Below are 461,373 nucleotides of genomic sequence, written 5' to 3'. Positions count from 1 at the left end.
GCTGACCGGTTCGCTCGGGCGTGGCGTGCTCGCCGCGATGGCCCGGCGCGCCCTCGACGACGCGCCGCTCACCATGTGGCACGACGGCACCGTCGAACGCGACTTCCTCCACGTACGTGACGCCGCCCGCGCCTTCGTCACGGCACTGGACCACCTGCCCGGCCTCCAGGGCGGCGACTGGTCCGTCGGCAGCGGCAGCCGGGTCCAGCTCGGCGACGTGTTCCGCTCCCTCGCGGACGCCGTGGCCGAACGGACCGGACGCCCGCCCGTCCCGGTCCTCTCCGTGGAGCCGCCCGACTTCGCCGCGGCGGGCGACTTCCACACCCCGGAATGCGACCCCGCGGCCTTCGGAGCGGTGACGGGATGGTCCCCCTCCGTCCCGCTGCACGACGGGCTGGACGAACTGGCGGCCGAACTGGTCGCCGCGCAGGCGAGCACGTCGCGGGAGCGGTGACCGGACACCGGCGGCCCCACAGGCCCCATGGTCGAGTTGAAGGGAAGAATCCGAGCGTGAGCGAGGACCGAAAGAGGACACCGTACGTACGGCTCGGACGCAGCGCGACTCTGGTGAGCCGACTCTGGCTGGGCACGGTGAACTTCAGCGGACGGGTGGAGGACGCCGAGGCCGCGCGACTGATGAGTGCCGCGCTCGACCACGGCGTCAACTGCGTCGACATGGCCAACATCTACGGCTGGCGCGTCCACAAGGGACACACCGAGGAACTCGTCGGCCGCTGGCTGTCCAAGAGCGGTGTCCGGCGGGAGGACGTCCTGCTGGCGACCAAGGTCGGCGAGAACATGAGCGACCGCGTCAACGACGGCGGGCTGTCGGCCCGGCACATCATCGCCGCCTGCGAGCAGTCGTTGCGCCGCCTCGACGTTGACCACATCGACCTTCTCCAGATGCACCGCATGGACAGCGCCGCCCCCTGGGACGAGATCTGGCAGGCCATGGACCGCCTCGTGACCAGCGGAAAGGTCTGCTACGTCGGCTCGTCCAACTTCGCCGGCTGGAACATCGCCGCCGCGCAGGAGACGGCCCAGCACCGCAACCTCATGGGGCTGGTCTCGGAGCAGAGCGTGTACAACCTGGCGGTGCGCAGAGCAGACGCGGAGCTGATCCCGGCCGCCCAGGCGTACGGGGTCGGTGTGTTCGCCTGGTCGCCGCTGCACGGCGGACTGCTGAGCGGTGCGCTGCGCAAGCTGGCGGAAGGCACCGCCGTCAAGTCGGCCCAGGGCCGCGCACAGGAACTCCTGCCCGCCCTGCGGGCCAACATCGCGGCGTACGAGAGCTTCTGCGATCGCATCGGGGAACACCCGGCGGAGGTCGGCCTGTCCTGGGTGCTGTCGCGGCCGGGGATCAGCGGCGCGGTGATCGGACCGCGCACGATGGACCAACTCGACTCGGCGCTCCGCGCCCTCGACCTGGACCTCGGCGAAGCCGAACTGGCGGAGCTGGACGCCCTGTTCCTCGTACCGGGCCACGTCGCACGGCCGGGGGAGGGCGACGCGGGACCGCGGGCGGCAAGTTCGGGGTGAGCGGAGACGCGCCGGCCGGGGCGGGGTGAGCGGTGGCGCATCGGCCGGTGGGGGTGAGCGCTTACGCGCCGGTCGGCGCGGTGCGCGGATCGGCGCCGGCACCGGGGCGAGACAGGTGGTGCCACCGACGTCACACGACCGGTGGCGGCACCCCCCGGAGCGAAACCGGCAAGGCCGCCACCCCCGGAACCATCCGTCCCGGCGGTGGCGGCCGACGCCATAAGAGGGGTAGCCCTCGGAGCTCCTCAGACGACGCTGAGCGCCGGCAGCGGGAAGACCAGCTTTCCGCCCCCGGCCAGGAACTGCTGCTCCCGCTCGACGAAGCCGTCCCGGTAGATCCACGGCAGTACCAGCAGCTGTTCCGGTTTCTGGGCTTTGGCCTCTTCCTCGGACACGATGGGGATGCGCGTCGCGGGCGTGAAACGGCCCGCCTTCTCAGGGGAGACCTCACCGATGCACGGCAGGTCCCGCTCCGTCAGCCCGCAGTACTGGAGGATGACGTTCCCCTTGGTCGAGGCGCCGTACCCCAGGGTCAGTTTCCCGGCCTCCCGGGACCGGGCCAGGAACTCCAGCAGTACCTCCCGCTGCCGCTCGACGCGCCGCGCGAAGGCCTCGAAGGGAGCGGTCGTGTCGAGCCCGGCCGCCGCCTCCTGAGCGCGGATCCGCGCGAGCCCGGCCTCGTCGCGCGGATACCGGTCGGGGCTCTTGGCCAGCGTCACGCACAGGCTGCCGCCGTAGACGGCGGTCAGCTCGGCCCCGACCACGGTCAGCCCCACCCGCTCCGCCATCCATTCGATCTGCCGCAGCGCGTAGTACTCCAGGTGCTCGTGACACACCACGTCGTACGCGTCCGCACCCAGCATGGACGGCATGTAGCTCTGTTCCATGACCCAGACGCCGTCGTCGGCGAGAATGTCGTGGACGTCCTGCATGAACCGCGTGGGATCCGGCAGGTCGTAGAACATGGCGATGGAGGTGACGACCTTCGCCCGCTGTCGGCCGAACCGGTTCTCGAACGTCTCCCGCGAGAAGTACGAAGTGATGAGTTCCGCCTTCGCCGGGTACCTGTCGCGGAACTTCCCGCCGGTCGGGTCGATACCGACCAGCTGTGGCCCGTCCTCGGGATAGCCGCGCAGCAGAGTGGCGTCATTGCTGCCGATGTCCAGAACCAGGTCCGTGGGGCCCAGCTCCACCAGGTTGCGAATGGCCGCCACCTTGTCGTGAAGGTGATGGACCATGAACGGCCGGATGCCGGAGCGGTAGCCGTAGTCGTCGCCGTACATGAGATCCGCGTCCGGGGTGTGGCGCAGCTGCACCAGCCCGCAGCCCGCGGGGGAGCAGACGACCAGCTCCAGCGGCACGGAGGGCACCTCCTGGTCGCGGCGCGTCGGGAACACACCGGTCAGCGCCTGTTCGCCGAGATCCAGTACCGGGAGCAGCTCACGATTGCCGCAGATGCGGCACGCAGTGATGATCATTGCCGAATTCTCGCGCCCCCGTGCCGGACGGGCGAAGAATCGGACGGCACTTTGTCACCTGACGCGGACGAAAGCGCGGAAAAGAGCGAACCGAACTATGTCATCTTCCTGTTGCCCCCGGGGGACGGCGCTCCTAGCATGTGGCGCCGTACTCCCGGACGGCGCTTTTCATCCCGTCCGCCGACGACCCCACGCCTCCCCAATTCATACGTCTTCATACGACCGAAAAACCCGTCGAACGAACCGAACGAACCCAACGAAGGGTTACGCGTGCCTCACATCGCATTCTTTGTCCTCCCGGTACCCGGGCACATGAATCCGAGCCTGGGAGTGGCCGAGGAACTCGTGGCACGCGGTCACCGCGTCACCTACGCACTGCCGGAGGCTCCGGAGGACATTGCGGAGCGAGCGAAGCGCGTCGGCGCGGAGGTGGTCACGTACCCCATGGACCAGGAACGGTTCCGTGCCCACATGGTCCCGCAGCAGAATTCCGACGAGTACACGGACAAGGGCGAGATACTCCGGATCCTGCAGTGGCTGCTGGAGATGACCGACGAGACGGTGGAGCCGCTGGAACGGAGTTTCCGGGAGGACCGCCCCGACGTGATCGTGAACGACCCCTCGTCGTTCTGGACGGGGCGCATCCTCGCCGACCGGTGGGGGATACCCGTCATCCGGAGCACCCCCACGTACGCCGCCAACGAGCACTGGTCCATGCAGCCCGATGCGGAGGCGGCCGGCCTCCCCGACGACCCCGCCCTCCTCTCACTCGTCGGCGGAATCGACCAACTGCTGCGCGCGCAGGGCATGGACGAAGACGCGGGCACCTTCACCGGACGCATCCAGGGCGGCCCCGCCCTGCTCTACATGCCCCGCCACTTCCAGTACGCGGGGGAGACCTTCGACGACCAGCACCACTTCGTCGGACCCTGCGCGCCCCGTGCCTCCCTCCACGGCACCTGGGAGCCGCCGGGCGACGGGCGGCCGCTCGTCATGGTGAGCATGGGCACCCTCTACAACAAGCAGCCCGACTTCTTCCGGGCCTGTGTCGAGGCCTTCCGCGACGAACCCTGGAACGTCCTGCTGGTCCTGGGCGGCGGTCTGGCCCCCGAAGACCTGGGCGCGCTGCCGGACAACGTCCGGGTGCGGGATTTCGTCCCCCTCGCGGAGGTCTTCCCGCACACGGCCCTGGTGGTGAACCACGGCGGGCTGAGCACGGCCATGGAGGCCTTCTCGTACGGCGTCCCCGTGCTGGCCGTACCGGTGATGACGGAACCGCGGGCCACCGCGCGCCGGATCGCCGAACTCGGCCTGGGCGCCCAGCTGCCCCCGAAGGCGACCGCGGCGGACCTGCGCGCCACCGCACGGCGCGTGCTCGCCGACGACGGGATCCGCGACCGGCTGCGGCAGATGCGCGAACGGATCCGGACGGCCGGCGGGGCCACGGCGGCGGCCACCGTCGTCGAAGAGCTGCTGCCCGCCCCCTCCTGAACCCGTCAGCCGGCTCACGACAGTCAGCCCTCCGACCAGTGGGAATCCGACCATGCGCATCACGGAAACGGCCGTACCCGACGCCTACCGAATCGACCCGGACCTTCTCCCCGACCACCGCGGCCGGTTCTACGAGGGCCTGCGGTACGAGACCCTGCGGGCGGCCACCGGGCACGCCTTCGAACTCCGGCAGGTCAACTTCACGGTCTCCCACCGCAATGTGCTCCGCGGCATCCACGGCACCACCATGCCCCCCGGCCAAGGCAAGATCATTTCCTGTGTACGGGGCGCCGCCCTCACCATGGTCGTCGACCTCAGACTGGGCTCACCGGCCTTCGGCCAGCACGACGTTCTCCGGCAGGACCCCGACAGCGCCACCGCCCTCTACCTGCCCGACGGCCTCGGCCTGGCCTACGTCGCCCTCGCTGACGACACCTGCATGAACTACCTGTGCGACCGGGAGTACGTGCACGGCACCATCATCGATGTCGACGCCTTCGACCCAGCCCTGGGCCTTCCGTGGAACCTGGACGAGCCCGTGGTGCGGTCGGCCCGGGACGCCGCCGCCCCCACCCTCGCCGAGGCTGTCGCTGGTGGAACCCTGCCCGCCTACGAGCAATGCCGGCGCAGCTACCGGGTCCCCCAAGCCCCCGCACCATGACCGGGGCCGGGGACATGACACATCGGAACCGGGTGTCAGGCTCGCGGCCGCAGGCGTCTGCCTGCGTTCTGGAGGACCTGACACACGAGCTGCAACGCGCCGGCCGCCTGGCGCGGCTGCTCGGCGAATTCGGCGCGTGCAACTGCCGAGTCGGTGCTCAGCCCGCTCCACGAGGACGCGCGCGCCGGGTGGGCAGACCTGGCGGGGCGGTTGAGGCCACCCTCAGGCGTGCCTGACCGGCCTCACCGGACCCGCCGGGAGCCGCCCCCGGCAGGTGCCGGGCCGCTCGTCGCGAAGGCGGTGACCCGCCCGCCGTGCAGATGCAGCCGGGCCCCGGCAAACCGCTGCTGCATCCGTCGATCGTGCGTGACCACCACCACGGCGCCCCGGTAGTCCGTCAGCGCCTGCTCCAGCTCCTCCACGAGAGCGGGCGACAAGTGGTTGGTGGGCTCGTCCAGCAGCAGCAGGTCCACCGGGTCACTCACCAGCCGGGCGAGTTCGATCCTACGGCGCTGACCGTAGGACAGCTCGCCCACCGGCCGCCGCAGGTCGTTGGGGTTGAACAGCCCGAGGGCCAGCAACTCTTCGACATGTTCGTCAGGATGTCCGCCCCGCCCCTGGGCGAAGGCCTGCGGCACGTCCATGTCGGACGGCCACTGCCTGGGGTGCTGCCGCAGGTGGCCGACCCGGCCGGTCACGGTGACTGAGCCCTCCACGGGCGCCAGTTCACCGGCCAGCACGCGCAACAACGTAGTCTTCCCAGCTCCGTTGAGGCCGGTGACCAGCATCCGCTCACCGCGTCCGACGTGCAGTGACCTGACGTGCAGCCGGTCGCCCACCCGTACGTCCGCCAGCTCCGCCACCGTGCCCGGTGCCGTCTCCGGTTCGGTGGTGGTGGTGAGCACGGTCGAGAATGCGAGCGGATCCGCGGGCCGGGCGACGGCGTTCTCGGTGAGCCGCGCCACCCGCTCCTTGGCATTGCGGATCCGGGACGTCGCGCCGTGCACGCGTCCCCGCGTCCGGAACTGGCCGGCCCCGAAGTTGGCGAGCGGCAGTTTGCGCGGGATGCCGTCCATCCGCGATACGTGGGTGGACACCAGCTCGCGGTTGCGCTCCAACTCGGCGCGCCACTGTTCGTACTCCCGCAGCCGACGGCGGCGTTCCGCGGCCTTGGCGGACAGATAACCGTCGTAGCCGTCGCCGTAGCGGGCGACCCGGCCGGAGTCGACCTCCAGGACGGTTGTAGTGATGCGTTCCAGGAACACCCGGTCGTGGCTCACTGCGACGACGGTGCCGCGGTGTTGGCGCAGACGTTCCTCCAGCCAGGTCACCGCCCGTTCGTCCAGGTCGTTGGTCGGCTCGTCCAGCAGCAGCAGCTCCGGGGCGGATGCCAGCGTGCCGGCCAGGGCCAGACGCGAGCGTTCGCCCCCGGACAAGGTCGCCAGTGGCCGGCTCCGCTTCAGTCCCGGCAGACCGAGGTGGTGCAGCGCGATGTCGACCCGGGTGTCCGCCTCGTGCCCGCCCCGGACCGTGTGGTGCTCCAGCAGCTCCGCGTACTCCTCGAACAGCCGAGCCATTTCCTCGTTCGGCCGTGCTTCGTCGGCCTGGGTCGCCAAGTCGGCCTCGGCCTGGTGCATGCGTGTTTCCAGCTCGCGCAGGTCGGCCAGGGCGAGGTCGACGGCGTCCTGGACGACGGCGTTCTCCGGGAGTTCGAGCGACTGCGGCTGATACCCCACGCCGCCGGGCGCAACCACGGTGACCGTCCCGTTGTCGGTCGTGGTACGACCCGCGATCAGACTGAGCAGCGTCGACTTGCCCGATCCGTTGTCACCGACGATGCCGACCTTCTCCCCGGGCTTGACGGTGCAGTCCACACGGTCCAGGACCACGCGGTCGGCGAAACGCTTGGTGATGTCGTGCAGGGCTACTTGGGCGGAATGCATAAGGGGTCCTCCTGAGCACAACCGATACGAGGATGTTGTGTCCGCGTACGCCCGCAGCCGCGAGGAATACCATCAAGGGAACACGCCGGAACGGCCGTACCTGTCGGTCAAGGGCGGTGCGGAAACACGCACGCGAGGTATGACCACGGAGCAGTGCTCGACGCGGTCACACGCTAGAATCAACTATCACAGAGAACCCATGTATGGGATCATACCACGCCGTGGGGGTTGCCGCCCTAACTAGCCGCCGCAGTACGGTGTTTGCGTAGAGGGGTCGCTCCTCGGGGCTCTGCCGTGCGGTTCCAGCGTCGTGGGCGAACCTGGGCGCCTGGAGCGACGTGACACTGAGCGTTTCGTCGGCGTGCAATGTGTCGCCAGCTCCAGCCACTTGCATGAACGAAACGTTCTGCTCCACCTGGGTAGGATCGCGGCATGTCCCCAGAGCAGTCTCGCCGCAGCGAGAAAGCCCGCCAAGCGATTGTTGAGGCGGCTTTCGCGATCTGCGCCGAGCTCGGATTCACGGCAACCACCATCGAGGCCGTCGCGGCCAGGGCAGGCGTGGGCAAAGCGACGATTTACCGCTGGTGGCCCTCCAAAGCAGCGATCCTCCTCGAAGGTGTGGAGGCTCGCCGGGACGCTGCTATCGGCTACCCCGACACCGGCGACGTCATGGCCGATCTGGCCACCCAGGCCGCCAACGTCATGCAGCTGTTCGACAGCGAGTTCGGGACGATCTGGCGCGGTCTGGTCGCCGCAGCGCAGACCGAGGACGTCGCCGCCGAAGGTGTGCGCCGAATCCTCAGGGATTCCATCGACGAATGCGTCGCACGTCTCGCGAAGGCACGCGACGAAGGACAGATACGCCGTGACCTCGATCTAGAACTGGTAGTGGCGCTCGTCCACGGCCCGATCCACCAGACCTGGCTTCTTGGAACACGCCCCGTTCACCCGGCCTTCGTGCGAGCCGTCCTACAAGCACTCAAGCCTAGCCTGCAAACCCCGCCGGCCTGCCTCGAAGCGGGCACCTAGGACGCGAGGCCGCGCGAGAAGTCGGATGCGGCTCATGCTGAGCGGTGTCAGCAACGGGTTAGAGGGCGTGGTGTACCGCAGTGAGTTCGGGCGTGGACCGGGTGAGGTTCCTTCTGCCGCACACGAACCTTCGGTGGGGCGAGCTATCAGGGTTGCACCGCCATCGGGTCGACCAACGCCGCTCGCGCTTGTGCGTGGTGGGGTTCAACACCAGGAGCGGCATCAAGGCGTACCCAAAGAGCTCCAAGAGCGGTCGGGAAGTTCCGCTCCCCCGCGCGGTCTGGAGGCGATCGAACGCCATGTGCACTGGTTCGACCCTGGTGCCCTGGTCTCACCACACTCTCCGAAGGCTGTGTCGGTCGCCGCCTCACTGGCGGCAGTTGGCGACCCAGCCGGACGCGGGAACCGACATGCCCGACTCGCGTGACGCTCATTTGACGCTCCGGCCCCAAAATTCCACCGCGCAAGCATCAGAAAGTCCTCTTGACCTGCGGCTTCTTCGGCGGCACGGAATCGCACCTGTTCCCGATGACCCACCATGTGGAGTGCGTCGCGATCCTTGAGCCCGCAGCAAAGGGCCTCTGACCTGACTTGCTTCCGCGTCTTGACGCTGATCTGACGCTGCCGGGAGAGCGTTTCCGCGTTGCCCGGTTGATGGCATGACGCTGTGCGTCAGTCAGCGCGAAGTCGTCGAGCATGCGGGCGAAGCGGGTGGGCCGGTCGCTGCGGTAGGCGAGGTGGCAGGCGTGGGCGTAGGCCCGCAGGCTCGGCAGGGCGTACGGGGAAGAGGACAGCGCGGTCTCGTAGGGGAACGGCGGACCGTGAGGCTGCCGACCGGTGGTCGAGGCGCGTTCTCTTCGACGTGCACCGGACGGCGCGTGATCGCCTCCTGCTGAGCATCCTCCGCACAGCTCCGACGAGGCCCGCGCGCAAGGCCGCCGGTCACGCGGACCCGGACCGCCTCGCTGACCCCAGGACGCCATACCGTCCGAGCTCCGTCGGACAGCGGACCTCGGACGACGACCTGGGGAATCGAGTCTCTCTCAGGAGCAGAGCGGTTCGGGCGAGAGTGTTCTCGCGGGGCCCGGTGGAAGGCGGGTGGCCAGTGCGGTGGCGGTGCGCGCGAAGGGCGTGGTCATGATTCCGGCGACGCTGGTGCGGCCGGCGATGTAGGCGTCGAGACGGCGCCACGCCGGAGGCAGGCGGGTCAGGGCTGTGTGAACGAGGCCGGGGTTGCGGGCGAAGAGGCTCATCAGCGAGCTGCTGGCGCGCATTTCGACGCCGAGGACGTCGTCGACCTGCCGTCCGTAGTGGTCGGCGGCGGTGTTCGCCTCCGCCTCGTCGGCGGCGGTGACGACGCGGGCGGCGGCGTGACCCGCGAGGTCTCCTGAGCGCAGGGCGTAGGAGATGCCCTCTCGTGACCAGTGGTCGACGAGAGCCGCGGCGTCACCGGCGACCAGTACGCGCCCGCGGGCCAGTGGGGAGTCGGGGCGGCGGCACCGGGTCAGGTGGCCGGTGTCGTGGAGTGGACGGGGACCGAGAAGTCCGTGGCGTTGGAGGAAGTCCTCCTTGTAGGCGCGCAGGGCGACGGGGTTGCCACGGGCGGCCACCACTCCGGCGGTGCAGACGTCCCCTTTGGGGAAGACCCAGCCGAAGGAGCCCGGCAGTGGTCCCCATTCCATCAGGAGACGGCCTCGCCATCGGTCGGCCGTCCGTTCGTCGACCGGCACCTCGACCTCCAGGGCGAGGTCGACCTGTGCGCACCGCACTCCTACGTACCGGGCGACTCTGCTGGCGCTGCCGTCGGCGCCGACGACGACTCGGGCGCGGAGAGTGTCGCCGCGGTTGGTCCGCACGGTGACGGTGTCGCCCTGTTGCTCCAGGGTGCTCAGCGCGGTGCTGTCCCGGACCTCTGCGCCCGCCGTGGCGGCGGCTTCGGTCAGTGCCGCGTCGAGTTCGCTGCGGTAGACCATGGCACAGGTCGGGGAATCGCAGGTGAGGGTGCGTTCTCTGCGGCCGTTGAGGGCGAAGGTGAACTGGCCGGCCGTGTCGTGGATGTTCAGGGGCAGGCCGGGGGGCAGGGCGGCGAGGGACGCTCCGATGAGGCCGCCGCCGCAGGTCTTGTAGCGGGGGATGGCGGCGCGTTCCAGCAGCAGCGTCTCGCAGCCGTTCTCGGCGGCGACGCGGGCGGCGGTGGCGCCGGCCGGGCCGGCGCCGACGACGATCACGTCCCAGGTGCCGGGCGCGCGGGTGGGGGCGTAAGGAGGGGGCATGCGGGGTCACCTAGCGGTTGGGCGAGCGAAACAGGCGAGTGGGACCGTCAGCCGGTGACGGCTGACGAGGTGACGGCGGGTTCCGTCTCGGAACGGGCCTCGCCCTGCCCTGCTCGGGGTGGAGGCGGGCCAGGAGGTAGCCGGTGAGAGCGGAGGCCGTCGGGTGGGTCCACATCACCGTGGTGGGGATGTCCAGGGCCAGTTCGCGCTGGAGGCGGTTGCGCAGGGCGATGGCCATGAGCGAGTCCAGGCCGAGCGTGACCAGGGACGTGTTGGCGTCGAACCGGTCGGTTCCCAGACGTAGCACCGCTGCGATGTGGTCGACGACCTGGGGTTGCAGGATCTGCTGACGCTGCTGGGGGCTGTCCGTCTTCCGCAGGGCTTCCAGCAGGGCGCTGCGGCCACCGGCGGAATCAGCACCCGCCGCCGGAGCGGCCAGTTCGGCGAAGAAGGCGGTGTGGCCGGTGGCGGGATAGGACTCCAGCCACCGGGACAGGTCGACGGGCGTGTAGGCGGTGCGGTCGCGGTCGTGGGAGAGGATGCGTTCCAGGGCGGCGATGCCCTCCGCCGGCGCGATCATGGCGTAGCCGTGTTCCTCCATCCCGGCGCCGCGGCCGACCTCCGCCCACGGCCCCCAGTTGACGCAGGTGGCCGGCAGGCCCTGGGCCCGGCGCCAGGAGGTGAACTCGTCCAGCCAGGCGTTGGCGGCCGCGTAGGCGCCCTGCCCGGGGTTGCCCAGCAGAGAGGCGGCGGAGGAGAAGGTGACCCACCAGTCCAGGTCCTGACCGCCCGTGGCGTGGTGGAGCAGCCAGGCGCCCGTCGCCTTGGGGCGCCAGACCTTCTCCAGGAGGGCGGGGGAGAGATTGGCGATGGTGGCGTCCTCGACGACGGCCGCGGCGTGAACGACGCCGCGCAGTGGGTGGCCCGTGTCCAGGGCGGCCCGCACGAGGGCGTCGCCGACGCCCGGCTCGGCGAGGTCCCCGTTCACGACCTCGACGCGGGTGCCGAAGTCCGCGGTGAGGTCGTCGAGGGCGGTACGGGTGGCCGCGGTGGGGGCGCTGCGGGAGGTCAGCACCACGGCTGCGGCGCCTCGTTCGGCCAGCCATCGGGCGACCAGGAGCCCCAGCCCGCCGAGCCCGCCCGTGACCAGGTAACTCGCGTCGGGCCGGACGACGGGGACGTCCTCCGGGCGCACGGGCAAGGTGTCGGTGCCCGCGGCGGGCCACGTGAGGACGAGTTTGCCCGTGTGCCGGGCGGAGGCCATGGCGTGGAAGGCCGACGAAGCCTCGGCGACGGGGTGCTCGGTGACGGGCAGCAGCGGCAGGGTGCCGTCCGCGAGCATGCCGGTGAGTTCGCGGTAGCCCTCGGCGAGCAGTTCCGGGTCCTGCTGCATCATCATCAGCACGTCGACGCCGGCGAAGGTGACGTTGCGGCGGAAGGGCAGCAGCCCCAGACGGGAGTTGGCGTAGATGTCCCGCTTGCCGAGTTCGAGGAACCGGCCGCGGTGCGCGAGCAGGTCGAGACCGGCGGACTGCGCCGGACCGGTGAGGGAGTTGAGTACGACGTCGACGCCGCGGCCCTCGGTGAGGTCGCGCACCTGGTCGGCGAAGTCCAGGGTGCGGGAGTCCATGACGTGCGCGACGCCCAGGCCGCGCAGGTACGCCCGCTTGGCCTCACTGCCCGCGGTCGCCAGGACCTCCGCGCCGCAGGCCCGCGCGAGGTTCAGCGCGGCCAGACCGGTGCCGCCGCTCGCCGAGTGGATGAGCACCTTCTCTCCCGGCCGGATCCGGGCCAGGTGCCGCAGGGCGTACCAGGCGGTCAGGTAGGCGCACGGCAGGGCGGCGGCGTCCTGCGCGCTCACCCCGTCCGGCACCGGCAGGAGACAGTCGGCACGGACGGACGCGAAGGAGGACATGACGGCGGACTGCTCCCCGTCCACGAACATGGCGGCCACGCGGTCGCCCTCCCGTACTTCCCGGACGCCGTCTCCGACGGCGCTGACGACGCCCGCACCGTCGAACGCACAGACGTCCAGGCGCTCTTCGCCGGTGCTGAAGCGCTGGTAGACACCCATGGCCTGGAGCACGTTGATGAAGTTGACGCTGGTGGCGTCGACCCTGATCTCGACCTCGCCCGGTCCGGGCCGGCGGCGGGACTGGGCGACGAACTCGAAGGAGTCCAGGTCGCCGGGGCGTGCGAGGTGCAGGGCCACCCGGTCGCGCTCGCGGTCGACCGTGGTGTGGCGGCGCTCCCGCTCGTCCAGCGGGGCGTTGCGCAGACGCGCCAGGTGACGTGTCCCGTGCCGGTAGGCGATCTCGTCCTGCTCGTCGGGGCAGGACAGCAGTTCCGCGGCCACTTCCGCGACCGGCGTCCGCGGATCGACGTCCAGGACGCTGGGGCGCAGTTCGGGGTGCTCGTAGCTCAGGACCCGCACGAGCCCGCGCAGACCGGCCTGAGCCAGGTCCGGCCGGTCATCGGGCGTGACCTGCTGCGCGGTGCCGGTGACGGTCCACAGGCGCGGCGCCCCGCCGCCCGCGGTCTGAGCGAGTGCGCGGGCCGTTTCCACCAGGCGGGCGACCTGCTCCCGCGCGCGGCGGTCGGGTGACGCGTTGCCGGGTCCCGTGCCGGATGCCGGCAGATACACCACTGCCTGCGGTGCCGGTGCGTCGGGCTTTGGCGGCATCACCGGCGCGGTGCCGTCTTCCGAGGTGGCGTACGCCGCGAGCGTCTGGCTGCCTACTGTGGCGCCTTGCTTCTCCAGGGCCTCACGCAGGTCGGCCGCGTACGTTTCGCGTCCGGCTTCCGTCAGGAGGGTCAAGGTTGCGGGCGCGGTGTTCGGCGCCGGGCGTTCGCCGGGCTCCCATGACGCCTGGAGCAGACGGTGGGCGAAGCGCTCCTGAGCGCTCTCGGCGGGTACGTGGCGGAACTCCACCCCGGTGGCATCGGCGACCACGGATCCGTCGTCGGCCCACAGCCGGAAGTCCGCCGTGTACCGGTCGCCGTCCATCAGTTGGAGGGTGACCAGGCAGTACCCGCTGAGCGGTACCGTCCCGTACAGCCGCAGCGCCTCGATGCCCCGGGGCAGGATGCCTCCGGCGGGCACGGCGCCGGTGCGCAGTACGACGCCCGCGACGGCCTGGAGGCAGGTGTCCAGTGCGACGGGATGGCAGTGGAGTGCCTGCGCGCCGGCCCGGCCCTCGTCGGGTACCCGAAGGCGGGCCAGGAGGCGGGTGCCCGCGCGGTCGGCCGGTGCCCCGTCCGTGTACAGGGACTGGAGGCCGAGGAATGGCGGGCCGTGGTGCACGCCGCGTTCCTCGCGCATCTGCCGGTAGACGTCCGCCGCGTCCACGGCGTGCGGGAACTCCGCCAGCAGGTGCTGCGGGTCGCAGCCCTGCGGGACGGGTTCGTCTTCGGGCGTGACGTGCAGGTACGCCTGGGCGTGCTGGACGGAGGTGCCGTCGGAAGCCGTGCTGACCACCCGCCAGCGGGCGGTGTCGGGGCCGGCCGCCTCGGCGGTGGCGGTGACGGAAGTGCCGTCGGACGCCGGCAGCAGCAACCGCTGGAGGTCGATGCCGGTGATGCGCAGGCGCTCCGGACCGGCGGAGTACAGGTCCGTGGCGGCGGCCACGGCCATCTCGCACAGAGCGGCGCCGGGTACCACGGCGACGTCGTTGACGCGGTGCGTGTCCAGCCAGGGCAGCGTCGCGGGGCTGACGCGGGTCTGCCACAGGTGGCGGCCCTCGCCGTCGGGATCCTCGGTGTGCGGCCCGGTGAGCGGGTGCGAGGCGGGGGAGGAGTGGGCCCCGGCCGACTGCCGCAGCGGGGAGGGATCGACGACGTACCGGGTGCGCTCCCAGGTGGTCGGCGGTACGTCGGCCAGGGCGCCCTCGCCGTAGCGGTCGGCCCAGTCCAGCGGGTGTCCCGCGCAGTGCAGCGCCGCCACGTTGGTGTGGAACGCCAGCGCGTCGTCGGTGTCGCGCAGCAGGGACGACATGACCGCGGTGTCGGTGTGGCCGTGCGCGGTGAGCGTGGCCTGCACCGGGTGGACCAGCACGGGGTGGGGGCCGATCTCGACGAACAGCCGGTGCCCGTCTTCGGCCGCGGCCTGCACCGCGTCGGCGAAGCGCACCACCCGGCGCAGGTTGTCCGACCAGTAGGAGGCGTCGAAGACGGCATGTTCGCGCGGGTCGTCGGTGACGGTGCTGTAGAAAGCCGTTCCCGGCGACCTGCTGGTGACCTCGGCGAGCGCTTCGGCGAGGTCGGGCAGAATCGGGTCCATGTGGGCGGTGTGCGAGGCGACGTCCACCTCGATCACGCGGATGCCCACGCCGCGAGCGTCCCACTCCTCGGCGAGGCGGCGGATGCGGTCGGAGTCCCCGCCTACGACGGTGTTCTCCGGCGACGCGACGACCGCGACGGTCACCCCCCGCACGTCCTGTTCCGCCAGCAGTCGTTCGACCTCGGCGCGTCCCAGGGCGACCGAGGCCATCAGGCCCTGCCCGGCGGCCCGCAGGATCAGGCGGGAGCGGCGGCAGATGACCCGTACACCGTCCCGGACGCTCAGCGCTCCCGCGGCCACGGCGGCGGCGACCTCTCCCATGGAGTGGCCGATCACGGCCGCCGGTTCGACGCCGTGGGACCGCCACATCGCCGCCAGACCCAACTGGATGGCGAAGATCACCGGCTGCACCCGGTCGAATCCGGTCACCACCTCGGGGCGGCAAAGGGTCTGACGCAGAGAGAAGCCGGACTCCTCGGCCACGAGCGGTTCGAGTTCGTCGATGACCCGGGTGAACTCCGGGTCGTGGTCCAGTAGTTGCCGGCACATGCCCGCCCACTGCGAGCCGTGCCCCGAGAAGACCCACACCACGCCCTGCCCGGCGTCCGGCACCGCCCTGCCGGTCGCCCCCCCGGTGGAGGGCGCGGCTCCGGCCGCCAGTTCCTCCAGCCGTGTCACCAGCTCCGGCCGGTCGGCGGCGACCACAGCGGCTCGTTCCCGGGCGGGCGACCGACGCGCGGCCAGCGTGTGCGCCACGTCGCCCAGCGGAATCTGCGACCCCTCTCCCCTCAGCCACTGGGCCAGGCGGCCGGCCGCGGACCGCAGGGCCACGGGCGTGCCGGCGGACAGCGGGAACACGCGCGGCGCTTCGTCGTCCCGGGCCGCACCGGAATCGCCGGGCGGCACCGGACGGGCCGCGCGCCGGGCGCGGGGGAGCGCGGGGGGCTGCTCCAGCACGACATGGACGTTGGTGCCGCTGATACCGAAGGAGGACACCGCGGCCAGCCGGGTGCCTTCCCGTACCGGCCACTCGGTCGTGTCGGTGGGCACGAACAGCCGGGTACCGCTGGGGTCGATCTGCGGGTTCCAGCTGTTGAAGTGCAGGCTGGCCGGCACCATGCCGTGCCGCAGGGACGCGATGGCCTTCAGCAGACCCGCCACGCCCGACACCGGCTCGGTGTGGCCGATGTTCGTCTTCACCGAACCCAGCGCGCACCGGTCGCGGCCCTTGCCGTAGACCGCGGCCACCGCGGCGAACTCGATGGGGTCGCCCACCGCCGTGCCCGGACCGTGCGCCTCCACCATCCCGACGTCACCGGCCTCGACGCCCGCGCGCTCCAGCGCCAGACGGTAGAGATCGATCTGTGCGGGTTCCGAGGGCGCGCTCAGCCGCGTGCCCCGGCCGTTCTGGTTGACCGCCGTGCCACGCACCACGGCCAGTACCCGGTCCCCGGCCCGTACCGCGTCCGACAGGCGCTTGAGTACGACCACGCCGCAGCCCTCTCCGCGGACGTAGCCGTCGGCCTCGGCGTCGAAGGCGTGGCAGCGGCCGGTGGGGGAGAACACGCCCCACAGCGCGGGGGCGATGACCCCCTCGGGCCCCAGGGACAGCATGGCGGCTCCGGCCAGCGCCACGTCCGACTCGCCGGTCCGCAGGCTCTGACAGGCGGTGTGCACGGCGACCAGACCGGACGCGCACGCGCTCTCCATGACGACCTGAGGACCTCTCAGGTTCAAGATGAAGCCCACGCGGCCGGGACCGATGCTGTCGAAGCCGGTGTACATCGCGTAGGCGTTGACCTGTTCCAACGGCCGCTGCACGCGCAGCATGTAGTCCTTCTGATAGATCCCGAAGAACATGCCCGTCGGCGTGCCGGACAGTCGCTGGGCCGGAATTCCGGCGTGCTCGATGGCCTCCCAGGCCACTTCGGACAGCAACCGGTGCTCCGGATCCACCCAGGGCGCTTCCTGCGCGTTGATTCCGAAGAACTCCGGCTCGTAGGCGTAGACATCGTCGTCCAGGAAGCAGCCGTAGCGCAGCCGGTCCGCGACCTGGGCGGGGAGGCCGGCCAGTTCCGCCTGCTCCCACCGCTCACCGGGAACCTCCCGCATCGTCTCCCGGCGCGCCATCAACAAGCGCCACAGCGAGGTGAGAGAGCTGACCCCACCCGGGAACCGGCAGGCGGCTCCGACGACCGCGACCGGCTCGTCCTGGCCCGCTCCGGGCTCCTCGATGCCGGGTTGTGCATGCATGGGCGGTCCGTCCTTCACCACGAGGAAGCTGGGAGGCGGCCGACTTCCGGCACGCTCTCCGCCACGCGGTCAGATCGATCGTGCGTGGCACATGCCATTTCGGCATGCAACGGGCGTATGCGCAGGGCGTGGGGGCTTCGAGCGGTAGCGCGTTGGGGAATGCCAACGCCCCAACGCAACGGGTTCAGCCACTTGGTCGGGCTCTTAACGGATCAACGCGGTGAAGTTGTCACGCGCGGATTGACGGGCCGCTCGGTCTGGCAGTCCTGGTTGTCACGGCCCTCACCTTTGCGGGCCTGCGTCCCATTGCCCCCACCATGGCCGAGCAGGCGGGAGGGGGACACAGCAACAGTGATGTCGAGACCGAGAAGGGCAGCGACGAAGGATGTGAGCGTGACCCCGGCAGCGGCACCGCCGATCCGACCTCCGAGCCCACCGCGCCGACGAAGGACACTCGCCCCAGCGGGGAGCCCGGGGACGAAGACGGCCACAACCATTGAGCCCGGCGCACAGGTGGCCGCTTCTGTTCACGCGGCTCGCCTGCGGTCCGGACGGTCGACGCTGCGTCCGGCATACGGGTTCCCTCCGGAATACCCTGAGATATGACCACCCATCCATCCATCCATCCAACCGGCCTTGACCTTGCCCCAGAGGGAAGGTTCTAGAGTCGTCGCGTAGGCGCCAAGCGGGAAGGAGGTCACCTCATGGTGTTCGTCGAAGGCGAGGTGTACCGGTGCCCGGACCCCGACTGTGGCTGTGAGATCACCGTGACAAAGGGTGCGGCTCCAGGCCACGGCGGGGACGAAGCCCCCACGTGCTGTTGCGGGCTCCCTATGGAGAAGGTCGGCTGAGCCGCCGGCTCGACCGGGTCTCTCTTCCGCAGCTCCCGTGATCGGCGTCCGATGGGCCGACAGGACGCCGATCAGGATGCCGGTATGAGACAGCACGTGTGGCGCGCAGCCCGGCCTGGGGCCTGCTGTCCTCCGACGTCGGCGTCCGCCATGCCGGAGGTCCGCCACGGGGTCACGGCTGCGGCTCCGTCGCATGCCGACGCAGCCGAGTGTGAGGACTGCGTTCACGTCGGCCATGACGAGGGTGGTGTCGGCGGGCATGCCGAGCACGCCGATGCCACATGTGCTGCCAGCGGTACGACGATGACCACGATGGTCGAAGACACGCTGGACACGTACCCGGCGGATCACTGAGCCGGCGAGTGCCACGCGATCAGCGTGAAGGGCGCAATCCGGCCAGAGTGACCGCGACAAGACGGCGGACCGCGTCTTCGGATGGCAGAGTGCTGGCTGCGCTGAGGGCGTGGAGGCAGTAGCTTGCGAGCTCGTCGGGCGCGGCATCGTCCCGGACGTCGCCGGTTGCAGCTGCCTCGGTCAGCAGGTCGCGGAACAGGTTAATGAGCTGCTGCTGCGCGTGGGCGACGTGTTCGCCGCGGTGCAGGAGTGCCGCGAGCTCTTCGGTGCCATGGCGGCCCCGGTAGCGGGAGATGAGCGCGTAGCGCTCGAGTACGGCTTCGAGCCGCTCGCCGGGGTCGCCGGGTCGGTCCCGGAGCTCGGCGAGATGTTCGAGGTGGCTGGTGACGTGACGTTCGTGGTGGGCGGCCAGGATTGATTCGACGTCTGGGAAGTACTTGTACAGCGTCGCCCGCCCGATCCCGGCTTTCTCGGCGATCTGCGTCATCGTCACCGACATCAGGCCGTGCTCGGTCGCCAGCCCCCAGGTCGTTTCCAGGATCGCTTCGCGGACCGCATGGCGATGGGCCTCGATCGTCTCGTTCCACAGCTTCGGCACCCGTGCAGTATACGTGACGACGGAAGCGTGACACTTTGATTCTCAGTAGACAGAGTGTCTCGTAAACTGTCATTGTTCAGAGCACCTCGCCGACACACGCACTGGAGGAATCTCATGGCTGGCTCTGACCGTGGATCGCCTCGTAGCGCACCGCCCAAGGCGCCACGCTGGGTGAAGGTGTCCGCAATCATCGTCGGCGTTCTGATCCTGCTGGCCGTGATCGTGAAACTCACCGGCCTCGGCGGCGAGCACGGCCCAGGCCGGCACATGGGTGCCAACGGCGCACTTCCGGCCGGCGTCACCCAGGTCCAGAGCCTGTCCGGCAGCAACCTGGACGACTACGCGTCGGCGGGAGTCAGGTACTGATGATCATGCCGCCCCGCCTCCGCAAGGTCGCGCTCACCGCTCACGTCGCCACCTCCGTCGGCTGGCTCGGTGCGGTCTGCGCCTACCTCGCTCTCGACGTCACGGTGGTGACCAGCCAGGACGTTCAGACGGTGCGCGGCGCGTATGCCGCGATGGAGGTGACGGTCTGGTCTGTCATCGTTCCGCTGGCCCTCGCGTCGGTGCTCATCGGGATCGTCAATGCGCTGGGCACTCCGTGGGGTCTGTTCCGGCACCACTGGGTCCTGGCGAAACTCCTGCTCACCGTCTTCGCCGCCACCGTCTTGCTGATAGAGGCGCGGAGCGTGAGCCGCTTGGCGCAGGCGGCGGCGTCCGGTGCCGATCCCCGCGAGTTGCCCGGCACCCTGCTCCACTCCATCGGCGGCCTGGTGGTACTTCTCATCATCCTGATCCTCTCGGTGTTCAAGCCACGGGGCGTGACCCGGTACGGGTGGCGCAAGCAGGATGAACAGCGGGGGAGCGAGCCCTCCCGACGTACGGTGGCCGCGGGGTAAAGGCGGTGGCTCCTGCGGCGATTCGGTTGGTGGGATGGATGGAGGTTCGAGACGCCCAGGCCCGGGGTGCGCAGGAGGGCCGCCGCGCCGATGAGTTCCAGCACGGTCTCGCTCGCAGCCCATCCGACCTCGGGTGCCCGGACGATCGCGAAGACGGCGAGCGCCAGGCCGGCGGCCAGGTCGCGCCGCATCTTCTGGAGCGAGAGGTCAGCCTCGGCACCGCCCAACCACAACCGGCGGTGGCTTGGGGGATCGGCTTGGCGGGGACTGGACACTGAGATCCATCCGGCATTAAGTTAGGTAAGCCTTACTTAACCTGGAAGGGTGGCTCGGATGGATGCGGACGCGTGCGCGGCCCGACCGACCAATGGCGAGCGAGTCCGTACCGTGGTGGCCGCCGCGGGATCGCTCATGGTGGTCACGGACAGACACTCCGGCGAGTTGGCCGGCCTGCACACCCTGGATGACAGGGGACGGCTGCTGCTGCGGGTGCCGGACGACGGTGTGTTGGCCGCCGAGGTCGCCCTCGCGCCGCGCGGGATCGTGGCCGCCGTGCTGAAGTTCACCGACATCGCACCCACCGCGGTACGCGACCGAGTGCGCGCCCGCGTGACGCTCACCGGCTGGTTCGCTCCGGTCGATGGGAACTCCCAGGAGCCCGGCGTCCAACTGCGTCTGGACTTCGCACACGCCGAACTTGAAACGGCGGCAGGAACGGTAACCGTCGGCCTCGACGAACTCACCCTGGCCCGCGCCGATCCCCTGGCCGTGTACGAGGCCGACATGCTCACCCACCTTGTCGACGGCCACAGCGACGTCGTGGCTCTGCTCACTCGACTCGTCGACCCCCGGCTCGTGCAGGGAGTACGGCGCGTCCTCCCGGTGTCACTGGACCGGTACGGGATGACGCTGCGGCTCGAACACGCCAACGCGCACCACGACGTGCGGCTGTCCTTCCCCGCTCCACTGAGTGATGCCGCAGAGGCCGGCGGCCGGATCCAGGCACTGCTCGCGGCCGCACGCGCCTGCTGCCGTCGGCACGGGTCGCCGAGCCGACCGTGATCACCTCGCAGCCTGGAGAGCCGCCCGGGGCGACGACATTTTCCCCTGTCCGCCCGCTGAGTCACACGAAACTGCCTGGTTGATATGTCGTGGGTCAGCGGTCCAAGACGGGCCGCTGACCAACTCACCTAGAGGTGCTACGACAGCGTCGCCCCGGGACCGAGCAAGCGGGTCCCGGGCGGATTCATTGACGGCACGGCTCCCAACTGGCTGCTCATGCCCGGTTCGTCACCTGGTCGAGGTGACTCAACCGGACCGGGAAAGCCTCCGCCATACGGCGCCAGCCGTGGCCGCCGAAGTGGACCGAGCACCACGAACCGTCGACGAAGCCGATCTCGTGGACGCCGCCCGCCACGTCGCTGCGGTCCCGGATCCAGGTCACGTTACGAAGATCCGTGGCCCACCCCACCTCGGCCGGGCCGGGTACGCCGGTGAAGGAGCGCGCCTGGGACACGTACACGAGCTGCAGGCGGCGGTCGGTGACCTGCAGCATCACGGCCCTGTTGTTCTTGGTCCGGGGCACCAGGGCGCGGGCCAGGTGGCCGGCCATGCTGTTCCAGCCGCCGTGGAACGGCTTGCCCGGCTTCTTCGCCTCACGCTCCGTGAACGCTTCGACGAGCCTCTCGACCGGGTTCCAAGTGGCGGTGGTGAGTCTCGCGACCCAGTACACAGGGAGCATCAACCAGCTCCCGAGCGTGCGGCGCTCGGATCGCAGAGCGCGCGGGCGGCGGAAATAGCCGGGCAACGGCGCCCGTTCGGCCAATGCGACCCCGTGATCAGCGCGCAGCACCTCACCCGCCGGTACCAACGCCCTTGCCCGCTCGGCCGTGTCCCGGCCGCGCTCCGTCCTGCTCACCCGAAATCATCCCTCACTGTCCTGGCCGCCCCCGAGGGAGTCACGTCCGTACGCTTATCGAGACGCTGACCACGCCACCCTGTAGCCGCGTACTGGGCCAGATCGTAGGGGGCGCGCTTACCTTGATCATTTCCGCGAATGTAACGCATGAGGCCGCCCTCGTGATTGCCGCCCTCGCCCGCGAAGCGGCGTCTCCCGGTCCTGGCTCTACAGCCAGCCGTACCTGAGAGCCGAGGTCGAACGCCTGCGGGCCCGGCGGGGACGAAGCACCCTCAAAAGTCGCCGCCGCGTGGATCGGGTGATCCGCGCGGCGGCGATGACCGGTTGCCCCGGGGCCATGGCGGGGCGCCGGTGGTCCAGTTGGCCGAACGTAGCTCCAGCGTGCGGCACTCCAGCTGCGCAAGTCCCTGACGAGGCCGGGCCGGCGGGTTAGGTCAGGGGCGGGTGGTGAGGTATCCGCCCATCGAGGTGAAGTAGTCGGTCGCGGGCAGCTCCTCGCCGTCCTCCGTGCGCACGCGCGTGATGGCGAGGCCGTGGTTGCGGCCGGTGCGGGCGTCGGCTCCGGCGACGATCACCACGCCGTCGCCCTCGCGGTAGAAGATGCGGCCAGGGGTGCCGCCGTAGCGGCCTTCGGACACGACCGCCGACACGACCTCGAGGCGCTTGCCCTTGTGGTACGTGAACGCGCTCGGGTACGGGGCGGACTGGGCGCGTACGAGGCGCTCGAGGTCCTCGGCCGGCCAGCTCCAGTCCATGCGAATGTCCTCGGCGGACCGCTTGTGGAAGAAGGTCGCCTGCGACCGGTCCTGCTTGGTGAATTCGGTCTCGCCGGCCGCGATGCGGCCGAGTGCGCCGACCGTGACCGGGGCGATGAGGTCGACGGTCTTGTGGAACAGGTCGGTGGCCGTGTCGGTCGGTTCGACCGCCACCGCGCGCTGCACCACGATGTCGCCGGCGTCGAGTTCGCCGTCCATCATGTGCGCGGTGACGCCCACTTCGCGCTCGCCGTTGATCAGGGCCCAGATCAACGGGGAGAAGCCCGCGTACTTGGGCAGCAGCGAGTCGTGCACGTTCAGCGTGCCGTGGCGGGGGAGGTCGAAGATGCGCGGCGGAATCCAGGTCCGCCAGTTGTTCGCCACGATGATGTCCGGGGCGGCCTCCTTGAGGGCCAGGAACAGCTCCTCGTCGTCCGGCCGGTTGCGTATCAGCACGGGTACGCCGTGTTCCTCGGCGAGGTCGGCGACCGAGTCGCTCCAGATCTTCTCGTACGCGTGCTCGCTCTTGGGGTGCGTCACCACCATCACCACGTCGTGCTCGGAGTCCAGGAGAGCTTGCAGGGTGCGGTGCCCCCAGGTCTGATAACCGAACATGACGACCCGCATGGGGTTCCTCCTCAGAGCAGTAATGGACGAGGGTAAGTAAAGCAAGGCTTACCTAAGGATGCAACGAGGCGTGATTTTGGGCTGTGTTTGCCTCCATGACCCGCTGCTTGTCCGATTTGCCCCGTCGACAGGTTGGCCAGATCAGGTTAGCTTTACCTAAGTTCCGCTCGGCCCGCCGCTCAGTCGGCGTGCCCTGTTCTTGTTTACCCAACGCCTGACAAGCGGCTGCCCCGCACGATGGGAGTGACATGTCACAGGCTCTTCCTGACGACGCACCACCGATCCACGACCTCATAGGAATCGGCTTCGGGCCGTCCAATGTGGCCATGGCGATAGCGCTCAGCGAGCACAACGCACGCGTCGGCAGGCAGGAGGCGGTCACTGCTCACTTCTTCGAGCGGCAGCCGGCCTTCGGCTGGCACCGCGGCATGCTCATCGACGACGCGACCATGCAGGTCTCCTTCCTCAAGGACCTGGTGACGCTGCGAAACCCGTCGAGTGAGTACAGCTTCCTGTGCTACCTCCAGAGCAAGGGGCGGCTGGTCGACTTCGTCAACGGCAAGAGCCTCTTCCCGCTGCGGGTGGAGTTCCACGACTACTTCGAGTGGGCCGCGGCCCAGGTCGACGACATGGTGTCCTACGGGCACGAGGTCATCGCCGTGCGGCCCGTCGTGCGCGACGGAGTGGTGGAGTACGTCGATGTGACGGCCCGTTCGGGGTCGGAGGTGGTGGTCCACCGGGCCCGCAATCTCGTGATCGGCACGGGGCTGCGGCCGCAGATGCCGGAGGGCGTCGACCGTACCGACCGGATCTGGCACAACTCCGACCTGCTGGCAAAGGTGGATGGCCTGGACGACGCCCAGCCGTCCCGCTTCATCGTGGTCGGCGCCGGCCAGAGCGCCGCCGAGAATGTGGCCTTCCTGCACCGCCGCTTCCCCGAGGCCGAGGTGTGCGCCGTCTTCGCCCGCTACGGTTACAGCCCCGCCGACGACAGCAGCTTCGCCAACCGGATCTTCGACCCCACAGCGGTCGACGATTACTTCACGGCCCCTGACGAGATCAAGCGCAAGCTGATGAACTACCACGGCAACACCAACTACGCCGTGGTGGACATCGACCTGATCGACGACCTGTACCGCCAGGCGTACCAGGAGAAGGTCCTGGGCACCGAGCGCCTGCGGTTCCTCAACGTGTCCCGCATCACGGACGTCGTCGAGACCCCGGACAAGGTACGTACGACGGTCGAGTCGCTGGTCACCGGCGAGAAGACTCCCCTGGACGCCGATGTGGTGGTCTACGCCACCGGTTACCGGTCCGCCGACGCCCTCGGGCTCCTCGGCGAGATCGGCGAGCAGTGCCACCGTGACGACCAGGGGCGTGTCCGCGTCGAGCGTGACTACCGCGTCGCCACCGACCCCGAACTGCGCTGCGGTATCTACCTCCAGGGCGGCACCGAGCACACGCACGGCATCACGTCGTCCCTGCTGTCGAACACCGCGATCAGGGTCGGCGAGATTCTCGAGTCGATCGTGGACCGGAGCCAGGAGCCCACCGCAGGCCCGCTCCGCAACGCCGCCGACGAGGTCAGCACGCCCCTCTAGAGACACCGTCTCTCCCAGCCTCCCCCACACCAACACGCCCTCTCCCGTGGCCGTCTCCCGCCGGGTGGGCGTGGCACTCGCACCGTGAAAACCCCGTGAAAGGAAGCACCGTGTCCACTGGTACACGCCCCGCGCTGACGAGGATCGTCAGAAACGTCCCCCGCGTGGCAGTCGCCGCTGTCGCCGCGCTCGCCCTGACCGCCTGTGGGGGCGGGGCCGACAAGCCGGAGTCCAAGTCGTCCGGCAAGGCGGACGCGAAGTCCGCTGCTTTCCCCGTCACGGTCGAGCACAAGTACGGCAGTACGTCGATCGAGACGGAGCCGAAGAAGGTCGTCACCCTCGGTCTGTCGGACCAGGACGCCGTCCTGGCGCTCGGTGTGAAGCCGGTCGGTTCGGTGGACTGGTTCAAGGAGAAGCCGTACGGCAAGTGGCCGTGGGCCAAGAAGCTGTGGGGTTCCACGAAGCCGCAGATCGTCGGTGAGCGCGACGAGTACAACATGGAGAAGATCGCGGCCCTCAAGCCGGACCTGATCGTCGCTCAGTACTCGGGCATGAAGAAGGAGCAGTACGAAACGCTCTCCAAGATCGCCAAGGTGGTCGCCCAGCCCAAGGGCCACGAGGACTACCAGGCGCCGTGGCAGGTCATGACCAAGCAGATCGGCAAGGCGCTGGGCAAGGACGCCGAGACCGAGAAGCTGATCGCCGGCATCGACACGCGCTTCAAGGCCGTCCGCGACAAGCACCCGGAGTGGAAGGGCAAGACGGTCACCGTCGGCGAGCCCTACGAGCCGGGCAAGTTCTCCGCGTTCTCGCCCAAGGACCCGAAGGTCATCTTCCTGAGCGAGATGGGCTTCACCACCTCCGAGGCGTACCGCAAGGCGCTCGGCAAGGAGAACATCGCCGACCTCAGCTCGGAGCGCCTCGACGTCATGGAGGCCGACCGCACGGTCTGGCTGGGCACCCCGGAGACCGAGAAGGCCATGAAGGCCGACCCGCTCTACAAGAAGACCAAGGTCCACAAGGAGAAGCGGGACCTGTTCCTGCCGTACGACAGCCCGGACATCGGCGCCGCGCTGTCCTTCAACACCGTGCTGAGCATCCCGTACGCCGTCGACCAGGTCGTGCCGATGCTTGAGGCCATCAAGTAGCTCCCCACTGTCGCGCCTGCCCGGTAACCGTCCCCACCGGGCAGGCGTGGCGCGCGCACGCGATCCCGTACGCCATCGACGACTTTTCAATGACGCACCACCAGGGAAAGGCCCCTTCGACGATGTTTGACGCCGAGTCGGACCGGACATCCGCTGCCGGGATACCCGTCACCGGTGGGCAATCCGGCATCTGGCTTGCCCAGCAGATCGAGCCGGACAGCTCGGCCTACAACGTCTCCTTCCTCCTGGACCTGCGCGGCGACGTCGACCTTTCCCGCCTGACCGCCTCCGTGCGGCAGGCGGTCGAAGAGGCCCAGTGCCTGCACGTGCGGGTGAGCCCCGAGGGCGCGGAGCCGCGCCAGATACCCACGCGGTTCGCCGTCGACGTTCCCACCGTCGACCTGCGGAACGAGCCGGACCCCGAAGGCGCTGCCGCGCGGTGGACCGAAGCCGAGCGTGACCGGCCCGCCGACCTCCAGCACGGTCCGCTGTTCGCCCACGCCCTGCTGCGGCTCGCCGACGACCGCGTCCTCTGGTACCAGCGGTACCACCACATCGTCAACGACGGCACAGGCATCGCGCTGATCACCCACCGGGCCGGTGAGCTCTACACCTCCGGCGCGGAGGCCGGTGACACCGACTGGGCGCTGTCCCGGCTGGTCGACGCCGACCGGACCTACCGGGAGTCGGAGCAGTACCGGGCGGATCGCGCGTACTGGCTCAACCGGCTTGCCGACCGGCCGGAGCCCGTACGCCTCGTCGAGCGCGCGTCGGCGCCGATGACGCGGCGGATCCGCCGCACGGCGGAGCTGTCATCGCAGGACACCACCCGGCTGCGGGGCGCGGCTGCGGGCACCGGCGTCCGCCTTTCCCGTCTGCTGGTCGCCGCCGTGGCCGCCTACCTGCACCGGGTCACCGGCGAGCAGGACCTGGTGCTCGGCCTGCCGGTGACGACCCGGCAGGACGCCGAGTCGAGGGATGTCCCCGGCATGGTGTCCAACGTCCTGCCGCTGCGTGTGGCAGTACGCGGGAGTATGACCGGTTCTGAGCTCGTGGAGGCGGTGCGCTGCGCGGTCGCCGAGACGGTGCAGCACGGCCGATACCGCGCCGAGGACCTGGCGAGGGACCTCGGGCTGGTCGACGGCGTACCGGAACTAGTCGGCCCCACCGTCAACATCCTGCCCGGCGGCGAAGGGATGCGCTTCGGCGACCACGAGGCCGACCTCAGGCCCGGTTGGCTCGGCCCGGTCAGCGATCTGGCGGTCACCGTCGACGAGTCCCGCGCGGGCAAGAACATCCGTATCCACTTCGACGCGGACGCGGCGGTGTGCGACCAGCGGACGCTGAACGACCACGAGCGCCGTTTCCTCATGCTGCTGGACGCCCTCGTCGAGGGGATGGACCACCCCATCGGGCACATCGAGCTGACCTCCGGCGCGGAGCGGGCGCAGCTGCTCGACGTGTTCGGAGCCGCGCCGTGCGACGTCCCCGAACTGTCCTGGCCCGCCGCTTTCGAGCGGCAGGTGCGCCGCGCGCCGGACGCCGTCGCGCTCGTGTGCGAGGACCAGGAGCTGTCGTACGCCGAGCTCAACGCCGCAGCGAACCGGCTGGCCCGCCTGCTGATCGCGCGCGGTGTGCGCGACGAGGACGTCGTCGCCGTCGCCGTGCCGCGCTCGCCCGAACTGGTGGTCTCCCTGCTGGCGGTGATGAAGGCCGGGGCGGCGTATCTGCCGCTGGACGCCGATCACCCCCAGGACCGGATCGCCTACATGCTGTCCGACGCCGGCGCGCGGACCGTCGTCACCACGCGAGAGCTGGCCGGTGCACTGCCGACCGCGCCCGGCGTCGGCCACCTCCTGCTCGACGACCCGTCCGTGGCCGCCGAGTCCACCGCGCTGGACGGTTCGGACCTCGGCCTGCCGATCGCCCTGGACCAGGCCGCGTACGTCATCTACACCTCGGGCTCCACCGGCCGCCCCAAGGGCGTCGTCGTTTCGCACGACGGTGTCGGCAGCCTGATAGCCACAGCAACCGAACGGATCGGCATCGACGCGGACAGCCGCGTCGTGCAGTTCGCCTCGGTCGGCTTCGATGTGACGGTCTGGGACCTGATCATGTCGCTGTGCGTCGGCGGCCGGATCATCGTCGTCCCCACCGAGCGCCGGGTCGCCGGGCCCGCCCTGACCGACTACATAGCGGAGCACCGGGCCACGCACATGATCCTGCCGCCGTCGCTGGTGTCGGCGCTGCCGCAGGAGTGTGAGCTGCCGGACGGGGCGGTCCTCGTGGTGGGCACCGAGTCGGTGCCGAGCGAGCTGATCGCCCGCTGGGGCGGGCGGCTGCGCGTCGTCGTCGCCTACGGACTGACCGAGGCCACGGTCAACTCCACGCTGTGGCTCGCCGAGCCGGACTGGCAGGGGCCCGCGCCGATCGGCGTACCCGACCCCAACACCCGGGCGTACGTGCTCGATTCGGCGCTGCGTCCCGTCCCGGTGGGAGTCGAGGGTGAGCTGTACGTCGGTGGACGCGGCCTGGCCCGCGGCTACCTCGGCAGGCACGGTCTGACCTCGGAGCGGTTCGTCGCCGACCCGTTCGGGCCGTCGGGTGCGCGGATGTACCGCACCGGCGACCGGGTGCGCTGGAGCGCCGAAGGCAACCTGGAGTTCCTCGGCCGCGCGGACGGCCAGCTCAAGATCCGCGGTCACCGGATCGAACCGGGCGAGATCGAGAGCGCGTTCATGGCGTGCCCGGGCATCGCCCAGGCAGCCGTCCTCGTACGGGAGGACCACCGGGGTGTGAAGCGTCTCGTCGCCTATCTGGTGGGTGGCGGGCGCGCGGATGCCGACGCTTCCGTTGCGGCGGCGCGGGTACAGGTGGCGGAGGCGCTGCCGGACTACATGGTGCCGTCGGCACTCGTCGTACTGGACGGGCCTCTTCCGCTGACGCCCAACGGAAAGCTCGACACCCGGGCGCTGCCCGAGCCGCAGTGGACGGCGATGACCGGTGACGCCGAGCCGACGACGCCGGCCGAGGCGGCTCTGGCCGAGCTGTTCGCCGAGCTGCTCGACCTTCCGTCGGTGGGCGTCCACGACAGCTTCTTCGAACTCGGCGGCGACAGCATCGTCGCCATCCAGCTGGTCACCCGCGCCCGTGCGGAGGGACTGGCGATCAGCCCGCGTGACGTGTTCCGGCACCGTACGGTGGCGGCGCTCGCGCGCGTCACTGACGGTGCGGACGCGCCGTCGGGTGAATCCGGTGCAGCAGTCGCGCCGTTCTCACTGGTTCCGCTGACCGACGCCGAGCGTGCCGAGTTCGATGCCGCCGTTCCGGATCTCCTCGATGTCGTACCGGCCACTCCGCTGCAGGAGGGCTTCTTCTTCCACGCCGCTGTCGACGAGGGCGGGTCGGACGGCTATGCCGTCCAGGACACCCTCGAACTCGCCGGTGACGTGGACGCCGAGGCACTGCGTGCGGCCACGCAGCGGCTGCTCGACCGCCATCCGCTGCTGCGCGCCGCCTTCCGCCAGCGCCCGGACGACGGTCAGATCGTGCAGCTCATCGGGGAGCGGGTGGAGCTGCCCTGGCGCTTCGACGATCTGTCGGGACGAGATGCGGCGGAGCAGTCCACGGCCGCCGACGAGATCACGGCGCAGGAGCGGGCCGAGGGGTTCGACCTCGGAGTACCGCCGCTGATGCGGGCCGCCCTGATCCGGCTCGGCGAGCAGCGGTCGCTGCTGGTGCTGACCATGCATCACATCGTCGTGGACGGCTGGTCCGTCTCGCTCATCATGCGCGAGCTGCTGGACGGCTACTGCCCCGGCGCGGCCGCCGAACTTTCGGTGCCGGCCGAGTCCGTCGCGACCTACAGGTCGTACGCCGGGTGGCTCGCCGGCCGCGACCGGGAGCCGGCGCTGAGCGCGTGGCGCGAGGCGATGGCGGGGCTCGACGCTCCGGCCAGGCTGCCCGTACGCGCGGGGGAGCCGAGTCCTTCCGAGACAGGTTCCGAGACGGGCAAGGTCATCCTTGAGCTGTCCGCGCACGACACGACGGCGCTCACGGCGCGGGCCCGGCAGCTCGGGCTGACCCTGAGCACCGTCGTGCAGGGCGGGTTCGGCCTGGTGCTCGGTGATGTGACCGGCTCCCACGACATGGTCTTCGGGAGCACCGTCTCCGGCAGGCAAGCGGCCGTCGAGGGCGTCGAAGCACTGGTCGGTCTGTTGATCAACACTGTGCCCGCCCGGCTGCGGTGGCGTCCGGAGCAGCCGCTCGCCGAGGTCCTGGCGGGCTTCCAGGACGATCAGGCCGACCTGCTGGACCACCAGCACCTCGGACTCGCCGACATCCAGCGTGCCGTCGGCCGCGGCGAACTGTTCGACGCGCTGGTCGTGGTGGAGAACCTGCCCGACGCGGGCGAGCCGACCGATCCGGCAGGGCAGGTCCGTATCGTCGGATCGCACATCCGCGACGCGGTGCACTACCCGCTGTCGCTCACCGTGCTCCCCGGCGAGCGACTTGAGCTGCGGCTGGAACACGATCTCTCTCGGCTGGACGCCGCTTCCGCCGAGCGGTTCGCCGCCCGCCTGCGGGCGCTGTTCGACCAGGTGATCGCCGACCCCCGGCTCCCGGTCGCCCAGCTGGCCACGCGGACGGCCGACGAGCGGCGGAGCACGCTCGACCGCCTCACGGGGCCGGATCACGCTCTGCCCGTCGGCACGGTGCACGGTGCGTTCGCCGAGCAGGTACGCCGTACCCCTGACGCGACCGCTCTGATCCAGGACGGCGAGCGGACGACGTACGCCGAGCTGGACGAGCGGGCCGAGGCCCTGGCGCAGCGGCTGCTGGCCCAGGGCGTGGGGCCCGAGTCCATCGTGGCCGTGGCTGTGCCCCGGTCCGCCGAGACGCTCGTCGCCCTGCTCGGTGTGCTCAAGGCGGGCGCGGCCTACCTGCCGGTCGACGTCGACTACCCGGCCGACCGCGTTCGTTACATGCTCGCGGACTCCGGGGCACGAACGGTCGTCGCCACCGAGGATTCCTGGACGCGTCTTCCTGAACTGACGGACGTGACAAGGGTTTTCGTCGGCACCGACGCGGTTGTGCCCGCTCCGGACGCGACCGTACCTGTCCATCCGGACAGCGCCGCGTACCTGATGTACACCTCGGGCTCGACCGGCCGGCCCAAGGGTGTTGTAGTGACGCACCGAGCGGTCGTCGGTCAGCTGGCCTGGACGGCCGAGCAGTTCGGGTTCGGCCCCGGCGAGCGGGTGCTGCACCAGTACTCGACCAGCTTCGACCCGTCGGTGCAGGAAATCTTCGCCCCGCTGCTGACCGGTGGGACCGTCGTGATCGCCAGGCCGGACGGCCACCGCGATCCGGCGTATCTCGCCGAGCTGATCCGCGACGAGCGGGTCACCAACGTCGATCTGGTGCCTTCGCTGTACGGCGCGCTCCTCGCCGAGGAGGACGCCGGCCAGTGGTGGACGAGTCTGCGCAGGGCGTTCAGCGGGGGAGAGGCACTGCCCGTTCCGCTGGCGCGCCGCTGGCGGGAGCGCACCGGCGTGCCGCTCTTCAACGTCTACGGGCCGACCGAGGCCGTCATCCAGGTCACCAGCTGGGAAGCGGGCTCCGAACCGGCTGAAGCCGGCACCGTACCCATCGGGCGTCCGGTGTGGAACACCCGGCTCTACGTGCTCGACCGGTACCTCCGCCCCGTTGCCGAGGGCGAGTCCGGCGAGCTCTACATCGCGGGCGCGCAGTTGGCCCGCGGTTACCACGGACGCACCGCGCTGAGCGCGGAGCGGTTCGTCGCCGATCCGTACGGCGGGCCCGGAGAGCGGATGTACCGCACCGGAGACATGGTCCAGTTCAGTGGAGACGGTGTGCTCACCTACCTCGGGCGCACCGACCACCAAGTCAAGATCAGGGGAAACCGGGTGGAACTCGGTGAAATCGAAGCGCGGCTGCGCGATGAGCCGGCCGTCGGCGATGTGGTCGTCGTGGCCCGCGACGACGACCGTGGAGTCAAGCAACTGGTGGCCTACCTGGTCGCCGCTGCCGGAGCGGCCCTGGATGTCGCGGCCGTACGGAGCGCGTTGAGCGGTTCGCTTCCCGCGCCCATGGTGCCCAGCCACTTCGTGGAGCTTGACGCGCTGCCGTTGACGCCGGGCGGGAAGATCGACCACAAGGCGCTGCCCGCCCCGGAGATCCGGAGCAGGCGGCAGGGACGCACAGCGCGCGAGGGCCGCGAGCGGCAGCTCTGCGCGATCTTCGCCGACGTGCTCGGGATCGACGAGGTCGACGCGGACGAGGACTTCTTCGTACTCGGAGGAGACAGCATCCTGTCCATGTCGGTCTCCAGCCGCGCCCGCAAGGCCGGTCTGTCGATCAGCCCGCGTGACGTGTTCGAGCACCGCACGCCGACCGCGCTGGCGGCCACCGTCGTCGGAACGGAGGAGTCCGGGGACGCCGCACCTGCGGTCGTCGCCGACTCCGACGGCGTGGGCGACGTACCGCTGCTGCCCATCGTCCACCAGCTCCGCGAGGACGGCGGAACGGTCAGCCGCTTCAACCTGTCCATGCTGCTCCAGGCGCCCGCCGCCGCGGACGCCGTCGCGCTGGCGCGGGTCCTGCAAGCGGTCGTGGACCACCACGACGGTCTGCGGCTCACGCTCTCCCGGATGGACCTCGGCCCGGCGATTCCCGCGCTGTGGTCGGCTCAGACGCTTGCCGTGGGTTCGGTGGACGCGACCGGGCTGCTGCGGCGCGTCGATGTACGCGACCTCGACGACGCAGGACTCCGTACGGTGATCGCCGAGGAGTCCGACGGTGCGGCTTCCCGACTCGATCCTGACAGCGGCGTCATGCTGCAGGCGGTCTGGTTCGACGCGGGCGGCGAACGACCGGGCCGACTGCTGCTCGTCGTACACCACCTGGCGATCGACGGCGTGTCCTGGCGCGTGCTGCTCGGCGACCTCGCCGCCGCGTGGGACGCCGTCGCGCAGGGTGAGCGGCCTGTGCTGGAGCCGGTGCCCACGTCGCTGCGGCGGTTCGCACGGGACGTCGCCGAGCAGGCGACCTCACCGCAGCGGCAGGCCGAACTGCCGTACTGGGCAAAGACCCTGGCGCCCGGAGCGGAACTGGTCGCCGGTGCCACACGTGCTGGAACGGCCGGTTCGGCGCGGGAACACGTTGTGTCGCTTTCCGCCGAGCACACGCAGGCGCTGCTGACGTCCGTGCCTGCCACGGCCGGAGCCGATGTCACCGAGGTGCTGCTCACCGCGCTGCGGATCGCCGTGTCGCGCTGGCGCGGCGAGCGGGACGCCGCCGCGCTCGACGGCGACCTGCTGGTGGATCTCGAACGGCACGGACGCGACGGGACCGACATGGACCTGTCGCGCACCGTGGGCTGGTTCACGAGCCTGCATCCCGTACGGCTCCCCGCCGCCGACGGCGCACTCGACGTACTCAAGCTCGTCAAGGAGTCCGTGCGGTCGGCGCCGGACTCCGGCGCGGGCTACGGCATGCTGCGCTACCTCAACCCGCAGCTCGCCCCCGTCTTCGCCCAGCTGTCCAGCGCCCAGGTGCTGTTCAACTACTTCGGCCGTCTCCCCGCCGAGCAGACGCACGACTGGGCGCCCGCCGTCGAGGCCGACGCCCTGTCGGTGGAACCCGACGCCGACCTGGCCATGCCGTACCCGCTCCAGGTCAACGCGGTGTGCGCCGACACCCCGCACGGCCCCCAGCTGCGCGCCACCTGGACCTGGCCGGCGGGCGACACGCTGACCGAGGAGGACGTACAGGCGCTCGGCCGTGAGTGGGCGGCCGCATTGCGCGAACTCGTCGCGCAGGCTACGCGGTCCGGCCCGCAGGGGCGGGCTCTCACGCCGTCCGACGTGCCGCTGGTCCAGCTCGATCAGGCCGACATCGACCTGATCGAGCGCGTCAGCCCGGTGCCCGTCGCCGACATCTGGCCGCTTTCCCCGCTCCAGGAAGGCATCCACTTCCACGCCAGCTACGACACGTCCGCGCTGGACGTCTACACCGCGCAGGACAACTTCGACTTCGACCACCGGCTCGACGCCGATCGGCTCCGTGCGGCCTGCGCGACGCTGCTGCGCAGGCACCCGAGCCTGTGCGCCGGCATCACCAGTGACGGCTTGCCCGCGCCCGTACAGTTCGTCTGTTCCGCGGCCGAGCTGCCGGTGCCGCTGACCGAGGTCGATCTGACCGGCCTGGGCGAGCAGCAGCGTCAGGCACGCCTCGACGAGATCGCCGAGGCAGGCCGTCGGGAGCGGTTCGACCTGGCCGCGCCCCCGCTGTTCCGGCTCAAGCTGATCCGGCTCACCGAGAACACCGACCGTCTGATGCTCAGCCACCACCTGGTGGCCTGGGACGGCTGGTCGCAGTCCGTGTTCCTCGACGAACTGCTCGCTCTCTACGCCGCGGCGGGCGACGACACCGCGCTGTCCGTACCCGGCAGCTACCGCGACTACCTGAGCTGGCTCGCCGAGCAGGACTTCGACACGGCCCGTGAGACGTGGCGCCACGCTCTGGCGGGACTCGACGAGCCCACGCTCGTGGCGCGGAACGGAGGGGGCGAGCCGACGATTCCTCGGCGCCGTACCTTCGAACTTTCCCCGGAAGTCAGTGACCGACTGCGGGCATCGGCCCGCGAGCACGGACTGACGATCAACGCGGTGCTGTCCGCCGCGTGGGCGCTCGTACTGTCCGCGACGGTGGGCCGCCACGATGTGGTGTTCGGCGCCACGGTCGCCGGACGGCCGGCGGACGTCGCCGGAGTCGACACGGCGATCGGCATGTTCCTCAACACCGTGCCCCTGCGCGTCACGCTCGACCCCGAGGAGCCGGTCGCGGACCTGCTGCGCCGTATGCAGTCGGAGCGGATCGAGCTGATGGGCCATGAGTACCTCGGCCTGGCCGAGCTGCAGCGGGCCGGCGGCCACACCACCCTCTTCGACACCTTGTACGTACTCCAGAACTTCGCCGACGAAGGCGCGTTCAATCAGCTGACCGCGCGGCACGGCATCACCGGCGTGGGCAGCGTGGACGCCACCCACTACCCCATGACCCTGATCGTCAACCCGGCCGAGGTCGTCCAGGCGAAGCTGGAGTACCGCCCGGACCTGGTCGACGACGAGCAGGCCGTGGCCACGCTGGAGCGCTTCGGCGCGCTGGTGGAGCGGCTGATCGGCGACCTGTCGGCGCGGGTCGGCGCCCTGGACCTGCTGCTGCCCGGCGAGCGCGCCGAGTTGCTCTCCGAGTGGGCGTCCAGCGTCAACCCGGTGCCCAACGAGACCGTCGCGGACATGCTGGCGGCTCAGGTCGCCCGCACGCCGGACGCCGTGGCGCTGGTGTTCGGAGAGACGGCCCTCACGTACGCGGAGCTGGACGCGCAGATCAACCGGCTTGCCCGGCTGCTGCTCGCCCGTGGCGCGGGGCCGGAGAAGGTCGTCGCCCTCGCCCTGCCGCGTTCCATCGAGATGGTCGTGGCGCTGTTCGCGGTGCTGCGCACCGGCGCCGCCTACCTGCCGCTCGACCTCGACCACCCGGCCGACCGGCTGCGCCTGATGGTCGAGGACACCGGGCCCCTGTGCCTGCTGTCCACGACGGCCGTCGCTCCGACGCTGCGGGGCGAGACGGGAGCAGTCGCCCCCGAACTCCTGCTGGACGACCCGTCGGTGGCCGCTGAACTCGCCGGCCTCCCGTCTGGGGAGGTCACCGACGCCGAGCGGCCCGCGTTCGCGCACGGGGTGGAGAACCGGCTGGAGTACCCGGCCTACGTCATCTACACCTCCGGCTCGACCGGCAAGCCGAAGGGCGTCGTCACCCCGTACCGCGGTCTGACGAACATGCAGCTCAACCACCAGAAGGAGATCTTCGACCCCGCTATCGCCTCGGCGGGCGGCCGACGGCTGCGCATCGCGCACACCGTCTCCTTCGCCTTCGACATGTCCTGGGAGGAACTGCTCTGGCTCGTCGAGGGACATGAGGTGCACGTCTGCGACGAGGAGCTGCGCCGCGACGCCGAAGCCCTCGTGGCGTACTGCGACGAGCACCGCGTCGACGTGGTCAATGTGACGCCGACGTACGCCCAGCTGCTGATCGAGGAGGGCCTCCTCGACCACGACGAGGCTGCCGGTAAGCACCGGCCGGCACTCGTGCTGCTCGGCGGCGAGGCCGTGTCCGACACGGTGTGGACGCGACTGCGGCGTACCGAGGGCACGTACGGCTACAACCTGTACGGGCCGACCGAGTACACGATCAACACGCTCGGCGGATCCACCACGGACAGCCCGACTTCCACAGTCGGCATGCCCATCCGCAACACTCGCGCCTACGTGCTCGACGCGATGCTGCGCCCGGTCCCGCCGGGCTGCCCCGGCGAGCTGTACATCGCAGGCACCGGCCTCGCCCGCGGCTACCACGACCGGCCGGGCCTGACGGCGGAACGATTCGTCGCAGACCCGTTCGGTGCCCCCGGTGAGCGGATGTACCGTACGGGCGACCTCGTCCGGCAGCGCCCGGACGGGCTCATCGACTTCCTCGGCCGTACGGACGACCAGGTCAAGATCCGGGGATACCGGATCGAACTGGGCGAGATTTCTTCCGTGCTGGCCGCCCACACCGATGTCGCGCACGCCGCCGTCGTCGTGGCGGAGACCGCCGGGACGAAGCGCCTGGTCGGTTACGTCGTACCCGAGGAAGGTGCGGCACCGGACGACGCGCTGCTCCAGCGGTTGCGCGAGCACCTGAAGGCCGGTCTGCCCGACTACATGGTCCCCGCCGCGTTGGTGACGGTGGAGACCCTGCCGCTGACCGTCAACGGCAAGCTCGACGTCAAGGCCCTGCCCGCCCCGGACTTTGCCGGGCCGAGCACCAGCCGCCCGCCCCGGTCGCCGCAGGAGGAGACGCTCTGCGAGCTCTTCGCCGAAGTGCTCGGACTCGCCGCCGGCAGCGTGGGAATCGACAGCAACTTCTTCGACCTGGGCGGCCACTCGCTCCTGGCCACCCGCCTGATCAGCCGCGCGCGTACCGCCCTGAAGGCGGAGCTGGCGATCCGGGACCTCTTCGAGGCGCCGACCGTCGCCGAGCTGGTGGAGCGCGCGACCGGTTCACAGGCCGCCGACCGTCCGGCGCTGACGGCCGGCGAGCGGCCCGCCGAGCTGCCGCTGTCCCACGCCCAGCAGCGGCTGTGGGTCATCCAGCAGATCGAGTGCACCTCGGCCGCGTACAACTTCCCGCTGGTCATGCGGCTGCGCGGCACGCTCGACGTGGACGCGTGGCGGGCGGCCCTCGCCGATGTGACGGGACGTCACGAAGCCCTGCGTACGGTGTTCGGCGAGCGCGACGGCCAGGCGTTCCAGCGCGTTCTGCCTGCTGAGCAGGCGCACCCGGTGGTGGAGTGTGTCCGCGCCGGTGAGGACGAGGTGGCCGGCATCGTCGACGCCGCCATCAACCGTCCGTTCGACCTCGCTGCCGAGCTGCCGCTGCGGGCGACCATCATCGAGGTCGCGCCGGACGACCACGTCGTCGTCCTCCTTCTGCACCACATCACCACCGACGAGTGGTCGGACCGTCCCTTCCTGCGTGACCTGGCCGCCGCCTACGCCGCCCGCCGGTCCGGCTCGGCGCCCGAGTGGGAGCCGCTGCCCGTCCAGTACGCCGACTACGCGCTGTGGCAGCAGCGGCTGCTCGGTGACCCGGCCGACGCGCAGAGCCTGGCCGCCCGGCAGCTGGAGTACTGGCGTACGACGCTGGAGGGTGCCCCGGAGGAGATCGAGCTGCCGGCCGACCGGCTGCGGCCCGCACGCCCGGCGTTCACCGGAGCCGAACTCGACATCGACTTCGACACCCCGGCCTACCAGGGACTGAAGCGGCTGTCCCGCGAGAGCGGCGCCAGCATGTTCATGGTGGTGCACGCGGCCGTCGCCGCGCTGCTCCACCGGATGGGCGCCGGTACGGACATCGCCCTCGGCTCGCCCATCGCCGGGCGCAGTGACGAGGCGCTCGACGAACTGGTCGGCTTCTTCGTGAACACCCTCGTTCTGCGGACCGACCTGAGCGGCGACCCGAGCTTCACCGAACTGCTGGCGCGGGTCCGCGACACCGACCTGGCCGCGTTCTCCCACGCGGACGTGCCGTTCGAGTCCGTCGTCGAGAAGCTCAACCCGACGCGCTCGCTCGCCCGCAACCCGCTGTTCCAGGTGATGGTCGGTTACCACAACCGCACCGGCGACGAGCTGGAACTGCCCGGGCTCGGCGTGGAGTACGTACCGTTCCGGATCAAGTCGGCGAAGTTCGACCTCGTGTTCAGCTTCACCGAGCAGGTCGGCGCCGACGGGGACGACGGTGCGCTCAGCTGCCGCCTGGAGTTCGCCACCGAGCTGTTCGACCAGGAGACCGCCGAGCGGCTCGGCGACCGCCTGCGGCGGCTGGTCTCGGCGCTGGTCGCCGAACCGGAGGCCCCGGTCTCGGCGGGCGATGTACTCGCCGCCGACGAGCGGCAGCTGGTTCTGGAGGGCTTCAACGCCACCGAGCGGGTGGTGGACGAGTCCTCGCTGCCGGCCCTGTTCGCCCAGCGGCTCGCCGAGCGGCCCGACGCGGTCGCCGTCGTGGAGCGGTCCAGGTCGGTGAGTTACGCCCAGCTGGACGCCCGGTCCAACCGGATCGCACGCCTGCTGGCCGCGCGCGGCGTGGGTGCCGAGAGTGTGGTCGGCGTGGCCGTGCCCCGCTCGGTCGACATGGTCGCGACGGTCCTCGCCGCCCTCAAGCTCGGGGCCGCGTTCCTGCCGCTCGACCTGGTCCACCCGGCCGACCGGCTCTCGTACATGATCGAGGACTCCAGTGCCGCCCTCGTCGTCGGCACCGAGCCGGTGGCCGGGAAGATCCCCGAAGTGGCGGGCGTACCCGTGGTGCTGCTCGACGCTCCGGAGGTCACGGCCGAACTCGACCGGCTGCCCGAGTCGCGGGTGGACGGTCTGCCGGTGAGCCTGGACCAGGCCGCCTACGTGATCTACACCTCCGGTTCGACCGGCCGGCCCAAGGGCGTGGTCGTACCGCACGACGGCATCTCCAGCCTGGTGGCCACCGCAGTCGACCGCATGGGTCTAGAACGCGACAGCAGGGTGCTGCAGTTCGCGTCGATCGGCTTCGACGTCTTCGCCTTCGAACTGTCGATGGCGCTGTGCCACGGCGGCCGCCTCGTGCTCATATCCGACGAGGCACGCGTCGCCGGACCGGCGCTGACCGACTTCCTGGCGGACCAGCGGATCAGCCACATGATCCTGCCGCCCTCCCTGGTGTCGGCACTGCCGGCGGGATGCGAGCTGCCCGAAGGATCGACCATCCTGGTCGGCACGGAGACCGTGCCGCCGGACCTGTTCGAGCGCTTCGGCGCCACGGCCAACCTGATCTGCGCGTACGGTCTGACCGAGGCGACGGTGAACTCCACGCTCTGGCCCGCCCGCGAGGCCGGCGGACGGCCCACCGGGCGCGTGCCGATCGGCCGGCCGGACCCCAACACGGTCTGCTACGTACTGGACGCCAACCTGAGCCCGGTCCCGCCGGGCGTGGTGGGCGAGCTGTACGTCGCCGGACGCGGACTCGCCCGCGGCTACCTCGGCAAGGCCGCGCTGACCTCCGAGCGGTTCGTCGCCGACCCGTTCGGCCCGCCCGGCACCCGGATGTACCGCACCGGTGACCGCGCCCGCTGGCGCACCGACGGCAACATCGACTTCCTCGGCCGGGTCGACACCCAGGTGAAGATCCGCGGATTCCGCATCGAGCTGGGCGAGATCGAGGCGGCGCTCGCCGACCACCCGGCGGTCAGCCAGGCCGCCGTGGTCCCCGACCGCGAGGGCGACATCGTGCGGCTGGTGGGCTACGCCGTCCCGGAGCGCGGCGATCTCGAAATCGACCCGCAGGCGCTTCGTACGCACGTAGCCGGCCTTCTGCCCGAATACATGGTGCCCGCCCTCGTGGTGCCGCTGGACGGTCCGCTGCCGCTGACCCCCAACGGCAAGCTGGACCGGAAGGCGCTGCCCGCGCCTGACTGGTCCGGGATGACGGGCGACGCCCGACCGGCCACCGAGACGCAGATCCGGCTGGCGGAGCTGTTCGGCGAGATCCTGAAGCTGGAAGACGTCGGTATCCACGACAACTTCTTCGCGCTGGGCGGCCATTCGATGGCCTCGATGCGGCTGCTCGGCAGGATCCGCTCCGAATTCGGGGTCGAGCTGAGCATCCGCGACGTCTTCGACGCGCTGACCGTCGCCGGAATCGCCGCCAAGCTCGACGGAGCGTCGGCCGCCCGGCCGCCGCTCCGCCCGGTCGAGCACCGCGCGGAGGGTGCTGCCCTGCCGGTCGCGCCCGTACAGCGGTGGCAGTGGTCGTCGTACCGACGGAACGCCGGCTTCGACCACGCACTCGTGCTGCGCTCGCCCGGAGGGCTGGACGCCGACGCGCTGTCAGCCGCGCTGGGAGATGTGGTGGCACGGCACGAGCCGCTGCGTACGGTCTTCACCGAGCGGGACGGGGCCGTGCACCAGCAGGCCGCGCAGTCCCCGGTCCTGGAGCGGGAGGAGTGCGCCGATGTGGACGCACGGCTCGCCGAACTCGCCGCGCAGGCGCCGGAGCTGTCGCTGGAACCGCCCCTGCGGGCCCGGCTGCTCACCGGTGCGGACGGCACCCAGGCGGTGCTGCTGACCATGCACTACCTCGCGGTGGACGAGTGGTCGGTGGTGCCTCTGTTCCGTGACCTCACGACGGCGTACGAGGATCGGACGCACGGCCGGGAGCCCGGGTGGGAGCCCCTGCCGGTCACGTACGCCGACTACACCACCTGGGCGCACGAGGTGCTCGGCGATCTCGCCGACCCCGACAGCCTGGGCGGGCGGCAGCTGGCGTACTGGCAGCAGACGCTGAAGGACCTGCCGCAGGAGCTCGCGCTGCCGACGGACCGGCCGCGTCCCGCCGCACCCGGCCTTCTCGGCCACGGCGGTGACTACGTCGGATTCGTCCTCGACGAGCAGCTCCACGCCGACGTGGACCAGCTCGCCCGGGCGACCGGCACGAGCATGTTCATGGTCCTGCACTCGGCGCTGTCGGCACTGCTCACCGCGCACGGTGCGGGCACCGATCTGCCGATCGGCACCATGGTCGCGGGCCGTACCGACGACCAGCTGGCCGACCTGGTCGGCTGCTTCTTCAACACGGTGGTGCTGCGTACCGACACCGCGGGCGACCCGACCTTCGCTGAGCTGCTGACCCGGGTGCGGGAGACGACGCTCGGCGCGCTGGACCGGCAGGACGTCCCGTTCGACGAGGTCGTACGGGCGACGGGCCTGGCCCCGGAGGGTCCGCAGGTGATGGTGATCCACCATGAGCAGGCGGACCTCGGGGAACTCGAGGGCGGCATGGGCTCGTTCCATGCTGTGCCCACCGGCTCGGTGCAGGCGGAGCTGACGCTCAGCTTCTACGAGCCGCGTGGCGACGGGCCGGTGCACTGCGAGCTGATCTACGCGACCGAGCTGCTCGGCAGGGCCAAGGCGGGGCAGCTCGCCGACGAACTTCAGGTGCTGTTGCGGAACGTGGCAGCCGACCCGGAACAGCCGCTTTCGGAGCTGTTCACCGTAATGTCCATGAGGAGTGAGAGCGCATGACCACCAACCCGTTCGAGGACCCGCAGGGCCGTTTCCTGGTCCTGACGAATGATGAGAACCAGCACTCGATGTGGCCGTCCTTCGCCGAAGTCCCGGCGGGGTGGCGGACCGTCTTCGGTGAGGACACCCGGGACGCGTGTCTCGCGTACGTGGAGGCGAACTGGACGGATCTGCGGCCCGCCAGCCTGATCGCCCAGCAGGGCTGACCGACGCTGCTGAAGCCAAGTCGCCGCCTGTGATGAGGGACCACCTCACGCAGGCGGCGACGCGCGTTTACCGCCGGGGCGATGGGTGCGCCGGCGGTTCGGGGGCGCGGGGGCGCCTGCGGCGAGCCTTTTCCCCACCCCGCCCCTTCCCGCTGTGACATTTTGCGGCTCCGCCGCGTGGGGGCTCTGCCCCAGGCCCCGGTCCTCAAGCGCCGGACGGGCTGGAGTGGCCGGGGTGGGCTGCTGGGGCTCCGCCCCAGACCCCGCTCCTCAAACGCCGGAGGGGCTGGATGTGCCGCTCGGCGGCGATGTGCCACTACGTGAGTATGCGCCGCTGCGCGCGCACAACCCAGCCCGCGTTGCGGCAACCATCCAGCCCGTCCGGCGTTTGAGGACACGCGCGAAGCGCGTCCGGGGTCTGGGGCGGAGCCCCAGCAACCCCCGGCCGCTCCAGCCCGTCCGGCGTTTGAGGACCGGGGTCTGGGGCGGAGCCCCAGTTCGGGAAGGGGCGGGTAAGGGAAAGGCCCGCCGCAGGCGCCAATGCGTAGGCCCGCCGGGATTACCCGGCGGGCCTCACGCAAACCTGGTGCGGCGCCGCTCAGGCCTCCGCCGGCTGCCGCCGCGTGTCCGACCACGCCGCCCACAGCGCCGCATAGCGCCCACCCGCCGCCACCAACTCCTCATGCGTACCCGTCTCGACTACCCGGCCCTGATCGAGGACGACAACCCGGTCCGCGGTAGCCGCCTGCGGCAACCGGTGGGCCACCATCAGGCCCGTACGCCCCTCCAGCGCCTGAAGCGCGGCCGTCTCCAGGACACGCGCGCCCGCGCTGCCGGCGTCCGCCGTCGCCTCGTCCAGGATCGCGACCGGCGGGTCGGCGAGGACGAGGCGGGCCAGGGCCAGATGCTGGGCCTGGGTCACCGTCAGCCGGTGTCCGCCCTCGCCGACGACCGTCTCCAGCCCGTCGGACAGCGCCTCCACCCAGTCCAGCGCACTGACCTTGGCGAGCGCGGCCCGCAGCTCCTCGTCGGTGGACTCCGGCCGGGCGAGCCGCAGATCCTCGGACAGCGGCCCGGCGAACACGTGGACTTCCTGGCTGATCAGCGTCACTGCCCGCCGCATGCCGGCGGGTCCGAGCTCCTGCGCGTCCACACCACCCAGGGTGATGACCCCCTCGGACGGCTGGTGGATGCCGGCGATCAGCTTCGCCAGCGTGGTCTTGCCTGCCCCGCTCGCGCCGACCAGCGCCACCCGCTCCCCGCTGCGCACCTCCAGGTCCACCTCGCGCAGTACGGGATGCCCGGACACGTACGCATGGCTGAGCGCGGAGACCTTGACCGAACCGTCCACCGGTACGGAGGGCCGGTCCGGCTCCCGCTCCCCGGGCAGATTCGACACGCCGACCAGCCGCGCCAGGCTGGCACCGGCGGACTGCGCCTCGTCGATGAGGAAGAGCGCGGCGTTGACGGGATTGAACAGGCTGTGGAAGTACAGCGCCGCCGCGGTCGCCGTGCCGATGCTCACGGAACCATTGCCGACCAGGATGAATCCGGTGACCAGGACCGACGTCAGACCGACGAACTCGGCGAGGTTGAGCCTCGAGAAGAACCCGGAAACGAGCCGGATGGCGCGCAGCGCGAGGCTGACGGATTCCTGCGACCGCTGTTCCAGCAGCTCCGCGTGCCGGTCGTTCAGCCGGAACGCGCGCACTGTCCGGACCCCGCCGAAGCTGTCGAGAAGCTGGTGCTGCAGGGCGCCGGTCGCCACCCCGTGCTTGGCGTACAGGGGCGTGGCGCGCGGCATGTACCAGCGCACGGTGAGGACGTGGATCGGCATGGCCACCAGGACGGCGGGAAGGAAGCGCCAGTCCAGCACGGTGAGGCCGACCAGCGTCAGAGCGATCGTGAGCAGGGCGCCGGCGAACTCGGGCAGCGCCTGGCGTACCGCCTTGGCTATTCGGGTCACATCGCCGGTCACCCGGGAGGTCAGATCGCCCGAACCGGCCTGTTCCACGCGTTCGAGCGGAAGTCGCAGCGCCCGCTCGATGAACCGCTCACGCAGACTCGCGAGTACGGTCTCGCCGAGCCGGGCGACGAGCGACGTGCCGATCGCGGTCGCGACGCCCCTGGCCACCGCCACCGCGAGGAGGAGGACCATCGGCACCACCAGCGCCTCGGCGCCCCGGTGCTCGACGACCAGGTCGACGATGCGACCGAGCAGCGGGGCGGTCAGCAGACCGATGCCCGTGCCGACGACCAGCACGGTCACCGCGGACACCGTCAGCAACCGGTGACGGCGCAGCAACGTACCAACGACGGCGAGTGTTTGGGCGCCGGTGGCGATCGGCAGGAGTTCGCGTTCCGGCGCGCTGGTTTCGCTCATCGTCCGTCCTTCGTCGTTCGCGCGTTCTGTATGGGCGGACGTCACGTCAGTACCACCGAGCGGTACGCCGCGTCCGTGGCCACAAGCTCCGGATGGCGGCCGTCCGCCGTCACGGCCCCGTCGTCGAGCACCACGACGCGATCCGTCACGGCGAGCAGAGCGGGGCTGGTGGTGACCAGGATCGTGGTGCGGCCACGGCGGAGTTCCCGCAGGCGGGCGGCGATCCGGGACTCGGTGACCGTGTCGACGGCGGTGGTCGGGTCGTGGACGACCAGCACCGGGTGATCCGCGGCGAGCGCCCGCGCCAGCGCGACCCGCTGTCGCTGCCCGCCGGACAGCGACCGTCCGCGCTCGGTGAGCATGGTGTCCACACCCTGGGGCAGGGCACGTGCGACGTCGTCCGCCGCCGAGGCTTTCAGCGCGGGCTCAACATCCGCCGTACCGCCGCCCGTTCCGGCCAGCACGTTGTCGAGCAGGCTGCTCTCGAACAGGGCCGCGTCGTGGTGCGCGACCAGGATCGCCCGGCGTACGCCGTCGGGGTCGAGACCGGCCAGAGACACGCCGTCGAGCTCGATCGTCCCTTCGGCAGGGTCTATTTCCCTGCCCAGGCACAGCAGCAGGTCGGCCGCAGCGGCCGGGTCCTTGGCGACGACGCCGACCAGACTTCCAGGGGTGACGTCGAGGTCGACCCCGCGCAGCGCACCGTGCGTGACGCCGCGCAGCCGGAGCCGCCCGGCGACCTGGTCGGGCAGCGCGGCGGACCCCGCTGTCACGGCGGGGGCCGACGCCAGTACCTCCGCGATCCGGTCGGCGGACGCGCGGCCCTGGGCGAATTCGCCGTTGACGTACGTGAGGAGCTGGAACGGCCCCAGCAGGAACTGTGCGAGTCCGACCGCCGCCACCAGGTCGCCGACGCTGATCGCGCCGCTCATGGCCAGATGCGCGCCGACCAGCCCGATGACGGCGATGAAGATCCCGGTCAGGGCCAGGATCGCGCCGTCGTGCCAGGCGCGGCTCCCGGCGGCCCGCAGTGCGGCCGCCAGCGAGTCCTGGCTGGTCCGCCGGTACCGGGACACCGCGGCCTGTTCGGCGCCGATGCCCTTGAGTACGCGCAGTCCCGCGACGAGGTCGGCGGCGACGCCGGAGGCGTGTGCGGCGCGTTCCTGCTCGACCTCACTGCGGCGTTCGAGGGGTTGGCTGATGCGGTGACCGATCCACAGCAGGGGCGGGATGCCGAGCAGTACGAGCAGCCCGAGCGGCACCGAGATCCGCAGCAGTACCACCGCGCTGATGACCAGTCCGGCGACCGCCGATATCCCGTAGGGCAACGCGGCCGCGACCGCGCCCACCCGGGCGGCGTCGCCGGTGGCGATGGAGGTCAGCTCGCCCGGGAGCCGGCCCGTGTCCGCGCCGCCGCTCGGGTTGAGCACCCTGGCGCCGAGATCGAGCCGCAGCCGGTGCGCGGCCCGTTCGCCGGCCCCGTCGGTGATCCTCGCGGAGGTGCGGTAGCACGTGGACAGGACGAAGAAGAGTACGGCGAGTACCACCAGCCAGCGCAGCAGGGCGCTGGAGGAACCGGTCGCGACCGCCTCGTCGATGATCAGGCCGATGACGACGGGAACCATCGCCTCACAACCCTGGTGGGCCATGCCGAGGAGCGATGCCCCGGCGACGTGGCGACGCTGGCCCCTGATCGCCCTCCGGAGGACATGGCCCCCCGTCGGTCCTCCATCGAGCATGCGGTACCTCCGCGGAGACGGTTGGATGGTTAGGTAAGGCTACTCTAATGAGCGTTCGGGCCAAGGGTTCGCGTCGGCCTTGCCTACGCGCCGTACTGGCGGGATACGCCTGCTCGTTGACCGTGCAGAGCGGTTCGGTTAGGCTCACCTAAGTCACTGTTTGTTGTGCGTACGTGACATTTCTTCGCGTGATGCGCACTCTGCCGCCGGGGGGTAGTACTTGTTGTCGGTCGAGGCGCAGGTGGCATCCGGGAGCGTTGACGACGACCCACCCGCGCCCCCGAATCGCCGGGTCGCGGCGGCGGCACTGCGCGGCCTGGGACTGCTCGTGGCTCTTGGCGCGCTGATCCTGATCGCCCTGCTCGGTGTGTGGCTGGGGACCAGAGACATCCCGTTCACCTCGACGTGGAACGTGCTGTGGCACAACGACGGGTCGGACACCGCGGTCATCATCCACGATTACCGGATACCCCGGACCCTGCTCGGCCTCCTGGTGGGCGTGGCCCTGGGACTCTCGGGGGCGTTGATGCAGGCGCTGACCCGCAATCCGCTGGCCGACCCCGGTCTGCTCGGGGTGAGCCTGGGCGCCTCGACCGGCGTGGTCGTGGCCATCGCGTTCCTCGGCGTGGGATCGGCCCTCGGCTATGTGTGGTTCGCCTTCCTCGGCGCGGCTCTCGCATCCGTCGTGGTCTACGTGCTCGGCTCGTCCGGCCGGACACTGGCGACCCCCGACCGGCTGGTTGTCGCGGGTGCGGCGGTCACAGCGGTGCTGTTCGCCTTCAACTCAGCCGTACTGCTGCTCAACCCGCGGGCATTCGACCAGTTCCGGTTCTGGACGGTGGGTGCGCTCGCCGGCCGTAACTTCGAGATCGTGTACGTCACCCTGCCCTTCGTCGTGGTGGGCCTCGTTATCGCCCTCGGGCTCGCCCCCTCGCTCAACGCACTCGCCATGGGCGACCAGTTGGGACGCGCGCTCGGTGTCAACGTCGGCCGGACCCGCGTACTGGGCGTCGTCGCGGTGATGCTGCTGTGCGGTGCCGCCACCGCCGCGGCCGGGCCGATCAGCTTCGTCGGCCTAGCGGTGCCGCACGTGGCCCGCCTCCTGGTCGGCCCCGACCAGCGGTGGGTGCTGGCGTACTCGATGGTCCTCGCGCCGATCCTGCTGATCGGCGCGGACGTCGTCGGCCGCGTTCTGGGCGCTCCCGGAGAGCTCCAGGTCGGCATCATCACCGCGTTTCTCGGTGCACCGCTGTTCATCGCGCTGTGCCGCCGTCGAAAGCTGGCCATGCTGTGAGCACTGTCCGGGAGGCCGAGACCTCCGCCACCGACACGACCCGCGTCGTCAGCGGGCGGGTCATCCGTACCCGCAGCGGGCGTCTGTCTCTGCGAGTTCAGGGCCGCGCAGTCGCTGTGACGGTGGTGCTGCTGGTCGCGCTCACGACGGTCATGGGGATCGCCCTCACCACCGGGGACTTCGAGCTGTCGATCGCGGAAGTCCTTCAGGCCCTGGCCGGCAAGGGCTCCGGAGGCGCGGACTTCATCGTCAACACCCTGCGCATGCCACGACTGCTCACCGCGCTGTGCGTCGGAGCGGCGCTGGCGGTCAGCGGCGCGATCCTGCAGAGCCTGACCGGCAACTCGCTCGGCAGCCCGGACATCATCGGCTTCACGAGCGGGTCGGCGACCGGAGCGCTGCTGGTCATCGTCGTGCTTCACGGAAGCATGACCGAGATCGCTTTCGGGGCACTGATCGGCGGGCTGGCCACGGCCGCCGCGATGTACCTGCTGGTCTTCAGCGGCGGCCTGCAAGGATTTCGGCTCGTCGTCATCGGGATCGGCGTGAGCGCCCTGCTGCTCGCCGTCAACTCCTACCTGATCACCCGGGCGAGCTGGCAGGAGGCGCTGGAGGCCCAGGCATGGCTGATCGGCAGCCTGGGCAACAGGGGCTGGGACCACGCGCTCGCGATCGTCATCGCCGTCGCGCTCCTGCTTCCGCCCGCTTTCTTCCTCGCCCGCCGACTGTCCATGGTGGAAATGGGCGACGACACGGCGAAGGCGCTCGGCGTCGACGTGACGCGCAGCCGGCTTCTGCTGCTCGGCATCAGCGTCGCGCTGGCCGCGTTCGCCACGGCGGTGACCGGTCCCATCTGGTTCATCGCACTCGCTGCCCCGCAGCTCGCCCGGAGGCTGACCCGGTCGTCCGGCCCCGCACTCGTCCCGGCCGCCCTGATGGGCGCCGTACTGCTGGCCGGGAGCGATCTCGCGGTGCAGCGGATCTTCTCACCCGCTCTCCTCCCGGTGGGTACGGCGACCGGCACCATCGGTGGGTTGTATCTCATCTGGCTGCTGGTCACAGAATCGCGAAAGAGCCGCGCATGACAGGAACGATTCCCCCGACGGCCCGGCTGCGCGCCGAGGACCTGACGCTCTCCTACGATCAGCGGACCGTGGCCACCGACCTCGGCGTCGTCATCCCCGACCACTCCTTCACGGTGATCGTCGGCCCGAACGCCTGCGGCAAGTCCACCCTGCTCAAGGCGCTGGCCCGAATGCTCAGGCCCAAGGCGGGAGAGGTCTATCTCGACGGGGCCGCCATCTCGTCGTACCGCTCCCGCGAAGTCGCGCGCCGGCTCGGCCTGCTCCCGCAGTCGTCGACCGCGCCGGGCGGCATCACCGTGGGAGACCTGGTGGCCCGCGGCCGCTACCCGCACCAGCGGATGCTCAAGCAGTGGTCCGCGGAGGACGAGTCCGCCGTGGCCGAGGCGATGCGCCAGACCGGCGTGCTCGAACTCGCCGACCGGCCCGTCGACGACCTCTCCGGCGGCCAGCGGCAACGCGTGTGGCTGTCCATGGTGCTGGCGCAGCAGACGTCCATCCTGCTGCTGGACGAACCGACGACCTTCCTCGACATCGCGCACCAGGTCGAGGTGCTGAACCTGTGCGCCGATCTGCATGAGCGCAAGGGCCACACCATCGTCGCGGTGCTGCACGACCTCAACCAGGCCTGCCGCTATGCCACCCACCTCGTGGTGATGAGGGCCGGCGGCACGGTCGCCGCCGAAGGCGACCCGGCGACGGTCATGACCGCCGAGCTGATCGAGGACGTGTTCGGCCTGCCCTGCCGGATCATCGACGACCCCGAAACCGGTACTCCGCTGATGGTGCCCACGGCCCGCAAGCGCCCTGCAATGGCAGGCGACGTGCTTGCGGATTCACCATAGGGACGGGACTGACTGCCCATGCTCTGTACGCGGCTGACGAACGCCCACTTCATCACCATGGATCCGGACCACCCCGTCGCCCACGACCTGGGCATCTGGCGCGGCCGGATCGTGGGCCTGGACGACGCGGTGACCTCACTGCCCGCCCGCGAGGTGATCGACCTCCAGGGCGCGACCGTGCTGCCCGGGTTCATCGACAGCCATGTACACCTGGCATGGACGGGGCTGAAGGCGACCACCCCGAGCGTCGCACCCTGCGAGCGGGTCGAGGACGTGCTCGCGGTCGTGGAAGAGGCTGTCTCCCGGAAGACTTCCCCCGGCGCATGGGTGGACATCGCCGGGTACGACCAGCGGGCCCTCGGGCGCCATCTGACCGCTGCCGAGCTCGACCGGGTCAGCCACGGCCGCAAGGTGTTCCTGATGCACGACTCCGGACACGCCTGCGTGGTCAACAGCGCCGTCCTGGACCTGCTGCCCGCTGATGTCCGCCACGCGGACGGATACCTCGCCGAGAGCGCCATGGGCGCCGCACGGAAGCTTCGACCGACCTACTCCCAGGACGAGTTGGCGGACGCGATCGCGCACGCCGGGCGAGTCTGTCTCTCGGAGGGAGTGACGGCCTGCGCCGAGGCGGGCATCGGTGGCGCTCTTTTCGGCCACAGCCCGGTCGAGCTGGGCGCCTATCAGCTGGTGCGGGAGCAGGGACGGCTGCCGCTGCGGGTGCAGCTGATGGTGGCTGCGGACACGCTGCACCCGGTCGGCTCGCACGAAGGCGACGGCATACCCCGGGCCCTCGACCTCGGCCTGCGCACCGGGTTCGGCGACGACTGGCTCTCTGTGGGCGCGCTCAAGCTATGGACCGACGGCGGCATGATGGCCCGTACCGCCGCACTGAGCAGCCCGTACCACGGTATGGAACACGCCGGGGAGCTGCAGGACGACCCCGAACTCCTCGCGGACACCATCGTGGACGGCCATCTCGCCGGGTGGCAGCTCGCCGTCCACGCCATCGGCGACCGCGCCGCCGACGTCGCCCTGGACGCCCTGGAACGGGCCCAGAGAATCCGGCCACGCCCGGACGCGAGGCACCGCGTCGAGCACGCCGGCCTGATCCGGCCGGACCAGCTTCCGCGATTCGCGCGACTCGGCGCGATCGCCGTGGTCCAGCCGAACTTCCTGCGCTACTTCGGCGACGACTACGCGTCGATCATGGGCGAGGACAGGGCGCCCTGGCTGTACCGGGGCAAGGGGTTCCTGGACCACGGCATCACGCTGGTGGGCAGCTCCGACCGTCCCGTCACGGACGGATCGCCGCTGCGGGCCATTCAGTTCATGGTCGAGCGCGCGTCGGAGTCCGGCCAGGTGATCGGCCCGGACGAGGGCATCACGGTCGACGAGGCCCTGCGCTCGTACACCGTCGGTGGAGCCTTCGCCTGTCACTGGGACGACAGCGCGGGCAGCCTCACCCCCGGAAAACGTGCCGATCTGGTCGTACTGGGAGACGACCCCCGGCGCGTCAGCACCTCACGCATTGGTGACATCGAAGTGGTCGCGACGTTCGTCGACGGCCGTGAGAGCGATAAGGCGGCGCTATGAGTACGAAGTTGGCAGACACCGAGCGGTACGCGTACCTGTGGCAGGCGTCCTCGTACCGGCATCAGTGGGTCATTTGGAACACCGCTGCGGAGACCATGGTCTTCGACACGCAGATCAACTGCCCTGTGGACATCGACGGGGAAGCGACCCTGCGCGAGGTCCTGCGCAGAATGCGCGAAGCCGGCGTACCGGAGAGCTTCGACTATCCGGGCCGTCCTTGCGCGGCGTAGGCGTGCCGTTTGGCCGAGAGCTTAGGTGAGGCTACCCTTATTTCATCTGGTGTCCCAGGTGCTGCGGTGGCTGAGCTGTCCTCCGCGCACGGGTGGGACCGAAGGAAGGGAAACCCTTGATCACGGCCGCCCCGCGCCTCGGCACACTGTCGTCACGCACCATCCTGCCTGCCCCGCTCGCTGTACGATCCGCGCTTCGCGAGGATGCCGCAGCCCTGGCGGCCCTGTCCCGGCCGTTCGTACGCATGGGCGCGCTGCGTGAGCGTTCCCTTTCCCTCTACGCCTCGGACGCGACCGACTTCCTGGTCGTGGAGGCCCGCGACGGCAGCCTCGACGGCTGTCTGGGACTGCGTGTTCACCCCGCAGACCCGGCCGACGGCCGCGGGCCCACGGGCGTCCTCTACAACTTCTGCGTCGCGCCGCGCAGGCAGGGCTGTGGACTGGGGGGTCAGCTCCTGCGTGCGGCGCTCGCCAAGGCGACGGCCCATTCGCTGGACGCCCTTTTCACCGCGACGACCGGTGGTGGCGACCTCTTCCTCCGGTACGGCTTCGCGCCCGCCCGCGCCGGCCTCGCGCCGAAGGCGTGGGCGAACTCCTTGGACCCCCGCCGTAATTCGCAGGTACTCGCCCGCGTGCTCTGACCCGCAGGGCCGGCGCGGAAGTCGTACGGGGGGCAAGCCCCCAGCCCTCCGGACGCCCTCCGGACGCCCTCCGGACGTGTCCTCAAACGCCGGACGGGCTGGATGGTTGCCGCATCATCCAGCCCCTCCGGCGTTTGAGGAGCGGGGGCTGGGGCGGAGCCCCAGTACGACTTCCGGGACCAGCCCCTGCTCTGCCACGACACGTGGCGCCGGCTCAGCCGCCCGGTTCAGGCGTCGAGAATGCCCGGCAGCGCCGCGATCAGCTCGTCCACCTGCGTCGCGCGGACGGTCAGCGCCGGAGCCAGCCGCACTGTCGTGGGGCCGGTGGCGTTGACGAGGAAGCCGGCGTCCTGCGCCGCCTTCTGTACGCGGGGTGCGACCGGTTCGGTGAGCACGACGCCGAGCAGCAACCCCGCGCCCCGGACATGGCTCACCCGCGCATGCTTCAGCCCCTCGATGTCGTACCGCAGCCGCTCACCCACCCTCGCGACATGTTCGAGGAGCCCCTCGCGCTCGATGGTCTCCAGTACGGCGATCCCGGCCGCGCAGGCCACCGGGTTGCCGCCGAAGGTCGAGCCGTGCTGGCCCGGCGTCAGCAGGTCGGCCGCCGGCCCGAACGCCACCGTGGCGCCGATCGGCAGCCCCCCGCCCAGCCCCTTCGCCAGCGTCACCACATCGGGGTCCGCGCCCTCCACCGCCTGATGGGCGAACCAGCGACCGGTGCGACCGATCCCCGTCTGGACCTCGTCGAGCACCAGCAGCGTGCCGGTGGCCCGGGTGATCTCACGGGCCGCCCGCAGATATCCCTCGGGTGCCGGGAGCACGCCGGCCTCGCCCTGCACCGGTTCGATGAAGACGGCCGCCGTCTCCTCCGTGACCGCCGCCCGCAGCGCCGTCACGTCACCGAACGGCACATGGGTCACGTCACCCGGCAGCGGCAGGAACGGTTCGCGTTTCGCCGGTTGGCCGGTAAGGGCGAGCGCCCCCATGGTGCGGCCGTGGAAGCCGCCCTGCGTCGCGACCAGACGCGGCCGCCCCGTCCGACGGGCGATCTTGAACGCCGCTTCGACCGCTTCCGTCCCGGAGTTGGCGAAGTACACTCGTCCCGGCCTTCCCATCAGCCGCACCAGCCGTTCGGCAAGCGCGACCGCGGGCTCGCAGACGTACAGGTTGGAGACGTGCCCCAGCCTGGCGACCTGGTCGCTCACCGCCGACACCACGGCGGGATGGGCGTGCCCCAGGGTGTTCACGGCGATCCCGCCGGTGAAGTCGACGTACGCGCGCCCGGACTCGTCCCATACGGTGCTGCCTTCGCCCCTGACCAGAGCCAGGGGCGGCGTACCGTAGTTGTCCATCATCACGGCACGCCAGCGATCCGTGAGGACCGGCCGGCCCAGTGTCCCGGCGGTCATGCGTCCCCCTCCTCGTCCGGAACCACGGTGGTGCCGAAGTGGTCGTCGCCGCCGAACACCCCGCGCAGCAGCGAGTGCGGCACCCGGCCGTCCAGCACGTGGGCCATGGGTACGCCCGCCCGGGCGGCCCGCAGGCACCCCTCCATCTTGGGGAGCATCCCGCCCGCCAACTCCGGCAGCAGCTTCTCCAGCCCGTCCGCCGTCAGGCGGTCGATCACCTCGGTGTCGTGCGGCCAGTTCGCGTACAGCCCCTCGACGTCGGTGAGCATCACCAGTTTCTCCGCGTCGAGGGCCACCGCCATCGCCGCCGCCGCGAGGTCGGCGTTGACGTTGTAGACCTGTCCGTCGGCGCCCCGGGCCACGGGGGAGACCACCGGGATACGGCCCTGCTCCAGCAGGGCCCGCACGGTGTCCGGGTTCACGTCGACGATGTCGCCGACCAGGCCGATGTCCACCGGCTCGCCGTCGACCCAGGCCGGTCGCCGCACGGCCGTCATGGTGTGCGCGTCCTCGCCCGACATCCCCACCGCGAACGGCCCGTGGCTGTTGATGAGTCCGACCAGCTCCCGCTGGACCTGACCCGTCAGCACCATCCGGACCACGTTCATGACCTCGGGAGTGGTCACCCTCAGCCCCGCCTCGAAGCGGACCTCCAGGTCGAGCCGGTCGAGCAGCGCGCTGATCTGCGGCCCGCCGCCGTGTACGACGACAGGGCGCAGCCCCGCGTGCCACAGCTCCACCACATCCTGGGCGAACGTCCGCTTCAGTTCCTCGTCCACCATGGCGTTGCCGCCGAACTTGATCACGACCGTCCGGCCCCGGAACTCCTCCAGCCGGGGGTGGGCGCTCATGAGCTGTACGCGCTGTTCTCGTGGACGTACTCGGCGGTGAGGTCATTGGTCCAGATCACCGCAGACTCGTCACCGGAGCGCAGGTCGATCGTGACCGTGATCTGACGCCCCGACAGGTCGACCTTGTCACGGGACTCTCCCGCCGCGCCGTCCCGGCACACCCAGACGCCGTTGATGGCCACATCCAGGTGGTCGGGGTCGAAAACGGCCGGCGTCGTGCCGATGGCCGACAGCACCCGTCCCCAGTTCGGGTCCTCCCCGTGCAGCGCGCACTTGAGCAGATTGTTCCTGGCCACGGACTTGCCCACCGTCACGGCGTCCCCCTCCGAGGCCGCGCCGATGACCTCCACCTCGATCTCCTTCGAGGCGCCCTCCGCGTCCGCGACCAACTGCCGTGCCAGATCCAGACAGACCGTGTGCACGGTCTCGGCGAAGAAGTCAGGGTCCGGTGTGACCCCGGAAGCGCCCGACGCGAGGAGCAGTACCGTGTCGTTGGTGGACATGCAGCCGTCCGAGTCCACCCGGTCGAAGGTGGTACGGACAGCCTCCCGCAGCGCGGAATCGAGACCCGCCGCGGTCACCTCGGCGTCCGTCGTGAGCACCACCAGCATGGTGGCCAGACCGGGCGCGAGCATGCCCGCGCCCTTCGCCATACCGCCCACCGTCCAGCCGCCCGGTCCGGAGACCACCGCCGTCTTGTGCACCGAATCCGTCGTCTTGATCGCGACGGCCGCCTCCACGCCGCGCTCGGGCGACAGTCGCTCGGCGGCCGCGTCGATTCCCGCCGTGACCCTGTCCATCGGCAGCGGAATGCCGATGAGTCCGGTGGAACACACCGCGATCTCGTCCGGACCCACCCCCACGGCCCGCGCCGTGTGCTCGGCCATCACCCGCGCGTCCACGGCGCCTGCGGGCCCCGTACAGGCGTTGGCGCCCCCGGAGTTGAGGACGACCCCGGATATCCGGCCGTCGGCCAGCACCCGCCGGGACCAGCGGACGGGAGCGGCCTGGACCCGGTTGGAGGTGAACACACCGGCAGCCGCGCGCGACGGGCCGCGGTTCACCACCAGCGCCAGGTCGGGATCGCCGGAGTCCTTGATCCCGGCGGCCACACCGCTCGCGAGGAATCCCTGTGCAGCGGTTACGGTCACGGAGCCACTCCATTCGTGGGCAGGCCCAGCCCTTCCGGCAGGCCGAGGGCGACATTCATGCTCTGCACCGCGCCACCGGCGGTGCCCTTCGTCAGGTTGTCGATCGCGCTCACGCAGATCAGGCGACCGGTCTGCTCGTCCACCGCCACCTGCACCTGCGTGCTGTTGGCGCCGAGTACGGCGGCGGTCGACGGCCACTGCCCGGCCGGCAGCAGCCGTACGAACGGCTCGTCGGCGTATGCGGCTTCGTACGCCGCCCGCACTTCTCGCGGTCCGGCACCGGCCTCCGGGCGCAGGCGGGCCGAGCAGGTGGCGAGGATGCCACGGGCCATCGGGGCCAGCGTCGGCGTGAACGACACGGCCACTCGCTCGCCCGCCACCCGCGACAGGTTCTGCGTCAGCTCCGGCGTGTGCCGGTGGCCGCCTCCGACTCCGTACGGACTCATCGCGCCCATCACTTCGGAGCCGAGCAGCTGGGGCTTGACCGCACGGCCCGCGCCCGAGGCCCCGCTCGCCGCGACGATCACCGCCTCAGGCTCCACCAGGCCGGCAGCGTAGGCCGGGTACAGCGCCAGGGTCACCGCTGTCGGGTAGCAGCCGGGTACGGCCACCCGCGTCGCGCCCTTCAGTTCTTCTCGTACGCCGGGGAGTTCGGGCAGTCCGTAGGGCCAGGTACCGGCATGAGCCGAGCCGTAGAACCGCTCCCAGTCGGCGGGGTCGCGCAGCCGGAAGTCCGCGCCGCAGTCGACGATCAGCGTTTCGGGGTCCAGCTGCTCCGCGAGCGCGGCCGACTGGCCGTGCGGCAGAGCCAGGAACACCACGTCATGGCCGCTGAGCGACGCGGCCGAGGTCTCCACGAGTACCCGGTCCGCGAGGGCGGCCAGATGGGGCTGTACCTCCCCGAGCGTGCGGCCCGCGCTGCTGTGCGCGGCGACCGCCCCGATCTCCACGCCGGGATGGGACACCAGCAGGCGCAGGATCTCCCCTCCGGCGTAGCCACTCGCTCCGGCCACCGCGACCCGTACCGTCATATTGTTCGTCTTTCTTCGTGCTTCTGGTTGACCGTCATGCACCGCGCGTCGCCCTGCCGATCAGGAGGTCGCGCAGCAGTGCGTCGGTGGTGGACACGACTCCACTGCGCGCGGCCCACCGCAGTGCCATGGCGTGTTCCTCGGCCGAGAAGTCGGCCACCGCGTCAGCGACGACGAAGGGCTGGATGTCGTTCATGAAGGCGTCCGCCGCCGTCAGCAGGACGCCGAGATGTGCGTACACGCCACAGATGATCAGCTGGTCGCGGCCGGTGGAGCGCAGCAGCCTGCCGAGATGGCTGCGGAGAAAGGCGTTGTGGCGCACGTTGGCGAGCAGGTGCTCGCCGGGCCGCGGGGTGAGTGTCGCGACGATCGCGGCCGCGTCGGGCTCGTGGCCGATGCCGGGCCCCCAGATGTCGGCCAGCAGTCCGCGCTGGCCGGGGGGCTGGCCGGCCGGTTCGGCGCTGAATATGACCGGCATGCCGAGCGTGCCCGCGAGTTCGCGCAGGGCGGCGATGTTGTCGACGAGCTCCACCACGGGGGAGCGACCTGCCGGAAACGTCCGGACGAAGTGGTTCTGCATGTCATGGACCAACAGCGCGGCCCGTGCTGGATCGATCGTCCAGGGAACGCAGGACGGGGGGATCGTGGCGCGGTCGGGCATGGGGTAGGAGCCGATGGCCGGCAAGCCCATGGGCAATCTCCTCCCTGATGACGTGTCCGCCCAGTCGGGCCACGGGCGCGGGTCGCTACCCGGTGTCGGGAGACTTAGCTTAGCCTAACCTAAGCATTGGTGGGATTGCCTGGGACCTACCGTGCTGAATGTCCCGGTGGCGGGATCCGGGTTGACGCACCAAAGCCGCACCCACATCGTGGGTGCGGCTCGATCGCACTCAGCATGCCGCCATGGGCCAGGCGGATTCACTGGAAGCGGTCGGTGACCTCCTCGATGGACTGCGTCGTGAAGGTGAATGCCCGCCCGGCAATGAGGCCACGGCTGGCACGGCCGCACCGGATGGTCCGTCAGTCCTCGATCAGCCCTCGATCAGCCCTCGATCCAGCCATGGCCCTTCGCGAATTTCGCGAGGCCCGCGCGCACGGCGAGGATCTGCTCGCCGGTGAGCGAGGGTGCGGTCCGCAACAGCACCTCGGTCACCTCCTTGAGGTGCTCGTCCGCGCTGAGCACATCGCACATCACGTCCGTGTCGCCCGCCGCCACCGGCGGCGTCAGCGGCTCGCCATCGGCTCCCCGGGCGAGCCGGACGTTGGACGCCTTGGGGCCGCGGTCGCCCTCATCGATCTCGAACTCGACGGCCAGGCCCGAGCGTACGATCGCCTCCGGGATCAGCATGTCGTTCACGTGCAGGAACACATCCTCGCCACCGCCCTCCGGAGCGATGAACCCGTACCCCCGTGCGCCGTCGAAACGCACCACACGACCGGTAACCACCACAACAACCCCCAACCAGAACGGGCCCCTTGCCCGAAAACCTGGATCAGAGCGTAGCCGGTTGTCCGGACCGCTGATCAGTGACTCCCGCTCCCCGAGGGCCCGGGCGTACGCCTCCTGGGCGTCAGTACCGGATCGGCAGGATCCGGCGGGGCGGCACGGTGCGCCGGTGGCCGGGCCTGCGCCACTCGCGCGGGTAGCCGACCGAGACCTCTTCGAAGGGGACCCCGTCGTAGACGGTCGACCGGGGGATGTGCAGATGTCCGTACACCATCGCCGCGACATTGAACCGCCGGTGCCAGTCGGCCGTCCGTTCCGTACCGCACCACAGGGCGAACTCGGGGTGGTGCAGCACGTCCATCGGCTCACGCACCAGCGGATAGTGGTTGACCAGCACCATGGGTGTCGCCGGATCCAGCGCGGCCAGCCGCACCTCGGTTTCCTTCACCCTGCTCTCGCACCACGCCTGCCGGCTCTCGTACGGATCGGGGTGGAGCAGGAACTCGTCCGTGCACACGACGCCCTTGTCGTGCGCGGCCGCCAGAGCCTCCTCCCTGCTGAGCCCGGGGTGGGTGCGGAAGGTGTAGTCGTACAGGAGGAAGAGCGGGGCCACGGTCACCGGCCCCTGAGGGCCGGGCCAGACCGGATAGGTGTCCTCGGGCGTGACGACCCCCAGGCCCCGGCAGAGCTCCACCAGATGCTGGTAGCGCTCGACGCCGCGCAGCTGGAGCGGGTCCTCGCGCGGCGTCCACAGCTCGTGGTTGCCGGGAGCCCAGATGACCTTGGCGAAGTTGGAGGCGAGGGTGCGCAGCGCCCAGTCGATGTCGTACGACTTCTCACCGATGTCTCCCGCCACCAGGAGCCAGTCGTCGTCGGACTCCGGGCGGAGGTCGGCGACGATCTTGCGGTTCTCCTTGTAGGCGATGTGGAGGTCGCTGATGGCCAGGAGACTTCCGGGCGCGTGTGCCACCTGCTCTTCCTCTCTTCTCGGTGTCTTACGTCTCTGCGTCTCTGCTGTCTTTGCGTCTTTGCGGAAGGTGCAACCCCCGGCGCACACTAGCTTGTTCCTTTCATCATGATTCTTTCCGCACACCATCCCGTCCGTGTCGCTGTTGGGCCGAACGGGTGAGGCGCGGGAGGATGGCCGGATGCAGACACAGCAGGTGAGCGGGGTGGTCCGGTGAGCAGGTACGACGTCACCGATGAACAGTGGGCCGGGCTCGCTCAAGTAGTGCCACTGCGCAGCAGGAATGAGTGGCCTTCCAGAGTCGATCACCGCGCGATGCCGGAGGAGGAGGCCGCCCAGCAGCGGCGGATGATCGTGCTGCGCGTGCAGGTGTTCTCCGACGCGCGCGAGGTAGCGGAGTACCTGATCGCGCAGGTACCGGTACTCCTGGACCTGACGGCGGCCGACACCGATGTGGCCAAACGCATCCTTGACTTCAGCAGCGGTGTGGTCTTCGGCCTCGGCAGCGGCATGCACCGGGTCGACCGGAACGTCTTCCTTCTGTCGCCGGCCGGCATGGAGGTCGAGGGCGCCGAGGCGGCCGCGGTCCCTCAATCGTAGGAAGGTCCTCCAGGCGTAACGGTTCGTCAGCCGAGGCGGTGCGTACCGTCCGGCCATGACTGTGCTTTCGCCGGGGACGCGCCCCGGACCTCCGGCCGACGATCGTGGCGTCCCCACGGTCACCGAACTGCGGCTCTCGGCCTTCAGATCGCACCGCGGCGCGGTCTTCCCGCTCGGCCCGGTGACCCTGTTCGCGGGAGCCAGTGGCAGCGGCAAGTCGAGCGTCCTGGAGGTGTACGACGCGCTGGCCCGGCTCGGCGGGGGCGCCGAGCTGGGCGCGGTGTTCCGGGACCCGGCGGGGTGCGTGCCGGAGCGGGCGGGGCCGGACGCCGAGGGGCGGCGGGGGTTCAGGATCGGCTGCACTGTCGAGGGGCCCGCCGGTCCCGTACGTCTGGATCTCGCCGTACAGGCCGAACCCGAACTGCGCATCGTCGGCGAGCGGCTGACCTGCGACGGGCAGACGCTGCTGGCAACGGCGCTGCGCGATCCGGGGCGCAGCACCGTCCAGGCGGCCTGGTACACGGCCGGCACCGCGCCGGTGACGCGGGCGCCACTGCCCGACGACCTGCTCGGTACGGCGCTGCTGCCGCTGCGGGTGGCGGGCAAGACGGCGGGGCAGGTGCGCGTACTGGCGGCCGCTGAGCAGGTGGTGCTCGCGCTGCGTTCGGTGTTCGCGTGCGATCCGCAGCCCTCGCGCATGCGGGAGCCGGTGGCGCGGGGCGATGCCCGGCTGCTGAGCGGTTGCGACAACCTCGCGGAGGTGCTGCGGCGTACGCACCACCAGTGCGCGAAGCGTCATGCGCGGCTGGCGGCGATGGTGCGGTCGGGGTGCGCGGGCCCGGTGGAGGCGCTGACCGTGGAGGAGCTCGCGGACGGGAGGGTACGGGCCATGGTGGGCCGGGGCGGTCCGTGGGCCTCGCCGGTCGGGCGGCTCGGGGACGGCGAGCTGAGGTATCTGGCGCTCGCGCTGGTGCTGCTGACCGGTCCGGGGGTGCTGGCCATGGACACCGTCGCCGAAGTGCCCGCGGCGATGCAGGCGTTGACGGTCCTCGCGGACGGCTTCGACCGGTCCCTGGACGGGCGGCAGACGCGGGAACTGGTGGCGCTGGCGGCCTCGGTCTGCGCCGAGGGGCACATCCGGCTGGTGGGAACGGTCACGGACGCCTCGGCGTCGTACGCGCGCGGGGTGGACGGCGTGGCGGTGGTAGACCTGGGCCCGTGACTGAACTTGATGTGGCGGCACTGCAACGGCGGCTGGCGGAATTCGCGGCGGCCCGGGGGTGGGAGCCGTACCACACGCCGAAGAACCTGGCCGTGGCACTGAGCGTGGAGGCGTCCGAACTGGTGGAGATCTTCCAGTGGCTGACGCCCGAGGAGTCGGCGCGGGTGATGGAGGATCCACGGACGGCGCACCGGGTGGCGGACGAGGTCGCTGATGTCCTCGCGTACCTGCTGCAGTTCAGTGAGGTGCTCGGGATCGATGTGCTGGCGGCTCTGGCGGCCAAGATCGACCGGAACGAGCTGCGCTTTCCGGTGCCGGAAAACAAGGATCGTCACTCTTCGGAGTGATGGATTTATCCAAAACCGCTTTTCTGTCCACAGATTTCGCCATAGCCCTGGCTTTCCGGGCCCCAGACCCTCACTCTGGGTAGTGGGTAGGAGACGGTACGCGAAAGACGCGGGCCATGGTATGGACGGGGGCGGCGCATGGACGCGGTGAGGCTCATCGGGCAGAGCCGGCACGCACTCGCGCAGAGCCGGGCGGCACGGGACATCCTGGCGGAGGCCTGGCAGGCGCAGGCACTGACCCAGGCGATCGCCGGACAGTTGGTGCTGACCGGTCCGGCGGAGCTGAGAGGTGAGGCGCGCGGGCTCAGCGAGACAGGCGGGCGGGGCTGCGGGGTGCTCGACATCCCGGCGCTGTGGGCGGGCGGGACGGACGACGCCGGGGGGCCGCCCCCGGACGCCCGGCCACGTGCCGCGCAGCTGTCCCAAGTGGCGGACGCGCGAGCGGCGTTGATCGGGCTGAGCGTACTTCTCGGGGAGGTGGGAATCGCGCTCGTCGGGGTCGCGTGCGCCACCGACGAGGAGGGCCTCTACTGGCAGTGCATCGAGGGCATCGACGCCGCCGACGAGTCGAGCGACCGCGTGCGCGGGATATTACGCCGGCTCACGGTGCGGGAGCAGGACAGACGTCGCAGCGCTGCTCGCGACTCGGCGGCGGGGCCGTCATGACGCCGTCAGCCGCCGCCGGCGCTGAGGCCACCGCCACCGCCACCGCTCTCGGCGACCGGCGGGCGGTCGGCGGTGGACGGGACGTCGATGCCGGACTGCACGTCGGTGCCGGACTGGAGGTCGGCGTCGAGCTGCGAGAGGTCGGCGTTCAGCGCCGCCATCAGTTCCTCCATCTGCTGGAGCAGACCTTTTGGCTGCTGGGGTACGGCCTGTTCTGGCGCGGCTTCCTGGGACATGGCGGACTCCTCGGCCCTGGCCTTCCCCACGGGGGAGGGCGGTGCCGCGTACGACGCGCCGGCAGCGGCCGCCGGCGCACGGGCCGGGCGGTCCGGCTCCGCCCGAGCCAACGATCTTCGGGGGCGCCGGTCACTGGCGAGGCCGTGCGCGGGCCGCCCGGCCGGTGGAAGTTCACCCGACAGGGCAGGCGCGGGGCGGGTGCCGGCGGTGGGGTTGACGGCAGTCCAGCGGTGCAGGATGGAGGTATGGATCTTCGAATCTTCACTGAGCCCCAGCAAGGGGCGAGCTACGACACCCTGCTCACCGTCGCCAAGGCAGCCGAGGACCTGGGCTTCGACGCCTTCTACCGCTCGGACCACTATCTGCGCATGGGGTCGGGCGACGGTCTGCCCGGGCCGACCGACGCCTGGATCACGCTGGCCGGGCTCGCCCGCGAGACCAAGCGGATCCGGCTGGGCACGCTGATGACCGCGGGCACCTTCCGGCTGCCCGGTGTGCTGGCCATCCAGGTCGCGCAGGTCGACCAGATGTCGGGCGGCCGGGTGGAACTGGGCCTGGGGGCAGGCTGGTTCGAGGAGGAGCACCGGGCGTACGGGATCCCGTTCCCGAAGGAGAAGTTCGGCCGGCTCGAGGAGCAGCTGGCCATTGTCACCGGGCTGTGGGCGACCGAGACCGGCAAGACGTTCAGCTACGACGGGACGTACTACCAGCTGACGGACTCACCGGCGCTGCCCAAGCCCGCGCAGGCCAAGGTGCCGGTGCTGGTCGGCGGGCACGGCGCGACCCGCACGCCGCGGCTGGCCGCGCGGTACGCCGACGAGTTCAACATCCCGTTCGCCTCGCTGGAGGACAGCGAGCGGCAGTTCGGGCGGGTCGGGGCGGCGGCGGAGAAGGCCGGGCGCAAGCCGGACGACCTGGTGTACTCCAACGCGCTGGTGGCATGCGTGGGGAAGGACGACGCGGAGGTGGCGCGCCGGGCGGCGGCCATCGGACGGGATGTGGAGGAGCTCAAGGCGAACGGGCTGGCGGGCTCGCCGGCCGAGGTGGTCGACAAGATCGGCCAGTACGCCGCGATCGGCGCGTCGCGGGTCTACCTCCAGATCCTGGACCTGGACGATCTCGAACACCTGGAGCTGATCTCCTCGCAGGTCCAGTCCCAGCTGAGTTGAGGAGTGGCCTGAGGAGTGTCTGACGAGTAAAGGAGTCTTGCCGTGAAGCCCGTCCGTCCGCTTGCCGCCGCACTCGGCGCCGGGGCCCGGGGGCCCGTTGTCCTTGACGGTGGTCTGTCCAACCAGCTGGAGGCGCAGGGCTGCGATCTGTCCGACGCGCTCTGGTCGGCGCGGCTGCTCGCCGACGGGCCGCAGCAGATCGCGGCGGCGCACGCGGCGTATGTGCGGGCGGGCGCACAGGTGCTGATCACCGCCAGTTACCAGGCGACGTTCGAGGGCTTCGCGCAGCGGGGGCTCGGCCTGGGCAAGGCCGCGGAGCTGCTGGCGCGCAGCGTCGAACTGGCGCGTGCGGCAGGGGAGTCCGTGGACCGGGAGATCTGGGTGGCGGCCTCGGTCGGACCGTACGGGGCGATGCTCGCCGACGGCAGCGAGTACCGGGGACGGTACGGGCTCTCGGTGCGCGAGCTGGAGCACTTCCACCGGCCGCGGGTCGAAGCGCTTGTCGCGGCGGCGCCCGACGTGCTGGCGTTGGAGACGGTGCCGGACACCGACGAGGCCGAGGCGCTGCTGCGGGCCGTCGAGGGGGCCGGGACGCCGGTCTGGCTCTCGTACAGCATCGCGGGCGGACGGACCCGGGCCGGCCAGCCGCTGGACGCCGCCTTCGCGCTCGCGGCCGGGAACGACCAGGTGATCGCCGTGGGGATCAACTGCTGCGAGCCGCGCGACGCGGACGCGGCGGTGGAGGTCGCGGCCTCGGTGACGGGGAAACCGGTCGTCGTGTACCCGAACAGTGGTGAGCGGTGGGACGCGGAGGCGAGGCGGTGGAGCGGCGGGGGCACGTACGACCCGGCGCGGGTGCGCGAGTGGCGGAAGTCCGGGGCCTGGCTGGTGGGTGGCTGCTGCCGGGTCGGGCCCGCGGAGATCGCGGAACTGGCCCGGCTGGCCGGACCGGATGCCTGAACCACCCGTCGCTTAAACCCCTGGTCAGGGTTGGGCCGGGCCGACGATACTCGGGCATGTGTTCCTGACGTACAGTCCGACTCGTCTGCTGCCCTGACTTCCCGCAGGTCAGGGCATGTATTTTGGCGCGGACGTTTCGGCGGGGTCGAATCGGGGGCGTTTCTGGCCGTAAACCCTCGCGCGAATCAGTCCCTTGTCGCACGGCAATGGCGGGACATGCGCGCTTATAGGGTCACCCTCGCCCTCTACGGCTGCCCCGTCACCTCGGGTTTATGAACGTTCGTATCGTGCGAAGTTGTCCGGGGAGCGCCGGGTGATCGAGGGGACGCCGGGGGCTCGGACGTGCTGCGGCACTCCCGGGTACCCAGCTCATTAGATCGCTCGTGATCAGGGGCGGCCCGCCGATGCTGAAGATCTGGCCGTTCTTGGGTCCTCGGAAAGCTCATCATCGGTAAGGACAGGCAATCGGCGATCGGTACCGCTCATCGCAGACACCCCCATGCCTGTCCACCTGCCTCTCGGCCACTGCGGTCCGGAACCCCGGCACGCCCTTTGTCTGCAACTCCACGCTGCTGCTGCGGCGGGCACGGTGGAGGTGCCCGCACGAGTACCGGAGTGCTGCCGCGACTCGGGCCAACTGGCAGCCGCTGGACCTCCGGTCGGTGTAGCTGTGGTCGCGCTCCCGTTTTTTGATCCCATCCGACGGCAGCGCGCCTTGTCAGCCCTCCACCCGGTCCCGCATGTCGAACGGATACCAGCTGATCGAGGGGGACCTGTTGGCCGAGTCGACAACACCCGTACCCAGCCCGACCACCGTCTGGCAAGGCCGCGCTCTCCTGTCGTGGGCGCGGCTCCTTCAACGCACCGTCGCTGGCAAGGGCCGCCGCCAATCCCACCTCGCCCGTCGCAACGCCGCCATGCGCGCCGCGTACGCCCACGGGATGGACCGGCAGACCATTAGTCGGTCGGTCGGGCTCAGCGGGGAGCAGGCACGCACAGCGCTGCGGGGCGAGATGACGACGGAGTTGCGGTCCACCCCCGCTCGCGCGGGAACGTGCTTCCCGCGCGAGCGGGGTGGACCGCACGAGTCGCTGACCGTCGAGGTCGGCAGCCTGTGCTTCCCGCGCGAGCGGGGGTGGACCGGCTTCGGCGGTGGAGCGGCAGCGCGCCCAGATGTGCTTCCCGCGCGACCTGCTGCGGCGCGGCTGGCTCTCCAACGTCGCCTTCTCCACGCCAGAACACCTCATTCGCACCGTCCGGAGAGGCCTACGGCACATCCAGTACCGCAGCAACCTGATTAACGGCTGCCTCACCGAGACCGGCCTGACCATCAGACCCGCATGACGGCATCACGAGTCCCACCTCAGTAGACACTCCCGAAGCGGACAGGTCGGCTCACCACAAGAGCAGCGGGAGTCCTTCTTGTTCAGCGGGGCGGCCTGCTCGTTGGGGAAGTGTCCGCGGGCTTTGACCGCCCGGCGGATCCGGGCGTTGACCGACTCGATCGCGTTGGTCGTGCAGACGATCCGGCGGATCTCGGTGTCGAACCGCAGGAGCGGTGTGAATTCCTCCCAGGCGTTCTCCCACAGCCTGACGATCGCCGGATACTTCTTCCCCCACATCTCGGCGAAGGCGGCGAAGCGGTCCATTGCGGCTCGGTCGGCGCGGTGCAGACGGGCTTGAGGAGTTTCGCGATCTTGTCTCAGTCCTGGCGGGCCGCATAGCGGAAGGAGTTCCGCAGCAGGTGGACCACGCAGGTCTGGACGATCGTCCTCGGCCAGGCCGTTTCCACTGCGGTCTGCATTTCACCGCGGTCAACGCGGAAGGGGTCGTCGCCGACCTCGACCTGCTGCCCGCGGCCTACCGCGTTCGCCCAGTTCGTCGCCCTGGTCGACCCAACTGCCCCGCCCGGCCAGACCACCGGAGTCGAGTTCCGGATCGACGACAGCTTGGATGCTGGCTCCCTACGCCCGTAGCACGCCCCGTGCCAGCCCCAGCGAGCGATCGGAGGCGAGAGTCGCGCCTCCGGCAACGCACAAGGCATTCGAAGGGAAGGACAGCGGACCCCGGCAGTTGATTGGCCCGGGGTCCGTCGTCGTGCAGTTCTGTGCTGTTGTTCCGGGGTGAGGAGGCGCTGTGCGTTGGCCTCGACGGTGGCCCCCTAGTTGACGGCCCGCTGTTTGAAGGTGCGGGCCGCCTTGCGGCGTGCCGGGGCGAAGGCATCGGTTGCGCCAGCTCCCGTGCCCGGCTTCTCGTTCCAGCCGCGGAGCTTCGCCGCGACCCGCTTCAGCTTCGGGTGCCCCGGATTGAGTGCGATCTGGAAGTGGGATTCCTTCGGAGCCGTCGCCTCGTCACCGCCCCAGGAGACTGTGCCGTCGAGTTCGGTCAGGATGTCTCGGATCACGATCAGTTCGTGCGGGAACAGCCCACCTGTGATTCCCGGGGGATAGGCGCCTGGCCGGATGGCGATGGCAGTGCCGGAGAGGTAGTTGGACTCGTAGTCCTTCCGTACCACCGGATTCGTGGAGTGGCCAGTTACGTCACCCACCCGCAACGCGTCCACCTCGTAGTGGAAACGACGCGCGACGTGCAGGAGGACGATGGCCGCGTCGCCGTCGGCGAGGGTGACCGAGGCGGGGCTTCCCTCTATCGCGTGCCTGGTCCCCTTGCCGATCACGGGCCAGCCGTTGGCGGACGTCTTGCCGTTCCAGGTGGCACCTTCGACCAAGGGCGTTGCAGCGGCAGGAGTGGCGGATCCCGCTCCCAGGAGGACTGCGCCGCCTGCGGTGCCGGCAGCGGACGTGATGAACCAGCGCCGCGGCAGGTTCCGTACGGAGGTGTTCATGTGGTTGCTTCCTTGTCATCCGTGGGGCCGGCGTTCGCGCCACGCCGTTGCTTGACAGCGATGGCTACTGCTGCGACGACGCACGCCACGGTGAGTGCGGCCAGCGCGACGACGCCTGTGTTGACATACGCCGGGACGAGGTCGTAGGTGGCGTTGCATTTCTGCGACAGCGGGAACCACTGCTCCGTCGCGTACGCGTATTCCGGATCGAAGTCCTGATGCTTCGTCAGCGTGCAGAATTCTTCCAGGTCGTACGTTCCGAACAGGGAGACGAGCCCCCATACGTACAGGCTTCCCGCGCCCAGCGCCGCGGCAGCCGCAGCGTAAGCCCAGGCACGAGGGCCGCGGGGCCATCTCACGTCGGGCAACCCATAGTTGCTGTACGCCACAGTTTTACTCCCTGGTCCGACACTCAGCTGCTCTTGGCGAAGAAAGCACGCCTACGCTTTGACTCCTGGTCAACGACGCTCTTCAGCGTATCCGCGTATCCGGACAGGAAGGGATTGAGCTTGTCGCCGGGCAAGTAGCCGGGCATCATCGTGTCGACGCCGGCATTCTTACGGATCAGCATGGTGCGGATGGCATCGAGTTCATCGTCGGCGCCGACATCGACGAGCATGGTCCGGGCCGCGCCGATGACCGTATTGGTCTGACCGTTGTAGCGTTCGTTGAAGAATTTTGTGAATCGGGACAGGTGACCGGCTCCTCCGAGGTGGGAGCGGAACCAGTCGGTGATTTTTGTGCCATTCTTCACTGCTTTCCCGAGGAGGTATCCGTCGGCGTCCTCGATGAGATCACCGAAGCCGAACGAGGAGGCCACGTTTATCTTTGCCAGCCGGTCCTTCGCGAAGAGGTACCCGGACGCATACGAGTCCGCGTGATTTCGCCAGTCGGCGTAGAAGGTAGTGAGGTCCCCGCCCCAGCCGGCGAAGTCACCGCGGTTGGCCGCAGCCGCACTCGGGACGCCTCTCAGGTAGTACGCGTCAGCGCAGGCAGCGAGGTGGTCTGCGTTGATTGTGACACCGTAGGAGGGATCGGTGTAGGACTTGACGCGCGCGGGGCCGTTCGCTGCGCAGTAGTTGATCCACTTCATGTCGATCTCGCCGATCAGCGTTTCCCATCCCTGCCCATAGGAGTAGTAGGAAGGGTAGCGGAGCCACTCGAGAACCTTGTGAGAGGCATTACCGCTGTTGTACTTGACAGCAGTCTGGTACAAGCCGTCGATGTACTTCAGGAAAGAATCGACGGGCGAACCGGTGTCGCCAATGCCATCGCGGCCTACGCCCGGGTCGGTGCCTCGCATAACATCGCGGTCGAGGTCGAACTTGTCGCCGCTGGCATCGAATTTGTACTCTTTTATCTGAGCGAACGACCAGTTTTCCGGCATGGGGAATCCCAGGTTCCCGGAGAATCCCCATGACATGCCGGACACGAACGAGTGCCGTGCGTGAGCGTCTGCGCTGACGCGGGAGCATACGTTGCGGGAGCCGTAAACGCCCGCAATGTACTTCTTGCCCTTGTGATTCAATCCCGCTTGTACGCCTGTGAAGTAAGGAACGATGTTAGACGCTATCTGTTCGCTGGTTGCGTCATAGTCGACCGCGAAGTATATGACCGTTCCGCGATTGAACTTGTAGCCTTCGGCGCGGTCATGCGCTTTCACCGCGTGTTTGAAACCCTGATCGTAGGTGAAGTCTGAGAGATACCGGCCGATGTACTGAGAGATGGGGAAAACCTTCATGCCCCCGTCGAAGATCGCATCGAGTTCGCCCGGCATCAGTTCCTTGTTCAGGTCGTACTTAGGGTCGAGCACCTCCTCATCGAGGTACCGCCCAACGACGTCGTACCCTGCCGCCTTGAGCGCCTTGGCGCGCGACAACGAAATCGTGAAGCGAGTATCGCAAGCGGTAGCTTTGCGGTCCGGGTTACCCATAGAAACCAAGAGTTGGCACCACGTGTCGTAGTCTCCTCGCCCGTCTGTGTTGGAAAGCTTGGAGAACGACTGGAACGCTGAAACGTACTGGGCCAGCTTGGCATCGTAGGTGGACTTGAACGAGGTAATGAGGTTGCTTACTTTGCCGTTGAAGACGCACGCTGCAGAGAACAGCTGAACGAAAATCCCTGTCGAACCATCACTGAGAGTGTGATTCTTCAGTCCCGCCTGCGTGCCGGTGCCGAAGTTACCGGTGACGGACTCTTCCGGGAAGCCCATTTCCAGCTGGAGTGCCTTCATCACAGCTTGCTGCACATCGCGCGTGTAGTGCCCGTCACAAGGAATGATAAAAAAGGGCGATTTCTTCCAATAGCGACTGTTGAACCACTGCTGGATTGTTCGCACTTCTTCTGTTCCGCCGGAGACGACGGTGTAAGCGTCCATGGTCAGCAGGGCCTTGAACACTTTCGGGTCCAGGTATCCCTTCGCCGTGTCGAACTCCGAGCCGATGCCCATTTTCGTCATCATGACGGAGATCGCACTACGGGTGGACATCCCGTATGTTCCGTTGATGCCGCCGGGGTCGAACCCCTTGCAGTAGCAGGCGCTTTGGATAATCTTGACGATGTTCTCGTTCTTTTCACCATCCTTCACCCCGCCCCGTTGCGTGAGCGAATTGAGTGTCGTGGGGCCAAAAGTATTGGACAGGTTGGTGATGCCGAGTTCGTACTGAAGGGCGTGCGTCAGGGAGTACATCGTGCCCCACCCCGTTTTGCCGTCTTCCGGGCACTTTTTGTAGCCAAGGACGCTGCTGTAAGTGGAGTTGACCCACTTCTGAGCCTCGAGAACTCGCTCGTCTGCCATCTTGGTTTTCTCTCTGTTCGTCGTTGCACAGCACAGCGGCGTCCCGCTCTTGGCCGGGGGGTTGATCAGCGCCGGGGCATCGGGGTATGCAGGGGTGCACCTTTTCCGGGGCGGCACTGCTCCCGCACAGTTGAATGCTCTTCATGGCCGCGCACGCTAGGCGGGGATGCCGGCTGCCAGCGCGCCGCCGGGCGCGCCGGCAGCCAGCAGGCGTCAGCAAGGCAGGCAGGCTCCGACACGGTGCCGGTTGTAGTTACCGGGGGCGGCCCGAAGTTTGCTTGCGTCTCTCGCTCAGCTGACGAGCGGAGATCCGGTGAGCTGCCAGGTGATCGGGCCCTTGCCGTCTGCTTCGATGTCGTAGACGACGGTCGCGTCGCCCGACCACCACAGATCCGGGTTGAACGCGGCGTTCGGCGAGGAACAGGTCAGCCCGCTTGCATTGGCGTAGCTCTGGTTGAGCTTGTCCGTGAAGTCGCACGTGATGCTGGTAATCACGGTGTCGGCACCGGACGACGTCGGACGGTTCTCCAGGCGGCTGGTCACCTTGAACGACGTGAACCGCTTGCCGGAGTCCTGTACTTGGTCATCCAGGATGCCCCAGTTGAGGGTGGTGTTGGTCTTTATCTTTCCGTCAGCTGAGGGGGCGGCGCAGACATCGGCGCCGATCTGAGTGTCCGGCTTGAGTCCGGGAAGGTCGATGGCTCGTACGTTGCCGGATGCCGTCGAGCACGTCTCAGCTGCGCTCGCAGAGTGCGACGTCAGCACGACCGCGCTGCAGGCGACAGCCGTCGCGGTGAATGTGGACAGGCGCATGATGGTGCGATTCATATGAAATCCTCCGGATTTAGTGGTGAATGAGCGCGACGTGGCCCATCCAGAATTCGGTTCATTGAGCTGGGGCGCGCCGTTGGATCGGTGCTGTATGCAGGAAGGCCAGAACCATCGATGCGCGCTGTGTCCGGTCGAGAGTGAGGGCGCCGGAAACCCGCGACTCTTCGGGGCGGCAGCTCTGCACCGGCCAACCCAACGCTTCAGCGAAGAACACCTGCTGAGACTGAGTTGAGGGCGTTCTACCGCTGTGGGCACTCTGGCTGCGGGACGTCTGCGGGAGTGCCAGCGTCATCCCCAAACAGATGCACCCTTGTTCTCGGATGCCTCGATGGCCACCCATGGCCGCCTCGCAGCAGCCACAGGCTGGCTACTCCCTCGAGCGCGGCAAGCCGCGGGCCCGGTGCCGGGGCGGAGGAGGCCCTCATCCTGCCCGAAGAGTGCTGCGGGTCACCCCTGCAACTGGGTCAGCTTTGGAGTTCCTGCTTGGTGTTCTTCTCGATGGACACGAATGGATGCTCCGGCACCGGCTTGCCGGGGTCCCTAACGGTGAGTTCAGTCGGCCATGATGTGCCGGGGTAGAGGCCGACTACCGTGGTCTTGACGTGCGCCGTTGCCTCGAACCCGCCTGGCCCTGTGATGCGCACATCGACCTGGTAGATGGCTCGCCGGTCACCATTGTTGGTGATCTTCACTGGAATGGTCAGTCCGGATGTGGTGCGGCTAGGGGCATAGACCACGACGTCCCCATCGGTGGCGACCGGAGTACCGAAGGTCTCACCGCCCGAGACCAGACCACTGGGCGTCGATGACGTTATCGGTTTCCCGCGGGGCGCATCCGCGACTCTCTCCGCAGCTGCCTTGTCCGCCGCCTCTTTGCTCGGGTCGACGGTCGCCGAGAGGGACGGGGACACCGGGGCGGCGGATGCTCGTGCCGACTTCGATTCGCTCGGTGCTGGGAGCCGCGCCGATTCGGTGGGGATCGGCTTGGAGGCCGTCACCGCACTCTTGTCAACGCCACTGTTGTCGCTATTCGTCCCGCTGCAGGAGGCGGTGAGTGTGCAAGCCGTGAGTGTCGTAGCGCTCAGCACAAGTGCCCTGACCCGCCCGCCCAGTCCGCCCCGGGATGGCTGCACACGGCCCGGCACGCCTGCTCTCAGTTGCATGGCGTGGCGTAGTCGACCCGGTCGATCAGCGCTGCGGTGGCGGTCTTGCTGCTCTTCATGACCGCGGTGAACTTGGAGCAGAAGATCTCACTGTGTGTACCCGTGATGGTGACAGGGCCTGCGTACTGGCTAAAGGTGCCCTCGTCGGTGTCGCACCTCGGCTCTGTCCTGTTGGTACACAGCTTGAGCTTCATGTACTTCGGGGTACCGGAGTTGTTGTCGAAGACCGCGCAGGCGCCCGTGTACCCAGCGCTACCCCGGGTGTACGTGAACAGGGTGCCGAACCGCCGCGCATCCGGAAGACGTTCGGCCGACTGCAGTACGTAGCTTGAGCCACAGAGGTTCGCCGTCGCCCGTACCGCCGCTGTCTGGGAGGCGGCAATGGTGCGCGTGGCCTTGGAGGCAGTGGGCGATAGCGCGACGCCGGCAACGGAGTGGCCTTCGGCGGCAGAGACTTGAGGAGCTGCCAGGCCGACTGTGGCAAGCGTCGTTGCGGCTACTGCGGATCGCATGAAATACCGCGAACGAGAGGTAATGGGCATGGGTGGTCCCCCTGTGGTGCATGTGATGTGGTCGAGATCGTGAGAGGAGCCCCGCACTCAGAAATCCCCGGTGCGAACGCTGCCTTGGTCATCTCCGCGATCGAACAGGAATCTATGCCCAAATGGACTCCCAGGGAAGGGTCTAGACCAGCACCCGGCCCTTGCCGTCCGCTTCTTGGTGACTGAACGTCACATTTTTTACCCTCAGCCGACTTAGCCCCAACTGACAAATCGACGCCACCTCATGCAACGTAACGACAAGTTACCTTGTGGTAATGCTCACTTCTTAGCTTTTTGGAGTTCTATGCGGCGAGACCTGTGAGTGCTGCGGACTTCAAACTGGCCCGCGCGACTCGATGATCTCGCCGCACGAATCGCGCGGCGGCGAGTTCACCATGACCCCGGCCGGTAGGGCTACCACGCCCGCTCCAGCCGGCGCACCCGGTCGTGGATGCGCTCCAGCCCGCGACGCCCCAACGCGGGCCCGTGCAGGTAATGCAGGCCCAGATCGCCGCAACCGTATGGGTGGTCATCGCCGCTGTGCGCTCCACCGGCCCGACGGCCCGGGGTGATTGGTCGGCGATGGAGAAGGCCATGAATATGGGGGTGTAGGCCCAGCGAACGCATCTGACCTGCGCTCCATGGCCCGCACTGGTGGCGCTGGGGCTGCGTGTGATCAGCGGGTGGGCCGGGAACGGCGGCTGTTTCTGTGCCTCGCGACGGTGGCGTGTCCTCCTTCAAGCGCAGCCAGCGAAGGTCCAGCCCGCGCTTGTCGGCCGCAGCATGCGGATCGGGCTGACGCGCGGAGATCGCCTCCCCGATGTGAGCGCCGATCTCGTGCGCGGCCGAGATCCCCTCACTGCCATGCGTCGCTCAGGTGTCGCGCCACTCATCGCGTACGTCCGTGCCCCGCTACCACTCCAGGTCCGAGCCGCCACTGTCTCAGGTGTCCGCGTGAGCGGCGGCATGAGTCTCCTCCTGGCTCCGGCCCGGGGGTGGACGCCGCGCGAGGAGCGGGTACTTCCGGGGGCAGCGGCGCCGCCGTGCGCCACCACTCTGCCTCCGGTGCGGTGCCACCGGCCTCCGCTCCGGGAGCAGCGGGAACCTCCTTGGGTTTTTACCGCGGGCGCGTTGACGGTCGTAGTAGGTGCGGGAGGCGGGGTCGGCGTTCATGCAAGCGAAGGCGGAGAGGAACATGGCACGTTTGAGCTGCCGGTTCCCGCCGCGGGGTGCGTGCTCGCCGTGGATCGAGGTTCCCGACGACTTCATGGTCGTGGCGAGGTCGGCGTAGGAGGCGAGGTGGGCGGCGGTGGGAAAGCTGGTGCCGTCGCCGACGGTGACCAGCAGGACGGCGGCGGTCCTGACGCCAACGCCGGGCATCGAGGTCAGGACCGGGTGAAGAGAGGTCCGCCGCTGTTCGTGGACGGCCGCGAGCAAGGCGGCCAGGGACGGGATTCACAATGTCGAGGGTGCCGGTTCCCAGGACCACGACGGTCTGCTCGTCGAGGGCGTCGAAGACGTCGTCGGTCAGCCGGGCGTCCATGCGCGGGGCCTTGGGCCGGATCGCCTCGACGAGTCTGCGGCGGCCTGCTTTGCGCAGGGCTGCCGGGGTCCGTATCGCTCGAGGAGCCAGGTAACGGTGGGGTGGTCGAGGCGGGGGCCCAGGACGCGTTCCAGCGACGGGGGAACTGGGCGAGCAGGCCGCGTATCCGGTTGCTGATGCGGGTGGCCTCCGCCGCGAGGTCCTGGTCGAACCCGGTCAGCTCGGCGGTGATCTCATCGGTGAGTTCGAGCGAGCGCAGAGTGTGGGCATGGTGCGGGCGGCGTCAGCGATCACCGCCGCGTCTTCCGCGTCGGTCTTCGCCTCGCCCGGGTAGAGGTCGGCGATCCCCCGCATCGCGAGTCCGGGCAGGTAGGCGACCTGGCAGCTCGCGTCCCGGGCCAGGGCCAGGAGCAGGGCGCCGATGGAGGCGGGCTGGTACACGATCACCAGCACCGTGCCGAACTTCGCGGTCAGTTCCTCAAAGACGGCCCGCAGTATCGGCTCGCTGTTGGGCAGCGGCTTGTCGAACACCTTCTTGCCGGCCGGGGTCAGCCCGTGTCCGTGGGCTTTCTCAGAGGCTGGCGGCCGGTACAGCGTGGTGCCGGGTACGGAGGGTGAACGATGGCCCCGCGCCACGCTGGTCTGCCGACGCCACCACGGGTGCCTGCTCGTCAGCATGCGTCACCCCGAGGAGCTGCCCTGACCGATACGGCGGTGCCCACCACGCTCACCCGGTCGGGCCCCCGTGACCGAGGTTCACCGGCGCGGGTGAGTGCGGGCGTTCCGGGGCGGCGGTCCCCTGGTCACCTTTCAACCCGTCCGGAAATGACCCGGGCCGGGACATTTCCGGACGGTTCGGCGTAAGGGAACTGTCGTCCGGCGCAGCATGGCTGGTGTCAGGCTGTGCTTCTCTGCTTCACGAGCCGCTCTAAAGGGTTGTCCCGTAATGATCTTGGAGTCGGTGGAGGCGCGGCCGGTCGCTGCCCCGCCCGTTCGGCCTATCCGGCGAGGGGGAGGTTGTGCAGGCGGGCGATGCCGAGCATGGCGTGCTGGACGCCGTCACCTTCGAGTCGGCAGTCGCGCAGGATCTTCCAGGCCTTCATACGGGCGAAGGTGTGCTCAATGCGGGGCCCTCACCTGCTTGTGCGACCGGTTGTGTGCTCCTTCCAGTCCGGGAGATCCTCGCCCTTGCGACGGCGGTGCGGGATGACCAGTCCACCCCTGATAGCCACCGTCCGCATGGTCATGGTGTTGCCGATGGCGGCCTCGGCGCCGGATTCTTCCCAGCCGCGGGAGTCGTGCCGTACGAGAAACTCGCCGTCCGCTACGAAGCAACCGCCCTGGTCGCGGCTATCAGCGAGTGGCTGTGACGGCATGTTCACCAGGGTGTGTGAGAGAGGCTGTCAGCGGTGGCCCAGCACGTTGACCACCCGTCCACTGGGGTCGCGGACGAAGAACCGCCGCACGCCCCACTCCTCGTCCTGCAAGGGGTGAATGATCTCCGCACCGCTCTCCCGCATGACCGCATAAGCCGCATCCACGTCGTCCACCTCGACGCTCATGTCGGGGGTGACAGGCGCGGTCTCGTCGCTGGTCATGACGCTGATCTGCGCTGCCGGGTTGGACGCGGAGGCGAGCGTCATGATCCAGCCGTGGTTCATGACCTCCTCGAAGCCCAGCAGGCCATAGAACTCCCGGCTCTCCTGCGCGGCCTCCGACTGAATGTTGGGCACAACACGGCGAACGGCCATCGACGACTCCAAGTGAGAACGAACGTGTCTCTATGTCTCCCCAGGAGTACTACGGCACGTCCGTCGCCGCACGCACTTTCGCGCCACGCCCTCTCACCAAATCGTCAGTCCGCCGTCGTCTCCGTGCCGGCCAGGGAGAACGCGAGGATCGAGACGCGCGTGATCAGTCCCGCGAGCAGGATCGTGCCGAAGCCCTCGACCTCCAGCTCGGCGAACTTCCCGCCCAGCCAGGAGAGCAGCCACCAGATGAGCGTGTCCTGTACAAACCCGGCCAGGCCGAAGGCCAGCAGGGCCGGGACACGGGCTGACGGGCCGACGTAGATGAGCTGGGTGAGGATCACGATCACTAGGGCCGCGACCATGAGTGAAAGCGCCACGTCCACGTTTTCCGCGCCCAGGGTGATGCCGGGGAGCAGGGCCCCGGCGATGCATACGCCGACGAGGGCGCCGAGCTTGCGTCGTCCGCCTATGTCATGGCCGGACTCTCGCACGCGGGAGGTGAGCCTGTGCAGATCCCGTAGAAGCCGTGATCGGATCGAAGCCACGTCACCCCGCCGTCGGCGAATGACGACGCCTGAGCGCGTCGAGGCGGCGCGGAAGCTGGACGCAGTCGGTCCCCTGGCGCCGGACCAGCGTCTCCTCCGCGTACTCCTCGCTGACGACAACTGCGCGGTGAGCTCGCGCAGGCGCTTGCCCGTGCCGAGGAACTGATCAGCCAGCTCAGTGAAACACGCGACGATCTCCCGGCCGCACGGACCACCATTCGGCCAACTGATCCGAACTGAGAACACAGGCAGAGCAGTGCACTCAACACCCTCATGACTCGAATCTGACCGGCCGCAACAGATAACTGCGGTCCCTCAACCGGCTACGTTCCCGCCGGGAACCTAGTCTTCTGAGTCAGGAATTCTGTTCAGATGAGTGGGGGCTGCGGGGTGGCGCACTGGGTGGCCGAACTGCAGGGTCCACAGCCGGAGTTGGCCTGCCATGAGGCAGCGGTGGCTGCTTCTCGAGAAGTCGGCCAAGAACTCCGCGTCGGCGGGTACGGCGCCCAACTGGCATTGACGTCGAGATCGTTGAATACCCAGTGAGTCTGCACGAGTTTGCGGTACGGCTCCAGCGGTGGGGCGTGGAGCAGGTCTTGGGCACCGTGATGCTCCGCAGACGGCTGGTGCGCGAATGGCCCACTGAAACCCGCCCAGAAGGTAGGGCGACTTCCGGCGTCCGGGCATTAACTCATTCGGGTTAATCGGCCGGGCCGTTGCGTTTCCCTGGATATGACGTGGGCATTTCATCATCGGGTCGAATGGCCGTGGGCGCTGCTGGCAAAGGCGGACGACAAGCAGTACGACGCGCTTTCCCATTTGACAGCCCGATGCCGGCCAGTGTGAGGAAGAAGCCATGGTCGAACTGAGCAGTGCTGAGCACCTCCGGACGAAAGTTCAGCCTTACTACCGGCGGCTGGATTCCCGTCTCGTATACACGATCCTGGGGGGTCGCACGCGGCACATGGGCTGGTACGAGCACGGTCAGTCGCCCTGGGCGTTTTCCGCCGCCATGCGTCGTATGGAGGCCGTCGTCGCGCGGAAACTGGCGCTGCCACCGGGGGCCAAGGTCCTCGACGCGGGCTGCGGTGTCGGTGACGCCGCCCGGACCGTGGCACGCCTGACCGGAGCGGAGGTCGTCGGTATCGATTACATCGAATCGGACATCGCTATCGCGCGCCGACGCACAACACGGACGCCTGGCCAGATTGGTGCCACACGTTTCCTCGTAGGCGACTTTCATGACCTGCCCTTCGATGATGACTCCTTCGAAGGGCTTTACGCCATGGAAAGCTTCTGCCACTCCGCCCACCCGGAGAAGGCGCTGTCGGAGTTCTTCCGTGTTCTCAGGCCCGGAGGCCGCCTACTGATCAACGATTACTCATTCATCGAATCGGCTGTGGAACCACTGGTGTTTGCCCTGGGGCGCGCGGTGTCCGAAGTCCTCGGCACGCCCAGCATCTTTCCTCGTGGAGACCTGGAGGAGTACCTCACAAACGCCGGATTCACCGTCGAGTCGGTTACGGACGCCACGCCGAACGTGCTGCCCATGCTGCGTGCCGGCGCGATGCTCGGAAGGATTCCCTACGTACTGGCCCGGAGCATGGGGTGCTACAACGCGGTGATCAATGCGGCGGTCGTCGTTGAGACTTACCGTCATCGTGATGCGGTGCGCTACGAGATCCACGTGGCCACCAAGCCGGCGCCGGACGCGGCGAGAGCGGCCGGGCAGGACTAACACCCGTCGTAGGCGGACGTGCCGGGTATGACGAACAGGAGCGCATCGAGACGGCGGTGAGGAACGTGCCTGTCGGCCCGTGCTCACCCTCATGGCCTTCGTGGCGATGACCTGCCCGTCGCAGTGCAGCATCAGGTGCGCGCCGCCGGCACAACGGTTCCCCTCCCGGGCGAGTGCAACCGAGGACCTGCGAGCTGCTCGCCGTGGTCGGCAGCGTCCCGGCTCTGGTTTGGATCCCACAGGCCGACAACGTGACAGGAGACATGGCATGTGGCCGACGAACACGCCGCGCAGAGTGGTTTCCGTCTACCGGCGCGGCGGAGTCATTGACCCTGTACTGCGTGAGGGCTACGGGGCGTGCCAGCGTGCCGTCCGCGCCACAGAGATTGAGTACGCCGTCTCCCAGCTGCTGCCGGCACCGCTTCGGCTTGCAACCTGGGCTGTGTACGGCGCCGCACGCGCTGTGGACGACCTGGTCGACGTCGGTGCCGACGGGGCACCAGCAGCGGACCGGGCCGCACGGCTGGAGGAGTGGATCACGGCGTTCGACGCGGATCTGCGCGACGGGGCGAGCACTGATCCCGTACGCCAGGCCCTGATCCACACCATGCTGACGTGGGATCTGCCGCCGACATCGCTGTACCTGCTGTTTGGGGCACTGCGCAGGGAGGCCGCGGGCCGACAGCTTGCGACCTGGCAGGAGTGGCGCGATTACAGCAGCCTGGCCTGGGCCTCACTCGCGCAGCACATCGCCTGGCTGTTCCTGAAGGCCGCAGGGGTCTCCTCCGAGCCGGCAGCCCTCGCCACCGCCATGCCGGAAACGGTCCTCGCCTGGCAAACCACGGTCGATGCCCTCCACCTCACTGACGCCCTGGCCGACCTCGCCGAAGACCTCACCCGCGGGCACGTGTCCCTCCCCCAGGAGGCCCTGGACGAAGCGGCAGTGCGGCGGACCGACCTCCTGGACCGTCGCAGCACCGCGGCCTTCGAATCCATGGTGCGCCGCCTGGCCGACCAAGCGCGTGCCGGGTTGGGCACAGCGGCGATACCGGACCTGGCGCATCCCCTGATCAAGATTCCCCTGGCCGCCTACGTGGGCCTGTACCGGCTCCGGCTGGAGGCCGTCGTCGGCGACCCGGCCGCGCTCCTGCACCGTCGGCCGGCGCTGCCGCCGGGTGCGCGCCGTCGGCTGCTCGCACCCGCACGGGTCCGGGCCGCACTGGCCTGGACGCTATTTCCCTTTCCGTTTCATCCCGGCACAGCGGAGCCAGGACTCCCGCACGCGCCGGCCCCTTCGACCAGCCCCACGGGAACCGGTACGGTGCGCCCTGGCGACGACGTGCGCACACACTGGATGAAGCAGCCAAGGGTCGGCCCTACGCCCCACCCATCCGGTGCGCGGCCGCCCCGCTTGCCCGACCAGGACATGCCCCGTCATGTGGCCATCATCATGGATGGCAACGGCCGCTGGGCCACCGCTCAAGGCCTGCCTCGTGCCGAGGGCCACCGGGCCGGGGGCGAGGCACTGATCGACGTGGTCCACGGGGCGCTGGAGACCGGCCTGCAGTACCTGACCGTGTACGGGTTCTCCACTGAGAACTGGAAACGCCCCACCGACGAACTGGATGCGCTGATGTGCGAGTTCGTCGAACGGTTGCGCCGCCTGAAGGACGACTGCCCGCCGCTGGACATCCGCGTGCGCTGGGCGGGCCAGTACTCCCCCCTGCCCGCAGACATGATCGACGCCCTCACCGCGATTGAGCACACCACCCAACACTGTCGCGGCCTGACCTTGACAGCGTGCGTGAACTACGGCGGGCGCGCCGAGATCACCAGAGCCGCGACCCGGCTCGCCCACGAGGCGGCCGCCGGCAGGATCCGTCCGGCATCGATCTCCGAGCACTCCTTCGCCCGTTACTTGCACGTCCCTGACCTGCCCGATGTCGACCTGCTCCTGCGTACTGGGGGAGACCAGCGCACATCCAATTTCCTGCCCTGGCAGGCCGTCTACGCGGAACTAGTTTTCCTCGACACCCTCTGGCCCGACATGGACCGCCGGGATCTGTGGCGGGCAGTGGAACAGTACTCGGCCCGCGAGCGCCGCTACGGATCCGTCCCGCCTCCGCGCCCCGCCCCGCCCCGCCCACTGCGCTGAACCCGGACGAGAGGGGAGGTGTCGCCGACACCTGCGCAGACGCGGTGCGTGCTCATGTGCACGGCTGCTTCGGACGCCGGTCCGACGGGAGCGAACCCCGGCCGGGCGGGAACCAGGGCGAGGTGGCGCGGGCAAAGGCGGCGATGCACCAAGCTCGATGCCGCTGCTGAGCCTTGGCAGGCACGCTCCTGGTCTTCTGAGTGAGGAATTCTGTTCAGACAACTCGTGAGGCGTTCGAGGAATTCGTCCGCGGTCTTTGTCCAGACGTAGGGCTTGGGATCGGTGTTCCACGCGGCGATCCAGCTGCAGATGTCCTTCCCCAGGGCCTGGACGCTCTTGTGGACGCCGCGTCGCATCTGCTTGTTCGTCAGCTCGGCGAACCACCGCTCGACCAGGTTGAGCCAGGACGACCCGGGCGGGGTGAAGTGCAGGCGGATCCGTGGGCGGGCCAGTAGCCAGGTCTTGATGGCTGCGGTTCGGCGTAAAGGGGCACCATCCACAACGAGGGAAGAGCTGTAGGCACGCCGGCAGGTGCCACCAGAACCTGAATGGTGCACCCCGGATCTGCATCCGCAGTGCGCATCGGCGTGAGTGCCCTTCTCGAACGTCAGGTCCACGGACTGGCTTGGCTGGGTGGATTCGTTCGAGCCGGCATCTGACGGCGTTACCGGGCCGTGATTGGCTGCGAAATTTTGCAGACCCGGTGCCGGTGTCTGGGCAAGAGCGGGGAGTGCGCGAGGGGTTGGGCGTGTGTTCGTCGTCAGCGGAAGGACTTGGGCAGTCATGAGTTGCTGAGCGGCTTCTTTGAACTGTGTCTCCCCGGCCTGCTTGCCCGCGGTTTTGAGGACGGCTTTGACGACCTGGGTGGTGATGGTGGCGGTGAGCCGGAGGTTTTCGCCTGCGGCGCGTGAGCGTAGGTGCTGGTAGAGGTCGGCTGCGGCGGGGAGGCCGTACCGAGTGGTGACGGGAAGAAGAGCGCGGGTGTGGGATGCGGTCGCGGGCTTGCCCAGGCTCTGGGCCAGGCGCTCGGCGAGTGGCCATTCCTCCATCATTTGGTAGGCGGTGCGTTCGCTGATCTCCCAGCGTTCCTCCACGTAGGCACCGAACGTGGTGTGGGTGTGGCGGTAGAGCTTGCGGTTGCAGGTGGCCTGGAGGGCTTTCCCGGCGCGCCAGGTTGCTGTGGCCAGGTTCTCGACGGCGCCCTCGCACACCGCGAGATCGTCGGCGGCCAGAGCGGGTCGTAGGAGCGTTGGTCGGCGGGGGTGATGAGGATGAGGCGGCCGTCGGTGGCGACCTGCCACTCGGGCAGGGCGTGGCCGGTTGTGGGGTCGAGCAGTCCGCCGTCGGAGGCTTGCCACTGCGGGGGAGCTCGTCGCCGCGCGGCGAGGGGACCAGGACCAGTCGTCCGTCGTCCTTCACGACGGACGAGGCCGGGCTCCGGTGCTCGGCGCGCTGTTCCACGGCTTGGAGGTATGCCGCACGCTCTGCGGCGTACAGGTCCCTGCGCCGTTGGGCGGTGCCCGCGGTGCCGCACCTGTGGGCGACCTGGTCCCAGCCTTCGGCGGCCACCGCCCCGGGGAAGGGCTCCGTGTGATTGCGGGTCTGAGCGATGTCGTCCAGGATGCGGGGCGTCAGAGTCCACGTGCCCTCGCTCTGGTGCACGAGGTGGTGGTCTGTGAGGCGTTGCAGGGTTCGCTAGACGGTGGCCCGTGACACTGAGGAGGAGGCGACGAGCTCGCTGGCGCTCTGTCCGGGCCGGACGTGCAATCCGCCGGCGCGGGCCACATGGCAGGCGATGGCCGCTGTGATCCGGTGACCGTGCTCGGCCTCGCCCTGCCAGTCTGAGCGGGGGACGACGGACAGGCCGTCTGAGCCGAGCTCGCTGTAACTGCCCGCCGCGTAGCGGCCGGTCAGGTCACCGAGCAGGGCGAGGTCGGCTGCGGCGGTGGGGAGCTGGTGAAGTCCAAGGAGCGCGAAGTGAGCGCCTGTGACTGCCTCGGCTGGCTTTTTGCTGGAAGTGCAGCCTTTTTACAGGAGTGCGGAAGAAGGTTGCCGTGTGACATTCTGGGGCTGTCCTGCCAAGGACCTGGACCCACCCAGGCCCGCAAAAACCAGGGGTGGTGTCCGGACCGACCTCCAATCGGTACCAGCGAAGCCTCCAGGATTCCCGTCCTGGGGGCTTTCGTGCGCCTGGTGCCGAGGGGAGGCAGACGTCCCCAACGCGGCTCGACCGGGGTCGAATCGGGGTCGGATCAGAGTGATTACCTCTGATTGCCTCCGATCGCCTCTGCAACCCGTCCTAGCAGGTCACAGCCAGTTCGACTCACATAAGCGCAGGTCAGAAAGGCGCAGCAGTTGTACCTGACGATCAGCACTACCGGCAACCAGGAGCGTCCCGCGACCGACCTCGGCTTTCTGCTGCACAAGCACCCCGACAAGGCGCAGACGTTCACCACTTCCCACGGCACGGCGCACGTCCTCTACCCCGAGGCGTCCGTCGAGCGGTGCACGGCCGCGCTCCTGCTGGAGGTGGATCCGGTGGCGCTCGTGCGGCGCGGCAAAGGCAAGGGGCGCGGCGGCTCACCCGATTCCGCGCTCGCGCAGTACGTCAACGACCGGCCGTACGCCGCGTCGTCGCTGCTGGCCGTCGCGCTGAGCACGGTCTTCAAGACCGCGCTGCAGGGCGTGTGCAACGCCCGGCCCGAGCGCGCCGAGGCTCCTCTGCCGCTGCGCATCGAGGTGCCCGCGCTGCCCGCGCGGGGCGGCGCCGAGCTGGTGGCGAAGCTGTTCGCGCCGCTGGGCTGGACGACGGTGCGGGCGGAGCCGGTGGCGCTGGACGAGCAGTTCCCCGAGTGGGGCGACTCGCGGTACGTACAGCTGGTGCTGGAGGGCGAGCTGCGGCTCGTGGACGCGCTGCGTCAGCTGTATGTCCTGCTGCCGGTGCTGGACGACTCCAAGCACTACTGGGTCGCGCCCGACGAGGTGGACAAGCTGCTGCGGGCCGGCGAGGGCTGGCTGGCCGCGCACCCGGAGCAGAAGCTGATCACCAGCCGGTATCTGTCGCGCCGCTGGAGCCTTACCCGGCAGGCGATGGAGCGTCTCGAACTGGTGCGCCTCGCCGAGGCGGACGACCTGGAGGTCGAGGAGATAGACAACGCCGTCGATGAGACGGCGGACACCGACGAACGACCGGTGCCGCTCGCCGTGCGGCGGCGCGACGCGATCCTCCAGGCGCTGGGCGCGGCCGGGGCGAGCCGGGTGCTCGACCTGGGCTGCGGACAGGGCCAGTTGGTACAGGCGCTGCTCAAGGACGTGAAGTTCACCGAGATCGTGGGTGTGGACGTGTCGATGCGCGCGCTCACCATCGCCTCGCGGCGGCTGAAGCTGGAACAGATGGGTGAGCGGCAGGCCGGGCGTGTGAAGTTGATGCAGGGCTCTCTCACGTACACCGACAAGCGGCTCAAGGGGTACGACGCCGCCGTGCTCAGCGAGGTCATCGAGCACCTCGACCTGCCGCGGCTGCCGGCCCTGGAGTACGCCGTGTTCGGCTCGGCTCGGCCGCGTACCGTGCTCGTGACCACGCCGAACGTCGAGTACAACGTGCGCTGGGAGTCCCTGCCCGCCGGGCACGTGCGGCACGGCGACCACCGCTTCGAGTGGACGCGTGAGGAATTCCGCGGCTGGGCGGGGCGGGTCGCCGAACGGCACGGGTACGGCGTCGAGTTCGTGCCCGTCGGGCCCGAGGACCCCGAGGTCGGGCCGCCCACCCAGATGGCCGTCTTCACCGTGATCGTCGAGGACAAGCAGGTCGCGCACGACAAGAAGGAGGCGAAAGCCGCATGAGCACCACCCCCCGCACGCTTCCCGTCACCGACCTGTCCCTCGTGGTCCTGGTCGGTGCCACCGGATCCGGCAAGTCCACTTTCGCCCACCGGCACTTCAAGCCCACCGAGGTCATCTCCTCCGACTTCTGCCGGGGCCTCGTCGCCGACGACGAGAACGACCAGAGCGCGAGCCGTGACGCCTTCGACGTCCTGCACTACATCGCGGGCAAGCGGCTGGAGGCCGGCCGCCTGACCGTCGTCGACGCGACCAATGTGCAGCAGGAGAGCAGGAAGCAGCTCGTCCAGCTGGCCAGGAAGTACGACGTACTGCCGATAGCGATCGTCCTCGACCTGCCGGAGGAGGTGTGCGCGGAGCGCAATTCCGTACGCCCCGACCGGGCCGGGATGCCCCGCCACGTCATCCAGCGGCACCGGCGCGAGCTGCGCCGTTCGCTGCGGAGCCTGGAGCGCGAGGGCTTCCGCAAGGTACACATCCTGCGCAGTGTGGAGGAGGTCGACGCGGCGGAAGTGGTGCTGGAGCGCCGCTACAACGACCTCTCCCACCTCACCGGCCCCTTCGACATCATCGGCGACATCCACGGCTGCCGCTCCGAGCTGGAGACCCTGCTCTCCAAGCTCGGTTACGTCGACGGATCGCACCCCGACGGGCGTACGGCCGTCTTCGTCGGCGACCTCGTGGACCGCGGTCCCGACAGCCCCGGCGTTCTGCGCCGAGTGATGGGAATGGTCGCCTCCGGTGACGCGCTGTGCGTCCCCGGGAACCACGAGAACAAGCTGGGCCGTTACCTCAAGGGCAGGAACGTCCAGCACACGCACGGACTCGCCGAGACGATCGAGCAGCTGGAGAAGGAGGACGACACCTTCAAGGAGCAGGTGCGGACGTTCATCGACGGGCTCGTCAGCCACTACGTCCTCGACGGCGGCAACCTCGTCGTGTGCCACGCGGGTCTGCCGGAGAAGTACCACGGCCGCACCTCGGGCCGGGTGCGTTCGCACGCGCTCTACGGCGACACGACCGGCGAGACCGACGAGTTCGGCCTGCCGGTGCGCTACCCGTGGGCCGAGGACTACCGCGGCCGCGCCGCCGTTGTTTATGGTCACACACCCGTGCCCAACACCTCGTGGATCAACAACACCATCTGCCTGGACACCGGCGCGGTGTTCGGCGGCAAGATGACCGCTCTGCGCTGGCCGGAGCGCGAGCTCGTCGACGTACCGGCCGAGCAGGTCTGGTACGAGCCGGCCAAGCCGCTCACCACCGAGGCCCCGGGCGGTCATGACGGCCGTCCGCTGGACCTCGCCGATGTGCACGGCCGCCGGGTCGTCGAGACGCGGCACATGGGACGCGTCGCCGTACGCGAGGAGAACGCGGCCGCGGCGCTCGAAGTCATGAGCCGCTTCGCCGTCGACCCCCGCCTGCTCGCCTACCTGCCGCCGACGATGTCCCCGACCGGTACGTCACACATCGAGGGCTACTTGGAGCACCCCGCCGAGGCCTTCGCGACGTACAAGGCGGACGGAGTCGGGCGGGTCGTGTGCGAGGAGAAGCACATGGGCTCGCGGGCGGTGTTGCTGGTCTGCCGGAACGCGGACGTGGCGCGCGAGCGGTTCGGCGTGGACGGTCCGACCGGTGTCATCCACACCCGCACCGGCCGCCCCTTCTTCGACGACGAGACGGTCACCGAGCTGATCATCAGCCGGCTGCGTACCGCCGTGACGGAGGCCGGGCTCTGGGAGGAACTCCAGACCGACTGGCTGCTGCTCGACGCGGAGCTGATGCCCTGGTCGCTCAAGGCCTCGGGGCTGCTGCGCAACCAGTACGCCGCGGTGGGCGCCGCAGCGCGTGCCGTCTTCCCCGGCGTCGTGGCGGCGCTGGAAGGGGCGGCGGCCCGCGGTGTCGAGGTGCAGGGGCTGCTGGCGACGCAGCGCGAACGGGCCGCCGACGCGGAAGCGTTCACCGACGCCTATCGGCGCTACTGCTGGCCGACAGAAGGGCTGGAGGGGGTGCGGCTCGCACCGTTCCAGCTGCTCGCCGTCCAGGGCCGTTCACTGGCGGGCGTACCGCACGACGAGCAGCTGGCCTGGCTCGACCGGCTGGTCGAACACGACCCGACGGCGCTGCTCCAGACCACCCGCAGGCTGATCGTCGACACCGGCGACCCGGCTTCCGTTCAGTCCGGCGTCGACTGGTGGCTGGAGATGACCAGCCGGGGCGGCGAGGGCATGGTCGTCAAGCCGGTCGAGGCGCTCGTACGGGACGGCAAGAACCGGCTCGTGCAGCCGGGGATCAAAGTGCGCGGCCGCGAGTACCTGCGGATCATCTACGGTCCCGAGTACACGCGCCCCGAGCAGCTCGAAAAGCTGCGCCACCGCTTCCTCGGCCACAAGCGCTCGCTCGCCCTGCGCGAGTACGCGCTGGGTCTCGAGGCACTGGACCGGCTGGCCGAGGGGGAGCCGCTGTGGCGGATCCACGAGGCCGTGTTCGCGGTCCTGGCGCTGGAGTCGGAGCCGGTCGACCCACGGCTGTGACGGCCTGTCCCCTACCCCCTGTGTGACTCGGACTCCGGATACACAGGGGGTAGTTATAGGCGGTGTCGAAATCGAGGACGCCGTCGCCCCATGGCCGGGGACGGGGCCACGACATGCGGCCGGATCCGCCGTACGGACGCGTGTGCGGCCGCTCTCGGCCAGGATGGAGCCATGGGATTCCATGTCGATTCCGAGACCGGGCGGCTGCGCCGCGTCATCCTCCACCGACCGGATCTGGAGCTGAAGCGCCTCACCCCCAGCAACAGGGACGCGCTGCTCTTCGACGACGTGCTGTGGGTGCGCCGCGCCCGCCACGAGCACGACGGTTTTGCCGACGTCCTGCGCGACCGCGGCGTCCAGGTGCACCTCTTCGGTGACCTGCTCCGCGAGTCGCTGGAGATCCCGGCGGCCAAGAACCTCGTCCTGGACCGGGTCTTCAACGAGAAGGAGTACGGGCCCCTCGCCACCGGCCACCTGCGCGACGCCTTCGACGACCTGCCGGTGGCCGATCTGGTCGAGGCGCTCGTCGGCGGCATGACGAAGCGGGAGTTCCTGGCGCGCCACGCCGAGCCGACCTCGGTCCGCTTCCACGTCATGGACCTGGACGACTTCCTGATCGGGCCGTTGCCGAACCACCTCTTCACGCGGGACACCTCGGCCTGGATCTACGACGGCGTGTCCATCAACGCGATGCGCTGGCCGGCCCGGCAGCGCGAGACCGTTCACTTCGAGGCGATCTACAAGCACCACCCGCTCTTCACGGGCCCGGAAGCCGGTCCCTTCCACCACTGGTCCGAGGGGCAGCCCGACTACCCCTCCACCATCGAGGGCGGCGACGTCCTGGTCCTCGGGAACGGCGCCGTCCTCATCGGGATGAGCGAGCGCACCACCCCCCAGGCAGTGGAAATGCTCGCCCGTGGGCTCTTCGAGGCCGGTTCGGCCTCCACCATCGTGGCGCTCGACATGCCCAAGCACCGGGCGTTCATGCACCTCGACACGGTGATGACGATGGTCGACGGCGACACCTTCACCCAGTACGCCGGACTCGGCATGCTCCGCTCGTACACCATCGAACCGGGCGTCGGCGAGCACGCGTTGAAGGTCACCGACCACCCGCCCGAGCACATGCACCACGCCATCGCCGCCGCGCTCGGCCTGGACCGCATCCGGGTGCTGACCCCCACCCAGGACGTACACGCGGCCCAGCGCGAGCAGTGGGACGACGGCTGCAACGTGCTGGCGGTCGAGCCGGGCGTGGTCGTGGCCTACGAGCGCAACGTCACGACCAATACCCACCTGCGCAAGGAAGGCATCGAGGTCATCGAGATCAAGGGCAACGAACTGGGCAGGGGGCGGGGAGGCCCCCGGTGCATGAGCTGCCCGGTCGAACGCGACGCCGTATAGTGATGCGCTCTTCTGTATATACTTCCATCGAGCCCGCATGCGCGACGACCGACGCCCGACGACCGACCCAGGAGCAGCCACCATGGCGACAGACCTCGCAGGCCGCCACCTCCTCAAAGAGCTGGACTTCACCGCCGAGGAGTTCCGCGGCCTGATCGACCTCGCGGCCGAGCTCAAGGCGGCCAAGAAGGCCGGCGCCGAGGTGCCGCGGCTGCGCGGCAGGAACATCGCGCTGATCTTCGAGAAGACCTCCACCCGCACCCGCTGCGCGTTCGAGGTCGCCGCCGCAGACCAGGGCGCGTCGACGACGTACCTCGACCCCTCGGGGTCCCAGATGGGGCACAAGGAGTCGGTGAAGGACACGGCGCGCGTGCTGGGCCGGATGTTCGACGCCATCGAGTACCGGGGCGACAGTCAGGCCGCCGTCGAAGAGCTGGCGGCGCACGCCGGCGTCCCCGTCTTCAACGGGCTCACCGACGACTGGCACCCCACCCAGATGCTCGCCGACGTACTCACCATGACCGAGCACTGCGCCAAGCCCCTGGAGCGGATCGCCTACGCCTACCTCGGTGACGCCAGCTTCAACATGGGCAACTCCTACCTCGTCACCGGCGCCCTGCTGGGTATGGACGTACGCATCGTCGCGCCCAGGGCCTACTGGCCGGCCGAGGAGATCGTCGCGCAGGCCCGCAAGGCCGCCGAGCTGAGCGGCGCCCGTGTCACCCTCACCGAGGACGTGGCCGAGGGCGTGCTGGGGGTGGATTTCGTCGCCACCGACGTCTGGGTGTCGATGGGGGAGCCCAAGGAGGTCTGGGCCGAGCGGATCGAGGCCCTCGCTCCGTACGCCGTGACCATGGACGTCCTGCGCGCCACCGGCAACGCGGACGTGAAGTTCCTGCACTGCCTGCCGGCCTTCCACGACCTCGGCACCAAGGTCGGCCGCGAGATCCACGAGCAGTACGGCCTCACCGAGCTGGAAGTCACCGACGAGGTCTTCGAATCGCCCCACTCGGTCGTCTTCGACGAGGCCGAGAACCGCATGCACACGATCAAGGCCGTGCTCGTCGCGACCATGGCGGGCGCCGAATAGGGGCGCGTATCGCGTGCTCCTGACGACAGTCACGCATCGGTGATACCTTCGAGGGGCAGGCACCAGCCGCACGGCTGAAGGAGGCCCGGCCCCATGAGCCCCTTTCCCGGCTCAGCACCGCGCACCGAGCACTGGCACCATCTGCGGCTGACCATCGAGGACGGCGTCGCCACCGTCACCCTGGCCCGGCCGGAGAAACTCAACGCGCTCACCTTCGGCGCGTACGCCGACCTGCGTGACCTCCTCGCCGAGCTGGCCCGCGAGCGCGCCGTGCGCGCCCTGGTCCTCGGCGGCGAGGGGCGCGGCTTCTGCTCGGGCGGCGACGTCGACGAGATCATCGGCGCCACGCTCGCCATGGACACCGCCCAGCTCCTCGACTTCAACCGGATGACCGGACAGGTCGTACGGGCGCTGCGCGAATGCCCCTTCCCGGTGATCGCCGCCGTGCACGGGGTGGCGGCCGGCGCGGGCGCCGTCCTCGCCCTCGCCGCCGACTTCCGGATCGCCGACCCCTCCGCGCGTTTCGCCTTCCTCTTCACCAAGGTCGGCCTCTCGGGCGGCGACATGGGCGCGGCGTACCTGCTGCCCCGAGTCGTCGGGCTCGGGCACGCCACCCGGCTGCTGATGCTCGGCGATCCGGTGCGCGCCCCCGAGGCGGAGCGGATCGGCCTGATCAGCGAAATGACGGAGGAGGGGCAGGCGGACACCCGCGCCGCCGAGCTGGCCCGGCGCCTCGCCGACGGCCCCGCCCTGGCGTACGCGCAGACGAAGGCGCTGCTCACCGCCGAGCTGGACATGCCGCTCGCCGCCGCCGTCGAGCTGGACGCCGCCACCCAGGCGCTGCTGATGAACGGCGACGACTACGCCGAATTCCACGCGGCCTTCACGGAGAAGCGGCCCCCGAAGTGGCGGGGGCGATAGCGATGCCGGCGCTGCGTGTCGCGGTCATCGGCGGCGGGCCCGGCGGGCTCTACGCCGCCGCCCTCCTCAAGCGGCTCGACCCGGCGCGCGAGATCACCGTCTGGGAGCGGGGCGCCCCCGACGACACCTTCGGCTTCGGTGTCGTCCTCTCCGACGAGACCCTCGGCGGCATCCAGCACGCCGACCCCGTCGTCTACCGCGCGCTCCAGGAGGAGTTCGTACGGTGGGACGACATCGACATCGTCCACCGCAGCCGGACCCTGACCTCCGGCGGCCACGGTTTCGCGGCCCTCGGCCGCCGCCGGCTCCTGGAGATCCTGCACGAGCGGTGCCGCTCCCTCGGGGTCGGCCTGCGCGTGCGCGAGGAGGCGCCGCCCGCCGCCGAGCTGTCGGCGGCGTACGACCTGGTGATCGCCGCGGACGGCGTGCACAGCCTCACCCGCGACGCCTACGCCGATGTGTTCGGCCCCCGCGTCACCTCCCACCGCTGCCGCTACATCTGGCTCGCCGCCGACTTCGCCTTCGACGCGTTCCGCTTCGAGATCGCCGAGACCGAGCACGGCGTCATGCAGCTGCACGGCTACCCCTACGCGAAGAACGCGTCGACCGTCATCGTCGAGATGCGCGAGGAGGTCTGGCGGGCCGCCGGTCTCGACCGCTGCGACGAGGCCGAATCCACCGTGCACTGCGCCAAGGTCTTCGCCGACGCGCTCGGCGGCCGTTCCCTGCGCGGCAACAACTCATCGTGGATCGCCTTCCGTACCGTCGTCAACGACCGCTGGAGCTACGGCAATACGGTCCTGCTCGGCGACGCCGCCCACACCGCCCACTTCTCCATCGGCTCGGGAACCAAGCTGGCCGTCGAGGACGCCCTGGCGCTGGCCGCGTGCGTCGAGGAGCAGCCGGACCTGCCGGCCGCCCTGGCGGCGTACGAGAGCGAGCGCCGACCCGTCGTCGCGTCCACGCAGCGCGCGGCGGCCGCCAGCCTGCGCTGGTTCGAGGAGCTCGGGACGTATCTCGACCAGCCGCCACGGCAGTTCGCCTTCAACCTGCTCACCCGCAGCCGCCGCGTCACCCACGACAACCTGCGGCTGCGCGACGCGGCCTTCACCGGGGCCGTCGAGGACGACTTCGGCTGCCCGCCCGGCACACCCCCGATGTTCACCCCCTTCCGGCTGCGCGGCCTGACCCTGCGCAACCGGGTCGTCGTATCGCCCATGGACATGTACTCGGCGGCCGACGGTGTCCCCGGCGACTTCCACCTCGTCCACCTGGGCGCGCGGGCCCTCGGGGGAGCGGGCCTGGTCATGACCGAGATGGTGTGCGTCAGCCCGCAGGGCCGCATCACCCCCGGCTGCGCCGGCCTCTACACACCGGAACAGGCCACCGCCTGGCGCCGGATCACCGATTTCGTGCACGAGCAGTCGCCCGGCACGGCCGTCGGTGTCCAGCTCGGCCACTCGGGCGGCAAGGGCTCGACGCGGCTGATGTGGGAGGGCATGGACCAGCCACTCGACGACGGCAACTGGCCCGTCGCCGCCGCCTCCCCGCTGCCGTACCGCGCGGGCGTCAACCAGATCCCGCGCGAGCTCGACCGGGACGGGCTCACCGGCATCCGCGAACAGTTCGTATCGGCGGCGAGGCGCGCGGCCGACTCCGGCTTCGACCTCCTCGAACTGCACTGCGCGCACGGCTACTTGCTCTCCGGCTTCCTCTCCCCTCTCACCAACCAACGGACGGACGCCTACGGCGGTTCCCTGGCCGGCCGCCTCGCCTTCCCCCTGGAGGTGTTCGACGCGGTACGCGGCGTCTGGCCGGACGAGCGGCCGATGACCGTCCGTATCTCCGCCACGGACTGGGCACAGGGCGGTACGTCGGCCGAGGACGCGGTGGAGATCGCCCGCGCGTTCGCCGCGCACGGGGCCGACGCGATCGACGTCTCCACCGGGCAGGTCGTCGCTGACGAAGCGCCTGAGTACGGGCGCTCGTACCAGACGCCGTACGCCGACCGCATCCGCAACGCGGTGGGTGTGCCGGTCGTCGCGGTCGGAGCGATCTCGTCCTGGGACGACGTGAATTCGCTGCTGCTGGCGGGGCGCGCGGACCTTTGCGCGCTGGCGCGCCCGCACCTGTACGACCCGCACTGGACGCTCCACGCGGCGGCCGAGCAGGGCTACACGGGCCCGGGCGCGCCGTGGCCCCTCCCGTACCGGGCGGGCAGCCGCACCCCGCCGACGGGGCGCACGGACGCGCCGAAGCCGAGGCTGACGCTGACGTAGGGCGGGCCCCTGAGGGGGTCGATCTGGGGCTCCGCCCCAGACCCCGCTCCTCAATCGCCGGAGGGGCTGAGAGTTGCCGCAAGCGGCAACATCCAGCCGTCCAGCCCGTCCGGCGTTTGAGGACACGCCCGCAGGGCGTCGCGCCGCAGGCGACTAGCCCCCCACCGCGAGCTCGACCCGGTCCTCCACCGCGCGGTACCCGATGCGCTGGTACACGCCGTTGCTCGTCGGGTTCGCGAGGTCCGTGAACAGGAGCACCTCCCCCGCCCCCGCGCCCCGCGCCGCCCCGCTCACCGCCGCTGTGACCGCCGCCGCGTACCCCCGCCCCCGCCACTGGGGCGGCGTATAGACCGGCGCGACACGCACCGTGCCCGCTGCGGGCCGGGAGACGCCCGCCATCGACACGGGGACGCCGTCGTGCTCCCACAGGGTCAGGCCGCCGTAGGCGATACGGTCGTCGACCGCCCGGCCGGCGCCCGGCCCGGGGTGGCCGACCTCCCGGCGGAAGGCGTCGACCCACTCCACCAGCAGCCCCCGGTCGCCGGCCGTCGCCACCCGCGCGCGGCCCGGCGGCGCGGGGTCGGGCGGGGTGAGCTCCGCCAGCCGGTACAGCCGTTGCTCCAGCACGGTGGTGACCTCCGCGCCGGTACGCCGCCACTGGGCCGCCAGTGCCCGCGCCGTACCCCGCTCCGCGCTCACCGCCGGACGGCCGAGCGTCACGCACGCCTCCGCCAGCGGCCCCACCGCCTCCGCCGTCACGGTCCCCACCAGCACCGCGTGCGGCGGCGTCCACAGCAGCGCCCCGGCCACGGCGCCGTCCGCGCCGCGCCACCAGCCGTACCGGGGGGCGCCTTCGCCGTACGCGTCGCTGCCGCGTCGGCGCAGCGTCTCGGCGACGGTCAGCAGCAGTGTGTTCTCCACGGGCCGGGTGGCGACGGCGGCGCCCGCGGCGGCCAGGTACTCGTCGAGGTCTTCGGTAAAGGTCCACATGGTCATGCCACATGGTCAGCCACATGGTCATGCCCATGGTGCCCAGCGGCCAGAAAGTTCAGCCACCGGCTCCGCGTACGAACTCCGCCCCCGCATCCCGCAGCCGCGCGTGCAGCCCCGAGAACACCTCCGCCGAGCGCACCCCCGGCCAGTCCGCCGGCAGCAGCTCGGCCGGGAGGCCGGGATCGGCGTACGGAAGACGGCGCCAGGAGTCGAGCGCCAGCAGATAGTCCCGGTAGGCGTGCTCCGGGTCCGGGGCCTCCTCGCCCCGCGCCACCCACGCCCGCAGCACCGGCTCGTGCAGGTCCAGGAACTGCTCGTGCTGTTTGGCGATCCCCGTCAGGTCCCACCAGCGCGCCGCCGCCTCCTCCGTCGCCGCGAAGCCGAGGTGCTCCCCGCGGAACAGATCGACGTACGGTGCGAGCTGCAGGCGCTCCAGCGTGTGGCGCGTCTCGTCGTACAGCCGCGCGGGCGCGATCCACACCCCCGGCGCCGCCGACCCGAAGCCTAGGCGGGCGAGGCGGGAGCGCAGCACGTGACGCTTGGCGCGCTCGGACTCGGGCACCGAGAAGACCGCCAGCACCCAGCCCTCCGACAGGTGCGGCGCGGGGTGCTCGTAGATGCGGCGGTCGCCGTCGTCGAGGAGCTGGTGGGCGTCGTCGGACAGCGCGTACCCGGCGGCGCCGTCGGGCGTACGGGCGGCGACGAGCAGGCCGCGCCGCTTGAGCCGGGACACCGACGAGCGCACCGACGGCGCGTCGACTCCGACGGCGGCCAGCAACCGGATGAGCTCGGCCACCGGCATGGGCTCCCCGCCTCCCCCGGGGGTGCGTCCGTACGCGCCGTAGAGGGAGACGATCAGGGAACGGGGGGTGTGCTGCTCGGCCACGTGATCACTCTACGGCCGCCCGCAGCCGGAAGCGCTGGAGCTTTCCGGTCGGCGTGCGCGGAAGGGCGTCAAGGAAGACGATGTCGCGCGGGCATTTGTACGGCGCGAGCTCGCCTTTGACGAAGTCGCGCAGCCGCGCCACGGCCGCTTCGCCGCGCACGACTCCCTCCCGCAGGACGGCGTACGCCACGACCACCTGGCCGCGCAGCTCGTCGGTCCGGCCCACGACCGCCGCCTCCACCACATCCGGATGGCGCAGGAGCGCGTCCTCGACCTCGGGGCCCGCGATGTTGTACCCGGCCGAGATGATCATGTCGTCGGCACGGGCGACGTAACGGAAATAGCCGTCGGGCTCGCGGACGTAGGTGTCGCCGGTGAGGTTCCAGCCGCCGCGCGCGTACTCCGTCTGGCGGCCGTCCGCGAGGTACCGGCAGCCCACGGGCCCGCGCACCGCCAGCAGCCCCGGCTCGCCGTCGGGCACGGGAAGGCCGGAGCTGTCGACGACCCGCGCCTCCCAGCCCGGCACGGGCACCCCCGTCGTACCCGGCCTGACCGCCTCGTCCGCCGCCGAGATGAAGATGTGCAGCAGCTCGGTCGCGCCGATGCCGTTGATGATGCGAAGCCCGGTGCGTTCGTACCAGGCCTGCCACGTCGCGGCGGGCAGATTCTCACCCGCCGAAACGCAGCGGCGCAGGGCACTCAGGTCGTACCCGTCGAGGCCGTCGAGCATGGCTCGGTACGCCGTCGGAGCGGTGAACAGCACCGACACCCGGTGCTCGGCGAGCGCCGGCAGCAGCTGCTTGGGCCCCGCCTGTTCGAGCAGCAGCGCCGACGCGCCCACCCGCATCGGGAAGATGACCAGGCCGCCGAGCCCGAACGTGAAGCCGAGCGGGGGACTGCCCGCGAAGACGTCGTCGGCGCGGGGCCTCAGCACATGGCGCGAGAAGGTGTCGGCGACCGCCAGCACATCGCGGTGGAAGTGCATGCAGCCCTTGGGGCGCCCCGTCGTCCCCGAGGTGAAGGCGATCAGCGCGACATCGTCGGCGGACGTCTCCACGGCGGCGTACCCGGGCGGCTTGCCGGCCGCCGCCCGCAGCAGATCGTCGGGCGCTTCGCCGCCGTACGCCGTCACGCGCAGCCCCGGCACCTCGGCCTTCACCAGGTCGTCGACCGCCCGTACGTCGCACAGGGCGTGGCTGACCCGCGCGATCTCGCACATCGTCGCCAGCTCGGACGCCCGCTGCTGCGCCAGCACCGTCACCGCCACCGCGCCCGCCTTCATCACCGCGAGCCAGCAGGCCGCCAGCCACGGTGTGGTGGGTCCGCGCAGCAGGACCCGGTTGCCGGGCACGATGCCGAGGTCGGTGGTGAGGACGTGCGCGATGCGGTCGGCGCGGCCGAGCAGTTCGCCGTACGTCCAGACCTCGCCGGCGGCGGTACGGAAGACGGGCCGGTCCGGGCCGAGGCGTTCGACCGTACGGTCCAACAGCTCCGCCCCGCAGTTGAGCCGGTCGGGATAGCGCAGCTCAGGACGGTCGAGGAGCAGCTGCGGCCACTGATGAGCGGGCGGAAGCTGTTCGCGGGGAAAGGTATCGATGTGCGCTGAGGTCTTCAGCTCCATGACGGGATCGCCCCCTTGTCGCTCCCTGAGCGTATCGTTTGGGTGACGGTAGTCAACGGTTCGCGATAAGAGCCGCCACAACAACCGCGATAAGAGCCGCGAAGAGAGCGAGGTGCGAGGGCATGACGGGATTCGCGCTGGAACCTCAGCAACTGGAGTGGTGCGAGCGACTGCGCGCCCTCGCCGCCGACCATTTGCGCCCTCTCGCCGAGAAGGGGGAACAGGGCAAAGTGAACCGCCCGTTGGTCGCCGCTCTCGGGGAACACGGTCTGCTGGAACGCCTGTTCGGGTCGGGGGCGCTCGACCTCTGCCTGATGCGTGAATCCCTCGCCCGCGCCTGTACCGAGGCCGAGACCGCCCTCGCCCTGCAAGGGCTCGGAGCCAGTCCCGTCGCCCGGGCGGGCACGGACGAACAGCGGGCACGCTGGCTGCCCGAAGTGATCGCTGGGCGTGCGGTCGCCGCCTTCGCGCTCAGTGAGCCGGGCGCGGGATCGGACGCCGCGGCGCTCTCGCTCCAGACCGTACCGGAGGGTGACGGATGGCGCCTGTTCGGTGAGAAGTGCTGGATTTCCAACGCGCCCGAGGCCGACTTCTACACCGTGTTCGCCCTGACCACCGAGGGCGCGGGGGCCCGCGGCATCACCGCGTTCCTGGTCCCGTCCGGACGCCCGGGCCTCACCGGGACCCACCTCGACATGCTCTCGCCGCACCCCATCGGGGCGCTGGCCTTCGACGGCGTACCCGTCACCCGCGCCGATGTGATCGGCGAGGTCGACCGCGGCTTCCGGGTCGCCATGGACACCCTCAACCTCTTCCGCCCCAGCGTCGGCGCCTTCGCCGTCGGCATGGCGCAGGCCGCCCTCGACGCGGCCGTCGCGCACACCGCGAGCCGCTCCGCCTTCGGCGGCCCGCTCAAGGACCTCCAGTCGGTCGCCCACCAGGTCGCCGAGATGGCGACCCGCACGGAGGCCGCGCGCCTGCTCGTGTACGCCGCGGCCTCCGCCTACGATGCGGGCGCACCCGGCGTCCCGCGGCGCGCAGCGATGGCCAAACTCTTCGCCACCGAGACCGCGCAGTACGTCGTCGACGCCGCGGTCCAGCTGCACGGTGCCCGCGCCCTCCAGCGCGGTCACCTCCTCGAACACCTCTACCGCGAGGTGCGCGCGCCTCGTATCTACGAAGGCGCGACCGAGGTCCAGCGCACGATCATCGCGAAGGAGCTGTACCGATGACCCTGCACAGCCCGCACCTTCCGCACCGCCCGCACCACCTGCAACGCGTCAACCCGACCGAGCTCTCCCCGCCCACCGGTTTCTCGCACGCGGTCACCGCCACCGGGTCCCGGCTGGTCTTCTTGGCGGGGCAGACGTCACTGGACACGGAGGGCAAGGTCGTCGGCGATACGCTCCCCGCCCAGTTCGAGAAGGCGCTCAGCAACCTCCTCACGGCGCTGCACGCCGCCGGGGGCGCCGTCGGTGACCTGGCCCGCGTCACCGTCTACGCCACCGATGTCGCCGACTACCGCGCCCACGCTCCCGAACTCGGCCGCATCTGGAGCCGGCTGGCCGGCCGCGACTACCCGGCCATGGCGGTGATCGGCGCGGTCCGCCTCTGGGACGAGCAGGCACTGGTCGAACTGGACGGGGTCGCCGTACTGCCCTGAACACCCGGCGTGGCAGGGTGAGCGGATCCGGTTACTGGGTTACTGGAGCAGGGGGCGTCCATGCCAGAGCTCGAACTCACCGCGGGAACCGTCGAGTACGAGGACACCGGGGGCTCCGGCCCCGTCGTCGTACTGCTGCACGGGCTGGTCCACGACGCCACCGTGTGGCGCAAGGTCGTCGCGAATCTGCGGACCGATCACCGCTGCGTGGTCCCGACGCTTCCGTACGGCTCACACCGCAAGCCGATGCGGCCGGACGTGCCGCTGAACCCCGACACCGTAGTGGAGCTGATCGCCGAATTCCTGGAGCGTCTGGATCTGAGCGACGTCACGCTCGTCGAGAACGACTGCGGCCGCGCCCAGAGCGTCGCCGCCAAGCACCCCGAACGCCTCGCCAGGCTCGTCCTCACCTCGTGCGAGGCCTTCGACAACTACCCGCCCGGCGTACCCGGCAAGATGATCTCGCTGGCCTGCAAGGTTCCCGGAGGCATCACCCTCCTCGCCCGTACGCTCGCCCTGCGCCCGCTCCGGCGCCTGCCCATCGGCCTCGGTGCGCTCACCAAGCGGCCCGTACCCGACGAGATCCTCGACGGCTGGCTGAAGCCGCTCCTCACCGACCCGGCCATTCGCGCCGACTTCCGCCGCTACAACAAGGGCGTACGCAAGACGGAGCTGCTCGAGGCGGTGGACGGGCTGCGGAAATTCGACAAGCCCGCGCTCGTGGTGTGGGCGACGGAGGACCGGATGATGCCGCGCGCCCACGGGCGCAGGCTGGCCGACGTACTGCCGCAGGGGCGGCTCGTCGAGATCGAGGACAGCTGCACGCTGATCGCGGAGGACCAGCCGGAGGAACTGTCCGAGGCCCTGCGGGACTTCATCGCCGAAACGAGGTGAAGTCCCGCAGGGCTCACGGCGTTACTGCTTCTTCTCGCTCGTGAGCTGCCCGAAGGTCAGCCCCGTACCGGCCAGGTCGGCCCTGATTCCCTCGCGTTCCACGCTGATGCCGCGCAGCCGGAGCTCGCCCGGAGTGCTGGGCAGCCGGAAGGAAAGCGCCAGCCGCTCGGACAGTTCCGGCGGCCGCAGGCTCACCAGCGCGCCGATCAGCTTGGGGTCGATCCCGGCCTTCTCCAGCAGCCAGGGGTGGTCCATGACCACATCGACCAGGTTGAGCTTCATCAACTGTTGTACGAAGCGAGGTGAACCAGTGAGCTCGTGCAGCTCCTTCTCGCTGCGCAGCGCCCGCTCGACCCATTCCTTGGGTACGCCGAGCCGGTCGACCACCGCCGGAACGGCCAGCAGCGCCTTGATGTGCGCGCCTTCCCGGCTGATCCGGGCGGCGGCCGCCGGGTGCAGCCTCAGACCGGAGTGCGCGCGGTCCTTGCCGGGCCGGTAGGTGACGAGGCCCGGGATGTCGAGGCGCATGTGGTCGACGGTGGTGGACACCGCCCGGTCGCCGTCGCGGCGTACGTGCGCCTGTGCCCGTACCCGGACTTCGTGGCCGGCTACGGGCACAGAGCCCGCCACCCGCACCCCGCTGTCGCTGTCCTTGGTGAACTTCGCCTGGGAGGCGCCGAGCTCACGGCCCAGATCGTCGAATGACAGCAGCACGTCGCCGTCCACGCTGCCGATGACCGCGCCTCGAATCGATGCCGGGAGGCTGCCGACGAGGCGTATGTCCTTGGCGGTGGCCCGCACTTCGGCGAGGGAGACCCGGTCGGCTGCCACGTCGGGAACGGTGACGTCGACCTCGTCGAGCCGCTGGCCGGCGACCTGGGTGAGGAAGGGGAAACCGTGGATCTCGACCTCGGGCGCGGCCGCGAGCCCGAGCGACTGCTGGAGCTTCTCCTCGGCCTTGTCCTGCGCGTACAGCACGGCGAAGCGGTCGCAGGCCAGCAGGAGGCACACGCAGACGAGGCCGGTCACGGCGAGCTTCAGTACGACGGGAACCGCGGCCAGTCGGCTCCTGCCGCGGTGGTTGGGCGGCTTCCAGTCGTCATCGTCATCGTCAACGTCGAAGCCGAGTCCGGGACCGAGCGGGTCGTCCTTTGCGACGGGCTGCGGGTATTCAGCGAAATCCGGCTCCGGTGGGGCGAGCAGGGCCAGTTCGTCGTAGGGATTGGGGGGATGTGAGGCTATGCGTGTGGGGGGTCGCATCGGCTCATCCCACCATGTGAACCACCCTCGAACGCAAGCGCGACGAGCGTTACCTCCGGATTTGGCCACGTATATGGCCGGGAATGAGGACTCCCGATGAGCACTGCCTGGTTCGAACGCCCCACCCTGGTCGGCCGTTATGTGCGCCTTGAGCCGCTGACCACCGATCACGCCGAGGGCCTCTTCGAGGCGCTCAAGGATCCCGCGGTCTGGACGTGGCTGTCCAAGAAGCAGCCCGCTGACGTCGCTGGGATGCGGAAGATCGTCGAGGGGATGCTGGCGAAGCAGGAGGAGGGCGACAGCATCGCCCTCGCGCAGATCGACGTCGCCACCGGCGCAGTGGCGGGCTCCACCTCGTACTACGAGATAGAGCCGGCCGACCGGGGCATCGCCATCGGCTCCACCTGGCTCGGCGCCCGCTACCAGCGCACCGGCATCAACACCGAGGCCAAGCTGCTGCTCCTCGCCCGGGCCTTCGAGGACCTCGGCGCGCGGCGCGTCACCTGGCACACCGACCACCGCAACGAGCGCTCGCAGCGGGCCATCGAGCGCCTCGGGGCGCGGCACGAGGGTGTACTGCGCAGCCACCGGACCAGGCCGGACGGGACCGTGCGCGACACCGTCGTGTACTCGATGCTGCGAGACGAGTGGCCAGCCGCGCGCGAAGCGCTGACCACCCGCCTTCTGCGCCGCTGAGGGGCCCTGAGGCGGCTCTGAGGCGGCCCCGAGGGGGGAGTGGGCTGATCGAGTGGTGGGCCGCAAGCCCCTGGCTTACGGTCGAGTGGTGGGCGAAACCGCCCACTACTGCCCCTCTCGTGAGGGCCGCGCCTCATGACGACTCCACAACCGACACCAGCGCGAACGACAGCCGACCGGGGCCCGGGCGGTAAGAACGGCCTGGCCCTGCTGGTCATCGCCTCGTGCCAGCTGATGGTCGTCCTCGACATCACCATCGTGAACATCGCTCTGCCCCACATTCAGAGCGATCTCGAATTCTCCACCACGAGCCTTTCGTGGGTGGTCAATGCCTACACGCTGACCTTCGGCGGACTGCTGCTCCTCGGCGGCCGCGCCGGTGACATCCTCGGCCGCCGCCGGGTCTTCATCTTCGGCGTCCTGCTGTTCGTCCTCGCCTCCCTGCTCGGCGGCCTCGCGCAGAACGCGGGCCAACTCCTCGCCGCGCGCGCCCTCCAGGGCGTCGGCGGCGCCATCGCGTCGCCGACCGCGCTCGCCCTGATCGCCACCACCTTCACCGAAGGCCCGGCCCGCAACCGCGCGTTCGGTGTCTTCGCCGCGGTCTCCGCGGGCGGCGGCGCGATCGGTCTGCTGGCCGGCGGCATGCTCGTCGAATGGCTCGACTGGCGCTGGGTGCTGTTCGTCAACGTACCGATCGGGCTGCTCATCGCCTTCGCCACGCCCCGCGTGATCAAGGAGTCCGAGCGGCATCCCGGCAACTTCGACGTCACCGGAGCCCTGACCTCCACTCTCGGAATGGTGTGCCTGGTCTACGGCTTCATCCGCGCGGCACAGGACGGCTGGAGCGACGGCTACACGCTGGCGTCCTTCGGCGTCGCGGTGGTACTGCTCGCTCTCTTCTTCCTGGTGGAGCGTCGCTCCAGGCAGCCGATCACGCCGTTGCACATGTTCGCCGACCGCAACCGGGCGGGCACGTACGGCATCATGCTCGCCCTGGCCGCCGCGATGTTCGGCATGTTCTTCTTCCTCACGCTGTTCGTCCAGAACGTGATGGACTTCAGCCCGCTGGAGGCCGGTCTGGCCTTCCTGCCGGTCAGCGCGGTCATCGCGGTGGGAGCGGGAATGGCCTCACAGCTCCTGCCCAAGTACGGTCCGAAGCCGTTCATGGTGACGGGCTCGATCCTGGCCGCGGCGGGGCTGTCCTGGCTGACCCTGACGGAAGTCCACTCGACGTATCTGGGCAGCATCCTCGGCCCGATGCTCGTCTTCAGCCTCGGCATGGGCATGAACTTCGTCTCGCTGACGCTGATGGCGGTCTCCAACGTGCCCGCGCACGAGTCGGGCGCCGCCTCGGGCCTGCTCAACGTCACGCAGCAGGTGGGCGGCTCGCTGGGCCTGTCCATCCTGGTCACGGTCTTCGGCACGGCCAGCCGCCACGAGGCGGACGACCAGGTTCCGCGCTTCCTGTCGCAGGCAAACCCGGCGGAACGCGCGCAATTCGAGCAGACCGGCCAACTCCCCCCACTGTGGGCGGACGAGGTGCTCACCTCGGGAGTCTCCGCCGCGTTCATCGTCGCCGCGGTGCTCGCGGTGCTGGCCGCGATCGTGGCGCTGATCGCCATTCAGGTACGCCCGTCCGACCTGGAACGCCTCCAGGGCGGGTTCACCCCCGGCCACTGAGGTCCCGTCCCGCATCGGCGTCCCGCAGGGCCCCTCCCGGGACGGATCCTGTCCCGGAACGGTACCCTCCACATCACCGTCGTCCGTCTCTATGCACTCGCACAAGGAGTGCGACCCCCTGCCCCGCTCACGACAACGGCGGGGCCCCTGCGATTGCGACAAAGACTCTTGCCTGCACGTTCAGCCCCCGGGATGGCGCTCACGCCACTGACCGCGCGCGAAATCTCGCTCGTACGCGCCGGTCTGGCGATAGTCGAACCACACGCCGCCGACCTGACGGTCTACTTCTACACCATCCTCTTTGCACGGTACCCGCAGGTCAGAGGGCTCTTCCCGGACAATATGGACGGGCAGCGGGACAGGCTGCTGCGCGGGTTGCTGCGCATAGTCGACCTGGTCGACGATCCGGAGAACCTCGTGCGCTTCTGTACGCTCCTGGGACGCGACCACCGGAAGTTCGGAGCCCTGGAGGCTCACTACCCCGCGGTCGGCGAATGCCTGCTGGCCGCCCTGGCCCGTTACGCCGACACCGCGTGGACCGCCGAGGTCGAGGCCGCCTGGACCCGCGCCTACACCACCGCGGCGCAGGTCATGATTTCGGCCGCCGCGGACGACGCCCGCTCGCACCCCGCCACCTGGGCGGCACAGATCGTCCGTCATGAACACCGCGGCCACGGCATCGCCGAAATCACCGTCCGGCCGGAGCTTCCCTATCCGTACCTGGCGGGCCAGTACGTATCCATGCTGACGCCCTGGCAGCGCAAGGCCTGGCGCCACTACTCGCCGGCCAACGCGCCCCGGCACGACTCCACGCTCACCTTCCACATCCGGGCCGTGCCCGGTGGCCGCGTCAGCAGTGCGCTCGTCCACCGTGCGGCCGTCGGTGACGTCGTCACGCTGGGACCGCCGCAGGGCGACATGACGCTGGCCGCCGCAGAGGGCCGCGACCTGGTGTGTGTCGCGGGCGGGACCGGCCTCGCACCGATCCGCGCCCTCCTGGAGGAAGCGGCCCACAGCGACATGCGCCGTTACGTCGACCTCTTTGTGGGTGCCCGCACCGCGGAAGAGCTCTATGGTCTCGACGACATGCTGCGGATGGCTCAGCGCCAGCACTGGCTCACCGTACGAGCCGCCGTCTCTCACCAGCACATAGCCGGCAGGCAGGGCACACTGCCGCAGGTTCTGCGGGAGTTCGGCCCCTGGAGCCAGCACGAAGCGTTCCTCTGCGGGCCCCCCGGCATGGTCGAGGCGGCCGCCCGGATCCTGAGACAGGACGGAGTGCCGATGGCCAGAATTCACCACGACCCGCTGAGTGACCCCATCTTCAACACGTCCCTGGTACCTGCCCCACCCGAGCCGGAGAGCGAATACCTGTGAACAGCTCTGTGAACAGCCACGACGCCGCCCCCTCCCGCGGGGAACGCATGCTGCAAGACCACCTCGGCACCTCGGAGCGCGCCGACGCTTTCTACGACCGGCAGGTCCAGCCCCGTCTCACCACGGTGATGCGGGAGTTCATCAGCCGTCAGTCGATGGTCTTCCTCGCCACAGCGGACGCCCGTGGCCACTGCGACTCCAGCTTCCGGGCGGGCCCGCCGGGATTCGTCACCGTGCTGGACGCCCACACCCTCGCCTACCCGGAGTACCGCGGGAACGGCGTCATGGCGAGCGCCGGCAACATGGTGGAGAACCCGCACATAGGGCTGCTGTTCATGGACTTCGCCCAGGACCACATCGGACTGCACATCAACGGAACGGCCCGGCTGCTCGGCGACCAGGAGTTCCGCGCCGCCCACCAGGCCAACCCGCTGATACCGGTCGACACAGCGCCGGGACGCCGGCCCGAACTCTGGGTCCACATCACGGTCGTCGAGGCGTACATCCACTGCTCCAAGCACATACCCCACCTGGAACCGGCCCGCCGCCCCCAGGGCGCCGCACTGAAACGCCCCAAGGACGCCGACTACTTCACCACCGCCCCGACCACCAGCCTCCTCACGGACCGATAACCGGCCCCCGCCCGCATCAAATGTCGCGGAACTCATAGACAAAGCTTCTGACCTGGGCAAATGACCCCTCTCGAAGATCATCTTGCACGGTTGTTGCACAGGCCGAACGGAGCAGGAGTCACGCGGCCCTGGTGTAGGCGCTCCGGGCCGCGATGCGGACCTTGGAACCGGCTCCCACGACCCGGTGCACGTATTTACGCAGGGTAAACGCGGGATCGGCGTGTCCGAGGCGGTCCGCGAGCGTGTACACGTCTACCCCGCCGTTGATCATCATCGACGCGTACAGGTGTCGGAGCGCGTGCATCATCACGTCGCGGGACTTCTCCCAGCGTCGTCCCTTCGCGTCGGGCTCAAGGGGCTTGATGAGGCCGGCCGACGCCAGGGCGGGCTTCCAGCGGTAGGAGTTGAACCAATTCGACTGAATGGCGGTCTTCTCCCGGGTGTAGAAGATCAGCCGCACCGTGACCGGGTCGCCGCCTTTGCTGCCCCACGGTCGGGTCACCTCGACCGGCGGGTACTTCTGCATGTGCTCGCGCAGGGGGATGGCCACGTCGTCGGTCAGCTCGACCCACCGGTCCTTCGGGTCCTCGTCGTCTCCGCCCTTGGGGAGGGCGTATACGAGGAACGAGCCGTCGTGGACTACTTGCCGTTGCACGTGCACCATGGCACCGTCCGGATGTGCCCAGTCGATATCTTCTGGTGACAGGCCGAATATCTCTCCTTGCCGAAGACCCAGGCCGCGACCACAGTCGACGAGTGCTTTATAGCGGTCGGGAAGTTCGGCACGAATCTTCTCGGTGTCCTCCCATGTCAGGGTCAGCTCTGCCCGGCCGCCACCTCCTCGCTTCGGCTTGGCGTCCTGCACCGATTTGGCGAGGCACGGATTTTTGTGTATCAGGCTGTCGTCCACGGCCAGGTCAAAGACAGCCCGAAGATTGTAGAAGACCAGGCGCAGTGTGGAACTTTCGAGCAGCCTGCGACGGTCGTGCAGCCAGTCCAGCAAAGATGAGGCGTTCACGTCCTTTACGCGCATCTTCCCGACTGCGGTAGGAACGACGTGCAGGAGAATCCGCTCCTTGTGGCGTCGGTAAGTCCGTGGATTCTTGTGTTCGTGCCCCTTGAGCCACGTAAGGGCGAGTTCACCGACCCTGACCTCACCGGCGCGAGGGTTGATGTACGAACCGTCGTCCACTCCGGACCGCATCTTGGTCTCGTGCTTGCGGGCTTCGACCTCGGTGCGGAACAGCTCCGTCTGCTGGACATCTTCCCGGTTGCGCCATCGGGCCTGCCACCGCTTCCCCGTCCCGTGATCCCGCGTCGGGACTTTGCCGTGTTCCTTGCAGGTCGACTCCCCGTCTTTCGGGCGCGACTTGTGCCAGCGGTCGTACGGCATCGACTCAACTCCTAGTTTCCAACGGCCCTTTGAGTCTATTTGTGGACTCTTTCTAATCAGGGCCATCGTCGACGGCGAGATTGTCTGCCCGTTCATCGCGCCCTGAGTGAATTGGATGTTGATCCAGGCGAGCTGAAGATGTCAAATGCATTCTTGGGGTCTTCGCGACAAAGGGTGCAGAGTGGTAGAGAAGATTTCACCTAGGCGAATGCTCGCTGAGGGTTCGGCGAGGGCTCGCCGAACCCTCAGCGAAGATTCGCCGGTGTCCTTCGAGAGTTCGCAAGAGTCGTAGGCATTTCGTCGAAAGGCCCTCTGTTTGGTCCGGCCGGAATTTAATGCAAACGTTCCGTGCACCACCACGGCGGAATACCGCTCACGTGGTTCTTTCCTGCCCGCTTCGAACCGTTCTGGAGTGCCCATGCGTCGAACCACTGCCCGCGCAGAAGAAGCCGCTAGTGGCGCGGGGGACCGTTGTCCCTTGATGAGCGCGGAGGAACTGGCCGACTTCCTGGGCGTACCTCTGAATACGGTCTACATATGGAATCACCGACACCAGGGTCCGCGAGCCCACAAGGTCGGCCGCTATTTGCGCTACCGCTGGTCGGAGGTAGAGGCATGGCTGGAAGCTCAAGCAGTGAATCGCGCGACCTGATCGGCCAAGATTGGCTGGTGCCCTTGTCCTTGGTCGGGCGACAGAACCCGGCGTACAGCCCGACTCGCCTGACGCCACCAGCGGCTTTGCCTTGGAGAGGGCCTCCGACGCAGGTCGGAGGCCCCTTCTAGTGACGCGCCATCCTGAAACGGCACGGCCCCCTACGCCCGGTCGCGCCTGAGAGCCGTCTCGCCGAGCCCGAGGGCCATGCTGCCCATGAGCTGACGAGCGAAGTCCTCCAGAATCGAGGGGTTGTTAGCGAGGAACTCCATGCCCCCCTCGGTTCGCTGCTCAGGCGAAAGCTCTTTCAGTTCCTGCTGCCATGCCAGGGTGGCAGCACCGCCATCCTCGACCTGGGCATTCACGATGAGGCTCCAGAGTGCCTGCTGGGCGTCTTCACGAGCGAGCCAAGTCATGAACATCTGCTGGAACTGCTGGCTCGTCACAGTGACCTTCGGGTCGCTGGGCGCGGTGGCCAGATCTTGGGAAGGCGCGTCCGCCTCGCCCCCCGGGACGGCAGCAGGAGGTGTCGTCGTGGCCCCGGCCCGCAAGGCCTTCTTCTGGGCTCTGCGGGCCTGTTGCTTCAGCACCAAGGCTTCGCCCTTGGCAACGAGGACCGGTACGGCCTGGGTGTGCCACCAGTGGGCAACGTGAGGTTTTGCGATTTCTACGAGACCCTCGATGATCTGGCCCGTGATGTCAGCCACGGCCTGTTGGCCGGGGGTGAGCTGAGGACGCTGATCCTCCACGTACTTGGTGACGTAGACGATCTCGGGCTTGTCTGTGAAACCTGACTCCTTTTCGGCCTTCAGGCGGATCTCAACGTGCTCCGGCCCCTTGTCACTCGTCTTGGGAGTGAACCCACGGCTCCAGCCTTTGCTCTTCCGCGAGTCGGCGAGGTGCTCGCCCTTGGGGATACGAACAACTGCGTCGACCTCGTCGTACTCCTGGTCCTCGGCCATGCGTCCTCGTCAGTGCTCGGGTCTTCCTCGGCGCTCGGTCGACGAGGAAGTCGCGGTAGTAGAACCTCACTCATGACCGTAGCTGTAGCGTCCGACGATTTGGCAGGTTCGGCGAGCATCGCATCAGCCGCCACAGAGCCGCAGGTCCAAGGTTGTCACCAGTCCCCTTGCCGGATCCGCTCGTCGGACACGATCCCGTAGACGTACCGCCCAGAACGTTCGGGGCATCGTGGAATCTCCGACGGCCCCGCGATCGGCCATGCCTCCAGCGCTGACCTGATCTCGTGCCACTGCACGTTGCGCCGGCTCTCGACGATGACCAGGGTGTAGTGGTTGGTCCGGTAGGTGAAGGGCTTGCCGGTCTTCGTGTAGAAGACCTCGCCCTGGTGCTCCTCGATCCGAGGCCTCGCCGTCTCCATGTTGGGACCGACCGGCACCGGCTCGGGCGGAGGTGGCGGCGGCACTGGATGCCCTGCCCACCGGAGCCGTTCCTCCGGCGTTGGCTCCCGGCTACTCCGATGCCAGGATGCGCTCCCCGGCACGGTGGTCGAGGTGACTGCCAGCTCTGTTCCGTCCGGCAGCACCCCACGGCCAGGCTCTCGGTAGGGCTCCGTAATCCTGATGTCACGCCGCTCATAGCCGAGCCTGCTGGCAACTGACTCCAGGGTCCCCATCTGAGTGTTCCCGACGTACGACCACTGGTCCTCGCTCGCATCGTCCGAGAACTCCACGACGCCGACCAGGTAGACCCCGTTCTCGTTCGGGTCGCCGAAGAGCTGCCGCAAGCGGTCGGGTCCAAAGTCGCCCATCATCTATCCGTCCACCCCTGCATCGCCGCTGTCAGATTCTCCGTCGAATTAATGCGATCACAGTCTCCCTTGCGGCTGAGTCGCGTGCTGTGCCATCCGGGACCCGATCACAGCCACCCTGCTGAGCACCTCGGTGGCTTCCTTGAGTGTGGTTGAGGGCGGCAGCACAAAGCGCGCGCCGAACTCGACTTCACCGCTGAGCTTGGCCTGCTTCTCGCCGTAGCCAGCGCCGAGGAACGCTGGAGCACCGAGCGCCTTGAGTCTAGCCACGCCATCCTTCTCCCACTGCAAGGTCTTGCGCGGCGGATGGGGTCTCCACGGAATCCAGTCCTCTTGGGCGAGGTACTCCTGCCAGAGCAGCGCCAGGTGATCCCAGTCGAAGGCCTTGGAGGAGGTGACTCGCTGCTGCGCGAGGAAGAAGCGGAAGTCGACCCCGCGAAGCCCGCTGCTGTCGACGAGCTTGCCAACCTCCTGAGTCGGCAAGCTCTCGGTGGCATCCCAACGGACGGTGTAGCCGCTGCCCGGAATCGGGGCGTCCACGATCGCGACGTACAGGCCACCGGAGCCGATCTCCCGGATGGCCTTCGATGAGCCGCCGGGCAAGGCGACGTTGTCGTACATATAGGCAGCACGAAGCCGGAGGGCGAGGTACAGGTCGATACCGTCGATCTGATTCCAGATTGTGTGGCCATCCACCTCCGGCACCTGGGACTCGATGTGGCTCGTCCAGGCTGTAGCGGTCGTCGCGGCCCACGGTACCGGGGACGAGGCGAAGGGAGCGATGAGCTCCTCCCAGGTGAGGTTCTGCCAGTCCTGGGCATGGGTGGTGTCGAGACGGATGCGCTGAAGCGAGACCACCACGAACCGGCAGTCGTCTCGGTCCTCCTCGGCGACGTATCTGTAGTACCGCTCCAACTGTTCAATTCCGAGGCCGGCAAGCAGCTTCACTTCGACGACAGCGACAACCTGACCGTTCGCCTCCACCACCAGGTCGGGGCGATCCGATGCCTTCCGGCCCCGCGACTTCGAGACCTCCCGACGGATCTGGAGCGGGCCAACAGCGTCGATGCGGAGGACGGAGCGGGTGATCGCCTGGTCGGCATTCATGAGGGTGGCGAGCAGATCGCTCCACGCGTTCTCGCTGTTGATCGAGAGCAGGAAGCGAAGGTCCGGAAGACTGCTCACTCGCTGCCCTCTCCCAGCTCCGCGTCGATGTTGAGCACGCGGATCCTGGACTGCGACTGCGCGAGGAGCACCGCAGCGTTCTCGGCAAGGCGACGGGCGGACTTGAGCCGCAGGTCCAGCTCGACATCGTCACCCCAGCGGACTGACGTTGCGATGGCGAATGCGATCGAACCGCCGGACTCCAAGTGGCCGACGATCTCCTTGTGGATGCGGCGGCTGGTGCGCTGACTAGAGCGATCCGTCTTGGCGTTGCGGTAGTTGCTGGCTCGCCTGGCCAGCTCCACGGACTCCCCGATGTAGAGCACGCGGATGCCGTCGTCGTCCCCACCGAAATCGTAGCGGTAGAGCCCTGGCGCTCGCGGGAGTCCGGGAAACCTCGGCAGGCCGACTTCGTCCAGCGTGATCGGGCCGGCGCTCAGCCACGAGAACGCAACGCGGACGTCGAGCGCCTCCAGTTCCTTGAGCTGGGACTCGTCGAAGGGCCTACGACGCGACGCGCCGGTCAGCCGCGGGATTGAGCCGCTCTCGGTGGCCGAGGATCCGGCACCGATCAAGAACCCGAGGTTCTGCAGCCACCGCCGAGAGGCCTGCGACTGAAACCTGCTGCGCTTGGCACCTGTCGCAAGGAAGATGACCTGCTTGACCGGCCAACGCACACCATCTACTTCGACCCAGTACTCGCGGATCTCCTCGGGCACGTGACCAGCAAGACGCCCACGAACAAGCGTGGGCGTCAGCTCGAAGGATTCGCCATCGAGGGTGAACTGCATGGAACGGAGGTTAGCCTCAATCGTTCATCAGTTCTCATCAGTTCTCATCAGTTCGCTGACGGGGACGCTGTGCGTGTGGGGTGCGGCTTTTCCGGGGGTGAGGCCGCTCCTCCCGGACGACCAGCCTCATCCCCCTGGGCCAGGTGCCCAGGTCGGGCATATCGGCGATCTCCGCGGCCCAGGCGCCGGGCCGTTCGGTGCCGCCGGCGTATTAGGGCCGGCGTCCACGCCTTCTTAGGGATCTTCAGTACGGCTTTGGTGGATGGCGTCGGTGATGGTCATTCCGACGGAATACGACAGCCGCTGCCCATCAGGCGTGGATGCTGCCGCCGGAGTCGATGCGGATCAGTGTCTGCCGTCCCAGCCGCAGAGCCTTGAGGAGTCGTGCCAGGGCGAGTCGGGCGGTTTCGATGTGGTCCGCGGCGGTGTTGAAGCCTGCGTTGCCGGGCCGCAGCAGGGAGGCCACCGGCTCCCCGGACCCGGCCTGGCCGTGGTCGACGAACGCGACGAGGGGGTGGTGGCCGAAGGTCTTCTTCCGGGTCGCGGTGGCGTCCTGTTTCTCGGAGTGCGCGAGGGTTAGCACTCCGCCGATGTCCACGATCACCTGGCCGTCGGTGGCCGGACTGTTCGCACCGGCCAGTTCCCAGACCCGCCCCGTGCTCGGGAACGTGCGTCCCGGATCGTCGCGTGGGCTTTCGGGCGGATGCGGCGAGTCTGTCGATGACACGGGAGACTGTGGGATCGGCGCAAGGGCCGGGTTCACATCACCCAGAAGCCGGTCGAGGTCATGCAGCAACTCGTCCAGGTCTGCCCCGAGGGCGGCACCGTCCTGGACCCCTTCACGGGCAGCGGCTCCACGGGGGTCGCGGCCCTTCGCGAGGGACGCCGCTTCGTGGGCGTTGAGCTGTCCTCGCACTACGCCGACGTTGCCGAGCAGCGCCTTCACGCGGAGCTGACGAAGGACGACTTCGACCTGGTCGGACCAGAGGCGTGATCATGAGAGCAGAGAGAGCCCGGGGCCGACGGGTCGCAGACGCCGGAGGGCGGCTGGAGCACCGAATAACCGATGCTCCAGCCGCCCTTCTCGTTGCGTCAGGCCGCCTCGAACGCCCGCAGGATCAACGGCGCCGCCTTCTCCAGGTCCGCCGCCGAGGCAAGGCGCACTTCCAGGTCTCCGGTCCCCAAGTGCCCGACGCTGCACATGTCCCGGGCGAAGCGCCCATCGAGCGTGACGGTGGTTCGCTCAGAGGGCCATGCTTTCGAGCGCCGTATAGAACGGCGTATCCGTGGGGGGCGCCGCAGCAGACATCCGTTGCAGATCATCAGGCCGCAGGTAGCGATAGCTCTGCGGAGGGTGGAACGCCCCGCCAGCGCGCAGAGCGGTCAGTGGCACCGGAGTCTCGAAGGCGACGGGCGCTTCCAATGTCAGCCCACTGGCCTGCGCGGCTCCTTCCATATAGGTGTCGTACTCGCGCCTGCTGATTCCAGCCCGTGTGCTGCTGGCCGACCAGACCTCGCGTGGGGTCGCGACCTGTACTGAAGCGATGCGCGCCATGCCGACGATAGCCTTCGTGGGGGCCGTGGCGTACAGAAGCACCGGCGTACCCGGGGGAGCGGCGACGCGTTGCCTTCGTACCTCCACCGTCTTGGCGCCGGCGAGGATCGCCGTAGCGAACCTGGGGTGGACGGACAGCAGCATCGTGCGTTCCGGCTCGTTCACGTCTTTCGGTGCCCTTCTTCGTACACGGCCTGGTACAACTTGCTGCTGATCTTCGACAGTGACATCAGCGACAGCGGCTGTTTCAGATCACTTGCCAACGTCTTGAGGCGCCCGAGCGTCACGGCTGCGGGGAAGAGCTCCGTGTCCGAGAACCGCAGAGCCATTGCCGCACCGTGCCCCCTGGCTACAGCACGCACTTCGGACCGACCGTATACGCCCAGGTGTTCGAACTGGGAGTGCAGTGCATCCGGTGTGTCGATCAACACCTCGTCCAGCCGTGAGCATCCGATCACCATCTTGCCCTGGGGGCCGCTTGAATCCTGGCTGACGTACCAGAGAAGACGCGCAGGGACGCTCTCTCCACGTCGGCCTGGCGACCGGTAGTAGACGTGCTCACGGCTGATTCCGAGTTCGCCACGAGGGGCGAGCGGTGCAGGGACGTTGAAGAGCTCGGCGGACCAGCGGGGTTCGATGGGGACGATGAAGCATGGAATGTCAGAGTCGATGATCTTTGCCGGCCACCACGCCCGTTCGACGGCGCTGGCAATCTCGGTCTGAAGGCCCGCCCCAAAAGCAGCAGAGGCTACCTTCAGGCGGTTGGTGATCCGGTTCGCTGTGGCAGACACTTCGCGCGCCGTTCCGCAGACATCAACCAAGAGCGCTGTGAGACCGTTGTCCTGAAAGAAGAATCCGTCGAGCCCAGCGGCTTCGGCTGCCGCAGGCGACGGGAAGGGGTCCGTGATCCGGACCGTCTCCACCTCGCACTCCCGTCCGAGGTTCTTGAGCAGGAACAGCAGCTGCCGGGCCAGAGTCTGCTCCAACGGGTGTTCAGCAGTACGCAGCATCGCAACGGTCAGCGTGCGACCGTCATGAGCCCACACGTACAGGGCGACGGGACGCCCCTCTCCATCGCGCAGCAGCTCCCGCCGCCACACCACGGAATCGTCCTGCTCGAAGGCTCTGAGCCGATCTTCGAAGGCAGACCCCTTCTCGCCTTCGCTTTGATCGAAGAACGCTGTCAGTTCGCCCTCTGCGTCAGCTGCGACCTGTCCGGTGGTGAAAGCTGTCCCCAGGAGGTCGGCGGGTCGGTAGACCTGGGCTTGACGGAGCTCGTCCACATGCAGCGCAACCACGGCCGGCCGGACCACCTTCACGCGGCCGATCTCGCGGGCTACGTCCGCCAGCGCGAGGAGGTCCGGGTTGCATGTGGCCAGCACGTGGAGCCCGGCACAAGATGCCTCCGCCACGTACTGCAGCAAGGGCCCGGTGTGTGGCTGCATGCCCAGATCGGCGTTCTGGGCGCGAACACCGTCCATGAGCTCCCGATGTCGTTCCGCCACGGCTTCCGCGGCAGGCGCGAACTTTCGCATCCGTGCGACTTCGGACCGCTGCTGATTCCGCACCGTGTCAGCTGTGACACTGCGGATGTCGAGCATCAGCTGCGGTGTGTAGGCCAGCTCGGTCTCGTCCTCGAGCCAGGCCGCCTTGAAGATGCGTGGTTCGCGGCTCTCAGCATCCGGGCTTCGATCCGCGATGCCCTCCAGGACGCTGTGGTCCACGCCGACGATCAGAAGCGCATCGCTCTGCATGTCCGTGAAGAGGTCTGGGTGCCCGAAATCCAGCCACCAGGTGTCCAAGGTCTCCCGGTCGTGCCCCCTGCCGACGGACTCTCCCGGTGGTACGAACCCCAAACTTGCCCACATACCGCTGAGGTCATAGTTGCGCCGGCACTTCGCCCTGATGCCCAGCCGATTTCCGTGCCCCGCCTTTATCGCGTCGATCAGCTGCCGAGCGATTCCTTCGCCGCGGTGCTCATCAGCCACGCACAAGTGAGTCAGCCGTACGTAGTGTTTGCGCTTGGGTAGACCGAAGAGGGCGTAACCGACGACCTCGTCAGCCGCCAGCGCGACGAGCAGTCCTCCGACTTCGGCGCTCTGCAGGTATGCCTGCGGCGTGAGCAGACCGAGTGTCTTGGTGTGCAGGTTCCCCAGAGCCACCGCCGCGTCGAGCAGCCTGCCCCCTGACTCCGGCACCGTCACCACAGTGATCGACATGAGTTCCCCCTTCGTGAAACGGCGCCTTTCTCCGCTCCCACCGACATGATGGCCGTGACGTGCCACATACGGTTGCGCTTTTGATCAATTGCGTAGTGGAGTATTCGGCGCGATGGTGATGCCTCTTGGTCTGGGGGCCGAGGTGTTCTCTCAGCGGTGGCTGCCAGACTGGGATGCAACTGGTGGGCGTGGATCTCAAGAGACTCGGGCGCGTGCCAAGATGCACGGAACAACAGACGATCCGGGAGCGGAAGTTGACGCGGGTGGGCATCGAAGAGGTCGACGAGGCGGACCAATTCGTACAGGACATGGCGGTGCCGACCGTAGGCCAGTTGGTTACGGTGCGTAATCGATTCTGGGTGGCTACGGCCGTGGAGCGTTCCTCGATCGCGGTCGAGCAGCCGGGCAGTCCGCTGCTCGCCGAGGCGCAGCACCTGGTCTCCCTGGTTTCGGTGGACGGCGACTCCGGTGACGAGGAGCTGCGCGTCCTTTGGGAGCTGGAGCCCGGTGCTACTGCCCGTGAGCAGCACGCCCTGCCGTCTCCGGCGAGCGGGTTCGACGACCCGGCGAAGTTGGATGCCTTCCTTGACGCGGTGCGCTGGGGCTCGGTGGCAACGGCGGACAAGACGTTGCTGCAGGCGCCGTTCCGCTCCGGAGTGAAGCCGGAGGACTATCAGCTCGACCCGGTGGTGCGGGCGCTACAGATGCCGCGTACGAACCTGTTGATCGCGGATGACGTTGGTCTCGGCAAAACCATCGAGGCGGGTCTGGTGATGCAGGAGCTGATGCTGCGGCATCGGGCGCGGACGATGCTGATCGTGTGCCCGGCTTCGCTCACTCTGCAGTGGCGCGATGAGATGCGCGACAAGTTCGGCCTGGGATTCAAGATCGTGGATGCGGACCTCCTGAAGGAGCTGCGCAGGTCCCGCGGACTGTACGCGAACCCGTGGACGCATTACCCGCGGTTGATCGTTTCGATCGACTGGCTCAAGCGAGAGCGGCCCATGGCACTGCTGCGCTCGATCCTGCCGTCGGCGCCCCAGTATCCGAGAGCCTTCGATCTCCTCGTCGTCGACGAGGTGCACACGTGTGCACCTTCGGGCTCCGGGAAGTACGCGGTCGACTCACAGCGCACCGACGCGATCAAGACTTTGGCCCCACACAGCGAGCACCGGCTGTTCCTGTCGGCTACGCCCCACAACGGCTACCTGGAATCGTTCACCGCCCTGCTGGCTCTGTTGGACGGCCATCGCTTCGCCCGCACCCTGGAGCCCTCGGAAGAAGCCAAGGCACAGGTGATGGTGCGGAGACTGAAGCGGGATCTGCCGCCGAACTGGGATGGCAGCCCGCGATTCCCGAAGCGTGACCTCGACCATCCCCTGGAGGTCGTCTACGACGCCGCGACCCGCGACGCCTACGCGAAACTCGACCAGTACGCGCAGTCCCGTCGCGAGACGATCTCCGGGCAGCTCACGTTGCAGGGCACCGCGCCGAGCCGGGCCGTGGACTTCGTCGTCACGCTGCTCAAGCGCCGTTTCCTGTCCAGCCCGAAGGCCTTTGCCAATACGGTGGACACTCATCTGAAGACGATGCTCGCCCGAGAGCGTCAAAACGAGGCCGAGCGGGACTACAACCGCGGGGCGTACACGGTGGCGGAGAAGGTTCTCGCCAAGATGATCGGGAAGTTGGACGAGTCGGCTGAGGACGACGCCACGTTCGAGGAGACAGCGCACGAAGCCTTGGCCACGGCGCGTCGGTTCGCCCCGCCGCTCTCCCAGACCGAACGCAAGCTGCTGGAGGACCTGCGCGACTGGGGAGACCGCAACGCCGAGACGGCTGATGGCAAGTTCACCGCCTTCCTCAGCTGGCTGCGCGTCATTGTGCAGAACGGAGCCGGTGGGCTGAACGGCAGCTGGGACGGCGAGCGCGTCATCGTGTTCACCGAATACCGCGATACGCAACGCTGGTTGCACGAACGACTCATCAGCGCTGGCGTACCGGACGAGGCAATCGCCCAGCTTTACGGCGGTCAGGACCGCGATGAACGCGAGCGCGTCAAGAACGTCTTTCAGGACGACCTCGACGTCGACCCGGTGCGGATTCTGCTCGCCACCGACTCCGCGAGCGAGGGCATCAACCTGCAGAACCACTGCCACCGGGTACTGCACTGGGAAATCCCATGGAATCCCAACCGACTTGAGCAGCGCAACGGCCGAGTGGACCGGCACGGTCAGACTGCGGCGAAGGTCGAGATCGTCCACTTCGTGCCGCAGGGCTGGGACCGGCAGCGCGAGGAGGACACCGGGTTCACCGAGGGCACCTTGGAGGACGCAATGGCCTTCCTCGGTGTCGCGGTGCGCAAGGTCGAGCAGATCCGCACCGACCTCGGCAGCGCCGGAGAAGTGATCGCCAGCCAGGTCGAGCAGAAAATGCTCGGCAAGCGCTCCAGCTGGCAGACCACCGACAGGGAGATCCAGAGCCTGGCTGGCAAGGCTGTACTGAAGGTCGAACGGAATCTGGCGCATGACCTCCAGCAGGCCCAGGAACAGCTCACCCGGACCCGCACGGAGTTGAACCTGAACCCGGACACGATCGAGCGCGTCGTACGCACCGCGCTCCGCCTGGCCCACAAGAAGGATCTGATCGAGACTCCGTCACCCAAGGGCGTCAATGCACGCTGCTTCAAACTCCCGGAGCTGAAGGAGGGCTGGGCGCAGGCACGCAACGACGGCTTGCGACACCCGGTCAGCGGCAAGGAGCGCCCCGTCACCTTTGACCAGGACTACGCCGGACGCACCGACGTCGTGTTGCTGCACCTGAACCACCGCCTGGTTGACCTGTGCCTGCGCCTGCTGCGCGCCGAACTGTGGTCGCAGGGCGAGCACGGCGCACATCTGACCCGCGTCACCGCCCGGATCGTCCCCGGCGATCTGCTGCGCAACCCGGCTGTGATCGCACATGGCCGCGTCGTGATCACCGGGAACCGCGGAGTGCGACTGCACGAGCAGATCGCCCTGGCCGGAGGATCGATCGAACACGGCAAACTAACCGTGGAGAAGAGTCCGGAGACCCTGGAACACTGGCTCGCCGCCGCGTCGCAGGACGCACCACCGCCAGAATTCCTTGACCGGCTCACCGCGCTGTGGGGCGCGCTGGAGTCCCCGCTCGGCAAGGCGCTGCAGACCGAGTCCAACAAGATCGCGCGCAAGCAGCGCAAAGTCCTGGACAAGCGCTGCGAGGACGACGTCAAGGCGATGCAGTCGGTACTGACCGAACTGGAGCGCAACATCCGGGATTCCCTGAAATCCAACCCGCTCTGGCGTCAGGACTCCCTTCTGGCCCCCGATCCGGAACGTGAACAGCTCAAGAAGGACCACACGGAACTGGAAGCACGCCTCGCCGCCGTTCCTGAACAGCTCGTTTCCGAGGCAGCGGCCCTACGCCACCGGTACGCAGACCCGGTCGCCCGCCGCTTCCCCGTAGCGGTCACCTTCCTCGTCCCCGCCTCACTCACCGTAGCTGCTCCCTCACACCAGGCAGGTCACTGATGCCGGCGCGCACCCGCTTCCCGAAAACCGAGCAGCAGACCCCGATCGAGCAGCATGCCGAGTGGCTAAACCTGCTCCGTCCGGACGGGCCGTTCCTCACTGCCAAGATCCTTGCGGAGGCGTTTCCGCAGGGCCTCGACGTTGCCGACACCTCGCTGCGAGCCCGTCTCCGGCAGGCATGGGCTGAGCTACAAGCCGAACCGGCGACGCTGTGCAGCGCATGGCAGCACCTGGTTCTGGAAGAACTGCTCGGATACCAGGGTCAGGCACTGCGCCAAGGCTCGATGCTGCCCCGCGAACTGACCGACCACCCCGGCACAGCCCCCGACGCACTGCTGATGGGCCCGCCCGACCCGACCACCGGCCTGCCCGGCGCGGCCGAACGCGCCCTGATCTACCGCCGCCCCTGGGGCGAACCCCTCACCCGTGCAACGAAGGGCCTGCCATCACCGGCCGAACAGGCCGCCGAGCTGTGCCGACGCCGTGCCGTCCCCATCGCGCTGCTCACCAACGGCACCCTGTGGGCCGTCGTCCACGCCCGACCTGGAGCGCCAACCTCGGTGGCGGTCTTCGACGCCGACACATGGTTCGAAGAACCGCTGCTGCTGCGCGCCTTCACCTCATTGCTCGGTGTCCGCTGCGCCGCGATCGCGCCCAAGGACCGTGAGGGCAAGGGCACCGACTCCCTCGCCGCCCTGTTCACCCGCACAGCCGACGACACCACCGCAGTCACCAAGACCCTCGGCAAGCAGGTCCGTGCAGCCGTCGAGCTCCTCGTCGCGGAACTCTCCCGCCTCGACCGCGAGGCTGACGGCACCGTGCTGGAAGGCGTCGCCCCGCGTACCGTCTACCGCGCTGCTCTGACCGTCATGATGCGCATCGTCTTCCTTCTCTACGCGGAGGAACAGAACCTGCTTCCGGCCGATGACGAGCTGTATGCCGACTCGTACTCCGTCACGAGGCTCTACGACCGCCTTGACCAAGACGACGCCGACATCGCCGACCGGTGGAAGGCCGCCTGGCCCACGCTCCTCGCTACCTTCCGAGCCGTCCACGGCGGGGCTCGGCACCCGGACATGTGGATCCCCGCATACGGCGGATCACTGTTTGACCCGAAGCGGTTTGCCTGGCTGGAGCGATTGAAGGTCACCGACCGCGTCGTCTTCGCCATGCTCGACGCGCTGATCAAGCTCAAGCGCACCACGCGGGCAGGCAAGGTCACCTCGACGGAACGCCTGTCCTATAAGGGCCTCGACGTCGAACAGATCGGCCATGTCTACGAGGGTCTCCTCGAACACTCCGCCATTCGGCTGGACGAGACACGCCTTGGGCTCAAAGGCAAGGCCGGTGCTGACGCCAAACTTGCTGACCTTGAAGCATGGCACGCTGCCGATCGCTTGCAAGTTGAAGCAGCCAAGCTCGTCGGCTTGACTGCAAAGCAATTCACCTCCGCACTGGCAACTGTCCCAACTGGAGAGGAGATCGGGAAGCTCGACGCCGCATGCGACAACGACGCCGAACTCGCTGCCCGCGTCCTGCCGTTCTTCGGACTGCTGCGACCCGACCTGCGCGGTGAGCCGATCGTCCATCCCGCCGGGACCGTTATCGTCACCCAGGTCGGCGACCGGCGCGACTCCGGCACTCACTACACACCGCGCGCCCTCGCTGAAGAGATCGTCCTGCACACCCTCGACCCGTTGTGCTTCTCACCCGGCTCGCCGGACGGAATTCCACGACCCGCCGATGGGATCCAGCCGCCCGAATGGCGAGTGCGTCCGGCGTCGGAACTCCTTGCGCTCAAGATCCTCGACCCCGCGATGGGCTCCGGCGCGTTCCTTGTCTCGGCTTGCCGGTACCTGTCGGAGCGGGTCGTTGAGGCATGGGACCGTGATGGGATGCCGGACGCGGTCGATGCACGTCTCGGCGAGCATCACGAGGACCGCGATGCGAAACTCCTCGAAGCCCGTCGCATGGTCGCCGACCGCTGCCTCTACGGCGTTGACATCGACGAGATGGCGGTGGAACTCGCTAAACTCTCGCTGTGGCTGGTCACCCTGGCGAAGGGCCGTCCGTTCAACTTTGTTGACCATGCGTTGCGCTGTGGAGACTCCCTCATCGGCTGCTTGACGGCAGACCAGATCGAGGCCTTCCACCTCACCCCGAGCGAAGGCCATCGCCTCAACGCCCGTCTCAGCGGCGAAATCGACAAGATCACGAGGCCGCTGCTCGCCCAAGCCGCGGAACTGCGTCGTGACATCGAGCAGCACGAGGTCATTGACATCCGAGACGCCCGGGCGAAGGCTGCAAAGCTCATCGAGGCCGAAGCGCTGACGGCACAACTCCGCCTCGCCGCGGACGCTGTGGTCGCGGCGAAACTGTCCACCGCGACGACCAAGTCCGATGAGGCATACGCCAACCGCCTCGCTTCCATCGCCGACCTCGTCGAGAAGGCGCTGCTGGGCGACAAGGCCGCAGCGGCCGAAGCTCGCACCATCGTCGACGGCTGGCTTCTCGGGCCCAGCGGCGGACCGCGCACGGCCTCGCTGCGTCCGCTGCACTGGCCACTCGAATTTCCGGAAATCATGGCCGATCCCGTTCGTGGTGAGCACCGCTTCGATGCGGTGGTGGGGAACCCGCCGTTCTCGGGCGGCGTTCAGACCAGCGCGCGCATCGGCAAGGACAGCTTGACCTACATCAGTCAGGTGATTGCCCAAGGCCACGGATCGGGTGGCCGGGCAGACCTCTGTACGTACTTCCTTTTGCGCAATCTGGAACTTGCACCCGCTAGGCGAACTGGCATTATCGCAACGAATACTATCGCGCAGACCGACTCCCGCGAAGTGGGTCTAGATCGAATCACCTCTCATGGTTGGAAAATTGGTCGTGCCGTCAAGTCAATGGCATGGCCGGGCGAAGCTGGTGTGTATGTCTCATTGGTGTGGGTTGGTGCCCTTGGGGTCGCCGAAAAGTACGTACTAGAGGGAAGGCCAACTCACGGTATTTCGTCAAGTTTGATTGCACCGTCTCGAACAGTTGGAGGCCCAAAGAAGCTGGCGGCATGCACTGGTCAAGCCTCGGTAGGTTGTCAGGTCACAGGGGCCGGATTTATTCTAGATGCCGGAGATATGCAATCACTACTCGCACTAGACGAGCGGAATAAAAGTAGAATCTTCCCGTTTCTCAATGCTGACGAGATTAACAATCGGCCAGATTCTTCGGCCATCCGATGGGTGATTGACTTCGGGATGATGAACCTCGAAAGCGCACAACATTTCCCCGACCTGATTGCCAGGATTGAAGAATTTGGTCGTCCTGATCGGCCGGCATGGTGGAGATTTCATCGACCACGCCCGGAGCTCCGTAAAGCTATCGCGGATCATGAACGTATTCTCGTGATGGGCCTACACAGCAAGTATGGACTGCCGGCCATCGTGCCCAACAATCAGGTTTTCTCGCATGCTTTGTGTGTCTTCTACACATCCGACGCGACGGCCATGCTTGCGCTCCTGACGAGCACATGGCACTTCAACTGGTGGACCGTCAAGGGTGAGTCGACGATGAAATCAGATCCTCGCTACACCCCCTCCGACGGCTTCGATACATTCCCCCAGCCGGAACTCACCCCGCGCATCCGCGCCGCCGGCGAGGAGCTGGACACCTACCGTCGTCATGTCCAGCTGTCGCGGACACCGCAGCTCGGCATGACCGACCTCTACAACGAGGTCCACAACCCAGCGAACCTCGACCCCGACATCCAGCGCCTGCGCGAGATCCATGTGGAGATCGACGAAGCCGTCACGGAGGCTTACCTCGCCCAGCCTCTCGCCGCGCAGTTCGGCTGGACCTCTCTCACCCTGAACCATGGCTTCCACAACACCGTCCACGGCCTGCGCTGGACCGTAGACCCGGATGTCCAGATCGAGATGAACGACCGTCTCCTCGAACTCAACCATTCCCTCTACGAAGACGAAGTCCGCCGTGGCCTCCACAACAAGAAGAGTTCCGTCAAGCCCAGGAAGACCGTCGCCTCGAAGGCGCCCGACGGCACCAGCGAGTTGCTCTGGTAGGGGCCGTCAGTCACCGGAGGTCGCCTGCGGTTCACGCCTTGGCCACGACCCACCTGCTCTGTCAGTGCCTCGCCCTATCGTTGTGACCCATGAGCGATAAGTTGCCGTCCGCGGTGTCGAACAGCCCGGTCCTGGCTGCCCCCTCCCCAGGCGAGGTACGTGACGAGCTGGCCGAGCTCGTAGTGCTGGACCTGCTCGGACCGGTGGGCGGCGACCAGGAGGAGGTAGCTGACTCCCCGACGGACTGGTACGTGCTTGGGCGGCTGGCGCCGAACGGCACCACGATCGTGCCGGAGGAACTGGACGGCTCACTCGGCGACAGTGAGTTGCCGGGCGCAGATGAGGGCTCGCCGGACGCGGACGCGCCGAACGTGCCGAGCCTGGCTCCGTCGTCGGTCGGGTTCACCGCGCGGGTACGCGGCGACGCCGACCGTCTGGAGGTGACCGGGCGATGGGCGCGTTACGTCCGCTCGCATTCGACGGATCCGAGCATCGAGAAGCTGATCTGGCGGCGCGTGCCCCACGGCGACTGCGTTCCGGTCAAGCTGGTCGAGGGCCTGGTGGAGGCGCTGGTACTTGATACCGAGGACGAGAAGGTGGTGCTGCGCGGGCGGGTGCGGCGTTTTCATGACGACTGGCTGGTCACGCTGTTCCTGGTCAACGCGACCGAGACCGACTCCAACTCCGCGCTGCACTGGGTGTTCCAGGCTGAGCTGTCGGCGGCCGGCGCGGACGGCGCGGCGGTGTTCCTGCCCCGGCATGAGCCTGGGTCCGGTGGCGATGCCGTTGATCAGGGCGAGCAACGACGGCTGGCGATGGCCTATCGGTTCAGCCCGGAGTTTGCGGTGGGGCACGCGACCGGGGTGGGCGCGACGGCCAGTGGCGCCGACCCGATGAGAGCCGTCGCGGTTCGGACGAAGGCCGCGCCGGAGTACGACATCGCGCAGACCGACGCGCCGTCGTCCGACAGCGATCCGGACCTGCCGGAGCTAGTGGACTTGTTGGTCGACATGAAGGAACTCGGCGAGTGCGAGCCACAGCGACTGCGAGCGGGGCTGATGCCACTGGTGGCTGGCTATCGGACGTGGATCGAGCGGGCCGAGGCGCGGATCGGACAGGACGGCCAGTATCTCGACGAGTACGCGGATCAGGCCAGGGAGGCGCTGACCGAGGCCAAGCGGGCGGCTGACCGGATCGAGGCGGGGATCGACCTGGTGCTCGGTGACCCAGACGCCCTTGCCGCATTCCGCTTCGCGAACAGTTCGATGCACTTGCAACGTGTCCATACGCGGGTCGCCGCCGCCAGACGCCGTGATGGATCCCGTGACCCCGACGCGGTTTTCCGCGACGAGGACAAGCCGGTTAACCGGTCCTGGCGTCCGTTCCAGCTCGCGTTCCTGTTGCTGAACCTTCCCGCGCTGACCGATCCGGCACACCCGGAGCGTGCCACGGGAGCTGGTGCGGTGGCGGACCTGCTGTGGTTCCCTACCGGTGGCGGCAAGACCGAGGCGTACCTCGGCCTGACCGCCTACACTCTCGCCATCCGCAGGCTGCGGCCGGACCTCGGCGGTCTTGACGCGGGCCACGGGGTCGCCGTCCTGATGCGCTACACCCTGCGGCTGCTGACGATCCAGCAGTTCCAGCGTGCCACCGCGCTGATCTGTGCGTGCGAGGTCCTGCGCCGCAGGGACGAGGAGCGCTGGGGTGAGGAACCGTTTCGGATCGGCCTGTGGGTCGGGGGGAAGGTGTCCCCGAACACGACCGACAAGGCCATGGACTGGGTCAAGGACGTCCGGCGGGCGAGCGGAAAACCCTATCAGAACTCCGGCACTCCCTATCAGCTCACCAGTTGCCCATGGTGCGGAACGAAGATCGAGAAGGGCCGGGACGTCGATGTCGACAAGACCCTTCGCCGTACCTTCCTGCGTTGCCCTCAGCTGTTCGGTTGCCCCTTCGGCGGCGGCGACCCGAACGGGGAGGGCCTGCCGGTCGTCGTCGTTGACGAGGAGATCTACCGGCTGCTGCCGAGCCTGGTGATCGCGACCGTCGACAAGTTCGCACAGCTCACCTGGAACGGTCGCACACAGGCTCTGTTCGGACGGGCGTCGCGGCACTGCTCCCGACACGGTTACGTCACCGCCCAGATCGCCGAGGAGGACTGGGAAGCCACCAGCCATCTCGCGGAAGGGCGCTATCGCGCCGCGACGCTCACCGCGGCCAAGCCGGTGCGTCCGCCGGACCTGATCGTGCAGGACGAACTCCACCTGATCTCCGGTCCACTCGGCTCGCTGACCGGCCTGTACGAGGCCGCCGTGGACCGCCTTGCCACCTGGGAGTACGCGCCGGGCAAGACGGCGCGGCCGAAGGTGATCGCTTCGACGGCCACCGTGCGGCGCGCCGAGCGGCAGATTCATGCCCTGTTCGACCGGCGCACTGAGGTCTTCCCGCCGCAGGGCTTGGAGATCGGTGACAGCTTCTTCGCTAGGCAGCGGTCCACAGACTCGCACCCAGGTCGCCGCTATGTCGGGATCTGCGCCCAGGGGGTGCGCACGAAGTCCACGATGATCCGGGTGTACGTCGCGGTGCTCGCCGCCGCGCAGACCCTGCACAAGAAATTCGGGCAAAACCCGGTTACCGATCCCTATATGACCCTCGTCGGCTACTTCAACAGCCTTCGTGATCTCGGCGGCATGCGCCTGTCGGTCGAGGACGACGTCTCCACCCGACTGGAGCGAATCAACGAACGCGGCCTGTCGCGACGCTACGACCTGCGACTTGAGGAACTCACCTCGCGCCTGACCTCGGAGAAGATCCCGGATATCCTCCAGCAACTGGAGTACACCTTTCCCCGGGCGAACAAACTGACCCCGATCGACGTGCTCCTGGCCACCAACATGATCGCTGTCGGGGTCGACGTCTCGCGCCTCGGCGTCATGGTCGTTGCCAACCAGCCGAAGTCCACCGCCGAGTACATCCAGGCCACCAGCCGCGTTGGTCGTGCCGCGCCCGGCCTCGTATTCACCGTGTTCAACTGGGCCCGCCCGCGCGACCTGTCTCACTACGAGACCTTCGAACACTTCCACGCCACCGTGTACCGACATGTTGAAGCGCTCTCGGTCACCCCGTTCGCAGAACGCGCCATAGACCGCGGCCTGACCGGGGTACTGGTGGCGCTGGCACGCAACCTGGAGGCCGGCGACAACGGCAACCTCGGCGCGCAGACCTTCGATACACACAGCAGCAAGGCCGACCACATCGTCCGCTATCTGGAACGCCGCGCGGGCGAGATCGCCACCGACCGAGCCGTCGCGACCCGGGTACGTGAAGAGCTCGACAGCATCCTGGACCTGTGGGCCCGCGAACAGCGCCGCCCCGCTGCCCGACTCGCCTTCGACGCCAAGGGCAAGGCCGACGACATCGTCGGCCTGCTTCACAGCCCGGATTCGGGCCCGTGGAAGCGCACGACCTGCCCGACCTCGCTACGCGAAGTCGAGCCGGGCATCCGGTTGGTGCTACGGACCGCACCGGGCAACGCCGACGACCACGAGCAGCACCCGTTCCTCCCGCGGCCGAACCCGGACGCCGACGGCGCCGGACACGAAGGGAACCCCTCATGACCAACACCGCAGACGGTGCACGCTCGGCGATCGACCTGCGGGTTGGGGAGCTCAGGCCCAGCCAACTGCTGCACACCTACGGCGTCGGCGCGGTCGCAGACCTCCCGAACCTCTCGGTGATGGTCCTTGGGCTTGACGAGTGGGAGCTGGAGAAGGCCGCGATCGTGCCGGAGGAGCGGCTCCTGGCGGCGGTGCGCAGCAAGCTCGGTACCCAGGTGCAGAATCTTCGGATGCCGCCGTACACGCCGGAGGACCCGAACGATTTCACCGGTGCCTGGTCCCGGATCGGCGTGCCGGTCGCGGTGTTCCCGGGCTGGCTGCGTTGCACCGACAACCGGTGCAACCGGCTTGCCCCGGCCGATTCCGGACTCTTTCACCTGTTGCCCAACAGCGTTGCACCCGACCAGACCCGCTTCGTCCACTCCTGCCGTGAGACCGGCCGCAAACGGCCGACCGCGGTGCCGGCCAGGTTCGTCTCCGCCTGCCCGGCCGGGCATGTGGACGACTTCCCGTGGATGTACTTCGTCCACCGCGGCGCACCGTACGGAACAGACCACACCCTGAAACTCGTCGAGCGCGGCACCACCGGCGAGGCAGCGAACATCTTCGTCGAATGCTCCTGCGAGGTGAAAGCCCGCTCCATGGCCGAGGCGATCGGCACCCGCAGTGAACAGGTACTCCCGGCCTGCCGGGGCCGACACCCGCATCTAGGAACTTTCGAACCCTGCACCGAACAGACCCGGACCATGGCCCTGGGCGCGACGAACGGCTGGTTCGCCATGCAGCTGCGGGTCTTCTCCATCCCGCATGCTGACAACCCGGTGGACAGCGCCGTGGCCGAACACTGGGCCGGTCTGCGGGTGGTGGCGCAGCTGCCACGCGAAACCGCGCGCCTGGTCCTGCCCACCCAGGTGATGTGGCCACAACTCGAACGCTTCGGCGCAGACGAGGTGTTGGACGCGGTCTCGCGACATCAGGGCGAGAATCAGCCCAGCGCCGCCGAAGACACCGACGCCCTGGACATTGCCGGACCGGAATGGCTCGCCTTCATCGGCAGCCCGCAGAACCACCCCGACTTCAGCGTCAGTAACGAGCCCGTCCCGGCCGCACACCGAAGCTGGCTCGGCCAGGTGCGTCTGGTCAAGCGCCTGCGCGAAGTATCCGCACTGTATGGATTCAGCCGGATTGACGCTCCGGAATGGGGCTCTGCGACCAGCGGAGGCGAGGCAATGGAGGAGAACCGCGCGCCGCTGTCCGTTTCCGCGCCGATCTGGCTGCCATGCGCGGAAACCCGTGGCGAGGGGATCTTCCTGCGCTTCGACGAGAAGCGGGTGACCGCCTGGGAGCAGGACCCGAATGTCATCCGCCGCACCAGAACCCTGATGAAGGCACACGAGAAGTGGTGCGACCAGCGGCGCACCGACGCGGAGTGGCCGGGCATCCGCTATGTGCTGCTGCACACCTTTTCCCACGTCCTGATCCGAGAGTTCGCCCTTGAGTGCGGGTACGGCGCCTCTGGAATCGGCGAGCGAATCTATGCGCGCTCCGGCGCCGATCCAATGGCGGGGATCCTTCTGTTCACCGCAGCCCCCGATAGCGAGGGCACCCTCGGCGGGCTGGTCACCCTCGGCGGACAGCACCGACTCGGTACGTTGATCGACCAAGCGCTCGAAGCCGCGCGGCTGTGCGGCTCGGATCCCCTGTGCGCCGACCACGACCCGGTCGCCCACGGCCGTCTGCACGGTGCCGCCTGCCATGCCTGCCTGTTCGCCGCAGAGACGTCCTGCGAACGAGGCAACCACTTCCTGGATCGCGAACTGCTCGTAGAAACATTCAGCGGCCGACCGGGCGGGTTCTTCACGGCATGACCGGCCGCAACACCACCGAGACTGCGCCCAGCCTGCCTGAAGTGCTTTCCGCACTGGTCGCCACTCTCCCCGCGACGCACCTCGCCGCCTGGATTAACGTCCTGCGCACAGTGACCGCCCCCGACGGACACACGGAATCCCGCCTCGTCGCCGCGCACCCGGGTGCCGGACTCGGACCGCGCGCCAGCCTGTTGCTGTCCGCGTGGCGGTCCGCTGATCCACAACTGCCTGGATGTGCCCTGGCTCTGGCTCTCGAAGTTGCTGGCAACCGATACGAGCAGGACCTTGCTACCCGTCACGTCGAAATCGCCGTCTCAGGACCGGTGAGCGACGCGGTGTCGGTCAGGCTCACCGCATCCGTCGCAATTCAAGTGATCCGGGCCGCCAGCACCACGCTCCTGGTCACCAGTTACGCCGCGTTCGGCATCCAGGAGATCGTCAGCGAGATCAGAGCAGCGGCAGACCGCGGCGTAGAAGTGGATCTGGTCCTGGAGACCGCTCGCGCTTTCGGCGGCAGGCTGCACGGAGACGGCGACGGGCGCACCGCGTTCCACGAACTGCGCTTCCACCCGGACGTACACCTATGGCAGTGGGCGAACGACGAGCGGCATGGTCCCGGTGGCCGACGCGGCAGCATGCACGCCAAGATAATCGCCGCCGACCGGAAAACCGCCTTGCTCGGCAGCGCCAACCTCACCGACAACGCATACAGCGACAACTTGGAAATTGGTGCTGTCATCCGCGACCCCGGAGCCGTCGCCAGTCTTGTCGATCACTTCATCAACCTGATGCAATCAGCGGATGGTCCCTTGGTCCGGCTGCCGTGGCAACCAACCTCATAGGGCCATGAGCCCGTAAACCGCTGCCCCCGCTCGGTGGGGCTTGATGCGAAAAAATGAATACCATGCCAGGTGGTCGAGACCGCCCTGCTACCTCCGGAGCGATTCGCTGGAAGCAGTTGACCGCCCGCAGGAGAGTCTGCGGGACACCGACAATTCCGGTCACGTAGAGGTGCAGTCAATAGCGCGCCGATATATGGGGCGCCTCAGTCACCGCGATGGCGTCCCGTGGAATGGGGTAGCCGACCTTGGCGGAGATGTGCGCCTGTTCTGAGCTGTCATGTGCGTCGGCTGCCTGCGAGTGCTGCCTGGGAACGAGGTCGGCCACTGTGGAACTGTCCTTCTCGAAAGGGTAGTTCGACCCTAGGGGGCACACGGTGGCCTTGTCCCAGCATGGCCTACTTCGCCTGCTGGAGTCACCACGTTCGGTAGATGGTCTTGAACTCATGGGCGAAGAGCGGCTGTTGCAGGAGTTGATCGAGGCCGAGGCCATTGCGCAGATCGGAGCGGAACCTGGGCTTACGGCGACGGAGCGGCGGCAGATAGGGCAGGTGATTCGCGGCCGTGCGGACATGGCCCCAGGATGGCGTACGGCACCGACAAGGACCTCCCCCGACTGGGAGCAAGCAGTCCGCTTTCCATAGGGCTTGACCAAAGGAGGCCCTGCTTCTCTGGGCGAGGGTGTATGCATGAAGGTCCAGCAGGCCTCGGTGGCGCCGCGGCCTGAGTAGACCGAACACGAAGGGCTTGTACATGGCACTGCGACGAGGCCGGAAGGGCGATCTGGGGCTCGAAGTCGTGTCGCTGATCGAACTCGCGCTGCCGGAGCCCGATCGGCAAAAGCTGCTGATCGAACGGCACAGAGAGGCCGTCACCGCAATCGGCGATGCTCTGCGTACGTCGCTGGATAACCCCTCCAGGCTGCAAGGCTGGATGACGCAGTACGCCTTCGAGGCTGTGGTGGTTGCCCTCGGCGCCGTTCGGCTCATCAAGACTGAGGACTCGGGGTTGTTCTACTTTGACGAAGCGGGCGGCGAGCTCCAGCCGCCTGACTTCCGCATCGTCCTGCCCGACAGCACGCATCTTCTGGTCGAGGTCAAGAACGTAGCTCCGAACAAGAACCCTCTGGAGACCAAGGTGCGGGCCAAGGACATGGCCGCAGCGCAGGCTTACGCCCAGTCCACGGGTGGTCGTCTGCTCTACGCTCATTTCTGGAGCGGCGTGGGCATGTGGACGCTGGTCGACCCGTCCGTCTTCAGCCTGGTCGGGAGCCACCAACGCCTCTCGCTCCTCGACGCGATCAAGGTCAGCGAGATGCACCTGCTGGGGGACGGAATGCTCGCGACCGAGCCGCCCCTCACCTTCTCGGTAATCATGGACCGGGATAAGGAGCGGGTGGTGGAGCGGCTCGGGAACGGAGAAGAGACCCGCTCATTCACCATCGGCGGAGTGGAGATGATGAGCGCTGGCCAGGTCATCACCGATCCCGACGAGAGGAACCTGGCCTGGTTCCTGTTGCTGCACGGAGACTGGCCGCAGAACGAGGAGTCACAATTCGACGAGCAGGGAAGGCTCGTGCGAGTTGACTTTGTATCGGAACCGGAGCTTCCGGACGAGGAGGCTGCGCGTCATATCGAAGAACAGGGAATCGCCTTCTTCGGGTACCTCAGCAAGCTTTACACCCAGCGGTTCCTCGACGCCATCACTACTGACGAGGGCGAGATCCTCGCGCTGCGCGAGGAGCCTGAGCCAGCGCTTCTCGCTAAGCTGGTCCCAGACGACTATTGGGAGCGTGATCACGTTCTCAAGATCTGGCGCTTCCGTATGTACCCGCAGGGCGCTTCCCCGGCAGGCGCCCTTGAGAGTTCTGAGACATGAAGTAGATCCCCCCCAGAGGCGCGGAAAGCCGGTTGGAAACTAAGAGGGTCAAGCGTTTCTCTCGGCGAGATGGGTACTGTCCATCTCGGCGGTGCTCGATGATGTGCGCCGCGACACTGATGCGTTCGGCTGCTTTGAGCTTGACGTTCACGCGACCATTCGGCATCGCTCCTCTAGCCACTGTCGAACTTCCGGTGGAGAGAACCGCAGCTGCTGGCCCACGCGGAAGCTCGGCATTCCTTCCTTGAGGTGATTGTCGTACACCCAAGAAGCTGGCTTTCCGAGATTCGGCAAGCGCCTTGACGTCCCACATAGGCTCACTCACAGAAGATTCCTCTACGCTTGCTTCAGCTGCTCGCGCAGTAGTAGGGAAAGGCGGCCGCCCCAAGCGGGCAGAGGCCTGCCAGGGGGCCGAGGGGCGCGAAGTCAGTACCGATCCTGCACGACGCACCCGAACGGACCGGCACGGACGCCAGCGGAAGTCAGCACCAGGTCAGCACCAGTACATCTGCGCTCGATTTGCCTCGCGTGGTCTGTGTCTCTGACCTGCATGTTTGTGCGTGAGGGTGCCGCGTGCCACGTGGCACCCTCCCAGCTGGAGACAACTTCTTAGACCATATAGGACACGGTCTAAGCCGGCGGACGACATCGGGGCTTCCCGGGCGTGGAGTCTGGGTGGACCATGAAGACTGCCTCTGGAAATTCGCACCCTTGGTCTTTTTGCTCCTCAATGGCATATGCCAGCAATCAACGGCTGTCTTTTATCGGTCTCCCTTTGAGTTCGAAGAGCCTCCTTCGCTGTCAGCCTCTTCTCCTGCTTTCCCCTTCATCAACATCCTGTTCTTTGCATTCCTGATGCCAGGCAAGGCCTTGTCATTCAAGAATCTCTTGACGTAGGGAACCGCCCTGTATACCCCGTAAGTGGATGCGGCAAGGAGAAGCGCACCTACGGCCGCAACGAGTGCGCCATTACTGTTGCTGTCGTGACTTTCACCGCTGTCGCTACCATTGCTTTCGTCCTCCGTATCCGCGTCAACGTTATTCGAGTACTCCGAGCACTTGCCGTGCGCACCCTTGCGGACCGGGCGGGCTGCTGTGCTTCACCACTGCCCATGCGGGCCAACCGGCGCTCCGCGACCCACTGGCCCAGCGCGAGGTCTGCGGCGCGGCGGCGCCGGACATGCTCGGAGGACTGCTCTCCCACCTTCTGCGGGACGGCCCACCCCACGTAGGCGTCGAGAAGGATCATGTCGAGAGCTGTGGCGCCAAGCCGTTCCAGCAAGCCGAGCACTTGTGGCGTAACAGTCTCCGTCGGCACTTTCTCGTACAGGTGGCTGCGGTGTTCGGCGGCCAGACCAAGCCATGTCACCGTGTCCGGCCCGGGGGCGAACCGCCCCACGGTGTCCCGTACGGCCGCGACCACCTCGGCGCCGCCCTCGACCACCAGCTCCGCCAGCTCCCTCGGCAGTGCGGGCAGCGGCGGGTACATGACGTTGCAGGCCGTCGTCCGCCGTACGACGCGGTGGTACGGCCGGACGGGCTCGGGCGTCCTGGAGCCTGTCCCGGCGACTGCCCTGCCCGGAGCGCCGGTGAAGGCGGGCCTGACCCGATGTGAGGGCTGGGGCCTGGGGTGTTCGGTACGCCAGGGCTCGTGCCGCGTGGACGTCGTCTTCCGCGCGTTCTTCCTCGGAGCGGCGGTACTACGCCTCAGGGCGTCGTCGAGTTCGGCGGTGAGCCAGCCCGGCAGGCCCCGCGGAGGTTCGCCTCCGTTGTAGAAGTCGCCGGCCAGCTCGACGCAGTACGTGTACCGCTCCCACTCGTAGCGGCGCGCGTGCTCTTGGCCGAGCTTGCGGAGCGCGGCACGCATCCGCGCGTACGGGACCTCTTCTCCGGCGAGTTGGTACGACGTCCGCTTGCGCGCAGCTTCGATGGCGAGCGCGATGCGGTGCACTGGCGTGGGCGCCGCGGCCCGCGGCGGACGGCGTCGACACACTCCCCGGCCTCACGGGCAGGCCCTCCCCGGCCTACTGCTCCCCTTTTCGTCCCGCCGCGCGCCACAGACCTCGGCGATCACAGCGAAATCCCCAGGTCAGGTTACGTCCCAGACGTCTGGTTCGACAGGGTTTCGAGGGAGACAGATTCGTCCTGCGTGCCTCCAGGGGCCGGCTGGACCGCACGGTCCGCGTGGGACCGGTGCGCAGCGCGGACGGCGGTCAGGACGCGATTGATGGACCCGGGGGCGAGCGGGCGGCCGGTCTGCGGCGACGGGGTTGCGGTCAAGTGCGCCAGCGTACTCAGTGACAGTCTCCGGGGTTAGCAGGCAGCGGCCGCCGACCGACGCTCGCGCACCAGGCAATGAAGGCGGCCATGTCGGAGGAGTACATCAGGCGGGTGGAGTCGGTCAGCTGGCGGTTGGTCTCGGCCGTCCCCACGGCTATGTGCTGAAGACCAGAACCTGGGGCGCGGAGACTTGTCACGCTGCTCATCGTAGGGCGGCCCGACACCCCGCCGGCCCGGACGTCGCGGCGGGTGCTCCCACGAGGTGGGCGCAGGCTCAGCCCGTGACACGGCGCCCGTCTACGACAGAGGACCCGCGCCCGCGTGGTGCGGGTCCTCTTCTGCGTGGCGAAGTGGTCAGCCGGAGAACTTGGATGCGCGGTCGGACCCCAGGCTGCGTCGTGAGACCGGAGACATCGGGCGGATGACGGTTCGCCTCGTCGCCCAGACGCGGTCGGCGTGACCCGACCGACATCGGATGCTGTGAGGCCACTTCGGCGGCGACCCTCCCTAGAGGCTGACGGTTACTCAGGTTTTACTGACGTGTCGTCAGTCATTCAAGATCATCTTGCACATGCATTGCACAAGGTGCTGAAAAATGACAGAGATCAGCGGAAGGTCGTGAAGGTAAGTATCCGCAGGTCGGCTGGCATATTGCGGTGTCGTGCCCCTTGCCCCCAAGGGGCACGACACCCCGCCCGTCAGATGTCGCGGAAGATCTCGATCTGGGCGCCCACCGAGTTGAGGCGCTCCGCCAGGTCCTCGTAACCGCGGTTGATGACGTAGACGTTGCGGAGTACGGACGTGCCTTCGGCCGCCATCATCGCCAGCAGGACGACCACCGCGGGCCGCAGCGCCGGCGGGCACATCATCTCGGCGGCGCGCCACCGGGTCGGGCCCTCCACCAGCACGCGGTGCGGGTCCAGGAGCTGGAGGCGGCCGCCGAGGCGGTTGAGGTCCGTCAGGTAGATCGCGCGGTTGTCGTAGACCCAGTCGTGGATCAGGGTCTGGCCCACGGCGACCGCCGCGATCGCCGCGAAGAATGGCACGTTGTCGATGTTGAGGCCGGGGAACGGCATCGGGTGGATCTTGTCGATCGGCGCCTCGAGCTTCGAGGGCCGTACGATCAGGTCCACCAGCCGCGTACGCCCGTTGTCCGCCTCGTATTCGCCCGTGCGGTCGTGGTCGAGGCCCATCTCCTCCAGCACTGCGAGCTCGATCTCCAGGAACTCGATCGGGACCCGCCGGATCGTCAGTTCGGAACCCGTCACGACGGCTGCCGCGAGCAGGCTCATCGCCTCGACCGGGTCCTCGGACGGCGAGTAGTCGACGTCCACGTCGATGTTCGGTACGCCGTGCACGGTCAGCGTGGTCGTACCGACGCCGTCGACCCGTACGCCCAGCGCCTCCAGGAAGAAGCACAGGTCCTGGACCATGTAGTTGGACGAGGCGTTGCGGATGACGCTCACGCCGTCGTGGCGGGCAGCGGCGAGCAGCGCGTTCTCGGTCACCGTGTCGCCGCGCTCGGTCAGTACGATCGGACGGCTCGGCCCGGTCGAAGGCTCGACCACCGCGTGGTAGATGCCCTCGGTCGCGGTGATGTCCAGGCCGAAGCGGCGTAGCGCGATCATGTGCGGCTCGATGGTGCGCGTGCCGAGGTCGCAGCCGCCCGCGTACGGAAGCCTGAAGTGGTCCATGCGGTGCAGCAGCGGGCCGAGGAACATGATGATGCTCCGGGTCCGGCGCGCCGCCTGGGCGTCCATGGAGTCCATGTCGAGCTGCGCGGGCGGGATGATCTCCAGGTCCTTCCCGTCGTTGATCCAACGGGTGCGTACGCCGATCGAGTTGAGCACTTCCAGCAGGCGGTAGACCTCCTCGATGCGCGCGACACGCCTCAGCACGGTGCGGCCCTTGTTCAGCAGTGAGGCGCAAAGCAGCGCCACACACGCGTTCTTGCTCGTCTTCACGTCGATCGAGCCGGAAAGGCGTCGTCCGCCGACCACTCGCAGATGCATCGGTCCCGCGTACCCCAGGGAGACGATTTCACTGTCGAGAGCCTCGCCGATGCGCGCGATCATCTCAAGGCTGATGTTCTGGTTCCCGCGCTCGATGCGGTTCACGGCACTTTGGCTGGTGCCGAGCGCTTCGGCGAGCTGTGTCTGTGTCCAGCCCCGGTGCTGACGGGCGTCACGGATGAGCTTGCCGATACGTACGAGGTAGTCGTCTGCCATAGCGGCAGGTTATCTCAGATATGAGATGACGCATCGCGTGAGGTGGGCGTGGCGGCCGATATGGGCGTGTCGGGTGAAATGTGCTGGTTGAACCGGTAAAGGTGCACAGGGTCGTGACGCCGCTTCAGGTCTCCCAGCCGCCGGTGCGTTTCCGGTTCCTAGTCGGTGCCGGTCTGCTCCTCGCTCGCTCGGCCGAACGGGTGACGGGGTGCTCAACACTCCGCGGCGGGTGATGAGGATCCCGAGCGCGCAGCTGGCGCGCAGGCGGGGGCGGTGGTCCGGGCATGACCGAATCGCGGCCATGTACTAGAGTTATCTCGACATCGAGATATCTGCCGAAGGCGTACCGCAGCCGCCGACCGGTAAGGGTGACCTAACTAAGTCTTACCTTAGCGGATGGCCAGGGGGTCGTGGCGGCAGGATGCGGTAAGAAACGCGCACATTGAAGAAGGAGACTGTCGTGTCGGCGAACAGCTTCGACGCCCGCAGCACGCTGCGCGTGGGCGACGAGTCGTACGAGATCTTCAAGCTGGACAAGGTCGAGGGCTCCGCTCGCCTCCCTTACAGCCTGAAGGTGCTGCTGGAGAACCTCCTCCGCACCGAGGACGGCGCGAACATCACCGCCGACCACATCCGGGCGATCGGCGGCTGGGACTCCCAGGCGCAGCCCAGCCAGGAAATCCAGTTCACGCCCGCCCGCGTGATCATGCAGGACTTCACCGGCGTGCCCTGTGTCGTCGACCTCGCCACCATGCGTGAGGCCGTCAAGGAGCTCGGCGGCGACCCGGCGAAGATCAACCCGCTGGCCCCGGCCGAGCTGGTCATCGATCACTCCGTCATCGCCGACAAGTTCGGTACGGCCGGCGCCTTCCAGCAGAACGTCGAGCTGGAGTACGGCCGCAACAAGGAGCGCTACCAGTTCCTGCGCTGGGGCCAGACCGCCTTCGACGAGTTCAAGGTCGTCCCCCCGGGCACCGGCATCGTCCACCAGGTCAACATCGAGCACCTGGCCCGCACGGTCATGGTCCGTAACGGGCAGGCCTACCCCGACACCCTCGTCGGCACCGACTCGCACACCACCATGGTGAACGGTCTCGGTGTGCTCGGCTGGGGCGTCGGCGGCATCGAGGCCGAGGCCGCGATGCTCGGCCAGCCGGTCTCCATGCTCATCCCGCGCGTCGTCGGCTTCAAGCTGACCGGCGAGCTCCCGGCCGGTACGACCGCTACCGACCTCGTGCTGACCATCACCGAGATGCTGCGCAAGCACGGCGTCGTCGGCAAGTTCGTCGAGTTCTACGGCGAGGGTGTCGCGGCGACGAGCCTCGCCAACCGCGCCACCATCGGCAACATGTCGCCGGAGTTCGGCTCCACCGCCGCGATCTTCCCGATCGACGACGAGACCCTGAAGTACCTGCGCCTGACCGGCCGCGACGAGCAGCAGGTCGCGCTCGTCGAGGCGTACGCCAAGGAGCAGGGCCTCTGGCTCGACCCGGCCGCCGAGCCCGACTTCTCCGAGAAGCTCGAGCTGGACCTGTCGACGGTCGTCCCGTCGATCGCCGGCCCGAAGCGTCCGCAGGACCGCATCGTCCTCGCCAACGCCGCCCAGCAGTTCGCGCAGGACGTACGGAACTACGTCAGCGACGACGAGGAGTCGGGCAAGGAGTCCTTCCCGGCCTCCGACGCCCCGGCCGGGCACGACGGCGTACCGACCCGGCCGACCCTGGTCACGGCCCCCGACGGTTCGACGTACGAGATCGACCACGGCGCTGTGACGGTCGCGGCCATCACCTCCTGCACCAACACCTCGAACCCGTACGTCATGGTCGCCGCCGCGCTGGTGGCCAAGAAGGCGGTCGAGAAGGGCCTGACCCGCAAGCCGTGGGTCAAGACCACGCTCGCGCCCGGCTCGAAGGTCGTCACCGACTACTTCGACAAGGCGGGGCTCACCCCCTACCTCGACAAGGTCGGCTTCAACCTCGTCGGCTACGGCTGCACCACCTGCATCGGCAACTCGGGCCCGCTGCCCGAGGAGGTCTCCAAGGCCGTCAACGACAACGACCTCGCCGTTACGTCCGTTCTCTCGGGCAACCGTAACTTCGAGGGCCGCATCAACCCCGACGTCAAGATGAACTACCTGGCGTCGCCGCCGCTGGTCGTCGCGTACGCCCTCGCGGGCTCCATGAAGGTGGACATCACCAAGGACGCGCTCGGCATCGACACCGAGGGCAAGCCGGTCTACCTCGCGGACATCTGGCCCACCGAGGCCGAGGTCAACGACGTCGTCGCCAACTCCATCGGCGAGGACATGTTCAACAAGTCCTACGCCGACGTCTTCGCGGGCGACGCGCAGTGGCAGGCGCTGGAGATCCCCACCGGCAACACCTTCGAGTGGGACAACGAGTCGACGTACGTCAGGAAGCCCCCGTACTTCGAGGGCATGACGATGGAGACGACCCCGGTCGAGGACATCACCGGCGCGCGGGTGCTCGCCAAGCTGGGCGACTCGGTCACCACCGACCACATCTCCCCGGCCGGCGCGATCAAGGCCGACACCCCGGCCGGCAAGTACCTCACGGAGCACGGCGTCGAGCGCCGTGACTTCAACTCCTACGGCTCGCGCCGTGGCAACCACGAGGTCATGATCCGCGGTACGTTCGCCAACATCCGCCTGCGCAACCAGATCGCGCCGGGTACGGAAGGCGGCTTCACCCGCGACTTCACCCAGCCGGACGCGCCGGTCTCGTACATCTACGACGCCTCGCAGAACTACCAGGCCGCCGGTACCCCGCTGGTCATCCTGGCGGGCAAGGAGTACGGCTCGGGCTCGTCCCGCGACTGGGCGGCCAAGGGCACCGCGCTGCTCGGCGTCAAGGCCGTCATCGCCGAGTCGTACGAGCGCATCCACCGCTCGAACCTGATCGGCATGGGCGTCCTTCCGCTCCAGTACCCGGAGGGCGGCTCGGCGCTCGCGCTGGGTCTGACCGGCGAGGAGACCTTCGAGATCACCGGCGTCACCGGCCTCAACGACGGCGGCATCCCGGACACCCTGAAGGTCAAGGCCGTCAAGCCCGGCGGCGAGAGCGTCGAGTTCGACGCGAAGCTGCGCATCGACACCCCGGGCGAGGCGGACTACTACCGCAACGGCGGCATCCTGCAGTACGTGCTGCGGTCGCTGATCCGCGGCTAGTCGTCACCGACTGAACGCCAACTGAACGCCAAAGGGCCGCACCCCCTGAACCGGGGTGCGGCCCTTGTGTGGTTTTTGCGCCACGCGGGTTGCAACTCGCCTGCTGTGATTGAGTATTGTCCCCTCGACCACGACCCGCACCGCCGCGGGTCCCTCGGGGGGAGGTCGGCGCATGCCGAGAAGCTGGCCGGGACAGTCCGCGCGCGACCGGGCCGTCGAGGCGTACGTCGAGTCCCTGCTGCTGCCGGGGCCCGACACGGCCCCGAGGCGACCCGTCACCCTGCTGCTCGGGCCTCGCGGCAGCGGCAAGACGACCCTGCTGGAACACCTGTACGGCTGGGCGCACGGCGTCCCGCGCGCTTGGCTGGACGTCGCCGAGCGCGCCGGGAGGAACGAACAGCCCGTCGACGTGCTCGCCGCCATCGCCGCCGGGCTTCCCCAGCACGACCCCCAGGTGAAGAACCTGCAGTTCCGGGCCTTCGACATCGTTGTGCAGGCCCTGTCGGTGCAGATCCGAGGACTCAGCGACGAGGCGGCCAGGAGAGCCGTCGGCGCGGAACTGGCCCGGCCGCGCAGCGGATGGCTCGGCCTCGTGCTGCAACTCGCCCAGATCGCGGCCGGCGTGGCGGGACTGCCGGCCGCCGTGGGCTACGTACTGCAACTGCTGCCGCTCGCCGGGCAGAGCGGCATCCTGTCGCGCACCAGGCTCAGACTGTCACCGGTCCTGCGCGGCCGTACCGCCGGAGCCGGACTCGGCCTCCTCGTCGCCCTCAACCGCGCCTACAACGAAGGCCCGCCCGGCCAGCGGAGCTTCGCCGAGCAGTTCGTCTGCCGCGCCCTGCTCGACGACCTGCGCCGCTGCTACCGCAAGAAGGACTGGGCCGTACGCAGCCTCGTCCTCCTCGACAACATCGACAACCGCCTCGGCCGCGACGTCCTGCGTCTGCTGCGCGAGGCCCGCACGTCCGCCACCGACCCCCTGGTCGTGCTCGCCACCGCCGGCAGCTACCCGCACGGACTGCCCGCCGTCCCCGTCGGCCCGCAGTCCGGTCCCGCCTTCGCCCCGCAGCCGATCGACGAGGGACTGACCGTCGGCCGCCTGCCCGACCTCACGAGGGCCGAGGTCGACCTCCAGGCCAGGGACATCCTGGAGGAGGCGGACGCGCTCGCCCCGCCCCGCGTCGAGAACGGCACGCGCTGGCTCGGCTGGGCCGTGTACGAACTCACCCGCGGCCAGCCGGAAGGCACCCGGCAGGTACTGGCCGGACTCCTCGAATTCGACCGCGCAGTGCCGTGGGAAGTACGGCTGCGGCAGATCTTCGCCCCCTCCAACGGGCTCGCAGGCCGGCTGCTGGAACGGCTGCTCCCGTTCGGACTGGAGCACCAGGAGAGCGAGCTGTACCAGGCCCTGCTGCGCGCCTCCGTCGCCCCCGACCTCGCCCAGGCCCAGGTGACCCCGGAGCTGCTGGCGGCGGGCGTGGCCCTGCAGCAGTCCTTCAACACCTTCTGTACGGACCCCCTGCGCACCCTGCACCTCGACACCGGTGACGAGGCGGCCGACGGCCCCGTCGAAACACCCCACCCCCTGCTGCGGCGCCTCTTGCGGTACGCCCTGGACGACCCGGCCGCCGTACACGCCGGCCGGCGCGCGGAGGCCGAGGGGCTCGACGAGCCGGGAGCAGCCGCGTACCACGCCCTGGCCTGCGGCGACCTGCCCGCCGCCGCCGCGTACCTCGACGGGCTCATCGAACAGGTCGGCCCCAAGGACTGGTACGCGGAACTCGCCCGGCTGCGCAGGGCGCCGCTGCCCGCGTCCGTCGTGGGCGGCGAGGCTCCGGGCACGCTGACAGGGCCCTGGGGGCCGTTCGAACGGTTCGTACGGCACCTGGGCGGCGAGGGCGTCGACCCGCGCCTGCGCACCGTCACCCGGCTCCTCGCGGCGAGCTGGATCGCCCCCGAACCACTGGAGCCCGACCGGGTGGGCGACCCCTACCGGGACCCGCTCGGCGATCCGTACGCGGAGCTCTACACCGAGATCAACGCCCGGCTGCACACGCTGGTGTCCGCCGACACCCACGTCCTGCCGGACCGGGTGGCCTGGACCTCCGTACTGCTGAACAAGGCGGGCCACTACAGGGAGATGCCGTGGCAGTGAACCAGCGTGTGATCCAGCTCCCCGAAGCACCGCCCAACTGGGGCCTGCGGGTCGCCGTCGCGCTCGTCGTGGCAGCCGCTCTCGTCTTCGGCGGAGTCTGGGCGTACCGGAACTGGACACAGTGTGCCGACGGCGTGGACAGGACCGACGGCGGCGAATGCGTCGGCGTGAGCGACGGCTCGTACGCCTTCCCCGGCCTGGAAGACATCAGCGCGCGCATCCATGAGGAGAACCGCAAAGTCGACGCGTCGGGCGAGCGGTCCGTGACCGTCGCCTACATGGAGCCCATGTCGGGCGGCAGCGAGGACCGCGGCCGCGAGACGACACGCCAGGCGGTGACCGGCGCACATCTCGCGCAGCTCGCCCTCAACTCCGACCGGGACACCCTGCCGCGCATCCGGCTGCTGCTCGTCAACACCGGCAGGGGTGACGCCCACGCCGAGAAGGTCGCCGCCAAGCTCATCGAACGCCGCGCCGAGGACCGGCTGGTCGCCGTCGCGGGTATAGGGCAGAGCAACGCGCACACCAAGAAGGCCGTCGAGAACCTGCGGGCCGCGCGGATCCCCACCGTGGGCGCGACGGTCGCCGCCGACGCACTCGCCTCCACCCCGCCCGAGTTCTTCCGGGTGTCCTTTCCGGCCAAGGCACAAGCGGCCGCCGCCGTGCGGTACTTGAAGCGGCTCCAGGACAAGAACCCCGGCTACCGCGTCCAGGAGGTCAGGGACTGGAAGAAGGGCGACGAGTACAACTCCGCGCTCGACGCGGGCTTCGACGCCGCCGCGAAAAGGGCGGGCCTGAAGGTCGACGACGAGGTCATCCCCTTCTGGTCCGGCGGCGACGCGGGCGCGGGCAACGCGTTGCTGGGCGTCGCCAACAAGATCTGCGATGCCGCCGATCCGCCCGACGCCGTGTTCTTCGAGGGGCGCGGCCGGGAGATCCGCAGACTGATAGAGGCCGCGGGCTCGGGCGGCCGCCGCTGCCCCGTCACGGTGCTGTCCGGATCGAGCACGGCGGGTGTCTACTTCGACAGCGCCTCCGACGACGAGTCGCCGGGCCCGGAGCTCAAGGAGCTGGGGCGGCGCTGGCGGGACAGCGGACTGCGGGTGTACTACACGGCGTACACCCACCCCGAGGTGCCGACACGGCTGTACGGCGAGGGCGGCGGCCCGTACGCCGCCTTCGAGGAGAGCTATCTCCGGGTGCACGGTGGTACGCCGAAGGATCTCGGCGACGGCCAGGCGATGCTCGGACGCGACGCCGTCTACACGGTGGGCAGTGCCGCCCGCCACGCACTGGAAACGTACGGCAGGGACCGGGTCACCGCGGAGACCGTCCGCAACGAGCTGGGACAGATCAACCGCGGCAACCCGGTCCGTGGTGTCAGCGGCCCCATCGCCTTCGACCAGGCCACCGGTGAACCGGCCGGCCGCCCCATGGTGCTGGTGGAGCTGCGAGCCCGGGGCTCGGTCCGGCCGGCGGACGAGTGGGGCAGGTACCGGTTCGTGAAACTGCTGGATTAGTTACGCCAGCAGCTCCACCTCCGCCGCCGTCGCCCCGCCCCCCGCCACGACCAGGCGGTAGTGGCGGTACGTGCCCGGGTCGGCCGCGGTGAACGCCCTGGTCTGGTGGTCCCAGGCGAAGGACTCGCCCGAACGCTTGTCCAGCTCCGTCCACTGCTCGCCGTCGTCGGACCCCTGGAGGGTCCAGGCCGACGGAGCCTTGGTGCGGTCCGAGGAGGTGAGGGTGTACTGGAGCGCCCGTACCGGACCGCTCACCGGCAGGTCGAGCGAGGTGAACTGCCCTTCCGTGGCCGAGGAGTTGTCGAACAGCGGGCCGGAGCCCGTGATCGCGTCGCCGCGCGGCGACGGCACCTTGTCGTCCTGGGTGATGGAGACGGGCGCGGCGTTCTTGCCCGTACCCCACGAGGACGGCTCGGGGCCCATGTCGAACTCAAGCGTGCCGCCGCGCGCGAGGACGTCGTGCGGGAGCGCGGTGGACTTCCAGGGCTTCCCGTTGACCTTGAGGCCCTGGACGTAGATGTTCTTCGCGCTGTTCTTCGGGGCCTTGACCACGAGGTCGCGGCCGTTCTCCAGGTGCACGGTCGTCTTGGTGAAGAGGGGCGAGCCGATCGTGTACTCGCCGCTGCCCATGACCAGCGGGTAGAAGCCGAGCGAGGAGAAGAGGTACCAGGCGGACTGCTCGCCGTTGTCCTCGTCGCCGTGGTAGCCCTGGCCGATCTCGCTGCCTGTGTAGAGGCGGGAGAGGACTTCGCGGACCTTAGCCTGTGTCTGCCAGGGCTGATGGGCGGCGTTGTACATATAGGTCGCGTGGTGGGCGACCTGGTTGCTGTGGCCGTACATGCCCATCCGTACGTCACGGGCCTCCGTCATCTCGTGGATGACGCCGCCGTACGAGCCGGCGAACTCGGGGGCCGCCGTTTCCGGGGTGGAGAAGTAGCGGTCGAGCTTGTCGCCGAGGCCGGTGCGGCCGCCGTAGAGGTTGGCGAGGCCCCGGGAGTCCTGGGGCGCGGTGAAGGCGTAGCCCCAGCCGTTGGTCTCGGTGTAGTCGTAACCCCAGATGCGCGGGTCGTACGTGTCGGACGGGACCCGCCAGTCGCCCTTGAGGTCGCGGCCCTGGAAGAAGCCGGCCTTGTCGTCGAAGAGCTTGACGTAGTTGCGGGCGCGGTTGAGGAAGTACGCCGCTTCTTCCTTGTAGCGCGCCTTCTTGGTCTTCTTGTGGAGCGCCTCGCCCATCTTCGCGAGGCCGTAGTCGTTGAGGTAGCCCTCCAGGGACCAGGAGAGACCCTCGTGGGTCTCGGTGGAGGCGTACCCGGTGAAGGGGGAGGTCTTCATGCCCTTGCGGCCCACGCCCGAGAAGGGCGGCACGACGGTCGCGTTCTTGAGCGCCGCCTCGTACGCCGCCTCGGCGTCGAAGTCAACGCCCTTGACGTACGCGTCCGCGAACGCGACATCGGAGCTGGTGCCGGTCATCAGGTCGGCGTAACCGGGCGAGGACCAGCGGGAGATCCAGCCGCCGTCCTTGTACTGCTGGACGAAGCCGTCGACGAGCTTGCCGGCCTTTTTGGGGGTGAGGAAGGAGTACGCCGGCCAGGTCGTCCGGTAGGTGTCCCAGAAGCCGTTGTTGACGTACACCTCACCGTCGACGATCTTCGCGCCGGTGTGGGTCGGGGTGTCGGGGCCCGTCTGCTGGGAGAAGGGACTCGCGTACTGCTGCTTGGGGCGGGACTTGGTGCCGGTGTTCTCGAAGCCGGAGTTCGGATAGAGGTACAGCCGGTAGAGGCTGGAGTAGAGGGTCGTCAGCTGGTCGTGGCTCGCGCCTTCGACCTCGACACGGCCGAGGATGTCGTCCCAGGCGTCCCGGGCGCGGTCCTTGATCCGCTCGTACCGGGTGCCCGCCGGGATCTCGTCGGCGAGGTTCTTCTTCGCCTGGTCCACGCTGATGAGTGAACTCGCCAGGCGCAGGGTCACCTGGCGGTCGGCGCCGGGTTTGAAGCGCAGGTAGCCGGTGACGTCATCGCCCCCGCCGCCGCTGAGCTTCCCGCCCTCGGTGACAGGTGCGTCAAAGACGCCGTACACGAAAAGCCTGGTGGCGCCGGTGGACAGGCCGCTCTTGACGTCCGAGAAGCCGGTGAAGGAGCGGGTGGCCGGGTCGAGGGTGAGGCCCCCGTCGTTCGACACGTTGTCGAAGATGATGCTCGCGTCGTCACCGGGATAGGTGAACCGCATCATCGCCGCGTGGTCGGTCGGCGTCATCTCGGCCTTCAGACCGTTCTCGAAGATCACGCCGTACTCGTGCCCCTTTGCTGTCTCGTTCTCGTGGCGGAAGGGCAGGGCCCGCGCCTTGCGGCCGGCGTCCGGGGTGCCCGCCACGGTGGACGGCATCAGCTGGAATGTCTGGCGGTCACCCATCCAGGGGCTCGGCTCGTGGCTCGCGCTGAAGGCCTGGATGGTGGGGAGGTTGTCGCTGTTGTTGGCGCGGGCGTAGTCGTAGAGCCAGCTGGTGGAGGCCGCGTTGGTCACCGGCGTCCAGAAGTTGAAACCGTGCGGGACGGCGGTGGCGGGGATGTTGTTGCCGCGCGAGAAGGCACCGCTGGAGTTGGTGCCGCGGGTGGTCGAGACGTAGTCGGAGAAATGCGCGAGGCGCTTCTCCGGCGCCTTGGGACCGACAGCGATGTCGTCGACCCACCCACTGAACTTCGCCGGCCCCTTCGGCGAGTCGTACGCCACCAGAACCCGGTCGACGGTCTTGCCGGCCGCGACCGCGCCGATCCGCGACGCCTTGTGGTTCCACTGGTTGACGTACAGCGTCTTCGACGCGCCCTGGCCCTGCGGCGACAGCACCGCGCCGTGCTGGTCGACAGCCCGCAGATCACTCAGATAGGTGCCGTCCGTGAAGGCCAGGTCGACCGACACATGGGTGGCGGGATAGTTGAGGTCGGTCTCCGGGAGGGACGGGAAGACCCGGTACGACAGCTCGGTGTCCCGCGTGACGCGCGTATCGACGTCGAAGACCTTGTTGTACGAGTACGCCCGGCCCTCGGGCTTGTGCGTGCCGGCGTACCGCAGCGCACGCTTTCCCGTGAAGCCCGCGCCCGCCTTGGCGGTGGGGGAGCCCGACGGCCCGCGGTCGACCTGGCTGCGCATGTCGTCCGGGGCGGGGGTGGAGGTGTCACCGTTCGAGAACTGAACGTCCGCCAGCTGGGTGATGCCTGACGCGCCGTTGTTCCGGGTGATTTCGAGACGGTAGTGGGCGTACGCCGTCGTGTTCTCGAAATCGTAGGTCTTCGTCTCGAAGCGCTTCGCGAAGGTCTGCCCCCCGCGGGAGTCGAGGACCTTCCATTCCTTGCCGTCGGCGGAGCCCTTGAGGGCCCAGTCCTTCGGGTCGCGCTCGGTGTGATCATTGGCCGAAGTGAGGGCATATGTTACGAGCTTGGCCGGTTCGTCCAAATCGAACTCGATCCAGGCGGTGGGCTCGAAGGCCAGCCACTTCGTGGCGGGCTGGACGTCGACGAGGTTTTCCTTCACCTCTCCGCCGCCGGTGTTCTCGCTGCTTGCGCGCAGTTCGACGACCCGGTCGGTCACGTTGCCCGGAATCCCGGTGCTGTATCCGCCGTCGACCCCTGAGGCGCGCTTCTCGCCGCCAGGTTCGACTTCCACCGTATTGCGCCAGTCCGGCTGGGGTTCGTCCGCCTCGAAGGAGGACTTGAAAGTCTGCTCCGGCGGTGCGGGCCGTGAGGGCCGGTCGGGCCGGTCGGGCAGGGCGACGGCCGCGGAGGGGGCCGTGACGACGAGCAGGAGGGCGGCCGCCGCGACGGCGGCCGCGGTATTCCTCTGTCCGTACCGAGGTCTGTGCTGCATCCCGGGCGTTCCTCCCCTTGGACAACGTTGTCATGAGCGGTGCAACGGGGTCCAGTAGGGAGCCAAGTCGCCGATGGTGTCAAGGGTGTTGCACGGGACGCGGGAGGCGAAGCGGGCGCGCCGTGTTTGCGGAGCCGCGCGGCCGACTACGTGCGCGTTCCAGATATCCGCGAGGTCTCAACTCGGGAAAGCTTGCTGCCGAAACTTGCTTTCGATCTTGCTCAGTTGACCGGAAGTGGACTATACCTGTCGGCGTCTGCAACGCCGCTTTACGGTAGCGGACCAGGGGGACGGGGATCAGTGAGGGGAAGCCGCCGCGGTGGTTGCCGAACACTATTGTCCGTACCATCTGCCAACTCAGCACGACCCAGCGTCATTTGACTGCGGTGGCGGGGCCCTTCGCCTAGGCGAATAAGTACGGGCGACCGGTACACCGCCTGAGTCCTGGAGAAGGCGAGGACTTGAGCATGGGATCCACCTCCGCCCACAACAATGAGGGCCTTGGCCGTCGCGATCTGATCAAGCGGTCGGCCGCACTCGGCCTGATCGCCGTTCCGACGATGAGCTTCCTGTCGGCCTGCGCGAGCGGCGACAGCGGCGGCGACGAGAAGGTCGACAAGGGCAAGAAGACCGAGAAGAACCCGCTGGGCGTCAATGAGAGCGCACCGCTCGAAATTGTCATTTTTGACGGCGGGTTCGGAACCAAGTACGCCGAGGACGCCAAGGCCGTCTACCAGAAGACGTATCCCAAGGCGCAGATCAAGTTCTCTTCGACCCAGAAGATCAGGTCGCAGCTGCAGCCGAGGTTCAATGGCGGAACGCCCCCGGACCTCATCGACAACTCGGGCGCCGAGCAGATGGACATGGGCGTCCTCGTCGGCAAGAAGCAGCTCACCGACCTCACCCCACTCCTGGACGCCACGTCCATCGACGACCCGAGTAAAAAGGTCCGCGACACGCTGCGGCCCGGCATCATCGAGATGGGCCAGTTCGACGGCGACCCCGTCTGGATCATGTACTACGCGTACACGGTCTACGGCGTCTGGTACTCCGAGACCGCGCTGGAGAAGCTCGACGCGACGTACCCGGAGAACTGGGACGACATGCTCGCCGTCTGCGCCAAGGCGAAGAAGAAGGGCATCGCCGGCTGGACGTACGCGGGCAAGCACCCGTACTACCTGCCGTTCTCGCTCTACCCGTTCATCGCCAAGATCGGTGGCCGCGAGGTCCTCGACAAGATCGACAACCTGGAGCCGAACGCCTGGTCCGACCCGGCCGTGAAGGCCGCGTTCGAGGCGTACTACGAGCTCTACAAGAAGGGGTACATCCTCAAGGGCACCCCCAGCATCGACCACATCCAGTCGCAGACCGCCTGGACCAAGGGCAAGGCGCTCTTCATCCCGAACGGTTCGTGGGTGGAGAACGAGGCGTCCAAGACGATGCCGGCCGACTTCAAGCTCGCCGTGGGCGCGCCGTCCGGACTCGACAGCTCGGACAAGCTGCCCTTCGGCACCATCTGGGCCTCCGGCGGCGAGCCGTTCATCGTCCCGAAGTCGGCGAAGAACCCCGACGGTGGCATGGAGCAGCTGCGCATCATGCTCAGCGAGGCGTCGTCGAAGAACTTCACCCAGAGCGTGAAGTCCCTGACCGCCCTCAACGGCGGCACCGAGGGCATCGAGCTGACCCCGGGTCTGAAGTCCGCCAGCGCGGCCCTGGAGAAGGCCGGCGAGAACGTGGTCAACCCGCGCCTGCAGGACTGGTACGTGAAGCTCCAGAAGGAGCAGATCGGTGTCGCCGGTCTGGGCGAGATGATGGCCGGCCGAGCGACCCCGGCTGAGACCATCAAGAAGATCCAGGGCTTCGCCGACGCGGCGGCCAAGGACCAGTCCATCAAGCACTACAGGCACCAGTGAGCAAGCGTCACCAGCGGCGGCGGCACACGCCGGAAGATCGGGGTCGGTAACCATGCAACACGGCAAGTACCGGTTCATTGTGGGGTTTTTGGCGGCCCCATTGGCGTTGTACGCAATCTTCGTCATCTGGCCGTTCATCCAGTCCATCTACTACTCGTTCACGGACTGGACCGGCCTGAGCCCGGACTTCAAGATGGTCGGCTTCGACAACTACAGCCGGATGCTGGAAGACCAGATCTTCTGGGATTCGCTGGGGCACAGCCTGCTGTTCGCGCTGTTGCTGCCGCTGGTGACGCTCGGCCTCGCGCTCTTCTTCGCTTTCATGCTCAATGTCGGCGGACGGCGCCGGAAGGGCGCCGCGATCGCCGGAGTCCGGGGCTCGGGCTTCTACAAGATCGCGTATTTCTTCCCGCAGGTGCTCTCGATCGCCATTGTCGCCGTCCTCTTCACCTTCGCGTACAACCCGAACGAGGGCGCGGTCAACGGGCTGCTGAGGGCGATCGGCCTCGACAGCGTCCAGCCGCAGTGGCTGGGTGACCCGGACGTCGCCCTCTGGGCGGTCATGGCGGTGCTGGTCTGGAGCACCGTGGGCTTCTTCGTGGTGCTCTTCTCGGCGGGCATGGCGTCCATTCCCAAGGACTTCTACGAGGCCGCCCTGCTCGACGGCGCGAGCCGGTTCACCACGTTCTTCCGGATCACCATCCCGCTGCTCTGGGACACCGTGCAGTCGGGCTGGGTCTACATGGGCATCCTCGCCCTCGGCGCGGAGTCCTTCGCGGTCGTCCAGATCATGACCGTGGGCCCCGGCGGCCCCGACTACTCGACGACCGTCCTGGTGCTGTACGTCTACCAGACGGCGTTCCGGGACGGCCAGGCAGGCTATGCGACAACGATCGGTGTGGCCCTGCTCGTCATCACCCTGGCCCTCGCGGCCCTGGTGATGCGTGTGGGCCGGCGTGAGCGGCTGGAGTTCTGATGAAGACCACTGACACCCCGCCCGCGGACGTCAGCGAAGACCGCCCGCCCGTCGTCAAGACGTCCGGCGCACAGACTCCGGCGAAGCCCAAGAGGGACATCAGCGGCAGCACGCTCAACGTCTTCTCGCACGGCGTCCTGATTCTCTGGGCCTTCATGGTCGTCATGCCGCTGCTCTGGGCTCTGATGACGTCCTTCAAGGACGACGCGTCGATCTTCGAGTCGCCCTTCTCGCTGCCGGACAAGCTGCACTTCGAGAACTGGTCGCGTGCCTGGTCCGAGGCGCACATGAGCGACTACTTCTTCAACACCATCATCGTGGTGGGTGGCTCGCTCGCCGGCACGCTGCTGCTGGGCTCCATGGCGGCGTACGTCCTCGCCCGCTTCGACTTCCCCGGGAACCGCTTCATCTACTTCCTCTTCGTCGGAGGAATGAGCTTCCCGATCATGCTGGCGCTGGTGCCGCTGTTCTACGTGCTGAAGAACATCGGGATGCTGGAGACGATCCCGGGCCTGATCCTCGTCTACATCGCGTACTCGCTGCCCTTCACCGTCTTCTTCCTCACCTCCTTCTTCCGTACGCTGCCGAGCTCCGTGGCGGAAGCGGCGATGATCGACGGCGCCTCGCACACCCGGACCTTCTTCCAGGTGATGCTGCCGATGGCCAAGCCCGGCCTGATCAGCGTCGGCATCTTCAACTTCCTGGGGCAGTGGAACCAGTACATGCTGCCGACGGTGCTCAACAACAACCCGGACAACCGGGTGCTCTCCCAGGGCCTGGTCGAGCTCGCGACCAGCCAGGGCTACAAGGGTGACTGGTCGGGGCTTTTCGCCGGTCTGGTCATGGCGATGCTCCCCGTCCTCGCGGCGTACATCATCTTCCAGCGCCAAGTCGTCTCGGGCCTGACCGCGGGCGCCGTGAAGTAGCGCCGCGGGGCCCTGCCCCGCCTGCCGTACGAACCGCCCGCCGGCGACTTGCCGGCGGGCGGTTCCGCGTGCCCCGGTTGGTCCTGCCACGCTCAAGGTCTTGACGGGTGGCAACCCGAAAGGCTCATCTTAGAGTTCACATGTTGGAGAAAGAGGAGAGTCAATGGAGACTCCGGGGTCGCAGACGTCACTGCACCGGGCCAACCTTGAGCGGGTCGTACGCGCCGTGCGCATGGCGGGCTCGCTCACCCAGGCAGAGATCGCCAGATCCACAGGGCTCTCGGCAGCCACGGTCTCCAATATCGTGCGCGAGCTGAAGGACGGCGGGACCGTCGAGGTCACCCCGACCTCCGCGGGCGGCCGCCGCGCGCGCAGCGTCTCGCTCAGCGGCGACGCCGGCATCGTCATCGGCGTCGACTTCGGTCATACCCACCTGCGCGTCGCCGTCGGCAACCTCGCCCACCAGGTGCTCGCCGAAGAGGCCGAGCCGCTGGACGTGGACGGTTCGGCCGCCGAGGGCTTCGACCGGGCGGAACAGCTGGTCAAGCGGCTGATCGCGGCGAGCGGCATCAGCCAGGACAAGGTGATCGGCGTCGGCCTGGGCGTACCGGGGCCGATCGACGTGGAGTCCGGCACGCTGGGCTCGACGTCCATCCTGCCGGGCTGGAAGGGCATCAACCCGAGCGAGGAGCTGTCCGGGCGCCTGGGCGTGCCCGTGTACGTCGACAACGACGCCAACCTCGGCGCGCTCGGCGAGCTGGTCTGGGGCAGCGGGCGCGGGGTCAAGGACCTGGCGTACATCAAGGTGGCGAGCGGTGTCGGCGCCGGCCTGGTGATCAGCGGCCAGATCTACCGGGGCCCGGGCGGCACGGCCGGCGAGATCGGGCACATCACGCTCGACGAGTCGGGCCCGGTGTGCCGCTGCGGCAACCGCGGCTGCCTGGAGACCTTCACGGCCGCGCGGTACGTCCTGCCGCTGCTCCAGTCCAGCCACGGCCCCGATCTGACCATGGAGCGCGTGGTGCAGCTCGCGCGCGAGGGGGATCCGGGCTGCCGCCGCGTGATCGGGGACGTCGGCCGCCACATCGGCAGCGGTGTGGCGAGTCTCTGCAACCTTCTGAACCCCAGTCGGGTGGTGTTGGGAGGCGACCTGGCGGAGGCTGGAGAACTAGTACTCGGACCGATCCGCGAGTCCGTCTCCCGGTACGCGATCCCCAGCGCCGCCAGGCAGCTCTCGGTGGCTCCCGGGGCGCTCGGCGGAAGAGCCGAGGTGCTCGGGGCTCTGGCTCTCGCACTGAGCGAAATGGGAGATTCGACCCTTCTGGACGGGGCGCTGCCCGACCGGGTGCCGTCTTCAATTAGATAACGAATGGCACCGTTGTCATCTCGTTAAGGATTTACTCCTTGACGCTGTCAGCGGCGCGGAGTTGACTTCCAGCCACCTCGGCCGCAACGACGCGGCCTCGTCAGGGAGGTTCCAAGAAATGAACACGCGTATGCGTCGTGCCGCCGTGGCCGTGGCCGCCACCGCAATGGCTGCCTCACTCGCCGCCTGTGGCAGCGCCAAGGAGTCCGGTGACCCCGCCAAGGAGACCGGCGCGAAGAAGGGCGACGATCTCAAGATCGGCCTGCTCCTTCCGGAGAACCAGACCGCGCGTTACGAGAAGTTCGACAAGCCGCTGATCGAGAAGAAGATCAGCGAGCTGACCAACGGCAAGGCGGAGCTCGTCTACGCCAACGCCAAGCAGGACGCGACCACCCAGACGCAGCAGATCGACACGATGATCACCAACGAGGTGGACGCGCTCATCGTCGACGCGGTGGACTCCAAGGCGATCGCCGGTGGCGTGAAGAAGGCCAAGGACCAGGGCATCCCGGTCGTCGCCTTCGACCGTCTCGCCGAGGGCCCGATCGACGCGTACACCTCCTTCGACAACGAAGAGGTCGGCCACGTCCAGGGCAAGGCCCTCGTCGAGGCCCTTGGCGACAAGGCCAAGGACGGCCAGATCGTCATGATGAACGGCGCGATCACCGACCCGAACGCCGCGCTGTTCAAGAAGGGCGCGCTCGCCGAGCTCGAGGGCAAGGTGAACATCGGCAAGTCGTACGACACCAAGGAGTGGAAGCCGGAGAACGCCAACGCCAACATGGAGGCCGCGATCTCGGCCCTCGGCAAGGACAAGATCATCGGCGTTTACTCCGCCAACGACGGCATGGCGGGCGGCATCATCACCGCCCTCAAGGCCGGCGGCTTCAGCAAGCTCCCGCCCGTCACCGGTCAGGACGCCGAGCTCGCCGGTGTGCAGCGCATCGTCGCGGGTGAGCAGTTCATGAGCGTCTACAAGCCGTACGCCCCGGAGGCCGCCGCCGCGGCCGAGATGGCCGTCGCGCTCGCCCGTGGCGAGAAGGTCGACTCCATCGCCAAGGAGAAGACGGACAGCCCGACCAACAAGGGCATCCCGTCCGTGCTGGTCCCTGTCATCTCACTGACCAAGGACAACATCAAGGACACCGTCGTCAAGGACGGCGTCTACACGGTCGCCGAGATCTGCACCCCGAAGTACAAGGCCGCCTGCGACAAGCTCGGCCTGAAGTAACGCCTGAAGTAAGGCACCCCGGGTTCACACCCCCCGAAGCCTGTACGGCGCCCCGCCCCTTCTCAGCCCCCGCTATCGGGCGGGACGCCGTACAGAAACGCTTCTCCCCTCTGTTCGCTTCTGCTCAACCGTCGCGCCTCCTCCCGGCGCGGCAACCCGCCGGTCAGGCGGCGAAGGAGATGGTTCACGTGTCCGCTACGCCCGTGCTGGCGTTGCGCGGGGTCTCCAAGCGGTTCGGTGCCGTTCAGGCGCTCACCGACGTAGAGCTTGAGGTCCACGCCGGTGAAGTGGTCGCCCTGGTGGGCGACAACGGCGCCGGAAAGTCCACGCTGGTCAAGACGATCGCCGGCGTGCACCCCATCGATGACGGCGTCATCGAGTGGGAAGGCAGCACCGTCCGGATCAACCGGCCGCACGACGCCCAGAACCTGGGCATCGCGACCGTTTATCAGGACCTCGCGCTGTGCGACAACATCGATGTCGTCGGCAACCTCTACCTCGGCCGGGAGATCCGCAAGCGCGGCATCCTCAACGAGGTCGAGATGGAGCGCCGCGCCCTCGAACTGCTCACCACGCTGTCGATCCGCATCCCCAGCGTGCGCATCCCGATCGCCTCGCTCTCCGGCGGTCAGCGCCAGACCGTGGCCATCGCCCGCTCGATGCTCGGCGAGCCGAAGCTCGTCATCCTCGACGAGCCCACCGCGGCCCTCGGCGTCGAGCAGACCGCGCAGGTCCTCGACCTCGTCGAGCGGCTGCGGGAGCGCGGCCACGCGGTGATCCTCATCAGCCACAACATGGCGGACGTCAAGGCCGTCGCGGACAAGGTGGCAGTGCTCCGGCTGGGCCGGAACAACGGCGTCTTCGACGTCAAGTCCACCTCGCAGGAAGAGATCATCTCCGCCATCACCGGTGCCACGGACAACGCCGTGACCCGCCGTGCGGCGCGCAACGGGGAGGCTCAGAAGTGAGCATCGACAAGTCCTCCACCCCCGGCGACGGCCACGTCGTCGAGAACCCCGAGGCAGCCCACGACGCGGTCACCGTCGTCGACCCCCGGCTGCTCGTCCGCGAGCGCGGCTTCGCCGGCTACCTCTCCGAGTTCAAGCGCAAGCTGCACGCGGGTGACCTCGGCTCGATCCCCGTGGTCATCGGCCTCATCCTCATCTGCGTGATCTTCCAGGGCCTGAACTCGAACTTCCTGTCCGCTAAGAACCTCAGCGACATCGCCGTCACGATGGTCGCCACCGGCATGATGGCCGTCGGCATCATCTTCGTGCTGCTGCTCGGCGAGATCGACCTGTCGGTCGGTTCGGTCAGTGGTGTCTCCGGCGCCATCGTCGCCGTACTGAGCGTCACGCACGGCATGAACGAGTGGCTGGCGGTGCTCGTCGCGATCGTCAGCGGCGCGGCCATGGGCGCGCTCCACGGCTTCTTCTTCGCCCGGGTCGGCGCACCGGCGTTCGCCGTCACCCTGGCCGGGCTGCTCTTCTGGCTCGGCTTCATGCTCCAGCTCCTCGGCGACCAGGGCACCATCAACCTGGACAGTGACGGTGTGGTCGGCCAGCTGACCACCTATTACTTCTCCGACGTGGCCGCCGCCTACGGCCTGGCCGCCCTCGCGGTGGCCGGTTTCTTCCTGTCGTCGTTCTTCGACAACCGCCGCCGTGAGGCCGCCGGTATCCCGTCCCGGCCGCTGGTCGACACCGTGCTGCGTACGGCGCTGCTCGCCGTGGTCGCCTTCGCCGCCGCGATCATGTTCAACCAGTACAGGGGCCTGCCGCTGGCACTGGTCCTCTTCCTGGTGGTGCTGGTCGTGACGGACTTCGTGCTCCGGCGCACCGCCTACGGCCGCAAGATCTTCGCGCTGGGCGGCAGCGTCGAGGCGTCCCGCCGCGCGGGCATCAACGTCACCGCGATCCGTATCTCGGTCTTCGCGATCGCGGGTACGTTCGCGGCTGTCGGCGGCCTGTTCTGGGCCTCGAAGATCGCGGCCGCCAACCAGAGCGCCGGCGCCGGTGACCTGCTGATGAACGTCATCGCGGCGGCCGTCATCGGCGGCACCAGCCTGTTCGGCGGCCGTGGCCGGACCTGGAACGCGCTGCTCGGTGTCATGGTGATCGTCTCGATCCAGTACGGCCTGGCCCTCGAAGGCATCGCCACGCCGATCCAGTACATGATCACCGGTGGTGTCCTGCTGGCGACGGTCGTGATCGACTCCGTCACCCGAAAGACGCAGAAGACCGCGGGTCGCGCCTGACCGCCCTGCCCCAGCCGTGCCCGGCACCGGATTCCGGTGCCGGGCACGGCTGTGCGTACGCCCGCTCACCCGGCCGGGTGACTTAGAACGCACCGCACGACCACCGCCCGATGCGGACAGCCGCCGGCGGAACATTAGACTCGACAGACCGGCAAGCAGACAGTTCAACTGCAAGGAGGCACGGGTGGCGCTGCTGACCCGCATTACGGGACCGCGCGATCTGGACGGGCTCACCCCGGAGCAGCTGGACCGGCTGGCCGCCGAGATCCGGACATTTCTCGTGGACGAGGTCTCCAAGACCGGCGGACACCTGGGGCCCAACCTCGGTGTGGTCGAGCTGACGATCGCTCTGCACCGTGTCTTCGAGTCGCCGAAGGACAAGATCCTCTTCGACACCGGGCACCAGAGTTACGTTCACAAGCTCCTCACCGGCCGCCAGGACTTCACGAAGCTGAAGATGAAGGGCGGCCTGTCCGGCTACCCCTCGCGCGCCGAGTCCGAGCACGACGTCATCGAGAACTCGCACGCCTCCACCGTCCTCGGCTGGGCCGACGGCCTCGCCAAGGCCAACGAGGTCCTCAAGAAGGAGGACCACCACGTCGTCGCCGTCATCGGTGACGGAGCCCTCACCGGCGGCATGGCCTGGGAGGCGCTGAACAACATCGCCGTCGCCAAGGACCGCCCGCTCGTCATCGTCGTCAACGACAACGAGCGTTCGTACGCCCCGACCATCGGCGGCCTCGCGAACCACCTCGCCACCCTGCGCACCACCGACGGTTACGAGCGTTTCCTCGCCCGCGGCAAGGACCTCCTGGAGCGCACACCCGTCGTCGGGAAGCCGCTCTACGGGACGCTCCACGGCGCGAAGAAGGGCCTGAAGGACTTCATCGCCCCGCAGGGCATGTTCGAGGACCTCGGCCTGAAGTACGTCGGCCCGATCGACGGCCACGACATCGAGGCCCTGGAGTCCGCGCTCCAGCGCGCCAAGCGCTTCGGCGGCCCCGTCATCGTGCACTGCCTCACCGAGAAGGGCCGTGGTTACCAGCCGGCCCTCGCGGACGAGGCGGACCGCTTCCACGCCGTCGGCAAGATCCACCCCGACACCGGCCTGCCGATCGCCTCCTCGGGCGTCGACTGGACCTCGGTGTTCGGCGAGGAGATGGTCAAGCTCGGCAAGGAGCGCGAGGACATCGTCGCGATCACCGCCGCGATGCTCCAGCCGGTCGGCCTCGACCGGTTCGCGAAGGCGTTCCCCGACCGGGTGTACGACGTCGGGATCGCCGAGCAGCACGGCGCGGTCTCCGCGGCGGGCCTGGCCACCGGCGGCCTGCACCCCGTCTTCGCCGTGTACGCGACGTTCCTCAACCGGGCGTTCGACCAGGTCCTGATGGACGTCGCCCTGCACAAGTGCGGCGTCACCTTCGTCCTGGACCGCGCGGGCGTCACCGGCACCGACGGCGCCTCGCACAACGGCATGTGGGACATGTCGATCCTGCAGTGCGTCCCGACCCTGCGGATCGCCGCCCCGCGCGACGCCGACCAGGTCCGCGCCCAGCTGCGCGAGGCCGTCGAGGTCGACGACGCGCCCACCGTCGTCCGCTTCTCCAAGGGCGCGGTCGGCCCGGCGGTCAAGGCCGTGGGCAAGGTCGGCGGCATGGACATCCTGCGCAAAACGGATGACGGTACGGCCGACGTACTGCTCGTCTCCGTCGGAGCCCTCGCGCCGATGTGCCTGGAGATCGCCGACCTCCTCGACAAGCAGGGCATCACCACGACGGTCGTCGACCCGCGCTGGGTCAAGCCGGTCGACGAAGCGCTGGCGCCGCTCGCCGAGCAGCACCGCGTCGTCGTCACCGTCGAGGACAACAGCCGCGCCGGCGGCGTCGGCTCCGCGATCGCCCAGGCACTGCGGGACGCGGGCGTCGACGTACCGCTGCGCGACTTCGGCATCCCGCCGCGCTTCCTCGACCACGCCTCCCGCAAGGAGGTCATGGCCGAGATCGGTCTGACGGCGCCGGACATCGCCCGCCAGGTGACGGGTCTGGTGTCCAAGCTCGACGGCCGTCTGGAGGACGAGCCGGCCGAGGCCGCGCGCGACTGACGCCCCTTCACGTACGAAGAAAAGGCCCGCCCGGAGCAGACGCTCCGGGCGGGCTTTTCGTTTGGCCCACCCGTTTCGATACGCCAAAAGGGTCAACTCGCAGGGCCAGTACGCATACCGGTCCGTGCCTCCCATCGGGTGAAACCGGGCGGCGGTCCTCGTGGGGAGTGACCGGTTCACTCACGATCATGACTGAAACTCGCTCACTTCAAGGTTGGGCGACAGCCGACAGTCGGAGGTACGCCGGTGAGTACGCAGCACGACCCAGGACCAGCCAAAGAGGGCATGTTCCGGACGAAGACGGTCGAGCAGTCGATCCGTGACACGGAGGAACCGGAGCACGAGCTCAAGAAATCCCTCTCCGCGCTTGACCTGACGGTCTTCGGAGTCGGGGTCATCATCGGCACCGGCATCTTTGTCCTCACGGGCAAGGTGGCCAAGGAGACGGCGGGCCCCGCGACCGCACTCGCCTTCGTCGCCGCCGGCATCGTCTGCGCCCTGGCCGCGCTCTGTTACGCCGAGTTCGCGTCCACCGTCCCGGTGGCCGGTTCGGCGTACACCTTCTCGTACGCCTCCCTCGGCGAGCTCGTCGCCTGGACCATCGGCTGGGACCTGGTCCTCGAATTCGCGCTGGGCACGGCGGTGGTGGCGGTCGGCTGGTCCGGCTACGTACGCTCGCTGATGGACAACGTCGGCTGGAGCATGCCCAATGCGCTCTCCGGACCCGAGGCGGCGGACGGATTCGGCTTTGACCTGCTGGCGTTCGTACTGGTGCTGCTGCTCACGGCCATCCTGGTGGTCGGCGTGAAGCTGTCCGCACGGGTCACCGCGGTCGTGGTCGCCATCAAGGTGGGCGTGGTCCTGATCGTGATCATCGCGGGCTCCTTCTTCATCAAGGCCGACAACTACTCGCCCTTCATCCCCGACGCGGTGACACCGCCCGCCGGATCGGGCTGGGACGCGCCCCTGGTGCAGCTGATCTTCGGTTACGAGCCCACAAACTTCGGCGTCATGGGCATCTTCACGGCCGCCTCCGTCGTCTTCTTCGCCTTCATCGGCTTCGACGTCGTGGCCACCGCCGCCGAGGAGACCAAGCTCCCGCAGCGGGACATGCCGCGCGGCATCCTCGGCTCGCTCCTCATCTGCACCCTGCTCTACGTCGCCGTGTCGATCGTGGTCACCGGCATGCAGCACTACAGCGAGCTGTCGGTGAGCGCCCCGCTCGCCGACGCCTTCAAAGCCACCGGGCATCCCTTCTACGCCGGCACCATCAGCTTCGGCGCCGCGGTCGGCCTCACCACGGTCTGCATGATCCTGCTGCTCGGGCAGACGCGGGTGTTCTTCGCGATGAGCCGCGACGGGCTGCTCCCGCGGTTCTTCTCCGTGACGCACCCGAAGTTCCGCACCCCCTACCGTCCGACCATCCTGCTCGGCGTGCTCATCGCGATCATCGCGGGCTTCACCAGCCTCGAAGAGCTCGCGACGCTGGTGAACATCGGCACGCTCTTCGCGTTCGTCGTCGTCGCCCTCGGCGTGATCGTCCTGCGCCGGACCCGGCCCGACCTGCACCGGGCGTTCCGCACCCCGTGGGTGCCGTTCATCCCGATCCTCTCGGTGGCGGCCTCGTTCTGGCTGATGCTCAATCTGCCGGCCGAGACGTGGCTGCGGTTCGGCATCTGGATGGCGGCGGGCTACGTGCTGTACTTCGCGTACAGCCGACGCAACAGCCGGCTCGGCCGCGTGGGCGACGACGCCAAGTTCTAGGGCGCGCCCTTCGTCAAGCACGGTACTTCAGGCACAGCCCCCGGCTCCGTATGTCCCGCCCCGGTGCGGACTGCGGGGCCGGATAGCTTGGCGAGCATGCTCACGCGGCAGCCGGCTTCCTCAGCACCATCCCCCTCACCACAGACCTCCTCACCACAGACCTCCTCACCACCGTCCGTGTCCGCGGGGGTGCTGCCCCGCCCGAGGCCGGCCGCCGGCGCCCGCCCTGCCGCGCCCCCCTACTGGCGGAGCCTTCTGCCCGCCCTGGCGCTGCTGGCCCTCCTCACCCGCCTCCCGTCCTTCCGCCACCCCCTGTGGAACCCGGACGAGGGCTATCTCGCCGTACAGGCAAGGATGCTGGCCGACGGGGGAGTGCTCTACGACACGGTCGTGGACCGCAAACCGCCCCTGCTGCCCTGGCTCTACGAGACGGCCTTCGCGCTCTTCGGCGACGAGTCGCTGCTGCCACTGCGGCTGGCCGCCGTCGCCGCCCAGCTGCTCACCGCGGCGCTGCTCGCATCGATCGCCCGCCGCCGCTGGGGCGACGCGGCGGGACGCACGGCGGGCGCCGTCTACCTGCTCATCTCCATCGGGCTCAACCCCGAGGACGCGCAGGCGGCGACGTTCGAGGTCTTCATACTGCCGTTCACGGTGGCGGCGGTGTGGTGCGCGGACCGGGGCCGCTGGTGCGGCGCGGGCGTGGCGGTCGCGGCGGCGTTCCTGACGAAGCAGACGGGCGGCGCCGCCCTCGTGCCGGTCCTGTGGCTGCTGTGGCAGAACGCGCCGGCCCGAAGCGCCCTGTTCCGTACGGCCTTCGGCTTCTGCCTGCCCGTCCTGTACGCCGCCTTGCTCACCGGGCCGCACCGCTTCCTCTTCTGGACGGTCACCGGTTCGGGGACGTACGCGTCCTTCACCGGCTCAGAACTGCACGTCCTCATCCGGGGCCTGGCGAACACCCTCATCCTCGCGTTCGCCTGCGCCGGGATCGTCCCCCCGGTCCTGCGCGCCCTGCGCGTCGCCCGGACCGCGGCGATCGACCTGTGGCTGTGGCTGATCACCGCGGCGGGCGCGGTGATCCTGGGCTTCCACTTCTTCGGCCACTACTACCTCCAGCTCATGCCGCCGATCGCCCTGCTGGCCACGGGCGCGCTCCAGCTAGTTTCGGCGCGCCGGGCGGCCGGGGCGGTCGTCACCTCGGCCTGCACCTGCGCGGTGTTCCTGGCGTGGGGCCTGCTGGCGCCCCGGCCCGAGCTGGCGCACGTACAGAAGGTCGCGAAGGCGGTGAAGGTACGTACGGGGAATCAGGACCGGGTGCTGGTCTGGGGGATACACCCCGAGGCGTACTGGCTCGCGGACCGCGCGCCCGCCAGCCGCTACCTCACGGCGGGCCTGCTCACCAACTACAGCGGCGGCCGCAACGGCCCGCAGGTCGGCGAGAAGTACGCGATGGCGGGCACCTGGGCCGTCTTCCGCAGCGAAATGGCGGCCGGGCCGCCGGTCCTGATCGTCGACGACTCACGCGGCAAGCCCTTCGCGCCCGAGCGCGTGCCGACGCTGCGCAGGATGCTGGCGGGCGGCTACGAGGAGCTGGCGACGGTCGACGGAGCGGTGCTCTACGTACGCTCGCCCTCCGCGTCGCCCGGCTGAGGCCGTACGGTGCGCGGCCCGGCGCACTGGGCGCCGTACGCCTCCACGCGCCGCCTGAGCTCCCGGTCGGCGGTGACGACGAGCACGGCGGCCCCCTTGCCGGTCTCCTCCGCGACGACCTCGACGATACGGTCGTCACCGCTGCCGGACGCGGACTCGACCCGCACGCCGGGCACCGGGGCCACGCCACGGGCGGCGCCCTCGACGACGAGTACGACAGCAAGGGGGCCGGGATGGCCGGGGATGCCACCCTCGGCGTACACCTGGAGGTGGTCGCGCAGACGTTCGGCGGCCCCGCGGCGGTCGCGCCACCAGCCGTCGGGCACCGATCCGACAACATTGGCGGCGTCCACGACGACCAGAGTTCTCATACCATCCTCATAGCACGAGCGCGACGCGCGAGACAGTCGCCACCAGGCAAAACGCTATGCTTGTTCGAAATCACGGAGAACCCGAAAAGCCGATGTACAGAAGGTTGGCCTGACGCCATGAGGCCGCGGAACGCGCGTAGGACCGAGCGAATTTCCCCGCCCCCGCCGGGCCCCCCGCCCGCGACCGGCCCAGAGACCAGCCACTGGCTGCTGCGCGGCAAGGACGACCGTCTCACCGCGTACGCCCCCACACAGGGCGGGCTGCTGCGCTGGACGGAGACCGCCCCGGGCGGTCCCGACTGGACCGGCCCCGACTTCTTCCCGGCCCCCGGCATCGAGAACCTCACTCTCGCCCAGGGCAAGGACGGCTATGTGCACTTCATCGGCCGGCGCCGCAAGGGCGAGACCGTGGACATCGTGCACGCGATCCAGTACCAGACCGGCCGCCCGCTGACCGCCTGGCACTCCCTCGGCAACCCCTACACGACGGACGAGCGGGGCCTCAAGGTCGGCATCCCGGCCGCCACCGTCAACGCGGCGGGCTCGGTGCACGTCTTCGTACGCAACGCGGGGCGCGGCATCCAGATGCGCCGTCAGGCCGCGAACGGGAAGTGGGAAGGCTGGAAGGACCTGCGCGGCAGCAAGGCCCACGACGGTCCCACGGCGGTCGCCACCTCGTCGGGCACGGTGGAACTGCTGGTCCCCGCGGAGGGCAAGGTCCTGCGCTGGACGCAGGAGAAGCCCGGCGGCGACCTGACGCAGGCCGAGGACATCCCGCTCACCCCGGAGGTCCGTACGGTCACCGGCCTGGAGACCGCCGACGACGTCATCACGTACTACTGGAACGTCCCGGACGCCAAGGGAATCACCGCCCACCGCCCCGGCGAGGAGCCCATCCCCCTCTCCGGCACGCCCGCGGACAGCCCTGTCGCCGCCCTGCGCGCCGAAATCGGCGGCCACGACTGTACGGTCCTCGCCCACCGCGGCAGTGACGGCCGGCCCGTGCTGGCGGCCTGCGTGACGCACGCCGAGGCCGACGGCGTGTGGTGGACCGCGACGGGCGAGGAATGCGTGGGCGCGCCGGCGCTGGCGGTCGACGCGACGGGCCGCGTGGTCCTCGCGGTCATCGGCCAGGACGGCGCCCTGCACGTGGCCCGCCAGAAGCCGGACGAGCAGGGCCTGGCCCTGGCGGCCTGGACCCGCGCCTGACCGGCCGCTCCCCGACGTAACTGAGCCCGGTACACCTTTCGGTGTGCCGGGCTCAGTCGCGTACAGAAGCGGTTACGCGGGGACGCTCGCCACGCCCTGCGGCAGGAACTTCTTGCCGTTCACGCGCTCCGAGTAGCCCTCGCGGTCCAGGTACGGCGTGATGCCGCCCAGGTGGAAGGGCCAGCCGGCGCCCGTGATCAGGCAGAGGTCGATGTCCTGCGCCTCGGCGACGACACCCTCCTCCAGCATGAGCCCGATCTCCTGCGCCACGGCCTCCATGACGCGGGTACGGACCTGGTCCTCCGTCAGGACGGTGTCGCCCTGCTTGAGGAGAGCGGCGACCTCGGGGTCCAGCTCGGGCTTGCCCGAATCGTAGACGTAGAAGCCGCGCTTGCCCGCCTTGACCACAGCGGCCAGGTTCGGAGACACCGTGAAGCGGTCCGGGAAGGCGCGGTTCAGGGTCTCCGAGACGTGCAGACCGATGGCCGGGCCGACCAGCTCCAGGAGCACCAGCGGGGACATCGGCAGACCGAGCGGCTCGACGGCCTTCTCGGCGACCGCGACCGGGGTGCCCTCGTCGATGGTGTTCTGGATCTCGCCCATGAAGCGGGTGAGGATGCGGTTCACCACGAACGCCGGGGCGTCCTTGCAGAGCACAGCGGTCTTCTTGAGCTTGCGCGCGACACCGAAGGCCGTGGCCAGGGAGGCGTCGTCGGTCTGCTCGCCGCGGACGATCTCCAGGAGCGGGAGGATCGCGACCGGGTTGAAGAAGTGGAAGCCGACGACCCGCTCGGGGTGCTTCAGCTTCGACGCCATCTCGGTGACCGACAGCGAGGAGGTGTTGGTGGCGAAGATCGCGTGCGCCGGAGCGACCGCCTCGACCTCCGCGAACACCTGCTGCTTGACGCCGATCTCCTCGAAGACCGCCTCGATGATGAAGTCGGCGTCGGAGAATCCCTCGGCCTTGTCCAGCACACCGGTCACCAGGGCCTTCAGGCGGTTGGCCTTGTCCTGGTTGATGCGGCGCTTGCCGAGAAGCTTGTCGATCTCGGCGTGGACGTAGCCCACACCCTTGTCGACGCGCTCCTGGTCGATGTCGGTCAGTACGACCGGCACCTCCAGGCGGCGCAGGAACAGCAGCGCCAGCTGCGAGGCCATCAGGCCCGCGCCGACGACGCCCACCTTGGTGACCGGACGCGCCAGCGACTTGTCCGGCGCACCGGCCGGGCGCTTCGCGCGCTTCTGGACCAGGTTGAAGGCGTAGATGCCGCTGCGCAGCTCGTCGCCCATGATCAGGTCGGCCAGCGCCTCGTCCTCGGCGTCGAAGCCGGCGCTCAGGTCGCCGTCCTTCGCCGCCGCGATGATCTCCAGCGCGCGGTACGCCGCCGGGGCAGCCCCGTGCACCTTCGAGTCGGCGACGGCCTTGCCTCGCGACACGGCCTGGTCCCAGGCGTCGCCGCGGTCGATCCCGGCGCGCTCGACCGTGACCGAGCCGTTCAGCACGGACGCGGTCCAGATCAGCGACTGCTCCAGGAAGTCCGCGCCCTCGAAGATCGCGTCGGCGATCCCGAGGTCGAAGACCTGCTTGCCCTTGAGCTGCTTGTTCTGGTTGAGCGAGTTCTCGATGATGACCGAAACCGCGCGGTCGGCGCCGATCAGGTTCGGCAGCAGCGCGCAGCCGCCCCAGCCCGGAACCAGGCCGAGGAAGACCTCGGGCAGGGAGAAGGCGGGGAGCGCGGAGGAGACCGTACGGTACGAGCAGTGCAGCCCGACCTCGACGCCGCCGCCCATCGCCGCACCGTTGTAGTACGCGAACGTAGGCACAGCCAGCCCCGACAGCCGGCGGAACACATCGTGCCCGCCCTTGCCGATCGCCAGCGCGTCCTCGCGGCGCTTCAGCAGCTCGACGCCCTTGAGGTCGGCGCCGACGGCGAAGATGAACGGCTTCCCCGTGAGGCCCACACCGACGATGGAGCCTTCGGCGGCCTCCTTCTCGACCTGGTCGATGGCGGTGTTGAGGTTCGCCAGCGACTGCGGACCGAAGGTGGTCGGCTTGGTGTGGTCGAAGCCGTTGTCCAGCGTGATCAGCGCGAACCGGCCCGCGCCCGCGGGCAGTTCGAAGTGCCGTACGTGGGCGCTGGTGACGACCTCGTCCGGGAACAGCTCAGCCGCACCCTTCAAAAGCTCAGTGGTCGTGCTCACTTGTTGCCTCCGGCGTCCTTGTGGTTCGGGTTCTCCCAGATCACGGTGGCGCCCATGCCGAAGCCGACGCACATCGTGGTGAGGCCGTAGCGGACCTCCGGCTGCTCCTCGAACTGCCGCGCCAGCTGGGTCATCAGGCGTACGCCCGAGGAGGCCAGCGGGTGGCCGTAGGCGATCGCGCCGCCGTACTGGTTGACGCGGGCGTCGTCGTCGGCGATGCCGTAGTGCTCCAGGAACGCGAGCACCTGGACGGCGAACGCCTCGTTGATCTCGAAGAGGTTGATGTCCTCGATCGACAGACCGGCCTTGGCCAGCGCCTTCTCGGTCGCCGGGATCGGGCCGTAGCCCATGACCTCGGGCTCCACGCCGGCGAAGGCGTAGGAGACGAGGCGCATCTTCACCGGCAGGTTGTGCTCGCGGGCGAAGTCCTCGGAGGCGATGATCGAGGCGGTGGCGCCGTCGTTGAGACCGGCCGCGTTACCGGCGGTGACGTTGCCGTGGACGCGGAACGGCGTCTTCAGGTTCGCCAGCGACTCCAGGGTGGTGCCCGGACGCATCGGCTCGTCGGCGGTGACCAGGCCCCAGCCGGTCTCGCCGACATCCGCGTTCGTACGGCGCACCGAGACCGGCACCAGGTCCTGCTGGATCTTGCCGTCGGCGTACGCCTTGGCGGCCTTCTCCTGCGAGCGCACGGCGTACTCGTCGGTGCGCTGCTTGGTGATGCTCGGGTAGCGGTCGTGCAGGTTCTCGGCGGTCATGCCCATGAACAGGGCGGACTCGTCGACCAGCTTCTCGCTGACGAACCGCGGGTTCGGGTCGACGCCCTCTCCCATGGGGTGGCGGCCCATGTGCTCGACACCACCGGCGATGACGGCGTCGTACGCGCCGAAGGCGATCGAACCGGCGGTCGCCGTGACGGCGGTCAGCGCGCCGGCGCACATGCGGTCGATGGAGTAGCCCGGAACGGACTGCGGCAGCCCGGCGAGGATGCCGGCGGTACGGCCGAGGGTCAGGCCCTGGTCACCGATCTGCGTGGTCGCGGCGATGGCGACCTCGTCGATCTTCGCGGGGTCGAGGCCGGGGTTGCGACGCAGCAGCTCCCGGATGGCCTTCACGACGAGATCGTCGGCGCGGGTCTCGTGGTAGATGCCCTTCGGGCCCGCCTTGCCGAACGGGGTGCGGACGCCGTCGACGAAGACGACATCCCTGACGGTACGAGGCACGATTGGCTCTCCTCCAGGGTGCGGGGTGGCACTGCTGCACGTTGGGCACGCCGCGTGGGCGTGCCGCGTACCGCCATGCTACTTGCGGGTAACCAAGCTGCCCACCCCCCACGGCGGGAGCGGCGAACGTCACACGACGATCCATGCGGTCTACCCCCTCGTGCCCCCTCCTGCTACCAAGGAATCTGTTGGGAAACAGGGGGGTGGGTCCATGAGCGGCCAGTGGGTGATGGGCGTCGACATCGGTACGTCGAGCACCAAGGGAGTCATCGTCGACGAGGCGGGCCGCGTGCGGGCGAGCGCCAGCCGTGCCCGTCCCACGACGCGCCCCGCGCCCGGCAGGGCCGAGCAGGACGCCGGGCGTGACTGGTGGGGCGGGTTCGTCGAGGTGGTCTGCGAGCTGACCTCGGCCTCGTCCGAGCCGGTGGCCGCGCTGGGCATCAGCGCCATGGGGCCGTGCGTGGCGCTCTGCGATGCCGAGGACCTGCCCCTGCGTCCGGCGATCCTGTACGGCGTCGACACGCGGGCGGTGTCGGAGATCGCGGAGCTGGAGACCCGGCTGGGCCGCTCCCAGGTGATCGAACAGGGAGGTGTCCCGCTCACCTCGGAGTCCGTCGGCCCGAAGCTGGCCTGGCTGCGCCGCAACGAACCGGAGGTGTGGAAGCGGGCTGCCCGCTGGCACACCGCTGCCTCCTTCCTGCTGCGGCGGCTGACCGGCCGTTACGTCATCGACCACGGCCACGCGGCCGCGGCGACGCCGCTGTACGTGCGTGGTAGGAACGGCGAGGCGGGGCACTGGCACCGGGAGCTGTGGTCCGAACTGGCCCCCGGCCTGGAGGTACCCGCCCTGCACTGGTCCTCGGAGACCGGCGGACACGTCACCGAGGCGGCGGCCTCGCTCACCGGCCTCCCTCCGGGCATCCCGGTCACCAGTGGAGCTGTCGACGCGGTCGCGGAGGCGTGGGGCGCGGGTGTGGCCCGCCCGGGGGACTGCCTCGTGATGTACGGCACGACGATGCTTCTGCTCCAGGTTCTCGACGGCGCCTCGGCCACCCCGGACCCAGAAGGTGCCGTGGGCGTCTACCCGGGGCTCTGGCCAGGGACCGCCCATGCGGCGGGGAACATGACCACGGCCGGGGCCTTGCTGGACTGGGTCGCGGAGCTCACGAAGACGCCCGTCGGCGCGCTTGCCGAAGCGGCGGCCAAGGTCCCGGTCGGCGCGGACGGGCTGGTGGTGCTGCCCTACCTGGCCGGGATGCGTACGCCTGTCTTCCGGCCGGAGTTGACCGGCAGCATCGACGGACTCACCCTCCGCCACGGCGGTCCCCACATCTTCCGCGCCGCCGTGGAGGGCATCGCCTGCGCCGCCAAACGCAACGCCGACGCCCTGCGGCGGCTCGGCGGCCCCGCCGAGCGGCTCGTGGCGATGGGAGGCGGACTCGCCAACCGCCTGTGGGTCCAGGCCGTTTCCGACCTGCTCCGGCTGCCCCAGGAGATCCCCGGCGAAGTGGTCGGCGCCGCCTACGGCAGCGCCATGCTGGCCGCTTCCGCCGTGGGCTCGGCCGACGACCCGCTGGCCTGGGTGCGCATCGCCGAAGAGGTCCGGCCCACGACTCGTCCGCAGGCCCGGAGCGCGTACGAACTCCTTTACGCACAACACCTGTTGAGCGAGCAGAAGGGGCATACGGCCCGATAGGATGCCGCGTATGCCTCAGATGCCCGCTGTGAATCCTGTCCGTGTGCCCGTCATTACTCCGGGAGGCTCGTACGACATCGTCATCGGCCGGGGTCTCCTGGACGACGTCGTGCGGTACGCGGGGCTCGCCCCGCACACCCGGCGCGTCGTCGTCATCGCCTCCGGAGTGCCGGCGAAGCTCTACGCCCCCCGGGTCGTCGACGCGCTGAGCGCGGCCGGCCTGCACGTCCGCCTCGTCGAGGTGCCCGACGGCGAACAGGCCAAGAACCTCACCACAGTCGCCGGCCTCTACGAGGAGTTCGCTGACTTCGAACTCGGCCGGGACGACGCTGTGTTTGCCGTCGGCGGCGGTGTCACGGGTGACATGGCGGGCTTCGCCGCCGCGTCGTGGCACCGTGGCGTCGCGGTCGTGCAGGTACCCACGACGCTGCTGGCCCAGGTGGACTCGGCGGTGGGCGGCAAGACCGGGGTCAATCTCCCCAGCGGCAAGAACCTGGTAGGCGCCTTCCACCAGCCGCGCTCCGTCGTCGTGGACCTGGACACCCTGAGCACGCTCGAAGAGCGCGACCGCCGGGCGGGACTCGGCGAAGTGGCCAAATACGGGTTCATCGCCGACCCCGTGGTGCTGAGCCTCCTGGAGGAGTCACCGGACGACGCGGTCGCGGCGGCGCCGGGAGTCATCGACGAGTTGGTCGTACGCAGCCTCCGCTGCAAGGCCGGCGTCGTCAGCGCCGACGAGAAGGAAGCCGGCGAACGGGCGCTGCTCAACTACGGTCACACGGTCGGCCACGCCGTGGAGGCGGCCGGCGGATACGCCCGCTACCGGCACGGGGAGGCGGTGGCACTCGGCATGGTCTTCGCGGCACGGCTCTCGGTGGCCGTGGGGGAGGCCGAACCGTCTCTCGTGGACCGCACCGTCGCTCTGCTCGCCGGGCTGGGCCTGCCGACCGGCGGACTCGAGGCGACCACGGCCGAGTTGTGGTCGTACCTTCGCCGGGACAAGAAGGCCAGGGACGGGGTGCGCTTCGTCGTCTGCTCCAAGCCCGGCGCCGCCCGCCTCGTCGACCAGCCCTCCGCCGACCTCATCGACGAACTGCTGGACAGCCTGCGCTGACCCGACCTGACCGGGCTGCCGTCGTCCGGCTCTTCCGGGAGAACGGGCCATGCAGACCGTTCTCCCGGGAGCTGTCAGTCGCCGTGCTCCGCCAGCCGCTCCCGGGCGGTCGAGGCCTCGGCGGCGTCGATCTCCTCGAAGGTGGCCAGGGCGGCCCGCCACTGCTCGGCCGCGCCCGCCCGGTCGCCGCTCAGCAGGAGCGCGTCGCCGGCTTCCACCGCGCACTTTGCCTCCCACAGCCTGTCCTCGAGATCGGCGAAGACGATACGGGCGGCCAGCGCGGCGCGCAGCGCGTCGTTGCTGCGCCCCGTGCGTCGGTACACGGTGGCCAGGCAGAGGCGCGTGCGGGACTCCCCGTGCAGATCGCCGAGCTCGGAGAACAGCTCCAGGCTCTTCTCCAGATAGACCTCGGCCTCACCGTTGTGGGCCTGCTCCACGTGCACTATGCCCAGGTTGCGCAGGGTTCGGGCCTCCGCGCGGCGGTCTCCAACTTGTCCGAAAACCTCAAGTGCCGCGCGCAGCGGGGCCATCGCCTCGTCGAACCGCCCCTCAGCGCACAGCGCGTCGCCACGGCTCCGGTCCAGGTAGGCCCGCGCTGTGACATCGGGATGCTCGGCGTAGATCTCCGCCGCGCGGTCGAAGTGGGCGTGAGCCTCGGTGAACCGGCTCGCGTCCCGGTGTACGTCGCCCAGGTTGCGCAAGGTCACGGCCCGGTGGGCGGGGTCGTCGGCCTCCTCGAAGAGCCGGATGGCTGCGAGGTAGGAGGCCTGCGCTTCCGGCCACTGACTGCGGTCCCGCCGGACGACTCCCAGGTTCCGGTGGGCGTGGGCCTCACCGGCGACGTTGCCCGTGCCGCGGAACAGCTCGATGGCCTCGGTGAGCCTGCCAATCGCCTGGTTCCAGTCGGCGTTGTACCAGTGGACGACACCCAGCCCCCACGTCACCATGGCCCGCCCCGCGTCGTCCCCCGCCCGCTCGGCCGACGCCAGTGCCCACTCGTGCGTACGGATCCAGTCCTGCCAGCGGGCACGCCGGTCGAAGTAGTGCCGCAGTGCGCAGGCCAGCCGCCACGCGCCGTTGTCCAGTCGTGCCTGGTGAGCCGCGTCGACCAAAGAGACGATTGTGGCGCGTTCGGCTTCGAACCAGCTCAGTGGATCGGCCTCGATCTCGGCCACGGCCGCCGGTGGAAGGACTGGCGCCGGGTCCGGCGGCATCGCCATCGGCGACCCGAGCGTCGCGCAGGCCCGCTCGGCGAGCGCCGTGTACGTACTGACCAGCCGGGAGAGCGCCGTGACAGCGGTTTCGGCACTGTCCTGGTCACTGAGCAGCTCCTGCCCGTACACGCGCAGCAGGTCGTGGAACACATAGCGGGGGCGTCCGGTCGGACCCGGGCTGTCGCCCGCCTCCAGCACATGGACATCGACCAGAGTCTCCAGCAGCTCTGCCGCGTCCAGGGAGTCCTCTTCGGTGAGCACGCCCGCCACCCAGAACGGGAAACCGGTCGGCGGGCACACGGCAAGCAGCCGGAACAGCCGCTGGGCCTCCGGGGACAGCCCGGCGTAGCTGAGCGTGAAGGTGGCGCGCACCGCCAGATCTCCCACATGCAGCTCGCTGAGCCTGTGGCGGGCGTCCTCCAGCCGCTCCGCGAGCATGGAGGGTGTCCAGTGCGGGCGTCCCGCCAACTTGGCCGCCGCGATCCACACGGCGAGCGGCAGACCGTCGCAGAGTTCCGCGATGCGCCGCGCCGCCTGCTCGTCCTGGTCGATCCGTTCCGCGCCGACGACACGGCGCAGCAGTTCGAGGGACGAGTCGACGTCGAAGAGCTGCATGTCGCAGCTGTGCGTGCCGGTCAGACTGATCAGCCGGGTCCTGCTGGTGATGATGACCGGGCAACGCGGCGTCTCGGGCAGCAGCGGACGGATCTGCGCCTCGTCCCGGGCGTTGTCCAGTACGACGAGCATGCGCTTGCTCTCCATGCGTGACTGGTAGAGAAGTGTGCGCTGGTCGAGGCCGGCGGGGATGGCCGTGCCGTCGACGCCGAGGGCCCGGAGGAAGTCGCCCAGCACCTCGTACGGATTCCTCCGCCCGGAGTCGTAGCCGCGCAGGTTGACGTAGAGCTGTCCGTCCGGAAACAGATCGCGCACGCTGTGGGCGACGCGCACCGCCAGTGCGGTCTTGCCGATGCCGCCCTGCCCCGTGATGGCGGACACCACGCAGTTGTCGGCGGAGGATTCGGCGGCCCGCGACATGAGGTCGCGTAACGTGCGCTGCACTTCGTCGCAGTTGACGTACGTGCCGGTCTGGGGCGGCAGCCGGAACATCGCGGAGAAGATGAGCTCTTCCGCAGTCGGCTCGTCAGTGTTCTGGCCCATGGCCTGGCCTTCCGGCTGAGGGATGTCCTGGTCCGTCCGGTACTGGAGCCAGGTGAGCGCCCCGGCACACAGAGCCCCGAGTGCCAAAGCGCCAATTTGCACTGTAGCGGTCATTTCAGGCAGGGCTGCGACGCCGCCGGCCGCCACGGCCAGCGCCCCCGCGCCGCCCGCGGTGAGAGGGCCGCGCGCCCGCCGTCTAGGGGCAACCGGCGCTGGAGGAGTGGTTGGTGCGCCGCCGTCGGCTCTTGCCGGGCGTGTTCCGTCCGACATGCGCCCCCCCGAGCCTCTTCATGCCTGGATAGTCCCCCGCAATCGCCGAACGTACCGCGGGCGGCTGTCAACACCGTTGGCTTCAAGCCAGACCGGACCGCCGACCGGGCAACGGGCCCGGTCGGCGGAGGGAGACGACGGTGATCAGGTGGCCGCGGTCACGGCCAGTGCCTTGGTCAGCAGCGGTGCCACCTGCTCCACCTGCCACTGGCGTGCGCCGTACGACGCGAGCGAAGCCGCCACCGCTTCCGGCGTCGCGTCCTTCGGCGGCTCCCAGCAGACCCGGCGCACCGTGTCCGGGGTGATCAGGTTCTCCTGGGGCATGTTGAGCTCCTCGGCGAGCGCCGAGACCGCCGCCCGCGCGGCCGACAGGCGGGCTGCCGCCGCCGGGTCCTTGTCGGCCCAGGAACGCGGCGGGGGCGGGCCGGTCACGGCCGCTCCGGGCTGCGGAAGCTCCGAGTCCGGCAGCGCCTTGGCGCGGTCGACGACTCCCTGCCACTGCTCCAGCTGCCGGCGTCCCATGCGGTGGCCGAAACCGGGCAGTACGGACAGCGCCTGTACGTTCGCCGGCACGGCCAGCGCCGCCTCGACGATCGCGGTGTCGCTGAGCACCTTGCCGGGCGACACGTCACGCCGCTGGGCGATCCGGTCCCGGGCGTTCCACAGCTCGCGCACGATCGCCATCTGCCGGCGGCGGCGCACCTTGTGCATCCCCGACGTACGGCGCCACGGGTCCTTGCGGGGCGGCGCGGGCGGGGCCGACGCGATGGCGTCGAACTCCTGACGGGCCCAGTCCAGCTTCCCCTGCCGGTCGAGCTCCTTCTCCAGCGCGTCCCGCAGATCGACGAGCAGCTCCACGTCGAGTGCGGCGTAGCGCAGCCAGGGCTCGGGCAGCGGGCGGGTGGACCAGTCGACGGCGGAGTGGCCCTTCTCCAGGGCGTACCCGAGCACGGACTCGACCATCGCGCCCAGCCCCACGCGCGGGAACCCCGCGAGGCGGCCGGCCAGCTCGGTGTCGAAGAGCCGCGTGGGCATCATGCCTATTTCGCGCAGGCACGGAAGATCCTGCGTGGCGGCGTGCAGGATCCACTCGCTGCCGGCGAGGGCTTCGCCCAGGCCGGACAGGTCGGGGCAGCCGACCGGATCGATCAGCGCGCTGCCCGCGCCTTCGCGGCGCAGCTGCACGAGGTAGGCCCGCTGTCCGTACCGGTATCCCGACGCGCGCTCGGCGTCGACGGCCACGGGCCCGGTGCCACGGGCGAATGCTGCGATGACTTCATCGAGGGCTTCTTGCGTGGCAACCACCGGCGGAATGCCTTCGCGAGGCTCCAACAAGGGAATCGGCGCCGTCTCGACGTCGTCCGGGGGGCCGCCCCCGGGGTTTCGCAGGTCTGGCTCTGCTGCGGTCTCTTGGGCGTCGGTCACGTGTAAAGGGTATCTGTACGAGCGAACGCCTGACCTGCACTCGTGCTCGAAACTGCGGGTGACCTGCTGAAACCAGCCTCGGCGGGCTCGGCCGGGGGGTGGCCCGAATGTGCCGTTCCCGGCGCCCGGTTCCACAATGGAGCTGTATCCGCCAACGAGGATGATCGTCATGAAGCGCATGCATCCCACGGGTCTGAGCCGCCGGGAAGACCACATCTACACGGCCTTGCTCCTGCTCAACGCGAGGATCTCGGGCGATGAGCAGACCGTCGACCAGATCAGGCGTGAGCATCCACCGGAGTTCCTGGTCGACGGGCTGCTGGAGGTCGGCGCCTGCCTCGCCCCGCCGACGTGGGGCGGCGCCGCGCGACCCGAGCCGAGCTTCGAGGGCAGTGAGCCCGGGGCCTGACATCGAGCCGGTGAGCGCATGGACAGCGCCCGTCGACGGAACGTTCCGTCGACGGGCGCAGGAGGGGTGTAAACCGGTCAGTGGATGATTCCGGTGCGCAGGGCCACCGCGACCATCCCGGCACGGTCGCCCGTTCCGAGCTTGCGCGCGATGCGGGCGAGGTGGCTCTTGACCGTCAGGGCGGAGAGGCCCATGGAGACGCCGATCGCCTTGTTCGACTGGCCTTCGGCGACCAGCCTGAGTACCTCGACCTCGCGGCCGGAGAGCTCGCGGTAACCGCCCGGGTGGCTCGGGGCGCCCGGGGGGCGGCGGTGCATTCGTGCGGCCGCGGCGCCGATGGGGGCGGCGCCGGGGCGGGTGGGGTGCCCGATGTTGTTGCGCGTACCGGTGACGACGTATCCCTTGACGCCGCCCGCGAGGGCATTGCGTACGGCGCCGATGTCGTCGGCGGCGGAGAGGGCGAGCCCGTTGGGCCAGCCCGCGGCGCGGGTTTCGGACAGCAGGGTCAGCCCGGAACCGTCGGGCAGGTGGACGTCGGCAACGCAGATGTCGCGCGGGCTGCCGACGCGGGGGCGTGCCTCCGCGATGGACGACGCCTCGATGACGTCACGTACTCCAAGGGCCCACAGATGGCGGGTGACGGTGGAGCGGACGCGTGGGTCGGCCACGACGACCATGGCCGTCGGCTTGTTTGGGCGGTAGGCGACCAGGCTTGCGGGCTGCTCGAGGAGAACGGACACCAGGCCTCCTGGGGGAGTGGCGGAATCCGCCGGCTCGGGGAAGTAGCCGGGGAACCGTGCTGAAGGGTCATTGACCTCTTCGGCAGCAGTGCCGCTCTCCTTTAGGGAAAGATCACGATTTGGTGAGTAACAATTCGGGCAATTCGGACGCGTGATCGATCATGTGAAGAATTGCCGGGCCGGGCACACGAAAGAGGGCGCGCCTCCTCGGCGCGCCCCCCGCGTCGCCTGCTAAGGCGCCTGCGGGCCCCGCCGCTGCGGCAGCGACACCACACCTGCACCCGCGCCGGCACCCGCGCCGGCGTCGACGGAACCCGGCCCGTGGCCGGCCGCCGGAGGCAGCCCGGCGATCTGCGCCAGCAGATCGCACCAGGCCGCCAGATGCGCCGCCGTGTCCGGCACCCCGCCGCGCCCCTCGCGGGGCGTCCACGACGCCCTGATCTCGATCTGCGTGGCGGGCCTGCGATCGGCCAGACCGCCGAAGTAGTGCGAGCCGGCCCGGGTCACGGTGCCGCTCGCCTCGGCGTACGACAGACCGCGCGCCTCCAGCGCGCCCGTCAGCCAGGACCAGCTCACGTCGGGAAGCAGCGGGTCGGCCGCCATCTCCGGCTCCAGTTCCGCCCGTACGAGCGTCACCAGCCGGAAGGTGCCGTGCCAGGCGTCGTGGCCCGCCGGGTCGTGCAGCAGCACCAGCCGCCCGTCCGCGAGATCCTCGTCGCCCTGTACGACCGCCGCCTCCAGCGCGTACGCGTACGGCGCGAGGCGCTGTGGCGGGCGGGTCGGGTCCACCTCCACCTCGGGGCGCAGGCGCGCCGAGCACAGGGCTTCGACCGCCTGGCGGAAGGCGGGCGGGGCGGAGTTGTTCTCCGCGCCGCTCCTGTCGTCAGCATCATCCGAAAGTCGTCCCTGCGCCGGAGCCATGCGGGGAAGAGTAGGCGGAACGTGAGCCTCGCGCAGGGAAGGACACCCGCCCCGCGACAACCGCTTCGGCCCGCGTGCGAAGATTTGGGCGTGAGTGCCAATGACCGCCGCCCCGAGGGCAGCCCGCAGAGCCAGACGTACGATTCGGCCTTCCTCAAGGCGTGCAGGCGTGAGCCGGTGCCGCACACGCCGGTCTGGTTCATGCGGCAGGCGGGACGCTCCCTGCCCGAGTACCTGAAGGTGCGCGAGGGCATCCCGATGCTCGAGTCGTGCATGCGGCCGGAGCTGGTCACCGAGATCACGCTGCAGCCCGTGCGCCGCCACGGCGTCGACGCGGCGATCTTCTTCAGCGACATCGTGGTGCCGCTGAAGGCGATCGGCATCGACCTGGACATCAAGCCCGGGGTCGGTCCGGTCATCGCGGAGCCGATCCGCACGCGGGCCGATCTGGCCCGGCTGCGGGACCTCACGCCGGAGGACGTCACGTACGTCACCGAGGCGATCGGGATGCTCACGGGTGAGCTCGGGTCCACTCCGCTCATCGGATTCGCGGGCGCGCCTTTCACTCTCGCGAGTTACCTCGTAGAGGGCGGTCCTTCGCGCAATCACGAGCACACCAAGGCGCTGATGTACGGCGACCCGCAGCTGTGGGCGGATCTCCTGGACCGGCTCGCGGAGATCACCGGAGCCTTCCTGAAGGTGCAGATCGAGGCCGGCGTGTCCGCCGTGCAGCTCTTCGACTCCTGGGTCGGCGCGATCGCGCCCGCCGATTACACGCGCTCCGTGATGCCGGCTTCCGCGAAGGTCTTCGACGCGGTGGCGTCGTACGGCGTACCGCGCATCCACTTCGGTGTGGGTACGGGCGAGCTGCTCGGGCTGATGGGCGAGGCCGGCGCGGATGTCGTCGGTGTCGACTGGCGCGTGCCGATGGACGAGGCGGCGCGGCGGGTCGGTCCCGGCAAGGCGCTTCAGGGCAACCTCGACCCTGCCGTTCTCTTCTCGACGCCGGACGCGGTCATGGCGAAGACGGATGAGGTGCTGGATGCGGCGGCGGGGCTTGAGGGCCACATCTTCAACCTGGGTCATGGTGTCCTGCCGACGACCGACCCGGACGCACTGACCCGCCTGACGGAGTACGTCCACACACGCACGGCGGCGCGCTAGCCGCTGGCGCCATGGGGCTCTGCCGCAGACCCTGCTCCTCAAACGCCGGAGGGGCTGAAAGTTGCCCCTGAGCGGGCACATTCAGCCCGTCCGGCGTTTGAGGACACGCCCGAAGGGCGTCCGGGGCCCGGGGGCTTGCCCCCGGTTCGGGAAGGGGCGGGGTGGGGAACAAGCACCCCGCAGGGGCTCAGCCCTACGCACCCCCCGCCCGCACCGCCGCCACCGCCTTGCGCGCCGCCACCAGCACCGGATCCCACACCGGGGAGAACGGCGGCGCGTAGCCCAGGTCCAGCGCCGTCATCTGTTCCACCGTCATGCGGGCGTGGAGAGCCACCGCCGCGATGTCGACCCGCTTGCCCGCCCCCTCCCGGCCCACGATCTGGACGCCGAGCAGCCGGCCCGTACGACGCTCCGCCGTCATCTTCACCGTCATCGGCGACGCCCCGGGGTAGTAGCCCGCCCGGCTCGTCGACTCGATCGTCGCCGTCACGAACTGCAGGCCCTCCGCCCGCGCGTCCTTCTCCCGCAGCCCCGTCCGCGCGATCTCCAGGTCGCACACCTTGCTGACCGCCGTACCGACGACACCCGGGAACGTCGCGTAGCCGCCTCCGACGTTCGAACCGATCACCTGCCCGTGCTTGTTCGCGTGCGTGCCCAGCGCGATGTGGCGCCGGCGGCCCGAGACGAGGTCGAGCACCTCGACGCAGTCGCCGCCCGCCCAGATGTTGTCGTGGCCGACGACGCGCATCGACAGGTCGGTGACCAGGCCGCCGTACGACCCGACCGGCAGGCCCGCGGCCCGTGCGAGGGTCGTCTCCGGTTCGACGCCGATGCCGAGGACGACCACGTCCGCCGGGTAGGTGTCGTCGTCCGTGGTCACCGCCCGGACACGGCCGTCGTCGCCCGTGAGGATCTTGGTGACCTCGGCTCCGGAGACGGTCCTGATGCCCATGCCGTTCATCGCCTCGTGCACCAGGCGGCCCATGTCCGGGTCCAGCGTCGCCATCGGCTGCTCGCCCCGGTTCAGGACGGTCACCTCGTACCCGCGACCGACCAGCGCCTCCGCCATCTCCACGCCGATGTAGCCCGCCCCGACGACGACCGCCCGCCGCCCCTTCGTCCGCTCCAGCGTGTCGATCAGCGCCTGGCCGTCGTCGAGGGTCTGTACGCCGTGCACCCCCGGCGCGTCCATCCCCGGCAGCGCCGGGCGTACCGGCCGGGCGCCGGTCGCCACGACCAGTTTGTCGAAGCCGGTCCACGACTCGGCGCCCGATTCGAGGTCGCGGGCGCGGACCCGGCCGCCCGCCACGTCGATCTCGGTGACCTCGGTGCGGACCCGCAGGCCGATGTCGCGAGCGCGGTGCTCCTCGGGCGTACGGGCGATGAGTTCGTCCCGCTCCGAGACGGCTCCGCCGACCCAGTACGGGATGCCGCAGGCCGAGTACGACGTGAAGTGACCGCGCTCGAACGCGACGATTTCCAGCTCGTCCGGGCCCTTGTGCCGCCGGGCCTGCGATGCGGCGGACATGCCCGCCGCATCGCCGCCGATGACCACCAGTCGTTCCGCCGCTGCCATGGCGTGTCCTCTCAGCCCGTGCATCCGTACATCCGTACGTCCGTACAACTGAAGGACACGCTACGTCGGTTACTTCGCTTCTTCCGGCTGCTCCGCCGGGTGCGGGACAGCCGGCGCCGCGAGCGCCTGTGCCGGGCGCTGCGGCAGGCGGCCGCGCAGCAGCCGCCACAGGACGTACAGCAGCGCGATCGCCGCAGCGAACGGCGCGACCGCGCCGAGCGCCATCGCGACCCACTTCAGCGTGGTGACGAACGCGTCCCAGCCGCCCCCAAGCGCGTCCAGGAAACCGGGTTCGTCGTCCTCCTTGGCGCTCTCCCTCGCCTCGGGCTCGGAGAGTGCGAGGGTGATGGTCGCCATGGTCGTACGGTCCTTCAGCGACGCCTGCCGCGCGAGAAGGGCTTCCAGCTCCGTCTGACGGGTACTCAGCTCGCCTTCCAGCATGACCACATCGCTGATCTTGGTGGCCCGGTCCATCATGTCCCGCACCCGCGCGACGCTGGTCCGCTGCGACTTGATGCGGCTGTCGACGTCCACCACCTGGTCGGTGACGTCCTTGGCGTCGGCCTTGCGGTCCAGGAGCTTGCCGGTGCCGGCGAGCTCCTTCAGCACGGCGTCGTACTCCTCCTGCGGGACGCGCAGCACGATGCGGGAGTAGACATGGCTGTCGTCGATCAGCTCGGTGGTCTCGTTACCGACGATGCCCCCGGCGTTCTCAGCCACCGTGCGGGCCGTGGCGAGCGCCTTCGTGGCGTTGTCGACCTCGACGCTGAGCGTCGCGGTACGGATGACGTGGGTCTTGGTGAGCGGTGGCTTCTTCGCCCCGGCCGAATCGGCGGGTTTCCGCGCCCCGCTCCCCGAATCGGCGTCGGCGACGCTGCCGGGCGCCCTCTCCGCCTGCCCTCCGCCTTTGGAGTCGGCCGCCGCGCCCTGGGCGCTGTCGCTGGTGGCCCCGGTGTCGCTCGCGCCGCATCCGCCGATCGCGAGCGAGGCGGTGAGCAGAGCGGCCGCGAGGACCTTGGTGGAACGGTGCCCGGACTTACGTGCTGCACGCATGTCGGCTCCCCCGAACGTCGTGGTGAGTGTTGCCGGTTCGACGTGCGGGGCGGGGGAGAGGGTTGCCGTTTTACGGTCCCGAAGCGGTCACGGTCAGGACTCTTTCCGGATTTGAGAGAGTGGACCCATGAACGTGGAATCTCGTACGGGTCATGTCGTCGTCATCGGCGGCGGCATCTCCGGACTCGCCGCCGCGCACCGGCTCGTCCGCGCCGGTGCGCGCGTCACCCTGCTGGAGGCGACGGACAAGCTCGGCGGCAAGCTCCTGGTGGGCGAGATCGCGGGCGCGCCCGTCGATCTGGGCGCCGAATCGATGCTCGCCCGGCGGCCCGAGGCCGTCGCCCTGGCGCGCGAGGTGGGGCTCGGCGACCGGCTCCAGCCGCCCGCCACCGCCACCGCGTCGCTGTGGAACCGGGGCGTGCTGACGCCGATGCCCATGGGCCACGTGATGGGCGTACCCAGCGACCCGGCGGTGCTCGGCGGCGTCCTCTCCGCCGACGGCCTCGCGCGCATGCGGCAGGACCACGAGCTGGCGCGTACCGAGGTCGGCGACGACATCGCGATCGGTGAGTACGTCGCGGCCCGCCTCGGCCGCGAGGTCGTCGACCGGCTGGTGGAACCGCTGCTGGGCGGCGTGTACGCCGGTGATGTGTACCGGACGTCGATGCGGGCCGCCGTACCGCAGCTCTTCGAGGCGGCTCGGACGTACGACTCGCTCCTCGACGGAGTGAGGGAAATCCAGCGCAGGGCCGCCGAGAAGCAGCAGACCGGTCCCGTCTTCATGGGGATCGAGGGGGGCATCGGCACCCTGCCGGACGCCGTCGCCGACGCCGTGCGGGTCAAGGGCGGTGAGGTCCTGCTCCGCACCCCGGTGATCGGGCTGACGCGCGGCGCCGGCGGCTGGCAGGTGCGTACCGACGAGCGGGTGATCGCGGCCGACTCCGTCGTCCTCGCGGCCCCCGCCTGGGCCGCCTCGGCGCTGCTCGCCGCCGAGTCGCCGGCCGCGGCCGCCGAGCTGGCCGCCGTCGAGTACGCGTCGATGGCGCTCGTGACCATGGCCTTCCGCCGCCGGGACGCCCAGTCGCTGCCTGAAGGCTCGGGGTTCCTGGTGCCGCCCGTGGACGGGCGGACCATCAAGGCGTCGACCTTCTCGACGCGCAAGTGGGGGTGGGTGGACGCCGCCGCTCCGGATCTTTTCCTGCTGCGTACCTCCATCGGGCGGTACGGCGAGGAAGAGCACCTGCACCGCGAGGACGACGAGCTGGTGGAGGTGTCCCTGCGGGATCTCCGGGCGGCCACCGGGCTCGCCGCCCGGCCCGTGGCCACCGAGGTCACCCGCTGGATCGGCGGCCTGCCGCAGTACCCCGTCGGCCACCCGGACCGGGTCGCGCGCGTGCGCGGCGAGGTCGCCAAGCTGCCCGGACTGCGGGTCTGCGGGGCGGCGTACGACGGTGTCGGCATCCCCGCGTGCGTCGCGAGCGGATGGCGCGCCGCCGACGAGATCATGCTCACCCCGGACCCGGCGCGGGGCACGGATCACGAGGCGGGAGAATAGGGACATGACTGATGCTCCGGAGACTGTGACATCCCCCCGAGGCCCGAACGCCGGCAAGAAGGCCAAGGACCTCAACGACGTCATCCGCTACACCCTGTGGTCCGTCTTCAAGCTGCGCGATGTCCTCCCTGAGGACCGCGCCGGCTTCGCGGACGAGGTGCAGGAGCTGTTCGACCAGCTCGCCGCGAAGGACGTCACCGTGCGCGGCACGTACGACGTGTCGGGGCTGCGCGCCGACGCCGACGTCATGATCTGGTGGCACGCGGAGACCGCGGACCAGCTCCAGGAGGCGTACAACCTCTTCCGCCGCACGAAGCTGGGCCGCGCGCTGGAGCCGGTGTGGTCGAACATGGCGCTGCACCGCCCCGCCGAGTTCAACAAGTCGCACATCCCGGCCTTCCTGGCCGACGAGACGCCGCGCGACTACGTCTCCGTGTACCCCTTCGTGCGCTCGTACGACTGGTACCTGCTGCCCGACGAGGACCGTCGCCGCATGCTCGCCGACCACGGCAAGATGGCGCGCGGCTACCCGGACGTACGCGCCAACACGGTCGCGTCGTTCTCGCTCGGCGACTACGAGTGGCTGCTGGCCTTCGAGGCCGACGAGCTCTACCGCATCGTCGACCTGATGCGTCACCTGCGCGCTTCCGAGGCCCGCATGTACGTACGCGAAGAGGTGCCTTTCTACACTGGCCGGCGCAAGTCGGTCGCAGACCTGGTGGCGGGCCTCGCCTGAGCGGCGGCCCACCACCCCCGACCCGGAAGATCAGACGGCGGGCGCCGGCTCCTTCGCCACTGCCCGCTCGTCCAGCGACACCGGGTTCGGCTCCCGGTGCGGCGCGCATTGTGCGCGCCGCACCGGCGTCCGGCCGGTCAGGAGATACGTCTCCAGGTGACCGTTGACGCACTTGTTCGCGCCGCCGCCGATGCCGTGCGTGCCCGCGTCCCGCTCCGTCACCAGCACGGAGCCAGCCAGCCGCCGCTGAAGCTCCAGCGCACCCGGGTACGGCGTCGCCGCGTCCCGCTCGGCGGCCAGGATCAGCGTCGGGGGCAGCTCACCCGGCTCGGTACCGACGTCGAGCGGCTGCTGGCGCGGCGCGCTCCAGTACGCGCACGGCAGGTTCATCCACGCGTTGTCCCACGTCTCGAAGGGCGCGCGCGCCGCGAGCAGGCTGTTGTCGCGGTCCCACACCCACCACTCGGTCGGCCAGGGAGCGTCGTTGCACTCGACGGCGGTGTAGACGGCCTTGCTGTTCTCGTCGTCGCGCATCGCCTCGGGCTTCGGCGAGGCCTGGTCGATGAGCGGCTTCGGGTTGCCCTTCAGGTACTCCGAGAGCGCCGTCGCGCGCATCGCCCAGTAGTCGTCGTAGTAGCCGGCGCTCAGCAGCGCCGACTGAAGCTGTCCTGGGCCCACCTTGCCGCCGGCCGGCTTCCGGGAGAGCCCGGCGCGGACCTTCTCGTAGCTGGCGAGGACCTCGTCGGGCGTGGTGCCCAGGTGGTACGTCTTGTCGTGCTTGGCGATCCAGGTACGGAAGTCGTGCCAGCGCCCCTCGAAGGCGAGCGACTGGTCGAGGTTGTTGCGGTACCAGATCTGCTCGGGGTCGGGATTGACCGCCGAGTCGAAGACCATGCGGCGTACGTGGGACGGGAAGAGCGTCGCGTACAGCGCGCCGAAGTAGGTGCCGTACGACGCGCCCATGAAGGTCAGCCTCTTCTCGCCCAGCGCCGCCCGCAGCACGTCCAGGTCGCGGGCGTTGTTGAGCGACGTGTAGTGGCGCAGCGCGCTGCCCGCCTTGCGGGCACAGCCGTCGGCGTACGCCCGGGCCTGGGCGATCCGCTCCTGCTTGTACGCGTAGGAAGGGTGCGTCGGGGCATCGCTGGGAGCCTTGACGTACTCCTCCGGCTTCTGGCAGGACAGCCGGGCCGAGCGGCCGACGCCGCGCGGGGCGTAGCCGACGAGGTCGTACGCCGAGCCGAGCCGCTTCCACTCGGGCAGTACGCCCGCCATCGGGAAGAACATGCTGGAGGCGCCGGGGCCGCCGGGGTTGTAGACGAGCGCGCCCTGGCGTGCGGCGGGCTTTCCGGTCGCCCGGGCGCGGCTGACGGTCAGTGAGATCTGGCGGCCGTCGGGGTCGGCGTAGTCGAGGGGGACCTTGACGGTGCCGCACTTGACGTGTCCGGGCAGGCCCTCGGACGTGGGGCAGGCGGTGAAGGTGATGCCGGCGGCGGCCGCACGGTGGGCGGCCGAGGCGGTCCCGCGGGCCTCGGGGGAGGCGGTGGATTCGGCGCTGCCGGCGGGGGCGGCGACGAGGGCGGTCAGGACCAGGGAGCCGAGGGATGCCAGGGTCCCGTACATCGCCAGTGCTCTCATCGCGTTCCCTTCGTACTGATGCATGACAAAAGGGATACTTGGTGGGGGAGTTGGCGAAGTAAAGCACCGGTGGGCGTGTCGGGGTCAATGACCCCGATGAGTGTTGCGGGTGGTGTGGCGCACCTCGGCGATGCGGGCGAGGACCTTGCCGTGGGCGGCGCGCAGGATGTTCGCGAATGTGGTCTCGTACGCCGGTCCGGCCGCGACCTCGCGTACGCGCGCGTCGAGGAACGCATGGCCCTCCACGAGATGCGCGCCGGCCTCCTCGACGGCGCGGGTGGGCGCCCGCTCCATGGCCTGTTGGCTGCGGGGAGTTCCCACCGGCGAGTCTTACGCGTACGACGAGATCGCGGTCGGCGGCCGAGAGCGGGCCCCCACCGGGTGGCGAGCCCCTCCTGGTGCCCCGCCGCACGTTAGTGCGCTTCTCCGTGATCCTGTGGACTGTTGGAAGAAGTGGGTCGCTTCGTCCGCCAACTGCGGTTGGCATTCGGTACGTTGGGGTGTACGGCGGGGCATGTGCGGGGGTGCGCCGGTCAGGAGCTGCTGCCGCAGCTGGAGCCGGAGCTGCAACTCGATCCGGAGCTCGAACTGCAGCTGGAACCACCACCACCGCCGCCGCTGCCGCCGGAGCAGCTCGAACCGCCCGAACCGCCCGACCCGGAGCCCGCGTCGCCCGAGCTGCTGCCGCAGCTCGAATGGCCGGAGGCGGAGCCGGCGCACCAGACCATCGCGGCGGCCGCGTAGGTGGTGTTGTTGTTGCCGCTGTCCGGCGACGGCGTACGGGAAGCCGTGCGGTTGCGACCCGGTGTCAGCCGCGCCGCCGTGCGCAGCTGGTCCTGGAGCACGGGGTCGGGCAGCGCCCGCAGGCCGTGCACCGCGACGAGGTGGCCCGGGCCGGGCCGGTCCACGTGCGAGAAGGCGTACGCCGCGGCTGCCGCCCGGCCCGCCGGGGTGACCCGGGCGGCCGCCCTGCTCGCGTTGACGGCGCCGCACACGATCCCGAGGATCATGGCGGGCAGCACCATGCTGATGAACGGGACGGCGGAGTGCCCCGCGAAGGTCATCGCGACCGACGCCGCGATGGAAGCGGGCAGCCCGAGGACGCAGACCAGCAGGAGGACGGTGCTGCCGGTGCGCAGCTTGCGGCCGGCCTGGGGCGGCACCATCAGGCCGCGGAACGCGAGGTGGTCACCGATCTCCTGAACCGCCGCGCTGCGCATCACGGCGTGCCGCAGGGTGTGCAGCGCGCCGTTGGGGGCGGCGGCGAGTTCGGCGTACACGGCGCGCTCCACCGGGTCGTGGGCGACGGTGCTCTGCGCCGAGACGACGCCGGGGCCGCCGATCGCGAGGCGGCCGTCGGAGTACATCGTGGCGAGTGCGGTGTCCACGGTCCTGGAGGGGCCGCCGTTCAGGAACGCGATCTCCATGAGGTCGTGGGCCTGGGAGGATCCGTTGCCGGAGCCGCGGCGGAGGGCGGAGACGCCCCGGGTCAGGGCGATGGATGCCGCGACCACGGCGAGCGTGATCAGCAGGGCGAGGACGGTTATGGTCATCGGCGCGTCACTTCCGGACGAGTGCGGCACGCGCCGCACGGACGAATCGGGTCGTACGGCTGGGAGGGCGCGGGGCCGCGCGGTCCTGCCACCAGTGGGTCAGCTGCTTGCGGGCGGCCTCGTCCCCGGGCCGGCCGGTGGCCAGCAGATGCTCGGCGAAGTCGAGCGCGTCGCGGCGGTAACCCGCGGCCATGGGGCGGGATTTGGCGTACGCGAGGAATGCGGCGCGGTAGGCGGCCCCAAGGATGTCCGGGAGCTCCGGGGCGACCTTGGCCACGACGTCGGCCCGCTTCCCGGCGAGCGCACGGCTCTGGACGCGCAGACGCGCGGAGTCGAAACCGGCGGGGACGGGGGTCCCGGCGACGAGAGCGGAAAGAAGCGAGGCCTGCGCGAGCGCGAGGCGCGTACGGGCCCCGGTGAGCTCCGGATCCCGACGCGGCGGCGCTTCGGTAAGCGAGCCGTTCCCCCACCCCGCCCCTTCCCCAAACTGGGGGCTGCCCCCCAGCCCCCTGCCCCCGCAAGCGTCGCCACGCAGCGGAGTGGCGTTGGCCTCAGCTTGCGCGACGACGCCGGCTCCGCCGCGCAGGGAAGCGGCGGGAGCCTTCGGCCGCGCAGCGGCACGGGCTTCGTCGTGCAGGGGGGCGGCGGGCGCCTTCGGTCCCGCCGTGGGGCGGGCTTGGCTGTGCAGGGATGTGGGGGTGCTGGTCCTCAGCCCTCCACCGCGGCTGGCTGCGTCGTGCAGGGAGGTGGCGGGAGCCTTCGGCCGTGCCGTGGCGTTGGCTGCGTCGCGGGGCGAAGTGGGGGGAGTATCCGGCCCTGTAGCGGCGCCGGCTTCGTCGTGCAGGGGGGCGGCGGGCGCCTTCGGTCCCGCCGTGGGGCGGGCTTGGCTGTGCAGGGATGTGGGGGTGCTGGTCCTCAGCCCTCCACCGCGGCTGGCTGCGTCGTGCAGGGAGGTGGCGGGCGCTTTCGGCCGTGCCGTGGCGTTGGCTGCGTCGCGGGGCGAAGTGGGGGGAGTGTCCGGCCCTGTAGCGGCGCCGGCTCCGCCGCGCAGGGAAGCGGCGGGCGCCTTCGGCCCCGCAGTGGCACGGGCTTCGCCGTGCAGGGGGGCGGCGGGAGCCTTCGGCCCCGCCGTGAGGCGGGCTTCGCCGCGCAGCGGAGTGGTGTTGGCCTCGGGTTGCGCGGTGACGTCGGCTTCGCCGCGCAGGGTAGCGGCGCGCGCCTTCGGCCCCGCCGTGGCGTTGGCTGCGTCGCGGAGCGAAGTGGAGGGAGCTTTCGGCCCCGCGAGGGGGCGTGCTTTGGCGTGTTCGCCGACGGGCGGTGCCGGGGGTGTCAGGGCTTCGCGTATTTGGGTGAGTTCGGCCGCCAAGGCCTCCGTGGAGGGGAAGTTGTCGTCGCGTTCCAGCAGGACGCCCGGAGGGTCCGTGCGGGAGCGGAGGTCCGCCAGGATGTCGAGGATCGGCCGGGTCACCGGGTGGGCGTGCGTGTCGTGCCACACGCCGTCCTTCTCGACGCCGCCCGCCACGTGGACGTACGCGATCGCCTCCACCGGAAGCTCGTCGAGGGCCGCCGAAGGGTCCTCGCCCCGGTTCACGTGGTTGGTGTGGAGGTTGGCCACGTCTATCAGGAGGCGGACGCCGGTGCGGTCCACCAGCTCGGCCAGGAACTGGCCTTCCGTCATGTCCTCGTCCGGCCAGTTGATCAGCGCCGCGATGTTCTCCAGCGCCAGCGGCACCGGCAGGGAGTCCTGCGCGATGCGGACGTTCTCGCAGAGGACGTCGAGCGCGTCCCAGGTGCGGGGGACCGGGAGGAGGTGGCCGGCCTCCAGACGCGGGCTTGCCGTGAGGAGGCCTCCCGCCCGTACGAACGCGATGTGCTCCGTGACGAGTGGGGCGCCCAGCGCCTCGGCCGTCGCCGCCAGGTCCGCCAGGCGGGCCGCGTCCGGGCGGTCCGCGCCGCCCAGGCCCAGCGAGACGCCGTGCGGGATCACCGTCGTACCGCGGGCGCGCAGCCGGAGGATGGAGCCGGGGAGGTGGCCGGGGCAGAGGTTTTCCGCCACCGCCTCCACCCAGTCGATCCCCGGCAGCCCCTCCACCGCGTCGGCAGTCTCCGGCCGCCAGCCGATCCCCGTACCGAGACGTCCAAGACGCTCCATGAGTCCCCCTCCTCTGCTTCGTGCAGGGGTAATGGCCCCGGCGCGCGGCGCCGAATCCAGAGGAGGGGACGTTCAGAGGTTGATTTGAGGTTACGGCGACGGTTCCGGGCGGTTCGTGTTGACCGCCGGGCTGCCGATCTCGCCCTCCGGCTGCGCGGACGGCCGCGAGGTGAAGGTCTGGTCGCCGGTGGGCAGGGCGGGCGGCGGCGACGGGACCGTGAGCGAGTTGTCAGGCGCCGGCGGCCCGCTGGGGCTCGCCGTGGCCGCGCCCGCCGCCTCGTTCGCGATGGCGTCGAAGTCGACCAGCCCGGTGGCCTCCAGCATGGTGATGTGGTCGAGCACGGTCTGGTTCGCGTCGCTCGCCAGCTGCCGGATCAGCGCGTTGCGGGTGGTGTGCCGCACCTGGGCTACGAGGGCGAAGACCTTGCCGTGCGCGTTGCGCAGCAGATTGGCGAACTTGCGGTCGTACTCCGGACCGGTCGCCGCCGACAGCTCCCTGAGCCAGCCCTGCTGCTGCTCGTTGGGCTGATTCGGCAGCGGTACGTTCAGCTGTGCGGCCACCGTACGGGCCCGCTTGTCGAGGTCCGCGTGGCCGACGACCAGGTGGTCGCCGGCCTCCTTGATCGCCTCGCTGGGGGCGCGTTCGATCGCCTGCTGTCCGGCGGGCAGCTCCCACAGGCCCGCCAGCCGCACCTTCACCAGAAAATCCCGGTCGGTGGCGGACAACGGGCCCCACTGGGTCGCGACCGTGGACGCGTTGAGGTTGGCCTGGCCGGTGCCCGAGCGGTCCGCGTAGGACCACACGGGGAAGGCGAGCGCGCCGATGGTGGCGACAAGTGCCGCGATGATGAGCGCTGTTCCGTTGATGCGTCGCAACAAGATGTCTCCCGGGCCGATGCGTTACACCGTCGAACCTACTTGCAAGTATTCATAGGTACGTGCGGTGCGGCCGACGCGTTCAACGGCGTACGGGAGAAATCTCGTTCAGGAGCGCAGCGCCGGATGCTCCGCGACCACCGTGCAGGAGCCGGGGGCGATCTTGCAAGTTCTTCTAGAGCTTCTTCGTCATGAACACACTGTTCGGGTCGGGTCGATAGCCCGCGAACGGTTCGCAGTACTCGAACCCGAACTTTCCATAAAGCTTCCTGGCAGGCAGGAAGAACTCGTCCGAGCCGGTTTCGAGGCTCAGCCGGGTGAAGCCCATGCGCTGGGCCTCGGTGACGATGTGGTTCAGCAGAAGGGACGCGATCCCGCTCCGCTTCCGTGCCGGCGCTGCGCGCATTGACTTCAACTCAGCGTGGCCGGCGTCCAGCCTCTTGATCGCGCCGCAGCCGACCAGGGTGTCACCGTCCATGACCGACCAGAACGTGACCTCAGGGCTGCGAAGGCTGTCGAGATCGAGGGCGTGTTTGCTGTCCGGCGGAGTGATGGACCGCATCTCCTGAACGTGCTCGTCGAGGAACTCGGCGATCTGGCGGCCGGAGAGGTCATCAACCACGATCTTCACTTCTGCTCGCCTTTCTTCGGAACCTTCGACATTCTCGCTGCCACACGACCTTCTTAGGGAATCGGCCGAGGATCAGCCCGACACCGATCCCGCGTTAGCTACCGTGGCGGTCCATGACGGTGCTGATCATCGGCGGCAGCGGTTTCCTGGGCACTGAACTGGTCCGCCAGGCCACCGAGGCGGGCGTTGCGGCAGCCGCGACGTTTGCTTCGGGGCCTGGCAGCGCCTCGGGTGTCGCCTGGCATCCACTCGATGTCCAGGACCCCGCGGGTGTTGCCAGAGTGTTCGATGAAGTAGCCCCCTCGGTCGTGGTCAACGCATCCAGTGGAGAGTCCGACTGGGCGGTCACCGCCGACGGTGCGATTCGGGTGGCGCTGGCCGCCGTCGAACGGGGCTGCCGCCTCGTGCATGTTTCCAGCGACGCCGTGTTCTCCGGGGCGCACGTCCGCTACGACGAGAGCTGGTTGCCCGATCCGATCACCCCGTACGGCGCTGCGAAAGCCGCTGCCGAGACGGCGGTGCGGCTCCTGGTGCCGGACGCCGTGGTCGCCCGCACCTCGCTGATCGTCGGACACGGCCGATCCGTGCACGAGCGCATGGTGCACGCCCTGGTGGCCGGCACCCGTGACGGGGTCTTGTTCACCGACGACATCCGCTGCCCGGTCCATCTCGAAGACCTGGCCGCAGCCCTGTGGGAAATCGCCCTGTCCGACGCATCCGGGGTGTTCCACCTCGCCGGGCCGGACGCCCTGACCCGTTACGACCTTGGTGTGCTCATCGCCGAGCGTGATGGCCTGGAAGGCTCCCGGCTGCCTGCTGGGCGACGAGCCGACATCGCCCTGCCTGGAGCCCTCGACGTACGCCTCGACGGCCGCGCAACTCAGGAGCGGCTGCGGACCCGCCTCCGCGGAGCATACGAGTTCCTTCGCGCAGACGGCCCTTCGCAGCGGGCAGTCGGAGATGCCGGCGCAGAGTAGCCCGCCTACGGTCGCCCTGGGCCCGGGAGAGGACGCGAGCGCAGTGCCGGATGGTCCGCGACCACTGTGCAGGAGCCGGGGGCGATCTCGGTGAAGCCCGCGTCCCGCACTATCGGCAGCCCGCTCGCGGCGAGTTCGCGCCACCGCCCGGCCTCGGGCGTACGTACCGAAAGCGGGAAGCCGGCGGCCTGCCACGCTTTTTGCTGTACCTCCGACAGCTCCCACCAGGCCAGTTGGGCCCCGTGACCGGCCTGCGCCATCGCCTTGCCCGCCGACATGCCGACGTCCGGACTCAGCCACAGCACCGCGCCCTCGGGAACGGCCGGGGCCGGTGGCTGCGGATCGTCCAGGTCCGTACCCGAGACCTGGAGCTTCGCCAGCTCCTTGGGCCAGCCGTCCAGGGGTACGGGCGGGAAGACGCGCACCTCGGCGGCATCACCGGTGACGGTGATGCCCGGCAGCGCCGACGCCTTGCGCCACTCCGCGCCGCGCGCCCGCCGCACCACCTTGCGGATCCGCGCGTCCTGCCAGAGCCGCATCGTCTCGGCCCACTCGCCGTCGCCCAGCGACCGCTCGTCGCTGAGCATCACCAGCACCGCGCGGGCCGCCGTCTCCAGGGCGTCCGTACGGGCCGGCGGCTCGTCCTTCTCGATGTGGACGACGAGGGGCAGCACGAACTGCGGGGCTTCGTCGCGCGCCGTCTGCTCGTGCCGGAAGGGGCTGTCGGAGGGGCCGCTCGGGGTGCCGGGGATGTCGTCGGTGCTCACGCGGGCCAGTCTGCCAGCCGAGGTTCTTCGGTATCTCAGCCCCTGGCATCTTGGCGGAGCGTATGCCTCCGGGTGAGGATGATCCGCATGAAGAGCGATCTTTTTGCCACAGAGAACATGGCGCAGCAGGCCACTGTCCCGGGGATGACCCTCCAGAACGCCAAGTCGGTGAAGTACGCCGTCAATGGCGAGATGCACGCGCGGCAGGGCTCGATGATCGCCTTCCGCGGCAACCTCCAGTTCGAACGCAAGGGCCAGGGCATCGGCGGCATGCTCAAGCGCGCCGTGACCGGCGAGGGCCTGGCGCTGATGGCCGTGCGCGGTCAGGGCGAGGCGTGGTTCGCGCACGAGGCGCAGAACTGCTTCATCGTCGACATAGACCAGGGCGACGCGCTCACCGTCAACGGCCGCAACGTGCTGTGCTTCGACGCGACCCTCTCGTACGAGATCAAGACGGTGAAGGGCGCCGGCATGACCGGCGGCGGCCTCTTCAACAGCCTCTTCACCGGCTACGGCAAGCTTGCCGTGATCTGTGAGGGCAGCCCGATCGTGATCCCCGTGACGCAGCAGCAGCCGGTGTACGTCGACACCGACGCGGTGGTGGGCTGGAGCGCCCAGCTCAACACCTCACTGCACCGCTCGCAGTCGGTCGGCTCCATGATCCGCGGCGGTTCGGGCGAGGCGGTCCAGCTGATGCTGCAGGGAGACGGCTTCGTCATCGTCCGGCCGAGCGAGCTCAAGCCCGAGAAGGCGGCGAGCAGCTGACCTGGAGGGACGAGGCGCGACTGCTCGGGCCCGGGCGGGCCTGAGTAGGGTCGTACGCATGGATGAGAAGAGCCCGCCGTACGCCGAATGCGTGCTGTGCCGGAAGCCGACCGAGTACCCGGAGTCGGTCAAGGGCGTCGTGTACTGCCCCGTCTGCGAGTGGCAGGAGGCGCAGCGCACGGCTTGCTCCGGCTGAAACCCGGTGGACAGGCTCCCGCGCGCCGGACGATCATCCGCAGCGTGAGCGAACTGAACTTCGTGGAGCTGGACGGCGCGGTCATGACCGCCCTGCTGGACCGGGACCTGGCCCGCGCCAGTGCCCGGGCCGGGGTCCCCCTGACCGACTTCTTCCTGACCGACAGTGCCCTGTGGCTGTGGCGCTACCGCCTCGGGCAGATGGCCGACGACCCCGCGCGGGCGAACTGGTGCGGCCGGCTCGCGGTGTGCGGTCCCGGCGGCGCCGGCGCCGACGGCGCTGTCGGCGCTGTCGTCGTCGGGCATGGCGGGTTCCACGGGCCGCCCGACGACCGGGGCATGGTCGAGGTCGGTTACGCCGTCGACCCCGCCTTCCGCCGCCGGGGATACGCCAGGGCCACCCTCACCGAGCTCCTGCGCCGGGCCGCCGCCGCGCCGGGCGTGACCACGGTGCGGGCGTCGATCCGGCCCGACAACGTGGCCTCCCTGGCCACCGTCGCCGGCTTCGGCTTCACGGAGGCCGGCGAACTGTGGGACGAGGAGGACGGGATGGAGACGCTGTACGAAGTACCGGCCGCCCGCTTCCTCAGCGCTTCATGAGGTCGGAGACCTTCACGAAGCGGTAGCCGCGCTCGCGCAGCTCCGGCACGATCCGCCGGATCGCCTGCTCGGTCACGGGCGCCGCGCTGCGCGTGCAGTGCATGACGACCAGGGAACCCGGGCGCACTTGGGCCAGCACCTGCTCGGCCACGGCGTTGCCGTCGTTCGCGAAGGCGTCGCCGCTGACCACGTCCCACTGGACCGCCGTCACCTTCGCCGGGGCCAGTGCGCGCAGGGCCTCGTCGTCGTAACAGCCGCCGGGAAAGCGGAAGTACGGGACGACGTTCCGTGCCCCCGCCTTGCGGAAGGCGGCGAAGGCGCGCTCCACGTCGGCGCGCATCTGCTGCGCGGAGACGGTCGGCAGGCCGTAGCAGGGGGACTTGAAGGCGTGGTGGCTGTACGAGTGGTTGGCGATCTCGAAGAGCGGGTCCCGCCCGATCGAGCGGGCCTGGTCCGGGTACTCCTCGGCCCAACGACCCGTCATGAAGACCGTCGCCGGGACCTTCAGGCTGCGCAGGGACGCGATCAGGGCGGGGTTGTCGAAGTGCTCGCCGCGTGCCGCGCGTGCGCCCTGGTCCGCCGTCATGTCGGCGTCGAAGGTCAGCGCGACGGTCTTGGTACGGGTGTCGGGGGCGCGTTCGAAGACGGGGGTGAGGCCGCCGGGGCCCGCCGCTAGGGTCGGCGGCGCGGTCTGCTCGGGCCGCGCTGTCCGGGGCGGCGACGGGGCGGGAGCCGGACGCCCGGAGACGGAAGCGGAGACGGCTGGCGGGGTGGGCGGCGAGGTGGGCGGCGAGGTGGCGAGTGAGCCCTGGGACTCACCGCCGCCGCTGCCCGTGCCGCATCCCGCGAGAGCCGCGCCAAGAACCGCCGCCGTCGCAAATCTTCGTACAAGAGTGGTCACTGACGGAAACTATCTGATCATTCGCGCAACTTCCGTCTGCTACGCGGGCAGCACTGCCGAACGGGTGTCGCAAACTCAGGAGTCACCGCCCCGTAGTCGCCTGCGGCACTCCTCCACGTCGAAGTCCGCCCGCGGGTACTGCGGATCCAGCGCTTCCAGGTGTTCGAGCAGCAGTGTGCTGATGGCCCAGTTCCGGTACCACTTCCGGTCCGCCGGGACCACGAACCAGGGCGCGGTCCGCGTCGAGCAGCGCTCCAGCGCCAGCTCGTACGCCTCCTGGTAGGCGGGCCACAGCGCGCGCTCGTCGATGTCGCCCGGGTTGAACTTCCAGTGCTTGTCCGGGTTGTCGAGCCGGTTGAGGAGGCGGCGGCGCTGCTCTTCGTAGCTGATGTGCAGGAAGACCTTGACGACGGTGACGCCGTCGTCGGCGAGGGACTTCTCGAAGCGGTTGATCCGGCCGTAGCGGCGGCCGATCTCCTCGCGCGGCACCAGCTCCCGCACCCGGGCGATCAGCACGTCCTCGTACTGCGACCGGTCGAAGATGCCGATCTCGCCCGGCTGCGGCAGCGCCTTCTTGATCCGCCAGAGGAAGGAGTGCTTCCGTTCTTCGGCCGTCGGCGCCTTGAAGGCCTTGATCCGGCAGCCGGACGGATTGAAGAGGCCGATCACATGCTTGACGGTGCCGCCCTTGCCGCTGGTGTCCATGCCCTGGAGTACGAGCAGCAGGCGCCGCCGGTCGCCCGCCGTACTCGCCGCGTACAGGCGCTCCTGGAGACCGGCGAGACGTTCACCCATGAGGGCGGTCGCCGCCAGCCCGGCGGCCTTCAGCGGCGGCGGGCCCTCGGGGAAGCCCGGGACGCCCTCGGCGTCGTACGAGGAAAGGAGGACGCGTTCGCCCTCGGGGACGCGCAGCAGCTCACGCAGGCTCGCGGGCTTCAGCTGCTCCTTCGCGGGCTTCTTCGTGGCCACTGCGCACCCCTCGCCGGTCCGTCAGTTCCCCATCGACTCAGTCGTGGAACGGGCCCGTTACGGCGAATGTCGTACCGGGCTTGTAGCAGTTGACGTACATCGTCCCGAAGTCGGGCGAGAAGGTGACACCGGCGAACTCGCCCCACTCCGGTTCCTCGGGCGTCCCGATGTTCTGCCGGTTGCGCGCCATCTCGTACACCTCACCGCGCCTGGTCAGCCCGTACACGTGCTGCGTGCCGTTGCCGTCCTCGCACACCATCAGGCCGCCGCTGGGCGCCAGGCAGATGTTGTCCGGGGACTCGCCGGGGAGCTGGATGTCCGAGCTCGGGCCGAAGACCACGACCAGCGTGAGGCGCCGCCTGTCCGGCTCGTACTTCCACACCTGCCCGTAGTGGTCGGCCGCCGAGCCGTCGGCGCTGCGCGCGAAGCTGGAGACGAAGTAGACCTCCCTTTCGCCCCAGTAGCAGCCCTCCAGCTTCTGGGCGTGCGTGATGCCCTTGCTGCCGAAGTCCTGGAGCCGGATCGGCGTCTCCTTCGCCAGCGGGTCCGGTACGGGCACCCACTCGACGCCGCGGAAGCTGGCGCCGGTCTCCTGGACCGCCGACAGGTCCGGCAGGCCCGGAACGCGCATCGCCTCCAGGGCGCCGCCCGCGCGCAGCGATCCGTGGCCCCCCAGCGGTCTGTCGGGCAGGAAGCGGTAGAAGAGGCCGAACGGCCGCTGGAACGCGTCCTCCGTCTCGTAGACGATGCCGCTCCTGGGGTCGACGGCGATCGCCTCGTGCTGGAAGCGGCCCATCGCGGTGAGCGGGACGGCGCCGGTGCGGCGGCCGTCGACCGGGTCGACCTCGAAGATGAAGCCGTGGTCCTTGGTGTAGCCGTTGGTGCCGGCTTTGTCCTCGTTCTCCTCGCAGGTGAGCCAGGTGTTCCAGGGGGTGGGGCCGCCGGCGCAGTTGACGGCCGTACCGGCTATGGCGACGCGCTCGCCGAGGACGTTGTTGCGGCCGTCCACGGTGATGGCCGTACAGCCGCCCTTGGCGGCCGGGTCGTACGTCAGGCCCTTGACCGTCGGGACGCCGAGCTCGGCGTTGTGACGGTTCTCGTGGTTACGGACGAGGTGGACGCGGCCGTGGTGGCCTCTGAAGGCGGCCATCCCGTCGTGGTTGCCGGGGACCTTGCCCTCGCGCGAGCTCAGCGGCCTGCCCTCGCGGGAGAGGACCTTGTAGCGGAAACCTTCCGGCAGGTCCAGGAGGCCGGCCGGGTCGGGCACGAGCGGTCCGTAGTCGCTGCGGCCCAGTCCCTGGGCGGCGGCGGTGCCGGCGAAGATCTCGGACAGCGATCCGGCGAACGCGATACCGGCGCCGACGGCGCCCGCGCGGGCCAGTACTTCGCGCCGTGATGCGTACGAGGGGCCTGTTTCAGTCATGAGGTAACTCCCTGCTGGCGGACAGGAACGTGTGACCCGCACGTGTGTAGCACGCAAGCGATCTCACGTGAACCATGCGGGCCACAACACCTCAACAGCGTCGCCTACCGACGCGTCTGCCCCGGATCAGACGAGTGACGCGCTCAGCGTGATGGTCGTACCCGCGAGTGCCTGGCTGACCGGGCAGTTCGCCTTGCCTTCCTCGGCCGCCTTGGCGAAGGCGGCCTCGTCCATGCCCGGGACCTCGCCCTGCACGGTGAGGTGGACGCGGGTGATGCCCTCGCCCGGCACGAAGGTGACCTCGGCCTTGGTGTTGAGGCGGGTCGGCGGGGTGCCCGCCTTCGCGAGCACGTTGGAGAACGCCATGTTGTAGCAGCTGGACTGGGCGGCGGCGATCAGCTCCTCGGGGCTGGTCATGCCGTTCGGCTCCTCGGTCCGGGCGGGCCAGGAGACGGGGTGCTCGCCGATGCCGGACGAGTCGAGGGTCACGGTGCCCTTGCCCTTGAACAGGTCGCCTTCCCAGACGCTGTGTGCCTGACGCGTTGCAGCCATATCGATAAGCCCTTCTCGCGGATGGTGATCCAGATCCAGGCCCAACTTACTGGGCGACCAGGCCCTTCGCGTCCCGCGCCAGCGCGGTCAGCCGGGAGATCGCCCGGAAGTACTTCTTCCGGTAGCCGCCGTTCAGCATCTCTTCACTGAACAGCCGGTCGAACGGCAGCCCGGAGGCCAGCACCGGGACCTCGCGGTCGTACAGCCGGTCGGCGAGTACGACGAGCCGCAGCGCCGTCGACTGGTCGGGCACCGGGGCCACGTCGGTGAGACACACGGCCCGTACGTCGTCCGTTAGCGCTCCGTAGCGGCTCGGGTGGACCTTGGCGAGGTGGTCGAGCAGGCCGGGGAAGTCGTCCAGGCTGGCGCCCTCGGTCGCGTACGCCGCCTTGGTGACCTGCTCGTCGGAGTACGGGGGAGGGGCCTCGGGCAGCCCGCGGTGGCGGTAGTCCTCGCCGTCGATGCGCAGCGGCCGGAAGTGCGCCGACAGGCCCTGTATCTCGCGCAGGAAGTCGACGGCGGCGAAGCGGCCCTCGCCGAGCTTGCCGGGCAGGGTGTTGGAGGTGGCGGCCAGGGCGACGCCCGCTTCGACGAGCCTGCGCAGCAGCGACGACACCAGCACCGTGTCGCCGGGGTCGTCGAGCTCGAATTCGTCGATGCAGAGCAGGCGGTGCTCGCTCAGCGTCCGCACGGTCTGCTGGAAGCCGAGGGCGCCGACGAGGTTCGTCAGCTCCACGAAGGTGCCGAAGGCCTTGAGCTCGCGGGGCGCGGGGGTGGCGTGCCAGAGGGAGGCGAGGAGGTGCGTCTTGCCGACGCCGTACCCGCCGTCGAGGTAGACGCCACGCGGCGCGGCGGGCGCGGCGGGCTTCTTCCCGAACTCGAACCAGCGCCGTTTGCCCCCGCCGATCGCCGTGGCGCCGCCGAGACCGGCCGCGAAGGTGCTCAGGACCTGGACCGCCTGGGTCTGGCTGGGCTGGTTCGGGTCCGGTACGTACGTATCGAAGCGCACCGAGTCGAAGCGCGGCGGCGGCACCATCTCGGCGACCAGGCGGTCGGCGGGGACGTGCGGCTCGCGTGCGCACAGGGACAAGGGGGCCGCTTCGGCTATGGGGGCGGACCCATGAGCGGCGGGGGAGGACGACACGGGGCTCAAGTCTAGGCTCCGTGCCAGACTGCTGGACATGCGACGCCTGTTCCCTGTGACCGATGAAACACTCTCCGCCGCCGAGGGCGAGTGGGGGCTCGACGAGCTGGCCGATGCCTACGCGTATCCGAAGGAGCGCGGGCCGGCGGGGGCCTGGCTGCGGGCCAACATGGTCTCCTCGCTCGACGGGGCCGCCCAGCACGAAGGCCGCTCGCAGCCGATCTCCTCCGACACCGACATGCGGATCTTCGGCACGCTGCGCGCGCTCGCCGACGTGGTGATCGTCGGTGCGGAAACGGTACGCCTGGAGGGTTACCGTCCGGCCCGCGCCCGCGAGGCCTTCGCGGAGCGCAGAGCGGCGGCGGGGCAGGGCCCGGCGCCCGCCATCGCGGTGGTGAGCGCCAGCCTGAACCTGGACTTCTCCCTTCCGCTCTTTACGTCCCCCCTGGTCCCGACCCTCGTACTGACCGGCGCCACGGCTCCCCTCGACGGGATCCGCGCCGCCAGGGAGGCCGGGGCCGAGGTCCTGATCGTCGGGGACGGCGCCGTGGTGGAGCCGCCGCGCGCGGTGGAGGCGCTGGCGGAGCGCGGGCTCACCCGGTTGCTGACCGAGGGCGGGCCGCGGCTGCTGGCGCAGTTCATCGCGGCCGGGGTGCTGGACGAGCTGTGCCTCACGGTGTCGCCCATGCTCACGGCGGGCCGCGCCCAGCGGATCGCCGACGGGCCGGGCGTGGCGGTTCCGGAACGGTTCGCACTGGCGTCCGTACTGGAGGAGGCCGGGTTCCTTTTCACCCAGTACCGTCGGATCTGACTCTTGGCGGAATTCACCGTTCCGCTTTGCTTTCGCTGGGCACACTTATCTCACGCAGACCTCGTGCGGGCACGGGGAAGGATGGTTTCCGCAGGGGGCCGGCGGCGCCACCCAGAAGCGCCGGCCCAAGAAGAAGAGAAGGGCGCCCGTCGTGTTCACGAGCGTATTGATGATCGAGAAGCCCCTGTCGTCCGTCGACGTGGAGTTCGTCAGCACCCTTCACGGCGACGAAGGTGTCTCCTTCATCGTCCTGATGCAGCCCCGCGGCGACCAGGCGGACGTCCTCCTGCGCGCCATCGACGACGTAGCGCTGGGCCGGGTCGACGAAGCCGTCCGGGAGCCCGAGACGCCCCGGGGCGAGAAGGCGAAGCCCCTCGCGCAGCGCGGCCTGGAGGCGACCCTGGAGGCGCTGCGGGCGCGTGGCAACGAGGCCGTGGGCCAGGTCGTCGAGGAGCACCCGCTGGACCTGCTCAAGGCGGTCGTCGCCGAGACGGGCGCCGACGAGGTGATCGTTCTGACCGCGCCGCACTACGTCGAGGAGTTCTTCCACCGGGACTGGGCCTCGCGCGCCCGTCACAAGGTCGGCGTACCGGTGCTCAAGCTCTTCTCCCACAACGAATAGGCTGGGGCACCGCTCACACTGGGGCACCCGCTGGGGAACCGCTCCACTGGGCCACCGCTCACACGTCACACCTTGGGAGACACACGTATGGCACCCGGCCTTCCCACCGCCATGGACCGACCGCACTTCATCGGCATCGGCGGCGCCGGAATGTCGGGGATCGCGAAGATCCTCGCCCAGCGCGGCGCACGGGTCGCGGGCAGCGACTCGCGCGAGTCCGCCACCGCCGAGTCCCTGCGCGCGCTGGGCGCCACGGTCCACATCGGCCACGCCGCCGAGCACCTGGCGGACGACTCGACCTGCGTCGTCGTCTCCAGCGCGATCCGCCCGGACAACCCGGAGCTGGTCCGCGCCGCCGAGCTCGGCATCCCCGTCGTGCACCGCTCCGACGCGCTGGCCTCGCTGATGGACGGCCTGCGGGCCATCGCCGTCGCGGGCACGCACGGCAAGACGACGACGACCTCGATGCTGGCCGTCGCGCTGACCGAGCTGGGCCTGGACCCGTCGTACGCCATCGGCGGCGACCTGGAGGGCCCCGGCACGAACGCCCGGCACGGCGCCGGCGACATCTTCGTCGCCGAGGCGGACGAGAGCGACCGCAGCTTCCAGAAGTACGACCCCGAGGTCGCGATCGTCCTCAACGTCGAGCTGGACCACCACGCGAACTACGCCTCGATGGACGAGATCTACGACTCCTTCGAGACCTTCGTCGGCAAGGTCGTACCCGGCGGCACGCTCGTCATCTCCGCGGACCAGCCCGGCGCCGTAGAACTGACGTCCCGCCTCCGCGACCTGTCCACCCTGAAGATCGTCACGTACGGCGACTCCCCGTCGGCCGACGTACGCGTCCACAAGGTCACCCCGCGCGGTCTGACCAGCGAGGTCACGGTCGTCCTCGGCGGCCGCTACCTCACCTTCACGGTCTCCGTCCCCGGCAGCCACTACGCCCACAACGCGGTGGCCGCCCTGGCGGCGGGCGTGGCCCTCGGCATCCCGGCGCACAACCTCGCGTCGGCCCTCGGCAAGTACACCGGCGTCAAGCGCCGCCTCCAGCTCAAGGGCGAGGTGAACGGCGTCCAGGTCATCGACTCGTACGCCCACCACCCCACCGAGATGACCGCCGACCTGGAAGCGATGCGAGGCGCGGCGGCCGACGCCCGCCTCCTGGTCGTCTTCCAGCCCCACCTCTTCTCCCGTACCCAGGAGCTGGCCACCGAGATGGGCCAGGCCCTGGCGCTCGCGGACGCCTCGGTGGTCCTCGACATCTACCCGGCCCGCGAGGACCCGATCCCCGGCGTCACCAGCTCGCTGATCATCGACGCGGCCCGCCGGGCCGGCGCCGACGTGACCGCGGTCGCCGACAAGGCGAAGGTCCCGGACGTGATCGCGGGAATGGCGAAGCAGGGCGATCTTGTTCTCACGATGGGCGCGGGCGACGTGACGGACCTGGGTCCCGCCATCCTGGACAAGCTCAGCCTCGCCCGCCTGTCGAACTGAGGGAGCCACCATGTCGTACGACGTCGAGAAGCCCGACGAGCAGTGGCGCGCGGAACTGACCCCCGCCGAGTACGCCGTCCTGCGCCAGGCCGGCACGGAGCCCGCCTTCGTCGGGGAGTACACGGACACCAAGACGACCGGCGTCTACTCCTGCCGGGCGTGCGGCGCCGAGCTGTTCCGCTCCGACACGAAGTTCGAGTCGCACTGCGGCTGGCCGTCGTTCTACGACCCGAAGGACACGGACGCGGTCGAACTGATCGCGGACACGTCCCACGGCATGACCCGCACCGAGGTCCGCTGCGCGAGGTGCGGCTCGCACCTCGGCCACGTCTTCGAGGGCGAGGGCTACCCGACCCCGACCGACCAGCGCTACTGCATCAACTCGATCTCTCTGCGGCTGACCCCCGACGAGGCCTGAGCTCCTGAGCCCGGAAAAAGAGGACGTCATTGACCCCGCGGCCGCGGTACCTCAGTAATCCAGGGGAGCCTGTCTACGACGTGATGGAACGCAGACACGTCGACGTCGCGCAGGCGCACGACGAGACCGACCTTCCCGATCTGTTCACCGCCATCTACCGCACCAACCGCTGGGGTTCCGGCGAGACGCGGTCGGGGCCGGGGTCCGAGGTCCAGCGGATGAAGCGCGTCATCATCCAATTGGGCGACCTGATCAGGGAGTTGGGGATCCGGTCGGTACTCGACGCGCCGTGCGGGGACTTCAACTGGATGCAGTACGTCGACCTGGGCGGCGCCGGCTACACGGGCGGCGACATCGTCGAGGAACTGATCGCGGACAACGCGGTGCGCCACGAGGCGCCCGGGCGGACGTTCCAGTTGCTCGACTTCACCGCCGAGCGGGTGCCCCGGGTCGATCTCATCCTGTGCCGGGACGCGCTGGTGCACTTCTCGTACCAGCATGTGATCGAGGCACTGACCCGGTTCAGGGAGAGCGGGTCGCGGTTCCTGCTGACCACGACCTTCACACAGACGCGCACCAACACCGACATACTCACCGGCTGGTGGCGGCCCATCAATCTGCGGCTCGCCCCGTTCGGGCTGCCGGAGCCGCTGCGCGTGCTGAGCGACGAGGATTCCGACGACTTCTACGACGACAAGACGCTGGCGTTGTGGGACCTGCGGCAGATCCCGTCGGAGTTCGCGTACGAGCCCGCCGGAGCGGTCCGGTCAGGAGCCTGAGGGGTCTTCGCTCGCCCGTAACCGGGCGACCACGAGCAGCGCGTCCGCTGCCGCGCGCGTGCGCGGATGGCGCTCCCCGAAGACCTCCTGACACGTTTCGTGCACAGCCCCGAACTCCTCCTCCGCTGCCCCGAGCCGGCCTTGGTCCTTGAGGAGGTCGGCGAGGTTGTGGCGGACGGCGAGGGTTCCGGGGTGGCGGGCGCCGAGGGTGTCGGTGCAGTCGGTGAGGACGGCGCGGTATTCGTCTTCCGCTTGTCCGGTGCGGCCGCGCAGGTGCAGGACGTGGGCGGCTCCGTGGCGTACGGACAGCGTGAGCAGGTGATGCTCGCCGAGGACAGTACGGCGGGCCTCGTACACCTCCCGGAACTCCCCCTCGGCCTGGAGCAGTTAGCCTTGGTCCTTCAGGAGGTCGGCGAGGTTGTGGCGGACGGCGAGGGTGCCGGGGTGGCGGGCGCCGAGGGTGTCGGTGCAGTCGGTGAGGACGGCGCGGTATTCGTCTTCCGCTTGTCCGGTGCGGCCGCGCAGGTGCAGGACGTGGGCGGCTCCGTGGCGTACGGACAGCGTGAGCAGATGATGCTCGCCGAGGAGGGTCCGGCGGGCGGCGTACACCTCCCGGAACTCCGCCTCCGCGTCCTCCAGCTGTCCGCGCTCCTTGAGCAGGTCGGCGAGGTTGTGGCGGACGACCAGCGTGTGCGGGTGCATGTCGCCCAGCAGCCTGCGGCGGACCTCGAACACCTCGCGGAACTCCTGCTCCGCGTCGCCGGGCCAGCCACGGTCACGTAACACCGTCGCCAGTCCGTACCGCGCTGCCACCGTGTCCGGGTGGTCCTCGCCGTGCAGCTCGCGGAGCACCCCCAGAACCGCCCGGAACTCCCCTTCCGCCTCTGTCAGCAGGCCCCGGTCGCGCAGCACGTCCGCGAGGTCGTGGCGGACCCCCAGCGTGCTGGGATGCCCGGCGCCCAGCACGTCCAGGCACAGCTCCAGGGTCTCCCTCAGCTCCTGCTCGGCGTGCCCGAACATGCCGCGCTCGTGCAGCACCTTGGCCACGTCGTGGCGGGTCGTCAGCGTGTCGGGGTGACGCTCACCGAGGGCCTCGCGGTAGGCGGCGAGCACCAGCCGGTACTCCTCCTCGGCCTGTGCCAGCAGCCCGCGCTGCTGCGACATGCGCGCCACCCCCTTGCGGGCCGCGAGGGTCTGCGGGTCGCCTTCGCCCAGCAGGGTGCGGCGCGTGGCGTACACCGTCCGGTACTCGGTCTCCGCCTCGGCGGTACGGCCCCGGTCGTCCAGCAGCACGGCGAGCGCGTGCCGGGCGTCGGCGGTCTCGCCGGCTCCGTCGCCGTAGAGGGCGCGGGTGTCGTCGAGGATCGTACGCAGAAGAGCCTCGGCGGGCGCGAGACGCCCCCGGAGCTGGAGCAGGTGGGCCGCGGCGGAGCGTACGTCCAGGGCGTCCGGGTCGAGGGCGTCGCAAGCGGCGGCGACGCGCTCGCAGGCGTCGAGCACCGCCTCGGCGCGGTCGAGCCAGCCCACCTTGATCAAGTGGCGCGCCCCGGCCGCCGCGGCGCGCAGCGCCGTCGACACGAGCCCGGCGTCGGCCGCGTACGGATCGCCGATCAGGGCCAGCGGGGCGTCGCAGTGCGGCAGCAGCAGCCGCCAGCGCGGCCAGTCACGGGGGTCGTCCACGTTCAGTTCGGCGGCGGCCGCCGCGACCAGATCGGCGACGGCCAGCGCGTACTCCTCCTGGTGCTCGGCCAGATCCTGCTGGCGGCGGCCCGCGTCGCGTACGAGCGGGTGCAGGAGCAGGCTGCGGGCGGCCTCGCCGTCGGCGGCGGTGCGCGGGGTGTGCAGTCCGATCAGGCCGAAGTCGGCGAGGGAGGTGAGCGCGGTGAACAGCTGGTGGGGCGTGACACCGGGGAGGAGGCCGCAGGCCGCCAGACGGTCCGGGTTGAGCAGGCCGACGAGGGGTACGGGCGCCTCGCCCAGGCAGCACAGCAGCCGCATCAGCGGGCGGGCCTGCGTGATGCCACGGCGCTCCAGCAGGTCGAGGGAGAGCTCCCAGGTGCGGCTCACCGGCACGGCCCCGGCGGGCGGAGCGTGGCCGCCGGGAGGTTCCTCGTCGAGGAGCTCGGTGAAACGCTCGTCGAGTGCCGACCGGTACTCGGCGTACGTACGGATCGCGCTCGTCCCCGGCCACGCGGGGAAGGCGGAGGCGGCGGCGAGGTGCGCGCCCGCGATGCGCAGCGCCAGCGGCAGGCCGCCGAGTCTGCGGGCCAGCAGCAGCGCGTCCGCGCGCGGACCCGCCCGGTCGCCGGCGAGGTCCCGCAGGACGTGGGTGGCGTCGGTCTCGTCCAGGGCGTCCACCGGGTGCAGCGTCGCCCAGGGGCCCCAGGTCGCCGGGCTGCTGTCGCGACTGGTGAGCAGGACCAGGCCGGGCAGCTCGGCGGCCGGACGGATCCAGCCGGTGCCCTCGGCCAGGCGGCCGTGCGGGGCGAGGTATTCGGGCTCGTCCGCGTTGTCGACGACCAGCAGCCAGGGGTACGTCGTGTCGCACAGCCGCCGCCACAACAGGTCGGTGGCGCTGGACCGGCCCGACCAGGCGCGGTCGATGAGGTCCGCGGGCGTACCGAGGGCGGCGACCACCTCGCGCATGCCGGCGCTCAGCGAGGCCTGGTCCGCCGCGGTCACCCACCACGTGTCGACGCCGAGCGCTCCTGAGTACGCGGCGATTTCCAGCGCCACGGTGGTTTTTCCGCTGCCACCCATGCCGTGCAGCACCTGGACGCCCGAAGTGGGCTTGCCGACCAGCTGCTTGAGCGTGTCGAGCAGCCGCTCACGGCCGCGCACCCGCCGGTCGAGCCGTCCGAGGGGCGGTGCGATGGTGAGGGCGCCGGGCGGCGAAGTGTCGGAGGGCGAGCGTGGCGCACCGGACGGTGACCCGAGCTCGAAATGGGCGCCGGGCCCGGTGGCGTGGACGGTCTGGTGTACGACGGTCAGCCCCGCCCGCACCGGTAACGCCCCCGAGAACTCCTCCACGAAGGCACCGAGCCGGGCGGTCAGCGCGGGATCTTCGGTGAGGAGCGCGCGCAGGTGGGCATGCCACTGCTCCTGCTGCTCACGTACGACAACTGCCTGCCGCTCGGCGGGCGTAGCCTCGATCAGCTGACGCGTACGCTCCAGCTCCTCCTCGACCTCGGCGCTCCGCCGCCCGAAGACCCGCCCGAGCTGACGGCGCGCGGATGCCCACGCGTCCGTGGTCATCAGCGCCACCATGGTCCCCGCGGCGGCGGCGGTGGTCTGCGCCAAGAGCTCTGCCCCGAACATGAAAAAGACCCCCTCCGGCACACAACTCAACAGCTCTGCCCGAGTGTTCAGGGTCTCACGTCGTTCCACGGTCGGCAGGTGCCCGTTCGCCGGACACCGAAGGACCAGCAGGCTCAGGCCCCTCCAGCCAGTCCGAGAATCGACCGGTTGAGCTGGACTTCCCGCAGGAACCGGTCGCGGTCCACCGCGCTGCCGATCAGCTCCGCCTTGCGGATCACCTCAGTGCGGGCCCGTCGGGCGAGGGCATCCGCTTCCTCCGGACTCCCGGCCGCCCGGACGGCGAGCGCCGCGTGATGCAGCACCTCCTCGGTGCGCAGCGCCGGCATGTCACCGACCCGGTCCAGGATGGCCACGGCCTCGCGTGCGAACCGGGCCGCGGTGGCGGCATCCGCCAGCCGCAGGTGGATCCGGCCGCGCAGGGTCAGCGCCGCGACTTGGCTTCGTACCATCCCCGTCCGAGGGGTCTCCAGTACGGTCTCCTCGGCCAGCCGGTCCGCCAGGGCCAGTTCCGCGCGGTCAGCGCCGGCCAGGTTCAGCAGGACTTCGGCGTAGAGGTTTCTGACGATGGGAGCCAGGTCCAGCAGCCAGGTCTGTTCGGTCTCGCGCCAGGCCGCCTCGGCCATGGCCCTGCAGCGGACACGCTCGCCGGGGTCGTGGCTGAGCAGCAGGGCGAGCAAGGCCATGTTGTTGGCGTGCCAGCCACTCGCTCCGCCGCGCGCCTCCTCGAACGCCATGGCTTCCCTCAGGGCGTCGCAGGCCTCGCCCCAGGACCCCATGGCCCGGTGCAGCTGCCCCAGGTAGTTGAGCACGATGGGTAGTTCGGCGTGCACGGGCTCAGTGCGCAGCCGCTGTACGCAGCCGGTCAACCGGTCCCTGGCCCGGTCGAGGTACCCCGCGTCGAAGAGGCTGACGCCGTGCTGCATCTCGGCGAGGTTGCGGACGTGGTCCACCACCGGGTCCCCGCTGTCGCGCAGGCCCGCACGCTCGTACAACTCCTCCGCCTGGCGCAGCACCCGCAACCCCGCGGCGAGGTCGCGCTTGGGCAGCTGGCTCCCGTACTCGGCCAGGGCCACGAACAAGGCGGCCGGGTCGTCGCAGTCCCGGGCCAGCCCGACAGCCTCCTCAAGCTTGTCGAGAGCGGGCTGAAGGCCTCGGGTGCGCAGCAGGCATTTGCCGTGCAGCAACGCGGTCCGGGCGATCAACGGACGGTCGCCGCTGCGTCGGCCGGCCTCCTCGGCCTCGCGGGCCCGTTCCTCGAGATCCTGGCCCTCGGCCGTACCCGGGCGGCCCTGCCAGCGGACCTCGGTGAGAGAGAGCAGGAGCTCGATCGCCCGCGCCAGCCGGCCATCCCGGTCGGCGGCCGTGGCGGGCAGTCTGCGGGCGCTTTCCACCGCCTGCCGGCACAGAGCCTCGGCCTCGGAGAACGAGAGCCCGTCGACGGCCAGCGCCCGCGCGAGTGCGAACTGCTCCCGCGCGGCGTCGTCCCACCGCTGCGCCAGGGCGTAGTGGCGCGCGATGTCCAGTCGTACGGGCAGGGGCAGGGCGCCGTTTTCCGGTGCCCCGCCTTCCAGTGTCCCGCTCAGTGCGGCGGCGATCCGGCCGTGCCGCTCACGGGACTGGGCGTGGCTCTGCTCACCGCGTACGGCCATGTGCAGCAGGGCGTTCTCGAAGCGGTAGTGGTCGGACAAGCCGTCCTGGGCCCAGTCGGGTGCCGGTACGGGGAGTATCAGCCCGTGCCGTCGGCTCAGCTCGTGCAGGCGCCGGACCACCTCGTTCGCCGGCTGCTCGGCCACTTGTGCCACCACGGCAGTCTCGAACGTCTCCCCCTGGGTCGCACCGATCACCAGCAGTTCCATCGTCGCGGGGTCGAGCCCGGCCAGCCGGCCGCGGATCAGCGGCCCGACCGACTCGGGCAGCGGACCCCGCAGCACACCGTCCGTGTCGACCAGCCGCAGGCACTGCGTGACGAAGACCGGGTGGCCCTTCGTCAGTTCACTCAGCCGGGCCGGGAGGGAGGCGGCAACCGGTCCCGCGAGATGCAGCCTGACCAGGTCGGCGACCGCGTGCTCGGGCAAGCCCCCGAGCCGGCGCCTGGTGAGCCACCCCTGGATCTCCCAGCGAGCGAGCGCGTCCGCGACGATTCCGGGCTCGGACCCCGGATCGCTCCGGTGTCCGAGGACCAGCCCCAGCCCCCGCCCTCCTCCACGCTCAAGCAACTCCACCAGGTGCTCCAGGACCAGCAGGCTGCTGGGGTCCAGCCACTGGGCGTCGTCAATGACGACCGCCGTCGGGCCGCCACGCGCCCCCGCATCGGCCAGAGCCGTCGCGACGGTCCGGGCCACGCTCTGCCGGTAGGGCAGCAGACTGTCGCTCTGCGCGGATCCGGAGTCCAGGGCTGTCTGAGTGATCTGCGCGGCGGCCTTGAGCAGTGGTCCCAACGCGGGTACCAGGGACACAAGCTCCGGGGCGGCCTGGACGGTGGACCGGCCGAAGCGGCGTAACAGGGACCGGCGCGGTGGCTGAAGCTCCGTCAGAACATCGATCACGGGGCCGTACGCGTTGTCCGCGCCGATCTGGTCAAGACACTTCACCTGGACGATCCGGCAACCCGGCGCGTCCGGCCGCCCTTGGCTCCGCCGGACGGCCTCCCTGAGCAGGGCGGACTTGCCGATGCCCTGCTCACCCTGGACAAGGAACACTCCACCGTTGCCCTGAACCACCTCCCGCAGGAATCTCTCCAGCGCCTCGGTGTGCTCAACCCGGTCGACAAACACGGTCCCCACCGCTTATCCCCCGCTCGCGCCGGTCAGCCCTGGTCGGCGGCGTACGAGACGAAACCGTTCCAGGCGTCGGGGGAGAGGGCGAGCTGGGGCCCCTGCTTGTCCTTGGAGTCCCGGACGTGGACGGTGCCGGGGCAGGCGGCGACTTCGACGCAGGAGTCGCCGTCGCCACCGCTGTAGCTGGACTTGTGCCAGGAGAGGGCTACTTCGACGCAATCGTCGCCGGATCCGCTGCTGTAGCTGCTCTTGAACCAGGCCAGTTCCGTGGTGCTCATGCCGCTCCTCGCATCCGCCGCAACAGGCTCACGGAGTCTTCAAGGGGGAGAGCCTGTGAACGCATCCTGGCATACCGCATCTTGAGAGTGCTGACCACTTTCGAGTCGGAGATGAACTGGCCACATTCCTGACCCTCCGAGTAACCGAACCACCTGTTGTCCGGCGTCTCCAGCAATCGCATAGGACCGTGCAAGCCCGCGTGGTTCTCCCGCACCTCCGGCATGACCTGAACCTCGATGTTCCTCAACTGGGCGAGGTCAAGCACGTGATCGATGAGCTCCAAGGTGACGTCCATTCCGCCCGTCCGGCGCAGGAACAGGTGCTCTTCGAGGATGAAGCTGTACGCCGTGTTCGGCCGCTCCCGCAGCAGCCGCTGCCGCTCCGTCCGTGCTGCGAGCTGTGCCTCGATCTGCTGGTCACCCAGAGGCGGAAGCTGGTTCACGAACAACGTCCGCGCGTACGCCTCGGTCTGCAACAGCCCCGGAATCAACCGGCATTCGTACGTATAGAGACTGATCGCCTGCGCCTCCAGCCGGGCCCACTGCCGAAACCAAGCCGCCAGCCCCGGCTGCCGCGACAGATGCCGCGCCGACCTCCGCAGTGCCCCGGTGTTCCCCAGCGCTTCCTCCGCCCGCTCCACGAACACCGGGTCGGCCATCCGCCGCCCCAACTCGATCGACTCCACGGTGTGCTTGGAGAACTGCACCAGCGGCGCGAACGCCTCCCGGCTGAGCCCGGCGTGCTCGCGCAGCGCCTGTACCACCGCCCCGAAGGTCTTCAAGCTGTCCGAGCACTCCGGCTCACCGCCGCCACCCGCACCGTCGTCATCGCCCACGCCGTCCACCATGCTCGGCCACCTCTCGCCCACGCCCCGCCGCCCACTCCCAACCTGCCCATGATTACAGCCGGTTACGGGCACCGGCCACCCCGCGTACCCGTACGCTGACGCAGCGTACGCGGCGATGGTCCTGTCGAAATTCGTTTCGTGTCTTGGGGAGGCCCTCCTACTGTGGCGCGGTGACGACGACTCAGATGATCATTCTCAATGGTGGTTCCAGCTCGGGGAAGTCCGGGATCGTGCGGTGCCTGCAAGCCGTACTGCCGGATCCCTGGCTGGCGTTCGGGGTCGATTCGTTCGTCGACGCGATGCCCGCGAAGATGCACGCGTCGGACGCGGGGATCGAGATCGCGGCGGACGGCCGAGTGAGCGTCGGGGCGGACTTCCGGGCGCTGGAGGCGGCCTGGATTGAAGGCATCGTGGCGATGGCCGGTGCAGGCGCCCGGGTCATCATCGACGACGTGTTCCTCGGCGGAGCGGCGTCCCAGCGGCGGTGGCAGAAGGCTCTTGGCGGACTGGCGGTGCTGTGGGTCGGCGTCAGGTGTGAGAGTGCGGTCGCCGCAGGTCGTGAGGTCGCACGAGGAGATCGGGTCCAGGGAATGGCCGCGTCGCAGGCAGATGTGGTTCACCAAGGGGTGATCTATGACCTGGAGGTCGACACGACGCGTACCGAATCCCTGGCGTGTGCGCGAACCATCGCCGCGCACGTCAGCTGATCGACGGATCAGCTCTCGGCCCCGCCGGGGCTACCGGTGAGCAGCACGGTTAGCCATGGAGCCAACAGACCGAGGGGCCGCGGGGGATGCGTGTCTCAGCAGAACAGGGAAGCAACCGGCCAGGCAGCGTGGTGGTCGGCGGCTCTCGCCGCAGTGATCGCTCTGTCGCTCGGAGACGGACGATACGACTGGCTCAGCTTCGCCTTGGGCATGGCGCTGGCACTGCAGATCGCTTCCTTCTATCGCCCGACACCCCCTGAGCCGTACAACAGGTTGGACCGCTCCACGGCGGCGGGAGGTTTCGGGGCCGTCAGCGGGCTGGTCGCCGCGATGATCCTCGCGTGGCCGGTCCAGATCGTCATCGGGACGCCACCCAGATGCCGCCACGGCGAAGCTGACCTGGACGACTGTGCCGGCGCCGCAGCCTATCCATGGCTGGGTGTGGTGTGGTGTGGCTGACGGTTGCTGTAGCGCTGTCCGGTTGGCACTGGGCAGAGGTGGTCCGCCGACCGGAATCACCGCCGACCTGATTACCGGGCCGTTACGGGACTGCGGGGCCCGCCCGTTCCGAGCCGGTGCTCAACGGCCGTATCTCGTGCTCACTGGCTATCTCAATCGCTGTGACTGAGCGCTTCAGTCGGCGGGAATCGCCAACTGAAGCGCTATCCGCGACGTCCTGACTGTCCGTTGCCACGGATGCGCGGCGGGGACCGTCACTGGCCAGTGCGATGCCGCTCCTCGAGGGGACTCCGGCGGGCGATGGCGGCACTCAGCCTTCGTCCGCACTGGACAGAGCCTCAGCGACCATGCGGGTAGCGAAGTCGGGGTCGTCGGTGAGGCGGTTGATGTGCTCCGCGAGCAGGAAGGTGGTGGCTTCCAGGGGCGTCAGCTCTTCCGCTGCCCAGTCTCCGTACTGTCTGCGCCACAGGCTGGGGCTCAAACCAGTGCCCGCTGCGACGAGTAGGCCGACCATGGTGGGGATGGCCTCGGGGCGGACACTCTTGGGCATCATGCGCATCGTGGCCACAAGGTTGGGCACCACGTACTCGATGACATCCTTGTCGTGGTCCTCGTAGACCGCCCGCAGCCATTGCATGAACATGTAAATGAGCGTGCACGCGCCGTCCAGCACGTCATCGGCGCCCGTGGGGCCCAGGGACGCGATGTACTGGTCGATCATCGCCTGTTGGTCGGGGTCGGTCTCGGTCTTGCCATCATGCATCTGTTTGAGCCGAGAGTCGATCATCATGAGCGCTGCGCCCACATCGCCGGCGGAAGCGTGCTGGGGGTCACAGGGTGATGGCACAGGTTTCCTCCTTATGTGACCGCGGCGGGCAGCGCGGCGTTCCGCACGGTAGACCGCCGATGAGGCACGCGTCTGGCGAATCCCAGCCCACTCGAGGCGACCTTGGGCGGGGACGCCTAAGTTCGCCGTCAAACGCCTCGATTGGATGACAGGGCGAACTCAGTCGCTGCCATCCAACTCAGTCGACGCCGCTGGCGTCGAGCTGGCTCACCAGCGGGAACAGCACGTCTGGGTGCGCGATGATCTGCGTGTGCAACTGGTCATTGATCTTGATCAGGCGATCGCAGTCATTTGGATCACTGGTGATTCGTCGTACAGAGGGGCTGGTTCAGGCCAGCCAGTACGGACCACGTCGCCGGGCATCCGCCGCTCGCTCTGCGCGCGTAGGTCACGCTTTTGCTCAGCTCCCGTGGGGGCCTCTGCAAGAGGCCACTTGGACAGGGAAAAGGCAACTTCGACAGGGCCTGCAGTCGGGGCTATCTTCTCCTGACATTCGGCGCCGCCCGCAGTCGCACAGGGGTTCCATCAGCCTGAGTCACCCGCAAGGGGATGAGTCGATCACGCCCACAGCTCCCCGCCCCACGCGCAGGCCACCGAATCGAGTCCACGCCCAGACAGCGAAAGCGTCAGGGACTTCCACACCAGGCCCCTCGGCCAGGGAGAGACGCATGCCTCATCTTGCTCTGTACACGTTCGGCGTCCTGAAGTCACCCCTCACCGATCCCGCACGTCTTACGCGGGAGTTCCACGAGAGCGGTGAGGCCGTCTACCGGGAGATCGGCCAGCACCCCGGATATATCGCTCGTGCTGAAGCGGCAGATCGCAGCCTGGGCGCACGGACGGATTTCGACTCGGACTGGGGTGAGTGGGGAGAGTTTGCTGTTCCGGCCTGGTACGGGAAAGGCCGCACTGTGGAAACCACCGCCCTGGCCGCGACCCTCTCGCTCTGGACCGACCTGCGAGCCGCCTTCGACTCCATCTACACCGGTCTGCACCGCGCGGCGCTCAACAGGCGTTACGACTGGTTCGAGAGGACAGAACACCCGGGTTACGTGTTTTGGTGGGTCACCGACGGCACGATACCCACCTGGCAGGACGGGGTTTCCAGGCTGGAACAGCTCCAAGACCACGGCTCCGCGCCGTACGCCTTCACCTTCCACCACTCCTTCGATCCGGACGGAACACCTAGCAGGCTCAAAGGCATCGGACCGAGGAGCGACTAGGTTCGCTGTCAAACGCCTCGATTGAATGACGACGGACAACCGCCGAACGTCGAGAACGCGCCCGCATTCGCAGTGTCCTCTCAAGATCGCAGCCTGACCCAACTGGCGACCGATGGGGCCTCAACGCCGCGCGTGGCGGATCTTCAGCCGTCCGAACCCCATGGTCCCGGAGATCCGGATCCTCGGCCCGCCGGGGCGGGAGCGCCGCCGGGTCTTGTAGAGCGTGTCTTTCCACCCGGTGTGCAGATCCTCGACGTCGACGATCGCGTCGCGAGGCACCGTGATCTTTGCCCTGCCGGTGCCGAGTTGCAGCTCGATGTCGACTACCGGATTCTCGATGACCGCCCGGGACAGGTCCAGGTGCACCCTTCCAAATGCGGACGCGACCTTGAGGATCCGAGGTACCCGCCATGCGCCGCGCCGCCGGATCCGTCCGCCAGCGGCGGCAATCGTGGACGTGGTGCCGGCATTCTTCTCCGGGAGCGAGGCCAGAGCCGACACGAGCTCGCTGTGCGTCTTGCCAGTGAGCACCTGGTGGAGGCGATCGTCCAGCTCCTCGTGCGGGATTTGCCCTTCGGCGTACGCCTCCGGCAGGCGCTGCACGGCCGTGTCGCGGTCGCGAACCTGTGCGGTCGAAGCACTAGCAGGTGCCACCCGCTGGCCAATGGCGTGACAGCGAGGACAGCTCCTGGGCGGGACGGGTCCTGCGCAGGTCTGGCGGCCCAGCCAGCACTGGTACACCACTGGCCCGGGTGCTCCGCAGGCCCGCGGCTCGGCGCCTTCGATGCGCGAAACGAGCGCCGGCCGTCCTGAGTGCATCGGCTGCCGCCGAAGAAGAAGCCCTACGGGTTGGACGCTTGGGTTGCGATGGCCGTGGCCCGGAACGGCAGTGCGGTGATCTTCACCAGTGATCCGGACGACCTGAAGTCGTACCTCGCAGTGCTGGAGCCACCAGATGTGCATGTCGTGGCCGTGTGAATTGTGAAGGGCGCCCCCCCGAGGGGGGGGCCCTTCACGGTTTCTGCAGTGGCCCGCGTTACTCGATGACGAGCTCGACCTCGATGTTGCCGCTGGTGGCCTTCGAGTACGGGCAGTAGGCGTGGGTCGCCTCGACCAGCTTGCGGCCCGTCTCGCCCGCCAGGGCGTCCGGGAGCTCCACGCGCATCACGACCGCGAGCCCGAAGCCCGTGTCGTCCTTGCCGATGGAGACCTCGGCGGTCACTGAGACGTCCTTGGTGTCGACCTTCATCTGGCGCGCCACCTGGCCCATCGCGCTGGCGAAGCAAGCGGCGTACCCGGCGGCGAAGAGCTGCTCGGGGTTGGTGCCCTGGCCGTTGCCGCCGAGGGCCGGGGGCATGGCGAGGGCGAGGTCGATCTGACCGTCGGAGCTCACGGTGCGGCCCTCGCGGCCATTGGCGGTGGCGACAGCGGTGTACAGCGCGTTCATGGGTTCTCCTCGTTCGTCAGCGGGAGGCTTAAGAGTTGCACATCATTAAATTGTGCACAACCTAATGATGGGCGACGGGTTACTCTGGACCCATGACGCCCGCCCCCACCACCGGCCCGGTCCTCCCCGCAGTCCCCGATGCGGAGCTGCTCCGCCTCGATCACCAGGTCTGCTTCTCGCTGCACGCGGCCTCGCGCGCCTTCGGCGGCGTCTACCGCGACGCGCTCAAGGACCTCGGCCTCACGTACCCCCAGTACCTGGCCATGCTCGTGCTCTGGGAGCACGGCCCGCAGCCCGTCAAGGCGATCGGCGAGCAGCTGCGGCTCGACTCCGGCACGCTCTCTCCGCTGCTCAAGCGGCTGGAGACGGCCGGCCTGGTACGACGCGAGCGCAGCGCCGCCGACGAACGCTCCGTAACGGTGCGGCTGACAGAAGCGGGCGCGGAAATGCGTGAGCGCGCGCTGCCGGTGCCGCGCAGGATTCTGGCCGCGACGGGCCTATCGCTCGAGGAAATCCTCGGTCTCCAAGGACTCCTGCGTCGCTTGACGGGTGCACTGGACAAGGCTCCTGACCGGGGGAGCGGGGCCGTCGAATAATCCCGTGCCGTGCCGTCGGTGGAGGTGCAGACTCACTCCCATGGCGGACATGCGGGCGTTCCGGGACGAGCTGAGTGGCTGGGCGGCCGGCGGTCCAGGCGGGCCGGCGAGTGATCTGGCTGTGCGACTGGGGGTGCGGACGGCGGTGCTGCTGGAAGGGCCGAGCGACCTCGCTGCCGTTGAGGCGCTGGCCGCTCGGCGTGGCCGGGACCTGGCCGCCGAGGGGGTGTGTGTCGTGCAGATGGGCGGGGCGATGAGCGTCGGCCGCTACGCCGGCCTCCTCGGGCCGCCCGGCCTTGGCCTGCGCCTGGCCGGGCTGTGCGACGAGGGCGAGCAGCGCTTCTACGACCGGGGCCTGGAGCGGGCACGGGCGCCGCGCCGGGGCTTCTTCGTGTGCGGACGGACCTGGAGGACGAGCTCATCCGCGCGCTGGGCACGGCAAGGGTCGAGGAGATCGTCCGGGCCGAGGGCGACTTCCGTGCCTGGCAGACCTTCCTGCACCAGCCCGCACACCACGGCCGGCCCCGGCAGCAGCAGTTGCGGCGTTTCCTCGGTACGAAGAAAGGCCGCAAGATCCGCTACGGCCGCCTCCTCGTCGAGGCCCTCGATCCCGACCAGGCACCGGCTCCGCTCGACAACCTCCTCACGAGCCTGTGACGTGGTCGTTAATACCGCCCTCAGATCGGAGATCCCGAAACGTGACTTCTCACCTGCACGCCCTCTGCTTCGATGCGAACGACCCGCTCCTTCTCGCGCGCTTCTGGGCCGGCGTCCTGGGATGGGAGATGGCCGACGACTCCGACGACGGCATCGCGCTCCTGCCCACCGATGACACCGGGTTCCGGATCCGATTTCTTCCGACCCAGGAGCAGAAGACGGGCCAGAACCAGATGCACTTCGATCTGACGAGCACGTCCCTCGAGGACCAGCAGCAGGTGGTGGCGCGGTCACTCGCACTCGGCGCCCGGCACATCGACATCGGTCAACGCCCGGAGGACGGTCATGTGGTGCTCGCCGACCCCGAAGGCAACGAGTTCTGCGTCATCGAGCCGGGCAACAAGTTCCTTGCCGACTGCGGATTCATCGGAGCGCTCGCGTGCGACGGTTCCCAGGACGTCGGGTACTTCTGGAGCCAGGCGCTGGGCTGGCCGTTGGTCTGGGACCAGGACCAGGAGACCGCGATCCGCTCGCCGCGCGGCGGTCCGAAGGTCACGTGGGGCGGCCCGCCACTGATGCCGAAGACCGGGAAGAACCGGCTGCATTTCGACCTCGCTCCACCTGCCCACGGTGATCAGCAAGCGGAGGTGGACCGTCTCGTCTCCCTCGGGGCGACGCGAATCGACATCGGCGGCCAGGGCGAGGTCAGCTGGGTGGTGATGGCCGATCCCGATGGCCATGAGTTCTGTGTGTTGACCCCCCGATAAAGCGACCGCGTTGCGGAAAACGAACGGCGGTCAGCCGGCCACCGCCTCGATGAGCGAGTACGGTGCGGCCTCCGTGAGCGGGGTGACCGAGGTGATGGACAGGCCCGCGCGGTGGCACACGTCCTCGAAGTCCTTGCGGGTGCGCTCTCTGCCGCCCATGTTCACCAGCATGTTGAGGTCGCTCAAATAGGTGACTCCGCCGTCGGTGACGTCGGCCTCGGCGTCGGTGTCGACGACTTCGGGAAGCACGGGCTCCACGATCAGGATGAGACCGCCGGGTGGCAGCACCTCGCGGCAGTGGCTCAGGATCGTGACCGCCTGGTCGTCCGTCCAGTCGTGCAGGATGCTCTTCATCAGGTAGAGGTCCGAGCCCTCGGGGACCGAACGGAAGAAATCCCCGGCAATCAGAGAGCAGCGCCCCTTCAGCCCGTGCCGCTCCAGCGTCTTCGGCGCCTCGGCCAGGCCCTGCGCCGTGTCGAAGACCACGCCGGTGAGGCCCGGATGCGCGTCGAGTACACCGGCCAGGAGAGTTCCGTCGCCTCCACCGACGTCCGTGACCGTGGTGAACCGGCCGAAGTCATAGGCGAACGGCAGCGCGGCGGCGGTCTCCGAGACGGCTTGGCTCATCGCCGCGTTGAACTCCGCCGACAGCTCGGGGTGCTGGGCGAGGTGGCTGAAGAAGTCTGTGCCGAAGACGGCGTCGAACGCGATCTCGCCGGTACGGACACTGTCGTCCAGGTGCTCCCAGGCGCGTACGATCGCCGGCTCGGTGAACATCCGCACGAACGACGTGAGCGAGTCGGGGCGGCCGGGGTCGAGGAGAGCGCCCGCGGGGGTCACCGAGAAGGAATCGGGAGCCGCTTCCTTCAGCAGGCCGAGGCCGGCCAGCGCGCGCAGCAGCCGCGTCATGGGCCCGTGTTCGGCCCCGGCGTCGGCGGCCACCTCGGCGGCCCGGCGTGGCGTATCGCCGACCAGCTCCACCACCCCCAACCGGACCGCCGCGCGCAGGGTTTGCGCGGCCATGCTCCCGAACGCGAGCCGTACGATCAGATCGCGGTCGGCCATGCCTGCTTCTCGGACATCGGTGTTCGCCACAGGTGCTTACCTTCCTTCGTGTGGTGGTGGTACGTGCGGAACCGGTGCGGGCACGGGTCAGCGGGCGGACGCAGCCCTGCCGGCCAGGGCGCCCGGCGTACACCCGGCGAGGGCCAGTACGTCGCGATGGAGATGGGGCTGGTCGGCGTATCCGCACGCCAGGGCGACGTCGCCGGCGCTCTCGCCCGCGCGAAGTGCCCGGGCGGCGTGGTCGAAGCGGACCAGCATGGCGGCACGCTTGGGCGTGAGGCCGATCTGGGCACTGAACCTGGACCACAGCCGCTTGCGGCTCCATCCGCAGGACGCGGCGAGGTCACCGACCCGTATCCGGCCTCGACGGGCCACGATGGTGTCCCAGGCGGCGGCGACCTCGGGCGACATCGACGGTGCCCCCGCAGCCCGCTTCTTGAGGAACTCGTCCACCAGCGTGAGGCGTTCCTGCCACGTCGTGGCGTCCGTCAACTGCTCGCGGAGACGTCGCTCGTGCTGCCCCCACAGGTCCCCAAGACCGGTGACGGACCCGTACAGCTCGCGCGGCGAGACACCCAGCAGCGCATAGGCGGCCCGGGGTGACAAGCACACTTCGACACACTCGACGCGCTCGCCGCGGATGCGGGCCCGACCGGGCGACAACGAGGCGACGAGGCTGCTCATGGGCTGGTGCCCCGTGGCACTCTCCACCGTGACCGGGTCGGCCCCGAACCCGATGACGACGATCACGGCAGGCTGGGGGATCACCCGCATATCCAGCCCGGCGGCGACGCGGTCACGGAATCCGGCCATCCGGACGCCGTCGAGGGATGTGCCGCCGAGGGGACGGGCGACCTCCCAGCCGTCCTCGGCATCGGGATCCAAGCGGGTGGTGGGCGTGGGGGCGGCCCCCACTTCGTGGCTGTGCATGCCTCTACCGTCGCCGACTTCAGCGGTCCTGTCTTGGACGAAAGTTCCGCGGGCGGCCCAGTTCCTCGCGGAAGAGGGTGAGGACGTTGTCGCCGAGGATCTTGCGGACGGTTTTCTCCGGCAGGCCCCGGGCCAGCAGTGCCTCGGTGAGCAAGGGCAGGCCGCGGGGGCCCTCGATGCCCGGGAGGGACCACGGGAAGCCGTAGTCGGGCTCGCAGCAGGGTGGGGTGATGTCGCCGATCACCTCCTGGATGAAGTCCGGGCCCAGACCCACGTGGTCGGCGCCGGCGACCTCGGTGATGTGCCGGACGTGTTCGGTCAGGCGGTCCAGGGTGCACTCGGCCGGGTCGTCGGCCAGGAACTCCGGGAGGAAGTTCACGCACACCGTGCCGCCGGTCGCGGCGATGCCCCGGATCTGGGCGTCGGTGAGGTTGCGGTGGTGGTCGCGCAGCGCGCGGGCCGAGGAGTGGGTGGCGAGGAGGGGGCGGGTGGCCAGCTCGAGTACGTGGGCGACGCCGGACGCACTCAGGTGCGATACGTCGAAGAGGATGCCCAGGCGTTCCATCTCGGCCAGGGCCTCGACACCCGCTGCGGTGAGGCGGCTTCCGGTGGCGTCCTCGCCGCTGCCGTCGGCCAGCGGCGTACGGCCCCAGTGGGCTATGGAGGCGATACGTACGCCAAGGCGGAAGAGAGTGGGGACGAGTTCTACGTTCGCGTCTATGCCAGGGGCGCTCTCCAGGGCCAGGACCAGGGCGATCCGCCCCGCCGCCAGCGCCGCGTCGATGTCGGCGCCGTCCAGGCACAGCCGTACCTCGTCGGCGTTGCCCTCGGCCAGCGTGTGCGCGCACTCGATCATGCGCAGGGTCTCGCGGAGCGCGCCTTCCGGGCGGAACTGGTCCTCGATGAAGACCGGCAGCACCTGGAGGTTCACGCCGCCGTCGCGCAGCTGCGGAAGCCATTGTTCGCGGAAGAAGCTTGCCCAGCGGCGGGGCGGGCGGGCGGTGACGGCGATGAGCAGGTCGTTGTGGGTGTCGGCCACGACGGCCTCGTGGTGCAGTTCGGGAGAGGGCATGTGGCCGGATGCTACGTGGGGGGCGGCGTGTCCTGCGGAGCTTTTCCCCTACCCGCCCCTTCCCCGAACTGGGGCGCTGCCCCAGACCCCGCTCCTCAAACGCCGGAGGGGCTGAGAGTGGCCGATGCGCGGCAGATCCAGTCCGTCCGGCGTTTGAGGCTCCACAGGGCCCACCCCGCCCTAGACGCCCCGCGCCAGACGCAGCGTCAGGATCTGGAAGGGGCGCAGGGTCAGTTCCAGGGAGCCCTGCCGGGTCAGTTCGTACGTCGGCGAGTCCGCCAGGGGCCGTTCCAGCAGGTCCGTCTCCGTCGCCGAGATGACCGGGAAGCCGGTCGTGAGCGTCGCCGACGCCCGGCCTCCCGCCGCCTCGTACAGCCGCACGATCACATCGCCGCCGCGGTCCTCCGCCAGCTTCACCGCCTCCACCACGACGCGGTCGTCGTCCGACGTGAGCAGCGGTTCGACAGCGGTGCCGGCGCCCCTGACCGTACGCTCCGGAAGGTTGATCCGGTGCCCTTCGCGCACCGCGTCCACGACCGTCGCCCCCGGCGCCAGCGCGAAACGCAGGCGGTGGGTGCCCTGGTCGGTGGCGGGGTCCGGGTAGCGCGGGGCGCGGAGGAGGGAGAGGCGTACGGTCGTGGTCTGGCCGCCGTCCTGCCGGCGTACGGCGCGTGTCACATCATGGCCGTACGTCGAGTCGTTCACGATCGCCGCACCCCAGCCCGGCTCCTCCACCTGGATCCAGCGGTGCGCGCAGATCTCGAACTTCGCCGCCTCCCACGACGTGTTGGTGTGCGTGGCGCGGAAGACATGCCCGAACTGGGTCTCGGCAGCCGAACGGTCCGCCTTCACATCGAGCGGGAAGGCCGCCTTCAGGAACTTCTCCGTCTCGTGCCAGTCCACCTCCGTCTCGATGTCCAGGACCTTCGCGCCCGAGAGGAGGGTGAGGCGTTGCACGGCTGTTGAGCCGTTGCCGAAGGAGCGCGAGACCGTCACCACCGCCCGGTCCTCCGTCGACTCGGTCAGGGCGATGCTGTCGACATCCACCAGGTCCGTCACGTTGTGGCGGTAGAACTCGTCCACGTCCCACGCGTCCCACATGTTCGGGAAGTCCGGGTGGATCTGCAGGAGGTTGGCCGCCCCGCCCGGCGCCACCGCCTCCCGCCGGGCCCCGACGTCGTACGCCGAGATCACCAGGCCGCGCCCGTCGACGACGATCCGCAGCAGGCCGTTGGCGAGTTCGTAGCCGCCGGACTCGTGGCTTACGGCGGTGACGGGGGCAGCGGCGGAAGGCGGAGCCACCGCCGCTCCGCCCGCCGGGATCGAACGACGGGCGTGCGGCGCCGCGTTGAAGGTCACCTCCGCCGAACCCTCGCCCGCCAGCGCCCCCTGCGCCGCCGCCGTGATCGCCTCCAGCTCCACCCGCACCCGCGCGTACGTCTCCCGCGCCTCCCGGTGCACCCACGCGATCGACGAGCCCGGCAGGATGTCGTGGAACTGGTGCAGCAGGACCGTCTTCCAGATCCGCTCCAGGTCCTCGTACGGGTAGGAGTAGCCGGCCACGCGCACCGCCGCCGTCGCCGCCCACAGCTCCGCCTCCCGCAGCAGCGACTCGCTGTGCCGGTTGCCCTGCTTGGTCTTCGCCTGCGAGGTGTACGTGCCGCGGTGCAGCTCCAGATACAGCTCGCCCGCCCACACCGGCGCGTCCGGATACTCGGCCTCCGCCTTCGCGAAAAAGGCGGACGGTTTCTCGACCGTCACCCTCGCAGAGCCCTCCAGGTCCCGCAGGCGCTCCGCCCGCGCCAGCATCTCCCGCGTGGGGCCTCCACCGCCGTCGCCCCACCCGAAGGGGGCAAGGGAGCGCGAAGCCCGCCCCTTCTCCCGGTAGTTGCGGGCCGCGTGCGCCAGCTGGGCGCCGCCGAGGTCGGAGTTGTACGTATCGACCGGCGGGAAGTGCGTGAAGACGCGCGTGCCGTCGATGCCCTCCCACCAGAAGGTGTGGTGCGGGAACTTGTTGGACTGGCTCCACGAGATCTTCTGCGTCAGGAACCACTGCGAGCCCGACAACTTGACGAGCTGCGGCATCGCCGCCGTGTAGCCGAAGGAGTCCGGCAGCCAGACCTCTTTCGTCTCGATGCCGAATTCGTCCAGGAAGAACTTCTTCCCGTACAAGAACTGACGGGCCATCGCCTCCCCGCCCACCATGTTCGTGTCCGACTCCACCCACATCCCGCCGACGGGTACGAACTGCCCGTCCTCGATCTTCTTCTTCACCTTCGCGAACACTTCCGGCCGGTGTTCCTTGATCCACGCGAGCTGTTGCGCCTGCGACATCGCGAAGACGAAGTCGGGGTAGCTGTCCATCAGGGCGACCATGTTGGCGGAGGTACGCGCCACCTTCCGCACCGTCTCGCGCAGCGGCCACAGCCACGCCGAGTCGATGTGCGCGTGCCCGACCGCGCTGATGCGGTGCGCGGACGCGTTCGCGGGGGAGGCGAGGACCCCGGCCAGCTCCGCGCGGGCGCGGGCGGCCGTACCGGCGATGCCGGCCAGGTCGACGGCGTCCAGGGCACGCTCGACCGCCCGCAGGATCTCCCAGCGGCGCGCGTCGTCTGCCGCGAGCTCGGTCATCAGCGAGCCCAGCACCTCCAGGTCCTGGACCAGCTCCCACACCTCGGCCTCGAAGACCACCAGGTCCATCCGCGCGACGCGGTACAGCGGATCGGCGGAGGAGGTCAGCCTGTCTCCCTCGTACGTCGGCGTATGGCCCGCCAGCACCGGATTGGAAGCGGCCTCGACGTACAGCAGCACCTCCTCGCCGCCCTCGGCCGGGTCACCGATCCGCACCCAGTCGTTAAACGGATTGAGGGCTTTCACGGCCTCCCCGTCGGGGCGGTAGACCAGGCCCTCGCACTGGAAGCCCGGCATCTGCCGGTCGAAGCCGAGGTCGATGACGGCCTCGACGGTACGGCCCCGCCAATCGGCCGGCACCCGCCCCGTGACCCTGAACCACGTGGTGCCCCACGCCGGGCCCCATGCCTGCCCCGCCGCAGCCGGCTCGTACACGGCGGACAGGCCCTCCGCCACCGGGACCGGCTCGCCCGGGGCCTCCCACTTCCCGATGGTCATCGGCAGCGGCCGGGAGCGGACGGCGGGCTTGATGCGCTCGGTGAGGACGCGGCGCAGGCGGTGTTCCACGATGCTTCGGTCGTCATGCATGAGTGACTCCGATGGTGTGGGGCACGGCGGGACGGCACGGCGGCGTGCTTCCTCTGTGCCCTCAGGCCGGCTGGAGCAGGTCCCAGCGGTTGCCGTACAGGTCCTCGAAGACGGCGACCGAACCGTACGGCTCATGGCGCGGCTCCTCCAGGAAGCGGACGCCCGCGGCCGTCATCCGGGCGTGGTCGCGCGCGAAATCCCCGGTGTGCAGGAAGAAGCCGACGCGCCCGCCCGTCTGCCCGCCCACGCGCGCGAGCTGCGCGTCGTCCTTCGCGCGGGCCAGCAGCAGGCCCGCACCCGCGTCCGTGGACCCGGGCGGGCGGACCACGACCCAGCGGGAGCCGTCGCCCCGGTCGGTGTCCTCGGCCAGCTCGAAGCCGAGGGCGCCGGTGTAGAAGGCGATGGCGTCGTCGTAGTCGCGGACGACGAGGGTGACGAGGGCGATGTGCGGCATGGGTTTCTTCCTTCCCCACCCCGCCCCTTCCCGAACGGGATGAATTCGCGCGCCGAGCGGCACCATGGCTCCATGGAACCGCGCCACCTCGTCGACCGCGCCCGCCGCCTGATCGCCCCCGGACGCCGCCGCGTCCTCGGTATCGCCGGCGCGCCCGGCGCCGGCAAGTCCACCCTCGCCGCGCACCTCGTCGACCGCCTCGACGGACTCGCCGTACTCGTCCCCATGGACGGCTTCCACCTTGCCGGCGCCGAGCTGGAGCGCCTCGGGCGTACGGGCAGGAAGGGCGCCCCGGACACCTTCGACGCCGCCGGATACGCCGCCCTCCTCGCGCGCCTGCGCTCCCCCGAGACGCCGGACACCGTCGTCTACGCGCCCGCCTTCGACCGGGCGGTCGAGGAACCCGTGGCGGGCAGCATCGCCGTACCCGGTCCCCACGACGTACCGCTCGTCGTCACCGAGGGGAACTACCTGCTTCTCGACGAGGGGCCCTGGGCGTCGGTTCGGGACCTGCTCGACGAGGCGTGGTTCCTGGAGGCCGACCAGGAGGAGCGGGTACGTCGCCTCGTCGACCGGCACGAGAGGTTCGGCAAGTCCCGCCCGGCCGCCGAACGCTTCGTCCACGCGTCGGACGAGGCCAACGCCCGCCTCGTCGCGGGGTGCCGGCACCGCGCCGACCTCGTCGTCGCTTTCGCCCTGGGCGCAACCCCCCCATCGCCTGGCGAGGACACCGCGCGCCCGGCAGGATGAGGCCATGTCCTCCGCGCCCGCGCCCGCGTCCGCCGCATCCGCTCCCGCCCCCGCGCCCTTCACCGCCGACGACTACCGCGCCCGCATGGCCCGCGCCGCGCAGTCGGCCGCCGACGCCGGCCTGAACGGCGTACTCGTCGCGCCCGGACCCGACCTGGTCCACCTCACCGGCTACCGTCCCACCGCCACCAGCGAACGGCTGACGATGCTCGTCCTGTCCGTCGAACAGGACCCGGTCCTCGTCGTGCCGACCCTGGAGGCGCCGGACGCCGAGCTGGCCCCCGGCGCCGCCGCCCTCACCCTGCGCGACTGGACGGACGGCAAGGACCCGTACGCCGTCACCGCCCCGCTCCTCGACTTCGACGGCCGCTTCGCGGTCAGCGACAACACCTGGGCGATGCACCTGCTCGGCCTCCAGCAGGCGTTGCCGGCCACCTCGTACGTATCGCTGACCGAGGCCCTGCCCATGCTGCGGGCCGTCAAGGACGCCGCCGAGCTGGCCCGCCTGGAGGCCGCGGGCGCGGCCGCGGACGCGACGTACGAGGAGATCGTCAAGGTCCGCTTCTCGGGGCGGCGAGAGAGCGAGGTGGCCGCCGAACTCGCCCATCTGCTCACGCAGTTCGGACACGAGCAGGTGGACTTCACGGTCGTCGGCAGCGGCCCGAACGGCGCCAACCCGCACCACGAGGCCGGTGAGCGCGTCATCGAGGAGGGCGACATGGTCGTCCTCGACTTCGGCGGCCTCAAGCACGGCTACGGCTCCGACACCTCCCGTACGGTCCATGTCGGCGCGCCGAGCGCCGAGGAACAGCGCGTCCACGACGTCGTACGCGAGGCGCAGCAGGCGGCGTTCGAGGCGGTGCGGCCGGGGATCGCCTGCCAGGAGGTGGACCGGGTGGCGCGCGCGGTCATCACGGAGGCGGGGTACGGCGAGCGGTTCATCCACCGCACGGGACACGGCATCGGCGTGACCACGCACGAACCGCCGTACATGATCGAGGGCGAGCGGCAGCCGCTCGTACCGGGCATGTGCTTCTCCGTCGAGCCCGGCATTTACCTGCCCGGGCGCTTCGGGGTACGCATCGAGGACATCGTGACCGTCACGGGGGACGGCGGGCGCCGCCTCAACACGACGGCTCGCGAGATGGCCGTCGTCAGCTGAGGCGGCCGCCCGCGCGCTCGCGGTGACGGCCAGGCCGCCTGCGGCGGGCTCTTCCCCGACCCGCCCCTTCCCGACTTGGGGGCAAGCCCCAGCCCCCCAGACCACACAGACGCCCTTCGGGCGTGTCCTCAAGCGCCGGACGGGCTGGATTCGGTCCCACTGTCCAGCCCCTGCGGCGTTTGAGGAGCGGGGTCTGGGGCGGAGCCCCGGTCCGGGGGCGGGCGTCAGCCGTTGGCGGGGCCCAGTACGACGCAGGACTCCGGCGGCAGGCGCAGCAGCCCGTCGGTCCCCGGCGCGTCGACCGGCTCCCAGGCCGCCAGCACGCGGCTCAGGCCGTTGCGGCCGAGGCCGATCGTGGCGGGCTCCTTCGACAGGTTCACCGCGACGCGGATGTCACCGCGCCGGTACGCCAGCCAGCGCGCGCCCTCGTCGTACGCGACCTTGACCGCCGCCAGGTCCGGGTCGGCGAGGTCGGGCCGCTCGCGGCGCAGCGCGATCAGTTCGCGGTACCAGGCCAGCACGCGCGCGTGCGGCTCGTTCTCCTGCTCGGACCAGTCCAGACAGGAGCGTTCACGGGTACGCGGGTCCTGCGGGTCGGGAAAGTTGTCGATTTGCCCCTGGCGGGGCGTGGCCTCGGCCGCCCATCCGTGCGCGGCGAACTCCCGCCTCCTGCCCTCGCTCACGGCCTGCGCGAGCTCCGGATCGGTGTGGTCGGTGAAGAACTGCCAGGGGGTGCGTGCCGCCCATTCCTCACCCATGAAGAGCATGGGGACGTACGGGCCGGTGAGCACCAGGGTGGCGCCGCAGGCGAGCAGCCCGGGGGAGAGGGTGGCGGAAAGCCGGTCTCCCAGGGCCCTGTTGCCGACCTGGTCGTGCGTCTGGGCGTAACCGAGGAAGCGGTGCGCGGCGGTTTTCGTGCGGTCCACGGAACGCCCGTGAGAGCGTCCCCGGAACGTCGAATACGTACCGTCGTGGAAGAACACCTGGGTGAGGGTCTTGGCGAGCGCACCGAGGGGCGCGCGGGCGAAGTCGGCGTAGTAGCCCTGGGACTCGCCGGTGAGGGCGGTGTGCAGGGCGTGGTGGAAGTCGTCGTTCCACTGAGCGTGCAGACCCAGGCCCCACGACTCCCGCGGAGCCGTCGTCCGGGGGTCCCCCAGATCCGACTCGGCGATCAGGAAGAGTGCCCTGCCCAGCTCACCGGAGAGCGTGTCCACGGCAGTGGACAGCTCCTCCAGGAAGGTCAGCGCGCGCGTGTCCGCAAGGGCGTGGACGGCGTCCAGCCGCAGTCCGTCGATGCGGTAGTCGCGCAGCCAGGCGAGCGCGCTGCCGAGCAGGTACGCGCGTACCTCGTCGGACCCGGGAGCGTCGAGGTTGACGGCCGAACCCCAGGGCGTGTGGTGCGTGTCGGTGAAGTACGGGCCGAAGAGGGGCAGGTAGTTGCCCGAAGGGCCGAGGTGGTTGTGGACCACGTCGAGCACGACGCCGAGCCCGAGACCGTGCGCCGTGTCGACGAAACGCTTGAGCCCTTCGGGACCGCCGTACGGTTCGTGCACCGCCCACAGGGACACACCCTCGTACCCCCAGCCGTGCGTTCCCGGGAACGGGCAGACGGGCATCAGCTCGACATGGGTGACCCCCAGCTCCGCCAGATGGCCGAGCCGCCGGGCGGCCGCGTCGAAGGTCCCCTCGGGGGTGTACGTACCGACGTGCAGCTCGTAGAGGACCGCCCTCGCCAGTGGCGTGCCGCCGGGCCAATCGGTCTGCCATACATGGACGTTGTGGTCCACGACCGCGCTGAGACCGTCCGGCCCGTCCGGCTGCCGGCGCGAGCACGGGTCGGGCAGGACACGGCCGCCGTCCAGGGAGAAGCCGTAACGCGCGCCGTCACCCGCTTCGGCGTCGGCCGTCCACCACCCGTCCCGCGCCGGATCACGCTCCATGGCGTACGTCCTGCCCGCCAGCTGAAGCTCTGCCTGCTCGGCCTTCGGTGCCCACACCTCGAACCGCACTGGCGGCCCCTCTCGTCGACGATGCCGCCACCCATGGTGCGTCAGCCGGGCATGATCCGCCGGTAAATCGTCAGCTCCAGGTCATATTGATCGCGCGCTCGAAATTGACGTACCCGGCGCGCTCGAAGGCCTTGGCCATCGGAACATTGGCGAGGTCCGTCGCCGCGCGGATGCGGGGCACGTCCTGGGCGGCGAGGACACGCGTGCCCTCGGCGAGGATGTCGTCGATGTAGCCGTGGCCGCGGTGGGCGGGCACGACACCGATGTAGGCGATGGTGTGGTGGTAGTTGTTGCGCGCCGGTACGACGAAGCCGACCGGACCGCCGCCGCCCGGGAGTTCGGCGATCCGCCACCACTCGCGCGGTGACGTGTAGGCGGCGAACTCCTCCTCGTACTGCAGATCGGCGGCCTCGCGCGCGCTCAGCCCCGCCGCGAGCTCGCTCTGGCTGTGCGCGTCGAGCGTGCCCTCCAGGACCAGCGTCATCAGCGCGACGAGCTCCTCCCGGTCGTCCGCCGGACGGAACGTCAGCCGGCCGGCGGGCTCGGGGAGCGGGGTGCCGGGGCGCCATTCGAGCCGCAGGCGCTCGACGAGCAGCCGCGCCCCGGTCTTCTCCAGGACCTTCATCCGGGCCTCGACCACGTCACGGGCCACCGCGTCGTCGTGCCAGTCGGCCGGAATGAAACGGCCGTACTCGGGACGCGGCCCGCCGGCCGGGAGAACGGCGGCCGACGCCGTCTCCAGAAGGCGCAGGCCGATCTCGCCGCGCTCGGGCTCCGCCAGCGTGTCGTCCAGATCGAAGAAGTCGAGAGCGCCAGGCGGGTCACCGGCCCTGGAGGTCCACCAGGAGAGGCGGGCCAGTACCCGGTCACCGCGCAGCGCCACCCACATCCACTCGGGACGGCGGCGGCCGGTGGTGAGGTCGTCCTCCAGTTCGTGGTCGAGGACGTACGCGAGCCGGCAGAAGAGGTCGAGCTCCTCCGGTCCCGCGAGCGGTCGTACGGTCAGTTCCTGCTCCTGCGGTATGGCGGTCAAGCCGTCCCCCTGTGACGTGTGCGTCCGCAGACGGTAACAATCATGATCCGGATCCGGGTACGGAATTCGTCTGCGCAGATCAAGTCGCAGGTCAGGTCGTACGGGATGACTTCTTCTTCTGGACACCTGAGCCCGCTCGGCCCGACAATCAGCTCTGTGACGTCCTCCTTCGAGTTCCCCACGTATCCCGCTCGGCTGTCCGACGCCGAGCGCGACCGTGTCCTCGGGGTGCTCAGAGAAGGCGCGGCCCAGGGGAAGTTGTCGCACGACACCTTCATGCGCCGGATGGAACTCGCCCTGGTCGCCCGCCGGTCCGACGAACTGGCCGTACTCACCTCCGATCTGGAGACCGAGAGCCGCTGGGCGCGCGGACTGTTCAGCGCGGTGGAACGGGCGTCGGCGTTCACGGTGCGGCTGCGCAGGGCGTGGCAGTCGGAGCGGCTGCCGAAGCTGCTGTTCCCCGAACCGGGGCCGTACCCGCTGAGGATCGGGCGCGATCCCGCGAACGGACTGCGGCTCAGCCACGACACGGTCTCGCGCGTGCACGCCGAACTGTCCGTCCAGGGCGGCAGGTGGATCCTGCGCGACCTCGGTTCGACCAACGGCACGTCCGTCAACGGGCGCCGCGTCACGGGAGCCGTCCTGGTGCGGGACGGAGACCAGGTGAGCTTCGGACGGATGAGCTTCCGGCTCTCCGCGCGCTGAACTTGAGGCCTTCCGCAGGGCAGAGGTGGGGTTAACCGCAGGAATGGTCCGGCCGCTGGTACCAGTGACCGGAAGGGACCCGGACCGGGACGCTGATCAAGAAGCAGAAGCGTCCTGGGGAGGGAACCACAATGGCCGGCAGCAGTCAGCCGATCACGGTCCGCATCGCGCGATGGTGTGCCACGCATCCATGGCGAGCCATCGTCGGGTGGCTGATATTCCTCGTCGTATGTGTCGGGGCGGGCAGTGCGGTCGGCACGAACAAGGGTCAGTTTTCCGACTTCTGGATCGGTGAGGCGGGCCGGGCCGAGTCCATCGCCGCCGACGGCGGGCTCACACCCGCGCCGATCGAGCGGGTGCTGATCATGGCGGACCCCGGAAAGGGGGGCAAGCCCGAAGCCGGTGCTTCCGCTGCCGCCGCGGACGCCGCGCACGACGTGCGGCGGCGGATGGAGAACCTGCCCGCCGTCGTCTCGGTCGCCGCGCCGAAGGCCGCCGCCGACGGCTCCGCGCTGATGGTCGCCGTCACCCTGCGCGGGGACAAGGAGAGCGCCAAGGAGGACGTCGACGCGCTGCTGAAACAGACCGAGGCCGTACAGAGCGAGTACGGGGACCTGCGGATCGAACAGACCGGCAACGCGTCGATCTCCAACGGGGTCAACGACCAGCAGGGCAAGGACCTTCAGCGCACCGAGGCGATCAGCCTGCCGGTCACCTTCATCATCCTGCTCGTCGTCTTCGGCTCCGTCCTGGCGGCCGGCATCCCCGTGCTGCTCGCGCTCTTCGCCTTCGGCGGAGCGGTGGGCCTCTACAGCCTCGCGTCCTGGATCACCCCCGACGCGGGCGGGGCGGCGCTGAGCGTCATCTTCATGCTGGGAATGGCGGTCGGCGTCGACTACTCGCTCTTCTACCTGAAGCGCGCCAGGGAGGAGCGCGAGCGCACAGGCGGCACGATCAGTCACGCCGCCGCCGTCGAACTGGCCGCGGCCACCTCGGGGCGCGCGATCGTCGACTCGGGTCTGGCGGTCGCCCTCGCGCTCGGCGGCCTGTACTTGATGGACGACGTGATCTTCTCGTCGATCGCCTCCGGGGCGATCCTGGTCACCCTTGTCGCGGTGGCCGGCTCGCTGACCGTACTGCCCGCGCTGCTCGCCAAGCTGGGACACCGGACGGACGGCCGAAGGGGCAAGCGCCGCGCGGCCCGCCGTCCGGCCGGTGCCCCGCGCCAGAGCCGCTTGTGGTCCGCGCTCCTGCGGCCGGTCATGCGCAGGCCGCTCGCGACACTGCTCGTCGGACTCGCCGCGACGGCGGTTCTCGCCCTGCCGACCCTCAACATGAAGCTCGGCACCGAGGGGAAGGACACGTTCCCCGACAGCGTGGCCGCCATGGCGACGTACGACCGGCTGACGGCGGCGTACCCGGCCGACGGGACCGCGCACCTTGTCCTCGTACGGTCCGACGCCGCCCACGCGGACGAGGCGAAGGCGGCCCTGCGCCGGCTCGGCGACCGGACCAGGGGCAACGAGCTCTTCGCCCGGACCGGCACCGCACCGCAACTGCGCACCTCGCAGGACGGGCGCTCGTCGATGCTGACACTGCCCGTCCCGTACGCCGAGAACTCCGCGGCGGCGGACCGTTCCCTGGCGCTGCTGCGCGGTGAGCTCGTACCGGAGACCGTCGGCAAGGTGGCGGGCACCGAGGCCGCCGTCAGCGGCGAGATCGCCTACGGCGCGGACTACGCCGCGCACCAGGAGAAGCGGCTGCCCTGGGTGATCCTCTTCGTGTCGCTGGCGACACTCGCCCTCATGTACGCGGCGTTCCGCTCCGTTGTGATGGCCGTGCTCAGTGTGCTGCTCAACCTGGCGGCGGTGATGGTCTCCTGGGGTGTACTGACGCTGGTCTTCCAGGGCACCTGGGCCGAGGGGCTGCTCGGCTTCGAATCCACCGGATTCGTCGGATCGCGTACGCCACTGCTGGTCTTCGCCATCCTGGTGGGCCTCTCCACCGACTACCAGATCTTCGTGGTCAGCCGGATCAAGGAGGCGGTGCGGCGCGGTGTACCGACCCGCGAGGCCGTGGTGGACGGGATCACGGGATCCGCGAGTGTCGTCACCAGCGCCGCGGTCATCATGGTGTCGGTGTTCGTCGCCTTCCTCTTCATCGACCGCATCGAGATGAAGCAGATCGCCGTGGGACTCACGGTGGCGGTCCTGTTCGACGCGGTCGTGCTCCGGGCACTGATCCTGCCGTCGGCGATGGCCCTGCTGGGCGACCGCTGCTGGGGCCGCCCACGGAAGGCCGCTTCCGGCCCCGACGAGCTGTCCCGCCCCGCTACCGGGGTCGCTCCGCGCCGGGCTTCAGCCCGGCGGTGAAGCCTTTGTCCGGGCGGGGTGTGTTTCAGCTGGGTGTGTTTCATACATGCGTACGGCGACGAGAAGGCCCGAGGCGGCGGTGAGCGCGGCGACCGTGTAGACGGCGGTGGTCAGGCCGTAGAGGTCGGCGAGGACGCCCGCGAGGAGGGCGCCGACGGCGAAACCGCCGTCGCGCCACAGGCGGTAGACGCCGACGGCGCGGGCGCGCCAGGCGGGGTGGGCGACGTCGCCGATGACGGCGAGCAGGGTCGGGTACACCAGGGCGGTACCGATGCCCAGCAGGACCTGGGCCGCGGCCCAGACGCCGAAGGTGGTGCCGGCGGCCACCAGGGCGATGGCGGCGGCCTGGAGCAGCATGCCCGCGGTGATGAGGTGTTTGCGGCCGATGTGGTCGGACCACCAGCCCGTCAGCATTTGGCCGGCGCCCCAGACGGCGGGGTAGAGGGCGGCGAGAATGCCGATCTGGGCGATGGACAGGCCGTGGGCGGCGAACAGCAGGGGAAAGATTCCCCAGGCGAGGGCGTCGTTGAGGTTGTTGACCAGGCCGGCCTGGCTCGCGGCGGACAGGGCCTTGTCGTGAAGGCTGGTCAGGCGCGCGATCCGGCCGGTGGTCAGTTCCCCGTCGTGCGCGCTGCCCGCCGGGCTGGTGTGGCGGGCGGCTTCGAAGCGGGCGTGGCCGCGGGTCTCCCGTACGGCGAACGTCGACAGGCCCAGAGCCAGCACGACGTACGCGGCCCCCAGCAGGAAGGGCTCGGGGCGAAGGCCGGCGTGCTCGGCGATGGCGCCGGTGGCCATGGCGGTCGCGGCTACGGCGACGTATCCGGCGGCCTCGTTGAAGCCCATGGCCAGGCCGCGCCGTTCGGGGCCGGCCAGGTCGATTTTCATGATGACGGTGGTGGACCAGGTCAGGCCCTGGTTGATGCCGAGCAGGATGTTGGCGGCGATGATCCAGCCCCAGGACGGGCCCCAGGCGAGCATCGCGGGCACCGGGAGGGCGATCAGCCATCCGGCGATCAGAACCGGCTTGCGGCCGAAGCGGTCCGACCAGGTGCCGGCGAAGAAGTTCGTGACAGCCTTCGTCGCGCCGAACGCCACGATGTAGGTGAGGGCGGCGGTGTAGGCGGACAGGTGGAAGACGTCGTCGGCGAGCAGCGGCAGGACGGTGCGTTCCTGGCCGAGCATGCCACCGACCAGGGCGTTGACGGCGACGAGCAGGCTGAACTGGGCGAGGTTGGCGCGCAGGCCGAGGCGTACGCCGGACTCCGGGGCGCTGGGGGCGGCGCTCACGCGCCCTCGCGCAGGGGGCGGCCGGTGGCCCTGGACCAGTCTCCCGGTCCGCCGTCGAGGACGGCGAGCCCCTGGTGGCCGGCGCGTTGCAGGAGGCTGGCGGCGGTCATGGCGCGCTCGCCGTGTCCGCAGGCGACGACGGCGCCGGCCGGGGCGTCACCGCAGCGGGCCGTGAGATCGCCGAGTTCGATGTGAACGGCGTGCGCGATGTGTCCGGCGGAGTGTTCGGCCTGCTGCCGGACGTCGAGGACCGGGCGCTCGTCGATGCGGTCGGCGCTGAGCAGCTCGATGCTCTGGACCTGTCCGCCGGCCGCCGACCAGGCGTCCATCCCGCCGTCGAGATGTCCGGCCGGCCGCTCGTAGCCGATCTTCAGAACCTGCCAGGTGATTTCGGCGAGGTCCTGTCGCGGTCCGGTGACGAAGACGATCGGGGTGGTGTCGGGCAGCAGCCAGCCCAGCCAGGTGGCGAACTGGTCCCGCAGCGGGATGGAGATCGCGCCGGGGATGTGGCCGGCGGCGAAGTCCGCCACCGGTCGTACGTCGACGAGCTGCGCGCCCTGGCCGAGCAGAGTACGTACCCGGTCCACCGGAAGGGCGGCGAGAGCCGGGGCGGAGCCGAGGACGGCGGGCCCGCGCCGGTTCGCCTCGCTCAGCCGGTCGAAGTACGCGGGGTAGGACCCGAGGCTGTCCAGCAACTGCCGTACGAAGGTGTCCTCGTCCGGGGCGGCGAGCAGCGGGTTCGTCTGCTTCTGCGCGGCGATGGTGGTCGTACGTTCGGAGCCGGGCGGCGCGGAACAGAAGGACCCGGCGCCGTGCGTCGGCCACACCGCGGTCGCGTCCGGCAGTTCGGCCAGGCGCCGCAGCGAGCGGTACTGCGCGCGCGCCAGTTCCTGGGCGCGGTCGGCGCCGAGCAGGTCGGTGCGGGCGGCCGAGCCGACGATCAGCGAGCCACCGGTGAACACGCCCAGCTCGCGTGAGCCGTCCAGGAGCAGGAACGACAGGTGCTCGTCGGTGTGCCCGGGGGTGGCGAGCGCGCGCAGGGTCAGCCCGCCGAGGTCCGTCGTGTCGCCGTCGGCGAGCGCGGTGTGCGGGAAGGCCCGGTTCCCGGCGGCGGAGGCGAGTACGGCCGCCCCGTCGTCGGCGGCCAGCTGGAGCGCACCGGACAGGAAGTCGGCGTGCAGGTGGGTGTCCGCAGCGAACGCGACCGTCAGTCCCCGGCGGTCGGCAGCCGCCCGCAGGGCGCGCAGGTCCCGGCTCGCGTCCACTGCCAGGGCGCGTCCGTCTCCGAGGTCGACGAGGTAGGCGCTGTTGCCCAGCCCCTTGTCGATCAGCGGTGTCAAGTGATCGTCGGCGAAGCCCATGAGGTCCTCCAGGTGTCAGATACAATATTCCATGGATCTATGGAGGATGCCATGGGAGACGCCGCTCGCAAGTCGGCGCTGTACGACGCTTTCGCCCGCACCGGTAAGGCGCTGAGCAGTGGAAAGCGGCTGGAGCTGCTGGACCTGCTGGCGCAGGGCGAACGCACCGTCGACGCGCTCGCCAAGGCGGCAGGACTGAACCTGACCACCGCCTCGGCGCATCTGCAGATCCTCAAGCAGGCCGGACTCGTGGCCACCCGCCGCGCCGGCGTGCGGATCCACTACCGGCTGGCCGGTGACGACGTCGCCGGCCTGTACGCGCTGCTGCGCGAGGTCGCCCGAACCCACCAGGCCGCCGTCGAGCCGGCTCGCACCGCCTACCTCGGCACGGACGCGGCGGAAGAGGTCGACCGCGACGAGCTGCAGGCCCGTGCCCGGGCGGGCGAGGTCGTCGTCCTCGACGTCCGCCCGGCCGAGGAGTACGCCGCCGGCCACATCCCCGGCGCGATCTCCATCCCGGTCGGCGAACTCGCCCAACGGATCGCCGAGCTGCCGGACGGCGTGGAGGTGGTCGCGTACTGCCGCGGCGCCTACTGCGTCCTCGCCCACGACGCCGTACGCCTGCTGCACCAGCATGGCCGCAAGGCCGTGAGGCTCACCGACGGGATGCTGGAGTGGCGCCTGGCCGCACTTCCCGTCGAGGCGGGCGCCGCGTAACCACCGTCCGTCCGTCGCGAATCGCCGCGAGCGGACGTCACCGCTGGTGCAGGCCCCGTCCGGCGAGGGTGAGGAAGGTTTCGCCGACCGCCTCGGAGAGCGTGGGGTGGGCGTGGATGTGGCGGGCGACGTCGGAGGGCTCGGCGTCCCAGCCGACGATCAGCTGGCTCTCGGCGATCATCTCGGAGACGTTCGGACCCACGAGATGCACGCCGAGAACCTGACCGCCGCGCGCGGCGACGACCTTCACCACGCCGCCCTGACCGTGCACCATGCCCTTGGCCACAGCCGTCAAGGGCATGGTGTTGACGACGACGTCGTGATCGCGGCCCCGTGCCTCGGCCTCGCTCAGGCCGACCGACGCGGTCTGCGGCGAGGAGTACGTGACCCGGGGAACCGCCGCGTAATCCACGGGCGGTGAGGCAAGACCCGCCAGCGTCTCGGCCACCAGCAGGCCCTCCGCGAACGATGCGTGGGCCAGGCCGAGCGAAGGCGGCGGCAGGAGGTCACCGACCACATGAATGCCCGGTACGGCCGTCTCCAGCCGGGACCAGTCGGCGGGCGCGACGAAACCGCGCTCGTCGGTGGTCAGTCCGGCCGCCGCCAGGCCGAGCCCGTCGGTCACCGGGGCGCGGCCCACGGCGACCAGCAGCCGCGCGGCCTCGACCGTGCGCGTCTCGCCGCGCGAGGTGCGGACGTTCGCCCGTACGCCGCTGTGGAGCACGGTCGCGTCCAGCAACCGCGCGCCCACCTGCACGTCGATGCCGCGCTTCTTCAGGCCGCGCGTCAAGTGGCGGGAGACGTCCGTGTCCTCGAGCGGTACGAGCCGGTCCGCGGCCTCGACCAGGGTGACCTCGGCGCCCATGGAACGGTGGAACGAGGCGTACTCCACGCCGATCGCGCCACCGCCGAGCACCAGGACGGACTGCGGCAGTCCGGGAGAGAACAGCGCGTCGTCACTGGTGACGACGCGGCTGCCGTCCGGGTCGAGGCCCGGCAGCGTACGAGGCCTGGATCCGGTCGCCAGGACGATGCCACGGCGCGCGCTGAAGATGCCGCCGTCTGCTGTCCGTACGCTCCGGGGACCGGTCAGTTCGGCGTTCCCGTGAACGACTTCGACGCCCGCGTGCGAGAGGTGTCCCTCGACGCCCTTGTGGTTGCGGGACACGATGTCGTCCCTGGTGGCCACGAGCGCCGGCCAGTCCACCGACTCCAGTGTCGCCTTCACACCCCACCGCTCCCGCGCCTCCGCGATGCCGTCGACGAGTTCGGCGGCGTGCAGCATCGCCTTGCTGGGGATGCAGCCTCGGTGCAGGCACGTACCGCCCACCTTGTCGCGCTCCACCAGGACGACCTCCAGGCCGAGGGACGCCGCGCGCAGAGCGGTGCTGTAACCGCCGGTGCCGCCGCCGATCACGATCACATCGGTTTCATGAATGTCAGTCATGGCCTCACCCTCCGCCCGCTCCTTGCCATGAGTCCAAGGCAATGTTTCTCTGACTCCGATGCACAGCCTTTATGGGAGGGGTGTGGGATGAGCCTGCGGCAGATGGAGTACTTCCTCACGGTCGTCGAGGAGGAATCGTTCACCCGGGCGGCCGAGCTGCTGCACGTTACGCAGCCCGCCCTGTCGCACCAGATCAAGGCCCTGGAGAAGTCCGTCGGCGGGGCGCTGCTGGAACGCATGCCGCGCGGCGTACGGCTGACGGTGATGGGCCGCGCCTTCCTGCCGCACGCCGAACTCTCCGTGCGCAGCGCCGTCCAGGCCCGGCGCGCCGCCAGGGCGGCCGCCGGGGCGGAGGGCGGCGAGCTGCACATCGCCACCGTTCACTCCGTTGCCGTCGGCATCCTGCCCGACGTCTTCGCCCGCTGGCGTCGCGAACACCCTGGCGTGGCCCTGGTCCTGCACGAGTACGCGACGACCGAGGCACTGGAGGAGCAACTGGAACGGGGCGTGGCCGACCTGGCGGTGGGGCCGGCCCCGCCGCGCTCGTGGCAGGGCCCGGTGGTGCCGGTCGGGCAGGAGGAGATCGTGCTGGTTGTCGCCTTCGACGACCCTCTGGCCGGTCGTACGTCGGTACGCCTGTCGGAGCTGGCCGACCGTACGTGGGTGCGGTGCGCGATGGAGGCCGTGATCGACGGGCAGCAGTTCCTCGACTGGGCCTGTGCCAAGGAGGGCTTCGTGCCGCGCACGGCGGTCCGTACCGAGCACACCTCGACGGCGGTGCGGATGGCGGCGGCGGGGGTGGGGGTGGCGACCGCGCCGTCGCACGTCGTGCGGGGGGCGTTGGGGGAGGACTGTGTGGTGCTGCCGGTGGACCCGTCCTGGCGGCGCGTCCTGACGGTCTTCTCCCGCGTCGAGCTGACGGGCGCGGCGGCGGCGTTCGCGGGTGTGCTGTGCGATGCGTGGCCGTACGGGAAGCCCTCGGATCCCCCCGTACGGGCGTACGAGGACTGCACCGCGACGCGGTGACGGCAAGCCCCCAGCCCCCAGACCACACAGACGCCCTGCGGGCGTGTCCTCAAACGCCGGACGGGCTGGAGGGTGCCGCTTGCGGCAACTTCAACCCCTCCGGCGTTTGAGGAGCGAGGTCTGGGGCGGAGCCCCAGTTCGGGAAGGGGCGGGGTGGGGAAATGCTCCGCAGGAGACGCCGTTACGCCCGCTCCCGCGCCAGGAGCGACACCGGGCGCGTCGCGAAGAGTTCGGCCACGCGCACCGAGCCCGAGAACGCCCGCCCCGACGCCGGCACATCCCCCCAAACCCCCTCCGGCAGCACCAGCTCCGTGTCCCGCCAGCCGCCCGCCTCCGCCAGCCGCAGCGACAAGCGCGTGACGGCCGTCACCGCCTCCCCGGAGCGGCAGAACGCCACGCAGTGGTCGGCCGCCGGGCCGAGGACCGTGAGCGGCGTGTACGTGCCCGACTCGTCGAAGACGTCGGGGCGCTCCCGCCGCAGCCCCAGCGCCGCCACCGTGACGGCGTACTTCTCCGCCGACAGGCCCTCGTCGCCCGCGGCGGGCGGCGTGAAGTCGACAGGACGCCGGTTGTCGGGGTCCACCAGCGCGCGGAACTCCCGTTCCGTGCCCTGATAGAGATCCGGGACCCCCGGCATCGTCAGATGCAGTAGCGCGGCCCCGAGCACATTGGCCCGTACGTACGGATCCAGATCCCGCGCGAACTTCGCCACCGTCTCGAACGGCGGCCCCGCGGGGCCCGCCGCCACGAAGTCGGCCACCGCCTGCTCGTACACCGCGTCCTGCTCGGTCCAGCTGGTGTGCAGCCCCGCCTCCCGTACGGACTTCAGCAGCGCGGCCGTCAGCCGCTCCCCGTCGGGCTCCCCGAAGCCGAGCGCGGTCTGCCAGGCCGTCCACGCGAGGTGAGCGTCGGGGGCGGGGACCGAGGCCAGCCCCGCGAGGAGCCGGGCCCAGCGCTGCGGGCACTCGGACAGCACCGCGATCCGCGCGCGCACGTCCGCGCTGCGCTTCGTGTCGTGCGTGGACAGCACGGTGCCGGTGGCCGGCCAGTCGCGTGCCAGCCGCGCGCAGAACGCGTGGAAGTCCGCCGGAGCCGAAGTCGGCGCCCCGGGATCGCCGCCCACCTCGTTCGCCGAGATCAGCGGTGTGTACCGGTAGAAGGCCGTGTCCTCCACCGACTTGGCGCGCAGCGCCGAAGCCGTCTGCGCGAACCGCGCACAGAACGCCGCACGGTCCGGCCCCCCGCCCAGCCTCCCCAGCGCCAGATCGCGCACCAGGTCGACGACCGCCGCCTCCTCCGGCACCGCGAACGCCGCCTTCACCTGCCGCACCGCCTCCACCGGCACGGCGGCCTCGGCGCTCTCGGGACAGGGCCCACCCGCCGTCACGTACGGGCGGTACACGGGAACGCGCACCAGCAGTTCCCGTACGGCTGTGCGCAGCGCCCACGGGGCGAAGTCGCGCGACGCGGGATCAGCCGCACAGATCCGTTCCGCCGTACGGACGAGGTAACGGGTCTCGGCGGCCAGCTCGTGCGTGAGCACCTTGTACGCCGATCGTCGTACCGTCGCTTCCCAGTAACCGCCACGGTCCCCTGAGGGGCCGGCGAAATCGCGGTAATGAGCGGTCAGTTCCCCGACGCCGTCCGGATCGGTGAACAGACCGTCGATGCGGTACAGCGCGTCGTACCCCGTCGTACCCGCGACCGGCCATTCGGCGGGCAGCCGCTCGCCGCCGGTAAGGATCTTCTCCACGACCGTCCAGCGGCCCCCGGCCGCCGCACCGAGGCGCCGCAGGTACGCCTCCGGGTCGGCCAGACCGTCCGGGTGGTCGATCCGCAGCCCCTCCACCACCCCGTCCTCCATCAGCTGAAGAATCTTCGCGTGCGAGGCGGCGAAGACCTCGGGATCCTCCACCCGGACTCCGATCAGCTCCGAAATCGTGAAGAAGCGCCGGTAGTTCAGCTCGGTCCGCGCCAGCCGCCACCACGTGAGCCGGTACCACTGGGCGTCCAGCAGCTCGGCCAGTGGCAGCCGCGCCGTGCCCTCGCGCAGCGGGAAAACGTGGTCGTAGTAGCGCAGGGTCTCGCCGTCGACCGTGAGCCCCTCCAGCTCGTCACCGATCCGGTGCGCCAGTACGGGCAGCAGGATCTTGCCGCCGGCCGCTTCCCAGTCGATGTCGAACCACCGGGCGTACGGCGAACCGGGCCCCTCTCTCAGCACCTCCCACAGCGGTCGGTTCAGGCTCTCGGGCGCCGGTACGGCCATATGGTTCGGCACGATGTCCAGGATCAGACCGAGGCCGTGCGCGCGGGCCGTACGGGACAGCGCGCGCAGTCCCTCCTCGCCGCCGAGTTCGGCCCGCACGCGCGCGTGGTCGACGACGTCGTAACCGTGCTCGGAGCCGGGCACGGCTTCGAGCACGGGTGACAGATGCAGATGGGAGACCCCGAGCGCGGCCAGATAGGGCACCGCTTCCTCGGCGGCCGAGAAGGGGAAGTCGGAGCGGAGCTGCAGCCGATAGGTGGCGGTGGGCGTCATGCGAACGTACGTACCCGGATTGGGCGCTTCTGTGTCATCAGCCCATGCGTACGTGTGATGACCCGGTATTACGTTCACCGGATGCCGGGAACCCTTCACACCTATCGCAAGGTCATCGCCCTCACCGGGCCCGTGCTGCCCGTCGTGTCGTTCCTCGGCAGGCTGCCGACCGCGATGTGCCAGCTCGGCAGCCTGCTGCTGGTCGCCGAGACCAGCGGCAGCCTCGCCACGGCAGGACTCGTCGGCGGCGCCCTCGCGGCAGGACAGACGGCCGGCGGGCCGCTCCTCGGCCGGGTGGCGGACCGCCACGGACAGCGCACCGTCGTGCTGGTCGCCGCCCTCGTCAACGCGGTCGCCGTCGCGGCGCTCGTGTTCGCCGCCCTCGACCACGTCGGAACGCTCCCGCTCGCGCTCATCGGCGCGCTCGCGGGAGCGAGCGTTCCCCAGGTCGGTCCGATGGCGCGTACGAGATCGGTCGCGATCGCCCGCAGGAACGGCGCCGACGAACGGATCGTCGGAGCCGTCCTGTCGTTCGAGGGAACGCTCGACGAGGTCTCCTTCGTCCTCGGCCCCGCCCTCGTCGGCCTCGCGGCTGCCCTCGCGCACCCGGCGGCCGCCCTCCTCGCGGCAGCGGGTCTACTGGCCGTCTGCGGTACCTGGTTCGCACTGCATCCGACGGCGTCCCGCGTACGCCCCGCGTCCCGGCAGGCATCCTCCGTACGTACGAGCCTGCCCGGCGCCGTGTACGCCCTGCGCACCGCGATGGTCCTCCAGGGAGCCATGTTCGGCGCGTCCCAGGCGGGCATCACGGCGCTCACGGGACGGCTCGGACAGCCGGAGCAGGCCGGGCTCGTCTACGCGGCCATGGGCGTCATGAGCGCGGCCGCCGGGCTCGCCATGGCGGCGGTGCCCGCCAGGATCACCCTGACGGCCCGCTGGCGCGCCGCGACGGCGGCCCTGGTCGTGCTGTCCGTCCCGCTGCTGTTCGTAGGGTCCCTGTGGGCGCTGTACGCCGTCGTAGTGGTCCTCGGAGTCGCGTACGCCCCCCACCTGATCACCATCTTCGGCCTCACCGAACGGATCGTTCCCGAGAACAGACTGGCCGAGTCGATGGCCTTCCTGACAAGCGGCATCGTCGGCGGCCAGGCCCTGGCCCTCGCCCTCTCGGGCCGCCTGGCGGAGGGCAGCGGGGCGCCCGCGGCGTTCGCCGTCGCGGTAGGGGCGGCCACGCTCTGCACCGTACTGGCGTGGACCACCCGCCCCGCCCCCAAAGCGCCGGCCTCTAAGCCGGCCGCTGCAACACCACCAGGCTCCGTCCGATCAGCGTGACGAGCTCACCCGCGCCCACCTTCGGACCGCTCCCCGGCGGCACCCCTTCGGCCCGCGCCGTGTCGACCACGACCTGCCACTGCTTCCCGTGGTTGATCGGCACCGTGAAATCGAGGTCCTTCGCGCTCGCGTTGAACATCAGCAGGAAGGAGTCGTCCGAGATCCGCTCGCCGCGCGGCCCCGGCTCCGAAATCGCGTGACCGTTCAGGAAGACCGTCAGCGCCTTCGCGTGCGCCGCCTGCCAGTCCCGCTGGGCCATCTCCTTGCCGTCCGGGGTGAACCACGCGATGTCCGACAGGTCGTCGTGCGTGCCCTCCACCGGACGCCCGTGGAAGAAGCGCCTGCGCCGGAAGACCGGATGGTCCCGCCGCAGCCACACCATCGCGCGCGTGAAGGTATGGAGCGAGCCCTCCTCGTCGTCCTTGTCCGGCCAGTGGACCCAGGACAGCTCGTTGTCCTGGCAGTACGCGTTGTTGTTGCCGGCTTGCGTCCGCGCGAACTCGTCCCCGTGCGACAGCATCGGCACGCCCTGCGAGAGCATCAGCGTCGCGATGAAGTTGCGCATCTGGCGGGCGCGCAGCTCCAGGATCGCCGGATCGTCCGTATCGCCCTCCGCCCCGCAGTTCCAGGACCGGTTGTGGCTCTCGCCGTCCCGGTTGCCCTCACCGTTGGCCTCGTTGTGCTTGTCGTTGTACGAGACCAGGTCGGCCAGCGTGAAACCGTCGTGGCAGGTGGTGAAGTTGATGGACGCCAGCGGCCTGCGCCCGTCGTCCTGGTACAGGTCCGACGAGCCCGTGAGCCGCCCCGCGAACTCCGCGATCGTCCTCGGCTCGCCCCGCCACAGGTCCCGCACGGTGTCCCGGTACTTGCCGTTCCACTCGGTCCACAGCGGCGGGAAGTTTCCCACCTGATAGCCGCCCTCGCCCACGTCCCACGGCTCGGCGATCAGCTTCACCTGGCTGACCACCGGGTCCTGCTGGACGAGGTCGAAGAAGGACGACAGCCGGTCCACCTCGTGGAACTGCCTGGCCAGCGTCGCCGCCAGATCGAAGCGGAAGCCGTCGACGTGCATCTCCGTCACCCAGTACCGCAGCGAATCCATGATCAGCTGGAGTACGTGCGGCGAGCGCATGAGGAGGGAGTTACCGGTCCCCGTCGTATCCATGTAGTACCGGGGATCGTCGGCGAGACGGTAGTACGAGGCGTTGTCCAGGCCGCGGAAGGAGAGCGTGGGGCCCAGATGGTTGCCCTCCGCCGTGTGGTTGTAGACGACGTCGAGGATGACCTCGATGCCCGCCCGGTGCAGCGCCCGTACGGCGGTCTTGAACTCCAGGACCTGCTGGCCGCGGTCGCCCCACGACGCGTAAGCGTTGTGCGGGGCGAAGAAACCGATGGTGTTGTAACCCCAGTAGTTGCTCAGGTTCGAGTCGGCCAGCCGGTGATCGTTGACGAACTGGTGCACCGGCATCAATTCGAGCGCCGTCACGCCCAGTTCCGTCAGGTGCGAAATGATCGACGGATGCGCCAGCGCCGCGTACGTACCCCGGAGCTCGTCGGGCAGGTCCGGGTGCATCATCGTGAGGCCCTTCACATGGGCCTCGTAGAGGATCGTGCGGTGATAATCCGTGCGCGGCGGGCGGTCGTCACCCCAGTCGAAGTACGGATTGACCACCACCGACGCCATCATGTGCGGCGCCGAGTCCAGGTCGTTGCGTGAGTCCGGCTTCCCGAAGTGGTAGCCGTACACCGCCTCGCCCCAGTCGATCTTCCCGCTGATCGCCCGCGCGTACGGGTCGAGCAGCAGCTTGGCGGAGTTGCACCGCTTGCCCTGCGCGGGGGCGTACGGGCCGTGGACCCGGTAGCCGTAGCGCTGGCCCGGCATGATGCCGGGCAGAAAGGCATGGCGTACGAACGCGTCGGACTCGCGCAGTTCTACCGCCGTTTCCGAACCGTCGTCGTGCAACAGGCACAACTCGATCCGGTCGGCGGCCTCCGAATAGACAGCGAAATTGGTCCCGGCGCCGTCGTACGTGGCGCCGAGTGGGTAAGCCTCTCCCGGCCAGACCTGCATGCGATCGACTCTTCCACTTCTGATCCGGGTTCTGCGGGGCACTTCGCACAGATCTTCCCCGAAAGTGGGGCAACCTCCTAGGACTTCGCGCCGTCCTACCGGGTGACCACGCATACTCGGTATGCCAGTTGCTGTCGCGTGTGACGCGCGGGGCGACAGGGGGCTCCGGGACGAGTAGGGGGGCATTGTGAACAGCACAGTGCGCCGGCACCTGGGGAAGGTGCTGGCGGGGGCCGCGATAGCGGTGACCGGAACCGCGGTGATGATCGGGGTGACCCTGCCGGATCCGGCGGGAGCCGACGACACGCGGGTCGGCCGGTCGGGGGACGCGGCCGTCGCCGGGTCCGCCCAGGGTGAGCAGAGCGCACAGGGGGACCGGGACAGTGGGAGCACGGCGGCGGGGCAGGCGCCCGGGCCCGGGGTGGTCGAGGGCGCCCCGGCCGTGGACGAGCAGGGCATCGGCAGGGACCCCCTGACGGACGCCGAGCTGGAGCGGGTGGAGAAGCTCGCGCTGACGCCCTCGCAGTTCGCCGGCGGCAGGGACGTCGAGGGGGACCGGGGTCCGCAGCACCTCGGCACGAACCTGAGCGAGATGGAGCCGTCCGAGGTCGACGACGCCGCGCCGCCGCGCCGCGCGGAGGTCTCGTACTACGACTACAAGAGCGACGAACTGGTGACGAAGACCGTCAACCTCGCCACCGGCAAGGTCGAGCGGTCCGGTGCGGTCAAGGGCGTACAGCCGTCGCCCACCCGTCAGGAGAGCCGTGAGGCCGCGGAGCTGATCCTGGCGAGCCCGCGCGGTAAGGGCCTGAAGAAGGACTACCAGGACGCCATGGGCAAGCCGCTCACCTCGGTGGACCAGCTGTGGGTGAGTGGCGGGATCTACCGGGCGGACCGCGAGGAGACAGTGCCGCCGGCGCTCGCGAAGTGCGGGGTGCACCGGTGCGTCCGCGTCACGTCCAAGGTCAAGAACGGACCGTGGATCGACACCCGCGATCTCGTCGTCGACCTGAGCGCGAGGACCGTCGGCCGCATCGGCTGACCACCCTCCCGGCCCTCTCGACGCCCGTCTCATCCTCTTCAGTCCCTTCCGGCACTTCCGTACGAGGGAGTTCATCCTCATGCACCTCAACAGAGCTTCTGGTGCCCGCAAGCGGGCCGCGGCAACCCTCGCGGTCGCCGCCCTGATGGGCAGCCTCGCCGCGGCGGGCGGTTCCGCGGCCACCGCGGCACCCAAGGCGGCACCCAACGCCGCACCCGCGGCACCCGCACCGCCCCCGGCCGACTGCAGCGCGGCGTACCGCATCGAGCAGAAGCTCGACGGCGGCACCACCTGGCGCATGTGCTGGAATTACAACAAGTACGCCGGCCTCGTCCTGGAAAAGGTGTCGTACCAGCCCAAGGGCGAACCCAAACCGATCCGCGTCCTGACGAGCGGCAAGCTCGGACAGGTGCACGTGCCGTACGACAACGGTGGGGCGGAGTTCGACGACCTCACCGACTACGACTTCGGCCTGGGGCTCCAGGACCTGAAGCCGACCGAGTGCCCCGGCGGCACCATCAAGACCGTCCGGGTCCCCGAGACCGGCAACGTCAAGGGCCTGTGCGCGACCACGCGTGCGCGCGGACACGCGTACCGCCTCGCCAACGACGAAGGCACCAAGGTCTGGCAGGCCCAGGGCAAGGACCTGCTCGTCTACACCGTCAACAAGGTGTCCTGGTACGAGTACATCACCGAGTGGCGCTTCTCGTCCGACGGCACCATATCCGCCAACGTCGGCGCCACGGGCAGCCTCTCGCCGGAGGACTACGACGCCACCGACGGCAGGGGCTGGCCGATCGGCAAGGGTGCGCGCGACTACGCCACCAGCCACAGCCACAATGTCTTCTGGCGGCTGAACTTCGGTCTCGACGGCAGCTCGAAGAACCGGATCGAGCAGTACGACTCGAAGGTCACCCCTCCGGCGGGCAACGGCAAGCCCACCACCAAGACCACCCGTACCCCCATAGCCAAGGAGCTCGCGGGCGACGCCAAGAACATGCGGTGGTGGCGGGTCGTCAGCGCGACCGGCAAGAACAAGGACGGGCACGCGCGCTCGTACGAGATCGTGCCCGGCGCCACCAACAAGCACCCGGGACGCAGCTTCACCCAGCACGACGTGTACTTCACGAATTACCGCAAGTGTGAACAGTTCGCGAGCAACAACATCAGCAGCTGCGGCAGTGCGAACGCGCCCAGGAGCGTCGACAAGTGGGTGAACGGCGAGGACCTCAAGAACCCGGTCACCTGGGTCAACATCGGGTTCCACCACATAGCCCGCGACGAGGACCAGCAGCCCATGCCGGTCCACTGGCAGGGTTTCCAGCTCGCGCCCAGGGACGTAACCGCTATGAATCCGCTCACTCCGGCTGATCTCGCAGGACAGAACGGGCATTACTGATAGGGGAGTTGGGAAAGGAGCCTGCTGATCCGGCTGCACCGCCTCCCGCTCCCGGAGTACCCTTCCTTGATCGTTGAAGACGGGGCTTCCAGGAGCTGAAGGCGGTGCGTGGGTGAGCTCGGGAGGGCTGGAACTGCCCCCCGGTGACGCAGGTCACGAGGGGGGTTCCGCAGGCGTCCCGCCCGGAGCGGTCTCGCTTGCGCGGCCGATGGAGATCGGAGCGGAGCTGGACTGGGGCGCGGACGCCTGGAGCGAGGTGCGTACGCGCGCTCAGCGGGCCGGGCGCGCCTACATCTGGCTGAACCTCGTGGAGCAGCGGCTGCGCGCCGTCGTCGCCGGGGTGCTCCGGCCCATTTACGAGCCGGTGCACGGCGAGGACGACTGGGTGGTCGCGGCCGCCGGGCCCGCCGGCCAGGAGTGGGTGCAGCGCGCCGTCGCGGTACGGGAGGTGTCCCGCCGGAAGGGCTACCTGCTCGACCCTGCCGACGACAACGTCATCAGCTTCCTCACGCTGCCTCAGCTGCGCGAGCTCATGGTGCAGCACTGGCCGTGCTTCGAGCCGTACTTCGACGACCGGCGCGACGTCGAGCTGGCCCTGGACGAGCTGGAGGTCACCCGTAACGTCGTCTCACGCAACCGGGCGCTGTCCGAGGCGGTCCTGGCCCAGGCCGAACGGGCGTCCGCGCGGCTGCTCGAAATCCTGGGCAGCGGGACCGGCGTGTCGTCGTCCGACCGGCTCAAGGTGGACGCGGTCGAGGATCTGGTGGGGGACCGGTACGCCGATGTGGTCAGCGTCCACCCGGACCGGGTGCGACTCCAGCGCCAGCTGCCCGCCGAGGACCTCTTCGGCGGCGCGCGGCGGCTCGACGCGATCGGCATAGGCCTGAACCTCCTCGTCCAGAACTTCTCCGGCCGGCGGCTGGTGCGGCTGGCCGAGTCCGGCTGCCGGATACGCCTGCTCTTCCTGAACCCGGCGAGCAGTGCGGTCAAACGGCGCGAGCGCGAACTCGGGCTGAAGAAGGGTGAATTGAGCCGCTCGGTGGAGATGAACATCCTCCACATGCGGCGGGTGCGTTCCAAACTCCGTGACCCGGGGGCGTTCCAGATCCAGGTCTTCGACGAGACGCCGCGCTTCACGGCGTACCTCGTGGACGGGGACGGCTCGGACGGGCTCGCCGTCGTCCAGACGTATCTGCGCAAGGCGCGCGGCATGGAGGCGCCGGTGCTGGTGCTGCGGGGCGGCAGGCGCGGCGTGGTCCGGCACGGACAAGGCGGGCAGGATGGCGAACACGGCCTTTTTGATACGTATCGGGAGGAATTCGAAGCCGTGTGGGCGGACTCCCGACCGGTCTCCTGAACGTCCCTGACCCGGCGTTGTCAGTGGTGCGTGCGAGGGTGGTTTTCCACCGGGGAGCTTCCGGGGGAGCATCATGAAGGAGGTCCCAGGATGGGATGGCACGGGGAACCGCTGGTCGGATTCGACCTGGAGACGACCGGCACGGAGCCGCTGGAGTCCCGGATCGTCACGGCGTCGATCGTCGGCGTGAAGGACGGCACAGTGGTCCGCCAGCGTGACTGGCTGGCCGACCCGGGCATCCGCATTCCGGCGCAGGCGTCGGCGATTCACGGCATCAGCAGCGAGCGGGCCGGTGCGGAGGGCAGGCCCGCCCGCGAGGTCGTCGAAGAGATCGCTCAGACGCTCACCGGCTACTGGGAGCAGGGGGTGCCCGTCGTCGCGTACAACGCGGCCTTCGACCTGACCCTGCTCGCGGCCGAGTTGAGCAGGCACGGGCTGCCGTCGCTGAGTGAGCGGCGCGACGGCGCGGGCATCGGCCCGGTCATCGATCCGTACACGATCGACCGCGCCGTCGACCGCTACCGCAGGGGCAAGCGGACGCTGGAAGCGGTCTGCGTCGAGTACGGCGTGGTCCTGGACGGCGCCCACGAAGCATCGGCCGACGCCCTCGCCGCGGTCAGGGTCGCCCGTGCGATAGCCGAACGCCATCCGTCGATCGCCGCGCTGGCCCCTGCCGACCTGCACGACAAGCAGATCCAGTGGTACGCCGACTGGGCCGCCAACTTCCAGGAATTCCTCCGCAAAAAGGGCACCCCGGACGCGGTCATCGATCCGCGCTGGCCGCTGCGCGAGCTGACCCCGGTAGCGCTCTGAGGCCCTGCGGCCGCCCGATCGCGGCTCCTCGTACCGCGGCTCCTCAGAACGGGTACCAGCGGACCTCCGGGTCGCCGTCGCGCAGGGACGCCACCCGTCGGCGGAACTCGGCCGCAGCCGCCGGGTTGGACGGGGCGTGCTGCGCCACCCAGGCGCAGCTGGCCGTCTCCCGGGCGCCGCGCAGCACCGCGCAGCCGGACCATTCGCGTACGTCCCAGCCGTACGCCGAGGTGAACGCGTCGTACGCCTCGGCGTCCAGACCGTAGCGGTCGCGCGAGAGGGCCATGACCACCAGGTCGTGCTCGCGGAAATCGGCGGCGAAGGTCTCCAGGTCGACCAGGACCGGGCCTTCGGGGCCGACGTGGACGTTGCGGGGCAGCGCGTCGCCGTGGATCGGCCCCTGCGGCAGGCGCGGGGTGAGCGCGGCCGCCGCAGCGGCGAAGCCGTCGCGCCGCTCACGCAGATACGCCGCGTCGGCCGGGTCGATCGCGTCGCCCGCGAGCCGCAGCCACCGTTCCACCCCGCCGAGCAGTTCACGCCGGGGGAGGGGGAACGAGGGGGCGGGCAGGGCGTGAACGAGGCGCAGCAGCTCCGCCAGGTCCTGGGCGCCCGCGGGGCGTACGGACTCGGGCAGCCGGTGCCACACGGTCACCGGGTGGCCGTCCACCACGCGGGGCTTCGGCTCGGCGGCCCGTACAGCGGGGACGCCCGAAGAGGCGAGCCAGGTCGCGACGGCCAGTTCGCGCTGGGCCCGCGCCACCAGCTCCGGGTCGCGGCGGCCGACCTTGACCACGAGGTCGCCGGCCCCGAACACCGCGTTCTCGCCCAGCGCCAGGAGCATCGCGTCGGAGGGGGAGGCGGGGAGTCCGGCGGTGGCCAGAACCCCGCGTGCTCGTGTCTCGTCCATGAGCACAGATTCTCGCATTCCCGCAGGTGGGGTTGACGAACCGACGACCCGTCAGCACGATGACGGGGGCTTCCGAGTCGCCCGAAGGAGTGGAATCTGTGACATTAGAGACCGCAAAGGCGCGGTCAGGCAGAAGTTCCGGCAGAAGTTCCGGCAGAAGTCCCCGCAGTGGTGCGGACCACGGCGCCTGGTTCTTGGTGCTGCCCGCGCTGATCCCGATCCTGATCCTCAGCGTGGGCCCGCTGCTCTACGGCATAGCCCTCGCCTTCACCGACTCCCAGTCGGGCCGCACCACACCCACCCAGTGGATCGGGCTGCTGAACTTCCAGGACCTGCTGCACGACACGCTGTTCTGGGACTCGTTCCGCATCGGCCTGCTGTGGGCGGTGGGGGTGACCGTGCCGCAGTTCCTGCTGGCGCTCGGGCTCGCCCTCCTGCTCAACCAGAACCTCCGCTTCCGCTGGCTGGCCAGGGCGCTCGCGATCATCCCCTGGGCCATGCCCGAAGTCGTCGTAGGCATCATGTGGCGCCTCGTCTACAACCCCGACGCCGGGATTCTGAACGAGACCATCCGCGACCTGGGCCTGGGCGACGGAGGCGACTGGCTGACCGGCCTCGCCACCGCCCTGCCCGCCGTCATCCTCGTCGGCATCTGGGCGGGCATGCCCCAGACCACGGTCGCCCTGCTCGCCGGGCTCCAGAACACCCCGCACGAGCTGCACGAGGCGGCCGCCCTCGACGGCGCCGGCGCTTGGCGCCGCTTCCGTACCGTCACCTGGCCCGCCATCAAGCCGGTCGCCCTCGCCATCACGGCGCTCAATTTTATCTGGAACTTCAATTCCTTCGCCCTGGTCTACGTCCTGACCAACGGCGGCCCCGGCGGCCGCACCCGCCTGCCCATGCTCTTCGCGTACGAACAGGCCTTCCGCTACGGCCAGTTCGGTTACGCCGCCGCCATGGGCTGCGTCATGGTCGCCGTGATCTCGGTGATGCTCGCCTTCTACCTCGTGGGCCGCCTGAAGGGAGGCGACGACCAGTGACCTCCCGCACCAGCAGGTCCGCGCGCACCGGCCAGTACCTCGCGCTCCTCTGCTACCTCGTCTTTCTCGCCTTCCCCTTCCTCTGGCTGATCTCGACGGCCTTCAAGCCGCCGCGCGAGCTCGGCTCCCTGCACCCCACCTGGATCCCGGACAACCCGACCCTCGACAACTTCCGCCAGGCCTTCGACGAACAGCCCCTGCTGGAAGCCGCGCTCAACAGCCTCACGGCCGCGCTCTCGGCAGCCCTGATCGCGGTCGTCATCGCGACCCCGATGGCCTACGTCATGGCCCGCCACCGCAACAAACTCTCCGCCGCCACCGGATGGGTCGTGGTCAGCCAGGCGTTCCCGTTCGTCCTGGTGATCATCCCGCTCTTCCTGATCCTGAAGAACCTCCACCTGATCAACTCCCTGGTGGGCCTGATCATGGTGTACGTCGTGTGGTCCCTGCCCTTCGCGCTCTGGATGCTGGTCGGTTACGTCAGGGCCGTACCGCGCGAGCTGGAAGAGGCCGCCGCGGTCGACGGCGCGAGCAGGCTCCGTACGCTCGTCTCGGTCACCGCCCCGCTCCTGGCCCCCGGCATCGTCGCCACCGCGCTGTTCGCGTTCATCACCGCATGGAACGAGTTCTTCTTCGCGCTCGTCCTCCTCAAGACCCCTTCGATGCAGACGTTGCCGGTCGTGCTCACCCACTTCCTCGGCGCGGAGGGCGTGGCCGACCTCGGCCCGCTCGCCGCCGCCGCGTTCCTCGCCACCCTCCCCTCTCTCGTCGTCTTCGCCCTCATCCAGCGGCGGATCACGGGCGGCATGATGGCCGGGGCGGTGAAGGCGTGATGCGACGTATCACCCAGCTCGCGGTCGCGGCCACCGCGCTCGCGTCGCTGCTCCTCACCGGCTGCTCGGACGACGGCGGCGACCGGGACGCGGATGGGAAGGTGACACTCCGCTTCCAGTCCCTCGCCTGGCAGAAGGAGTCCGTCGACGCCAACAAGGAACTCGTCGACGAGTGGAACGCCGCACACCCCGACGTACGCGTCGAATACGTCCAGGGCAGCTGGGACAGCGTCCACGACCAGCTGCTGACCTCCTTCGAGGGCGGCGAGGCGCCCGACATCATCCACGACGCCTCCGACGACCTGGCCGACTTCGCGTACGGCGGCTACCTCACCGACCTGCGCGACCTGCTGCCCGCCCGGCTCAGGAGCGACATCCCGCAGCGCAGCTGGGACACGACGACGTTCGGCGAAGGGGTGTACGGCGTGCCGTTCCTCCAGGAGCCGAGGGTCCTGATCGCCAACGCGAAGATTCTCAAGGAGTCGGGCGTACGCATCCCGACTTCCGAAAAGCCGTGGAGCTGGCCGGAGTTCCGCCGGATCACCAAGAAACTGAGCGAGGGCAGCGGCGACGGAAGGAAGTTCGGCGTCGCCTGGCCCCTCAAGGACCCCGTCTCCGCCACCCTCAACCTCGGGGTCTCGGCGGGCGGTCAGCTCTTCCACCGCGACGCCGACGGCAAGGCCGAAGTGCGCTTCACCGAGGGCGACGCCGTGGTCCCCGGCACCGTCCACGACCAGGTCAACACCGACAAGAGCGCGTCGGCGGCCACCCTCGGCATGGGAGGCTCGGACACCCTGCCCGGCTTCTTCGGCGGCAAGTACGCCATGGTGCCGCTCGGCTTCTCCTACCGGCAGCAGATCGCCCAGCAGGCACCCGAGGGCTTCGAGTGGAAGGTGCTGCCCGCCCCGGCCGGCGCCGAGGGCCCCGCGCAGGGAGTGAGCCCCCAGACGCTTTCGATCGCCGAGGACAGCCCGTACAAGAAGGAGGCGATGGAGTTCATCGATTTCTTTCTTCAGCCCGCCAACATGGCGCGCCTCGCCAAGGGCGACTGGATGCTCCCGACCGGCACCGGGGCCCTGAAGGACCCGGCCTTGCGCGCAGAGAAGGACGGCTGGGCGACAGGCGCCGCACTCGCCCAGCACCTGGTGTCGGCCCCTGCTCAGTCCGTGCGCGGCTATCCCGAGTGGAAGGACAAGGTGGCGACCCCCGCCTACCAGGAGTACTACAGCGGCGCCATCGACGCCGACGAGCTGGAGAAACGCCTGGTCGAGGACGGAAACCTGGTGCTGGCCCGCTACCAGCGCTGAGCCGTCCGCCGAGTGAGGGGGGTGGCCGAAGCCGGGGTGCGCCAGTAAATCGCATTGCACGAGACGTCTCGTCTCGCTTAGGGTCGCGGCATGACTTCACGCCAGCGTGCCCACATCGCCATGTTCTCCATCGCCGCCCCCGGGCACGTGAACCCGAGCATCGAAGTGATCCGGGAGCTCGTCGCCCGGGGACACCGCGTCTCGTACGCGATCCCCGCCTCCTTCGCCGGCAAGGTCGCCGTCACCGGCGCCGACCCGGTCGTCTACACCTCGACGCTTCCCACCGAGGACAATCCGGAGGACTGGGGCACGGAGCTGATCGACAACATCGAGCCATTCCTCAACGACGCCATCCAGGTCCTGCCGCAGCTCGTCGAGGCGTTCGAGGGCGACGAACCGGACCTCGTCATCCACGACATCACCGCCTACCCGGCGCCCGTCCTCGCCCACCGCTGGGGCGTGCCCGCCGTCTCGCTCTCCCCGAACCTCGTCGCCTGGGAGGGGTACGAGGAGGAGGTCGCCGGGCCGATGTTCGCCGAGCTCAAGCAGTCCGAGCGCGGCCGGGCGTACTTCGCGCGCTTCCGCGCCTGGCTCGACGAGAACGGGATGCCCGACCTCGACCCCGACCGCTTCGCGGGCCGCCCGCGCCGCAGCATCGTCCTGATCCCCAAGGTGCTCCAGCCGAACGCCGACCGCGTGGACCGGTCCGTCTATTCCTTCGTCGGCGCCTGCCAGGGCGACCGCGAGGACCAGGGCGGCTGGCAGCGCCCGGCCGGCGCGCACAAGGTGCTGCTGGTGTCGCTGGGTTCGGCGTTCACCAAGCTGCCGGCCTTTTACCGGGAGTGCGTCAAGGCCTTCGGTGACCTGCCCGGCTGGCATGTCGTGCTCCAGATCGGCAAGTTCGTGGACCAGTCGGAGCTCGGCGAGGTGCCTGCCAACATCGAGGTGCGCGACTGGGTGCCGCAACTGGCCGTCCTCAAGCAGGCCGACGCCTTCATCACGCACGCGGGCGCCGGCGGCAGCCAGGAGGGCCTCGCCACCGGCACGCCGATGGTCGCCGTCCCGCAGGCCGTCGACCAGTTCGGCAACGCCGACATGCTGGTCTCGCTCGGCGTCGCCCGCAGGATCGACACCGAGGCCGCCACCGCCGACGCGCTGCGCGCCGCCGTCCTCGGCCTCGTCGAGGATCCCGAGGTGGCCCGCAGGGCCGGGGACATCCGCCGCGCCATGGCGTCCGAGGGCGGCACCGCGCGAGCGGCCGACCTCATCGAGGCCGAACTGCCCGCCCGTTGACCGGGACACCGTCTTCTTGATCTGGCTCCGGCCGCGAGTACGCCGACCGACTTGGTGCGCTCTGACCCAATTTCTTATTACGAACCCTTGTTGAGTAAGTAACAGGCGTATGAAGGTCTTGATCTGAGCGCGTCAATCGGTCAGGGTTTCGAGGCAGCCCCGGAGAATTTCCGGTCCGGAGGCAAATCCCCCCACATTTTGACGAGGAGACCCCTCTTCATGGCAATTCATAAGCGTTCCAGCCGCCTGAAGCTCACCGCGGCGATAACCGCCGTAGCAGCCGCGGCCGGCGTGACCGTACTCAATTCCTCCTTCGCGGGAGCCGCTCCCGTCGCCGAGGGGCACGTGTACGGGGCCGACGCCAAGGGCGCCGTCGCCGGCAGCTACATCGTGATGCTGGACGAGAAGGCCGACAAGCAGGACCTGGCCACGGAGTACGGCGGCAAGCTGCAGCGCAACTACAGCTCCGCCATCAACGGCTTCTCCGCCAGCGGACTGACCGAGACCGAGGCCAAGCGCCTCGCCGCCGACCCGTCCGTCGCCAAGGTCGTCCAGAACAAGAAGTTCTCGATCAACGCCACGCAGGACAAGCCGCCGTCCTGGGGCATCGACCGCGTCGACCAGGCCGACACCGCCGGCGACAGCAAGTACACCTACCCGGACAGCGCGGGCGAGGGCGTCACGGCGTACGTCATCGACACCGGGGTCCGCATCTCGCACAAGGACTTCGAGGGCCGCGCCGCCCACGGCTTCGACGCCGTCGACAACGACGACTCCGCCGACGACGGCAACGGCCACGGCACGCACGTCGCCGGAACCATCGCGGGCGCCGCGCACGGTGTCGCCAAGAAGGCGAAGATCGTCGCGGTCCGCGTCCTCGACGACAACGGCTCCGGCACCACCGAGGGCGTCGTCGCCGGCATCGACTGGGTCACCAAGAACCACCAGGGCCCCTCCGTCGCCAACATGAGCCTCGGCGGCGGCGCCGACGAGGCGCTCGACGAGGCCGTACGCAAGTCCATCGCCTCCGGCGTCACCTACGGTGTCGCGGCGGGCAACGAGTCCGCCGACGCCGGCCAGGGCTCCCCGGCCCGGGTGAAGGAGGCCATCACCGTCGCCTCCAGCACCAAGGACGACGCGCAGTCCGACTTCTCCAACTTCGGCGCGGTCGTGGACATCTACGCGCCGGGCTCCGACATCACCTCCTCCTGGAACGACAGCGACAACGGCACCAAGACCATCTCCGGTACGTCGATGGCGGCCCCGCACGTCGTGGGCGCCGCCGCGGTCTACCTCGCGGGCCACAAGGACGCCACCCCGGAAGCCGTCGCGACGGCGCTGACCGGCGGGGCCACCCCCGACAAGATCAGCAACCCGAGTCAGGGCACCCCGAACAAGCTGCTGAAGGTTGTCGAGTAGGAACTCGCGCCCAGCACTGAACGGGCGGTCGCCGTGCCCTCCCCCACGGGGTGCGGCGGCCGCCTATCGTTTGGCGCATGACCACGACGTACGCCGCCCTGCTGCGCGGAATCAATGTGAGCGGGCACAAGAAGGTGCCCATGGCGGAGCTCCGGGCGCTGCTGACCGAACTGGGCCACCGGGATGTCCGTACGTACCTCCAGAGCGGCAACGCCGTCTTCACCACCGACGTGGACGCATCGGCCGCAGCCGAGGACGCACTCGCCGCGGCCCTGGAGCAGGCCATCGAGACCCACTTCGGGTTCACCGTCGACTGCCTGGTCCGCAGCGGCGCCTATCTGAAGGCCGTCGCCGACGCCTGCCCCTTCCCGGCCGCCGAGCTGGAGGCCAAGCAGCTGCACGTCACCTACCTCTCGCGGCCCGTCGCCCCCGACCGGTTCGCGTCCATCGACCCGGCGGCGTACCTGCCCGAGGAATTCCGCCTCGGTGACCGCGCCCTCTACCTCCGCACACCGGACGGCCTCGGCCGCTCCAAGCTCGCCGAGGTACTCGCGCGACCGGCCCTCCTCAAGGGGGTCGCCGGGACCACCCGCAACTGGAACACGGTCACCAAACTCGTGGAGATGACCCGTGACTGACGACGCCGTCGAAGCCGCCATCGAGAACGAACTGCGCCTGCTCGACCCGGCCGTCCGCAACAGTCCCGGACTCCTCGCCGAGCTCCTCCATCCCGAGTTCCGCGAATTCGGCGCGTCGGGCCGCCGCTGGGACCGCGATTCGGTCATCGCGGCCCTCACCGACGAGTCCGCCCCGAAGGCCCGCCCGATCACCACCACGCGGATGACGGGCGTACGACTCGCGCCGGACCTGGTCCAGCTGACCTTCGACACGGAGAGCAAGGGCCGCCGCGCCCACCGCAGTTCGCTGTGGCGCCTGACGGACCGGGGCTGGCTGCTCTACTTCCACCAGGGCACGCCGTACGAAGAGGAAGAAGAGGGCGCCGACCCCGGCCCCGGCGTCACGCCGCAGGCGCCATGACCCGCTCCGCCCGTGCGGTCCACCGGCCTTCCGTACGGGCGATCCGCACCGGGTGGTCGAAACACTCGCTGACCCGGTCCGTCGTCAGTACCTCGTCCGCCCGTCCCGACCCGAGACACCGGCCGCCGCGCAACAGCATCGCGTGCGTCGTAGTCGCGGGGAGCTCCTCCAGGTGGTGCGTGACGAGGATCGTCGCTAGCTCGGGATGCTCGCGGCGCAGCGCGTCCAGGCTACTGAGCAGCTGCTCGCGGGCGTCGCCCTTGCCGCCCATCCCGAGCATCCCCAGCAGCCGGTCGGCCCGATTCAGGTCCTCGGCGTCCGTCGCCCGACGCGGCACCGGCTCGACGGAGTTGGTGAGCCCCGTCAGTACGACGTCCCGCACCCGCAGCGGCGAGCGCAGCGGATGGCGCGGATTGACATGACCGAGGTACGTCCGCAACTCCCGCAGGTCAACCCGCCCCAGCTCCCGCCCCAGCACCTCGACCGTGCCGCGCGTCGGATGCGAGACGGCACCGAGCAGACCCAGCAGGGTGCTCTTGCCCGCGCCGTTCGCGCCGAGCAGCGCCCAGTGTTCACCGCTGCGTACGGTCAGCGAGACGGAGTCCAGCAGCAGATTTCCGTCCCGGACGACATCGACCCGGTCCGCCTCGATCACGACCGTGCTCACAGCTCCGCCATCTCCTCCGCGCTCAGCCGCAGCTCCGCCGAGTCCAGGTTCTCCTCCAGGTGTACGAGCGACCCCGTGCCCGGCGTCGGGCACAGCACCGGCGAGCGGTGCAGCAGCCAGGCCAGCGCGAGCTGCCCACGACCCCTCAACTCCCCGTTGCCCAGCGGGAACCAGGGCAAGAACGCGATGCCGCGCGCTTCGCACAACTCCAGAACGTCCTCGGAAGACCGGTCCACCAGGTTGAAGCGGTTCTGTACGGACGCGATCTCCGTCATCGCCAGCGCCTCCTCCAACTGCCCGGCGCTGACGGAGTCCAGGCCGATGTGCCGGATCTTGCCCGCCGCGCGCAACTCGTCGAGCGCGCCGAGCTGTTCGGCCATCGGTACGTCCGGATCGAGCCGGTGCAGCTGATACAGGTCGATGGTCTCGACCCGCAGCCGCCGCAGGCTCGCGTCGCACATGGCCCGCAGGTCCTCGGGCCGCCCCGCGATGTGCCAGGCGTCGGCGCTCGTACGGACCACCCCGCCCTTCGTCGCGACGACGAGCCCGTCGGGGTAGGGGTGAAGCGCGTCGGCGACGAGCTCTTCCGCCAGCCCCGGGCCGTAGTTGTCGGCCGTGTCGATAAGCGTGACACCGCGCTCGACCGCACGCCGCAGCACCGCGACCGCGTCCGCACGCTCGCCGCGCGGGCCCCAGTAACCGGGCCCGGTCAGCTGGGCCGTACCGAAGCCGAGGCGGCGTACGGGAAGGTCCCCACCGATCGTGAAAGTGTCCGAGATCATGTACGCACGCTACTCCGTGCACCCTGCACACAAAGTGCGGGGTGCGGGAGGCTCGCACGCACGCCCAGGACACGCCCGGAGGGCGTTCGGGGGCTGGGGCTCGCCCCCCCACGCGGCGGCAGCCGCAAAGTGTCTCAGCGGGAAGGGGCGGGGTGGGGAAAAGCCCCGCAGGGCAGGCACCGGGGCGTCGCCCCTACGCGCTGACCGCCGCCGCCAGGCGCACCGGTACCCGTGCCTCGTCGTAGCGGGCCAGCAGCACATGGGCCACCTCCGGTGAAGCGCCCAGCACCTCCCCCAGCACCTCCGCGCCGGATTCCCGCGCCCCGCGCGCGATCCGGTCCGGGAGGAAGCCGGGAGCGATGACGTACGGGGCCACGGCTACCCGCCGTACCCCGGCCGCCGTCCGCAAGGACCGCACCGCGTCCTCCGTGCGGGGCAGAGATGCGGAGGCGAACGCAGGCCGCACGGCGCACCAACCGGTGTACCGCAGCTCCCGCGCAATTTCAGCGATCACTGCGATCGCCTCCGGGTCTGTGGAGCCCGCCGAGGCCAGGACGACCCCGGTCGAGCTCTTGTCACCGGGCGTGAGCCCGGCTTCGTACAGTCGCCGCTCCAAAGCACCGAGCAGCAGCGGCGACGGGCCCAGGACCTCCGCCTGGTGGATCCGCAGCCGCGGCAACCGCGCCGACGCCTCGTGCAGTACGGCGGGGATGTCGGCCTTCGCGTGGAACGCGCGGGTCAGGAGGAGGGGGAGCGCCACCACGTCCTCCACGCCCTCCGACGCCAGGCGCTCCAGCACCTGCGGAACCGCCGGCGCGTTGAAGTCCAGGAAGCCGGTCTCCACGCGCAGCCCCGGCCGCAGCGACCGCACCCGCTCCACCAGGGCGTGCACGGTCGCGGCGTGCCGCGGATCGCGGCTGCCGTGGGCTATGACGAGGAGAACCGGACGTCGGGACGACAACAACATGGCGAATCAGCCCTTGGTCAGCAGGCCACGGCTGCGCAGCACGCGGCGCTCCAGCGGGGAGAAGAACAGCAGGTCGATGCCGATGCCGACCACGAGGATCAGGATGATCGTGGCGAGCACACCGGACATGTCGCTGAAGGTACGGAAGTTCTCCATCAGCTGTCCGAGACCCGTGCCGAGATCCGGCGAGTTGGCGATCAGCTCGGCTGCCATCAGCGAGCGCCACGAGAACGCCCACCCCTGCTTCAGCCCCGCCAGGTAGCCCGGCAGTGCCGCGGGCAGCAGCACATGCCGTATGCCGTTGATGCCGGTCGCCCCGATGGTGCGGCCCGCCCGCAGGTACAGCGGCGGGATCTGGTCGACACCGGCGACGAGACCGTTCGCGATCGACGGTACGGCGCCCAGCAGCACCACCGCGTAGATCGTCGCGTCGGTCAGCCCGAACCAGATGATCGCCGCCGGCACCCAGGCCACCGAGGGGAGGGACTGGAGACCGGACAGGATCGGGCCGATCGCCGCCCGCACCACCTTCACCCGGGCCACCAGCAGACCGAGCGGCGTACCGATGGCGACCGAGACCGCGAAGCCGAGGGCGCCGCGCGAGATGCTGGTCCAGATGTAGCCGAGCAGAGTGCCCTCGAGCCACATCTTCTCGATGGAGGCCCATACGTCCAGCGGGCTCGGCAGGACGTAGTCCGGCTTGAGGTCGGAGGCCGCCGCGAGCTGCCACAGCGTGATGACCAGGGCGATGGCCACCAGCGGCGGCACCACCTTGGACAGCAGGATCCGCCCGAGGCCGACCCGCTCCGCCGAGTGCTTCGTCTCCAGTGCGTCCAGGCCGGCCTCAAGACCGGCGAGGTCGTTCTTCGGGCTGGGACTCGCGTCCCTCGTATCAGTGCTGGCCATGTCGGCGGATCTCCCCCCGCAGCTGTTCAGTGATCTCTACGGACAGGTCGGCGACCGCGGAATCCTCGATCCGGCGCGGCTGCGGGATGCCGACCTTCCACTCGCGCGCGATGCGTCCGGGACGGGACGACAGCAGCACCACGCGCTCGGCGAGGCGGACGGCCTCGCGGACGTTGTGGGTGACGAAGAGGACCGAGACGCTGGTCTCGGACCAGATGCGGGTCAGTTCCTCGTGCAGTACGTCGCGGGTGATGGCGTCCAGTGCCGCGAACGGCTCGTCCATCAGCAGCAGCTTGCTGTCCTGCGCGAGCGCCCGCGCCAGGGCGACGCGCTGGCGCATACCGCCCGACAGCTCGTGCACCCGCTTCCCGTACGCCCCGCCAAGACGCACGAGCTGGAGCAGCCGCTCGGCCTCGCCGCGCCGCTCCGGCTTCGCCATGCCCCGCATCTTGAGGGCGAGTTCGATGTTCTTCCCGGCCGTCAGCCACGGGAAGAGCGCGTGCTCCTGGAACATCAGGGCGGGCCGGCCACCGGGTACGTCGATGGCGCCCGCGGAGGGCTTGTCGAGTCCGGCGACCAGGTTGAGCAGCGTCGACTTGCCGCAGCCGGAAGCCCCCAGCAGGGTCACGAACTCGCCGGGCGCGACATCGATGCTGATGTCGTCCAGCACGAGCTGCTGGGCGCCGGGCCGGCCGAACGACTTCGACACGTGGTCGATCCGTGCGGCGTACGGCACCGTGTCTGCGGGCGCGGCGGCCTGCTTGACGTCGAGTGTGGTGGCCATGAGCCTCACCTCCTGAGGGCGTTCCGGTTGGGCGGGAAGGACGGTTACTTGGTGCCGCGGTTACTTGGTGCCGAGTCCGGCGTCCTCGACGGCCGGACGCTTCTCGGCCTTCAGCACCTTGTTGAGGAGCGTCAGGTCGTAGATGCCGTCGAGCAGCGGGTCCTTGAGAAGACCGGCCTTGACCGCGTGGCCGGCCTCGTCCCGCAGCGTCGTCGCCAGCGGGTCATCGGTCGTCTCGACGTTCTTGAACGCCGGATCGAGCACCTCGGCGGGCAACTCCTTGCCGGAGTCGGCCTTCAGCTTCGCGTTGACCGCGGCCTTCGCCTCGTCCGGGTTGGCCTTGATCCACGCGTTGCTCTTCACCGAGCCGCGCAGCACCGCCTCGACGACGTCCGGGTGCTCCTTGAGGAACTTCTGGGAGACGATCACGTTCGTGATGACGAACTTGCCGTCCTTCCACAGCTTCTTCTCGTCGAGCAGTACCTTTCCGCCGCCCGCGACCAGCTTGGACGCGGTGGGCTCCGGCACCCAGGCACCGTCCAGCGCCCCGGACTCGAAGGAGCCCGGAATCTCCTTGTTGTCCTGGCGGACGACGGTGACGTCGCCCTTGCCGGTGCTGGCGTCGACCTTCAGGCCCTTCTCCGACAGGTAGTTCAGCAGCGCCACGTCCTGGGTGTTGGCGAGCTGCGGGGTCGCGATGCGCTTGCCCTTGAGGTCGTCCAGGGACTTGATCTTCTCGGGGTTGCCGACGAGCGAGACACCGCCGGAGGCCGAGCCCGAGATGATCTTCAGGTTCTGGCCGTCCGACTGGGTGAAGCCGTTGATCGCCGGGGAGGGCCCGATCCAGCTGATGTCGATGGCACCGGCGTTGAGGGCCTCGATCGCCGAGGGGCCCGCGTTGAAGGGCTGCTGCTTGACCTGCGTGCCGCCGAGCTCCTTCTGGAACAGGCCCTTCTGGAGCCCGACCAGTGCCGTGGCGTGCGTGACGTTGGGGAAGTAGCCGATCCGTACCTCGTCGAGCCCGCCGGTCTTCGCGCCCTTGGCAGCCGGTACGACGCTGTCGTCCTTTTTGGCCTGCGAGCCGTAACCGCAGGCGCCGAGCGCGCCGATCAGCAGCGGCAGGGCGGCGGCAGCGGCGAGGCTGCGGCGAAAGGTGGTACGTGGGGCTGGCACGGGAGGTGTTCCTCTCGGGTGGCCCGGCGTCACACCCCTCGCGTGGAGCGGGGTGTGCCCGGGAAGTCGGCAGGTCTTCGTCGGTACGGCGGCAGGGCGCGCAAGCGGTGCGCGTACGTCATCGGGCACATCGCGCGACTCCGCCCGTGCCCGCGCCGACGGTGCCGCTGCCGATGCGGCCGCCCTCTTTCGAGAACGTCGCGTAGACATCAACGGTCATGATCAGAAGTCCCAGCCCTCGTCGTCCGCCGCAGCGTCCACGGCCTGCACGGTCTCGGCGGCGAACGAGTCGCCCGCCATGCCGGCCGCCAGCGTCGTACCGTCCGCCGGGTCGATCAGCAGGAACGATCCGGTGCGGCGCGAGTCGCGGTACGCGTCGAGCGCGAGCGGTTCGGCCGTACGGACCTTCACGCGGCCGATGTCGTTGGCGACGAGCTGACCCGGGTCCGGATGCTGAGACAGGTCGTCCAGCGTCAGCCGCGACGGGATCTCCTTGACGATCGCCTTGACCGTACGGGTGGTGTGCTTGAGCAACACCCGCTGGCCGACCGTCAGCGGCTGGTCCGCCACGTGGCAGACGGTCGCCTCGACGTCCTGCGTGGTGGCCGGCGCGGAACCGCTCGGCGCGATCAGGTCACCGCGCGAGATGTCCAGGTCGTCGGCGAGCGTGACCGTCACCGACTGCGGCGCCCACGCGATGTCGACCGCCTCGCCCAGCGCGTCGATGCCGCTGATCGTCGACGTACGACCGGACGGGAGGACCGTCACGGCCTCGCCCACACGCAGCGCTCCGGACGCGATCTGGCCGGCGTAACCCCGGTAGTCGGGGTGCTCGGCGGTCTGCGGGCGGATGACGTACTGGACCGGGAAGCGGGCCTTGCAGCTCGCCAGGTCGTGGCTGACCGGGACCGTCTCCAGGTGCTCCAGCACCGTCGGGCCGCCGTACCAGTCCATGTTGGCGGAGGGCTCCACCACGTTGTCACCGGCCAGCGCCGAGATCGGGATCGCGGTGATCTCCGGGACACCGAGCGAAGCGGCGTACGCCGTGAACTCCTCGGCGATGGCGGCGAAGACGGGCTCGGCGTACTCGACGAGGTCCATCTTGTTGACGGCCAGCACGACGTGCGGGACGCGCAGCAGCGCCGCGACCGCCGCGTGCCGGCGGGTCTGCTCGACGACACCGTTGCGGGCGTCGACGAGGACCACGGCCAGCTCGGCGGTCGAAGCGCCCGTCACCATGTTCCGGGTGTACTGCACATGCCCGGGGGTGTCGGCCAGGATGAACCGGCGGCGCGTGGTGGCGAAGTAGCGGTACGCGACGTCGATGGTGATGCCCTGCTCGCGCTCGGCGCGCAGGCCGTCCGTCAGCAGCGCCAGGTCGGGCGCCTCCTGACCGCGCTTGAGGGACGCCGCCTCGACGGCCTCCAGCTGGTCGGTGAGGATCGACTTCGAGTCGTGCAGCAGCCGGCCCACGAGGGTGGACTTGCCGTCGTCGACGGAGCCGGCCGTCGCGAAGCGCAGCAGGGTGGTGGCCGACAACTGCTCGGTCAGCCCGGTGCCTGTGGTGGTGGTCATGTTTAGAAGTACCCCTCGCGCTTGCGGTCTTCCATCGCGGCCTCGGACATCTTGTCGTCGGCGCGGGTCGCGCCCCGCTCGGTGAGCCGGGAAGCGGCGATCTCGGTGATCACGGCGTCGAGCGTCGTGGCGTCGGAGTCGACGGCGCCGGTGCAGGACATGTCGCCGACGGTCCGGTAGCGGATCAGCCGCGTCTCGACCTTCTCCGACTCCTTCGGGCCGCCCCACTCGCCCGCCGTCAGCCACATGCCGTTACGGGCGAAGACCTCGCGCTCGTGGGCGAAGTAGATGGCCGGGAGTTCGATCTTCTCGCGGGCGATGTACTGCCACACGTCGAGCTCGGTCCAGTTGGACAGCGGGAACACGCGCACGTGCTCGCCCGGCGCGTGGCGGCCGTTGTAGAGCTGCCACAGCTCGGGGCGCTGGCGGCGCGGGTCCCACGCGGAGAACTCGTCGCGCAGCGAGAAGACCCGCTCCTTGGCGCGCGCCTTCTCCTCGTCGCGCCGCCCGCCGCCGAACACCGCGTCGAAGCGGTGCTGCTGGATGGCCTCGGTCAGCGGAACGGTCTGGAGAGGGTTGCGCGTGCCGTCGGGACGCTCGCGCAGCTTCCCGGCGTCGATGTACTCCTGTACGGACGCGACATGCAGCCGCAGTCCGTGCTCGGCGACGGTGCGGTCGCGGTACTCCAGCACCTCCGGGAAGTTGTGCCCGGTGTCGACGTGCAGCAGCGTGAAGGGAACCGGCGCGGGCGCGAACGCCTTCAGCGCCAGGTGCAGCATGACGATCGAGTCCTTGCCGCCGGAGAAGAGAATCACCGGCCGCTCGAACTCACCCGCCACCTCGCGGAAGATGTGGACGGCCTCGGACTCCAGGGCGTCCAGGTGGCTGAGCGCGTACGGGCTGTCGACGCCCTCTGCGGCAGTTGCGGCGGTCGTCGTCATGCCAGACCCCTCTCGGTGAGCAGCGCGTGCAACGCGGCTGCGGACTCCTGCACGGTCTGCTGGTGCGACTCGATCCGCAGGTCGGGCGACTCCGGTGCCTCGTAGGGGTCGTCGACCCCGGTGAGCCCGGAAATCTCGCCGGCCGCCTGCTTGGCGTACAGACCCTTCACATCGCGTACGGAGCACACGTCCACCGGCGTGGCGACGTGCACCTCCAGGTACGCGGTGCCCTCACTCTGGTGGCGCTTGCGGACGGCCTCGCGGCTGTCGGCGTACGGCGCGATGACGGGTGCCAGGGCCAGCACGCCGTTACGGGCGAGCAGCTCGGCGACGTAACCGATCCGCTGGACGTTGGTGTGCCGGTCCTCGCGGCTGAAGCCGAGGCCCGCCGAGAGGAACTCGCGGATCTCATCACCGTCCAGCACCTGGACACGGCGGCCTTCGGCCTTCAGCCGTCCGGCCAGCTCGTAGGCGATGGTGGTCTTGCCGGCGCTCGGCAGACCCGTGAGCCAGATGGTGGCCCCAGTCACGTCTTTCTCCTGCTCCTGATCGTTGCTCGTCATCAGCCGTGCAGCCCGCATTCGGTCTTGTTGCGCCCGGCCCAGCGGCCGGCGCGGGCGTCCTCGCCCTCCTCGACCCTGCGGGTGCAGGGCGCGCAGCCCACGGACGCGTAACCGTCCATCAGCAGCGGGTTCGTGAGGACGCCGTGCTCGGCGACGTACGCCTCGACGTCCTCCTGCGTCCAGCGGGCGATCGGCGAGATCTTGACCTTCTGGCGCTTCTCGTCCCACCCGACGACCGGGGTGTTCGCCCGGGTCGGGGACTCGTCGCGGCGCAGGCCGGTCGCCCAGGCGCTGTAGCCCTTCAGCCCGTCTTCGAGGGGCTTGACCTTGCGCAGGGCGCAGCACAGGTCGGGGTCGCGGTCGTGAAGCTTCGGACCGTACTCGGCGTCCTGCTCCTCGACGGACTGCCAGGGCAGGAGGGTGATGACGTTGACGTCCATGACGGCCTCGACGGCGTCCCGCGTCCCGATGGTCTCCGGGAAGTGGTAGCCGGTGTCGAGGAAGACGACGTCCACGCCGGGCTTGGCGCGGGAGGCGAGGTGGGCGACGACGGCGTCCTCCATGGAGGAGGTCACGCAGAAACGGTCACCGAAGGTGCCGGCGGCCCACTTGAGGATGTCCAGGGCGGAGGCCTCTTCGAGGTCCCGCCCGGCTTTTTCCGCCAGTGACTTGAGATCTTCCTGAACCGTGGTCATATCTCGTCCCCTCCAACGTCGTTGCGCGCAGTCCCACGGGCGAGGAGCCCGAGGAACTTCAACTGGAAGGCGCGGTTGCATGCCGCGCATTCCCACGCGCCGTGACCGGTCTCGTTGGGCCGCAGGTCCTCGTCGCCGCAGTACGGGCAGTAGAAGGGCGCCGCGCGCTCGCTCATGACAGGTCTCCGTCGCTTGCCCGCGCGGCCCAGGTCGCGAAGCGCTCGCCGGTCTCTCGCTGCTCCTGGAAGCGGAGCAGGACGCGCTCGACGTAGTCGGGCAGCTCGGCGGAGGTGACCTTCAGCCCACGGACCTTGCGGCCGAAACCGGCCTCCAGACCGAGCGCGCCGCCGAGGTGCACCTGGAAGCCCTCGACCTGGTTGCCTGCGTCGTCGAGGACCAGCTGCCCCTTGAGACCGATGTCCGCGACCTGGATACGGGCGCAGGCGTTCGGGCAGCCGTTGATGTTGATCGTGATGGGCTCGTCGAACTCCGGGATGCGCCGCTCCAGCTCGTCGATGAGCGACGCGCCGCGCGCCTTCGTCTCGACGATCGCGAGCTTGCAGAACTCGATGCCGGTGCAGGCCATCGTGCCGCGCCGGAAGGGAGAGGGCGTGACCCGCAGGTCCAGCGCCTCCAGCCCGGCGACGAGCGACTCGACCTGAGCTTCCTCCACGTCGAGCACGATCATCTTCTGCTCGGCGGTCGTACGCAGCCGGCCCGAGCCGTGCGCGCCGGCCAGGTCGGCGATCTTCACCAGCGTGGCGCCGTCCACGCGGCCGACGCGCGGGGCGAAGCCGACGTAGAAGCGGCCGTCCTTCTGCTTGTGCACGCCGAGGTGGTCGCGCCAGGTGCCGGTGGGCTGGGACGGCGCGGGGCCGTCGACCAGCTTGTACTTGAGATATTCGTCTTCCAGGATCTGGCGGAACTTCTCCGGGCCCCAGTCGGCGACGAGGAACTTCAAACGGGCACGGGTGCGCAGGCGGCGGTAGCCGTAGTCGCGGAAGATGCCGATGACGCCGCCGTAGACGTCCGGCACCTCGTCGAGCGGCACCCAGGCGCCGAGGCGGACACCGAGCTTCGGGTTGGTGGAGAGCCCGCCGCCGACCCAGAGGTCGAAGCCGGGGCCGTGCTCGGGGTGGTTGACGCCGACAAAGGCGATGTCGTTGATCTCGTGCGCGACGTCGAGCTGCGGCGATCCGGAAACCGCGGACTTGAACTTGCGGGGCAGGTTCGAGAAGTCCGGGTTGCCGATGAAGCGGCGCTGGATCTCGTCGATGGCGGGGGAGCCGTCGATGATCTCGTTCTCGGCGATACCGGCGACGGGAGAGCCGAGGATGACACGCGGCGTGTCACCACACGCCTCGGTCGTCGAAAGCCCGACCTCTTCGAGCCGACGCCAGATCTCCGGTACGTCCTCGATCCGGATCCAGTGGTACTGGACGTTCTGCCGGTCGGTGAGGTCGGCCGTCCCGCGCGCGAACTCCTGCGAGATCTCACCGATGACGCGCAGCTGCTCGGTGGTCAGCCGCCCGCCGTCGATGCGCACGCGCAGCATGAAGTACTCGTCGTCCAGCTCCTCCGGCTCCAGGATCGCGGTCTTGCCGCCGTCGATCCCGGGCTTGCGCTGGGTGTAAAGACCCCACCAGCGCATACGGCCACGGAGGTCATTGGGGTCGATCGAGTCGAATCCCCGCTTGGAGTAGATCGTCTCAATGCGTGTCCGCACATTGAGACCGTCGTCGTCCTTCTTGAACTGCTCATTGCCATTGAGGGGGGTGAAGTGACCTACGGCCCACTGACCCTCGCCACGGTGGCGTCCGGCCTTGCGGCGGGGCGTGACGGCAGCGGGCTTTTCCGGCGTGGCGGCCATGGTTGTGTTCGTCCTTCTCTGGCGGCTCAAGGAGTGGCGGGATCGCGCCGACCGCCCCCTGTGACCAGCGAAAAGACGGTCGGACACGACACATCGGAGTGCTCCGCCGGGTGGGCGGAGATCACGTGCGTATCGGGGTGGCCGGCTCGTCCGCGACGGCGGGGACGGCTATGAAAGTTCAGTGGTGCTGTGCTGTCAGCCCACCGGACAGATGGCGCTGGACATGCGGCCGAGGTCGACGTGCCGCCGACTCACCAAGGCAACTCCAGCTGAAGACATGACGGAAGCGTGTCATGGGGATCTCCGGCCAGTCCACCACCGCCCACAATGTGGACAACTCTGTCTCGAATCGCGAGACGATGTGTCGCCGGTCACTTTCTGGATGTCGGTTCAGACGTGCGCGCCGGCCCACGGTCCGGCCGTCTCCACGTCCTCTTCCTCGGCGGTCTTCGTCTCGAAGAGACGGAACCCGCGGCGCAGGTAGTTGTCCATCGCGTGCGGCCCGTCCTTGCTGCACGTATGCAGCCACACCCGCTTCGTGTCCGGCCGGTCCGGCCACCGCTCAGCGAGATCCCACGCGCGCGCGACCCCGTAGGACAGCAGGTGCCCGCCGATGCGCCGCCCCCGGAAGGCCGGGATCAGACCGAAGTACATGATCTCCACGACGCCCTCGTCCTGCGGGTCCAGCTCCACGTACCCCGCCGGAGTGCCGTTGACGTACGCGACCCACGTCTCGACCCCGGGCCGGTCCAGGACCGCCTGCCACTGCTCGTACGTCAGGCCGAGCCGGTCGGTCCACTGGATGTCACCGCCCACCGCTGTGTAGAGGAAGCGGCTGAACTCGGGGGAGGGGATCTCCGCCCGCACGATCCGGATGTCGCCCGGCGGCGCGGCGGAGGGGCGCAGGTCGTCGGGCGAGGTCTGTTCCAGCGACCAGGTGGTCACGGTGATGGTGCGCATGCGGCAAGCGAACCATGTGTCCGGGCCCTGGCCAAAGCCGGGCGCGTACGGGATGATCACGCCCGCGCCACGCCACCCCCCCGCATCCCTTGGCAGAAGGATGTTCCATGTCCCGTCGCACACACCGCGGCCTGCTCGCCGCGGCCACCCTCACCGCGGCCCTCACCACCCTGGCCACGCTGACCGCCCCCGCCGGGGCCTCGGCCGGCCCGCAGGCCCGGCTCTTCATGGTCAATCCGGTCCAGTCCTCGAACGACCAGTCGCTGACCGACGCGAAGGACTCGGCCGACGCTGTCCCCTCTTCCGCCTACGCCACGGCCACGCTGCGCAACCTTGACGCGAGCGGCGGGCTGTCCGGCAGGTGGGCACACGTGAGATCGGATACCGGCGCCTCGGCGAAGATCGCGGAAGCGGGTACGTACGACCGTCACGACGACCAGTTCGAGCAGGTCATGGCCTACTTCTGGGTCAATGAGTCGCAGGAGTACCTCCGGGGGCTGGGCTTCGGCAGCGAGCTGCCCGGCGCGAATGACCGGGCTCAGCCGGTCCGTATCAACCAGTGGGGCTCGGACAACTCCTTCTTCACGGACAAGAAGGCGGAGATCCGCTTCGGGAAGGGCGGTGTCGACGACGCCGAGGACGCCGAGGTGGTCATGCACGAGTACGGGCACGCCGTGCACCACGCGCAGGTGCCGGGCTTCGGGACGTCGGTGGAGGCCGGCGCGATCGGCGAGGCGTTCGGCGACTACCTCGCGGTGACGGTGGGCGCGCACGCGGCGGCGAAGTACGGCTGGCCGCTCAAGGCGGACGTGGCGTGCGTCGCGGACTGGGACGCGGTGTCGTACACGTCGACCACGCCGCACTGCCTGCGCCGGGTGGACGGCAGCAAGGTCTACGGCGACCGGGTCGGGCAGGTGCACGCGGACGGGCAGATCTGGTCCCGCGCGCTCTTTGACATCCGGTCGGAGCTCGGTGCGCGCACGGCGGACCGGATCATCGTGAACGCGCAGTTCGGCTTCGCGCCGGACACGAGCTTCACGGACGCGGCCCTCACGACGATCGCGACGGCGCGGACGATGTACGGCGCGGGTGCGGAGGGTGTCGTACGGGACGCGTTCCGGGCCCGGGAGATACCGGGGATCTAGGCGGAATCGGAGTTTCCGGAAGTATTTCCGGGAGTACAACCAAGCGCGTTCCTCGTAAGTCTTGATCGTCGGCGGTCACATTCCGCCGCAGACGATCAAGACTGAAGGAACGCAGAACCGACCCAGAGGCACAACGGTCGCCACCGCCAGCGCCGTCGTGCTCGCCACCGCGGGCGGCCTGCTCACCGCGGCCACCCCCGCCTCCGCCGCCGTGACCTGCGCGTCACCCGTCTTCAAGCGGACGTTCTACGCGAACACCACTTTCTCCGGGACCCCCAAGGCCACGGACTGTGACTCCGTGATCGACGAGAACGGGGGCACCGGCGCACCGGGCGCACCGCGCTCCAGCGGCATGTCCGCCGACAACTTCGGCGTCCGCTGGTCCGTGACCCGCGACTTCGGCTCCGGCGGGCCGCTGGAACCCGCAGACCGAGACGTTCGAGCTGATGGGCACCGAGCCCAAGGGCGACTCCACCTCCTGGAGCTGGTACGACCGCACCCTGCCGGCCGCCACCACGGTGTACTACCGCGTCAGCGTCCTCTTCGCGGACGGCACCGAGTCGGGCGAGACCGAGGCCGTCACCGTGACCTACTGAGCACACCCACACGGGCGGCGGCACCCCGCCGGGGCCACTACTGGCCCGGGAGCCACGGTCGGCGCGCCGCCGTGATGGCCGGGGCCGTCGAGTGCGGCAGCAGGTCCGCCGGATGAGGCGGAGGCAGCACCTCTACCTCCACCTCATCCACGAAGCGGTACGGGCGGTGCGCCAGGACTTGGGCCAAGTGGCGCCGCAGGCGGGACATTTCCGCCCGTACCGTCACGCTCCGCGTCCGGTCGCCGAACAGATCCGCCGCCAGCTCGGCCGCGCTCCGCCCCTCCCGGTGCACACTCAGCACGTACAGCAACTCCGCGTGCCGAGGGCTGAGCTCATGGGTCCAGCGCCCGGCCGGCCCCGAGACGGTCACCGAGGAACGCCGTCGGCTGCTCACGTCCAGTACGACCCGGCTCACCGCGCCGTCGAGCGCCTGCGCCGCCTCCTCCACCCGCACCAGCCACCCGCCCGGCAGCGGCTCCACCGCGCACATCCCCAGCGACGGCAGCCATCTGCGGCCCGCCCGGAACGACTTGGGCAGCGGAAGCCGGTCGACCGGCGGCATCCCGGTCACCGCCGCGAGCCAGCCGTGCGCGTCGACCGCGAGCGCCCGGCCGCCCACCCGGCACAGGACCGGGGCCGCCACCGACCGCAGGCGCTCGACGGACCTGAGGTGCCGGTCGCGCAGCTCGGCCTCGGCCAGCCTGGCCACCGATTCCACCAGGGCGAGCGTCGCCGGGTGGAATGTCGAGTCCGCCCCGCTCACGTCTATGACACCCAGCAGCCGCCCGTCCCGCGGATCGTGCACGGGCGCGGCCGCGCACGTCCAGTTGTGGAGCGTACGGACGAAGTGCTCCGCGGAGTGCACCTGCACGGGCTTGCGCAGCTCCAGCGCCGTACCGATGCCGTTCGTGCCTGTCGTGTCCTCGCTCCAGGCCGCGCCCGCCTCCAGACAGATCCCGTCGGCCTTGCGCATCACCCCCCGGTCGCCGTCGCGCCACAGCACCCGGCCCTCTTCATCCGTCACCACCATGATCTGCTGCGACGCCTGGACGACCGCGACCAGCCCCTGGCTGAGCGAGGGCAGCAGCTCGCCGAGCGCGGTCGCCCGGCGCCGGTGCTCCAGCTCGCCGGCCGGCAGGAGGTCGCTGCTGGTGCTGTGGTCCGGGTCGATCCCGATCCGCATCACGCGCTGCCAGGACGCGTCGATGACAGGACGCGGCGCCCTGCGTGGGGCCCCGCCGGCGAGGGCGGTTTCCCGTACCCGGGCCAGCAGCCGGGCCGAATCGGCGCTGTGCAGGGCGTTCAGACGTGACAGGCCGATGGGGACGAGAGGGTCGATCTTCACTGGCTTCACTGGGCGTACCCCGTAACTCACGTGAGGGTCACTTGGTGTGAGGTCATTTCCTCATCCTGCCCATGGTGCCGCGCCCTCGGCGCGCGAGTCCGCCACTCCGGGACAAACATTGCAACGGTCTGCAACTCTCGTGCGCCGGCTCCCGCTTGTACGAAAGTGGAGACGTTCAGCCGGGGTGGTGCCGTGTCGGCGCAGCACCACCCCGGCGGCTCCCTTCTCCCGACGGGTCGTTTCCCCCGGCGGCCCGTCGGGCAGGAGCACGGCCGACGCTCGCGGTCGGACCACCGCCCGTCAGACCACCGCCCGTGCCCGCTCCACCACCGACCCGAGGTCGAGACTGTGCGGCAGCGTGCCGAACGCCGAGCCCCAGTCCCCGCCGAGCCGCGAAGCGCAGAACGCGTCCGCGACCTCCGGCGGCGCCCACCGCACCAGCAGCGAACCCTGCAGCACGAGCGCCATCCGCTCGACGACGCGGCGGGCCCGCCCTTCCAGTCCTTCCAGGTCGGCCAGTTCGGTCAGCAGGTCCTTGATCGCCCCGTCGAGGCGGTGGTCGGCGCCGCGCGCCTGGCCGATCTCGGTGAGGAAGGCGTTGAGCGCCTGCGGTTCGCGCTGGAGAGCCCGTAGAACATCCAGCGCCTGTACGTTCCCCGACCCCTCCCAGATCGAGTTCAGCGGCGCCTCGCGCAGCAGCCGCGGCATGCCCGACTCCTCGACGTACCCATTGCCGCCCAGGCACTCCAGGGCCTCCGCCGCGACCGGCGTGCACCGCTTCGTCACCCAGTATTTGGCCGCCGGGACCGCGAGCCGCAGGAAAGCGCGGTCCTGCTCGCTGTCGCTGTCGTACGCCGCGGCCAGCCGCACCGCGAGCGTCGTCGCCGCCTCCGACTCCAGCGCCAGGTCGGCCAGCACGTTGCGCATCAGTGGCTTGTCGATCAGCTTGGAACCGAAGGCGCTGCGGTACGCCGCGTGGTGCGTGGCCTGGGCCACGGCCTGGCGCATCAGCGCCGCCGAGCCGACGACGCAGTCGAGCCGGGTCGCGGCCACCATCTCGATGATGGTGCGCACGCCGCGCCCCTCCTCACCGACCAGCCGCGCCCACGTCCCGTCGAACTCGACCTCGCTCGACGCGTTGGACCTGTTGCCGAGCTTGTCCTTCAGACGCTGGATCCGGAACACGTTGCGCGTCCCGTCGGCCAGGACGCGCGGCACCAGGAAGCAGCTCAGCCCGCCCGGGGCCTGCGCCAGCACCAGGAAGCCGTCGCTCATCGGCGCCGAGCAGAACCACTTGTGCCCGGTGAGCAGGTACTCGCCCTCCCCGGCCAGCGGCTCGGCGTGCGTCGTGTTCGCCCGGACGTCGCTGCCGCCCTGCTTCTCCGTCATGCCCATCCCGAAGAGCGCCCCGGCCTTGAGCGAGGGCGACCGCAGCCCCTCCTCGTAGACGTGCGAGGTGAGCCGCGGCTCCCACTCGGCGGCCAGCGCCGGGTCGGTGCGCAGCGCCGGCACCGCCGCGTGCGTCATGGACAGCGGGCAGCCGTGCCCCGCCTCGGCCTGCGTCCACACCAGGAACCCGGCTGCTCGCCGCACATGCCCGCCGGGCCGCCCCCAGGCGTCCGTGAGACCCGCAGCGACGGCCTTGCCCAGCAGCCGGTGCCAGGCCGGATGGAACTCGACCTCGTCGATTCGATGGCCGTAGCGGTCGTGCGTCCGCAATTTCGGCGGATTTTCATTGGCCTGCACCCCCCATTCCTGAGCCTGGAAGGATCCGGCGGTGCGGCCGAGGCCCGCCAGATCCTCCCGTACCTCCTCGGCGAGTTCGGGCGCGATGTGCCGCTCCACTGCCTCCGACAGGGCCCGGTCGGCGGTGAAGACGTCGTACTCGACCAGGGGCGGAGCCTGGTTGGTCACTGTGTGAGTGGTGGCTGCCATGCCGCTACGGTAAGGAGGTGCAGGCAGCAAATGAAACACCCGAACGGCCCCAAGGCCGGCTTCACCGGGCAAGAGTCCTCTACCGCAATGTCTCGAAGCGCAAGTTGGTCTGGTTGCTGCTGAAGGACACCGTCAATTCGTGCATCGAGTACCGCATTCTGGGTCTCGCGGCCGAGGCGGCGTTCTTCACCCTGCTGTCCCTGCCGCCCCTCCTGCTCGGCATGATCGGCCTGCTCGGTTACGTCGACGCCTGGACCGACACCGACACGGTCGCGTCCATCGAGCGCAACATCCTGACCGCCGCCCAAACGGTCCTGTCCGACCGCGGCGTCAACGACTTCGCGAAACCGCTCATCGCCGACGTCACCCAGGGCGCCCGCCCCGACATCATCTCCATCGGCTTCGCCATCGCGCTCTGGTCGGGATCGCGCGCGGTCAACGTCTTCATCGACACGATCACGGTCATGTACGGACTGGACGGCCACCGCGGCATCGTGAAGACCCGCCTGCTGGCCTTCCTGCTGTACGTCGTCGCGCTGGTGATCGGCGCGGTGGTGATGCCGCTGATGGTGGTCGGCCCCGACCGGGTGGTGGACCTGGTCCCCTTCGGCACGGAAGTCGTCAGCGTCCTGTACTGGCCGGTCGTCATCGTGCTGTCCATCGTCTTCCTCACGACGCTCTACCACGTATCCGTGCCGGTCCGTTCGCCGTGGGTCGAGGACGTGCCCGGCGCGCTGATGGCCCTCGCGATGTGTGTGCTCGGCAGCTTCCTGCTCCGGATCTACCTCACCAGCACCGTCGAGGGCCCGACCATCTACGGCTCCCTCGCGGCGCCCATCGCCGTCCTCCTCTGGATCTGCATCTGCGCGTTCGCGGTGCTGGTCGGCGCGGCGGTCAACGCCGCGATCGACCGGGTCTGGCCCTCGGTCGCCACGGCCGCGGCCCGCGAGGCGAACGACCGCGTACGCACGGCCCAGGCGGCGGCGGTCATCGCGCGGGCGGAAGCGGCGCGGGCGGCGGCGGGCGACCCCGAGCTGGACGACCCGGACATGCCCTCCGAGTTCCCGGAGCGGTGGTCGCGGTTCCTGCCGCCGGACGACGTGAAGTCCCGCCTGCACACGGGCCGCGAGAAGGACGCGAAGGGAACGCCCCGCGAAACCCGCGAATCGCGCCCGTAGGCGGTGGCCCGGGGAGCGGAACAAGACGTCCCTACCCTGGACACCATGTACGCGGAACGCCCATCCCGGCTCGACGGCGCCGTCGTCTGGACCCGCACCGTTCCCACCACGGCCCCCGCCGCCCCCACCCACCCCGTCCTCCCGGACGGCTGCATGGACCTGCTGTGGACCAACGGCAAGCTGTACGTCGCGGGCCCCGACACCCACGCCCACCCACCCGGCGACACCCCCGCCGGCGCGACCGCCCGTTATGACGGCGTGCGCTTCGCGCCCGGAGCGGGGCCGGCCCTCCTCGGCGTACCCGCGTACGAGCTGCGCGACCAGCGCGTGGAGCTGGCCGACCTGTGGCCCGCCGCCAAGGTGCGCGTCCTGACCGGCCGGGTCGGCGGGGCGGCGGACCCGGCCACCGCCCTGGAGGCCCTGGCCCTGCGGCACGCGGCGGACGCACCCCCGCCCGACCCCGTGCTGCGCGCCGTCGCCCGCCACCTCAGCGCGGGCCGCACCGTCGCGGAGACCGCCGACGCCGCCGGCCTCGGCGCCCGGCAACTGCACCGCCGCTCACTGGCCGCCTTCGGGTACGGCCCCAAGACGCTGGCCAGGATCCTGCGGCTCCAGCGCGCGCTGGCTCTCGTACGACAAGGTCTGCCGTACGCCGATGCCGCCCTCGCGGCCGGCTGCGCGGACCAGGCGCACCTCTCCCGCGAGATGCGCGCCCTGGCCGGCACGACGCTGGGCGCCTACGCGGCGTCGGCGAACAGGGAGACTCCGCAGCCGTCGGGATCCAGCACCACCGCGTAACGCTGGCCCCAGAACGCGTCCCAGGGCTTGAGGTGCCCGCGGTGTCCGGCGGCGATCAGAGCGTCGTAGACCGCGTCGACCTCGGCCGGGCCGTCACAGCGGAAGGCGAGCCCGACCCGGTCGCCGCCGCCCTCCGGCCTGGTCCAGTCCGGATCGAAGGAGCGGACGGTCTCCTCGGTGTCCCACAGGACGCGCAGCCCACTGGGCAGCGTCGCCTCGGCGTGCGGGGCGGTGTCGGCCTCGGCGGGGATGTCCAGGCCGAGGAGTCGGTAGAAGGCGAGCGAGGCGGCCATGTCGGCGGCCACGATTGCGATGGCGTCAAGTCGTGGAGTCATGAGTTCAACGTAGGCGGGGCGCCCGCCTGCGTTCTTGAAGGAATCGGACACCGGACACCGGCGGACGTCATCGCTTCGTAAGGGGGCCGGACCCCCTCCGTCGCCCGTACGTCGACGAGACTGGACCCATGCAGAACATCCTGGTCGTCGACGACGATCCGACCGTCGCCGAGGTCGTCACCGGCTACCTGGAACGCGCGGGCTTCACCGTGACCCAGGCCGCCGACGGCCCCGCCGCCCTGCGGCAGGCGAAGGACCGCCGGCCCGATCTCGTGGTCCTGGACCTCATGCTGCCCGGCATGGACGGCCTGGAGGTCTGCCGCGAACTCCGCGCGGACGGCCCCGTCCCGGTCATCATGCTGACCGCGCGCGGCGACGAGGACGACCGGATCCTGGGCCTGGAGGTCGGGGCCGACGACTACGTCACCAAGCCGTTCAGCCCGCGCGAGCTGGTGCTGCGCGTCGAGTCCGTGCTGCGCCGCGCCGCCGCGCAGCACCCGGGACCGCAGGTGCGGGCCGCCGGCATCGTGCTCGACCCGGCGGGCCGCCGCGCCACCAAGGGCGGCCGGGAACTGGCCCTCACCCTGCGGGAGTTCGACCTCCTCGCGCACCTCATCAGCCACCGGGGCGAGGCCATCGGCCGTGAGCAGCTGATGCATGACGTCTGGGGCTGGGAGTTCGGGGACCTGTCGACCGTCACCGTCCATGTGCGGCGGCTGCGCGGCAAGATCGAGGACGACCCGGCCAGGCCCCGCCTCATCCAGACGGTCTGGGGCGTCGGTTACCGCTTCGACGACCGCCCGGCCGAAGAAGGGCAGGGGGCCACCCATGCGTGACCTGCCGCTCATCGCCCTCATCGCCTTCCTCGGCGCGGCCGCCGCCGGCCTGCTCGGCGCCGTGGTCCTGCGCCTCCTGCGCAGCCGCTCGGTCGCCGTGTCGCTGACGGTCGTCGCCGCCGTCACGGTCACCGCGATGCTCGCGGGCACGCTGGCCGTGGCACAGGCGATGTTCCTGTCCCCGCACGACCTCACCGTGGTGACCATGGTCGTCGCGATGGCCGCCGTGGTCTCGCTGGCGACCGCGCTGATCCTGGGCCGCTGGGTCGTCGCCCGCAGCAACGCGCTGACCCTCGCGGCCCGTACCTTCGGCGACGGCGGTTCCTTCGCCGCCCCCACCGGATCCTCCACCGCCGAACTCGACGCGCTGGGCCGCGAGCTGGCCGCCACCAGCGCGAAACTGGCCGCCTCCCGTGAGCGCGAGCGCGCCCTGGAGACCTCACGCCGCGAGCTCGTCGCCTGGATCTCCCACGACCTGCGTACGCCGCTCGCCGGGCTGCGCGCCATGTCGGAGGCGCTGGAGGACGGCGTCGTGGCCGACCCGGCGCGTTACCACCGGCAGATGCGCACCGAGGTCGACCGGCTCAACTCCATGGTCGGCGACCTCTTCGAGCTGTCCCGCATCCACGCGGGCGCGCTCGCCCTGACGCCGGTACGCATCTCCGCCCACGACCTGATCGGGGAGGCGCTCGCGGGCGCCGACCCGCTCGCCCGCGAACAGGGCGTACGTCTCGTCGGCGACACGACCGAGGCTCTCCCGCTGGAAGTGGACGCACGCGAAATGACCCGCGTCCTCGCCAACCTCCTGGTCAACGCCATCCGCCGTACCCCTGCCGACGGCACGGTCGCCGTCGGCGCCGAGCTGCGCGAGGACCGCGTGGTGCTCTCCGTCACCGACGGCTGCGGCGGCATCCCGGCCGAGGACCTGCCGCGCGTCTTCGACACCGGATGGCGCGGCTCCGAGGCCCGTACGCCCCCGGGGGGCGCGGGCCTCGGGCTCGCCATCGTCCGCGGCATCGTCGAGGCCCACGCGGGGCGGGCCGACGTACGCAATGTGAAGGGCGGCTGCCGCTTCGAGGTCACGCTCCCGGCAGCGCCGCTGTAACCGCTGTAGCGGCTGGAAGGGGAGCGGGGTCGGCTGCCTCGTGTTCGCACGCGTCGTCGATGCCGTACGTCTCCCAGGCGGGGAACGGGTCGTCCGCGTCCGCCAGTGCGTCGTCCCCTGATGTGGCGAGGCACGCCGTGAGCGCGGCTTGCAGGGCCTCGGCCCGCAACCCCGTGCCGATGAAGACGAGTTCCTGCCCCTGCTCGGTGTCCGCGTCGCGTGCCCCGGAGGGCTCGAAGCGGGCCACGGCGCCGGCCTGCGACCACAGGCCCGTGACGCGGGGGCGGGTGGACAGCCAGAAGAAGCCCTTGGAGCGCAGGATCTGGCCGTACGCTCCACTGTCGAGCTCGCGGGTGACGAAGTCCCACAGGCGCCCGGGGTGGAAGGGGCGGTCCGCGCGGAACACCGTGCTGGAGATGCCGTACTCCTCGGTCTCCGGCACATGGTCGCCGTTCAGCTCCCGCACCCAGCCCGGTGCCTCCTGGGCGCGTTCCAGGTCGAAGAGCCCCGTGCCCAGTACGTCGGTGGGGGAGACGCGGCCATGGGTGGCGGTCACGATCCTGGCGGCCGGGTTGAGGCGGGAGAGGGCCGCGCGCAGCCGGTGGGCCGTCTCCGGATCGACGAGGTCGAGCTTGTTGAGAACGATGACGTCGGCGAACTCGATCTGGTCCATCAGCAGGTCACTGACGGTGCGGTCGTCGTCCTCGTACTGGTCGAGGCCGCGCTCGGCGAGCCCGTCGCCGCCGGTGAGCTCGGGCAGGAAGCCCGCGGCGTCCACGACGGTGACCATGGTGTCGAGGCGGGCCAGGTCGCCGAGCGTGGCGCCGTCGTCGCGGGGGAACGCGAAGGTGGCCGCGACCGGCATGGGTTCGGAGATGCCGCTCGACTCGATGAGGAGATAGTCGAAACGACCCTCCCCGGCCAGCCGGTCGACCTCTTCGAGCAGGTCGTCGCGCAGGGTGCAGCAGATGCACCCGTTGGTCATCTCGACCAGTCGCTCCTCGGTGCGCGAGAGCGCCGCTGTGCCGCCCCGTACGAGCGCGGCGTCGATGTTGACCTCGCTCATGTCGTTGACGATCACGGCGACCCGCAGTCCGTCCCGGTTGCCCAGGATGTGATTGAGCAGGGTCGTCTTTCCGGCCCCGAGGAAGCCGGAGAGCACGGTCACGGGCAGCCGGTGGAGGTTGGGGAGGCCGGGGAGGCTGGGGAGGGTCGCGCCGGTCATGCCGCTCAGCCCTCGGGGCGCAGGAGCCCGCGCTCGTAGGCCTTGGCGAGCCGCTGCGGCACGCGGTACACCGAGCCGTCGACGGTGACGGGGACGAGCTGCGGCGTGGTGGCCTTCCACTGGGCGCGGCGGTGACGGGTGTTGCTGCGGGACATCTTGCGCTTCGGTACGGCCATGGGGTCCTCCTGTGGTGAATGGACGCGCGGTCACGGGCACCGAACGCTACATGCAAATGGATCCCATATTCAATTGAGAGGCTGTTTGTCGGCTCTCGACCGGGATTGAAGCCGGGCGTATCGTGAAAAATAAGATGCGGCTCGGACCCATGGGGGTCGTCATGCTCGACGAGCTTTTGGCAGCCGGAGCGGCCACCGGGGCGGCCGCCGTGGTGTACGTGGCGGCAGCCGCCAGGGTGGTGCGGCAGTACGAACGGGGCGTGGTCTTCCGCCTCGGGCGGCTGCGGAAGGACATCCGGGGGCCCGGCTTCACCATGATCGTTCCCGTCGTGGACAAGCTCCGCAAAGTGAACATGCAGATCGTGACGATGCCGGTGCCGGCGCAGGACGGCATCACCCGGGACAACGTCACGGTCCGGGTGGACGCGGTGATCTATTTCAAGGTGATGGACGCCGCGGACGCGGTGGTGAGGGTGGAGGACTATCGGTTCGCGGTCTCGCAGATGGCGCAGACGTCGCTGCGGTCGATCATCGGTAAGAGCGATCTGGACGATCTGCTGTCGAACCGGGAGAAGCTCAACCAGGGGCTCGAGCTGATGCTCGACAGCCCCGCTGTCGGGTGGGGTGTGTCGATCGACCGGGTCGAGATCAAGGACGTGTCGCTGCCGGAGACGATGAAGCGGTCGATGGCCCGGCAGGCGGAGGCGGACCGCGAGCGGCGGGCGCGGGTCATCAACGCGGACGCGGAGCTTCAGGCGTCGAAGAAGCTGGCGGAGGCGGCGGGGGTCATGTCCGAACAGCCGGCGGCGCTTCAGCTGCGGCTGCTGCAGACGGTGGTGGCGGTCGCGGCGGAGAAGAACTCGACGCTGGTGCTGCCGTTTCCGGTGGAGCTGTTGCGGTTCCTGGAGCGGGCGGCGCAGCAGCAGGGGCCGGCGCCGGGTGAGCGGGCGGCGGGGGAGGGGGCGGATCGGCCCTCCTCGGCAGGGCCTGAGGCGCCGGTTGCGGCGCCGACTGCGGCCCCCTCTGTGGCCCCCTCTGCGGCCCAGCCGTCTGTCCAGGGGCGGCCGGAGCCCCAGGTGCCGGTCGCGGGCGAGGTGCCGCCGCTGGTCGAGCAACCGCCGGCGGTTGCCGGCTAGCCGGAGCGTGCCGTGCCGCGCCTGCGGCGCTTTTCCCCACCCCGCCCCTTCCCGCTGTGACACTTTGCGGCTGCCGCGCGGGGGGGGGCAAGCCCCAGCCCCCAGACCACAGAGACGCCCTCCGGGCGTGTCCTCAAACGCCGGACGGGCTGGAACGGGTGGGTGGGTGCTGTCGGGTGCGGGCAGGGCACCGGTCCGCCGACTTGCTTCTCGCCGCAGGCGGGAAAACAGCCCGTCCGGCGTTTGAGGACCGATGTCCGGGGCGGCCCCGGGTGCGGTCGCGCCTTGCCTGCCGTCGCGGGCAGGGGGCGGTTTCTCGCTGCGGGCGGGGAAAATCAGCCCCGTCCGGCGCTTGAGGACCGGGGTCTGGGGCGGAGCCCCGGGTTGGGGTATGTCAGTCGGTGGTCAGGCCTGATGCTGATGCGGCCAGTGCGTCCAGTACCGGTCTGATCAGGGGATGGTGCTCCGCCCCCCGGCGCACCGCGGCGAACACGCGGCGCGTCGCCGCCGGGCCCGTGACCGGGCGTACCACCGTGTCCTTGAGCTCCATCCCGCGCAGCGCCGAGCGCGGCACCAGCGCCACCCCCGCCCCCGCCCCGGCCAGCGCCACCACCGCGCGGAAGTCGTCCGAGGAGTGCACGAGCCGGGGCTGGAAGCCGGCCAGTTCGCAGGCCAGCAGCATCACGTCGTGGCAGGGGTTGCCGGGGTACGGGCCGATCCAGTCGCTGTCGGACAGGTCCGCGAGCGCGACCCGCGGCGCCTGGCCGAGCGGGTGCGAGGCGTGCAGTACGGCGTCGAACGGCTCGGCGTAGAGAGGCACGCGCGCGAGGCGCCGGTCGTCCTCGCGCGGCGCACCCCGGTACTCCACCGCCAGCGCGACATCCGCCTCCCCGTCCAGCACCAGCGGCAGGCTCTCGTCGCCCTCGGCGTCCCGTACCCGGACCCGGATGTCCGGGTGGTGGTCCGACAGGCGGCTGATCGCCGGGGCCAGTACCTCCGCGATGCCCGTCGCGAAAGCCACCACCCGTACCTCGCCGGCCGCCCCGCCCGCGTACGCCGCCAGCTCCGCCTCGGCCCGCTCCAGCTGCGCCAGCACCGCGTTGGCGTGGGCGAGCAGGATGTCACCCGCTGCCGTCAGGCGTACGCCCCGGCCGCTGCGGGTGAGGAGGATGTGGCCGGTCTCCTGCTCCAGTGCGGCGAGCTGCTGCGACACGGCGGAGGGCGTGAGGTACAGCGCAGCCGCCGCGGCGGTCACCGTCCGGTGGTCCGCCACGGCCCGCAGTATGCGCAGTCGTCTGGGGTCGATCACCCAGCCATTGTCGCCCGAGCGTCGATGAACGCCGCCACTGCTCGCTCGACGTCGGCGGTCGAGTGCGCGGCGGAGAGCTGGACCCGGATGCGGGCCGCGCCCATCGGGACGACCGGGTACGAGAAGCCGATCACGTACACGCCGCGTTCCAGGAGCAGCTCCGCCATGCGGCCGGCCTCCGCCGCGTCACCGATCATGACGGGCGCGATGGCGTGGTCGCCGGGGAGGATCTCGAAGCCGGCCTCGGTCATCTTCGTACGGAAGAGCTTGGTGTTGGCGGTGAGGCGCTCGCGGAGCTCGTCCGCGGACTCCAGGAGGTCGAGGACCTTGATCGACGCGGCGGCGATCACCGGGGCGAGGGAGTTGGAGAAGAGGTACGGGCGCGAACGCTGGCGCAGCAGCTCGACGATCTCGGCGCGCGCCGCGACGTAACCGCCGGACGCGCCGCCGAGTGCCTTGCCGAGGGTGCCGGTGATGATGTCGACGCGGTCCATCACGCCGTGGAGTTCCGGGGTGCCGCGGCCGCTCGGGCCAACGAAGCCGACGGCGTGCGAGTCGTCGACCATGACCATGGCGTCGTAGCGGTCGGCCAGGTCGCAGATCTCGGCGAGGGGCGCGACGTAACCGTCCATCGAGAAGACGCCGTCGGTGACGATGAGGCGGCGGCGGGCGTCCTGTGTGTCCTTGAGCTGCTGCTCGAGGTCGGCGAGGTCACGGTTGGCGTAGCGGTGGCGGCGGGCCTTGGAGAGGCGGATGCCGTCGATGATCGAGGCGTGGTTGAGGGCGTCGGAGATGACGGCGTCCTCGGGGCCGAGGAGGGTTTCGAACACGCCGCCGTTCGCGTCAAAGCATGAGGAGTAGAGGATCGTGTCCTCCTGGCCGAGGAAGGCGGAGAGGCGCTGCTCCAGCTGCTTGTGGATCTCCTGGGTGCCGCAGATGAAGCGGACGGAGGCCATGCCGTAGCCCCAGCGGTCGAGGGCGTCCTTGGCGGCGGCGACGACCTCCGGGTGGTCGGCGAGGCCGAGGTAGTTGTTGGCGCAGAAGTTGAGGACCTCGCCGGAGGGTACGGAGACCGAGGCGCTCTGGGGGGTGGCGATGACTCGCTCGGGCTTGTAGAGGCCGGCGCTGCGGATCTCTTCGAGGGTGGTGCGGAGGTCTTCGCGGACGGATGCGTACATGCGGTGGGCTCTCCTTGCGGTGGTGGGTGGCGGTGGTGGGTGGGCGGGCGGGTGCCGCTGCGCGGGGCTTTCCCCTACCCGCCCCTTCCCGAGCCGGGGCTCCGCCCCGGACCCCGCTCCTCAAACGCCGGAGGGGCTGAAGTTGCCCGGCGGCTCTCCCGAACCAGGGGCGCCGGCCCTTCGGGGCGCCGGGCGTTGACGCTTCAGCGCAGCTGAAGAATTCAGCCCGTCCGGCGCTTGAGGACCGGGGTCTGGGGCAGCGCCCCAGTTCGGGAAGGGGCGGGGTGGGGAAAGGCCCCGCCAGGGTTTACGTCGTCCAGTCGAGGATGATCTTGCCGCTGCGCGCCGTCGCCGCCTCGTCGAACGCCGCGTCGAAGTCCTGGTGGGCGTAGCGGCCCGTGATGACCGGGCTGAGGTCAAGACCGCCCTCCAGCAGCACCGTCATCGCGTACCACGTCTCGTACATCTCACGGCCGTAGATCCCCTTGACAGTGATCATCGACGTAACGATCTTCGACCAGTCCACCGCGAACTCCTCGGCCGGCAGGCCGAGCATGGCGATCCGCCCGCCGTGCGTCATGTTCGCGACCATGTCCCGCATCGCCTCCGGCCGGCCCGACATCTCCAGACCGATGTCGAAGCCCTCCTTGAGGCCCAGCTGCCGCTGCGCGTCCGCGATGTCCGACTGGGCGACGTTGAGCGCCAGCGTCGCACCGGCCTTCCGGGCGATCTCCAGACGCGACTCACTCACATCGGTGATCACGACATTGCGCGCACCGGCGTGCCGGGCGACGGCCGCCGCCATGATGCCGATCGGGCCCGCGCCCGTGATCAGTACGTCCTCGCCGACCAGCGGGAAGGAGAGCGCGGTGTGCACGGCGTTGCCGAACGGGTCGAAGATCGCGGCGATGTCCAGGTCCACCTTCGCGCGGTGCACCCACACGTTCGAGGCCGGCAACGCGACGTACTCCGCGAAGGCGCCGTTACGCCCGACGCCGAGCCCGATCGTGGAGCGGCACAGGTGCCGGCGGCCCGCGAGGCAGTTGCGGCACTTCCCGCAGACCAGATGGCCCTCGCCGCTGACCAGGTCGCCGACCGCGATGTCCGCGACGTCCGCGCCGACCGCCGCGACCTCGCCCACGAACTCGTGGCCGAGGACGAGCGGCGTGGAGACGGCCTGCTGGGCCCAGCCGTCCCAGGACCTGATGTGCAGGTCCGTGCCGCAGATGCCGGTGCGGAGCACCTTGATCAGCACATCACCGGGGCCCGTCTCCGGCTCCGGCACATCCATCAGCCACAGCCCGGGCTCGGCGTACTGCTTGACAAGTGCCTTCATTGCTGCGGCTCCAGGCGGGATGCGAGGCGATCAGTGGTGAACGGTGAACGCGTACCAATCTGTCGCCCCGGCGCCGCCCGGTCCATCGAGGATTTCTTAACCGGGCCAACAGCGGAGCTTCACGCGGGCTCTTACTCTGGCCCGATGACCGACGACGACGCCCCCGTACTCCTGCGCACCGAAGGGCGCGCCGCGTACCTCACGCTCAATCGCCCCCGGGCCATCAACGCCCTGAACCACCCGATGGTGAACCGGATCGCAGGAGCCCTCGCCGCCTGGGAGTGCGACCCGGCGGTCGCGACCGTCGTGATCACGGGGGCGGGGGAGCGCGGCCTGTGCGCGGGCGGGGACATCCGGTCGATCCACGAGGACGCCCGGACCGGCGGCGGCACCGCCTCGGCGGCGTTCTGGCGCGACGAGTACCGGCTCAACGCCCACATCGCCCGCTTCTCCAAGCCGTACGTCGCCGTCATGGACGGCATCGTGATGGGCGGCGGCGTCGGGGTCTCCGCCCACGGCAGCGTTCGTGTCGTCACCGAACGTTCCCGGGTGGCCATGCCCGAGACCGGCATCGGCTTCGTGCCGGACGTCGGCGGCACCTGGCTGTTGTCGCGGGCGCCGGGAGAGCTCGGCACACACCTCGCGCTCACCGGGGCGGCGGTCGGCGCGGGGGACGCGTTGCTGTGCGGGCTCGCGGATCACTTCGTACCGGCGGACCGGCTGCCCGCCCTCCTCGCGGATCTCGCGGCGGACGAGGCGCACCACGTGCTGTCGCGGTACGCACGCCCCGCACCCGAGGGGGAACTGGCCGCGCACCGAGCGTGGATCGACCACTGCTACGCGGCCGGCACGGTCGAGGAAATCGTCGACCGGCTCTTCGACTGCGGCGAACCGGCGGCGAAGGATGCCGCTGAAACGATCCTCGCCAAGTCACCCCTCGCGCTCAAGGTGACCCTGGCCGCGATGCGCCGGGCGGCGGAGCTCGGCACGCTGGAAGAGGTCCTGGAGCAGGAGTACCGCGTTTCGTGCGCGGCGCTCTCCTCGCCCGACCTGGTCGAGGGCATCAGGGCCCAGGTGATCGACAAGGACCGGGCGCCGCGCTGGTCCCCGGCCGCCCTCGCGGAGGTGACGGCCGACGACGTGGCGCGTTTCTTCGCGCCCCCCATTTAATTCGTACGTACGTTTGAGTCGCGGTAGAATCAGTCCATGGCCGTACACCTCCAGGGCTCGCTCTTCGACCAGGGGGACGAGATCGCACTCGGTCCGCTGGACGGGCTGCGCCGTACGGAACTCGGCCACGGCGCCTGGATCGACGTGCTCCCGCAGTGGGTCTCGGGAGCGGACGCGCTCTTCGACGTACTGGCGCGCGAGGTCGAATGGCGTGCGGAGGAGCGCGTCATGTACGAGCGCGTGGTGGAGGTGCCGCGGCTGCTGTCGTTCTTCGGTGCGGAGGACCCCCTGCCGCACCCGAGCCTCGAAGAGGCCCGTACCGCACTGAGCGCGCACTACGCCGCCGAACTCGGCGAGCCGTTCGCGACGGCAGGGCTGTGCCTCTACCGCGACGGGCGAGACAGTGTCGCCTGGCACGGCGACAGGACCGGCCGGGGCAGCAGTGAGGACACCATGGTCGCGATCGTCTCGCTGGGGGCGCCCCGGCAACTGGCACTGAGGCCACGCCACCGCGACTCGGCAACCGTGCACAAGCCACTTGGGCACGGCGACCTCATCGTCATGGGCGGCAGTTGTCAACGCACCTGGGAACACTCGATTCCCAAGACAACGCGCGCCGTCGGGCCGCGCATCAGCGTGCAGTTCCGCCCCCAGGGCGTCGGCTGAGCGCCGCTGAGCATCTTTTGCGGTGACCTTGCCCCGGATGGACAGGTGACCTCGCCCCGGACAGGCAAATAGGACCACGGAGCCGGGATCGAGACGACCTTGAGGCCGCGTTCCACCTTTGGGGCGGATGGTGAAGGGCGTCCTTGGTCAGGAGGTGCGAAGCGCCGGAGTTCGCTGCCCCTCCAGACCGGGCAGGTTCATGCCGGGCGTTGCTGGTTCTCGATCTCTGACGGCCGTTGTTCAGCCGCGCTCGCGCGCCTCGATGCGGAAGTCGAACGCGGCCGTCCCCGGGTCCAGCGCCGTCACCCCGCCGTCGACGGTGAGCGTCGCGCCGTTGACGTACGAAGCGGCGGGCGAGAGCAGCCAGGCGATCGCCTCGGCGACCTCACGTGGTTCACCGGGGCGCCGCCCGGGCAGCAACCGGGTCGCCTCCTCGTACGCCGCTTCGACGCCGCCGTCTTCCCCCTGGCCCTCCCCAAGCCCCGCTTCCTCCGCGAACCGCGCCATCCGCCGGTCCGCCATCTCGGTACGCACCCAGCTGGGGCACACCGTGTTGGCGCGCAGGCCGTGGCGCCCGTAGTCGACGGCGAGCGAACGGCAGAGCTGCAGCAGAGCCGCCTTGGACGTGGCGTACGCGGCGTTGCCGACGCCGTTGCGCAGCGCGGCCACCGAGGCGACCGCGACGACCGCGCCGCGTGCCTGAAGCAGGTGCGGGAGCGCGGCGCGCAGGAGGAGGAAGGGACCGTTGAGATTGGTACGCATGACGGCCTCCCAGTCCGCGACCGACAGATCGCCCACGCCTCCCGAGCGCCCGATCCCCGCGTTGAGTACGAGCCCGTCCAGCCGCCCGTAGGCGGTGATGGCCGCGTCCACGAGGTCACGTACGGCGTCCGGGTCGGCGGTGTCGGACGGGTGCGCCAGGGCTCCGGTCTCCTCGGCGACGAGCCGCAGCGGCTCCGGCCGGCGTCCGGAGACGACCACGTGATGCCCGGCTTCACGGAGCAGCCGGGCGGTGGCCGCGCCGATGCCCGTCCCCCCGCCGGTCACGATGACAACTCGCTGTTCCGCCATGGTCGTTCGGCCCTCCGTCGTCGTCGCTCACGGTCCGCATGATCATAAGCGGGCGGCCCGCTCTCGGGCGGGTCCGCGCCACTCCGGCACCCGATGGAGGCATTTCCCTCCGTACACCCCGTGCCGGCCCCCACCCGGCCGTACGGTGATGACGTCTTCGTCGGAGATCTTGCCGCTGGGAGGGAACACAAGCCATGGAAGGTGTGGTTCCACGGCAGCGCGCCGTGTCCGGCCGGATTCCGCTCGCCGTTGTCGTGGTGGGCGGCGACGGCCTCGTCTCGCACTGGAGCTCCGGCGCGCACCGGCTCTTCGGCCACCGCAGGCAGGACGCCGTGGGCGCCCTCGCCGCGGACCTGCTGCCGGTTTCCGGTGCTTTGACCGCGCCCTACGAGTACGACGACTTCGCCGACCACCTCACGGCCGGGCGCGCCAAGTGCCCCCGGCCGGGCGGTGGTTCGGATCCGGGTGCCGATTCCGGTTCGCTGGACGTGCTGTGGTGGGCGTATCCGCTGGCCGTACCGGGGCCGGAGCGGCTGCTGGTGCTGGCCGCCGACGCCTCCCGGCTGGGCGACGACGGGGACCCGCACGAGCGGGTCGCCCCCGGTTTCGCGCTGCACACCGAGTTTCCCGGGGCGGGCATGCTCGCTGAGCGGCTGCCCGACATCCTTCCCCACATGGGGCCGGCCACGGCGGGCCGGATCGTCTCGCAGGTGCTCGAACTGGGCTACCCGGTCCTGGAGATCAGCACGTACGAACGCGTCCCGGTCACACCCGACTGGGGCGTGCCGAAGCACCGCGAGCGCCGGACACGGACGGCCGCCGTGCGCGGCGGCGGCCCGGCGGGCCTCGAAAGACATCCCATTGATGTGGACCTGGACAAGGAGCTGGACAAGGACCTGGACAAGGACCTCGACCTTGAATACGCCGCCGTCCGGGAGCGGCTGGAGTTCCTCAACGAGGTGAGCGGGCGCATCGGCAGCTCGCTCGACCTGACCCGGACGATCCGCGAGGTCACCAGCGCCGCCGTACCCCGCTTCGCGGACTTCGCGGGCACCCACCTGCGGGTGCAGATCCTCGCCGGTGAGGGGTTCCCGGACGGCCCGCCGGACGTGAACACCGACTGGCGCCGGGTATGGGTGGAGCACAACGACGAGCCGGGCCGCTGGGACGACACCGTCCCCGTCGGGGAGGAGATGACCTTTCCCGAGAAGACCCCGTTCTTCCAGTGCATGGTGACGGGTGAACCGGTGCTCCTGCCCCGCATCGGGAACGACTTGAGCGAACGCATCTCCGCCCAGTTCGAGAAGCGGGACCTGCGCCCCCTGATCGGCGGCCGGTCGCTGCTGGTCGTACCGCTGACGGCGCGCAGGGTGGTGCTCGGGTTCATGGTGCTGATGCGCCGCCCGGGCCGTGAGCCGTTCACCGACATGGACCGCAGAACCGGCGCCGAGCTCGCCGCCCGGGCCGGACTCGTCCTGGACAACGCGCGCATGTACGCGTACCAGCAGCAGGTCGCCGAGACGCTGCAGGAAAGCATGCTCCCGCAGGTCGAACCCCGCATGGCCGGCTGCGACGTCGCCACCCGCTATCTGCCGGGCACCGCGCTGGGCCGGGTCGGCGGCGACTGGTTCGACACCATCCGGCTCCCCGGCTCCCGTACGGCCCTGGTCGTCGGGGACGTGATGGGGCACGGGCTGAACGCGGCGGCCATGATGGGCCAGCTGCGCACAGCGGTACACACCATGGCCGTACTGGACATCCCGCCGGCGCAGCTGCTGCGCAAGCTCGACGATCTGGCTCACCAGCTCGGCGACCACTATCTCGCCACCTGCCTGTACGCCGTCTACGACCCGGTCGCGGGCGAGCTGCTGATCTCCAGCGCCGGGCATCTGCCTCCCGTTCTCGTACGCGCCGAAAGCGGCCGCGGCGAGCTGATCGACGTGCCCGGCGGCGCGCTGATCGGCCTCGGGGGTGTGCCGTTCGCCACCGCCCGGGTGAGCGTGTCGCCGGGCGACCGGCTGGTGCTGTGCACGGACGGGCTGGTCGAGGTGCGCGGTGAGGACATCGGGACCGGCCTGGCGGCGCTGTGCGAATCGGCGGCGCACCCGGCCGCCTCCATGGACGAGGCGTGCGACACCATCATCGGGGCGCTGGCCGTGTCGATGGCCGGGGAGAGTGGCGGGCGCAAGGACGACATCGCGCTGCTGATGGCCCGGCTGAACGGCATGCCGCCCGAGGACATGACGACGTGGCAGCTGGACCCCACGGCGGCCGACGTACGGCGGGCCCGGCGGCTCGTCGACGGTCAACTGGCGCGTTGGGGGCTCCCGGAGCTGGCCGACACCACCCGGCTGCTGGTGAGCGAGGTCGTCACCAACGCGGTCCGGCACGCGGGCGGCCGCCCGGTGGGGCTGCGTCTGGTGCGCGCGGACACGTTGCTGTGCGAGGTGTCGGACGAGGAGCACACGCTGCCCGTGCTGCGGGAGGCGGGGCCGGAGGAGGAGTGCGGGCGCGGTCTGCGGCTGGTGAGCCGGCTCGCCGGCCGGTGGGGGGCGAGCCACATGGGGCGCGGCAAAGTGGTCTGGTTCGAGCAGCCACTGCCACCCGGAGCGCGCTCGGGCCCGCGCGGCGGATGACCGCCGCGCGGGGTGTCGGGGACGGCGGTATCGGGGTAAGGAACGGGCGCGAGGTCTGCTTGCCTGTCCACGCCGTCTGTCCGCCTGTCCGTCTGTACGCACCACCGGGGGCATCCGATGACTCTTACCGGCCGATACGTGCACGCATGGGAAAGCTACTGGGAGGACACCCCGGACACCCCCGGTGAAGCGATCTGGGACAGCGATCCGTCTCTGACGGCCGCACCCCACCTGGAGCTGTTCGCCCCGCACGTCGACGTGGCATTACCCGTGGTCGACGTCGGATGCGGGAACGGGACACAGACCCGTTATCTGGCACGCCACTTCTCGCGGGCGGTGGGCGTCGACCTCTCCCACGCGGCGGTGGCCCACGCGCGACGCGCGGACACCGCGAACGCGGTCGAGTTCAGGCAGCTCGACGCGGCCGACCCGGCGGCCGTCCGCGAGTTGCACAAGCGGCTCGGCGACAGCAACGTCTACCTGCGGGCCGTCATCCACCAGAGCGAGCCGCCGGACCGGCCACTGGTCGCGGCGGCGGTCGCGGAGCTGGTGGGGCAGCGGGGGCGTGCCTTCGTGGTGGAACTGACCGCCGAGGCGAAGACCGTACTGCGGGAGCTCATGGGGGAGCCGGGCGGACCGCCGCCGAAGCTCGCACGGGTCTTCGCACACGGGCTGAAACCGGCGGAGTCCGAGGACAGCGAAGTGCCGGAACTTCTGCGCGCGTCGGGGCTCACCGTCCTGGCGGACGGCCGTACCACCCTCGCCCAGACGGAGTTCCGGGCGGACGGCACCCGCATAGAGCTGCCCGCGCAGTGGCTGATCGTGGGGCGTACCGGCTGAGAACGCCCCGCGGCTGCCGGTGCGTGGGCGTACCGCGGTTGTGCCTGCCCTGGGCACGGCGGATTCTGTAGGTGATGAACCGGGCTGGTGTGGCGCCATGAGTGCGTGGAACGCGGCGCAGAGTGCCGACTTCCGTGGTCCCCTCGACGTCACCAGGGCGGCCACGGCGGTTGTCGACGCCCGGGACACGGTCATCGGATGGAGTCCCGCGGCCGAGGAGCTGCTCGGTTACCGGCCGCACGAGATCGTCGGACAGCCCCTGGGGATGATCCTGCCATCCCGCTCGGCCTCCGTTCCGACGCCGGCCGGCGGCCCGCCCCTCGTGACTCCGCTGCGGGGAAACGAGATCCGCGTCGCCCGGCACCGGGACGGGCACGAGCTGCTTCTCGCGACCGCGGTGTGTCCCTTGCCGGGCCCCGGCACGGCGGAGCGCGTCGTCGTCGCGACGGAACTGAAGGACCTCCGGGTGTGGGAGACCCGGCTGGCCCTGCTGCACGGGCTGGCCACGCAGTCACCCGTCGGCCTGGCCATCTACGACACCGACCTGCGTTTGACCTGGTGCAACACGGCGTACGAACGCGAAATCGGACGGCCGTTCGCGGAGTTCAGCGGCTTGCGGGCCGACGAGCTGTACGCCGAGGGCAGGTTCGTCACCCAGGGGTATCCACGCACGCTCGACGCGGTCATGCACCATGTGCTCGACACCGGCGAACCCATTCTCGACCTGCACTTCCTGGGCCGGCCCCCCAGCGACCCGGAAACGGACCACCTCTGGTCCTGCTCCTACTACCGGCTCCAGGACGCCGACGGGCACGTGTTCGGACTGTGCGAGGACGCTTTCGACATCTCCGACCGCTACAAGGCCCAGCAGCGGCTGGCCCTGCTCGTCGAGGCGGGCCGCGGAATCGGCACCGCGCTCGACGTCCTGGTCACCGCCGAGAAGATCACCGAGGTGGCGGTCCCGGAGTTCGCCGGCACGGTTACGGTCGACCTCGCGAAAGCGGTACTGGAAGGCGACGTGCCGGCCACCGGCGGCTCGGGGGAGATGGCGCTGGTACGGGTCGCCTGCCGCTCGGCAGCGGGGGAAGCCGAAGGGGGCAGTGCCGGCGGGCGGGGGGGACCCCCTGTGGCCTACCCGCCGGGTTCGCCGCAGCACCGCAGCCTCTCCTCCGGCGGGCTCGTGCTCGACGACACCACCCTGGTCGTGCCGTTGCGGGCCGGAAACAGCACCCTCGGCCTCGTCACCTTCGTCCGGGACACCGACAAGGCCACCTTCGACAACGGTGAAATCGCGCTGGCCGACGAGCTGGTCGCCCGTACGGCGGTGTCCATCGACAACGCCCGCCGCTTCACCCGCGAACGCACCGCGGCCCTCGCCCTGCAACGCCAGCTGCTGCCGCAGCACGTGCCGCGGCAGTCGGCGGTCGATCTGGCCCATCGCTACCTGCCCACGGACGACCTGTCAGGCGTCGGCGGCGACTGGTTCGACGTCATCCCCCTGTCCGGGACCCGCGTCGGACTCGTCGTCGGGGACGTGGTCGGCCACGGCCTGCAGGCGGCCGCCACCATGGGCCGGTTGCGCACGACCGTACGCGCGTTCGCCCAGATGGACCTGGCGCCCGACGAGCTGCTGACGCGGCTGGACGATCTGGTCGGGCAGTCGGCGGAGGAACAGTGGGGCGAGCTCGGCACGCTCGACGGCACCTTCGACGATGTGACCACCGGCGCTACGTGTCTCTACGCGGTCTACGACCCGGTCTCGCGACGGTGCGTCATGGCCCGGGCGGGGCACCTGCCGCCGGCGGTCGTGGACCCGGACGGCCGGCTGTCCTTCCCGGACCTGCCGGCCGGGCCGCCCCTGGGCCTCGGTGGCCTGCCGTTCGAGTCCATGGAGATCGAGCTGCCCGTGGGCAGTCTGCTGGCCCTCTTCACCGACGGCCTGGTCGAAGCCCGCGACCGGGACATCGACCACGGACTCGACACCCTGGGACGGGTACTCAGCGACCGGCAGGCGTCGCTGGAGGAACTGTGCGACCGGGCCGTGTCGGAACTCGTACCGGACGGTCAGACCGCCGACGACACGGCCCTGCTGCTCGTCCGCACCCGCGAACTGGGCGCCTCGCAGGTCGCCGAATGGGAGCTGCCCGCGGAACCGTCCGCCGTGAGCCATGCCCGGGGTCTGGCCACCGGGCAGCTTCGCGACTGGGGGCTGCGGGAACTGTCGTTCGCCACCGAGCTCGTCGTCAGCGAGCTGGTCACCAACGCGGTGAGGTACGCCGCCGGGCCGCTGCACCTGCGCCTCATCCGCGACCGTACGCTCCTGTGCGAGGTCGCGGACACCGGTCACACCTCACCGCACCTGCGCCACAGCGGGGAGGACGACGAGGGCGGACGCGGCCTGTTCATCGTCGCGCAACTCGTCCAGCGGTGGGGAACGCGCTACACCCGCTCCGGAAAGACCATTTGGACCGAACAGGCCTTCCCGCCGGCGGGATGAGCCCGAAGCGGGGCCGACCGCGCAGACGCAATCCGGCCCCACTGCCGGTTACGGACGAAACCGCTTCTCCGCCTCGGCCTGCTCGACCAGCCCCGGATGAAGTTCGCGGGCCTCGAGATCCGACATGTGCACCATGAACATCGACCACGGGACCGGGCACGGCGGGGCGTGTTCCGGATCCGGGCACAGCACCCTGGTGATGTGTTCCTTGATCTCAGCAGCCTGCTGCTGAGTGGCATAAATGCCCAGCCGCAATTCATGGACACCGGGTTCTTCAGGCATTGCCCACCTCCACCACATGCGCTTGGACTGTCACCGGAAATAATCGCTGGTGCCGTCTTCCGGGGCGGGGTTATGGTGCTGCTCGTTGGTTCGTTGAGGAAGCAGGAGGTGAGGACATTGATGACTGTCACGGTGACGGGCACTGCCCGCATTCAGGAGTTCATCATCGTTGCCACCCCCGTGGTCTCCGGCTGACACCCACACTTCTTCCGCGCGCCGAGCGCGCTGCCGGGGCCACCCTTCGAAGGGTTCCCCTTGTTCAACGCTTCCCTCAACACGTCTTCTTCTTCTGACACTCAGCACGCCCTCGCCCCCTACGGCTGGGACGAAGGCTGGGCTGCCGAATTCGCTCCGTACGCCGCGCAGGGGCTGCTGCCCGGCCGTGTCGTACGGGTCGACCGTGGCCGCTGCGACGTCCTCACCGCCGACGGCGTCGTCCACGGCGACACCACGTACGTGACTCCGCACGATCCACTGCGGGTCATCTGCACCGGCGACTGGGCTGCCATCGACCCCGTCGGCGACCCGCAGTTCGTACGGGCGTACCTGCCGCGCCGCACCGCGTTCGTACGCTCGACCTCCTCCACCCGGTCCGAGGGGCAGATCCTCGCGGCCAACGTCGACCACGCGATCATCGCCGTCTCGCTCGCCGTGGAACTGGACCTCGGGCGGATCGAACGGTTCCTGGCCCTCGCCTGGGAGTCGGGCGCCCAACCACTGGTCGTCCTCACCAAGTCCGACCTCGTGCCCGACGCGACCGGGCTCTCGTACCTCGTCGACGACGTGGAGACCACCGCGCCCGGCGTGCAGGTGCTGGCTGTCAGCTCCACGACGGGCGACGGCATCGACGTACTCACCGCGGTCGTAGCGGGCGGTACGAGCGTGCTGCTCGGGGTGTCCGGTGCGGGAAAGTCGACGCTGGCCAACGCGCTGCTCGGCGAGGACGTCATGGATGTGCAGGCCACCCGCGAAGTCGACGGCAAGGGCCGGCACACCACCACCACCCGCAATCTCCTCGCCCTGCCCGGCGGGGGAGTGCTCATCGATACGCCCGGACTGCGAGGGGTGGGGCTGTGGGACGCCGAGGCCGGCGTCGGGCAGGTCTTCTCCGAGATCGAGGAACTGGCGGCCCGGTGCCGGTTCTACGACTGCGCCCATGAGTCGGAGCCGGGCTGCGCCGTGCTCGCCGCGCTGGAGGAGGGATCGCTGCCGGAGCGCCGGCTGGAGAGCTACCGCAAGCTGCTGCGGGAGAACCGGCGCATCGTCGCCAAGACCGATGCGAGGCTGCGGGCGGAGATGGGGCGCGAGTGGCGGCTGAAGTCGGCGCAGGGCCGCGCCAACTTCGCCGCCAAGCGCGCCGGGGGGCGGCGCTAGGCCCTGGGGGGGTGTGCGGCTCCGCCGCGACGCGGGGCGCTGCCCCGCACCCCGCTCCTCAAGCGCCGGAGGGGCTGAGAGTTGCCGCTTGCGGCAACATCCAGCCCGCCCGGGGCCCCGCCACCCCGGACGCCGTGTCCGAATCCCGCCAGCCCGCCGCCCACCACTGCCGCACACTGGATGGCGTGATGGACGAAGAGAGCATGTACGAGGCGGTGACCAGCCGCGACGCGCGTTTCGACGGCGAGTTCTTCTTCGCCGTCGCGACCACCGGCATCTACTGCCGTCCGAGCTGCCCCGCCGTCACCCCCAAGCGCAAGAACGTGCGTTTCTACCCCACGGCTGCCGCCGCCCAAGGCAACGGCTTCAGGGCCTGCCGCCGCTGCCGCCCCGACGCCGTACCCGGATCCGCGGACTGGAACGCCCGCGCCGATGTCGTCGGCCGGGCGATGCGGATGATCGGCGACGGCATCGTCGACCGCGAAGGCGTGCCCGGGCTCGCGGGCCGGCTGGGCTACAGCACCCGGCAGGTGCAGCGGCAGCTGACCGGCGAGCTCGGCGCCGGCCCCGTCGCCCTCGCCCGCGCGCAGCGCGCCCACACCGCGCGCGTGCTGCTCCAGACCACCGGACTGCCCGTCACGGAGATCGCGTTCGCCTCCGGCTTCGCGAGCGTGCGGCAGTTCAACGACACGATCCGCCAGATCTACGCCCGCACCCCCAGCCTCCTGCGGACGGAGTCCGGAACCAGGACCGCGGGCGCGGGCACCGGCGCGGGGCCCGCCCTCGCCGCCGGGATTCCGCTGCGACTCGCCTATCGCGGGGCGTACGCCGCCCGGGAGATCTTCGACCTGCTGGCGAGCGAGGCCGTGCCGCGCGTCGAGGAGATGACCGGCGAGCCCGGCGCCCGCACCTACCGGCGCACCCTGCGCCTGCCGTGCGGAACGGGCATCGCCGCCGTGGACGAGGCCCCGCACACCGGCTGGCTCGACGCCCGCATCCACCTCACCGACCTGCGCGACCTCACCACCGCCGTCCAGCGGCTGCGCGGGCTCTTCGACCTGGACGCCGACCCGTACGCCGTCGACGAGCGGCTCGCGGCCGACCCGGCGCTGGCGCCGCTGGTGGCCGCCCGCCCCGGGCTGCGTTCGCCGGGCGCGGCTGATCCGGAGGAGTACGCGGTACGGGCGCTGGTGGGCCGGGAGGCCGCGGTGGGGCTCATCGAGGCGTACGGGAAGGTCCTGGACCAGCCGTGCGGCACGCTGACGCACGTCTTCCCCGAGCCGGGCGCCCTCACCGGGGCGGACGACCCCGCGCTGCGGTCGCTGGCGACCGCGCTCGCGGACGGCGTCGTACGCCTGGATCCCGGCGCGGACCGCGACGAGGCGGAGCGGGCGCTGCGCGCGCTGCCCGGGATCACCGCGAGGACCGCGGGACTGATCCGGATGCGGGCACTTGGGGACCCGGACGTGGCGCCGGACGGGGAGGCGGGCGCCGGCGACTGGCGGCCCTGGCGGTCGTACGCCGTGCGGCACCTCTGGACGGCGTAACGCGCGAACCGTGACTCAGTCCAGACCCCAGCTGTGGATCTTCTGCGGGTGAATCCTGATCAGCTCCTCGCTGAAGTGCGGCCCGAGCTCGTGCGGCCCGGTCAGCAGCTCGGCCTCGCCCCGGATGTCCACCCCGCGCACTGCCCACGGCTTCAGGCTCACGATGTCGTCGACCACCAGCGCGACCCTCGGGTTCGCCTGGAGGTTGCGCCATTTCTTGGTCGTACCGAGGGCGTGGCCGCCGACCAGGATCGTCCCGTCGTCCTGCGGGAAGAAACCGACCGGGTTGGCCTGCGGACGGCCCTTCGGGTCGACGGTCGCCATCCGTCCCAGGCGCTGCGTCTTGAGGTACGCGCGTTCGGCCTCGCTGAATGCGGTCATGGCGTCAGCCTCACACGCGCGACCCGCCCCGCACATCGGCACGACGGCCTAGGACTTCCGCCGCATCCCCATGAATTTCAGCCCCAGATCAGCACACCCGCCCACGTGCCGACCACCAGCAGGCACGCGAACAGCTCCACGAGCACCGGGTATCCGACGGCGCGCATGACCGTACGGGTGGAGGCCCAGCCGCCGCCGTGGCTGCCGAGCCGCGCCCGCTCCACCCCGTAGATGCCTCCGATGAATCCCGCGATCCCGCCCACCACCGGCAGCAGGAAGAACCCGACGATCCCGGCGATCCCGCCCACCATGAGCGTCCGCAGCGGGGCGCCCGACTCCTGGCGGCGGCGGGTCGGCAGCAGGGGCTTGAGCGCCTGGTTGAGCAGCATCAGTGCGGTCGCGCCGATCAGTACGCCCCAGGCGAGCACCGTCTTGTCCTCCAGGGCCCACCACAGCACGGCCGCCCAGACGATCGCCTGCCCCGGCACGCCGGGCACGAGTACGCCGAGCAGGCCGAGCAGCATGACGAAGCCCACCAGAAGGAGCTGCCACACGCCCATCTGTCCAGGGTGCGGGAACCGGGCTGTCGCCGCAGGTCGGAGCGGCCGTCGGGGCGAGCGGTGGGACGGGGGGCCGGCTTCATCGCGCCGCTTGCGGGGCGCCGCCCCGGACCCCGCTCCTCAATCGCCGGAGGGGCCGAGAGTCCCCGCGAGCTTCCGCAGTGCGTCCGCGCACGCCGACCCCGTCAACCCCTGGCCACCCACCCGCGTTCGTACGCATGCCAGCCGAGCTGCAGCCGCGTCGTCACGCCCGCCAGCTCCATCAGCCCCTTCACCCGCCGCTGCACCGTCCGCAGGCCCAGCTCCAGCTGTTTGGCGACGCTCGCGTCCGTCATCCCGGCGAGCAGCAGCGACAGCACGTGCAGATCCGTGGCGTCGGGGCCCGGCGTGCCCTCCTCCGACGCCGTCCCGTCCGCCCCCAGCCGCAGCGGCAGCGCCTCCCGCCACACCGCCTCGAACAGCCCGGTCAGCGACTCCAGCAGCCCGCTCGCGTGGACGACGAGAGCCGCGGGCTCCGCCCCGCGCCCCGTCAGCGGCACCATCGCGGTGGTCCGGTCCGCGATGACCAGCTTCGTCGGCACCTTCTCCACCACCCGTACCTGCTCGTCGCGCCCCAGCGCCGCCGACAGCTCGACGATCCCGGTGGGCAGCGTGAGAACCTCCCGTTCGAGCACCACCCGGTACGTCACGCCACGCGTCGCCGCCCGCTGCTGCGCCTCGTCGTCCATGCCGCTGATCGTGATCGGATGCCCCGTGACGAGCGCGCACACCTCCTCGGTGGCGCCGAGCTGAAGCTGTACGAAGCGGTGCGCCACCGCGCTCGTGCCCGTCACCACCTCGACCAGATCGTGCACCGCGGGCTCGGCCGCCTCCGCCCGGTACTCCTGCGCCAGCAGCGCCGCCGTCAGCTCCGCCTGCTCCAGCTCGTGCCGCTGCCGGGTCAGCAGCGCGCCCAGCGCGACCTCGGGCGGCGCGGCCACCCAGCGTCCCGTACGGGCCGACGACTGGGCCGCGAGCCCCTGCCGCTCCAGGCGGCGCAGCGCACGTTCCGTATCGGCCTCCGGCAGCGTCAGCCGGTGCGCGAGGTCGGGGACCTCCGCGGCGCCGAGCGCGACAAGCGCGCGGTACGTCGACTCCTGGGCCTCGTCGAGACCGATAGCTCCCAGCACCCCTCCACACCCTCCCCGGACGCTTCGATTCCGCGCGTTTGCGCACCGTCGCCCCGATCTTGCCCACCGGCTGGTGGCGGGAAGCGGCCACGGCGTAAACCCGCCGTACGCATCATCCCTGCACCACCCCTCATTCACCAGGGGAGGGCGAGCGCCCGCGGCCAGTACGGCGATGTCACGGGCCGGAGGCGGACCGGGCGTACGAACTCGCCCCGCACACCGTGAAGATGGGCGAGAAGATTGGCCTCAGCGCCTCTGGGCACTCGGGCTGCACGCCGTACTCGTGCGACGGCGGCGAGACGTGGACCCGCGTCAAGGTGGGGCAGCGGTCCGTGGACCGTCCGCCGGGCGTCCCTCCCGTGGGGGGTGGGGTCGCCCGGCGGACTTATTTTTCCCGATGCCCCGTTTTCGTACGGCCGTTGAGGTGGACAATAGGGGCATGAGCCAGCAGGGGGAGAGGCGCACCCAGGACGAGGACGCGTGGTGGAGCCGGCTGTACGACGACGAACCCACCCCGGGCACGGGTTCCGTGCAGCCGGACGACACCCTGGACACCCGTTTCGACTCCGCAGCGAACGCAGTGTCCCCACCGCCGCCATCCTCGTCGGGAGTCGTGCAGGAGCCGCGCCCGGAGCCGGCGCGGGAACCCGAACCGCCGCAGCGGCCGCCCTGGCCACCGGCACCCGCCGAGGCCCCGGATCCGGCCGAGCCGCAGCTCCTGCAGTCGCGGCTTCCGGCAGAGCCGGGACCGGACCGCCCGACTTCGCCCGGGCCACGGCGGCCGGGCAAGGCCGAGGCAGGGCCTTCGGACGGGGTTGACCCACCGCCACCGGCTACGCCGGAACCCGCACCGCAATCGCCGACGCCGCCCGCTCCCGCGCGACCGCCCGCGCCGCCCGTCATCGCCCCGCAGCGTGCCCCCTGGGAGCCGCCCGGCGTACCCCAAGTGCCGTCCGCCCGCCGGGAGTCGGTCCCGCCGCCGTCCCGGGGGGACGCGCCCCCGGAGGACTGGCGGCCGGCGCCGCCCGCCCCGTCCCACCGCATGCCAGAGGCCCGCACCCCCCGGGACGCCCCAGCGCCTCCCGAGCGCCCGCACGCCGATCCGCGACCCGCGTCCCCGCTGGAGGACCAGGGGCGTCCGCCCCGGGCCGGCTTCGTCGGGGACCGGCCGCCCACCTACGACGCCGAGCCCAGCGCCCTGCCCGCCGCCGACCCGTGCGAGCTCGGTGCTCTCGTGGCCGACACCGTGCTCGACGGCGCCCGGTACGGCACGTACACCCTGCGCGCCGCCTCCATCCGCGGTGACTCCGCCCGCTACCGCGGCGAACCCCGCCGCGACGCCCTGCTCACCGCCCGCTTCGGCCGCGCCGAGGACGCGCTCGTCCTGGTCGCGGTGGCCGGCGGGGCCCGCGCCGCCGAGAACGCCCACCTGGCCGCCGCCGACGCCTGCCGCTGGATCGGCGAAGCCGTCGGCCGCAGCCACGCACGGCTCGCCGACGACATACGGGCGGGCCGCCGGGGCGACCTCAAGTCCGGCCTGCACCGCCTCACCGACCGCAGCTACGGCAAGCTGCGGGCCCGCGCGTCCGAACTGGGCCTGGAACCGGAGGAGTACACAGCGAGCCTGCGCTGCCTCCTCCTGCCCGCCGACCCCGCGTGCCGGACCAGGGTCTTCTTCGGCATCGGCGGCGGCGGATTGTTCCGGCTGCGCGGCGGCGCCTGGCAGGACATCGAGCCCCCCGTCCCCGAGCCCGCCGCCGTCACCGGCGCGCCCGTCGTCGGCTTCGGTTCCGTCCCGTCCGAGACCCCGGAGGGCGACCGCCTCACCATGGACCTGGGGATCACGACGGCCCCGTCGCCGTACGTCGAGAGCGTGCCGCCGCCCACCGAGCCCTTCCGCTTCCGCGCCTCGGTGGCCCGCCCGGGTGACACCCTGCTCCTGTGCAGCGGCGGCCTCGCCGACCCCCTGCGCGGCGAGCCCGCCCTCGCCAAGGAACTCGCCGAACGCTGGGCACCCGCCGACCCGCCCGGCCTCGCCGAGTACCTCGCGGACACCGGCCTGCGGGTGAAGGGGTACGCCGACGACCGTACGGCGGTGGCGGTCTGGGAGGCGTAACGGCGTACCGCATGGGTTGATGGAGTCGGCAGAGAGCAGAGACAGAACCGACCGTCTCCCCGGAAGGCATACGCAACCCATGGCCAAGCAGAAGGTGGCGGAGCAGTTCGTCGACATCCTGGTGAAAGCCGGCGTGCAACGCCTCTACGGCGTCGTCGGCGACAGCCTCAACCCCGTCGTCGACGCCGTCCGGCGCACCCCCGGGATCGACTGGATCCAGGTCAGGCACGAGGAGGCCGCGGCCTTCGCCGCCGGCGCCGAGGCCCAGATCACCGGCAGGCTCGCCGCCTGCGCCGGCTCCTGCGGCCCCGGAAATCTGCACCTGATCAACGGCCTGTACGACGCCCACCGCTCCATGGCCCCGGTCCTCGCCCTCGCCTCGCAGATCCCGTCGGGCGAGATCGGCCTCGGGTACTTCCAGGAGACCCACCCGGACCAGCTGTTCCGCGAGTGCAGCCACTACTGCGAGCTGATCTCCAGTCCCAGACAGATGCCGCGCGTGCTCCAGACCGCGATCCAGAACGCCGTCGGCCGCAGCGGTGTCAGCGTGGTGTCGCTGCCCGGCGACGTGGCGTCCGAGCAGGTCCCGGAGCGGGCAACGGAGCACGCACTGGTGACGTCGCGTCCGGCCGTACGCCCCGCGGACGCGGAACTCGAAAAGCTCGTCCGCATGATCGACGAGGCGAAACGGGTCACCCTCTTCTGCGGCAGCGGCACGGCCGGCGCCCACGCGCAGGTCATGCAATTCGCGGAGCGCGTCAAGTCACCCGTCGGGCACGCGCTGCGCGGCAAGCAGTGGATCCAGTACGACAATCCCTACGACGTCGGCATGAGCGGGTTGCTCGGCTACGGCGCGGCGTACGAGGCCACGCACGAGTGCGACCTGCTGATCCTCCTCGGCACGGACTTCCCGTACTACGACTTCCTCCCCAACGGCGACGACGTGAAGATCGTCCAGGTCGATGTGCGGCCCGAACGCCTCGGCCGGCGCTCCAAGCTGGACCTGGCGATCTGGGGCGACGTACGCGAGACGCTGACCTGCCTGACGCCGCGCGTGAAGGCCAAGTCCGACCGCAAGTTCCTCGACCGGATGCTGAAGAAGCACGCGGACGCGCTCGAGGGTGTGGTGAAGGCGTACACCCGCAAGGTCGACAAGCGGATCCCGATCCACCCCGAGTACGTCGCGTCCGTCCTCGACGAACTCGCGGACGACGACGCCGTGTTCACCGTGGACACCGGGATGAACAACGTCTGGGCGGCCCGCTACATCACTCCCAACGGGCGTCGCAGCATCATCGGCTCCTTCACGCACGGCTCGATGGCCAACGCCATGCCGCAGGCGATCGGCGCCCAGTTCACGGACCGCGGCCGCCAGGTGATCTCGATGTCCGGCGACGGCGGCTTCAGCATGCTGATGGGCGACTTCCTCACCCTCGTGCAGTACGACCTGCCGGTGAAGGTGGTCGTCTTCAACAACTCCTCCCTCGGAATGGTCGAGCTGGAGATGCTGGTCGACGGCCTGCCGTCGTTCGGGACGGCGAACAAGAACCCGGACTTCGCGGCGGTCGCGCGGGCCTGTGGCGCGTACGGCGTACGGGTGGAGAAGCCGAAGCATGTGGCCGGCGCGCTCAAGGACGCCTTCAAGCACAAGGGCCCGGCGCTGGTGGACGTCGTCACCGACCCGAACGCCCTGTCGATCCCGCCGAAGATCCGCGCCGAGATGGTGAGCGGCTTCGCGCTGTCGGCGAGCAAGATGGTGCTGGACGGCGGGGTGGGGCGGATGCTCCAGATGGCCCGTTCGAACCTGCGCAACGTACCGAGGCCGTAGGTCCGTACGAGTGGAATAGCGGGCCGGGGCGGGGCGGAAGCGGCGTGTCGCGGAAGGTTCACAACGACCGGCTGCTATCTCCCCCCACCCGAGTCAGCGAAAGGGCTGTGACGCCAGTGACGCGCATGTCTTTCACCCGCCGCTTCAGCCGCGGCCGTATCTCCGCCGCCGCCGCGGCCGCCGTCGTCATCGCCACGCCCGCCGCGATCGCCGTAGTGCCTGACGCGGTCACCTCGGTCCTGGGTTCCGCCGCCGGGCCGCAGGCCGCGAAGGAGCCCCCGGCGGCGGACGCGGGCGCCCCCGCGTCCGGTACGCCGATCAGGGCCGGGATGCTCAAGCTGGACCTCGGCGCGGCCATCGGCCCGGCGGGGCAGGGCACGGCGGCGGCCCCCGTGGACGGCGCGGTCCAGCTGGACGCGGGCGGGTTCGGCCTCAAGGCCCGTGCGGGCAGCAGGATCGCCCACGGGGACAGGAAGCTGCTGGGCGGCAGGGTCATGCTCGACGGCGGCGTCCGGCTGTCGAGAGGTGACAGGGCGGTCGTCTTCGTCAAGGACCTCGCGGTCGACCTGAGGACCCACGTCGTCACGGCCACGGTGGGGGAGGGCAAGCCCGGCGCGCGGCTCGGCGTACTGGACGAGACCAGGACGAGGCTCCTCCCGCAGACGGCCGCCGGTGACGCGAACATCGCGCTGGGCGGGCGGCTGGTGCTGGACCCGGAGGCGGGGGCGCGGATCAATGAGGGGCTGCGGGCGCAGGTGTTCGGCGGCGCGGGTACGGGCGCGGGGGCGGCCGGTATCGGCGCGACGTTCGAGGCCGACGCGGACCTCGACGTCGACCTGGCGTTCGCACTGGGCCTGGACACGGAACTCGGCCTCCAGCCCGACTCGACCGTTAGTGCGCCCGCGGCTCGCGTTTGAAAGTGTCGAGGTCACAGCTGTCGGGGTCGCCGATGAACTCGAAGAGATGAGGGTTTTCGCGGCTTCCGCCGACGTTGATGCTCGTGGAAGGTGAATGAGACGGGCCAGTCGAGGCGGTCGTCACCGGCCGTAAGCTCCCAAGTGCCGGAGGCGGTTCTCTTCTCGGGCTCGCCCGTGGCACTTTCGAGATCTGAGGGCCATCCCGTCGTGGTGAACGATCCGTCCTGGTTGAGGGTCAGGGATCTGTTCGCGGTGGTGCGGTAGGTGCCGGCCAAGTCGTGGGGCGTAAGGCCCTCGGGGCGTGGTTCCTCGCCCGGGCAGCTGGTTCATGTTCGCCCCCCGGAATATCGATGTGGACCAGTGTCCCAGTGAACCGCCGGCGGTCGGCGGGCTCTCCTCCAGGTCCGGATATTCCCCGCACGCCGCTTATTTGACTAATGGACATGAGTGCCATTGCGCGTGCGGGGCATGCATTGCGTGAACCAGTTCGAGAGAAGGAGTCGATCCGGCGTGCGGGTGGGGGCTATGACAGGGCAGCAGGCAAGCGGACGTGGTGCCACCGTGCGAGGACCGTCGCCGGCGCCGGGGAGGGCGGAGGCGGAGGCCGAAACGGACGGGGAGGGGGCACTCATTCAGCTGCGACGCAGGCTGGGGCATGCGGAGCTCACAGCGGTTCCGGAGGTGCGGCACGCTGTGCGCGAACTGCTGCTGAGGAACCGGAAGAATCAGAGCTCCACGGATGTCGCCGAGCTCCTGACCACCGAGCTGGTGACCAACGCCCTGGTCCACACGGAACACGACGCCGAAGTCACGGCCACCGTCGCCGCCTCCAGGCTCCGGGTAGAGGTACGGGACTTCGTCGCCCACCACCCGCAGCCGTACACCCCGTCGGCCGACGACGGTACGCACGGCAGGGGCCTCGTACTGGTCCAGGCGCTCGCGGACGCGTGGGGCGTACGGGCGCAAGGCGTAGGAAAAGTGGTCTGGTTCGAACTCGACATGGGCGGCGGCGGGCCGGCGTAACCGCCGGGACCGCCGCCACGCCCGCTGCCGAGCCCGCGCGTCGCCTCAGCCGAACTGCTGCTCAAGGTCCTTGAGCTTGCGCTCCAGCGAGTCGAGCCGTGGCAGAGCCTGCGTGTCGTCCTCGGCGGTGAGGTCTACGGTCGTCACCCTTTCAGCGCCTTTCACGGCCTGAAGGGAGGGCCTTTGTCGAAGCGGCAGTTGTCCGGGTTCTGATATGGCGGGCTCCGCGACCGCTTGAGGCGGTGCGGAGCCCGAACCAGGAGCGATGGCCGAGACCTCCACGACCTGCCGCCCGCCGCCGACACGACCGCGCCCCCAGGCCCGGTGCTGCCGGTTGATGGCCTTCAACTGGGCGCGTTCCAGCTTCTGGTGGTCGCGCCGGCGCATGCGGTTCTGTTCCTTCTCGCGTACGTCCTCGCGCACCTCTTCGACCGCTTCGTCCAGCGTCCGCACGCCCTCCAGGAGCATCAGCGACCACGCACCGAAGGTCTCCCTGGGGGCCCTCAGCCACCGTACGATCCGAATCTGCGGCAGCGGACGCGGCACCAGGCCCTGCTCACGCAGTGCGGCCCTGCGGGTCTGCTTCAGCGCCCGGTCGAACAGCACCGCGGCCGAGAGCGACATCCCGGCGAAGAACTGGGGAGCGCCGTCGTGGCCGAGGCCCCGGGGCGCGTGCACCCAGTTGAACCAGGCGGCGGCGCCGGCGAACAGCCAGACGAGGAGGCGGGATCCGAGGGCCGCGTCACCGTGGCTGGCCTCGCGCACCGCGAGCACCGAGCAGAACATGGCGGCGCCGTCGAGGCCGAACGGGACGAGGTACTCCCAGCCGCCGGTGAGGTTGAGGTTTTGCCGGCCGAAGCCGACCAGGCCGTGGAAGGAGAGTGCGGCGGCGACCGCGGCGCAGCAGAAGAGCAGCAGGTACGAGGCGATCCCGTAGATCGCTTCCTTCCGCCTGCGCCGCTCCTCCGTGCGTTCCCAGGAGTCGTCGGCTGCGGCCTTGCCACCGGCGCGCTTGCCGCGCGCGAGCACCGCAACCGCCGCCAGGACCCCCGCGAGCATCACGCCACCCGGAAGCAGCCAGTCCAGCGATATGTCGGTCAGTCTCATGTGCGGTGTCCCTTGCATCGCGTAGGGCGTATCGGGCGCCATATTGGCGGAACCCGAGTGGCCCAAAGAGGCTTTCGGTGCAAGAGGACGCCAAGGGAGTGCCAGGGCACGCGAATAGGTGCGATCTGGTCGAACCACAGTACGTGGCAGGCCAGTTGAGTTCGATTTATGCCACCTGATCGGGTGGCGTGCCGGTGGCGGGGAGGTGGCCCTGCCGTCAGACCGCCGCGATCGCTTCCGCCGCTGCCGCCGCGGCTTCCTCGCTCAGCTTCCGTACGCGCTCGGCGTCGCACGTACGCGGACACGTCACGCAGGTGTCGTCCGGGCGCAGCGTGTAGAAGAGGCAGCAGCTCGCGCGGTCGCGGGTCGGCAGCGACTCACCGTTCGGTCCGGTCAGCTCGCGGAAGCCGGCCGTCCCGGCGTACGGCTTGGTCGTACCCGGCAGCAGCTCCTCCAGCTCCCGCATCGCGCGCCGCTCCTCGCCGAGCAGGTGCGCGATGTACCAGAGCCCTTCCACGACGTCGTCCGTCGCCATGCCCCACAGCGCGCGCTTTCCGCGCCGCATCCGCGGCCCGAAGCCGTCGAGCACCGGACCGAGGTGCTGGGCGACGGCGTCCCGTACCTCACCGCGCAGGGCCTCCTCGTCCGGTACGACGCGGGCGCCGGGCAGTGCGGCGGCCGGGTCGCCCGGCAGGCAGACGAATTCCCGCACGCGGACGGTCATGTGGCCCAGTGTCCGCTGGAACGCGACGTCCTCGACGGGCACGCGGGGTACCCGGCGGTGCAGGAACCACGGCACGGTGATCAGCAGGCAGGCGGGCCAGGCGTAGCGGTGGAGGCCGAAGCTGGCGACGACGTCGGGGCGGGCCTGCTGGCCGTAGTCGCGCAGAACCTGCGCGTTGTCCCAGGCCAGAAAGGCGTCGAGCGCGGCGCCACCGGCCGCGAGCTCGGCGGCCCCGACCCAGCCGCCATCCCGGGGCGTCTGTTCCCCGTCCGCCAGCTCGTGGACGCGCAGACCGGAGAAAACCTCCGTGAGGCGGGCGTAGGAGGCCGCGACGGGGGAGGCGGTGACACCGGGGAAAAGAGCGGGGACGGTCATGCAGGGGACCACCGAATCGCGATCGTTTGCAGGTAAGCCTTACCTTACCCGATCAATTCGATGTTTGAACTGTTACCCGGCCCGCCTATCGTGCATATGGGACACAGCACCGGAGGGACCCGCATGGAGCAGCAGCAGGGCAGACCGCGCGAGGCGGCGTACGGACACCTGCCCGCCGCCACGCAGGCGCCGCCCGTGCGCGTACCGGAGCAGGCGCGCGGCGAGCACACCCACAGCGAGCCCCCGGCCCCCCGCCTCGTCCAGCGCCACTCGGTGCGCGGCCAGATCCTCGACGCCCTGCGCGCCGCCCTCGTCAGCGGAGAGCTGGTCCCCGGCGAGGTCTACTCCGGCCCCGCCCTCGGCGCCCGCTTCGGCGTCTCCGCGACCCCGGTCCGCGAAGCCATGCAGCAGCTGGCGCAGGAGGGCGCGGTGGAGGTCGTACCGAACCGCGGCTTCCGCGTCACGGTCCGCACCTCGGTGGAACTCGCCGAGCTCGCGGAAGTGCGGTCGCTGATCGAAGTCCCGGTCATGCTCCGCCTGGCCCGTACGATCCCGGCCGCCCGGTGGTGCGAGCTGCGCCCCCTGGCGGAGGCCGCGACGGCGGCGGCGGCGACGGGCAACCGAGCGGCGTACGCCGAGTCGGACCGCGCGTTCCATCGCGCGATCCTCGCCCTCTCCGGCAACCATCAACTGGTCACGGTCGCCGACGACTTGCACCGCCGCTCCCAGTGGCCCCTGCTCACCGGGGACCCCCTGGGCCGCCGGGCGGACCTCCTCGCGGACGCCGCCGAACACCTGGCCCTGCTGGACGCGCTGGCGGCGCAGGACCTGACGGTGGTTCAGTCCCTGGTCCGCGAACACTTCGCGGGCGCGGACCGCTGAGTGCAGGCGGCGACGATGGCCGCCGTGTCCCAGTAGAAGGGGTGGATCTCGGAGATCCGGCCGTCCCTGATCGCGATGGTCTGCAGGATCGGGAAGGTCAGTTCGCGGCCGGTGGCACGTGCGCGGGCGTCGACCCGGGTGCGTATCACCGCCGTCTCGCCGGTGGCCAGGAATTCCTGCTCCGCGAAGTCGAACTTCTCCCACGTGCGGCTCATCGCGAGGAAGAAGTCCGCCAGGCCCGCGTGGCCGCGCCACGTTCCTCCGTACGGGAGCGCCTCGGCCTGACGCAGGACCACATCGGGTGCGAAGAAGGGCGCGAGCACGTCGAAGGACGCCTTTCCCGGGCCGCCCGCCGCCAGGTATTCGGCCTCGGCCGCGTACATGCCGGTCAGGACGGTTGTCGTCGATGTCGTCGATGGTGTCGTCATGGCGTCAGCTTGCTCGTTCAGCGCGGACCGGACCGGCGGCAATCAGACGTTGACCTCACACCGCCGCGGACGGTGACAGCTGCGCCGCCAGCCACGTCGGTACGCCGTCCAGGAGCCGGAACAGGCGGGCCGCCTCCGCCCGCAGGCGGGTTGCCTCCGGCTCCGGTTCCGCGTCGGCCAGGGCCGCCAGGGCCGGGGCCGTGCCGACCAGGTAGCCCAGTTCCTCCCGTATCCGCAGCGACTCCGCGAAGCCGTGCCTCGCGTCCGCCAACTCGCCCTCGCGCAGGGACAGTCCGGCCAGATGGCGCCAGGTGAACGAGAGCAGCAGCGTCTCGCCGTGTGTCGTCGCGCCCGCGTGGGCGCGACGGTAGGCGGCGCGGGCCGACTGCGGCGAGTCGGAGATGTGCTCGGCGACCAGGCCGCGCCGGAAGTCGAGGAGCGGACGGCCCGGCGCCGTCGGGGCGAGCAGCGCCGCCGCCCTGCCGAGCGCGGAGCGTGCCTCGTCGGCGCGGTCGCGGGCGCCGAGCACCGTCGAGGCGTACGCCAGCTGGCCGCGCTCGCACGCCGCCGCGCCCCGCTCGTCGTCGCTCTGGGCAACCGCCTCCGCCGTACGCAGGGCGTCCTCGGCCTCCGCCCAGCCCCGCTCCGTGAACAGGCAGCGCTCTACGAGCAGCGATGCCCGCTGGAGCGCGGCGGCAGGGGTCGCGGCGGCGCCCCCATGTGGTTCGAGCAGGGCCGCGGCGTCGGTCCAGCAGCCACGCGAGCGCAGCCGCCATACCGCGGTCTGGAGTGGGCTTCCGTCCCCTGCGGTCGTTCCAGAACCAGACATGGCGGTATGCGCCACATTGCCCTCCCCGAGCAGCACGTCATTGAGCTGTGAGTATCGGTTGTGCGGTTGTGGGCGAATCTCAGCACGGAATGGCACTCCGGGCCAAGGGCTCAGGTGAATGAATTCACAAACGGCCGGTCAGGGCGACCACTTGGCTGAGAGTGGAGGGCGCCCGGGTTGACGCCGCGGGCAGGCTGAGTCCGCGGCGCGGGGCCTTCCCCGGCCCCGCCCCTTCCCGCTGTGACACTTTGCGGCTCCGCCGCGTGAGGGGCTCCGCCCCAGACCCCGCTCCTCAAACGCCGGAGGGGCTGAAGTTGCCCAGGGGGCAAATCCAGCCCCTCCGGCGTTTGAGGACACGCCCGCAGGGCGTCTGTGTCGTCTGGGACCCGGAGCGGCGGCTAGCTCATCCTCAGCGCGAGGAAGAAGTCCAGCTTGTCCTCGAGACGCGACAGGTCACGACCCGTCAGTTGCTCAATCCGGCCCACCCGGTAGCGCAGGGTGTTCACGTGCAGATGCAGCCGCGCCGCGCAGCGCGTCCAGGAACCGTCGCAGTCGAGGAACGCTTCCAGCGTGGGGATGAGTTCCGCGCGGTGCCGCCGGTCGTAGTCCCGCAGCGGATCCAGCAGCCGCGCCGTGAACGCCCGGCGCACGTCGTCCGGCACGAACGGCAGCAGCAGCACGTGCGACGCCAGCTCGTGGTGGCCCGCCGCGCAGACCCGCCCGGGCCGCGCCGCCGCCACCCGGCGCGCGTGCCGGGCCTCCTCCAGCGCCCCGCGCAGCCCCTCCGCCGAGTGCACGGCCGCGCTGACACCCAGTGTCAGCCGCCCGTCGTCGGCGAGGCCGCCCGAGAGCGGCTCGCGCACCGCCTCCAGGAGTACGTCGGCGTGCAGGCCGACCCGGGAGACCGACGGGCCCTCGGCCCCCTCGTCGCCTTCACCGGTGTCCTCCACCGAAACCGCCGGCAGCGGTACGAGCGCGATCGCCTCGTCGCCCGCGTGCGCCACCGCGATCCGGTCCGAGGAGTCGGAACCGGCCACCGCCGGGTCGACCAGTATTTCCTCCAGCAGCGTCTGCGCGACCGGCCCGGACTGGATCGCCCCGGCCGAGCCGCCGGGGCCACCAGAGGCACCTGGTCCGCCTTCCAGCCAGTCGACCCGCGCCACGACCACCTGCCAGTGCGGCGCCGAGCCCAGACCCGGCAGCAGCACCGGCGCGGCGACCCGCAGGCGGGCCGCGATCTCCGCCGGTGCCGCGCCGGTCTGCACCAGCTCCAGGACCTCCTGGGCGAGGCGGCGGCGTACCGTACGGGCCGCGTCGCGCCGGTCGCGCTCGACGGCGATCAGCTGCGTCACCCCCTGGAGCAGGTCCAGACGGGCGGCGGGCCAGTCGCCGGCGTCCGCCTCCACCGCCAGCAGCCAGTCCGACAGCACGCTCTCGCGTACGTCGCGGGAAGCGGCCGCGGCAGCCGCGGAGCCCCGCCCGGCGCTCCTGATCGGGAACAGCGAGTACGTCGTGCCCCGCACGCTGGCCCGGTGCGGCGCCCGGCGCCCGGTGCGGCTCGCGGCCAGGTGCTCGCCCGCGAGAACGGGACCCACGGCCGGCGGCAGCGGGTCGCCGGCGCCCGCGATCTGGCGGCCGGTGGGCGACAGCACCCAGGCGCGCAGGTCCAGGTCCGAGGTCAGCAGGTCCAGCACCACCTCGGGGCCACCACCCGCCGGGCCCGAAGTCATCAGCCTGCGGTGCCGGTCGACGACCGCCGCCAGGTCACCGGCTCGTTCGCCGGACACCTGGCGCACCACGTACTCGGTGATGGTCGCGAAGGCGACAGCCTCGCTCACCGCGAACAGCGGCAGCCGGTGCCGTACGCACGCCTCGACCAGGTCGCTCGGGATCGCGCCCAGCTCCGCCTCGCCCGCCGCGAGCCCGACGACGCCCGCGCCCGCCAGGATGCGTACGAAGGGCTCGGAGTCGTCGGCGTCGCGCCGCCACGCCAGTCCGGTGAGCACCAGCTCGCCGCCGGACAGATAGCGGCTGGGATCCCGCAGGTCGGTGGTCATCACACCGCGCACGGTGCGGTCGAGCTCTTCCTCGCCGCCGAGCAGCCGCAGGCCCAGCGCGTCGTTCTCCAGCAGTGCGCGCAGCCGCATGGGTGTTCGCCGCCGATCTGTCTCTTGGTGTGGATGGAGTGTGTTTGTGGGTTCCCGAAGAAAGCCGTGAGGTTGCCGAGGCTCGCCTTTCGTTCGAATCTACAAGACGTGAGCAGTTACCAGCCAACTCCTTCATGGTTTCGGTGACTGCACCAGGCGGAGCCCCGGCGGTGTACTTGGGCCAAGCCACGTGAACAGCAGATGAACGCCCCAGAGCGCCGCAGAGCGACCCAGACCGGCTTAGAAGAACCAGGCCGACAGCAGGCGGTTGGCCGTCTCCAGCCCCAGCGATACGCGAACAACCCCGATTGAGAAGAAGAGAGCCTCATGGACTTCCTTCGCCCCGCCAGCTGGGAGGAGGCGCTCGCCGCCAAGGCCGAGCACCCCACGGCTGTGCCCATCGCGGGCGGCACAGATGTCATGGTCGAGATCAACTTCGACCACCGCCGCCCCGAGTACCTCCTGGACCTGAACCGCATCGGCGAACTCCGCGAGTGGGAGGTGGGCGAGGAGACCGTACAGCTCGGCGCTTCCGTCCCGTACACCCAGATCATGGACCACCTGCGGGCGGAACTGCCGGGCCTCGCGCTCGCCGCCCACACCGTCGGATCGCCCCAGATCCGCAACCGCGGCTCGGTCGGCGGCAACCTCGGTGCCGCTTCCCCGGCCGGTGACTCGCACCCCGCCCTGCTGTCCGCGGGCGCCGAGGTCGAGGCCGAGTCGGTGCGCGGTACGCGCCTCATCCCGGTCGAGGAGTTCTACACCGGCGTGAAGCGCAACGCGCTGGAGCCGGACGAGCTGATCAAGCGTGTCCACATCAAGAAGGCCGACGGGCCGCAGCAGTTCTCCAAGGTGGGTACCCGTAACGCCATGGTGATCGCGGTCTGCGCGTTCGGTATCGCGCTGCACCCCGAGACCCGCACGGTGAAGACCGGCATCGGCTCGGCCGCCCCCACCCCGCTGAGGGCCCGCGCCGCCGAGGACTTCCTGAACGCCGCGCTCGAAGAGGGCGGGTTCTGGGACAGCGGCAAGATCATCACCCCGTCGATCGCCAAGCAGTTCGCGGACCTCGCGTCCGGCGCCTGCAACCCGATCGACGACGTGCGCGGTACGGCGAAGTACCGCCGCCACGCGGTCGGCATCATGGCCCGCCGCACGCTGGGCTGGACCTGGGAGCAGTACCGCGGCACCGCCCGCATGCTTGAAGGAGCTGCATAGCAATGCGCGTGAATTTCACGGTCAACGGCCGTAAGCAGGAAGCGGACGACGTCTGGGAGGGCGAGAGCCTGCTCTACGTCCTGCGCGAGCGCATGGGCCTGCCGGGCTCCAAGAACGCGTGCGAGCAGGGCGAGTGCGGCTCCTGTACGGTCCGCCTCGACGGTGTCCCCGTCTGTGCGTGTCTCGTCGCAGCCGGTCAGGTAGAAGGCCGCGAGGTCGTCACGGTCGAGGGCCTCGCCGACTTCGCCAAGCAGCGCGAAGAGGGCTGCGCGAGCGGTGCCTGTGGCTCCGGTGGTACGTCCCTCCAGGAAGCCCAGCAGTGGCAGGCCAAGGGGACGGACTCGCAGACGGGTGAGGGCGAGGAGCTCGCTCCCATCCAGCAGGCGTTCATCGACGCCGGCGCCGTGCAGTGCGGTTTCTGCACCCCGGGTCTGCTGGTCGCCGCCGACGAGCTCCTTGAGCGCAACCCCGAGCCGTCCGACGGGGACATCCGCGAGGCGCTCTCGGGCAACCTGTGCCGCTGCACCGGTTACGAGAAGATCCTGGACGCGGTGCGCCTCGCCGCCGCTCGCCAGGAGCGTCAAGGACTCCAGGAAGGCGCGGTCTGATCATGGGTGTTACGGGTACCCCCACCAACATCAACCAGGGCACGAAGACCAAGGGCGGCATCGGCGAGTCCACGCTCCGCCCCGACGGCACCCTCAAGGTCACCGGCGAGTTCGCGTACTCCTCGGACATGTGGCACGAGGACATGCTCTGGGGTCACACGCTGCGCTCCACCACCGCGCACGCCGAGATCCGGTCGATCGACACGTCCGAGGCCCTGGCCATGCCCGGCGTCTACGCCGTGCTGACGTACGACGACCTGCCCACCGAGGTGAAGAACTACGGCCTGGAGATCCAGGACACCCCGGTTCTGGCCAACGGCAAGGTCCGTCACCACGGTGAGCCGGTGGCCATCGTCGCCGCCGACCACCCGGAGACGGCCCGCCGCGCCGCCGCCAAGATCAAGATCGACTACGTCGAGCTCCCCGTCATCACCGACGAGGCCTCGGCGACCGCGCCCGACGCGCTGCTGATCCACGAGGGCCGCGACGACCACCACATCGGTCACGTCCCGCACCCGAACATCGTGCACCGCCAGCCGATCATCCGCGGCAACGCCGACGAGGCCGCCAAGCGCGCCGACGTCATCGTCTCCGGCGAGTACACCTTCGGCATGCAGGACCAGGCGTTCCTCGGCCCCGAGTCCGGCCTGGCCGTACCCGGCGAGGACGGCGGCGTCGACCTGTACGTCGCCACCCAGTGGCTGCACTCGGACCTCAAGCAGATCGCCCCGGTCCTCGGCCTGCCCGAGGAGAAGGTCCGCATGACGCTCTCCGGCGTCGGCGGTGCCTTCGGCGGCCGCGAGGACATCTCGATGCAGATCCACGCCTGCCTGCTCGCGCTGCGTACGGGCAAGCCGGTCAAGATTGTCTACAACCGGTTCGAGTCCTTCTTCGGCCACGTCCACCGCCACCCGGCGAAGCTCTGGTACGAGCACGGCGCGACCAAGGATGGCAAGCTCACGCACATGAAGTGCCGGATCGTGCTGGACGGCGGCGCCTACGCGTCGGCCTCCCCGGCCGTGGTCGGCAACGCGTCGTCGCTCTCCGTCGGCCCGTACGTCGTCGAGGACGTCGACATCGAGGCCATCGCGCTCTACACGAACAACCCGCCCTGCGGCGCCATGCGCGGCTTCGGCGCCGTCCAGGCGTGCTTCGCGTACGAGGCGCAGATGGACAAGCTCGCGGCGAAGCTGGACATCGACCCGGTGAAGTTCCGCCAGCTCAACGCCATGGAGCAGGGCACGCTCCTGCCGACCGGCCAGCCGTGCGACTCCCCGGCGCCCGTCGCCGAGCTGCTGCGCCGCATCAAGGCCATGCCGATGCCGCCCGAGCAGCAGTGGCTGGCGGCCGGCGAGCAGGCCGACGTACGCGCGCTGCCCGGTGGTCTGTCGAACACCACGCACGGCGAAGGTGTCGTACGGGGTGTCGGCTACGCGGTCGGCATCAAGAACGTCGGCTTCTCCGAGGGCTTCGACGACTACTCCACCGCGCGGGTGCGCATGGAGGTCATCAACGGCGAGCCGGTCGCGACCGTGCACACCGCGATGGCGGAGGTCGGCCAGGGCGGTGTCACCGTCCACGCGCAGATCGCCCGTACCGAGCTGGGCGTCACACAGGTGACGATCCACCCGGCGGACACCCAGGTCGGCTCGGCCGGCTCCACGTCCGCGTCCCGCCAGACGTATATGACCGGCGGCGCGGTCAAGAACACCTGCGAGAACGTCCGCGAGAAGGTCCTGGAGATCGGGCGGGCCAAGTTCGGCTCGTACCACCCGGCCTGGGCGACGGCCGAGCTGCTGCTCGAAGGCGGCAAGGTCGTCACCGACGGCGGCGAGGTGCTGGCCGACCTGGTCGACGTACTCGAAGGCGAGTCGGTCGACCTGGAGCTGGAGTGGCGTCACCGTCCGACGGAGGCGTTCGACCTGCGTACGGGACAGGGCAACGGCCACGTCCAGTACTCCTTCGCCGCGCACCGCGCGGTCGTCGAGGTGGACACCGAGCTCGGCCTGGTGAAGGTCATCGAGCTGGCCTGCGCGCAGGACGTCGGCAAGGCGCTCAACCCGCTGTCCGTCGTCGGCCAGATCCAGGGTGGAACCACCCAGGGCCTGGGCGTCGCGGTCATGGAGGAGATCATCGTCGACCCGAAGACCGCGAAGGTGCGCAACCCCTCCTTCACGGACTACCTGATCCCCACCATCCTCGACACGCCGACGATCCCCGTCGACGTACTCGAACTCGCCGACGAGAACGCGCCCTACGGTCTGCGTGGCATCGGCGAGGCCCCCACACTCTCGTCGACTCCGGCCGTCCTCGCGGCGATCCGGAACGCGACGGGTCTGGAACTCAACAGGACGCCGGTGCGGCCCGAGCACCTCACCGGTACCTGATCACCTGAGTTCCACCGAAAGCTCCCCGGGCGGTGCCGTGCCTCCAAGGAACGTCACACTTCCACCGCCTGACACCGCCCGGGGGCAGCAAGTACCGCACCGCTCGCGGTTCTGGCAGCACCAGCAGTAACCGCTCAGCAATAACCCGAATAACCCAGTTCGTCTCGGGCCGTCCCCCGGGTCGTGCAGCCCTCGCAGCATCCCAAATCCCGCGTTTCCAATCTCCATGCGGGTGCCCCTTTGAACCTTGGGAGACAGGCACCATGACCCAGCAGTCCACAGAGCCGACGACCACGGCGGAGGACGCCGGCGCAGGTACGCGCCAGCCCGCCGGCCGGTCCTGGCTCGACCGGTACTTCCACATATCCGACAGAGGATCCACCGTTGCGACCGAGGTTCGCGGCGGCATCACCACCTTCATGGCGATGGCGTACATCCTCCTGCTCAACCCGCTGATCCTCAACGGCGAGGACGCGGCCGGCAACACGCTCAGCAAGGCCGCCGTCATCACCGCCACGGCCTTGGCGGCCGCCGTGACCACCCTGCTCATGGGCTTCTGGGGCAAGGTCCCGCTCGCCCTCGCGGCCGGTCTCAGCGTCTCCGGTGTGCTCGCCTCGCAGGTCGTCAAGGTGATGACCTGGCCGCAGGCCATGGCCATGTGCGTGATCTACGGTCTGGTGATCTGCCTCCTGGTGGTCACCGGCCTCCGCGAGCTGATCATGAACGCGATCCCGCTCGCGCTCAAGCACGGCATCACCATGGGCATCGGCCTCTTCATCGCGCTCATCGGTCTGGTGAAGGCCGGTTTCGTGCACAAGAACCCGGTGCCCGGCGGTCCCGTACAACTCGGCCCGGGCGGTGAGCTGGTCGGCTGGCCCGTGGTGCTCTTCGCCGTCACCCTGCTGCTGATCTTCGCTCTGCAGGCCCGCAATGTCCCAGGCGCCATCCTGATCGGCATTGTCGCGGGCACCGTCGTCGCGGCGGTACTCAACGCGGTTGTCGACATCCCGGCCAAGGCCTGGTCCTCCTTCCGCGCGCCGGAGCTGGAAGGCAGTGCGGTCTCTACTCCGGACTTCTCGTTGTTCGGTGAAGTGTCCTTCAGCGGCTTCGGGGAAGTCGGCTACATCGCCGTCACCATGATCGTCTTCACCCTGGTGCTGGCGGGCTTCTTCGATGCCATGGCCACCATCATCGGTGTCGGCACCGAGGCCAAGCTCGCCGACGACAAGGGCCGGATGCCCGGCCTGTCCAAGGCGCTCTTCATCGACGGCGCCGGCGGCGTCATCGGTGGCGTCGGCGGCGGCTCCGGCCAGACCGTCTTCGTCGAGTCGGCGACTGGTGTCGGCGAGGGTGCCCGTACCGGTCTCGCCTCCGTCGTCACCGGCGCGTTCTTCGCGGCCTGCCTCTTCTTCACCCCCCTCACCGCGCTCGTGCCCGCAGAGGTCGCCTCTGCCGCCCTGGTCGTCATCGGCGCGATGATGATGCAGAACGCCAAGCACGTGGACTGGAGCGACCGCGCCACCGCGATCCCGGTGTTCCTGACCGTGGTCCTGATGCCGTTCACCTACACCATCACCACGGGTGTGGCTGCCGGTGTCATCTCCTGGGTCGTCATCAAGGTGGCGCAGGGCAAGGCCCGCGAAGTGGGCGCCTTCATGTGGGGCCTGACCGCGATCTTCGTCGTGTACTTCGCGATCCACCCCATCGAGTCCTGGCTGGGCGTCGGATAGCCCCCCGAGCCCGCCCTCCCCACCCCGTAAGGAGACAGTCATGCTGGACATCGCCGAAGAACTCAACCGGTGGGTCGAGCAGGGACGCGACTTCGCCGTGGCCACGGTCGTGGCAACGCACGGCAGCTCGCCCCGGCAGCCGGGAGCGGCCCTCGCGGTCGACTCCGACGGCACGGCGATCGGCTCTGTCTCCGGCGGGTGTGTGGAGGGCGCGGTCTACGAACTGTGCCAGCAGGCCCTCCAGGACGGCGAAACCGTCCTGGAGAGCTTCGGCTACAGCGACGAGGACGCGTTCGCCGTGGGTCTGACCTGCGGCGGCGTGATCGACATCCTCGTCACTCCGGTACGCGCGGACTCTCCCGGCGGGGAGGTGTTCGCGGCAGCGCTGGCCACCGCCGCACGTGGGGATGCGGCGGCGGTCGCGCGGATCACCGACGGGCCGGCCGAAGTCATGGGCCGCGCTCTGCTCGTCCGCCCCGACGGTTCGTACGAAGGGGTGCTCGGCGGGCACCCCGAACTGGACCGTACGGCGGCGGGCGAGGCCCGCGCCATGCTCGACGCCGGACGGACCGGCACCGTCCTCATCGGCGAGGACGGCTCACGCTGCGGCCGCCCGCTGACGCTCCTCGTCGAGTCGAGCGTCCCGGCCCCGCGCATGATCGTCTTCGGCGCCATCGACTTCGCCTCCGCGCTGGTGCGCGTCGGCAAATTCCTGAACTACCACGTGACCGTGTGCGACGCCCGGCCCGTCTTCGCCACCGCCGCACGGTTCCCCGAGGCCGACGAGATCGTCGTCGAGTGGCCGCACCGCTACCTGGAGTCGACCGAGACCGACGGCCGTACGGTGCTCTGCGTCCTTACCCACGACGCCAAGTTCGACGTCCCGCTGCTGGAACTGGCGCTGCGCCTGCCGGTCGCGTACGTCGGTGCGATGGGCTCCCGCCGCACCCACGAGGACCGCAACAAGCGGCTGCGGGATGTCGGCGTCACCGACCTCGAACTGGCCCGCCTGCGCAGCCCCATCGGCCTCGACCTCGGCGCCCGTACGCCCGAGGAGACCGCACTGTCGATCGCCGCGGAGATCGTCGCCGCCCGGCGCGGCGGCAGCGGCGTGTCGCTGACCGGCGCGCACACCCCGATCCACCACGAGGGTCCTCAGTCGCCGGCGGGGCGGATAGGTTCCGTGGCCTGACGGGGGTACGGACGTACAGTGTCCGGCGTGAGTGATCCGCGCCGGACGCGCATCCTGGCGGCAGTGGCCGCGAGCCTGACCCTGTGCGCGGGCTTGGGCGTCCGGGGCGTGGCGGACGGCGATGTCGCCAAGTACGCGGGGGACGCGCTCTACACCGTCCTGCTGTGCACGCTCGTCGTGCTGCTCGCGCCCAGGACCCGTCCGCCATGGGCGGCCGCCGTCGCGCTCACACTCAGCTGGGCCGTCGAGTGCGCCCAGCTCACCGGCGTACCCGCTGAGCTGGCCGAGCGCAGCATCGTCGCCCGGCTCGTGCTCGGCTCGACCTTCAACGCGCCCGACCTGCTCTGGTACGCCGTCGGGGCGGGCCTCTTCCTGCTCATATGCACCGTGGTGCCCCGGCCCAGCGGCCTGCGCCACGCGTAGTGACCGCGACTGCCGCCGGACACGCCTTCGACCACTGAACTCGACGAGGCCGTGCCGGGTTGTGGGAGCGCTCCCGCACCCGTCGCCGCCCGCGACCCAGGAGCGAACCTGTGCGCAACAGAAGACCGATCCTCCGTACCGCCCTCCCCCTGACCCTGACCACCGGCCTGGCCTCGGCATTGCTGCTGGGCACGCCGCCCGCCACCGCCACCGAAGACCCGGTCGACGCCGTCGCCACCAGCCTGTACGCCCCCGCCGCCAACCCGGCCGCGTACCAGCAGGCCGACGAGCTGGAGCGCGCCGAGCAGCGGCGCGAGGCCGCCGGACTCCGGGCCATGGCGCGGACCCCGCACGCCGTCTGGCTCGCCGGCCGGACCCCGGACGAGGTCAGGAACGAGACGCGCGGCGTCGTCCGTGACGCCGCCCGGCGCAGGGCGACGCCCACGCTGGTGCTCTACAACGTCCCCGGCCGCGACTGCTCCCTCTACTCGGCGGGCGGCCTGCGCGACACCACCGAGTACCGGGCCTGGGTAGGCGCCGTGGCGGAGGGCATCGGCGACAGCCGGGCGATCGTCGTCGTCGAACCGGACGCGCTGGCGCTGGTGCCGGCCGACTGCCCCGGCAGTGGCGGGAAGGACGGGAAGGACGGGAAGGACGACAAGAAGGCGAAGGCCGCCGCAACCGCCGCACGTTACGCCCAGGTCGCCGACGCCGTCACCACCCTCGGCACGCTGCCCCACGCGAAGGTGTACGTCGACGCCGGGCATCCGGCGTGGCACACCGTGGACAGCATCGTGCCCCGGCTGATCAAGGGCGGCGTACAGCGCGCCACGGGATTCTCCGTGAACGTCTCCAACTACAGCACCGACGACGCCAACGCCTGGTACGGCAGGTTGATTTCCTCCTGCCTCGCCCACGTCGACACGGGTGGGAAGGCGTCCGCCTGCCCCACCCAGAAGTGGAAGCGCGCCGACGCCCAGCGCTGGCTCGACCAGCATGCGCACTTCGCCCCCGACCGTATGAAGCACTTCGTCACCGACACCAGCCGCAACGGCCAGGGCCCGTGGAGCCCGCCCGCCGGCAAGTACAAGGACGCACAGGACTGGTGCAACCCGCCGGCACGCGGCCTCGGCGCCCGCCCCACCACCCGCACCGGCGACCCGCTCAACGACGCCAACCTGTGGATCAAGACTCCGGGGGAGTCGGACGGCGAGTGCCTGCGCGGCACGAAGGGCCCCAAGGACCCCGAGCGCGGCGCGATCGACCCCAAGGCGGGCGTCTGGTTCCCCGACCAGGCGCTTGAGCTGGTCCGGCTCGCGAATCCGCCGATCATGCCGCGCTGAAGAACCGGTCGCGCGGCTGCCTGTGGCCCCGCGTGCAAGACGCCGCCGCGCTTCTCGTCGACGTACGGGAAGCGCGGCGGTGTGCCGTCCGCACTCGTATCAGCCGTGCTGACGGAGGCCGCCACTCCATTCGGAGAATGGAATTCCATTACCTCTTTCGGCGCTTGTGTATTCGTAATTCAACTAATTTCCCCCGAGTCTCTCGATTCGCTTTTCAACTATCACTCATTGCGATTCCGCATTGGTGATTCAACAGTCTGTTGACACTCTCTGGGTGCGTCAGTAGGTTGGTTAACGACCGAAGCGGGGGGCGGTTGGGTGGTTCGGCCCACTGCAGGATATTCCGGCGCGGCAGCATTTTTTGTCCTGTGTCGTGCAGAATTCCCCCGGAAGTGCAGTGGAGGGGATTGAATGCGTTTCAAGCGCACAATTGCAACGGGTGCGACGGTCGCGGCCATGAGCGTGGGCATGCTTGCTACGGCTGGCCCGGCCCACGCAAGTGCAAATAGGTGCAGCGGCAATCATGTTACGGAGGCGTGCGTCTCTGTAAAGGGCACCGGCCTCAACGTCAGGGAAATCAAGGCGTACGGCGATTGTATGTACTACGAGGGTTGTCGCCCCAATCCGCGTGTGGTGGTCGCTACGAAGTTCAGGCTCGAGATCAAGGAGCCGGGTCGAGCTCTTTATAAGAAGACGTCGCCCACCAGGGACTACAAGAGCAAGCAGGTGGGCATCAAGATCACGCCGAACAGGAATTACCGGAACAACACCAAGGTCTGTGTCACCTCATGGCGTAATGCTGAGAAGGTGGGTACGGCCTGTGTGATGGTTCACCGCTAAGACTCCCTGCGTCTCAAGACGCTGTTGGGGTCCGCGTAGCGGACGCCGCGTCGGACTGTGTGACTCTCGGGAGTTGCGCAGTCCGACGCTGGTTCTGGCAGGTTGTTGCCAGCCTCGTGGCGGTCCGGGGGCCGTCCGGCAGACTCGGGGCATGACCTCAGAGATGATCACCGCGGCGGCCGCGGGAACTTGGGAACTCGGCGACCTGACCGTCAACCGCATCGGATTCGGCGCGATGCGCCTGACGCAGAACGGCGAGGCGTTCGCGGCCGGTGCCACCCCGAGCGATCGGGGCCGGGCCATACGCGTGCTGCGCCGCGCGGTCGAGCTCGGCGTGAACCACATCGACACCGCCGCGTTCTACTTCTCGCCGCTGCGTTCGGCCAACGAGCTGATCAACCAGGCGCTGGCGCCTTATCCGGATGATCTCGTCATCACCACCAAGGTCGGGCCGGGACGGGGCCCGTCGGGCGAGTGGCTGCCCCATGCCACCCCTGAGCAGCTTCGTGGCCAGGTCGAGGAGAACCTGCGCCAGCTCGGGCGTGACCACCTGGACGTGGTGAACCTGCGCATTGTCGGAACCGATTCGATCGCCGAGCGTTTCGGCGCGCTGGCCGAACTGCGCGACGCCGGGCTCATCCGCCACCTGGGCATTTCTAACGTCCGCCCGCAGCACCTCGCCGAGGCCCGGGCCATCGCGCCGGTGGTCTGCGTACAGAACCCGTACGGCATCGGGGCGGGCGGACAGCAGGACGAGTTCCTGCGTAGCTGCGGTGAGCAGGGTGTCGCGTTCGTGCCGTTCTACGCGATCGCCGGCGCCGGGCGCGAGGCGGGCGCGAGTGGCGCCGACAGCGACGCCGTGCGTGACGTCGCGCGCGCCCATGGCGTGAGCGCGGCGCAGGTCCGGCTGGCCTGGACGCTCCAGCAGGGCCCGCACGTGCTCGCCATCCCCGGCACCGGCAATCCGGACCACCTCGACGAGAACGTGGCCGCGGGCGCCCTGCGGCTCTCCGCAGACGAAGTGGCCCGCCTCGGCTCACGCCGGTACGCCTGAGCTGAGTTCCCTGCGCAACCGCATGAAGGAACGCGGGCGGTTGAGAGCGAGCGCGCCGGTCACGGTGCCGTCGGGTCGCTCGTAGACGGCGAGGAAGCTGCGCTCCCCGGGCGAGCCGTCGGTTATTCGCACCGGGACCAGAAGTACGGGAGTGGGCGGGCCCACCGGATGTTCCCGCTGGCCGCGGACGCACGGTGGTGGAGTGCGACTGGCTGTACGCGCCCGGGGGCGTCGCCTCGGGAGTCGATCTCAACAAGTCGGTGGAACTGTTCCACCGGGTGAACACCCAGGATTTCGAAGCCTGCGCGCGGACCCAGCCGGCCATGGCCTCGCGGGCGTACCGCAAGGGCGGTGTCCTCGTCCCGGCCGAGCACCACATCGGGGCGTTTCATGGCTGGGTGACCGAAATGCTGGGGAAGGAGGCTGAGCAACGAAATCCGTAGGTCTAGTCCTCTTGGATGGGGCATCGCCGCGTTACGATCACGACTTTTCGAAAGAATCCGCACTCAACCCCTTGTGTTGGCCCGGTGACCATGTGCAAGATCTCTCCTGCCAGAGGCAGGCATCGCACGCACTACGCACGTCACCGGAAAGGCACCACCCTTGAGCAAGCGGCCGGGATCCGAAGGGGGCGGCCTGCGGGCGGGAGCCCTGGGAACTTTCGACTCCGTCGTCATGGCGGTCGCGGGCTGCGGCCCGGCCTACACCGTCGCCGCGACGATCCCCGCGCTCGTGCTCGCCGTCGGCGTCGCCAGCCCGGCGGTGCTCCTGTACTGCGCGATCCCGATGATCGGCATCGCGCTCGCCTTCCGGCACCTGGGACGACTCGAAGTCAACGCCGGAGCCACCTACACCTGGGTTGCCCGAGCGCTTCACCCCTTCCTCGGATTCCTGAGCGGCTGGGCGCTGGTCGTGGCCACCACGGTCTTCCTCGTCTCCGCCACGCTGCCCGCCGGCACGGCCACGCTCGCGCTCATCGACCCCGAGCTGGCCGGACGCACCGCACTGGCCACCGCCGTGGGCGTCGGCTGGTTCCTGCTCATGGCGGCGGTCGTCGCCCTCGGCGCCCGGATCAGCCCGTACGCCCGGACCGTCCTCACCGGCACCCAGCTCGGACTGCTCCTGCTCTTCGCCGTCGTCGCCCTGACCAAGGACGGAAACGCCGCCGACTTCTCGCTCTCCTGGTTCGGCTTCAGCCACTTCGACGAGTCGCACACCTTCGTGGCGGGCGCCCTCATCGCCGGGGTCAGCTACTGGGGCTGGGACGTGACCAGCAACCTCAGTGAGGAGACCCGCAACAGCCGCCGTAACTTCGGCCTGGGCGGGCTCATCGGCGTACTGGTTTCCCTGGTTGTCTTCGTGGTCTTCACCATCGCCGCCAACGTCCTCATCGGCTCCGACGCGGTGCGTGACAATCCCGCGGGCTTCATCTCCGTCCTCGGCGAGGCCGTCTGGCCGGGCTGGGGCGGGCGGCTGCTCGTCCTGGCCGTGGTGCTCTCCATGATCGCCACGCTGGAGACCACCCTTCTGCAGGCGACGCGCACACTCTTCGCGATGGGGCGCGACCGTACCGTTCCCGCTGTGTTCTCGCGCACCCACCGGGAGTGGCAGACACCCTGGGTGGCCACGGGCGCCGTCGCGCTCGTCGCGCTGCTGCTCATCACGATCTCGGCCACGGCGGGCTCCGGCGCGCAGTTCGTCAAGGACGCGGTGAGCGGCATCGGTCTGCACATCGCGTTCTACTACGCCCTCGCCGGACTCTCGGCTGTCGTCGCGTACCGGCGGGTGCTGCTCAAGTCCGTGGGCAACCTGGTCTTCATCGGACTGTGGCCGCTCGGCGGGGCGCTCTTCATGATCTGGATCTTCGCCACGTCCGTCCCGGAGCTCAGCGGCAGCGCCCTCGCCATCGGTCTCGGCGCCCTGGCCCTCGGCGTGGTGCCGATGCTCCTGTCCTGGTTCCAGGGCAGCTCGTACTACCGGCCGAGGCCGCTGGACCCCGAGCAGGCCGACGCGGCGGACGAGTTCTACGGAGGACCGGGGACGGAGCCGGCGCCCGCGGCCGCCGAGCGCCGGGACGAGGTCCTCACCGACTTCTGACGAGCATGGCCGTCGGCGAGCACAGCCAGTCCGTATCCGCGTCCTTTCAGGGAGGAACCCGCCCATGGCAGCCTGGCTGCGCCGCCGTTCCGGAGCACCGCTCTACGACCAGGCGTTCGGTGACCGAGCCCTCGCGGAGGGCTGCCAGGACATGGTGATGGGCCGCTGGGAGGGCGCCCGCGACCTGCTCGCCGAGCGCCCCCGTGACGACTGGGACCGGCGCGCGCACCGCCTGCGCCTGCTCGCCGACGCGGCGGCGAACCGGCGCACCGTGGACGTCTGGCAGGCCTCCGACCCGGCGAACCCGGACGCGGCCGTGCTGCGCGCGGAGACCGAGGTGATGCGGATGTTCGCCGGTGCGCGCACCGGGACGCTGCCCGGCAAGGAGAGCCTGGACCGGGCGGCCCGGATGTGCCTCCAGGCGTCCGACCTGGCCCCCGAGGACCCGCATCCGTACGTCTCGCTGGTCGCGCTCGGCAGGCTGTACGAAGGCGGCGACCCGTACATGGGCCAGTGGTGGAAGGAGCTCAGGGACCGGGACCTGTACCACCGGGAAGGGCACCACCAGGCGCTGCGTTACCTCTCCGCCCGCTGGCACGGCTCGCACGGCGAGGCGAACAACTTCGCCTGGGAAGCCGCGGCGTACGCCCCGCCCGGCTCGCCGCTGGCGATCCTGCCGCAGGTGGCGAGGGCGGAACAGTACCGCTACCAGACGGAGACGGAGGGCAGGACGGCGATCGGCCTCACCTTCCACTGGAACAGTGAGCGGGCGCGCTGGGACCTGCGGACCGCCCTGGAGAAGTGGATCAACCACCGGACCGTCCCGCAGGCGCAGGATGTCGCCGACCTCAATTACCTGGCCCACGGTCTGGTCCACGCGGGGATGGAAGGGGAGGCCCCCGCCATTTTCGGCCTCCTGGACAACCGGGCCACCCGGATCCCGTGGTCGTACAGCGGTGACGCGGAGAGTCTGTTCGTCCGCTGGCGGGACAAGGCGCCAGCCTGATCGCTACGGTCTGTCGTATTTCGCGGGGTGGGCATAACGTAGAGGTATGGGCAGCAACGAGCGTGAGACCGCAGCGCAGCCCCGACACGTCTGTCCGGTCTGCAAACACCCCGTCACGTCGGAAATCAAACGGCACAAGTCGCTCGGAGTCTTCGTGCCCATCTGGCGCCCGGGCCCGTGCCGGAACCCGGACTGTTCCGCGTACGTGCCTGAGGGGCAGGGCGGGGAGCACAAGAAGTCCGAACCGCACTCCTGACCATGGCGGTAGCGGTCCGGACGCGCGTGCGGACGCGCATGGGGCTGCCCACTGGGCTGCCTGCTGAATTCCCGCTCGAATTGATCTCTCGAATTGATCGATGGGGTTCTCGCGGATACACCTCCTGGAGTCGTGAGTGAGCTGAGCGTGGGCCAGTGGGAGCGCTCCCAAAGTTCCTTGCCGACGGGAAAGTGTCAAGGGATCGCGTGTGAATTGAGCTGTCGAATTAATTCGACAGCTAATTCTCGAAAGATCTGGCAACCTTTTCTGTTCTCCGTGGCGACTCGGTGCTAGCTTCCAGCCCACCAGTGGGAGCGATACCGCGTACTGCGGGACACCCGGAACCACAGCATCGGGTTGCCCGACGCCTGCGCGCCCTCGACCGAGAGGTACACGCAACCATGAGCCGCACCACCACGACTTCCCGGCGGCACACCGCCCTGATCGCGGCCTGCGCCGTGATCGCGGCGGCCGGAGGTACCGCCGCCGCCATGACCACCCCGGCCGGCGCCGCCGCTCCCGGCTGCACCGTCGACTACAAGATCACCAACCAGTGGAACTCCGGCTTCGGCGCCGCTGTCACCGTCACCAACACCGGTGACTCCGTGAGCAGTTGGAAGCTGGAGTGGTCGTACGCCGGTGATCAGAAGGTCACCCAGGGCTGGAACGCCGACATCGCCCAGACCGGGGCCGCCGTCACCGCCAAGAACGTCTCGTACAACGGCGCCCTCGCCACCGGAGCGTCCGCCTCCTTCGGCTTCAACGCCTCGTACAGCGGCAGCAACGCCGTGCCGGCCACGTTCAAGCTCAACGGAGTGACGTGCAACGCCGATTCGGGCGGCCCGACCGACCCACCGGACCCGACCGACCCGCCCGCGGGCCGCGTCGACAACCCGTACGCCGGTGCCAAGGTCTATGTGAACCCCGAGTGGTCCGCCAAGGCCGCCGCCGAGCCGGGCGGCAGCAAGATCGCCGGTCAGCCGACCGGCGTCTGGCTGGACCGGACCGCCGCCATCGCGGGCGCGAACGGCTCCATGGGTCTGCGCGCCCACCTCGACGAGGCCCTGAGACAGAAGGGCACCGGCGAACTGGTCGTCCAGTTGGTCATCTACAACCTGCCGGGCCGCGACTGCGCGGCGCTCGCTTCCAACGGCGAACTGGGCCCGGCCGAGATCGACAAGTACAAGACGCAGTACATCGACCCGATCGCCGCGATACTCGCCGACCCCAAGTACGCCGGACTGCGGATCGTGAACACGGTCGAGATCGACTCGCTGCCGAACCTCGTCACCAACACCACACCCCGGCCGACCGCCACCCCCAACTGCGACACCATGAAGGCCAACGGCAACTACATCAAGGGCGTCGGGTACGCGCTGAACAAGCTGGGTGCGGTCCCCGGCGTCTACAACTACGTCGACGCCGGCCACCACGGCTGGCTCGGCTGGGACGACAACTTCGGTGCCTCCGCCGAACTCTTCAAGCAGGCGGCCACCGCCGAGGGTTCGACGATCGGCAAGGTGCACGGCTTCATCGTCAACACCGCCAACTACAGCGCACTGAAGGAGGCGAACTTCACCATCGACGACAGCGTGAACGGAGTGTCCGTACGCCAGTCCAAGTGGGTGGACTGGAACCGGTACACCGACGAGCTGTCGTACGCCCAGGCCATGCGCGCCAAGCTGGTCTCGCTCGGCTTCGACTCCGGCCTCGGCATGCTGATCGACACCTCCCGCAACGGCTGGGGCGGCACGGCCCGCCCCACCGCGCCAGGGGCACGGACCACCGTCGACACCTATGTCGACGGCGGCCGTTACGACCGGCGCATCCACCTCGGCAACTGGTGCAACCAGTCGGGCGCGGGCCTCGGTGAGCGGCCCCGGACCGCCCCAGCCGCGGGCATCGACGCGTACGTCTGGATCAAGCCGCCGGGCGAGTCCGACGGGTCGAGCAAGGCGATCCCGAACGACGAGGGCAAGGGTTTCGACCGGATGTGCGACCCGACGTACACCGGTAATCCCCGGAACAACAACAACATGTCCGGGGCACTGCCCAACGCCCCGCTCTCCGGGCACTGGTTCTCGGCGCAGTTCCAGGAGCTCCTGAAGAACGCCCACCCGGCGCTGTAGTCGCCGACTGGGCGGCAGGGCACAAGGCGCTGTTCTACGCCGCCGCGTGGAACAGCGCCGCCGCCTCGCCCCGTGATCCGACCCCCAGCTTGGTCAGGATCTTCGCGACATGGAACTTCACCGTCGACTCGCTGATGTGCAGTTCCTGCGCGATCAGACGGTTGCGGTGGCCGCGCGCGAGCCGTGTCAGCACCTCCAGTTCACGCGCCCCCAGCGAGGTCAGCGGATCGGTGCCGGCTGCCGGCGCGGGTGCGTCGGGCGTCGTCAGCGGAATGACCGCGGTGACCGTCGTTCCCCAGCCCGGCACCGCGTCCACGTCGAGCCGTCCGCCCAGGACCTCCAGCCGGTCGGAGATCCGCGCCGGACCCAGGGCGCACATGGACAGCGCGCCGGGCCCGTCGTCCCGTACGGTCGCGCGCAGTTCCTGCTCGGTGACCTGCCAGCCGACATGGACCCGCGTCATCGTCTCCTGCTCCAGTACGGTCAGCAGCACCGCGCGTACGATCGCCCGCGCGGCGTGCGCCACGTCGGCGGCCACCCTGCGGACCGAGCCGGGAGGTCCCAGTTCCAGCCGGACGGGGCTGTGGCGCAGCAGCGGCCGCAGCGCGTCCGCGAGCCGGGCGAAGGCCTCGTCGGCCCGTTCCTCGGCCACCGCCTTGTCGCGGTCGGCCTCGGCCCGCAGTTCGATCAGCGCGGTCACGGCCAGCTCGGTCGCGGTGGCGCGCGCGGCCGCGTCGTCGAGGTTACGGCTGCGCAGCACCCCCAGAAGCCCCGTCAGCGCGGCCGAGTGCGTCTCGCCCAGCTCGGCCATGACGCGGGCCCGCGTGTCGGCGGCGGCGCGTGAGCGGGCCAGAGCGCCGGGGGTCGCCTCCGACGCGAACCGGTCGAAGTGGGCGGCCACCAGGGACCAGAGGGCCTGCGTGACGGCGAGGGCGCTCTCGTCGACCGGCGCGGCGTCGTCACCGCGTACGAGAACGAGGAGCGCGCCCCGTGGGGTCGCGTCGGTCATCACGGCGACCACGGACCGCTCGGCCCCGGCGATCCTGGCCGTGCCCTGCCACGGCTGCCCGGGCACGCCGGCGACGAACAGCGGTTCCAGATCCGCCGCGCTGATCCGCGCGGCGAAGTCCGCGTCGCCTGCCGTCTTGAAGGGCGAATGCGCGCAGTGGGTGGACAGTTCGGCGGCGGCCAGGTGCGGGACCAGCTCCGCCAGGGTGGCGGACAGGCGGGGCAGGATCTCGCCCAACGGCTGGCGGATGACGTCGTATCCGGCGGTCAGGGCGGCCAGCGGGGTCGCGCCTGGCGTGAGGGCCCGGGCAGAGGCAGCAGAGGCAGCAGTGGCCGCCGTGGCCGCCGTGGGCAGGAAGGCCACAGACCCGGTGAGTGTCAGCTCCATCCGGCCAGCGTAGCCAGGGTTGTGCTGCGCGCGGCTGGTCTTTCGGGCAGGTCGGACTAGTCGAAAGGCGGGCCGGATCCGACACCCCGCAGGCGGAGGCTTGAGCCATCAACCGATCAGCGTCAGCGGGGAGTCAGTCATGGAAGCGATCGTGTACGAGACGTTCGGTGGCCCGGAAGTGCTGCGCCACGGACAGGTGGAGAAGCCGGAGCCCGGCGCGGGCGAAGTCCGGGTCAAGGTGGTGACGGCCGGAGTGAACCCGGTCGACTACAAGAGACGGTACGGACTGGTCGAGGAGTTCTACCCGACGACGTTCCCGGCCGTCCCCGGCCTGGAGTTCGCCGGGATCGTCGACGCGGTGGGAGACGGCGTCACGCACGCCGCCGTCGGTGACGAGGTCCTCGGGTGGACGACGACGGGCGCGTACGCCGAGTACGCGCTGGCCGGTCACATCGTGGCCAAGCCCGCCGGGCTGTCCTGGGAGCGCGCGGCGTCCCTGCCGGTGGCGGGCGAGACGGCCCAGCGCGTCCTCGACCTGCTGCGGGTGAAGGACGGCGAGGTGCTGCTGCTGCACGGCGCGGCAGGCGTGGTGGGCTCGGTCGCGGTACAACTCGCGGTGGCCGCGGGCATCACGGTCGTCGGTACGGCGTCCGAGGCCAACCACGAGTATCTGCGGTCGATCGGTGCGATTCCGGTTCAGTACGGTGACGGTCTCGCCGAGCGTGTACGGGCTGCCGCACCGCAGGGCGTGGACGCGGTCTTCGACGCCGCCGGCCAGGGCGTCCTGCCGTACTCGATCGAGCTGCTCGGCGGCTCGGCCGACCGTGTCGTCACCATCGCCGACCCGAACGCGGCCGACCACGGCGTCGTCTTCTCGGGCGGCGGTACGGACCCGGAGGCCCTCCGCGCCGGGCTGGCCGAGCACGCCCGTCTCGCCGCCGAGGGCCGGCTGGACGTACGGATCGCCGAGGTGTTCCCGCTGGCGGACGCGGCGAAGGTGCAGGAGCTGAGCGAGGCGGGGCACGCGCGGGGCAAGCTCATCCTCAAGCCGTGACGCACGCGGACGTGGTAGACGTCAACTGGTGGGCGCAGGCGCCCAGTCGCCGAGGTAGGTCCCGCGCGTGTGTGCGCGGGCCTCTTCCGCCGTCAGTTGCGGCCGCTCGGCGGGAGTGGTGACCCGGGAGCCGGGGCCGTTGTTGCGGTACTCGGCGAAGCGCTGGTCCTGCCACGGGTGGGCGTCACGCATGGTGGCGTACGGAACGGCGGCGTCGATGCCGGGACCCAGCCAGGTGTCACGTACGACGAGGGAGGGCCGGGCGGTGAGATCGGAGCTCGGCACCCAGGGGCGGGCGAGCTTGTACGCCCGGTCGGGTGCGGCGCTGGTGATGCGGCAGCGCGTGGCCAGGTAGCCGAGCGCGGTGGCCCTTGCCGTCGAGGGGGCGAAGACGAAGCCGTACGGGGTGAAGCCGACGTCCCGGTCGAGGGTGTGGAAGCGGCAGCTCTCGAAGACGGCGGTGGCCCGGCCGAAGACGAAGTCCACGTCACCCTCGATGTGGCAGTGGGCGTAGTACTGGCGGGCCGTGACGGCGAGCGAGCGCGTATCGGCGTACAGGGTGTCCTGGTGGCCGAGGAAGCGGCAGTGGTGGAACGCGCCGCGGTCACCGAGCACGCGGATCGCGACCGCCTGGGTGCCTGACGTGATGTCGGGGTGGTCGGCGCGCAGCCAGTCGTTGGCGAAGGTGATCCGGTGGGCGGTGAAGCCGTCGGCCTGGACGAGGGTGGTGGCCGAACCCGCGGTGCCGTGGGGGGTACCGTCGGGCTTGAGCGTGCCGGCGGCGTTGTCGTACACGATGACTGTGTCGCGGGGGTCGGCCGCGGCGCCGAGGAGGGTGAGTCCGGTGCGGTCGGCGGGGACGGTGACTGTTTCGCGGTACCTGGCGGGGGCGAGGATCAGGGTCCAGCCGGCGCCGGTGGTTGCGGCGACGGCTGAGGTCACAGTGGGGTGGTCGCCGCGGCCGTGCGGGTCGACGTAGAGGGTGCGGGTGTTGAGGCGGCGCGTGGGGGAGCCGTACGGGCCGAAGGGGTGTGGGGCGGCGGTAGCGGGCGCGGCTCCGGTGAGGGGGAGTGCGGTGCCTATGCCGATGCCGGCGGCGGTGAGGAGTGCGGTGCGGCGGGTGGGGTGGGGTGCGGGCATGCGGGCTCCTTGGCGGGGTGGGTCTGGTGCGGGCGTGGTGCGGTGCGCGGGTGCGGGGTGGTGCGGGTTGCCTGCGGCGCGTTCCCCTACCCGCCCCTTCCCGCTGTGACATTTCGCGGCTCCGCCGCGTGGTGGGGGCAAGCCCCCAACCCCCCAGTCAACACAGACGCCCTTCGGGCGTGTCCTCAAACGCCGGACGGGCTGGGAGTTGCCGCAGGGGGAGAGTCAGCGCAGGTGGCGCGCGCCCGCCCCCTCACGCCGGAGTCCACACGGGCTGGATTTCGCGCTCGGGAGGGGCCGGGGCGTGCCGGGAGGCTGTCAGCGCAGGTGGCGCGCGCCCGCCCTCCCCGTCACCAGCGTCGGGACGACCCTCGGGTGGTCGACCCGGGTGCGCAGGACCGGCGTCCAGCCCGCGTCCCCACGCAGCGGGTTTCCGGGGTTCGCCGTGTTGTGGGCGGCCAGTAGGTCCGTCCGTGCGTCGTTGACGTAGTTGTCCTTCGTGGTGACCGGCGCGTCCTTCCACTTCTTCAGGATCTGCGCCGCGCTCACACCGCCGGGCAGCGCGAACGTGTTCTTCTCCGCCACCAGTTGGGATTCCAGACCGATGCCGAAGCTGTACGCGTACCCCTGCGTCGCCACCACGAAGTGGTTGTTGTACGCGTCGACCTGGCCGAACCGCACGCGCGGCGCCCGCTCGACGATGTTGCGGAAGAGATTGTGGTGGAGGGTGACCCGCAGCTTGCCGCGGTCGGTCGCGCCCGCGCTGTCGCTGTTGCCGATCATCAGGGTCTTGTCGTGGTCGGTGAAGGCGTTCCAGGACACGGTGACCAGGTCGGCGCCCCTGACGACATCGAGCTCCCCGTCGTGCTGCTGGAACAACTGGCCGTAGTAGAAGGGCTGTTCGCTGTCCGGGCGGCGGCCGTCGGTGAACGTGTTGTGGTCGATCCAGACATGCGTCGAGCCGTACACGACGAGGTTGTCGTACTCGGAGTTCCAGGCGCCCCCGTCACCGTCCGTCGGGTCCCACTGCGGGAAACAGTCGAAGGCGTCCTCGAAGGTCAGGCCCCGGACCACGACGTTGTCGGTGTCCTTGATCTGGAGGGATCCGCCGAGCACCCGCGCGCCACGCCCCAGGCCGACAATCGTCGTGTTCGCCGGGACGTACGCCTTGATCTGCTTGCCCTGCGCCTCGGCCGAGGCGGCACGGGCCTCCTCCTGGGGGCCCGACGGCTGGGCGGTGCCCCAGGTTTTCGGGTCGTACGCCGCCAGATACGCGTCCAGGGTGTAGCCGCCGGTGGCGAAGTCCTCGCAGCTCTTGCCGCCCAGGCCGTCGAGCGTGCCGCGCACCCGGATGACCTTCGGCGCGTCGCCGCCGTCCTTCAGCGCCTTCTTGAACTCGTCCCAGGTCGCGACGGTGTACGTGTGGGCCGCGTCGGCCCCGGCGCCTCCCGTGGTGCCGCCGTCGGCCGACGCCCAGCCGTCGTTCGCGGGCAGGACGTGGGCCCTCGGGGCAGCGGCGGGAGCCGGGGCGGCGGCGAGCAGGCCGGGTGCCAGTACCGCGGCGGCCAAGGCAGTTCTGAATTTCCGCATTACGGCTCCTCGTGCCAGGTCAGCCAGGATTCGGGGATCTCCGCGGTCAGCCGGCGCAGTTCGTGCGCGCTCAGCACCTTCTCGTCCGCCAGTGCGCGTGCTGTCATCCGGGCCACCTCAATGGCGCCGGGCGGATGGAAATGGGTGTTGTCCGAAACGCCGTCCGGGTAGTTGGGTGATTCGCCGGGCGCCAGCCAGTGGAAGTACGCCTTGCTCGCCTCGGGGCCGAGCTTCTGCCACAGGGCGCGCGAGAGTGCCGCGATGTCCAGCAGCGGTACGTCCCGCGCCGCCGCCAGTGCCCGCATCGCCTCCGGGTATTCGCCGTGCGTCGCCAGCGCCGTACCCGCCGCGTCGAACCGCCTGCGCTCCACGGAAGTCAGCAGCACCGGGCGCGCGCCGCGGGCGCGCGCCCCGTCGACGTACCGGAGCAGATGCTCCTGGTAGGTCGACCACGGCTCGGTGTACCGGGTGGGGTCTTCGCGCTTTTCGTCGTTGTGGCCGAACTGGACGAGGAGGAAGTCCCCCGGGCGTATCGCCTCCAGGATCGGTTCCAGTCGGCCCTCGTCGATGAAGCTCTTCGAACTGCGGCCGTTCACCGCGTGGTTGACGACCCTGAGCTTGTGCGACAGGAAGAAGGGGAGCGCCATGCCCCACCCGGTCTCGGGCGCCGCCGAGGCGTACTTGTCGGCGGCGGTGGAGTCTCCGGCGATGAAGACGTTTCGCATACGGTGAGTTCCTCGGGGTTCTCGCGCGCCCGCCGCCGCGGCCGACGGGGCGCCGGCCACGGCGAGCGGCAGCGCGGCGGCGAGCATCGCCAGCGCGCGTCGGCGGCTGGTCACTTGTTCTGCTGCTTCCACTCGGCCTGCGCCTCGTTCAGCTCACCGGCGACCTTGTCCAGGAACGCCTTGGGCGTGGACTTCCCGAGCAGGACCTTCTGGAACTCGGGCTCGTTGTCGGCCTTGGTGATCGAATTCCAGTCCGGCAGGTAGTACGGCAGCTGCACGATTTTGGTGCTGCCGTCGGTGAGGGACTGCGCGCCGAGCTTCGTCGGCTCCGACTCGTTGATCCAGCTGTCCTTCGCCGCGTCGGTGTTCGCCGGGATCGCGCCGGCCGCCTCGTTCCACTTGCTGTTCGACTCGTGCGATGCCGCGAACTCGATGAACTTCCACGCCGCGGCCTTGTTCTCGCTCGCCTTGAACAGGCCGAGGCCGTCCACCGGGTTGGACACCTGGACCCGGGTGCCGCCGGGACCGGTCGGGTTCGGTATGCCGGCGAACTTCTCCTCCCCCAGCGCCTTCACATGGTCCTGATAGGAGCCAAGATTGTGGCTGAGCATCCCGATCGTGCCGGAGTCCCACTGGGCGACCATCTTGGCGAAGTCGTTGTTGACGTCGGCCTCGGGCGTCGTCTTCTTGTACAGCCCGACGTACTTCTCCAGCGCCGCGACATTCTTCGGGTCGTTGACCGTGGTCTTGTCGCCGTTCCAGAACGTGGTGATGCCCGACTGCCCGTAGATCGCGTCCAACGCCTGGGCGACCGACCCCGCGCCTCCTCGAATCGTGTACCCGAAGGCGTTCTTTTCCGCGTCGGTCAGCTTCTCGGCGGCCGTGTAGAACGCGTCCCAGGTCTTCGGCGCCTCGAGCCCCGCCGCCTTGAACAGATCGGTCCGGTACCAGAGCGTGCCGTTGTTCGCGGACGTCGGTACGGAGTACATCTCGTCCCCGCGCCCGCCGGCCGTCCTGACGCCCTCCACCATCGACTCCACCAGCTTGCCGTTGAGTGCCGAGTCCTTGATCCGGGCCCCGACCGGCTCCAGCGCGTTCTGCGCGACGATGCCGGAGAGGTACGCCGTACCCACGCCTCCCACGTCCGGCAGGCCGCCGCCCGCGATCGCCGTGTCGTACTTCGACTGCACATCGGTGATCGGGATCGGGACGTACTTGACCTTGATGTCCTTGTTCGCCGCCTCGAAGTCCTTGATGATCTCCTTCCAAATCGCGGTGCGGGGCCCGCCGTTGTTGTCCCAGAAGGTGATCTCGCCCTTGCCCGAACCCTCGTTGCCCGTGTCGCCGCTGCCGTCGTCCCCGCAGGCCGCGCCGGTCAGCGCCAGCACGGTCGCCATCGCGACTGCGGTGGCGGTGCGCCTCCCGCGATCGCGGTGTCCGGTGGAAGTTCTCATGGGCTGCTCTTCTCTCTCGGTGTGCGTCATTGCGACTCCTTGGAGGTACGGAAGTTCGTGAAAAGTGCGGTGCCGGCGGGCCTGGCCCCGGGCGGCGCGGTCGCGAACAGGGCGAGCTGCGCCCCGACCCACCGCCACGGCACGGCCACGAAGACCTCCCCCGAGCGACGGAAACCGTCGCCCGTGTCGGCCGAGAACCGGCAGCGCGCCCCGGCCGAGACCTCGATCCGCAGCCGCACCCGCCCCCCTGAACCGGCGGGCACGGGGCGGCTGTACTCCGCGTCCCGTTCGCTCTCGGCCACTGTCTCGGCGTACCGGTGTACGAGCTGTACGCCGCCGTCGGCGCCCCGCTCAAGACCGATCCAGGAGAAGGCGTCGCCCAGCACGGCGAACCCCGCCTTCGCCCCCAGCGCCCGGCTGCTGAGCGTCAGGTCGACCGTCGCGGTGAACTCCGGCGCGGGAAACCGCTGCACCAGCACATTCGCCACCCTGCGCAGGTCGTGCGCGTCGGCCGTCCGTACACACGTCGACAGCAGCCCGTCCCCGGAGTGCGGCACGGTCCATCCGGCATCCGGCCCGGCCGTCCACTGCCACTGCCGCCCGTAGCGCCCGCCCGGGAAGCAGTCGTCGGTGACTGGTGCCGTCACGGGCTGCGGCGGCAGATCAGGCTTGGGATGTACGGACACGGGCTCGCCCGCGTCGCCGATCACCGGCCACCCCGCGTCGTCCCAGCGCATCGGCTGGAGATGCACCACGCGGCCGTACGCTCCGCGCGACTGGAAGTGCAGGAACCAGTCCTGCCCGGTCTGCGTGCGCACCCAGCCGCCCTGATGCGGCCCGTTGACGTCCGTGTCCCCCTGCCGCAGGACGACTCTCTCCTCGTACGGGCCGAAGAAGTCCCGCGACCGCAGCGCCCCCTGCCACCCCGTCTCGACCCCTCCGGCCGGCGCGAAGATCCAGAACCAGCCGTCGTGGCGGTACAGTTTCGGCCCTTCGAGGGTGAACCAGCCGGGGATCCGGTCCCCGTCGACGATCACCTTGCCCTCGTCGAGCAGGGTGCGCCCGTCGGGGCTCATCCGGTGGCCGGTCAGCCGGTTCTTCACCCCCGAACGGGACTTGGCCCAGGCGTGTACGAGATACGCCTCACCGGTCTCCTCGTCCCACAGTGGGCACGGGTCGATCAGCCCCTTTCCCGCCTTCAGCAGGTGCGGCTGGGTCCACGGCCCCCGGATGTCCCGCGCGCTGATCTGGTGGATGCCCCGGTCCGGGTCGCCCCAGAAGATCCAGAACCGGCCGCCGCTGCGGCGCAGGGACGGCGCCCACACCCCGCAGTCGTGCCGCGGTCCGTCGGACTCACCCTCACTGAACTCACCCTCACCGACCGGAGCCGGCCGTTCCAGGGCGTGCCCGATCAACGACCAGTTCACGAGATCACGCGAGTGCAGCAGCGGCAGCCCCGGCGCCCGGCCGAAGCTGGAAGCGGTGAGGTAGTAGTCCTCGCCGACCCGCAGCACATCCGGATCGGACCAGTCCGCGGCGAGCACCGGATTGCGGTACGTGCCGTCTCCCCGGTCGGCGGTCCACGGCCGGCTCACGAGCCCACCGCCCTGCTGATGTACGCCGCCGAGGCCTCCCGGTCCAGGACGCCGTCGGCCACGACCGTGACCAGGCGGCGTACGACCGTCGCCCCGGCGGGGACCGGCAGCCGCTCCGCCCAGGCGAGCGCCGAGCCCACCCCCGGATACTCCCCGGTCCGTACGAACCAGGGGTCGCGGCGGGTCTCGGCGGTCGCCCCGGCGAAGACCAGCGTCCAGCCCTGCCCCGCCAGCCCCAGCCAGTCGGCGGTCCGCCCGTGCACCGCCTCCTCGCCCTCCCCGTTCGCGGTGAACGCCAGCGGCGCCGCGGCCTGCTTCGGCGCACGCCAGAAGAAGCCGCCGTACCCGGCGCCCGCCCGGCCGTTGGTGGCCGGGCTGCCGATGGACAGGTCGCCGCCCGAGGTGTTGGTGAGCGAGAAGGTGAAGTCCAGCGCCCAGGCCACGCCGTCCAGTTCGGTGGCGGCGACCGTGCGGTGCTCACGCAGCAGCTCGGCCGAGCAGTCCCTGCCGGTCCGCCAGCTCAGCTCCTCCACGAAGCCGTCCGGGTCGCGCAGCTTCCATCCCCTGTGCACCTGGGAGCCGTGGTTGTCCAGCTCCACGGAACCCTGATCGCGTACGTACGTCCGCCCGCCCCAGAAGTTGGCGCCCCCCACATCGGGCACGGCGATTCCCACCCCCAGATGATGAACGTGGTCCTCAGGCATCTCCTCGGTGACCGCCACACCGCCGAGCGTCGAGACGGGGTGCAGATACGGGCGCGCCGAGAGATGGGGCGCGAGCGTCGGGCTGAAGGTGTAGCGGCCGACGGGACGACCCGAACAGAGCAGTGTGTGCGAGGAGTTCGCGGTGTTCAAGGTGTTCACGGTGTTCTCACCTCGGTGGCGGGCACCCAGGGGACGCCCAGTTCGGAGAAGAGGGTCAGGGTCTCGGCGCTCGCGGCGACCACACCGTCCACACCGGACACGATGCGGCGCGGCGCCGACGACTCACCGGGTGCGGTGCGCCAGGCGGACGCGGGCAGCGGGACCGGATCGGGAGCGAGCCGAATCGCTTCGACGACCCGCATGAACGCGCCCGTGAGCTCCGGCGGTACCAGGAGCGGTGTGTCCTGCGTCAGGTGGAGGATCAGGTTCTCCAGCAGATCCGTCCTGCCGTGCAGAAACTCCTCCGGTCCGTGCCCCGCGCGCTGCACGAGCACCCGGTCCTGCTTGTACCAGAAGGTGATCCGGCCCAGGTCGCCGTGGGCGACGACGTACGGCTCACCCGGCTGCTCGGCGCAGAGCGTCGCGGCGACGGTGACCGGTAGTCCGGCCGTCGTCGTGATCCGTACACAGGAGGTGTCGTCGGACTCGATGTCATTGGCGCGCAGCAGCTCCGACTCGATGCCTGCCACATCCTCGGACCGCGAACTTCCGCCCACGGCAAGGGCAGTGGCGACCGCGTGCGCCAGCGGATTGGTCAGCGCTCCGTCCACCACATCGATGGCGCCGATGCGCCGGCGGCCCGACCACGGGGCCCGGGTGAAGTACGCGGTGTCCCGCACCCACGCACCGGCGGCGCCGACGCCCAGCAGCTCGCCGATCGCGCCTTGGGCGATCAGCGCGCGGATCGCGGGGACGGCGTGCGAGCCGAGCGACTGGAAGCCGATCTGGCAGACGGTGCCGGCCGCCCGTACGCCGTCCGCCATCCGCTCGAACTCGGCGTACGACGGCGCGGGCGGCTTCTCCAGCAGCAGGTGTACGCCGCGCTCCGCCGCCGCCAGCGCCAGGTCGGTGTGGGTGTGGATGGGTGTACAGATGATCGCGATCCGGGCGCCGGTGGAATCCAGCAGCGCGCCGAAGTCCGCGGACTGCTCGGGGCTGCCGAAGCCTTCCAGCTCGGCGGCGTCCAGCGGCCTCAGCTCGCATATCCCGGCGAGCCGGGCGAGACCCAGCTGTTCGAGACGGCGGACGTTGTAGAGATGGGAGCGGCCGTGACCGCGCGCCCCGGCGAGTACGACGGGCAGGCTCATCCCAAGCTCCTTGCGTGGATACCCCGTGCTTCAGCTCGGGGAGGACACGCGTCCTTGGCCCGGAGCCGTGAAGCGGCGGAGGCTCGGCGCGTATCCGTTCTGGCTTTCCGTGTCCTATTAACGGGTCTGGTGGTTAGTGAGATGTGAAGACCGAGCTGGTGAAGCGGGCGTTCAAGTTCCGCTTCCACCCGACGAACGAGCAGGCGGCGGAGCTGTCGCGTACGTTCGGGTGTGTCCGCAAGGTCTACAACCTGGCGCTGGACGCCCGCACGGTGGCGTGGTTCCAGCGTCAGGAGCGGGTGAACTACAACGCCACCTCGGCGATGCTGACGCAATGGAAGAAGACCGAAGAGCTGGCCTTTCTCTGTGAGGTGTCGTCGGTACCGTTGCAGCAGACGCTGCGGCATCTGCAAGGCGCGTTCTCGAACTTCTTCGAGGGCCGGGCGAAGTACCCCCGGTTCAAGTCGAAGAAGAAGACCCGCCGCTGTGCGGAGTACACCAAGTCGGCGTTCAAGTACCGCGACGGTGTGCTGACGCTCGCGAAGATGAAGAACCCACTCGCGATCGTGTGGTCCCGGCCTCTGCCCGAAGGGGCCGAGCCGTCCACGGTGACCGTGTCCCAGGACAGTGCGGGTCGCTGGTTCGTGTCCATGCTGTGTGAGGACGCGTCCGTCAAGCCATTGCCGACGCTGGACACGGCAGTCGGGATCGACGCCGGAATCACCAGTCTGGTGACGCTGTCCACCGGGGAGAAGATCGCCAACCCCCGGCATGAGCGACGGGACCGCGCCCGTCTGGCCAAGGCCCAGCGGGCCGTGGCGAGGAAAGAGAAGGGCTCCCGTAACCGGGACAAGGCCTGCATCAAGGCCGCCAAGATCCATGTCCGGATCGCCGACCGGCGCCGGGACTTCCTGCACCAGCTGACCACTCGGCTCGTTCGTGAGAACCAAACGATCGTGATCGAGGACCTGACCGTCCGCAACATGGTCAAGAACAAGAGTCTGGCCCGCGCCATCTCGGACGCGGCCTGGACCGACATGCGCTCCATGCTGGAGTACAAGTGCAACTGGTACGGAAGGAACCTGGTCACCATCGACCGCTGGTTCCCCTCCACCAAACTGTGCTCCGCATGCGGCACGATCCGAGAGAAACTGCCGTTGAACGTCCGCCAGTGGACGTGCGATTGCGGTACCACGCATGACCGCGACGTGAACGCGGCATGCAACATTCTGGCCGCCGGATTGGCGGTTGCAGCTTGTGGAGCGGGTGTAAGACCTCAACGGGAGTCCTCCCGGACGGGGCAACTTGCTGCGAAGCAGGAAACCCTCACTGCGAAGTGAGGAATCCCCCTCGTTCACGAGGGGGAGGATGTCAACCCTTCACCGCGCCCGCGCTGAAGCCGGTGATCAGCCACTTCTGGATGAAGGCGAAGACGATCACCACCGGTACGGCGGCGATGACACCGCCCGCGGCCAGCGCGCCCAGGTCGACGCTGTCGGCGCCGATGAGCGTGTTGAGGCCGACCGGGATCGTCTGCTTGTCCTGTTCGCTGAGGAACATCAGGGCGAACAGGAAGTGGTTCCAGCTGTGTACGAAGGCGAAGGAGCCGACGGCGATCAGTCCCGGCCGCAGCAGCGGCAGCACCACGGCGCAGAACGCCCGGAAGCGCGAACAGCCGTCCACCCAGGCGGCCTCCTCGAGCGAGACCGGCACGTTCTTGATGAAGCCGCTGATGAGGATGATCGACAGCGGCAGCTGGAAGACGGTCTCCGCGATGATGACGCTCCCCAGGGAGTTGATCATCTGGAGGTTCTTGAAGATCTCGAAGAGCGGTACGAGCATCAGCGCGCCCGGGATGAACTGCGAGCACAGCAGCGCCAGCATGAAGCCGCTCTTGATGCGGAACTCGAAGCGGGCCAGGGCGTAGCCGCCCGCCAGCGCGATCCCGGTCGTCATGACGAGGGTCGCCACCCCGACGATCATGCTGTTCTCGAAGAACATCCCGAAGCTGCGCTCGTTCCAGACCTTCTCGAAGTGCTCGAAGGTCAGCGGCCAGGGCACCAGCGAAGTGGATCCGGCGGGCCGCAGAGCGAAGAGGACCATCCAGTAGAAGGGGACGAGGGTGAAGAGCAGGTAGAGGCCGAGTGGCAGGTAGATCTGCCAGCGCGGTACGTCGTCGAAGGCGCGCTCGCGCCTGGGGCTGCGGCGTATACCGCGCCCCGGCGGGGCGGCGGTCGGGTCGGGAGCGGGCAGGGCCTCGCGTGCGCCCTTCTCCGCCAGTGCTGCGGTCACTTGGTGTCGCCTCCGAACTTGCTCAGGCGCAGGTAGAGGATCGAGCAGAAGAGGAGGATCACGAAGGCGACCGTGGTGAGCGCCGACGCGTAGCCGAAGTCGTGGCCCTCGATGCCGGTGTTGGCGACGTACAGCGGCAGGGTGGTGGTGACGCCGGCCGGTCCGCCGCCGGTGAGGGTGTAGAGCAGGTCGACGTTGTTGAACTCCCAGACGCCGCGCAGCAGCGTGGCCAGGACGATCGCGTCCCTGAGGTGCGGCAGGGTGATGTGGAGGAACTGCCGCGGCCGGTTCGCCCCGTCGACCGAGGCCGCCTCGTACAGCTCCTTCGGGACGGACTGCAGATCGGCGAGGATGAGGATCGCGAAGAAGGGGACGCCGCGCCAGAGCTCGGCGAGGACCGCCGCCCAGAAGACGGTGCCGGTGTCGGAGAGGACCGAGGTGCCGTACGAGCCGATGCCCGCGTCCGCCAGATAGCGGCTGACGCCGGTGGAGGGGTTGTAGAGCAGCATCCAGATCGTGGTGGTCAGCACTCCGGACACGGCCCAGGGCGAGAAGACCATGGCGCGGGCGATACCGCGTCCGATGAAGGTCTGGTTGACGATGAGCGCGAGGACGAGTCCCAGGGCGAGTTGCAGCCCTACCTGGACGACGACCCAGCGGGCGCTGAAGCCCAGAGTCGTCCAGAACTGCGGGTCGTCGGTGAAGATGCGGGTGAAGTTGTCGAAGCCCGCGAAGCCGTTGCGCCACGGCTTGGTGACGTTGTAGTGCTGAAGGCTGTAGTAGAAGACGCTGATGACCGGATAGGCGATGAAGCCCAGCATCAGCAGCCCGGCGGGCGCGATGAGCAGATACGGGAGCCGGCGGGGCGGTGCTCCCACGCGGCGCCCTGGCGCCCTGGGCTTTCTGGCCACGGCTGAGGCGGCTGAGGCCATGACTGCTTCTCCGTTCTCGGTGCGGGTGTGAAGCGCTTGCCGGATGTTGTTCGAGATCTCGAACAAATAGAGAGGGGTGCGGAGGCGGGTCAGCCCGCGTAGGGGTCGGGCACTTCACCCGGCCGGGACAGGAACGCGAAGTCGCAGCCGGTGTCGGCCTGGGTGATCTGCTCGCTGTACAGCGCGCCGTAGCCACGCTCGTACTGCGCGGGCGGCTCCACCCACTGGGCGCGGCGACGCTCCAACTCCTCGTACGGCACATCAAGTTGTAGCGACCTGGCCGCGACATCGAGGGTGATCGCATCTCCGGTCCGTACGAGGGCGAGCGGTCCGCCGACGTACGACTCGGGTGCGATGTGCAGCACGCACGTGCCGTAACTGGTGCCGCTCATACGGGCGTCGGAGATCCGGACCATGTCCCGCACCCCCTCCTTGAGCAGGTGGTCGGGGATCGGCAGCATCCCGTACTCCGGCATTCCGGGACCGCCCTTGGGGCCGGCGTTGCGCAGCACAAGCACGGTGTCGGCGGTGATGCCGAGAGACGGATCGTTGATGGTGCGCTGCATGGTCCTGTAGTCGTCGAAGACGACCGCCGGGCCGGTGTGCTTGAGCAGGCGGGGCTCGGCGGCGATGTGCTTGATCACCGCACCGTCCGGACAGAGATTGCCCCGCAGGACCGCGACCCCGCCCTCCTCCGCGAGCGGCTTCGAACGCGGCCTGATCACCTCGGGGTTGTGCACCACCGCACCGGCGAGCTGCTCGCGCAGCGAGTCGTGCGCCACGGTGGGCCGGTCCAGATGCAGTACGTCCGTCAGCTGCGCCAGGAACGCCGGTAGCCCGCCCGCGAAGTGGAAGTCCTCCATCAGGTACTGGCCGCCGGGCCGCAGATTCGCCAGCACCGGGACCGTCCGCGCGATCCGGTCGAAGTCGTCGAGAGCGAGCGGCACTTGGGAGCGGCCGGCCATCGCGATCAGATGGATCACGGCGTTCGTCGATCCGCCGAGCGCCAGCACGGTCGCGACCGCGTCCTCGTACGCGGGCCGGGTCAGGATCTGCGAAAGCTTCAGATCGCGGTGTACGAGTTCGACGATCCGGCGGCCCGAGGCCGCGGCCATCCGGTCGTGCCCGGAATCCACGGCCGGGATGGAGGAGGCACCCGGCATGGTGACACCCAGCGCCTCGGCGGCGGCGGTCAGCGTGGAAGCCGTCCCCATGGTCATGCAGGTGCCGGGGGAGCGGGCGAGACCGTTCTCCAGCTCGGCCAGTTCGGCGTCACCGATCAGCCCGGCCCGCCGGTCGTCCCAGTACTTCCACATGTCCGTACCGGAACCGAGCACCTCGTTGCGCCAGTGGCCCGGCAGCATCGGTCCGGCCGGGACGAAGACGGCCGGCAGATCGACGGACGCGGCGCCCATCAGCAGCGCGGGCGTCGACTTGTCGCAGCCGCCCAGCAGCACGGCGCCGTCGACGGGGTAGGAACGCAGCAGTTCCTCCGTCTCCATGGCCAGCATGTTCCGGTAGAGCATGGGCGTCGGCTTCTGGAAGGTCTCGGAGAGGGTGGAGACCGGGAATTCGAGCGGGAAACCCCCGGCCTGCCACACTCCGCGCTTGACCGCCTGCGCCCGGTCCCGCAGGTGCACATGGCAGGGGTTGATGTCCGACCAGGTGTTGAGGACCGCGATCACCGGCTTGCCCAGGTGCTCCTCGGGGAGGTAGCCGAGCTGGCGGGTGCGGGCGCGGTGACTGAACGACCGGAGGCCTTCGGTCCCGTACCACTGATGGCTGCGCAGGCTCTCCGGATCCCTCATGCGGTCAGTCACACGGACCACCCGGCTATCAGCTCCGCGATCTCGGCGCGCCGGTCCTCCGGGAGCACCCGGCTCGGTGCGCGGACATCGCGGCGGCACAGTCCGAGAGACGCCAGCGCCTCCTTCACGACCGTGACGTTGTCGGCGGACTGGCGGGCCGCCCGCAGCTCCTCGAACGTACGGATCTGCTCCCAGGTCTTCATGGCGGCGGGGTAGTCCCCGGCGCGCAACGCGTCGAGCATCCCCAGTGACACCGACGGGGCGACGTTGACGAGCCCCGAGGTGAAGCCGGTGGCGCCGCCCGCGAAGTAGGGGGGCGCGTACAGCTCGGCGAGCCCGGCGACCCAGACGAAGCGGTCCAGGCCCGCGTCCCGCGCGAAGGCGGCGAAGCGCGCCGCGTCCGGCACGGCGTACTTCACGCCGATGACGTTGGGGCAGGCGTCGCCCAGCGCGGCAAGGCTCTCCGCGCTCAGCAGCGGATTGCGGATGTACGGGACGACTCCGAGCTCCGGTACCGCCTCGGCGATGGCACGGTGGTAGTCGGCCCAACCGTCCTGCGATACGTACGGATGGACCGGCTGATGCACCATCAGCATGTGCGCGCCGGCGTCCCGTGCGTGTTCGGCGGCGGCGACGGCGGTCGGCACGTCGTGTCCGACGCCGACGACGACGGTGGCGCGGCCGTCAGCCTCCTCGATGGTCAGCTCGGTGACGGCACGGCGTTCCTCGGGGGTGAGGGCGTAGAACTCGCCGGTGTTTCCGTTCGGCGTCAGTGTCCCCACGCCGCCGTCCAGCAGCCGGCCCAGCAGGGCCCGGTGGGCGGCGACGTCGAGGGAGCCGTCGGCGGTGAACGGCGTCACCGGGATCGCCACGACGTCGGCGAGCGCGCTGCGCAGAGCGGAGAAGTCGGCGCCGGTGCCAGTGCTGGTGCTGGTCATACGGGGTCCCCCTCCGGGAAGGCGCGCTGTACGAAGTCGGCGATGTGGGTGTGCAGGGCGCGCGCGGCGCCCTCGGCGTCACCGTCGAGCGCGAGCCGCAGAATCTCCAGGTGCTCACCCGCCTCTTGCTTCCAGGACGGGACGGCGGCCCAGGCGACGGTCGAGACGAGGGCCGCCTGGTCGCGTACCTCGTCCAGCATCCTGGCGAGCAGCGGATTGCCGCAGGGCAGATAGAGCGCGCGGTGGAACTCCCGGTTCGCGAGGGAGCGTTCGGCCTGGTCGGTCGCTTCCTCGGCCTGGACGAGCGCCTCGCGGGCGGCTTCCAGGGAGGCGCGGGAGGTGATGGTGCGGCGCAGAGCCTCCGGTTCGAGGAGCAGCCGTACGTCGTACACCTCACGGGCCATGGCGGCGTCGACCGTCCGTACCGTGACGCCCTTGTACTGGTTCATGACGACGAGGCCGGTCCCCGCCAAGGTCTTGAGGGCCTCGCGCACCGGAGTCTTCGACACGCCGAACTGGGCGGCCAGTTCAGTCTCGACCAGGGCCTGGCCCGGGCTGAGGCCGCCGGTGAGGATGGCGTGTTTGATCCCCTCCAGCACGTACTGCGTGCGGGAGGGGATCGGACTCGGAGGAGCGAAAGCCATGGGGACTCACATATCTCGCGTATGGCGTCTCATATATGACGTACGAAGTACGACGCGATGAAGCTAAGTCCGTGCCCATGTTTCGTCAATGCTTCTGGCAGAAGAACTTCCTTGGCGGGAGGGGAGGTTGACGTCAGGGCGTGTACGCGCCGAGCAGTCGGTCGTACTCCGCCTTGGTGACGGGCAGCACTGTGCCGTGTCGCGGGCTCGCGGGAAGGGCAAAGTTTTCCGACATCGTCCAGCGGCCCGAGTCGAGGTCGGTGGTCTCGAACGGGATGTAACCGCGGCCGCCGAACTCGTCGATGAACAGGTACCACTTCTCCTCGGTGTTGGACTTGAAGACGGTCGGGCCCTCACCGCGCGCGATCGAGCCCTTGCCGATGCAGTCGGCGACGAAGTCGTACGACGTGGAGCGCAGATCGGCCGACTTCTCGGCGGTGACGAACTTGGAGCAGGGGGTGGTGGAGGAGTTGTTCCGCTCGTCCTTGGTGAAGCGGTAGTAGGTGCCGTTGCCGTCGTGCCGGATCACGGTCGAGTCGATGACCGAGTAGCCGGGATCGTTCCAGACCTTGGGCTCGCTGAAGGTGTGGAAGTCGCGTGTGGTGGCGTACAGCATTTTGTTGTACGTGCTTCCGGTGTGGGCCGGGTCGTCGGCAGCGTAGACCTTGGACGCCCAGAAGACGACGTACGCGCCGAGCTTGTCGTCGTAGTACGCCTCGGGGGCCCAGGTGTTTCCGGCCGTGTCGGGGGAAACCTTCACGAGCCGCTGGTCGGTCCAGTGGACGAGGTCGGTGGACTCCCAGACCATGATGGACTTGCTGCCGGTGCGCTGGACCTGGTCCCAACTGCCGCCGGTGCCGCCGTACATCCGCAGGTCAGTGGCTATTTGATAGAACTTGTCGCCCTCGGGCGAGCGGATGATGAACGGGTCGCGCAGCCCTTTGGTGCCGAGGGTGGACGTGAGCACCGGCTTTCCGCCGTTCAGTTCCTGCCAGTGGAGCGGGTCGTTGCCGCGGCTGAGCGCCATGCGGACCTGTTCGCCGTCGGCGGTTCCCTCGCCGGTGAAGTAGCTGAAGGCGTAACCGGTGTACTTCCGCTTCTTCGGCAGCTCCGGAACGGTAGCCGTGAACGCCCGCCGGGCCCGGGCCTCGCCACGGGTGACGGTCGCGGTGAGCTGGACGGTGCGGGTTCCCTTGCCGTGCTTCGGCCGGTGTACGAGACCGGTGGTGTCGACGACACCGGGGTCGGCCGAGGCCCAGCGGACGGCTGTGCGGTGGGTGCCGGCGGTGGGGAGGGTGAGGTTTCCGCGTACGTCGTCGAGGTTGTGGACGGTGAGTTCGCGGGCGGCGGTGGCTGTGGCGGTGGTGTCGTCATCGGTGGCGTGGGCGGGGCCGGCGGGTGCGGCGGCCAAACCTATGACCAGGGCCAGCAGTGGCAACAGAACGCGAGGGCGTCGCAAGGTGAGTCCTCTCGGGTGGGTGGGCTGTGCGGGCTTTTCCCCGACCCGTCCCTTCCCGAACTGGGGCAAGCCCCCCGACCCCGTACGCCCTACGGGCGTGTCCTCAAACGCCGGACGGGCTGGATTTCCCCGGTGGGGCTGGATGTGCCGCGCAGCGGACGCATCCCCGCTCAGCGGCACCCTCCAGCCCCTCCGGCGTTTGAGGAGCGGGGCCTGGGGCGGAGCCCCAGTTGCGGGAAGGGGCGGGTCGGGGAAAAGCCCCGCAGGGAAACGCCGGTAGCAGTGCCGGACGCTAACCCCGCCCCCGACCCTCCCGCAAGACTTCCGGACGTAATCCGTTCGAAATCAAGTTCAAGGTTCGAGATCTCGAACATCAAGCACCACACCCGCACCCCCAGGGGCTGGTGCCCAAGCCAACACCCCATTACCGTCTCCGCTGCACAGGATCTCGTACGCCATTCGGTATGTCGAACAACCGGAAGGGAAAACCACTGTGACCTCCAGTCAGACACCACCCCCACCCACCCGCAGAGGCGTGCTACGAGGCGCCCTCGCCCTGGGCGCCGTGGCCACCGTGCCCGCCGCCGCCGGAACCGCCCACGCCGCCGGCACCGCCACCCCCACCAACCCACTCGTCCACCAACGCGCCGACCCCCACATCCACCGCCACACCGACAGGCGCTACTACTTCACCGCCACCGCACCCGAGTACGACCGAATCATTCTGCGCAGCTCCCACACCCTCGCCGGCCTGGCGACGGCCGAAGAGGCCGTCATCTGGCGCCGGCACACCACCGGCGACATGGCCGCGCACATCTGGGCGCCCGAGATCCATCACATCAACGGCGCCTGGTACATCTACTTCGCCGCCGCGCCCGCCGACGACGTATGGAAAATCCGCATCTGGGTGCTCGAGAACAAGAACCCCAACCCCTTCCGCGGCACCTGGACCGAGAAGGGCCGGCTCACCACCGCCTGGGACACCTTCTCGCTCGACGCCACCACCTTCACCCACAACTCCGACCGCTATCTCGCCTGGGCTCAGCACGAACCCGGAATGGACAACAACACCGGCGTCTTCCTCTCCCGCATGGCGAACCCGTGGACCCTCACCGGCCCCCAAGTCCGCCTCACCACACCGGAGTACGCCTGGGAGCGCATCGGATTCAAGGTCAATGAAGGCCCCTCGGCCATCCGGCGCAACGGCCGCCTCTTCATGACGTATTCCGCGAGCGCGACCGACGCGAACTACTGCCTCGGCCTGCTCACCGCCGACGAGAACGCCGACCTGCTCGCGCCGGGCAACTGGAAGAAGTCCCCGGTCCCCGTCTTCACCAGCAACGACACGACCGCCCAATACGGCCCGGGCCACAACTCCTTCACCGTCGCCGAGGACGGCCGCACCGACGTCATCGTCTACCACGCCCGCCAGTACAAGGAGATCACCGGCGACCCGCTGCACGACCCCAACCGCCACACCCGCATCCAGCGGCTCCGCTGGAAGCCGGACGGCACCCCCGACTTCGGCGTCCCCGTCGCCGACGGCCCGGTCCGGATACTCGGCGGGAGGCCCTGATGCGTCGCCGCTCAGGCCCCGCAGCCGGCCTTCTCGCCCTGGCTACGGCCACCATCACCGCACTCGCCGCTGCACCCGGCGCCCACGCCCACGCCCACGCCGCCACACCGGAGTGCACCCCCGTGATGTGCCATGTCGACGTCCCGCCCGGGACGTACAACGTCACCCTCACGCTCGGCGGTGCGCAGGCGGGCAGTACCTCCGTCACGGCCGAGACGCGCCGGTCCCTGCTCACCGAGACGCCCACCGCCCCCGGGCAGCGGATGCGCCGCACCTTCACCGTCGACGTACGCGAACCCGAGGGCGAGCCCACGGGCCCGGCCGGCAGCCCCGGACTCGATCTCGTCGTCGGTGGTACGTCGCCGGAGCTCGCCGCAGTGCGCGTCACCCCGGCGCCCGGCGCACGCAAAGTCGTGCTGGTCGGCGACTCGACCGTGTGCGACCAGCCGGGTGCGCCGTACGCGGGCTGGGGGCAGCAACTGCCCCAGTACCTCGAACGAGGCATCGCCGTCGCCAACTACGCCGACTCGGGGGAGGGTTCGCAGTCGGTGCTCGACAATCCCGCGCTCTTCCCGGCCGCCCTCGCGCGGGTGCGCCGAGGTGACCTCGTCCTCGTGCAGCTCGCCCACAACGACAAGCAGACCCCGGCCGCCACCTACCGGGCCAACCTCGCCACCATGGTCGACCAGGTTCGTGCCAAGGGTGGCCGGCCCGTGCTCGTCACCCCGATCGTGCGCCGGTGGTTCAACCCCGACGGCACGCTCGACAACGGCACCGCGCTCCTCGTCAACGGCCTCGGCGTCGACCTCCCCGCCGAGATCCGCGCCCTGGCGGCCGACGCGGACGTACCACTGATCGACCTCACGGCCCTCACCAAGAGGCGCGTCGAGGAGCTCGGCCCCCAGTCCTCCAAAGCCCTGTACCTGTACGACGAGAAGCGCGACAACACCCACACGTCCGTGCGCGGGGCCACCGAGTACGCCGCGTTCGTGAACGGTGAACTGCGTGCTCAGGGCCTGATTCGCTGACCGCGCGGCTCACCACCCTGTCGAACCGCTTCCGCATCTCCTGCGGCCAAACCGTTGACGGGCCCTGTGGGCACTCGTACATTGCCCCGGCAAGCGCTTTCCTAAAACGATTCAATCGTCAGAACGAAGAGGTGAACCATGCGCACATCCAGGCATGTTGAGAGGCGGACCTTCCTCAAGGCGGCCGGAGCCTCACTGGCGACTGTCGGGCTGACAGCGGCCGGCTGTGGGGGCGGGAGCGGTTCGGCCGGCGGCGGCCCCGTGACCATCAGGTACGCCTGGTGGGGTGCCGACGACCGGGCCAAGAAGATCAACCAGTCGATCGCGCTCTTCGAGAAGAAGTACCCGAAGATCAAGGTAAAGACGGACTTCCAGCCCTACCTCGACTTCTGGAAGAAGTTCAACACCCAGGCGGCGGGCGGCAACGCGCCCGACGTCATCCAGAACGCCGTCACCTTCCTGCGCAAGTACGCCGCCCGCAATGTGCTGCTCGATCTGAACCCCCAGGTGAAGGCGGGCAACCTCAGCACCGAGAACTTCCGCTCCGGCCTGGAGAAGTTCGCCGAGGTCGACGGCAAACTGCTCGGCCTGCCGGTCGGATCGAACTCGATGGGCTACATCATCGACGAGAAGGTCTACGAGAAGGCCGGTGTCACCCCGGAGTTCGGCTGGACCTGGGACGACTGGTACGCCGGCCTCCAGAAGATCAAGAGCAGGACCGGCGTCGCAGGCGATTCCGGCCCGCACTCGATCATGTACTACTACGACCTCAAACTGCGCCAGCAGGGCAAGGCGTTCTTCACCGAGAACGGCCTCGGTTTCGAGGAGAGCGACCTCGAGGCCGAGTGGACCGAGGCGATGAAGCGCATCCGGTCCGGCATCTACACCGACCCCAAGAAGGCCGAACAGATCAAGCCCAAGGCCGCGACCGCCGCGGCCCTGTCGGGGGGCGAGTTCACCTGGGACAACTTCACCGTCCGCTACGCCGCCGAGGGAAAGAGCACGTACGGCATCGCACCCATACCCACCACCGACGGCAAGAAGACCGGCCAGTACCTCGGCTCACTCATGCTCAGCGGCACGGCCAGGACCAAGCACCCCAAGGAGGTCGCCACCTTCATCAACTTCATGGTCCACGACCCCGAGGTCGGCCGGATCATGGGTTACGACCGCGGAGTGCTGTCCACCACCGAGCAGTTCGAGGCGTTCGAGCCCACCGACAAGGTGAGCAAGCAGATCTCCGCGTACGAGACGAAGATCGCCGAGACGGGCGTACTGGAACCCATCACCCCGCACCCCGCCGGCGCCGACGTCATCGAGGGGGCCTTCCTGCGCCTCGCCACCGAGATGAGCCTCGACAAGGCGTCACCGGGTGAGGCGGTCGACAAGTTCTTCTCGGAGGCGAAGACGGCCTTCACCGCGAACGCCTGATGGGACCGGCAGTGACGCACACCGTCCACCCCCCGCCGCCGGCCGAACCCGCCGACCCGCCGCCCGGACCGGGGCGGCCCGCGCCGCGCCCTGCCGAGCGGCGGCGCACCAGCGGCCGCGAGAACCTCGCCGGCTACCTCTTCATGTCGCCCTGGATCGCCGGGTTCCTGCTGCTCACAGCAGGCCCCATGGCGGCTTCCCTCTACTTCGCCTTCACCGACTACAACCTCTTCGACGCCCCGCAGTGGGTCGGCCTCAAGAACTTCAGCGACATGTTCGCCGACCCCCGCTGGCAGAAGTCGGTCGAGGTCACGGTCAAGTACGTCGTCATAGGTACGCCGCTGAAACTCGTCGCAGCGCTCGGCGTGGCACTCCTGCTCGCGCAGAGCCGCCGGGGCCAGGCCTTCTACCGGGCGGCGTTCTACGCCCCGTCGCTGATCGGCGCCAGCGTCTCCGTCGCCGTCGTATGGCGGGCGATCTTCACCGACGACGCCGTGGTCGACCGTACGGGGCAGTTCTTCGGCATGAACGCCGGCGGCTGGGTCGGCGACCCCGACATGATCCTGTACGCCCTGGTCGCCCTCACCGTCTGGCAGTTCGGCGCGCCCATGGTCATCTTCCTGGCGGGACTGAAGCAGGTGCCGCGCGAGCTGTACGAAGCGGCCGAGATGGACGGCGCCGGGCCATGGCGCCGGTTCTGGAACATCACGCTGCCGATGATCTCGCCGGTGCTCTTCTTCAACGTCCTGCTGGAAACCATCCACTCCTTCCAGATCTTCGGCTCGGCGTACATCCTCGGCGGCCAGGGCAATCCCTGCGGTCCCGCCGACGCCACGCTCGTCTACACCTGCTACCTCTACCAACAGGGCTTCGAGAACAGCCGGATGGGCTTCGCCTCCGCCATGGCCTGGATGCTGCTGATAGCGGTCGGCCTGGTCACGGCGGTGCTGTTCTGGTCGCAGAAGCGCTGGGTGCACTACGAGGAGAACGCCCGGTGACTCTCACACTCGACCCGACTCTCGACCCGGCCACCTCCAGCCCCCGAAAGCGCGTCGGATCCCTCGGCTGGCATCTGGGCGCACTGGCGGTGCTCGCCGTCGTGCTCTACCCGGTGATCTGGGTGATCGGCGGCTCGTTCAAGCCCGGCAACGAGATCATCGGCAGTCTCCAGCTGCTGCCGACCGATCCGATCGCGGCCAACTACACGCGGCTCACCGAAGGCATCGCGGGCATCCCCGTCTCCACCTTCTTCATCAACTCCACGGTGCTCGCGGTGGGTTCCGTCGGCGGAGTGCTCATCTCGTGCTCGCTGGCCGCCTACGCCTTCGCCAAGGTCAGATTCGCGGGGCGGAACCTTCTCTTCGCCCTGATGATCGGCACGCTGCTGCTGCCGTACCACGTACTCATGATTCCGCAGTATGTGCTGTTCCAGAAGCTGGAACTGATCAACACCATGGTTCCGCTGCTGCTCGGCAAGTACCTCGCCGTCGACGCCTTCTTCGTCTTCCTGATGTTGCAGTTCATGCGGAACCTGCCGAAGGAGCTGGACGAGGCGGCACGGCTCGACGGCTGTGGGCATCTGCGGATCTACTGGTCGATCGTGCTGCCGCTGTGCCGCCCCGCCCTGATCACCAGCGCGATCTTCACCTTCATCAACGCCTGGAACGACTTCATGGGCCCGCTGCTCTATCTCAACGAGCCCGACAAATACACCGTTTCGATGGGTCTGAAGATGTTCGTCGACCAGGACGCGGTCGCCGACTACGGCGGCATGATCGCCATGTCGCTGGTGGCGCTGCTGCCCGTGCTGGCGTTCTTCCTCGCCTTCCAGCGCTACCTCATCGACGGCATGGCCACATCCGGCCTGAAGGGCTGAGGGGCCATGGCCCGCTTCCAGGAGCGTTTCGGCGTCTTCGCGGAGTGCCTGCTCACGGGCATATGGATCGCGCTTGCCTCCCTCCCGCTGGTGACGTGGCCCGCAGCGCTCGCCGCCGGGGCGCGGCATCTGCGACGCCATCTGACCGGCGAGCAGAGCGCCGGATGGCGGGAGTTCGCCGCCGACTTCCGCTCGGCGGTCCGCCGGGGCTGGGCCGTGGGTCTGGCCGGCTGGGCGGCGGTCTGGCTGCTGTGGCTCGACCTGGCGGCTGTACGAGCCGGCCTGCCCGGCGGCTCCCTCGTCGGGACGGTCGGGATCCTCGCGTGCATCGGCTGCGCGGTGGCAGGCCTGCGGGCGGCCGCGGGCTGGGAGCCGGGCGCGTCCTGGCGGGCTCTGCTGGGCGCGGCGGGACGGCGTACGGTCCTCGATCCCGCCGGATCGCTCCTGATCGTCGGCGGATTCGCGGTGGTCGCCGCCTCCGCCTGGTTCGTGGCACCACTCGCGGTGCCGGTGATCGGCGCCGTCACGGCGGCGGCCGTCGCCGTGGAGCAGCGGTACGCCTCCCGCTGAGCCCGCCGCCCCCTGCCTCTCACACATCGCTTCACCTACTGGAAGGGCACAACGATGTCTCCGATCCCCCGCAGGACCGTCCTGAAGGCGGCAGCGGCGGCCGGCGCCGCCGCCCAGTTCAGCTGGGCGCTCGGCGCCACGGACGCCCAGGCCGTCCCAAGAGCCGACACCGCAGCCGCGGACCCGGTGACCCTGACCTGGCTGGAGGACGCGGGGCTCGGAGCCGCGCCCGGCTCGACCCTCGGCGTGCCCTGGCCGAAGGGCGCGTACGACAAAGACCAGACCTTCGCGCTGACCACCGCCGACGGCAAGGACGTGCCCGTCCAGTCCTGGCCGCTCGCCCAGTGGCCCGACGGCTCGCTGAAGTGGACCGCCCACGCCGTCGGCCCCGAGACGACCGCCGCCGCCTTCACCCTCAGCGCCGGGAGCCCGGCCGCACCCGCCCGTAAAGTCGCCGTCTCCAGCAGCGGCGGCACCATAGACGTGTCCACGGGCGTCATCACGGCGAAGATCGGTAAGAACGGTTCCACCCTGGTGAAGTCCGTCCGCCGGGGCGCCACCGAGATCGCCAAGGACGGCCGGCTCGTCCTCCTGCGGCAGGGCGAGATCGAGGACGGGGACCAGGGCAGCGAGAAGTACGAACGCTTCGACAGCGCCATATCCAAGACCGAGGTGGAACAGAACGGACCGGTCCGCGCCGTCGTCCGCATCGACGGCAAGCACCGCCGTGGCAACCGCGACTGGCTGCCGTTCTCCGTCCGGCTCTACTTCTACGCGGGCGCCGAATCGTTCCGCATGGTGCACACCATCACGTACGACGGCACGCAGGAGCCCGGCAAGGCGAGCGGCGACTTCATCCGCGGCCTCGGCGTCCGCTTCACCGTGCCGATGCGCGACGAGGCGTACGACCGCCACATCCGCATCGGCGGCGACGGCACGGGCCTGCTGCGCGAAGCCGTCAAGGGCATCACGGGCCTGCGCCGCGACCCCGGAGCCGCCGTCCAGGCCGCACAGTTCGAAGGCCGGAAACTGCCCGACCCGGCCACCTGGGACCAGCGCGTCACCAGCCGCCTCCACCTCATCCCCACCTGGGGCGACTACACCCTCAGCCAGCTCTCCGCCGACGGCTTCACCCTCCGCAAGCGCACCAAGAAGGGCCACGGCTGGATCCCGGCCGGCGGCGGACGCCGGGCTTCCGGCCTCGGATACGTCGGCGGGGCGAGCGGCGGGCTCTCCTTCGGGCTGCGCGACTTCTGGGAGAAGCACCCCGCCGGGCTGGACATCCGCGGCGCGCACACCGACGAGGCCGAGGTCACGCTGTGGCTCTGGTCGCCCGAGGCGCCGCCCATGGACCTGCGTTTCTACCACGACGGCCTCGGCCAGGACACGTACGCCGAACAGCTCGAAGGCCTCAACATCACCTACGAGGACTACGAGCCCGGCTTCGGCACCCCGTACGGAATCGCCCGTACCAGCGAACTCCTCTTCTGGGCCCACGACTCCACCCCGGACCCCGCGACGCTGGCGAAGGAGGTGGCGGCCGTCCGCACCCCGCCCCAGCTCGCCGCCCCGCCCAAGCAGCTCATCAAGGCGAAGGCCTTCGGCGGACTCTTCTCCGAACCCGACCGGTCCGTACCCGCGAAAGCGAAGATCGAGGACCACCTGGACTTCCTCTTCACCTACTACAAGGACCAGGTGGAGATGCGGCGCTGGTACGGCTTCTGGGACTACGGCGACATCATGCACAGTTACGACCCCGCCCGCCACCAGTGGCGCTACGACGTCGGCGGCTACGCCTGGGACAACTCCGAGCTCTCGCCCGACCTGTGGCTCTGGTACGCGTACCTGCGCTCGGGCCGCGCCGACATCTTCCGCTTCGCCGAGGCCATGACCCGCCACACCGGCGAGGTCGACGTCTACCACCTCGGTACGTGGGCAGGCCTGGGTACGCGGCACGGCATCCAGCACTACGCCGACAGTGCGAAGCAGCAGCGCATCGCCAACACCACGTACCGGCGGTTCTACTACTTCCTCACCGCCGACGAACGCACCGGCGATCTCATGCACGCCAACGTCGACTCCGACGAGACCTTCCTCGCCCTCGACCCGATCCGCAAGATCCGCACCGAGCCCTACACCCCCGACCGGCACGCCCTGTCCATCGGCTTCGGCACCGACTGGAGCGGACTGGTCTCGGCCTGGCTCACCGAGTGGGAGCGCGGCGGCCCCAAGGCCGACAAGGCCAAGGCGCGGGTGCTGTCCACCATGGAAACGATCGCCGCGCAGCCCAACGGCTTCGTACAGGGCAGCGGCCTGTACGACCTGGACACGGGCCGGTTCGCCGTCGAGAAGGAGCCCAAGGTCGGCGTATCGCACCTGTCGGCGGTCTTCGGGCTGGGCGAACTGTGCGCCGAGCTGATCGACCTCGTCGACATGCCGAAGTTCAAGGAGGCGTACCTGGACTACTGCCGCTACTACAACGCCACCAAGGCGGAGCAGGCCGCGCGGTACGGCAAGAACTTCGGCTCGATCATCCTCTTCCAGGGGCACTCGCGCCTCGACGCGTACGCCGCCGCCCAGACCGGCGACGAGAAGCTGGCCAAGCGGGCGTGGGAGAAGTTCTACAACAGCGACGGCTACAAGGAGTCGTCCCCATGGACGACGGAGAAGGTGAGCGGCCCCGTCACGCTCGTGCCGGGCACCGAGGCGAACTGGGTCTACACCAACGACACCGCGCTGTACGGCCTGGCCGCCATCGAGAACCTGGCGCTGGTGGGGGACCGGATGCCGTAAAAGCTGTTCAGGCGGCGGAACCGGCCCTGACGAGCCGATTCCGCCGCCTTCTCAGTTCTTGTCCGTCACTTGTAAACGATGTCCGAGGACGTGTAGTTGCAGTGGGTGCCGTCCGGGCCCGAACCGTTCGTGGTCGGCTCGGCGCCCGTGTTGTTCCCGATGTACTTCTGGCACGGCACGATCTTCTTGCCGGCGTCACCGATGATCGTGATGTTGCGCAGCGAGGCGCTGTCGCCGTAGTTGGTGTTGATGCCGACGAGCCGCGAGCCCGGGTACGTCACCTCGATGTTGGAGAAGGCCGAGGTGCGCTTGTACTGGGTCGAGCAGTTGCCGCAGGAGCGGTAGAGCGTCTTGAAGTCCTGGACCGCGAAGTTCGAGACGTTCAGCTTGCCGCCGCCGTTGTGCTGGAAGACCTTGTCCGCGGCCTTCTTCGCACCGCCGCCGGTCACCGTGTAGACAGCGGAGTTGCTGCCCCGGAAGGTGGCGGCGTCCTCACCGACGTCCTCCCACCAGACGTTCTGCAGCGTGCAGCTGCCCTGGCAGTGGATGCCGTCCGCACCGGGCGCGCCGATGATGACGTTCTTCAGGGTCGCACCGTCGGCGAGCCTGAAGATGGGGTCCTGGCCCTCGTCCTGGCCGTCGCCGGCCAGGTCACCGGAGCCGTAGTACTTCTTGTTGCCGCCGTCCACCACGCCGGAGACGGGGATGGTCGCGGGCACCGCCTGACTGCCGTTCGGTGTCGGCCAGGTCGCGGCGGAGGCGGTGGGTGCCAGGGTGGTGAGGCCCAGGACACCCACGGTCAGCGCCACTGCGCTCACGCGTCCTATGGACCTTTTCTTGAGCTGCGTACTCATGAGTGGTGTTCCTCTCGGTGGGGGGAAAGTCAGGGGGTGTAGACGGACGGCCGCGGCGCGGTGGGCATGCCGCCGCCGATGAAGAAGCTGGTGTGCGGGGGCTGGTTGTACGCCGTGTTCTGCCAGGCCAGGCCTGTGCGGTACATCGGGTCGTGGAGCAGCGTCGTCATCCGGGTGTCCGTCTGGTGCGGGGTGGAGTAGATCCGCAGTGCGGTGTTGTCCGACGTACGCCAGACCACCTCTTCGCGCCAGTCGCCGATGATGTCGCCGGACAGGGCGGGGGTCGCCTTGGTGCCGTTGTTGGACGAGACCGAGGAGCCGGTCAGCAGCCGCGTCTCGCCGCCCGTGCCGTACTTGTCGATACGGGTGCCGTCGAGGAGCTCGCGGGTGGTGTCGCCGTCCCACCAGCTGACGAAGTTGACGCTGGACGGCTCGCGCCCGAGCGAGCCTCCGCCGGCGGACCGCAGTGTGGTGTCCGACGCCGACCAGGACTCGGCGCCGGGCGATCCCGCGTGGATGTCGGCGGACACGCCACGGCCGTTGTCGCCGCCCGTCGCGGTCTGCCAGAGGATCTGCCCGGTACGCGCGTCGGCCATCCAGGAGCTGGGCTTGGAGCTGTCCTCGGACACCTTGAAGTACTCCAGCCCGGCGCGGGACGGGTTCAGGTCTCCGACATGCCCGGCGTCGCCGTGGCCGAGCTTCGTGGTCCACAGGCCGGACCCGTTGTCGTCGACGGTCATCGCCCCGTAGACGACCTCGTCCTTGCCGTCGGCGTCCACGTCCGCGATGGACAGGCTGTGGTTGCCCTGCCCGTCGTAGCCCTTGCCGACGTTGGTCGACGCGCTGGAGTCGAAGGTCCACCGCCGCGTGAACTGCCCGCCCCGCCAGTCCCAGGCCGCGATCACGGACCGCGTGTAGTACCCGCGCGCCATGATCAGCGATGGCCGGGCGCCGTCGAGATACGCGGTCCCGGCGAGGAATCGGTCCACTCGATTCCCGTAGGAGTCACCCCACGAGGACACCGTCCCACGGGCCGGGACATAGCCGACCGTGCCCATCGCCGCACCTGTCTGACCGTTGAACATGGTCAGGTACTCCGGCCCGGAGAGGATGTAGCCGCTGCTGTTGCGGTGGTCGGCGCTCGCGGCGCCGATCGTCGTGCCGCGCCCGTCGACCGTTCCGTCGGCGGTCTTCATCGCGACTTCCGCCTTGCCGTCGCCGTCGTAGTCGTACACCTGGAACTGTGTGTAGTGCGCGCCCGAGCGGATGTTACGGCCGAGATCGATCCGCCACAGCCGGGTGCCGTCCAGCTTGATGCCGTCGACGATGGTGTTGCCGGTGTAGCCGGACTGCGCGTTGTCCTTGGCGTTGGTCGGCTGCCACTTCAGTACGAAGTCGAGCGCGCCGTCGCCGTCGAGGTCGCCGACGCTCGTGTCGTTGGCCTCGTAGGTGTACGCCACCCCGTCCGGTGTCCGGCCGCCGGGCGGCGGGGAGATCGGCACATCCTTGTAACCGGTGCGCAGCTGCACGCCGTGTACGGAGTCGCCCTGCTCCGTGCCGCCCACGACCGCGCGCACCGTGTAGTCGGCGGAGTTCGGGGCTCCGGAGTGGAAGTAGTTGGTCGAGCCGGTCACCGGCGCCGAGTTGACCTTCGTACCGGCGCGGTAGACGTTGAACGAGACGTTGTCGGGGTCGGTGCCCAGCCAGCGCCAACTGACCAGGTTCCCACTGCCGTTGTGGACGCTGACCACTCCTCGGTCGAGTGCCTCGACCTGGCGGGCGGGAGCGGCGGCGCCGGCCGTCGGGGAGAGTGCGATCAGACCGGCTGCGGCGAGCGCTCCGGCCATGAGCGTACTGACGGCAACGCGGGTGCGGGCGGTGGATCTGCGCCGTTGTCGGCGCGGTAGTGCTGGTGGTGCCACGGAGTCCTCCTGGGGGCGAGGTGCCTGTGCCACACTCCAGTTGCCGCAGCGTTACCGGAAGGTTGCCGCCCGTGCGGAGCTTTTCCGGGAGGAGCGATCAGGCGGAGCCGCGACGTACGAACTCCGTCGGCAGGATCACCGTGGCCGGATCCTCGCCGCCGATCAGGCCCAGCAGCACCCGTACCATCTCCGCGCTGATCCGCGACCAGGGCTGGCGGATCGTGGTGAGAGCGGGCTCGCTGGCGAGCGCGGCGGGGGAGTCGTCGAAACCGCCCACCGCGATGTCCTCCGGCACCCGCAGCCCGGCCCCGCGCAGCGCGCTGAGCACGCCTTGCGCCATCAGGTCGGACGCGACGAACACCGCGTCCATGCCGGGGGCCTGCTCAAGAAGCCGGGCCGCACCCGCCTCGCCGCTCGCGCGGCTGTAGTCGCCCGTGACGACGAGCCTTTCGTCGTACGCGATGCCGAACTCGGCGAGCACCTCCCGGTAACCGGCGAGCCGCTCCGTACCGCCGGGGGTGTCGAGCGGCCCGGTGACCATGGCGATCCGGCGCCGTCCGGTGGACAGCAGGTGGCGGACCATGTCGCGCGCGCCGTCCCGGTCGTCGGCGGCGACGTACGCGACCTTCGAGGACTGCCCCAGCGGCTTGCCGCAGGCGACCAGCGGCACGTCTGCCTTGCGCAGTTGCTCGGCCACCGGGTCCCCGGAGTGACTGGACACCAGCAGCACACCGTCGACATGGCCCGCCGTGATGTAGCGCGTTATCCGCCGCCGCTCGTCGTCGGTGCCCGCGATCATCAGCAGCAGCGGAATGTCGTGCGCGGCGAGGGCTTCGTTGCAGCCGCGCAGCAGGACGTTGAAGTTCGGGTCTTCGAAGAACCGGTCCAGCTGCTCCGTGAGGAGGAAGGCGACGGAGTCGGAGCGGCCGGTGATCAGCGACCGGGCGTGCCGGTTGACGACGTAACCCGTTTTGCGAATGGCCGCGTTGACGGCTGACTGTGCGGCCGGGCTGACGTAGTGGCCGCCGTTGAGGACCCGGGAGACCGTGCCCCGCGAGACACCTGCCTCACGCGCGACATCATGGATCGTCGGCGGCCTGCGGCGCTGCCCCTGCGCCTGCCCGGAGTTGCTCATGGTCACGACTTTACGGCTCCCGACAGCAGGTCCAGGCTCCAGAAGCGCTGGATGACCAGGAACAGCGCGATGAGCGGGACGACCGCCAGGAGCGCGCCGGTGATGACCAGGGTGTAGAGCGCGGGGGTGTTGGAACCCTGCTGGAGGAGGGTGAACAGGCCCAGCGTGATGGGGAACTTCTCGTCGTCGCCGAGCATGATGAACGGCAGCAGGAAGTTGTTCCAGACCGCCACGAACTGGAAGAGGAACACGGTCACGAGGCCCGGCACCATCATCGGCAGCGCGATCCGGCTGAAGATCCGCCACTCGCTCGCTCCGTCCATCCGGCCCGCCTCGACGACGTCCGACGGCACGGCGGCAGCGGCGTAGATCCGCGCCAGGTAGACGCCGTACGGCGAAAGGATCAGCGGCAGCAGTACCGACAGATAGGTGTCGGTCATGTCGGCCTTGGCCAGCAGCAGGTACTGCGGTACGGCCAGGATCACCGGTGGCATCAGCACCCCGGCGAGCAGCACGTTGAAGACGGTCTCGCGGCCCCGGAAGCGGTAGACGGCGAGCGCGTATCCGGAGAGGGCGGAGACGGCTGTGGAGAGCAGGGCGCCGAGCCCCGCGTAGAGGGCGGAGTTCGCCATCCACCGCCAGTACAGGCCGTCGCGATAGGCCGACAGGTCGCGGACGTTGTCCGAGAAGCCGGTACCTGGCAGGAACGTGAAGGTCGAGAACAGCTCACGCCCCGACTTGGTGGCGGCGATCACCACCCACGCCACCGGCAGCAGGCAGTAGAGCGCGCCGAGCAGCAGCGCCGCTGTCGGTACGAGCGCGACACGGCGGCGCAGGGGCGGGCCCTGGGCCGTGCCGGGGGTGGTGCCGGCGGCGGGAGCGGTTCTTCTGACGGCAAGGGAGCTCATCGGGCTTCCCCCTCCTGCTTGGTACGGGAGTTCGCCGCGCGCAGGAAGGCGAACGACAGGACGAGGGTGGCGAGCGCGATGAGCACGGCGGTGGCCGCCGCCTGATAGATGTCACCGTTGCGGAAGGCGTCCTCGTAGACCTTCATCAGCGGACTCCACGTGGTGGAGACCGAGTTGGTGAGCGGCTTGAGGGTCGTCGGCTCGCTGAAGACCTGGAGGGTCGCGATGATGGAGAAGAAGAACGTCAGCACCAGTGAGGGCGCCACCATCGGGATCTTGATGCGCAGGGCGATCTGGAGCTGCGAACAGCCGTCCAGCCGGGCCGCCTCGTACACCTCCAGCGGGATGGCCCGCAGCGAGGTGTAGATGACGATCATGTTGAAGCCGGTGCCGCCCCAGACGGCGATGTTCGCCAGGGCGAGGTACAGCGGCCCGCCGTCCAGCAGATCGGGCTGCGGCAGCCCCAGCCGGTCCAGGACGAAGTAGAACGGGCTGACGTCCGGGAGGTAGAGGAAGCCCCACAGCAGTGCGGCGATCACGCCGGGAATGGCGTACGGCAGGAAGATCGCCAGCCGGGTGAAGGAGGTGAGGCGTACCCGGTCGGTGTCCAGGAGCAGGGCGAAGAGCAGCGCGAGGCCGAGCATCACCGGGACGACGATGGCGCCGTAACCGAGCACGCGCAGCGCGCCGTCCAGCAGCTCGGAGTCGGTGAACGCGTCGGCGTAGTTGGTGAGCCCGGCCCACACCTCGTCGCGGGCGTCCTTGCCCAGACCGAGGCCCTTGACCTCGACCTTGTGCAGGCTCAGGTTTACGGCGTACCCGATCGGCAGGGCGAAGAAGAGCAGGAAGAGCACGGCGGCGGGGAGCAGGAACGCGTAGGGGGCGCCGCGGCCCCGCCGGCGCCCGCGCCCACGGGGGGAGCGGGCGCCGGACGGCGCAGGAACGACGGTCACTTGGCGACCTCGAAGCCCTGCTTCTCCAGGTCGGCGACCGTGGCGTCCTGCATGGTCGTGAGCGCGGCACCGAAGGACGACTTGTTCTTGGCGGCCTTGCCGAAGGCGTCGCGGAAGGTGGTGTACGCGACGTTGACGTTCGGGCCCCAGGCGGCGGGCGCGGTGGTCTTCGCGATGCCGGCGGCCTTGGTGTAGAAGTCGGGCTGGTTGGCGAAGTAGTCGGGAGCCTTCGCGAGGGCGCCGCCGGTCTGGGCCTTGGTGGCGGCGGGGTAGATGCCGCCCTCCTTGACCAGGGCCGCGAGCGCCTCGGGGTCGGTGTTGAGCCAGGCGGCGAACTTCGCCGCCGCCTTCTTGTGCTTGCTGTCGTTGGTGACGGCCGTGGTCGAGCCGCCCCAGCTGCCGGTGGCGGTGGAGCCCGCTGACCACTGGGGGAGCGGCGCCATGGCCCACTTGCCCTTGGTGTCGGGGGCGGCGGTGGTGAGGGTGCCGGGGGCCCAGACGGCGCTGACCCAGGCGATCTGGCCGCCGGTGTTGAGCGCCTTGTTCCAGGACGGGGTGTACATCGGCTGGTTGGAGATGGCGCCCTCGGCGACCAGACCGCCCCAGAAGTCCGCGACCTTCTTCGTGGCCGCGTCGTCGATGCCGACCTTCCACTTCTGGCCCTCGGTGGTCCACCAGGAGGCGCCGGCCTGCTGGGCGAGTCCCGCGAAGAGCCCGGAGTCGTTGGCGGAGAAGGTGGTGAGCGCCTTGTCCGGGGCCTTCTTCTTCAGCGCGCGGGCGGTCTCGGCGAAGTCGTCCCAGGTGGTGGGGACGGTGAGCCCGTACTTCTTGAAGAGGTCCTGGCGGTAGAAGAACATCATCGGCCCGGAGTCCTGGGGCACCGCGTAGACGGCGTCGGAGCCGAGCGTGGTCTGCTGCCAGATGCCGGCGGCGAACTCCTTCTCGATGCCGTTCACTTCACTCGATATGTCCGCGAGTACGTCGTTGCTCACGAGCGTCGGCAGCGTCTGGTACTCGGCCTGGACCAGGTCGGGGGCCTTGCCCGCCTTGGCCGCCGTGATGATTTTGGTCGTCAGGTCGTCGCCGGCCGCCTGCTTCTTCACCGTGACCTTGATCTGTGCTTCCTTGCCGGGGCCCGCGTTCCAGATGTCGGCGACCTTGTCCAGGCCGGGCGCCCAGGCCCAGTACGTCAGTGACGCCGGGCCGGACTCGGCCTGCGGCTCGCCGCTGTCGGGCGAACCGCAGCCGGCGAGGGTGGTGGCCCCGGCGGCGGTGGCTATGGCGATGGCCGCAAGGCGGCGCTGCAACGCGTACGGCATGGATGTTTCTCCCTGACCCGAGCGGCCTCCGCCGACTGCGGACGACCTGCCGTGGTTCTGTGAACGTTCACAGTAGAGAAACAGCACGGACACTTGTCAATGGTTGTTGCTGTGCGGTTATGTTGGGTTCTCGCCGCCGGTGATGGTCTGTGTACGTTCCCAGTTGATCGATTCTCAGGAGTGATCCATGTCGGCACCCAAGGGCCTGACCCGGCTCGCGTTCGGCGGGGACTACAACCCCGAGCAGTGGCCGCAGGAGGTGTGGCAAGAGGACGTCCGGCTGATGCGCGAGGCCGGTGTCACCATGGTCAGCGTCGGCATCTTCTCGTGGGCTCTGCTCGAACCAGAGCCGGGCTCCTACGACTTCGACTGGCTCGACCGGCTCCTTGACCTGCTCCACGAACACGGCGTACGAGCCGACTTCGCCACCCCCACCGTCGCCCCGCCCGCCTGGTTCTACCGGGCCCACCCCGAGGCCCTGCCCGTCACCGCCGACGGCGTCCGCCACGCCTTCGGATCGCGCGGCGCCATCTGCCACAGCTCGCCCGCCTACCGCCGGGCCGCGGCCGCCATCACCGAGCAACTCGCCCGCCGTTACGCCGACCACCCCGCCCTCGCGCTCTGGCACGTCCACAACGAGTACGGCGTCCCCGTCTCGGCCTGCTACTGCGCGAACTGCGCCGCACACTTCCGGCGGTGGCTCCGCGCCACCCACGGCAGCCTCGACGCGGTCAACGAGGCCTGGGGCACGACCTTCTGGGGCCAGCGGTACGGCGACTTCGAGGAAATCGAGCCGCCCCGCACCACCCCCACCGTCCGCAACCCGGCCCAGCTCCTGGACTACGCCCGCTTCGCCGACGCCACCATGCTGGAGAACTTCCGCATGGAGCGCGACATCCTGCACCGCCTCGCGCCGGGCATCCCCGTCACCACCAACTTCATGACCGCACTGACCCAGGGCGACGCGGTGGACTACTGGGCCTGGGGCCGCGAGGTCGACCTCGTCACCAACGACCACTACCTCATCACCGACGGCCGCCGCACCGAAGTGAACCTCGCCATGGCCGCCGACCTGACCCGCTCGGTAGCGGGCGGCGCGCCCTGGCTGCTGCTCGAACACTCCACCAGCGGCGTCAACTGGCAGCCCCGCAACCCCGCCAAGGAGCCGGGCCAGATGGCCCGCAACTCCCTCGCCCACGTCGCCCGCGGCTCCGACGGCGCCATGTTCTTCCAGTGGCGCCAGTCCCGGCGCGGCGCCGAGAAGTTCCACTCCGCGATGGTTCCGCACGCGGGCACCGACAGCAGGGTGTGGCGTGAGGTGGTGCGACTGGGCGCGGACCTGGAGGCGCTGGCGCCGGTGCGCGGCACCCGTACGGTCGCCGACGCGGCGGTGCTGTGGGACTGGGCATCGTGGTGGGCGCAGCGGCTGGAATGGCGGCCCAGCGAGGACCACGACGCCCGCGAACGCGCCGACTCCTTCTACGAGTCGCTGTACGACCGCCACCTGACCGTCGACTTCGCCCACCCGGCCGCGGACCTGTCCGGCTACCCCCTGGTCGTCGTCCCCGCCCTCTACCTCATGACCGAGGCCGCCGGCCGCAACCTCCGCTCGTACGTCGAGAACGGCGGCACGCTCGTCGTCTCGTACTTCTCCGGCATCGTCGACGAGCACGACGCCGTCCACCCCGGCCCCTACCCCGGTGCGCTGCGCGACGTACTCGGACTGACGGTCGAGGAGTTCTCGCCGCTGCTTTCGGGCGAGCGTGTACGTATCACCGGCCCCGGCGGCGCCGAGCTCTCGGCCGACGTCTGGACCGAGTTCGTGGTGGAGCGCGGCGCCGAAGCCGTCTGGACGTACGCCGACGGGCCCGCCGCCGGACGCCCCGCCGTCACCCGGCACCGGCTCGGGCAGGGCACCGCGTGGTACGTCTCCACACGCCTCGGCGCGGGCGACCTGGACCCGGTCCTGGCCGCGGCGGGCGAAGACGCCGGTATCGCACCGCGCACCGGGATCCCGTACGGCGTCGAGGTCGTCAGACGCGAGGGCGACACCGGCAGCTACCTCTTCGCGATCAACCACACGGCCGAGGACGCCAAGGTGGCGCTCGACGCCCCCGGAACCGAACTGCTCACCGGCGAACGCGCCACGGGACACCTCGCCGTCCCGGCGGGCGCGGTCCGCGTCGTACACCTCGACTGACCCGACCGAGCCGAAGGGACACATCGACGATGCACCACTACGCCACCCTCAGAGCCGCAGCCGTACTGGCCCTCACCGCCCTGATGCTTGCCGCGCTCCCCATGACGAGCGCGCAGGCGGCCACCGCCCCCGTCAACACAGGTTTTGAATCGGACGGCACCGGAACCGCCACACCCACCGGCTGGTCCACGTACTCCGCGGCGGGTCAGAGCAGCGCCTCCTTCACCGAGGCGGGCGGCCACAGCGGCAGTTACCGGCTGAGTCACTGGTCAGCCTCCGCGTACAAGGTCGAGACCTATCAGGCACTCACCGGTCTCACCGACGGCTCGTACACCCTCAGCGCCCGGGTGCGGTCCGGCGGCGCGCAGAACGCGACGTACATCGCCCTGCGCAACTGCGGCGGCACCGAGCAGCGCACCGACCTGCCGCCCACCCCCGACGGGCGGTGGATACGACTGGTGACCTCGGTCAAGGTGACCGGCGGCAAGTGCACCGTCAGTCTCAACTCGGATGCGGGCGCTGGCGGGTGGGCCAACTTCGACGACATCGCCTTCACGCGTGGCGCCACGGGTCTGACGGTCAAGGGCGGTGACCTCTCCACCCTCGCCAAGAACGAGGCGTACGGCGCCACCTACCGCTACGCGAACGGCAGCACCGGGGACGCCGTCACGATCCTGCGGTCGGCCGGCATGAACTACGTGCGGCTGAAGGTCTGGGTGAACCCCGCCGACGGCTACAACACCAAGAAGCAGGTCCTGGCCACGGCCGCGCGGGCCAAGGCGCAGGGCATGAAGTTGCTGGTCGACTTCCACTACTCGGACAGCTGGGCCGACCCCGGAAAGCAGATCAAGCCGGCGGCCTGGGCCTCGCACGGCTACGAGGCCCTCAAAAAGGATGTGTACGACCACACGTACGACGTCCTGAGCGCGCTCAAGGCTCAAGGGACGACAGCCGACATGGTGCAGATCGGCAACGAGCTCAACTCGGGGATGCTCCTGCCCGAAGGATCCACCAGCCAGTGGCCCCAGCTCGCGGGACTGCTGACGTCCGGTGCGCAGGCCGCGAAGGCCGCGTCGTCCACCACCCGGGTCGCCCTGCACCTGGCGGAGGGCGGCGACAACGCGGGCACCCGGTGGTGGTTCGACCAGGCTGTCACGCACAAAGTGCCCTTCGACGTCATCGCGCTCTCGTACTACTCCTACTGGCACGGCCCGCTCTCCGGCTTGCAGGCCAACCTGGACGACGTCTCCGGGCGTTACGGAAAGCCGGTCCTGGTGGCGGAGACGGCGTACGCACACACACTCGCGAACGCCGACTCCTTGGAGAACAACGTCGCCAGGAGCGACCAGCTCGCGGCGGGCTACCCGGCCACCGCGGCGGGGCAGGCGGCCAATCTGCGTGACGTCCTGAACGTCGTCGAGGCGGTGCCGGGCGGGCGCGGCCTCGGCGTCGTCTACTGGGAGCCGGCCTGGACGGCGGTCACGGGCAGCGGGTGGGACCCGGCGGACCCGTCGTCGGGCAACGCCTGGGAGAACCAGGCGCTGTTCGGCTACGACGGCAGGGCGCTTGTGGCGGCAAGCTGGTTCGCGCACCGCTGAGCCGGGGCTCCGCCCCAGACCCCGCTCCTCAAACGCCGGAGGGGCTGGAGGGTGCCGTCGAGCGGGGGCCTTCCGGCTCAGCGGGCAAATCCAGCCCGTCCGGCGTTTGAGGACACGCCCGGAGGGCGTCCGGGCCCGGGGCTTGCCCCAGTGGGCTTTGTGAATCGATTCATGCACCCGGTTAAGCCATGTAGGCTCTTCTGGATCCATCGCAGGAGCCATTCGGGAAACTCCGCCAGGAGGCAGGCATCGATGCAGCGCGTGTGCTTTGTGCTGAAAGTGCGCCGGGAACGGCTGGCTGAGTACCGGGAGCGGCATGCGGCCGTATGGCCCGAAATGCTCTCGGCGCTCTCCCGGACCGGCTGGCGCAACTACTCCCTCTTCCTCCGCGACGACGGCCTGCTCGTCGGCTACCTGGAGACGGAGGACTTCGCGGCCGCCCAGGCAGGCATGGCGAACGCCGAGGTCAACGCCCGCTGGCAGAAGGAGATGGCAGGATACTTCGAGTCCCTCGACGGCGCCCGGCCGGACGAGGCGATGCGGCCGCTGACCGAAGTGTTCCACCTTGCCTAGGAGTTCCGCCTTCATGGCCCAGCCGGTAGGTATCAAGGACGTGGCCCGCGCCGCCGGGGTCTCGGTCGGCACGGTGTCGAACGTCATCAACCGGCCCGAAACCGTCGCGGAACCGACCCGGGTCCGGGTGCAGTCCGCCATCGACCGGCTGGGGTATGTGCGCAGTGAGTCCGCGCGGCAGCTCCGCGCGGGCCGCAGCCGCATGATCGCCCTGCTCGTGCTCGACATGGGCAACCCGTTCTTCGTCGAGGTCGCGCGCGGCGCCGAGCGCGCCGCGCGCGACGCCGGCCTCGGCGTGATGCTCTGCAACAGCGCGCAGAGCCCCGCGGAGGAGGCCGAGTACCTGGCCCTCTTCGCCGAGCAGCGCGTACGCGGTCTGCTGCTCACCCCCGCCGACGCCACCGGCCGTAACATCGAGGAATTCCGCCGCCACGGCATCCCCTTCGTCCTCGTCGACCGGGTCGCCGAGGGGCAGAGCGAGTGTTCCGTCTCCGTCGAGGACGTCACCGGCGGGGCGCTTGCCGTACGTCACCTGCTCGACGCCGGGCACCGCGACATCGCCTTCGTGGGCGGCACCCTGCGGCTCCAGCAGGTCGCGGACCGGCGGGCCGGCGCGCGTGCGGCGCTCGCCGAGGCGGGCCTGAAGCCGGGAGCGCTCCGGGAGATCCCCACCGACCGCCTCGACGTGGCGGCGGGCCGCGACGCGGGAGCCCGGCTGCTCGGCCTCCCCGAAGGGCACCGGCCCACCGCCGTGTTCTGCGCCAACGACCTGCTGGCCCTGGGTGTGCTCCAGGCCATGTACGCGGCCGGAGTCGCGGTGCCCGACCGGCTGGCCATCGTCGGCTACGACGACATCGAGTTCGCCGCCGCCGCTGCCGTGCCCCTGACCTCGGTGCGCCAGCCGGCCCGCACCATGGGTGCCATGGCCGCCGAGCTGCTCCTGGAGGAGACCGAAGCGGCCCCGGGCGGCCATGACCACCGGAGCGTGGTGCTCAGCCCCGAGCTGGTGGTACGCCGCTCCAGCCTCCCCGAGCGCAGCGGCTGAACTACTGGAACTTCCCGGCGCCCGCCCCGTTCGTCACCGAGGCGACGACGGTGGACGCGGGCTCGGCGGTGTAGCTGTAGGGCGGGGTGGTGAACGAGCCCGTGCCGGAGATCTCGGTGGCCGCGCCGCCGAGGTCGTTGCCGCGCAGGACGGCGTAACCGTCGATGTCGCTGCTGCGGCTGGTGGTCACGGCGAGCTTTGTCGTACGGAAGACGTTGTTCTCGACGAGCATCTGGGCGCCCATGCGCGAGTGCACGGCGGTGTCGGCGCCCTGAACGTAGTTGTCGTAGAAGTGGCCCGTGCCGAAGCGCAGGCTGGGGATGCGCGAGTAGACGTTGCTGAAGTGGTTGTGGTGGTACGTCACCCGCAGGTGCCCGGTGTCCTCGGCGGCGTTGTTGTCGCTGTGACCCACCAGTGAGCCCTTGAAGTGGTCCTTGAACGTGTTCCAGGAGACCGTGACGTGGTCCGAGGCGTGCGTGATGTCGAGCAGGCCGTCGTAGAAGTCCTTGTCGTGGCTGCGGTCCGCGGAGAAGGAGTTGTGGTCGATCCAGACCTTGGTGGACTTCTGGACGGTGATCCCGTCGGCGGGTGCGACGGGCTTGCTGATGTTCAGGTTGCGGACGACGACATTGGTCTTCTCCTTGATCCGCAGCCCGCCGCCGGTGAGACCCGAGCCCGAACCGACACCGACAACCGTCGTGTTGGAGCCGATGTCGACCTGGCCGCTGAGGGATATCAGCCCGCTCACACGGACGGCCTTGGGGCTGTCGCCGCTGACGGCCGTTCTGAGGGCGGCAAGGGTGGAGACGGTGACGGGGGTGGCGTTGCCGCCGCCGGTGGTTCCGGCGCCGAAGCCGATGGGGGCCGTTTCGGCGGCTCCGGCGGACTGGGGAAGGGCGACGGCGGCAGCGAGTACGGCTGCGGCGGCCACGAGTGCGAGTCGATGAGTGCGCATGCGGGTGCGTCCCTTCACGGTGGGTTCAGCATGTTGGCTGTGGTTCCGTATCTTGGACGAACGGTGGCTGGAGAGCCGCTTGCGTTCGAGACAGCAGACGTAAGTCATGTCACTGAACGGAACGTAGAGTTGAAGCGCTTGCGCGTCAACGCCCGCCACCGACCACATCAGGCCAGATCCGAGTCGGCACGCTCACGGCAGTTGTCGAAGCGCTTCGACTCGCCTATGGACACGCAGCAGCTCTCGATCTAGGCTTCAGGGACCCCGCCTCGTTGAAGCGCTTCACCTCGTCAGCCTTGGAGAGCCGAATGGTCACCCTTGCCGATGTCGCTCAGCATGCCGGAGTTTCCGCCAGCACCGTGAGTTACGTCCTCAGCGGCAAGCGTTCCATTTCCCTGTCGACCCGGGAGCGGGTCGAGCGCAGTATCGACCAGCTCGGCTACCACCCGAACGCCGGCGCCCGCGCCCTGGCCAGCAGCAAGTCCAACATCATCGCGCTGATGGTGCCGCTGCGCACCGACATGTACGTGCCGGTGATGATGGAGATCGCGATCGCGGTCGCCACCACCGCGCGCACCCATGGATACGACGTACTGCTGCTCACCGGCGAGGAAGGCCCGGCCACCGTGCGCCGGATCGAGGGCAGCGCACTGGCCGACGCGATGATCCTCATGGACGTCGAACTGCACGACGACAGGCTGCCGCTGCTGCGTGAGACCGGCCGGCCCGCAGTCCTCATCGGCCTGCCGGCCGACCCCTCCCGGGTCAGCTGTGTGGACCTCGACTTCGAGGCGGCGGGCGCCCTGTGCGTAGAACATCTGGCGGGGCTCGGGCACCGCGAGATCGCGGTCATCGGCGAGGCCCCCGCGGTCTACGAAAGACACACCGGCTTCGCCGAGCGAACACTCACCGGCCTGCGCGAGCGCGGCCGCGAACTCGGTGTGCGGCTGCTGCACCGCCCCTGCGAGGGCAGTTACGCCGCCGTCGCCGCGACGCTCGCCCGGATCCAGGAGGAACGCCCCGGCACCACAGCCTTTGTCGTACAGAACGAGGCGGCCACCGACCCGCTGCTGGCCCTGTTGCGCCAGCAGCGCCGAGCCGTGCCCGAGGACGTCTCGGTGATGGCCATCTGCCCGGACCAGGTCGCCGCCCACGCCTCGGTGCCGCTCACAGCGGTCGCTGTCCCGGCTCAGGAGATGGGGCGGTACGCGGTCGAGCAGGTGGTCGCCAAGATCGAAGGGCGCGGCTCCGACGAAGTCGTCCTGCTGGCACCCGAGCTCACCGTGCGCGAAAGCACGGGTCCCCGGCCATGACCGGGGACCCGCCACGCTGACTACACGTCAGCGGCTTGCCACCGAAAACGAGTTCGTGCGGAAGTCGAGACCACCGGAGGACGAGGTGATCTCGTAACCGAACTGCACATCGCCGATGGTCTCGTTGCCCCACCAGCCCTTGGTGTCCTTGAGCCAGCGCAGGATGGGCAGGATGTTCACCGTGCCCGCCGACGAGTCGGAGGTACGCAGGAACGAGAAGACCTCGTTTGCGCCGTTGTTCCCCTTGTAAACGGTCCAGGTGTGGCCGCCGAGGGTTGCCGTGCCCTGTGCGGAGCCGAGGGCGCCGACATCACCGTTGAAGTTCATCCAGAGCATGACCTCGTAGTCGTAGTCGGAGTCCCAGATGTCGTACGAGGTGTTGTAGTCGCCGGCGGCCGGCACCGTGACGTTGTAGCTGCTGGTGAGCGAGGTCAGCGCGGAGAGTGGCTTGTTCACCACCTTCTTGGCGTTGGGGTACGACTTGATGCCGCCCGTGTCCGGGTGGTTGGCCCAGACTCCCCAGTTGGACGAGGAGTTGGCCCAGATCGTCTGCGAGCCGGCTCCCGAACCCCAGATGTTGTTGTAGAGGGTGTAGCCGTCGGCGGTCGAGTACGTGCCCCAGCGGTCCGAGGAGGACCAGGTCGCCGCGTGCGCGGGGGCGGCGGCGAATCCGACGAGCGCGGCGAACGCCGCTGTGGGGGCGACCAGACAGGTACGCAGAGTGCGTCGTGCCATGGTGGTTCCTTTCGTGGGGTTTACGGGGTTGTCCGGCTCAGGACGGCGACGCCGTAGCGTTCCAGGGTGAGACCGTCGCTCACCCGCCTGCCGGTCAACAGCTCCTGGTGGGAGCCGGGCACCTGTACCGTGACCGCCTCCCGGCTGTGGTTGAGCAGGAAGAGCAGCTCGCCCCGGCGTACGGCCTCGACCCCGGCCGGCAGTCCGGCCAGTACGGGCGGGACCCCCGCGTCGTCCGCGATCCGGCCGAGCAGCGCACGCAGCGCGTCGGGTTCCGGGAGCGTCGAGACGTACCAGGCGCGGCCGTAGCGGACGACGGCCGGGAGACCGTCGAGTTCGCCCCCCTTGTACGCCGCCACGACCTCGCCGCCCGCCGGCTCGAACTCCTCGGACCACAAGGTGGCGAGGAAGCCCTCGCACTCCACACGCTCGTCGGCGTCGAGCGGCCACCACTCATGGAGTGTGCCGATGCCGAGCAGCTCGCGCAGCCGGGCGTCCATGCCGCCTGCGCGTACCCGGTCGTCCTCGTCGGCGACCCCCGTCAGGAAGCCGCAGACCAGGGTGCCGCCGCCCCGTACGTACGACAGAAGGTTGTCGATCGCCCTGTCGGTGAGCAGATAGAGGTGCGGGACGACGACCAGGCGGTACCCGGTCAGGTCGTGCTCGGGGTGGGCGAAGTCCGTCGTACGCCCGGACTCCCAGAGGGCGCGGTGCCAGGCGCGTACGACCTCGGTGTAGTAGAGCTGCGTGGAGAGCCTGCCGTCCTGCTGCCCGGCCCACCAGGAGTCCCAGTCGTGCAGTACGGCGATGTCCGCGCTGATCCGGTTGCCCGCCACATGAGGGCTCAGGCGCGCGAGTTCGGAGCCGATGCGGCTCGTCTCCTTGAAGGTACGGCCCTCCTCCCCGGCGTGGGTGAGCATGCCGGAGTGGAACTTCTCGGCGCCCTGCCGGGACTGCCGCCACTGGAAGTAGCAGACTGCGTCCGCGCCATGGGCGACGGACTGGAGCGACCACAGGCGGTTCAGCCCGCGCGGCTTCGGGTGGTTGACGCCCCGCCAGTTGACCGCGCCCGCCGCCTGCTCCATCAGTACCCAGGGCCCGCGCGCCTGGGAGCGGGTCATGTCGCCGAGCATCGCGTTGTACTGGCCGCCGAGCGGGTCCTTCGGGTCCGGGTAGATGTCGACGGAGACGACATCCTCCTGCTCCGCCCACCGCCAGGCGTCCTGCCCCGACCACAGCGGCATGAAGTTGGTGGTGACCGGGATGTGCGGGGTGTGCCGGGCGACGATGTCGCGCTCGGCGGTGTAGCACTCCATCAGCGCGTCGGACGTGAAGCGCTTGAAGTCGAGTGTGTGGGCGGGATTGTGCATGTACTGCGCGCGGCGCGGCGGAATGATCTCCTCCCAGGCGTCGTAGCGCTGGCTCCAGAAGGCTGTGCCCCACGCCTCGTTGAGTGCATCGAGGGCGGCGTACTTCGTCCGCAGCCAGCTCCGGAAGTGGCGTGCGGTCTCGTCGCACCAGCAGTGCGTGCAGTATTCGTTGTTGATGTGCCACATGGTGAGGGCCGGATGGCCGGCGTACCGCGCCGCCAGGCCCTCGGTGATGGCGGCGGCGTACGCACGGTACGTCGGTGAACTCGGGCAGAACTGCTGGCGCGAACCCCACCAGACGGTCTGGCCCTGCTCGTCGCGCGGCAGCGTCTCCGGGTGGCGCGAACCCATCCAGGGCGGCGGCGACGAGGTCGGGGTGGCCAGGACGACACCGATGCCGTTCGTGTGCGTCAGGTCCATGAGCCGGTCAAGCCACCCGAACTCCCGTGCACCGGGGCGCGGTTCGATGGTCGCCCAGGAGAAGACGCCGAGCGTGACCGAGTTGACGCCGGCCCGCTTCATCAGCCGTACGTCCTCCTGCCAGGTCTCCTCGGGCCACTGCTCCGGGTTGTAGTCGCCGCCGAAGAGGATCCGGCCGCGAGTGGAGTCGTCGAGGGAGGGCATCAGGCGGGGTCTCCGTACTGGATGCCGCGGCCGTTGGTGCCGAGGTAGACGCGGCCGTGGATGCGGGGGTCACCCGTGATGGCTTCGCCGGTCCAGCCCCACTGGTGGCTGTCGTCGTTGATCCGTACCCAGGTGCGGGCCTCGTCGTCGGAGCGGTATACGCCCACGAACCCTTCGGTGGCGCCGGTGTGGAAGATCGCCGGGTAGCCGCCGGTCGTCGCCGCTCTGCCGAAGCCGAGGGTGTGCGAGGCCCAGCAGCTGGAGATCTTGGTGAAGCGGGCGCCCCCGTCGGTGGAGCGGAACAGGCCGTTCGACTTGGCCGAGAGCCACAGGTCACCGGTCCGTCCGGGGGCTGCGGCGATCTTGAACTGGGCGTCCCCGGAGGGGAGTCCGGTCGCCCGCGCGACGAAGGAGGCGCCGCCGTCCGTGCTGGCGAAGAGCGTTCCCGCAACGGTGTCGTACGCGTAGAAGCGCGCCGGATCGGCCGGGTCGGCCACCGGTGTGGCGCCCTTGGGAAAGGATGGCACCTCGACCCAGGTGGCGCCGTTGTCGGTGGAGCGGTGGGCGGGGTGCTTGGTCCCGTCCCAGTGGACGAAGGACCAGAGGAGGGTCTTGCCGTTCGCGCTCGTCGCGATCGGTCCGGGTGCGCTGCCGGCGAGGGACGGCTGGGCCGCGAAGGGCGCCCAGGTCCGGCCGCCGTCGTTCGAGTACGAGCCGTTCCCGTGATCGCCCCAGCCCGCCCGTACGACGTACGACGGTGCGAGCGCGGCCTGGGCGAGTCCGGTGGCCGATCCCATGACGGGGTTCGAGGCCATGCCTGACGGCGGCGAGGCCGTCAGCTGCTCGTGGTACATCACGCCGATGTCCCCGAGCCCGCTGATCAGATGGGCCGTACCGGACGGCGGCGAGATCAGCTGACGGACGGCGGCCTCCTCCAGGCCACGGATCTGCGGGGCCCAGCGGACCAGGTCGCGGGTGCCGTAGAGGGTGGCACCCGTGCCGTACACGATGTGTTTCGAGTCGTACGGATCGATGGCGAGGGTCTGTATCCACCAGCCGAACTTCGGTTGCGCCTCGCCCCACTTGAGGTAGGGCGTCTCAGTGACGTCGAGTACGGCGGTGTCCTTGAGCGAGGTCCAGCCGCGTCCCGCGTCGGTGGAGCGGAACAGGGTGTCGACCGCCGACCAGCGGTTGTTGGTGGAGACCACCACCGTGCCGGCGCGGGAGGCGTCGACCGACAGACCGCCGTACCCGAAGGCGCCCTTCTCCGGCGTCACGTCGGTCCACGTGCCGGTCACGGTGTCCAGGCGGTGGACGGAGCCGGCGGTCTGGTTGTTGGGGCCCGGCGTGTTGGCGTAGCTGACGTACAGGGCGCGGGTACGGGCGTCGTACGCGGCGTGGATGGGCACCTTGGCCGATTCGCCCGTCGGCTGACCGGGTACGGGCTCCCATCCCGAGGCCGTGGTGCTGCGCAGCAGCGCCGTTCCACCGTCGCCCCAGCCCGCGTACACGACACGGCCCGCGGCAGCGAGGAAGGTGATGCCCTGACCGGTCGCCGAGGGCTGGGCGGGGAAGGGGGAGGGGGCCCAGGTCGCGCCCGCGTCGGTGGACTTGAGCAGGCCGTCGTGCCGGGTGCCGAGCCATAGCGTGTCGCTGTTCCGCGGGTCGACGAGGAGGCGCTCGCCGGTGCCGCGGCCGTCCTCGTTGGCGCCGAGTTTCACGGTGAGGTCGCTGCGGCGCCAGGTGGCGCCCCGGTCGGTGGAGCGGAGTACGGCGCCGTTCCCGGCCCAGGGCTGGGCGTACGTACCGAGGGCGAGGTACAGCCGCTCGGGGCGGGCCGGGTCGACGGCCATGGCCTCGACGCCGAGCAGGTTCCAGTCGTCCCAGCCGAGATGGTCGGTGAGCGGGATCCAGGACGCGGTCCTGTCGTCCCACCGGTATGCGCCGCCGATGTCCGTCCGGGCGTACGCCAGCCCGCGTACGGCCGGGTGGAACAGCACGCCGGTGATGAAGCCGGTGCCGCCGATGAAGGCGTTGCGCCAGCGGTAGGGCTGGGCGGCGGCGGCCGCGCTGTCGGCTGCGCGCGCCGGACCCTGCACGGTCGGCAGGGCGGTGAGGGCGGCGGCGCCGGCTGCTCCGGCGAGCATGACTCTTCTGCTGGGGATAGGCATGGTCATGACAGTCAACTCTCCCTGGGTGTGGAGCCCGTCGTACCCGGCTGGACAGGTACAGCCGGATACGACGGGGGATTGAGGGAGGGGAAACCGCTCAGCCCTTGACGGCGCCGATCAGCATCCCCTTCTGGAAGTGCTTCTGCACGAACGGCGACATCGCGGCGACGGGAATCAGCGCCAGGATCATCACCGCCATCTGCACCGCGAGGCTGCTCAGCGCTCCACTGCTGACCGCCTGACCCATCGCGCCCGGCGGAACCTGGTGCTGGAGCACGAGCTGACGAAGGATCATCTGCAGGGGATACTTTTCGCTGTCCTGGATGTAGAGCATGGCGTTGAACCACTGGCTCCAGTACCCGACGGCGTAGAAGAGCGAGATCACCGCCACGACCGCGCGGGACAGCGGCATGACGATGGTGAACAGGATGCGCCACTCCCCGGCGCCGTCGATGCGGGCGCTCTCGATCAGCTCGGGAGCGGTCCCCATGAAGAAGGCGCGCAGGACCAGGATGTTGAAGACGCTGATCGCGCTCGGCAGGATCATCGACCAGTAGCTGTCCTGCAGCCCGATTCCGGTGACGAGCAGATACGTCGGGATGAGCCCGGCACCGAAGAACATCGTGACCATCAGCATCATCAGCAGCGGTCGGTGCCCGAAGGACCCCACCCGCGACAGGCCGTACGCGCACAGCACGGACACGACCATGCTGAAGACGGTGCCGACCACGGTGAGCCCGACGCTGACCAGCGCCGCGCGCGTCACCGCGCCACCGCTCAGCAGCGCCTCGTAAGCCTCGAAAGTGATCGTCCCGGGCCAGATGACCAGACCGCCGGCTTCCGTGATGGTCTTGCGGTCGGAGAGGCTGGTGACGAGGACGACCCACAGTGGGCCGAGCACGACCAGGCAGATGGCGACGAGCGACAGCCCCTTCAGTCCCTGCCCGATCCTGGTCGGCTCCTCCTCCCACACCGGGCGCCGGCCGGTGCGGTCGATTCTCTGCAGCGGCGTTTCCACCGTGCCCTGCGGATCCACGAGTACGGCGGTCATCGCTTCGAGTACACCCCCTGCTCACCCAGCAGATGAGCGACCTTGTTGGCCAGCAGCACCATGAGCACGCTGAACACGCCCTTGAAGATTCCGGCGGCGGTCGCGTAGCCGAAGTCACCGGTCTTGACGCCCGTCCACCAGATGTAGGTGTCCAGCACCTCCGCCGCACCGGCGCCGACCTGATCGCGCTGGAGCAGGATCTGCTCGAAGTCGAGGTTGAGCGCGCTGCCGACGCGCAGCACCAGCAGCAGGGCGATGACCGGCCGCAGCGCGGGCAGCGTGATGTGCCACATGCGGCGCCAGCGCCCGGCGCCGTCCACGGCAGCGGCTTCGTACAGCTCACTGTTGACAGCGGCGAGCGCGGCGAGGAAGACGATCACCCCCCACCCGGCGTCCTTCCACACCGACTGGGCGGTGAGCAGGAACTTGAAGAACTCCGGGTCGGTCATCAGGTCGAAACCCTCGATGCCGCGCTGTCGCAACTGCTGTGCGATCAGCCCGGCGCCGCCCAGCATCTGCTGGAAAACGGTGACGACCAGAACCCAGGAGAAGAAGTGGGGAAGATAGATGATGCCCTGCACCCATGCTCTGAGACGGTCGTTGAGCACGCTGTTGAGCAGCAGGGCGAGCGCGATGGGGAGGGGGAAGAAGAGCACCAGCTGGGTGAAGAAGATGACCAGGGTGTTCACCAGGACGTCCCAGAACCGGTTGTCCAGGAAGAGCCGTTCGAAGTTGTACGTCCCCACGAACGGGCTGCCGGTGATGCCCGCGCCGTAGGGGTCGTACTCCTGGAACGCGACCACGTTGCCGAGCAGCGGCACGTAATTGAAGACGAGCAGCAGCACGATGGCCGGCACGGTCATCAGGAGCAGGGTCCGGTCGCGCAGAAATCTCTGGCGGCGGGATATGCCGCCGGTGGGGGCGGCGGACTTCCCTTTCACTGGCCGGAGCCCTGCTTCGCGAGGATGTCGGCGTACCACTCGCGCAGCTCGTCGCCACCGCTCTTCTTCCACGTGTTCACGGCCTCTTCCACGTCGCTGACCTTCTTGCGGCCGCGCCGGATGTCCTTCTGGAAGTCGTCGAAGGGGGTGTAGAGGGAGGCGTAGCGCTGCGGCTCGACGATCTGCATGCCGAAGAAGAGGGGTTTCTTGATGTGCGGCGCCTGGCGGGCCATCCAGCCCGCGTACTCCTTTGCCACCTCCGGGAAGTCGGGGTAGGCGATGACGCTCGGCGGGGAGGCGAAGAACAGGTAGGTGGCGGGCTGAGCCTCCTGGACACCCCGGTCGGTGCGGACCGGGACACCTTTCTTCATCTCATAGTGCGTCCCCTCGACGCCGAAGTTGATGAGCTGGAACTCCTTGGTGCCGTACGGCGCGGCCGCGTAGTCCACCAGGGCCAGCAACTCCTCGATTTTCGCCTTCGGCAGGTTCTTGTTGATGAAGGAGAAGATCCCGGCCGGCGGATCCTGGTAGAGGACCGGCTTCCCGCCGTCGGAGCTGAAGAGATCAAGTGCCCGCATGTCGAACTCCGGGTTGGACTTGGACTGTTCCGAGACCATGCCCTGCCAGGCACCGGTGCCGTCGTTGTACATCAGGACCCCGCCGCTGGTGAACCGGATCTTGGCGTCGGCGTCCTTGTTGGCCTCGGCGTCGGGGTGGACCACCCCGGCGTCGTGCAGCTTGCGGGCGAAGGCGAGCGCTTCGCGGTACTCAACGGTCTCTATCTTGTGCACGAGCTTGTCGCCGTCGAGCTGCCAGTAGTGCGGAGCGTCGGGGAGCACGCCGAACATCTTCTGGATGCAGGTCCACAGATCGTCGAACGCCCAGACCTTCTTCTTGGCGTCCGTGTACTCCTTGGCGAAGGCGAGCAGTTCATCGGCGCTGGCGGGCAGCGTCGCACCGAGCCCGTCGAGGAGATCCTTCCGATAGAAGATCGCGTTGCCGATGATGGGCGCGGGCATCGGCAGGCCGCGCAGTTTGCCGCCGAAGACCGACATCTGCCACGCCCCGGTGGGGATGTTGGCGAGGTTCGGGTACTTCTCGACCTTGTCACCGGAGAGGTACGGACCCAGGTCGGCGAACTTGCTGACGATCGCGTTGCGGATCTGACCCTGGAAGTTCCAGCCGGGGATGGTGACGATGTCGGCGATGTCGGATCCGGCGAGTACGGCGCCGATTTTCTCCTGGTAGGTGTTGCCGTCCTGCGGGTCGAAAACGACGGTGGCGCCCAGCGCCTTGTTGACGGCCGTGTAGTAGGCGTTGTCCTTCTTCGGCACGGTGCCCCAGATGGGGGTCATGGCCTTGAAAGTGCTGCCCTTGCCGGGAGCCCCCTTGACCGAAGTGGCCAGCGGATCGGGCAGCTTGGTGAAGCCGGCGCTGGAGCCGTTGACGCTCGGGATGTCCGGGCTGACCAGGTTCGCGGGTACGTACTTCGGGAGGATGGCTTTGAGCGCCTTGCCCGCGGTCGCACCTTCCTTGCCGCCCTGCGCGGGCCCGCCGCAGGCGGCGAGCAGCGGCGATCCACCGGCCACCGCGACGGCGGCGACCGCCGTGGAGGCGAGGAAGCTTCTCCGGCTCGGGGTGGAGGGGGAGTTCGGCGTCATCCCAGTCTCCTTGCGTGGGTACCCCGTGCTTTAGCTCGGGGAGCAAAGGCATCCTTGGCCCGGAGCCGCGAAGCGGCCGGGCTTCTGTGCGTATCTGTTCTGGCTGTCCGTGTCTTATTAACGGGACCGGTAGTTAGTGAGATGTGAAGACCGAGCTGGTGAAGCGGGCGTTCAAGTTCCGCTTTCACCCCACGAACGAGCAGGCGGCGGAGCTGTCGCGCACGTTCGGGTGTGTCCGCAAGGTCTACAACCTGGCGCTGGAAGCCCGCACAGGGGCGCGGTTCCAGCGCCAGGAGCGGGTGAACTACAACGCCACCTCGGCGATGCTGACGCAGTGGAAGAAGACCGAAGAGCTCGCTTTTCTCCGCGAGGTGTCGTCGGTGCCGTTGCAGCAGACGCTGCGGCATCTCCAGGGCGCGTTCTCGAACTTCTTCGAGGGCCGGGCGAAGTACCCCCGGTTCAAGTCGAAGAAGAAAACCCGACGCTCTGCGGAGTACACCAAGTCGGCGTTCAAATACCGCGACGGTGCGCTCACGCTCGCCAAGATGGAGAGCCCACTCGCGATCGTGTGGTCCCGGCCTCTGCCCGAGGGGGCGGAGCCGTCCACGGTGACCGTGTCCCAGGACAGCGCGGGCCGCTGGTTCGTGTCCATGCTCTGCGAAGATGCATCGGTCAAGCCCCTGCCCGTCCTGGACACCGCCGTCGGCATCGACGCGGGGATCACCAGCCTGGTGACGCTCTCCACCGGGGAGAAGGTCACCAACCCCCGGCATGAACGCCGGGACCGTGCACGCCTGGCCAAGGCCCAGCGGGTCGTGGCGAAGAAGGAGAAGGGCTCCCGCAACCGGGACAAGGCCCGCATCAAGGCCGCCAAGATCCACGCCCGGATCGCCGACCGGCGCCGGGACTTCCTGCACCAGCTCACCACTCGGCTCGTTCGTGAAAACCAAACGATCGTGATCGAGGACCTGACCGTCCGCAACATGGTCAAGAACAAGAATCTGGCTCGCGCCATCTCGGACGCGGCCTGGACCGACATGCGCACGATGCTGGAGTACAAGTGCACCTGGTACGGAAGGAACCTGGTCACCATCGACCGCTGGTTCCCCTCCACCAAACTGTGCTCCGCATGCGGCACCGTCCGAGAGAAACTGCCGCTGAACGTCCGTGAATGGACGTGCGATTGCGGTACCACGCATGACCGCGATGTGAACGCGGCATGCAACATTCTGGCCGCCGGACTGGCGGTTACAGCCTGTGGAGCGGGTGTAAGACCTCAACGGGAGTCCTCCCGGACGGGGCAACCTGCTGCGAAGCAGGAAACCCTCACTGCGAAGTAAGGAACCCCCCTCGTTCACGAGGGGGAGGATGTCAATGCGTCAACCCTTCATGGCACGGTCGCCTGGACACCCGGCGGAGATGCGTCGGCGTAACTGGCTTGAGCGAGGCGCGAGATGAGGAGACGAGAACACTGGTCCGTCCTCATCGTCGAAGCGCTTCGATGTTGCTGCGAGGTTAAGTGACCGCTTCTGACCGCACAAGAGTCGAAGCCAAGATTCCTCGGATGTTACGGGCGGGGCGGTGGTGTTGAGTGGGCGGCGGAATGCGGGACGGCGTGGTGGTGATGTGTCTTGACACCCGAGCTCTGTGAGCAAGAGCATCGAAGCGCTTCGAAAGCCCACTCGCCCATGACCAAGGGAAACCGCACGTGACTGCAGACCTGTTCGCCCACCAGCCGCCTGCCTTCCGAGACCCGGACCTGCCCCTGGGCAAGCGGGCGGAGGATCTGCTCGGCCGGCTGACGCTCGACGAACGGATCGCGATGCTCCACCAGGTGGCGCCCGCGGTGGACCGGCTGGACCTCCCGTCCTTCCGCACCGGTCAGGAGGCACTGCACGGTGTGGCATGGATGGGCCCCGCGACCGTCTTCCCCCAGGCCGTCGGGCTCGGCGCGAGCTGGAACGAGGACCTGGTGCGCCGGGTCGGCGAAGCCGTCTCCCGCGAAGCGCGGGCCATGCGCGCGCACGACGACCGCATCGGCCTCAACGTCTGGGCGCCCACGGTGAATCTGCTCCGTAACCCGCTGTGGGGCCGCGGCGAGGAGGGCTACTCCGAGGACGCGACACTCACCTCCGCCATCGCCGTCGCGTACACCCGGGGCCTGCGCGGCGACCATCCGCACTACTGGCGGACCGCGCCCGTCCTCAAGCACTGGCTCGCCCACAACAACGAGACCGACCGGGACACCTTCTCCGCCTCCGTCAGGCCGCGCGTCCTGCATGAGTACGATCTGCGCGCCTTCCGAGCCGCCGTCGAGGCCGGTGCGGTCGCCGGTGTGATGCCCGCGTACAACCTGGTCAACGGCCGCCCCAACCACCTCTCGCCGTATCTGCGCGAGGAGTTGCGTGCCTGGACCGAACAGCGCCTGTTCGTCTGTTCGGACGCCGGCGCACCCAGCAACCTCGTCGATTCGCAGCACTACTTCGACACCCACGAGGAAGCGACGGCGGCGGCACTGCTGGCGGGCGTCGACAGCTTCACCGACCTCGGCACGGACGGATCGACGACCGTGGCCCGGGTACGCGCGGCCCTCGACCAGGGCCTGATCGACGAGTCCGACATCGACACGGCCGTCCTCCGGCAGCTGTACGTACGTCTCATCCTGGGCGAGTTCGACCCGGACCTCGACCCGCACGCGCAGGTGACGGACTTCGACACCCCCGCCCACCGCGAACTCGCTCAAGAGGCCGCCGAACAGGCTGTGGTCCTGCTGAAGAACGACGGTCTGCTGCCCCTCGACCCGACCACCGGGCCGCGCATCGCCGTCGTCGGACCACTCGCTGACGAGTGCAAACTCGACTGGTACAGCGGCACCTTGATCCGCAGCTCCACGCCGCTCGACGGAGTGCGGGAACGGTTCGGCCACGACAGGGTGACGTACGCGGAAGGCTCGGACCGGATACGGCTGTGCTGTGCGGCCGGTGCGTTGTACGTCCCGGACAGCGATGCGCCGGCCGGGGCACGCGGAGCGGAGGGGGCGCTGGACCCGGCGCTGCTGGCGGGCCGCACCGACCTCCCGCCGCTGACCGTCGCGGCGGAGGGCACCAAGGGCACCGAACTCGCCCTGGCCGACTGGGGTGGCGGAGTCCTGACCCTGCGCGCACCGGACGCCCGGTACCTCTCGGTGGCCGACGACGGCTTCGTACGGGCCTCCGCCGACCAGCCGGGCGGCTGGACCGTCCAGGAGACCTTCCGTCTCGAACCTCATGGCAGCGGGCATCTCCTCAAGCACATGGCGACGGGTGGTTACGTCTCTGTCGCCGCCGACGGCGTGAAGGTTGCCGCAGAGGGTGAGATCTTTTCCGTCGAGGTCGTGGAGCGCGGCGAGGAGGAGGTGGCCCGCGTGGCGGCGGCCGCCGATGTGGTGATCGTGGTGGGGGGCAACGACCCGCACATCAACGGCCGCGAGACCGAGGACCGGACGACCCTCGCCCTGCCGGACCACCAGGACCGCCTGTGGCGCGCCGCCCGCGCCGCCAATCCGCGCACCGCGCTGGTGCTCGCCTCGTCGTACCCGTACGCCGTCCCGGAAGCCGCCACCGAGCTCCCGGCGCTGTTGTGGACGGCACACGGCGGCCAGGCGGCGGGCACGGCCCTGGCGAGGGTCCTCGCCGGTGACGTCTCGCCCGCCGGGCGGCTGCCGCAGACCTGGTACGCCGCCGATTCCGATCTGGCGGGGCTGCTCGACTACGACATCATCGGCAGCCGCCAGACGTACCTCTATTACGACGGCACGCCCCTCTTTCCCTTCGGCCACGGTCTGTCGTACTCCTCCTTCGCGTACGAGGACGTGTCCGCCACGGTCGAAGCGGATGCGGTACGAGTCGCCGTGACCGTCACCAACACGGGTGCGGTAGCCGCGGACGAGGTCGCGCAGCTGTACGCGCGGGCACTCGGCGCGCGCGTCCCGCGCCCACTGCGCGAGCTCGTGGGCCACCGCCGCATCCACCTCGCGCCGGGCGCTGTGCGGCGGCTGGAGTTCGAGGTGCCCGTCTCCGCGCTCGGCTTCTGGGACGTGGCACACGGCCGCTGGACGGTCGATCCCGGTCATTACGAGTTCCTGGCCGGCGCGTCGAGTACGGACATCCGCGGCACGGCGACCGTACGGATCGACGGCGAGGCGCCCGCGCCCCGCCCGGTCCTGGCGGCGGGCATCGCGGCGGTGGACTACGACGAGCAGCGCGGCACGGAGATCGTGGACCGGTCGAAGGTGGCGGGCGACGCGGTGACGCCGGTGGCGGGGGAGCGGGGGGAACTGTTCTTCCGGTACTGCGACTTCGGCGCGGGCGCGGCGTCCGTCACAGCCACGGTCTCAGCGACGGCGCCGGGCGCGGTGACCCTGACGCTGGCGGACGGCACGCCGCTGGCGGCGATCGAGGTCCCGGCGAGTGGTGGTCCGTACGCCTACGAGGTGCTGCGCGCGGAGATCGAGGTGTCCGGCGTCCAAGACATCCGGGCCGAACTGCGAGGCCCGATCCGCCTGGCGGAGCTCACCTTCACGCCCTGACGCCTGCGGCGGGCGCCGCGTGGGGGCAAGCCCCCGGACGCCCTTCGGGCGTGTCCTCAAACGCCGGACGGGCTGGATATGCTCCCGCACCCCTCAAGCCCCTCCGCCGTTTGAGGACCGGGGTTTGGGGCGGAGCCCCAGCTACCCCCGGCCGCTTCAGCCTGTCCGGCTCTTGAGGGGCGGGTCTGGGGCGAGCCCCAGTTACCCACCTCGGCCAGTTCAGCCCGTCCGGCGTTTGAGGACCGGGGTCTGGGGCAGCGCCCCAGTTCGGGAAGGGGCGGGTAGGGGAAAGCGCCGCAGGCACCGGCACCCCGCACCGCGCCCGCACCCGCACCCCGCACCGCACCCGCACCGCACCCGCACCGCACCCGCACCGCACCCGCGCCCCCGGCGCACCCGCACCCGCACCCGTGTCCCCCTCACCCCACCCCCAGCACCACCTCACCCGCCCCCTCCGCGCCAACGTCCCCCCACTCCACCCGGAACGGCAACCGCCGCGCCGACGCCCCCTCCGCCGTAACCCGGACGCAGTCCCCCTCGCGCACGACCCGGAACACCGCCGCATCCGCCCCCACCCGATCCGGCACCGTCACCGTCACCGGCACCCCGCGCTCCACCAACGCCGCCGGCTCGTACACCCGCAGAGTCAGCCCCTCCAGCCACTCCCCGTCCGGCCGTTGGTCGTCCGCGCCCAGCGGCAGCACCGCGCCCGGCCGCACAAACAGTGGCAGGCTGTCGAAGCCGTACGTCTGCCGCCGCCACACCGGCCCGGTCACCACCTCACCGCTCAGCAGATGCGTCCACGTACCAGCCGGCACGTAATACTCCACTTCACCGTCCGCGCTGAAGACCGGCGCGACCAGCAGATCCGGACCGAGCATGTACTGCCGGTCCAGCGGCCGGCACGCCGGATCCTCCGGGAACTCCAGCAGCATCGGCCGCATCACCGGCACACCCGTCCGGTGTGCCTCGACGGCCGCCCCGTACAGATACGGCATCAGCCGGTGCTTGAGCAGCGTGAACTGCCGCGCCACATCCACCGCTTCCTCGCCGAATGCCCACGGCACCCGGTAAGAGACGTTGCCGTGCAGCCTGCTGTGCGACGACAGCAGCCCAAAAGCGAGCCACCGCTTGAAGACATCGGGGTCGGGCGTCCCCTCGAACCCGCCGATGTCATGGCTCCAGAAGCCGAACCCCGACAGGCTCAGCGACAGACCGCCGCGCAACGACTCCGCCATCGCGTTGAACGAGGCGAAGCAGTCACCGCCCCAGTGCACCGGGAACTGCTGCCCGCCTGCCGTCGCCGACCGCGCGAACAGCACCGCCTCACCACCCCCGCGCTCCTTCTCCAGCAGCTCGAAGACCGTCCGGTTGTAGAGGTGCGTGTAGTAGTTGTGCATCCGCTCCGGGTCGGAGCCGTCGTGCCACACCACATCCGTCGGCACGCGCTCACCGAAGTCGGTCTTGAAGCAGTCCACACCCTGCTCGAGCAGGGCCCGCAACTTGCCCGCGTACCACTCGCGCGCCGCCGGATCGGTGAAGTCCACCAGCGCCATGCCGGGCTGCCACAGATCCCACTGCCAGATGTCACCGTTGGCCCGCCGCACCAGATAGCCGGCCTCGGCCCCCTCCGCGAAGAGCGCGGACTTCTGCGCGATGTACGGGTTGATCCACATGCTGATCCGCAGGCCCCGCTCCTTGAGCCGGGCCAGCATGCCGTCCGGGTCCGGGAAGACATCGGGGTCCCACCGGAAGTCCGACCACTGGTACTCGCGCATCCAGAAGCAGTCGAAGTGGAAGACGGACAGCGGAATCTCACGCTCAGCCATTCCGTCGACGAAAGAGGTGACGGTTTCCTCGTCGTAAGCCGTACAGAAGGAGGTAGTCAGCCACAGCCCGAACGACCAGGCGGGAGGCAGCGCGGGCCGGCCGGTCAGAGCGGTGTAGCGGGTAAGGACATCCTTCGGCGAGGGCCCGGCGACGACGTAGTACTCCAGCGACTGGTCCTCGACGCTGAACTGCACCTGCCCGACCGACTCCGAACCGATCTCGAAGGAGACTTTCCCCGGATGGTTGACGAAGACGCCGTAACCGCGCGAGGACAGATAGAACGGGACGTTCTTGTACGCCTGTTCGCTGCTCGTCCCTCCGTCCGCCTGCCACAGATCGAGGCTTTGGCCATTCCTCAGGTACGGAGTGAAACGCTCACCGAGCCCGTAGATGTTCTCGCCCACCCCCAGGGCGAGTTGGGCGACCATGTGGTGCCCGCCGTCCGCGGTGGTCGCGAAGGCCGTCCCCTTGCTCTCGACGGCGGTGAGCCTGCGCCCTTCCCCATCGAGGAAGACCGGCCCCCAGTCCTGCTCCGTGTCGAACCGCAGCGTCAGCGGCCCGCTGGTCAGCTCGGTGACCGTGCCGTCCCGCCGGGTGGTGGCAGCCGATCCGCCGCCCGATCCGCCGTCCGCGCCGAACAGCTCGAACTCGGGCCCGTGGTGCGCCTTTCCGGCGTGATGGGTCGCGCGTACACCGATGACGCCCTCGGCCGGTGAGAAGCACTCGACCGTGATGAGCGGGGTGTTGAGGGTGGCGCCGCGGTGCTCGACGCGTCTGACAGCGGCGTACGCGGTGATGTGGTCGGAACTGACATGCAGATCGCGGACTTCGGTGGCGTACGAGGCGTGCACGCCTTCGCGCATGAGCCAGAAGCCGTCGGTGAACTTCACAGTGGTTCCTTGCGGGGATCAGGCGAGGCAGGGCGGCGGCTGCCGTTCTCCGGCACCATTTTGGTCGTACGCCGAACAAATTACGTGACGCCGCGTTCCCGGACCAGGGGAACGGGCGCACTATTAAGCAGGCCAGTAAACAAATGGCAAGGGGAGGAGGCCAGCCGTGGGCACAGTCCCGCCGGACGCCGCCGCGGAGTTCCATGAGTTCTTCGAGCGCCACCACGCCGGCCTTGCCCGCCTCGCCCATCTCCTTACGGGGGACGCGGACGCCGCCGACGATCTGGCGGCCGACGCGCTGGTGGCCCTCTGGCACCGCTGGGACCGGGTACGGGCCGCCGACCACCCCGCGGCGTACGCCCGCGGTGTCGTCGCCAATCTGGCGCGCAGCCGAATCCGCAGCGCCGTAAGGGAACGCCGCCGGGTCGCTCTTGTCTGGCCGCATCGCGCCGAGCACGCGGACGGCCCGGACGTACCGGCGGTCGTCGACGTCCAACAGGCGCTGCGCACACTGCCGTTCCGTAAACGAGCCTGCGTGGTACTGCGCCACGCCTTCGACCTCTCCGAGCGGGACACGGCGCTGGCCCTGGGAGTCTCGGTCGGTACGGTGAAGAGCCAGACGTCGAAGGGCGTGGCGCAGCTGGAAAAGCTGCTGGACAGCAATGCCACCGCGGAACTCGTGGGAGAGAGGCGCTGATGGACGAGCTCCGCAGGCAGCTGCGCGAAGCGGCCGCCGCGCACCGGCCCGACCGCGCGCGGATGCTGGCGCGGGTGGAGCGGGCCATGGCACCGCCCGCGGCCGGGGCGGCGGGCGGGCGCACCGGATCGCCGGCGTCCTGGCTGCGTATCACGGGCGCGACGGCTGCCGTGGCCGGGGTGCTGGTGGCGGGCGGCTACGCGGTGGCCTCCGCCACCCGGGATGCGAAACCCACCCACTCGACCGCGACGCCGCCACCCCCGACCCCGGCCCCGCCACCACTGACCGGTGCGGACCACGCGGCGGAGGACGCCTACCTGCGGGGAGAGGGTGTGGTGGACCCGCACAGCAATCGCTTCTGGGCGCAGAGCAACGTCAGGCTGAAGACCCGTGAACCGCTCGACGCGCTCACGGTCGAACTGCGCGTCGCCCAGACGGGCGGCGTCGCGGACACCGGCAGCTGGCGCTCCCTCCCGGTCGACGACTTCACCGTCTCCGTACGCGAGGAGAACGGCGCCCTCGTCTTCCGCTGGACGCTCAAGCCGGGCCGTACGGTCCCTGTGGGACAGCACGTCTTCGCAGGCCAGTACAACCACGGCGAGGGTGCGCGGGACCCGGGAGACGATACGTACAGCGCCTCCGCGACAGCGAGCCCGACCGGCGAGGACGCCACGCTGCACGGCGATTTCGCCCCTGCCCCGCCCGGATCACCGTAGGCCGGACGTTCGTGCGCGCCCCCCACGCCGGCGAGGCGGACGCGTTGTAGCGTGCAGGCACAACGCCGAGAAGGAAGGCCGACCGCGGTGGCAGGACGCGCGACACGGGTGTGGAAGTCGCTGGTCACCGCTCACCCCGCCCGGACGGTCGTGATGGCCTTCGCCGCGGTGACGCTCGCCGGGGCCGCGCTGCTGTCGCTGCCCCTCTCCTCCGAGGAGAGTGGCGCCACCGGCTTCGTGACCTCGCTGTTCACCTCGACCTCGGCCGTGTGCGTCACGGGACTCGCGGTCGTCGACACCGGTACGTACTGGAGTGGCTTCGGCGAAGGTGTCATCCTCGCACTGATCCAGGTCGGCGGCTTCGGCATCATGACGATGGCCTCGCTCCTCGGGTTGCTGGTCTCCGGAAAGCTGCGCCTGCGCATGCAGCTGACCGCCCAGGCGGAGACCAAGAGCCTCGGTATCGGCGAAGTACGCCGCGTGCTGCTGGGAGTCGCGGGCACCACGCTCGCCATCGAGCTCGCGGCCGGAGCCGTCCTCGCTCTGCGCTTCAGGTACGGGTACGGAGAATCCATCGGCCAGGCGGTGTATCTCGGCTACTTCCACGCCGTATCGGCCTTCAACAACGCCGGCTTCGGGCTGCATGCCGACAACCTCACCCGATACGCCCAGGACGCGTGGGTGACCCTCCCCATCGCCGCAGCGGTCATCCTCGGAGGCATCGGTTTCCCCGTACTGCTGGAACTGCTGCGCCACCGCCGACGGCGGCGCACGACCGGGCGACGCGGCTGGTCACTGCACACCAAGCTGACACTGACCACCACGGCCATTCTGCTCGCGACCGGCACGGTGTTCACCAGCCTGCTGGAGTGGTCGAACCCGGGCACCCTGGGCCACTTCGACTGGAGTGAGAAGCTGCTGAACGGCTTCTTCCACTCCGCGATGAGCCGTACCGCCGGGTTCAACGCGCTCGACATCGGCGCGATGGAAGCCTCGACCCTGCTGATGACGTGCACGCTGATGTTCATCGGCGGCGGCAGCGCGGGGACCGCCGGCGGTATCAAGGTCACCACCTTCGCCGTTCTGGCCGCCGCGATCGTCGCCGAGGTACGCGGTGAACCCAGCTCCGCCATCTTCGGACGGCGTCTGGCACCGCACGTCCTGCGCCAGGCACTGACCGTGGCACTGCTCGGCGTGGGGCTGGTGATGGTGTCCACGCTCGCCCTCCTCACCGTCGTCAGGGCGCCGTTCGAGGCCGTGCTGTTCGAGAGTGTGTCCGCCTTCGCCACCGTCGGGCTGTCCACGGGCATCACCGCGGACGTCCCGGAGTCCGGACAGCTGATTCTCATCCTGCTCATGTTCGTCGGCCGACTGGGGCCGGTCACCTTGGTCTCGGCGCTCGCCCTGCGCGAACGGACCCGCCGCTACCAGCTACCCGAGGAGCGACCCGTCATTGGGTAACTACCTGCAATCCCTGCGCCGTCGCCGCCGCAGGCGGCTCGCGGAACAGCGCCCCGAGCTGAGCGACCAGCGGGTCGCCGTGATCGGCCTGGGCCGGTTCGGCAGCTCACTGGCCCACGAACTGACACGGCGGGGCTGGGACGTACTCGGGATCGACACCGACGCGCCCCTGGTCCAGCGGCACAGTGACGCGCTGACCCATTCCGCCGTCGCCGACTGCACCGATCCGGAAGTGCTCCAGCAGCTCGGTGTGCACGAGTTCACCAGCGCGGTCGTCGGCATCGGCACCGACATCGAGGCGAGCATCCTGATCACCTCCAACCTCCTGGACGCGGGCGTACCGAACATCTGGGCCAAGGCGATCAGCCGTCAGCACGGCAAGATCCTCGAACGGCTCGGCGCACATCATGTCGTCCTGCCCGAGCACGAGATGGGTGAGCGGGTGGCTCACCTGGTGACGGGACGCATGCTCGACTTCATCGAGTTCGACGACGACTACGCGCTGGTCAAGACAGTCGCGCCGGACATCGCCACCGGCGTCCCGCTCGGCTTGAGTGCCGTTCGCAGCAAGTACGGCGTGACCGTCGTCGGTATCAAGCGGTCCGGCCAGGACTTCACCTACGCGACCGCCGAGACGGTGGTGGAAAAGGGCGACGTCATCATCGTCACCGGCAAGACCCGGGCGGTGGAGGGCTTCGCCGGACTCGGCTGACGTCGGTCGTGACCATGCGCCGGGCGGTGGCTATGCTCAAGATCCCCCGCGCTTTCAGAGGAGCCATGAGCAAGCCCGCACAGAACCTGCCTCAGCTGCTCGTCCAGGCCAAGCGCTGGTTCGAAGACGCGCTGCTCACGAGCATGCAGGCGGCAGGTGAGCGACCGGTGACCGCCGCCCAGGCCGCCGTATTCGCCACGCTCGACGAGGAGGGCACCTCGATCTCCGAGCTCGCCCGACGGGTTGGTGTCACCCGGCAGACCGCCCACCAGGCCGTGCACAGTCTGATCGGGATGGGGTTGCTGGAACAGGTGCCCGACCCCGCCTCCGCGCGCAGCAGCCTGGTCCGCGTCACCGCCGAAGGTGCCCGCGCCCACCAGCGCGCCCTGGCCACCATCGCCGTCATCGAAGGCGTCCTGGCCGAGCGCATCGGCACCGCCGCCACCACCGCACTGCGCGAGGCACTGACCGCGCCCTGGGGTGAGCCACCCCTGGTGGAAGCACCTCAAGTGGAAGGGTAGCGACGATGAGTTGGCTGCCCGGCGTTATCGGATGGGACGCCGCCCGGAGCGCCGGGACCAGCGCACGGCGATGAAGGCCAGAGTGGCCGCGAGGACCACGATGCCGATGATCAGTAGGTAAAACAGCCCCTCAACCACCACGCCGATGATTCCCAACACGACGGCCACAAGGACGAGGAACAGGAAGAGAGCCATGGTGCGAACATCTCCTTCCGGCTGAGCGCGGGCAGTCAGCGGCGCGCGAGTTGGCGTTCGCCGGCGGCGCCCGGCTGGTAGGCCATGTCATAGTGCTGGAAGATCGCTTCTTCTGCCTCTGCGGGCAGGATGTCGTCCATGCCGATCGCGGGCGCCTTCTTCACCAGCGCCTTGTCGTACGAGACCTTGACGTAGTCCGGCCCCAGGATCGCCTCGCCGAGGGGCACGAAGGTCAGCCGGTGGCGGGTGGGGGGTCCGGTGCGGACCGTGGCCATGGCCGGTTCGTCGGTGGTGGTGTCCACGTAGATCGCTTCCAGCACGCCGATCTTGTGGCCTTTCGGGTCGACGACGCTGTGGTTGCGCCACTCACGGATATCGGCTGCATGGATCATGGTCCGTCCTCCTGAGCCGTTCGCCCGGGCCGGTGCGAGCCGTCCCACGGGCAGTCGCCGCCCGCTGAACCCCGCTAGCACCTTGTTCTTCCAGGCTATCGGGGAACCTCTTCACCGCGTCCGGGCTTTTGGCTACTCGCGAGGACGCCGAGCCATGGGCTGCCGGGCCAGTGGTGCGGGGCGACGATGGAAGAAACCACGTCGTCGCCCGCTGCAAGCAGTGCGATCACCCACCGTGCCAGCGGGCTGGAAGGAGCAGCCTGCCATGGACGCAGAGGGGTTCCAGGCTGATCTTGGTCCCGCCGGACGAGCGGAGCTGGGCCCTTCGCCGCCGGGTGGGCTGCTGGATGTGCTGGGCGTGGCGGCGATCGTCCTGGATGCCGACGGGCGGATCGTGTTCTGGAGCCCGCAGGCTCAGGCACTGCTGGGGTACAGCGCTGAGGAGGCGCTTGGCCGGTTCGCGGCGCAGCTGCTGGTGGCGGAGGAGCATGTTGATCTCGTGCTGCGGCTGTTCGCCCAGGTCATGGAGGGTGAGGGGAGCTGGGCGGGCGTCTTTCCCGTGCGCCACAAGGACAGGGGCACGCGGCTGCTCGAGTTTCGCAACATGCGACTGCTGGACGACCGCGGCGATCTGTATGCCCTGGGTCTGGCCACCGATCAAGCAACGCTGCAACGGGTGGAGCGGGACTTGGCACTGTCGGTACGGCTGGTCGACCAGTCACCGATCGGGCTGGCCGTCCTGGACACCGATCTGCGGTACGTGATGGTCAACCCGGCACTGGAGCGGATCAACGGTCTGCCGGCCGAGGAGCACCTCGGGCGGCGTGCGCCAGAAGCGCTGCCGTTCCTGGACGCCGACAGCATCGAGTCCGGTATGCGCCAGGTCCTCGCCACCGGCATTCCGCTGCTGGATCAGTACGTCACTGGCCGGACCCAGGCCGACCCCGACGCCGAGCACGCCTGGTCGATCTCGTACTACCGGCTGGAAGACCCTGGTGGAACGGTGCTGGGCGTGGGCACCTCAGCGGTCGACGTCACCGACCGGCACCGAGCGGCTCTGGATGCCGACCGGGCCCGGCATCGCCTGAGTGTGGTCGCTGACGCCTCCGTGCGCATCGGCACGACGCTGGATCTGGAGCAGACGTGCCGCGAGCTGGCCGATGTGGCCGTGCCGGAACTGGCCGACATGGCGGTCGTGGACGTTCTCGACTCCGCCCTGGCCGGCCACCGCACCGTCGTTCCCACCAACGGACCGGCGCTGTTCCGAGCCCTGGCTGTTGCCGTCGCCTACGCCACCGATGCCGCCGCGGCGGCGGCCGACCCTCACGGCGAGGTCACCCGCTACGACGCCGACCGCCTGGTCACCCGGGCCGTCAACACGAGCCGGCCCGTTATGGTGCCCCACGTGGGCGAGGCCGACTTGTCCCTCATCGGCCGCGACCCCCGAGCTGCCGCACTGCTGGCCCGGGCCGGCGTCCACTCCTACCTGGCCGTGCCGCTGATCGCGCGCGGCGAAGTGCTCGGCGCCCTGGATCTCGTACGGGCCCGCAACCCACAGCCCTTCACCGAGGACGATGCCACCCTGGCCTCCGAACTTGCCGCGCGCGCGGCCGTCTGCATCGACAACGCCCGCTGGTACCAGCAGCAGCGCGACACCGCCCTCACCCTTCAGCGCAGCCTCCTGCCCGAGCCACCGCCGTGGCTCTTCGGCCTGGAGGTCGCCTCCCGCTACCAGCCGGCCGGCGTCGCCAGTGAGGTCGGTGGCGACTGGTACGACATCCTCCCGCTGCCCGACCACAAGACCGCCCTCGTCGTCGGCGACGTCATGGGCAGCGGCATCAAGGCCGCCACCACCATGGGACGGCTGCGTACCGCCACCCAGACGCTCGCCGGACTGAACCTCGAGCCCACCCAGGTCCTCCTCAACCTGGACCGGATCACCGCCGGCCTGGACCCCTACTTCGCCACCTGCACGTACGCGCTCTACGACCCCCACAGCGCGCAGTGCCGCATCTCCACCGCCGGACACCTGCCCCCGGTCCGAATGCGGCCCGGGCACGAGCCCGAACTGCTCGACCTGCCTACTGGCGCCCCGCTGGGTGTCGGCGGCGTCCCCTTCCGCACCACCGCCATCGACCTCGACCCCGGCGACCAACTCGTCCTCTACACCGACGGCCTGGTCGAAACCCGCGACCAGGACATCGACACCCGCCTGGACGCCCTGCTCACTCTCCTCGGTGGCCCACACCGCACTCTCGAATACACCTGCGATCACCTTCTGGCCGCACTGCGGCACCCCGACGACCACGACGACGTCGCCCTGCTCATCGCCCGTGTCCGCCGCTGACCAGGAAGGACCGTTGCCCGCGAAGCGCATGACCGGGTCCGACCGCGTGACCTAAAGCCAGTCGCGGCGCTTGAAAATGAGGTACAAACTCAGACAAACAACACCCATAAGGGCGACCGCGAACGGGTATCCGAACACCCATCCCAGCTCTGGCATGTGGTCGAAATTCATGCCGTAGATGGTTCCCACGAGCGTGGGTGCAAACAGGATGGCAGCCCACGACGAGATCTTCTTGATCTCCTCGTTCTGTTCGAAGCCCGCCTCGGCCAGCGCCCGCATCTCCGCGTTCTGCTGCTGCGTGACCAGCGTCGCGTTGACCGTGAGGATGTCGGCCAGGGCCTGGCGGAAGCCGTCGACGCGCTCGCTGGTGTGGGTGACGTGGTCGGCCACGTCGCGCAGGTAGCGCTGGAGTTCCTCGTCCGTACGGTACTTCGCGAAGCCCGCCATCAGACCGTGCAGCATGCCGACCAGGGGGCGGGTGGCGCGCTGGAACTCGACCATCTCGCGGGAGAGTTCATAGATGCGGCGGGATACCTCGGGGTCGCCGCGGAAGACCTCGGTCTCGATCTCGTCGATGTCGTTCTGTACGCCCTCGACGACCGGGGCGTACCCGTCGACCACCGCGTCGAGGATCGCGTACAGCACCGCCTCCGGCCCCAGCGCCAGCAGTTCGGGGGCGTCCTCCATGCGCCTGCGTACGACGGAGAGATCGGGCGCCGCGCCGTGGCGGACCGTGATGACGAAGTCCCGGCCGACGAAGACATGCAGCTCGCCGAAGTCGACCTCCTCCGCCGAATCGATGTAACGCGCCGCGCGCAGTACGACGAAGAGCGTCTCCCCGTAACGCTCCAGCTTCGGGCGCTGATGGGCCTCCAGGGCGTCCTCGACGGCGAGCGGGTGCAGGTCGAACTCGGCGGCGAGGGAGTGGATTTCGTCCTCGGAAGGACGGTGCAGGCCGATCCAGGCCATGCCGGACGGGTACTCCCGCAGCTGGCGAAAGGTCTCGGCGAGCGAGTCGGGGGCCGAGACGCGACGGCCGTCGCGGTAGAGCGCGGCGTGCACGACGCTGGCGCCGTTGCGCTGTACGCCGTCGGGGGACGCGGCGGCGCCGTCGGGCGACGACGGACCGGCGGGAGGGACGGGCGGTGCCGGGGACTGCCTGCGCCAGGCGTTCTTCCTCGGGGACAGTGCGGCACGGACGCGTCGCTCCGTCATCGCAGATCTCACCTCCCGCGTCGGTCGGGCGCGCGCGAAGGCGCGCCGTCGGGCACGGGCAGGATATACGCCCCAAATGTCGTTGGCGTAGTTCTGTCACCGCGGACGGAAACTGTCCGCAAGCGTGAGTAGCGTGCTGAGCATGGCCCCGCAGACGACGAACCCCGCACCGGCACCGGCCGAACTCAGTACCCGCGCACTCAACCGCGCCACCCTGGCGCGCCAGCTCCTGCTCCGGCGTACCGCGATGTCCGCCAAGGACGCCGTCGGGCACCTCGTCGGCCTCCAGGCGCAGAACACCAAGCCGCCGTACTACCAGCTCGCCGCGCGACTGGAGGGCTTCGACCCCGAGGAGCTGTCCGGGCTGATGGCCTCCCGCGAGGTCGCGCGCCTCGTGACCCTGCGCTCCACCATCCACACGCACACCGCCGACGACTGCCTCACGCTGCGCCCGCTCGTCCAGGGCGCGCGCGACCGCGAACTCCAGATGTTCCGCAAGGGGCTCACGGGCGTGGATCCGCAACGGCTGGCGGCCATGACCCGCGACTTCGTCGAGGAGCGGCCCAGGACGCTGAAGGAGATCCGGGAGCTGCTGCTGAAGGAGTGGCCCGACGCGGAGCCGCTCGCCCTCTCAGTCGCCGCGCGCTGCCTGCTGCCGCTCGTTCAGGTCACGCCGCGCGGCCTGTGGGGGCGCAGCGGCCAGGTCGCGCTGACGACCGCCGAGCAGTGGTTCGGCCGGGAGTCGCAGCCGGCCCCGGCGCCCGACGCGACCGTACTGCGCTACCTCGCGGCGTTCGGCCCCGCCTCGGTCAAGGACATGCAGACCTGGTGTGGGCTGACGCGGCTGCGGGAGGCGTTCGAACGGCTCCGGCCGCGGCTCGTCACCTTCCAGGACGTGTACGGCGTCGAGCTCTTCGACCTCCCGGACGCGCCCCGGCCGGACGAGGACACTCCGGCGCCGCCACGGTTCCTGCCGGAGTACGACAACGTGCTGCTGTCCCACGCGGACCGCACGCGCGTGGTGCCCGCGGAGTACAAGGTGCGGACCTGGAAGGGCAACCAGAGCCACTCCACCTTCCTGGTGGACGGCTTCCTGGCGGGCATCTGGCGACTGGACGAGGCCAAGGGGGGCAACGCCGTGACCTTGACGATCGAACCCTTCGGCACGCTCGGCCGGGCGCAGCGGGCGGCGCTGGTGGAGGAGGGCGAGTACGTCCTCGCCACGATGACGTCGGCTGGCACACGCGATGTGCGATTCGGCGTCTTCTCGGCGTAGGGCGTGGCGCGCCCCGCCGGACTGCCGGCAACCGCCACCGTCACGGCAACAGGCCCGCGCGGGGGGCCGCGACCACCGCCTCCCGGCGGGTGTGCGCCCAGCTTCCGCATCGCGGAGCACAGGTAGCCCCTTCACCGTCTCGGGGCGCAGGCCGAGCCGCCGCGCCGCCACGGCGTTCGTCGAGCCCGCCGCCACGCAGGCCGGCACGTCCACCTCGCGCGGTGCCGGCGCCACCTGGTGCTCGCGCCGCGGCGCGGGGCCGTCACCCGCCGTGCCAGCGCGCGCAGTTCGCTGTGCGCGCCCCTGACGAGCTCCCACGCGCTGTGCCCTGCCACCGGCTCGCGCGCCGCAGCCATCGCCGCGTTCAGCGCGTGGTCGCCGAGCGGTAGTGCGTCGCGCAGGGCGGCGTACAGGACACCGCGCACTGTGTGGCGTACGACCACGGGCACCGCCAGCACCGCGCGCAGCCCCTCGGCGGCGACCGCCACGTCGTACTCGTGGCTGATGTGCCGCGACGCGTGGTAGTCCGTGACCGCGCAGGGGCGCGACAGCGCCATGGATATTCCGCCCAGTCCGCTGCCCGCCGTGATGACCAGGCCGTGCAGCGCGCGCGTCGCCGCGCCGCGCCGCTCGGCTCGGCGATACGCAGCCGGCGGGTGTGGCCGACAGAGCCGCATGCGTCTCCACCGCCTCGGTGACATCCCCCACGAGGGTTTCCCTTCACCCCCGTACGGGGGTAGTGAGATGAGGTCACTGATTGGCAGTGGTCCGGCAACGAGGAGGACGCATGGCGGCACGAGGCGACGCTACGGAGCAATTCCGCGCGGCACGGGACTTTCTGCTCCAGCACCGGGAGGACTACAAGGCGGCGTACGAAGGCTTCGTCTGGCCGCGCCCCGAGCGGTTCAACTGGGCGCTCGACTGGTTCGACCGGATCGCCGAGGGCAACGGCAGGACCGCCCTGCACATCGTGGAGGAGGACGGCCGGCGCACCGAGATCTCCTTCGAGGCGCTGTCGGCGCGCTCCGGGCAGGTCGCCAACTGGCTGCGCGCGCAAGGGGTAGGGCCCGGCGACCGCGTCCTTGTCATGCTCGGCAACCAGGTGGAGCTGTGGGAGACCGCCCTCGCCGCGATGAAGCTGCGCGCCGTGGTCATCCCGGCTACGCCGCTGCTAGGGGTCGCCGATCTGCGGGACCGGATCGAGCGCGGCAGGGCCCGGCACGTGATCGTGCGGGACGAGGACGCGGCGAAGTTCGACGACGTACCGGGGGACTACACGCGGATTGTTGTGGGCGGCCATGAGGGCCCGCTTTCGTACGCCGATTCCTACCGCAGCCCGGAAGCCTTCGTGCCCGACGGCGTTACCCACGCCACCGACCCACTGATGCTCTACTTCACTTCCGGTACGACCGCCCGGCCCAAGCTCGTCGAGCACACCCATGTGTCGTATCCCATCGGGCACTTGGCGACGATGTACTGGATCGGGCTCAAGCCCGGCGACGTCCATCTCAACATTTCCTCGCCCGGCTGGGCCAAGCACGCCTGGTCCAATCTCTTCGCCCCGTGGAACGCCGAGGCGACGGTCTTCATCCACAACTACACGCGCTTCGACCCGGCCAGGCTGATGGCCGAGATGGACCGCGCGGGCGTCACGAGTTTCTGCGCCCCGCCCACTGTCTGGCGCATGCTGATCCAGGCGGACCTCGGACAGCTGCGTACGCCGCCGCGCGAGGCCCTGGCGGCCGGCGAGCCGCTGAACCCCGAGGTCATCGAGACGGTGCGGCGCGCGTGGGGCGTGACGATCAGGGACGGCTTCGGGCAGACGGAGACGGCCGTCCAGGTCGCCAACACCCCGGGGCAGCGGCTCCTCGCCGGTTCCATGGGGCGGCCCAGCCCCGGCTACGTCGTCGAACTGCTCGACCCGGTCACGGGGGAGCCGGGGGTGAGTGAGGGCGAGATCTGCCTCGACCTCTCCGCGGATCCGGTCGGGCTGATGACCGGCTACCACGGCGATCCGGAGCGTACGGCGGAGGCGATGGCGGGCGGCTACTACCGCACCGGTGACATCGGCTCGCGGGACGCTGACGGATATGTGACCTATGTCGGTCGTTCCGACGACGTTTTCAAGGCCTCCGACTACAAGATCTCGCCGTTCGAGCTGGAGAGCGCGCTACTCGAGCACGAGGCGGTGGCCGAGGCGGCGGTCGTGCCCGCGCCCGACCCGCTGCGGCTGGCCGTGCCGAAGGCGTACGTCGTCCTCGCCGAGGGGTGGGAGCCGGGCCCCGACACGGCCAAGGTGCTCTTCGCGCACTCGCGGTCGGTGCTCGCGCCGTACCAGCGGATCCGGCGGATCGAGTTCGCCGAACTGCCGAAGACGGTGTCCGGCAAGATCCGCCGGATCGAGCTGCGTGAGCGTACGGCGAAGGGCTCGTCGGCGGAGTACGACGAGGGAGACCTGCGATGAGCCCGAACCCGAACGTGATGAACTCCTACACCCACGGCACCGGATCCGTGCCGCTCCTCGGCGACACCATCGGCCAGAACCTCGACCGGGCCGTCGCGGCGTACCCGGAGCGGGAGGCGCTGGTCGATGTGGCGGCGGGGACCCGCTGGACGTACGCCGAATTCGGTTCCGCCGTCGACCAGTTGGCGCGCGGGCTGCTCGGGACGGGGGTCGCCAAGGGCGACCGGGTCGGGATCTGGGCGGTGAACTGCGCGGAGTGGGTGCTCGTGCAGTACGCCACCGCCCGGATCGGCGCGATCATGGTGAACATCAACCCGGCATACCGGGCGCACGAGCTGGCGTACGTGCTCAAGCAGGCCGGGATCTCGGTCCTGTTCGCCTCGCAGTCCCACAAGTCGAGCGACTACCGCGCGCTGGTCGGCCAGGTGCGGCCGGACTGCCCGGCGCTGCGAGCCGTGTACTTCATCGACGACTGTTCGTGGGACGTGCTCCTCGATGCGGCGCAGGTGGTCACGGACGAGCAACTGGCCGCCCGCCAGGCCGAGTTGTCCTGCGACGATCCGGTCAACATCCAGTACACCTCTGGCACGACCGGCTTCCCCAAGGGCGCCACCCTCTCCCACCACAACATCCTCAACAACGGTTACTTCGTGGGCGAGATGGTCGGCTACACCGAGCAGGACCGCATCTGCCTGCCCGTGCCCTTCTACCACTGCTTCGGCATGGTCATGGGCAACCTGGCGGCCACCTCGCACGGCGCCTGCATCGTCGTCCCGGCCCCGTCCTTCGACCCGGCCGCCACCCTCCGGGCCGTACAGGAGGAGCGTTGTACGTCGCTCTACGGCGTCCCGACGATGTTCATCGCCGAGCTCGGGCTGCCGGACTTCCCGGCGTACGACCTGTCCTCCCTGCGCACCGGCATCATGGCGGGCTCGCCCTGCCCGGTGGAGGTGATGAAGCGGGTGGTCGCCGAGATGCACATGGCCGAGGTGTCGATCTGCTACGGCATGACGGAGACCTCACCGGTCTCCACCCAGACCCGCCGCGACGACGACCTGGAGCGCCGTACGGGCACGGTGGGGCGGGTCATGCCGCACGTCGAGATCAAGGTCGTCGACCCGGCGACGGGGGTGACGCTGCCGCGCGGTCAGGCGGGGGAGCTGTGCACCCGCGGCTACAGCGTGATGCTCGGCTACTGGGACGAGCCGCAGAAGACGGCGGACGTCATCGACGCGGGCCGCTGGATGCACACGGGCGACCTGGCGGTGATCCGCGAGGACGGCTACGTCCAGATCGTCGGGCGCATCAAGGACATGATCATCAGGGGTGGCGAGAACGTCTATCCCCGGGAGATCGAGGAGTTCCTCTACAGCCACCCCAAGATTTCCGACGTCCAGGTGGTCGGCCTCCCTGACGCGCGGTACGGCGAGGAGATCCTGGCCTGCGTCATCCCACGGGACGCGGGTGATCCGCCGACGCTGGGCGAGCTGACCGCGTACTGCCGCGACCAGCTCGCCCACTACAAGATCCCGCGCCGCCTGGAGATCATGGACGCGTTCCCGATGACGGTCAGCGGCAAGGTCAGAAAGGTCGAACTGCGGGACCGGTACCAGGATTAGAAGCGTTCGATCGCGGCGTCCACTCCGGCTCGTCGGGATACGACCCGGGAGCCCCGGGAAGGGGCGGGGTGGGGAACAAGCCCGCCGCAGGCGCCCTCGCCCCCTACGCGCCCCCGCCCCCTTACGCGCCCCCGCCCCCTTACGCGCCCGTGCTGACCAGTTCGTCCGCCGGGCGGTTGACCGGCTGCGGAGTTCCCGTGAGGTCCATGACGAAGAGCGGCACCCCGAGCGCGTCCGCGCGGGCCCGTGCGTCGTCGGCGTACCCGGCGAGCGAGAAGAACACGCTCACCGCCGACGCGCTCAGCCCGTGGAGCCACAGGCACTCGACGTCGCGCAGGCCGGCGGGGCGGGTGGTCGGGTCGACCTGGGCGACCAGGCCGGGTCCGCGCAGGTCGATGCCGGAGGCGGGGCGCTCGGGGGACTGCATGATGTCGCGGAATCCGAGCCATTTCAGGTAGAGCGCCGCCGCGGTGACCGCGTCCCGCGCGGTCCTGATCGTCATCGGGCGGAACTTCGGACGCGGGGGAGCCGCGGTCGGCGGCAGCGGGATGTGGAACGGGTGGCCGGTGGGGGAGGCCGGCGTCCGGCCGCCGGCGGTGCCGGCCGGGGGCGGCGGTGCGGGGCGCGGCACGGGACGTACCGGAATGCGCAGCACCACCCCGCAGGCGCATCCCAGCTCCGGCTGCGGCCACTGGTCCTGGCGCCCGCACGCGTCGCACCGGACGGTGACCCACGCGTCGGTCCAGGTGCGGTGCGTGATCCGCTCCGGGGCCGCGCCCCGTAACAGCGGCGGCGCCAGCGGCTCCCCGCACGCGCACGGGAAGACCGACGGCGTGAAGGTGTGCTGGCGACGGCATGCCGGGCAGCGCACCGGCACGTTCTCTCCCATGACCGTCCCCCTCGGACCGTCGGCTGTCCATGTGCGTGTGCCCATCGTCCACCAAGAGCGAGGCCTTGGGGAGGGACTTCAACCAATGACCGCTCTTGACGTGCGCCGGACCTCCCCCTAAATTACTTCCATATAGCAGAATCAGAATTCCGCATTATGGAAACTATGGAGTGAGGCTCACCGTCCCGCAGCGGTGAGGTCACTCCGACTGGCCGAGCAGGAGTACGCGATGCCTCGAATGACAGCCGCCGCCGCTGCAGTGGAGATCCTCAAGCTGGAGGGTGTCGAGCAAGCGTTCGGCGTGCCCGGCGCTGCGATCAACCCCTTCTACCGCGAGCTCAAGAACGTCGGTGGCGTCAAGCACACGCTGGCCCGCCACGTCGAGGGCGCCTCCCACATGGCCGAGGGCTACACCCGTGCCAAGGCGGGCAACATCGGTGTCTGCATCGGTACGTCGGGCCCCGCCGGCACCGACATGATCACCGGTCTGTACTCCGCGATCGCGGACTCGATCCCGATCCTGTGCATCACCGGCCAGGCCCCGGTCGCGAAGCTCCACAAGGAGGACTTCCAGGCCGTCGACATCGCCTCGATCGCCAAGCCGGTCACCAAGGCCGCGACGACCGTCCTGGAGGCCGCTCAGGTCCCCGGCGTCTTCCAGCAGGCCTTCCACCTGATGCGCTCCGGCCGTCCCGGCCCGGTCCTCATCGACCTGCCGATCGACGTCCAGCTGACCGAGATCGAGTTCGACCCGGAGACCTACGCGCCGCTGCCGGTCTACAAGCCGCAGGCCACCCGCGCCCAGGCCGAGAAGGCCATCCGATTCCTGCTGGAGTCCGAGCGCCCGCTGATCGTCGCCGGCGGCGGCATCATCAACGCCGACGCCACCGACCTGCTGGTCGAGTTCGCCGAGCTGACCGGCGTCCCGGTCATCTCCACCCTCATGGGCTGGGGCACCATCCCCGACGACCACGAGCTGAGCGCCGGCATGGTCGGTGTGCAGACCTCGCACCGCTACGGCAACGCGACCTTCCTCGAGTCGGACTTCGTCCTCGGTATCGGCAACCGCTGGGCCAACCGTCACACCGGTTACAACCTGGACGCCTACACCAAGGGCCGCAAGTTCGTCCACGTCGACATCGAGCCCACCCAGATCGGCAAGATCTTCGCCCCGGACTTCGGCATCGCCTCCGACGCCAAGGCCGCGCTGGAGCTCTTCGTCGAGGTCGCGAAGGAGCTCAAGGCCGAGGGCAAGCTGCCCGACTTCACCGCCTGGGCCGAGTCCGCCCAGGAGCGCAAGGCCACCCTGCAGCGCCGCACGCACTTCGACAACATCCCGATGAAGCCGCAGCGCGTGTACGAGGAGATGAACAAGGCCTTCGGCCCGGAGACGCGCTACGTCACCACCATCGGCCTCTCCCAGATCGCCGGCGCGCAGATGCTGCACGTCTACCGGCCGCGCAACTGGATCAACTGCGGCCAGGCCGGCCCGCTCGGCTGGACCATCCCGGCCGCGATCGGTGCCGCCACCGCCGACCCGGAGACCCCGATCGTCGCGCTCTCGGGCGACTACGACTTCCAGTTCATGATCGAAGAGCTGGCTGTCGCCGCGCAGCACAAGGTTCCCTACGTCCACGTCCTGGTGAACAACGCCTACCTGGGTCTGATCCGCCAGGCGCAGGGCGGCCTGGGCATCAACTTCGAGGTCAACCTCGAGTTCGAGAACATCAACACCCCGGAGCTGGGCGTCTACGGCGTCGACCACGTCAAGGTCGCCGAGGGCCTGGGCGTCAAGGCCATCCGGGTCACCGACCCGAACGAGCTGGGTGCCGCCTTCGAGCAGGCCAAGAAGCTGGCCCAGGAGTTCCAGGTCCCGGTGGTCGTCGAGGCCATCCTGGAGCGCATCACCAACATCTCGATGAGCAAGACGGTCGACATGAGCGACGTCACCGAATTCGAGGAGCTGGCCACCGAGCCCGGCCACGCGCCGACGGCGATCAAGTCGCTGAAGGTCTGACACCCCCCGCTCTCTGCTCTGCCCCGAGGCCCGGCCTGCTCCCGCAGGCCGGGCCTTGCGCGTTTCGCGGGGGGCGTGCACCTCATTGCGTGCTTCCGCTTGCGGAGCCCGGACTTAGCGGTTGATCTTGACCCAGCGTCTCATCCGCTGTTAATTCGGTCTTACTGCCTGAAGTGGAGTGCTCTGTGCGCCAGAACTTCCCTTTGCCGTCCCGCCCTTCCCGCGCTTCCCGTTCGGGTATACGAGCCGTCGTCGGCATCGTCGCGACGCTCGCACTCGTCGCCGTCCCCGGCGTGGGCGGACCCACAGCCGCCGCAGACAGCCGCCAGGCACCTTCGGCCGACCCCGCGGCGGTCCGCCACTGGAACGCCATCACCACCGAGACCATCAGCGCCAACCTCGGCGCCACGCACCCCTCCGGGCAGGGCGCCATCTGGCACGGATTCGTCTCCGCCGCCGTCTACAACGCCGTGGTCGGCATCCAGGGCCGCTACGCCCCCTACAAATGGCGGGCGAAGGGGCCGGCCACCGCATCGCCCGAGGCAGCGGCCGTGACCGCCGCCTACCGCGTACTGCTCACCTATTTTCCCGACTCGCAGCCCAGGCTGGACGCCGCGTACGCCGACTCCCTCGCCAAGATCCCCGACGGGCGCGCGGAGAAGCAAGGCGTGACCTTCGGCGAACGCGCCGCCGACCACGTCATCAAGCTCCGGGAGGGAGACGGCCGGTTCCAACGGGTCGAGTACACCGCTCAGCCCGCACCCGGCGTCTGGCGACCGGCGCCGCCCGACCATCGGCCCTACCTCGACGCCTGGCTGGGCACACTCCGCCCGATGCTGCTCACTTCTCCCGACCAGTTCCGCCCCGGCACACCGCCCGCGCTCACCTCGGCCCGTTACGCCCGTGACGTGAACGAGGTGAAGGTCATGGGAGCGCGGACCGGCTCGGCCCGGACCGTGCGCCAGACCGAGACCGCCCGCTTCTTCGGTGGCAATCTGATCGTGCAGTTCCAGACGGCCTTCCGCGATTACGCCGCCCGGCACCGCCTCGGCATCGCCGACACGGCGCGGCTGTTCGCCGCGGCGAACGCGTCGGCCACCGACGCCGTGGTCACCGCATGGGACGCCAAGCTCCACTACGGCTTCTGGCGGCCCATCAGCGCCATCCATATGGCCGACACCGACGACAACCCCGCCACCGAAGCGGACCCGCGATGGCAGCCGCTGGCGCCGAGCACGCCACCGCACCCCGACTACGTCAGTGGCCACGCGGCGGTCACCGGTGCCGTGCTGCGGACCGTGACCGGGATTCTCGGCACATCACGCCTCGACCTCTACGTCAGCTCCGAGGCCACCGGCACCACCAGGCGGCACTACAAGCACGCCGACCACTTCAACCGGGACATGATCGACGCCCGCGTGTGGGGCGGAATCCACTTCCGCACCGCGGATGTCGTCGGGTGCCAGGCCGGAAACCACATCGGGACGTGGGCGCTCGCCCACTACTTCCAGCCACTGCGCCGGGCGTCCGTGCCGCAGGTGGTTCCGCCCAAGTGTCCGAGCTGAAGTCCGAATCTCCCTCTAATCGGTTAATTAACCCGCATGGGGACATGACCGTCCTCCCGTTTGGGGATGTGTGTCGGACATCGACCGCACACCGTCTGGAGCAACGTGGAGACCACCGGCACCGTATGGAGCTGTCCCTTCGACTACGCGGAGGCCCTCGAGTTCGACCCGCAGCTGCGGCAGCTGCTGGAGACCGAACCCGTGGCCCGCATCCGGATGCCGTACGGCGACGGCGAGGCCTGGCTCGTCACGCGCTACGAGGACGTTCGCACCGTCACCACCGACCGGCGGTTCAGCCGCAGCGCCGTCAAGGGCCGCGACTTCCCGCGGATGACGCCCGAGCCGATCGTGCAGTCCGAGTCGATCAATCTGATGGACCCGCCGGCGAGCAGCAGGCTGCGCAGCCTGGTCGCCAAGAGTTTCGCTCCGCGCCATGTGGAGCGGATGCGGCAGCGGACCCAGAGCGTCGTGGACCAGATGCTCGACCGGATGGCGGACCTCGGCTCACCCGCCGACCTCGTCGAACACGTGGCGGCGCCCCTGCCGCTCATGACGATCTGTGAGGTCCTCGCCATCCCCGAGGACGACCGGCCGCGGCTGCGCGCACACGCACTCACCATGATGAACGTGAGCGCCGCCAACCGGGAGGCGGCCGTCCGCTCCAAGGCCGAGCTGCGCGCCTACTTCGCCGAGCTCAGCGCCGAGCGGCGCCGCGCCCCCGGCGACGACATGATCAGCACGCTGGCCACCGCCCGCGACGGCGCGGAACTCCTCGACGACGACGAGCTGGCGGTCATGTCGATGGTTCTGCTCATCACGGGGCAGGACACCACGACGTACGAGATCGGGAACATCGCGTACACGCTGCTCACCCGCCCGGACGTGCTCGACGTACTCCGCGCGCGTCCCTCGGTCCTCCCGGCGGCGATCGATGAGCTTCTGCGCTTCATCCCCTTCCGCAAGGGCGTCGGCATCCCGCGGATCGCCACCGAGGACGTGGAGCTGAGCGGGGTGCTGATCCGGGCCGGTGACGTCGTCCACGTCTCGTACCTCACCGCCAACCGGGACGAGCGGAAGTTCGACCGGCCCGACGAGCTGGACGTGGACCGGCCCACCGTTCCCCACATGACCTTCGGCTGGGGAGCGCACCACTGCCTCGGGGCGCCCCTCGCCGCGATGGAACTGGAGGTCGTGTTCGCCGCGCTCCTCGACCGCTTCCCCGGGCTGCGGCTGGCGGTGGAGCCGGCGGAGGTGCGCTGGAACACGACATCGATCTGGCGCTATCCGCTCGGCCTGCCCGTCACGTGGTGACGATCGCCCGTGTGACGACCACCCGTGCGACGACCGCCCCGTGGTGACGACCGCCCGGCGATACCGCTGCCCGGCATGAGACAAGGAAAATCCATGGCCACACTGTGCCGACCGTCCGTCGCCGTACCCGACCACGTCATCACGATGGAGCAGACGCTCGCGCTGGCCCGTGAGACGCATGCGGACCATCCGCAGCGGGACCTCGTCCTGCGCCTCATCGAGAACACGGGGGTGCGCACCCGACATATCGTGCAGCCGATCGAAGACACCCTCCGGCACCCCGGATTCGAGATCCGCAATCAGCTGTACGAGGCCGAGGCCAAGGCGCGGGTTCCGGGCGTCGTACGCGAGGCGCTCGCCCACGCCGAGGTGGAGCCCGGCGATATCGACCTGATCGTCTATGTCTCCTGCACCGGCTTCATGATGCCGTCGCTGACCGCCTGGCTGATCAATACGATGGGCTTCCGCTCGGAGACCAGACAGCTGCCCATCGCCCAGCTCGGCTGCGCGGGGGGCGGTGCGGCGATCAACCGCGCGCATGATTTCTGCACCGCGTATCCGCAGGCCAATGTGCTGATCGTGTCCTGCGAGTTCTGCTCGCTGTGCTATCAGCCGACCGACCTGGGCGTGGGCTCACTGCTCTCCAACGGCCTGTTCGGCGACGCGATTTCCTCGGCCGTGGTGCGGGGGCAGGGCGGCGTCGGTATGCGGATCGAGCGCAACGGCTCCCACCTGGTGCCCAATACGGAGGACTGGATCTCGTACGCCGTCCGGGACACCGGGTTCCACTTCCTTCTGGACAAGCGGGTCCCCGGAACCATGGAGATGCTGGCCCCGGCGCTCAAGTCCCTCGTCGCGCAGCACAGTTGGGAGGTCGCCCAGATGGACTTCTTCATCGTCCACGCGGGCGGGCCGCGCATTCTCGACGACCTGTGCCACTACCTGGACCTCCCGCCGGAGATGTTCCGGTTCAGCCGGGCCACGCTCACCGAACGCGGGAACATCGCCAGCTCGGTGGTCTTCGACGCGCTGGCCCGGCTGTTCGAGGAGGGCACCGTCGAGAACGGAGCCGGCGGGCTCATCGCCGGGTTCGGGCCCGGCATCACGGCCGAGACCGCCATCGGCCGGTGGGTGGGCGCCACCCCGGTCACGGCTCGCGCCGTGGAGGCGGCGGTGCCGGTCGGCTGACAAACGCCTGAAGGGCGCGGGGTGCGTACGGGACCGTCCGTACGCACCCCGCGCCCTGGCAGGGAAGCTGATGCCGCCCGACGGCACGAGACTGGCGCGACATGACGTTCGCGCCGTCGGGCGGAGTGAGTGGCTGGCCGGACGGAGTCCGGCGCAGCGTGCTGATGCCCGCGCAGCGGTGCGAGGTGCGCACGAGGAAGTGGTCGTTCGCGCCGTCGGGCGGAGCCGAAGGGGGAAGGGGTTCCGCGGCGGTGGGCGATGAGCTTTCGGGCGCCCTCCCCTCAGGTCGAGGAGGACGTTCCTTGAGCCTTGACCACCGCACTGGCTCGCACGCCGCCGCGGGACCTTCCGTCCGTAACGCCGGCCACCCCTCATACGGGCCGTCGGTACGGACTGCGCGATGGGCCTGACCTCCCGTCAGACCCGCCGCGCGGTCTTGGTGTCCTAGTCCTCGCGCAGGGCGCGGACCGCTTCCTCGACGCGCTTGCCGTACTCCGCGTCAGCGGCGTGGAAGTGCGCGAGGTTCTTCTCGATCACGTCGTCGCGGCTGACCTGCGAGAGGCCACCGGCGATGTTCGCGATCAGGCGGGACTTCTCCTCGTCCGACATCAGGCGGTAGAGCTCACCGGCCTGGAAGAAGTCGTCGTCCTTGACGTGGACGGCGGCGGCGTGCGTGCCGGTCCAGCCGGCCAGTGCCAGCGGGGCGGAGAGCGCCGAGTCCGTCTGCGCCGGACCGTCGTACGAGTTGGGCTCGTAGTTCTTGTCGTAGCGCGAGCCGTAGCGGGTCGCCATGGCGCCGTCCCGGCCGTAGTTGTCGGCGGCGGTCGCCTTCGGGGCGTTCACCGGCAGCTGGGTGTGGTTCACACCGAGGCGGTAGCGGTGGGCGTCCGCGTAGGCGAAGAGCCGGCCCTGGAGCATCTTGTCGGGCGAGGGGCCGATACCCGGAATGAAGTTGTTCGGGGAGAACGCGGCCTGCTCGACCTCGGCGAAGACGTTGTCCGGGTTCCGGTCCAGGACCAGGCGGCCGACCCGCTGGAGCGGGTAGTCCGCGTGCGGCCAGACCTTCGTCAGGTCGAACGGGTTGAAGCGGTAGTCCGGGGCCTCGGCCGCCGGCATGATCTGCACGTACAGCGTCCAGGACGGGTTCACACCACGCTCGATGGCCTGGAGCAGGTCCGTCTGGTGCGAGTTGGCGTCCTTGCCGACGAGCTCGGCGGCCTGCTCGGACGACAGCGAGCGGATGCCCTGGTTCGTCTTGAAGTGGTACTTGACGAAGAAGGCCTCGCCCTGGGCGTTCGTCCACTGGTAGGTGTGCGAGCCGTAGCCGTTCATGTGGCGGTACGACGCGGGGATGCCGCGGTCGCCCATCAGCCAGGTGATCTGGTGCGTCGCCTCGGGGGCGTGCGCCCAGAAGTCCCAGACGTTGTCCGGCTCCTGCTTGCCCGTGAAGGGGTCGCGCTTCTGGGAGTGGATGAAGTCGGGGAACTTGATCGGGTCCTTGATGAAGAACACCGGGGTGTTGTTGCCGACGAGGTCGTAGTTGCCCTCTTCGGTGTAGAACTTCAGCGCGAAACCGCGCGGGTCGCGGACCGCGTCCGCGCCACCGAGGTTGTCGGCGACGGTGGAGAAGCGGATGAACGTCTCGGTCCGCTTGCCCACCTCGCCGAGGAAGTTGGCGCGGGTGAAGCCGGTGACGTCGTCCGTCACCTCGAAGTAGCCGTACGCACCCGAACCGCGGGCGTGGACGACGCGCTCCGGGATGCGCTCACGGTTGAAGCGGGCGAGCTTCTCCAGCAGGTGCTGGTCCTGGAGGAGGAGCGGGCCACCGACACCGGCGGAGGCGGAATTCTGGTTGTCGGCGACCGGGGCGCCTGACTCGGTCGTGAGCACACGCTTCGACATGGGGACCTTCCTGCGGAAATCTGCTGGCGGCGTGAGGAGCGTAAGTACGCACCGAGCGTGACGTCAACAGTTTGTTGAAGTTGAGGATAGAGATCGGCGCGGACTGAGGTGCAAAAAATAGGAATCCGGGCGGCGGCGGCGCCTGGGCGCGACAGGACAGGTGTCAGCGCCGCCGCAGCCCGGAAATCAGGGGGTGGTCAGCTCTGGACGGGCTGACCGGAGAGGCGCTCCACCGCGCGCAGCAGGGCGGAGTGGTCCAGGCCACCGTCACCCTGGGCGCGCAGCGAGGCGACCAGCTGGGCGACGACCGCGCCGACGGGGAGAGCGGCACCGACATTGCGGGCGGCGTCGGTGACGATGCCCATGTCCTTGTGGTGCAGGTCGATCCGGAAGCCGGGGGCGAAGTCCCGGTTGAGGAAGTTGGCCTTCTTGCGGGTCAGGACGGTCGAGCCGGCCAGTCCGCCGTTGAGGACGTCGAGGGCCGCGTTGAGGTCCACACCGGACTTCTCGAGGAAGACGACGGCCTCGGCGCACGCCTGGATGTTGACCGCGACGATCAGCTGGTTCGCGGCCTTCACCGTCTGGCCGGAGCCGTGCGGACCGCACAGGACGATGGTCTTGCCGAGCGCGTCGAGCACCGGCTTGGCGGCGTCGAAGTCCTCCTGCGAACCGCCGACCATGATCGACAGTACGGCCTCGATCGCGCCGGCCTCGCCGCCGGAGACCGGGGCGTCCAGGACGCGCAGGCCCTTCTCGGCGCCGGCCTTGCCCAGGTCGACGGAGGTCTGCGGGGTGATCGAGGACATGTCGATCAGGAGGGCGCCCTTCTTGGCGTTCTCCAGGATGCCGTCCGGACCGTACGCGATCGCCTCGACCTGCGGGGAGGCGGGCACCATCGTGATGATGACGTCGGCGTCCTTGACGGCCTCGGCGATCGAGGACGCGCCCTTGCCGCCGGCGGCGACGAGGCGGTCGATCTTGGGCTGCTCAAGGGTGTAGCCGGTGACGTCGTAACCCGCCTTCAGCAGGTTCTCGGACATGGGGGAGCCCATGATGCCGAGTCCGATGAAGCCGACCTTGGGAAGATTGCTCATGATGGGTGCCTCTTTCAACACACGTGCTTCAACACACGCGAAAAAATGGTCAGTTCGAGAGCCAGCCGAAGGCTTCGGCGCTCGGGCGGTCGCCGGGCTTGTACTCCAGGCCGACCCAGCCGTCGTAACCGGCGTTCTTGAGCTGGTTGAGCAGCTCTTCGAGCGGCAGGTCTCCCGTGCCGGGCGCGCCGCGGCCGGGGTTGTCGGCGATCTGCACGTGGCCGGTCTTGGCGGCGTACTCCGAGATCACGTCAGAGACGTTCTCGCCGTTCATCGACAGGTGGTAGATGTCGAGGAGGAACTTGGCGTTGCCGAGCCCGGTGGCCTCGTTCACCTTGTCGACGACCGCGATGCCGGCCGGTGCGCTCACCAGCGGGTAGAGCGGTGACTCCGGCTTGTTGAGGGTCTCGATCAGGAGGATCGCACCGACCCGGTCGGCGGCGCGGGCGGCCACCACCAGGTTCTCCAGGGCGAGCTTGTCCTGGACATCCGGGTCGACGCCGTCCACGCGGTTACCGTAGAGCGCGTTGAGCGCCTTGCAGCCGACCGAGGCGGCGAAGTCCGCCGCGACGTCGATGTTGGCGCGGAAGCGGTCCGACTCCTCGCCGGGCACGGAGAGTGCGCCGCGGTCCGGGCCGGGCAGCTGCCCGGCGTAGAAGTTCAGGCCGACCAGCTGGGTGCCGGCCTCGTCGAGCGCCTTCTTGAGCGCGTCGAGCTCGGCCTGGTCGGGGGTGGGGGTCTCGATCCAGGGCCACCACAGCTCGACCGCCTTGAAGCCTGCCGCGGCGGCGGCCGCCGGGCGCTCGAGGAGCGGGAGTTCCGTGAAGAGGATTGAGAGGTTCACATCGAAGCGCTGGTCCGTGTAGCCCATGAGGGTTTCGGCGCTCCTTCCGTATCGCGGAAGTTATTTTCTGCCTGATGGAATGTTGCACGGTAGCGCGGATACCTGTCAAGAGGGCGCGGCCAGGTCCGCCAGTAACGTGGGGGCATGGTGCGATTGAGAGTGGAGTTCACGACCGAGCCCTTCGACCTCGACGAGCCGCCGGCGCACGCGCTGGCGGCCCGCGAGGTCATCCAGGTGGCCGAGCTGGACGCTGTGGATGTCGGCCCGTTCGGGAACACCGCCGAGGGCGGTGCGGACGCGGTGCTGACGGCGGTCGACGCGCTGCTGCGCAAGTCATTGGCCGCGGGTGCCACCCGGGTCTCGTTGCAGGTCAACGTGATCGGGGAGGGCGAGAAGTGACAGATCTCAGCGGGACGGACCTCGGCGCGCCGGACGACCACCCCCTCGTCATCGCGGTCAAGCCGCTGGTCGACGCCATGGGCGGCGAAATGATGGTGCCGGAACAGGCGGGCGGCGACGATGTGGTGCTGACCTGGGAGGGCCGGGACGTCGTCGCCGTACGGCTTCCGCAGCTTTCGGACTCCCTCGATCACATCCTGGCCGCGCTGGAGCGCCGGCACGGCATGCCGCTGGCGGAGCTCGACCGTAAGGAGAAGCAGTCGGTCGTACGGATCCTGGAGGCGCGCGGGGCCTTCTCCGTGCGGCACGGGGTCGAGACGGTGGCGAGCGCCCTGGGGGTCAGCCGCTTCACCGTCTACAACTACCTGAACAGGGAAAACAGCTCGAAGAGCGAGTAGCGGGGTGTCCAGTAAGTGGGCATATTTGATCGATCATTCGCAGAGGCCGCCGTCCCCGCAACGGGTCGGCGGCTTTTGTGTTCGCAAGATTTCAACAAAGTGTTGACGCGATGTTCTTGAGGGCGTTAGCTATGCCCAGCCCGTCCAGCACAAGGCCACGGAGGCTCCCGTGACTTCAGGTTCGACGCCGGGCCTCGCCCGGTTCAATACCTCGGCGGACAGCGAGGCCTCGGCCGCGCTCCACGAGGTATGCGCCAGCTCGGCGTGGGGGAGCAAGATGCTCGCCCAGCGCCCTTACGCCAACGCGGAAGCCCTCTTCCTCGCCAGTGACGCCGCCATGGCCGAACTGACCGCGGAGGACCTGGCCGAAGCGATGGCGGGCCACCCGCCGATCGGCCGGCCTAAGCCCGGTGACCCGACCTCCTCCCGCGAGCAGCGGGGGATGGCCGGAGCGTCCGAGGAACTGAAAGCCGAGATGCTCGAGCTGAACCTGGCTTACCAGGAGAAGTTCGGACATGTCTTTCTGATCTGCGCCACCGGTGCGACCGGTGAGCAGATGCGTGACGCGATGCGGGACCGGATCGGCAACACCGCCGAGGCGGAGCGCGAGATCGTGCGCACCGAACTCGGGAAGATCAACCGAATCCGGCTGACCCGTCTCGTAGAAGAGGACTAAGGACTCATGAGTACCGCGACCACCGCTTCGGTGTCCACGCACATCCTGGACACCAGCATCGGACGCCCCGCCGAGGGCGTGGCCATCTCGCTCACCGCCCGCAGCGGCAGTGACGCCGAGTGGGTGGCACTCGGCGGGTCCGCGACCGACGCGGACGGGCGCTGCAAGGACCTGCCGGCCCTGCCGGAAGGCACGACCCACGTACGTCTCGACTTCCAGACCGAGGCGTACTTCTTGAATAAAGACCGCGCATCCAAGAAGCAAGCCGAGGCACAGCAGGACGCCCCCCGCGTAAGGGACAGCGGCGCGTTCTTCCCGGAGGTGGCGATCACGTTCGCCGTCGTGCCGGGCGAACACTTCCACGTACCGCTGCTGCTCAACCCGTTCGGCTACTCCGTATACCGAGGGAGCTAGCACCGACATGCCCACGATTCTCGGCCAGAACCAGTACGGCAAAGCAGAGAACCGCGTCGTCAAGATCACGCGGGACGGCGACACCCACCACATCAAGGACCTGAACGTCTCGGTCGCCCTCTCCGGCGACATGGACGACGTGCACTACTCCGGCTCGAACGCGAACGTCCTGCCGACGGACACCACCAAGAACACGGTGTACGCGTTCGCCAAGGAGTACGGCATCGAGTCCGCCGAGCAGTTCGGCATCCACCTCGCCCGCCACTTCGTGACGTCGCAGGAGCCGATCCAGCGCGCCCGGATCCGGATCGAGGAGTACGCCTGGGATCGCATAGCGACCTCGGACAACAACTCCAAGTTCATCGGCTCGGACGAGGTCAACCACTCCTTCGTCCGCCAGGGCCAGGAGCTGCGCACCACGCAGATCACCTACGACGGTGAGAAGTGGGAGATCATCTCCGGCCTCAAGGACCTCACGGTCATGAACTCCACCAACTCGGAGTTCTGGGGCTACGTCAAGGACCGGTACACGACGCTCAAGGAGGCGTACGACCGCATCCTGTGCACCGATGTCTCCGCCGCCTGGCGCTACAACTGGACCAGCGACGAAGACCGGATGCCGAACTGGGAGAAGTCGTACGCCCAGGCCAAGAAGCACATCCTCCAGGCCTTCGCCGAGACGTATTCCCTCTCGCTCCAGCAGACCCTGTACCAGATGGGTTCGCGCGTCATCAACAGCCGGAGCGAGATCGACGAGATCCGCTTCTCGCTGCCGAACAACCACCACTTCCTGGTCGACCTCGAGCCCTTCGGGCTGAAGAACGACAACGAGGTCTACTTCGCCGCCGACCGCCCGTACGGCCTGATCGAGGCCACCATCCTGCGGGACGGCGTCGAGCCGCACATCCCGGTCGACATGACCAACCTCTGACGCGGGGCCGGTACGCCCCCGCCCGCCCGAAGCAGCACCCGTAGGGCGGGGGCGTACCGGACCGGAGGGAAGCTCCATGGCAACGCCTGCATGTCGGGCCGACAGCGGCCCCTGTGTCCACGCTATGAGCACAGGGCCCGGTCGCGCGGCCGGCCTACGCCGCTCAACGACTTTCCGCGCTGAAATACGCGGGCGTCGTCATCCCCGCACCCCGGCAGCGGCAAGTGCCCTGCACCTCGCTGGTTCGCACAGTCGCCTGCGCCGCCGTTCCGTGAGCATCCCCGGCAACAACGTCGGCCGGAACCGGGTGGGCGATGGCGTGACCTCGTTCTGTGAGCTCGTGCCCGGAACGGCCCTGTGCTCCTTCCCCACCAGCGCCTTCGCAGGAGTCATCCTGCTCGCCGCGCCCACCTTCCACACGGATTTCCCCGCCCGGGCACAGACCGTGCTCGGCTCCGGAATCAGTGCCGGAGCACTGGCAGCGGTTCTGCTCACCTGTTCTTTCACCATCTCGGCACCCGGAGCCACGCGGCTGCGGCACTCAAATCCTCTTAGGGTCCTGCCGTGCCCACATCACTGAGAGAAGGACGCACCATGGCAGCACAGGCAGCCGCGCGCACCATCATCGAGAACTGTGCCATCGCAACGGTCGACGCCAACGACACCGAGTACGCCTCGGGGTACGTCGTGGTCGCCGGCAACCGCATCGAGTCGATCGGCGCGGGCAAGGCCCCCGAGGGCCTGGAGAACGTCGTACGCCGCATCGACGGCACCGGCCACCTGGTCACCCCCGGCCTGGTCAACACGCACCACCACTTCTACCAGTGGATCACCCGTGGCCTGGCCACCGACCACAACCTCTTCAACTGGCTGGTCGCCCTCTACCCGACCTGGGCGCGCATCGACGAGCCCATGGTGAAGGCGGCGGCGCAGGGCTCGCTGGCCATGATGGCCCGCGGCGGCGTCACCACCGCGATGGACCACCACTACGTCTACCCGAAGGGCTCGGGCGACCTGTCCGGCGCCATCATCGGTGCCGCTTCCGACATGGGCGTACGCTTCACCCTCGCCCGTGGCTCCATGGACGCCAGCGAGAAGGACGGCGCACTCCCGCCGGACTTCGCCGTCGAGACGCTCGAAGGCGCGCTCGCCGCGACCGAGGAGACCGTCAAGAAGCACCACGACGCCTCCTTCGACGCGATGACCCAGGTCGCCGTCGCCCCCTGCTCGCCGTTCTCGGTCTCCACCGCGCTGATGAAGCAGGGCGCCGAACTGGCCCGCCGCCTGGGCGTGCGCCTGCACACCCACGGCAGCGAGACGGTCGAGGAGGAGCAGTACTGCAAGGAACTGTTCGGCATGGGCCCGACCGACTACTTCGAGTCGACCGGCTGGCTCGGCAGCGACGTGTGGATGGCGCACTGCGTCCACATGAACGACTCCGACATCGCCGCCTTCGCCCGTACGGGCACGGGCGTCGCCCACTGCCCGTCCTCCAACGCCCGCCTCGCGGCCGGCATCGCCCGCGTTCCCGACATGCTGAAGGCCGGCGTCCCGGTCGGTCTCGGCGTCGACGGTACGGCGTCCAACGAGTCGGGCGAGCTGCACACCGAGCTCCGCAACGCCCTGCTCATCAACCGCCTCGGCGCTCACCGTGAGGCGGCGCTCAACGCCCGCCAGGCACTGCGCCTCGGCACGTACGGCGGAGCCCAGGTGCTCGGCCGCGCCGACCAGATCGGTTCGCTGGAGGCCGGCAAGCTCGCCGACCTGGTGATGTGGAAGATCGACGGTCTCGGCCACTCCACCATCGCCGACCCGGTCACCGCGATCGTCTTCGGCGCCGCGGCCCCGGTCACCCTGTCGCTCGTCAACGGCAAGCCCGTCGTCGAGGACAACCACCTGATCACGGTGGACGAGGACGTCATCGCCCGCGAGGCGCGGGCCGAGGCGCAGCGGCTCGCGCGGATCGTCGCGCAGGGCTGATCGTCCCCCAAGGAAGTCCGGCTGAGGGGGACGGCCCTCAGCCGGCGGCCGCGGACCCGAGCGGGGTCCACGGCAGCTGTGCCCGGGGGTGCGGGCCCAAGTGCCCGCGCCCCTGGGGACGGTGACAACGCCCCCCGGTACCCGCCGCCCGCTACCGACGGCCCCACAGACCCCACAGCTCCACCGCCACTCCCCGGCACACCCCCCATGCGTCATGCACGTCTGCACCACCTGCTTCAACGCTCCACTTCGCACCACCTCCCTGACATCCACGTCCCTGCTGCGTGTAACCGACCGGAGGAACCGCCGTGGCCGCCAAGCCCAGGTTTCGCAAAGATGCATCCGCCGAATCCGAATCCGACCCCGCCGAGCCCGGATCCACGTCCGGTCCCGACCTGAAGCACCCGGTCGACGAAAAGCTGCCGCCCGGCAAGATGTTCACCAGCGGCCTCCAGCACGTGGCCGCGATGTACGCGGGTGTGGTGGCCCCGCCCATGATCGTCGGTCCCGCGGTGGGTCTCGACGCCAAGGAAACGGCCTTCCTCATGGGGGCCAGCCTCTTCACCGCGGGTATCGCCACCCTCCTCCAGACCCTCGGGTTCTGGAAGATCGGCGCGAAGCTGCCCTTCGTCAACGGCGTCTCGTTCGCCGGCGTGACCCCGATGATCGCCATCGGCAAGGGCGAGGGCGACAACGCGATACCGATCATCTTCGGAGCGATCATCGTCGCCGGTGTGCTGGGCTTCTTCGCAGCCCCGTACTTCTGCAAACTGGTCCGCTTCTTCCCGCCGGTCGTCACCGGCACCGTGATCACCCTCATCGGCATCTCCCTCCTGCCGGTGGCCTTCAACTGGTCACAGGGCGGCAATCCGCACGCCGGTGACTACGGCTCGATGACCAACATCGGCATGGCCGCCGTGACCTTCGTGATCGTCCTCGCCCTGCGCAAACTCCTGCGCGGCTTCCTCCAGCAGATCGCGATCCTCCTCGGCCTGGTGGCGGGCACACTCATCGCCATCCCGGTGGGCATCACCAACTTCGAGGCCATCAAGAACGCCGACCTGGTGGGCTTCCCGACCCCGTTCCACTTCGGCGCCCCGCAGTTCGAGATCGCCGCGATCATCTCCATGTGCATCGTGATGCTGGTGTGCATGACCGAGTCGACCGCCGACATGCTCGCCCTCGGCAAGATCGTCGGCCGCCCGGCCGACGAGAAGACCATCGAGGGCGGCCTGCGCGCCGACACCCTGGGCAGCGCGATCAGCCCGCTGTTCAACGGCTTCATGTGCAGCGCCTTCGCGCAGAACATCGGCCTGGTCGCCATGACGAAGGTCCGCAGCCGGTTCGTCGTCGCCGCAGGCGGCGGCATCCTGATCCTGCTCGGCCTGTGCCCGGTCCTGGCCTCCGTGATCGCCCTCGTACCGCTGCCGGTACTCGGCGGCGCGGGCATCGTCCTCTTCGGTACGGTCGCGGCCAGCGGCATCCAGACCCTCGCCACGGCCGCGCTGGAGAAGGGCGAGAACGCCCTCATCGTTGCCGCCGCCGTCGGCATCGGCCTGATCCCGATCGCGGCGCCGACCTTCTACCACGCCTTCCCGGAGGACCTGCTGGTGGTGCTCGACTCGGGCATCAGCACCGGGTGTGTGGTGGCCATCGTCCTCAACCTGGCCTTCAACCACCTGGGCAAGAAGGACAGCAAGGACGAGAACGCCACCCAGCCGGAGATCCCGGACCAGATCCCGGCGACCGCCCACTGATCACTGAGACGAACACGTGTGGCGCGTACGGCACTTACCGGTGCCGTACGCGCCACACGTCGTCGCCGTTGCGTTTCCTGATCAGCGAGTCGTGCGGGCCCACCTCGGCCACCCGGCCCCCGTCCAGCACATAGATCCGGTCGGCGTGGCGCACGCTGCAGAACCGGTGGGAGGTGAGGAGGACCGTACGCCCGGCGAAGAGCTCCCGGACGCGCTCGAAGAGGGCCGCTTCCGCCTGCGGGTCCAGCGCCGCCGTCGGCCAGCAGGGTCAGTGCCGTCTGCAGCATCGCGATCATGAGGGTGACCACCATCGCGATGACGTGCCGGTCGACCTTGGTGGTGAGCAGCCTCAGCCGTGCGGGACCTACGGTCTGGAGGACCCCGCCCGCCGTCCCGGCCAGAACCACAGCCGCCAGTACCGGGACGAGCTGCCCGGCGCTCCCGCCGCCCGCCGCGGACGCGTCCGTACCCAGCGCGACAGCATCCCGCGGAGGCCGTCATCTCCCGTGCGCCGGCGGGCGAGGAAGCACGCTCGCGCCGCCGTCGCGTGGTTGCTGCGGGCACGGTTCCCGTCCTTCCGGAACGCGGCTCCACCGCGCCAGCCACTCGCGGTGCTCCTCGACGAGTACGGACTGGGTCTCGCGGTGGCACGGGTTGTGCCCTTCGCCGGGAAGCAGCACCAGGCGGGCATGGCCTCCGGTGGCGACGACGGCGCGGTAGAGCTCGACGGCCTGGTCGGGAGTGGTGGCGGGGTTGGTGTCGGCGGCGCCGTGGACGATCAGGACCGGTCCGCCGAGGAGGTCGGCGAAGTGCAGGGCGCTGAAGGCCTGGTAGATCTCCGGGACTTGCCAGTACGACCGTCGTTCCTGCTGGAATCCGGTGGGCGTGAGGGTGCGGTTGTAACAGCCACTGTGGACCACCGCGGCGACCGGTCCCGGCACATGAGCCAGGGTGTAGAGGGCGAGAGTGGCGCCGAAACTGTGCCCGGCGACGACGACATCGCCGCTGTACCGCTCCCCGTAGTGCCGGGCCATCGTCTCCATGGCGACGCCGATGGGACCGGTGATCCGCGCGTGCAGCATGTCGAGGCCCGCGTCGGACGGCCAGTGGACCGGCAGGTCGAGTACGGCGACCGGGCAGCCGGTGCGGGTCAGGGTGGACGGCGGAGGAGTGGCCGGCGGCCGGCCGGACTCGTGCGCCTGGATCCACAGCACCGCCGGACCGGGCGGTCCGCCGGCGGTGCCCTCGAACATGGCCAGCGGGGCATCGGCGCAGCAGGTCGGGATCAGCCGCAGCACGGAGTGGCCGGAACGAGGCGCCGGGACCGACCGGCCGGGCGATCCGGCGGTGCATACCGTGTCCCGGGGCCCGCGTACCGGGCGTTCAGCGACCGAGAGCGGCTGAGGTGGCCCGAGAACACCGAGGCCCAGGCGGGTCGTCCGCCCGGCCAGAGCGTACGCGTCCTCGGCTTCTTCGGCGTACTCGACGTCCAGGAACTCTCCGGTGGGCGTGGCACGTAGGCTGCGGACCAGCATCGGGTCGCTGAGCGGCAGCGGTACGGGATCTTCCCCCTCGTCCACGTCCAGTACGGCGACCCGCGCGGCGGCCGTGGCCTTCAGCGCCTCGACTCCCGGCGCGAAGCTGATGTGACCGGGGCCGGTCGCCTCGAACACCACCGGCCGCGGCACCGCCCCGCGCGCCGGCGCGGCGCCCGAGTTCCGGCCCGCGTCCGTACCGTCCCGGGGCACGAGCAGCGCCAGCCGGGTGCTCCCGCACCAGGCCACCGGAGGCGCCTGTCCCAGGCCGGTCAGGGCGGTGGCGGCAAGGACATGCCCGTACAACCTGACCGTACGGGCGCGGTAGTCGGCGACCCAGGGGTGGGCCCGGTGTTCGCGTACGGCCAGCCCGGCGACCAGCGGCCGGTCCGGGTGCCAGGCCAGGGGCGTCGCCAGCACCCCGCGCAGCGGAAGGAGCCACCGTCCCGCACGGCCGCCGGAGGCGCCACCGGCGTTGTTGGGGGCGGTGCCGGTGGGGGCCGGAGGGGCTTTGGGCGTGGGGGCGGTGAGGACGATGTGCGTGGGGCCCGCGCGGCCCGGCACCAGCCCGCTCAGCCCCGGGTCCACCATCAGGTCCCGCCATGCGACGGTCGCGGGATGACGTTCGGCCAGAGAGGGACCTGCCGGTGCGCGGACGTCCGCCCACACCCCGTCCTGGGGCGCGTGGTCCCGCCACTGCTGCTCACCCTTCACGGACGGCATCACCCACGGCTGTCTCGGTAATGCTCACCGGTGCCCCGATGGTGACCGACTCGATGAGTGCCTTCACCGCGCCGATGCCGGAGACAGGGGCGTACACCGCCTCTCCCGTCGCGTTCAGACCGAAAGCGGCGGGCACCCCCAACCCGGCCAGGAAGTCCGGGAGTTGTTCGCCCTCGTCCAGGACGGTCGTGGTGACCGCCTGCCGGCGCGCCGGCTCCATGGCGTCCAGGATCTGATGCAGCGACTTGCAGGACGGACAGGCGACGGAGGTGTAGAGCAGCACCTCGTGCACCCGTTCCGTGGGATCGGCGGCCGCGTCGTCGCTCCGCCCCGTCAGAAGCGGGCCGTCCGGCCGCCCGGGCGGGCCGCCCAGCACCAGCCCCTGCCGGTCGGCGACCAGCAGAACCGCGAGCGTGACAGCTGCGGCGGCCAGGCAGACAACCGCCCGCAGTCCGCCCTGCGCCGTGCCGGGACCGCCGGCGAGCGCCGCCAGGGAGGCGGCTGCCCCGGCCGCCGTGCAGGCCACATGCAGTGGCCCCACCGTGGACCGCGCGGCCCCACCGAAACAGGCGCAGGTCCGCCCGCGCAGCGTGTGCGCCACCAGGGTCAGGCAGGCGTAGACGACCAGGGCGACCAGGGCCGCCCGGCGCCCGGGAAGAGCCACGACGGCGGTGGCCGCGCCGAGTTCGGCTCCGCCGGCCAGCCTCGGCCCGAACGGGGCGGGGGGCCACCACCGTCCGGCCGGCCAGTTCGTACTGTCCTCCGGGGTGAGCACTTTGGCCGCTCCCGCCACGAACAGCGGGCCGGCCGCAGCGGCCACGACGGCATCAGGCCATGCACTGAACATGGTTCACCCTTCTTGCTCTGCGGTGGGGGACACGGTCGAGGTGCACAGGGGTGACGGGCACACCGTCAGCCATCCGTGGGCGACCAGTTCGGCGGCCAGGTACGCGGGCGGCGAGCCCCGGTCCGCGATGGACAGGCCGGTGGCCAGCAGCCGGTCGATGACGAAGGCTTGCGGCTCACCGCACTCGGCCAGCGCCAGCGTCACCGCGTTGAGCAGCACGGATCCGCCGTACGGCAGCCGGGTGAGCGTCACGTCCGGCGCCAGCCGAAGCAGCGCGGGCACGGGCACGGGAGTGGGTACGGGCGCAGGTGCGGGGCCCGGTGCGGACGCGGCGCCGGGAGCAGTGTGGGGAGCGCTCATCGGTGCCCTCGCAGCCACTGGCACACCCACACCAGGCGCAGCATCGGAAGGGCGTGTTCCGCGAGCTCGCGCCCGTCGCGCAGGACGGCCAGGACCCGGCCCACGTCCAGCACACCTAGGTCGGCGAGCGCGTTCTCCTGCTCCAGCCAGCCGTGGATGCGTCCGCGCTCACGGTGCAGGTGGGCGGCGGCGCCCAGGCGCAGCCAGTGGCCGGACGGCGCGCGGCAGATGTCGTACACCCGTCGCTTGTTGACAGCGCGTTCCAGGGGCAGGTGGTTGCGGAAGGCCCCGCGGTGGATACGTCCCAGCTTCTCCGGGGGCAGCCCGGCCACCGCCGCGATCACCCGCGGGTCGAGAGCGGGCACCAGGGACCCGGCCGCGCCGCGCTCCTCCAGGCCGGCGACCACCCGGCCCCGCACCGGGTCGAGGAAGTCGAGATGGTCCTTCCACAGGGCCAGCATCCCGTGCCGGGAGGAGGAAAGGGCCTCCTCTCCCGCCTGGGTGAGGCCGGGCAGTGGCGCCGCGCCGGCCGGCCTGGGTGGCGCCGGTTTCCCCACCGGCTGCTGGTCCAGGACCTCCCGGCCGCCCAGTCCGGGCGAGAACACCACATTGCGGCTGAGCAGTTCGCGGGCCTCGGCAAGGCCGCGCAAGGTGTCGGTGATGTGGAAGGGTTCGCAGCCCAGCAACCGCCAGCCCCGGTACCCCGGATCGGCCTCGGGCAGCCTGGCCGACGCCAGGTCCTTCAGCAGCCCTCCGCTCACCACCGGCAGTCCGCAGCTCTCGCTCAGCCGGGCCATCAGCCGCTGCGGTACGTGTGTGTCGGGGAGCGGCGGAACGGGTTCGTGTCCGCCGACCGGCTCGTGAGCGAACAACTCGGCGGGGTCGACCCGGACATGCCTGATCTCCAGGCCCGGAATCGGCGCCGGCACGGCGGGAGACCTCTCACCCCAGGCACCCCCGAAGTCCGCGTGCAGCAATACGGGCCGGTGCCCCGCCGCCAGAGCGCTGACGGCGAGGAACGCCGAGGCGAGCCCGCCGCTGTAGGCGATGGCGTAGTCGCCCTTCAGCTCCTTCAGGGCGTCCAGGGCGCGCCCCACCGCTTCGGCCGGCCCCCTCCGCGGCTCGGCGGGCTCCGGCCGCTGCCGCGTGACGGTGACCCCGGCGGAGTCGACCCGTACGACGGTCCCCACGGCCAGCCGCTGGACGCCCGGCAGCAGAGTCGCGTCGGGCGAGGGCATCGTGCCGTGGATCAGGGCCAGCAACTGCCCCGGGTCCGGCGCCTGTTGGCGTCCGCGGGTCAGGAACGCCCCCAGGTCGTCGCCCCACTCGATCCGGCCGTAACCGACTCTGTAGTACACCGGCCGGCTCCCCGGACTCTCCCGGCTCAGCCGGAAGACGTGCGGTGACGACCGCTCGATCCGTACGCCGCCGGGGTCCGCCCACGGACTCGGATCGGTGCAGCGGATCCCGTCCCGGGTCGCCTCCGCGAATCCCGGCACGCCGACCGGTCGTGCCATTGTTTCCGTCTTCGTCTCCGTCATCAGTCCCGCCCCGATCGATGCACCTCTACATAGGTCTCCCGTACCGGCAGCGACGTGCTCACCACCGCTTCCCCGCACTGCACCCACGCGTAGAAACCCGAGGGCGGCGTGACCGGCACCATCTCGCGCCCCAGGTGGAAGGAGGCGGGAAAGCCCATGCGCCGCAAACCCGCGACGAGGAAGAGAGCGTCGTCCACCGGGTCCAGGAACCCCATCGTCAGACGCTGCGCGAACCGCAGCCGCATCACGGCGACTCCGGTGTCGCGGCTCCCGGGAACACGTCCCGGACGGCGGATCCTGGGCGCGTGCACGCGCGGCCAGTTGTCGAGGCGGTACGAACCGTCCTCGCCCTTGACGGATTCCACGAACCGGCGCGCGCCGCGCGCCGCTTTCACCAGCAACAAGAAAGGCCCTCCCCGAGCACAGTGACGAGCAGTGGGACAAGCAGTGGGACAAGCGGTGGGACAAGCAATGGGGCATGGAAATGGTGGAAAGTAGCCCGCCGGAGCCGGTGCGCCGCGGACGCGGTGGCTCCGGCGGGCGCCCGGGGTCCTAGTACTCGCAGATGAACTTCCAGCTGCACCAGCCGCTGCAGCATTCCGACGAGCTGAGGCACGAGACTCCGCACTCGTACGAACTGATGCAGCCGCCGCCGACCCCCTTGCACCGCTCGGCCACCGTGGCGGGCGCGGCGAACATGTACTGCTGCAGGCCGTCGCTGGCGAGGCGTGCGGCAAGTGACGTGGTGGTCACGTTGTCCCCTTTCTTCGTGCGCGGCGGGGTCCGCGCACGATGTCGGCTGGTCACTAAAAGTATCGTCACCTGTACTTACCGTCACCAGGCGTGCGGAAGCCCGGGCTCCGGCGCGAAGTGCGCTGCTCACGCTCTTGTGCGGTCGCCGGGCGCGTGTGTAGGCGGTGCGGTATGCCGTGCGGTGCGGTCGGCGGTTGGTCGCGGTCGGAGTGTCCCGCCCCGGCCTGTAGCGTCGGGGGCATGGGTGAGCACTCTGTAGTAGATGTCGGCGACGTACGACTGGCCTATCGGACCTGGGGCGATTCGTACGGGGCGCCGGTCGTGCTCCTGCACGGGCTCGGCTCGTCGTCGGCGAGCTGGGAAGAGGCCGGGGAGGCACTCGGCGAGGAATGGCGGGTCTACGCGATCGACCTGCGCGGGCACGGCGAGAGCGACTGGCCCGACGAGTACTCCGTCGAGCTCATGCGGGACGACGTCCTGGGCTTCCTCGACGAGCTGGAGATCGACCGGGTCGGCGTCGTCGGCCACGGCATGGGCGGGATCGTCGCCCGGCTGCTGGCGCAGGACAACTCGGACCGCGTGGAGCGGCTCGTCCTGGAGGAGACCCCGCCGCCGTTCCCCGGCGCCATCGAAGCTCCGGCGGTACGCCCCGACGCGCCGCTGGACTACGACTGGCCCGTCGTACCGGCCATTACGAGCCAGATCGCCGACCCCGACCCGGACTGGGCCGAGAGCCTCAGTGAGATCGTCGCGCCGACCATGATCATCACTGGCGGTCCGGACAGCTCCATGCCGCAGGACCGGATGCCGGACATGGCCGCGCTCATCCCGGACTGCCGGCTGATCACCATCCCGGCCGGTCATTACGTACATGAGGAGCGTCCGCGCCCGTTCGCGCACGAGGTCACGGAGTTCATGACCAGCTGATCCGGCTGATCTTCAGGACGCGGGTCGGTTACATGCCGTTCGATCACAACGACCACTACCACCGGCTGCTGCTCCGGTACGTGCCGCGCTCCGCGCTCACCGCCCTCGATGTGGGCTGCGGAACCGGCCGGTTCGCGCGCAGGCTCGCGGCTCTCGGTCTCGAGGTCGACGCCGTCGACCCGGCAGCCGAGGCCATCGACGCCGCCCGCGCGGCGGGCGGTCCGGTGCGCTACCGGCAGGCCGACATCACCGAACTGGCCCTGCCCCGGCAGCACTATGACTACATCTCCTGCCTGGCGAGCCTCCACCACATGCCGTTCACCACGCTCGCCGCGCTGCGCGACGCCCTTGCCCCGGGCGGGGTGCTCGTCGTGCTCGGCTGCGCCCCCGAGACGTCCAGGACCGACTGGGCCTGGAGTCTCGCCGCAGTGCCGGTGAACGCGGCCGCCCGGCTCGCGGTGGGCGCACGGGAACGGGTGGTCGGAAGGAGCGGGGAACGGGTGGTGGCGCCGGTGCGGCAGCCCGTCATGCCGCTGGCCGAGGTCAAGCGGGCGGCGGCGGAACTGCTGCCGGGGTGCGGGGTGCGCAGGCTGCTGTTCTGGCGGTATCTGCTGGTGTACCGCAGCCCCTGACGCCTAGCGGTGGTACCAGTCCGTGCTGTCGCTGATGGCGATCGAGACGTACGTCTGATGGATCGCCACCAGCGACGCCACCATCCTGGGGTCCCAGTCGTCCCGCATGACGCGGTAGTCCCCCGCCAGGCCCCGGTAGGACATCACGGCCCGGCCGGCGCCGTCGCGCCAGACGATGCGGCGCGGGGTCGTGACCGGGTCCTGCGCGAGGCCGGAGAAGGCGGCGACGACCAGCGCGATGTTGAGGGGCAGGAGCACCGTCCACCACAGCGCCCACCACATCAGCCGGCCGGCCGAGCCGCGCACCGGAGGGGTGCCCTCCTGGTCCATGGTCCAGTGGGAACGGCCGATGCGGAAGATCCGCCCGCGCCGCAGTGAGATGCGGCCGATCAGTGTGCCGTCCGGGTCCAGTACCCGGTAGACGAAGCGCGGGCCGCCGAATCCGAAGCCGGTGCCGTGCTCGGTCGTCACGGTGGCGAGGACCTCGCGGCACCGCTCGTCGCCGTACAGGAGGATTTCCCGGGCGCCGGGGAGGTACGTGTGGGGGCCGCCGGCAGCGGTATTGCGCAGCAGGTACGCCACGGGGCGCGGGCCGTCCTTCGACCTGCCGTCGTCGGCCGTGACCATGACCGGTGTGCCCGGCTTGAGACCGATGGATTTGTCGCGGCCGCGCGCAGTGTGGCTGCGGGGGTCGAGCATTCTGTACGTGATCGCCATTCAGGCGGCCCCCTATTTCCTGATCCGTTCCGTTCTGGGGCGTCAGCCTAGTAGTGGGTCGCGCGCGCACTCTTGCCGGGCATCGCCGCGCATGGCATACAGGTCTGGACCATTGCCCTCGAATGAAGGGTCTGACCGTGCAACGCCCCACCGTTCGCGCTGTGTTGGCCTGCTCTGTGTTGTTTGTTGTGGCCGCGACCGCCTGTTCCGCGACCGAACCGGAACGGGACACCGAGAAGCCGTCCAGGCCGGGCGGGGTGACGGCCCAGGCGGGCAGCGCCACCTCGGTCCACGTGATGTGGGACCGGTCGACGGACAACAAGGCGGTCACCGGTTACGAGGTGTACGAGAAGGGCGCCAAGGTCAAAACCGTGACGGGGGCGCGGCACATGATCGACGTCGACCGGCTCTCTCCCTCCACCGCCTACACCTTCACCGTCCGCGCCCGCGACGCCGCGGGCAATCTGTCCGCCCCCAGCGGGGCCGTCCCCGTCAGGACCCCCGCCCTCGCGCCGGATGACCGGAAGGCGCCGTCCGCGCCGGTGAAGTTGCGGGGGCGTGTCGAGGGGACCGGTGCGGTGAGTCTGTCCTGGGGGCGGTCCGCCGACGACACCGGCGTCACGTCGTACGACATCTACCAGGAGGACTCCCGCATCCACAGCGTGCGCGGCGCCGGCACTTCGGCCCGGATCACGGGGTTGCGGCCCGGGACCCTCTACACCTTCACCGTCCGGGCGCGGGACGCCGCGGAGAACTCGTCGGGGGACAGCAACGCCCTTGACCTGACCACTGTTTCGGGGCGTGGCGATGGTCCGTCCACCGCGCCGCGGGGATTGACGGCGACGGCTCGTACGAAGGCGGGCGTACGCGGGATCGAGCTCCGGTGGACGCCTCCGCGTGTCGCGGGTGGGGGTGCGAAGGGGGGTGTCGTGCTGGAGCATCAGCTGTTTCTCAACGGGAAGTTGGCCACGACGATCGTGTGGGGCGCGACCCCGCCGACGGGGCCGGCGACGTACCACTTCACGGTCAGCGAGCCGCCCGGCACCCGCTACAGCATCAAGCTCCGCGCGAAGCTGCCGGACGGGAAGTGGGGCGACTTCTCGGCGCAGCGGACCGTGGTGACGCGTTGACAAGGCGCTGGGCGCTCGTTTGTAATGGTGCGCGTGTCGCGTGACGCCGGCCAAAGAGAAGTGGGCAGGCCGGTGGTTGGGCGAACACCATTCATCAAGGGACGTGTCATGAGTTCTTACTCCGCTCCCTGCGTCTGACGTAGCCGACGTAGCTGACGTATCAGTACGTCTTCTTGTCTTTCCGTACGCCTCCGCGCACTGCGCGCCGCGCTGCCGCGGAACCCGATCCTGCTTTGGAGACACACTCCGCATGCCCACATCGTTCAATCAGTCCGTCGTCGAGGAGTTCCGAGCCAATGGCGGAAAGGTCGGCGGCCCCTTCGAGGGTGGCGACCTCCTCCTGCTCACCACCACCGGTGCCAAGTCCGGAAAGCGGCACACCACCCCTCTCGGCTATGTCCGCCACCGAGACCTGCTGCTCGTCGTCGGGTCCGCCGCCGGCGCGCCCCGCCATCCCGCCTGGTACCACAACCTGCTGGCCCACCCCCTGGTCCAGGTGGAAATCGGCACCGAGGAGTACGAAGCCGTCGCCGTTCCGGCGGAGGGTGCCCGGCGCGACGAGCTCTTCGCGTACGTGGTGGGCGAGGAGCCCGGATACGGCGACTACCAGGCCGGGACCAGCCGGATTCTGCCGGTCGTGGTGCTGGAGCGCGCCGAGCACGAGACCGCGGCGGGCCGCCCTCGCGAAGTCTCCAGCCTCGCCGACAAGCTCATGGAGGTTCACGCCTGGCTGCGCGCGCAGTTGAAGCACGTGAGCGCCGAAACCGACGCCCATTTCGCCGAGCGGGCGGCTCACCAAGGGCCGGGCGCGCCGCCCTTGGAGACGGGACTGGGGCTTCAGATACGGCAGCACTGTCTGGCGTTCTGTCAGTCGCTGGAGTTCCATCACCGCAGCGAAGACGCGCACGTGTTCCCCGGACTCGCCCGCGAGTACCCCCACTTGAGTGCGGCGCTCGACCGGCTTCGGGACGAACATGTGACGGTCGCGCGGCTCCAGGAGGAGTTGCTGGCTCTGCTGGCCGGCATCGGGCGCGCTGAGCCGGAACGGTTCCGGAGTGAGTTGGCCCGGATGACGGAGGAACTCAACGCCCACCTCGATTATGAGGAGGAGTCGCTCATTCCTGTGCTTGCCGGGATTCCGCTTCCGCCGCGTGGCTGAGCGTCATCAGGCGGTTGTGCTCTGCCTCCGGGACCTGTTCGCCTGAGGAGGGGAGCAGCTGGGGGATGCCGTCGACGATCGGGTAGCGGCGGCGCAGGCGCGGGTTGTAGAGGGCGTCCTCCGGTGCGAGGAGGGTGAGCGGGCCCTTGTCCAGGGGGCAGGCCAGGATCTTCAGCAGGGGGTCATCGGGGGTCATGGCTCAACTCCGGGGAGGGGGACGGGGAGGGGGAGGGGGTCGGGGTGGGAGTGGGTTGGGGGGTGGGGGGCTTTTGGTGGGTGGTGAGGGTCAGGAGGACCGTTACCGCGAGTGCGGCTCCCGTCAGGTGCAAGGTCAGGAGTAGCGGGTCGTCGGGGAGTGACTCGCCGAAGGCGAACGTTCCCGCGACTGACGTGTAGAGGCAGGACGTTGTGGTGCAGACGGGGACGATCAGCGATGCCCTGCAGCGCTGGAGTGCCGTTTGGGAGAGGAGCAGGCCGGTTGCTCCCGTGATCAGGAGGAGGTACGGGTACGGGCTCGTCAGGAGGGTGAGTGCGGCGCCCGCCGGGTCGTCCACGGTGGCCGTGGTGAGGTGCGCGGAGACACCCTTGATCGCCAGGGAGCTCACGCCGTAGACGAAGCCGACCGCCACTCCGTACTCGACGCCTGCGGTGGGCCGGCGGTGGCGGTGCGCCGTGCGGTGCTCTGTGGCGACGTACAGGGCCAGGCCTGTGGCCAGGGAGAGGGCGCTGAGAAGCAGGACCAGTGGGTAGGGGGCTTCTTGGCCGACGCTGTGTGGTCGACCGCTCAGGGAGCTGACCACCATGAGCAGGGCCAGAAGGACGGTGGCCAGCGCGTAGCGCTCGCGGGTGGATGTGCGTTCGCCCAGGAAGAGATTCGAGAGGATGAGGAGCAGGACCAAGCCTGAGACGAACAGCGCTTGGGCCGCGGCCATCGGGAGGGTTCTGTACACGATGAGCTGCGCGGCGAAGCCGCCGGCCAGGGCGAGTGAGCCGCCGATCCACAGGGGGCTGGCGAGGAGGTGGCGGAGCAGGTGGGCGGGGCGGCGTACGTTCAGTGCCGGGAGCTTGGTCAGCGCGCGCTTCTCCAGTACGAAGCCCGTGCTGTACAGGACGTTCGCCAGCAGCGCGGCCGCCACGCCCCACCACATCACGCTCAGTCCCCGTCGCGGCGGCGGGCGTGCGCCAGCAGGATCGACGCCGCTGTGGGTGCGGCGGAGCAGATCAGCCGGTCCAGGGGGCGCAGGGGGCGGGGGACGCCGTGGAAGGGCGCGCCGGTGATGCGGATGACGTCGAAACCCGAGGCGGTGAGGAACTCACGCAGTGCGCGGGCCGTGTAGAGGCGGAGGTGGCCCACCACCTCGCGGCCCGGGCGGCCGTGCACCGCGCGCAGGCTCACCTCCGAGAACACGGGCTGGGTGCCGGTGAGAAGGAGGGCGCGGTTGTACCAGGCGGCGAGGTTGGGCGTGGAGAGCATGAGGTGGCCGCCGGGGGTCAGGACGCGGCGTAACTCGTCCAGCGCGCTGTCGGGATCCACCAGGTGTTCTATTACTTCGCTGAAGAGGATCGCGTCGGCTGCGCCGGTGGCGAAGGGCAGGCCGTTGTTGGTGAGTTCTCCCCTCACTACGTGCGTGAGGTGCGCGGAGGCGCGGCGCAGCGCGTCCTGCGACCAGTCGACGCCGATGACGCGGTGGTCGCGCAGGAGTGGAGCGGCGGTGGCGGCCGCGGTGCCGTCGCCGCAGCCGATGTCCAGGACGGTGGCCGGGGAGTGGCGGTGGCGGTGCGGGTGCTGGTGCCGGTTCCGGTCCAGGGCGGTGGCCAGGATGCGGGCCTGGCGGAGAGTGCGGGGGGCGCCGGAGGCCACGGGGACTGCCGGGTTCTCGTAGAAGTCCTGGAGGGGTGTTGTCGTCATGTGTTCTCTCCGGACGTCGCGTCCAGGTACTCCGCGAAGAGGTCCCGCAGTCGTTCGCCGTCGGCGGCTCCCAGCAGTACGCCCGACCAGCGCAGCGCCAGGTGCAGGCGGCCCGCCGTGCTGGCCGTGGTGACGGTGAGGCCGCGCGGCATGCGGGCGGGGGCCGAGAACCACACGGCCGTCGCGCGGCCCGCGCCTTCGCCGAAGTCCAGGGGGTACGGCACCCGGCCGATGTTGCTGAGAAGGGTGGTCGATGTCCATGGCGCCGCTGTTCGGCGCAGGGCGCGGGTGAACGCTGCTCGGAGTGACACGGGTAGCACGGGCGCTGTGAGCAGGGCCGCGCCGTGGCCCAGTTGGGGGCGGGGGAGAGCCTTCAGCGTGCGGGTGCGGAGGGCTGTGCGGCGTAGGAGGGCCGGGATGTCGGGGTGGGTCAGCTCTTCGGGGGCGTAAGGGACCTCTACCAGGCGGGTGCCGTTGCCTATGGGCATGTCCAGGCCACGGGAGCGGTCGTCCACCGGCATCGTGATCCGCATGGGGCGGGGCGGGGTGCCGTGCTCGCGGTTCCAGGTGGCGATCATGCGGGCGGTGGCGACCATGAGTTGGTCGTTGACCGTGTACGGGGCGTCCCGTGGGCGGGTCGGGAGGGGGAGGTCGGCTGTCAGCATGCCATTGGCTGTGGTGGAGGTTGGCCTGCCCTGGGCTACGCGCGCCACCGGGGCGAAGCCGGGGCGGGGGGTGGGGTCGGGGCGGCCCTGGGGGGTGGTGGGGGCGGGGGCTCGGGTGGGGGCGGTGGTGGGGGAGTTGTCCTGACCGCCGTAGATCTCGGCGGCGGTGGCCAGGACGCGGAGGCAGGCGGGGCCGTCCAGGGCGGTGTGGTTGATGGTGAGGAGGAGTACGTGGTCTATGACTTCCAGGCGTACGGGTGGGGAAAGGGTGAGTGGGGGTGCGTGGGAGAGGGCGCGGGTTCGGGCCTCTGTGAGGGCGTGGGGGGTGGGGGGCGGGAACGTGACGACTTCGGTGTCGGGGTGGTGGGTCAGTTCCCATTCGTACCGGCGGCGGTACCAGGGGCCGGGGGCCTCGCGCATCAGGATGCGGGGGTGGCGTCGCAGGGCCTCGTTGAAGGCGGCGCGCAGGCGGGCGGGGTCGGGGCGGCCGGGCAGGTGCACCTCGATGTGTACCGTCTCGGGCACTCGGGGGTGCAGGCAGTGCCGGGTGACTTCGTCGACGACGGTGAAGGGCACGCGGCGGGGGTGTTCATGCTGGAGCGCGGTCACGTTGTCCTCTCCTCGCCGGGGGCGGCTCCCTGGGGCGGGACGCCGGTGTCCGGGGTTCCGGGGGCCCCCGGCTCCGGGGTCGGTGCCGCGCCGGGGCGTCTCCTCGGGCGCCGAACGTTCGGGTAGCGCGTTGTTTCTTCGGGCTCGTTGCGTTCGGCGCCCTGCGGGGAGCGCCCCGGCACGTCCCCTCCTGGCACCGGGATGTTCGGGGCGGTGCTGTGGGCGTTTCGGCCTGTCGTCACCAGGGCCGCCGTCAGGGCGGTCAGGGCCAGGAGTTGTGCTGCGGGGCCGAACGCGCCCTCCGATGCCGAGGCCGGGGCGCCCGCTTGCAGGGCGGCTGTCGTGCCCGCCGCCGTCATCGCCAGCAGGGCTATGGGGGGGAGCAGGGTGTGGCGGAAGTGGGCCACCAGGGCCAGGGCTGGGACCAGTAGGGCCAAGGGGCCTGAGGTTATGGCTAGTGCGAGGGTCAGTGCGGCCAGGCCCAGGATCGGGCCTGGGGTGGGGGGTGGCGGTGGGGGTGTTGGCATTGGGGTTGTGCGGCGGTACAGGGTGAGCGCTGCCAGGGCCGTTACCGCCAGTGCGCCGCCTATCAGGCCTGCTTCGTACAGTCGCGCCGGTTTGTACTCCAGGCGAACCTGGCCGCCCGCTCCTTCTGGGATCAGCCAGCCCTGCTGCCAGCCGTCCAGTCGCACTGAAGGCAACTGCCGGCCGTTGAGCGTGGCCTGCCAGCCCGGGTTCGCGTTCTCGTAGGTTTGGAGGTACGACGCTTCGCCCGGGCCCACTGTCAGGGAGCGGCGGTCGCCTGCGGCGTCCTGGATCGTGACTTCGCGGGATCGCTCGGCAGGGGGTGCTGCCTTGTTTCTGGTCAGGGTGATGTCGGTGAGGGCCAGCGGGCCCGCGTCGCCTGCTTCTATGCGGTGGGTGCCGGCGGACAGGCTTGCTTTGCCGTTGCGCTGGGTGCCCGCGCAGAGCGAGACCTCGACGGGGCGGCGTTCTGTGAGGTCGCTGAGCTTTCCCTTGGCGCTTGTGGCGTGGAACGTGCCGTCGATGGAGAGGATCGGGCCCTTGCCACAGGGGAGTTGGAAGGTTTGAGAGGGGCTGGGCTGCGGGACTTGGAATTCGGCCAGTGCTGGGATGTATATCTCGCTCAGGCCTACGGGGAGCTGCATCTTGTTGTTCGCCACCGGGTTGTGGACCGTCAGCGGTGCTGAGCGGGTGATGGTGATGTCCAGGCGGTCGGTGTTGATCGGTTCGAAGCGGGCCAGGCCGTTTTCGTCGACGGAGACCGTTGCCGCACCGTTCGGAGAGCTGATCTCCACTTGTTCCGGGCGGGTGGACAGGCCGCCTGCCGGGGCGAACACGATCTCGCCTATGGGGCGCTTTCCCGGCCAGCGCAGGTGCAGGGTGGGGTTGCTTCCGGCTATCCATGCCGTGGTCAGATCGCCGTCGACCAGGTTGCGCGGGGTGAGCGACGCGCCCAGGCGGGCGGTCGAGTCGGCCGTGGCTGTGAGGCGGCGGCGCTGGTCGGGGGCGAGGCTGAAGAGGAGTTCGTCCAGTTCGTCGCCCGGTACGGGCAGGGCGGTCGCCCGTAGTGCGTAAGCGCCTGTTGTGGCCGTCGAGAACTGGCGGTGCAGGCCCACCTCCGCCGACGCCGGCGAGAGGCCGCCCGGGTCGCTGCCCCGGTGGAGCGAGATCAGGTCCGGGTTCGAGTCCGGGGGGAGGGAGAGCAGGCGGGTCACCTGGACGCCGGGGATGTCGACGGTCGTGAAACCCGCGCCCATCAGGCCCGGTCGGCCCTGCTGGGAGCTGACGATGGTCAGCTTGAAGTACGTCGTCCTGCCGGGGGGTGCGTCTATCTGCTGGGGTGCGCCATTGGGGTGCAGGGGGCTTGTCCTGCTGCCGGTGTCCGTTTCTACTCGTACGGCCGTGGGTGCGGCTCTTACGCCGTCCGACGGCAGGGGCGTCACCTGGATTCGGGTGGGGATGTTTGTTTTCTGGGTGAAGTCCGCGCGCAGCCATTCGCCTGTGGGATTCGCCGCGCTGCCCTCCGCCCACGCCGTGTCCGCATTCCCGTCGAAGGCGTTCACCGGGTCGTACTGCGGCAGGTGGAACAGCCAGTTGCCGCTGCTCGACGCCGTCACCGATTTCGCGCCGCGCAGGACGGCTGTTGTCTGGTGCTCGATGCCGTTGGTGGGGAGGATCTGGCGGGGGGAACGGCCCGGGTCCTGGAGGCTGTTGGGGTGATTCTTCTCTGTGGCGGTGTAGGTGTAGGACGTGTTGGAGTTGACCAGTCCGAAGCGGGTGTCGGCGCGTCGCAGGCCGTCGCCCGTCGCCTGAATGGCAGGGTCGCCGAGGCCGGGGTGGCTGTCACCGGTGAGTACGGACGGTCGCCTGCGCATGGTGGGGTCGGAGGAGAGCGGCAGCAGTGTCTCGGGGCCGCCGCTGACCACTGCTGTGTCCGCCGCCGCGTTGAGGCCGAATCTGGAGGGCCGTTCGGTTGTGGTGGGGGGCTCGTAGATCTCTACCGCTTGCTGGCGTGGGTAGAGGCCCTCGATCTGGATCGGGGTGTCGTCCGGGATGCGACCGCCGGTCAGTACCGGGCCGAAACCGGTGAGGCGCGTGTAGCCGGACTCTTCCAGCGTGCGCTTCACCGTTTGCGGCGGTACGTAGCCCATCTGGTCCGGGTCGAGATCGTTGCGTACGACTATGTAGTGCAGGCCCGCGCGACTTAAGTAGTCGGCGAGGCCGGGGACTTGAGCTCCTGTGGTGAGTGCTTGTTCGACCGCGTCCATCGCGCGTCGGTTGCCCGGGGTTCCGAACGGCACATAGTCGCGCTGCGCCCAGCGCGAGTCGGCCAGCACGTCGAGTGGCTGGTCGATCGGTGAGCCCCAGGTGTAGAGGCCGTGCGCGGTGGCGGGGACCACTAGGGCGCGGCTGTCGGGCGAGTATTTCTTCAGCCAGGCGGCTGTCGCTTCCCAGTGATGGGGCAGCTTGCTGAAGGAACCCGGCTGGAGGATGTTGCCGTTGAGGTAGGGGAGGGCCAGGGCCGGGAGGATGAGGAGCGCTGTGACCACTGGCGCCAGGCGGCGGACCTGCCTTGGGCGTGCGCTTTCGGCCGCTGTGGCAGTGATGTGCGTCAGGCCGAGGGACAGGGCAAGGGCCAGGCCGGGCTGGAATTTGTAGATGTTGCGGAAAGGCACCAGCCACGTGTTGAGCCAGTCCTGGACTGTGGAGTGGAACGGGCCGCCCAAGGGGCCGGCGTATCCGGCGAGGGTGAGAGTGGCTACGGAAAGTGTGATGAGGAGCAGCCAGCGGCGCTCCGGTAGGTCGCGGCGGGCCAGGCCCGCCAGGCCCAGTGCGGCGGCCAAGGCCGAGCCGAGGATGGTGAGGGCTGCCGTGGCGACCGTCCAGCCCGCCGGCAGCCACGCCTCGCCGAAGTGCAGGTACGCCGTCCAGTTGCCCGCGCCCCGCAGCAGTTCCGTGGCGGACATGGTCGCCGTGGTCGTCTCGGACTGTTCCACGTAGGGGAGGAAGTTCTCGCCGTGTATGCCGAGGATGAGGAGGGGGACCACCCACCAGGCTGTCGCCAGCAATACGCCTGGCACCCACCATGCGATCAGCGCGCGGCGGCGGGGTGTGGGCGCCCTGCTGAGCAGGTAGAGCGCTACGGGGAGGAGTGCGGCGAGGGTCGACGCCGCGTTCACTCCGCCCATGCAGGGGATCAGGAGTGCCGAGCGCAGGGCGGCTGTGCGGGGGGTTGTGCGGGGGTTGGTGAGCGGCAGCAGGACCCAGGGCAGGAGTGCTCCTGGAAGTGCGGCCGCCGATGTGGAGCCGATGACGATCGTGTACGTCGGCCACAGGGCGTACGCCGCCGCACCGAGGAGGCGGGTCGTGGGCGAGCCGACGAGCAGACGCTCGGCCAGGCGCAGCGCGCCCCAGAAGGCTGTGGTGACGACTATCGACAGCCACAGGCGTTCCGCCAGCCAGACGGGCAGGTTCACCAGGTCGGCCAGCGCGTAGAACGGCAGCATCGGGAAGACGTAGCCGACGTACTGGTCGAAGATTCCGCCGAAGCCCGCGCGGCTGTGCCACAACTCGCCCAGGTCGGAAAGGAATTTGAACGGGTCCAGTGCCACGCCGAGTTTCGTTTCGAACGTCATCCTGCCCGGTGACGCCGCGATGAAGGCGATCAGTGCTGCCGAACCGAACGCGAACAGCCAGCGGCGCGAACGCGGCTCCTGGTGGGGGGTGGTCGTCATGGACACCGCCGGAGGATGAGGAGGAGGTTCCAGGTGGCGAACTCGCGCAGCAGGGGGATCTTCGGTACGACGGCGGGCAGGAACGGCCAGTAGCGGGCCCGGGCTGTCACCAGCTCGACGTCGGTGCGGGAACGTACCTGGCGCAGGGTGGTGCCGATGTGGATGGGGAAGAGGTTTTCGCCGAGCGTGTGCTTGGCGCTGCGGCCGGTGCGCCGTTCGTAGCGGCGGCGGGCCCGTTCGGCGCCCAGGTAGTGCCAGGGCGCCCACTCGTGGCCGCCCCACGGGGAGTACCAGTTGGTGAACGAGACGTAGATCAGGCCGCCCGGTGCTGTGACGCGGATCAGTTCGCTGAGGAAGGTTCGCGGGTCCTCGACGTGCTCCAGGACGTTGGAGGAGAAGGAGATGTCCGCTGTGCCGTCGGGGAGGGGCAGCAGATATCCGTCGGCCACCACCGCGCCCGCGGGCTTGCGGCCCCTGAGTTCGCGTACGTCCGGTTCGAAGAGGTAGCTGTGTGCGCCGCGCCTTCGGAACTCCTCGGTGAAGTGGCCGCTGCCGCCGCCGACGTCGACGACTGTCCGGTTGGCCAGGGGCTCGTACCGCTCCAGTTGGTCGGCCGCGTCACGGGCGAGCAGTGAGTAGCACCTGTCCGGGTCGGACTGCTCGTGCAGGAACGCCCGGAAGAGGGTGGCGGACCTGCGGAGGGAAGGGTCCTTCACCGCCTGTCACCTCCGCCGGTGGGAGAGGGCCGCCTCCGCCGCCACCGCCCGGAACTGGCGCACCGTGCTGCTCCACCGGTAGCGCGTGGCCCGCGCGGCCGCGGCCCGGCCCATCGCCTCGCGGCGCTCGGTGCTGAGGGCGAGTGCGCACCACGCGGCGGCGAACGAACTCTCACCGCGCGCCAGTACGCCCGTCACCCCGTCGGCCACGGAGTCCCGCAGGCCGGGTACGTCGAAGCCGATCGTGGGGGTGCCCCGGGTCGCGGCCTCGGTGACCACCAAGCCCCAGCCCTCGACCGCCGACGGGTGCAGTAAGAGGTGGGCCGCGCAGAGGAGTTGGTGTTTTTCCGCTTCGGAGACGTGGCCCTTGAAGATCACGTCGGGTCCTGCCAGGGCTTCCAGCCGGTAGCGCTCGGGACCGTCGCCGATGATCACCAGCTTGCCGCCGGTGACCGGTCTCACCCGTTCCCAGAGGCGGAGGAGGAGATCGATGCGCTTGTACTCGACCAGCCGTCCCATCGCGAGGAAGAGCGGCTCCGTGGAGCGAGGTGTGGGCTCTGGCGGCTGTTCGACTCCGTTGTGTACGACCCGGATTCGGCCCGGGTGCACTCCCAGTGCGCCCAGTGCGCTTGCCGTGGACGGCGACACGGCTACCAGGAGGTTTTCGCGCTGCGCGGCCGACAGTGCCCAGTGCTCCAGGCGACGGCCGAGGCCGGCTGCCGGACCCGGGTAGCGCATGCCCCAGAGCTCTGTGTGGACGTGGTTGACCAGACAGAGCGTGGGGCCGCGGTGCCACAGTGGGGTGAGGTACGGCAGGCCGTTGCAGACCTCGACCAGCAGGTCGCAGGCGCCGACCTGCCGGGCGAAGGCGTGCCGCGCCTTGATGAAGTGGCCGAGGTCGCCGCCCGCGGAGACGACCCGGTAGTCGCGGTACGCCGCCGGGCCTCCGCACAGCAGGGTCACCTGATGGCCGAGGGCGGTGAGGCCGTCCGCGAGGCGGTCGACGAGGAGTTCGGAGCCGCCCGCGGCCGGATTGCCCAGGTCGCGGCGGGAGAGAAAGACGATCCGGCGGGGGTGCCGGGAGGTCGGGTGGGGGAGTGGCTTGTGAGTCTCTTGGGGTTTCGCATCGTGCAGGGTGGGGGGCACGTGCTGGGGCATGCGAGCTCCAACTCGTCTCAGGGTGCGGAACCGGTGGGGGGCCGTGCGGGGGTGGGGAGGTCAGTTTTCGGCACGCTGTTCGATGCGGCTACTCACCTTGATGACAATTTCGGGACCGGAGTGAGCTGATGTGTCATCACATCGTGATGACAGGCGGCGCTGTACGTGGTTCACGCCCGCGTGCGACGAGCACCGCTCCTGCCACCGCCAGCAGTCCTCCAGCCCCGCCGCCGCCCATCGGCAGCGTCTCGCCCACCAGCTTCAGCCGATCGCTGTCGGACGAGGCCAGCTCCACCTGAGCGCGCTGCGTGGCGGGCGTGAACTCCAGCCGGCGGCTGTCGAGAAGAACCACCTTGTCCCGTTTCCCGCCGGGCGCGCGCAGCGTCTTGCGCGGGCCGATCGCCGCGTTCACGATGCGGCCCGTGCGGCGGTCGACGACCAGCTCGATGCCGTGGTTGGCGTACCACTCCTCGGCGAGCACCTGGCTGCGCTTCGGCAGCCCGACGAGCCGCCCCGGCACCAGCCTGGTGCCGGTCTTCGCGGGTTCTACGGCGCCGGTGAAGCGGTAGCCCTCGTACCCCTGGATCTTGCGCGTACCGGCGAAGCGGAGGCGGACGGTCGAGCCGAGCGTGTTGTCCCACCAGCGGTACGAGCGCTTCTGTACGCCGAAGGGGAACTTCAGGTACGCCTCCCCGTCGAAGGTCGGCTGCTCGCCGCAGCAGTGCACGGGCTCGTTGGTGCGGCGGTCGGTGACCCAGCGCTCCAGCGTCCACTGGAGCGAGTCGTGGGTGTCGGCGGCGGGGAGGGTGGCGTCGGTGTCGACGGAGGTCGAGACGTCCCAGACGGCCCGGCCGCTCTTCTCGCTGTCGGCCACATCGCCCCGTACCTGCCGGGTGATGGTGAGTTTCGTGTTGCCGACGGTCTTGATCCGGGAGGTGTCGAAGTAGCTGCCGGTGCCGGTGAAGACCGTGGTGACGTCCACGTCGACCGGTGTGCGTTTCGCGCGTGGCTCGACGTACCAGGCCAGCAGCGGGGCGAGTACGAGCAGGAAGACGCCGGCGCCCAGCAGGGCCAGCGACAGGGGGGAAGCGGTGCGACGCATACGGGCGACTCCAGTGGGGGCCGGCGAGGGGTGGCTCGGCGGATACGTGCACATGCGTATGGGCCGGGAACCGTAGGCGTCCTCTTGACGGACTGTCAATGGAGTGTTGACACTGGGCACTGCCGGACAGGACCGGTGGGTAACCGGTGGGGGAACCGGTGGGGCACAGCGTCAGAGAGGCTGACCCGACCATGTCCAGACTTCTTGCAGCAGCGCTGACCACCGTTGCTGCCGCCGCCCTCGCCGTGGGCGCCGCCTTAGCCGTCGTGGCACTGCTGAACGCCACCCCGGACCAGCCCAATGTGCCGCTGATCAGCTATGAGTCGGCGACGCCCCGGAAGTGATCCCGGTGGAAACGACCGCAGTGGACGGGGAGCGACGACGTATGGGCGACTGCTCGGCATGGGAGGACGTGCCCCGCCTCCAGGTACGGCAGTTCACCGACCGGGCCATGCGCGAAGTGCCCTCGCTCGCCCAGGAGATCCTCGACTGCATCTGCCGCGAACACCCCAAGCTGCCGCTGCTCGTCGACGAATCGGGCGAGCTGATCGCCCTCGTCGGCATCCGGCGCGCCCTGGAGGACTTCGTGCAGCATCTGGTGCTGGCGGAGGGGCGGCCGCACCACGTTCATCTCGAAGTCTTCCAGGACTTCGGGCGCGGCGAAGGGCTGCACGGCCGCTCCCTCGACTCCCTCCAGGCCATGTACCGGCTCGGCGTCCGGCTCGCGTGGCGGCGGCTCGCCGAGATCGGGCAGCAGGTGCGCATTCCGCCGCCCGCGATGTACGAGCTCGCCGAGTCCGGATTCGCCTTCCTGGACGGGCTGGTGGACCAGACCGTACGGGGATACGCCGAGGCCGCCGCGCGCCAGGCCGGTGAACGGCTGAGACTGCAACGGAAGTTGACGCAGGCGCTGATCGCGGAGCAGGGCGAGCCCGCCGACCCCGTCCACACCCGCTCGCTCGCCGAGCACGCCGCCAGAATCGGCTGGTCGCTGCCCGAGCGGGTCGCCGTGGGCGTGCTGCTGCGCCCGGGCCGCGCGTGCGTGGCCCCGGCCGTGGGGCAGGGCGTACTCCTCGACATGGAGAACGAGCAGCCCCTGATGATCGTGCCCGACCCGGCGCTGGCGGGGCGGCCGGAGCTGCTGCGCCGGTCGATGAAAGGCTGGTCGGGGGCGATCGGGCCGGCGGTGGCGCTGACCGAGGCCGCGAAGTCGCTGCGCTGGGCGGGGGCCGCCGTACGGCTCATGGAGCGGGGGCTGCTGCCTTCGGGGCGGCTGCTGCACTGCACGGAGTACACCGAGGCCTTGGTCCTTCTCCCGCCCGAGGAACTCATCGGCGACTTGACGCGCCGCTGCTTGGCCCCGCTGGCCGACTGCGGCCCCACACAGGGGCGACGGCTGGCGGAGACGCTGCTGGCGTGGCTGGAGACGCGGGGCGGCGCGCCGGAGGTGGCGGCCAGGCTCGGCGTACACCCGCAGACCGTGCGCTATCGGATGCGGCAGATACGGGAGCTGTGGGGCGACGAGGTCGACGACCCGGACCGCCGCTTCGAGCTGGAACTGGTGCTGAGGGCGCAGCGGTTGCGCGGCGAGCTGAGCGAGCCGATCCGATGACTTCCGCAGCACGCTGCCCCGGCTTGCGACGATGCCCGCTGGGCGGGCAATTCCAGCCCGTCCGGCGTTTGAGGACAAACGCCCGGAGGGCCTCCTGGGCTGCTCGCGCGTGACTCCGCCCCCGGTGCTGTGCGGGTACCGGGGGCGGAGAACAGCGGTGTTGATCAGCCGCGCAGCTGCTCGTACGCCGGCAGCGTGAGGAAGTCCGCGTAGTCCTCGTCGAGCGAGACAGTGAGCAGCAGGTCGTGCGCCTGCTGCCACTTGCCCGCCGCGAACGCCTCGTCGCCGATCTCCGCACGGATCGCGGCCAGTTCCTCCGCCGCGATCTTGCGGGCCAGCTCCGGGGTCGCCTTCTGGCCGTTCTCGAAGACGACGCCCGCGTTGATCCACTGCCAGATCTGGGAGCGGGAGATCTCCGCCGTCGCCGCGTCCTCCATCAGGTTGAAGATCGCGACGGCGCCCAGCCCCCGCAGCCACGCCTCGATGTAACGGATGCCGACCTGGACGGCCGAGACCAACCCCTCGTACGTCGGAACCGCGTCCAGCGAGTCGATGGCGATGAGCTCGCCGGGCGCCACCGACACGTCCTCGCGCAGCCGCTCCTTCTGGTTCGGCTTGTCGCCCAGGACCGCGTCGAACGACGCCATGGCGATCGGCACCAGGTCCGGGTGCGCGACCCAGGAACCGTCGAAGCCGTCGGCCGCCTCGCGGTCCTTGTCGGCCTTGACCTTCTCGAACGCGACCTTGTTGACCTCGGCGTCACGGCGGGACGGGATGAACGCCGCCATGCCGCCGATCGCGTGCGCGCCGCGCTTGTGGCACGTGCGGACGAGCAGTTCGGTGTACGCCCGCATGAAGGGCGCCGTCATCGTCACCGCGTTGCGGTCCGGCAGGACGAACTTCGCGCCGCCGTCACGGAAGTTCTTGACGATGGAGAAGAGGTAGTCCCAGCGGCCCGCGTTCAGCCCCGCCGCGTGGTCGCGCAGCTCGTAGAGGATCTCCTCCATCTCGTACGCCGCCGTGATCGTCTCGATCAGGACGGTCGCGCGGACGGTGCCCTGCGGGATCCCGACGTAGTCCTGCGCGAAGACGAAGATCTCGTTCCACAGCCGCGCCTCGAGGTGCGACTCGGTCTTGGGGAGGTAGAAGTACGGGCCCTTCCCGAGCTCGATGAGCCGCTTGGCGTTGTGGAAGAAGTACAGCCCGAAGTCGACGAGGGCGCCCGGCACCGGACGGCCGTCGAACTGGAGGTGGCGCTCGTCGAGGTGCCAGCCGCGCGGCCGCATCACCACGGTCGCCAGCTCCTCGGCGGGCTTCAGGGCGTACGTCTTGCCGGACTTCGGGTCGGTGAAGTCGATCCGGCGCTCGTACGCGTCGATCAGATTGCGCTGGCCGAGGACGACGTTCTCCCAGGTGGGAGCGGACGCGTCCTCGAAGTCGGCGAGCCAGACCTTCGCGCCCGAGTTCAGGGCGTTGATGGTCATCTTGCGGTCGGTCGGACCGGTGATCTCCACGCGGCGGTCGTTGAGCGCGGCCGGAGCCGGCGCGACCTTCCAGTCTCCCTCGCGGACCTGTGCGGTGTCCGGGAGGAAGTCCAGCGTGGAGGTACGGGCGATCTCGGCGCGGCGTTCGGAGCGGCGGGCCAGCAGCTCGTCACGGCGTGGCGTGAACAGCCGGTGCAGCTCGGCCACGAAGGCGAGAGCCGCGTCGGTCAGGACCTCTTCCTGCCTGGGCAGGGGCTCGGCATCGACGATGGCCAGCGGGGACGGCGCTGGTGCGGACATGAGCTGTCACTCCTTAGGCGGGCGACGCCTGACGGCCGCCGGGTCGCCCGAGAACGGCACAGAGTGCCATGGCTCCGAGGTACGGTCGCGGGCGCCGCCGAGTGGTGCAGGGCGCTTCTGACGTGTGGATAGTAGTTTCCTCATGGTGGAAGTTCAACGGTCTGTTGATATCGAGATTCTCATAGTCGACAGAAACTGGCGCTCAGTGCCACCTCGGTCACTCCAGGTGCCTCAGGTCCTCCGGCGTGTCGATGTCGTACGCCGCGGCCACATCCCCGCACTCGACGAGGGTGACCGCGCCCTCGTGTTCCTTCAGATAGGCGCGTGCCCCCCGGTCGCCCGTCGCACTCGACACGATGTCCGCCCACCGCTCCGCCCCGAAGAGCACCGGATGCCCCCTCTCCCCGTTGTACGCCGCCGCCGCGAGGCTCGAAGGCGTGCGGTACGCCGCCACCACGCGGCCCACCGCCGCCGCGCCGATCCCCGGCTGGTCGACCAGCGAGACGAGCGCGGCCGAGGCCCCCGTACCGGCCAGGGACGCCAGGCCGGCCCGCAGCGACGAACCCATCCCCTCGTCCCACTCCGGGTTGTCGACCAGCACGCATCCGGTCAGGTCGGCGCGCTCGCGCACCCGTGCGGCCGCCGCGCCCAGCACCACGTGCACCGGACCGCAGCCGCCCTCGCGCAGCACCCGTACCGCGTGCTCGACCAGCGGCCGCCCCCGGTACTCCAGCAGCGCTTTCGGCCGTCCGCCGAGCCGGCGACCGCCGCCCGCCGCGAGCAGAAGCCCCGCGATGCCGGCGGACCCGTCATCTCTTGTATGTGCCATGGGTTCTGCATACCGCATCGGGACGGGCGCCGACGGCCCGTCCTTGGATAGGGTGCCGTTCGATTCGATATCGGTGTTCTGGGTGGGAGACATGAGTTGATGAGTGGTCAGCAGCCGGACCGGGGCAGTTCCCCTCAGGTCTTCCAGCCTCTCGCGCAGGACGATCCGACCACCATCGCCGGGTACCGGCTGGCCGCCAAGCTCGGCGCGGGCGGCATGGGCAAGGTGTATCTCTCGTACACACCGGGCGGCCGGCCCGTCGCCATCAAGGTGATCCGGCCCGAATTCGGCGAGGATCCCGAATTCCGCCGCCGGTTCGCTCAGGAAGTGCAGTCCGCGCAGCGCGTACAGGGGCTCTTCACCGCGCCCGTCATCGACGCCGACACGGACGGCGCGCAGCCGTGGCTGGCCACCGCCTACGTGCCGGGCCCCTCGCTCGCCGACGCGGTCGTCGCGCACGGGGCGCTGCCCGTCGAGGCGGTGCTGCTGCTGATCGCCGGCATGGCGGAGGCCCTGCACGTCATCCACGGTGCCGGCATCGTGCACCGTGATCTGAAGCCCTCCAACGTACTGCTCGCCGCCGACGGCCCGCGCGTCATCGACTTCGGTATCGCGTACGCCGCCGACGCGACCTCGCTCACCGGCAGCGGCGTCACCATCGGCACCCCGTCGTTCATGGCCCCGGAGCAGGCCGCGGGGCGCAGGGTGACCCCGGCCACCGACATCTTCGCCCTCGGCCAGGTCGCGGCGTACGCGGCCACCGGATCCCCGGCCTTCGGCGAGGGCACCTCGCACGGGGTGCTCTACCGGATCGTCCACGAGGAGCCCGATCTCAGCGGGGTCCCGGAGCGGCTGATGGAGCTGGTCAGCCGCTGCCTGGCCAAGGACCCGGCGGCGAGGCCCTCGATCGCCGAGGTCATCGGGCTGTGCCAGTCGGCCAACGCCGAGACCGTGCTGCGCCGACCCGAGGACTGGCTGCCGGGCGCGGTCGCCGCCGACATCACGGTACGCGCGGCCGCCCCCGCCCCGGTTCAGACCCCGCCGCCCCCGTCGTCCGCCGCCTACTCGCCCACCACGCCGGTGGGCTACTCGCCCACCGCGCCCGTGGCCCCGGCGACCCCGCCCCCCGGCTTCGGCCCGCCCGCGCCGCACCAGGCCCCGGGGCAGCCGCCCTACGCCCACGCGCACGCCTACGCCCCGACGCAGCTGCCGACGCACCAGCCCCCGACGTACCCCGGACACCCGGCGGCTGCGAAGCCGCCTGCCAAGCGGGGGCCGCTCGTCGCGCTCGCCGCCGCGCTGATCTTCGGCGTCGCGGGCGGCGCCACGGTGTACGCGCTGCTCAAGGACGACGGGAACCAGACGCAGGGCGGCGGCACGGCGCAGGGCAAGGAGACGAACAACGGGGGCGAGGCCGCCCCCGACCCGAAGCCGGAGTCCAAGCCCGCCCCGAAGCCCGCCGTGTACAAGGGCATCAACCTCACCGCCGGCTACCACCTGACCCTCGGCGACGACGAACTCCGGCCCCAGCTGGGCGAGGACGGTGGGTACGAACTCTCCTACGACACCGGCGGGTATCTCGACGAGGAGACCTGGGACGGAAGTCTGGCGCTGCTCGACGCGGGGAAGGAGGGGTCCCTTGCCGCCTGCCGCGCGGAGACGCGGTACGTGGTGAGCGCCTACGTGAACAAGCTCTCGAAGGGGCGGCAGCTCTGCGTCACCACCGGTACGGGGCACGTGGGCCTCGTGACGGTCCAGGGAATCACGGTCGAGGGTTCGCCCAGTGACGACTACCTGACGCTGGACGTGACCGTCTGGCGCAACGCCGTCGACTCCGACGATTAGGTCCGCCCTCCGCCAAGTGGCGTACAGCCCGCCGATTGGCGTTAACTGATCCCAGCTCATGCGTACGGCGTCCGACCAGCGGCGTACGGGCTGAACCACTGGGGGAGAACCTTGTTGAGAAGTGTGGAACAGAGGTGCGTGACCGGCAACGGTGAGGACCCGCGAGTGACGGAGCTGCGTGCTGCCGTTTCGCGGTTGCGCCGTGAATTGGCCGGGCACCCCGCCGAATTGCCCGACCGGGGAGTCGCCGAGGACGAGTTGGCGTCGCTGCACGCGATGGCGCTCAGCGGCGTGCCCGAGATCATGCGGCTGCGGCGTTCGCTGCTGCTGGTCGCGGGGTCGATCGGCTCGGTCAGCGCGCTGGCGGAAGCGATGACGCAGGTACGCAACGCGGTTGAACTCTTCGGCCGCCGCGACTAGCGGTGCGGGTGCGGGCCCTGCGGGGCCTGTTCCCCGACCCGCCCCTTCCCGAACTGGGGGCAAGCCCCCAGCCCCCCAGTCTGGCCGGCACTACCCAGCCCCTCCGGCGTTTGAGGAGCGGGGTCTGGGGCGGAGCCCCGCAGGGCCGACCCCCGCCCGTCAGCGGCGGATCAGGCGGCGGGCCGTCGCCACCGCCACCGCGGACGTGCGCGAGTCCACGCCCAACTTCGCGTATATGTGCACCAGATGGGACTTGACCGTCGCCTGGCTGAGGAACAGCTTCTTGCTGATCTGCTGGTTCGACAGACCGTCGCCGACCAGTTGCAGCACCTCCAGCTCGCGCCGCGTCAGCGCCTGGGCCGGCGTCCGCATCCGGTCCATCAGCCGGTGCGCGACCGCCGGCGCCAGCGCCGACTGGCCGGCCGCCGCCGTGCGTACCGCGCCCGACAGTTCCTCCGGCGGCGCGTCCTTGAGCAGGTAGCCGCTCGCGCCCGCCTCCACCGCCGCCAGGATGTCGGCGTCCGTGTCGTACGTCGTCAGGACGAGCACCCGGGGCGACCCCGGACGCGCGGTGATCGCGGCGGTGGCCTCGCAGCCGTGCATCCTGCCCGGCCCGAACTGCAGATCCATCAGTACGACGTCGAAGTCGTCCGCCGCCGCGAGCTCCACCGCCCGCTCCGCGGTCGCCGCCTCCGCGACGACCAGGAAGTCCTCCTCGGTGTCGAGTACGGCGCGCAGGCCTGCCCGTACGACGGGATGGTCGTCGGCCAGCAGCAGGCGGACCGGGGCGCCGGGGGTCATCACGTGGGGTCTCCAGGGTCTCCGGAAGGCAGGGGCAGGGTGATCGCTACGGCCGTTCCCTGACCCGGCGCCGACTCGACGCTCAGCATGCCGCCGAGCGAGCGCGCCCGCGAGCGCATCGCCGGCAGGCCGAAACCGCCGCCCGCCCGCGCGGCGCGGGCCGCCAGGGGGTCGAAGCCGACGCCGTCGTCCACGACGTCCAGCGCCACCGAGGTGTCCATGAAACTGAGCGTGATCTCGGCGCGTGCGGCGCCCGCGTGCCGCACCGTGTTGGCGAGCGCCGACTGGGCGATGCGCAGCAGGGCCACCTCGTACGGAGTGGGCAGCTTCACCGGCGTACCGCTCACGGCGAACCGCACAGCGAGCCCGGGAGTCGCCGCGCAAAGCCGCTCCAGCGCGGCGGGCAGCGAGCCGTGCTCCAGGTCGGGCGGGGTCAGGGCCCGTACGAAACGGCGCGCCTCGGCCAGGTTGTCCTGCGCCGCCTCCCGGGCCTGGCGGACGTGCGCGGCGGCCGGATCGCCGACCGGCAGGGTGCGCTCGGCGGCGCGCAGCAGGAGCTGGATGCTGGACAGGCCCTGGGCGAGCGTGTCGTGGATCTCGCGGGCCAGCCGCTCGCGCTCGGCCAGCGTCCCGGCCGTCCGCTCGGCGGCGGCCAGGTCCTCGCGGGTCGCGAGCAGCTCGTCGATGAGCTCGCGGCGCCGCTCGCTCTCCCGGTACAGCGCCTGGTACCCGAGGACCGTCGCCACGGCGACCGCGGCGCCGAGCAGTGGCCCGATGAACGTTCCGGGCGTCACCGTCTGCCCGTGCAGGACGAAGCCGGCGATGGCGGCGGCCGCCGTCGCGACGACCGCGGCCAGGCCCCAGCGCATCGGCAGCAGGTGCAGCTGGAGGAAGTACAGCGGGAACGCCGCCCACAGCCCGTCCGGGGACAGGGCCAGCAGTATCAGCCAGGCGAGGCCCAGCGCGGCGAGCCAGACGGCGGCGGGCCGGGGCGAGCGGTCGACGGCCGGGCTCAGCGTTCCGACGGTGTAGACGACGGCCATCGTGACGGCCGCGAGTACGACCGCCGTCGCGTCGGGGGCGTCGTCGGCCACGGCCTTCACGGCGGCGAGCGCGATCAGCCCGCCGAGCAGCGCGTGCAGGCACAGGCGCAGTGCGCGCAGCACGGGAGTGAGCGGACGGGAGGGGAGGGGCGAGCGGGATGGGGAAGGGCCGGGGAGGGCAGAACTGGGGAAGGAAGGGCCGGGCAGGGAAGGGCCGGGTAGGGCAGAGCTTGGTTCCATGGCTTTTCCAGCGTAGGGCTCCGGCGCCGTTGCCCCGTCAATCAAAAGATTGATGTCGCGCCGATCCGTGGCGCGATGTTTTCGCGCGCCCCCGCGGCCAGGGTGGAAACATGTTTGTCGCATGGAGAGATCTCCGGTTCGCCAAGGGCCGGTTCGCGCTCATGGGCACGGTCGTCGTGCTGATCACGCTGCTGGTCGGGCTGCTGTCCGGCCTCACCGCCGGGCTGGCCAGGGACAACACCTCGGCCATCACCTCGCTCCCGGCCGACCGGCTGGCCTTCGACCGGCCGCCCGAGGGGCAGGAGGTGTCGTTCACCCATTCGTCGGTCGGCGAGAGCGTCTGGCAGCAGTGGGGGCGCCGGCCCGGCATCACCGCCGCCGAGCCGCTCGGTATCCGTACGACCAATGCCCGGGCGGGGGAGCGGGCGGCCGCCGTGTCGGTGTTCGGCGTCGAGCCGGGTTCGGGCCTGGCGCCGGCCGTCGAGGGCTTCGGGTCCGGGCGGGTCGTGTTGTCCGTACGGGCGGCCGAGGACCTGGGCGGCGCCGGGGTCGGGGACACGGTGCGGATCGGCGACGTGGAGGAGACCGTCGCCGCCGTCGAGGGCGACGACTCGTACAGCCACACGCCTGTGGTGTGGACTTCGCTCGACGACTGGCAGCGGCTCAGCAGCAGCACGGAGAAGCAGGCCACCGTCGTCGCCCTGACCACCGGCGAAGGCGCGGACCTCGCGGCGGGCGACCGGGCGGCGGGCACCGAGACCCGCACCATCGACGGCTCGCTGAGCGCCCTCGCCTCCTACGAGGCGGAGAACGGCTCGCTCCAGCTGATGCGCGGCTTCCTCTTCGTCATCTCGGCGCTCGTCGTCGGCGCCTTCTTCACGGTCTGGACGATCCAGCGCAGCGGCGACATCGCGGTCCTGAAGGCGCTCGGCGCCTCCACGCCCTACCTGTTGCGTGACGCGCTCGGCCAGGCCGTCCTGATGCTCGGCGCCGGTACGTTCCTGGGCACCGCACTCGCCACCCTCATCGGCGGCGCCGTCGCCGGTGACGCGGTCCCGTTCGTACTCGATCCGGTGACGCTGCTCGTCCCGGCCGCCGTGACAGCGGGCCTCGGCGTGGTCGGCGCCGCACTCTCCATCCGGCGCATCACCGCCGTCGATCCCCTCGTCGCACTCGGGAGCGCCCGATGACCGCCCTGCCCCCGCACCAGTCCTTGTCCCTTACGGACGTCACCCTCACCTACCCTGACGGCGACTCCCGCCTGACCGCGCTCGACGACATCACGCTCGACGTCGGCGCGGGCTCGCTCACGGCTGTCGTCGGGCCGTCCGGCTCCGGCAAGTCCAGCCTGCTCGCCGTTGCCGCGACGCTGGTCTCACCGGACCGGGGGAGGGTGGTCGTCGACGGTACGGACACGGGCCCCCTGAGCCGGGCCGAGAAGGCGGAGCTGCGGCGTACGCGCATCGGCATCGTGTTCCAGCAGCCGAACCTGCTGCCGTCCCTCACCTCGGCCGAGCAGCTTCAGGTGATGGCTCACGTGGCGGGACGCCCGCCCCGCCAGGTCCGTGACCGGGCGCGGGAGCTGCTGGACGCGGTCGGGCTCGCAGACAAGGCCGACCGCCGCCCGCACCAGCTGTCCGGCGGTCAGCGCCAGCGGGTGAACATCGCCCGCGCGCTGATGAACGAACCGGCGGTCCTGCTGGTCGACGAGCCGACCAGCGCCCTGGACCACGAGCGCGGCGCGGCCGTACTCGACCTGCTGGTCACGCTGACGCGCGAGCGCGGCACGGCGACGGTGCTCGTCACACACGACCGCGCGCACCTGGAGCGGATGGACTCCACGGTGACGATGGCGGACGGCCGTATCCCGGCCTGACCGGCCGGGACACGTGCTTGATCAGCCCTGCGTGCCGTTGTTGGTCAGCACGACCGAGAGGTCCTGGGCGACTTCCTGGAGTATCGGAACGATCTTCTCGGTCGCGGCCTCCGTCACCCGGCCCGCCGGGCCGGAGATCGAGATGGCCGCGGCCGTGGGGGAGTTGGGCACCGGGACCGCCAGGCAGCGGACGCCGATCTCCTGCTCGCCGTCGTCCACGGCGTAACCGGACCTGCGGACCTGCTCCAGGGCCTCCAGGAAGCCCTCCGCCGTGGTGATCGTCTTTTCGGTGGCGGTCGGCATGCCCGTACGGGCGAGCAGCGCGCGCACCTCCTCGGGCGGGGTGTACGCGAGGAGGGCCTTTCCGACGCCCGTGGAGTGCGGCAGGACCCGGCGGCCGACCTCGGTGAACATCCGCATCGAATGCTTCGAGGGCACCTGGGCGACGTACACGATCTCGTCGCCGTCGAGCAGCGCCATGTTCGCGGTCTCGCCGGTCTCCTCGACCAGGCGGGCGAGGTAGGGGCGGGCCCAGGTGCCGAGCAGCCGGGACGCGCTTTCGCCGAGGCGGATCAGGCGCGGGCCGAGCGAGTAGCGGCGGTTGGTCTGCTGGCGTACGTAACCGCAGGCCACCAGCGTGCGCATCAGCCGGTGGATCGTCGGCAGCGGCAGACCGCTGCTGGCGGAGAGCTCGCTGAGTCCGACCTCGCCGCCCGCGTCAGCCATCCGCTCCAGCAGGTCGAAGGCGCGCTCAAGGGACTGGACACCACCTGCGGGCGCAGCGGTTTTGGAAGCGTCGGTGGTGGCGTTGGACGACGGCACGTCAACGGTCCTTTCGAGGCGGATGGGCAAGGCAGCAGCCTACCCGCCGCATGCGCGGAGCACACGGTCTGCGTCAAGACGTCCTCGCCGGTCAGAGGGTGTTTGTCCGTGTGTCGACGGTCACGTCGGACGATCTCTCGACGCTCTCCTTGTACGTAGCCACCTTCTGTCACGCGAAATTCTACTTCCACTTTGTGGAAACATCCAAGCGGGTGGAGCGCTGTGCGCGGCCACGAGGGGCGGGATGGCCGAAGCCATGATCCCCTTGCAGGTCACAGGGGTCTCAGGGGCTGGGGAGGGTCTTGACGGGCCGGACCCCGAAGTGAAGACTCCTTCAACAAAACGTTGAATGTCACAGCGTTGAATTCCTGCATACGAATTCCGCATACCGAAGGTGAGGTCACGGGTGTCCGACGTCGTGGAACTGGTACTGCGCTCGACGCGCGTCATCACCCCCGAGGGGACGCGCGCCGCATCGGTGGCCGTCGCCGACGGGAAGATCACGGCTGTGCTGCCGTACGACGCCGAGGTGCCGGCCGGGGCCCGGCTGGAGGACTTCGGGGACGACGTCCTGCTCCCCGGCCTCGTCGACACCCACGTCCATGTGAACGACCCGGGCCGCACCGAGTGGGAGGGCTTCTGGACCGCCACCCGCGCGGCCGCCGCGGGCGGCATCACCACGCTGCTCGACATGCCGCTGAACTCGCTGCCGCCGACCACCACGGTCGACAACCTGCGCACCAAGCAGGACGTCGCCCGCCCCAAGGCGCACATCGACGTCGGCTTCTGGGGCGGCGCGATCCCGTCCAACGTGAAGGACCTGCGGCCGCTGTACGACGCCGGAGTCTTCGGCTTCAAGTGCTTCCTCTCGCCCTCGGGCGTCGAGGAGTTCCCCCAGCTCGACCAGGAACAGCTCGCCCGCTCGATGGCCGAGATCACCGGCTTCGGCGGCCAGCTGATCGTCCACGCCGAGGACCCGCACCACCTGGAGACCGCCCCGCAGAAGAGCGGTCCGGCGTACGCCGACTTCCTCGCCTCGCGGCCGCGCGACGCCGAGAACACCGCGATCGAGGGCCTGATCGCGCACGCCAAGCGCCTGGGCGCCCGCGTCCACGTACTGCACCTGTCGTCCTCGGACGCGCTGCCGCTCATCGCCGCCGCGAAGCGTGAGGGCGTACGCATCACGGTCGAGTCCTGCCCGCACTTCCTCACCCTCACGGCCGAGGAAGTCCCGGACGGGGCCACGGAGTTCAAGTGCTGCCCGCCGATCCGTGAGGCCGAGAACCAGGACGCGCTGTGGGAGGGGCTCGCGGACGGCACGATCGACTGCATCGTCTCCGACCACTCGCCCTGCACCACTGATCTGAAGACGCCGGACTTCGCGTCCGCGTGGGGCGGGATCTCCTCGCTCCAGCTCGGCCTCCCCGCGATCTGGACCGAGGCCCGGCGCCGCGGCCGCTCGCTGGAGGACGTCGTCCGCTGGATGTCCGCCGCGCCCGCCGAACTCGCCGGGCTGTCCCAGAAGGGCGCCATCGAGGTCGGCCGCGACGCCGACTTCGCGGTCCTCGCGCCCGACGAGAGCTTCACCGTCGACCCGGCGGAGCTGCACCACCGCAACCAGGTGACGGCGTACGCGGGCAAGACCCTGCAGGGCGTCGTCAAGTCGACGTGGCTGCGAGGCGTACGTATCGCCGACAACGGCACCCTGGCCGAGCCGACCGGCCGGCTGCTCGAAAGGAACAACTGACGTGTCTGACGTGGCGACCCCCTCTTTCACCGGTGACGCGAACCCGTACGGCAGCGGCGACCCGTACGCCGACTACCGCACCGCGGACTTCCCCTTCACGCACTTCGCGGACCTCGCCGACCGGCAGCTCGGCGCGGGCGTCATCGCCGCCAACGACGAGTTCTTCGCCGAGCGCGAGAACATGCTGCGGCCCGGGGCGGCGGAGTTCGACCCCGAGCACTTCGGCCACAAGGGCAAGATCATGGACGGCTGGGAGACCCGCCGTCGCCGTGGTGTCAGCGCCCAGCAGCCGCACCCGACGGACGAGGACCACGACTGGGCTCTTGTACGTCTGGGAGCGCCCGGCGTCATACGCGGAATCGTCATCGACACCGCCCACTTCCGCGGCAACTACCCGCAGGCGGTCTCGGTCGAGGCGGCGTCGGTGCCGGGATCGCCGTCCCCCGACGACCTCCTTTCCGGCGACGTGAAGTGGGTGACTCTGGTCCCCCGTACGGCAGTCGGCGGCCACGCGGCCAACGGCTTCGCCGTCGACGTCGAGCAGCGCTTCACGCACCTGCGGATCAACCAGCACCCCGACGGCGGCATAGCACGCCTGCGGGTGTACGGCGAGGTCGCGCCCGACCCGGCGTGGCTGGAGAGGCTCGGTACGTTCGACCTCGTCGCCCTGGAGAACGGCGGCCGGGTCGAGGACGCCTCCGACCGCTTCTACTCCCCGGCCACCAACACCATCCAGCCGGGCCGCTCGCACAAGATGGACGACGGCTGGGAGACCCGCCGTCGCCGCGACAAGGGCAACGACTGGATCCACTACCACCTGGTGGCGCAGGCCGATATCCGCGCCGTCGAGATCGACACGGCGTACCTGAAGGGCAACTCGGCCGGCTGGGCGGCGCTTTCGGTGCGCGACGGGGCCGAGGGCGAGTGGACCGAGATCCTGCCCCGGACCCGGCTCCAGCCCGACACGAACCACCGCTTCCTGCTGGACGCGGTCCCGGCCGCGACCGAGGTCCGGATGGACATCTTCCCGGACGGTGGCATCTCCCGCCTGCGCCTCTTCGGCTCGCTGACGGAGGCGGGGGCGTCGCGCCTGGCGGCCCGCCACCAGGAACTGGGCGGCTGACGGGGCTGACGCCACCGCGGGACGAATGACACGGAGTGCACCGGGACGCGACGGCCCCGGTGCACTCCGTTCTGTCTGGTTCAGGCAGCGTGACCGCCGTCCACCAGTACCTCGGAGCCCGTCATGTACGCGGCCTCGTCGCCGGCCAGGAACGAGACCGTCGACGCGACTTCGTCCGGGGTGCCGAAGCGGCCGAGGGCCGTCAACTCGCTCTGCGGCCCGGCGTACGGGCCGTCCGCCGGGTTCATGTCCGTGTCGACCGGACCCGGCAGCACGAGGTTCGCCGTGATGCCCCGGCCGCCCAGCTCCCGCGCCAGTGCCTTCGTCAGGCCGGTCAGCGCCGCCTTGCTCATCGCGTACAGAGTTCCGCCGGGGCCCGGCACACGCGCGCTCATGCAACTGCCGGTGGAGATGATCCGGCCGCCGCGCTCCATCCTGGCGGCAGCGGCCTGCGAGGCCAGGAAGACCGCCCGTACGTTCACGGCCAGGACACGGTCGACGTCCGCGAGCGTCAGGGTGCCGATCGGGCCGAGTACGCCGACGCCTGCGTTGTTGACCAGGATGTCGAGCCGGCCGAGCTCGTCGGCGGCCCGGCCCACGACGGCGGTGACCGCGGCCGGGTCCGCCGCGTCGGCGCGCAGCGCGATGCCGCGCCCGCCCATCGACTCGATCTTCTGGACGATCTCCTGGGCGGCCTTCTCGTCCCGTACGTACGTGAGGGCCACATCCGCGCCGTCCTGCGCGAGCCGCAGGGCGATCGCCGCGCCGATGCCCCGGCTGCCGCCGGTGACCAGTGCCGTCCTGCCGTTCAGTGAAGCCATGTCGCTGCCTTTTCCTCAATTTCCCATGAATGGTTGCGGATTCAAGGAAACCGGTGGCGGGCGGGTGGCGCTGGCGGCAAACGGACGCCGTGTCCGGGACGGGCGACGAGTTCCGTGGAAGCGTGGAGTCAGAGCTGGTGACACTGACGAAGAAGGGCTTCGGACCATGAAGATCACGCTCACTACGTTCCTCACGCTCGACGGCGTCATGCAGGCCCCCGGCGGCCCGGAGGAGGACACCAGCGGCGGGTTCGAGCAGGGCGGCTGGCTGGTGCCCTTCTTCGACGAAGGCATGGGCCGTTTCATCGACGGGGTGTTCGGCCGGGTCGACGCGTTCCTGCTCGGCCGGCGTACGTACGAGATCTTCGCCGCCTACTGGCCGAAGGTCACCGACGAGAACGACCCGGTCGCGAGCCGTCTCAACACCCTTCCGAAGTACGTCGCGTCCACGACCCTGGACAAGGCCGACTGGAACAACTCCACCGTCATCTCCGGCGACGTCGCGGAAGAGGTCTCACGGCTCAAGAAGCAGCCGGGCCGGGAGCTCCAGATCCACGGCAGCGGGGCGCTCGCCCGGTCCCTGATGCGGCACGACCTCATCGACGAGTACAACCTGCTCACCTTTCCCGTTGTTCTGGGAGCGGGACAGCGGCTGTTCGAGGAGGGCGGCCTGCCGACCCGCTTCGAACTGGCGGACAGCAGCACCACGGAGACGGGGAACGCCATCCACACCTACCGGCCCGCGGGCAGGCCGGAGTACGGCACATTCGATCTCGACCAGTGAGGGGCGGCGCGGGTACGGTGATCGCTCCGCGTGCGAGCCGCCGAAGTCTCCACACCGCCTTTCCCGGGGGAGACCGCGCCAGTGGCCGCCGCATCATCACCGACCGCCGTACCCGTACCTGACGTCGCTCTGCCGCGCCGGACGGCATGGCTCACCGACCTGCCCGTGCTGCTCGTCGCCGTCGTCTGGGGCGCGAGCTATCTCGCGGCCAAGGACATCACCACGGCGCAGACCGTGGTGCCGGTGCTGGTCCTGCGCTTCGCCATAGTGCTGCCCGTGCTGGCCGTCCTCGGCTGGCGCCAGCTGCGCGCGCTGAATGCCGCCCAGTGGCGCGGCGCGTGGATGCTCGGGCTCGTACTGAGCGTGATCTTCCTGCTGGAGACGTACGGCGTCGTGCACACCTCGGCCACCAACGCCGGGCTCATCATCAGCCTCACCATGATCTTCACGCCGCTCGCCGAGGCGGCGGTGACGCGGACCGTGCCGTCCCGCGCCTTTGTGGGCGCCGCGGGGCTTTCGGTGGCCGGGGTGGTGCTGCTCACCCAGGACGGCGGTTTCACGACCCCCTCGCTCGGCGACTTGCTGATGCTGCTGGCGGCCCTTGCCCGTACCGCGCATGTGCTCGCGATGGCCCGGGTCAAGTCGGTCCAGGGCGCGGACGCGCTGTCGCTCACGACGGTCCAACTGGGCGGCGCGGTGGCGGTGTTCGCCGTCCTGGCGACGGCTCCCGGCACCGGCCCCGCCCCTTGGACGGTCGCGGCGGGCTTCGGGCCGCGCGAGTGGGCGGGCCTCGTCTTCCTTTCGGTGTTCTGCACGCTCTTCGCCTTCTTCGTGCAGATGTGGGCGGTACGCCGAACCTCCCCGTCCCGCGTCAGCCTCCTCCTCGGCACCGAACCGCTGTGGGCGGCGGCGGCCGGCATCGCGATCGGCGGCGAACGGCTGGGCGCGGTGGGCCTGCTGGGCGGCGTACTGGTGCTGGCGGGCACGACGTGGGGCCGCCGGGCGGGGACGCGGGGGTAGACCGGCCGTGCGGTGCGGATCCCTGCGGGGCTGAAATTGGGGCTCCGCCCCAGACCCCGGTCCTCAAACGCCGGACGGGCTGAAAGTGCCCAGGGGTGCGGTCCAGTTCAGCCAAAATCAAGCCCGTCCGGCGTTTGAGGACACGCCCGGAGGGCGTTCAGCCCCGCAGGGCCCCTACACCCGGCGGAAGCGGTCCGCGGAGGCCATCAGGGCTATGCCCGCGACCGCCAGCACGATGTTCGTGTAGATCGCATGCCCCCGCAGGAACGGCAGCAACTGCAAGAAGCCGAAGAACTTCGGCATCCACCCCGTGACCTCGTGGATCAGCCCGGACCCGCCCGACACGAACAGCACGAACCCGGCCACCTCAAGAATCTTCTTCATGCGCCGATCGTGGCGCGGACAACCGCCCCACCGCGTCGGCCGTCAGGCTCGCCCGGTGCGCCGAAAGTCTGGGACTCCGCGACTTTGGTCGCTGAAACCCGTCACCGCGCGTCGGACCCGCCCCCACGTGCGTAGCTTTGTCGACATGACCGATCAGGAGTACCGCTGGCTGCAGCCCTCGGCGATGGCCGACCCCGATCTGCCGGGTGACCGGGGCGGGCGGCCGCGCCGTACTCCGCGTGACTGGTTCGTCGACATCGTCATGTTCCTGTTCGCCGCGCTCGTCGGCATCGCCGCGGCCGATGTCACCGGCAGCGTCGGCAACCCCCAGTACATCGTCATCCTCGACCAGCTCGTCGGCGCCGCTGCCTGCTGCGCCCTGTGGGTGCGGCGCCGCTGGCCCGTGGGCCTCGCCGTCACCCTCGTCGCCGTTTCCGCCGTGGCGCCCGTCGCCTCCGGAGCCGAGCTCGTCGCGCTGTTCACGCTCACCGTGCACCGGCCGTTCAAGGTGGTCGCAGCCGTCGGTTCCGCCGCCGTCGTGGGCGGGCTGACGCAGACGGTACTGCGACCCGACCCCACCCTGCCGTTCGCGGCCTCCGCCGTCGCCACCGTCGTGATCGTCCTGCTGATCGTCGGGTGGGGCATGTTCGTACGCTCCCGCCGACAGCTCGTCGTATCGCTGCGCGACCGGGCCCGCCGGGCCGAGGCGGAGGCCGCCCTGCGCGCCGAGCAGGCGCAGCGCCTCGCCCGCGAGGACATCGCGCGCGAGATGCACGACGTACTGGCCCACCGGCTCACCCTGCTCAGCGTCCACGCCGGCGCCCTCGAATTCCGCCCCGACGCCCCGCCCGCCGAGGTCGCCCGCGCCGCCGGGGTGATCCGCGACAGCGCGCACGAGGCGCTCAACGACCTGCGCGACGTCATCGGCGTACTGCGCGGACCGGCCGCCGGCGACGAGCACCGGCCGCAGCCGACTCTCGCCACGCTCGACGCGCTCGACGCGGAGTCGCGCGAGGCCGGGATGAAGGTGACCCTCGACCACCGCATCACGCGGCCCCAGGACGTGCCCGCAGCCATCGGCCGCAACGTCTACCGCATCGCGCAGGAGGGCCTGACCAACGCCCGCAAGCACGCACCCGGCGCCGAAGTCACCGTGACGCTGACCGGCGCACCTGGCGACGGCCTCACCGTCGAAGTACGCAATCCCGCTCCCGAAGGCGACACGCCCGCGGTCCCGGGATCCGGCCAGGGCCTCATCGGCCTGACCGAACGGGCCGCGCTCGCCGGCGGCCGTCTCGACCACGGGCCCACGCCCGACGGCGGATTCCGCGTCCGGGCGTGGCTGCCGTGGGCGGCGGTGGCTCAGGCCGCCGAAGCGGACGCCGCTTCCGCGACGGAAGCGCAACCCTAGGGTTGCTCCTGCGCCCTCGACGTGCAACCCTGGAGTTGCATCCAAATGGCGGCAGTGAAGGAGTCCTCTCATGAGCGAGAACCGGATCGAACGCGAAACCCTGATCGAGGCCCCCCTGGAGCGGGTCTGGTCGCTGGTGGCCGAGCCCGGGTTCTGGGTGGCCGATGAGGCGAACCTGACCGGCACCGTGGCCGAGGAAGGCGAGTCGGTGATCGCGAGGAACGCCGAGCACGGCGACTTCCCGGTGCGCGTGGAGAAGGTCGAGCCGCCGACGTACCTGGCGTACCGGTGGGCCAGCGCGTTCCCCGGAGAAGAGCTGCGCGAGGACAACAGCACCCTCGTGGAGTTCACCTTGACCCCGGAAGGCGACAAGACGCGGCTGCGCGTGGTCGAGAGCGGGTTCGCGGCGCTGGCCGGGTCCGAGGAACTGCGCGGCCAGGCGGTGAAGGACAACACCGGCGGCTGGCCCCAGGTGCTCGACGCGCTCAAGACGCGCGCCGAACAGCCATCCGCGTGACGGACGGACATCACGGCGCCGACGAGGCGGTCGACAGCGTCCTCGTCGCGCTGGCCGACCCGACGCGACGCAGGCTGCTCGACCAGCTCGCCGCACAGGGCGAGGCCACCGCGACGACGCTCGCCGGAAGCCTTCCCGTCTCGCGGCAGGCGGTGGTCAAGCACCTCGCCGTCCTGGACGCCGCCGGGCTGGTTTCCGGTAGCCGGGTCGGACGCGAGGTGCGGTACGCGGTGCGGCCCGCGGCACTGGACGCGACGGCGCAGTGGATGGCCGCGCTCGCGACCGACTGGGATCGACGACTGGCGCACATCAAGCGCGTTGCTGAGGCAGCGGAGCGGGAGGGGAGAACCAATGACCGATCACAAGACCGGAACGCGTGAAGAGTGGCTTGCGGCCCGGCTGGAGCTGCTCAAGGAGGAGAAGGCGCTGACGCGGCGCAGCGACGAGCTGGCGCGCCGGCGGCAGGAACTGCCCTGGGTTCGAATCGACAAGGAGTACCGCTTCGCGACCGATGAGGGCACCGCGTCCCTCACCGATCTCTTCGCAGGACGCTCACAGCTGCTCGTCCATCACTTCATGTTCGGGCCCGCGTACACGGCGGGGTGTCCATCCTGCTCAGCCATGGCGGACGGCTTCAACGGCTCGGTCGTCCACCTGGCGAATCACGACGTCACGCTCTGCGCGGTGTCGCAGGCTCCGCTCCCGAAACTCCAGGCGTTCAAGCGGCGGATGGGCTGGGGCTTCCCGTGGGCGTCTTCGTTCGGCGGCGACTTCGCCTACGACTTCCAGACCTCGCACACCGAGGAGCAGTGGGAGTCGGGGGCTGTCGAGTACAACTTCCGCGCGGCGGACTTCCGGCCGCCGGAGGGCGAGGAGAATCCCGTGCTCGACGAGATCGCGTCGAGCGTGGGAACGGACTGGGCGACGTACCGACGAGAGGGGCCAGGCGTCAGCGCGTTCGCGCTCCAGGACGGCGTCGTGTACCACACCTACTCGGCGTACGAGCGCGGGGTGGACGACCTCTGGGGCATGTACCAGTGGCTCGACCGCGCGCCACTCGGTCGCAACGAGTCCGGCTTCTGGTGGCGCCGCCACGACGAGTACGACAGCCGCAGCGAGCCTGCTCCGCCGAGCTGCTGCGGCTGACGAGCGTGCGACGGCCGGGCGGGGAGGGCCCCACGGGCGCCGGATACCGTAGGCGCCATGACTCCCATCCGGCTGCTCCTCGTTGACGACGACCCCCTGGTCCGCGCGGGCTTGTCCTTCATGCTGGGCGGCGCCGGTGACATCGAGATCGTGGGCGAGGCGGCCGACGGCGGTGAAGTCCCGGCGAGTGTGGACCGTACCCACCCCGACGTCGTGCTGATGGACATCCGGATGCCGGTGGTGGACGGCCTCACCGCCACCGAGGAGTTGCGGCGCCGCCCCGGAGCCCCCGAGGTCATCGTCCTCACCACCTTCCACGCCGACGAACAGGTGCTGCGGGCGCTGCGGGTCGGGGCGGCCGGATTCGTACTCAAGGACACCCCGCCCGCGCAGATCGTCGAGGCGGTACGGCGGGTGGCGGCGGGCGAGCCGGTGCTGTCGCCGTCCGTCACCCGCCAGCTCATGACCCATGTCGCGGAGGCCTCTGCCGATCCCCGCGGGCGTACGGCGACGGCTACGCGGCGGATCGGTCAACTCGCCGAGCGGGAACGGGAGGTCGCGGTCGCGGTCGGCCGCGGACAGTCCAACGCGGAGATCGCCGCGGCGCTTTACATGAGCGTGCCGACGGTCAAGACCCATGTGTCGCGCGTTCTGGCCAAGCTCGGTTTCAACAACCGTGTCCAGATCGCGCTGTTGGTGCATGACGCGGGTCTCCTTGACGGGGGTGGCGACGGGGCAGGCGACGTAGGCTGACGGAATGGGGCGTACGACGACTGGAGGTGCGGTGGTGAGCGACGCCGATTTCGGCCTGGACGTGGCGCAGAAGGTCCTCGACAGCCAGCCGTTCAGCAGGCTGCTCGGCGCGCGGATCACCGCGTTCGGGGACGGCGCGGCCGTACTGGAAGTGGACATCCGCGACGAACTGCGCCAGCAGAACGGCTACCTGCACGGGGGAGTCCTGGCGTACGCCGCCGACAACGCCCTCACCTTCGCGGGCGGCGCGGCGCTCGGCCCCGCCGTCCTGACCGGCGGCTTCTCCATCCAGTACGTACGCCCCGCGACCGGCGCCACGCTGGTCGCCCGCGCCGTCGTCGTGCACGGCGGCCGTCGGCAGGCGGTGTGCCGCTGCGACCTCCATGTCCGTGACGAGGCGGGCACCGAGACGCTGTGCGCGGTCGCTCAGGGCACGGTGCTGACAGCGGCGTCGGCGCCGTAGCCGTAGGACTTGCCCGGCGACGCCCTCTACATCTGGACGACGATCTTGCCCCGCACGTGCCCCTCCATCAGGTAATCGACAGCCTCGGGGACAGCGGCCAGCGGGTAGCTCCGGTCGATGACGGGGGTCACCGAGCCGGCCTCGATGAACTCCGTGAGGACTTCGAGGTCGCTGTGGTGCAGGTTCATGACGGCGAGCCCGCGGAGCCGCTGTCCGCCGAACGGCGACATCAGCAGCGCCCGCAGCTGCCGGTCGTTGCCGCCGATCCACTTGCCGCCGTTCTCGCCGCCGATGATGACGAGGGTGCCGCGGGGGGTGAGGGCGCGGCGGAGCCGGGAGAGGGGGCGGTTGCCGGCGGTGTCGAGGACGAGGTCGTAGCGGCGGGTGCCGTCGGTGGGGTCCTCGCGGGTGTAGTCGATGACCTCGTCGGCGCCGACGGAGCGGACCAGGTCCGCCTTGCCGGTGCTGCAGACGCCGGTGACGTGGGCTCCGAAGGCCTTGGCCAGCTGTACGGCGAAGTGGCCGGTCCCCCCGCCCGCGCCGATGACCAGGACGCGCTGCCCGGCTCGCAGTCGCCCGGCGTCGCGTACGGCCTGGAGGGCGGTGACGGCCGAAACCGGAACGGCGGCCGCCTGCTCGAAGGTGAGATTGGCCGGCTTGTGCGCGATGTTGTCCTCCTTGGCGCACGCGTACTCGGCGTACGACCCGTCGCAGGTGCCGTACACCTCGTCACCCGGGCGGAAGCGGGTCACGTCCGGGCCGACGGCCTCCACGCGTCCCGCGAGGTCCTGGCCCCGGACGCGGTCCTTGGGCGCCCGCAGACCGAAGCCCATGGCGCGGATCAGGTACGGCATGCCCGCCGTGAGGTGCCAGACGCCCGGGTCGACGCCGGCCGCGTGGACCCGTATGAGCACCTCGCCGCTGCCGGGGACCGGCTGGGGCATGTCTTCCAGGCGCAGGACCGACGGCGGTCCGTAGGTGGTGTGGGCGATGGCCTTCATTGGGTCTCTCCCGCGGTGTCCTGGGGGTCCTGGGGGTACTGGGGTTCCTGGGGGTACTGGAACACTTCGTCGAGCGGTACGCCGAACGCACGGGCGATCTGGAAAGCCATCTCCAGAGAAGGGGAGTAGCGGCCCTGCTCGATGGCGATGACCGTCTGGCGCGACACACCGATGCGGCCGGCCAGCTCGGCCTGCGTCATCTCGCCGTGAGTGAAGCGCAGGGCTCGGATCGAGTTGGTGACACTGGTCGGCTTCACCACGGGTGGAAGCCCAGCCGGTACGAGACGATCTTCGTCGCGGATCCGAGGAGCGACGACAGGACGAACGCCAGGTAGATCGCGTTGGCGATCCAGAACTGGTCGAGATCCGCCATGGCCAGGGCGAGTCCGGCCACGCCGCCGATCACGACGAACGACTGTCCGATGTGCTCTCCGAACCGGTGGATCTCCCGGTCGCGCTGGTCCTTGCTCTTCGCGTCCTCGGGCGAGAACGTCGCCAGTGCGATGTGGAGCACGATGGACGCGGCGATCGCCGCGCCGACCGTCCACAACAGCGCCGACACATAGGGCGCCTCGGCGAGCGGCGCGTTCCCGGGCCGCCCGAGCACGACGGCCAGGTACACCGCGTACGACGCGACGGTGACCAGGATCATGCTCCAGGCCCGTTTCTCTTCGAATGCCACGGCCACTCGCTCTCCATGTAAAGAAAACCTGACACTGAGGAGTGTCAAGCAGTCCAGACATGAAGTCAAGAGTTCTTTACACGGCGAGCTGAGGTGATCAGCCGGGCACGACCGCCGCCGCGAATTCGGCCGGGGCCTCCGCCCACGGCATGTGGCCCGCTCCCGCGAGCGTCACCCGCGAGACGTTCGGCAGGGCCTGCTCCAGGGAGTCCACGGCGTCTCGCGGCCGGATGTCCTGCGCACCGTCCACGATGACCACCGGCATCCTCAACCCACAGCAGGCTGCGTGGAGTTGATGCTCGCTCATCGTCCTCGTCTCGGCGTTGATCTCCGCGTTGCACGCGTAGTTGACGCCCAGCCAGGGCGTGGCCATCCGCTCGGCCAGCTCGGTCGCCCGGTCCCGGTCCGGCCCGGCGAAGTCCGCCGACCACTGGAGCACGCACATCTCGCGCTCCTCCGCTTCCGTACGCCGCTCCCGGGACCTGAGCTCCTCCCAGCGGGGCAGCCGCTCACCGAGCGCGGCGCGCAGCTTCGCGGCGAACTCCGGATGCCAGCCGGAGTCGGGGCCGATCCCGGTGCCGGACACGTACACCAGCCGTGTCACCCGCTCCGGATGCGCGAGCGTGTAGTGCAGGGCGAGCCGCGCGCCCCAGGAATGGCCGAGCAGCGTCACCCGTTCCAGCCCGAAGTGCCCGCGTACGGCGTCGAGATCGGCCACCGACCTGGCCACCGAGTAGGGGCCGCGCCGCTCGGAGCGCCCGCAGCCGCGCTGGTCCCAGCGGTACACGGCCGCCCCCCGGTCCGCGAGCAGCCGGGCCACGTCCTCAAGGGTGTCCCACAACCCGGGGCCGCCGTGGCAGAGGAGCACGGGATCGCCCTCGCCGGTTCTCGCCGTCCAGAGCGTCACCCCGTCCTCCGCCTTCAGCGTCATGACGCGGGGATCTCGTCCATCCGCACCGGCCGCCGCTCCCGGCGCGACTTCTCGCAGGCCTCCGCGATGCGCAGCGCGTGCAGCGCCTCCCTGCCGTCGCACGGGTTGTCCCGCTCGCCCAGCGCGACCCGTACGAAGGCGTCCAGCTCCGCCTCGTACGCCGGGGCGAACCGCTCCAGGAAGCCCGGCCACGGCTGCTCGCAGGCCGGCGGCCCCTTCGGCTCGGTCGAGGTGATCGGCGTACGGTCGTCGAGGCCCACCGACACCTGGTCGAGCTCGCCGGCCAATTCCATCCGTACGTCGTAACCGGCGCCGTTGCAGCGCGTCGCCGTGGCGGTGGCGAGCGTCCCGTCGTCGAGGGTGAGGACGGCCGCGGCCGTGTCGACGTCGCCCGCCTCGCGGAACATCGCCGGCCCCGCGTCGGACCCGACGGCGTACACCTCGACGACCTCGCGCCCGGTGACCCAGCGCAGGATGTCGAAGTCGTGGACCAGGCAGTCCCGGTAGAGCCCGCCGGACAGCGGCAGGTACGCGGCGGGCGGCGGCGCCGGGTCGGAGGTCATCGCCCGTACGGTGTGCAGCCGGCCGAGGCTCCCGGACCGTACGAGCTCGCGCGCCGTGGTGTACCCGGCGTCGAAGCGGCGCATGAAGCCGAGCTGGAGCACCGTCCCGGCCGCGTCGACCTCCCGGAGCGCGCCCAGCGTCCCGGGCAGGTCCAGGGCGATCGGCTTCTCGCAGAAGGTGGGCAGTCCCGCCCGCGCCGCCCGGCCGATCAGGTCGGCGTGCGCCGAGGTGGCGGAGGCGATGACCACGGCGTCAACGCCCCACGCGAAGATTTCCTCGACCGAGGGCGCGGCCGTGGCGCCGAGCCGGTCGGCGACCGCTGAGGCCCGCGCGGCATCGGTGTCCGCGACGAGCAGAGCACCCACTTCGCGATGGCGGCTGAGCACGTCAGCGTGGAAGGAACCGATACGTCCCGTGCCGATGAGTCCGATGCGCATGGCCCCAAAGTGTCGCCATGAACGCCACCGTGTCAAGCGTTTGTCCTGACAACCTGACTACAGGACTTCCAGTAGTCATTACCTGGGGTTACGCTCGGGGGCGTGTCGAAACCCGCGGCTGAAACCACCGTCTCCCTGCAGCTCGGCGTGGACCGGAACAGCCCGGTCCCGCTGTACTTCCAGCTGTCCCAGCAGCTGGAGGCGGCCATCGAGAAGGGCCGGCTCTCACCGGGAAGCCTCCTCGGCAACGAGATCGAACTGGCCGGACGCCTCGGCCTCTCCCGCCCCACCGTCCGCCAGGCCATCCAGTCGCTCGTCGACAAGGGCCTGCTGGTCCGCCGCCGCGGCGTCGGTACGCAGGTCGTGCACAGCCAGGTCAAGCGCCCCCTCGAACTGAGCAGCCTGTACGACGACCTCGAAGCCGCGGGCCAGCTGCCGGCCACCACCGTCCTGCGCAACACCCTCGAACCGGCGACCGCCGAGGTCGCGGCGGCGCTCGGCGTGGCGGAGGGCAGCGACGTACACCTCGTGGAGCGGCTGCGCCTCGCGCACAACGAGCCCATGGCAGTCCTGCGCAACCACCTGCCCACCGGACTGCTGGCCCTGGACACCGAGCACCTCGAAGCCACCGGGCTCTATCGGATGATGCGCTCCGCCGGCATCACGCTGCACAGCGCGCGCCAGTCGGTCGGGGCGCGGGCGGCCGGGCCCGACGAGGCGCGGCAACTGGCGGAGGCGGAGGGGGCGCCGCTGCTCACGATGCAGCGGACGACGTTCGACGACACGGGGCGGGCGGTCGAGTTCGGCTCGCACATCTACCGGGCGTCGCGGTACGCCTTCGAGTTCCAGCTCCTCGTCAGGCCCTGAGCCACGACCCCGCGTAAGAATGTTCGGACAAAGTCTTGACGGGGGCTCGCGTACGCCGCTAGAACTCCCCCAGCCGCAACGGGGCGGCCGGGAGACAAGGCGGAACCCACGATGCGTACCCACCGCAAGGCAGCAGCCCTCCTCGCCGTATGCGCGCTCGCGCTCGCAGCCGGATGCAGCTCCGAGGGCGGCAAGGACTCGGAAGAGAAGAACGGCGACAGCGGCGGCGGCGGCGGGAAGGCCGTCACCACCGAGCGCCTGAAGATCGCCATGGTGACGCACTCGGGCGAGGGCGACACCTTCTGGGACATCGTCCAGAGCGGCGCCAAGCAGGCCGCTTCCAAGGACAACGTCGAGTTCCTGTACGCCGCCAACAAGGAGGGCAAGGAGCAGGCGCAGCTCATCGACTCGTACGTCGCCAAGAAGGTCGACGGCATCGTGGTGACCCTCGCGAAGCCGGAGGCGGTCAAGGCCGCCGTCGAGAAGGCCGTCGCGGCCGGCATACCCGTCGTCACGATCAACTCCGGTGGCGAACATTCCGAGGCGGCGGGCGCGCTCAGCCACATCGGTCAGGAGGAATCCGTCGCGGGTGAGGCCGTCGGTGAGGAACTCAACAAGCGCGGCAAAAAGAAGGCGCTCTGCGTTATCCACGAACAGGGGAACGTCTCGCTCGAAGCGCGCTGCGCGGGCGTGAAAAAGACGTTCCGGGGAACGGTCGAAAACCTCAATGTCGAGGGCACCAATATGCCGGCGTCGACCTCCTCCATTGAAGCGAAGCTCCAGACCGGCAAGGCCGGCAAAGAGATAGACACTGTCGTCACTCTCGGGGCGCCTTTCGCGGCAGCCAGCGTCAAGGCCAAGGCGGGCGCGGGCAGCGCGGCGGAGGTCAACACCTTCGACCTCAACGCCGAAGTGGTCAAGCAGCTCAAGGCCAAGGAAATCGGCTTCGCCGTCGACCAGCAGCCGTTCCTCCAGGGCTACCTCGCCGTCGACGAACTGTGGCTCTACAAGACCAACGGAAACGTTCTGGGCGGCGGAAAGCCCGTCCTGACAGGCCCGGCCCTCGTCACGGACAAGGACGTACCGGCGCTGGAGAAGTACACGGCCCGCGGTACCCGATGAATACGGTGCGAACACCCGTAACCGATACTTGGTCGGCCGGGGACGGGCTGAATGATCCCCGGCCGCACCGAGGAGTACAAGAAGGGCTCGACGTCGTGGCAAGGGTTCGGACAGGGGTACGCGCGCTGGGCGCGGTGCTGGCGGCGGTTCTCGGGGCTTCCCTCGCGGGCTGCAGCAGTACGGGCGGAAAGCGCGCCGAGGAACGGGCCGAACAGGCCGCCGCCGAGGGCAGAGCCGCGGTGGACACACCCCGCTGGACCGTCGGCATGGTCACCCACTCGGGCGACGGCGACACCTTCTGGGACATCGTGCAGAACGGTGCCGAGCAGGCCGCCGTCAAGGACAACATCAAGTTCCTGTACGCCCACAGCGACGAGGGCCAGCAGCAGGCCCAGCTGGTCGACTCGTACATCGACAAGAAGGTCGACGGGCTGATCGTCACGCTCGCCAAGCCCGACGCCATGAAAGCCGTCGTCGCCAAGGCCACCAAGGCCGGCATCCCGGTGATCACCGTCAACTCCGGTTCCGCCGAGTCCAAGGACTTCGGCGCGCTCGCCCACATCGGGCAGGACGAGACGATCGCCGGTGAGGCGGTCGGAGCGGAGCTTGGCAAGCGCGGCAAGAAGAAGGCCCTGTGCGTGCTGCACGAGCAGGGCAACGTCGGACACGAACAGCGCTGCGCCGGCGCCAAGGAAACCTTCGACGGCGAAATGCAGAACCTCTACGTCGACGGCACGAACATGCCCGACGTACAGGCGTCCATCGAGGCGAAGCTCCAGTCCACGAACGACATCGACGCAGTCGTGACCCTCGGCGCGCCCTTCGCGGACGCCGCCGTCAAGGCGAAGGAGCAGGCCGGCAGCGAGGCCGAGATCGACACCTTCGACCTCAACGCCCAGGTAGCCACCGCGCTCCAGGCCGACACGCTCGGCTTCGCCGTCGACCAGCAGCCGTACCTCCAGGGGTACCAGGCCGTCGACCTGCTGTGGCTCTACAAGTACAACGCCGACGTGCTCGGCGGCGGAAAGCCGGTCCTCACCGGACCCCAGATCATCACCAAGAAGGACGCCGCCGAGCTGGAGGCCTACACGAAGCGGGGGACCCGATGACCGCGACCGCACCGGCACAGGCACCGGCCCCCGGCCAGAAGGCACCCGCCGACGAACGGCTGCTCAAGACGTCGCTGCTGCGCAGGCTGCTGGGCCGCCCCGAGCTCGGCTCGGTGGTCGGTGCCGTCGCCGTCTTCCTCTTCTTCGCGATCGTCGCCGACAGCTTCCTGCGCGCGTCGAGCTTCGGCACGGTGCTGTACGCCGCGTCCGTGATCGGCATCATGGCCGTCCCCGTGGCGCTGCTGATGATCGGCGGCGAGTTCGACCTGTCGGCCGGGGTCCTGGTGACCAGCTCCGCGCTGGTCTCCTCGATGTTCAGCTACCAGATGACGGCCAACATCTGGGTAGGCGTTCTGGTCTCTCTCCTGGTGACGCTGGCCATCGGCGTATTCAACGGCGTCATGCTGACCCGCACGAAACTGCCGAGCTTCATCATCACGCTCGGTACGTTCCTGATGCTGACCGGCTTGAACCTGGGCCTGACCAAGCTGATCAGCGGCACGGTGTCGACGAAGAGCATCGCCGACATGGAGGGCTTCAGCTCCGCGAAGGCGCTCTTCGCGTCCCAGGTCACCATCGGCGGCGTGAACCTGAAGGTGACCGTGCTGTGGTGGCTCGGCCTGGTGGCCGTCGCGACCTGGATCCTGCTGCGCACCCGCGCCGGCAACTGGATCTTCGCGGTCGGCGGCGAGACCGAAGCGGCCCGCGCGGTCGGTGTCCCGGTCAACAAGACCCGGATCGGCCTCTACATGGGCGTCGCCGTCGGCGCCTGGATCTCCGGCCAGCACCTGCTCTTCTCCTTCGACGTCGTGCAGTCCGGTGAAGGCGTCGGCAATGAACTCATCTACATCATCGCGGCCGTCATCGGCGGCTGCCTGATCACCGGTGGCTACGGCTCGGCGATCGGCTCCGCGGTCGGTGCGTTCATCTTCGGCATGACCAGCAAGGGGATCGTGTACGCGGAGTGGGACCCCGACTGGTTCAAGTTCTTCCTCGGAGCGATGCTCCTTCTGGCCACCCTGCTCAACGCATGGGTACGCAAGCGCGCGGAGGCGACCCGGTGAAGACCCAGACGACGCAGACCGCACCTCTCGTCCAACTCGACGCCGTCAGCAAGTTCTACGGCAACATCAAGGCCCTGGAAGGGGTCTCGCTCGAAGTCCACGCGGGCGAGATCAGCTGCGTCCTGGGCGACAACGGCGCCGGCAAGTCCACCCTCATCAAGATCATCGCGGGTCTGCACCAGCACGACGCGGGCACCTTCTCGATCGAGGGCGAGGAGACCCGGCTGGCGAACCCGCGCGACGCCCTCGACCGGGGCATCGCCACCGTCTACCAGGACCTCGCCGTCGTACCGCTGATGCCGGTCTGGCGGAACTTCTTCCTCGGCTCGGAGCCGACGAAGGGCGTTGGCCCCTTCAAGCGCCTCGACGTGGACCTCATGCGCCGGACCACCCGCTCCGAGCTGCTGCGCATGGGCATCGACCTGCGCGACGTCGACCAGCCCATCGGTACGCTCTCCGGCGGCGAGCGGCAGTGCGTGGCCATTGCGCGGGCCGTCTACTTCGGCGCGAAGGTGCTGGTCCTCGACGAGCCGACCGCCGCGCTCGGCGTCAAGCAGTCGGGCGTCGTACTGAAGTACGTGGCGGCGGCGCGTGACGCGGGTCTCGGCGTGGTCCTGATCACGCACAACCCGCACCACGCGTATCTCGTCGGCGACCGCTTCGTGCTCCTCAAGCGGGGCGCGATGTCGGGCAGCCACACGCGGGACGAGATCACCCTCGACGAGCTGACGCGCGAGATGGCAGGCGGCAGCGAGCTCGACCAGCTCGGCCACGAACTGGAGCGCTAGCCGCTGCGCGGGGCTTTCCCCTACCCGCCCCTTCCCGAAGCTGGGGGCAAGCCCCCAGACCCCCGGACGCCCTACGGGCGTGTCCTCAAACGCCGGACGGGCTGGATCGTTGCCGCAACAAAATCCAGCCCCTCCGGCGTTTGAGGAGCGGGGTCTGGGGCGGTGCCCCAGTTGGGGAAGGGGCGGGTAGGGGAAGTCGGCCCAGCGCAGGGGGATGCGGCGGCCT

At 69.8% G+C, this 461,373-nt stretch carries 366 protein-coding genes and 15 pseudogenes (1 of these 381 only partly in view); 198 read left to right on the top strand and 183 right to left on the bottom strand.

Annotated features, from left to right (window positions below):
- On the top strand, positions 1 to 454 hold the end of the coding sequence (locus ABZX79_RS01905) for an NAD-dependent epimerase/dehydratase family protein (protein WP_355250003.1). Its footprint begins 560 nt before the window's first position; only the last 454 of its 1,014 coding nucleotides appear in the window; the start codon falls outside the window, past its left edge; its stop codon occupies positions 452 to 454.
- A gap of 56 nt (positions 455 to 510) precedes the next feature.
- Positions 511 to 1,539, top strand: a complete 1,029-nt coding sequence (locus ABZX79_RS01900; protein ID WP_355250001.1) for an aldo/keto reductase — start codon at positions 511 to 513, stop codon at positions 1,537 to 1,539.
- A gap of 245 nt (positions 1,540 to 1,784) precedes the next feature.
- Here the strand turns inward: ABZX79_RS01900 and ABZX79_RS01895 are convergent, their stop codons facing one another.
- A complete protein-coding gene (locus tag ABZX79_RS01895) occupies positions 1,785 to 3,017 on the bottom strand; it encodes a class I SAM-dependent methyltransferase (protein WP_355249999.1) in 1,233 nt (410 codons plus the stop codon).
- A gap of 138 nt (positions 3,018 to 3,155) precedes the next feature.
- Here ABZX79_RS01895 and ABZX79_RS01890 point away from each other — a divergent pair, with 138 nt between their 5' ends.
- Positions 3,156 to 4,508, top strand: coding sequence for a macrolide family glycosyltransferase (locus ABZX79_RS01890; protein WP_355249997.1), 1,353 nt, complete (start codon positions 3,156 to 3,158; stop codon positions 4,506 to 4,508).
- A 52-nt stretch (positions 4,509 to 4,560) separates the two neighbouring features.
- Complete coding sequence (locus ABZX79_RS01885) at positions 4,561 to 5,169, top strand: dTDP-4-dehydrorhamnose 3,5-epimerase family protein (protein ID WP_355249995.1); 609 nt, start codon at positions 4,561 to 4,563, stop codon at positions 5,167 to 5,169.
- Between the two features lie 242 nt (positions 5,170 to 5,411).
- Here ABZX79_RS01885 and ABZX79_RS01880 read toward each other — a convergent pair whose 3' ends face one another.
- On the bottom strand, positions 5,412 to 7,112 hold the full coding sequence (locus ABZX79_RS01880; protein WP_355249993.1) for a TlrC/CarA/OleB/SrmB family ABC-F type ribosomal protection protein: 1,701 nt from the start codon (positions 7,110 to 7,112) through the stop codon (positions 5,412 to 5,414).
- Between the two features lie 432 nt (positions 7,113 to 7,544).
- On the opposite strand from ABZX79_RS01880, the gene ABZX79_RS01875 reads away from it, so the two are divergent.
- Positions 7,545 to 8,141: a TetR/AcrR family transcriptional regulator gene (locus tag ABZX79_RS01875; protein WP_355249991.1), complete on the top strand. Its 597-nt coding sequence runs from the start codon at positions 7,545 to 7,547 to the stop codon at positions 8,139 to 8,141.
- A 1,043-nt stretch (positions 8,142 to 9,184) separates the two neighbouring features.
- Here the strand turns inward: ABZX79_RS01875 and ABZX79_RS01870 are convergent.
- Positions 9,185 to 10,414, bottom strand: a complete 1,230-nt coding sequence (locus ABZX79_RS01870; protein ID WP_355249989.1) for a geranylgeranyl reductase family protein — start codon at positions 10,412 to 10,414, stop codon at positions 9,185 to 9,187.
- A 10-nt stretch (positions 10,415 to 10,424) separates the two neighbouring features.
- Positions 10,425 to 16,946 carry a type I polyketide synthase gene (locus ABZX79_RS01865; RefSeq protein WP_355249987.1) on the bottom strand — a complete coding sequence of 2,174 codons (6,522 nt, stop codon included), beginning with the start codon at positions 16,944 to 16,946 and terminating at the stop codon, positions 10,425 to 10,427.
- 317 nt (positions 16,947 to 17,263) lie between these two features.
- Here ABZX79_RS01865 and ABZX79_RS01860 point away from each other — a divergent pair, with 317 nt between their 5' ends.
- On the top strand, positions 17,264 to 17,446 hold the full coding sequence (locus ABZX79_RS01860) for a hypothetical protein (RefSeq protein ID WP_355249985.1): 183 nt from the start codon (positions 17,264 to 17,266) through the stop codon (positions 17,444 to 17,446).
- A 724-nt stretch (positions 17,447 to 18,170) separates the two neighbouring features.
- Here ABZX79_RS01860 and ABZX79_RS01855 read toward each other — a convergent pair.
- A complete protein-coding gene (locus ABZX79_RS01855) occupies positions 18,171 to 18,749 on the bottom strand; it encodes a TetR/AcrR family transcriptional regulator (protein ID WP_355249983.1) in 579 nt (192 codons plus the stop codon).
- Positions 18,750 to 18,920: 171 nt separating this feature from the next.
- Here ABZX79_RS01855 and ABZX79_RS01850 point away from each other — a divergent pair, with 171 nt between their 5' ends.
- The 3 genes from ABZX79_RS01850 to ABZX79_RS01840 all read left to right on the top strand — a co-directional run bounded on the left by ABZX79_RS01850 (position 18,921) and on the right by ABZX79_RS01840 (position 20,710).
- On the top strand, positions 18,921 to 19,115 hold the full coding sequence (locus ABZX79_RS01850) for a hypothetical protein (protein ID WP_355249981.1): 195 nt from the start codon (positions 18,921 to 18,923) through the stop codon (positions 19,113 to 19,115).
- Positions 19,115 to 19,648, top strand: coding sequence for a hypothetical protein (locus ABZX79_RS01845; RefSeq protein WP_355249979.1), 534 nt, complete (start codon positions 19,115 to 19,117; stop codon positions 19,646 to 19,648). The genes ABZX79_RS01850 and ABZX79_RS01845 overlap by 1 nt, the downstream gene beginning before the upstream one ends.
- Before the next feature lie 333 nt (positions 19,649 to 19,981).
- Entirely contained in the window at positions 19,982 to 20,710 is a 729-nt protein-coding gene (locus ABZX79_RS01840) for a DUF2470 domain-containing protein (RefSeq protein WP_355250084.1), read from the top strand.
- Between the two features lie 214 nt (positions 20,711 to 20,924).
- Here the strand turns inward: ABZX79_RS01840 and ABZX79_RS01835 are convergent, their stop codons facing one another.
- Together ABZX79_RS01835 and ABZX79_RS01830 are read right to left on the bottom strand one after the other, a co-directional pair.
- Positions 20,925 to 21,389, bottom strand: coding sequence for a hypothetical protein (locus tag ABZX79_RS01835; protein ID WP_355249977.1), 465 nt, complete (start codon positions 21,387 to 21,389; stop codon positions 20,925 to 20,927).
- Positions 21,390 to 22,000: 611 nt separating this feature from the next.
- Positions 22,001 to 22,948, bottom strand: coding sequence for a methionyl-tRNA formyltransferase (locus tag ABZX79_RS01830; protein ID WP_355249975.1), 948 nt, complete (start codon positions 22,946 to 22,948; stop codon positions 22,001 to 22,003).
- A 248-nt stretch (positions 22,949 to 23,196) separates the two neighbouring features.
- Between ABZX79_RS01830 and ABZX79_RS01825 the strand changes: the two genes are divergently transcribed.
- From ABZX79_RS01825 to ABZX79_RS01810, 4 genes are all read left to right on the top strand, one after another.
- Positions 23,197 to 24,549 carry a lysine N(6)-hydroxylase/L-ornithine N(5)-oxygenase family protein gene (locus ABZX79_RS01825; RefSeq protein ID WP_355249973.1) on the top strand — a complete coding sequence of 451 codons (1,353 nt, stop codon included), beginning with the start codon at positions 23,197 to 23,199 and terminating at the stop codon, positions 24,547 to 24,549.
- A 110-nt stretch (positions 24,550 to 24,659) separates the two neighbouring features.
- Positions 24,660 to 25,697 carry an iron-siderophore ABC transporter substrate-binding protein gene (locus ABZX79_RS01820; RefSeq protein ID WP_355249971.1) on the top strand — a complete coding sequence of 346 codons (1,038 nt, stop codon included), beginning with the start codon at positions 24,660 to 24,662 and terminating at the stop codon, positions 25,695 to 25,697.
- A gap of 89 nt (positions 25,698 to 25,786) precedes the next feature.
- Positions 25,787 to 41,374 carry an amino acid adenylation domain-containing protein gene (locus ABZX79_RS01815; protein WP_355249969.1) on the top strand — a complete coding sequence of 5,196 codons (15,588 nt, stop codon included), beginning with the start codon at positions 25,787 to 25,789 and terminating at the stop codon, positions 41,372 to 41,374.
- Positions 41,371 to 41,580: an MbtH family protein gene (locus tag ABZX79_RS01810; protein WP_355249967.1), complete on the top strand. Its 210-nt coding sequence runs from the start codon at positions 41,371 to 41,373 to the stop codon at positions 41,578 to 41,580. The genes ABZX79_RS01815 and ABZX79_RS01810 overlap by 4 nt, the downstream gene beginning before the upstream one ends.
- 598 nt (positions 41,581 to 42,178) lie before the next feature.
- Here ABZX79_RS01810 and ABZX79_RS01805 read toward each other — a convergent pair.
- Together ABZX79_RS01805 and ABZX79_RS01800 are read right to left on the bottom strand one after the other, a co-directional pair.
- Positions 42,179 to 43,963: an ABC transporter ATP-binding protein gene (locus ABZX79_RS01805; RefSeq protein ID WP_355249965.1), complete on the bottom strand. Its 1,785-nt coding sequence runs from the start codon at positions 43,961 to 43,963 to the stop codon at positions 42,179 to 42,181.
- Positions 43,964 to 44,004: 41 nt separating this feature from the next.
- Positions 44,005 to 45,702 carry an ABC transporter ATP-binding protein gene (locus tag ABZX79_RS01800; RefSeq protein ID WP_355249963.1) on the bottom strand — a complete coding sequence of 566 codons (1,698 nt, stop codon included), beginning with the start codon at positions 45,700 to 45,702 and terminating at the stop codon, positions 44,005 to 44,007.
- Positions 45,703 to 45,925: 223 nt separating this feature from the next.
- Here ABZX79_RS01800 and ABZX79_RS01795 point away from each other — a divergent pair, with 223 nt between their 5' ends.
- The 6 genes from ABZX79_RS01795 (at position 45,926) to ABZX79_RS01770 (ending at position 51,390) form a co-directional block, all read left to right on the top strand.
- Positions 45,926 to 46,996 carry an iron chelate uptake ABC transporter family permease subunit gene (locus ABZX79_RS01795; protein WP_355250081.1) on the top strand — a complete coding sequence of 357 codons (1,071 nt, stop codon included), beginning with the start codon at positions 45,926 to 45,928 and terminating at the stop codon, positions 46,994 to 46,996.
- The gene (locus ABZX79_RS01790; protein ID WP_355249961.1) at positions 46,993 to 48,081 is read left to right on the top strand and encodes an iron chelate uptake ABC transporter family permease subunit; all 1,089 of its coding nucleotides are present in this window, start codon (positions 46,993 to 46,995) and stop codon (positions 48,079 to 48,081) included. Before ABZX79_RS01795 ends, ABZX79_RS01790 begins: the two co-directional genes overlap by 4 nt.
- Positions 48,078 to 48,923, top strand: coding sequence for an ABC transporter ATP-binding protein (locus ABZX79_RS01785; protein WP_355249959.1), 846 nt, complete (start codon positions 48,078 to 48,080; stop codon positions 48,921 to 48,923). Before ABZX79_RS01790 ends, ABZX79_RS01785 begins: the two co-directional genes overlap by 4 nt.
- Positions 48,924 to 48,941: 18 nt before the next feature.
- Entirely contained in the window at positions 48,942 to 50,519 is a 1,578-nt protein-coding gene (locus ABZX79_RS01780) for an amidohydrolase (RefSeq protein ID WP_355249957.1), read from the top strand.
- Positions 50,516 to 50,749: a hypothetical protein gene (locus ABZX79_RS01775; RefSeq protein ID WP_355249955.1), complete on the top strand. Its 234-nt coding sequence runs from the start codon at positions 50,516 to 50,518 to the stop codon at positions 50,747 to 50,749. The genes ABZX79_RS01780 and ABZX79_RS01775 overlap by 4 nt, the downstream gene beginning before the upstream one ends.
- A 146-nt stretch (positions 50,750 to 50,895) precedes the next feature.
- A complete protein-coding gene (locus ABZX79_RS01770; RefSeq protein WP_355250078.1) occupies positions 50,896 to 51,390 on the top strand; it encodes a GNAT family N-acetyltransferase in 495 nt (164 codons plus the stop codon).
- Positions 51,391 to 51,617: 227 nt separating this feature from the next.
- Here the strand turns inward: ABZX79_RS01770 and ABZX79_RS01765 are convergent, their stop codons facing one another.
- The 7 genes from ABZX79_RS01765 to ABZX79_RS01735 form a co-directional block, all read right to left on the bottom strand.
- Positions 51,618 to 52,802 (bottom strand): acetylornithine transaminase, encoded by a 1,185-nt coding sequence (locus ABZX79_RS01765; protein ID WP_355249953.1) that lies wholly within the window; start codon positions 52,800 to 52,802, stop codon positions 51,618 to 51,620.
- Positions 52,799 to 53,653, bottom strand: a complete 855-nt coding sequence (argB, locus tag ABZX79_RS01760; protein ID WP_355249951.1) for an acetylglutamate kinase — start codon at positions 53,651 to 53,653, stop codon at positions 52,799 to 52,801. Before argB ends, ABZX79_RS01765 begins: the two co-directional genes overlap by 4 nt.
- Positions 53,650 to 54,804, bottom strand: a complete 1,155-nt coding sequence (gene argJ / locus ABZX79_RS01755) for a bifunctional glutamate N-acetyltransferase/amino-acid acetyltransferase ArgJ (RefSeq protein WP_355249949.1) — start codon at positions 54,802 to 54,804, stop codon at positions 53,650 to 53,652. The genes argB and argJ overlap by 4 nt, the downstream gene beginning before the upstream one ends.
- A complete protein-coding gene (gene argC / locus ABZX79_RS01750; RefSeq protein ID WP_355249947.1) occupies positions 54,801 to 55,835 on the bottom strand; it encodes an N-acetyl-gamma-glutamyl-phosphate reductase in 1,035 nt (344 codons plus the stop codon). The genes argJ and argC overlap by 4 nt, the downstream gene beginning before the upstream one ends.
- A 34-nt stretch (positions 55,836 to 55,869) precedes the next feature.
- Positions 55,870 to 56,526, bottom strand: a complete 657-nt coding sequence (locus ABZX79_RS01745) for an isochorismatase family protein (protein WP_355249945.1) — start codon at positions 56,524 to 56,526, stop codon at positions 55,870 to 55,872.
- 351 nt (positions 56,527 to 56,877) lie between these two features.
- Entirely contained in the window at positions 56,878 to 57,282 is a 405-nt protein-coding gene (locus ABZX79_RS01740) for a cold shock domain-containing protein (RefSeq protein WP_355249943.1), read from the bottom strand.
- Between the two features lie 124 nt (positions 57,283 to 57,406).
- Positions 57,407 to 58,252, bottom strand: a complete 846-nt coding sequence (locus tag ABZX79_RS01735; RefSeq protein ID WP_355249941.1) for a metallophosphoesterase — start codon at positions 58,250 to 58,252, stop codon at positions 57,407 to 57,409.
- A 210-nt stretch (positions 58,253 to 58,462) separates the two neighbouring features.
- On the opposite strand from ABZX79_RS01735, the gene ABZX79_RS01730 reads away from it, so the two are divergent.
- The 4 genes from ABZX79_RS01730 to ABZX79_RS01715 all read left to right on the top strand — a co-directional run bounded on the left by ABZX79_RS01730 (position 58,463) and on the right by ABZX79_RS01715 (position 61,084).
- Complete coding sequence (locus ABZX79_RS01730) at positions 58,463 to 58,849, top strand: cell division protein SepF (protein WP_355249939.1); 387 nt, start codon at positions 58,463 to 58,465, stop codon at positions 58,847 to 58,849.
- 55 nt (positions 58,850 to 58,904) lie between these two features.
- Positions 58,905 to 60,071 (top strand): ATP-binding protein, encoded by a 1,167-nt coding sequence (locus ABZX79_RS01725; protein WP_355249937.1) that lies wholly within the window; start codon positions 58,905 to 58,907, stop codon positions 60,069 to 60,071.
- On the top strand, positions 60,068 to 60,418 hold the full coding sequence (locus ABZX79_RS01720; protein WP_355249935.1) for a nucleotide pyrophosphohydrolase: 351 nt from the start codon (positions 60,068 to 60,070) through the stop codon (positions 60,416 to 60,418). The genes ABZX79_RS01725 and ABZX79_RS01720 overlap by 4 nt, the downstream gene beginning before the upstream one ends.
- 138 nt (positions 60,419 to 60,556) lie before the next feature.
- Positions 60,557 to 61,084, top strand: a complete 528-nt coding sequence (locus ABZX79_RS01715; protein WP_355249933.1) for a DUF6099 family protein — start codon at positions 60,557 to 60,559, stop codon at positions 61,082 to 61,084.
- Positions 61,085 to 61,089: 5 nt separating this feature from the next.
- Here the strand turns inward: ABZX79_RS01715 and ABZX79_RS01710 are convergent, their stop codons facing one another.
- Positions 61,090 to 61,320: a hypothetical protein gene (locus tag ABZX79_RS01710; RefSeq protein WP_355249931.1), complete on the bottom strand. Its 231-nt coding sequence runs from the start codon at positions 61,318 to 61,320 to the stop codon at positions 61,090 to 61,092.
- Positions 61,321 to 61,566: 246 nt separating this feature from the next.
- Here ABZX79_RS01710 and ABZX79_RS01705 point away from each other — a divergent pair, with 246 nt between their 5' ends.
- From ABZX79_RS01705 to ABZX79_RS01695, 3 genes and pseudogenes are all read left to right on the top strand, one after another.
- Positions 61,567 to 62,490, top strand: coding sequence for an LLM class F420-dependent oxidoreductase (locus tag ABZX79_RS01705; RefSeq protein ID WP_355249929.1), 924 nt, complete (start codon positions 61,567 to 61,569; stop codon positions 62,488 to 62,490).
- Between the two features lie 42 nt (positions 62,491 to 62,532).
- A complete protein-coding gene (mmuM, locus tag ABZX79_RS01700) occupies positions 62,533 to 63,450 on the top strand; it encodes a homocysteine S-methyltransferase (protein ID WP_355249927.1) in 918 nt (305 codons plus the stop codon).
- Positions 63,451 to 64,641: 1,191 nt separating this feature from the next.
- Positions 64,642 to 64,794: pseudogene (locus tag ABZX79_RS01695) on the top strand (IS630 family transposase); the annotation flags it as partial.
- 89 nt (positions 64,795 to 64,883) lie between these two features.
- Here the strand turns inward: ABZX79_RS01695 and ABZX79_RS01690 are convergent.
- From ABZX79_RS01690 to ABZX79_RS01640, 11 genes and pseudogenes are all read right to left on the bottom strand, one after another.
- Positions 64,884 to 65,215 (bottom strand): annotated as a pseudogene (locus ABZX79_RS01690) (transposase); the annotation flags it as partial.
- A 396-nt stretch (positions 65,216 to 65,611) separates the two neighbouring features.
- Positions 65,612 to 66,295 carry a hypothetical protein gene (locus ABZX79_RS01685; protein WP_355249925.1) on the bottom strand — a complete coding sequence of 228 codons (684 nt, stop codon included), beginning with the start codon at positions 66,293 to 66,295 and terminating at the stop codon, positions 65,612 to 65,614.
- On the bottom strand, positions 66,292 to 66,684 hold the full coding sequence (locus ABZX79_RS01680) for a hypothetical protein (RefSeq protein ID WP_355249923.1): 393 nt from the start codon (positions 66,682 to 66,684) through the stop codon (positions 66,292 to 66,294). Before ABZX79_RS01680 ends, ABZX79_RS01685 begins: the two co-directional genes overlap by 4 nt.
- A gap of 23 nt (positions 66,685 to 66,707) precedes the next feature.
- A complete protein-coding gene (locus ABZX79_RS01675; protein WP_355249921.1) occupies positions 66,708 to 69,092 on the bottom strand; it encodes a glycoside hydrolase domain-containing protein in 2,385 nt (794 codons plus the stop codon).
- Positions 69,093 to 69,383: 291 nt separating this feature from the next.
- Positions 69,384 to 69,920 (bottom strand): hypothetical protein, encoded by a 537-nt coding sequence (locus ABZX79_RS01670; RefSeq protein WP_355249919.1) that lies wholly within the window; start codon positions 69,918 to 69,920, stop codon positions 69,384 to 69,386.
- Between the two features lie 467 nt (positions 69,921 to 70,387).
- Entirely contained in the window at positions 70,388 to 70,615 is a 228-nt protein-coding gene (locus tag ABZX79_RS01665) for a hypothetical protein (RefSeq protein ID WP_355249917.1), read from the bottom strand.
- A 461-nt stretch (positions 70,616 to 71,076) separates the two neighbouring features.
- Complete coding sequence (locus tag ABZX79_RS01660) at positions 71,077 to 71,628, bottom strand: hypothetical protein (RefSeq protein ID WP_355249915.1); 552 nt, start codon at positions 71,626 to 71,628, stop codon at positions 71,077 to 71,079.
- 1,116 nt (positions 71,629 to 72,744) lie between these two features.
- Positions 72,745 to 73,765: pseudogene (locus tag ABZX79_RS01655) on the bottom strand (transposase); the annotation flags it as partial.
- Positions 73,766 to 74,169: 404 nt separating this feature from the next.
- Positions 74,170 to 74,475, bottom strand: a pseudogene (locus ABZX79_RS01650) (transposase); the annotation flags it as partial.
- 99 nt (positions 74,476 to 74,574) lie between these two features.
- On the bottom strand, positions 74,575 to 74,922 hold the full coding sequence (locus tag ABZX79_RS01645; protein ID WP_355249913.1) for a VOC family protein: 348 nt from the start codon (positions 74,920 to 74,922) through the stop codon (positions 74,575 to 74,577).
- 104 nt (positions 74,923 to 75,026) lie between these two features.
- A complete protein-coding gene (locus ABZX79_RS01640; protein ID WP_355249911.1) occupies positions 75,027 to 75,413 on the bottom strand; it encodes a hypothetical protein in 387 nt (128 codons plus the stop codon).
- Positions 75,414 to 76,323: 910 nt separating this feature from the next.
- On the opposite strand from ABZX79_RS01640, the gene ABZX79_RS01635 reads away from it, so the two are divergent.
- Positions 76,324 to 77,205 carry a methyltransferase domain-containing protein gene (locus tag ABZX79_RS01635; RefSeq protein WP_355249909.1) on the top strand — a complete coding sequence of 294 codons (882 nt, stop codon included), beginning with the start codon at positions 76,324 to 76,326 and terminating at the stop codon, positions 77,203 to 77,205.
- 268 nt (positions 77,206 to 77,473) lie between these two features.
- Positions 77,474 to 79,360, top strand: a complete 1,887-nt coding sequence (gene uppS, locus ABZX79_RS01630; protein WP_355249907.1) for a polyprenyl diphosphate synthase — start codon at positions 77,474 to 77,476, stop codon at positions 79,358 to 79,360.
- Between the two features lie 236 nt (positions 79,361 to 79,596).
- Here uppS and ABZX79_RS01625 read toward each other — a convergent pair.
- Positions 79,597 to 79,866 (bottom strand): annotated as a pseudogene (locus tag ABZX79_RS01625) (transposase); the annotation flags it as partial.
- A 1,849-nt stretch (positions 79,867 to 81,715) separates the two neighbouring features.
- Here ABZX79_RS01625 and ABZX79_RS01620 point away from each other — a divergent pair.
- From ABZX79_RS01620 to ABZX79_RS01595, 6 genes are all read left to right on the top strand, one after another.
- Positions 81,716 to 83,203: a 3' terminal RNA ribose 2'-O-methyltransferase Hen1 gene (locus tag ABZX79_RS01620; protein WP_355249905.1), complete on the top strand. Its 1,488-nt coding sequence runs from the start codon at positions 81,716 to 81,718 to the stop codon at positions 83,201 to 83,203.
- The gene (locus tag ABZX79_RS01615; protein ID WP_355249903.1) at positions 83,200 to 85,734 is read left to right on the top strand and encodes a polynucleotide kinase-phosphatase; all 2,535 of its coding nucleotides are present in this window, start codon (positions 83,200 to 83,202) and stop codon (positions 85,732 to 85,734) included. Before ABZX79_RS01620 ends, ABZX79_RS01615 begins: the two co-directional genes overlap by 4 nt.
- 171 nt (positions 85,735 to 85,905) lie before the next feature.
- On the top strand, positions 85,906 to 87,138 hold the full coding sequence (locus tag ABZX79_RS01610) for an arginine deiminase (RefSeq protein ID WP_355249901.1): 1,233 nt from the start codon (positions 85,906 to 85,908) through the stop codon (positions 87,136 to 87,138).
- A gap of 82 nt (positions 87,139 to 87,220) precedes the next feature.
- A complete protein-coding gene (gene argF, locus ABZX79_RS01605; RefSeq protein ID WP_355249899.1) occupies positions 87,221 to 88,228 on the top strand; it encodes an ornithine carbamoyltransferase in 1,008 nt (335 codons plus the stop codon).
- A 93-nt stretch (positions 88,229 to 88,321) separates the two neighbouring features.
- Positions 88,322 to 89,149, top strand: a complete 828-nt coding sequence (locus ABZX79_RS01600; protein WP_215134482.1) for an enoyl-CoA hydratase family protein — start codon at positions 88,322 to 88,324, stop codon at positions 89,147 to 89,149.
- Positions 89,150 to 89,151: 2 nt separating this feature from the next.
- Positions 89,152 to 91,428 carry a bifunctional salicylyl-CoA 5-hydroxylase/oxidoreductase gene (locus tag ABZX79_RS01595; RefSeq protein WP_355249897.1) on the top strand — a complete coding sequence of 759 codons (2,277 nt, stop codon included), beginning with the start codon at positions 89,152 to 89,154 and terminating at the stop codon, positions 91,426 to 91,428.
- A gap of 153 nt (positions 91,429 to 91,581) precedes the next feature.
- On the opposite strand, the gene ABZX79_RS01590 is transcribed toward ABZX79_RS01595, so the two are convergent.
- Genes ABZX79_RS01590 through ABZX79_RS01580 form a run of 3 tightly spaced genes read right to left on the bottom strand, consistent with a single transcriptional unit; the run spans position 91,582 to position 94,928 of the window.
- Entirely contained in the window at positions 91,582 to 92,424 is an 843-nt protein-coding gene (locus ABZX79_RS01590; protein ID WP_355249895.1) for a GNAT family N-acetyltransferase, read from the bottom strand.
- A gap of 52 nt (positions 92,425 to 92,476) precedes the next feature.
- Positions 92,477 to 93,307 carry a PaaX family transcriptional regulator C-terminal domain-containing protein gene (locus ABZX79_RS01585; protein ID WP_355249893.1) on the bottom strand — a complete coding sequence of 277 codons (831 nt, stop codon included), beginning with the start codon at positions 93,305 to 93,307 and terminating at the stop codon, positions 92,477 to 92,479.
- A 4-nt stretch (positions 93,308 to 93,311) separates the two neighbouring features.
- Positions 93,312 to 94,928: an AMP-binding protein gene (locus tag ABZX79_RS01580; RefSeq protein WP_355249892.1), complete on the bottom strand. Its 1,617-nt coding sequence runs from the start codon at positions 94,926 to 94,928 to the stop codon at positions 93,312 to 93,314.
- Between the two features lie 122 nt (positions 94,929 to 95,050).
- Here ABZX79_RS01580 and ABZX79_RS01575 point away from each other — a divergent pair, with 122 nt between their 5' ends.
- From ABZX79_RS01575 to ABZX79_RS01565, 3 genes are read left to right on the top strand one after another with little or no spacing between them, the layout of a single operon-like run.
- Positions 95,051 to 96,160 carry an acyl-CoA dehydrogenase family protein gene (locus ABZX79_RS01575; protein WP_355249890.1) on the top strand — a complete coding sequence of 370 codons (1,110 nt, stop codon included), beginning with the start codon at positions 95,051 to 95,053 and terminating at the stop codon, positions 96,158 to 96,160.
- Complete coding sequence (locus tag ABZX79_RS01570) at positions 96,157 to 96,591, top strand: RidA family protein (RefSeq protein ID WP_355249888.1); 435 nt, start codon at positions 96,157 to 96,159, stop codon at positions 96,589 to 96,591. The genes ABZX79_RS01575 and ABZX79_RS01570 overlap by 4 nt, the downstream gene beginning before the upstream one ends.
- 60 nt (positions 96,592 to 96,651) lie before the next feature.
- The gene (locus ABZX79_RS01565; RefSeq protein WP_355249885.1) at positions 96,652 to 97,485 is read left to right on the top strand and encodes an alpha/beta hydrolase; all 834 of its coding nucleotides are present in this window, start codon (positions 96,652 to 96,654) and stop codon (positions 97,483 to 97,485) included.
- A 21-nt stretch (positions 97,486 to 97,506) separates the two neighbouring features.
- Here ABZX79_RS01565 and ABZX79_RS01560 read toward each other — a convergent pair whose 3' ends face one another.
- Positions 97,507 to 98,745, bottom strand: coding sequence for a DUF2993 domain-containing protein (locus tag ABZX79_RS01560; RefSeq protein ID WP_355249883.1), 1,239 nt, complete (start codon positions 98,743 to 98,745; stop codon positions 97,507 to 97,509).
- Between the two features lie 96 nt (positions 98,746 to 98,841).
- Between ABZX79_RS01560 and ABZX79_RS01555 the strand changes: the two genes are divergently transcribed.
- From ABZX79_RS01555 to ABZX79_RS01540, 4 genes are all read left to right on the top strand, one after another.
- Positions 98,842 to 99,441, top strand: a complete 600-nt coding sequence (locus tag ABZX79_RS01555; protein ID WP_355249881.1) for a GNAT family protein — start codon at positions 98,842 to 98,844, stop codon at positions 99,439 to 99,441.
- Between the two features lie 135 nt (positions 99,442 to 99,576).
- Positions 99,577 to 101,121 (top strand): MFS transporter, encoded by a 1,545-nt coding sequence (locus ABZX79_RS01550; protein WP_355249879.1) that lies wholly within the window; start codon positions 99,577 to 99,579, stop codon positions 101,119 to 101,121.
- A gap of 192 nt (positions 101,122 to 101,313) precedes the next feature.
- Complete coding sequence (locus ABZX79_RS01545) at positions 101,314 to 102,498, top strand: globin domain-containing protein (RefSeq protein ID WP_355249877.1); 1,185 nt, start codon at positions 101,314 to 101,316, stop codon at positions 102,496 to 102,498.
- Between the two features lie 47 nt (positions 102,499 to 102,545).
- Positions 102,546 to 103,130: a pyridoxamine 5'-phosphate oxidase family protein gene (locus tag ABZX79_RS01540; protein ID WP_355249875.1), complete on the top strand. Its 585-nt coding sequence runs from the start codon at positions 102,546 to 102,548 to the stop codon at positions 103,128 to 103,130.
- Between the two features lie 118 nt (positions 103,131 to 103,248).
- Here the strand turns inward: ABZX79_RS01540 and ABZX79_RS01535 are convergent, their stop codons facing one another.
- Complete coding sequence (locus tag ABZX79_RS01535) at positions 103,249 to 104,523, bottom strand: tyrosine-type recombinase/integrase (protein WP_355249873.1); 1,275 nt, start codon at positions 104,521 to 104,523, stop codon at positions 103,249 to 103,251.
- Between the two features lie 418 nt (positions 104,524 to 104,941).
- Here ABZX79_RS01535 and ABZX79_RS01530 point away from each other — a divergent pair, with 418 nt between their 5' ends.
- Positions 104,942 to 105,175, top strand: a complete 234-nt coding sequence (locus ABZX79_RS01530) for a helix-turn-helix domain-containing protein (protein ID WP_030577858.1) — start codon at positions 104,942 to 104,944, stop codon at positions 105,173 to 105,175.
- A gap of 161 nt (positions 105,176 to 105,336) precedes the next feature.
- On the opposite strand, the gene ABZX79_RS01525 is transcribed toward ABZX79_RS01530, so the two are convergent.
- The 5 genes and pseudogenes from ABZX79_RS01525 to ABZX79_RS01505 form a co-directional block, all read right to left on the bottom strand.
- The gene (locus ABZX79_RS01525) at positions 105,337 to 106,137 is read right to left on the bottom strand and encodes a hypothetical protein (protein WP_355249871.1); all 801 of its coding nucleotides are present in this window, start codon (positions 106,135 to 106,137) and stop codon (positions 105,337 to 105,339) included.
- A gap of 155 nt (positions 106,138 to 106,292) precedes the next feature.
- Positions 106,293 to 106,946 (bottom strand): hypothetical protein, encoded by a 654-nt coding sequence (locus ABZX79_RS01520; RefSeq protein WP_355249869.1) that lies wholly within the window; start codon positions 106,944 to 106,946, stop codon positions 106,293 to 106,295.
- 57 nt (positions 106,947 to 107,003) lie between these two features.
- Complete coding sequence (locus ABZX79_RS01515) at positions 107,004 to 108,131, bottom strand: PD-(D/E)XK nuclease family protein (RefSeq protein WP_355249867.1); 1,128 nt, start codon at positions 108,129 to 108,131, stop codon at positions 107,004 to 107,006.
- Complete coding sequence (locus tag ABZX79_RS01510; RefSeq protein ID WP_355249865.1) at positions 108,128 to 108,901, bottom strand: hypothetical protein; 774 nt, start codon at positions 108,899 to 108,901, stop codon at positions 108,128 to 108,130. Before ABZX79_RS01510 ends, ABZX79_RS01515 begins: the two co-directional genes overlap by 4 nt.
- A 94-nt stretch (positions 108,902 to 108,995) precedes the next feature.
- Positions 108,996 to 109,647, bottom strand: a pseudogene (locus ABZX79_RS01505) (transposase); the annotation flags it as partial.
- Between ABZX79_RS01505 and ABZX79_RS01500 the strand changes: the two are divergent.
- Positions 109,647 to 109,895 (top strand): annotated as a pseudogene (locus ABZX79_RS01500) (site-specific DNA-methyltransferase); the annotation flags it as partial. The pseudogenes ABZX79_RS01505 and ABZX79_RS01500 overlap by 1 nt on opposite strands.
- 249 nt (positions 109,896 to 110,144) lie before the next feature.
- On the opposite strand, the gene ABZX79_RS01495 reads toward ABZX79_RS01500, so the two are convergent.
- Both ABZX79_RS01495 and ABZX79_RS01490 read right to left on the bottom strand, forming a co-directional pair.
- Entirely contained in the window at positions 110,145 to 110,621 is a 477-nt protein-coding gene (locus ABZX79_RS01495; protein ID WP_355249863.1) for an ASCH domain-containing protein, read from the bottom strand.
- The gene (locus ABZX79_RS01490) at positions 110,618 to 112,675 is read right to left on the bottom strand and encodes a GNAT family N-acetyltransferase (RefSeq protein WP_355249861.1); all 2,058 of its coding nucleotides are present in this window, start codon (positions 112,673 to 112,675) and stop codon (positions 110,618 to 110,620) included. The genes ABZX79_RS01495 and ABZX79_RS01490 overlap by 4 nt, the downstream gene beginning before the upstream one ends.
- 182 nt (positions 112,676 to 112,857) lie before the next feature.
- On the opposite strand from ABZX79_RS01490, the gene drmD reads away from it, so the two are divergent.
- The 6 genes from drmD to ABZX79_RS01460 all read left to right on the top strand — a co-directional run bounded on the left by drmD (position 112,858) and on the right by ABZX79_RS01460 (position 128,492).
- Entirely contained in the window at positions 112,858 to 116,223 is a 3,366-nt protein-coding gene (gene drmD / locus ABZX79_RS01485; protein ID WP_355249859.1) for a DISARM system SNF2-like helicase DrmD, read from the top strand.
- Complete coding sequence (locus ABZX79_RS01480; protein ID WP_355249857.1) at positions 116,223 to 120,290, top strand: DNA methyltransferase; 4,068 nt, start codon at positions 116,223 to 116,225, stop codon at positions 120,288 to 120,290. The genes drmD and ABZX79_RS01480 overlap by 1 nt, the downstream gene beginning before the upstream one ends.
- A gap of 101 nt (positions 120,291 to 120,391) precedes the next feature.
- Entirely contained in the window at positions 120,392 to 123,907 is a 3,516-nt protein-coding gene (gene drmA / locus ABZX79_RS01475) for a DISARM system helicase DrmA (RefSeq protein WP_355249855.1), read from the top strand.
- On the top strand, positions 123,904 to 125,775 hold the full coding sequence (locus ABZX79_RS01470; protein ID WP_355249853.1) for a DUF1998 domain-containing protein: 1,872 nt from the start codon (positions 123,904 to 123,906) through the stop codon (positions 125,773 to 125,775). The genes drmA and ABZX79_RS01470 overlap by 4 nt, the downstream gene beginning before the upstream one ends.
- Positions 125,772 to 126,617 (top strand): DISARM system phospholipase D-like protein DrmC, encoded by an 846-nt coding sequence (gene drmC, locus ABZX79_RS01465; protein WP_355249851.1) that lies wholly within the window; start codon positions 125,772 to 125,774, stop codon positions 126,615 to 126,617. The genes ABZX79_RS01470 and drmC overlap by 4 nt, the downstream gene beginning before the upstream one ends.
- A gap of 750 nt (positions 126,618 to 127,367) precedes the next feature.
- Entirely contained in the window at positions 127,368 to 128,492 is a 1,125-nt protein-coding gene (locus tag ABZX79_RS01460; RefSeq protein WP_355249849.1) for a hypothetical protein, read from the top strand.
- Between the two features lie 946 nt (positions 128,493 to 129,438).
- Here ABZX79_RS01460 and ABZX79_RS01455 read toward each other — a convergent pair.
- From ABZX79_RS01455 to ABZX79_RS01445, 3 genes are all read right to left on the bottom strand, one after another.
- Positions 129,439 to 130,443, bottom strand: coding sequence for a hypothetical protein (locus tag ABZX79_RS01455; protein WP_355249847.1), 1,005 nt, complete (start codon positions 130,441 to 130,443; stop codon positions 129,439 to 129,441).
- Between the two features lie 343 nt (positions 130,444 to 130,786).
- The gene (locus ABZX79_RS01450) at positions 130,787 to 130,969 is read right to left on the bottom strand and encodes a hypothetical protein (protein ID WP_355249845.1); all 183 of its coding nucleotides are present in this window, start codon (positions 130,967 to 130,969) and stop codon (positions 130,787 to 130,789) included.
- A 501-nt stretch (positions 130,970 to 131,470) separates the two neighbouring features.
- Positions 131,471 to 133,000, bottom strand: a complete 1,530-nt coding sequence (locus tag ABZX79_RS01445) for a UDP-N-acetylglucosamine 1-carboxyvinyltransferase (RefSeq protein WP_355249843.1) — start codon at positions 132,998 to 133,000, stop codon at positions 131,471 to 131,473.
- A 460-nt stretch (positions 133,001 to 133,460) separates the two neighbouring features.
- On the opposite strand from ABZX79_RS01445, the gene acnA reads away from it, so the two are divergent.
- The 3 genes from acnA to ABZX79_RS01430 all read left to right on the top strand — a co-directional run bounded on the left by acnA (position 133,461) and on the right by ABZX79_RS01430 (position 139,862).
- Entirely contained in the window at positions 133,461 to 136,187 is a 2,727-nt protein-coding gene (gene acnA, locus ABZX79_RS01440; RefSeq protein WP_355249841.1) for an aconitate hydratase AcnA, read from the top strand.
- Between the two features lie 172 nt (positions 136,188 to 136,359).
- Positions 136,360 to 138,342, top strand: coding sequence for an ATP-binding protein (locus ABZX79_RS01435; protein ID WP_355249839.1), 1,983 nt, complete (start codon positions 136,360 to 136,362; stop codon positions 138,340 to 138,342).
- Positions 138,333 to 139,862: a hypothetical protein gene (locus ABZX79_RS01430; RefSeq protein ID WP_355249837.1), complete on the top strand. Its 1,530-nt coding sequence runs from the start codon at positions 138,333 to 138,335 to the stop codon at positions 139,860 to 139,862. Before ABZX79_RS01435 ends, ABZX79_RS01430 begins: the two co-directional genes overlap by 10 nt.
- Here the strand turns inward: ABZX79_RS01430 and ABZX79_RS01425 are convergent, their stop codons facing one another.
- Positions 139,863 to 143,720 carry a GH92 family glycosyl hydrolase gene (locus tag ABZX79_RS01425; RefSeq protein ID WP_355249835.1) on the bottom strand — a complete coding sequence of 1,286 codons (3,858 nt, stop codon included), beginning with the start codon at positions 143,718 to 143,720 and terminating at the stop codon, positions 139,863 to 139,865.
- A 467-nt stretch (positions 143,721 to 144,187) separates the two neighbouring features.
- Here ABZX79_RS01425 and ngcE point away from each other — a divergent pair, with 467 nt between their 5' ends.
- The 10 genes from ngcE (at position 144,188) to ABZX79_RS01375 (ending at position 157,901) form a co-directional block, all read left to right on the top strand.
- Entirely contained in the window at positions 144,188 to 145,633 is a 1,446-nt protein-coding gene (gene ngcE / locus ABZX79_RS01420) for an N-acetylglucosamine/diacetylchitobiose ABC transporter substrate-binding protein (protein ID WP_355249833.1), read from the top strand.
- Positions 145,634 to 145,685: 52 nt separating this feature from the next.
- Positions 145,686 to 146,609, top strand: coding sequence for a sugar ABC transporter permease (locus tag ABZX79_RS01415; RefSeq protein WP_355249831.1), 924 nt, complete (start codon positions 145,686 to 145,688; stop codon positions 146,607 to 146,609).
- Complete coding sequence (locus ABZX79_RS01410) at positions 146,609 to 147,535, top strand: carbohydrate ABC transporter permease (RefSeq protein WP_355249829.1); 927 nt, start codon at positions 146,609 to 146,611, stop codon at positions 147,533 to 147,535. The genes ABZX79_RS01415 and ABZX79_RS01410 overlap by 1 nt, the downstream gene beginning before the upstream one ends.
- Positions 147,536 to 147,698: 163 nt before the next feature.
- Positions 147,699 to 148,901: an ROK family transcriptional regulator gene (locus tag ABZX79_RS01405; RefSeq protein WP_355249827.1), complete on the top strand. Its 1,203-nt coding sequence runs from the start codon at positions 147,699 to 147,701 to the stop codon at positions 148,899 to 148,901.
- 118 nt (positions 148,902 to 149,019) lie between these two features.
- Positions 149,020 to 150,132 (top strand): substrate-binding domain-containing protein, encoded by a 1,113-nt coding sequence (locus tag ABZX79_RS01400; RefSeq protein WP_355249825.1) that lies wholly within the window; start codon positions 149,020 to 149,022, stop codon positions 150,130 to 150,132.
- Positions 150,133 to 150,311: 179 nt separating this feature from the next.
- Positions 150,312 to 151,100: an ATP-binding cassette domain-containing protein gene (locus ABZX79_RS01395; protein ID WP_355249823.1), complete on the top strand. Its 789-nt coding sequence runs from the start codon at positions 150,312 to 150,314 to the stop codon at positions 151,098 to 151,100.
- Positions 151,097 to 152,389, top strand: a complete 1,293-nt coding sequence (locus ABZX79_RS01390; protein ID WP_355249822.1) for a sugar ABC transporter permease — start codon at positions 151,097 to 151,099, stop codon at positions 152,387 to 152,389. The genes ABZX79_RS01395 and ABZX79_RS01390 overlap by 4 nt, the downstream gene beginning before the upstream one ends.
- A gap of 184 nt (positions 152,390 to 152,573) precedes the next feature.
- Complete coding sequence (gene dxs, locus ABZX79_RS01385) at positions 152,574 to 154,490, top strand: 1-deoxy-D-xylulose-5-phosphate synthase (RefSeq protein ID WP_355249820.1); 1,917 nt, start codon at positions 152,574 to 152,576, stop codon at positions 154,488 to 154,490.
- A gap of 285 nt (positions 154,491 to 154,775) precedes the next feature.
- Positions 154,776 to 156,254: an amino acid permease gene (locus tag ABZX79_RS01380; protein WP_355250075.1), complete on the top strand. Its 1,479-nt coding sequence runs from the start codon at positions 154,776 to 154,778 to the stop codon at positions 156,252 to 156,254.
- 192 nt (positions 156,255 to 156,446) lie between these two features.
- Entirely contained in the window at positions 156,447 to 157,901 is a 1,455-nt protein-coding gene (locus ABZX79_RS01375) for a glycosyltransferase family 39 protein (protein WP_355250072.1), read from the top strand.
- On the opposite strand, the gene ABZX79_RS01370 is transcribed toward ABZX79_RS01375, so the two are convergent.
- The gene (locus ABZX79_RS01370; RefSeq protein ID WP_355249818.1) at positions 157,868 to 158,272 is read right to left on the bottom strand and encodes an NTP pyrophosphohydrolase; all 405 of its coding nucleotides are present in this window, start codon (positions 158,270 to 158,272) and stop codon (positions 157,868 to 157,870) included. The genes ABZX79_RS01375 and ABZX79_RS01370 overlap by 34 nt on opposite strands.
- A gap of 117 nt (positions 158,273 to 158,389) precedes the next feature.
- Between ABZX79_RS01370 and ABZX79_RS01365 the strand changes: the two genes are divergently transcribed.
- On the top strand, positions 158,390 to 159,481 hold the full coding sequence (locus ABZX79_RS01365) for a hypothetical protein (RefSeq protein WP_355249816.1): 1,092 nt from the start codon (positions 158,390 to 158,392) through the stop codon (positions 159,479 to 159,481).
- A 72-nt stretch (positions 159,482 to 159,553) separates the two neighbouring features.
- On the opposite strand, the gene ABZX79_RS01360 is transcribed toward ABZX79_RS01365, so the two are convergent.
- Complete coding sequence (locus ABZX79_RS01360) at positions 159,554 to 161,683, bottom strand: 3-hydroxyacyl-CoA dehydrogenase NAD-binding domain-containing protein (RefSeq protein ID WP_355249814.1); 2,130 nt, start codon at positions 161,681 to 161,683, stop codon at positions 159,554 to 159,556.
- The gene (locus ABZX79_RS01355; protein WP_355249812.1) at positions 161,680 to 162,906 is read right to left on the bottom strand and encodes an acetyl-CoA C-acyltransferase; all 1,227 of its coding nucleotides are present in this window, start codon (positions 162,904 to 162,906) and stop codon (positions 161,680 to 161,682) included. The genes ABZX79_RS01360 and ABZX79_RS01355 overlap by 4 nt, the downstream gene beginning before the upstream one ends.
- A gap of 211 nt (positions 162,907 to 163,117) precedes the next feature.
- Here ABZX79_RS01355 and ABZX79_RS01350 point away from each other — a divergent pair, with 211 nt between their 5' ends.
- Positions 163,118 to 164,602 carry an FGGY family carbohydrate kinase gene (locus ABZX79_RS01350; protein ID WP_355249810.1) on the top strand — a complete coding sequence of 495 codons (1,485 nt, stop codon included), beginning with the start codon at positions 163,118 to 163,120 and terminating at the stop codon, positions 164,600 to 164,602.
- A gap of 10 nt (positions 164,603 to 164,612) precedes the next feature.
- Positions 164,613 to 165,716, top strand: a complete 1,104-nt coding sequence (gene aroB, locus ABZX79_RS01345) for a 3-dehydroquinate synthase (protein ID WP_355249808.1) — start codon at positions 164,613 to 164,615, stop codon at positions 165,714 to 165,716.
- A 74-nt stretch (positions 165,717 to 165,790) separates the two neighbouring features.
- Here aroB and ABZX79_RS01340 read toward each other — a convergent pair whose 3' ends face one another.
- Together ABZX79_RS01340 and ABZX79_RS01335 are read right to left on the bottom strand one after the other, a co-directional pair.
- A complete protein-coding gene (locus ABZX79_RS01340) occupies positions 165,791 to 168,175 on the bottom strand; it encodes a tetratricopeptide repeat protein (protein WP_355249806.1) in 2,385 nt (794 codons plus the stop codon).
- A 327-nt stretch (positions 168,176 to 168,502) separates the two neighbouring features.
- Positions 168,503 to 169,783, bottom strand: a complete 1,281-nt coding sequence (locus ABZX79_RS01335) for a ribonuclease D (protein WP_355249804.1) — start codon at positions 169,781 to 169,783, stop codon at positions 168,503 to 168,505.
- Between the two features lie 169 nt (positions 169,784 to 169,952).
- Here ABZX79_RS01335 and ABZX79_RS01330 point away from each other — a divergent pair, with 169 nt between their 5' ends.
- On the top strand, positions 169,953 to 170,192 hold the full coding sequence (locus ABZX79_RS01330; RefSeq protein ID WP_355249802.1) for a hypothetical protein: 240 nt from the start codon (positions 169,953 to 169,955) through the stop codon (positions 170,190 to 170,192).
- A 77-nt stretch (positions 170,193 to 170,269) separates the two neighbouring features.
- On the opposite strand, the gene ABZX79_RS01325 is transcribed toward ABZX79_RS01330, so the two are convergent.
- Together ABZX79_RS01325 and ABZX79_RS01320 are read right to left on the bottom strand one after the other, a co-directional pair.
- On the bottom strand, positions 170,270 to 170,932 hold the full coding sequence (locus tag ABZX79_RS01325) for a response regulator transcription factor (protein ID WP_028813689.1): 663 nt from the start codon (positions 170,930 to 170,932) through the stop codon (positions 170,270 to 170,272).
- Positions 170,933 to 171,163: 231 nt separating this feature from the next.
- Positions 171,164 to 171,853 carry a DUF3000 domain-containing protein gene (locus ABZX79_RS01320; RefSeq protein ID WP_355249800.1) on the bottom strand — a complete coding sequence of 230 codons (690 nt, stop codon included), beginning with the start codon at positions 171,851 to 171,853 and terminating at the stop codon, positions 171,164 to 171,166.
- A gap of 90 nt (positions 171,854 to 171,943) precedes the next feature.
- On the opposite strand from ABZX79_RS01320, the gene hemE reads away from it, so the two are divergent.
- A complete protein-coding gene (gene hemE, locus ABZX79_RS01315; RefSeq protein WP_355249798.1) occupies positions 171,944 to 173,017 on the top strand; it encodes a uroporphyrinogen decarboxylase in 1,074 nt (357 codons plus the stop codon).
- A 193-nt stretch (positions 173,018 to 173,210) separates the two neighbouring features.
- Here the strand turns inward: hemE and ABZX79_RS01310 are convergent, their stop codons facing one another.
- Both ABZX79_RS01310 and ABZX79_RS01305 read right to left on the bottom strand, forming a co-directional pair.
- Positions 173,211 to 174,593 (bottom strand): FAD-dependent oxidoreductase, encoded by a 1,383-nt coding sequence (locus ABZX79_RS01310; RefSeq protein ID WP_355249796.1) that lies wholly within the window; start codon positions 174,591 to 174,593, stop codon positions 173,211 to 173,213.
- A 69-nt stretch (positions 174,594 to 174,662) separates the two neighbouring features.
- Positions 174,663 to 175,646 (bottom strand): DUF4349 domain-containing protein, encoded by a 984-nt coding sequence (locus tag ABZX79_RS01305; RefSeq protein ID WP_355249794.1) that lies wholly within the window; start codon positions 175,644 to 175,646, stop codon positions 174,663 to 174,665.
- 127 nt (positions 175,647 to 175,773) lie between these two features.
- On the opposite strand from ABZX79_RS01305, the gene hemG reads away from it, so the two are divergent.
- Together hemG and hemQ are read left to right on the top strand one after the other, a co-directional pair.
- Positions 175,774 to 177,201 carry a protoporphyrinogen oxidase gene (gene hemG / locus ABZX79_RS01300; RefSeq protein WP_355249792.1) on the top strand — a complete coding sequence of 476 codons (1,428 nt, stop codon included), beginning with the start codon at positions 175,774 to 175,776 and terminating at the stop codon, positions 177,199 to 177,201.
- 4 nt (positions 177,202 to 177,205) lie between these two features.
- Positions 177,206 to 177,937 carry a hydrogen peroxide-dependent heme synthase gene (gene hemQ / locus ABZX79_RS01295; protein ID WP_214980210.1) on the top strand — a complete coding sequence of 244 codons (732 nt, stop codon included), beginning with the start codon at positions 177,206 to 177,208 and terminating at the stop codon, positions 177,935 to 177,937.
- Positions 177,938 to 177,967: 30 nt separating this feature from the next.
- Here hemQ and ABZX79_RS01290 read toward each other — a convergent pair whose 3' ends face one another.
- From ABZX79_RS01290 to ABZX79_RS01265, 6 genes and pseudogenes are all read right to left on the bottom strand, one after another.
- Positions 177,968 to 179,572: an alpha/beta hydrolase gene (locus ABZX79_RS01290; RefSeq protein WP_355250066.1), complete on the bottom strand. Its 1,605-nt coding sequence runs from the start codon at positions 179,570 to 179,572 to the stop codon at positions 177,968 to 177,970.
- A 99-nt stretch (positions 179,573 to 179,671) separates the two neighbouring features.
- A pseudogene (locus tag ABZX79_RS01285) lies at positions 179,672 to 179,945 on the bottom strand (hypothetical protein); the annotation flags it as partial.
- Positions 179,946 to 180,105: 160 nt separating this feature from the next.
- Positions 180,106 to 181,125, bottom strand: coding sequence for a TIGR04222 domain-containing membrane protein (locus tag ABZX79_RS01280; RefSeq protein ID WP_355249790.1), 1,020 nt, complete (start codon positions 181,123 to 181,125; stop codon positions 180,106 to 180,108).
- A 7-nt stretch (positions 181,126 to 181,132) separates the two neighbouring features.
- Entirely contained in the window at positions 181,133 to 183,277 is a 2,145-nt protein-coding gene (locus ABZX79_RS01275) for a DUF692 family multinuclear iron-containing protein (protein WP_355249788.1), read from the bottom strand.
- 90 nt (positions 183,278 to 183,367) lie between these two features.
- Positions 183,368 to 184,153, bottom strand: coding sequence for a DUF4142 domain-containing protein (locus ABZX79_RS01270; protein ID WP_355250063.1), 786 nt, complete (start codon positions 184,151 to 184,153; stop codon positions 183,368 to 183,370).
- 175 nt (positions 184,154 to 184,328) lie between these two features.
- Positions 184,329 to 184,784 (bottom strand): GNAT family N-acetyltransferase, encoded by a 456-nt coding sequence (locus ABZX79_RS01265; RefSeq protein ID WP_355249786.1) that lies wholly within the window; start codon positions 184,782 to 184,784, stop codon positions 184,329 to 184,331.
- Positions 184,785 to 184,897: 113 nt separating this feature from the next.
- Here ABZX79_RS01265 and ABZX79_RS01260 point away from each other — a divergent pair, with 113 nt between their 5' ends.
- A complete protein-coding gene (locus ABZX79_RS01260; protein ID WP_355249784.1) occupies positions 184,898 to 185,761 on the top strand; it encodes a sugar nucleotide-binding protein in 864 nt (287 codons plus the stop codon).
- Between the two features lie 5 nt (positions 185,762 to 185,766).
- Here ABZX79_RS01260 and ABZX79_RS01255 read toward each other — a convergent pair whose 3' ends face one another.
- Positions 185,767 to 186,528: an aminoacyl-tRNA hydrolase gene (locus ABZX79_RS01255; RefSeq protein WP_355249782.1), complete on the bottom strand. Its 762-nt coding sequence runs from the start codon at positions 186,526 to 186,528 to the stop codon at positions 185,767 to 185,769.
- An 87-nt stretch (positions 186,529 to 186,615) separates the two neighbouring features.
- Here ABZX79_RS01255 and ABZX79_RS01250 point away from each other — a divergent pair, with 87 nt between their 5' ends.
- From ABZX79_RS01250 to ABZX79_RS01240, 3 genes are read left to right on the top strand one after another with little or no spacing between them, the layout of a single operon-like run.
- Positions 186,616 to 187,293 (top strand): AIM24 family protein, encoded by a 678-nt coding sequence (locus ABZX79_RS01250; protein WP_355249780.1) that lies wholly within the window; start codon positions 186,616 to 186,618, stop codon positions 187,291 to 187,293.
- A gap of 58 nt (positions 187,294 to 187,351) precedes the next feature.
- Positions 187,352 to 187,489 carry a hypothetical protein gene (locus ABZX79_RS01245; protein ID WP_355249778.1) on the top strand — a complete coding sequence of 46 codons (138 nt, stop codon included), beginning with the start codon at positions 187,352 to 187,354 and terminating at the stop codon, positions 187,487 to 187,489.
- Between the two features lie 44 nt (positions 187,490 to 187,533).
- Positions 187,534 to 188,088, top strand: coding sequence for a GNAT family protein (locus ABZX79_RS01240; protein ID WP_355249776.1), 555 nt, complete (start codon positions 187,534 to 187,536; stop codon positions 188,086 to 188,088).
- On the opposite strand, the gene ABZX79_RS01235 is transcribed toward ABZX79_RS01240, so the two are convergent.
- The 5 genes from ABZX79_RS01235 to zapE all read right to left on the bottom strand — a co-directional run bounded on the left by ABZX79_RS01235 (position 188,075) and on the right by zapE (position 193,077).
- The gene (locus ABZX79_RS01235) at positions 188,075 to 188,989 is read right to left on the bottom strand and encodes a polysaccharide deacetylase family protein (protein WP_355249774.1); all 915 of its coding nucleotides are present in this window, start codon (positions 188,987 to 188,989) and stop codon (positions 188,075 to 188,077) included. The two genes, ABZX79_RS01240 and ABZX79_RS01235, sit on opposite strands and share 14 nt — an antisense overlap.
- A 75-nt stretch (positions 188,990 to 189,064) precedes the next feature.
- A complete protein-coding gene (locus ABZX79_RS01230) occupies positions 189,065 to 189,958 on the bottom strand; it encodes a PPK2 family polyphosphate kinase (RefSeq protein ID WP_355249772.1) in 894 nt (297 codons plus the stop codon).
- A 37-nt stretch (positions 189,959 to 189,995) separates the two neighbouring features.
- Positions 189,996 to 191,381, bottom strand: coding sequence for an alkaline phosphatase PhoX (locus ABZX79_RS01225; protein ID WP_355249770.1), 1,386 nt, complete (start codon positions 191,379 to 191,381; stop codon positions 189,996 to 189,998).
- A gap of 126 nt (positions 191,382 to 191,507) precedes the next feature.
- Positions 191,508 to 191,933, bottom strand: coding sequence for an OsmC family peroxiredoxin (locus tag ABZX79_RS01220; RefSeq protein WP_355249768.1), 426 nt, complete (start codon positions 191,931 to 191,933; stop codon positions 191,508 to 191,510).
- 46 nt (positions 191,934 to 191,979) lie between these two features.
- Complete coding sequence (gene zapE / locus ABZX79_RS01215) at positions 191,980 to 193,077, bottom strand: cell division protein ZapE (protein WP_355249766.1); 1,098 nt, start codon at positions 193,075 to 193,077, stop codon at positions 191,980 to 191,982.
- Between the two features lie 37 nt (positions 193,078 to 193,114).
- Between zapE and ABZX79_RS01210 the strand changes: the two genes are divergently transcribed.
- From ABZX79_RS01210 to ABZX79_RS01190, 5 genes are all read left to right on the top strand, one after another.
- On the top strand, positions 193,115 to 193,888 hold the full coding sequence (locus ABZX79_RS01210) for a pyrimidine reductase family protein (RefSeq protein ID WP_355249764.1): 774 nt from the start codon (positions 193,115 to 193,117) through the stop codon (positions 193,886 to 193,888).
- 151 nt (positions 193,889 to 194,039) lie between these two features.
- The gene (locus ABZX79_RS01205) at positions 194,040 to 194,510 is read left to right on the top strand and encodes an indole-3-glycerol phosphate synthase (RefSeq protein WP_214980171.1); all 471 of its coding nucleotides are present in this window, start codon (positions 194,040 to 194,042) and stop codon (positions 194,508 to 194,510) included.
- A gap of 87 nt (positions 194,511 to 194,597) precedes the next feature.
- Complete coding sequence (murC, locus tag ABZX79_RS01200; protein ID WP_355249762.1) at positions 194,598 to 196,007, top strand: UDP-N-acetylmuramate--L-alanine ligase; 1,410 nt, start codon at positions 194,598 to 194,600, stop codon at positions 196,005 to 196,007.
- A gap of 10 nt (positions 196,008 to 196,017) precedes the next feature.
- The gene (gene msrB / locus ABZX79_RS01195) at positions 196,018 to 196,425 is read left to right on the top strand and encodes a peptide-methionine (R)-S-oxide reductase MsrB (protein ID WP_355249760.1); all 408 of its coding nucleotides are present in this window, start codon (positions 196,018 to 196,020) and stop codon (positions 196,423 to 196,425) included.
- A gap of 83 nt (positions 196,426 to 196,508) precedes the next feature.
- Positions 196,509 to 197,204: a class I SAM-dependent methyltransferase gene (locus ABZX79_RS01190; RefSeq protein ID WP_355249758.1), complete on the top strand. Its 696-nt coding sequence runs from the start codon at positions 196,509 to 196,511 to the stop codon at positions 197,202 to 197,204.
- Here the strand turns inward: ABZX79_RS01190 and ABZX79_RS01185 are convergent.
- The 5 genes from ABZX79_RS01185 to ABZX79_RS01165 all read right to left on the bottom strand — a co-directional run bounded on the left by ABZX79_RS01185 (position 197,193) and on the right by ABZX79_RS01165 (position 204,425).
- Positions 197,193 to 197,561 (bottom strand): tetratricopeptide repeat protein, encoded by a 369-nt coding sequence (locus ABZX79_RS01185; protein ID WP_355249756.1) that lies wholly within the window; start codon positions 197,559 to 197,561, stop codon positions 197,193 to 197,195. The two genes, ABZX79_RS01190 and ABZX79_RS01185, sit on opposite strands and share 12 nt — an antisense overlap.
- 30 nt (positions 197,562 to 197,591) lie before the next feature.
- A complete protein-coding gene (gene fxsT, locus ABZX79_RS01180; RefSeq protein ID WP_355249754.1) occupies positions 197,592 to 200,522 on the bottom strand; it encodes an FxSxx-COOH system tetratricopeptide repeat protein in 2,931 nt (976 codons plus the stop codon).
- A 113-nt stretch (positions 200,523 to 200,635) separates the two neighbouring features.
- Positions 200,636 to 203,305 carry an AAA family ATPase gene (locus ABZX79_RS01175; RefSeq protein ID WP_355249752.1) on the bottom strand — a complete coding sequence of 890 codons (2,670 nt, stop codon included), beginning with the start codon at positions 203,303 to 203,305 and terminating at the stop codon, positions 200,636 to 200,638.
- 23 nt (positions 203,306 to 203,328) lie between these two features.
- A complete protein-coding gene (locus tag ABZX79_RS01170; protein WP_355249751.1) occupies positions 203,329 to 203,577 on the bottom strand; it encodes a DUF397 domain-containing protein in 249 nt (82 codons plus the stop codon).
- Positions 203,574 to 204,425, bottom strand: a complete 852-nt coding sequence (locus ABZX79_RS01165; RefSeq protein WP_355249750.1) for a helix-turn-helix transcriptional regulator — start codon at positions 204,423 to 204,425, stop codon at positions 203,574 to 203,576. The genes ABZX79_RS01170 and ABZX79_RS01165 overlap by 4 nt, the downstream gene beginning before the upstream one ends.
- Positions 204,426 to 204,610: 185 nt before the next feature.
- On the opposite strand from ABZX79_RS01165, the gene cpt reads away from it, so the two are divergent.
- Positions 204,611 to 205,132, top strand: coding sequence for a chloramphenicol phosphotransferase CPT (gene cpt / locus ABZX79_RS01160; protein WP_355250060.1), 522 nt, complete (start codon positions 204,611 to 204,613; stop codon positions 205,130 to 205,132).
- 90 nt (positions 205,133 to 205,222) lie between these two features.
- Entirely contained in the window at positions 205,223 to 205,591 is a 369-nt protein-coding gene (locus ABZX79_RS01155; protein ID WP_355249749.1) for a hypothetical protein, read from the top strand.
- A gap of 310 nt (positions 205,592 to 205,901) precedes the next feature.
- Here the strand turns inward: ABZX79_RS01155 and ABZX79_RS01150 are convergent, their stop codons facing one another.
- Complete coding sequence (locus ABZX79_RS01150) at positions 205,902 to 206,438, bottom strand: hypothetical protein (RefSeq protein WP_355249747.1); 537 nt, start codon at positions 206,436 to 206,438, stop codon at positions 205,902 to 205,904.
- Between the two features lie 668 nt (positions 206,439 to 207,106).
- Here ABZX79_RS01150 and ABZX79_RS01145 point away from each other — a divergent pair.
- Positions 207,107 to 207,661 carry a DUF3291 domain-containing protein gene (locus tag ABZX79_RS01145; RefSeq protein ID WP_355249745.1) on the top strand — a complete coding sequence of 185 codons (555 nt, stop codon included), beginning with the start codon at positions 207,107 to 207,109 and terminating at the stop codon, positions 207,659 to 207,661.
- 120 nt (positions 207,662 to 207,781) lie between these two features.
- Here ABZX79_RS01145 and ABZX79_RS01140 read toward each other — a convergent pair whose 3' ends face one another.
- Positions 207,782 to 208,315 carry a DUF1707 domain-containing protein gene (locus ABZX79_RS01140; protein WP_355249743.1) on the bottom strand — a complete coding sequence of 178 codons (534 nt, stop codon included), beginning with the start codon at positions 208,313 to 208,315 and terminating at the stop codon, positions 207,782 to 207,784.
- A 195-nt stretch (positions 208,316 to 208,510) separates the two neighbouring features.
- Between ABZX79_RS01140 and ABZX79_RS01135 the strand changes: the two genes are divergently transcribed.
- Positions 208,511 to 208,639, top strand: coding sequence for a hypothetical protein (locus ABZX79_RS01135; RefSeq protein WP_355249741.1), 129 nt, complete (start codon positions 208,511 to 208,513; stop codon positions 208,637 to 208,639).
- 58 nt (positions 208,640 to 208,697) lie between these two features.
- On the opposite strand, the gene ABZX79_RS01130 is transcribed toward ABZX79_RS01135, so the two are convergent.
- On the bottom strand, positions 208,698 to 209,108 hold the full coding sequence (locus ABZX79_RS01130; RefSeq protein ID WP_355249739.1) for an organic hydroperoxide resistance protein: 411 nt from the start codon (positions 209,106 to 209,108) through the stop codon (positions 208,698 to 208,700).
- A 92-nt stretch (positions 209,109 to 209,200) separates the two neighbouring features.
- Between ABZX79_RS01130 and ABZX79_RS01125 the strand changes: the two genes are divergently transcribed.
- The 3 genes and pseudogenes from ABZX79_RS01125 (at position 209,201) to ABZX79_RS01115 (ending at position 211,128) form a co-directional block, all read left to right on the top strand.
- Positions 209,201 to 209,704 (top strand): MarR family transcriptional regulator, encoded by a 504-nt coding sequence (locus ABZX79_RS01125; protein WP_355249737.1) that lies wholly within the window; start codon positions 209,201 to 209,203, stop codon positions 209,702 to 209,704.
- A 40-nt stretch (positions 209,705 to 209,744) separates the two neighbouring features.
- A pseudogene (locus ABZX79_RS01120) lies at positions 209,745 to 210,361 on the top strand (TOPRIM nucleotidyl transferase/hydrolase domain-containing protein).
- Between the two features lie 41 nt (positions 210,362 to 210,402).
- A complete protein-coding gene (locus ABZX79_RS01115; RefSeq protein ID WP_355249735.1) occupies positions 210,403 to 211,128 on the top strand; it encodes a VOC family protein in 726 nt (241 codons plus the stop codon).
- A gap of 30 nt (positions 211,129 to 211,158) precedes the next feature.
- On the opposite strand, the gene ABZX79_RS01110 is transcribed toward ABZX79_RS01115, so the two are convergent.
- From ABZX79_RS01110 to ABZX79_RS01090, 5 genes are all read right to left on the bottom strand, one after another.
- Positions 211,159 to 212,223 (bottom strand): methyltransferase, encoded by a 1,065-nt coding sequence (locus ABZX79_RS01110; RefSeq protein WP_355249733.1) that lies wholly within the window; start codon positions 212,221 to 212,223, stop codon positions 211,159 to 211,161.
- Positions 212,224 to 212,280: 57 nt separating this feature from the next.
- Complete coding sequence (locus ABZX79_RS01105) at positions 212,281 to 213,123, bottom strand: helix-turn-helix transcriptional regulator (RefSeq protein WP_355249731.1); 843 nt, start codon at positions 213,121 to 213,123, stop codon at positions 212,281 to 212,283.
- 19 nt (positions 213,124 to 213,142) lie between these two features.
- A complete protein-coding gene (locus tag ABZX79_RS01100; protein ID WP_355249729.1) occupies positions 213,143 to 214,195 on the bottom strand; it encodes a membrane dipeptidase in 1,053 nt (350 codons plus the stop codon).
- A 180-nt stretch (positions 214,196 to 214,375) separates the two neighbouring features.
- Positions 214,376 to 217,414: a glycoside hydrolase family 38 C-terminal domain-containing protein gene (locus ABZX79_RS01095; RefSeq protein WP_355249728.1), complete on the bottom strand. Its 3,039-nt coding sequence runs from the start codon at positions 217,412 to 217,414 to the stop codon at positions 214,376 to 214,378.
- Between the two features lie 61 nt (positions 217,415 to 217,475).
- Positions 217,476 to 217,868, bottom strand: coding sequence for a VOC family protein (locus ABZX79_RS01090; protein WP_355249727.1), 393 nt, complete (start codon positions 217,866 to 217,868; stop codon positions 217,476 to 217,478).
- Between the two features lie 39 nt (positions 217,869 to 217,907).
- Here ABZX79_RS01090 and ABZX79_RS01085 point away from each other — a divergent pair, with 39 nt between their 5' ends.
- The gene (locus ABZX79_RS01085) at positions 217,908 to 218,618 is read left to right on the top strand and encodes a nucleoside/nucleotide kinase family protein (RefSeq protein ID WP_355249726.1); all 711 of its coding nucleotides are present in this window, start codon (positions 217,908 to 217,910) and stop codon (positions 218,616 to 218,618) included.
- A 4-nt stretch (positions 218,619 to 218,622) separates the two neighbouring features.
- Positions 218,623 to 219,780 carry an aminopeptidase P family protein gene (locus ABZX79_RS01080; RefSeq protein ID WP_355249725.1) on the top strand — a complete coding sequence of 386 codons (1,158 nt, stop codon included), beginning with the start codon at positions 218,623 to 218,625 and terminating at the stop codon, positions 219,778 to 219,780.
- Positions 219,781 to 220,004: 224 nt separating this feature from the next.
- Here the strand turns inward: ABZX79_RS01080 and treZ are convergent, their stop codons facing one another.
- Both treZ and ABZX79_RS01070 read right to left on the bottom strand, forming a co-directional pair.
- Positions 220,005 to 221,789 carry a malto-oligosyltrehalose trehalohydrolase gene (treZ, locus tag ABZX79_RS01075; RefSeq protein WP_355249724.1) on the bottom strand — a complete coding sequence of 595 codons (1,785 nt, stop codon included), beginning with the start codon at positions 221,787 to 221,789 and terminating at the stop codon, positions 220,005 to 220,007.
- 70 nt (positions 221,790 to 221,859) lie between these two features.
- Positions 221,860 to 222,813 carry a GNAT family N-acetyltransferase gene (locus ABZX79_RS01070; protein ID WP_355250056.1) on the bottom strand — a complete coding sequence of 318 codons (954 nt, stop codon included), beginning with the start codon at positions 222,811 to 222,813 and terminating at the stop codon, positions 221,860 to 221,862.
- A gap of 165 nt (positions 222,814 to 222,978) precedes the next feature.
- Between ABZX79_RS01070 and ABZX79_RS01065 the strand changes: the two genes are divergently transcribed.
- Both ABZX79_RS01065 and ABZX79_RS01060 read left to right on the top strand, forming a co-directional pair.
- Positions 222,979 to 223,527: a DUF1707 and FHA domain-containing protein gene (locus tag ABZX79_RS01065; protein ID WP_355249723.1), complete on the top strand. Its 549-nt coding sequence runs from the start codon at positions 222,979 to 222,981 to the stop codon at positions 223,525 to 223,527.
- A gap of 131 nt (positions 223,528 to 223,658) precedes the next feature.
- Complete coding sequence (locus tag ABZX79_RS01060) at positions 223,659 to 225,899, top strand: MMPL family transporter (protein ID WP_355249722.1); 2,241 nt, start codon at positions 223,659 to 223,661, stop codon at positions 225,897 to 225,899.
- Here the strand turns inward: ABZX79_RS01060 and ABZX79_RS01055 are convergent.
- Positions 225,885 to 227,186: an MFS transporter gene (locus ABZX79_RS01055; protein WP_355249721.1), complete on the bottom strand. Its 1,302-nt coding sequence runs from the start codon at positions 227,184 to 227,186 to the stop codon at positions 225,885 to 225,887. The two genes, ABZX79_RS01060 and ABZX79_RS01055, sit on opposite strands and share 15 nt — an antisense overlap.
- Positions 227,183 to 228,547: an MBL fold metallo-hydrolase gene (locus ABZX79_RS01050; RefSeq protein WP_355249720.1), complete on the bottom strand. Its 1,365-nt coding sequence runs from the start codon at positions 228,545 to 228,547 to the stop codon at positions 227,183 to 227,185. Before ABZX79_RS01050 ends, ABZX79_RS01055 begins: the two co-directional genes overlap by 4 nt.
- Positions 228,548 to 228,598: 51 nt before the next feature.
- On the opposite strand from ABZX79_RS01050, the gene ABZX79_RS01045 reads away from it, so the two are divergent.
- Positions 228,599 to 229,264, top strand: coding sequence for a metalloregulator ArsR/SmtB family transcription factor (locus tag ABZX79_RS01045; RefSeq protein WP_355249719.1), 666 nt, complete (start codon positions 228,599 to 228,601; stop codon positions 229,262 to 229,264).
- Positions 229,265 to 229,301: 37 nt separating this feature from the next.
- Here the strand turns inward: ABZX79_RS01045 and lpdA are convergent, their stop codons facing one another.
- Positions 229,302 to 230,711: a dihydrolipoyl dehydrogenase gene (lpdA, locus tag ABZX79_RS01040; protein ID WP_355249718.1), complete on the bottom strand. Its 1,410-nt coding sequence runs from the start codon at positions 230,709 to 230,711 to the stop codon at positions 229,302 to 229,304.
- Positions 230,712 to 230,798: 87 nt separating this feature from the next.
- On the opposite strand from lpdA, the gene ABZX79_RS01035 reads away from it, so the two are divergent.
- Complete coding sequence (locus tag ABZX79_RS01035; protein ID WP_355249717.1) at positions 230,799 to 231,737, top strand: LysR family transcriptional regulator; 939 nt, start codon at positions 230,799 to 230,801, stop codon at positions 231,735 to 231,737.
- Between the two features lie 181 nt (positions 231,738 to 231,918).
- Here ABZX79_RS01035 and treY read toward each other — a convergent pair whose 3' ends face one another.
- Complete coding sequence (gene treY / locus ABZX79_RS01030; protein WP_355249716.1) at positions 231,919 to 234,276, bottom strand: malto-oligosyltrehalose synthase; 2,358 nt, start codon at positions 234,274 to 234,276, stop codon at positions 231,919 to 231,921.
- 81 nt (positions 234,277 to 234,357) lie between these two features.
- Between treY and ABZX79_RS01025 the strand changes: the two genes are divergently transcribed.
- Positions 234,358 to 235,605 carry an MFS transporter gene (locus ABZX79_RS01025; protein WP_355249715.1) on the top strand — a complete coding sequence of 416 codons (1,248 nt, stop codon included), beginning with the start codon at positions 234,358 to 234,360 and terminating at the stop codon, positions 235,603 to 235,605.
- Here ABZX79_RS01025 and glgX read toward each other — a convergent pair.
- Positions 235,559 to 237,676: a glycogen debranching protein GlgX gene (gene glgX / locus ABZX79_RS01020; protein WP_355249714.1), complete on the bottom strand. Its 2,118-nt coding sequence runs from the start codon at positions 237,674 to 237,676 to the stop codon at positions 235,559 to 235,561. The two genes, ABZX79_RS01025 and glgX, sit on opposite strands and share 47 nt — an antisense overlap.
- Before the next feature lie 187 nt (positions 237,677 to 237,863).
- On the opposite strand from glgX, the gene ABZX79_RS01015 reads away from it, so the two are divergent.
- The 4 genes from ABZX79_RS01015 (at position 237,864) to ABZX79_RS01000 (ending at position 242,287) form a co-directional block, all read left to right on the top strand.
- The gene (locus ABZX79_RS01015) at positions 237,864 to 238,718 is read left to right on the top strand and encodes a Tat pathway signal sequence domain protein (RefSeq protein WP_355249713.1); all 855 of its coding nucleotides are present in this window, start codon (positions 237,864 to 237,866) and stop codon (positions 238,716 to 238,718) included.
- 79 nt (positions 238,719 to 238,797) lie between these two features.
- A complete protein-coding gene (locus ABZX79_RS01010; protein WP_355249712.1) occupies positions 238,798 to 240,117 on the top strand; it encodes a copper amine oxidase in 1,320 nt (439 codons plus the stop codon).
- Between the two features lie 112 nt (positions 240,118 to 240,229).
- Positions 240,230 to 241,474 carry an SAV2148 family HEPN domain-containing protein gene (locus ABZX79_RS01005; protein WP_355249711.1) on the top strand — a complete coding sequence of 415 codons (1,245 nt, stop codon included), beginning with the start codon at positions 240,230 to 240,232 and terminating at the stop codon, positions 241,472 to 241,474.
- A 90-nt stretch (positions 241,475 to 241,564) separates the two neighbouring features.
- Complete coding sequence (locus tag ABZX79_RS01000; RefSeq protein WP_355249710.1) at positions 241,565 to 242,287, top strand: 3'-5' exonuclease; 723 nt, start codon at positions 241,565 to 241,567, stop codon at positions 242,285 to 242,287.
- Positions 242,288 to 242,330: 43 nt separating this feature from the next.
- Here ABZX79_RS01000 and ABZX79_RS00995 read toward each other — a convergent pair whose 3' ends face one another.
- Positions 242,331 to 243,194, bottom strand: coding sequence for an aminoglycoside phosphotransferase family protein (locus ABZX79_RS00995; RefSeq protein ID WP_355249709.1), 864 nt, complete (start codon positions 243,192 to 243,194; stop codon positions 242,331 to 242,333).
- A gap of 98 nt (positions 243,195 to 243,292) precedes the next feature.
- Here ABZX79_RS00995 and ABZX79_RS00990 point away from each other — a divergent pair, with 98 nt between their 5' ends.
- The 7 genes from ABZX79_RS00990 to ABZX79_RS00960 all read left to right on the top strand — a co-directional run bounded on the left by ABZX79_RS00990 (position 243,293) and on the right by ABZX79_RS00960 (position 250,124).
- Complete coding sequence (locus ABZX79_RS00990) at positions 243,293 to 244,234, top strand: sugar ABC transporter permease (protein WP_355249708.1); 942 nt, start codon at positions 243,293 to 243,295, stop codon at positions 244,232 to 244,234.
- Positions 244,231 to 245,067: a carbohydrate ABC transporter permease gene (locus ABZX79_RS00985; RefSeq protein WP_355249707.1), complete on the top strand. Its 837-nt coding sequence runs from the start codon at positions 244,231 to 244,233 to the stop codon at positions 245,065 to 245,067. Before ABZX79_RS00990 ends, ABZX79_RS00985 begins: the two co-directional genes overlap by 4 nt.
- Entirely contained in the window at positions 245,067 to 246,374 is a 1,308-nt protein-coding gene (locus ABZX79_RS00980; RefSeq protein WP_355249706.1) for an extracellular solute-binding protein, read from the top strand. Before ABZX79_RS00985 ends, ABZX79_RS00980 begins: the two co-directional genes overlap by 1 nt.
- A gap of 90 nt (positions 246,375 to 246,464) precedes the next feature.
- A complete protein-coding gene (mgt, locus tag ABZX79_RS00975; protein ID WP_355249705.1) occupies positions 246,465 to 247,667 on the top strand; it encodes a macrolide-inactivating glycosyltransferase in 1,203 nt (400 codons plus the stop codon).
- Positions 247,668 to 247,886: 219 nt separating this feature from the next.
- The gene (locus ABZX79_RS00970) at positions 247,887 to 249,086 is read left to right on the top strand and encodes a S8 family peptidase (protein ID WP_355249704.1); all 1,200 of its coding nucleotides are present in this window, start codon (positions 247,887 to 247,889) and stop codon (positions 249,084 to 249,086) included.
- A gap of 77 nt (positions 249,087 to 249,163) precedes the next feature.
- Positions 249,164 to 249,724, top strand: a complete 561-nt coding sequence (locus tag ABZX79_RS00965; RefSeq protein ID WP_355249703.1) for a DUF1697 domain-containing protein — start codon at positions 249,164 to 249,166, stop codon at positions 249,722 to 249,724.
- Complete coding sequence (locus ABZX79_RS00960) at positions 249,717 to 250,124, top strand: nuclear transport factor 2 family protein (RefSeq protein ID WP_355249702.1); 408 nt, start codon at positions 249,717 to 249,719, stop codon at positions 250,122 to 250,124. The genes ABZX79_RS00965 and ABZX79_RS00960 overlap by 8 nt, the downstream gene beginning before the upstream one ends.
- Here ABZX79_RS00960 and ABZX79_RS00955 read toward each other — a convergent pair.
- The 14 genes from ABZX79_RS00955 to ABZX79_RS00890 all read right to left on the bottom strand — a co-directional run bounded on the left by ABZX79_RS00955 (position 250,105) and on the right by ABZX79_RS00890 (position 262,007).
- Complete coding sequence (locus ABZX79_RS00955; RefSeq protein WP_355249701.1) at positions 250,105 to 250,791, bottom strand: ATP-binding cassette domain-containing protein; 687 nt, start codon at positions 250,789 to 250,791, stop codon at positions 250,105 to 250,107. The genes ABZX79_RS00960 and ABZX79_RS00955 overlap by 20 nt on opposite strands.
- Complete coding sequence (locus tag ABZX79_RS00950; RefSeq protein ID WP_355249700.1) at positions 250,788 to 251,573, bottom strand: aldo/keto reductase; 786 nt, start codon at positions 251,571 to 251,573, stop codon at positions 250,788 to 250,790. The genes ABZX79_RS00955 and ABZX79_RS00950 overlap by 4 nt, the downstream gene beginning before the upstream one ends.
- Before the next feature lie 193 nt (positions 251,574 to 251,766).
- Positions 251,767 to 252,540, bottom strand: coding sequence for a sirohydrochlorin chelatase (locus ABZX79_RS00945; RefSeq protein ID WP_355249699.1), 774 nt, complete (start codon positions 252,538 to 252,540; stop codon positions 251,767 to 251,769).
- A 6-nt stretch (positions 252,541 to 252,546) separates the two neighbouring features.
- Positions 252,547 to 253,446, bottom strand: coding sequence for an ABC transporter permease (locus ABZX79_RS00940; RefSeq protein WP_355249698.1), 900 nt, complete (start codon positions 253,444 to 253,446; stop codon positions 252,547 to 252,549).
- Entirely contained in the window at positions 253,433 to 254,230 is a 798-nt protein-coding gene (locus ABZX79_RS00935) for an ABC transporter ATP-binding protein (RefSeq protein WP_215133795.1), read from the bottom strand. The genes ABZX79_RS00940 and ABZX79_RS00935 overlap by 14 nt, the downstream gene beginning before the upstream one ends.
- Before the next feature lie 60 nt (positions 254,231 to 254,290).
- Positions 254,291 to 255,403, bottom strand: a complete 1,113-nt coding sequence (locus ABZX79_RS00930) for an aliphatic sulfonate ABC transporter substrate-binding protein (RefSeq protein WP_355249697.1) — start codon at positions 255,401 to 255,403, stop codon at positions 254,291 to 254,293.
- Between the two features lie 222 nt (positions 255,404 to 255,625).
- A complete protein-coding gene (locus ABZX79_RS00925; RefSeq protein WP_355249696.1) occupies positions 255,626 to 256,978 on the bottom strand; it encodes a GTP-binding protein in 1,353 nt (450 codons plus the stop codon).
- A 2-nt stretch (positions 256,979 to 256,980) separates the two neighbouring features.
- A complete protein-coding gene (gene cysD / locus ABZX79_RS00920; RefSeq protein ID WP_355249695.1) occupies positions 256,981 to 257,919 on the bottom strand; it encodes a sulfate adenylyltransferase subunit CysD in 939 nt (312 codons plus the stop codon).
- Entirely contained in the window at positions 257,916 to 258,500 is a 585-nt protein-coding gene (gene cysC, locus ABZX79_RS00915; protein ID WP_355249694.1) for an adenylyl-sulfate kinase, read from the bottom strand. Before cysC ends, cysD begins: the two co-directional genes overlap by 4 nt.
- Positions 258,482 to 259,177 carry a phosphoadenylyl-sulfate reductase gene (locus ABZX79_RS00910; protein WP_355249693.1) on the bottom strand — a complete coding sequence of 232 codons (696 nt, stop codon included), beginning with the start codon at positions 259,175 to 259,177 and terminating at the stop codon, positions 258,482 to 258,484. Before ABZX79_RS00910 ends, cysC begins: the two co-directional genes overlap by 19 nt.
- On the bottom strand, positions 259,174 to 259,353 hold the full coding sequence (locus ABZX79_RS00905; protein WP_355249692.1) for a hypothetical protein: 180 nt from the start codon (positions 259,351 to 259,353) through the stop codon (positions 259,174 to 259,176). The genes ABZX79_RS00910 and ABZX79_RS00905 overlap by 4 nt, the downstream gene beginning before the upstream one ends.
- The gene (locus ABZX79_RS00900; RefSeq protein ID WP_355249691.1) at positions 259,350 to 261,047 is read right to left on the bottom strand and encodes a nitrite/sulfite reductase; all 1,698 of its coding nucleotides are present in this window, start codon (positions 261,045 to 261,047) and stop codon (positions 259,350 to 259,352) included. Before ABZX79_RS00900 ends, ABZX79_RS00905 begins: the two co-directional genes overlap by 4 nt.
- Before the next feature lie 195 nt (positions 261,048 to 261,242).
- Entirely contained in the window at positions 261,243 to 261,326 is an 84-nt protein-coding gene (locus tag ABZX79_RS00895; RefSeq protein ID WP_355250053.1) for a putative leader peptide, read from the bottom strand.
- Positions 261,327 to 261,437: 111 nt separating this feature from the next.
- Positions 261,438 to 262,007: a GNAT family N-acetyltransferase gene (locus ABZX79_RS00890; protein ID WP_355249690.1), complete on the bottom strand. Its 570-nt coding sequence runs from the start codon at positions 262,005 to 262,007 to the stop codon at positions 261,438 to 261,440.
- A 107-nt stretch (positions 262,008 to 262,114) separates the two neighbouring features.
- Between ABZX79_RS00890 and ABZX79_RS00885 the strand changes: the two genes are divergently transcribed.
- From ABZX79_RS00885 to ABZX79_RS00875, 3 genes and pseudogenes are all read left to right on the top strand, one after another.
- Positions 262,115 to 263,152 (top strand): M4 family metallopeptidase, encoded by a 1,038-nt coding sequence (locus ABZX79_RS00885; RefSeq protein ID WP_355249689.1) that lies wholly within the window; start codon positions 262,115 to 262,117, stop codon positions 263,150 to 263,152.
- A 157-nt stretch (positions 263,153 to 263,309) separates the two neighbouring features.
- Positions 263,310 to 263,567: pseudogene (locus ABZX79_RS00880) on the top strand (hypothetical protein); the annotation flags it as partial.
- A 31-nt stretch (positions 263,568 to 263,598) separates the two neighbouring features.
- Positions 263,599 to 263,748 carry a hypothetical protein gene (locus ABZX79_RS00875; protein ID WP_355250087.1) on the top strand — a complete coding sequence of 50 codons (150 nt, stop codon included), beginning with the start codon at positions 263,599 to 263,601 and terminating at the stop codon, positions 263,746 to 263,748.
- Positions 263,749 to 263,785: 37 nt separating this feature from the next.
- Here the strand turns inward: ABZX79_RS00875 and ABZX79_RS00870 are convergent, their stop codons facing one another.
- Positions 263,786 to 265,087 (bottom strand): GAF domain-containing protein, encoded by a 1,302-nt coding sequence (locus ABZX79_RS00870; protein ID WP_355250050.1) that lies wholly within the window; start codon positions 265,085 to 265,087, stop codon positions 263,786 to 263,788.
- Between the two features lie 306 nt (positions 265,088 to 265,393).
- Complete coding sequence (locus ABZX79_RS00865; RefSeq protein WP_355249688.1) at positions 265,394 to 267,028, bottom strand: acyl-CoA dehydrogenase family protein; 1,635 nt, start codon at positions 267,026 to 267,028, stop codon at positions 265,394 to 265,396.
- Positions 267,029 to 267,045: 17 nt separating this feature from the next.
- On the opposite strand from ABZX79_RS00865, the gene ABZX79_RS00860 reads away from it, so the two are divergent.
- Positions 267,046 to 268,206, top strand: a complete 1,161-nt coding sequence (locus tag ABZX79_RS00860) for a YihY/virulence factor BrkB family protein (protein ID WP_355249687.1) — start codon at positions 267,046 to 267,048, stop codon at positions 268,204 to 268,206.
- 45 nt (positions 268,207 to 268,251) lie between these two features.
- On the top strand, positions 268,252 to 269,004 hold the full coding sequence (locus ABZX79_RS00855; RefSeq protein ID WP_355249686.1) for an AraC family transcriptional regulator: 753 nt from the start codon (positions 268,252 to 268,254) through the stop codon (positions 269,002 to 269,004).
- Here the strand turns inward: ABZX79_RS00855 and ABZX79_RS00850 are convergent.
- Positions 268,944 to 269,339 (bottom strand): VOC family protein, encoded by a 396-nt coding sequence (locus ABZX79_RS00850; protein ID WP_355249685.1) that lies wholly within the window; start codon positions 269,337 to 269,339, stop codon positions 268,944 to 268,946. The two genes, ABZX79_RS00855 and ABZX79_RS00850, sit on opposite strands and share 61 nt — an antisense overlap.
- 128 nt (positions 269,340 to 269,467) lie before the next feature.
- Between ABZX79_RS00850 and ABZX79_RS00845 the strand changes: the two genes are divergently transcribed.
- Positions 269,468 to 270,175 carry a response regulator transcription factor gene (locus ABZX79_RS00845; protein ID WP_355249684.1) on the top strand — a complete coding sequence of 236 codons (708 nt, stop codon included), beginning with the start codon at positions 269,468 to 269,470 and terminating at the stop codon, positions 270,173 to 270,175.
- Positions 270,168 to 271,280 carry a HAMP domain-containing sensor histidine kinase gene (locus ABZX79_RS00840; protein ID WP_355249683.1) on the top strand — a complete coding sequence of 371 codons (1,113 nt, stop codon included), beginning with the start codon at positions 270,168 to 270,170 and terminating at the stop codon, positions 271,278 to 271,280. Before ABZX79_RS00845 ends, ABZX79_RS00840 begins: the two co-directional genes overlap by 8 nt.
- Here ABZX79_RS00840 and ABZX79_RS00835 read toward each other — a convergent pair.
- Together ABZX79_RS00835 and rpmF are read right to left on the bottom strand one after the other, a co-directional pair.
- Entirely contained in the window at positions 271,255 to 272,505 is a 1,251-nt protein-coding gene (locus ABZX79_RS00835; protein ID WP_355249682.1) for a GTP-binding protein, read from the bottom strand. The genes ABZX79_RS00840 and ABZX79_RS00835 overlap by 26 nt on opposite strands.
- A gap of 5 nt (positions 272,506 to 272,510) precedes the next feature.
- The gene (gene rpmF / locus ABZX79_RS00830; RefSeq protein ID WP_028814853.1) at positions 272,511 to 272,681 is read right to left on the bottom strand and encodes a 50S ribosomal protein L32; all 171 of its coding nucleotides are present in this window, start codon (positions 272,679 to 272,681) and stop codon (positions 272,511 to 272,513) included.
- A gap of 161 nt (positions 272,682 to 272,842) precedes the next feature.
- Here rpmF and ABZX79_RS00825 point away from each other — a divergent pair, with 161 nt between their 5' ends.
- Complete coding sequence (locus ABZX79_RS00825; RefSeq protein WP_355250047.1) at positions 272,843 to 273,817, top strand: slipin family protein; 975 nt, start codon at positions 272,843 to 272,845, stop codon at positions 273,815 to 273,817.
- 394 nt (positions 273,818 to 274,211) lie between these two features.
- Here the strand turns inward: ABZX79_RS00825 and ABZX79_RS00820 are convergent, their stop codons facing one another.
- The 3 genes from ABZX79_RS00820 to tdh all read right to left on the bottom strand — a co-directional run bounded on the left by ABZX79_RS00820 (position 274,212) and on the right by tdh (position 277,640).
- Positions 274,212 to 275,126 (bottom strand): LysR family transcriptional regulator, encoded by a 915-nt coding sequence (locus ABZX79_RS00820; RefSeq protein ID WP_355249681.1) that lies wholly within the window; start codon positions 275,124 to 275,126, stop codon positions 274,212 to 274,214.
- A complete protein-coding gene (locus tag ABZX79_RS00815) occupies positions 275,123 to 276,304 on the bottom strand; it encodes a glycine C-acetyltransferase (RefSeq protein ID WP_355249680.1) in 1,182 nt (393 codons plus the stop codon). The genes ABZX79_RS00820 and ABZX79_RS00815 overlap by 4 nt, the downstream gene beginning before the upstream one ends.
- Before the next feature lie 307 nt (positions 276,305 to 276,611).
- Positions 276,612 to 277,640, bottom strand: coding sequence for an L-threonine 3-dehydrogenase (gene tdh, locus ABZX79_RS00810; RefSeq protein ID WP_355249679.1), 1,029 nt, complete (start codon positions 277,638 to 277,640; stop codon positions 276,612 to 276,614).
- A 144-nt stretch (positions 277,641 to 277,784) separates the two neighbouring features.
- On the opposite strand from tdh, the gene ABZX79_RS00805 reads away from it, so the two are divergent.
- Positions 277,785 to 278,810: an enoyl-CoA hydratase/isomerase family protein gene (locus tag ABZX79_RS00805; protein ID WP_355249678.1), complete on the top strand. Its 1,026-nt coding sequence runs from the start codon at positions 277,785 to 277,787 to the stop codon at positions 278,808 to 278,810.
- Between the two features lie 36 nt (positions 278,811 to 278,846).
- Positions 278,847 to 279,476 carry an alpha-ketoglutarate-dependent dioxygenase AlkB gene (locus tag ABZX79_RS00800; protein ID WP_355249677.1) on the top strand — a complete coding sequence of 210 codons (630 nt, stop codon included), beginning with the start codon at positions 278,847 to 278,849 and terminating at the stop codon, positions 279,474 to 279,476.
- Between the two features lie 240 nt (positions 279,477 to 279,716).
- On the opposite strand, the gene ABZX79_RS00795 is transcribed toward ABZX79_RS00800, so the two are convergent.
- Positions 279,717 to 280,547, bottom strand: a complete 831-nt coding sequence (locus ABZX79_RS00795; protein ID WP_355249676.1) for an SDR family oxidoreductase — start codon at positions 280,545 to 280,547, stop codon at positions 279,717 to 279,719.
- Positions 280,548 to 280,741: 194 nt separating this feature from the next.
- Here ABZX79_RS00795 and ABZX79_RS00790 point away from each other — a divergent pair, with 194 nt between their 5' ends.
- The 3 genes from ABZX79_RS00790 (at position 280,742) to ABZX79_RS00780 (ending at position 286,520) form a co-directional block, all read left to right on the top strand.
- Positions 280,742 to 283,183 carry a SpoIIE family protein phosphatase gene (locus ABZX79_RS00790; RefSeq protein ID WP_355249675.1) on the top strand — a complete coding sequence of 814 codons (2,442 nt, stop codon included), beginning with the start codon at positions 280,742 to 280,744 and terminating at the stop codon, positions 283,181 to 283,183.
- A 117-nt stretch (positions 283,184 to 283,300) separates the two neighbouring features.
- Positions 283,301 to 284,023, top strand: a complete 723-nt coding sequence (locus tag ABZX79_RS00785) for a methyltransferase domain-containing protein (RefSeq protein ID WP_355249674.1) — start codon at positions 283,301 to 283,303, stop codon at positions 284,021 to 284,023.
- Between the two features lie 97 nt (positions 284,024 to 284,120).
- On the top strand, positions 284,121 to 286,520 hold the full coding sequence (locus tag ABZX79_RS00780) for a SpoIIE family protein phosphatase (RefSeq protein ID WP_355249673.1): 2,400 nt from the start codon (positions 284,121 to 284,123) through the stop codon (positions 286,518 to 286,520).
- A gap of 48 nt (positions 286,521 to 286,568) precedes the next feature.
- Here the strand turns inward: ABZX79_RS00780 and ABZX79_RS00775 are convergent, their stop codons facing one another.
- Entirely contained in the window at positions 286,569 to 286,802 is a 234-nt protein-coding gene (locus ABZX79_RS00775) for a hypothetical protein (protein WP_355249672.1), read from the bottom strand.
- Between the two features lie 255 nt (positions 286,803 to 287,057).
- Here ABZX79_RS00775 and rsgA point away from each other — a divergent pair, with 255 nt between their 5' ends.
- Both rsgA and ABZX79_RS00765 read left to right on the top strand, forming a co-directional pair.
- Positions 287,058 to 288,176 (top strand): ribosome small subunit-dependent GTPase A, encoded by a 1,119-nt coding sequence (rsgA, locus tag ABZX79_RS00770; protein WP_355249671.1) that lies wholly within the window; start codon positions 287,058 to 287,060, stop codon positions 288,174 to 288,176.
- 188 nt (positions 288,177 to 288,364) lie between these two features.
- Entirely contained in the window at positions 288,365 to 289,723 is a 1,359-nt protein-coding gene (locus ABZX79_RS00765; RefSeq protein ID WP_355250044.1) for an AlkA N-terminal domain-containing protein, read from the top strand.
- Between the two features lie 15 nt (positions 289,724 to 289,738).
- Here the strand turns inward: ABZX79_RS00765 and ABZX79_RS00760 are convergent, their stop codons facing one another.
- The 3 genes from ABZX79_RS00760 to ABZX79_RS00750 form a co-directional block, all read right to left on the bottom strand.
- The gene (locus tag ABZX79_RS00760) at positions 289,739 to 290,104 is read right to left on the bottom strand and encodes a PPOX class F420-dependent oxidoreductase (protein WP_355249670.1); all 366 of its coding nucleotides are present in this window, start codon (positions 290,102 to 290,104) and stop codon (positions 289,739 to 289,741) included.
- A 77-nt stretch (positions 290,105 to 290,181) separates the two neighbouring features.
- On the bottom strand, positions 290,182 to 290,664 hold the full coding sequence (locus ABZX79_RS00755; protein WP_355249669.1) for a DUF456 domain-containing protein: 483 nt from the start codon (positions 290,662 to 290,664) through the stop codon (positions 290,182 to 290,184).
- Positions 290,665 to 290,849: 185 nt separating this feature from the next.
- Complete coding sequence (locus ABZX79_RS00750) at positions 290,850 to 291,833, bottom strand: helix-turn-helix domain-containing protein (protein ID WP_355249668.1); 984 nt, start codon at positions 291,831 to 291,833, stop codon at positions 290,850 to 290,852.
- Positions 291,834 to 292,272: 439 nt separating this feature from the next.
- On the opposite strand from ABZX79_RS00750, the gene ABZX79_RS00745 reads away from it, so the two are divergent.
- From ABZX79_RS00745 to ABZX79_RS00730, 4 genes are all read left to right on the top strand, one after another.
- Positions 292,273 to 293,949, top strand: a complete 1,677-nt coding sequence (locus tag ABZX79_RS00745) for a protein phosphatase 2C domain-containing protein (RefSeq protein ID WP_355249667.1) — start codon at positions 292,273 to 292,275, stop codon at positions 293,947 to 293,949.
- 79 nt (positions 293,950 to 294,028) lie between these two features.
- The gene (locus ABZX79_RS00740; protein WP_355249666.1) at positions 294,029 to 295,777 is read left to right on the top strand and encodes a pyruvate dehydrogenase; all 1,749 of its coding nucleotides are present in this window, start codon (positions 294,029 to 294,031) and stop codon (positions 295,775 to 295,777) included.
- A 125-nt stretch (positions 295,778 to 295,902) separates the two neighbouring features.
- A complete protein-coding gene (locus ABZX79_RS00735; protein WP_355249665.1) occupies positions 295,903 to 296,694 on the top strand; it encodes a hypothetical protein in 792 nt (263 codons plus the stop codon).
- A gap of 468 nt (positions 296,695 to 297,162) precedes the next feature.
- Positions 297,163 to 297,717 (top strand): ATP-binding protein, encoded by a 555-nt coding sequence (locus tag ABZX79_RS00730; protein WP_355250041.1) that lies wholly within the window; start codon positions 297,163 to 297,165, stop codon positions 297,715 to 297,717.
- A gap of 45 nt (positions 297,718 to 297,762) precedes the next feature.
- Here ABZX79_RS00730 and ABZX79_RS00725 read toward each other — a convergent pair whose 3' ends face one another.
- On the bottom strand, positions 297,763 to 298,824 hold the full coding sequence (locus tag ABZX79_RS00725) for a DUF2637 domain-containing protein (protein ID WP_355249664.1): 1,062 nt from the start codon (positions 298,822 to 298,824) through the stop codon (positions 297,763 to 297,765).
- Between the two features lie 217 nt (positions 298,825 to 299,041).
- Positions 299,042 to 299,923 carry a (2Fe-2S)-binding protein gene (locus ABZX79_RS00720; protein ID WP_355249663.1) on the bottom strand — a complete coding sequence of 294 codons (882 nt, stop codon included), beginning with the start codon at positions 299,921 to 299,923 and terminating at the stop codon, positions 299,042 to 299,044.
- A gap of 123 nt (positions 299,924 to 300,046) precedes the next feature.
- Between ABZX79_RS00720 and ABZX79_RS00715 the strand changes: the two genes are divergently transcribed.
- On the top strand, positions 300,047 to 300,805 hold the full coding sequence (locus ABZX79_RS00715; protein ID WP_355249662.1) for a GntR family transcriptional regulator: 759 nt from the start codon (positions 300,047 to 300,049) through the stop codon (positions 300,803 to 300,805).
- On the opposite strand, the gene ABZX79_RS00710 is transcribed toward ABZX79_RS00715, so the two are convergent.
- From ABZX79_RS00710 to ABZX79_RS00700, 3 genes are all read right to left on the bottom strand, one after another.
- Positions 300,763 to 301,233: a nuclear transport factor 2 family protein gene (locus ABZX79_RS00710; protein ID WP_355249661.1), complete on the bottom strand. Its 471-nt coding sequence runs from the start codon at positions 301,231 to 301,233 to the stop codon at positions 300,763 to 300,765. The two genes, ABZX79_RS00715 and ABZX79_RS00710, sit on opposite strands and share 43 nt — an antisense overlap.
- Before the next feature lie 55 nt (positions 301,234 to 301,288).
- On the bottom strand, positions 301,289 to 302,062 hold the full coding sequence (locus ABZX79_RS00705) for a hypothetical protein (RefSeq protein ID WP_251061137.1): 774 nt from the start codon (positions 302,060 to 302,062) through the stop codon (positions 301,289 to 301,291).
- Between the two features lie 398 nt (positions 302,063 to 302,460).
- Positions 302,461 to 304,209 carry a PucR family transcriptional regulator ligand-binding domain-containing protein gene (locus tag ABZX79_RS00700; protein ID WP_355249660.1) on the bottom strand — a complete coding sequence of 583 codons (1,749 nt, stop codon included), beginning with the start codon at positions 304,207 to 304,209 and terminating at the stop codon, positions 302,461 to 302,463.
- 327 nt (positions 304,210 to 304,536) lie between these two features.
- Here ABZX79_RS00700 and ABZX79_RS00695 point away from each other — a divergent pair, with 327 nt between their 5' ends.
- The 9 genes from ABZX79_RS00695 (at position 304,537) to ABZX79_RS00655 (ending at position 315,004) form a co-directional block, all read left to right on the top strand.
- The gene (locus ABZX79_RS00695; protein ID WP_355249659.1) at positions 304,537 to 305,427 is read left to right on the top strand and encodes a xanthine dehydrogenase family protein subunit M; all 891 of its coding nucleotides are present in this window, start codon (positions 304,537 to 304,539) and stop codon (positions 305,425 to 305,427) included.
- 2 nt (positions 305,428 to 305,429) lie between these two features.
- Positions 305,430 to 306,035 (top strand): (2Fe-2S)-binding protein, encoded by a 606-nt coding sequence (locus ABZX79_RS00690; RefSeq protein ID WP_355249658.1) that lies wholly within the window; start codon positions 305,430 to 305,432, stop codon positions 306,033 to 306,035.
- 2 nt (positions 306,036 to 306,037) lie between these two features.
- On the top strand, positions 306,038 to 308,422 hold the full coding sequence (locus ABZX79_RS00685; protein WP_355249657.1) for a molybdopterin cofactor-binding domain-containing protein: 2,385 nt from the start codon (positions 306,038 to 306,040) through the stop codon (positions 308,420 to 308,422).
- A 263-nt stretch (positions 308,423 to 308,685) separates the two neighbouring features.
- A complete protein-coding gene (locus tag ABZX79_RS00680) occupies positions 308,686 to 310,152 on the top strand; it encodes an NCS2 family permease (protein ID WP_355249656.1) in 1,467 nt (488 codons plus the stop codon).
- Positions 310,153 to 310,192: 40 nt separating this feature from the next.
- Positions 310,193 to 311,344, top strand: coding sequence for an XdhC/CoxI family protein (locus ABZX79_RS00675; protein ID WP_355249655.1), 1,152 nt, complete (start codon positions 310,193 to 310,195; stop codon positions 311,342 to 311,344).
- Positions 311,345 to 311,371: 27 nt separating this feature from the next.
- Positions 311,372 to 311,767 carry a DUF2809 domain-containing protein gene (locus tag ABZX79_RS00670; RefSeq protein WP_355249654.1) on the top strand — a complete coding sequence of 132 codons (396 nt, stop codon included), beginning with the start codon at positions 311,372 to 311,374 and terminating at the stop codon, positions 311,765 to 311,767.
- A 110-nt stretch (positions 311,768 to 311,877) separates the two neighbouring features.
- Entirely contained in the window at positions 311,878 to 313,110 is a 1,233-nt protein-coding gene (locus ABZX79_RS00665; RefSeq protein ID WP_355249653.1) for a glycoside hydrolase family 6 protein, read from the top strand.
- 411 nt (positions 313,111 to 313,521) lie between these two features.
- Positions 313,522 to 313,950 (top strand): hypothetical protein, encoded by a 429-nt coding sequence (locus tag ABZX79_RS00660; RefSeq protein ID WP_355249652.1) that lies wholly within the window; start codon positions 313,522 to 313,524, stop codon positions 313,948 to 313,950.
- A gap of 151 nt (positions 313,951 to 314,101) precedes the next feature.
- On the top strand, positions 314,102 to 315,004 hold the full coding sequence (locus tag ABZX79_RS00655) for an aldo/keto reductase (protein WP_355249651.1): 903 nt from the start codon (positions 314,102 to 314,104) through the stop codon (positions 315,002 to 315,004).
- Here ABZX79_RS00655 and ABZX79_RS00650 read toward each other — a convergent pair.
- Positions 314,987 to 315,169, bottom strand: a complete 183-nt coding sequence (locus tag ABZX79_RS00650) for a hypothetical protein (protein WP_355249650.1) — start codon at positions 315,167 to 315,169, stop codon at positions 314,987 to 314,989. The genes ABZX79_RS00655 and ABZX79_RS00650 overlap by 18 nt on opposite strands.
- Between ABZX79_RS00650 and ABZX79_RS00645 the strand changes: the two are divergent.
- From ABZX79_RS00645 to ABZX79_RS00630, 4 genes and pseudogenes are all read left to right on the top strand, one after another.
- A pseudogene (locus tag ABZX79_RS00645) lies at positions 315,167 to 315,447 on the top strand (SRPBCC family protein); the annotation flags it as partial. The gene ABZX79_RS00650 and the pseudogene ABZX79_RS00645 sit on opposite strands and share 3 nt — an antisense overlap.
- Before the next feature lie 160 nt (positions 315,448 to 315,607).
- Positions 315,608 to 317,101 (top strand): APC family permease, encoded by a 1,494-nt coding sequence (locus ABZX79_RS00640; RefSeq protein WP_355249649.1) that lies wholly within the window; start codon positions 315,608 to 315,610, stop codon positions 317,099 to 317,101.
- Between the two features lie 64 nt (positions 317,102 to 317,165).
- Complete coding sequence (locus ABZX79_RS00635) at positions 317,166 to 318,107, top strand: hypothetical protein (RefSeq protein WP_355249648.1); 942 nt, start codon at positions 317,166 to 317,168, stop codon at positions 318,105 to 318,107.
- Between the two features lie 657 nt (positions 318,108 to 318,764).
- On the top strand, positions 318,765 to 320,492 hold the full coding sequence (locus ABZX79_RS00630; RefSeq protein ID WP_355249647.1) for a glycoside hydrolase family 6 protein: 1,728 nt from the start codon (positions 318,765 to 318,767) through the stop codon (positions 320,490 to 320,492).
- A gap of 34 nt (positions 320,493 to 320,526) precedes the next feature.
- On the opposite strand, the gene ABZX79_RS00625 is transcribed toward ABZX79_RS00630, so the two are convergent.
- Positions 320,527 to 321,888, bottom strand: a complete 1,362-nt coding sequence (locus ABZX79_RS00625; protein WP_355249646.1) for a LuxR C-terminal-related transcriptional regulator — start codon at positions 321,886 to 321,888, stop codon at positions 320,527 to 320,529.
- A 139-nt stretch (positions 321,889 to 322,027) separates the two neighbouring features.
- Here ABZX79_RS00625 and ABZX79_RS00620 point away from each other — a divergent pair, with 139 nt between their 5' ends.
- Positions 322,028 to 322,942 (top strand): NADP-dependent oxidoreductase, encoded by a 915-nt coding sequence (locus ABZX79_RS00620; RefSeq protein WP_355249645.1) that lies wholly within the window; start codon positions 322,028 to 322,030, stop codon positions 322,940 to 322,942.
- A 21-nt stretch (positions 322,943 to 322,963) separates the two neighbouring features.
- Here ABZX79_RS00620 and ABZX79_RS00615 read toward each other — a convergent pair whose 3' ends face one another.
- The 7 genes from ABZX79_RS00615 to ABZX79_RS00585 all read right to left on the bottom strand — a co-directional run bounded on the left by ABZX79_RS00615 (position 322,964) and on the right by ABZX79_RS00585 (position 331,457).
- On the bottom strand, positions 322,964 to 324,082 hold the full coding sequence (locus ABZX79_RS00615; RefSeq protein WP_355249644.1) for a pectinesterase family protein: 1,119 nt from the start codon (positions 324,080 to 324,082) through the stop codon (positions 322,964 to 322,966).
- Between the two features lie 318 nt (positions 324,083 to 324,400).
- Positions 324,401 to 325,672 (bottom strand): pectate lyase, encoded by a 1,272-nt coding sequence (locus tag ABZX79_RS00610; protein ID WP_355249643.1) that lies wholly within the window; start codon positions 325,670 to 325,672, stop codon positions 324,401 to 324,403.
- On the bottom strand, positions 325,672 to 326,484 hold the full coding sequence (locus ABZX79_RS00605; RefSeq protein ID WP_355250039.1) for a rhamnogalacturonan acetylesterase: 813 nt from the start codon (positions 326,482 to 326,484) through the stop codon (positions 325,672 to 325,674). The genes ABZX79_RS00610 and ABZX79_RS00605 overlap by 1 nt, the downstream gene beginning before the upstream one ends.
- A gap of 23 nt (positions 326,485 to 326,507) precedes the next feature.
- Positions 326,508 to 327,851 carry a sugar ABC transporter substrate-binding protein gene (locus ABZX79_RS00600; RefSeq protein ID WP_355249642.1) on the bottom strand — a complete coding sequence of 448 codons (1,344 nt, stop codon included), beginning with the start codon at positions 327,849 to 327,851 and terminating at the stop codon, positions 326,508 to 326,510.
- Between the two features lie 26 nt (positions 327,852 to 327,877).
- Positions 327,878 to 329,446 carry a family 43 glycosylhydrolase gene (locus ABZX79_RS00595; RefSeq protein ID WP_355249641.1) on the bottom strand — a complete coding sequence of 523 codons (1,569 nt, stop codon included), beginning with the start codon at positions 329,444 to 329,446 and terminating at the stop codon, positions 327,878 to 327,880.
- Positions 329,443 to 330,309, bottom strand: coding sequence for a PmoA family protein (locus tag ABZX79_RS00590; protein ID WP_355249640.1), 867 nt, complete (start codon positions 330,307 to 330,309; stop codon positions 329,443 to 329,445). Before ABZX79_RS00590 ends, ABZX79_RS00595 begins: the two co-directional genes overlap by 4 nt.
- Positions 330,306 to 331,457 carry a Gfo/Idh/MocA family oxidoreductase gene (locus ABZX79_RS00585; protein WP_355249639.1) on the bottom strand — a complete coding sequence of 384 codons (1,152 nt, stop codon included), beginning with the start codon at positions 331,455 to 331,457 and terminating at the stop codon, positions 330,306 to 330,308. Before ABZX79_RS00585 ends, ABZX79_RS00590 begins: the two co-directional genes overlap by 4 nt.
- Positions 331,458 to 331,600: 143 nt before the next feature.
- Here ABZX79_RS00585 and ABZX79_RS00580 point away from each other — a divergent pair, with 143 nt between their 5' ends.
- Positions 331,601 to 332,797, top strand: coding sequence for an RNA-guided endonuclease TnpB family protein (locus tag ABZX79_RS00580; RefSeq protein ID WP_355249638.1), 1,197 nt, complete (start codon positions 331,601 to 331,603; stop codon positions 332,795 to 332,797).
- A 31-nt stretch (positions 332,798 to 332,828) separates the two neighbouring features.
- On the opposite strand, the gene ABZX79_RS00575 is transcribed toward ABZX79_RS00580, so the two are convergent.
- The 6 genes and pseudogenes from ABZX79_RS00575 to ABZX79_RS00550 all read right to left on the bottom strand — a co-directional run.
- Positions 332,829 to 333,710 (bottom strand): carbohydrate ABC transporter permease, encoded by an 882-nt coding sequence (locus tag ABZX79_RS00575; RefSeq protein WP_355250037.1) that lies wholly within the window; start codon positions 333,708 to 333,710, stop codon positions 332,829 to 332,831.
- Positions 333,711 to 333,745: 35 nt separating this feature from the next.
- Positions 333,746 to 334,681, bottom strand: coding sequence for a sugar ABC transporter permease (locus ABZX79_RS00570; protein ID WP_355249637.1), 936 nt, complete (start codon positions 334,679 to 334,681; stop codon positions 333,746 to 333,748).
- A gap of 89 nt (positions 334,682 to 334,770) precedes the next feature.
- The gene (araD, locus tag ABZX79_RS00565; RefSeq protein WP_355250034.1) at positions 334,771 to 336,489 is read right to left on the bottom strand and encodes an L-arabinonate dehydratase; all 1,719 of its coding nucleotides are present in this window, start codon (positions 336,487 to 336,489) and stop codon (positions 334,771 to 334,773) included.
- Positions 336,490 to 336,497: 8 nt separating this feature from the next.
- Positions 336,498 to 337,427, bottom strand: a complete 930-nt coding sequence (locus tag ABZX79_RS00560; RefSeq protein ID WP_355249636.1) for a dihydrodipicolinate synthase family protein — start codon at positions 337,425 to 337,427, stop codon at positions 336,498 to 336,500.
- A complete protein-coding gene (locus ABZX79_RS00555) occupies positions 337,424 to 338,071 on the bottom strand; it encodes a GntR family transcriptional regulator (protein ID WP_355249635.1) in 648 nt (215 codons plus the stop codon). Before ABZX79_RS00555 ends, ABZX79_RS00560 begins: the two co-directional genes overlap by 4 nt.
- A 142-nt stretch (positions 338,072 to 338,213) precedes the next feature.
- Positions 338,214 to 339,443: pseudogene (locus ABZX79_RS00550) on the bottom strand (glycoside hydrolase family 43 protein); the annotation flags it as partial.
- A gap of 580 nt (positions 339,444 to 340,023) precedes the next feature.
- Here ABZX79_RS00550 and ABZX79_RS00545 point away from each other — a divergent pair.
- The 7 genes from ABZX79_RS00545 to ABZX79_RS00515 all read left to right on the top strand — a co-directional run bounded on the left by ABZX79_RS00545 (position 340,024) and on the right by ABZX79_RS00515 (position 348,804).
- Complete coding sequence (locus tag ABZX79_RS00545; protein WP_355249634.1) at positions 340,024 to 341,106, top strand: glycoside hydrolase family 43 protein; 1,083 nt, start codon at positions 340,024 to 340,026, stop codon at positions 341,104 to 341,106.
- The gene (locus ABZX79_RS00540) at positions 341,106 to 342,134 is read left to right on the top strand and encodes a rhamnogalacturonan acetylesterase (RefSeq protein WP_355249633.1); all 1,029 of its coding nucleotides are present in this window, start codon (positions 341,106 to 341,108) and stop codon (positions 342,132 to 342,134) included. The genes ABZX79_RS00545 and ABZX79_RS00540 overlap by 1 nt, the downstream gene beginning before the upstream one ends.
- A gap of 138 nt (positions 342,135 to 342,272) precedes the next feature.
- A complete protein-coding gene (locus tag ABZX79_RS00535) occupies positions 342,273 to 343,565 on the top strand; it encodes an extracellular solute-binding protein (RefSeq protein WP_355249632.1) in 1,293 nt (430 codons plus the stop codon).
- A complete protein-coding gene (locus ABZX79_RS00530; RefSeq protein ID WP_355249631.1) occupies positions 343,565 to 344,563 on the top strand; it encodes a sugar ABC transporter permease in 999 nt (332 codons plus the stop codon). The genes ABZX79_RS00535 and ABZX79_RS00530 overlap by 1 nt, the downstream gene beginning before the upstream one ends.
- A complete protein-coding gene (locus ABZX79_RS00525) occupies positions 344,560 to 345,441 on the top strand; it encodes a carbohydrate ABC transporter permease (RefSeq protein ID WP_355249630.1) in 882 nt (293 codons plus the stop codon). Before ABZX79_RS00530 ends, ABZX79_RS00525 begins: the two co-directional genes overlap by 4 nt.
- A 6-nt stretch (positions 345,442 to 345,447) precedes the next feature.
- Entirely contained in the window at positions 345,448 to 346,011 is a 564-nt protein-coding gene (locus ABZX79_RS00520) for a hypothetical protein (RefSeq protein ID WP_355249629.1), read from the top strand.
- Positions 346,012 to 346,065: 54 nt separating this feature from the next.
- Positions 346,066 to 348,804, top strand: a complete 2,739-nt coding sequence (locus tag ABZX79_RS00515; protein WP_355249628.1) for a Tat pathway signal sequence domain protein — start codon at positions 346,066 to 346,068, stop codon at positions 348,802 to 348,804.
- A gap of 65 nt (positions 348,805 to 348,869) precedes the next feature.
- On the opposite strand, the gene ABZX79_RS00510 is transcribed toward ABZX79_RS00515, so the two are convergent.
- From ABZX79_RS00510 to ABZX79_RS00485, 6 genes are all read right to left on the bottom strand, one after another.
- Complete coding sequence (locus ABZX79_RS00510; protein WP_355249627.1) at positions 348,870 to 349,658, bottom strand: pectate lyase; 789 nt, start codon at positions 349,656 to 349,658, stop codon at positions 348,870 to 348,872.
- 29 nt (positions 349,659 to 349,687) lie between these two features.
- Positions 349,688 to 351,505 (bottom strand): rhamnogalacturonan lyase, encoded by a 1,818-nt coding sequence (locus ABZX79_RS00505; protein ID WP_355249626.1) that lies wholly within the window; start codon positions 351,503 to 351,505, stop codon positions 349,688 to 349,690.
- Positions 351,506 to 351,677: 172 nt separating this feature from the next.
- Positions 351,678 to 352,721, bottom strand: coding sequence for a LacI family DNA-binding transcriptional regulator (locus ABZX79_RS00500; RefSeq protein ID WP_355249625.1), 1,044 nt, complete (start codon positions 352,719 to 352,721; stop codon positions 351,678 to 351,680).
- Complete coding sequence (locus tag ABZX79_RS00495; protein WP_355249624.1) at positions 352,718 to 353,623, bottom strand: carbohydrate ABC transporter permease; 906 nt, start codon at positions 353,621 to 353,623, stop codon at positions 352,718 to 352,720. Before ABZX79_RS00495 ends, ABZX79_RS00500 begins: the two co-directional genes overlap by 4 nt.
- Positions 353,620 to 354,492 carry a sugar ABC transporter permease gene (locus ABZX79_RS00490; protein ID WP_355250031.1) on the bottom strand — a complete coding sequence of 291 codons (873 nt, stop codon included), beginning with the start codon at positions 354,490 to 354,492 and terminating at the stop codon, positions 353,620 to 353,622. The genes ABZX79_RS00495 and ABZX79_RS00490 overlap by 4 nt, the downstream gene beginning before the upstream one ends.
- Positions 354,493 to 354,572: 80 nt before the next feature.
- Positions 354,573 to 355,895, bottom strand: a complete 1,323-nt coding sequence (locus ABZX79_RS00485; protein WP_355249623.1) for an extracellular solute-binding protein — start codon at positions 355,893 to 355,895, stop codon at positions 354,573 to 354,575.
- A gap of 187 nt (positions 355,896 to 356,082) precedes the next feature.
- Here ABZX79_RS00485 and ABZX79_RS00480 point away from each other — a divergent pair, with 187 nt between their 5' ends.
- The 4 genes from ABZX79_RS00480 to ABZX79_RS00465 all read left to right on the top strand — a co-directional run bounded on the left by ABZX79_RS00480 (position 356,083) and on the right by ABZX79_RS00465 (position 361,311).
- Entirely contained in the window at positions 356,083 to 358,095 is a 2,013-nt protein-coding gene (locus ABZX79_RS00480; protein WP_355249622.1) for a beta-galactosidase, read from the top strand.
- Positions 358,096 to 358,124: 29 nt separating this feature from the next.
- On the top strand, positions 358,125 to 359,693 hold the full coding sequence (locus ABZX79_RS00475) for an arabinogalactan endo-1,4-beta-galactosidase (RefSeq protein WP_355249621.1): 1,569 nt from the start codon (positions 358,125 to 358,127) through the stop codon (positions 359,691 to 359,693).
- A gap of 252 nt (positions 359,694 to 359,945) precedes the next feature.
- Positions 359,946 to 360,266, top strand: a complete 321-nt coding sequence (locus ABZX79_RS00470) for an L-rhamnose mutarotase (protein WP_355249620.1) — start codon at positions 359,946 to 359,948, stop codon at positions 360,264 to 360,266.
- Between the two features lie 13 nt (positions 360,267 to 360,279).
- On the top strand, positions 360,280 to 361,311 hold the full coding sequence (locus tag ABZX79_RS00465) for a LacI family DNA-binding transcriptional regulator (RefSeq protein ID WP_355249619.1): 1,032 nt from the start codon (positions 360,280 to 360,282) through the stop codon (positions 361,309 to 361,311).
- A gap of 1 nt (position 361,312) precedes the next feature.
- On the opposite strand, the gene ABZX79_RS00460 is transcribed toward ABZX79_RS00465, so the two are convergent.
- On the bottom strand, positions 361,313 to 362,266 hold the full coding sequence (locus ABZX79_RS00460; RefSeq protein WP_355249618.1) for a polysaccharide lyase family 1 protein: 954 nt from the start codon (positions 362,264 to 362,266) through the stop codon (positions 361,313 to 361,315).
- A gap of 308 nt (positions 362,267 to 362,574) precedes the next feature.
- Here ABZX79_RS00460 and ABZX79_RS00455 point away from each other — a divergent pair, with 308 nt between their 5' ends.
- Complete coding sequence (locus ABZX79_RS00455; protein WP_355249617.1) at positions 362,575 to 363,579, top strand: LacI family DNA-binding transcriptional regulator; 1,005 nt, start codon at positions 362,575 to 362,577, stop codon at positions 363,577 to 363,579.
- Positions 363,580 to 363,606: 27 nt separating this feature from the next.
- Here ABZX79_RS00455 and ABZX79_RS00450 read toward each other — a convergent pair whose 3' ends face one another.
- From ABZX79_RS00450 to ABZX79_RS00425, 6 genes and pseudogenes are all read right to left on the bottom strand, one after another.
- Entirely contained in the window at positions 363,607 to 364,314 is a 708-nt protein-coding gene (locus ABZX79_RS00450) for a hypothetical protein (RefSeq protein ID WP_355249616.1), read from the bottom strand.
- A gap of 20 nt (positions 364,315 to 364,334) precedes the next feature.
- The gene (locus ABZX79_RS00445) at positions 364,335 to 366,308 is read right to left on the bottom strand and encodes a beta-galactosidase (RefSeq protein WP_355249615.1); all 1,974 of its coding nucleotides are present in this window, start codon (positions 366,306 to 366,308) and stop codon (positions 364,335 to 364,337) included.
- Positions 366,308 to 368,485 (bottom strand): 1,4-beta-glucanase, encoded by a 2,178-nt coding sequence (locus ABZX79_RS00440; protein ID WP_355249614.1) that lies wholly within the window; start codon positions 368,483 to 368,485, stop codon positions 366,308 to 366,310. The genes ABZX79_RS00445 and ABZX79_RS00440 overlap by 1 nt, the downstream gene beginning before the upstream one ends.
- A gap of 91 nt (positions 368,486 to 368,576) precedes the next feature.
- A complete protein-coding gene (locus tag ABZX79_RS00435) occupies positions 368,577 to 369,530 on the bottom strand; it encodes a carbohydrate ABC transporter permease (protein WP_355249613.1) in 954 nt (317 codons plus the stop codon).
- Positions 369,527 to 370,444: pseudogene (locus tag ABZX79_RS00430) on the bottom strand (ABC transporter permease subunit); the annotation flags it as partial. The gene ABZX79_RS00435 and the pseudogene ABZX79_RS00430, both read right to left, overlap by 4 nt.
- Before the next feature lie 23 nt (positions 370,445 to 370,467).
- On the bottom strand, positions 370,468 to 372,132 hold the full coding sequence (locus ABZX79_RS00425; protein WP_355249612.1) for an extracellular solute-binding protein: 1,665 nt from the start codon (positions 372,130 to 372,132) through the stop codon (positions 370,468 to 370,470).
- Positions 372,133 to 372,275: 143 nt separating this feature from the next.
- On the opposite strand from ABZX79_RS00425, the gene ABZX79_RS00420 reads away from it, so the two are divergent.
- Both ABZX79_RS00420 and ABZX79_RS00415 read left to right on the top strand, forming a co-directional pair.
- On the top strand, positions 372,276 to 373,472 hold the full coding sequence (locus ABZX79_RS00420; RefSeq protein WP_355249611.1) for an RNA-guided endonuclease TnpB family protein: 1,197 nt from the start codon (positions 372,276 to 372,278) through the stop codon (positions 373,470 to 373,472).
- A 380-nt stretch (positions 373,473 to 373,852) separates the two neighbouring features.
- Positions 373,853 to 376,699 carry a glycoside hydrolase family 3 C-terminal domain-containing protein gene (locus ABZX79_RS00415; RefSeq protein WP_355250028.1) on the top strand — a complete coding sequence of 949 codons (2,847 nt, stop codon included), beginning with the start codon at positions 373,853 to 373,855 and terminating at the stop codon, positions 376,697 to 376,699.
- A gap of 419 nt (positions 376,700 to 377,118) precedes the next feature.
- On the opposite strand, the gene yicI is transcribed toward ABZX79_RS00415, so the two are convergent.
- Positions 377,119 to 379,419, bottom strand: a complete 2,301-nt coding sequence (yicI, locus tag ABZX79_RS00410) for an alpha-xylosidase (protein ID WP_355249610.1) — start codon at positions 379,417 to 379,419, stop codon at positions 377,119 to 377,121.
- A 166-nt stretch (positions 379,420 to 379,585) separates the two neighbouring features.
- Between yicI and ABZX79_RS00405 the strand changes: the two genes are divergently transcribed.
- The 5 genes from ABZX79_RS00405 (at position 379,586) to ABZX79_RS00385 (ending at position 383,526) form a co-directional block, all read left to right on the top strand.
- On the top strand, positions 379,586 to 380,116 hold the full coding sequence (locus ABZX79_RS00405) for a SigE family RNA polymerase sigma factor (protein ID WP_355249609.1): 531 nt from the start codon (positions 379,586 to 379,588) through the stop codon (positions 380,114 to 380,116).
- The gene (locus ABZX79_RS00400; RefSeq protein WP_355249608.1) at positions 380,116 to 380,832 is read left to right on the top strand and encodes a hypothetical protein; all 717 of its coding nucleotides are present in this window, start codon (positions 380,116 to 380,118) and stop codon (positions 380,830 to 380,832) included. Before ABZX79_RS00405 ends, ABZX79_RS00400 begins: the two co-directional genes overlap by 1 nt.
- 87 nt (positions 380,833 to 380,919) lie before the next feature.
- On the top strand, positions 380,920 to 382,293 hold the full coding sequence (locus ABZX79_RS00395) for a potassium transporter TrkG (protein WP_355249607.1): 1,374 nt from the start codon (positions 380,920 to 380,922) through the stop codon (positions 382,291 to 382,293).
- Complete coding sequence (locus tag ABZX79_RS00390) at positions 382,286 to 383,005, top strand: TrkA family potassium uptake protein (RefSeq protein ID WP_355249606.1); 720 nt, start codon at positions 382,286 to 382,288, stop codon at positions 383,003 to 383,005. Before ABZX79_RS00395 ends, ABZX79_RS00390 begins: the two co-directional genes overlap by 8 nt.
- A 65-nt stretch (positions 383,006 to 383,070) precedes the next feature.
- Positions 383,071 to 383,526, top strand: coding sequence for a MarR family transcriptional regulator (locus ABZX79_RS00385; protein WP_355249605.1), 456 nt, complete (start codon positions 383,071 to 383,073; stop codon positions 383,524 to 383,526).
- A gap of 24 nt (positions 383,527 to 383,550) precedes the next feature.
- Here the strand turns inward: ABZX79_RS00385 and ABZX79_RS00380 are convergent, their stop codons facing one another.
- A complete protein-coding gene (locus tag ABZX79_RS00380; RefSeq protein ID WP_355249604.1) occupies positions 383,551 to 383,721 on the bottom strand; it encodes a hypothetical protein in 171 nt (56 codons plus the stop codon).
- A gap of 35 nt (positions 383,722 to 383,756) precedes the next feature.
- Positions 383,757 to 384,113 carry a PRC-barrel domain-containing protein gene (locus ABZX79_RS00375; protein WP_355249603.1) on the bottom strand — a complete coding sequence of 119 codons (357 nt, stop codon included), beginning with the start codon at positions 384,111 to 384,113 and terminating at the stop codon, positions 383,757 to 383,759.
- Positions 384,114 to 384,378: 265 nt separating this feature from the next.
- Here ABZX79_RS00375 and ABZX79_RS00370 point away from each other — a divergent pair, with 265 nt between their 5' ends.
- Positions 384,379 to 386,460, top strand: coding sequence for a SpoIIE family protein phosphatase (locus ABZX79_RS00370; RefSeq protein WP_355249602.1), 2,082 nt, complete (start codon positions 384,379 to 384,381; stop codon positions 386,458 to 386,460).
- Between the two features lie 51 nt (positions 386,461 to 386,511).
- Here ABZX79_RS00370 and ABZX79_RS00365 read toward each other — a convergent pair whose 3' ends face one another.
- Positions 386,512 to 387,675 (bottom strand): magnesium and cobalt transport protein CorA, encoded by a 1,164-nt coding sequence (locus ABZX79_RS00365; RefSeq protein ID WP_355249601.1) that lies wholly within the window; start codon positions 387,673 to 387,675, stop codon positions 386,512 to 386,514.
- 142 nt (positions 387,676 to 387,817) lie between these two features.
- Here ABZX79_RS00365 and ABZX79_RS00360 point away from each other — a divergent pair, with 142 nt between their 5' ends.
- The gene (locus ABZX79_RS00360) at positions 387,818 to 388,951 is read left to right on the top strand and encodes a winged helix DNA-binding domain-containing protein (protein ID WP_355249600.1); all 1,134 of its coding nucleotides are present in this window, start codon (positions 387,818 to 387,820) and stop codon (positions 388,949 to 388,951) included.
- 40 nt (positions 388,952 to 388,991) lie between these two features.
- On the opposite strand, the pseudogene ABZX79_RS00355 reads toward ABZX79_RS00360, so the two are convergent.
- A pseudogene (locus ABZX79_RS00355) lies at positions 388,992 to 389,586 on the bottom strand (LuxR C-terminal-related transcriptional regulator); the annotation flags it as partial.
- 152 nt (positions 389,587 to 389,738) lie between these two features.
- Here ABZX79_RS00355 and ABZX79_RS00350 point away from each other — a divergent pair.
- Complete coding sequence (locus ABZX79_RS00350; protein WP_355249599.1) at positions 389,739 to 391,415, top strand: AMP-binding protein; 1,677 nt, start codon at positions 389,739 to 389,741, stop codon at positions 391,413 to 391,415.
- A 17-nt stretch (positions 391,416 to 391,432) separates the two neighbouring features.
- Positions 391,433 to 393,034 carry an AMP-binding protein gene (locus tag ABZX79_RS00345; protein WP_355250025.1) on the top strand — a complete coding sequence of 534 codons (1,602 nt, stop codon included), beginning with the start codon at positions 391,433 to 391,435 and terminating at the stop codon, positions 393,032 to 393,034.
- Positions 393,035 to 393,173: 139 nt separating this feature from the next.
- Here ABZX79_RS00345 and ABZX79_RS00340 read toward each other — a convergent pair whose 3' ends face one another.
- Positions 393,174 to 393,923, bottom strand: coding sequence for a hypothetical protein (locus ABZX79_RS00340; RefSeq protein ID WP_355249598.1), 750 nt, complete (start codon positions 393,921 to 393,923; stop codon positions 393,174 to 393,176).
- 229 nt (positions 393,924 to 394,152) lie between these two features.
- On the opposite strand from ABZX79_RS00340, the gene gcl reads away from it, so the two are divergent.
- The 4 genes from gcl (at position 394,153) to ABZX79_RS00320 (ending at position 400,004) form a co-directional block, all read left to right on the top strand.
- Positions 394,153 to 395,940 carry a glyoxylate carboligase gene (gene gcl / locus ABZX79_RS00335; RefSeq protein WP_355249597.1) on the top strand — a complete coding sequence of 596 codons (1,788 nt, stop codon included), beginning with the start codon at positions 394,153 to 394,155 and terminating at the stop codon, positions 395,938 to 395,940.
- A gap of 185 nt (positions 395,941 to 396,125) precedes the next feature.
- The gene (locus tag ABZX79_RS00330) at positions 396,126 to 397,505 is read left to right on the top strand and encodes a vanadium-dependent haloperoxidase (RefSeq protein ID WP_355249596.1); all 1,380 of its coding nucleotides are present in this window, start codon (positions 396,126 to 396,128) and stop codon (positions 397,503 to 397,505) included.
- A 66-nt stretch (positions 397,506 to 397,571) separates the two neighbouring features.
- Positions 397,572 to 398,816, top strand: a complete 1,245-nt coding sequence (locus ABZX79_RS00325) for a cytochrome P450 (protein ID WP_355249595.1) — start codon at positions 397,572 to 397,574, stop codon at positions 398,814 to 398,816.
- A 93-nt stretch (positions 398,817 to 398,909) separates the two neighbouring features.
- Complete coding sequence (locus ABZX79_RS00320; RefSeq protein WP_355249594.1) at positions 398,910 to 400,004, top strand: type III polyketide synthase; 1,095 nt, start codon at positions 398,910 to 398,912, stop codon at positions 400,002 to 400,004.
- Between the two features lie 444 nt (positions 400,005 to 400,448).
- On the opposite strand, the gene ABZX79_RS00315 is transcribed toward ABZX79_RS00320, so the two are convergent.
- The 3 genes from ABZX79_RS00315 to ABZX79_RS00305 form a co-directional block, all read right to left on the bottom strand.
- Positions 400,449 to 401,906, bottom strand: coding sequence for a catalase (locus ABZX79_RS00315; RefSeq protein ID WP_355249593.1), 1,458 nt, complete (start codon positions 401,904 to 401,906; stop codon positions 400,449 to 400,451).
- 197 nt (positions 401,907 to 402,103) lie between these two features.
- A complete protein-coding gene (locus tag ABZX79_RS00310; protein WP_355250022.1) occupies positions 402,104 to 403,003 on the bottom strand; it encodes a 2-hydroxy-3-oxopropionate reductase in 900 nt (299 codons plus the stop codon).
- A gap of 46 nt (positions 403,004 to 403,049) precedes the next feature.
- Entirely contained in the window at positions 403,050 to 403,871 is an 822-nt protein-coding gene (locus tag ABZX79_RS00305; RefSeq protein WP_355249592.1) for a TIM barrel protein, read from the bottom strand.
- 120 nt (positions 403,872 to 403,991) lie between these two features.
- Here ABZX79_RS00305 and ABZX79_RS00300 point away from each other — a divergent pair, with 120 nt between their 5' ends.
- The 8 genes and pseudogenes from ABZX79_RS00300 (at position 403,992) to ABZX79_RS00265 (ending at position 410,399) form a co-directional block, all read left to right on the top strand.
- A complete protein-coding gene (locus ABZX79_RS00300; protein ID WP_355250020.1) occupies positions 403,992 to 404,243 on the top strand; it encodes a hypothetical protein in 252 nt (83 codons plus the stop codon).
- Positions 404,244 to 404,320: 77 nt separating this feature from the next.
- Complete coding sequence (locus ABZX79_RS00295; RefSeq protein WP_355250018.1) at positions 404,321 to 404,641, top strand: helix-turn-helix domain-containing protein; 321 nt, start codon at positions 404,321 to 404,323, stop codon at positions 404,639 to 404,641.
- A 169-nt stretch (positions 404,642 to 404,810) separates the two neighbouring features.
- Positions 404,811 to 405,317, top strand: a complete 507-nt coding sequence (gene uraD / locus ABZX79_RS00290; RefSeq protein WP_355249591.1) for a 2-oxo-4-hydroxy-4-carboxy-5-ureidoimidazoline decarboxylase — start codon at positions 404,811 to 404,813, stop codon at positions 405,315 to 405,317.
- A gap of 6 nt (positions 405,318 to 405,323) precedes the next feature.
- Complete coding sequence (gene uraH, locus ABZX79_RS00285) at positions 405,324 to 405,731, top strand: hydroxyisourate hydrolase (protein ID WP_355249590.1); 408 nt, start codon at positions 405,324 to 405,326, stop codon at positions 405,729 to 405,731.
- A 7-nt stretch (positions 405,732 to 405,738) separates the two neighbouring features.
- The gene (gene pucL / locus ABZX79_RS00280) at positions 405,739 to 406,662 is read left to right on the top strand and encodes a factor-independent urate hydroxylase (protein ID WP_355249589.1); all 924 of its coding nucleotides are present in this window, start codon (positions 405,739 to 405,741) and stop codon (positions 406,660 to 406,662) included.
- A 382-nt stretch (positions 406,663 to 407,044) separates the two neighbouring features.
- Positions 407,045 to 407,217 (top strand): annotated as a pseudogene (locus ABZX79_RS00275) (purine permease); the annotation flags it as partial.
- A gap of 39 nt (positions 407,218 to 407,256) precedes the next feature.
- Positions 407,257 to 408,642, top strand: coding sequence for an 8-oxoguanine deaminase (locus ABZX79_RS00270; protein ID WP_355249588.1), 1,386 nt, complete (start codon positions 407,257 to 407,259; stop codon positions 408,640 to 408,642).
- Positions 408,643 to 408,950: 308 nt separating this feature from the next.
- Positions 408,951 to 410,399, top strand: a complete 1,449-nt coding sequence (locus ABZX79_RS00265) for a nucleobase:cation symporter-2 family protein (RefSeq protein ID WP_355249587.1) — start codon at positions 408,951 to 408,953, stop codon at positions 410,397 to 410,399.
- A gap of 497 nt (positions 410,400 to 410,896) precedes the next feature.
- Here the strand turns inward: ABZX79_RS00265 and ABZX79_RS00260 are convergent, their stop codons facing one another.
- The 6 genes from ABZX79_RS00260 to ABZX79_RS00235 form a co-directional block, all read right to left on the bottom strand.
- The gene (locus ABZX79_RS00260) at positions 410,897 to 412,657 is read right to left on the bottom strand and encodes a prolyl oligopeptidase family serine peptidase (protein WP_355249586.1); all 1,761 of its coding nucleotides are present in this window, start codon (positions 412,655 to 412,657) and stop codon (positions 410,897 to 410,899) included.
- Positions 412,638 to 413,504, bottom strand: coding sequence for a hypothetical protein (locus ABZX79_RS00255; protein WP_355249585.1), 867 nt, complete (start codon positions 413,502 to 413,504; stop codon positions 412,638 to 412,640). Before ABZX79_RS00255 ends, ABZX79_RS00260 begins: the two co-directional genes overlap by 20 nt.
- Positions 413,505 to 413,507: 3 nt before the next feature.
- Positions 413,508 to 413,786, bottom strand: a complete 279-nt coding sequence (gene adfB / locus ABZX79_RS00250) for an actinodefensin-associated protein B (protein WP_355249584.1) — start codon at positions 413,784 to 413,786, stop codon at positions 413,508 to 413,510.
- Positions 413,787 to 413,860: 74 nt separating this feature from the next.
- A complete protein-coding gene (locus ABZX79_RS00245) occupies positions 413,861 to 415,405 on the bottom strand; it encodes a hypothetical protein (protein WP_355249583.1) in 1,545 nt (514 codons plus the stop codon).
- A complete protein-coding gene (locus ABZX79_RS00240; RefSeq protein ID WP_355249582.1) occupies positions 415,405 to 415,809 on the bottom strand; it encodes a hypothetical protein in 405 nt (134 codons plus the stop codon). Before ABZX79_RS00240 ends, ABZX79_RS00245 begins: the two co-directional genes overlap by 1 nt.
- Before the next feature lie 148 nt (positions 415,810 to 415,957).
- Positions 415,958 to 416,158 carry a hypothetical protein gene (locus tag ABZX79_RS00235; RefSeq protein ID WP_355249581.1) on the bottom strand — a complete coding sequence of 67 codons (201 nt, stop codon included), beginning with the start codon at positions 416,156 to 416,158 and terminating at the stop codon, positions 415,958 to 415,960.
- A gap of 240 nt (positions 416,159 to 416,398) precedes the next feature.
- Here ABZX79_RS00235 and ABZX79_RS00230 point away from each other — a divergent pair, with 240 nt between their 5' ends.
- Both ABZX79_RS00230 and ABZX79_RS00225 read left to right on the top strand, forming a co-directional pair.
- Positions 416,399 to 417,085: an alpha/beta hydrolase gene (locus ABZX79_RS00230; protein WP_355249580.1), complete on the top strand. Its 687-nt coding sequence runs from the start codon at positions 416,399 to 416,401 to the stop codon at positions 417,083 to 417,085.
- A gap of 32 nt (positions 417,086 to 417,117) precedes the next feature.
- Positions 417,118 to 417,717, top strand: coding sequence for a class I SAM-dependent methyltransferase (locus ABZX79_RS00225; protein WP_355249579.1), 600 nt, complete (start codon positions 417,118 to 417,120; stop codon positions 417,715 to 417,717).
- A 3-nt stretch (positions 417,718 to 417,720) separates the two neighbouring features.
- On the opposite strand, the gene ABZX79_RS00220 is transcribed toward ABZX79_RS00225, so the two are convergent.
- Complete coding sequence (locus tag ABZX79_RS00220) at positions 417,721 to 418,434, bottom strand: hypothetical protein (protein ID WP_355249578.1); 714 nt, start codon at positions 418,432 to 418,434, stop codon at positions 417,721 to 417,723.
- 122 nt (positions 418,435 to 418,556) lie between these two features.
- Here ABZX79_RS00220 and ABZX79_RS00215 point away from each other — a divergent pair, with 122 nt between their 5' ends.
- Together ABZX79_RS00215 and ABZX79_RS00210 are read left to right on the top strand one after the other, a co-directional pair.
- Positions 418,557 to 419,564, top strand: coding sequence for a fibronectin type III domain-containing protein (locus ABZX79_RS00215; RefSeq protein WP_355249577.1), 1,008 nt, complete (start codon positions 418,557 to 418,559; stop codon positions 419,562 to 419,564).
- 250 nt (positions 419,565 to 419,814) lie between these two features.
- On the top strand, positions 419,815 to 420,723 hold the full coding sequence (locus ABZX79_RS00210; RefSeq protein ID WP_355249576.1) for a nitroreductase/quinone reductase family protein: 909 nt from the start codon (positions 419,815 to 419,817) through the stop codon (positions 420,721 to 420,723).
- Here the strand turns inward: ABZX79_RS00210 and ABZX79_RS00205 are convergent.
- The 8 genes from ABZX79_RS00205 to ABZX79_RS00170 all read right to left on the bottom strand — a co-directional run bounded on the left by ABZX79_RS00205 (position 420,680) and on the right by ABZX79_RS00170 (position 431,141).
- Positions 420,680 to 420,919: a Trm112 family protein gene (locus ABZX79_RS00205; protein ID WP_355249575.1), complete on the bottom strand. Its 240-nt coding sequence runs from the start codon at positions 420,917 to 420,919 to the stop codon at positions 420,680 to 420,682. The genes ABZX79_RS00210 and ABZX79_RS00205 overlap by 44 nt on opposite strands.
- Positions 420,906 to 421,871, bottom strand: a complete 966-nt coding sequence (locus tag ABZX79_RS00200; protein ID WP_355250016.1) for a DMT family transporter — start codon at positions 421,869 to 421,871, stop codon at positions 420,906 to 420,908. The genes ABZX79_RS00205 and ABZX79_RS00200 overlap by 14 nt, the downstream gene beginning before the upstream one ends.
- Positions 421,872 to 421,876: 5 nt before the next feature.
- Complete coding sequence (locus ABZX79_RS00195; RefSeq protein ID WP_355249574.1) at positions 421,877 to 422,632, bottom strand: class I SAM-dependent methyltransferase; 756 nt, start codon at positions 422,630 to 422,632, stop codon at positions 421,877 to 421,879.
- On the bottom strand, positions 422,629 to 423,906 hold the full coding sequence (locus ABZX79_RS00190; protein WP_355249573.1) for a condensation protein: 1,278 nt from the start codon (positions 423,904 to 423,906) through the stop codon (positions 422,629 to 422,631). The genes ABZX79_RS00195 and ABZX79_RS00190 overlap by 4 nt, the downstream gene beginning before the upstream one ends.
- Positions 423,903 to 428,165 (bottom strand): alpha-(1->3)-arabinofuranosyltransferase family protein, encoded by a 4,263-nt coding sequence (locus tag ABZX79_RS00185; protein WP_355249572.1) that lies wholly within the window; start codon positions 428,163 to 428,165, stop codon positions 423,903 to 423,905. Before ABZX79_RS00185 ends, ABZX79_RS00190 begins: the two co-directional genes overlap by 4 nt.
- The gene (locus tag ABZX79_RS00180; RefSeq protein WP_355249571.1) at positions 428,162 to 428,881 is read right to left on the bottom strand and encodes a class I SAM-dependent methyltransferase; all 720 of its coding nucleotides are present in this window, start codon (positions 428,879 to 428,881) and stop codon (positions 428,162 to 428,164) included. Before ABZX79_RS00180 ends, ABZX79_RS00185 begins: the two co-directional genes overlap by 4 nt.
- Before the next feature lie 6 nt (positions 428,882 to 428,887).
- Positions 428,888 to 430,039 carry a glycosyltransferase family 4 protein gene (locus ABZX79_RS00175; protein ID WP_355249570.1) on the bottom strand — a complete coding sequence of 384 codons (1,152 nt, stop codon included), beginning with the start codon at positions 430,037 to 430,039 and terminating at the stop codon, positions 428,888 to 428,890.
- A 136-nt stretch (positions 430,040 to 430,175) separates the two neighbouring features.
- Positions 430,176 to 431,141: a DUF3068 domain-containing protein gene (locus ABZX79_RS00170; protein WP_355249569.1), complete on the bottom strand. Its 966-nt coding sequence runs from the start codon at positions 431,139 to 431,141 to the stop codon at positions 430,176 to 430,178.
- A 191-nt stretch (positions 431,142 to 431,332) separates the two neighbouring features.
- Here ABZX79_RS00170 and ABZX79_RS00165 point away from each other — a divergent pair, with 191 nt between their 5' ends.
- A complete protein-coding gene (locus ABZX79_RS00165) occupies positions 431,333 to 431,485 on the top strand; it encodes a hypothetical protein (RefSeq protein WP_355249568.1) in 153 nt (50 codons plus the stop codon).
- 41 nt (positions 431,486 to 431,526) lie between these two features.
- On the top strand, positions 431,527 to 432,753 hold the full coding sequence (locus tag ABZX79_RS00160) for a helix-turn-helix domain-containing protein (protein WP_355250014.1): 1,227 nt from the start codon (positions 431,527 to 431,529) through the stop codon (positions 432,751 to 432,753).
- A gap of 164 nt (positions 432,754 to 432,917) precedes the next feature.
- On the opposite strand, the gene aceB is transcribed toward ABZX79_RS00160, so the two are convergent.
- Positions 432,918 to 434,537, bottom strand: coding sequence for a malate synthase A (gene aceB, locus ABZX79_RS00155; protein ID WP_355249567.1), 1,620 nt, complete (start codon positions 434,535 to 434,537; stop codon positions 432,918 to 432,920).
- Between the two features lie 217 nt (positions 434,538 to 434,754).
- Positions 434,755 to 435,366, bottom strand: a complete 612-nt coding sequence (locus ABZX79_RS00150; RefSeq protein WP_355249566.1) for a nucleotidyltransferase family protein — start codon at positions 435,364 to 435,366, stop codon at positions 434,755 to 434,757.
- A gap of 99 nt (positions 435,367 to 435,465) precedes the next feature.
- Here ABZX79_RS00150 and ABZX79_RS00145 point away from each other — a divergent pair, with 99 nt between their 5' ends.
- Positions 435,466 to 437,211 (top strand): serine/threonine-protein kinase, encoded by a 1,746-nt coding sequence (locus tag ABZX79_RS00145; protein WP_355249565.1) that lies wholly within the window; start codon positions 435,466 to 435,468, stop codon positions 437,209 to 437,211.
- Positions 437,212 to 437,322: 111 nt separating this feature from the next.
- Positions 437,323 to 437,631, top strand: a complete 309-nt coding sequence (locus ABZX79_RS00140) for a DUF5955 family protein (RefSeq protein WP_214980054.1) — start codon at positions 437,323 to 437,325, stop codon at positions 437,629 to 437,631.
- Between the two features lie 159 nt (positions 437,632 to 437,790).
- Here the strand turns inward: ABZX79_RS00140 and ABZX79_RS00135 are convergent, their stop codons facing one another.
- Entirely contained in the window at positions 437,791 to 438,432 is a 642-nt protein-coding gene (locus tag ABZX79_RS00135; RefSeq protein WP_355249564.1) for a response regulator transcription factor, read from the bottom strand.
- Positions 438,432 to 439,598 carry a sensor histidine kinase gene (locus tag ABZX79_RS00130; protein WP_355249563.1) on the bottom strand — a complete coding sequence of 389 codons (1,167 nt, stop codon included), beginning with the start codon at positions 439,596 to 439,598 and terminating at the stop codon, positions 438,432 to 438,434. Before ABZX79_RS00130 ends, ABZX79_RS00135 begins: the two co-directional genes overlap by 1 nt.
- Positions 439,599 to 439,825: 227 nt before the next feature.
- Between ABZX79_RS00130 and ABZX79_RS00125 the strand changes: the two genes are divergently transcribed.
- Positions 439,826 to 440,905 (top strand): ABC transporter permease, encoded by a 1,080-nt coding sequence (locus tag ABZX79_RS00125; RefSeq protein ID WP_355249562.1) that lies wholly within the window; start codon positions 439,826 to 439,828, stop codon positions 440,903 to 440,905.
- A complete protein-coding gene (locus ABZX79_RS00120; RefSeq protein ID WP_355249561.1) occupies positions 440,902 to 441,591 on the top strand; it encodes an ABC transporter ATP-binding protein in 690 nt (229 codons plus the stop codon). Before ABZX79_RS00125 ends, ABZX79_RS00120 begins: the two co-directional genes overlap by 4 nt.
- Positions 441,592 to 441,612: 21 nt before the next feature.
- On the opposite strand, the gene ABZX79_RS00115 is transcribed toward ABZX79_RS00120, so the two are convergent.
- Complete coding sequence (locus ABZX79_RS00115; RefSeq protein ID WP_355250012.1) at positions 441,613 to 442,413, bottom strand: IclR family transcriptional regulator; 801 nt, start codon at positions 442,411 to 442,413, stop codon at positions 441,613 to 441,615.
- 406 nt (positions 442,414 to 442,819) lie between these two features.
- Between ABZX79_RS00115 and allB the strand changes: the two genes are divergently transcribed.
- Positions 442,820 to 444,160 carry an allantoinase AllB gene (gene allB, locus ABZX79_RS00110; RefSeq protein WP_355249560.1) on the top strand — a complete coding sequence of 447 codons (1,341 nt, stop codon included), beginning with the start codon at positions 442,820 to 442,822 and terminating at the stop codon, positions 444,158 to 444,160.
- A gap of 1 nt (position 444,161) precedes the next feature.
- Entirely contained in the window at positions 444,162 to 445,283 is a 1,122-nt protein-coding gene (gene alc / locus ABZX79_RS00105; RefSeq protein WP_355249559.1) for an allantoicase, read from the top strand.
- An 80-nt stretch (positions 445,284 to 445,363) separates the two neighbouring features.
- Here alc and ABZX79_RS00100 read toward each other — a convergent pair whose 3' ends face one another.
- Positions 445,364 to 446,104 carry a 3-oxoacyl-ACP reductase family protein gene (locus ABZX79_RS00100; protein WP_355249558.1) on the bottom strand — a complete coding sequence of 247 codons (741 nt, stop codon included), beginning with the start codon at positions 446,102 to 446,104 and terminating at the stop codon, positions 445,364 to 445,366.
- Between the two features lie 166 nt (positions 446,105 to 446,270).
- Between ABZX79_RS00100 and ABZX79_RS00095 the strand changes: the two genes are divergently transcribed.
- A complete protein-coding gene (locus ABZX79_RS00095) occupies positions 446,271 to 446,888 on the top strand; it encodes a dihydrofolate reductase family protein (RefSeq protein WP_355249557.1) in 618 nt (205 codons plus the stop codon).
- A gap of 81 nt (positions 446,889 to 446,969) precedes the next feature.
- Complete coding sequence (locus ABZX79_RS00090) at positions 446,970 to 447,908, top strand: DMT family transporter (RefSeq protein ID WP_355249556.1); 939 nt, start codon at positions 446,970 to 446,972, stop codon at positions 447,906 to 447,908.
- Positions 447,909 to 448,082: 174 nt separating this feature from the next.
- Here the strand turns inward: ABZX79_RS00090 and ABZX79_RS00085 are convergent, their stop codons facing one another.
- Positions 448,083 to 448,292, bottom strand: a complete 210-nt coding sequence (locus ABZX79_RS00085; protein WP_028812918.1) for a hypothetical protein — start codon at positions 448,290 to 448,292, stop codon at positions 448,083 to 448,085.
- A 145-nt stretch (positions 448,293 to 448,437) separates the two neighbouring features.
- Between ABZX79_RS00085 and ABZX79_RS00080 the strand changes: the two genes are divergently transcribed.
- The 6 genes from ABZX79_RS00080 (at position 448,438) to ABZX79_RS00055 (ending at position 452,582) form a co-directional block, all read left to right on the top strand.
- Positions 448,438 to 449,703 (top strand): histidine kinase, encoded by a 1,266-nt coding sequence (locus ABZX79_RS00080; RefSeq protein ID WP_355249555.1) that lies wholly within the window; start codon positions 448,438 to 448,440, stop codon positions 449,701 to 449,703.
- 70 nt (positions 449,704 to 449,773) lie between these two features.
- On the top strand, positions 449,774 to 450,220 hold the full coding sequence (locus tag ABZX79_RS00075; protein ID WP_355249554.1) for an SRPBCC domain-containing protein: 447 nt from the start codon (positions 449,774 to 449,776) through the stop codon (positions 450,218 to 450,220).
- Complete coding sequence (locus ABZX79_RS00070) at positions 450,217 to 450,600, top strand: metalloregulator ArsR/SmtB family transcription factor (protein WP_355249553.1); 384 nt, start codon at positions 450,217 to 450,219, stop codon at positions 450,598 to 450,600. Before ABZX79_RS00075 ends, ABZX79_RS00070 begins: the two co-directional genes overlap by 4 nt.
- Complete coding sequence (locus ABZX79_RS00065) at positions 450,572 to 451,366, top strand: thioredoxin family protein (protein WP_355249552.1); 795 nt, start codon at positions 450,572 to 450,574, stop codon at positions 451,364 to 451,366. Before ABZX79_RS00070 ends, ABZX79_RS00065 begins: the two co-directional genes overlap by 29 nt.
- Positions 451,367 to 451,423: 57 nt before the next feature.
- Positions 451,424 to 452,119 (top strand): response regulator transcription factor, encoded by a 696-nt coding sequence (locus ABZX79_RS00060; protein ID WP_355249551.1) that lies wholly within the window; start codon positions 451,424 to 451,426, stop codon positions 452,117 to 452,119.
- Between the two features lie 4 nt (positions 452,120 to 452,123).
- Entirely contained in the window at positions 452,124 to 452,582 is a 459-nt protein-coding gene (locus ABZX79_RS00055) for a PaaI family thioesterase (RefSeq protein ID WP_355249550.1), read from the top strand.
- 26 nt (positions 452,583 to 452,608) lie between these two features.
- Here ABZX79_RS00055 and ABZX79_RS00050 read toward each other — a convergent pair whose 3' ends face one another.
- From ABZX79_RS00050 to ABZX79_RS00030, 5 genes are all read right to left on the bottom strand, one after another.
- Complete coding sequence (locus tag ABZX79_RS00050; protein ID WP_355249549.1) at positions 452,609 to 453,583, bottom strand: NAD(P)-dependent alcohol dehydrogenase; 975 nt, start codon at positions 453,581 to 453,583, stop codon at positions 452,609 to 452,611.
- Entirely contained in the window at positions 453,580 to 453,813 is a 234-nt protein-coding gene (locus tag ABZX79_RS00045) for a helix-turn-helix transcriptional regulator (protein ID WP_355250010.1), read from the bottom strand. Before ABZX79_RS00045 ends, ABZX79_RS00050 begins: the two co-directional genes overlap by 4 nt.
- Before the next feature lie 23 nt (positions 453,814 to 453,836).
- Entirely contained in the window at positions 453,837 to 454,265 is a 429-nt protein-coding gene (locus tag ABZX79_RS00040) for a hypothetical protein (RefSeq protein WP_355249548.1), read from the bottom strand.
- 97 nt (positions 454,266 to 454,362) lie between these two features.
- Positions 454,363 to 455,196 carry an alpha/beta hydrolase gene (locus ABZX79_RS00035; RefSeq protein WP_355249547.1) on the bottom strand — a complete coding sequence of 278 codons (834 nt, stop codon included), beginning with the start codon at positions 455,194 to 455,196 and terminating at the stop codon, positions 454,363 to 454,365.
- Positions 455,193 to 456,197, bottom strand: a complete 1,005-nt coding sequence (locus ABZX79_RS00030) for a Gfo/Idh/MocA family oxidoreductase (protein ID WP_355249546.1) — start codon at positions 456,195 to 456,197, stop codon at positions 455,193 to 455,195. Before ABZX79_RS00030 ends, ABZX79_RS00035 begins: the two co-directional genes overlap by 4 nt.
- A gap of 147 nt (positions 456,198 to 456,344) precedes the next feature.
- Between ABZX79_RS00030 and ABZX79_RS00025 the strand changes: the two genes are divergently transcribed.
- The 5 genes from ABZX79_RS00025 (at position 456,345) to ABZX79_RS00005 (ending at position 461,147) form a co-directional block, all read left to right on the top strand.
- Positions 456,345 to 457,064, top strand: coding sequence for a GntR family transcriptional regulator (locus ABZX79_RS00025; protein WP_355250008.1), 720 nt, complete (start codon positions 456,345 to 456,347; stop codon positions 457,062 to 457,064).
- A gap of 111 nt (positions 457,065 to 457,175) precedes the next feature.
- Positions 457,176 to 458,186 (top strand): substrate-binding domain-containing protein, encoded by a 1,011-nt coding sequence (locus tag ABZX79_RS00020; RefSeq protein WP_355249545.1) that lies wholly within the window; start codon positions 457,176 to 457,178, stop codon positions 458,184 to 458,186.
- Between the two features lie 95 nt (positions 458,187 to 458,281).
- On the top strand, positions 458,282 to 459,295 hold the full coding sequence (locus ABZX79_RS00015) for a sugar ABC transporter substrate-binding protein (RefSeq protein ID WP_355249544.1): 1,014 nt from the start codon (positions 458,282 to 458,284) through the stop codon (positions 459,293 to 459,295).
- A complete protein-coding gene (locus ABZX79_RS00010) occupies positions 459,292 to 460,359 on the top strand; it encodes an ABC transporter permease (protein ID WP_355249543.1) in 1,068 nt (355 codons plus the stop codon). The genes ABZX79_RS00015 and ABZX79_RS00010 overlap by 4 nt, the downstream gene beginning before the upstream one ends.
- Complete coding sequence (locus ABZX79_RS00005) at positions 460,326 to 461,147, top strand: ATP-binding cassette domain-containing protein (RefSeq protein ID WP_355249542.1); 822 nt, start codon at positions 460,326 to 460,328, stop codon at positions 461,145 to 461,147. Before ABZX79_RS00010 ends, ABZX79_RS00005 begins: the two co-directional genes overlap by 34 nt.
- The last annotated feature ends 226 nt before the right edge of the window (positions 461,148 to 461,373 follow it).

The organism is Streptomyces sp. NPDC002994 (genome assembly GCF_040611155.1).
Classification (GTDB): Bacteria; Actinomycetota; Actinomycetes; order Streptomycetales; family Streptomycetaceae; genus Streptomyces.
The sequence above is the reverse complement of the archived record's forward strand: the minus strand, read 5'-3'. Positions and strand labels throughout refer to the sequence as shown.

Bases quoted from the DNA above. Each gene is read 5' to 3' on its own strand.
- ABZX79_RS00160 (WP_355250014.1), top strand. From the start codon at position 431,527: ATGGGCGACTGCTCGGCATGGGAGGACGTGCCCCGCCTCCAGGTACGG.
- ABZX79_RS01685 (WP_355249925.1), bottom strand. From the start codon at position 66,295: ATGAACACCTCCGTACGGAACCTGCCGCGGCGCTGGTTCATCACGTCC.
- aceB (WP_355249567.1), bottom strand. From the start codon at position 434,537: ATGTCCGCACCAGCGCCGTCCCCGCTGGCCATCGTCGATGCCGAGCCC.
- gcl (WP_355249597.1), top strand. From the start codon at position 394,153: ATGCCTCGAATGACAGCCGCCGCCGCTGCAGTGGAGATCCTCAAGCTG.
- ABZX79_RS00215 (WP_355249577.1), top strand. From the start codon at position 418,557: ATGAAGGGTCTGACCGTGCAACGCCCCACCGTTCGCGCTGTGTTGGCC.
- ABZX79_RS01565 (WP_355249885.1), top strand. From the start codon at position 96,652: ATGCCAGAGCTCGAACTCACCGCGGGAACCGTCGAGTACGAGGACACC.
- ABZX79_RS00380 (WP_355249604.1), bottom strand. From the start codon at position 383,721: ATGGCTCTCTTCCTGTTCCTCGTCCTTGTGGCCGTCGTGTTGGGAATC.
- ABZX79_RS00440 (WP_355249614.1), bottom strand. From the start codon at position 368,485: ATGACCATGCCTATCCCCAGCAGAAGAGTCATGCTCGCCGGAGCAGCC.
- ABZX79_RS01125 (WP_355249737.1), top strand. From the start codon at position 209,201: ATGACGCCCGCCCCCACCACCGGCCCGGTCCTCCCCGCAGTCCCCGAT.
- ABZX79_RS00620 (WP_355249645.1), top strand. From the start codon at position 322,028: ATGGAAGCGATCGTGTACGAGACGTTCGGTGGCCCGGAAGTGCTGCGC.
- ABZX79_RS00760 (WP_355249670.1), bottom strand. From the start codon at position 290,104: ATGACCGCATTCAGCGAGGCCGAACGCGCGTACCTCAAGACGCAGCGC.
- ABZX79_RS01785 (WP_355249959.1), top strand. From the start codon at position 48,078: ATGACAGGAACGATTCCCCCGACGGCCCGGCTGCGCGCCGAGGACCTG.
- ABZX79_RS01545 (WP_355249877.1), top strand. From the start codon at position 101,314: ATGGCGCTCACGCCACTGACCGCGCGCGAAATCTCGCTCGTACGCGCC.
- ABZX79_RS01060 (WP_355249722.1), top strand. From the start codon at position 223,659: ATGGCCGGCAGCAGTCAGCCGATCACGGTCCGCATCGCGCGATGGTGT.
- ABZX79_RS01775 (WP_355249955.1), top strand. From the start codon at position 50,516: ATGAGTACGAAGTTGGCAGACACCGAGCGGTACGCGTACCTGTGGCAG.
- ABZX79_RS01780 (WP_355249957.1), top strand. From the start codon at position 48,942: ATGCTCTGTACGCGGCTGACGAACGCCCACTTCATCACCATGGATCCG.
- ABZX79_RS00485 (WP_355249623.1), bottom strand. From the start codon at position 355,895: ATGCCGTACGCGTTGCAGCGCCGCCTTGCGGCCATCGCCATAGCCACC.
- ABZX79_RS01460 (WP_355249849.1), top strand. From the start codon at position 127,368: ATGGCACTGCGACGAGGCCGGAAGGGCGATCTGGGGCTCGAAGTCGTG.
- ABZX79_RS01410 (WP_355249829.1), top strand. From the start codon at position 146,609: ATGAAGACCACTGACACCCCGCCCGCGGACGTCAGCGAAGACCGCCCG.
- ABZX79_RS00965 (WP_355249703.1), top strand. From the start codon at position 249,164: ATGACCACGACGTACGCCGCCCTGCTGCGCGGAATCAATGTGAGCGGG.
- ABZX79_RS00605 (WP_355250039.1), bottom strand. From the start codon at position 326,484: ATGCTCGCCGCCGCGCTGCCGCTCGCCGTGGCCGGCGCCCCGTCGGCC.
- ABZX79_RS01510 (WP_355249865.1), bottom strand. From the start codon at position 108,901: ATGCAGTTCACCCTCGATGGCGAATCCTTCGAGCTGACGCCCACGCTT.
- ABZX79_RS00765 (WP_355250044.1), top strand. From the start codon at position 288,365: ATGGACGAAGAGAGCATGTACGAGGCGGTGACCAGCCGCGACGCGCGT.
- ABZX79_RS00615 (WP_355249644.1), bottom strand. From the start codon at position 324,082: ATGCCCGCACCCCACCCCACCCGCCGCACCGCACTCCTCACCGCCGCC.
- ABZX79_RS01865 (WP_355249987.1), bottom strand. From the start codon at position 16,946: ATGCATGCACAACCCGGCATCGAGGAGCCCGGAGCGGGCCAGGACGAG.
- ABZX79_RS01085 (WP_355249726.1), top strand. From the start codon at position 217,908: ATGAATTCGCGCGCCGAGCGGCACCATGGCTCCATGGAACCGCGCCAC.
- ABZX79_RS00505 (WP_355249626.1), bottom strand. From the start codon at position 351,505: ATGGCCGGAGCGCTCGCCGCAGCCGGTCTGATCGCACTCTCCCCGACG.
- cysD (WP_355249695.1), bottom strand. From the start codon at position 257,919: ATGACGACGACCGCCGCAACTGCCGCAGAGGGCGTCGACAGCCCGTAC.
- ABZX79_RS00450 (WP_355249616.1), bottom strand. From the start codon at position 364,314: ATGGCACGACGCACTCTGCGTACCTGTCTGGTCGCCCCCACAGCGGCG.
- ABZX79_RS01535 (WP_355249873.1), bottom strand. From the start codon at position 104,523: ATGCCGTACGACCGCTGGCACAAGTCGCGCCCGAAAGACGGGGAGTCG.
- ABZX79_RS00520 (WP_355249629.1), top strand. From the start codon at position 345,448: ATGGCCCGCTTCCAGGAGCGTTTCGGCGTCTTCGCGGAGTGCCTGCTC.
- ABZX79_RS01245 (WP_355249778.1), top strand. From the start codon at position 187,352: ATGGATGAGAAGAGCCCGCCGTACGCCGAATGCGTGCTGTGCCGGAAG.
- ABZX79_RS01330 (WP_355249802.1), top strand. From the start codon at position 169,953: ATGAAGCGCATGCATCCCACGGGTCTGAGCCGCCGGGAAGACCACATC.
- cysC (WP_355249694.1), bottom strand. From the start codon at position 258,500: ATGCGGGCTGCACGGCTGATGACGAGCAACGATCAGGAGCAGGAGAAA.
- ABZX79_RS00895 (WP_355250053.1), bottom strand. From the start codon at position 261,326: ATGTCTTCAGCTGGAGTTGCCTTGGTGAGTCGGCGGCACGTCGACCTC.
- ABZX79_RS00885 (WP_355249689.1), top strand. From the start codon at position 262,115: ATGTCCCGTCGCACACACCGCGGCCTGCTCGCCGCGGCCACCCTCACC.
- ABZX79_RS00850 (WP_355249685.1), bottom strand. From the start codon at position 269,339: ATGACTCCACGACTTGACGCCATCGCAATCGTGGCCGCCGACATGGCC.
- ABZX79_RS01105 (WP_355249731.1), bottom strand. From the start codon at position 213,123: ATGCACAGCCACGAAGTGGGGGCCGCCCCCACGCCCACCACCCGCTTG.
- ABZX79_RS00805 (WP_355249678.1), top strand. From the start codon at position 277,785: ATGACCGACGACGACGCCCCCGTACTCCTGCGCACCGAAGGGCGCGCC.
- drmC (WP_355249851.1), top strand. From the start codon at position 125,772: ATGACCGGCCGCAACACCACCGAGACTGCGCCCAGCCTGCCTGAAGTG.
- ABZX79_RS00210 (WP_355249576.1), top strand. From the start codon at position 419,815: ATGCCCACATCGTTCAATCAGTCCGTCGTCGAGGAGTTCCGAGCCAAT.
- ABZX79_RS00220 (WP_355249578.1), bottom strand. From the start codon at position 418,434: ATGGCGATCACGTACAGAATGCTCGACCCCCGCAGCCACACTGCGCGC.
- ABZX79_RS00080 (WP_355249555.1), top strand. From the start codon at position 448,438: ATGACCGATCAGGAGTACCGCTGGCTGCAGCCCTCGGCGATGGCCGAC.
- ABZX79_RS00125 (WP_355249562.1), top strand. From the start codon at position 439,826: ATGTTTGTCGCATGGAGAGATCTCCGGTTCGCCAAGGGCCGGTTCGCG.
- ABZX79_RS01210 (WP_355249764.1), top strand. From the start codon at position 193,115: ATGCGACGCCTGTTCCCTGTGACCGATGAAACACTCTCCGCCGCCGAG.
- ABZX79_RS00270 (WP_355249588.1), top strand. From the start codon at position 407,257: ATGGCAGCACAGGCAGCCGCGCGCACCATCATCGAGAACTGTGCCATC.
- ABZX79_RS00495 (WP_355249624.1), bottom strand. From the start codon at position 353,623: ATGAGCTCCCTTGCCGTCAGAAGAACCGCTCCCGCCGCCGGCACCACC.
- ABZX79_RS01895 (WP_355249999.1), bottom strand. From the start codon at position 3,017: ATGATCATCACTGCGTGCCGCATCTGCGGCAATCGTGAGCTGCTCCCG.
- ABZX79_RS01765 (WP_355249953.1), bottom strand. From the start codon at position 52,802: ATGACCGCCGGGACACTGGGCCGGCCGGTCCTCACGGATCGCTGGCGT.
- ABZX79_RS01645 (WP_355249913.1), bottom strand. From the start codon at position 74,922: ATGGCCGTTCGCCGTGTTGTGCCCAACATTCAGTCGGAGGCCGCGCAG.
- ABZX79_RS00935 (WP_215133795.1), bottom strand. From the start codon at position 254,230: ATGGCCACCACACTCGACGTCAAGCAGGCCGCCGCGCCCGCAGACACG.
- ABZX79_RS00675 (WP_355249655.1), top strand. From the start codon at position 310,193: ATGCTGGACATCGCCGAAGAACTCAACCGGTGGGTCGAGCAGGGACGC.
- ABZX79_RS01635 (WP_355249909.1), top strand. From the start codon at position 76,324: ATGGTCGAACTGAGCAGTGCTGAGCACCTCCGGACGAAAGTTCAGCCT.
- ABZX79_RS00980 (WP_355249706.1), top strand. From the start codon at position 245,067: ATGCGACGTATCACCCAGCTCGCGGTCGCGGCCACCGCGCTCGCGTCG.
- ABZX79_RS01000 (WP_355249710.1), top strand. From the start codon at position 241,565: ATGGGATGGCACGGGGAACCGCTGGTCGGATTCGACCTGGAGACGACC.
- msrB (WP_355249760.1), top strand. From the start codon at position 196,018: ATGTCGTACGACGTCGAGAAGCCCGACGAGCAGTGGCGCGCGGAACTG.
- ABZX79_RS01145 (WP_355249745.1), top strand. From the start codon at position 207,107: ATGCCTCATCTTGCTCTGTACACGTTCGGCGTCCTGAAGTCACCCCTC.
- ABZX79_RS01365 (WP_355249816.1), top strand. From the start codon at position 158,390: ATGAGGCCGCGGAACGCGCGTAGGACCGAGCGAATTTCCCCGCCCCCG.
- ABZX79_RS00705 (WP_251061137.1), bottom strand. From the start codon at position 302,062: ATGTCTGGTTCTGGAACGACCGCAGGGGACGGAAGCCCACTCCAGACC.
- ABZX79_RS00825 (WP_355250047.1), top strand. From the start codon at position 272,843: ATGCTCGACGAGCTTTTGGCAGCCGGAGCGGCCACCGGGGCGGCCGCC.
- tdh (WP_355249679.1), bottom strand. From the start codon at position 277,640: ATGAAGGCACTTGTCAAGCAGTACGCCGAGCCCGGGCTGTGGCTGATG.
- ngcE (WP_355249833.1), top strand. From the start codon at position 144,188: ATGGGATCCACCTCCGCCCACAACAATGAGGGCCTTGGCCGTCGCGAT.
- ABZX79_RS00700 (WP_355249660.1), bottom strand. From the start codon at position 304,209: ATGCGGCTGCGCGCACTGCTGGAGAACGACGCGCTGGGCCTGCGGCTG.
- ABZX79_RS01290 (WP_355250066.1), bottom strand. From the start codon at position 179,572: ATGAGAGCACTGGCGATGTACGGGACCCTGGCATCCCTCGGCTCCCTG.
- ABZX79_RS00845 (WP_355249684.1), top strand. From the start codon at position 269,468: ATGCAGAACATCCTGGTCGTCGACGACGATCCGACCGTCGCCGAGGTC.
- ABZX79_RS01615 (WP_355249903.1), top strand. From the start codon at position 83,200: ATGAGCACCACCCCCCGCACGCTTCCCGTCACCGACCTGTCCCTCGTG.
- ABZX79_RS00630 (WP_355249647.1), top strand. From the start codon at position 318,765: ATGAGCCGCACCACCACGACTTCCCGGCGGCACACCGCCCTGATCGCG.
- ABZX79_RS01875 (WP_355249991.1), top strand. From the start codon at position 7,545: ATGTCCCCAGAGCAGTCTCGCCGCAGCGAGAAAGCCCGCCAAGCGATT.
- ABZX79_RS01815 (WP_355249969.1), top strand. From the start codon at position 25,787: ATGACGCACCACCAGGGAAAGGCCCCTTCGACGATGTTTGACGCCGAG.
- ABZX79_RS01025 (WP_355249715.1), top strand. From the start codon at position 234,358: ATGCCGGGAACCCTTCACACCTATCGCAAGGTCATCGCCCTCACCGGG.
- ABZX79_RS01320 (WP_355249800.1), bottom strand. From the start codon at position 171,853: ATGGCTCCGGCGCAGGGACGACTTTCGGATGATGCTGACGACAGGAGC.
- ABZX79_RS01400 (WP_355249825.1), top strand. From the start codon at position 149,020: ATGAACACGCGTATGCGTCGTGCCGCCGTGGCCGTGGCCGCCACCGCA.
- ABZX79_RS00695 (WP_355249659.1), top strand. From the start codon at position 304,537: ATGGACTTCCTTCGCCCCGCCAGCTGGGAGGAGGCGCTCGCCGCCAAG.
- ABZX79_RS00245 (WP_355249583.1), bottom strand. From the start codon at position 415,405: ATGACGGAGACGAAGACGGAAACAATGGCACGACCGGTCGGCGTGCCG.
- argF (WP_355249899.1), top strand. From the start codon at position 87,221: ATGGCGACAGACCTCGCAGGCCGCCACCTCCTCAAAGAGCTGGACTTC.
- ABZX79_RS00995 (WP_355249709.1), bottom strand. From the start codon at position 243,194: ATGGACGAGACACGAGCACGCGGGGTTCTGGCCACCGCCGGACTCCCC.
- ABZX79_RS01745 (WP_355249945.1), bottom strand. From the start codon at position 56,526: ATGGGCTTGCCGGCCATCGGCTCCTACCCCATGCCCGACCGCGCCACG.
- ABZX79_RS01870 (WP_355249989.1), bottom strand. From the start codon at position 10,414: ATGCCCCCTCCTTACGCCCCCACCCGCGCGCCCGGCACCTGGGACGTG.
- ABZX79_RS01470 (WP_355249853.1), top strand. From the start codon at position 123,904: ATGACCAACACCGCAGACGGTGCACGCTCGGCGATCGACCTGCGGGTT.
- ABZX79_RS00680 (WP_355249656.1), top strand. From the start codon at position 308,686: ATGACCCAGCAGTCCACAGAGCCGACGACCACGGCGGAGGACGCCGGC.
- ABZX79_RS00970 (WP_355249704.1), top strand. From the start codon at position 247,887: ATGGCAATTCATAAGCGTTCCAGCCGCCTGAAGCTCACCGCGGCGATA.
- ABZX79_RS01830 (WP_355249975.1), bottom strand. From the start codon at position 22,948: ATGCGGGTCGTCATGTTCGGTTATCAGACCTGGGGGCACCGCACCCTG.
- ABZX79_RS01415 (WP_355249831.1), top strand. From the start codon at position 145,686: ATGCAACACGGCAAGTACCGGTTCATTGTGGGGTTTTTGGCGGCCCCA.
- ABZX79_RS01050 (WP_355249720.1), bottom strand. From the start codon at position 228,547: ATGGGCTTCGCCGACGATCACTTGACACCGCTGATCGACAAGGGGCTG.
- ABZX79_RS01555 (WP_355249881.1), top strand. From the start codon at position 98,842: ATGAGCACTGCCTGGTTCGAACGCCCCACCCTGGTCGGCCGTTATGTG.
- ABZX79_RS00295 (WP_355250018.1), top strand. From the start codon at position 404,321: ATGGGCGGCGAAATGATGGTGCCGGAACAGGCGGGCGGCGACGATGTG.
- ABZX79_RS00345 (WP_355250025.1), top strand. From the start codon at position 391,433: ATGAACTCCTACACCCACGGCACCGGATCCGTGCCGCTCCTCGGCGAC.
- hemG (WP_355249792.1), top strand. From the start codon at position 175,774: ATGAACGTGGAATCTCGTACGGGTCATGTCGTCGTCATCGGCGGCGGC.
- ABZX79_RS01090 (WP_355249727.1), bottom strand. From the start codon at position 217,868: ATGCCGCACATCGCCCTCGTCACCCTCGTCGTCCGCGACTACGACGAC.
- ABZX79_RS01350 (WP_355249810.1), top strand. From the start codon at position 163,118: ATGAGCGGCCAGTGGGTGATGGGCGTCGACATCGGTACGTCGAGCACC.
- ABZX79_RS01370 (WP_355249818.1), bottom strand. From the start codon at position 158,272: ATGAGAACTCTGGTCGTCGTGGACGCCGCCAATGTTGTCGGATCGGTG.
- ABZX79_RS01520 (WP_355249869.1), bottom strand. From the start codon at position 106,946: ATGGGCGACTTTGGACCCGACCGCTTGCGGCAGCTCTTCGGCGACCCG.
- cpt (WP_355250060.1), top strand. From the start codon at position 204,611: ATGATCATTCTCAATGGTGGTTCCAGCTCGGGGAAGTCCGGGATCGTG.
- ABZX79_RS00945 (WP_355249699.1), bottom strand. From the start codon at position 252,540: ATGTTGTTGTCGTCCCGACGTCCGGTTCTCCTCGTCATAGCCCACGGC.
- ABZX79_RS00050 (WP_355249549.1), bottom strand. From the start codon at position 453,583: ATGAAGGCCATCGCCCACACCACCTACGGACCGCCGTCGGTCCTGCGC.
- ABZX79_RS01225 (WP_355249770.1), bottom strand. From the start codon at position 191,381: ATGACTGAAACAGGCCCCTCGTACGCATCACGGCGCGAAGTACTGGCC.
- ABZX79_RS00120 (WP_355249561.1), top strand. From the start codon at position 440,902: ATGACCGCCCTGCCCCCGCACCAGTCCTTGTCCCTTACGGACGTCACC.
- ABZX79_RS01595 (WP_355249897.1), top strand. From the start codon at position 89,152: ATGCCGGCGCTGCGTGTCGCGGTCATCGGCGGCGGGCCCGGCGGGCTC.
- ABZX79_RS00800 (WP_355249677.1), top strand. From the start codon at position 278,847: ATGGCCGTACACCTCCAGGGCTCGCTCTTCGACCAGGGGGACGAGATC.
- ABZX79_RS01010 (WP_355249712.1), top strand. From the start codon at position 238,798: ATGCACCTCAACAGAGCTTCTGGTGCCCGCAAGCGGGCCGCGGCAACC.
- ABZX79_RS01805 (WP_355249965.1), bottom strand. From the start codon at position 43,963: ATGAGCGAAACCAGCGCGCCGGAACGCGAACTCCTGCCGATCGCCACC.
- ABZX79_RS00170 (WP_355249569.1), bottom strand. From the start codon at position 431,141: ATGCGTCGCACCGCTTCCCCCCTGTCGCTGGCCCTGCTGGGCGCCGGC.
- ABZX79_RS00560 (WP_355249636.1), bottom strand. From the start codon at position 337,427: ATGACCAGCACCAGCACTGGCACCGGCGCCGACTTCTCCGCTCTGCGC.
- ABZX79_RS00840 (WP_355249683.1), top strand. From the start codon at position 270,168: ATGCGTGACCTGCCGCTCATCGCCCTCATCGCCTTCCTCGGCGCGGCC.
- ABZX79_RS00685 (WP_355249657.1), top strand. From the start codon at position 306,038: ATGGGTGTTACGGGTACCCCCACCAACATCAACCAGGGCACGAAGACC.
- ABZX79_RS00715 (WP_355249662.1), top strand. From the start codon at position 300,047: ATGGAGCAGCAGCAGGGCAGACCGCGCGAGGCGGCGTACGGACACCTG.
- ABZX79_RS00610 (WP_355249643.1), bottom strand. From the start codon at position 325,672: ATGCGGAAATTCAGAACTGCCTTGGCCGCCGCGGTACTGGCACCCGGC.
- ABZX79_RS01810 (WP_355249967.1), top strand. From the start codon at position 41,371: ATGACCACCAACCCGTTCGAGGACCCGCAGGGCCGTTTCCTGGTCCTG.
- ABZX79_RS01525 (WP_355249871.1), bottom strand. From the start codon at position 106,137: ATGGCCGAGGACCAGGAGTACGACGAGGTCGACGCAGTTGTTCGTATC.
- argC (WP_355249947.1), bottom strand. From the start codon at position 55,835: ATGACGGTACGGGTCGCGGTGGCCGGAGCGAGTGGCTACGCCGGAGGG.
- ABZX79_RS00185 (WP_355249572.1), bottom strand. From the start codon at position 428,165: ATGACGACCACCCCCCACCAGGAGCCGCGTTCGCGCCGCTGGCTGTTC.
- rpmF (WP_028814853.1), bottom strand. From the start codon at position 272,681: ATGGCCGTACCGAAGCGCAAGATGTCCCGCAGCAACACCCGTCACCGC.
- ABZX79_RS00730 (WP_355250041.1), top strand. From the start codon at position 297,163: ATGCATTGCGTGAACCAGTTCGAGAGAAGGAGTCGATCCGGCGTGCGG.
- ABZX79_RS00085 (WP_028812918.1), bottom strand. From the start codon at position 448,292: ATGAAGAAGATTCTTGAGGTGGCCGGGTTCGTGCTGTTCGTGTCGGGC.
- ABZX79_RS00030 (WP_355249546.1), bottom strand. From the start codon at position 456,197: ATGCGCATCGGACTCATCGGCACGGGACGTATCGGTTCCTTCCACGCT.
- uraH (WP_355249590.1), top strand. From the start codon at position 405,324: ATGAGTACCGCGACCACCGCTTCGGTGTCCACGCACATCCTGGACACC.
- ABZX79_RS01675 (WP_355249921.1), bottom strand. From the start codon at position 69,092: ATGGCAGACGAGCGAGTTCTCGAGGCTCAGAAGTGGGTCAACTCCACT.
- ABZX79_RS00635 (WP_355249648.1), top strand. From the start codon at position 317,166: ATGGCAGCCTGGCTGCGCCGCCGTTCCGGAGCACCGCTCTACGACCAG.
- ABZX79_RS00600 (WP_355249642.1), bottom strand. From the start codon at position 327,851: ATGAGAACTTCCACCGGACACCGCGATCGCGGGAGGCGCACCGCCACC.
- ABZX79_RS00875 (WP_355250087.1), top strand. From the start codon at position 263,599: ATGGGCACCGAGCCCAAGGGCGACTCCACCTCCTGGAGCTGGTACGAC.
- ABZX79_RS01395 (WP_355249823.1), top strand. From the start codon at position 150,312: ATGGTTCACGTGTCCGCTACGCCCGTGCTGGCGTTGCGCGGGGTCTCC.
- ABZX79_RS00435 (WP_355249613.1), bottom strand. From the start codon at position 369,530: ATGACCGCCGTACTCGTGGATCCGCAGGGCACGGTGGAAACGCCGCTG.
- ABZX79_RS00425 (WP_355249612.1), bottom strand. From the start codon at position 372,132: ATGACGCCGAACTCCCCCTCCACCCCGAGCCGGAGAAGCTTCCTCGCC.
- ABZX79_RS01590 (WP_355249895.1), bottom strand. From the start codon at position 92,424: ATGACCATGTGGACCTTTACCGAAGACCTCGACGAGTACCTGGCCGCC.
- ABZX79_RS00010 (WP_355249543.1), top strand. From the start codon at position 459,292: ATGACCGCGACCGCACCGGCACAGGCACCGGCCCCCGGCCAGAAGGCA.
- ABZX79_RS01260 (WP_355249784.1), top strand. From the start codon at position 184,898: ATGACGGTGCTGATCATCGGCGGCAGCGGTTTCCTGGGCACTGAACTG.
- ABZX79_RS00780 (WP_355249673.1), top strand. From the start codon at position 284,121: ATGAGTGCGTGGAACGCGGCGCAGAGTGCCGACTTCCGTGGTCCCCTC.
- ABZX79_RS01840 (WP_355250084.1), top strand. From the start codon at position 19,982: ATGGATGCGGACGCGTGCGCGGCCCGACCGACCAATGGCGAGCGAGTC.
- ABZX79_RS00315 (WP_355249593.1), bottom strand. From the start codon at position 401,906: ATGTCGAAGCGTGTGCTCACGACCGAGTCAGGCGCCCCGGTCGCCGAC.
- ABZX79_RS00625 (WP_355249646.1), bottom strand. From the start codon at position 321,888: ATGGAGCTGACACTCACCGGGTCTGTGGCCTTCCTGCCCACGGCGGCC.
- lpdA (WP_355249718.1), bottom strand. From the start codon at position 230,711: ATGACTGACATTCATGAAACCGATGTGATCGTGATCGGCGGCGGCACC.
- ABZX79_RS00725 (WP_355249664.1), bottom strand. From the start codon at position 298,824: ATGAGACTGACCGACATATCGCTGGACTGGCTGCTTCCGGGTGGCGTG.
- ABZX79_RS00740 (WP_355249666.1), top strand. From the start codon at position 294,029: ATGGCCAAGCAGAAGGTGGCGGAGCAGTTCGTCGACATCCTGGTGAAA.
- ABZX79_RS00900 (WP_355249691.1), bottom strand. From the start codon at position 261,047: ATGGCCGCCACGCCGGAAAAGCCCGCTGCCGTCACGCCCCGCCGCAAG.
- ABZX79_RS00555 (WP_355249635.1), bottom strand. From the start codon at position 338,071: ATGGCTTTCGCTCCTCCGAGTCCGATCCCCTCCCGCACGCAGTACGTG.
- ABZX79_RS01190 (WP_355249758.1), top strand. From the start codon at position 196,509: ATGGAACGCAGACACGTCGACGTCGCGCAGGCGCACGACGAGACCGAC.
- ABZX79_RS00175 (WP_355249570.1), bottom strand. From the start codon at position 430,039: ATGCCCCAGCACGTGCCCCCCACCCTGCACGATGCGAAACCCCAAGAG.
- ABZX79_RS00165 (WP_355249568.1), top strand. From the start codon at position 431,333: ATGTCCAGACTTCTTGCAGCAGCGCTGACCACCGTTGCTGCCGCCGCC.
- ABZX79_RS01570 (WP_355249888.1), top strand. From the start codon at position 96,157: ATGACCCTGCACAGCCCGCACCTTCCGCACCGCCCGCACCACCTGCAA.
- ABZX79_RS00855 (WP_355249686.1), top strand. From the start codon at position 268,252: ATGTACGCGGAACGCCCATCCCGGCTCGACGGCGCCGTCGTCTGGACC.
- glgX (WP_355249714.1), bottom strand. From the start codon at position 237,676: ATGCAGGTCTGGCCGGGAGAGGCTTACCCACTCGGCGCCACGTACGAC.
- ABZX79_RS01100 (WP_355249729.1), bottom strand. From the start codon at position 214,195: ATGCCCTCTCCCGAACTGCACCACGAGGCCGTCGTGGCCGACACCCAC.
- ABZX79_RS00400 (WP_355249608.1), top strand. From the start codon at position 380,116: ATGGACGAGCTCCGCAGGCAGCTGCGCGAAGCGGCCGCCGCGCACCGG.
- ABZX79_RS00475 (WP_355249621.1), top strand. From the start codon at position 358,125: ATGCACCACTACGCCACCCTCAGAGCCGCAGCCGTACTGGCCCTCACC.
- aroB (WP_355249808.1), top strand. From the start codon at position 164,613: ATGCCTCAGATGCCCGCTGTGAATCCTGTCCGTGTGCCCGTCATTACT.
- ABZX79_RS00755 (WP_355249669.1), bottom strand. From the start codon at position 290,664: ATGGGCGTGTGGCAGCTCCTTCTGGTGGGCTTCGTCATGCTGCTCGGC.
- ABZX79_RS00890 (WP_355249690.1), bottom strand. From the start codon at position 262,007: ATGCGCACCATCACCGTGACCACCTGGTCGCTGGAACAGACCTCGCCC.
- ABZX79_RS00150 (WP_355249566.1), bottom strand. From the start codon at position 435,366: ATGGCACATACAAGAGATGACGGGTCCGCCGGCATCGCGGGGCTTCTG.
- ABZX79_RS00195 (WP_355249574.1), bottom strand. From the start codon at position 422,632: ATGACGACAACACCCCTCCAGGACTTCTACGAGAACCCGGCAGTCCCC.
- ABZX79_RS01530 (WP_030577858.1), top strand. From the start codon at position 104,942: ATGCGTCGAACCACTGCCCGCGCAGAAGAAGCCGCTAGTGGCGCGGGG.
- ABZX79_RS01825 (WP_355249973.1), top strand. From the start codon at position 23,197: ATGTCACAGGCTCTTCCTGACGACGCACCACCGATCCACGACCTCATA.
- ABZX79_RS00940 (WP_355249698.1), bottom strand. From the start codon at position 253,446: ATGGCCAGCACTGATACGAGGGACGCGAGTCCCAGCCCGAAGAACGAC.
- ABZX79_RS00775 (WP_355249672.1), bottom strand. From the start codon at position 286,802: ATGCCTGAAGAACCCGGTGTCCATGAATTGCGGCTGGGCATTTATGCC.
- ABZX79_RS00470 (WP_355249620.1), top strand. From the start codon at position 359,946: ATGCAGCGCGTGTGCTTTGTGCTGAAAGTGCGCCGGGAACGGCTGGCT.
- ABZX79_RS00445 (WP_355249615.1), bottom strand. From the start codon at position 366,308: ATGCCCTCCCTCGACGACTCCACTCGCGGCCGGATCCTCTTCGGCGGC.
- treY (WP_355249716.1), bottom strand. From the start codon at position 234,276: ATGACGCCCACCGCCACCTATCGGCTGCAGCTCCGCTCCGACTTCCCC.
- ABZX79_RS01310 (WP_355249796.1), bottom strand. From the start codon at position 174,593: ATGGCAGCGGCGGAACGACTGGTGGTCATCGGCGGCGATGCGGCGGGC.
- ABZX79_RS01280 (WP_355249790.1), bottom strand. From the start codon at position 181,125: ATGACCATAACCGTCCTCGCCCTGCTGATCACGCTCGCCGTGGTCGCG.
- ABZX79_RS00585 (WP_355249639.1), bottom strand. From the start codon at position 331,457: ATGAGCCTGCCCGTCGTACTCGCCGGGGCGCGCGGTCACGGCCGCTCC.
- ABZX79_RS00570 (WP_355249637.1), bottom strand. From the start codon at position 334,681: ATGGCCTCAGCCGCCTCAGCCGTGGCCAGAAAGCCCAGGGCGCCAGGG.
- ABZX79_RS00305 (WP_355249592.1), bottom strand. From the start codon at position 403,871: ATGGGCTACACGGACCAGCGCTTCGATGTGAACCTCTCAATCCTCTTC.
- ABZX79_RS00020 (WP_355249545.1), top strand. From the start codon at position 457,176: ATGCGTACCCACCGCAAGGCAGCAGCCCTCCTCGCCGTATGCGCGCTC.
- ABZX79_RS00835 (WP_355249682.1), bottom strand. From the start codon at position 272,505: ATGACCGGCGCGACCCTCCCCAGCCTCCCCGGCCTCCCCAACCTCCAC.
- ABZX79_RS01305 (WP_355249794.1), bottom strand. From the start codon at position 175,646: ATGCGTGCAGCACGTAAGTCCGGGCACCGTTCCACCAAGGTCCTCGCG.
- ABZX79_RS00460 (WP_355249618.1), bottom strand. From the start codon at position 362,266: ATGCGCACTCATCGACTCGCACTCGTGGCCGCCGCAGCCGTACTCGCT.
- ABZX79_RS00370 (WP_355249602.1), top strand. From the start codon at position 384,379: ATGGACGCAGAGGGGTTCCAGGCTGATCTTGGTCCCGCCGGACGAGCG.
- ABZX79_RS01670 (WP_355249919.1), bottom strand. From the start codon at position 69,920: ATGAATCGCACCATCATGCGCCTGTCCACATTCACCGCGACGGCTGTC.
- ABZX79_RS01540 (WP_355249875.1), top strand. From the start codon at position 102,546: ATGCTGCAAGACCACCTCGGCACCTCGGAGCGCGCCGACGCTTTCTAC.
- ABZX79_RS00365 (WP_355249601.1), bottom strand. From the start codon at position 387,675: ATGACGGAGCGACGCGTCCGTGCCGCACTGTCCCCGAGGAAGAACGCC.
- ABZX79_RS00465 (WP_355249619.1), top strand. From the start codon at position 360,280: ATGGCCCAGCCGGTAGGTATCAAGGACGTGGCCCGCGCCGCCGGGGTC.
- ABZX79_RS01045 (WP_355249719.1), top strand. From the start codon at position 228,599: ATGGGAGACGCCGCTCGCAAGTCGGCGCTGTACGACGCTTTCGCCCGC.
- ABZX79_RS00325 (WP_355249595.1), top strand. From the start codon at position 397,572: ATGTGTGTCGGACATCGACCGCACACCGTCTGGAGCAACGTGGAGACC.
- ABZX79_RS00060 (WP_355249551.1), top strand. From the start codon at position 451,424: ATGACTCCCATCCGGCTGCTCCTCGTTGACGACGACCCCCTGGTCCGC.
- ABZX79_RS00340 (WP_355249598.1), bottom strand. From the start codon at position 393,923: ATGGGAGAGAACGTGCCGGTGCGCTGCCCGGCATGCCGTCGCCAGCAC.
- ABZX79_RS00375 (WP_355249603.1), bottom strand. From the start codon at position 384,113: ATGATCCATGCAGCCGATATCCGTGAGTGGCGCAACCACAGCGTCGTC.
- ABZX79_RS01380 (WP_355250075.1), top strand. From the start codon at position 154,776: ATGTTCCGGACGAAGACGGTCGAGCAGTCGATCCGTGACACGGAGGAA.
- ABZX79_RS00260 (WP_355249586.1), bottom strand. From the start codon at position 412,657: ATGCCGTCCGTGAAGGGTGAGCAGCAGTGGCGGGACCACGCGCCCCAG.
- ABZX79_RS00100 (WP_355249558.1), bottom strand. From the start codon at position 446,104: ATGGCTTCACTGAACGGCAGGACGGCACTGGTCACCGGCGGCAGCCGG.
- murC (WP_355249762.1), top strand. From the start codon at position 194,598: ATGGCACCCGGCCTTCCCACCGCCATGGACCGACCGCACTTCATCGGC.
- ABZX79_RS01890 (WP_355249997.1), top strand. From the start codon at position 3,156: ATGTGGCGCCGTACTCCCGGACGGCGCTTTTCATCCCGTCCGCCGACG.
- ABZX79_RS01715 (WP_355249933.1), top strand. From the start codon at position 60,557: ATGGACGCGGTGAGGCTCATCGGGCAGAGCCGGCACGCACTCGCGCAG.
- ABZX79_RS00655 (WP_355249651.1), top strand. From the start codon at position 314,102: ATGACCTCAGAGATGATCACCGCGGCGGCCGCGGGAACTTGGGAACTC.
- ABZX79_RS00540 (WP_355249633.1), top strand. From the start codon at position 341,106: ATGCGTCGCCGCTCAGGCCCCGCAGCCGGCCTTCTCGCCCTGGCTACG.
- fxsT (WP_355249754.1), bottom strand. From the start codon at position 200,522: ATGTTCGGGGCAGAGCTCTTGGCGCAGACCACCGCCGCCGCCGCGGGG.
- ABZX79_RS00910 (WP_355249693.1), bottom strand. From the start codon at position 259,177: ATGACCACGGTTCAGGAAGATCTCAAGTCACTGGCGGAAAAAGCCGGG.
- ABZX79_RS01435 (WP_355249839.1), top strand. From the start codon at position 136,360: ATGCCGAGAAGCTGGCCGGGACAGTCCGCGCGCGACCGGGCCGTCGAG.
- ABZX79_RS01445 (WP_355249843.1), bottom strand. From the start codon at position 133,000: ATGGCAGACGACTACCTCGTACGTATCGGCAAGCTCATCCGTGACGCC.
- ABZX79_RS01600 (WP_215134482.1), top strand. From the start codon at position 88,322: ATGAGCCCCTTTCCCGGCTCAGCACCGCGCACCGAGCACTGGCACCAT.
- ABZX79_RS01275 (WP_355249788.1), bottom strand. From the start codon at position 183,277: ATGGAGCGTCTTGGACGTCTCGGTACGGGGATCGGCTGGCGGCCGGAG.
- mgt (WP_355249705.1), top strand. From the start codon at position 246,465: ATGACTTCACGCCAGCGTGCCCACATCGCCATGTTCTCCATCGCCGCC.
- ABZX79_RS00205 (WP_355249575.1), bottom strand. From the start codon at position 420,919: ATGACCCCCGATGACCCCCTGCTGAAGATCCTGGCCTGCCCCCTGGAC.
- ABZX79_RS01220 (WP_355249768.1), bottom strand. From the start codon at position 191,933: ATGGCTGCAACGCGTCAGGCACACAGCGTCTGGGAAGGCGACCTGTTC.
- ABZX79_RS01165 (WP_355249750.1), bottom strand. From the start codon at position 204,425: ATGGTGGACGGCGTGGGCGATGACGACGGTGCGGGTGGCGGCGGTGAG.
- ABZX79_RS00035 (WP_355249547.1), bottom strand. From the start codon at position 455,196: ATGACGCTGAAGGCGGAGGACGGGGTGACGCTCTGGACGGCGAGAACC.
- ABZX79_RS00735 (WP_355249665.1), top strand. From the start codon at position 295,903: ATGTCTTTCACCCGCCGCTTCAGCCGCGGCCGTATCTCCGCCGCCGCC.
- ABZX79_RS00925 (WP_355249696.1), bottom strand. From the start codon at position 256,978: ATGACCACCACCACAGGCACCGGGCTGACCGAGCAGTTGTCGGCCACC.
- ABZX79_RS01095 (WP_355249728.1), bottom strand. From the start codon at position 217,414: ATGCATGACGACCGAAGCATCGTGGAACACCGCCTGCGCCGCGTCCTC.
- pucL (WP_355249589.1), top strand. From the start codon at position 405,739: ATGCCCACGATTCTCGGCCAGAACCAGTACGGCAAAGCAGAGAACCGC.
- uppS (WP_355249907.1), top strand. From the start codon at position 77,474: ATGTGGCCGACGAACACGCCGCGCAGAGTGGTTTCCGTCTACCGGCGC.
- ABZX79_RS00200 (WP_355250016.1), bottom strand. From the start codon at position 421,871: ATGTGGTGGGGCGTGGCGGCCGCGCTGCTGGCGAACGTCCTGTACAGC.
- ABZX79_RS01710 (WP_355249931.1), bottom strand. From the start codon at position 61,320: ATGTCCCAGGAAGCCGCGCCAGAACAGGCCGTACCCCAGCAGCCAAAA.
- ABZX79_RS00350 (WP_355249599.1), top strand. From the start codon at position 389,739: ATGGCGGCACGAGGCGACGCTACGGAGCAATTCCGCGCGGCACGGGAC.
- ABZX79_RS01835 (WP_355249977.1), bottom strand. From the start codon at position 21,389: ATGCTCCCTGTGTACTGGGTCGCGAGACTCACCACCGCCACTTGGAAC.
- ABZX79_RS01860 (WP_355249985.1), top strand. From the start codon at position 17,264: ATGGCCGAGCAGGCGGGAGGGGGACACAGCAACAGTGATGTCGAGACC.
- ABZX79_RS00055 (WP_355249550.1), top strand. From the start codon at position 452,124: ATGGGGCGTACGACGACTGGAGGTGCGGTGGTGAGCGACGCCGATTTC.
- ABZX79_RS00480 (WP_355249622.1), top strand. From the start codon at position 356,083: ATGTCGGCACCCAAGGGCCTGACCCGGCTCGCGTTCGGCGGGGACTAC.
- ABZX79_RS00790 (WP_355249675.1), top strand. From the start codon at position 280,742: ATGGAAGGTGTGGTTCCACGGCAGCGCGCCGTGTCCGGCCGGATTCCG.
- ABZX79_RS00095 (WP_355249557.1), top strand. From the start codon at position 446,271: ATGAAGATCACGCTCACTACGTTCCTCACGCTCGACGGCGTCATGCAG.
- ABZX79_RS01550 (WP_355249879.1), top strand. From the start codon at position 99,577: ATGACGACTCCACAACCGACACCAGCGCGAACGACAGCCGACCGGGGC.
- ABZX79_RS00005 (WP_355249542.1), top strand. From the start codon at position 460,326: ATGGGTACGCAAGCGCGCGGAGGCGACCCGGTGAAGACCCAGACGACG.
- ABZX79_RS00255 (WP_355249585.1), bottom strand. From the start codon at position 413,504: ATGTTCAGTGCATGGCCTGATGCCGTCGTGGCCGCTGCGGCCGGCCCG.
- ABZX79_RS01250 (WP_355249780.1), top strand. From the start codon at position 186,616: ATGAAGAGCGATCTTTTTGCCACAGAGAACATGGCGCAGCAGGCCACT.
- ABZX79_RS00225 (WP_355249579.1), top strand. From the start codon at position 417,118: ATGCCGTTCGATCACAACGACCACTACCACCGGCTGCTGCTCCGGTAC.
- ABZX79_RS01405 (WP_355249827.1), top strand. From the start codon at position 147,699: ATGGAGACTCCGGGGTCGCAGACGTCACTGCACCGGGCCAACCTTGAG.
- ABZX79_RS00795 (WP_355249676.1), bottom strand. From the start codon at position 280,547: ATGGCGGAACAGCGAGTTGTCATCGTGACCGGCGGGGGGACGGGCATC.
- ABZX79_RS01425 (WP_355249835.1), bottom strand. From the start codon at position 143,720: ATGCAGCACAGACCTCGGTACGGACAGAGGAATACCGCGGCCGCCGTC.
- ABZX79_RS00710 (WP_355249661.1), bottom strand. From the start codon at position 301,233: ATGACGACACCATCGACGACATCGACGACAACCGTCCTGACCGGCATG.
- ABZX79_RS00065 (WP_355249552.1), top strand. From the start codon at position 450,572: ATGACCGATCACAAGACCGGAACGCGTGAAGAGTGGCTTGCGGCCCGG.
- ABZX79_RS00720 (WP_355249663.1), bottom strand. From the start codon at position 299,923: ATGACCGTCCCCGCTCTTTTCCCCGGTGTCACCGCCTCCCCCGTCGCG.
- ABZX79_RS00865 (WP_355249688.1), bottom strand. From the start codon at position 267,028: ATGGCAGCCACCACTCACACAGTGACCAACCAGGCTCCGCCCCTGGTC.
- ABZX79_RS00385 (WP_355249605.1), top strand. From the start codon at position 383,071: ATGAGCAAGCCCGCACAGAACCTGCCTCAGCTGCTCGTCCAGGCCAAG.
- ABZX79_RS01800 (WP_355249963.1), bottom strand. From the start codon at position 45,702: ATGCTCGATGGAGGACCGACGGGGGGCCATGTCCTCCGGAGGGCGATC.
- ABZX79_RS01560 (WP_355249883.1), bottom strand. From the start codon at position 98,745: ATGCGACCCCCCACACGCATAGCCTCACATCCCCCCAATCCCTACGAC.
- ABZX79_RS01130 (WP_355249739.1), bottom strand. From the start codon at position 209,108: ATGAACGCGCTGTACACCGCTGTCGCCACCGCCAATGGCCGCGAGGGC.
- ABZX79_RS01610 (WP_355249901.1), top strand. From the start codon at position 85,906: ATGGGATTCCATGTCGATTCCGAGACCGGGCGGCTGCGCCGCGTCATC.
- ABZX79_RS01705 (WP_355249929.1), top strand. From the start codon at position 61,567: ATGGATCTTCGAATCTTCACTGAGCCCCAGCAAGGGGCGAGCTACGAC.
- hemQ (WP_214980210.1), top strand. From the start codon at position 177,206: ATGACTGATGCTCCGGAGACTGTGACATCCCCCCGAGGCCCGAACGCC.
- ABZX79_RS00510 (WP_355249627.1), bottom strand. From the start codon at position 349,658: ATGAGTACGCAGCTCAAGAAAAGGTCCATAGGACGCGTGAGCGCAGTG.
- ABZX79_RS00690 (WP_355249658.1), top strand. From the start codon at position 305,430: ATGCGCGTGAATTTCACGGTCAACGGCCGTAAGCAGGAAGCGGACGAC.
- ABZX79_RS01080 (WP_355249725.1), top strand. From the start codon at position 218,623: ATGTCCTCCGCGCCCGCGCCCGCGTCCGCCGCATCCGCTCCCGCCCCC.
- ABZX79_RS00515 (WP_355249628.1), top strand. From the start codon at position 346,066: ATGTCTCCGATCCCCCGCAGGACCGTCCTGAAGGCGGCAGCGGCGGCC.
- ABZX79_RS00815 (WP_355249680.1), bottom strand. From the start codon at position 276,304: ATGTACGCATCCGTCCGCGAAGACCTCCGCACCACCCTCGAAGAGATC.
- ABZX79_RS01575 (WP_355249890.1), top strand. From the start codon at position 95,051: ATGACGGGATTCGCGCTGGAACCTCAGCAACTGGAGTGGTGCGAGCGA.
- ABZX79_RS00950 (WP_355249700.1), bottom strand. From the start codon at position 251,573: ATGATCTCGGACACTTTCACGATCGGTGGGGACCTTCCCGTACGCCGC.
- ABZX79_RS00135 (WP_355249564.1), bottom strand. From the start codon at position 438,432: ATGACCCCCGGCGCCCCGGTCCGCCTGCTGCTGGCCGACGACCATCCC.
- ABZX79_RS00905 (WP_355249692.1), bottom strand. From the start codon at position 259,353: ATGAGCGAGCGCGCGGCGCCCTTCTACTGCCCGTACTGCGGCGACGAG.
- ABZX79_RS01490 (WP_355249861.1), bottom strand. From the start codon at position 112,675: ATGTCGATCACTGTGGTGACGGTGCCGGAGTCAGGGGGCAGGCTGCTC.
- ABZX79_RS00660 (WP_355249652.1), top strand. From the start codon at position 313,522: ATGCGTTTCAAGCGCACAATTGCAACGGGTGCGACGGTCGCGGCCATG.
- ABZX79_RS00230 (WP_355249580.1), top strand. From the start codon at position 416,399: ATGGGTGAGCACTCTGTAGTAGATGTCGGCGACGTACGACTGGCCTAT.
- ABZX79_RS01170 (WP_355249751.1), bottom strand. From the start codon at position 203,577: ATGAGCACCACGGAACTGGCCTGGTTCAAGAGCAGCTACAGCAGCGGA.
- araD (WP_355250034.1), bottom strand. From the start codon at position 336,489: ATGAGGGATCCGGAGAGCCTGCGCAGCCATCAGTGGTACGGGACCGAA.
- ABZX79_RS00535 (WP_355249632.1), top strand. From the start codon at position 342,273: ATGCGCACATCCAGGCATGTTGAGAGGCGGACCTTCCTCAAGGCGGCC.
- ABZX79_RS00785 (WP_355249674.1), top strand. From the start codon at position 283,301: ATGACTCTTACCGGCCGATACGTGCACGCATGGGAAAGCTACTGGGAG.
- ABZX79_RS01480 (WP_355249857.1), top strand. From the start codon at position 116,223: ATGCCGGCGCGCACCCGCTTCCCGAAAACCGAGCAGCAGACCCCGATC.
- ABZX79_RS00455 (WP_355249617.1), top strand. From the start codon at position 362,575: ATGGTCACCCTTGCCGATGTCGCTCAGCATGCCGGAGTTTCCGCCAGC.
- ABZX79_RS00320 (WP_355249594.1), top strand. From the start codon at position 398,910: ATGGCCACACTGTGCCGACCGTCCGTCGCCGTACCCGACCACGTCATC.
- ABZX79_RS01035 (WP_355249717.1), top strand. From the start codon at position 230,799: ATGAGCCTGCGGCAGATGGAGTACTTCCTCACGGTCGTCGAGGAGGAA.
- ABZX79_RS01880 (WP_355249993.1), bottom strand. From the start codon at position 7,112: ATGCATTCCGCCCAAGTAGCCCTGCACGACATCACCAAGCGTTTCGCC.
- ABZX79_RS00145 (WP_355249565.1), top strand. From the start codon at position 435,466: ATGAGTGGTCAGCAGCCGGACCGGGGCAGTTCCCCTCAGGTCTTCCAG.
- ABZX79_RS00530 (WP_355249631.1), top strand. From the start codon at position 343,565: ATGGGACCGGCAGTGACGCACACCGTCCACCCCCCGCCGCCGGCCGAA.
- ABZX79_RS01885 (WP_355249995.1), top strand. From the start codon at position 4,561: ATGCGCATCACGGAAACGGCCGTACCCGACGCCTACCGAATCGACCCG.
- ABZX79_RS00360 (WP_355249600.1), top strand. From the start codon at position 387,818: ATGGCCCCGCAGACGACGAACCCCGCACCGGCACCGGCCGAACTCAGT.
- ABZX79_RS01845 (WP_355249979.1), top strand. From the start codon at position 19,115: ATGATCATGCCGCCCCGCCTCCGCAAGGTCGCGCTCACCGCTCACGTC.
- ABZX79_RS01660 (WP_355249915.1), bottom strand. From the start codon at position 71,628: ATGCCCATTACCTCTCGTTCGCGGTATTTCATGCGATCCGCAGTAGCC.
- ABZX79_RS00075 (WP_355249554.1), top strand. From the start codon at position 449,774: ATGAGCGAGAACCGGATCGAACGCGAAACCCTGATCGAGGCCCCCCTG.
- ABZX79_RS01725 (WP_355249937.1), top strand. From the start codon at position 58,905: ATGACTGTGCTTTCGCCGGGGACGCGCCCCGGACCTCCGGCCGACGAT.
- argB (WP_355249951.1), bottom strand. From the start codon at position 53,653: ATGAGCGCCCACCCCCGGCTGGAGGAGTTCCGGGGCCGGACGGTCGTG.
- ABZX79_RS01580 (WP_355249892.1), bottom strand. From the start codon at position 94,928: ATGGAGCTGAAGACCTCAGCGCACATCGATACCTTTCCCCGCGAACAG.
- ABZX79_RS00745 (WP_355249667.1), top strand. From the start codon at position 292,273: ATGAGCCAGCAGGGGGAGAGGCGCACCCAGGACGAGGACGCGTGGTGG.